The 336,643-nt window shown below is 43.7% G+C and carries 308 protein-coding genes, 32 tRNA genes, 17 rRNA genes, 8 riboswitches and 3 other annotated features (2 of these 368 running past the window's edge); of the genes, 48 read left to right on the plus strand and 309 right to left on the minus strand.

Going from position 1 to position 336,643, the window contains the following annotated elements; genetic code table 11:
- Together MKY20_RS01705 and MKY20_RS01710 are read right to left on the minus strand one after the other, a co-directional pair.
- Positions 1–358 carry the 5' portion of a DUF6843 domain-containing protein gene (locus tag MKY20_RS01705; protein WP_251175347.1) on the minus strand. Its footprint begins 113 nt before the window's first position, so 358 of the gene's 471 nt are visible here — the first part of the coding sequence; its start codon is at positions 356–358; its stop codon lies beyond the left edge, outside the window.
- Positions 359–849: 491 nt separating this feature from the next.
- Positions 850–1,683: a TIM barrel protein gene (locus MKY20_RS01710; RefSeq protein ID WP_251175348.1), complete on the minus strand. Its 834-nt coding sequence runs from the start codon at positions 1,681–1,683 to the stop codon at positions 850–852.
- 103 nt (positions 1,684–1,786) lie between these two features.
- On the opposite strand from MKY20_RS01710, the gene MKY20_RS01715 reads away from it, so the two are divergent.
- Positions 1,787–2,494 (plus strand): DUF1287 domain-containing protein, encoded by a 708-nt coding sequence (locus tag MKY20_RS01715; RefSeq protein ID WP_251175349.1) that lies wholly within the window; start codon positions 1,787–1,789, stop codon positions 2,492–2,494.
- 362 nt (positions 2,495–2,856) lie between these two features.
- Here the strand turns inward: MKY20_RS01715 and tenA are convergent, their stop codons facing one another.
- The 3 genes from tenA to MKY20_RS01730 form a co-directional block, all read right to left on the minus strand.
- Positions 2,857–3,546, minus strand: coding sequence for a thiaminase II (gene tenA, locus MKY20_RS01720; protein ID WP_251175350.1), 690 nt, complete (start codon positions 3,544–3,546; stop codon positions 2,857–2,859).
- 58 nt (positions 3,547–3,604) lie between these two features.
- A riboswitch (TPP riboswitch) is annotated at positions 3,605–3,706 on the minus strand.
- A 149-nt stretch (positions 3,707–3,855) separates the two neighbouring features.
- Positions 3,856–4,344: an energy coupling factor transporter S component ThiW gene (thiW, locus tag MKY20_RS01725; RefSeq protein WP_251175351.1), complete on the minus strand. Its 489-nt coding sequence runs from the start codon at positions 4,342–4,344 to the stop codon at positions 3,856–3,858.
- A gap of 112 nt (positions 4,345–4,456) precedes the next feature.
- A riboswitch (TPP riboswitch) is annotated at positions 4,457–4,573 on the minus strand.
- A gap of 128 nt (positions 4,574–4,701) precedes the next feature.
- On the minus strand, positions 4,702–5,811 hold the full coding sequence (locus MKY20_RS01730; RefSeq protein ID WP_071156456.1) for an alpha-hydroxy-acid oxidizing protein: 1,110 nt from the start codon (positions 5,809–5,811) through the stop codon (positions 4,702–4,704).
- A 186-nt stretch (positions 5,812–5,997) separates the two neighbouring features.
- Between MKY20_RS01730 and MKY20_RS01735 the strand changes: the two genes are divergently transcribed.
- Complete coding sequence (locus MKY20_RS01735; protein ID WP_226280665.1) at positions 5,998–6,369, plus strand: PaaI family thioesterase; 372 nt, start codon at positions 5,998–6,000, stop codon at positions 6,367–6,369.
- Between the two features lie 75 nt (positions 6,370–6,444).
- Here MKY20_RS01735 and MKY20_RS01740 read toward each other — a convergent pair whose 3' ends face one another.
- Together MKY20_RS01740 and MKY20_RS01745 are read right to left on the minus strand one after the other, a co-directional pair.
- Positions 6,445–7,278 (minus strand): TVP38/TMEM64 family protein, encoded by an 834-nt coding sequence (locus tag MKY20_RS01740; RefSeq protein ID WP_009335908.1) that lies wholly within the window; start codon positions 7,276–7,278, stop codon positions 6,445–6,447.
- A gap of 131 nt (positions 7,279–7,409) precedes the next feature.
- Complete coding sequence (locus tag MKY20_RS01745; protein WP_019380083.1) at positions 7,410–7,547, minus strand: hypothetical protein; 138 nt, start codon at positions 7,545–7,547, stop codon at positions 7,410–7,412.
- Positions 7,548–7,677: 130 nt separating this feature from the next.
- On the opposite strand from MKY20_RS01745, the gene MKY20_RS01750 reads away from it, so the two are divergent.
- Together MKY20_RS01750 and MKY20_RS01755 are read left to right on the plus strand one after the other, a co-directional pair.
- Complete coding sequence (locus MKY20_RS01750; protein WP_009335909.1) at positions 7,678–8,073, plus strand: VOC family protein; 396 nt, start codon at positions 7,678–7,680, stop codon at positions 8,071–8,073.
- 99 nt (positions 8,074–8,172) lie between these two features.
- Complete coding sequence (locus MKY20_RS01755; RefSeq protein WP_192908066.1) at positions 8,173–8,721, plus strand: GNAT family N-acetyltransferase; 549 nt, start codon at positions 8,173–8,175, stop codon at positions 8,719–8,721.
- A gap of 52 nt (positions 8,722–8,773) precedes the next feature.
- On the opposite strand, the gene MKY20_RS01760 is transcribed toward MKY20_RS01755, so the two are convergent.
- The 5 genes from MKY20_RS01760 to MKY20_RS01780 all read right to left on the minus strand — a co-directional run bounded on the left by MKY20_RS01760 (position 8,774) and on the right by MKY20_RS01780 (position 13,156).
- The gene (locus MKY20_RS01760; protein ID WP_009335911.1) at positions 8,774–9,556 is read right to left on the minus strand and encodes a TerC family protein; all 783 of its coding nucleotides are present in this window, start codon (positions 9,554–9,556) and stop codon (positions 8,774–8,776) included.
- A gap of 14 nt (positions 9,557–9,570) precedes the next feature.
- Positions 9,571–9,696, minus strand: a complete 126-nt coding sequence (locus MKY20_RS01765; RefSeq protein ID WP_019380085.1) for an FbpB family small basic protein — start codon at positions 9,694–9,696, stop codon at positions 9,571–9,573.
- 318 nt (positions 9,697–10,014) lie between these two features.
- Entirely contained in the window at positions 10,015–11,010 is a 996-nt protein-coding gene (locus MKY20_RS01770; RefSeq protein ID WP_251175352.1) for a hypothetical protein, read from the minus strand.
- Between the two features lie 169 nt (positions 11,011–11,179).
- Positions 11,180–11,386, minus strand: coding sequence for a twin-arginine translocase TatA/TatE family subunit (locus tag MKY20_RS01775; protein WP_009335913.1), 207 nt, complete (start codon positions 11,384–11,386; stop codon positions 11,180–11,182).
- A 15-nt stretch (positions 11,387–11,401) separates the two neighbouring features.
- A complete protein-coding gene (locus MKY20_RS01780) occupies positions 11,402–13,156 on the minus strand; it encodes an alkaline phosphatase D family protein (RefSeq protein ID WP_251175353.1) in 1,755 nt (584 codons plus the stop codon).
- 314 nt (positions 13,157–13,470) lie between these two features.
- On the opposite strand from MKY20_RS01780, the gene MKY20_RS01785 reads away from it, so the two are divergent.
- Positions 13,471–13,791, plus strand: coding sequence for a hypothetical protein (locus tag MKY20_RS01785; RefSeq protein WP_009335915.1), 321 nt, complete (start codon positions 13,471–13,473; stop codon positions 13,789–13,791).
- Between the two features lie 557 nt (positions 13,792–14,348).
- On the opposite strand, the gene MKY20_RS01790 is transcribed toward MKY20_RS01785, so the two are convergent.
- From MKY20_RS01790 to MKY20_RS01810, 5 genes are all read right to left on the minus strand, one after another.
- Entirely contained in the window at positions 14,349–14,474 is a 126-nt protein-coding gene (locus MKY20_RS01790; protein ID WP_139266815.1) for an FbpB family small basic protein, read from the minus strand.
- Between the two features lie 85 nt (positions 14,475–14,559).
- The gene (gene purU, locus MKY20_RS01795; protein ID WP_019380091.1) at positions 14,560–15,426 is read right to left on the minus strand and encodes a formyltetrahydrofolate deformylase; all 867 of its coding nucleotides are present in this window, start codon (positions 15,424–15,426) and stop codon (positions 14,560–14,562) included.
- 149 nt (positions 15,427–15,575) lie between these two features.
- Positions 15,576–15,676: riboswitch (glycine riboswitch) on the minus strand.
- Between the two features lie 173 nt (positions 15,677–15,849).
- Positions 15,850–17,037 (minus strand): MFS transporter, encoded by a 1,188-nt coding sequence (locus tag MKY20_RS01800; protein ID WP_341000166.1) that lies wholly within the window; start codon positions 17,035–17,037, stop codon positions 15,850–15,852.
- A 135-nt stretch (positions 17,038–17,172) separates the two neighbouring features.
- Positions 17,173–17,811: a hypothetical protein gene (locus MKY20_RS01805; RefSeq protein ID WP_009335918.1), complete on the minus strand. Its 639-nt coding sequence runs from the start codon at positions 17,809–17,811 to the stop codon at positions 17,173–17,175.
- 238 nt (positions 17,812–18,049) lie between these two features.
- Complete coding sequence (locus MKY20_RS01810) at positions 18,050–19,414, minus strand: aspartate kinase (RefSeq protein WP_009335919.1); 1,365 nt, start codon at positions 19,412–19,414, stop codon at positions 18,050–18,052.
- Positions 19,415–19,761: 347 nt separating this feature from the next.
- Between MKY20_RS01810 and MKY20_RS01815 the strand changes: the two genes are divergently transcribed.
- Positions 19,762–20,904, plus strand: a complete 1,143-nt coding sequence (locus MKY20_RS01815; RefSeq protein WP_251175354.1) for a PP2C family protein-serine/threonine phosphatase — start codon at positions 19,762–19,764, stop codon at positions 20,902–20,904.
- A 165-nt stretch (positions 20,905–21,069) separates the two neighbouring features.
- Here MKY20_RS01815 and MKY20_RS01820 read toward each other — a convergent pair whose 3' ends face one another.
- The 5 genes from MKY20_RS01820 to MKY20_RS01840 form a co-directional block, all read right to left on the minus strand.
- A complete protein-coding gene (locus MKY20_RS01820) occupies positions 21,070–21,885 on the minus strand; it encodes a CheR family methyltransferase (RefSeq protein WP_009335921.1) in 816 nt (271 codons plus the stop codon).
- A 97-nt stretch (positions 21,886–21,982) separates the two neighbouring features.
- Positions 21,983–24,778 (minus strand): response regulator, encoded by a 2,796-nt coding sequence (locus tag MKY20_RS01825; RefSeq protein ID WP_009335922.1) that lies wholly within the window; start codon positions 24,776–24,778, stop codon positions 21,983–21,985.
- A 182-nt stretch (positions 24,779–24,960) separates the two neighbouring features.
- Positions 24,961–27,708: a dynamin family protein gene (locus tag MKY20_RS01830; RefSeq protein ID WP_251175355.1), complete on the minus strand. Its 2,748-nt coding sequence runs from the start codon at positions 27,706–27,708 to the stop codon at positions 24,961–24,963.
- 443 nt (positions 27,709–28,151) lie between these two features.
- Positions 28,152–29,354 (minus strand): MFS transporter, encoded by a 1,203-nt coding sequence (locus MKY20_RS01835; protein WP_034297759.1) that lies wholly within the window; start codon positions 29,352–29,354, stop codon positions 28,152–28,154.
- A 185-nt stretch (positions 29,355–29,539) separates the two neighbouring features.
- Complete coding sequence (locus MKY20_RS01840) at positions 29,540–30,304, minus strand: alpha/beta hydrolase (RefSeq protein ID WP_050807844.1); 765 nt, start codon at positions 30,302–30,304, stop codon at positions 29,540–29,542.
- A 302-nt stretch (positions 30,305–30,606) separates the two neighbouring features.
- On the opposite strand from MKY20_RS01840, the gene MKY20_RS01845 reads away from it, so the two are divergent.
- From MKY20_RS01845 to MKY20_RS01855, 3 genes are all read left to right on the plus strand, one after another.
- Positions 30,607–32,298, plus strand: coding sequence for a glutamine--tRNA ligase/YqeY domain fusion protein (locus MKY20_RS01845; protein WP_019380099.1), 1,692 nt, complete (start codon positions 30,607–30,609; stop codon positions 32,296–32,298).
- Between the two features lie 128 nt (positions 32,299–32,426).
- Positions 32,427–32,777: an ASCH domain-containing protein gene (locus MKY20_RS01850; protein ID WP_009335927.1), complete on the plus strand. Its 351-nt coding sequence runs from the start codon at positions 32,427–32,429 to the stop codon at positions 32,775–32,777.
- 9 nt (positions 32,778–32,786) lie between these two features.
- On the plus strand, positions 32,787–33,227 hold the full coding sequence (locus MKY20_RS01855; protein WP_009335928.1) for a hypothetical protein: 441 nt from the start codon (positions 32,787–32,789) through the stop codon (positions 33,225–33,227).
- A 226-nt stretch (positions 33,228–33,453) separates the two neighbouring features.
- On the opposite strand, the gene MKY20_RS01860 is transcribed toward MKY20_RS01855, so the two are convergent.
- Complete coding sequence (locus MKY20_RS01860; RefSeq protein ID WP_009335929.1) at positions 33,454–34,176, minus strand: glycerophosphodiester phosphodiesterase; 723 nt, start codon at positions 34,174–34,176, stop codon at positions 33,454–33,456.
- A 452-nt stretch (positions 34,177–34,628) separates the two neighbouring features.
- Here MKY20_RS01860 and MKY20_RS01865 point away from each other — a divergent pair, with 452 nt between their 5' ends.
- From MKY20_RS01865 to MKY20_RS01880, 4 genes are all read left to right on the plus strand, one after another.
- Positions 34,629–36,074 carry a TerD family protein gene (locus MKY20_RS01865; protein WP_217027440.1) on the plus strand — a complete coding sequence of 482 codons (1,446 nt, stop codon included), beginning with the start codon at positions 34,629–34,631 and terminating at the stop codon, positions 36,072–36,074.
- Positions 36,075–36,260: 186 nt separating this feature from the next.
- Entirely contained in the window at positions 36,261–37,079 is an 819-nt protein-coding gene (locus MKY20_RS01870; RefSeq protein WP_226280802.1) for an MBL fold metallo-hydrolase, read from the plus strand.
- 239 nt (positions 37,080–37,318) lie between these two features.
- Positions 37,319–37,666 carry a hypothetical protein gene (locus MKY20_RS01875; protein WP_009335932.1) on the plus strand — a complete coding sequence of 116 codons (348 nt, stop codon included), beginning with the start codon at positions 37,319–37,321 and terminating at the stop codon, positions 37,664–37,666.
- A 176-nt stretch (positions 37,667–37,842) separates the two neighbouring features.
- Complete coding sequence (locus MKY20_RS01880) at positions 37,843–38,805, plus strand: D-2-hydroxyacid dehydrogenase (RefSeq protein ID WP_071156475.1); 963 nt, start codon at positions 37,843–37,845, stop codon at positions 38,803–38,805.
- Between the two features lie 29 nt (positions 38,806–38,834).
- Here the strand turns inward: MKY20_RS01880 and MKY20_RS01885 are convergent, their stop codons facing one another.
- The 5 genes from MKY20_RS01885 to MKY20_RS01905 form a co-directional block, all read right to left on the minus strand.
- Complete coding sequence (locus tag MKY20_RS01885; RefSeq protein WP_009335934.1) at positions 38,835–39,512, minus strand: DUF421 domain-containing protein; 678 nt, start codon at positions 39,510–39,512, stop codon at positions 38,835–38,837.
- A 114-nt stretch (positions 39,513–39,626) separates the two neighbouring features.
- Positions 39,627–40,550, minus strand: coding sequence for a DMT family transporter (locus MKY20_RS01890; protein WP_033196474.1), 924 nt, complete (start codon positions 40,548–40,550; stop codon positions 39,627–39,629).
- 231 nt (positions 40,551–40,781) lie between these two features.
- The gene (locus MKY20_RS01895; RefSeq protein WP_251175357.1) at positions 40,782–42,182 is read right to left on the minus strand and encodes a M28 family peptidase; all 1,401 of its coding nucleotides are present in this window, start codon (positions 42,180–42,182) and stop codon (positions 40,782–40,784) included.
- Positions 42,183–42,384: 202 nt separating this feature from the next.
- Entirely contained in the window at positions 42,385–42,945 is a 561-nt protein-coding gene (locus MKY20_RS01900) for an FAD-dependent oxidoreductase (RefSeq protein WP_251175358.1), read from the minus strand.
- Between the two features lie 92 nt (positions 42,946–43,037).
- Entirely contained in the window at positions 43,038–43,268 is a 231-nt protein-coding gene (locus tag MKY20_RS01905) for an excisionase family DNA-binding protein (protein ID WP_009335938.1), read from the minus strand.
- Between the two features lie 206 nt (positions 43,269–43,474).
- Here MKY20_RS01905 and MKY20_RS01910 point away from each other — a divergent pair, with 206 nt between their 5' ends.
- Positions 43,475–45,133: a PAS domain-containing sensor histidine kinase gene (locus MKY20_RS01910; RefSeq protein ID WP_009335939.1), complete on the plus strand. Its 1,659-nt coding sequence runs from the start codon at positions 43,475–43,477 to the stop codon at positions 45,131–45,133.
- 59 nt (positions 45,134–45,192) lie between these two features.
- Here the strand turns inward: MKY20_RS01910 and MKY20_RS01915 are convergent, their stop codons facing one another.
- From MKY20_RS01915 to MKY20_RS01925, 3 genes are all read right to left on the minus strand, one after another.
- Positions 45,193–46,359, minus strand: coding sequence for a toxic anion resistance protein (locus tag MKY20_RS01915; RefSeq protein WP_251175359.1), 1,167 nt, complete (start codon positions 46,357–46,359; stop codon positions 45,193–45,195).
- A complete protein-coding gene (locus MKY20_RS01920) occupies positions 46,356–47,012 on the minus strand; it encodes a 5-bromo-4-chloroindolyl phosphate hydrolysis family protein (RefSeq protein ID WP_009335941.1) in 657 nt (218 codons plus the stop codon). Before MKY20_RS01920 ends, MKY20_RS01915 begins: the two co-directional genes overlap by 4 nt.
- Positions 47,013–47,396: 384 nt before the next feature.
- Positions 47,397–48,500: an SH3 domain-containing protein gene (locus MKY20_RS01925; RefSeq protein WP_251175360.1), complete on the minus strand. Its 1,104-nt coding sequence runs from the start codon at positions 48,498–48,500 to the stop codon at positions 47,397–47,399.
- Positions 48,501–48,787: 287 nt separating this feature from the next.
- Between MKY20_RS01925 and MKY20_RS01930 the strand changes: the two genes are divergently transcribed.
- Entirely contained in the window at positions 48,788–50,704 is a 1,917-nt protein-coding gene (locus MKY20_RS01930; RefSeq protein WP_019380108.1) for an alkaline phosphatase family protein, read from the plus strand.
- Positions 50,705–50,787: 83 nt separating this feature from the next.
- Here the strand turns inward: MKY20_RS01930 and MKY20_RS01935 are convergent, their stop codons facing one another.
- From MKY20_RS01935 to MKY20_RS01960, 6 genes are all read right to left on the minus strand, one after another.
- On the minus strand, positions 50,788–52,251 hold the full coding sequence (locus MKY20_RS01935) for a PAS domain-containing sensor histidine kinase (RefSeq protein WP_009335944.1): 1,464 nt from the start codon (positions 52,249–52,251) through the stop codon (positions 50,788–50,790).
- A gap of 105 nt (positions 52,252–52,356) precedes the next feature.
- Complete coding sequence (gene rlmD / locus MKY20_RS01940) at positions 52,357–53,736, minus strand: 23S rRNA (uracil(1939)-C(5))-methyltransferase RlmD (protein WP_251175361.1); 1,380 nt, start codon at positions 53,734–53,736, stop codon at positions 52,357–52,359.
- Positions 53,737–54,032: 296 nt separating this feature from the next.
- On the minus strand, positions 54,033–54,968 hold the full coding sequence (locus tag MKY20_RS01945; protein ID WP_251175362.1) for a diacylglycerol kinase: 936 nt from the start codon (positions 54,966–54,968) through the stop codon (positions 54,033–54,035).
- 254 nt (positions 54,969–55,222) lie between these two features.
- Positions 55,223–55,840, minus strand: coding sequence for a TetR/AcrR family transcriptional regulator (locus MKY20_RS01950; RefSeq protein WP_217027456.1), 618 nt, complete (start codon positions 55,838–55,840; stop codon positions 55,223–55,225).
- 59 nt (positions 55,841–55,899) lie between these two features.
- Positions 55,900–56,157: a hypothetical protein gene (locus tag MKY20_RS01955; RefSeq protein ID WP_251175363.1), complete on the minus strand. Its 258-nt coding sequence runs from the start codon at positions 56,155–56,157 to the stop codon at positions 55,900–55,902.
- A gap of 126 nt (positions 56,158–56,283) precedes the next feature.
- Positions 56,284–56,643: a hypothetical protein gene (locus tag MKY20_RS01960; RefSeq protein ID WP_251175364.1), complete on the minus strand. Its 360-nt coding sequence runs from the start codon at positions 56,641–56,643 to the stop codon at positions 56,284–56,286.
- Between the two features lie 396 nt (positions 56,644–57,039).
- Here MKY20_RS01960 and plsY point away from each other — a divergent pair, with 396 nt between their 5' ends.
- From plsY to MKY20_RS01975, 3 genes are all read left to right on the plus strand, one after another.
- Complete coding sequence (gene plsY, locus MKY20_RS01965) at positions 57,040–57,666, plus strand: glycerol-3-phosphate 1-O-acyltransferase PlsY (protein WP_009335950.1); 627 nt, start codon at positions 57,040–57,042, stop codon at positions 57,664–57,666.
- Positions 57,667–57,770: 104 nt separating this feature from the next.
- The gene (locus MKY20_RS01970; protein ID WP_019380112.1) at positions 57,771–58,430 is read left to right on the plus strand and encodes a DUF421 domain-containing protein; all 660 of its coding nucleotides are present in this window, start codon (positions 57,771–57,773) and stop codon (positions 58,428–58,430) included.
- 109 nt (positions 58,431–58,539) lie between these two features.
- Positions 58,540–59,565, plus strand: coding sequence for an STAS domain-containing protein (locus MKY20_RS01975; protein WP_009335952.1), 1,026 nt, complete (start codon positions 58,540–58,542; stop codon positions 59,563–59,565).
- A 177-nt stretch (positions 59,566–59,742) separates the two neighbouring features.
- Here MKY20_RS01975 and MKY20_RS01980 read toward each other — a convergent pair whose 3' ends face one another.
- The gene (locus MKY20_RS01980; protein ID WP_192908057.1) at positions 59,743–60,495 is read right to left on the minus strand and encodes a metallophosphoesterase family protein; all 753 of its coding nucleotides are present in this window, start codon (positions 60,493–60,495) and stop codon (positions 59,743–59,745) included.
- 167 nt (positions 60,496–60,662) lie between these two features.
- Here MKY20_RS01980 and MKY20_RS01985 point away from each other — a divergent pair, with 167 nt between their 5' ends.
- On the plus strand, positions 60,663–61,595 hold the full coding sequence (locus tag MKY20_RS01985; protein WP_251175365.1) for a manganese-dependent inorganic pyrophosphatase: 933 nt from the start codon (positions 60,663–60,665) through the stop codon (positions 61,593–61,595).
- A gap of 31 nt (positions 61,596–61,626) precedes the next feature.
- Here the strand turns inward: MKY20_RS01985 and MKY20_RS01990 are convergent, their stop codons facing one another.
- The 8 genes from MKY20_RS01990 to gatC all read right to left on the minus strand — a co-directional run bounded on the left by MKY20_RS01990 (position 61,627) and on the right by gatC (position 69,546).
- Positions 61,627–62,694 carry an NAD(P)H-dependent flavin oxidoreductase gene (locus MKY20_RS01990; RefSeq protein WP_251175366.1) on the minus strand — a complete coding sequence of 356 codons (1,068 nt, stop codon included), beginning with the start codon at positions 62,692–62,694 and terminating at the stop codon, positions 61,627–61,629.
- A gap of 19 nt (positions 62,695–62,713) precedes the next feature.
- Positions 62,714–63,274: a thioredoxin family protein gene (locus MKY20_RS01995; RefSeq protein ID WP_009335956.1), complete on the minus strand. Its 561-nt coding sequence runs from the start codon at positions 63,272–63,274 to the stop codon at positions 62,714–62,716.
- Between the two features lie 171 nt (positions 63,275–63,445).
- Positions 63,446–64,153 carry an ABC transporter permease gene (locus MKY20_RS02000; protein ID WP_217035674.1) on the minus strand — a complete coding sequence of 236 codons (708 nt, stop codon included), beginning with the start codon at positions 64,151–64,153 and terminating at the stop codon, positions 63,446–63,448.
- The gene (locus MKY20_RS02005) at positions 64,150–64,998 is read right to left on the minus strand and encodes an ABC transporter ATP-binding protein (protein ID WP_009335958.1); all 849 of its coding nucleotides are present in this window, start codon (positions 64,996–64,998) and stop codon (positions 64,150–64,152) included. Before MKY20_RS02005 ends, MKY20_RS02000 begins: the two co-directional genes overlap by 4 nt.
- 128 nt (positions 64,999–65,126) lie before the next feature.
- Positions 65,127–66,179 carry a LytTR family transcriptional regulator DNA-binding domain-containing protein gene (locus MKY20_RS02010; protein WP_251175367.1) on the minus strand — a complete coding sequence of 351 codons (1,053 nt, stop codon included), beginning with the start codon at positions 66,177–66,179 and terminating at the stop codon, positions 65,127–65,129.
- Between the two features lie 165 nt (positions 66,180–66,344).
- Complete coding sequence (gene gatB / locus MKY20_RS02015) at positions 66,345–67,772, minus strand: Asp-tRNA(Asn)/Glu-tRNA(Gln) amidotransferase subunit GatB (protein WP_009335960.1); 1,428 nt, start codon at positions 67,770–67,772, stop codon at positions 66,345–66,347.
- A gap of 12 nt (positions 67,773–67,784) precedes the next feature.
- Positions 67,785–69,242 carry an Asp-tRNA(Asn)/Glu-tRNA(Gln) amidotransferase subunit GatA gene (gene gatA / locus MKY20_RS02020; protein ID WP_251175373.1) on the minus strand — a complete coding sequence of 486 codons (1,458 nt, stop codon included), beginning with the start codon at positions 69,240–69,242 and terminating at the stop codon, positions 67,785–67,787.
- A gap of 13 nt (positions 69,243–69,255) precedes the next feature.
- On the minus strand, positions 69,256–69,546 hold the full coding sequence (gene gatC, locus MKY20_RS02025; RefSeq protein ID WP_009335962.1) for an Asp-tRNA(Asn)/Glu-tRNA(Gln) amidotransferase subunit GatC: 291 nt from the start codon (positions 69,544–69,546) through the stop codon (positions 69,256–69,258).
- A gap of 223 nt (positions 69,547–69,769) precedes the next feature.
- On the opposite strand from gatC, the gene MKY20_RS02030 reads away from it, so the two are divergent.
- A complete protein-coding gene (locus MKY20_RS02030) occupies positions 69,770–70,156 on the plus strand; it encodes a hypothetical protein (protein WP_009335963.1) in 387 nt (128 codons plus the stop codon).
- A gap of 86 nt (positions 70,157–70,242) precedes the next feature.
- On the opposite strand, the gene MKY20_RS02035 is transcribed toward MKY20_RS02030, so the two are convergent.
- Positions 70,243–70,677: a YueI family protein gene (locus MKY20_RS02035; RefSeq protein ID WP_009335964.1), complete on the minus strand. Its 435-nt coding sequence runs from the start codon at positions 70,675–70,677 to the stop codon at positions 70,243–70,245.
- 206 nt (positions 70,678–70,883) lie between these two features.
- Positions 70,884–72,173, minus strand: coding sequence for an isocitrate lyase (gene aceA / locus MKY20_RS02040; RefSeq protein ID WP_251175368.1), 1,290 nt, complete (start codon positions 72,171–72,173; stop codon positions 70,884–70,886).
- A gap of 634 nt (positions 72,174–72,807) precedes the next feature.
- On the opposite strand from aceA, the gene putP reads away from it, so the two are divergent.
- On the plus strand, positions 72,808–74,277 hold the full coding sequence (gene putP, locus MKY20_RS02045; protein WP_009335966.1) for a sodium/proline symporter PutP: 1,470 nt from the start codon (positions 72,808–72,810) through the stop codon (positions 74,275–74,277).
- A gap of 124 nt (positions 74,278–74,401) precedes the next feature.
- On the opposite strand, the gene MKY20_RS02050 is transcribed toward putP, so the two are convergent.
- The 9 genes from MKY20_RS02050 to MKY20_RS02090 form a co-directional block, all read right to left on the minus strand.
- Complete coding sequence (locus MKY20_RS02050) at positions 74,402–74,953, minus strand: cysteine hydrolase family protein (RefSeq protein WP_026041579.1); 552 nt, start codon at positions 74,951–74,953, stop codon at positions 74,402–74,404.
- 115 nt (positions 74,954–75,068) lie between these two features.
- Positions 75,069–76,616 carry an L-glutamate gamma-semialdehyde dehydrogenase gene (pruA, locus tag MKY20_RS02055; protein WP_064328209.1) on the minus strand — a complete coding sequence of 516 codons (1,548 nt, stop codon included), beginning with the start codon at positions 76,614–76,616 and terminating at the stop codon, positions 75,069–75,071.
- Between the two features lie 760 nt (positions 76,617–77,376).
- Positions 77,377–78,546: a CamS family sex pheromone protein gene (locus tag MKY20_RS02060; RefSeq protein WP_019382927.1), complete on the minus strand. Its 1,170-nt coding sequence runs from the start codon at positions 78,544–78,546 to the stop codon at positions 77,377–77,379.
- Between the two features lie 15 nt (positions 78,547–78,561).
- Positions 78,562–80,568, minus strand: a complete 2,007-nt coding sequence (gene ligA, locus MKY20_RS02065; protein WP_251175369.1) for an NAD-dependent DNA ligase LigA — start codon at positions 80,566–80,568, stop codon at positions 78,562–78,564.
- Positions 80,569–80,622: 54 nt separating this feature from the next.
- Positions 80,623–82,854: a DNA helicase PcrA gene (gene pcrA / locus MKY20_RS02070; RefSeq protein ID WP_251175370.1), complete on the minus strand. Its 2,232-nt coding sequence runs from the start codon at positions 82,852–82,854 to the stop codon at positions 80,623–80,625.
- A gap of 75 nt (positions 82,855–82,929) precedes the next feature.
- A complete protein-coding gene (locus tag MKY20_RS02075; protein ID WP_251175371.1) occupies positions 82,930–83,616 on the minus strand; it encodes a heptaprenylglyceryl phosphate synthase in 687 nt (228 codons plus the stop codon).
- A 342-nt stretch (positions 83,617–83,958) separates the two neighbouring features.
- A complete protein-coding gene (locus MKY20_RS02080) occupies positions 83,959–84,267 on the minus strand; it encodes a YerC/YecD family TrpR-related protein (RefSeq protein WP_019382930.1) in 309 nt (102 codons plus the stop codon).
- 40 nt (positions 84,268–84,307) lie between these two features.
- Positions 84,308–85,363 carry a DUF3048 domain-containing protein gene (locus tag MKY20_RS02085; protein ID WP_019382931.1) on the minus strand — a complete coding sequence of 352 codons (1,056 nt, stop codon included), beginning with the start codon at positions 85,361–85,363 and terminating at the stop codon, positions 84,308–84,310.
- Between the two features lie 94 nt (positions 85,364–85,457).
- Positions 85,458–87,200 (minus strand): adenine deaminase C-terminal domain-containing protein, encoded by a 1,743-nt coding sequence (locus MKY20_RS02090; protein WP_026041806.1) that lies wholly within the window; start codon positions 87,198–87,200, stop codon positions 85,458–85,460.
- A gap of 195 nt (positions 87,201–87,395) precedes the next feature.
- Here MKY20_RS02090 and MKY20_RS02095 point away from each other — a divergent pair, with 195 nt between their 5' ends.
- Both MKY20_RS02095 and MKY20_RS02100 read left to right on the plus strand, forming a co-directional pair.
- Positions 87,396–87,686 carry a YgaP family membrane protein gene (locus MKY20_RS02095; RefSeq protein ID WP_009336749.1) on the plus strand — a complete coding sequence of 97 codons (291 nt, stop codon included), beginning with the start codon at positions 87,396–87,398 and terminating at the stop codon, positions 87,684–87,686.
- Between the two features lie 59 nt (positions 87,687–87,745).
- The gene (locus tag MKY20_RS02100; protein WP_335582802.1) at positions 87,746–87,859 is read left to right on the plus strand and encodes an EYxxD motif small membrane protein; all 114 of its coding nucleotides are present in this window, start codon (positions 87,746–87,748) and stop codon (positions 87,857–87,859) included.
- Here MKY20_RS02100 and purD read toward each other — a convergent pair.
- The 40 genes from purD to MKY20_RS02300 all read right to left on the minus strand — a co-directional run bounded on the left by purD (position 87,837) and on the right by MKY20_RS02300 (position 138,764).
- Positions 87,837–89,105, minus strand: a complete 1,269-nt coding sequence (gene purD, locus MKY20_RS02105) for a phosphoribosylamine--glycine ligase (protein WP_019382932.1) — start codon at positions 89,103–89,105, stop codon at positions 87,837–87,839. The genes MKY20_RS02100 and purD overlap by 23 nt on opposite strands.
- Before the next feature lie 194 nt (positions 89,106–89,299).
- Positions 89,300–90,835 (minus strand): bifunctional phosphoribosylaminoimidazolecarboxamide formyltransferase/IMP cyclohydrolase, encoded by a 1,536-nt coding sequence (purH, locus tag MKY20_RS02110; RefSeq protein ID WP_341000207.1) that lies wholly within the window; start codon positions 90,833–90,835, stop codon positions 89,300–89,302.
- Between the two features lie 34 nt (positions 90,836–90,869).
- Positions 90,870–91,451, minus strand: a complete 582-nt coding sequence (gene purN / locus MKY20_RS02115) for a phosphoribosylglycinamide formyltransferase (RefSeq protein ID WP_019382934.1) — start codon at positions 91,449–91,451, stop codon at positions 90,870–90,872.
- A 13-nt stretch (positions 91,452–91,464) separates the two neighbouring features.
- Entirely contained in the window at positions 91,465–92,490 is a 1,026-nt protein-coding gene (gene purM, locus MKY20_RS02120; protein WP_019382935.1) for a phosphoribosylformylglycinamidine cyclo-ligase, read from the minus strand.
- A 149-nt stretch (positions 92,491–92,639) separates the two neighbouring features.
- Positions 92,640–94,037, minus strand: coding sequence for an amidophosphoribosyltransferase (gene purF, locus MKY20_RS02125; RefSeq protein ID WP_071158092.1), 1,398 nt, complete (start codon positions 94,035–94,037; stop codon positions 92,640–92,642).
- A complete protein-coding gene (gene purL, locus MKY20_RS02130; protein ID WP_019382936.1) occupies positions 94,022–96,238 on the minus strand; it encodes a phosphoribosylformylglycinamidine synthase subunit PurL in 2,217 nt (738 codons plus the stop codon). The genes purF and purL overlap by 16 nt, the downstream gene beginning before the upstream one ends.
- Positions 96,222–96,908 carry a phosphoribosylformylglycinamidine synthase subunit PurQ gene (gene purQ, locus MKY20_RS02135; protein ID WP_019382937.1) on the minus strand — a complete coding sequence of 229 codons (687 nt, stop codon included), beginning with the start codon at positions 96,906–96,908 and terminating at the stop codon, positions 96,222–96,224. The genes purL and purQ overlap by 17 nt, the downstream gene beginning before the upstream one ends.
- Positions 96,905–97,159, minus strand: coding sequence for a phosphoribosylformylglycinamidine synthase subunit PurS (gene purS, locus MKY20_RS02140; RefSeq protein ID WP_019382938.1), 255 nt, complete (start codon positions 97,157–97,159; stop codon positions 96,905–96,907). Before purS ends, purQ begins: the two co-directional genes overlap by 4 nt.
- The gene (gene purC, locus MKY20_RS02145) at positions 97,147–97,872 is read right to left on the minus strand and encodes a phosphoribosylaminoimidazolesuccinocarboxamide synthase (RefSeq protein WP_019382939.1); all 726 of its coding nucleotides are present in this window, start codon (positions 97,870–97,872) and stop codon (positions 97,147–97,149) included. The genes purS and purC overlap by 13 nt, the downstream gene beginning before the upstream one ends.
- Positions 97,873–97,987: 115 nt before the next feature.
- On the minus strand, positions 97,988–99,280 hold the full coding sequence (purB, locus tag MKY20_RS02150; RefSeq protein WP_009336739.1) for an adenylosuccinate lyase: 1,293 nt from the start codon (positions 99,278–99,280) through the stop codon (positions 97,988–97,990).
- A gap of 3 nt (positions 99,281–99,283) precedes the next feature.
- Positions 99,284–100,438: a 5-(carboxyamino)imidazole ribonucleotide synthase gene (gene purK / locus MKY20_RS02155; protein WP_175502193.1), complete on the minus strand. Its 1,155-nt coding sequence runs from the start codon at positions 100,436–100,438 to the stop codon at positions 99,284–99,286.
- Positions 100,425–100,913 (minus strand): 5-(carboxyamino)imidazole ribonucleotide mutase, encoded by a 489-nt coding sequence (purE, locus tag MKY20_RS02160; RefSeq protein WP_026041807.1) that lies wholly within the window; start codon positions 100,911–100,913, stop codon positions 100,425–100,427. Before purE ends, purK begins: the two co-directional genes overlap by 14 nt.
- Positions 100,914–101,052: 139 nt before the next feature.
- Positions 101,053–101,154, minus strand: a riboswitch (purine riboswitch).
- 88 nt (positions 101,155–101,242) lie between these two features.
- Positions 101,243–101,449 carry an NETI motif-containing protein gene (locus MKY20_RS02165; protein WP_019382942.1) on the minus strand — a complete coding sequence of 69 codons (207 nt, stop codon included), beginning with the start codon at positions 101,447–101,449 and terminating at the stop codon, positions 101,243–101,245.
- Positions 101,446–101,988, minus strand: coding sequence for a DUF2179 domain-containing protein (locus tag MKY20_RS02170; protein ID WP_009336735.1), 543 nt, complete (start codon positions 101,986–101,988; stop codon positions 101,446–101,448). The genes MKY20_RS02165 and MKY20_RS02170 overlap by 4 nt, the downstream gene beginning before the upstream one ends.
- Positions 101,989–102,519: 531 nt before the next feature.
- Positions 102,520–102,636, minus strand: a 5S ribosomal RNA gene (gene rrf / locus MKY20_RS02175).
- 203 nt (positions 102,637–102,839) lie between these two features.
- Positions 102,840–105,775 (minus strand): 23S ribosomal RNA (locus tag MKY20_RS02180).
- 307 nt (positions 105,776–106,082) lie between these two features.
- Positions 106,083–107,632: ribosomal RNA gene (locus MKY20_RS02185) — 16S ribosomal RNA — on the minus strand.
- The 16S, 23S and 5S rRNA genes sit together here, the layout of an rRNA operon.
- Positions 107,633–107,954: 322 nt before the next feature.
- Complete coding sequence (gene ptsG, locus MKY20_RS02190; RefSeq protein ID WP_019382400.1) at positions 107,955–110,012, minus strand: glucose-specific PTS transporter subunit IIBC; 2,058 nt, start codon at positions 110,010–110,012, stop codon at positions 107,955–107,957.
- A gap of 218 nt (positions 110,013–110,230) precedes the next feature.
- Positions 110,231–111,073, minus strand: coding sequence for a glucose PTS transporter transcription antiterminator GlcT (gene glcT / locus MKY20_RS02195; RefSeq protein WP_019382399.1), 843 nt, complete (start codon positions 111,071–111,073; stop codon positions 110,231–110,233).
- Between the two features lie 119 nt (positions 111,074–111,192).
- The gene (locus MKY20_RS02200) at positions 111,193–112,521 is read right to left on the minus strand and encodes an NCS2 family permease (protein ID WP_009336181.1); all 1,329 of its coding nucleotides are present in this window, start codon (positions 112,519–112,521) and stop codon (positions 111,193–111,195) included.
- 127 nt (positions 112,522–112,648) lie between these two features.
- A riboswitch (purine riboswitch) is annotated at positions 112,649–112,750 on the minus strand.
- Positions 112,751–112,835: 85 nt separating this feature from the next.
- Complete coding sequence (gene guaA / locus MKY20_RS02205) at positions 112,836–114,356, minus strand: glutamine-hydrolyzing GMP synthase (protein WP_175502204.1); 1,521 nt, start codon at positions 114,354–114,356, stop codon at positions 112,836–112,838.
- A 221-nt stretch (positions 114,357–114,577) separates the two neighbouring features.
- A riboswitch (purine riboswitch) is annotated at positions 114,578–114,679 on the minus strand.
- A 71-nt stretch (positions 114,680–114,750) separates the two neighbouring features.
- Complete coding sequence (locus tag MKY20_RS02210; RefSeq protein WP_341000226.1) at positions 114,751–116,955, minus strand: transglutaminase TgpA family protein; 2,205 nt, start codon at positions 116,953–116,955, stop codon at positions 114,751–114,753.
- Positions 116,955–118,169, minus strand: coding sequence for a DUF58 domain-containing protein (locus MKY20_RS02215; protein ID WP_071158500.1), 1,215 nt, complete (start codon positions 118,167–118,169; stop codon positions 116,955–116,957). Before MKY20_RS02215 ends, MKY20_RS02210 begins: the two co-directional genes overlap by 1 nt.
- Before the next feature lies 1 nt (position 118,170).
- Positions 118,171–119,127, minus strand: a complete 957-nt coding sequence (locus MKY20_RS02220; RefSeq protein ID WP_071158498.1) for an AAA family ATPase — start codon at positions 119,125–119,127, stop codon at positions 118,171–118,173.
- A 181-nt stretch (positions 119,128–119,308) separates the two neighbouring features.
- Positions 119,309–120,766 carry an esterase/lipase family protein gene (locus tag MKY20_RS02225; RefSeq protein ID WP_083390521.1) on the minus strand — a complete coding sequence of 486 codons (1,458 nt, stop codon included), beginning with the start codon at positions 120,764–120,766 and terminating at the stop codon, positions 119,309–119,311.
- Between the two features lie 168 nt (positions 120,767–120,934).
- Positions 120,935–122,626 carry a transglutaminase domain-containing protein gene (locus MKY20_RS02230; protein ID WP_071158496.1) on the minus strand — a complete coding sequence of 564 codons (1,692 nt, stop codon included), beginning with the start codon at positions 122,624–122,626 and terminating at the stop codon, positions 120,935–120,937.
- 175 nt (positions 122,627–122,801) lie between these two features.
- On the minus strand, positions 122,802–123,353 hold the full coding sequence (locus MKY20_RS02235; RefSeq protein WP_251175682.1) for a DUF5381 family protein: 552 nt from the start codon (positions 123,351–123,353) through the stop codon (positions 122,802–122,804).
- A 70-nt stretch (positions 123,354–123,423) separates the two neighbouring features.
- On the minus strand, positions 123,424–123,972 hold the full coding sequence (locus MKY20_RS02240; protein WP_009336190.1) for a DUF5381 family protein: 549 nt from the start codon (positions 123,970–123,972) through the stop codon (positions 123,424–123,426).
- Positions 123,973–124,086: 114 nt separating this feature from the next.
- Complete coding sequence (locus MKY20_RS02245; RefSeq protein WP_026041748.1) at positions 124,087–124,638, minus strand: DUF5381 family protein; 552 nt, start codon at positions 124,636–124,638, stop codon at positions 124,087–124,089.
- The gene (locus MKY20_RS02250) at positions 124,631–125,443 is read right to left on the minus strand and encodes a hypothetical protein (protein ID WP_009336192.1); all 813 of its coding nucleotides are present in this window, start codon (positions 125,441–125,443) and stop codon (positions 124,631–124,633) included. The genes MKY20_RS02245 and MKY20_RS02250 overlap by 8 nt, the downstream gene beginning before the upstream one ends.
- 9 nt (positions 125,444–125,452) lie before the next feature.
- Complete coding sequence (locus MKY20_RS02255) at positions 125,453–126,601, minus strand: glycine zipper domain-containing protein (RefSeq protein WP_232292567.1); 1,149 nt, start codon at positions 126,599–126,601, stop codon at positions 125,453–125,455.
- A 139-nt stretch (positions 126,602–126,740) separates the two neighbouring features.
- Positions 126,741–126,884 carry a hypothetical protein gene (locus MKY20_RS02260; protein WP_019382387.1) on the minus strand — a complete coding sequence of 48 codons (144 nt, stop codon included), beginning with the start codon at positions 126,882–126,884 and terminating at the stop codon, positions 126,741–126,743.
- Between the two features lie 34 nt (positions 126,885–126,918).
- Positions 126,919–127,221, minus strand: a complete 303-nt coding sequence (locus MKY20_RS02265; protein WP_009336194.1) for a WXG100 family type VII secretion target — start codon at positions 127,219–127,221, stop codon at positions 126,919–126,921.
- 195 nt (positions 127,222–127,416) lie between these two features.
- Positions 127,417–127,896, minus strand: coding sequence for a type VII secretion protein EssA (gene essA / locus MKY20_RS02270; RefSeq protein WP_019382386.1), 480 nt, complete (start codon positions 127,894–127,896; stop codon positions 127,417–127,419).
- On the minus strand, positions 127,886–130,717 hold the full coding sequence (gene esaA, locus MKY20_RS02275) for a type VII secretion protein EsaA (RefSeq protein ID WP_251175684.1): 2,832 nt from the start codon (positions 130,715–130,717) through the stop codon (positions 127,886–127,888). Before esaA ends, essA begins: the two co-directional genes overlap by 11 nt.
- Positions 130,714–135,186, minus strand: coding sequence for a type VII secretion protein EssC (essC, locus tag MKY20_RS02280; protein ID WP_251175685.1), 4,473 nt, complete (start codon positions 135,184–135,186; stop codon positions 130,714–130,716). Before essC ends, esaA begins: the two co-directional genes overlap by 4 nt.
- A gap of 20 nt (positions 135,187–135,206) precedes the next feature.
- Positions 135,207–136,550, minus strand: a complete 1,344-nt coding sequence (gene essB / locus MKY20_RS02285) for a type VII secretion protein EssB (protein WP_251175686.1) — start codon at positions 136,548–136,550, stop codon at positions 135,207–135,209.
- Between the two features lie 14 nt (positions 136,551–136,564).
- Positions 136,565–136,804, minus strand: coding sequence for an EsaB/YukD family protein (locus MKY20_RS02290; RefSeq protein ID WP_019382382.1), 240 nt, complete (start codon positions 136,802–136,804; stop codon positions 136,565–136,567).
- A gap of 177 nt (positions 136,805–136,981) precedes the next feature.
- Positions 136,982–137,275 (minus strand): WXG100 family type VII secretion target, encoded by a 294-nt coding sequence (locus tag MKY20_RS02295; RefSeq protein WP_009336200.1) that lies wholly within the window; start codon positions 137,273–137,275, stop codon positions 136,982–136,984.
- A gap of 490 nt (positions 137,276–137,765) precedes the next feature.
- Positions 137,766–138,764: an ABC transporter substrate-binding protein gene (locus tag MKY20_RS02300; protein WP_019382380.1), complete on the minus strand. Its 999-nt coding sequence runs from the start codon at positions 138,762–138,764 to the stop codon at positions 137,766–137,768.
- A 177-nt stretch (positions 138,765–138,941) separates the two neighbouring features.
- Between MKY20_RS02300 and MKY20_RS02305 the strand changes: the two genes are divergently transcribed.
- On the plus strand, positions 138,942–139,565 hold the full coding sequence (locus MKY20_RS02305) for a DUF421 domain-containing protein (RefSeq protein ID WP_019382379.1): 624 nt from the start codon (positions 138,942–138,944) through the stop codon (positions 139,563–139,565).
- A 44-nt stretch (positions 139,566–139,609) separates the two neighbouring features.
- Here the strand turns inward: MKY20_RS02305 and MKY20_RS02310 are convergent, their stop codons facing one another.
- The 4 genes from MKY20_RS02310 to MKY20_RS02325 form a co-directional block, all read right to left on the minus strand.
- Positions 139,610–140,800 carry a M14 family zinc carboxypeptidase gene (locus tag MKY20_RS02310; protein WP_341000251.1) on the minus strand — a complete coding sequence of 397 codons (1,191 nt, stop codon included), beginning with the start codon at positions 140,798–140,800 and terminating at the stop codon, positions 139,610–139,612.
- Between the two features lie 372 nt (positions 140,801–141,172).
- Complete coding sequence (locus tag MKY20_RS02315; protein WP_009336204.1) at positions 141,173–141,373, minus strand: hypothetical protein; 201 nt, start codon at positions 141,371–141,373, stop codon at positions 141,173–141,175.
- Between the two features lie 356 nt (positions 141,374–141,729).
- Complete coding sequence (locus tag MKY20_RS02320; RefSeq protein ID WP_071158480.1) at positions 141,730–142,104, minus strand: immunity 22 family protein; 375 nt, start codon at positions 142,102–142,104, stop codon at positions 141,730–141,732.
- Positions 142,105–142,251: 147 nt separating this feature from the next.
- On the minus strand, positions 142,252–143,904 hold the full coding sequence (locus MKY20_RS02325) for a ribonuclease YeeF family protein (protein ID WP_341000255.1): 1,653 nt from the start codon (positions 143,902–143,904) through the stop codon (positions 142,252–142,254).
- Positions 143,905–144,116: 212 nt separating this feature from the next.
- Here MKY20_RS02325 and MKY20_RS02330 point away from each other — a divergent pair, with 212 nt between their 5' ends.
- Entirely contained in the window at positions 144,117–144,473 is a 357-nt protein-coding gene (locus MKY20_RS02330; RefSeq protein ID WP_251175688.1) for a YwqH-like family protein, read from the plus strand.
- A gap of 16 nt (positions 144,474–144,489) precedes the next feature.
- Complete coding sequence (locus MKY20_RS02335) at positions 144,490–144,786, plus strand: YwqI/YxiC family protein (RefSeq protein ID WP_217027770.1); 297 nt, start codon at positions 144,490–144,492, stop codon at positions 144,784–144,786.
- Between the two features lie 91 nt (positions 144,787–144,877).
- Here MKY20_RS02335 and MKY20_RS02340 read toward each other — a convergent pair whose 3' ends face one another.
- The 4 genes from MKY20_RS02340 to MKY20_RS02355 all read right to left on the minus strand — a co-directional run bounded on the left by MKY20_RS02340 (position 144,878) and on the right by MKY20_RS02355 (position 149,183).
- The gene (locus tag MKY20_RS02340; RefSeq protein ID WP_251175689.1) at positions 144,878–146,527 is read right to left on the minus strand and encodes a pyridoxal phosphate-dependent decarboxylase family protein; all 1,650 of its coding nucleotides are present in this window, start codon (positions 146,525–146,527) and stop codon (positions 144,878–144,880) included.
- A 270-nt stretch (positions 146,528–146,797) separates the two neighbouring features.
- Entirely contained in the window at positions 146,798–147,997 is a 1,200-nt protein-coding gene (locus tag MKY20_RS02345) for a methyl-accepting chemotaxis protein (RefSeq protein ID WP_009336215.1), read from the minus strand.
- A 51-nt stretch (positions 147,998–148,048) separates the two neighbouring features.
- Positions 148,049–148,759: a hypothetical protein gene (locus MKY20_RS02350; protein ID WP_009336217.1), complete on the minus strand. Its 711-nt coding sequence runs from the start codon at positions 148,757–148,759 to the stop codon at positions 148,049–148,051.
- A gap of 55 nt (positions 148,760–148,814) precedes the next feature.
- Positions 148,815–149,183 carry a hypothetical protein gene (locus tag MKY20_RS02355; RefSeq protein WP_009336220.1) on the minus strand — a complete coding sequence of 123 codons (369 nt, stop codon included), beginning with the start codon at positions 149,181–149,183 and terminating at the stop codon, positions 148,815–148,817.
- A 115-nt stretch (positions 149,184–149,298) separates the two neighbouring features.
- Positions 149,299–149,385, minus strand: a riboswitch (cyclic di-GMP riboswitch).
- 404 nt (positions 149,386–149,789) lie between these two features.
- On the opposite strand from MKY20_RS02355, the gene MKY20_RS02360 reads away from it, so the two are divergent.
- A complete protein-coding gene (locus MKY20_RS02360) occupies positions 149,790–150,974 on the plus strand; it encodes a DUF4317 domain-containing protein (protein ID WP_009336221.1) in 1,185 nt (394 codons plus the stop codon).
- A gap of 133 nt (positions 150,975–151,107) precedes the next feature.
- Here the strand turns inward: MKY20_RS02360 and groL are convergent, their stop codons facing one another.
- Together groL and groES are read right to left on the minus strand one after the other, a co-directional pair.
- Complete coding sequence (gene groL / locus MKY20_RS02365; RefSeq protein WP_009336288.1) at positions 151,108–152,739, minus strand: chaperonin GroEL; 1,632 nt, start codon at positions 152,737–152,739, stop codon at positions 151,108–151,110.
- A gap of 61 nt (positions 152,740–152,800) precedes the next feature.
- Positions 152,801–153,085, minus strand: coding sequence for a co-chaperone GroES (gene groES, locus MKY20_RS02370; RefSeq protein ID WP_009336289.1), 285 nt, complete (start codon positions 153,083–153,085; stop codon positions 152,801–152,803).
- Positions 153,086–153,402: 317 nt separating this feature from the next.
- On the opposite strand from groES, the gene MKY20_RS02375 reads away from it, so the two are divergent.
- Positions 153,403–154,128 (plus strand): CPBP family intramembrane glutamic endopeptidase, encoded by a 726-nt coding sequence (locus MKY20_RS02375; RefSeq protein ID WP_009336290.1) that lies wholly within the window; start codon positions 153,403–153,405, stop codon positions 154,126–154,128.
- Between the two features lie 46 nt (positions 154,129–154,174).
- Entirely contained in the window at positions 154,175–154,378 is a 204-nt protein-coding gene (locus MKY20_RS02380; RefSeq protein ID WP_019382369.1) for a YdiK family protein, read from the plus strand.
- 21 nt (positions 154,379–154,399) lie between these two features.
- On the opposite strand, the gene MKY20_RS02385 is transcribed toward MKY20_RS02380, so the two are convergent.
- A complete protein-coding gene (locus tag MKY20_RS02385) occupies positions 154,400–155,044 on the minus strand; it encodes a redox-sensing transcriptional repressor Rex (RefSeq protein ID WP_019382368.1) in 645 nt (214 codons plus the stop codon).
- Between the two features lie 27 nt (positions 155,045–155,071).
- Positions 155,072–155,554: a cyclic pyranopterin monophosphate synthase MoaC gene (gene moaC, locus MKY20_RS02390; protein WP_019382367.1), complete on the minus strand. Its 483-nt coding sequence runs from the start codon at positions 155,552–155,554 to the stop codon at positions 155,072–155,074.
- A 190-nt stretch (positions 155,555–155,744) separates the two neighbouring features.
- Between moaC and MKY20_RS02395 the strand changes: the two genes are divergently transcribed.
- The gene (locus MKY20_RS02395) at positions 155,745–157,667 is read left to right on the plus strand and encodes an ABC-F family ATP-binding cassette domain-containing protein (RefSeq protein ID WP_251175690.1); all 1,923 of its coding nucleotides are present in this window, start codon (positions 155,745–155,747) and stop codon (positions 157,665–157,667) included.
- 228 nt (positions 157,668–157,895) lie between these two features.
- On the opposite strand, the gene tsaD is transcribed toward MKY20_RS02395, so the two are convergent.
- The 26 genes from tsaD to MKY20_RS02525 all read right to left on the minus strand — a co-directional run bounded on the left by tsaD (position 157,896) and on the right by MKY20_RS02525 (position 173,395).
- Positions 157,896–158,924 carry a tRNA (adenosine(37)-N6)-threonylcarbamoyltransferase complex transferase subunit TsaD gene (gene tsaD / locus MKY20_RS02400; RefSeq protein WP_009336295.1) on the minus strand — a complete coding sequence of 343 codons (1,029 nt, stop codon included), beginning with the start codon at positions 158,922–158,924 and terminating at the stop codon, positions 157,896–157,898.
- Positions 158,924–159,373, minus strand: coding sequence for a ribosomal protein S18-alanine N-acetyltransferase (gene rimI, locus MKY20_RS02405; protein ID WP_009336296.1), 450 nt, complete (start codon positions 159,371–159,373; stop codon positions 158,924–158,926). The genes tsaD and rimI overlap by 1 nt, the downstream gene beginning before the upstream one ends.
- 18 nt (positions 159,374–159,391) lie before the next feature.
- The gene (gene tsaB, locus MKY20_RS02410; RefSeq protein WP_009336297.1) at positions 159,392–160,096 is read right to left on the minus strand and encodes a tRNA (adenosine(37)-N6)-threonylcarbamoyltransferase complex dimerization subunit type 1 TsaB; all 705 of its coding nucleotides are present in this window, start codon (positions 160,094–160,096) and stop codon (positions 159,392–159,394) included.
- A complete protein-coding gene (gene tsaE, locus MKY20_RS02415) occupies positions 160,093–160,548 on the minus strand; it encodes a tRNA (adenosine(37)-N6)-threonylcarbamoyltransferase complex ATPase subunit type 1 TsaE (RefSeq protein WP_009336298.1) in 456 nt (151 codons plus the stop codon). The genes tsaB and tsaE overlap by 4 nt, the downstream gene beginning before the upstream one ends.
- A gap of 208 nt (positions 160,549–160,756) precedes the next feature.
- A tRNA-Asp gene (locus MKY20_RS02420) sits at positions 160,757–160,833 on the minus strand.
- Between the two features lie 3 nt (positions 160,834–160,836).
- Positions 160,837–160,910, minus strand: a tRNA-Met gene (locus tag MKY20_RS02425).
- Positions 160,911–160,952: 42 nt separating this feature from the next.
- Positions 160,953–161,069 (minus strand): 5S ribosomal RNA (gene rrf, locus MKY20_RS02430).
- Between the two features lie 203 nt (positions 161,070–161,272).
- Positions 161,273–164,208 (minus strand): 23S ribosomal RNA (locus tag MKY20_RS02435).
- Complete coding sequence (locus MKY20_RS02440; RefSeq protein ID WP_258760818.1) at positions 164,203–164,334, minus strand: hypothetical protein; 132 nt, start codon at positions 164,332–164,334, stop codon at positions 164,203–164,205. The genes MKY20_RS02435 and MKY20_RS02440 overlap by 6 nt, the downstream gene beginning before the upstream one ends.
- Positions 164,335–164,515: 181 nt before the next feature.
- Positions 164,516–166,065: ribosomal RNA gene (locus tag MKY20_RS02445) — 16S ribosomal RNA — on the minus strand.
- Between the two features lie 264 nt (positions 166,066–166,329).
- Positions 166,330–166,446 (minus strand): 5S ribosomal RNA (gene rrf / locus MKY20_RS02450).
- Between the two features lie 203 nt (positions 166,447–166,649).
- Positions 166,650–169,585 (minus strand): 23S ribosomal RNA (locus tag MKY20_RS02455).
- Positions 169,580–169,711, minus strand: a complete 132-nt coding sequence (locus tag MKY20_RS02460) for a hypothetical protein (protein WP_258760818.1) — start codon at positions 169,709–169,711, stop codon at positions 169,580–169,582. The genes MKY20_RS02455 and MKY20_RS02460 overlap by 6 nt, the downstream gene beginning before the upstream one ends.
- Positions 169,712–169,892: 181 nt before the next feature.
- A 16S ribosomal RNA gene (locus MKY20_RS02465) occupies positions 169,893–171,442 on the minus strand.
- A gap of 98 nt (positions 171,443–171,540) precedes the next feature.
- Positions 171,541–171,614 (minus strand) — tRNA-Gly (locus MKY20_RS02470).
- Between the two features lie 23 nt (positions 171,615–171,637).
- Positions 171,638–171,714, minus strand: a tRNA-Pro gene (locus MKY20_RS02475).
- A gap of 5 nt (positions 171,715–171,719) precedes the next feature.
- Positions 171,720–171,796, minus strand: a tRNA-Arg gene (locus MKY20_RS02480).
- Between the two features lie 60 nt (positions 171,797–171,856).
- Positions 171,857–171,942: transfer RNA gene (locus MKY20_RS02485), tRNA-Leu, on the minus strand.
- Positions 171,943–172,001: 59 nt separating this feature from the next.
- Positions 172,002–172,086, minus strand: a tRNA-Leu gene (locus tag MKY20_RS02490).
- 15 nt (positions 172,087–172,101) lie between these two features.
- Positions 172,102–172,177: transfer RNA gene (locus MKY20_RS02495), tRNA-Lys, on the minus strand.
- Positions 172,178–172,321: 144 nt separating this feature from the next.
- Positions 172,322–172,396: transfer RNA gene (locus MKY20_RS02500), tRNA-Gln, on the minus strand.
- Between the two features lie 8 nt (positions 172,397–172,404).
- Positions 172,405–172,480, minus strand: a tRNA-Asp gene (locus MKY20_RS02505).
- Between the two features lie 31 nt (positions 172,481–172,511).
- A tRNA-Glu gene (locus tag MKY20_RS02510) sits at positions 172,512–172,583 on the minus strand.
- A gap of 15 nt (positions 172,584–172,598) precedes the next feature.
- A tRNA-Ser gene (locus MKY20_RS02515) sits at positions 172,599–172,689 on the minus strand.
- Between the two features lie 5 nt (positions 172,690–172,694).
- A tRNA-Asn gene (locus MKY20_RS02520) sits at positions 172,695–172,769 on the minus strand.
- Positions 172,770–172,945: 176 nt separating this feature from the next.
- Entirely contained in the window at positions 172,946–173,395 is a 450-nt protein-coding gene (locus tag MKY20_RS02525; protein WP_251175628.1) for a SprT family protein, read from the minus strand.
- A 136-nt stretch (positions 173,396–173,531) separates the two neighbouring features.
- Here MKY20_RS02525 and cmpA point away from each other — a divergent pair, with 136 nt between their 5' ends.
- Positions 173,532–173,645 (plus strand): cortex morphogenetic protein CmpA, encoded by a 114-nt coding sequence (cmpA, locus tag MKY20_RS02530; protein WP_009336300.1) that lies wholly within the window; start codon positions 173,532–173,534, stop codon positions 173,643–173,645.
- 156 nt (positions 173,646–173,801) lie between these two features.
- Here the strand turns inward: cmpA and MKY20_RS02535 are convergent, their stop codons facing one another.
- The 14 genes from MKY20_RS02535 to acpS all read right to left on the minus strand — a co-directional run bounded on the left by MKY20_RS02535 (position 173,802) and on the right by acpS (position 185,128).
- On the minus strand, positions 173,802–175,985 hold the full coding sequence (locus tag MKY20_RS02535; protein WP_251175627.1) for a Tex family protein: 2,184 nt from the start codon (positions 175,983–175,985) through the stop codon (positions 173,802–173,804).
- A 63-nt stretch (positions 175,986–176,048) separates the two neighbouring features.
- Entirely contained in the window at positions 176,049–176,645 is a 597-nt protein-coding gene (locus MKY20_RS02540; protein ID WP_009336302.1) for a PP2C family serine/threonine-protein phosphatase, read from the minus strand.
- Positions 176,642–177,436, minus strand: coding sequence for an RNA polymerase sigma factor SigB (gene sigB, locus MKY20_RS02545; RefSeq protein ID WP_251175626.1), 795 nt, complete (start codon positions 177,434–177,436; stop codon positions 176,642–176,644). The genes MKY20_RS02540 and sigB overlap by 4 nt, the downstream gene beginning before the upstream one ends.
- Positions 177,414–177,887, minus strand: coding sequence for an anti-sigma B factor RsbW (rsbW, locus tag MKY20_RS02550; RefSeq protein WP_009336304.1), 474 nt, complete (start codon positions 177,885–177,887; stop codon positions 177,414–177,416). The genes sigB and rsbW overlap by 23 nt, the downstream gene beginning before the upstream one ends.
- Positions 177,884–178,216 carry an anti-sigma factor antagonist gene (locus MKY20_RS02555; protein ID WP_009336305.1) on the minus strand — a complete coding sequence of 111 codons (333 nt, stop codon included), beginning with the start codon at positions 178,214–178,216 and terminating at the stop codon, positions 177,884–177,886. The genes rsbW and MKY20_RS02555 overlap by 4 nt, the downstream gene beginning before the upstream one ends.
- Positions 178,217–178,276: 60 nt before the next feature.
- Positions 178,277–179,287 (minus strand): PP2C family protein-serine/threonine phosphatase, encoded by a 1,011-nt coding sequence (locus tag MKY20_RS02560; protein ID WP_019381250.1) that lies wholly within the window; start codon positions 179,285–179,287, stop codon positions 178,277–178,279.
- 11 nt (positions 179,288–179,298) lie between these two features.
- Entirely contained in the window at positions 179,299–179,700 is a 402-nt protein-coding gene (locus tag MKY20_RS02565) for an anti-sigma regulatory factor (RefSeq protein ID WP_009336308.1), read from the minus strand.
- 4 nt (positions 179,701–179,704) lie between these two features.
- Positions 179,705–180,067, minus strand: coding sequence for an STAS domain-containing protein (locus MKY20_RS02570; protein ID WP_009336309.1), 363 nt, complete (start codon positions 180,065–180,067; stop codon positions 179,705–179,707).
- A complete protein-coding gene (locus tag MKY20_RS02575) occupies positions 180,064–180,897 on the minus strand; it encodes an RsbT co-antagonist protein RsbRA (RefSeq protein WP_009336310.1) in 834 nt (277 codons plus the stop codon). The genes MKY20_RS02570 and MKY20_RS02575 overlap by 4 nt, the downstream gene beginning before the upstream one ends.
- 381 nt (positions 180,898–181,278) lie before the next feature.
- Positions 181,279–181,629 carry a type II toxin-antitoxin system endoribonuclease NdoA gene (gene ndoA, locus MKY20_RS02580; protein ID WP_009336311.1) on the minus strand — a complete coding sequence of 117 codons (351 nt, stop codon included), beginning with the start codon at positions 181,627–181,629 and terminating at the stop codon, positions 181,279–181,281.
- Between the two features lie 4 nt (positions 181,630–181,633).
- The gene (locus MKY20_RS02585; RefSeq protein ID WP_026041666.1) at positions 181,634–181,915 is read right to left on the minus strand and encodes a CopG family ribbon-helix-helix protein; all 282 of its coding nucleotides are present in this window, start codon (positions 181,913–181,915) and stop codon (positions 181,634–181,636) included.
- Positions 181,916–182,291: 376 nt separating this feature from the next.
- Positions 182,292–183,563, minus strand: a complete 1,272-nt coding sequence (gene alr / locus MKY20_RS02590) for an alanine racemase (RefSeq protein ID WP_284521489.1) — start codon at positions 183,561–183,563, stop codon at positions 182,292–182,294.
- A 53-nt stretch (positions 183,564–183,616) separates the two neighbouring features.
- A complete protein-coding gene (locus tag MKY20_RS02595; protein ID WP_019381248.1) occupies positions 183,617–184,630 on the minus strand; it encodes a LolA family protein in 1,014 nt (337 codons plus the stop codon).
- 144 nt (positions 184,631–184,774) lie between these two features.
- On the minus strand, positions 184,775–185,128 hold the full coding sequence (gene acpS, locus MKY20_RS02600; RefSeq protein ID WP_009336315.1) for a holo-ACP synthase: 354 nt from the start codon (positions 185,126–185,128) through the stop codon (positions 184,775–184,777).
- A 164-nt stretch (positions 185,129–185,292) separates the two neighbouring features.
- Between acpS and MKY20_RS02605 the strand changes: the two genes are divergently transcribed.
- The gene (locus MKY20_RS02605) at positions 185,293–186,018 is read left to right on the plus strand and encodes a rhomboid family intramembrane serine protease (RefSeq protein ID WP_009336316.1); all 726 of its coding nucleotides are present in this window, start codon (positions 185,293–185,295) and stop codon (positions 186,016–186,018) included.
- 287 nt (positions 186,019–186,305) lie between these two features.
- Here the strand turns inward: MKY20_RS02605 and MKY20_RS02610 are convergent, their stop codons facing one another.
- The 7 genes from MKY20_RS02610 to MKY20_RS02640 all read right to left on the minus strand — a co-directional run bounded on the left by MKY20_RS02610 (position 186,306) and on the right by MKY20_RS02640 (position 195,037).
- Complete coding sequence (locus MKY20_RS02610; protein ID WP_341000276.1) at positions 186,306–187,775, minus strand: PH domain-containing protein; 1,470 nt, start codon at positions 187,773–187,775, stop codon at positions 186,306–186,308.
- Positions 187,762–188,241 (minus strand): PH domain-containing protein, encoded by a 480-nt coding sequence (locus MKY20_RS02615; protein ID WP_019381244.1) that lies wholly within the window; start codon positions 188,239–188,241, stop codon positions 187,762–187,764. Before MKY20_RS02615 ends, MKY20_RS02610 begins: the two co-directional genes overlap by 14 nt.
- A gap of 172 nt (positions 188,242–188,413) precedes the next feature.
- Positions 188,414–189,376, minus strand: coding sequence for a UV DNA damage repair endonuclease UvsE (uvsE, locus tag MKY20_RS02620; RefSeq protein ID WP_009336319.1), 963 nt, complete (start codon positions 189,374–189,376; stop codon positions 188,414–188,416).
- 141 nt (positions 189,377–189,517) lie between these two features.
- Positions 189,518–190,996: a DEAD/DEAH box helicase gene (locus MKY20_RS02625; protein WP_019381243.1), complete on the minus strand. Its 1,479-nt coding sequence runs from the start codon at positions 190,994–190,996 to the stop codon at positions 189,518–189,520.
- 506 nt (positions 190,997–191,502) lie between these two features.
- Positions 191,503–192,198: an alpha/beta hydrolase gene (locus tag MKY20_RS02630; protein ID WP_009336321.1), complete on the minus strand. Its 696-nt coding sequence runs from the start codon at positions 192,196–192,198 to the stop codon at positions 191,503–191,505.
- 283 nt (positions 192,199–192,481) lie between these two features.
- The gene (locus MKY20_RS02635) at positions 192,482–193,855 is read right to left on the minus strand and encodes a UDP-N-acetylmuramoyl-tripeptide--D-alanyl-D-alanine ligase (protein ID WP_251175623.1); all 1,374 of its coding nucleotides are present in this window, start codon (positions 193,853–193,855) and stop codon (positions 192,482–192,484) included.
- Between the two features lie 105 nt (positions 193,856–193,960).
- Entirely contained in the window at positions 193,961–195,037 is a 1,077-nt protein-coding gene (locus MKY20_RS02640) for a D-alanine--D-alanine ligase (protein ID WP_009336323.1), read from the minus strand.
- 474 nt (positions 195,038–195,511) lie between these two features.
- Here MKY20_RS02640 and MKY20_RS02645 point away from each other — a divergent pair, with 474 nt between their 5' ends.
- Entirely contained in the window at positions 195,512–196,702 is a 1,191-nt protein-coding gene (locus tag MKY20_RS02645; protein WP_019381239.1) for a dicarboxylate/amino acid:cation symporter, read from the plus strand.
- A 184-nt stretch (positions 196,703–196,886) separates the two neighbouring features.
- Here the strand turns inward: MKY20_RS02645 and MKY20_RS02650 are convergent, their stop codons facing one another.
- The 3 genes from MKY20_RS02650 to MKY20_RS02660 form a co-directional block, all read right to left on the minus strand.
- Entirely contained in the window at positions 196,887–197,306 is a 420-nt protein-coding gene (locus MKY20_RS02650) for a universal stress protein (RefSeq protein WP_009336325.1), read from the minus strand.
- Positions 197,307–197,381: 75 nt separating this feature from the next.
- Complete coding sequence (locus MKY20_RS02655) at positions 197,382–198,848, minus strand: SulP family inorganic anion transporter (RefSeq protein ID WP_251175622.1); 1,467 nt, start codon at positions 198,846–198,848, stop codon at positions 197,382–197,384.
- 225 nt (positions 198,849–199,073) lie between these two features.
- Positions 199,074–199,457: a VOC family protein gene (locus tag MKY20_RS02660; RefSeq protein ID WP_019381237.1), complete on the minus strand. Its 384-nt coding sequence runs from the start codon at positions 199,455–199,457 to the stop codon at positions 199,074–199,076.
- A gap of 113 nt (positions 199,458–199,570) precedes the next feature.
- On the opposite strand from MKY20_RS02660, the gene MKY20_RS02665 reads away from it, so the two are divergent.
- A complete protein-coding gene (locus MKY20_RS02665; protein ID WP_009336328.1) occupies positions 199,571–200,059 on the plus strand; it encodes an 8-oxo-dGTP diphosphatase in 489 nt (162 codons plus the stop codon).
- 16 nt (positions 200,060–200,075) lie between these two features.
- The gene (locus MKY20_RS02670) at positions 200,076–200,636 is read left to right on the plus strand and encodes a GNAT family N-acetyltransferase (RefSeq protein ID WP_217027378.1); all 561 of its coding nucleotides are present in this window, start codon (positions 200,076–200,078) and stop codon (positions 200,634–200,636) included.
- A gap of 25 nt (positions 200,637–200,661) precedes the next feature.
- Here the strand turns inward: MKY20_RS02670 and MKY20_RS02675 are convergent, their stop codons facing one another.
- The 15 genes from MKY20_RS02675 to MKY20_RS02745 form a co-directional block, all read right to left on the minus strand.
- The gene (locus MKY20_RS02675) at positions 200,662–201,270 is read right to left on the minus strand and encodes a histidine phosphatase family protein (protein ID WP_226280661.1); all 609 of its coding nucleotides are present in this window, start codon (positions 201,268–201,270) and stop codon (positions 200,662–200,664) included.
- Positions 201,271–201,278: 8 nt separating this feature from the next.
- On the minus strand, positions 201,279–201,998 hold the full coding sequence (locus tag MKY20_RS02680) for an ATP-binding protein (RefSeq protein ID WP_217027376.1): 720 nt from the start codon (positions 201,996–201,998) through the stop codon (positions 201,279–201,281).
- Positions 201,995–202,489: an ECF transporter S component gene (locus tag MKY20_RS02685; RefSeq protein WP_217027372.1), complete on the minus strand. Its 495-nt coding sequence runs from the start codon at positions 202,487–202,489 to the stop codon at positions 201,995–201,997. Before MKY20_RS02685 ends, MKY20_RS02680 begins: the two co-directional genes overlap by 4 nt.
- Positions 202,486–203,073: a cob(I)yrinic acid a,c-diamide adenosyltransferase gene (locus tag MKY20_RS02690; RefSeq protein WP_009336333.1), complete on the minus strand. Its 588-nt coding sequence runs from the start codon at positions 203,071–203,073 to the stop codon at positions 202,486–202,488. The genes MKY20_RS02685 and MKY20_RS02690 overlap by 4 nt, the downstream gene beginning before the upstream one ends.
- Positions 203,074–203,088: 15 nt before the next feature.
- Positions 203,089–203,514: a bifunctional adenosylcobinamide kinase/adenosylcobinamide-phosphate guanylyltransferase gene (locus tag MKY20_RS02695; RefSeq protein ID WP_009336334.1), complete on the minus strand. Its 426-nt coding sequence runs from the start codon at positions 203,512–203,514 to the stop codon at positions 203,089–203,091.
- Positions 203,466–204,083 carry a histidine phosphatase family protein gene (locus tag MKY20_RS02700; protein ID WP_009336335.1) on the minus strand — a complete coding sequence of 206 codons (618 nt, stop codon included), beginning with the start codon at positions 204,081–204,083 and terminating at the stop codon, positions 203,466–203,468. The genes MKY20_RS02695 and MKY20_RS02700 overlap by 49 nt, the downstream gene beginning before the upstream one ends.
- Positions 204,041–204,832 carry an adenosylcobinamide-GDP ribazoletransferase gene (gene cobS / locus MKY20_RS02705; protein ID WP_009336336.1) on the minus strand — a complete coding sequence of 264 codons (792 nt, stop codon included), beginning with the start codon at positions 204,830–204,832 and terminating at the stop codon, positions 204,041–204,043. Before cobS ends, MKY20_RS02700 begins: the two co-directional genes overlap by 43 nt.
- Complete coding sequence (locus MKY20_RS02710; protein WP_009336337.1) at positions 204,819–206,342, minus strand: cobyric acid synthase; 1,524 nt, start codon at positions 206,340–206,342, stop codon at positions 204,819–204,821. Before MKY20_RS02710 ends, cobS begins: the two co-directional genes overlap by 14 nt.
- Positions 206,339–206,914, minus strand: a complete 576-nt coding sequence (locus tag MKY20_RS02715) for a bifunctional adenosylcobinamide kinase/adenosylcobinamide-phosphate guanylyltransferase (RefSeq protein ID WP_009336338.1) — start codon at positions 206,912–206,914, stop codon at positions 206,339–206,341. Before MKY20_RS02715 ends, MKY20_RS02710 begins: the two co-directional genes overlap by 4 nt.
- Complete coding sequence (cobD, locus tag MKY20_RS02720; RefSeq protein ID WP_217027370.1) at positions 206,896–207,972, minus strand: threonine-phosphate decarboxylase CobD; 1,077 nt, start codon at positions 207,970–207,972, stop codon at positions 206,896–206,898. The genes MKY20_RS02715 and cobD overlap by 19 nt, the downstream gene beginning before the upstream one ends.
- The gene (cbiB, locus tag MKY20_RS02725; RefSeq protein ID WP_009336340.1) at positions 207,947–208,912 is read right to left on the minus strand and encodes an adenosylcobinamide-phosphate synthase CbiB; all 966 of its coding nucleotides are present in this window, start codon (positions 208,910–208,912) and stop codon (positions 207,947–207,949) included. Before cbiB ends, cobD begins: the two co-directional genes overlap by 26 nt.
- The gene (locus tag MKY20_RS02730) at positions 208,909–210,381 is read right to left on the minus strand and encodes an adenosylcobinamide amidohydrolase (RefSeq protein ID WP_009336341.1); all 1,473 of its coding nucleotides are present in this window, start codon (positions 210,379–210,381) and stop codon (positions 208,909–208,911) included. The genes cbiB and MKY20_RS02730 overlap by 4 nt, the downstream gene beginning before the upstream one ends.
- Before the next feature lie 130 nt (positions 210,382–210,511).
- Positions 210,512–211,564 (minus strand): FecCD family ABC transporter permease, encoded by a 1,053-nt coding sequence (locus MKY20_RS02735; RefSeq protein ID WP_009336342.1) that lies wholly within the window; start codon positions 211,562–211,564, stop codon positions 210,512–210,514.
- Complete coding sequence (locus tag MKY20_RS02740) at positions 211,530–212,504, minus strand: ABC transporter substrate-binding protein (protein WP_009336343.1); 975 nt, start codon at positions 212,502–212,504, stop codon at positions 211,530–211,532. The genes MKY20_RS02735 and MKY20_RS02740 overlap by 35 nt, the downstream gene beginning before the upstream one ends.
- A 387-nt stretch (positions 212,505–212,891) precedes the next feature.
- Positions 212,892–213,096: riboswitch (cobalamin riboswitch) on the minus strand.
- Positions 213,097–213,176: 80 nt separating this feature from the next.
- Positions 213,177–213,953: a hypothetical protein gene (locus MKY20_RS02745; protein ID WP_019381227.1), complete on the minus strand. Its 777-nt coding sequence runs from the start codon at positions 213,951–213,953 to the stop codon at positions 213,177–213,179.
- A gap of 364 nt (positions 213,954–214,317) precedes the next feature.
- On the opposite strand from MKY20_RS02745, the gene MKY20_RS02750 reads away from it, so the two are divergent.
- Together MKY20_RS02750 and argS are read left to right on the plus strand one after the other, a co-directional pair.
- Complete coding sequence (locus MKY20_RS02750) at positions 214,318–215,502, plus strand: FtsW/RodA/SpoVE family cell cycle protein (protein WP_009336346.1); 1,185 nt, start codon at positions 214,318–214,320, stop codon at positions 215,500–215,502.
- A 30-nt stretch (positions 215,503–215,532) separates the two neighbouring features.
- Positions 215,533–215,793, plus strand: a binding site (T-box leader).
- A 46-nt stretch (positions 215,794–215,839) separates the two neighbouring features.
- Entirely contained in the window at positions 215,840–217,525 is a 1,686-nt protein-coding gene (gene argS, locus MKY20_RS02755; protein ID WP_175502119.1) for an arginine--tRNA ligase, read from the plus strand.
- Between the two features lie 12 nt (positions 217,526–217,537).
- Here the strand turns inward: argS and MKY20_RS02760 are convergent, their stop codons facing one another.
- Complete coding sequence (locus tag MKY20_RS02760; RefSeq protein ID WP_009336348.1) at positions 217,538–218,419, minus strand: sulfite exporter TauE/SafE family protein; 882 nt, start codon at positions 218,417–218,419, stop codon at positions 217,538–217,540.
- A 183-nt stretch (positions 218,420–218,602) separates the two neighbouring features.
- Between MKY20_RS02760 and MKY20_RS02765 the strand changes: the two genes are divergently transcribed.
- From MKY20_RS02765 to MKY20_RS02780, 4 genes are all read left to right on the plus strand, one after another.
- A complete protein-coding gene (locus tag MKY20_RS02765) occupies positions 218,603–219,040 on the plus strand; it encodes a Dps family protein (RefSeq protein ID WP_009336349.1) in 438 nt (145 codons plus the stop codon).
- Positions 219,041–219,177: 137 nt separating this feature from the next.
- Positions 219,178–220,071: an EamA family transporter gene (locus tag MKY20_RS02770; protein ID WP_251175620.1), complete on the plus strand. Its 894-nt coding sequence runs from the start codon at positions 219,178–219,180 to the stop codon at positions 220,069–220,071.
- A 408-nt stretch (positions 220,072–220,479) separates the two neighbouring features.
- A complete protein-coding gene (locus tag MKY20_RS02775; protein ID WP_251267408.1) occupies positions 220,480–220,908 on the plus strand; it encodes a DUF4395 domain-containing protein in 429 nt (142 codons plus the stop codon).
- Positions 220,909–221,014: 106 nt separating this feature from the next.
- Entirely contained in the window at positions 221,015–221,740 is a 726-nt protein-coding gene (locus MKY20_RS02780) for a YqcI/YcgG family protein (protein WP_251175619.1), read from the plus strand.
- A 119-nt stretch (positions 221,741–221,859) separates the two neighbouring features.
- Here the strand turns inward: MKY20_RS02780 and MKY20_RS02785 are convergent, their stop codons facing one another.
- The 12 genes from MKY20_RS02785 to MKY20_RS02840 form a co-directional block, all read right to left on the minus strand.
- Positions 221,860–222,645 (minus strand): serine hydrolase, encoded by a 786-nt coding sequence (locus MKY20_RS02785; RefSeq protein ID WP_019381221.1) that lies wholly within the window; start codon positions 222,643–222,645, stop codon positions 221,860–221,862.
- A 1-nt stretch (position 222,646) separates the two neighbouring features.
- Complete coding sequence (locus tag MKY20_RS02790) at positions 222,647–223,657, minus strand: ABC transporter ATP-binding protein (RefSeq protein ID WP_019381220.1); 1,011 nt, start codon at positions 223,655–223,657, stop codon at positions 222,647–222,649.
- Between the two features lie 2 nt (positions 223,658–223,659).
- Entirely contained in the window at positions 223,660–224,589 is a 930-nt protein-coding gene (locus tag MKY20_RS02795; protein ID WP_009336356.1) for a C40 family peptidase, read from the minus strand.
- A gap of 26 nt (positions 224,590–224,615) precedes the next feature.
- Positions 224,616–225,722: a dipeptide epimerase gene (locus MKY20_RS02800; RefSeq protein WP_251175618.1), complete on the minus strand. Its 1,107-nt coding sequence runs from the start codon at positions 225,720–225,722 to the stop codon at positions 224,616–224,618.
- A 13-nt stretch (positions 225,723–225,735) separates the two neighbouring features.
- Positions 225,736–226,656: a S66 peptidase family protein gene (locus MKY20_RS02805; RefSeq protein WP_251267407.1), complete on the minus strand. Its 921-nt coding sequence runs from the start codon at positions 226,654–226,656 to the stop codon at positions 225,736–225,738.
- Between the two features lie 387 nt (positions 226,657–227,043).
- The gene (locus tag MKY20_RS02810) at positions 227,044–228,672 is read right to left on the minus strand and encodes a peptide ABC transporter substrate-binding protein (protein ID WP_251175616.1); all 1,629 of its coding nucleotides are present in this window, start codon (positions 228,670–228,672) and stop codon (positions 227,044–227,046) included.
- A gap of 108 nt (positions 228,673–228,780) precedes the next feature.
- Positions 228,781–229,779 (minus strand): ABC transporter ATP-binding protein, encoded by a 999-nt coding sequence (locus MKY20_RS02815; protein ID WP_251267406.1) that lies wholly within the window; start codon positions 229,777–229,779, stop codon positions 228,781–228,783.
- Between the two features lie 4 nt (positions 229,780–229,783).
- On the minus strand, positions 229,784–230,740 hold the full coding sequence (locus MKY20_RS02820) for an ABC transporter permease (protein ID WP_009336362.1): 957 nt from the start codon (positions 230,738–230,740) through the stop codon (positions 229,784–229,786).
- The gene (locus MKY20_RS02825) at positions 230,740–231,672 is read right to left on the minus strand and encodes an ABC transporter permease (protein WP_009336363.1); all 933 of its coding nucleotides are present in this window, start codon (positions 231,670–231,672) and stop codon (positions 230,740–230,742) included. The genes MKY20_RS02820 and MKY20_RS02825 overlap by 1 nt, the downstream gene beginning before the upstream one ends.
- 13 nt (positions 231,673–231,685) lie before the next feature.
- A complete protein-coding gene (locus MKY20_RS02830; protein ID WP_071155110.1) occupies positions 231,686–232,510 on the minus strand; it encodes a M55 family metallopeptidase in 825 nt (274 codons plus the stop codon).
- 181 nt (positions 232,511–232,691) lie between these two features.
- Positions 232,692–233,009: a DUF3870 domain-containing protein gene (locus tag MKY20_RS02835; RefSeq protein WP_009336365.1), complete on the minus strand. Its 318-nt coding sequence runs from the start codon at positions 233,007–233,009 to the stop codon at positions 232,692–232,694.
- A 180-nt stretch (positions 233,010–233,189) separates the two neighbouring features.
- Positions 233,190–234,392 carry an alanyl-tRNA editing protein gene (locus tag MKY20_RS02840; RefSeq protein WP_217027341.1) on the minus strand — a complete coding sequence of 401 codons (1,203 nt, stop codon included), beginning with the start codon at positions 234,390–234,392 and terminating at the stop codon, positions 233,190–233,192.
- A 180-nt stretch (positions 234,393–234,572) separates the two neighbouring features.
- On the opposite strand from MKY20_RS02840, the gene MKY20_RS02845 reads away from it, so the two are divergent.
- Entirely contained in the window at positions 234,573–235,346 is a 774-nt protein-coding gene (locus tag MKY20_RS02845) for a general stress protein (RefSeq protein WP_009336367.1), read from the plus strand.
- Positions 235,347–235,544: 198 nt separating this feature from the next.
- A complete protein-coding gene (locus MKY20_RS02850) occupies positions 235,545–236,234 on the plus strand; it encodes a hypothetical protein (protein WP_034298046.1) in 690 nt (229 codons plus the stop codon).
- A 48-nt stretch (positions 236,235–236,282) separates the two neighbouring features.
- On the opposite strand, the gene MKY20_RS02855 is transcribed toward MKY20_RS02850, so the two are convergent.
- Positions 236,283–236,417: a BA3454 family stress response protein gene (locus MKY20_RS02855; RefSeq protein WP_217027339.1), complete on the minus strand. Its 135-nt coding sequence runs from the start codon at positions 236,415–236,417 to the stop codon at positions 236,283–236,285.
- Positions 236,418–236,718: 301 nt separating this feature from the next.
- Complete coding sequence (locus MKY20_RS02860; RefSeq protein ID WP_217027336.1) at positions 236,719–237,285, minus strand: hypothetical protein; 567 nt, start codon at positions 237,283–237,285, stop codon at positions 236,719–236,721.
- A 151-nt stretch (positions 237,286–237,436) separates the two neighbouring features.
- Between MKY20_RS02860 and MKY20_RS02865 the strand changes: the two genes are divergently transcribed.
- A complete protein-coding gene (locus MKY20_RS02865) occupies positions 237,437–238,660 on the plus strand; it encodes an MFS transporter (RefSeq protein ID WP_217027332.1) in 1,224 nt (407 codons plus the stop codon).
- Between the two features lie 252 nt (positions 238,661–238,912).
- Here MKY20_RS02865 and MKY20_RS02870 read toward each other — a convergent pair whose 3' ends face one another.
- Positions 238,913–241,996 carry an efflux RND transporter permease subunit gene (locus tag MKY20_RS02870; protein WP_217027329.1) on the minus strand — a complete coding sequence of 1,028 codons (3,084 nt, stop codon included), beginning with the start codon at positions 241,994–241,996 and terminating at the stop codon, positions 238,913–238,915.
- A 94-nt stretch (positions 241,997–242,090) separates the two neighbouring features.
- On the opposite strand from MKY20_RS02870, the gene MKY20_RS02875 reads away from it, so the two are divergent.
- Positions 242,091–242,927, plus strand: coding sequence for a TetR/AcrR family transcriptional regulator (locus MKY20_RS02875; RefSeq protein ID WP_009336376.1), 837 nt, complete (start codon positions 242,091–242,093; stop codon positions 242,925–242,927).
- An 85-nt stretch (positions 242,928–243,012) separates the two neighbouring features.
- Here MKY20_RS02875 and MKY20_RS02880 read toward each other — a convergent pair whose 3' ends face one another.
- The 14 genes from MKY20_RS02880 to sigW form a co-directional block, all read right to left on the minus strand.
- A complete protein-coding gene (locus tag MKY20_RS02880; RefSeq protein ID WP_019381205.1) occupies positions 243,013–243,651 on the minus strand; it encodes an O-methyltransferase in 639 nt (212 codons plus the stop codon).
- A gap of 15 nt (positions 243,652–243,666) precedes the next feature.
- Entirely contained in the window at positions 243,667–243,993 is a 327-nt protein-coding gene (locus MKY20_RS02885; RefSeq protein ID WP_009336380.1) for a hypothetical protein, read from the minus strand.
- A 138-nt stretch (positions 243,994–244,131) separates the two neighbouring features.
- On the minus strand, positions 244,132–245,157 hold the full coding sequence (locus MKY20_RS02890) for a siderophore ABC transporter substrate-binding protein (RefSeq protein WP_026041659.1): 1,026 nt from the start codon (positions 245,155–245,157) through the stop codon (positions 244,132–244,134).
- A gap of 208 nt (positions 245,158–245,365) precedes the next feature.
- Entirely contained in the window at positions 245,366–246,133 is a 768-nt protein-coding gene (locus MKY20_RS02895; protein ID WP_009336384.1) for an iron ABC transporter ATP-binding protein, read from the minus strand.
- Complete coding sequence (locus MKY20_RS02900) at positions 246,130–247,083, minus strand: iron chelate uptake ABC transporter family permease subunit (protein WP_009336386.1); 954 nt, start codon at positions 247,081–247,083, stop codon at positions 246,130–246,132. Before MKY20_RS02900 ends, MKY20_RS02895 begins: the two co-directional genes overlap by 4 nt.
- Positions 247,073–248,026 (minus strand): ABC transporter permease, encoded by a 954-nt coding sequence (locus MKY20_RS02905; RefSeq protein ID WP_009336388.1) that lies wholly within the window; start codon positions 248,024–248,026, stop codon positions 247,073–247,075. The genes MKY20_RS02900 and MKY20_RS02905 overlap by 11 nt, the downstream gene beginning before the upstream one ends.
- Positions 248,027–248,367: 341 nt before the next feature.
- Positions 248,368–248,757, minus strand: a complete 390-nt coding sequence (locus MKY20_RS02910; RefSeq protein WP_009336391.1) for a ribbon-helix-helix protein, CopG family — start codon at positions 248,755–248,757, stop codon at positions 248,368–248,370.
- Between the two features lie 299 nt (positions 248,758–249,056).
- A complete protein-coding gene (gene glmS, locus MKY20_RS02915) occupies positions 249,057–250,859 on the minus strand; it encodes a glutamine--fructose-6-phosphate transaminase (isomerizing) (protein WP_009336393.1) in 1,803 nt (600 codons plus the stop codon).
- Between the two features lie 95 nt (positions 250,860–250,954).
- Positions 250,955–251,080 (minus strand): hypothetical protein, encoded by a 126-nt coding sequence (locus MKY20_RS02920; protein WP_019381148.1) that lies wholly within the window; start codon positions 251,078–251,080, stop codon positions 250,955–250,957.
- A 279-nt stretch (positions 251,081–251,359) separates the two neighbouring features.
- Positions 251,360–252,709, minus strand: a complete 1,350-nt coding sequence (glmM, locus tag MKY20_RS02925) for a phosphoglucosamine mutase (protein ID WP_009336396.1) — start codon at positions 252,707–252,709, stop codon at positions 251,360–251,362.
- Between the two features lie 34 nt (positions 252,710–252,743).
- A complete protein-coding gene (locus tag MKY20_RS02930; RefSeq protein ID WP_009336398.1) occupies positions 252,744–254,075 on the minus strand; it encodes a CdaR family protein in 1,332 nt (443 codons plus the stop codon).
- The gene (cdaA, locus tag MKY20_RS02935; protein WP_009336400.1) at positions 254,068–254,895 is read right to left on the minus strand and encodes a diadenylate cyclase CdaA; all 828 of its coding nucleotides are present in this window, start codon (positions 254,893–254,895) and stop codon (positions 254,068–254,070) included. The genes MKY20_RS02930 and cdaA overlap by 8 nt, the downstream gene beginning before the upstream one ends.
- A gap of 177 nt (positions 254,896–255,072) precedes the next feature.
- Complete coding sequence (locus MKY20_RS02940) at positions 255,073–255,708, minus strand: anti-sigma factor family protein (protein WP_019381151.1); 636 nt, start codon at positions 255,706–255,708, stop codon at positions 255,073–255,075.
- A 17-nt stretch (positions 255,709–255,725) separates the two neighbouring features.
- On the minus strand, positions 255,726–256,289 hold the full coding sequence (sigW, locus tag MKY20_RS02945) for an RNA polymerase sigma factor SigW (RefSeq protein ID WP_009336403.1): 564 nt from the start codon (positions 256,287–256,289) through the stop codon (positions 255,726–255,728).
- 174 nt (positions 256,290–256,463) lie between these two features.
- Here sigW and MKY20_RS02950 point away from each other — a divergent pair, with 174 nt between their 5' ends.
- Positions 256,464–256,622 (plus strand): aspartyl-phosphate phosphatase Spo0E family protein, encoded by a 159-nt coding sequence (locus MKY20_RS02950; protein WP_019381152.1) that lies wholly within the window; start codon positions 256,464–256,466, stop codon positions 256,620–256,622.
- Positions 256,623–256,663: 41 nt separating this feature from the next.
- Here the strand turns inward: MKY20_RS02950 and rocF are convergent, their stop codons facing one another.
- The 15 genes from rocF to MKY20_RS03025 form a co-directional block, all read right to left on the minus strand.
- A complete protein-coding gene (gene rocF / locus MKY20_RS02955; RefSeq protein WP_009336405.1) occupies positions 256,664–257,569 on the minus strand; it encodes an arginase in 906 nt (301 codons plus the stop codon).
- A gap of 215 nt (positions 257,570–257,784) precedes the next feature.
- A tRNA-Ala gene (locus MKY20_RS02960) sits at positions 257,785–257,860 on the minus strand.
- Positions 257,861–257,867: 7 nt separating this feature from the next.
- A tRNA-Gly gene (locus MKY20_RS02965) sits at positions 257,868–257,942 on the minus strand.
- A gap of 68 nt (positions 257,943–258,010) precedes the next feature.
- Positions 258,011–258,083, minus strand: a tRNA-Lys gene (locus tag MKY20_RS02970).
- Positions 258,084–258,237: 154 nt separating this feature from the next.
- Positions 258,238–258,312, minus strand: a tRNA-Gln gene (locus tag MKY20_RS02975).
- A 65-nt stretch (positions 258,313–258,377) separates the two neighbouring features.
- Positions 258,378–258,461 (minus strand) — tRNA-Tyr (locus tag MKY20_RS02980).
- A 16-nt stretch (positions 258,462–258,477) separates the two neighbouring features.
- A tRNA-Thr gene (locus MKY20_RS02985) sits at positions 258,478–258,553 on the minus strand.
- A 5-nt stretch (positions 258,554–258,558) separates the two neighbouring features.
- Positions 258,559–258,634 (minus strand) — tRNA-Val (locus MKY20_RS02990).
- A gap of 4 nt (positions 258,635–258,638) precedes the next feature.
- A tRNA-Glu gene (locus MKY20_RS02995) sits at positions 258,639–258,713 on the minus strand.
- Positions 258,714–258,740: 27 nt separating this feature from the next.
- Positions 258,741–258,813, minus strand: a tRNA-Thr gene (locus tag MKY20_RS03000).
- A 35-nt stretch (positions 258,814–258,848) separates the two neighbouring features.
- Positions 258,849–258,923 (minus strand) — tRNA-Asn (locus tag MKY20_RS03005).
- Between the two features lie 19 nt (positions 258,924–258,942).
- A 5S ribosomal RNA gene (rrf, locus tag MKY20_RS03010) occupies positions 258,943–259,059 on the minus strand.
- Between the two features lie 252 nt (positions 259,060–259,311).
- Positions 259,312–262,247, minus strand: a 23S ribosomal RNA gene (locus MKY20_RS03015).
- 307 nt (positions 262,248–262,554) lie between these two features.
- A 16S ribosomal RNA gene (locus MKY20_RS03020) occupies positions 262,555–264,104 on the minus strand.
- 265 nt (positions 264,105–264,369) lie between these two features.
- Entirely contained in the window at positions 264,370–264,600 is a 231-nt protein-coding gene (locus tag MKY20_RS03025; RefSeq protein ID WP_019382796.1) for a hypothetical protein, read from the minus strand.
- A gap of 144 nt (positions 264,601–264,744) precedes the next feature.
- Between MKY20_RS03025 and pdaB the strand changes: the two genes are divergently transcribed.
- Complete coding sequence (gene pdaB / locus MKY20_RS03030) at positions 264,745–265,497, plus strand: polysaccharide deacetylase family sporulation protein PdaB (RefSeq protein WP_009336623.1); 753 nt, start codon at positions 264,745–264,747, stop codon at positions 265,495–265,497.
- 111 nt (positions 265,498–265,608) lie between these two features.
- On the opposite strand, the gene MKY20_RS03035 is transcribed toward pdaB, so the two are convergent.
- Positions 265,609–266,241 carry a KinB-signaling pathway activation protein gene (locus MKY20_RS03035; protein ID WP_019382795.1) on the minus strand — a complete coding sequence of 211 codons (633 nt, stop codon included), beginning with the start codon at positions 266,239–266,241 and terminating at the stop codon, positions 265,609–265,611.
- Positions 266,242–266,388: 147 nt separating this feature from the next.
- Here MKY20_RS03035 and gerD point away from each other — a divergent pair, with 147 nt between their 5' ends.
- Positions 266,389–267,030, plus strand: coding sequence for a spore germination lipoprotein GerD (gene gerD, locus MKY20_RS03040; protein ID WP_217027636.1), 642 nt, complete (start codon positions 266,389–266,391; stop codon positions 267,028–267,030).
- A gap of 50 nt (positions 267,031–267,080) precedes the next feature.
- Here gerD and MKY20_RS03045 read toward each other — a convergent pair whose 3' ends face one another.
- The 89 genes from MKY20_RS03045 to MKY20_RS03485 form a co-directional block, all read right to left on the minus strand.
- Entirely contained in the window at positions 267,081–268,139 is a 1,059-nt protein-coding gene (locus tag MKY20_RS03045; RefSeq protein WP_071157941.1) for an Mrp/NBP35 family ATP-binding protein, read from the minus strand.
- A 138-nt stretch (positions 268,140–268,277) separates the two neighbouring features.
- A complete protein-coding gene (cwlD, locus tag MKY20_RS03050; protein WP_071157975.1) occupies positions 268,278–269,000 on the minus strand; it encodes an N-acetylmuramoyl-L-alanine amidase CwlD in 723 nt (240 codons plus the stop codon).
- A 100-nt stretch (positions 269,001–269,100) separates the two neighbouring features.
- Complete coding sequence (locus tag MKY20_RS03055; RefSeq protein WP_071157943.1) at positions 269,101–269,544, minus strand: YbaK family protein; 444 nt, start codon at positions 269,542–269,544, stop codon at positions 269,101–269,103.
- A gap of 227 nt (positions 269,545–269,771) precedes the next feature.
- Positions 269,772–271,040, minus strand: a complete 1,269-nt coding sequence (locus MKY20_RS03060; RefSeq protein ID WP_341000303.1) for a glutamate-5-semialdehyde dehydrogenase — start codon at positions 271,038–271,040, stop codon at positions 269,772–269,774.
- Between the two features lie 18 nt (positions 271,041–271,058).
- Positions 271,059–272,177, minus strand: a complete 1,119-nt coding sequence (gene proB / locus MKY20_RS03065; protein WP_009336616.1) for a glutamate 5-kinase — start codon at positions 272,175–272,177, stop codon at positions 271,059–271,061.
- 36 nt (positions 272,178–272,213) lie between these two features.
- Complete coding sequence (gene proC, locus MKY20_RS03070) at positions 272,214–273,056, minus strand: pyrroline-5-carboxylate reductase (RefSeq protein WP_019382788.1); 843 nt, start codon at positions 273,054–273,056, stop codon at positions 272,214–272,216.
- Between the two features lie 361 nt (positions 273,057–273,417).
- Positions 273,418–273,810 carry a 30S ribosomal protein S9 gene (gene rpsI, locus MKY20_RS03075; RefSeq protein WP_009336614.1) on the minus strand — a complete coding sequence of 131 codons (393 nt, stop codon included), beginning with the start codon at positions 273,808–273,810 and terminating at the stop codon, positions 273,418–273,420.
- A 20-nt stretch (positions 273,811–273,830) separates the two neighbouring features.
- A complete protein-coding gene (gene rplM / locus MKY20_RS03080; RefSeq protein ID WP_009336613.1) occupies positions 273,831–274,268 on the minus strand; it encodes a 50S ribosomal protein L13 in 438 nt (145 codons plus the stop codon).
- A gap of 234 nt (positions 274,269–274,502) precedes the next feature.
- Entirely contained in the window at positions 274,503–275,240 is a 738-nt protein-coding gene (gene truA / locus MKY20_RS03085) for a tRNA pseudouridine(38-40) synthase TruA (protein ID WP_019382786.1), read from the minus strand.
- Between the two features lie 12 nt (positions 275,241–275,252).
- Positions 275,253–276,050, minus strand: a complete 798-nt coding sequence (locus MKY20_RS03090) for an energy-coupling factor transporter transmembrane component T family protein (protein ID WP_009336611.1) — start codon at positions 276,048–276,050, stop codon at positions 275,253–275,255.
- Complete coding sequence (locus MKY20_RS03095; RefSeq protein ID WP_071157959.1) at positions 276,047–276,916, minus strand: energy-coupling factor ABC transporter ATP-binding protein; 870 nt, start codon at positions 276,914–276,916, stop codon at positions 276,047–276,049. The genes MKY20_RS03090 and MKY20_RS03095 overlap by 4 nt, the downstream gene beginning before the upstream one ends.
- Positions 276,892–277,731, minus strand: coding sequence for an energy-coupling factor ABC transporter ATP-binding protein (locus tag MKY20_RS03100; protein ID WP_071157961.1), 840 nt, complete (start codon positions 277,729–277,731; stop codon positions 276,892–276,894). Before MKY20_RS03100 ends, MKY20_RS03095 begins: the two co-directional genes overlap by 25 nt.
- Positions 277,732–278,324: 593 nt before the next feature.
- Entirely contained in the window at positions 278,325–278,687 is a 363-nt protein-coding gene (rplQ, locus tag MKY20_RS03105) for a 50S ribosomal protein L17 (RefSeq protein WP_009336608.1), read from the minus strand.
- A gap of 78 nt (positions 278,688–278,765) precedes the next feature.
- Positions 278,766–279,710 (minus strand): DNA-directed RNA polymerase subunit alpha, encoded by a 945-nt coding sequence (locus MKY20_RS03110; protein WP_009336607.1) that lies wholly within the window; start codon positions 279,708–279,710, stop codon positions 278,766–278,768.
- Positions 279,711–279,883: 173 nt separating this feature from the next.
- Positions 279,884–280,273 (minus strand): 30S ribosomal protein S11, encoded by a 390-nt coding sequence (gene rpsK, locus MKY20_RS03115; RefSeq protein WP_009336606.1) that lies wholly within the window; start codon positions 280,271–280,273, stop codon positions 279,884–279,886.
- Between the two features lie 21 nt (positions 280,274–280,294).
- Positions 280,295–280,660 carry a 30S ribosomal protein S13 gene (gene rpsM / locus MKY20_RS03120; protein WP_009336605.1) on the minus strand — a complete coding sequence of 122 codons (366 nt, stop codon included), beginning with the start codon at positions 280,658–280,660 and terminating at the stop codon, positions 280,295–280,297.
- A gap of 23 nt (positions 280,661–280,683) precedes the next feature.
- Positions 280,684–280,797, minus strand: a complete 114-nt coding sequence (gene rpmJ, locus MKY20_RS03125; protein ID WP_000868344.1) for a 50S ribosomal protein L36 — start codon at positions 280,795–280,797, stop codon at positions 280,684–280,686.
- A gap of 35 nt (positions 280,798–280,832) precedes the next feature.
- Positions 280,833–281,051 carry a translation initiation factor IF-1 gene (infA, locus tag MKY20_RS03130; protein WP_009336604.1) on the minus strand — a complete coding sequence of 73 codons (219 nt, stop codon included), beginning with the start codon at positions 281,049–281,051 and terminating at the stop codon, positions 280,833–280,835.
- Entirely contained in the window at positions 281,029–281,364 is a 336-nt protein-coding gene (locus MKY20_RS03135) for a KOW domain-containing RNA-binding protein (protein WP_009336603.1), read from the minus strand. The genes infA and MKY20_RS03135 overlap by 23 nt, the downstream gene beginning before the upstream one ends.
- A 16-nt stretch (positions 281,365–281,380) precedes the next feature.
- Positions 281,381–282,127 (minus strand): type I methionyl aminopeptidase, encoded by a 747-nt coding sequence (gene map, locus MKY20_RS03140; protein WP_009336602.1) that lies wholly within the window; start codon positions 282,125–282,127, stop codon positions 281,381–281,383.
- Complete coding sequence (locus MKY20_RS03145) at positions 282,124–282,774, minus strand: adenylate kinase (RefSeq protein WP_009336601.1); 651 nt, start codon at positions 282,772–282,774, stop codon at positions 282,124–282,126. The genes map and MKY20_RS03145 overlap by 4 nt, the downstream gene beginning before the upstream one ends.
- A 59-nt stretch (positions 282,775–282,833) precedes the next feature.
- Complete coding sequence (secY, locus tag MKY20_RS03150; protein ID WP_009336600.1) at positions 282,834–284,129, minus strand: preprotein translocase subunit SecY; 1,296 nt, start codon at positions 284,127–284,129, stop codon at positions 282,834–282,836.
- Positions 284,129–284,569 carry a 50S ribosomal protein L15 gene (gene rplO / locus MKY20_RS03155; protein ID WP_009336599.1) on the minus strand — a complete coding sequence of 147 codons (441 nt, stop codon included), beginning with the start codon at positions 284,567–284,569 and terminating at the stop codon, positions 284,129–284,131. Before rplO ends, secY begins: the two co-directional genes overlap by 1 nt.
- Before the next feature lie 32 nt (positions 284,570–284,601).
- Positions 284,602–284,784, minus strand: coding sequence for a 50S ribosomal protein L30 (gene rpmD, locus MKY20_RS03160; RefSeq protein ID WP_009336598.1), 183 nt, complete (start codon positions 284,782–284,784; stop codon positions 284,602–284,604).
- A 13-nt stretch (positions 284,785–284,797) separates the two neighbouring features.
- Positions 284,798–285,298 carry a 30S ribosomal protein S5 gene (gene rpsE / locus MKY20_RS03165; protein ID WP_009336597.1) on the minus strand — a complete coding sequence of 167 codons (501 nt, stop codon included), beginning with the start codon at positions 285,296–285,298 and terminating at the stop codon, positions 284,798–284,800.
- 24 nt (positions 285,299–285,322) lie between these two features.
- The gene (gene rplR, locus MKY20_RS03170; RefSeq protein ID WP_009336596.1) at positions 285,323–285,685 is read right to left on the minus strand and encodes a 50S ribosomal protein L18; all 363 of its coding nucleotides are present in this window, start codon (positions 285,683–285,685) and stop codon (positions 285,323–285,325) included.
- Between the two features lie 32 nt (positions 285,686–285,717).
- The gene (gene rplF, locus MKY20_RS03175) at positions 285,718–286,254 is read right to left on the minus strand and encodes a 50S ribosomal protein L6 (RefSeq protein WP_009336595.1); all 537 of its coding nucleotides are present in this window, start codon (positions 286,252–286,254) and stop codon (positions 285,718–285,720) included.
- A 31-nt stretch (positions 286,255–286,285) separates the two neighbouring features.
- Positions 286,286–286,684: a 30S ribosomal protein S8 gene (gene rpsH, locus MKY20_RS03180; RefSeq protein ID WP_009336594.1), complete on the minus strand. Its 399-nt coding sequence runs from the start codon at positions 286,682–286,684 to the stop codon at positions 286,286–286,288.
- A gap of 29 nt (positions 286,685–286,713) precedes the next feature.
- Entirely contained in the window at positions 286,714–286,899 is a 186-nt protein-coding gene (gene rpsN, locus MKY20_RS03185) for a 30S ribosomal protein S14 (protein WP_009336593.1), read from the minus strand.
- A 25-nt stretch (positions 286,900–286,924) separates the two neighbouring features.
- The gene (gene rplE / locus MKY20_RS03190; RefSeq protein WP_009336592.1) at positions 286,925–287,464 is read right to left on the minus strand and encodes a 50S ribosomal protein L5; all 540 of its coding nucleotides are present in this window, start codon (positions 287,462–287,464) and stop codon (positions 286,925–286,927) included.
- A 26-nt stretch (positions 287,465–287,490) separates the two neighbouring features.
- Complete coding sequence (rplX, locus tag MKY20_RS03195) at positions 287,491–287,802, minus strand: 50S ribosomal protein L24 (RefSeq protein WP_009336591.1); 312 nt, start codon at positions 287,800–287,802, stop codon at positions 287,491–287,493.
- A 37-nt stretch (positions 287,803–287,839) separates the two neighbouring features.
- On the minus strand, positions 287,840–288,208 hold the full coding sequence (gene rplN / locus MKY20_RS03200; protein WP_009336590.1) for a 50S ribosomal protein L14: 369 nt from the start codon (positions 288,206–288,208) through the stop codon (positions 287,840–287,842).
- A 40-nt stretch (positions 288,209–288,248) separates the two neighbouring features.
- On the minus strand, positions 288,249–288,512 hold the full coding sequence (gene rpsQ / locus MKY20_RS03205) for a 30S ribosomal protein S17 (RefSeq protein ID WP_009336589.1): 264 nt from the start codon (positions 288,510–288,512) through the stop codon (positions 288,249–288,251).
- Between the two features lie 21 nt (positions 288,513–288,533).
- Positions 288,534–288,734, minus strand: coding sequence for a 50S ribosomal protein L29 (rpmC, locus tag MKY20_RS03210; protein WP_009336588.1), 201 nt, complete (start codon positions 288,732–288,734; stop codon positions 288,534–288,536).
- Complete coding sequence (gene rplP / locus MKY20_RS03215; protein WP_009336587.1) at positions 288,724–289,158, minus strand: 50S ribosomal protein L16; 435 nt, start codon at positions 289,156–289,158, stop codon at positions 288,724–288,726. The genes rpmC and rplP overlap by 11 nt, the downstream gene beginning before the upstream one ends.
- Position 289,159: 1 nt before the next feature.
- On the minus strand, positions 289,160–289,816 hold the full coding sequence (gene rpsC, locus MKY20_RS03220) for a 30S ribosomal protein S3 (protein ID WP_009336585.1): 657 nt from the start codon (positions 289,814–289,816) through the stop codon (positions 289,160–289,162).
- Between the two features lie 3 nt (positions 289,817–289,819).
- Positions 289,820–290,161: a 50S ribosomal protein L22 gene (rplV, locus tag MKY20_RS03225; RefSeq protein ID WP_009336582.1), complete on the minus strand. Its 342-nt coding sequence runs from the start codon at positions 290,159–290,161 to the stop codon at positions 289,820–289,822.
- Positions 290,162–290,179: 18 nt separating this feature from the next.
- Positions 290,180–290,458: a 30S ribosomal protein S19 gene (rpsS, locus tag MKY20_RS03230; RefSeq protein ID WP_009336580.1), complete on the minus strand. Its 279-nt coding sequence runs from the start codon at positions 290,456–290,458 to the stop codon at positions 290,180–290,182.
- 60 nt (positions 290,459–290,518) lie between these two features.
- A complete protein-coding gene (gene rplB, locus MKY20_RS03235) occupies positions 290,519–291,349 on the minus strand; it encodes a 50S ribosomal protein L2 (RefSeq protein ID WP_009336578.1) in 831 nt (276 codons plus the stop codon).
- A gap of 32 nt (positions 291,350–291,381) precedes the next feature.
- The gene (gene rplW, locus MKY20_RS03240; protein WP_009336576.1) at positions 291,382–291,666 is read right to left on the minus strand and encodes a 50S ribosomal protein L23; all 285 of its coding nucleotides are present in this window, start codon (positions 291,664–291,666) and stop codon (positions 291,382–291,384) included.
- A complete protein-coding gene (gene rplD, locus MKY20_RS03245) occupies positions 291,666–292,289 on the minus strand; it encodes a 50S ribosomal protein L4 (RefSeq protein ID WP_009336574.1) in 624 nt (207 codons plus the stop codon). Before rplD ends, rplW begins: the two co-directional genes overlap by 1 nt.
- A gap of 28 nt (positions 292,290–292,317) precedes the next feature.
- Positions 292,318–292,944: a 50S ribosomal protein L3 gene (gene rplC, locus MKY20_RS03250; RefSeq protein ID WP_009336573.1), complete on the minus strand. Its 627-nt coding sequence runs from the start codon at positions 292,942–292,944 to the stop codon at positions 292,318–292,320.
- A gap of 40 nt (positions 292,945–292,984) precedes the next feature.
- On the minus strand, positions 292,985–293,293 hold the full coding sequence (rpsJ, locus tag MKY20_RS03255; RefSeq protein WP_009336571.1) for a 30S ribosomal protein S10: 309 nt from the start codon (positions 293,291–293,293) through the stop codon (positions 292,985–292,987).
- Positions 293,294–293,825: 532 nt separating this feature from the next.
- Positions 293,826–295,013: an elongation factor Tu gene (gene tuf / locus MKY20_RS03260; RefSeq protein ID WP_009336569.1), complete on the minus strand. Its 1,188-nt coding sequence runs from the start codon at positions 295,011–295,013 to the stop codon at positions 293,826–293,828.
- 119 nt (positions 295,014–295,132) lie between these two features.
- Entirely contained in the window at positions 295,133–297,211 is a 2,079-nt protein-coding gene (gene fusA / locus MKY20_RS03265; RefSeq protein ID WP_009336567.1) for an elongation factor G, read from the minus strand.
- A gap of 51 nt (positions 297,212–297,262) precedes the next feature.
- Positions 297,263–297,733, minus strand: a complete 471-nt coding sequence (gene rpsG, locus MKY20_RS03270; RefSeq protein WP_009336565.1) for a 30S ribosomal protein S7 — start codon at positions 297,731–297,733, stop codon at positions 297,263–297,265.
- A gap of 42 nt (positions 297,734–297,775) precedes the next feature.
- Positions 297,776–298,198 (minus strand): 30S ribosomal protein S12, encoded by a 423-nt coding sequence (gene rpsL, locus MKY20_RS03275; RefSeq protein ID WP_009336562.1) that lies wholly within the window; start codon positions 298,196–298,198, stop codon positions 297,776–297,778.
- Between the two features lie 103 nt (positions 298,199–298,301).
- Positions 298,302–298,550 (minus strand): 50S ribosomal protein L7ae-like protein, encoded by a 249-nt coding sequence (locus tag MKY20_RS03280; RefSeq protein WP_009336559.1) that lies wholly within the window; start codon positions 298,548–298,550, stop codon positions 298,302–298,304.
- Between the two features lie 156 nt (positions 298,551–298,706).
- Positions 298,707–302,306, minus strand: coding sequence for a DNA-directed RNA polymerase subunit beta' (gene rpoC, locus MKY20_RS03285; RefSeq protein ID WP_019382782.1), 3,600 nt, complete (start codon positions 302,304–302,306; stop codon positions 298,707–298,709).
- Between the two features lie 130 nt (positions 302,307–302,436).
- Positions 302,437–305,991 carry a DNA-directed RNA polymerase subunit beta gene (rpoB, locus tag MKY20_RS03290; RefSeq protein WP_026041789.1) on the minus strand — a complete coding sequence of 1,185 codons (3,555 nt, stop codon included), beginning with the start codon at positions 305,989–305,991 and terminating at the stop codon, positions 302,437–302,439.
- A 373-nt stretch (positions 305,992–306,364) separates the two neighbouring features.
- A complete protein-coding gene (locus MKY20_RS03295) occupies positions 306,365–306,967 on the minus strand; it encodes a class I SAM-dependent methyltransferase (RefSeq protein WP_009336553.1) in 603 nt (200 codons plus the stop codon).
- A 301-nt stretch (positions 306,968–307,268) separates the two neighbouring features.
- Positions 307,269–307,634 carry a 50S ribosomal protein L7/L12 gene (rplL, locus tag MKY20_RS03300; RefSeq protein WP_009336551.1) on the minus strand — a complete coding sequence of 122 codons (366 nt, stop codon included), beginning with the start codon at positions 307,632–307,634 and terminating at the stop codon, positions 307,269–307,271.
- Positions 307,635–307,691: 57 nt separating this feature from the next.
- Positions 307,692–308,192 carry a 50S ribosomal protein L10 gene (gene rplJ, locus MKY20_RS03305; RefSeq protein WP_009336549.1) on the minus strand — a complete coding sequence of 167 codons (501 nt, stop codon included), beginning with the start codon at positions 308,190–308,192 and terminating at the stop codon, positions 307,692–307,694.
- 33 nt (positions 308,193–308,225) lie between these two features.
- Positions 308,226–308,365: a sequence feature (ribosomal protein L10 leader region), on the minus strand.
- A gap of 50 nt (positions 308,366–308,415) precedes the next feature.
- Positions 308,416–309,159, minus strand: a complete 744-nt coding sequence (rplA, locus tag MKY20_RS03310) for a 50S ribosomal protein L1 (RefSeq protein WP_026041788.1) — start codon at positions 309,157–309,159, stop codon at positions 308,416–308,418.
- 236 nt (positions 309,160–309,395) lie between these two features.
- A complete protein-coding gene (gene rplK / locus MKY20_RS03315) occupies positions 309,396–309,821 on the minus strand; it encodes a 50S ribosomal protein L11 (protein ID WP_009336545.1) in 426 nt (141 codons plus the stop codon).
- 209 nt (positions 309,822–310,030) lie between these two features.
- A complete protein-coding gene (gene nusG, locus MKY20_RS03320; RefSeq protein WP_009336543.1) occupies positions 310,031–310,564 on the minus strand; it encodes a transcription termination/antitermination protein NusG in 534 nt (177 codons plus the stop codon).
- Between the two features lie 132 nt (positions 310,565–310,696).
- On the minus strand, positions 310,697–310,879 hold the full coding sequence (gene secE / locus MKY20_RS03325; protein WP_009336541.1) for a preprotein translocase subunit SecE: 183 nt from the start codon (positions 310,877–310,879) through the stop codon (positions 310,697–310,699).
- A gap of 135 nt (positions 310,880–311,014) precedes the next feature.
- Complete coding sequence (gene rpmG / locus MKY20_RS03330; RefSeq protein ID WP_009336538.1) at positions 311,015–311,158, minus strand: 50S ribosomal protein L33; 144 nt, start codon at positions 311,156–311,158, stop codon at positions 311,015–311,017.
- 99 nt (positions 311,159–311,257) lie between these two features.
- Positions 311,258–311,914: an RNA polymerase sporulation sigma factor SigH gene (gene sigH, locus MKY20_RS03335; RefSeq protein WP_009336536.1), complete on the minus strand. Its 657-nt coding sequence runs from the start codon at positions 311,912–311,914 to the stop codon at positions 311,258–311,260.
- 70 nt (positions 311,915–311,984) lie between these two features.
- Positions 311,985–312,494 (minus strand): NYN domain-containing protein, encoded by a 510-nt coding sequence (locus MKY20_RS03340; RefSeq protein ID WP_009336534.1) that lies wholly within the window; start codon positions 312,492–312,494, stop codon positions 311,985–311,987.
- Positions 312,495–312,496: 2 nt separating this feature from the next.
- Positions 312,497–313,240, minus strand: coding sequence for a 23S rRNA (guanosine(2251)-2'-O)-methyltransferase RlmB (gene rlmB, locus MKY20_RS03345; RefSeq protein WP_009336532.1), 744 nt, complete (start codon positions 313,238–313,240; stop codon positions 312,497–312,499).
- Positions 313,237–313,662, minus strand: coding sequence for a Mini-ribonuclease 3 (locus MKY20_RS03350; protein ID WP_019382778.1), 426 nt, complete (start codon positions 313,660–313,662; stop codon positions 313,237–313,239). The genes rlmB and MKY20_RS03350 overlap by 4 nt, the downstream gene beginning before the upstream one ends.
- Positions 313,663–313,665: 3 nt before the next feature.
- The gene (gene cysS / locus MKY20_RS03355; protein WP_009336528.1) at positions 313,666–315,069 is read right to left on the minus strand and encodes a cysteine--tRNA ligase; all 1,404 of its coding nucleotides are present in this window, start codon (positions 315,067–315,069) and stop codon (positions 313,666–313,668) included.
- Positions 315,050–315,718, minus strand: a complete 669-nt coding sequence (cysE, locus tag MKY20_RS03360; RefSeq protein WP_009336526.1) for a serine O-acetyltransferase — start codon at positions 315,716–315,718, stop codon at positions 315,050–315,052. Before cysE ends, cysS begins: the two co-directional genes overlap by 20 nt.
- Before the next feature lie 127 nt (positions 315,719–315,845).
- Positions 315,846–316,074, minus strand: a binding site (T-box leader).
- 43 nt (positions 316,075–316,117) lie between these two features.
- Positions 316,118–317,575, minus strand: a complete 1,458-nt coding sequence (gene gltX, locus MKY20_RS03365; RefSeq protein ID WP_251175673.1) for a glutamate--tRNA ligase — start codon at positions 317,573–317,575, stop codon at positions 316,118–316,120.
- Positions 317,576–317,853: 278 nt separating this feature from the next.
- Entirely contained in the window at positions 317,854–318,339 is a 486-nt protein-coding gene (ispF, locus tag MKY20_RS03370; RefSeq protein WP_009336523.1) for a 2-C-methyl-D-erythritol 2,4-cyclodiphosphate synthase, read from the minus strand.
- Positions 318,340–318,352: 13 nt separating this feature from the next.
- Positions 318,353–319,039, minus strand: a complete 687-nt coding sequence (ispD, locus tag MKY20_RS03375; RefSeq protein ID WP_192908015.1) for a 2-C-methyl-D-erythritol 4-phosphate cytidylyltransferase — start codon at positions 319,037–319,039, stop codon at positions 318,353–318,355.
- A gap of 85 nt (positions 319,040–319,124) precedes the next feature.
- On the minus strand, positions 319,125–320,213 hold the full coding sequence (locus MKY20_RS03380; RefSeq protein WP_019382775.1) for a PIN/TRAM domain-containing protein: 1,089 nt from the start codon (positions 320,211–320,213) through the stop codon (positions 319,125–319,127).
- 227 nt (positions 320,214–320,440) lie between these two features.
- Positions 320,441–321,514, minus strand: coding sequence for a DNA integrity scanning diadenylate cyclase DisA (gene disA, locus MKY20_RS03385; protein ID WP_009336517.1), 1,074 nt, complete (start codon positions 321,512–321,514; stop codon positions 320,441–320,443).
- A gap of 2 nt (positions 321,515–321,516) precedes the next feature.
- The gene (radA, locus tag MKY20_RS03390) at positions 321,517–322,896 is read right to left on the minus strand and encodes a DNA repair protein RadA (RefSeq protein WP_192908014.1); all 1,380 of its coding nucleotides are present in this window, start codon (positions 322,894–322,896) and stop codon (positions 321,517–321,519) included.
- 313 nt (positions 322,897–323,209) lie between these two features.
- Entirely contained in the window at positions 323,210–325,660 is a 2,451-nt protein-coding gene (gene clpC, locus MKY20_RS03395; RefSeq protein ID WP_009336514.1) for an ATP-dependent protease ATP-binding subunit ClpC, read from the minus strand.
- A gap of 4 nt (positions 325,661–325,664) precedes the next feature.
- Positions 325,665–326,744: a protein arginine kinase gene (locus MKY20_RS03400; protein ID WP_009336512.1), complete on the minus strand. Its 1,080-nt coding sequence runs from the start codon at positions 326,742–326,744 to the stop codon at positions 325,665–325,667.
- A gap of 2 nt (positions 326,745–326,746) precedes the next feature.
- Positions 326,747–327,295, minus strand: coding sequence for a UvrB/UvrC motif-containing protein (locus MKY20_RS03405; protein WP_009336510.1), 549 nt, complete (start codon positions 327,293–327,295; stop codon positions 326,747–326,749).
- 23 nt (positions 327,296–327,318) lie between these two features.
- Complete coding sequence (locus MKY20_RS03410; protein WP_009336509.1) at positions 327,319–327,780, minus strand: CtsR family transcriptional regulator; 462 nt, start codon at positions 327,778–327,780, stop codon at positions 327,319–327,321.
- Between the two features lie 509 nt (positions 327,781–328,289).
- A 5S ribosomal RNA gene (rrf, locus tag MKY20_RS03415) occupies positions 328,290–328,406 on the minus strand.
- Between the two features lie 78 nt (positions 328,407–328,484).
- A 23S ribosomal RNA gene (locus MKY20_RS03420) occupies positions 328,485–331,420 on the minus strand.
- The gene (locus MKY20_RS03425; RefSeq protein WP_258760818.1) at positions 331,415–331,546 is read right to left on the minus strand and encodes a hypothetical protein; all 132 of its coding nucleotides are present in this window, start codon (positions 331,544–331,546) and stop codon (positions 331,415–331,417) included. Before MKY20_RS03425 ends, MKY20_RS03420 begins: the two co-directional genes overlap by 6 nt.
- A 181-nt stretch (positions 331,547–331,727) precedes the next feature.
- Positions 331,728–333,277, minus strand: a 16S ribosomal RNA gene (locus MKY20_RS03430).
- Between the two features lie 163 nt (positions 333,278–333,440).
- A tRNA-Ala gene (locus MKY20_RS03435) sits at positions 333,441–333,516 on the minus strand.
- An 8-nt stretch (positions 333,517–333,524) separates the two neighbouring features.
- Positions 333,525–333,601 (minus strand) — tRNA-Pro (locus tag MKY20_RS03440).
- Between the two features lie 5 nt (positions 333,602–333,606).
- A tRNA-Arg gene (locus tag MKY20_RS03445) sits at positions 333,607–333,683 on the minus strand.
- A gap of 15 nt (positions 333,684–333,698) precedes the next feature.
- Positions 333,699–333,787, minus strand: a tRNA-Leu gene (locus tag MKY20_RS03450).
- Positions 333,788–333,794: 7 nt separating this feature from the next.
- Positions 333,795–333,869 (minus strand) — tRNA-Gly (locus MKY20_RS03455).
- Between the two features lie 8 nt (positions 333,870–333,877).
- Positions 333,878–333,962: transfer RNA gene (locus MKY20_RS03460), tRNA-Leu, on the minus strand.
- Between the two features lie 15 nt (positions 333,963–333,977).
- A tRNA-Lys gene (locus tag MKY20_RS03465) sits at positions 333,978–334,053 on the minus strand.
- Between the two features lie 143 nt (positions 334,054–334,196).
- Positions 334,197–334,272: transfer RNA gene (locus MKY20_RS03470), tRNA-Thr, on the minus strand.
- An 8-nt stretch (positions 334,273–334,280) separates the two neighbouring features.
- A tRNA-Val gene (locus MKY20_RS03475) sits at positions 334,281–334,356 on the minus strand.
- A gap of 9 nt (positions 334,357–334,365) precedes the next feature.
- A 5S ribosomal RNA gene (gene rrf, locus MKY20_RS03480) occupies positions 334,366–334,482 on the minus strand.
- A 203-nt stretch (positions 334,483–334,685) separates the two neighbouring features.
- Positions 334,686–336,643 (minus strand): 23S ribosomal RNA (locus tag MKY20_RS03485) (it continues 978 nt past the right edge of the window).

Genomic DNA, 336,643 nt, shown 5'->3' on the forward strand with positions numbered 1-336,643 from the left:
AATATTCATAACCATCTCCCTGTACACCGCCTGATCCGCCATATGAAATACAGCTTTCTGATATCGCTTCACGCTTCCCCTTTTTATCCACATAATAGTACAAATCATCAATATATCCTTTACTTTGCGGTAAAGAGGTAATGGCATATCCTCTATCATTCACCCGTAATACATCGTACTTCCCTTCTGTCACAGGCACAGGGGCATTCTCTATTTCATGAACAATTCTCACCTGACCAGCATACCCTTTTGGAATCAGATAAAGATCATGAGTTTTTTCTTCCAAATCTGCCTGCTGAAGCATCCAAAAGCCCCCCATCGGCAGCAGGCAGGCGATGAGAAGACCAGCTGCATTCAAGGCAATCCTCCACCCCCCTGGCATCTCGCGGTCCCATTTCCGCCACTCGTCCACTAAAAAGAAAAGCACCGAAGCAATTAATATGTAAAAAGCAAACCCTTCCATAATAAAATAAGTGACAGCAGCCAAAATGGTATGTATAAATGCCGCCGCGGGAAACCGCCATATTGCTAGATTCTTAGTAAAAACCTCAGAAAGCAGCGACACTGGAACACCGTATATCACATTTCCGAAAAAGCAGTAAAAAAAAAATCATAATCAGGAAGAAAGAAAACAGTTCCCCTTCAGACAAGAAAAAGAGAAGCCAAAAACCAAATGTAAAAAGAATGGAAGCCTGCAGGGCCGTTTTTATTTTAAATCCCAGCATAAGAAATAAATGAACCTCCTCTCTCTGTTGTGATTAATTTCACATATAACTAAGCATACATACAAGGTATCATTAACCTTTTATTTTCAACGTGCACAAAATTAATGCCAGGCGGCCTGCTTCCTTAACTAACAGACCCTTCCTCAATCACCTCTATTGCCCACCCGATCCCTTCTTCTACCATTTTTTCCGGAGGGTTCGTGTGTGGAGTGTATTCCATGACAAAAAATACATCCTTGCATTCTTTAGCTAAAAAATCCATCAGCTTCTTAATTTTATGATGATTGCCATCATTCTCATGAGATGGATGCACAGGCACCCAAATATATTTATCACCCTGATATTCAACATTATGTAAATGGACCACTCTTACAAACTCGGACCATTTTTCTATATAATTTATGGCCTTCTCGCCTGCGGCCAATATATAATCCCCAATATCGACACAGAGGCTGAGTCCGTATTTCTTCCATGTCTCTACAGGAAAGCGGTCAAGATAATGAATCCCTGCTGGCGATTGCTGGAATCCCAATTTAGGTTCACACACAATCATAATCCCATACTTACTCTGAAAAAAACTGAGTTTCTTGAGTCCCTCCTCAATGATCTCTGCTGGATTCCCATTGGTTTCCTTTTTAAAGTAAGGAAAGTGCACCAATATGTATTCAGCTCCAAGCCGGGACATTCTTTCCACTTCCGTCTCAAACTGGATCCAGGCTTCCTTCGGATTTATACGGATCTTTTCCAGCAGATCGTATTTGCTTTGTCCCCGGAAAAGAGGCGAATGAAAACCAAAGCTTTTGTTTGTTTTACCCAGCATTTCAATAAAACAGCGGAAAGATTCTTCATCTTGAAATTCGCCTATCTCAATATGCGGCAAATGACGTTTAAAAAGTTCAGGAAACAGCTTGCTGTCTGACAAAATGACGCTTCCCGATATCCCTATATGATGAGCCATGATATCCCCTCTCTTATGTATTCTTATAGCAATCTTATCATACCTCATGTAACTTATTGGAAAATAGTGCCGTCTAATCATTAAAATACATGAGGAGACTTTTATGATAAAAAGAGTGTTTGGTTCCATTATCGCAGTACTGTTATTATTCATTCTTTTTTTCCGAAGCGGAATCATTCTGGATTCCATCGGCATTCATTTTGAAAATCCTTTGGCTAAGAAAATGGAAGTGCCTGCTGCTTATTCAAAGGCCGATTCTAATCAAAACGGCATTGCCGATCCGCTTGATATGGTCCTGACAGCCAGAAAAGAAGTGGAACAGCGCACGCCATATAAAAGTGCCTACTATGCGGGAGGATATCCGCCCGATGGTGAAGGTGTCTGTACAGATGTGGTTTGGAGGGGTTTCCAGGGGGCTGATGTAACCATAAAGGATCTTATTGATCAGGATATCGCCGAGAATACGGACTTGTATTCAAGAGTGAAGGGCAATCCTGATCCAAACATTGATTTCAGGAGGGTGCCAAACCAGAATGTCTTTTTCAGCCGCTTCGCAAAGTCATTAACAACAGAACTGATTCCAGGAGATATTAAGAACCTTCAGCAATGGCAGCCGGGTGACATTGTGGTTTTCCTTTCTCCTAAATTCGACCATGTTGCCATCATATCTGACAAACGGACGAAAGATGGCATTCCATATGTCATACATAACTCCACACCATTTGCAGCAGAAGTAAAACTCTCTTCTTTTAAGACTCCTATTACCGCTCATTACAGATGGGATTTTGAAAAAACGCCTGCACTGCCATAAAGCAGATGCAGGCGTTTTTCTTATTAAATACGAAAGTATAAAATTTTGAACTTCGATAACTGTCTAGCGCAAGCAGCCTCCCCCCTTGAGGTCACAAGCTTGTCTAGCTCCGGCTCCTAGGAACCCGGGGCCATAAGGAACCGTCTTATCCCTGAGGCCCGCAGGACAAGGAAGGCTTCGTCAGCATAATCATCGCACGACCAAAAGCGGCAGATTATGGGAGGATGTGGGTCATGCAGACGTTGCCACAGGACAAGGAAAGCTACGGCAGCGATACATCGCACGACCGAAAGCGGTAGCTTTTGGGAGGACGTTGCGCTCTTAGCCTGCGTTCCTTTTTGAGCGAGGCGCTTGCGCTTTTCTTATCTTACTGCTGAAGGATTGCCTGCCGGCCACTCTTCGCAGGTGTAAGCCATCTCCCAGAAGCCAAGCTCCAGCTGGCAGCTTTTTCGGAAAGCATCCTTCATTCGCTGCCTTTCTTCCGGTGATGCCGCATCAGCAAGCTCATCCAAACGGTTTCTCATATTCATGGTCACAGCTTCGACCCTTAAATTTGCGTAAAAAGAGATCCATGGATAAAACGGATGGTTCTCATCTGGCTCATATTGCTTCATGAGTTCAAGCCCAATCTCCCAATAAGTCCATGGACAAGGCAATAATGCAGCAAGGATTTCACCCATGCCGCCTGTGTGGGCATGATACATCATATGCTTAACATAATGATCAGCTGTTGGAGGGAGCGGATAGCCCTGCAATGCCTCGTAATCCACGCCAATCTGCTGGCAGAAATTATGGTGGGGATGTACTTCGCTGTTCAATACAAATTCTATTTGCTGATTAAAATATGCAATATCCTTACGCTCTGCTGACTTTGAAATGGCAATCCCATAAATATGCATGAACGCATTCAGATACTCAAAGTCCGCTTTAATGTAATGGGCCAGTGCCTCTTTCGGCACGTCCCCTCTCCCGATACCCTGGACAAATGGGTGCTCAAATATCAGCTGAAACAAATCTTCATTTTCCTTGCGCAGAATCTCTGAAAAAGTCATAAAAATAGCCTCCTTATTAATTACAGAAGCTGCCGGGGAAAAAGCATGAGGATATAAAACGAGGTCCTCACTGCTTCCCTGCGCTGGCATTATCCAGATCAGGTTCCAAGGGACAAAGGAAAAGCTCCTTATCTCAGCCGTAGCGCCCCTAGCAGTTTTCTAACATTTTAATTGTTTTTTACCGATTTTCTAACTTGACGTTTTTCTCTCATAAATTTGGGATTTCGCTTATAACTCTTGAAAATCGCTCATTAAGTCAGATTTCTTTACTATGCTGCTTACTCATCCAGCTTCGCCAGCTCAAAATCATCATATATTCTGAACCAGATTCTTCTCTTTAACCTTTGCCAAAACCATCCAGCCTATGGCCGCACCGGCAATGCTGCTGACCAGGAATGGCGGCACAAAGAAGAATGCCCCAGCTGCGCTTCCCATGAGAACCTTTGCAAAAGGGACTGCAAACAATGCACCGATTATGCCGGTACCTACCACTTCTCCTACAGCAGCCCATATTTTCCGGCCGAACTTCAAATAAAGCACACCTGCCAAAAACGCTCCGATCATGCCGCCTGGAAACGCAAGCAGCGTCCCGAATCCAAGCAAATTACGAAGCAGGCCAATCATAAATGCCACAGCTGCTGCAGGCAGGGGGCCAAGCGTCACCGCTGCCAATACATTCACCGCATGCTGCACCGGATAGGCCTTGGCTATGCCTGCCGGAAACCAGAGCAAATGGGATCCCAGTGTCCCAATTGCTACAAATAAAGCCATCGTAGTTAACAATCGGGTTCTGTTCATCTAAACCTCCTTTCTAAAGGGCCGCCTGATTGCTTATCAGGATGGGAAGTATGTATACAAAAAAGCCAGATTCCCTTAAGGACCTGGCTTGGTTTAAGTATATGAATTGACATATAGTCAAATCCTACTTCCCTCCGCTGGCATTAACCAGATCAGGTCCATAAGAGTCAGAAAGCTATAACGCGCTTTCCTCTCAGCCCGCACATTCGGGGCACCCCTAGTAGCTGCATAGATATTTAGTTTGATAAGCTATCTCAAGCTTAACAAATTATTCCGGCACTGTCATCAATCTTTTTGCTTATATACTTTTCTTGGTGCAATCAATGTATTAAGCGCTCTTCGATTTCTGCTGAGAAACTATCGAAGTAGCTTCAGACTTGCCATTTCCTTTAGACTCCCGACTCCTGCCAGAGAAAGTGACACTTTTGTTTCTTCAATAAAGTTGGCAAGTACTTTTTCAACTCCATTCTGCCCGCCAATGGCCAAACCGTACACATACGGCCTTCCCAGGCAAACTGCGTCGGCTCCTAATGCCAGTGCTTTGACCACATCGGAACCGCGGCGAATGCCGCTGTCAAACAATACTGGAATTCTTCCTTTGACTTCCTTCACAACCGGTCCAAGCGCATCAATCGCCGCAATCACTCCATCAAGCTGCCTGCCGCCATGATTGGAGACTATGATTCCGTCTATCCCTTTTTCAACGGCCAGCCTGGCATCTTCGGGATGGAGAATACCCTTTAATAGAATCGGCAGATTTGTTTTCTCTTTTAACCTAGCAATATGCTCCCAGCTCAAGGTTGGATGATGGATATTATCAAGGATTCCCTGAACTACATCACCGTCATGGAGAGTGGCCATAAAGACCGGGTCACTCTCATAGTTTGCTTTTCCATAGCCAAGCTTTAACGGTGAAAAATTGTTTCTTAGATCAGCTTCCCTCCACCCCATCATCACCGTATCTACTGTTAACACAATTGCTTCATAGCCTGATTCCTCCGCCCGGCGCACCATACTGAACGCAGCATCTTCATAATTGGACCAATATAATTGGAACCATTTTGGACTCGTGCCTGTTGCATTTGCGATTTCTTCAATGGAATAACTGGATACCGTGCTCTGGATAAAAGGAATTCCAAACGAAGCTGCCGCCCGGGCAGATGCAAGCTCTCCCTCACTGTGTTCAAGACGCTGCATTCCTATAGGTGCAAGGAATACTGGATAAGGATACGTTTTTCCAAATAAATTCACACTTATATCCGGCACTGATACATCTCTAAGCATCCTCGGTACAATTGAGTATTTTGCAAAGGATTCGATATTCTTTTTCAGCGTTTCTTCTCCCCCGGCTCCTGATTGGACATAGCCAAATCCGCCAGCTCCCATCACTTTCTCTGCTTCTTCTTCCAGTTCCTTAAATGAAATAGGAAAGTTTTCTGCGAAACTAATATTCTCTACTTTTGCCATATTCCAGCCCTGCCTTTTTTGAATTTATTGAAAATAATAACACTTTTTCAGATTTTATGAAACCATCTAATAAAATCATAAATTCGCAGTTACAGCCTTTCCTATACAAATTAGCCGCAATAAGCAGGGATTTCACAAAAAATCATGAATAAACATTTTAACCTTAATGAAATTGGAGTGTACAAAATGTTAATCAAACAGCCTTTTGATGAATTTCTGAAATTCCATTACGAAAGAGTCAGTGAAAGCAATATGAAAGTGACTTTGCCAATTCAGCCGCTCTTTATTAACAGCGCGGGGCTGGTTCATGGAGGCGTCATTTCCACTCTTGCGGATGTAGCGATGGGGAATATTTTCGAGCCGGATGAAAACCAGATGCAATCCGTGGTGACAGCTGATTTAAAGGTCACTTTCCTAAAGGGGGCGACAGGTGAATTTCTTATCGCCAATGCTCACCTTGTGAAGAGGGGGCGCACCCTCAACCACACAGACTGCCTGATTTATAACGACCAGGATCAGCTGGTCGCCAAAGCATCGGGAATCTTCGCATCTATCTAAAGTGATTAATCCTATCGTTGCCTGAATAGTTTCGCTGACAGCGATAGGAGGAACCATTAAAGGTTAAAGACAGTCCTAATAGTTTCTATCCTTCTTCTTTTTATACAAGTGGGATACACTGTAAAATACCCCTATCACAACCGAAACGACTAATAAAAGCTGTGAGCCAGATAAAGATAAGGCATTGGCCAATGAAAGCGAGTAAGCCAGCAGCAAGGAAGTTAACATTTTGGAAATAGACGCAATTCCCAGGAACTTTTTAAATGAAACACCACCCATTCCTGCTCCAACACAAATGATCTCATCCGGCAATATCGGAATAACAAACATCAGCATTAGTATGGTGTTTTCATTTTTCTCCATGTATTTTTGGTATTTGATCAGATGCCGCTCTTTTATAAACCGGGATACAAGCTTTAATCCTCCTATCCTTGCAGTCAAGAACATAACAATAATCCCCGAAAGTGTACCTGTAAATCCAAGAAAGGCAGCGGCTGCGGGACCGAATACGGCACTTCCGGCAGGCAGTGTTACGGCTTCAGGAAGCGGCAACAGAATAGGCTGTAAAAAGCAAACCAGGAAAAAGATGAGCTTGCCCTCCGCTTCATATTCCCTCAGCATTCTCTCGAGCCCATAGGCATCAGTCAAAACAAGTATTTTTGTTAAATAAAAGGTCATAAAAACTATTAACAGCAGACAGAACATATAAATAAGTGCCAGTCTGCTGTATTTCAATCGGGATAACTTGCCTGCAGCAAAAAAGTAAAAATCCATCACTAATATGGCAGCCATGCCTGCAATAATACCCCATTTATAAGCCGGCAAAAGTGTCGGCATATAATTAAACAATATATACAATGCTAATAAAATGATAAGTCCATGAAAACTAACTTCAATTTTTCCATTCATACATTTTCCCCTTCTTGCTTTTCTTAACTATAGTTTAGAAGAGAATACAAAGAGGATTAAGCTCCCTTAGCATTAAAATAAGCTAAGGCCAGAGACTTAAATATTAAAAAAGCAGGACTTATCCTGCTTTTTTAATACTCTATCTCATCATAATCCTTAGGCTGCGGAACCGGCTGATCCCCTTTATACTTTCCAAACTCATTGACAAGTTCCCTCTCTTCTTTTGGGCCTTGTGTCTGTTTCTTATTTTGCTCATCTTTTCCAGACAACTCATTTGCTCCTTCCTTATGGTTCTTTAAATTAATATGTACTCATTACTTTCATTTCACGCATAATTAGCAGGATTTTTCCTGCACTCTGTAAAATAGGTAAAAAACTCGATATAAAAGGAGGGTCCAAATGTTTATTTCACATATTGCTACTGTTGAGATACCAGTTTCAAACTTGGAGCGGTCAGTAGCATTTTATGTAGAGGTTCTTGGTGTTAAAGTTGAATTCAAAGGTGAGAAAAATGCTATGCTAAGCTTTCAAGCAAAGGGTGTTCCAACAATCTTCCTTGTAGAAACCGAAGACAGAAAGTCATTATCTTTTTCCAATTCCCATAATGGTGTCGAACACAGCATCATTGATTTCTATACACAATCCTTAGAAGAGTTCCATCATTGGCTGCAGGTGAAAAACATTGAAGTTGGTCCGCTTAATATTAATGAGGAACATGGCTTTGGAGGATTTGGCTTTAAGGATCCGGATGGCAATCTGCTTAGCGCATGCAACGTGCTGCATAAAGGCCAATAAAGAAAAAAAGCCTCAAGCCTCAATTTACAAACCAGGCTGGTAAAAGGGAAAAAGGTTGAAAAACTGCGAATTCAGATGATTAATAAGAAGGAGATTCCCATGGTAAGATTAGAACCTTTTACAGAAAAAGATTTCGATTTGCTCATCAGCTGGATCAGTACACCGGAATTAATGGTTCAGTGGAGCGGTGCCCATTTCAAATTCCCCCTTAATCATGAGCAGCTTGCTAAGTATATAAGCTCTGCAAATCTGGAAACCAGCTCGGAATATATCTGCAAAGTTTTGGCAAACGATGAAATCGTCGGTCATATTTCCCTTGGCAGAGTTGACCGTGTCAACGAAACTGCGAGGATTGGCAAGGTTTTCATCAGCCCCACAGCACGGGGGAAAGGGTATGCTTCAGAAATGATTCATCAAATCCTGAACTTTGCCTTCCAAGAGCTGAAATTAAATAGAATCAGCCTTGGGGTTTTTGATTTTAATTTGCCTGCTATTAAGATTTACGAGCAGGCAGGGTTCCAAAAAGAGGGACTTCTTAGGCAGACCAATAAAGTTAGAAATAAATATTGGAACTTGATAGAAATGAGCATCCTGAAAGCTGAATGGCAGGCCAGACCCGGGCTCATGGGTATTCAATCAAACATTTGATTGAATGATCCTCTACATAAAAAACAGGGCGGTATACTCCGCCCTGTTTGATTTAGCTTGCTTTTTCTTCAGCCGGCACTTCCTGTTTTTCCTTGGAAAGAAACCATCCAGCTAATGCTATTCCAATTAAGACTACATAGAAAGTAGTTTTCCATTCGGTCGATTTGGCAAATCCTTCAGGCAGGATCGCCAGCGCCGGATGGGACATTGTATAGACAGCCAGTTTGACACCAACCCAGCCGACAATACCAAATGCTGCAACCTCAAGTCCAGGTCTCCTGTGAAGCAGATCGACAAAGAGGTTTGCAGCAAAACGCATAATGATCAATCCGATCATACCCCCGGCAAAGATGACAAAGAACTTTCCGCCGTCAAGTCCGCCTATATGGCCAAGTCCTGAATCCGGAAGGGCCACGGCCAGAGCGACCGCTGCCAGAATGGAATCTACAGCGAATGCAATATCAGCCAGCTCAACCTTAAATACTGTCAGCCAAAAACCAGATTGTTTCTTTTCTTTCGTTACTCCTGCTTCTTCCTCGCCTTTTTTTACAAGGAATTTTCTTAATATATGATTAGCAGCGATAAACAGAAGGTATAGCGCTCCAATGGCTTGAACCTGCCATACATCTACTAGATATGAAATCGCAAATAACGATCCAAAGCGGAAAACAAACGCTCCAGCTAACCCGTAAAATAAAGCCTTCTTCCTCTGCTCCTCCGGAAGATGCTTAACCATAATCGCCAGCACCAGCGCGTTATCAGCAGCCAATAAACCCTCCAGCGCCACAAGCAGCAGCAATACCCATCCATACTCAAGTATTAGTGATAATTCCATCTAAACACCCTCCCTTATTTCACCTTTGTATATTTTTCGTCTACACGTTTTTCAATTTTAGCCAGCAATTCTTGATCTCTCAGCAGCTCTTCTTTGTTTTTCTTAATTAATTCTGCAAATGATACTCTAGCTTTTTTCATCTTGGTCTCCTTTCCTTCTATTTTTTAAGTATTGAAAGCTTCGCACTGTTTCCCTGCAGTTATGTCGATTGAGGATTTCCATTGCCAAGCTATATCAGGCAATAAAAAAACCTCTACCAGCAAGCGGTAAAGGTTTAAAAAAACAAAAAGACCTTTACCCGAAACAGGCAAAGGTCTTGCTAACAACGTTAAGGTTGCCAACAAAGCCGGGAGCTCTAAACTCCGAAATGACGACTCTGCTGTAAAAGCTACTCCCCTTTAGGAGAAACTATTCAACTATACGTTAATCATATTCTATTTTTCTTAAGGTGTCAACCCTTATGCAAATCGGTAATAAATCAGAATGAATGTCGCAAGGACGAAAATAAAGTTCAGGAAAACAAACACAAATTGATCTGCCCTGGTTTTATGAAGCTTAATAGGCGGGTTATAAAAAGACACCCCTTCAATGATGAAGATAATCAGGACAATATGGATCATAAAATGGCCGATTACTTCTGTCATTCCAAACAGCATCGTGGTTGTAATAAAAATAACCGTAACCACAAAGCCAACTACCCGGTTAAGGATCCCTACCACTAGAAGGTAACCGACAACAAACTCAATGAATGCAGCCATAACAACGAATGCAGCCGGGGCAAAGCCGAATGTGGGAACTCCGTGATTGGCTACAATATCAAGAGACATGCTTGGATATACCCATTTTTCAACAGCCACCCAGCATAAAGATAAACCTGTGCCTAAATAAAGGAATGGAAATCCAACCTGCTCAAGCTTTGTGCTGCCGACCAGCAAGACTCCAATAATGGCAACATAATATCCATAATCAAGCATATGGAAAATGCCATTCCAAAGGGTAACGTACACAAATAGCCCCAATAAAATAACGGCTCCGGCCTTTGTAGAGATGTGATGCGGAATAAGCAGAAAGCCAATTGCTGCCCAAGTTAGAATCATTGCAATCGTATTGGTTAAATAAAATTCAGGCGCAAATAATGTTCCATTCGTCACCTGTATTATTAATGCCGCGGCTGTACCATACTTAAGGATATACCTGCTATATTTGCGGAATCCTGAGAGCCAGTCATCCAGCTTTTTAACTTTGTCCCATTGCGCTGTCCTTGGGATAATCAATGTCAGCATCGCAAGGACAATCGCAGCTGTCAGTGCCAGTCCCAAAAATAAAGGTGATAATATATTTTCAATCGTTTCCTTTTGAGGTGTCACATTTGTGAACCATTTCACATGTGCGCTCGCAAAAAAAGGCGTCATAACCAATCCTGCTATTAATAAAAACTGGAATATTTTTTTCATGATGATCGTGCCTCCCTGATGGCATTTTAGGTAAACAATATAAGTACAGTATTAATATATAATACTTTTCATTCCAGTGGATGAATCAAAAATGAACAATATGTGAAATATTTCACATATTGTTCGCAATAAAAATACAGGCTAATTCGCTTGCCTGTATTTTTATTTCCTACTTTTCTTTTTTCAAGGCTGAAAGTACCGGCTTTTGCTCTTCCTTCTTTTCCTCATCTGATACCAAATCCTTTGCCGCACTTTTAAACTCCGTTAAGGTCCGCCCAAATGCCCGCCCGATTTCAGGAAGCTTGGATGGCCCAAATATGATCAACGCAATGACAAGAACGAGAATTAAGCCTGGAATGCCAATGTTGGAAATCATCTTCTCACCGTCCCGTTAATGTAATACCTTTTCTCGCTTTTTCTTAAGCTGCTTTTCATGTGCCCTTGAATGAGCGTGATGGCGATCTTCTTCCACCTCAGAAGAGATTCCAGCCCCCTGAGGTACAGCAGATGCCGATACCTGCTTCAAGCCAGCCTGATCTTTTTCAAAAATAAATGATGCTCTTGTTGAAATATCCGCTCCAGGCTCTGTTACGAAAGGAAGAACCCGATAATCTGCACGCCATTGCTCTGGTGTTACCCGGCAGCGGACATAGCCTCTATAATTATTAAAGAACTTAATATGCGGATTTTCTGCAAGCGTCTTTTCCGTATCCGCTCTCACATCTGATCCGTTTCCTCCTGATGTGATAGAGGTTCCGACAAATTCAGCCCCAATCAGCTTTGCATTTGGATCATTATAGTCTGTTAGAATATTCGAAGCCCAGCTTGCATGGACATCCCCAGTCAGAACGATTAGGTTTCCGATATTGTTTGAAACAGCAAAATCTGTCAGACGCTGCCGGGCAGCAGGGTAACCATCCCATGCATCCATGCTGAACTTCGGCGAAGCAATTGATCCAAAATTTCTCTGGGCAAAGAACACCTGCTGTGCAAGTACATTCCAATGCGCATTGGAGCTGGCTAGATTGCTTTCAACCCATTGTTCCTGTTCATTGCCAAGGAGAGTGCGGGTTGGATCAAGCGACTCCGGAGTATGCGGCTTGCTGCCATCACCATTTGCCTGGTCATCCCGATATTGCCGGGAGTCAAGCACAAGGAATGACGCTAGGCTGCCATAGCTGAATTCCCTATACAGCTGCATACCATCACCATTTGGCATGGAAGATAACCGGAGCGGCATGTGCTCATAGTAAGCCTGATAAGCAGCTGCACGGCGTTTAATAAATGCTTCTGCCGACTGGCCTTTTTCCGGAATCCCAGCTGCATAGTTATTTTCCACTTCGTGGTCATCCCAAGTGACTACCCAAGGGAAAGCAGCATGCGCTTCTCTCAGATGCGGATCCGTTTTGTACTGGGCATGGCGATTCCGGTAATCTTCGAGAGAGATAATTTCCTGTCCGCTATGATGACGGACATTTCCTGTTGGTGAAATATATTCATTTGGTCCATATTCATATATGTAGTCACCAAGGTGAATGACAAGATCCAGATTTTCCTTTGCCATATGCTGATAGGCTGTAAAAAATCCATGTTCATACTGCTGGCATGAAGCAAATGCAAATGATAGCCCTGATACTTTGGCACCCGCAGCCGGAAGCGTCTTTGTTTTCCCAATTGGGCTTAATTCATTGCCGCTTTTAAAACGATAATAATAGACAGTGTCCGGCATTAAGCCTTCTGCCTCCACATGCACAGAATGCGCCAAATCCGGCACTGCAATTTCTGTCCCGCGTTTAACAACTTTTCGGAAATGTTCATCTGCAGCAAGTTCCCATTTGACTGGGACAGCATGATGAGGCATCCCGCCTCCATTAAGCGGATCTGGTGCAAGCCTTGTCCATAAAACCACACTGTCCGAAAGAGGATCTCCTGATGCCACACCGAGGGTAAAAGGATATTTGCTGAACTTAGGAGCTGCATCAACCGTTAGATTACCCACCCCTAATGATTGCGCCATAGCCAGCGCAAGCGAAAAACCGGCAATTTTCCCTGCACCAGATAGAAAGCTCCGGCGGTCAATGTCCCTCTTTAAGTTCTCTTCATTAAACTTCCTGATTAAATCATCAATCGATCTCTCATGTCCCATTTTTCTTCACCTCTTAAATCAATCTGGATTCACAGTTGATTATAAGAGGCTATTTTTAAAGCAATATGAAGATGTGTAAAGGAGAATGACAATACCTCTGCCTATTTTATCAGGACTTTGTAAGCATTAGGTTATTCATTCAACCTATAATCCAGACTTGCAGCCAAAATCCCTTTGTGCCCCTGTAACATTTGTCCCAGCTATTTTTACAATATATACATAGAATATTAACGAATCCTGTCAAAATCTTTTAGTTTACTAATCTATAAATAGTGTTTATGATGATAGTTATAATCTTGAAAAGGGGTGAGGGAATGAAAAAAATGAAGTTACTGCCACTTTTAATGCTGTCTGTATTTTTATCCTTCCTCATCACCCAATACCCTGGTGTCCATTTTAATGATATTCCAATGGACCAAAGCAAAGCGGTAACGGTTTCGGACTTTACCGAGAGCTTTCTATTAAAAGATGATCCTAAAAAACATATCTTCACACAGGATATGCTTTCTATAGCCATCATAAACCTAACCATTATCCTTTTTGTATACAGTGCCCTTCACATCATCGCCCGCAGAAAAAAGATATTTTATACCCCCATCTTCTACGAGGCGAATTATGTAATCCACACTCCTTAATTGTCCAACAAAACAATTGAAGGAGGAAACGAATAATGTGGATTCGATTCTTAATGATTGGCTTATTTTCATTAACAGCTTCCAGCCTGTTCTTTTATCAGGGAATGGAAATGTATCATGCTTTCACAGACTTCTTTAGACAAAAATAAGAAGCTGGCGCCCAGGGACTCCCTGGGCGTTTTTAATGCTTTTATCAAGGGGAAACTACCTATCTGCATTAGTTTCCTTCGTCCCCTTTTCATCTTCTTCTGGGGCACTACCCATTCTTATTATCTCCCTTCACTCCCGCTTGCCTCTCCTTCAAAGGCAATGTTCATCCTTATCAGTTCTCCTCACCCCCGCTTATCTCTCCCCAAAGGCCCTATTCATCCTTATTAGTTCCCTTCACTCCTCTTGCCTCTCCTCAAAGACGCTATTCTCCCTCATTAGCTCCCTTCGTTCATTTCCTGCTCTTCCGCAGACACTAATCTCAATAAGTCTCGCGCCATTTTCACTTCTTAACCCAGCTCCATAAAAAAACACCCGGCCTGTTTTACTCCCAGACCGGGTGTACTCTCTTACTGCGCTCTTGCATATTTATCGTCTATTTTCTTTTCAATTTTTTCAAGCTCCCGGCTATCTTTTAAAAGCTCTTCTTTATTTGCCTTAATCATTTCAAGCATTGATAATTTTTTCTTTTTCATTTCTGCTCACCTTCTCTCATGATGTCTGTAATCTCCTGGATGCTGGATCTATTTTTTTTGACAGAGTATGGTGTCTGTCTATCACCTAAAAAACAATCGTCTTATTTCCATGCACAATGACTTTGTCTTCCACATGCCAGGCGACTGCCTGAGCGAGGACCTGTCTTTCTACATGCCGTCCTGCAATTTTGAGATCCTGTGCAGTGTGGCGGTGATTAACCCGCTGGACATCCTGTTCAATGATTGGGCCTTCATCCAAATCATTCGTTACATAATGAGCTGTTGCCCCAATCAGCTTTACTCCGCGGTTAAACGCCCGTGCATAAGGATTGGCTCCCACGAAGGCTGGCAGAAAGCTATGATGGATATTGATAATCCTGTTTGGATATTTAGAAATAAAGCTAGGCGAAAGGATCTGCATATATCTCGCGAGCACAATGAAATCCACTTTTCCTTCCAGAAGCTCCACCGACTTTTGCTCAGCTTCAGCTTTAGTGTCAGGTGTAATCGGAATATGATGATAAGGTATTCCGAAACCCTCCACCACTTCCCTCATGTCGGGATGATTGCTGATCACCAAGGGAATATCCACTTCAAGCTCCTTCGATTTCCAGCGCCATAGGAGCTCCAGCAGACAGTGATCCATCTTAGAAACAAAAATAGCCATCCGCTTGCGCTCGCCTTTGCCGCTCAGCTTCCACTCCATTGAGTATTCCCTGGCCATTTCAGGCAGATCCTCTTTCAGTTTTGAAAAGGACTCATCAAAATGATTCATATCGAATTCAATCCGCATAAAGAATATGCCTGCCAGCGGATCGGTTGTATGCTGGTCAAAATGGACAATATTAGCCTTATGCTCCAGCAGGAAATTGGAGACTGTGGAGATTATGCCCGGCCGCTCAGGACAAGATATCAGCAATGTCGCCCTGTTTGCATTGATATTTTTATTCATATAGATTCCTCCATCTGCATTTCCCGAAGCTGCCATCCATATAAAAAGGACAGAAAAAAAGGCGGCTTCTTCATCCCCCTTCTCTGTCCTTTTACCTGAGAGTTTAACCCCTTTGGTGTCGCAGGATTCCTGCGCGCTCTCCAGAGATGCGTCCGACTGCGGTTCTGTCTACCTGAGAGATTGGCTTCAAGGGTATTTTTGAAGCTTGCTCCTTCGGTGGCTACTAAATGCTCTCTCCCGCAGCCGTCATTCGCTCAATATTTTTGTTATTTTCAGAATAATACATTATTTAGGCTGTGTCAATCGAACTGCGTTTCTTTCACAAAATTGCCACAATTATAACCTGACTATTTTTCTTTCAATATCATTTGAGAATAAAGGGCAAATAAAAAAAGCCTGAAGACAATGTCTCCAAGCCGTTTTCTATACAGCCGCTTTCGGTTTTGGTTGCTTTTTTGGCCAGGCAATCGTGATACACAATGTAACGATCAATAGGGCCAGACCGAGAACAAACGGATAGGTTATCTGCACATCGTAAAGTACGCCGGCAATCGTTGGTCCAAGTACATTTCCAATGCTCATATAAGCATTATTCATCCCCATCGCAAATCCCTGCTCATTGCCAGCCATTTTTGAGATAAGCGTGGTTAAAACCGGACGCAGGATGGAAGTGGCCAGGAAAATGATCAGTGAAATGAAAAAGAATAGTGCATAACTTCCTGCAAACAGCGACACAAGGAAACCTGACGCCGCAACAGCCAAGAAGATATTCAATACCTTTCCTTCTCCGAATTTATTAACCACCCGATCGACTACAAATAACTGAACAATAACACTAATAACCCCCGTTGAAGTCACCATAATGGCGATTTCCTGCGGAGTAGCAGCAAACTCATTATCAAGATAAAGCCCCAGCACTGATTCATATGCCATTAGTCCAAAGCTCATCACCAATGTGATAACAAGCGGAATAAAATATGGCTTCTTAACAGACATTGCCAGCTTCTTGACCATTGGTTCCTCTTCAGGCATCTCTCCCGGCACCGTCTGCAATGTGCTGCTCTCTTCGAGGAGCATAATTGAAAAAATAACTGCAACTAGAGATACAAGCGCTGAAATCAGAAATGGCATTTTCAATCCGAAGTCAGCCAAAAATCCGCCAATTCCAGGTCCGACCACGATTCCAAGTGACATCGCAGCTGAGACAAGGCCATTCCCTTTTGCACGCTGCTCCATGGTTGTAATATCTGCAATGTAGGCAAAAATAGCTGGAATCAGCAATGCTGCTCCAACGCCTCCAATGACACGAGAAAAATATAGCAGCCATATGGAATCCACTGCATAAAAGACAAGCATGGATAAAGTCAAACCAGCTAACCCGTAAATAATCATCTTTCTGCGGCCGTATTGGTCAGCCCATTTCCCTGCAATGGGTGAAAAAATCAGCTGGGCACCCGCAAAAATGGCAATCATCAAGCCTGCTGCCGTTCCACCCTGATTAATGGATTCCAAATAAGCGGGCAAAATCGGAATAATAATCCCAAAGCTTCCGATCGCAATAAACATATTGATCATTAGTATGACCATCTTTTTCTTTTGATCCCCAGACATAGCGGATACCCCTCCTTCTATATGTGAAAAATTTACATTAAATTATTTAGCACGCTAAATAGCTTATAATGAGACAGGCTGCTTTGTCAAAGGAAAAATAATAGAAGCTCCAGCATGTACTGAAGCCTCTTGTATTCACCCTTTGAATTTGTCTGGGAATTGCTTCACAACTGCATCTGAAATGGCATCTGCCATCATGATAATATGCGACAATCCATCATCAATTGAAACAATTCTTGCATCCCAATCCTTAACCAGGCTCGCTGTTAAATCATCCGTCACCAATTCGAGGTGCGTGTACAGCAATTTTTTTACATCTTCATTTTGCAAATTAGGATTGGCTCCGCTTAGAAAAGCAGCAATCTCATCTGCATTGCGATGCCATATTTTGTTCAGCTGATTCACTTTTGCGCCTTGCCCGCTCTTGGCAGCTTCAACAATATCTCCGGCAATAACAATATGCTCCTTAAGCAGCTCTGTAAGCTTATTACCTGCAGCATCTCCATAATAAGGCTTTATCGAATTGCCGATATCCTCCTGGTTTTTCAAAAGCCTTGCCAGAACCTGCTTCTGATCCTCCGCTCCGGCAGTTGTGGCACTTGTAATGTAATTGCTTGTCCATAATACATGGTCGACCCATAACCTGCGGAATTCATTTCCAAATTTAACCTCTGATTGGGTGATACACGGTTTCTGTGCAGCCGCATTGCCTGGAGCTGTTAGCATATTCAGCGGCAGCAGCAGCATTATTCCCAATATCAATACTTTCTTCATATCCTTTTCTCCTTCCAGATTGAAAAAGTTTCCTTCTTATTTTGATTATCTTAAGATTTTTCATTCCAAAAAATAAAGCTCGAGGCTAATGCCCCAAGCTTTTTCAATCAAACGTTTGATTTATTTGCATATAAAGCCTATTTACTATCGGATAAAACATTTTACTTTCGTATAAACAGATTTACCTTCGGATAAACCATTTTACTTTCGTATGAGCAGATTTACCTTCGGATAATGATCACACAGCTGCCACCGCAGCAAAAAACTCATTATATAGAGCCTGTACCGCGCGTTTTTCATCCACTGCCTGTACGCCAAACATCATGCTCACTTCAGATGAGCCCTGATTGATCATTTCCATATTTACTTTCGCTTTAGCGAGGGCCTTGGAGGCGCGGGCCATTGTTCCGATGTTTTGGCGCATCCCCTCACCAACTACCATGATAAGCGACAGGCTATGCTGGATTTTCACCTCATCCGCGTGAAGCTCATATTGAATGCGGCTCAGAATTTCCTCCTCCACACCATCAGTAAATTGGTTTTCCCGAAGAATAATGGAGATGTCATCAATTCCTGACGGGGTATGCTCATAGCTGAGGCCATACTCTTCCAAAATGGTCAGCAGCTTCCTTCCGAAGCCGACTTCCCTGTTCATTAAGTATTTGCCGACGTATATGCTGCAGAATCCCTGATCACTGGCAATCCCGATCACAGGTCCGTTTGTGTTATCGCGCTCGTTCACAATCCTGGTGCCAGGAGCAGATGGATTATTCGTATTTTTAATCTGCACAGGAATTCCAGCCCTGAATGCCGGCACAAGTGCTTCATCATGCAGGACGGTAAAACCTGCATAGGAAAGCTCCCGCATTTCGCGGTATGTCAGTTCTTTGATTTCTTTAGGACTTTCCACAATAAATGGATTTACCGAATAAACAGCATCCACATCTGTAAAGTTTTCATACAAGTCCGCTTTGACTGCTCCAGCCAAAATGGAACCTGTCACATCCGATCCGCTCCTTGAAAATGTGAACACCTGCCCATCCCTGCTGTATCCAAAGAAACCTGGAAAAATGATAATCCCGTCCTTTTCCTTTAAGGAATATAGATTCTCATATGCCTCAGGAAGAACCTGTGCATTTCCGGGCTCCGGGCTTACAAGCAATCCCGCTTCCTTCGGGTTCACATACCTTGCTTCCACTCCCTGCTGCTGAAAATAAGCTGCAACAAGCTTAGCGTTATTATCCTCGCCGCTCGCTTTGATCAGATCCATAAAAACTTCAGGATCATCTGTATCGCTTGAAAGCCTTGTAAAAAGATCCTCCCTGATCATATCTTTAATGTCCAGACCCAGCTCCAATTCATCAGCTATTTGGCCATACCGATCCAATACAGCTTCAGCCAAGTCATCTGCTGATTCCCCCTGAATCCGTTTCTCCGCACATGCGATTAATAAATCAGTAACCTTATTATCTGCTGAAAATCGCTTTCCAGGAGCCGAGACGACGATTATCTTCCGCTCTGGATCAGCATTTACAATATTGAAAACTTTTTCGATTTGCTTTCCGGATGCTAAAGAAGATCCTCCGAACTTTACGACTTTCATCCTGACATCTCCTAATCTCTGAAAATTTAATCTTTATTTTACTCTTATCCGAAAAGAAATCAAGAGAAATTCTATCCTAAAAATACAGATGTTCACCATAAAAATACACAAAGTTATATAGATATATTTAATATAGCTAGTTTGTGTGATTATATCACTTTATAATATTATTTCAGAAAAACAAAAGAAAACGCTTACAATATAAAGTTTATTTTATGCCGTTCTGCCAAATTGCCCAAAGCAAATAAACTATTAATATTATGGTTTTCCCCTTGTCAAAACGGGGTATATGTTAAGGATATTTATATAAAGAATTAAATCGTAAAACACGGGAAGGGAAAAAGTCTATGGGAATCCTAATTGTGGACGATAATCAAGCCAATTTATTTGTCATTCAGCATATATTAAAACGCGCGGGTTATAAAGACCATTTAACGTTTTCTTCTGCAAAGGATATGTTTCAGCATCTTCAGGGATATTCACCTTTTTCAGCTGATATAAAAGCAGACATTATCTTAATGGATATTATGATGCCGGAGATGGATGGAATTGAGGCATGCCGGCGGCTTCAGCAGATTCCGCATTTAAAGGATATACCGGTGATTTTTGTAACTGCATTGGAAGATTCAAATAAGGTAGCTGAGGCTCTTGATGCGGGCGGAACTGATTATGTTATGAAGCCCATAAATAAAACGGAACTGCTTGCCCGGATTCGTGCTGCTTTAAGACTTAAATATGAAAAGGACTGGCATAAGGAGCAGGAAAATAAAATCAAGAATGAATTGGATTTATCCATGCAGGTTCAGACCAGCATGCTGAGCGAGCCGATTTATCATGAACATACACTGTTAAAAGCTTCCTACCTGCCAGCCAACAAACTTGCAGGGGATATGTATTACTGGCACCAAATAGATGAACACCGCTTTGCTGCCATCCAGCTGGACATGATGGGCCACGGGATTTCAGCATCCCTTGTATGCATGTTTATTTCTTCTGTTCTAAGGGATGCCATCAGAACATGCAGCGATCCTGAATACGTCATGAAGGAACTAAATCGGTGGATGAATTCCCTTAATCAGCGCAATCAGCGGATTCCATATTATTTTACAGCCATTTACCTCGTCCTTAATAAAAAAGACAAAACCGTTGAGTATGTGAATGCCGGACATCCAACCGGATATGCGCTCACAGATAAAAAGGAAATGTTCAGCTTATCAAGCAATATGTGTGCAGTAGGCTTTTTTGAAGATATTACGATACAAAAAGAAACAATTCCCTATATAGACTCCATCCAGCTGCTCCTGTTTACGGACGGAGTGGAGGAGGCAGTGGAGCAGAATAATCTTAACCCTTGTGAATATCTTCAGCGCTTCGCATCCTTCCATTGGAATGCAGCCAGAACAGCAGAGCCAATCGATATGATTCTGACTAAACAGCAGCAGGCAAGCGCTGATGATGATATGTGTGTTGTTTTGGTCCAGGCAGATTAGTGTGTATACATAATATTTTTGCAAAAAAACAGAGTGCAGTCCCTGAAATAGGGTCCGCACTCTGTCTTTATATAAAAGATAAAAATGTGATTCCTTTTGAACTTTGAGTATTGTCCAGCTCCTGCGCCTGCCCCTCGAGGGGGCGGGCAAGGCGTTTCCGCTTTTTTATGCTGGAGCGGTCTTCCTGAAAATCTTTTCCTGCAGGTTGATTTCTTCAAATACAGGCACTTCCATCCTCAGCGCTTCCTTGCTTCCAAGTCCCAGAAACCCTCCCATGCTGAGGCTTTCATTGAAAAGATTAAAAACATGGCTTTGCAGATCAGTATTAAAATAAATCATGACATTGCGGCATATAATCACATGAAATTCATTAAATGAGCCATCGGTCACCAGATTATGCTGCGCAAAAACCATTCGATTAAGCAGGGATGAATTCAAATAAGCTGCTTCACAATCTGTAGTATAGTATTCAGAAAATGATTTTTTTCCGCCTGCCATAATGTAGTTCTTTGTGTAGAGCTGCATTTTTTGCAAAGGGATCATTCCGCTCTCTGCTTTTTTTAGCACTTTTTCATTGATGTCTGTGGCATAAATTTTAGTTCGTTCTCCCAAACCCTCTTCTTCCATCAAAATAGACATGGAATAGGCTTCCTCTCCAGTCGAACAGCCTGCATGCCAGATTCTGATCTCAGGCAATTCTCTGAGCATCGGGACAACCTCATTTCGAAAAGCTTTAAAAAACGAAGGATCCCGGAACATTTCGGTAACATTGATTGAAAAATCGCTCAGGACCTTTTGCAGATACCCATCTTCATGTATAACCTTCTCTGTGAGGCTTGTTATGCTGGGCAGCCGATCCCTGCTAATGCGATTTTGAATCCTCCTTGTAATGGAAGAGCGCATATATTGCCGGAAATCATACCCGGATAAACCGTAAATGGCCTTTAAAAGTAAATCTATCTCTAATTCTTCCTTTTTCAATTCTAGTCATTCCTCAACTTTCGAGAATAAAATTATGGATACGGGGAATGCTCCTCTGTCTGTCCGTACATTAGAAATGGCGCTCCCCTGGTTCCTTCTATGAAAGCCACACCCTCATAACGGACAGCAGCTGGTCCAGTTTTAATGGCTTGCTGATATAATCTGTTGCACCGGCTTCCATGCACTTTTCCCTATCGCCTTTCATTGCCTTGGCAGTAAGGGCAATGATTGGAACATCCTGATGCCTGTCCAGCCCGCGAAGCCTCTTCATGGTTTCATAACCATCCATAACCGGCATCATAATATCCATCAGCACAATATCAATCTTTTCTGTCCCCATTATTAAATCCAGACATTGCATCCCGTTTTCTGCTGTAAGGACATTCATGCCTTCTTTATTCAAAGCATTTTTCAGCGCATAAATATTTCTGTGATCATCATCTACGACAATGACTGTTTTATCTTTAAGCTCGGTACCTGTATGCTGATGGTCTGCTTCACTATTTCCTTCAGCGGCTGGGGGGGATGCTGGCTCAGACACTTCCTCCAGAGGTTCTGCGGTTACAGCAGCTTCTTCAAAAGCAAGCGTTCCTGCCTCAATTTCAGGCATGCCGTTTGGCAGATTCGGAATGACCAGTGTAAAACGGCTTCCTTTTCCTTCTTCACTCTCCACTTTGCATATGCCGCCGAGCAGCTGGGCAAATTCCTTGGAGATGGACAATCCCAGGCCCGTTCCGCCATATTTTCTCATCGTGGCTCCATCAGCCTGCTGGAAGGCTTCAAAAATCAGCTGCTGCTTTTCTGCTGGAATGCCAATGCCTGTATCCAGCACTGTTATTTTAAGCCAATCATCTGTATAGGCGGATAACGGCAAACCAAAGAAATCGCTCTGTGCAGCTTTTTCAAAAGTGACTGCTACTGAACCTTCTTCCGTAAATTTAAATGCATTTGACAGGAGATTTTTCACAATTTGCTGCAGCCGCTGCTCATCTGTATGGAATACAGGCGGCACTTCTTCTGAAGAGCTTACAGTAAACTCAAGGTTTTTATGCTTTGCCACTTGTGTAAAATGCTGATTCATACGCTGCGACATTTCACCCATATTGACTTCCTCAAAGCTGATCTCCAGTTTTCCTACTTCCACTTTTGAAAGGTCCAGAATATCATTGATCAGGGTAAGCAAATCCTGTCCTGATGTATGAATAACTTTGGAAAACTCCTTCTGTTCTTCAGTTAGCATTTGATCCGGGTCTTCTGCCAGCATCTCTGATAAAAGCAATATGCTGTTAAGCGGCGTGCGCAGCTCATGCGACATATTTGCCAGGAATTCTGACTTGTATTTTGAGCTTAAACTCAGCTGCTTTGCTTTTTCCTCCAGCTCTTCCTTGGCAGCCTGAAGTTCTTCAGACTTCATTTCCGCATCTCTGGAGCGCTCTTCAAGCTGTTCATTAATCATACGCAGCTCTTCGGACTGACTCTGCATTTCTTCAGATTGCGCCTGCAGCTCCTCCGACTGGGACTGCAGCTCTTCAGCCTGTGCCTGCAGTTCCTCTGTCTGTGCCTGAGATTCTGCCAATAAGCGTTCGATCTCCATTCTTCCTGAAATATTCGTAATGGCTATTCCTAATGTTTCAATTACTTTTTCCAGGAGCTTGATCTGTGCATCAGTGAATGGCCGCAAACTTGCCAATTCCACAACTGCAACGGCCTCGTCTTTGAGCATGACGGGTGCCATCATGATGCTTTTCGGCCTGACATCTCCCAAACCGGTTGATAGGACCTTGTAATCCTCAGGAACATCATGAAGGAATATTGTTTTCTTATCCCTGACTGTTTGCCCTGCTATTCCTTCCCCAGCAAAGAAAAAGTCTCTTCCTGCATCTTCCGCCCCATCGGCATAAGCAGCTTGTTTTTTATATACAGGTTTGCTTCCGCTGTCATCTTTCACGTAAAAGACTCCGAGATTGGCTCCGGCGGCAGGTGCCAGCCTGGAAATAAAATCATCTGCCAAATTCGCTATGGTCACATGCTGGCTATAGATGCTTACTAATGCAGCAGACTGGCTTTGAATCCAGTTCTGCTCACTGATTTCAGCCGAATAGCGCTGTTCTTTTTCGTAATAGTTCTCGAGTGAATCAGCCATAGAGTTAAAGGCTATCGCGATTTCACCGATCTCATCTTTTGTTTCAATATTCAGCCTTGAGATGGAAGAAAGGTCTTGATAATCAATATCCTTAATCCCTTTTGTAATTAAGCTGATGCTTCTGCCTGTACTTCTAATCACCCAAACCGTAACTCCGACGATTAAAATAATGGCTATTGCAACCGCAGCAACCAAAGTCGCTACTAACTGGCTATATGTTTCATTTGCATTTTCCAGCGAATCAGCCATGATGGATTCCTGATATTCTTTAAATTCAGCCAGCTTTACTAGAAGAGAGTTCCGGTTTTCCCTTTCATCCCTGTACAGATCTTCCAAGGAATCCAGATCTCTGCTTCCCATTAATCCAATGAAGCTGTTTTGCATTTGGGCATATGATTCATATGCCTGTTCTACTTCCTTTAATAGCAGACTGGATTTCTGTCTATTTAATTCATTTTCCAATTTCAAAATCCGGGTTTGTATCCCTTCATGGTTTGCCTCGATCAATTCAGCCGTCATGGCGGGATCTGCCGATTCTATGTCGGTGAGCACACTCAGCAGCTGCTGATCTGTCTGATAAAAAAGCTGTCTGATCTCTGTAGCCTGGTTTACCTTATAATAGCGATCCTCCACAATTTCCAGCATGTTTGCCTTCATTCCGTTCACCATAGACAGAATGACAAACATTAGAATAAACATAAAAAATACAGTTAGGCCCAAACCCATTATTTGCTTTCTCTTAAAGCTCACCTGTTCTCTCCTTCTTTCCCCCAATTTTTCTTTATCTTTGTTTCCGTTTTCAAGTTCCTGTTCACGTTTATGAGCTTAAAAATTTTAATAGACTGGCTTCTTTACCCTTATTCGGTATAAATCAAACCTGTTTTTCTATTTTTTTTCATAAAAAAAAAGGAAGGAAAACTCCTTCCTAATGTTTAACGATATTCCTTAACTTTCTCCCCTGCTGAAGTCATCCATTCAAACTGGCGGAGCTTCAGGTCAAATAGTGTCAGAGGATCCTGGTAAATCTCAGGATTTTTGCGCATATCGCTTAAAGCCTCTTTATTATCTGCAATGTCCGTATAGGTCTCTTCAACCGTATGATTCAATACATCAAACGGATTTCTGAAGAACATTTTAATATCCCGTTCAAGCGATTTCTCGAAAAGCTCGAATTGCTGCATGAATTTATTGGTGATGGATTCTGCGATCTCGCTATAATCTTCGTGTTCAATGAACTGTTTATATTTATTATGGAGCATGGCTTTATTCTGCTGGATCGCACCAAGCAGCTTGCCTGCACTCTTCAGCAGGAACTGCGATGGCGAAAAGCGGTTTAGAATGTTGGCCTTTTCCAGCTGAACACTTCCCCGCGTCATTCGATCCGCGTCGCGGCGCCAGTCATCCAGCACCCTGAAGTCACAGGCCAGCGAGATTTTCTCCTCGCCATATAGCTCATTAAAGCTTTCGCTCATTTCATCCAGATATGCCTGGCTGCTTCTGAACTCTCCTTCACTTTCAGCAATCCACTCCTGAATGGAGACATGGAAATCCGGCAAAACCGTCTCTTCAATATATTCGTGTACCCGATTATTCATTTCGTCATTGAGTTCAGTGTGGATTTTTCCAAAATCACTGTCCTCTGTCACCATTTCTGAACAATTCCGAAGCAGTTCCGGAATCTTTTTCTCAAGATCCTGTCTCATTTTATCTTTAATTTGACTGTAGGACTTTTTAATTGTCCGGACCTTTTCTTCTTCCATATCACTCAGCTGATTGTTGGCACCCTTAAGTTTTGTTACCATTTCTTCGTTCCATTTAATAGTGTCAATCAAGCTGTTTTCCATTTCAACGCGTTTTTCAAGAAGGAATTTGATCGATTTTTTAACATAGTATAGAACCTTTGCTGTACGCTCTTCTTTCCGGTCCCGTCCATCCATCATCGACCTGATAAAGACTGCTAAATCTTTCAGCTGGCTTTCGCTTTCATAATAGGCGGAGAAAGCAAACACCTTTGCTTTTGGAAAGTAGGTATGAACACGGGACTGAGTTTCATCAAGAAGATCCATGGCATCCTGGCTGTCTGGAATCCGGTCCATTTTACTGAGAAGGAAATGAATAGGCAATTCCGGAGCCTGTTCTCTCATTCTCACAGCAAGATCCAGCTCTTTATCTGTCAGAGGCGAATCCGCATTCAGGACAAACAGCATGCTGTCTGCGAAATGGAGATATTGGAACACACCATTTCTGAATTTGCTTTGCCCCGCAAGACCTGGCGTATCAATAACAGCAAGTCTATTATTCTGTAAAAAGGCGAATGGCATTCTGCATCGTATAAGTGTCTGCTGGCTTTTTTCTGCGCTTTGCCTAAAGTCCTCCAGGTCAGAAATACTCCGGACTTCCTCGTCCGTAACGGCATGAATTTCCGCTACATCACTATCCTTGAACAGCACTGAGGCAGAAGTGGAATCTCCCATCAGCTCTTCACCGAGAAGAGTGTTGACAAACGAGGATTTCCCATTTGATGCCGTACCGGCAATCAGCAAATGCCCTGCATCCAAATCAAGGAGCTCACGGACCATCCATTCAAAGCGTTCACCCATCAGCACGCCCTTTTCCTTCGCCCATTTCATGACATTTTCAAATAGCTTGAAGCTTTCCTCCAAGCCGTCCTGATAGCGGACAGAGCGATTCACAAGGCCTTCTGCCTCGCTGACAGCTGAGGAATCAATATTAGACGGGAAAATTTCGCTCCACGCCAGCACTGCCGAGGCCGAAACAAGGGAATGCGAAGGTGCAGCTATTTTCAACCAGTTAGTTATATGATTCGGTATCAGGTGTGATAAGTCCCTGATTAGATGCTTACCGCTGATTAGTTCAAAATAAGTATCCTTGTAAAGCTCGGAAAGCTGGCCCCATGTATGTGAGCGCCCTGGCTCCATATTCAGGAGAAGATGGTTATATTCTTTCAGCCATGAGAAATAAAGACCTGATTTCTTGTAGCTACTCCATAGAGCGGCTGATAAACTTTCAAAATGAGCATGGTCCACACGGTATAACACCGAAAGCGCCTCGCTGAAATAGTTCGGCTCCATTTTAGCTGTCCGCCCCTGGTCCACATACGAATGAAGAACTTCAAACCAAGATAGGGATTCCGTCCTGATTGCTTCATTGACAGCCAGCTCCACCGCATTTCCCCAATCGCTGTGTTCCTCAAAGAATCCGCGTGCCAGATCAGTCACATCCGGATAATCCGGATTTAACCGGACCGCATCTTTAATGGATCCAACAGCCATTTCAAGCTTGCCGCGCTGTATGTAAAGTGAAAACAGCTGAAGGAGCACTTCGGTTTTCAGCACTTCTGAATCTGTCTCAATCGATTTGTAAAAGTCCTCTGCATTTGAAAGCAAATCCAATTCAAAATAGGCATCAGCCATATTTTTCTGTGCCCATGGCCCCAATTCATTCGGAATGCTCTCCCATTTAAAAATGGCCGCTTCGTAATCCTTGTTAAGGAAATACACCTCACCCTGGGCGAAACGGATATTGGTTAAATCGGGCACTTCGTTCTGCTGCTCAGCAACATACAGTTCACCCAAAACCCTGATCGGATGCACATTTTCATTAGATTCCATGAAGGTCTCATAAAAGGTTTTGCTGATTAGCTGCTTCTCTAAAGTCATCTTGATCCCCCGCAGTGCTATTTTTAAAAGTGCGCCTAAAGGCACCGGCTTTTAAAAGAGTTTTATTGAACAGCCTGCTGATTTCCTAATATCATAGGGCTTTATCAGCATGCTTTTATAAGAAAAGCGGAAGGCGCCCGCCTATCGGCTTATGACCTCGAGCCGATGGCGCCTGGAGCTAGACAGTTATCTAACTTCAGAGTTTACCTTCTTATCTTTTATAAAAAACGCATAATGCGCCAATTTTCATCCTTTATCCTTATATTGTAACAAAAATTTTTCTGCAAAAAATTTCATTTCTCTATCATTTTTGAAACATTGCTGTATTCCTGTGTAATATTCTTAATAGTTAGAACCAGCTTCTATATATTAATACCACCCCAATCAAAATAAAAACTGGCAGACAGAAATATATATTCCTGCCTGCCAGTTTATATTCTTCATCAAGAGGCTTGCTGCGGCCGGGCAGCTGAGCGCCGTCTGCCATAGAGGATTGTAACAGCCATGCCTAGAATCAGGAACACACTTGATATTTGGAATAGGGCTGCCGTTTCCACAAACTGTGCAAGCACACCAAACACAAGGCCGCTTAGCCCAATGCCAAGGTCGATAGATGAGAAGAACATTCCATTTGCCACACCCCTGCGGTTGGATGGTGTCATTGATAGTGTCCAAGACTGCAGAGTAGGTATCAATGATCCAAAGCCAATTCCGAACAAAATTCCGCTTATGATAATAAACAAATTCGAATGAGCGAAAGAAAGTACCCACATGCCGATAAAGGTCAGGAACGTGCAAAGCAGGACAAGTCCCTTTGGCCCCCGCTGGTCAAACCATTTTCCGGAAATCGGTCTCGAAAGCGATGCCATGATCGCATTGAACAGGTAAAAAAGGAAAATTTGATCAATACCGCGCTCTTCTCCAAAAATAACAATGAACGTTACGATGGAACCATACCCAAATGTCACAATTATCGTAATAAAGGCAGGAAACCAGCTGGTTTTTTCGATTAAAGAGTCTAAGTAAGAGAATTTCAGATCCTCTTTCCTTGTTTCCAGAACAGCTGCAGGCGTTTCGTAGCGAACAATGGATAGGAGCCCAATGGCAATTACGCCAAGTACACTCGAGATATAAATAAGATTGGTAAAAGAGGTAATCTGATATAGATAGATTCCAAGACTCGGAGCGATGATCATCCCGATTGTAACGCTAAGGCCATAGTAACCCATTCCCTCTCCAAGACGGGAATTAGGCACTACATCTACTGCTGCCGTACCATTCACAGTAGTTGACCAGCCCCAAGCGAGTCCGTGGATGAATCGGAACAGCAGAAAAATCATCACCACGCTTGACAGCGGATAAATAACCGTTATGGCCAGAAGCGCCGCTGCCCCTATCAGCACCAGCTGCTTCCTTGCTCTATATTCAAGCATAAATCCGATGAAAGGCCTGCTCAAAACGGCTCCAATCGAAAACAGCGCCGTAACCAGACCAATTTCAAGACCAGTTGCTCCTATGGACTTTATATATGGGGGCAGTGTCGGAATCAGCATCTGAAACGACATAAAGACAAATAAATTCCCGATCATCAGCATTATGAAAGACTTGGTCCATAAAGTCTCTTTTACAGCCCTTACCAACTGCATCCCCCGCTTTCCTTTTATCTCCAGAATAAATCAGTTAATTATTTCGCATCACTAAATACTACCATAACTGATTGGAAAAAGGAACGGGAATTTTGCATCATATCAAGGGGTAGAACTTTATTAAGACAATGAAAATCTTCTATAATAAAGTCCATAAAAAAAAGGAGCCAGATTAAGCTCCCCCATCACCCCTGCAGACTGCTTGTTTCCAGTACCCGCTGCAGAAAATGCAGTGTTCTTTCTATAATGATGTCCTGATCGTTATCCAGTGTTGCCACATGATAGCTGTTGTCCAGGGTGACCAATTCCTTTGCAGCCGATTTAATGCTGCTGTATATTTCCTGCGAATTGGAAGGCGGAACTACATGATCTTCTTTTGAGACAAAAATCAGCGCAGGACAATTCACTTTTTCTAAATCGCCTTTGACCTTCTTCATCAGTTCCGTTATTTCACCAATCGATTTAACCGGTGTCTTTTCATAGGCAAGCTCTTTTATATCAGGGTTTTTAATGTCTGAACCAATTGCATCAAGGAAGCGGACATCCTCCAGGCTGGCTGCTGCCTCCATATCAGAAATCTCAATTGCTGCATTAATCGGGATAATCCCCTTAATCTCCGGATATTTCTCGGCCATATACAATGTCAGGGTGCCGCCCATCGACAGACCTGTAACGAATATCGTACTGCAGCGCTCTTTCAGCCACTGATAGCCTTCTTCAACAGAATGAATCCAATCCTGATAGGTCGTTGTTTCCATTTCTTCATAATGAGTGCCATGTCCCCGCAAGCGTGGACCACAGACCGTATACCCTGCATTTGCATAAGCTTCCCCAAGCGGACGCATGCTTTGAGTTGAACCGGTAAAGCCATGTGAAACCAAAATCCCAATCTCATTTCCTTCATAATAAAAAGGTTCTGCGCCTTCTATAATCGGATACTTTTCAGACAAGGTTCATTCCTCCATTCAATAGATTAATTCCTAATAAGAGGTATTCTTCCCACCCCACTCTATCCCTCCTTATTTGAAAATATTTAACATTTTTGTAAAACTTCGCATCCAGTCTTCAGAAAAACTTTTTTTCCAGCATCGTCTTGTTTATAATAGATAGAATGAATAAAGAAATAAGCAGCATTGCCCTCTAAACAAAAAGCAAGCGGCAGGAGCGCAGCAAAGGGAAGTTTCGCTTTATTTTCCTTCCCGAACTTATTAAAATAAGTACTAACTACATAAACAGAAAGGCTGATACCGGTTTGGAAAACAATTCAAATTTTATACGAACGATTATTAAAGAGGATCTGGAATCGGGAAAGCGTAAAGAGGTTATTACCCGTTTCCCGCCTGAGCCGAACGGCTATCTTCATATCGGACATGCCAAATCGATTGTCATCAACTTCGGCCTGGCAGATGATTTTAATGGCAAGACGAACCTCCGTTTTGATGATACGAACCCGCTAAAGGAAGATCAGGAATTTGTGGATGCCATTAAAGAAGATGTTAAATGGCTTGGCTACGAGTGGGAGGAGCTTCACTTTGCTTCGAATTATTTCGAGGAAATGTATAACCGTGCAGTTCTTTTAATCAAGAAAGGAAAGGCATATGTGGATGACTTAAGCCAGGAAGAGATCCGCCAATACCGCGGAACGCTGACAGAACCTGGAAAAGAAAGCCCATACCGCAGCCGTTCAGTTGAAGAGAATCTTGATTTATTTGAACGTATGCGGGGCGGGGAATTCGAAAATGGAGCAAAAGTTCTTAGAGCAAAGATCGACATGTCATCACCGAACCTGAACTTGCGTGATCCGGTTATCTATCGTGTTTCACATACAACTCACCATAATACGGGTGATACGTGGTGCATCTATCCGATGTATGCTTTTGCCCATCCGCTTGAGGATGCAATCGAGGGGGTTACCCATTCCTTATGCACAACCGAGTTTGAAGACCAGCGTCCGCTATATAACTGGGTTGTCGCAGAGTGTGAAATGGAAAGCACACCGCAGCAAATCGAGTTTGGCCGCCTGAATATTTCTAATACAGTTATGAGCAAAAGAAAACTGAAGCAGCTTGTGGAAGAGAATTATGTTGACGGCTGGGATGACCCGCGCATGCCGACGATTTCCGGTCTAAGACGCAAGGGCTATACTCCGGAAGCAATCCGCGAGTTCGTAAAAGAAACGGGTGTTTCAAAAGGTTCCGGTGTGGTGGATGAAGCTATGCTTGAGCATTATGTCCGCGAAGACCTGAAATTAAAAGCCCCTCGTACAATGGGTGTGCTTCGCCCGTTAAAGGTTGTGATCACGAACTACCCGGAAGATCAGACTGAAATGCTTGATGCGGAAATCAATCCAGAAAACCCGGAGATGGGCATACGCCAAATTCCTTTCTCGAGAGAGATTTTTGTAGAACAGGACGATTTCATGGAAGATCCTCCGAAAAAATATTTCCGCCTCTTCCCTGGCAATGAAGTACGCTTAAAGCATGCTTACTTCATCAAGTGCAACGAAGTCATCAAGGACGAGGATGGCAATGTTGTTGAGCTGCATTGCACATATGACCCAGAAACAAAGAGCGGAACAGGCTTTACAGGACGAAAAGTGAAGGGTACCCTTCACTGGGTGGATGCAAAGAGTGCTATTCCGGCTGAATTCCGTTTATACGAGCCATTGATTCTTGACGAAGATGCCGATCAGAACGCTGAGGCAGACACAGATGATGCTGCTGAAAGCGATGCTGAAGGAAAAACGTTCCTTGACTACGTGAACCCGAACTCACTTGAAATTGTTAATGGTTTCATTGAACCTAACATGAAGGATGTAAAAGCCCAGGATAAATTCCAATTCTTCCGCCATGGGTATTTCAATGTCGACCCGAAACACACAACAGCAGAAAAACCTGTTTTTAACAGGATTGTATCACTGAAGAGTTCATTTAAGTTAAAGTAATTTTTAGGCTTGAGGAAGAATTTCCTCAAGCCTTTTTTATAAAAACTGCTCTTAAACACAGCTACCTTCCGGCTTGAAAATATGGTAAGGTTTAAAAGGTAAGCATTTACATAAGGAGGAATAGCATAATGTCAAATCAGCATGATCCAAATACATTACCGCCAAAAACCTGTTCCGTAGACAGAATGGTCACAGTTAAAGAGGACGTGGAGAAGGTTCTTGCAGGAAAAAAAACAGCCACACGCCGTAATGGCAGATATGCTGATGTCGGGGAAATCATGACACTTGAAGGCCAGGACTTTGTTGTAAATAAAGTTTATTCCCAATCCCTTGGTGAATTAACAGACGAGCATGCCCGCCAGGAAGGCTTCGAAAGCTTGGAAGACTACAAACAATCCATTCTTTCCATGCATCCGGGAATGCCATGGCTTCCGCAGATGCGTGTATGGGTTCATGAATTCAGCGCAGTGAAGAAGTAATCTGCCGGAATGGACATACTGTACCGAATACTGCTGTACATCCATGTCAGCAGTGCCATACTTTCTGTTGGCCCATTTTTTGTTCTGATTCCAATCGTCAATAAATTGGAATCGGCTGAGCCCGGGGTTCAGCAGGCATACATAAGCATCTTCAGGACATCCGTGCGCCTTGTCAAGCATGCAGGACATGTACTTGTAGGCTCGGGTGTCCTTCTTATCGTGAACAGCCATTGGGGCTGGACGACATCCTGGATCGTTGCGACCCTGGCGGTAATGGGAGGCTCTGTCTTTTTTCTCGCCCGAGCCTTTTCTCCCGTTCTGAAGAAATTTGATGCGCCTGGAGCAGATCAGCAGTTTCTTGTCAGGAAACTTACCCGCTCAGTCTGGATTTACCTTTTTCTATTAATGCTCATGCTCTGGTTCATGGTGGCCAAACCTGTACTTTGGTAGAGTTAACTAAAAACAAGCGCTGGAGATCCGCGCTTGTTTTTTTGATGGCATTCTGCTGCATGGCATTCGAATTCGTGTTTATATCCGAATGTCTGATAAATCCTAATTTTAGCGGAATTTTTGTTTACGTGAATATATTCTGAATTTCGCGAATATCTTGATATTTTCACGGATATATCAAATGTCTCGGAGATAAACGGAATTTACATAGGCAATAAACTCTTTATTACAAAAACCTTTCCGGAAAATCGGTCATAATCACTTCGACTCCGGCATTATTTAACAATCCGCTGCGGGTTTCATCATTTACGGTATATACCCGCAACGGAAACCCTGCTTCTTTTGCTTCCCTCCCAAACTCCGATAGAGCAAACCCCTCTTCACAATGAATGCTGTTTGCCCCTATTTTTTTTGCCATTTCGAGTGTGTTTTCAGGGATGCCTTCAATCAAATAGCCCGTCTGCAAAGTGGCATGCAAGTCCCGGACTCTTTTCAGACTCTCTGGATTGAAAGATGATATTATGACACGCTGTTCCAATTTATAATTTAGAATAAGATCAATAACCTTTTCTTCCATCCCGGGATATTCAATCAAATCATTTTTCAATTCAATATTAATCAGCAGTTCGTTGCCTTCCCTAACTGCCCATTGTAAAAGCTGCTCCAGATCCGGAATTGTTTCGCCGGTGTTAACATTCCCAAACCAGCTCCCTGCATCAAGCCGCAGGATTTCTTCAAAGGTCATGTCCTTTATATAACCGGTGCCGCCCGTTGTTCTATCCACAGTTTCATCGTGAATGATTACCAGCTTTCCATCCTTCGCCATCTGCACATCCAATTCAATTCCATCTGCCCCTGCCTCCAATGCGGCCTGGAAGGCGGCCATCGTGTTTTCTGGAAAATGTCCGCTGACGCCGCGGTGTGCAAAGACTTTTGCTCTTTTATTCAAATTATCTCCTCCTAAGTCAACAACATCATTATTAATATTCTATTCTACGGCCTGCCCCAAAACCATTTTTTTCATCCTCAGAATAGCCGCTCAAGTTTCCCTTCGCTTCCAATTCCCTTATAATGAAAACTATGAAACTTCTTTCTTCTCAGAACGTATAAAAAGAAAAGCGGAAGCGCCTTGCCCCCCCGGCAAGCACAAGACAAGCCTTCCGGAAAGGCGTTTTTTGCCCTTTTGGGAGGATTGTCCGAAATGTGGAGGGGACGACAAGCATAAGACGAGCCCTGCAAGAAGGTGTTCTTCCCTTCTGGAAGGGATTGGCTAGTCTTTCGTCCCTAGGAGCCGCAACTAGACAGGCTTGTGACCTCGAGGGGGTAGGCGCTGGAGCTAGACAGTTTTTAAAGTACAAAGTTTTTAATTCTAAGTATAAAAACAAATTAGGAGTGAAATCTGTGGGAGTTCGATTGAGCAAGGGACAAAAAGTAGATTTGACCAAAACCAATCCTGGTTTGCAGGTTGTGATGGCAGGATTGGGCTGGGATGTCAGCCATAATCAATCGCAATATGACCTGGACGCTTCAGCCTTTTTAACAGGTGCATCCGGCAAAGTGCAAAGTGATAGTGACTTTGTGTTTTATAATAATCCATCCGGCGGAAACGGATCCATCCTTTACAGCAGTGATAATAGAACTGGGGCAGGTGCCGGGGATGATGAGCAAATCCGCATCGAGTTACATAAGGTGCCGCAGCATATCCATCGAATTGCTTTTACTATTACCATTCATGATGCCCAGATGAAAGGACAGAGCTTTGGACAAGTTTCCAATGCTTATGTGAGAATTTTTAATGCCATGACAAATGAAGAGCTTCTCCGCTTCGACCTTGGGCGCGATTTTACTGTTGAAACAGCAATCGTCGCTGCAGAGCTTTACCGTCACAATGGCGAGTGGAAATTCAATGCCATTGCAAGTGGATTCCAGGGTGGATTAGCTGCCCTTTGCCGCAACTTCGGTGTTTCCGTAGATGATGAGCCTGCTCCAAGTCAGCAGCACTCATTCAGCCAGGGTCAATATCAGCAGCCAGCTCAAGGATTCAGTCCTCAACAAAACCAGCAGCAATATAGCCAGCAGGCACAATCAGGATACAACTCACCGTCCTTTGGCCAGCCTGCCTACAATCAGACTTCTTATAACACGCTACCTTCGCAGCCATCATTTGGCGGGCAGACAGGTATTGGGCAGCCGGTCCAGGCTCAATCCTATACAGATGGAAATATCGCCTGCACCCGCTGCGGATCCACTAACATCCGGACCGGCCAAAAAGGATTTGGCCTTGGAAAAGCGGCGATTGGAGGACTCATCCTTGGGCCTGTAGGACTTCTTGGCGGCTTTATTGGAAAAAACCAGCTGAAGCTCACCTGTAATTCCTGCGGTAATTCATGGTCACCTAATCAGAAGGATTACGCACAATGGGCCAATGACCAAAAGCGCCGTGCCCAGGAGCTGTTTACACGATTCAAGAGCCAGGATGTCCTGGACGCCGTTGTAGCTTCATGCGCCCTTGTCGGCATGGCAGATGGCAGGCTTGATCCAACTGAACGTCAAAAGATGGTCGAGTTTGTAAACAGCAGCCAGGAATTAAAAGTGTTTGATACACAAAAAGTGATACAGCAATTCAATATGTTCGTACAGCGGATTGAAATGGACCCGATCATCGGGCGGGCCGAAGCCTTTAAAGCAGTTGGCCGGGTAAGAAATAAGCCTGAGATCGCCCGCCTCGTAGCCCGTTATTGCATCGCGATCGGATATGCCGACGGGAACTTTGATCAAAATGAAAAACAGGCTGTTACAGAGATCTGCATGGAACTCGGTTTAAACCCGCATGAATTTCTATCTTAATATATAATGTACCCAAGCTCTGCCGAATTTCAGGCAGAGCTTTTTTGCATTTATTCCCTACTCCTCCTGAATATGCCGCATACAAAGTTCACATGCGGGTATACTCAAAAAGATAAATGCCCTGTTATTTCTAAAATTACTAAGGAGGTAATATCCTTGAAGGAAAGTTCATCTACTGAACGCTATATGCCCATGACTTCCTCCACGAGCGGAATGATTGTTAATGAAGCGGATGGAGTCTACTGCCTGACAGTTCAGATTGTGAATGTTTGTTTTGTGCGAATATCAGAAAAGCCCGGCGACTGGGTTCTGGTTGACGCAGGCATGCCAAAATCTGCAGAAAAAATTATGGATGCGGCGGAAGAACTCTTTGGAGAGAACGCAAGACCGAAAGCCATTATTCTTACACATGGCCACTTTGACCATGTTGGTGCAATTATTGATTTAGTTGAGCACTGGCAAGTTCCTGTATACGCTCATACACTCGAAATGCCATTCTTAACAGGACAGCAGGATTACCCAAAACCTGACGCGAGTGTTGAAGGCGGACTTGTCGCAAAGATGTCCCCCACTTTTCCGCATGAAGGCATTGATCTCGATACCCATATTCAGCCTTTCCCTGAAGACGGAAATGTTCCCCATATGGAAGGATGGATATGGATTCACACACCAGGTCATACTCCCGGCCATGTTTCCTTATTCAGGGAGTCGGATCGCGTGCTGATTGCAGGTGACGCTTTCGTAACAGTGAAGCAGGAGTCCTTATATAGTGTGCTCACCCAGGAACAGGAAATCAGCGGCCCGCCCCGCTACCTCACAACTGATTGGGATTCTGCCCGGACTTCCGTACAGAAACTCGAAGCCCTTCAGCCAGATGTCGCCATCACCGGTCATGGCATTCCAATGGCTGCTGCTGTATTAAGGGAAAGCCTCGCCAAGCTCGTAAATGATTTTGATGAAATTGCCGTTCCTGATCACGGAAAATATGTAGACGGGGAAGGCTAAAAACAAAAGTGTAAGCGCCTCGCTCACCCCTGACACCTCGAGGGGGCAGGCGCTGTGAGCCAGCCGTGAATAAACTTATCCTCAAACTTATTTACACGTTGCGATTTTTTAATTTTCTGGTAAACAATAAAAAAGCGAGGTTCACCAAATCGGGTGGATCTTGCTTTTTTGATGTTTAAAACAATCAAAAAAAGGAAGAGTATAATAAAACGAATTTTAATAGTTCAGGAGGTTCATATATGCATCTTGAAAACTTTACAGGACAAAAAATTCAAATAAAATTCAAGAACTTCCCAAATGATCTCGTCGGCTCCATCACAGGCATTTATCAGCCCGATGAATGGTACCTTGTTAAACTGATCAAAACAGAAAGCATGGGAATATGGGTTGAGAATCCTTGCTTCAAACGCACTATGGTCAAAGAGGAAGACGGTACCGACATCCCAGAAGAACAGCAGAAGGAAGAAGATTGCGTCACCCATTTTCTGATCCGCTGGGATTATATCAGTTCTGTCATTACCTTCCCGGATAAACAGACACTCGGCGTTGATAAGAAAGCAAAATTAATAGGGTTTCAGCCCTCTTAATAGATAATTAAGCCCCCGGGTCCATCGCCCGGGGGCTTTTTGTTTCCGTACCGCTCAACCTCAACAAACTTATTTATCTTATGATAGCTATTTTATTCGAAAAGTTCACATTTATAGTTTTATAGACTATGATATATTTACCGACTTTTCAAAAAATAAAATTTGGAGGAACACACATGTCAAATAGAACCTGTATCGTCACACATGATCTGGAACCCTCACAGATTGATAAAATTAAAGAAATCATCCCCGATTGGGAGCTCATATCCGGAAAAGATTCAGCAAACTGGCACAATGAGCTGAAAGAAGCCGAAGTGATCGCCGGCTGGAAAAAGGAACTAAAAGAGATGGTCCTTGAGGGAAACAGCAATCTTCGCTGGTTCCAGTCCTGGAGTGCCGGGGTCGATTCTCTGCCCCTGGCAGAAATGGAATCACAGGGCATCCAGATTACCAGCGCAAATGGCGTACATGCTAACCCCATTTCAGAAACGATTTTCGCATTAATGCTTGGGCTCACCCGCAAAATCCATACATATGTAAAAAATCAGCAAGCTAAGGTATGGCACCATTCTGGAATGAAGCTTGAAATTCACAATAAAACCATCGGCATGATTGGCACCGGAGCCATCGGGAAGGAAACTGCCAGGATTGCCAAAGCATTCGGTATGAAGGTTATTGGGGTTCGACACTCCGGAAAACCTGAAGAGTATATAGATGAAATGTATACTTCCAGCCAGTTGAACGATGTGCTGCCTCGATGTGACTATGTTGTCGTCACACTTCCGCTTACACAGGAAACACGGCAGCTATTCGGAGCCGAACAGTTTACCCGCATGAAGGACACTGCTTTCTTCATCAATATCGGCCGGGGTGAAATTGTAAAAGAAACAGATTTGATTGCCGCACTGCAGAACGGACAGATTGCCGGTGCAGGGCTGGATGTATTTGAAAAAGAACCGCTTTCTGAAGACAGCCCGCTATGGGAACAGGATAATGTCATCATTACCCCGCATACTGCCGGATCGACGGAATACTATACCAAGCGTGTGATTGAAGATATATTCATTCCTAATTTAAAAGAGTACATAAACAGCGGTAATCCCGGCATTAATCAGGTAGATTATAAAAAGGGATATTAATAAAGAGAGCCTTGCAGCATTCGCAAGGCTCATTTTTTATAAGATACGATATAAAACCCTTCTTCTTCCGACCACTCTGCACAGAAAATATCTTTGATATTATGGTAGCCTTCCGTTTTAATAGACTCCCTCAGCCAATCCCCATCTTTCCCCAGTAATTTAATGCCGTCTTCCACTACTTCTCCTTCATCAATCAGTAAAGTTGAAGGTTTCTTTTCCTTCACCTCAAGTTTCATCAATTCAGGAGTGACAGGCTCTTGTTTTTGGTATTTCATTACACTTAAGCCGCCATTGGTCTCAAGGTAAGCGTATTTAACTTCATTCATGCTGAATATTCCTTTTTGGCGCAGCATTGTTCTCAGCTGTTCCATTTCAAGATGGTTTTTCTCCATCTCCTTCACATTCAGCTTGCCATCCTTGACAAGGACCGACTCCCTTCCCTTTAAAATCGCCCTGAATATATTTTTCTTTTTTGCCAGAATTTCAATAATGTAAATAAATGCTCCCCACAATAAAGCCGAATAGATCACCTGCAGCGTTGTTATTTTTTCATCATAAATGGTTTCCTCAATAATCCCTCCAAGAACAACCGCATAAACAAAATCAAACGGAGTTACCTGTGAAAGCTCCTTCTTTCCAAGAATTCGGGTAACAGCTAACAAGGCAACTAGCCCAACAGCCATTTTTACTGTTATTGATAAATACATCAATGCTCCTCCTCTCTCTATATCCTCTCTATTCCCCTTACCAGACTTCGAATACACCTTTTCTCCTATTCCACTTTTTGCAAAAAAAAGTGATCCCTATGTCAAGAGACCACTTTACATATACTGGCTATTTTCTTTTCTCCGCTTCCTGAATACTAATTCCTCCAATGCTCCGGATCCTGAAATGACACCTCCCACAATAAGAACCAGCCCGAGCATATGGTTTATAGTAATTACTTCACCAAGAATGAACGCTGAGCCTGCCAATGAGAAAAAGGTATTCAGGTTCAAAAATATACTGGCTTCTGCAGGCCCAATATTACGGATGGCTGTGTTATAAACCATATGGCCGATAGCTGTTGCCAATACGGCAGATGCGGCAAATGCAGCCCAAACATAGGCTGGGGCTTCGGTTATACCCTTAAGTCCGCCGGGTTCCATTATGCTGGCCATTACAAAAAGGATCACCCCTCCAAAAATCAGCATATAGCCTGTCAGCAATCGCGGATCAAGCGTTTTCGAAGCCTTGCTGATTACAATGAAGCTAAGAGCCTGTGAAAGAATGGACAGGAACACAAAGAAATCTCCTGGAGTTAAGCTCGATATCCCTTTATTTCCTGAAAGGACAATAAAGGTCACGCCTGCACCCCCAAGCAGAAAACCCAGAACCTGGATGCCTGTAGGCTTATTGCGCAGCAGAATGGAAGACAGTATGGCTGTTAAGAGCGGACCTGCACCTAGAATAAGCCCCCCATTCACCGCACTTGTTCCCGTTAAGCCTATAGCCAGAAAAAGATGGTGGCTGACAACACTTAAAAGGCCGCCAAATACAATGTACGAGATTTCCTTCCGGCTCGGCTTTCTTACTTTCCCCATTATGCTTAATATCAAAAATACGGTTATACCCGCAGTTAGTATTCGCAAAGAAGTAATCGAAACCGGAGGAAAATAACTGACAAGAATTTTTATAATGCTCACATTCAATCCCCATAAAGCCATGATGGAAATGAGGAGAATGTATGTTTTTATGTTTTTCACATCGATCCTTCTTTCCAGAAAATCCAAGTTCATAATTTGTATCATTTTATCATATTTCAAATGGGAAGATGACTTTTTAAGGCTTTAAATATGAAAGTGATGGCATGAAAAACACCCATCTGGACTGTTGGCATACCAGGGTTTTTCGGTGGATGAACAACCGTGAAAAGCGCAAAGCAGCTGTATAATAGCAAGAGCAGCCTCCCATCAAAGGAACGGCTGCTCTTCTGCTTATTTTACATCTAACTCGTGAACCATTTCAGGTGCTGCTTTCATTTTATGCTGCTTTTTCGGTTTAGGGCCCATGTTATCAAAACGCGCCTTATCATAAATGGCAGCACCTACAACCTCCGCTACATCCTGAAGCTTTTCTTTGCTGATTTTATCAATTGTGTCTTCTGGAGAGTGGTACCATGGTTCAGTTGGGCTGTGAATGAATAACGCGGCTGCAATGCCTGCTTCGGCAAAAGGCACATGGTCACTTCTGCCTCCCTGGTATACTGGGGTCGGCTCACCGTTCAGCCTTTCACTGGATGCTTGAGAAAGTTCTGTTACAAGATTTTCTTCTCCATCCAAAGTCATCATTACTAAATCGCCTGCATCCTTGCTTCCCACCATATCAAGATTAAAGTTTGCAATGGTTCTGCTGATTTCGTCGTCAGAAAGACTGTCAACATAATGATAAGATCCAATCAATCCCAGCTCTTCTGCACCGAATGTTGCAAAGCGGATCTCCGTATCTGTCGGAATATCCTTGAATACGCGTGCCAGCTCTAATGTCATCGCTGTTCCGGAAGCATCATCATTCGCTCCAGGAGCCCCTGCTACAGAATCATGGTGTGACCCAACCACAATAATGTCATCGTTTGCTTTCTTATTGTTGGTTGGTTTCTTTGTGGCAATCACGTTGTGGGAAACCTTTTCTCCTGCATCCGCACCTTCAATGGATAGGGATGCTGATAAAGTTTCACCGCTCTCCAGCAATGCAAGAATTGCCTCACCTTCTGCTTTTGACAGGGCTAACGCCGGAACATATTCTTCATTATGAGCTCCAAGCGTACCGCTTAATGGACCCTCTGCATTATTAAAAATAACTACTCCGGCAGCCCCTTTTTCTGCTGCATTTAAAACTTTCTCGGCAAAAGAAATGGAACCGCGCTGGATAAGAGCAATTTTGCCTGTGAGATCAACGCGTTCCAGTTCTTCCTGTGTGCCTAGCCCAGCAAATGCCAGCTCCCCGCTCACATCCCCATTGACTGAATAGGTAAAGGATCTTGGCTGCAGTTCTCCTCCATAGCCATCAATAGTCACTTCCATACTGCTCGGAGGAGTATATCCATAAAAAGTGAATGGCTGAATCTCTGTTTCATAGCCATAGGATTCGAATTGGCTTTTAATATACTGAACAGCGTTATACTCCGATTCCGTACCGGCTACACGCGGGGTTTGTGAAAGATAATCAATATTATTATAGATATTCTCTGCATTAATTTGATTGACTACCTTCTTGTCGAATACATTTACAGGCTGAGTCTGTTTAACGTCTGACGGATGTGCAAAAACTGCCTGTGTCCCAATAGCTCCAAAGATAAGAGTCGAAGCTAATGCCACTTTTAAAATTGGTTTTCTCATCTAGTACCTCCAATAGAATAATAGATTCCGCTCATTAAATTTTATAATGTTTCGAAAACTCTTATAAGGGTACAAGATACTAGAGTACAGTAGGTACAATCATCTATATTTTGGGTATATTGTCAATATTAGTAAATATCTAATAGGAAAAATAGACAAAAAAAGAAGGCTGCCCCACCCCAGGTACGCCTTCTTTCCTTCTTTATTTCATTATATCGTGGTCCACATAGCGCTCGCCGTTCAATTCACTGATTACGTTAATTGCAACTTTTGCACCGTCTCCAGCTGTAATGATTGTATGGACGCTAACTCCTGCAACGGTTCCGGCTGCCCAAATGCCATCGACATTCGTCTTGCCGTCAGCATCTACATCCAGAACCGTTTTAATGCGCGGCTCGGTGCCTGCTTTAGTCTTCAAACCGGCTTTTTCTGCTAAATCAGTAGATACGCCAGCTGCTAAAATCACATGCTTCGCTGAGTACGATTTTTCTCCTGCTGTTATTGTAAAAATTCCTTCAGCTTTTTCAATGTTATCAACAGTTCCTTCTGCGATCTCTGCCCCAAACTTAGCTGCTTGCTTTTTGCCTGTTTCAATCAGTTCCGGTCCAGTAATTTCCATAAGGCCATAATGATTTTCTACCCAGGCACGTTTAGTCATGCTTTTATCATTGTCCACAACCACTACCTTCTTGCCCGCTTTTGCAGCAAATAGCGCAGCACTTGCACCAGCAGGGCCTGCACCTACAATTAAGATATCAAACATCCATACTTCCTCCTTCAACACATTATTTACTTATATGTTATCTAATTTAATAATAATTGTAAAATAATGTGATTTCAGGAAAATTGTCCAATTTAATCTTCATCTTTGATATCCCGATCCTCCGGTATCGGCTCATTTAGTATTTCTTCCACCAGCTCCCTGTATTTTTCCACCTGCTTTATATGGGCACTAAATTGTTCCTTATATATTAAATACTGTTCTCCATCATAAATGGCGCGTATTTTCTTTTGCTGAATCAAGCTTTCTACATATGACTCAGGGTAAGATAAATATTCTGCGGTTTCTTTAATGGTAAGATACATGCTTGTTCTTCCCTTTCTAATTCCCTTATAATATGGTTTTACTATTTTCTAGGCACTAGAAGACTCTACTAAAATCATATAGAATAGAAACTGTAAATAATTTGTATATGCAACTTATATTCTTTTATTATACAGCGAAAAAATACTATTTGACTGAATTCCAGCTCTTTTTTCAGCCAGATAGAGAACAGGAGAAATATAAGCTAATGAATAAAAAATGGTTATTGGGCTTATATGTGATCATCAGCCTTATTTGGGTATTCGGAACGAACTACCTTTTGCATATGCTGGAGCCCTCTTCTCTTGTCAGCTTCCTTTTTAGAGCAAAAGAGTTTCTGTACATTATCGTTACAGGCTGGCTGCTCTATTATTTTATTGGCAAAAGAGATGAGCTTATTGCCTCAAGGGAAGATGAAAAACGTCTTTCCACTTTAATTAACTCCATGGTGGATTTTGTCAATTTCAAAGACGGCCATGGCCGCTGGATCGAGTCCAATGAATTTGGACTCAAATTGTTCAATCTTGAAAATGTCGATTATAAAGGCAAAAGGGATTCTGAACTGGCCGAGTACACAGATTTTTATGCAGACGCACTGCGCTACTGTGAAACATCAGATGAGGAAGCCTGGAAAAACGGCAAAATTACCCGTCTGGAAGAAGTCATCCCATTGCAGGACGGAACAGAAAAAACGTTTGATACGATTAAGGTACCGCTCTTCCATGCAGATGGAAGCCGTCAGGGTCTCGTCATAATCGGCAGAGATATTACAGAAAGAAAGCATGTGGAAAAGCTTCTTGCCGAAAGCCAGCAGCAATATAAATCCTTGTTTGAATATAATACTGAAATTGTCTTTATGACAGACCTTCATGGCACCATCACGAAAGTAAATCCCCAATTCAAAGCGGTAACAGGATACAGTCCTGATGAGACATTGGGTAAGAGCATTAATGAAATCATACCAGCTCCTTATAAAATGAAGGCCATTAAAGGCTTTAAAGGCATCCTTAAGGATAAACAGCCCAAAACCTGCGAATTTGAGTTCAATCATAAAAATGGCAGCAAGCTCACTATCCAATGCACCGCACTTCCGCTCATTGTGAACGGTCAAATTGCCGGAATCATCGGCTATGGAAAAGATGTGACAAAGCTGCGGCAAGCTGAAGAAAGACTGCGCCGCACCGAAAAGCTTTCTGTGGTTGGAGAGCTGTCTGCCAGTGTGGCGCATGAAATCAGAAATCCGCTGACATCTTTAAAAGGCTTCGTGCAGCTCATGCAGCTGGAAGATGAAAAGCATCAATTCTATTATCAGATCATGCAGGAGGAGCTGGACCGGATCAACCATATTGTCGGCGAGCTGCTGCTCCTTGCCAAGCCTCAGGATATTTGTTTTACAAAAGCGGATGTTCAGAAAATCCTTTTTAATGTCATTTCGCTTTTAAAAACAGAAGCCAGCATGCACAATGTCCAGATCGAATTTCTATTAAAATCGGATGTGTATATGATTGAATGTGAACCAAATCAGCTAAAGCAGCTATTTATTAATATAATAAAAAATGCCATTGAAGCATCAAGTGATGGCGGTAAAGTAACGGTTACGCTGCAGGCGGAAGACCGGCAGCTGACTATCCTGGTTAAGGATAATGGCTGCGGCATGTCGGAAGAACGCCTTAACAGGATTGGTGAACCTTTCTATTCATCCAAGGAGAAAGGAACTGGCCTCGGACTTACAGTCAGTTTCAAAATTGTCCAATCCCATAATGGTTCCATTTATTTCAATAGTAAAAAAGGGAAAGGAACAGAAGCTGTCATCAAGCTGCCAGTAAGAAAAAATACATCTGCCCCTGAGGCTGGATTAACAGTTTAAACAGTAAAGAGCGATGTTCAATCAAACGTTTGATTGTACATCGCTCTTTTTTAACCCTGCTATTTCCCCTTAATCTCCAGCAGCTTCTGCCTCAAATCATTTTCCATATTGGCCAGGTCGTGTTCTGCCTGCCGGCGTTTATGGCGGCCCTCCTCCTGGATTCTAAGGGTTTCTTCAAGAGTGGAAATCAGGTTCTCCTGTGTTTTCTTTAACGTTTCAATGTCGACAAGGCCCCGCTCATTCTCACGTGCTGTTTCAATTGTATTCATTTTCAGCATTTCGGCATTTTTCAAAAGAAGATCATTAGTTGTTTTCGAGACCTTCTTCTGGGCTTCGACAGCATGGCGCTGGCGAAGCAGTGTCAAGGCGATGGCCACCTGGTTTTTCCAAAGCGGGATAGCCGTCATGATGGATGACTGAATTTTCTCAACCAATGCCTGATTGGTATTCTGTATAAGGCGGATCTGCGGTGCGCTTTGAATCGTTATTTCACGGCTAAGCTTCAAGTCATAAAGGCGCTTATCCAGGCGGTCGGCAAACTGCATCATATCGTTCACTTCCTGGAACTTCATCTGGTCATTCGACTCTTCTGCCTTCTTCTTCAGCTCGGGAATCGTCTTTTCATGAAGCTCTTCAAGCTTCAGTTCACCTGCTGCAATATATACATTTAAAGCATGAAAATACTCTTTATTATTTTCGTATAGCTTATCTAACATGACAATGTCGGAAAGAAGTGCATTCTTGCTTCTTTCCAGTTTGACGCTGATGCGGTCAATCTGAGCACCTGTTTTTTGGTATTTGGATAAGACCTCCTGAACAGAGCCGGATATCTTTCCAAACATACGCGCAAAAAAGGTTGATTTCTCCGGCTTCAGCTCATCCGGATTCACATCATTGAATTTCTTCATCAGATCATTGATGATTGTTCCCACTTCACCAACATCTTTTTTCTGAACATGCTCAAGCATTGTATGAGAAAACGTCAGCAGCTTTGATTGAGCCGGTGTTCCGTATGAGATCATCGCCTGGTGATTGGCAGGATCGATTTGCTTTGCAAGCTGATAGGCTTTTTCCCGGTTTTCTTCCGGAATCACATCGATCAGCCTTGTCCGCTTTTCCGATTGCAATGGCGAGGGAGCTGCATCCTGCTTTTCCCCAAAAGGATCTGCCATCAGATCATCCAATAAATTAGTGTTTTTTAACAGGGACGGTTTATCTTCAGTCATTTTAATCTCCTGCTTTCATCATGAATTCTTGAATCTTTTATCTTCTCAATCGAATTCTTGGCAACATCAATTTCAAGATGAAGCTGATCAATATCTTCAGCTATAACCCTGTGAAGATCTTCCTCCACATGATGGGTAAGTGCATCGAGTGTACGTCTGGTCTCCTGGAGGGACTGATCCAGTTCACGGGATTTTCTCGGCTGGGAAGACAGAAAGACATACTTTTCCGCCAGCTCCACTGCGGAATCCAGATGAGAAAAGTAAAACTTCTCGGCCTGGTAAAAACGTTTCGGCTCACTCCTGGTCAGTCTGTAAATCCTTCTCGTCACCCTCATGAACTCCATCCTCTGCTTCAGCGTCGGGAAATGCCGAATCGAGAACATCGCTTTATGCAAACGGGTTATCTTGCGGCGCGCCTCATCAAGATTTCGCTTAATGTATTGGTATTCCCTTTTCGTCAATCCATGCTTTTTCAAAAAGCGGCGGCGCTGAATCAATCCCCCTGCCCAATAAGTAAGAAGCCCGGCTCCGGCTCCATATATCCCTGACAAAATGAAAGTTTGCCCGAATGCAAAGTAACTAGCCAGCCAAACGCTGACAGACAAAGGAACAGCCGTCAGCAAACGAAAAGCAAATGCTAAAAAGGAATTCATATTTATCGACTCCTACTCATAGTCCTACTTATTTATACGTTATTTATAAACCTAAAGTTTCATCCACAGACATATTTCAGCAAGAAAATCGCGAGCACCTTCGGAACAAGTCAACTCCGCTTGTTCTTGCGAAGAACATCCAAGGAGGCTTTGACTTGGTTCCCACCACCGGACCCCTCAAGGGGGCAGGTGCGAGCTATAAAGCAAAAAATGGCGTACATCCTTAAATCTATTAAAACACTTTTAAAAAACTTCTCAAGTTATACGATACAAAATAACACGATTGCCCGCCATAGACCACAAAAGTAATCCTTGCTAAGACCTGAGACGTATATTTCCCTGCAAAAAAAGCACCTGCGGAAATTTCCCGCAGATGCTTTCTGGCTATTTTACAGCCAATGCACGCTTGCCCATGGCATCGTAGATCTTAATGAACTTCTCCTTAGGCATTTTCACATCTTTCTGAACTGCTTCACTGTCATTAAAGTAAACATAATCTGCATCCACACCGGTTACGACAATGCAGTGCAATGGTGTCGGTGCACTGATCGTTTTGCCGGCAGGCGTTTTCCAGCTTCTATTATTCGGCATTTCATGGCTGATTGTAAACCATGCCAAAACAGGATTACCCTCTGAAACAGCCTTTTCTATTTCTGAAAAATCTTTTCCGGTCAGATTTACACCGCCTCGACGATACTGATCAAGCAGCTTTTTCAGCGGTCCCGGGTTTATCGTATGGCCGTTGCCAAAAGGTGTTCCGACAAACCCGACATCAGGATCCCCCCAGGTTTTAATAGAACCATCCGCATTTCTTACCAGCTTGGTTGAGTCATATGGCATTTCTTTTGCAAGTGTTGTTTTGCTTACATTCACTCCATAAAATTTCAATGCCATGGCAAGAGAAGTTACTTCACATCCGCTTGGCAGCTCCGGCCGCTGGGCAATGAGCGGTACATTGATCCTTGCTTGACGGGGATCACCAGCTGTCACATAATCACCGCTTACATACCCTGTGCTGCCGTTGTAGGAAATTTTATACCAGCCGTTGCTTTCCTTATGTATGACAATTAATAATGATCCGTTTTTTAAAAGGCCGACACTGCTGTAATTTAATCCCGGACCTTTTCGGACATTTAATGATGTTGCATCCACCCGGTAAAGTTTTTCATTTGTTTTGACGTATTGGCCGCTGACATAGCCTGTTTTTCCATTATAGTTAATTTTATACCAGCCGCTGGCAAGGCGTTCAATTGCTTGTATACTGCTGCCTTGGGGAAGACTGCCGATCCGATCGTAATTTGTTCCGGGGCCTGAACGGACATTCAGACTGGTTGCATCCACTGTGTAAGTATAGGAAGCCGCTTCTGCCACTGCCTCGTTTGAAAAGCCTGGAATTATTGGTGACATGATTCCTCCTGCAAAAATAGCTGCAGCAGCAGTCCCTTTTAATAAAGCTCTTTTTCCATATGAACTTTTTATAATTGCCATATACTTTCCTCCATATCCTTAATTTATTTCTGTCGAATTTTGCAGACTACTCTAAAAATATCGATTCGGAAACTCCCAGTCTACCTTTTTGGGACTGGAAAAATATTATTGATTCTATTGAATCAGCTAATATGGGGGAGTCAGTATATTTGGCATCTGCATATCTTCCTTCTTCCTGCCATTCAATTAAGTGCCCCTAGCAGCAGAAAGACGATTTTTTGTTTATTTATAAGAAATACAGGGAATATGCTCTTGTACCAATTTACTTACACCTTGGAGGAAACATAATGAATAAGTACTATTTTTATATAATTATTTTTTTTATAGGAGCGATTGTATTTCCTTCCTCTGGATATGCAGAGGATCGGGTTGAACAGGAAAACAAGGTTGTGCTGATTTCATTTGATGGAATGAGAAATGACCTGACAAAAGAGTATGTAAAGAAAGGCAAGCTTCCCCACATTAAAGCACTCATGAAGAATGGAGTAGCCGCCAAGGACTCCAAAACCGTAACCCCATCGCTGACCGCCCCATCACATGCGGCAATTGCATCAGGAGCTGCCCCGTCGGAAACCGGCATGGTCAGCAATAAGTGGCAGGATCCCCAAAAAGAATTGGCAAATGGAGAAAGCGCCTTCCATCAGCCGCTCGATAAAAGCCCGCTTTGGGCAGAGGCAAAAAAAAATGGCAAAACAACTGCCACAGTGCTGTTTCCCGGATCAAACCCCAGTGCAGGAACACAGGCTGATTACGCAGTTTATTATGGCGAAACCTGGGCAGAGAGTTCCCTGGATAAGCTTCAGTTCAAAAAAGCAGAGAGCTGGAAGCACAAAGAAAGCAGCTTTAGCCCTTTAAAGGAAGCTATATTGAAGCTGCCATTAAAAAAAGCAAAGAATAAAGAAATTTATATACTGGCTTTAGACACTTCAGATGATGGAAAGACCAACTATAACCGCTTCATTTTTTCGGAAAATCGTTCGGCAGACCCCAAAGATGTCATTGTCAATGCCAACGAATGGGGGTCAATTCCTGTCGAAGCTGATGGCGAATCTGCAGGATTCTGGTTTAAGCTGAAAATTGACCCTGGCCTTGAGAAAGCAAGCATTTACCGGACGGCCGTTACGTCAGCCCTCATTGAAGGTCCCGACGGATTTGAAGAGGAGCTGCTTTCAAAATTCGGCTTTTTTCCCGTTCAGGATGATACAAAGGCCTTTGAAAAAAAGTGGATTACTAGAGAAGAGTACGAAGAAATCAGTTCACGTTTTGTCAGCTGGGCAACTGATGTGTCTCTTTATATTAAAGAAGAATACCAGCCGGATTTGCTGATGTTTTATACACCTCAAATAGATCATGAATCACATCACTTTCTGCTGACAGATCCACGGCAGCCTGGGTATTCAGAGGAAAATTCTCAAAAACATAAAAAATACATTGAATGGGCATACAAGCTTTCCGATAATGTCGTTGGACAGACGATGGATAGCCTTAGCGGAGAAGACCACCTTCTTGTTGTATCCGACCACGGCATGGAGCCAGTTCACACCATCCTTGCCCCAAACACTCTTTTGAAAGAAGCCGGCCTCTTAAAGACAGATAATAAAGGCAAAGTGGATGAGGAGTACTCCAAAGCAATGGCTGTGGCCAGCGGGTCAGCTGCACAAATTTATCTGAATGAGAACCTCACTAAGAAAGAGAAGGAAAAGGCAGCAGACCAAGTAGAGAAACTCTTTAGCGAGTATAAAATCAAGCCGAAATTCCAGACGAAAGTCCTTAAGGGGTATTTAGGTGAAGCAGGTGATTCCATTGTGCAAGGGCAGGTCAGCCATTTTAATCAAGCAGCGAAGCAATTTTTCCATTACCTTTTTAGAAAGGAAGAAAAACCTTATCAAATTGCCTATGGAAATAAAAAAGAGAATAAGCATCCTAACCAGGGAGACATTTTGCTGCTTGGCTCAAGGGGCTATATGATGGGCAGCAGCCTAACAAGCCCCCATATGCCGGCCATTGAACTCGGCAGCCACGGAGGCAATCCTGATCGGAAAGAACTCAGGGCCGTTTTCTTTGCACACGGCCCTTCTTTTAAAAAGGAACACCGGATTAGCTCGATTACCACACTGGATATTGCCCCAACTGTCTATAAGCTGCTGGACATACCAGCTCCGGACTTCTTGGAGGGTGAAGTTCTAAAAGATGCTTTAGATTAAAAATACTGCCTTGCATGTGCTGCAAGGCAGTATTTTATTTTTGAAAATAAAAAACCCACCCCTAAAGAGATGAGCTGTACACACTATATACAATCCAATTCCACCATCACCGTAGTGCCTTTGCCTATAACACTTTCAATGGCCATCAAACCTTGATGCTCCTGAATAATCTTATTGCTGACTGTGAGCCCCAAACCGATTCCTTTATCTTTTGTCGTATAAAAAGGGGTCCCAAGATACTTCAGCATTTCACCATCAATGCCTGCTCCTTCATCTTCAAAAGCAATCCTTACACGTCTGCTCTCTATTCTTTCAGCACTAATATATACATTTCCGCCATTTGGCATAGCTTCAATCGCATTTTTTAAAAAGTTGACAAACACTTGCTTCAGCTGGGGAGGTGAGCATAATAGCATGATATCATTCTCAAAATGATTGAGATGGATTTGAACATTGTGAAGCAGTGCCTGCGGATGAAGTACATTAATCGTACTTTCAAGAATGGACATTAAGCTCCCTTTCTCAAACTCAATTGCCTGGGGTTTTGCCAGGGACATGAACTCATTGACAATGATATCAATCCGATCAAGCTCTTCCATAATAATGGATAAATAATCATCCTGTTTTTCCTGATTAACGCTGGATTGGAGCAGTTTTGAGAAACCTTTTAAAGAGGTCAGCGGATTTCTGATCTCGTGTGCAACCCCTGCTGCAAGCTGTCCGATAATGGAAAGGCGGTCCAAATTACGCAAAGCCGCATCATTATTAACTCTGTCTGTTATGTTTCTGCCTACTGCCACAAATAATTCAATCTCTCCTTTATCGTTTAATATAGGAGAAATGCTTGCCTCAACGAAAACGATTTCGCCATTAATGGTATCCATCTTTGTTTCAAGCAGCTGAGGCTCACCCGTTTCCAGCAGCTTTTGACATACCTTGCTAAACTTTTCTCTCTCTTCCTCAGAGTTTATGACAGTGCCGCAGGTCTTCCCAACAAGCTGCACCGGCGAATAACCCAAAACTTTTCCATGAGATGGGGATGCATAGATCAACGTTTGATCCTTTGTGAATACTTTGATCATATCTGTCGTATTCATCGTAATCAAATCGTACAGTTCCCTGGTTTTTCTTAATTCCCTCTCCATGCTTTTAAACTCTGTCATATCCCGGAAGATAGCCAAAACGGCGATGATTTTGCCCTTGGAATTTCTGAAGGGAGAATACGAAACCGATATATCCAGAACCGAACCATCCTGATGATAGCGCTGTGTGATCACATTGCTGTATACTTTCCCAAGCTTGACCAGTTTTATAATCTCCTTCACTTCTTCAGGGTTCTGAAACTCGGTAAACTTTCTGCCAATAACTTGCGCTTCGGTATAGCCAAAAATCACCGTATACATATGATTTACCCTTATAAAACGGTTCTCCATATCAATGATGGCAACCCCATCTGCAGTGCAGTTCAGGAACAAATCGAGTAATTCATCAGGATTGGAATAAATCGACTCACCATCATTGCCAAGTATCGGGAAATCATTGACCAATTAGCTCACCCCATTTAATAACTCTATAAACTATATTTTACAGAATTATAAGAAAAAAAGCAGGGGAATTCTTGAGAGAACCTAAAAAAGCAGCTTCCCAATAGGTCAGCTGCCCTCTTTCCATTCTAATCCAGCGACTGCTTCACAATGCATAGTCTGAGGGAACATGTCCACCGGCTGCACTTCGATTGTCCTGTATCCGCCATCCTCCAGAATACGAAGATCCCTTGCAAGCGTTCCCGGGTTGCAGGATACATAGACGACTTTCTTTGGCTTCATGCTTAAAATGGTTTTCAGCAGAGCTTCATCACAGCCTTTTCGCGGCGGGTCAACGACAAGCACATCTGCGGTGTTCCCCTTTTTATACCAGTCAGGGATTACTTCTTCTGCTTTCCCGACTGCAAATGAAGCATTTGTCATGCCATTTAAATCAGCATTCCGCTTCGCATCCTCAATGGCTTCCGGCACGATTTCAACGCCGAACACTTCTTTTGCTTTCTGTGCCAGAAAAAGAGAAATGGTGCCAATTCCGCAGTACGCATCGATAACCTGTTCTTCTCCGCTCAAATTCGCATATTCCAGTGCTTTATCATATAAAACTTTCGTTTGCTCCGGGTTCACCTGATAAAAGGAGCGGGCGGAAATCGCAAATTTGATATCGCCAATAAAATCATAGATCACTTCTTCACCCCAGAGGACTCGTGTGACATCTCCCATGATCACATTCGTCTTCCTGGGATTCACATTATGGACGATGGATTTAACACCTTCAATGCTTGATGCAATCTCTTCCACAATCCTTTGCTTATGCGGGAGCTCGTTCGTCCTTGTGACAAGGACAATCATCACTTCGCCTGTCACAAGCCCATAGCGCGCCATCACGTGGCGGAGCTCGCCTTTATGCCTGCCTTCATCATAAGCACGGACACCATAGCGTCCGCAAATTTCCTTTACCTTTTGTACAACCTCATCATTTTTTTCCTGCTGGATGAGACATTCCTTCATATCGATGATCTGGTGGGTACGCTGCTGGTAAAATCCGCCGATCAGGCCGCCCTCCTGCTCGCCAATCGGAACCTGCGCTTTATTTCTGTAACGCCAAGGGTCCTTCATGCCGAGAACCGGATGCACCTTGACGCCCTCAAGTTTTCCGATTCTTTCCAGAACATCTCTGACCTGTTTTTCCTTGGCGAGAAGCTGGCCTTCATAGCTCAGGTGCTGCAGCTGACATCCGCCGCACTCCTTATAAATCGGGCAGGGAGCTTCTACTCGGTATGGGCTTCTTTCATATGTCTCGATCAGGCGCCCAAAGCCATATCCCTTATTCACCTTAATCACTTTTACCTTTGCTCTCTCACCGGGAAGCCCATCCGGAACAAATAGAGGATAACCATCCACCTTTGCAACTCCTGCCCCTTCATGGGTCAAATCCTCAAATATAACATCTATATAATCATTTTTTTGAACCGGTAATGTTCTGCTCATCATTTTCTTCCTTTTCAGCTTAATTCCGTGACCTATTTGACTAGACAGATTGTATCACAAAAAAGGGGTGAATACGAAATAGATATGGTGCGGATTTTGAACCTGTATACCCTTTATCATGCCTATTTGAAAAACCCTCCACTCTATTAGCATATTTTCCAGTCTATTTGTAAGCTTACCCTGTCTGTTTGCAGAATCACCCTTCTAATTGCAGTAATACTATTCTAATTGCATCGTTCACAAATTCATGTGTTTTGCAAAATAAAAGCCCGCCCTGTAAGAGAGCGGACTTCCTATTATTCGCGGGAACTTTCCCAATCGGTCGGGCGGTCTTCTTCACGAATCTGATCAATTGGGACAAATACTTCCAAATGCCTGTACAGGTTTACGAATTCAGCAGGAAGCAGCCCGCCAAATTCACCGTCCAGATTGAGCTGGACTTTTTCATTGGACTGTACTTTGATGCGGTTTGCCTGTGTATAGATGACGTTCGGATCTTTTACATGCTCACCCCGGACAGCCATTGTCGCGATCCGGATAAAATCAGCAAGATTGGTTTTCTTTAATATCAGCAGAGAGAATAGCCCGTCATTTATACAGGAATCCGGCGCCAGCTTTTCAAAACCGCCGACTGAATTTGTCAGGCCGACAAGGAAAAGCATAACTTCACCTTCAAAGATTTTCCCGTCAAACTCGATGCTTACTTCGGTTGAACGGATGGAAGGAAGCATTTCAATTCCCTTTAGATAATAGGCAAGCTGGCCAATCATGGTTTTCAGCTTGCTTGGCACCTCGTAAGTCAGCTCTGTCAGCCTTCCGCCACCAGCAATATTAATAAAATATTTATCATTTATGCGGCCAATATCGACAGGTATGGTATCTCCTTTTACAATGATTTCAGCAGCCGCATCCACATCTCTTGGAATATGGAGCGCACGGGCAAAATCATTGGTTGTGCCCGTTGGAATAATGCCGAGGCGAGGACGGTAATCCTGTTCAGCGAGTCCGTTTACCACCTCGTTAATCGTACCGTCGCCGCCTGCTGCAATAACCAGATCGAAGCGGCGTTCAACAGCTGCCCGTGCAGCTTTAATCGCATCTCCTTCACCTGTGGTGGCATGGCATGAGGTTTCATATCCTGCACTCTCCAGCTTTTGCAGAACCTCTGCTAAATGTCTTTTAAAAATTTCCCGGCCTGAAGTCGGATTATAAATAATTCTTGCTCTTTTCATAGCCATCATCCTATTATTGAAATATCTAAACTTAATCCTTATATATTATTCCATCTTTTTACATCATAGCGAATAGTCCACGGCTTAGCAATTATTCACTGCCATCCGTTTCTATTCTATTCACTTCCCGCTATTTTCACAAGTGGTCAGATGCACAAATGAATTATACCCTCATTAGGCAAAAAAGTATCGTAATTAAGTTATATTTCTTGGAGATGTAACTGAAATCACATTAAGCAGGATGCAATTGAGCATTATTCCTGTTTCAGGTCCTTCAAAACAAGGCTCTTAACATAGTCAATAATGGATTTATATGGATACTCTTCATTAATTACCCTATGAAGCATTGCCCCGTCCATAAAAGTCCAGAATAATCCCGATACATGGCTTGGATCTGCATCCGGACGGAATTCCCCGGCAGCCTGCCCTTCCTCCATAATGTCTGTTATCAATTTCAAAAAGAACTTCTTTCCTCGCTCGTTCAGAATTCGATTCAAGTTCTCATCTCTGGAGGAATGCAGCGTAAATTCCAGCTGTATAGTAATTCTATCTTTTCGTTCCTGGCTGAATGGGCTCATATCCCTATACAAATCAAAAAGATATTCCAGTTTCTCTTCCGCAGAAGAGAACATGGAAATGTTCTCTGCAAGTCTTGCATTAGCTGATTCTGTCTGATCATTCAAAAGCTCCAGATAGATTTCTTCCTTGCTTTTAAAATAATTATAGATAGCTCCCTTGCTGATTCCTGAATAAGCGACAATGTCATCAATGGTCGCTGCCTGAAATCCCTTTTTGGCAAAGCAGGCCAATGCACCCGCCAGGATCTCTTTCTTTTTCTTCCGCTTATATTCCTCTGATACGATAGGTGACAAGTCTGTCCCTCCATTGTATTTGTTTAGTCTCTGAGAAAATTATTCCAACGCATTAAACATCAGCAGCACTTTTGACTGATGTCACTTCTTTTCAGAACTTCTTCTATATAAAGGCTGGCATGTTCACTCGTGATTTCTGTATTTTTCTCCGCCAATCCGGCCATTACCAGGTCTTCTTTCACTTTAGCGAGAAATAAATCTCTGATAGCTGCTGAACGGCATGGCTGCATCTGCGCTGCCAAGTCCCAGATCCATTGCTCAAGATGGACGCTCTTGCTCTTTTTTTGCATCTCCTCCGGAACCCGCCTTCTTCCCATATTTCTCACTCCCCAAGCATATTCTTATCTTTTAAAATAAACTGATTAGTCTTTTTATTGTAAGGATTTTTAAATGAATTTTCAAACTTTTCGTACACAAAAAAACTCCTAACTGTCCGTTAAGAGTTAATCCTGATCTATTTGGTTTTTATCCCGGTACATTGTTACTAATCCCCCAATCAGCATAAAGCAGGCAAATGCAATGGGAAACCAGCGCTCAAACCAGGATTCTTTATTGGGAAGTTCTTTGTGTTCCTTGTCCGCTTCTTCCGAAAATCCTCCTGTAATTTGAGCCATAACAAGATTGGTAAATTCATCTTCCCCCGGCATTTCCGGCAGGGAATTTTCCTCCTCGTCCATTGCTTCGAGGTATACTTCCAGGCATTGATCACATATATAGAGATGATCTTCATAGAGTTCACGTTCTGGTTCTGACAGCACATTTTTCACATATTTCCGCCATTCTTCCAATGAAAAATGATCCATGAAAAATCATCTCCTTCCAATGTTCCTGACAGCGTAGCGTTCAGGAGCATGAGAATATCCTGCTGGGTATTGCCGATCGAATAAATCCTGGGTTATATCAGCTTCCCTTATATCTATTCGGATTACATTCTTTCTTTTTGAGTGCCGAAACAATCATAATCGAGAGAATTGAATAATTCAATACATTTTTTATAAAAATCTCCCCTAAAAAGCTTTTATTTCCATATTTTTTCATCGCTTAATATTAAAATAATGATTAATTTCCCGCTTCGAACAAAACCATTATATGGTAAACTGTAAGCGATGACTTCAAAGAGGAGGGCAGTGAACATATTTTTAAATAATGGACAACTCTAAACCATTATTGAATATATTGATTGAAAAAGGATGGTTACGATGACATTTCTTATTTACTTGGCAGCGTACCTGATAGGATCAATTCCTACAGCCTTATTGATCGGCAAATATGCCTTTGGGATCGACATCCGTGATCATGGCAGCAATAATCCTGGTGCGACTAACACACTAAGGGTACTGGGCAAAAAAGCAGCTATCGTGGTTCTGCTGGTGGATGTGGGCAAGGGAGCAGCAGCTGCAGCATTGCCTGTCATCCTGAACGCTGAGACCGATCCGTTAATGGCTGGGATGGTTGCAGTAGCAGGCCACTGCTTTCCGATCTTTGCAGGATTCCGCGGAGGAAAAGCCATTGCAACCACGGCAGGTGTATTGCTTTTAGCAAATATATGGATGTTTTTGATCGCCTACATTTGTTTTGTCGCAGTCATTTACAGAACGAAGTATGTATTTTTTGGCTCTTTATCGGTGGGTGCATCTTTACTTATCTATTCCTTATTTACCGAAGGCACTGAACATGAACTTATCTTTTCTATTTTCCTATTATTTTTGATTTTCCTTCACCGTTCGAATATTAAAAACTTCATTGATAAAAATGAGCCTAAAATCAATGATAAGCGCCTGAAAAATGACCGCATCCCTCCAAGAGACCAAAAAAAACGAGCCTAATCGAAGCCCGGATCCTGCATTCGGGCTTTTTTTATTATTTCTCACATGAAAGCCGTTCATTAAGCAAATCCTTTGAATAAAAGTGCAGTCAAAGGAGCTTCTATATGTTTTTGATCTTAAAAATATTAAGTCTTTACTTAATCACAATCATGATTATGAGACTGATGGGCAAGTCGACAATTATCCAGATGACTCCTTACGACCTCGTCGCCATCATTATTGTTGGTACAGTTGCCTCTGAGCCTCTTATTAGCACAGAATACTGGCCGACATTAGCAGCATTGGCGATTCTTGTAGGCCTTCATATTCTCTTTTCCTATTTGACTTTAAACCAAATTGGCAACCGATTTTTTCTTGGGGAACCGACAATGCTGATTAAAAACGGTGAAATCCTGGAAGACAATCTGGAAAAATCCCACCTTTCCATGACTCAGCTGCTGTCTATCCTAAGAAGCAAAGGCTATCCAAAAATTGCGGATGTGGATTACGCCATTCTTGAGCCTATCGGTGAAGTGAGCATCATACCGAAAGTGGCCAATACGCCTGTTACCGTCGAACATTTAAATATCTCCATTCAGGATGAGGGCCTCCCTATTGCGGTTATTGTGGATGGGAGGATTCAGGCGCGTAATCTCGAGCTGCTGGGACAGACTAAAGATTGGCTTTTAGAGCAGCTGCGGCAAAACAATTTGAATGAGAAAGATATTATGTACGCTTATGTAAATGAAAAGTCAAAAAAATTGAATATAAATAGACGCAGATAATATTCTAAAATAGGTTTAAGGTTTGAAGTTAAGGGTATATAACATTGGTTACTTACTAGACAAATAAAAAGTTACTTAACTATACATATCAATATCAGGGGGTAATGGTATGACAGAAAATAGCCTAGTGCTTGAAACAAAAATTGATGGTTTTGATTTTAATTGGGACCTTGAAAAAGGTCTGTTTAATTTTGAAGGCGATGATGCGGTCCTATTTTGGATAAAATCTGCCATGAAAAGCTTCTTCGATACGATTGAAGAGATCTCTGGAAAAGAAACATCCAGCCTTGTACTTGAGACCACCGGCTTCAGGCAGGGAATGGTAGTAGGGGAATTCTTCAAGGATTTAAAACTTCCGATAGAAGAAGTGGCTAATATCATACCCAGAATATATGCTTCTGCTGGCTGGGGGAAATTCATAATCACTGATTTAGATCCCGCTGCGAAAACCGCCAGGGTCAGAGCAATTGACAGCTGGGAATATAAGATTAACAAAGAACAAGGGAAAAACGAGTCTGGAACATTCCTGCCGGGACATTTTGCAGGAATCTTTTCCGCTGTGTTTGGCACAAGCCTTTGGTATAAAAAAGCAGCTGACCAGTTGGCCGGACAGGATTATACAGAGCTGGATTACTTCCCTTCAAGCGTTACTGTTGAGGAAAATATACACGCTTTGGCAAGGCGCGAGGAATCAAAAAAAATCAGCGAGCTTGAAAAATTAGTGGAGGACCGGACGATTGAATTAAAGCAGCTTGTTAAAGAAATCTCTTCACCGGTTATTCCAGTCCTGGATGGAATCGTTGTTGTCCCTCTATTGGGAAGATACGATGAATTCCGCTCTGAAGAACTCGTGGATAAAACTCTCCACAGTCTTCCGAAGCACCAGGCAGATTGTCTGATCCTGGACTTAACCGGGTTAAATCAGTCCATCAGCTCCTACACTGTCGAATTCTTAAGCAAGTTGGCCGCTGCAGCTAACCTGATTGGCACCGAAACCATTCTGGTTGGCATTTCACCAGAACTTGGCACAAAGATTACGGAAACTAATTTTAACCTTTCTAAATTTAACTGCTTCACAAACCTGCAGCACGGTATTTATTATGCACTGTCCAAAAAAGGCAGGAAAATCTTTTAATAACGGAAAAAGCTGACTCCTCATTGGGAAGTCAGCTTTTTTGAGTTAAATGTGTACAAATTATCTGTATCGTTAATTTCTGCGGATAAAAATTTTTATGTGCTCATAGCCTTGTTTTAAGTGCGGATAATTTTATTAATGTGCGTACAGGTTATTTTAGTCTTTTTTATCATTTGATTATACTTTCTTAGGAGCCCCCCTATATTTCGCTTCGCGCAGCTCAAGCGCATAGGCCTCAATATTAGGCATACCCATATCCTTGGCAATGCTTATTTCCTTTTCAATATCATAAGGAATCCGGACAATTTCGATTGAGAAAGGCCCAGCCTCTTTCGATAAGTATTCCCCATGCAAAATTGCATAGGTTGCCTGAGGAATATCCAGGGAATTCCCAACGCTTCCTGCATTGAAAAGCGTCCTATGCGGATGGACCGGTTCAATCAAAGCAGCATGAATATCACCATAGCCGACAACATCCGGAATTAGCCCGTCCTCTCCGGCATTAATATTTTCTGTATTCTCAAACATAGCCAGCTTTTCTTCATAAGAATCCCGCATCGGTACAACCCGATGATAAATGCTTTTAGCGGAAGCATGGTAGAGCCTGACATATTTGCCGCTCATATAAAAATCGTGATGGAATGGCAGAGTTCCCAAATAGGCTAACGCCTCTTCCCCAAGCTGTCTCTGATGCCATCTGCCCTCTTCAAAGTCCAGCGGCTTCTGCATGAAATCATCCCAGTTTCCAAGGAGGACCACTTCACAGGTTTCTTTTATCCGTTCAACGGCTTTAAGGGAGTTTGGCCCCTTTCCTATTAAATCACCTAGGCAGAAAATAATCTCTATTCCGCGTTCGCGGATATTGTCCAGCACCGCCTCCAGAGCTGTGATATTTCCATGAATATCAGAAATTATGGCTACTTTCCCCATGTATGTCTCCCCCTTACTATTCTTATTTAATTTCTCCAAAACATCCAAGCTTCCTCTAACAATTGAAAAAACAAAATTTGATTTTTCCCTGTACCGCCATTACATTAGAAATATGGTAAAATAACAGCATGCCAAAACCAACATTACATATAGAAGGAGTAGGATTTATGTCAAAAGTATTTGTATTCGGACACAAAAACCCAGACACTGACTCAATCTGTTCAGCACTTGCTTATGCAGAATTAAAAAACAAATTAGGCGTTGATGCTGAGCCAATCCGCCTGGGCCAGGTAAATGAGGAAACACAATATGCTTTAAATTATTTTAAAGCTGAAGCTCCCCGTCTTGTTGAGGCAGTTTCCAAAGAAGCAAGCGAAGTAATCCTTGTAGACCATAATGAGTTCCAGCAAAGTGCTGATGATATCAGAGATGTGAAAATCCTTGAGGTTATTGACCACCACCGCATAGCGAACTTTGAAACAAGCGATCCGCTTTACTACCGCGCAGAGCCTGTTGGCTGCACAGCAACTATTCTGAACAAAATGTACAAGGAAAACGGTGTAGAAATCAGCAAGGAAACAGCTGGTTTAATGCTTTCGGCAATCATTTCCGATTCTTTGCTGTTCAAATCTCCAACATGCACAGATCAGGACGTTTCAGCAGCACGCGAGCTTGCTGAAATCGCGGGAGTAAACGCTGAAGAGTATGGTCTGGAAATGCTTAAAGCAGGAGCAGATTTAAGCAAGAAGAGCGTGAAAGAGCTAATCTCCCTTGATGCTAAGGAATTCCAAATGGGCAGCTATAAAACAGAAATCGCACAGGTTAATGCCGTGGACCTAAATGACGTATTAAGCCGCCAGGAAGAATTGGAAGCTGCCATTACTGAAAATATCAATAATAAAGAGCTTGACCTTTTTGTTTTTGTTTTAACTGACATCCTTAACAACGACTCAGTTGCCATTTCTCTTGGCAAAGAAGCTGCAGCAGTTGAAAAAGCTTATGATGTAACACTTGAAAACAACAGTGCCGTATTAAAGGGCGTTGTGTCACGCAAAAAGCAGATTGTACCGCCGCTTACTAACGTATTGGCTGCCAAATAAGACAAAGCAGTGCCGCACTGGGCACTGCTTTTTACTTATCCAATAAAGTTTCTGTCCCCATAACAAGTTTTATCATTAGTTCCTTCACTGTTACTTCTTCAGCCAGTGTCACTCCCTGTCCGGCCCATAATGACATAAACTCCGGCTGCTCCAGCTTGGCTGCCTGTTTTCGGATAGGGGCTGTCATATCATTCTGTAATGGATAAGGCAATGTCTGCTGACCTTTCATCTCTTCCATGAACCTGTTGCGAATTCCTCTTGCAAGCTTTCCGGAAAATGCTTTCGTCACAGCTGTCTGATCTTCCCTTGCATTTAATAGTGCATGTTTGTACAGTGAGTGAGCTCCGCTTTCCCTGCATGTAAGAAAAGCAGTTCCCAGCTGGACTCCTGCTGCGCCAAGCATCATAGCAGCAGCAATGCCGCGGGAATCCATTATTCCCCCTGCAGCAGCCACGGGACAACTGACCGCATCTGCTACCTGTGGTATTAGAGCCATGGAACCAATAAGCCCGCTTTCTTCGCTGCCGAAAGTTCCACGGTGCCCCCCGGCTTCAACCCCCTGAGCAATAATCACATCTGCGCCAGCCTCTTCCCATTCCACTGCTTCTTTTACATTGGTTGCGGTTCCAATAATAATCGTACCCTGTTTCTTTAATTCAGAAATAATGGCAGATTCAGGAATGCCAAATGTAAAGCTGCAAACAGGCACCTGTTCCTCCATCAAAACATCAAGCTGTTTTCTGTATAAAGCAGCATAATTCTTTTCTGGCAGAGAAGGTTTTTCCTTCATACCAAGCTCACTGCTGTATCCGGCGAGTACATCCTCCATGCTGCTGATTTCCTCTGCATCCGCCGAAGCCTCACTATCCGGAACAAAGAGATTAACGCCAAATGGCTTATCTGTCAGATTCCGAATCCGTTTTATATCGTTCCTTATTTCATCTGAACTCATATAGCCTGCGCCCATATTTCCAAGTCCTCCACTATTGGATACCCCGCTGATTAATTGCGGCGTTGTCATCCCTCCAGCCATAGGAGCCTGGAAAATAGGGTATTTTATATCCAGCATCGCTGTTATGGAATTCTGGTTCCAGCCCATTTAAAACATCCTTCCGCCTTTATTTCCCCGAAACAATAGCATCTACTATACTATCAGCAACAAATTGCCAGATCTTAGAATCCTCCTGATAGGAAGCAGTTAGTCTACTGTACATGCTCATTTGTTTGTCCTTAAAGTCTTCCGCATTCTGTGCGGGGAGCTTACTTCTTCCATCATCAACCATTTCCTGAACCTGTTTGGCACGAGGTCCCCAAACAGCTTTTTCCTTCCCCGCCTCATCTATAAAAATATAAATGGGTATTGCTCTGGATGTTCCGTTAGTCAAATATTGATCCATGAGCTCAAGATTCTGATCCCTTAAAATAAAACGGACTTCCATCCCTGCTTCCTCTGCGATTTTCAGCAGAATCGGATTATTCAGCATCGCATCTCCGCACCAATCTTCAGTGAGTACAATCACTTTCATGCCAGTGTCCTTAAATTCTGCCAATCTTGCTTTCTCTTTATCTGATAAAGAAAAACGATCGTAAATGCCCATCATTTCATCTTTATTTACTTTCATTCCCCCTATGTATTCATGCAGACTCAGCCCTTTTTGGAACCAATCCAGTAATTCCATTAATCAACACTCCTTTTTTCTAAATGACTAATTACTAATTCTGTATGGCTCCCCAGCATTCCTTCTGATTACTGCTGGCGAATTTTGCAGAAAAACATCTTTTCCTGGGAAATTAGACAAAGAGGCTGTCGGCAAAAAACGAAGGCCGGCGAAAAGCGGCCGGCCTTGTCATCAATCCATCATTCGTTTTTTGTATACGGCGGCCACTAGAGCAAACACAGCAGCAGTCCATACAATTATTGCCGCCAGATGGGACCATACATCCGATAGGCCAGCCCCCGCTTCAACCTGATTAGCCAAGTCAATGAGCTGCAGATTTGGCAAGTACTCAATAAATATTAAAACTGGATATTTTTCTATAAAAGGGGTCAAGAACGAGCCAAAGGAAAAAATCATCATAATGGGCAAAATAACAACCGATGCTTCCATTACGGATTTTGTCAACAATCCAAGCAATGTGCCAATTCCAATATAAAAGACAGCAGACAGAATAATAGCCATACCAACTATTATTACATTATCAGGATTATAACCAGTTAAAAATGCAGCTATAATGATAACGGCAATGGTGCTAATAAAGCTCAATAAACTTTTCCCGAATAATATCTCCAGGGTACTTGCAGGAGACAGCATAAGTCCCCTTAATGTATTTTTTTCTTTTTCCTCTGCAATTAGTGAGCACTGCACATAGGCTGCTACTAAACTAAAAATCATATTGATGACCATATAATGTGCATCGATTGCCTCAATACCCATGCGTCCATAAATCGCGGCCATAACAAGGGGCAGGAAGACGGTAGTAGAAACATATAAATTTTTCGAAACATCTTTATAATCCTTATATAAGATGGCCATAGATCGTTTCATTGAAAAAGTCATGCTAATTTCCTCCCTGTTACTTCTACAAAAATATCCCCTAAAGTCGGTTCGTTCGAATAGATGGAAACAATTTTATTTCCAGACATGTAATCATACACAGTTTGTGCTCCGCCCGGTCCTTTATCGACAATTACTTTGCTCCCATCGGTCAGCTCAACAGTCAATGTATGATCGGCAAATTTTCGGCGAAGCGCTTTAGGTGAATCCAGCAATTGAATAGCCCCATTATTTAAGAACGCAACGCGGTCACATAGCGTTTCAGCCTCATTCATATCGTGTGTGGTCAAAAAGATCGTGGTTCCTTTTTCTTTTAAGTCTTTTAAGCCTTTATAAATATGTTTTGTATTTACTGGATCAAGTGCTGAAGTCGGTTCATCAAGAAACAGCAGCTCAGGTTGATGCAAGAATGCCCGTGCCAGTGTCACACGCTGAGTCATCCCTTTTGATAGTTTAGAAACAGCCTTCTTTTTATCATCTATTAAATTGACCATGCCCAGAACTTCATCAATCCTCTTATCCGGTACATCATAAAGATCACAGTACAGCTTTAAATTATCATAAATTGTTAAACGGCTGTATAAACCGCTATTATCAGTCAGGATTCCGATTTTCTTACGGTATTCTTCTTTCTTCAGATTGGAAGCATTTACCCCAAATACTAAAGCCTCCCCATCTGTCTGGGCTAATTGAGCGGTTAGAATTTTTATGGTAGTTGTTTTGCCGGATCCGCTTGGCCCTAAAAACCCGAAAGTCTCTCCCTTTTTTACATTAAATGATACATTTTCCAGTGCTGGCTGATCTGAAAAGTATTTGGCCAATGATTTGACTTCAATGATATTCTCCATTTTCATCCTCCATGCGGTTTGTTTTCTTATGCATTCATCTTAATTCATAAAGAAAACCCCCACATTATATTCCAGATAAAAAGAGCAATACAGAGGCTGAATGGAGCAATACAGAAGTGGAATGGAGCTTACTTTAACCCCAGCATTTCTTTTAACTCCGCCATTTTCCCTTTTGATAAAGGGATTGATGATTTAGAAGCATCATTGAGCACCAGTGTAAAACTATTCCTTGTCCACGTCACGACCTCCCGGACCTTCTGCAGATTAACAATATAAGAGCGGTGGCATCTGAAGAAGCCATAGGGGTGCAGTTTTCTTTCCAGCTCTGCCAGAGTAAATACACTTGGATACACTTCACCTTTAATAAAAATATTGGATTGGCCATCGTTGCTTTCAATGTAATCAATTTCAGGCGGGTCGAATAATACGATTTTATCGTTCACTTTTGTAGGGACTTTTTCGAAGCAAACAGGCTGTACCGCTGGCGTTTCTTCACTCAGCAGACCGGCATGCTGTTCCTGCGCCGCTGTATCCGGTTCATCCTGTAAAACGTCAAGCTCCAGCAGACCGGTTTCACCAAGCCTATAAACCTTGTTGGTCACTGCAAGCGCACTCTCCAAATTACCAGTTAGTATTAAAACACCTTTCCCATTTTGATTAAGTTTCCTTATCAATTTTATGAAGACACGCTTTGTTTCCAAATCAATATTTTGGTCTGGCTCTTCAAAAATAAACAATGCAGGGTTCTGAAAAAGCATACGGCCAAAATGGACTCGTCTTTTTTGTGAATAGGATAACTTTCTAACCTGCTGATTTCGCTCTGCATCCAGCTGAACAGCACGCAGCCCTTCTTCTATTGATATTTCCGATCCATATAGGTTCTTATAAAAAGAGAAGTTTTCCTTCGCCGTTAATCTTTCATATAGACCGTCATTTAAAGAGAAGATTCCAATGCCCGTCAAGAATTTGCGTTTGTCTATCGCCGCACTAATTTCATTAACCCTTATTTCTCCATTGGAAATCGGCATTGTCCCCATGAACATACTCAATAATACGTTCTTTACATTTGTATTTGTATGAACTGCTGCGGCCTCGCCCGCAGAGATCTCCAGACTAAATGGAGGAAATACAACTGTATGCTCATCATGCTCTTCTAAATTTGTTATTTTTAAAATGGCCATTTCTAATCACCTGGTTTTTTTAGATTTCATACCTGTAATTATAACGCTGAAGGACATGTAAAATATAGCTTTTCCTGGGAAATAATAGGGGTATTTGTCGAAAGACCGTTTTCTTCAAACAAAAAAGGGGCATGAAACCGAATGATTTCATACCCCGATAAATAGCTATCTTTTCTGAATTTCCTGCTGCAATAATTTGTTGACAAGCGGCGGGTTGGCCTGTCCTTTTGTGGCTTTCATGATTTGGCCGACAAGGAAGCCGATCGCTTTTTGTTTTCCATTTTTGAAATCCTCAATCGATTGCGGATTCGCATCAAGCGTTTCTCCGATAATCTTAAGAAGTGCACCTTCGTCCGAAATCTGAACCAGGCCTTTTTCTTTTACGATTGTTTCCGGATCTCCGCCATTTTCAACCAGTTCTTTGAAAACGGTTTTGGCAATTTTGGAAGAGATGGTGCCATTTTCTATCAGTTTAATCATGCCGGCAAGTCCCTCTGGTGTCAGAGCTATATCTGTCAGCTCTTTTTGTTCAGCATTCAGGTATGCTGACAGTTCACCCATCACCCAGTTGGAAGCCTGCTTTGCGTCAGCTCCTGCTTGGACAGCCGCTTCAAAGAAATCGGATGTTTCTTTCGTGACTGTCAGGACAGCTGCATCATAAGCAGGAAGCCCAAGTTCTTCAATATAGCGGTTCTTTCTTTGGTCCGGAAGCTCAGGGATCTCAGCACGAATGCGCTCTTTCCACTCTTCATCAATATGGATATCAAGCAAATCAGGCTCAGGGAAATAACGATAATCATCCGAACCCTCTTTTACCCTCATTAGAATGGTTGTATTGGTTGCTTCATCATAGCGCAATGTTTCCTGCTGGATTGTACCGCCTGAACTTAAAATCTCTTCCTGTCGTTTCTCCTCATACTCCAGTCCTTTGCGGACAAAGTTAAAGGAGTTCAGGTTCTTAAGCTCTGTCTTTGTGCCAAATTCCTCCTGGCCCACAGGACGAAGGGAGATATTCGCATCACAGCGAAGTGAACCCTCCTCCATTTTACAGTCAGAAACGCCTGTATACTGGATGATGGACTTTAACTTCTCGAGATATGCGTATGCTTCATTTGGCGTGCGGATATCCGGCTCAGACACAATCTCAATCAGCGGGGTACCCTGGCGGTTATAGTCTACAAGAGAATATCCTTTAGCATGAGAGAGTTTTCCTGCATCTTCTTCAAGATGGATTCGCGTAATGCCGATTTTTTTCTTATAGCCGTCGACTTCGATCTCAATCCAGCCATGCTCTCCAATTGGCTTATCGAATTGCGAAATCTGGTAGGCTTTTGGGTTATCCGGGTAAAAATAATTCTTCCGGTCAAATTTGGTGACAGGTGCAATTTCACAATTCAGTGCCATCGCAGCTTTCATTCCGAATTCAACTGCCTTTTTATTTATGACAGGAAGCACTCCAGGGTAGCCAAGATCGACGACCGTTGTGTTGGAGTTAGGCTCTGCCCCAAAATGGTTTGGGCTTGCCGAGAATATTTTTGAATCTGTTTTTAGCTCAACGTGTACTTCAAGTCCAATAACCGTTTCGTATTTCATGATTCCCCCCCCTTACAGTCCCGGTTTTTGCTTATGGAATTCTGTAGCCTGCTCAAAAGCATGCGCTACACGGTAAACAGTGCTTTCATCAAAATGCTTTCCGATAATCTGGAGGCCAAGCGGCAATCCATCCGCGAATCCGCAAGGTACGCTGATTCCAGGTACGCCGGCAAGGTTTACTGGAATTGTCAGAATATCATTTGCGTACATTGTCAGCGGATCAGATGTATTTTCACCAATCTTAAAGGCAGGAGTTGGTGCTGTCGGTCCAATAATGACATCATATTTTTCAAAAACATTTTCAAAGTCTTGTTTAATCAGTGTACGCACCTTTTGTGCCTTTTTATAGTAAGCATCATAATAGCCTGAACTTAAGGCGAATGTACCAAGCATGATGCGGCGTTTCACTTCATCACCAAAGCCTTCTGCACGGGTCTTTTTGTATAAATCGATTAAATTCTCAGGATTTGCTGTTCTATAGCCATAGCGTACGCCATCAAAGCGCGCCAGATTTGCCGATGCCTCAGAGGAGGACAGCAGATAATACGTTGCCAGTGCATATTTCGAATGCGGCAGGGAAACTTCCTCCCATGTTGCCCCAAGTTTTTCTAACACTTTCAGGGCGTCCAGTACTGACTGGCGCACCTCTTCATTCACACCTTCAGCCAAATACTCTTTCGGTACGGCAATTCTCAGCCCCTTTACATCCCCAGTCAAGCTTTCCGCATAGCTTGGGACCTCAACATTTGCTGAAGTAGAATCCATAGGATCCACACCTGAAATTGCCTGAAGCAGATATGCGTTATCTTCAACTGTCCGTGTAATTGGCCCGATTTGGTCCAGAGATGAGGCAAACGCGATCAGTCCGAATCTTGATACTCTTCCATATGTAGGCTTTAACCCAACAACTCCGCAATAAGAAGCAGGCTGTCTGATTGAGCCGCCTGTGTCTGATCCAAGAGAAAATAAAACCTCACCGGCTGCAACAGAAGCAGCAGAACCACCGGAAGATCCCCCGGGAACTCTTTCTAGATTCCATGGATTCCGGGTTACTTGAAAGCCTGAGTTTTCATTGGATGATCCCATTGCAAATTCATCCATATTCAGTTTACCGATTGTAATGGTTTCAGCATTATGTAATTTGGATGCAGCAGTCGCATCATAAATCGGATCAAAGTTTTCAAGGATTTTACTCGCACTGGTGGTGCGCAGCCCCTTCGTTACGATGTTATCCTTCACGCCGATTGGCATACCGAACAAAAGGCCTTTTGCCTCGTCTGTTCCAATTTTCCCATCCATTCTTTTAGCTGCTTCACGGGCTTTTTCTTCATCAAGCGTCAAGAAAGCCTGTACTTTATCTTCAACTTCACCGATTCGCTTGTACGATTCGCTGACAAGGTCGGTAACCGTGATTTCTTTCTTATGTAAAAGCTGATGAAGTTCCGATACCTTATGGTCAAATAAACTCACCATTTTCCCCTCCCTATTCAATAATAGACGGCACTTTTATATAGCCATCCTGATGTTCCGGCGCATTTTTCAGAACTTCTTCCTGTGGAAGCCCCTTATTTGCCTTATCTTCTCTCAATACATTCTTCATATCAAGAACATGGGATGTTGGTTCAACATGGTCTGTATCAAGCTCATTCAGCAGTTCGGCAAATGAAATCATCTTGTCCAGCTGTTCGGTGTATGCAACAGCTTCTTCCTCAGTCATTGCAAGTCGCGCCAGGTGTGCAACATGCTTAACCTGATCTATTGAAATTCTCGACATTAATGCCACCTCCAAAAATTGAATACTGTCAATGCACAATTATTATGATCATACCAAACTTTCGCGCGTTAAAGCAATACGCGCACGCCAGCTGGCTTAGCAATCTTCTGCTTATTTTACCATGAGTTCAGTGAATTGTGTGTTTGCTTCTCTTTTTAGAGGATAAATGAAAAGCGAAACCGAATAAATGGGGGTTGCGGTAATAAATACAGGAGGTGCGATTATGGAATTTTTCCGATTTGATTTGGATGTCAGCAGGGAAATTGCCCAATTCAGCAGCCACAATGCCAGCATCACCCCGATTATCCGAAACAAAACAGCTACAGTTGGGTGTATCCACCTGAAGGATAATAGTGTTTTAGGCATGCATCCGGCAGCTTGTCCCCAGCTATTTCTCATCGTTGACGGCGAAGGATGGGTTAAAACTGCTGGCGGTGAGCAAATTGCAGTCCAAAAAGGAACCGCTGTTTATTGGTCTGAAGGTGAGGAACATGAATCAGGCTCTTACCTTGGCATGACTGCAATTGTGATTGAAGGTCCTGATTTGGATCCCCATCTGTACCTGAAGGGCCTTCGAATAGATAGCGGAACACCTCGCATGGGCCGGTAAGTGCTGAATTTTGGCCGGTAAATCCCGTATTTCGGCCGGTATTGTGGTGCTTTCCTCTCAAAATAGAGCAGCGCTGAAGACGCTGCTCATTTCCGCTTGAATAGTTTGGCAAATAGGCCGCCCTTTTTTTCTTTTTTTGCTTCTGCTTTGACCGTTTTCCTCTCCACGAAAATTTCCGGTTTATCAATCGCATAGTCATAGGCTAGAACCAGCCCGATCTCTGAATTATGATCTTTATTGGTGACGATTGTATATTCGACCTTATAGGTTGAGGCAAGCTTTATATATTTTGATAAATAGGAGTAGCTCATATTCCCATTTAGATAAAGATGAGCCTTGCTGTTGGCTTTAAGGGCCTCTTCCACCTGCGGATAGATTCCATCTTCCCTTATCTGCGGCTGCTTCAAGGCAATGACCACCCTCTCCCGAAGCGAGCCAAGAAACTTGCGGCGTTCATCAGGCTTGGTCTGCTTTTGTCCATGAATCCCCTGTTGAAGATAATCATCTATATTTTCAGCCAATTGTACATCCTCCATCCTTATATGACTCAATGCTTCCATTGTATTCAGTATTACGTCCTATTTCAAATTTCGCCTATATAATATGTATGTTTTTGCAGCATGTACTGTGCTTGCCCCTTAAGCAAAAAAATACCCCCCTTCCAGGAAGAGAGGTTCAAAATAGGAGAATATGCAGGTAAGAAATCAAGTTTACATACGGGTAGAATTTAAGCTTCCTGCTTTTCAGTAAATTGTTCTTCCTCAGTGGATCCTTTCAAAGCAGTTGTCGAGGATGTTCCTCCAGTAATGACCATGGAAACCTGGTCAAAATAGCCGGTACCCACTTCACGCTGATGTCTTGTCGCCGTGTAGCCATGTGTTTCGCTGGCAAACTCGGCCTGCTGCAGTTCAGAGTACGCTGCCATTCCGCGGTCTTTATAGCCGCGAGCCAGTTCAAACATGCTATGGTTTAGCGCATGGAATCCTGCCAAAGTAACAAACTGGAACTTATAGCCCATTTTGCCGAGCTCAACCTGGAATTTTGCAATCGTTTCGTCATCGAGCTTTTTCTTCCAATTGAATGAAGGAGAGCAATTATACGCTAACAGCTTGCCAGGGAATTTTTCATGGATTGCTTCAGCAAAGCGTCTCGCTTCATCAAGATCCGGTTCTGATGTTTCACACCATACCAGGTCTGCATAAGGAGCATACGCCAATCCCCGAGCGATCGCTTGGTCAAGACCTGCCTTTGTACGGAAGAAACCTTCAGGTGTGCGTTCCCCAGTAATGAAAGGTGAATCACAAGGGTCCACATCGCTGGTTATTAAGTCTGCAGCGTTGGCATCAGTCCGTGCGACAATGACAGTCGGCACGCCCATAACATCCGCTGCCAATCTTGCAGAAATTAAATTCTTAACAGCAGTCTGGGTAGGCAGTAAAACCTTTCCGCCAAGGTGGCCGCATTTCTTCTCAGAAGATAGCTGGTCCTCAAAGTGTACTCCGCCGGCACCCGATTCAATCATGCCTTTCATAAGTTCAAATACATTAAGCTGGCCGCCGAATCCTGCTTCCGCATCTGCTACAATCGGAGCGAACCAGTCAATGGAATGATCCCCTTCCATATGATGAATCTGGTCAGCTCGCTGAAGGGCCTGATTAATTCGTTTTACAACACTCGGAACACTGTTGGCCGGATATAGACTTTGGTCCGGGTACATATTTCCGGACAGATTCGCATCTGCAGCAACCTGCCAGCCGCTTAAGTATATGGCCTTCAGCCCTGCCTTAACCTGCTGGACAGCCTGGTTTCCCGTTAACGCCCCTAATGCATTGACGAAGTCTTCTTCATTCACAAGCTTCCACAGCTTCTCTGCACCACGGCGCGCTAATGTATGTTCAATATCAATTGACCCTCTTAATTTAATGACTTCCTCAGCCGTATACGGTCTTTCTACTCCATTCCAGCGTTCATCCATTTCCCAGCTTTCCTGTAACTGACGCACTCTTTCATCTGCCATTTGATTAAATCCTCCTTTTAATTTAGAAAATCATCATTTGAGCAAAATCCCAGTTGCACTGCATTTCTGTATCACAACAGGTATTAAATTATTAGCTGTTATGATATAAGTCTAAGTTGTTATAAAACAATTGATAATCTATGTTTTGTATTATATAACAGAGATTTCTTAATGGGAACCCTTTTTTAAAAAAATTTTCAAAATTTACCGCTAATTCTCTAATCTATCCAATAAAATAGCTCTTTTCGCCAACTTAATTTTATAAATTTAGATGAATAGATATGTTGATATATGTGATATAACAGCAAATTAATGCGAAATAACGTATTTTTATACATTCTTATCTTTATAGCTTACAAGGTTTTTTGTCCCTCAACCTTTATTATGTTATGATAATAAACGTCTTTTCAAAGTGGACCATTCCCCAAACCGATTTTTCCACAAACACAAAACTGCATGTTACTGTATAAAAGGAACTTTTCCACGTATGTTTTAATGGGGACATAAATAGAAAAATGGGGGTGAACATATGGATTTCACTATGGCGACGTGGCTTTGGCTTCTTATTCCAATGCCATTATTGATCGTACTATCAGGCATCTCATATTTTGTTGAAAGGAGAGGATAAATAAGTATGGATATAAATATACCAACTTTAATTGCCATTATTGTTTATCTGGTCGGCATGCTGCTGATTGGCGTGCTTGCAGCCAGAATGACTAAAGATTTATCTGATTATGTTTTAGGCGGACGAGGGCTTGGAGCTGGAGTTGCAGCCTTGAGTGCCGGAGCTTCTGATATGAGCGGATGGTTAATGCTGGGATTGCCTGGAGCTGTTTACTTAGGCGGTATGGGTGAAATATGGCTTCCTATCGGTCTGGCAGCCGGTGCCTATCTGAATTGGCAGTTTGTTGCTAAGCCACTGCGTGTCTACACAGAAGTAGCCAACGATTCGATTACAGTTCCCGGGTATTTTGAAAACCGGTTCCATGATACTTCAAAATTGCTGCGGGTAGTTTCTGCAATCGTCATATTAGTCTTTTTCACTTTCTATACTTCTTCCAGCCTGGTCGGCGGTGCCATTCTATTAGAAAATTCATTCGGGATGGATTATACACTCGCTCTTTGGGTCGGAGCTGCTGTCATTTTGTCATACACATTATTTGGCGGCTTCCTTGCAGCCAGCTGGACAGACTTTATTCAAGGCATCTTAATGTTCTTAGCCTTGATTATCATTCCGATTACAGCGATTCAGGAGCTTGGCGGTTGGAATGAAACACTAGATCAGATCAGCGCGATAGATCCAACACATTTAGATGTTGCTTCAGGAGCCACTTTTGTTGGCGTAGTTTCCCTGCTGGCATGGGGGCTTGGCTACTTTGGACAGCCGCATATCCTTGTCCGCTTTATGGGATTAAAATCAACAAACGACGTTCCAAAAGCCCGCTTGATCGGTATGACGTGGATGGTTCTTTCGTTATTTGGAGCTCTGTTTGTAGGGTTTGCCGGCATCGCCTATTTTGCAGATGCACCGCTTGCCAATTCTGAAACAGTATTCATCATGTTTTCACAGGTACTATTTAATCCATGGGTAGCTGGATTCTTATTAGCAGCCATTCTCTCAGCAATCATGAGCACAGTTGACTCTCAATTGCTCGTTTCTTCAAGTGCACTGGCGCAGGATTTTTATAAATCCATCTTTAGAAGAAATGCTTCCAAAAAGGAAGAAATGATTGTTGGCAGAATTGCTGTACTGGGCATTGCCATTATTGCCATCTTCTTAGGGTATAACCCAGAAAGCAAGGTGTTGGAACTTGTCAGTTATGCTTGGGCCGGATTTGGTGCAGCCTTCGGGCCAGTTATCATCCTGAGCCTGTTCTGGAAGCGCATGACACGGAATGGCGCCCTTGCCGGCATTATTGTTGGTGCCGTAACAGTAATTGTTTGGGCACAGCTTACCGGCGGACTGTTTGATTTGTATGAATTGGCGCCCGGCTTCCTATTTGCAGGTCTAGCGATTATCATCGTCAGCCTTCTGGATAAAGCACCTTCAAAGGAAGTTCAGGAGCAGTACAATCAATATAAGTCTGTCCTTAAAAATTAATTGCAGCAACCCTCTTCCTTTGTGGAGAGGGTTTTTTGTATGTCTGTCGTTCATCCATACAATTACAGGCTTGAGCCGGGAATCAATATTTTGTGTTGCCGGCTTAATTACAAAGCAGGAATCATTAAATTACTTCTGCTCCAAGCGTATTTGCAAAATGCCTTAAGGCCCACTGATGACCCTCCTGATCAAATGAAGCAACAGCATCTTTATAAATCACTATTTTAAACCCTTTATTATAAGCATCGACTGCTGTATGAAGCACGCAAATGTCTGTGCATACACCGACCAGGTGCACCTCCTCAACACCGCGTTCCCTCAGTTTTATCTCGAGATCGGTTCCTGCAAATGCAGAATATCTTGTTTTGTCCATGAAATAAACATTTTCAGCGTCTTTGTTTGTTTCATAAATCTGCTGCAATAAACCGTACAGATTTCTTCCCTCCGTGTTCCTGATATTATGCGGCGGAAATAATTTTGTTTCTGGGTGATGGATGTCTCCTTCATCATGAACATCAATAGCAAAAACAGTGAAATGCCCACTCGCGATAAACTCTCCTGTAAGGTCCGCGATCTTCTTTTCCAGCAGCTGTCCAGGCTTACCGCATGTCAGGGCACCGCCTTCCGCTACAAAATCATTTGTGTAATCGATATTAATCAAAGCTTTGTTTGGCATTTTCGCATCACTCCAATCTATAGGCTTATTTTCATCATATACTTCAAAGTCCTGAATATCCAATAAAAAAGGAACAGCAACCAAGTTGCTGTTCCCGCCTCCAATCGGAGGTTTATTAATACATTTCAGAAGTAGTCTTCGCCTGCATATGCAGAAGAATGTAGTCAGGGCCGCCCGCCTTGGAGTCAGTTCCTGACATGTTGAATCCGCCGAATGGCTGGTATCCAACAATCGCGCCTGTACAGCCGCGGTTGAAGTATAAGTTTCCAACATGGAAGTCTTCGCGCGCTTTTTGGATGTGCTCACGGTTCTGTGTGATCACAGCACCTGTTAAGCCGTACTCGGTGTTGTTGGCGATTTCAAGCGCATGATCGAAATCTTTTGCCTTTGTGAAGCCAACGACAGGTCCAAAGATCTCTTCCTGCATTAAGCGTGCATCCGGGGCAAGGTCTGCGAATACTGTCGGCTTGATGAAGAAGCCTTTCGAGCTGTCTCCTTCTCCGCCAGTCATCAGCTTGCCTTCTTCTTTGCCGATTTCGATGTAGCTCATGATCTTGTCAAATGCGCCCTGGTCAATCACTGGACCCATGTAATTGCTCTGGTCTTCAGGATTGCCCTGCGTTAATTCGTTAGTCAGTTCCACCACACGGTTAAGAACCTGATCGTATACATCTTCTACTACAACCGCACGTGAACATGCAGAGCACTTCTGGCCGGAGAATCCGAAAGCAGAGGCAACGATTGAAGTAGCTGCCAATTCAAGGTCTGCTTCTTTGTCCACAACGATTGTGTCCTTACCGCCCATTTCAGCGATCACACGCTTTAGCCAGATTTGGCCTTCGTTTAGCTTGGAAGCACGCTCGTTGATGCGAAGACCAACGTCGCGTGAACCCGTGAAGGAGATGAAGCGAGTGTCTTTATGGTCAACCAAATAGTCGCCCACTTCTGCACCGCTGCCCGGCACGAAGTTCAGCACGCCCTTCGGAAGGCCTGCCTCTTCCATCACTTCAACAAATTTCGCAGCCACAACCGGTGTTGTAGAAGCTGGTTTTAATAGAACTGTATTTCCTGCCACGATCGCGGCAACAGTAGTGCCGGCCATGATTGCAAGCGGGAAGTTCCAAGGAGAGATGATGATGCCCACTCCCAATGGAATGTAGTCATAACGGTTATATTCGTTCGGACGGCTGTTGACTGGAACACCGTCTTTGATTTTTAAGATTTGGCGTGCATAGTACTCAAGGAAGTCAATGGCTTCCGCAGTATCAGCATCTGCCTCGTTCCAAGGCTTCCCTGCTTCCTTTGTTAAAAGGGCAGAAAACTCATGCTTACGGCGGCGGATGATCGCAGCAGCTTTGAATAAAACATCTGCGCGTGTTTCCGGCTTCACTTTTCTCCATGTTTTGAATGCTTCAACAGCAGCCTGCATTGCTTTTTCCGCAAGCTCGCGGTTTGCCTTTGAAACACGGCCAACTACTTCTTCTTTATTAGAAGGATTGATTGATACAATTTTATCTTCAGTAGAAATGCGCTCTCCGCCAATTAAAAGATCATAATCCTGGCCCAAATAGCTTTCTACAGTTTGTAAACCCTTTAAATATGCTTCACGATTTTCTTCTTCTTTAAAATTCGTGAATGGCTCATGCTTATAAGGTTGTACCATTTTTACCGCCTCCTGTGTGTACAAATATCAAACGCCAGATAGTAGCGCCCCGCCCCGTTTTAAAAACATGCTGGAGAAAGGTCTGCTATTCTCTTAAAACGTTTTCATCCAAACACTATATTAACACGAAAATAACATTATCTTCAAACATTCTCCGCTGATGTTATATATTAACATCCATCGAGAGAAATTGCAGTTTTACTTAGAAGGATAAGGGGTTGAAGATTCTTGTGGCAGGTTTTGGATAAAACTGTTATATAAAAAATTTTAGTGCTGTTATTTTTTAGCAGTGAATATCATTTTTGTTTACTTCTTATCATTTTTACAGCTATGAACTTTTATGGGGACCCTTATTCTTGCATCTCTCTATTGTGTCGCCATTGCCTTCTATGACGACCACTTTCCTCGTGCCTCTTCCTTTTTCGTCTTCATGAACCCTCTATGACTACCATTTTCCTGAGCCTCTTCCTTTTTCGTCGTCATGAAGCCTATGACGACCATTTTCCTCGTGCCTCTTCCTTTTTTGTCTTCATAAACCCTCTATGGTTTCCATTTCCCTCGAGCTTCTTCCTTTTTCGTCTTCATAAAGCCTCTATGGTTTCCATTTCCCTCGAGCTTCTTCCTTTTTCGTCTTCATAAAGCCTCTATGACACCAGATTTTCTCAAACTGCTTCCAATTTTCCACAATGCCCGTAACCCTCTTTCCTGAAATTAAAAAAACCCAGAAGATGCATCTTCTGCACTTCTGGGTACCCTGGTTCTATTGATAGATGTGGACAAAAGGTTCGCTTTGGTCTGCTTTCCGGACTACTAGTGCTTCCGGTCCGTTGACAGATGAGATATTTACCTGGACTGAGATGTATTCAGGGAAGTGTTTGACGACAAGCCCTGTTACATATTGCGTAAATCCAATCGCTTCTGCTTTTCCATAGAATTGGATTGGGATATCAATATTAACTTCCTGCAATTGGTCCTGAGCGTAGAAGGCTTTCCCGATAACTCCATTGAAGTTTGGGAAATAGGTTTCTACATCCTGTTTAAAGTTAAGAAAAGCCGTTAAATCATCTCGATGATTTTTTTCAGCCGTGTTTGAAGGGAAAAGGACATATTTCTCGTTGACGTCTTCCCATCCGCCAAGCTTGGTGCTTCCTTTATCCGCCGTAGCGTATGTAAAGAAGCTGCCTGGCACCACCGAAGTTCTTGATTGCTGTTCAAACAAAGCAATGGTTACCGGCACATCTTTCAGGCCTTTGATTTGCCGTACTCTCTGCAGTACTTCTTCAGCCAGCTTTTTACCTTCCCGTTCGATGACATCTTGGTCAATCTTTGTTTCGAAAGTGGCACCATATTGTTCCTTTTGATAATAATGGACAGAGTTCATGGCAAGGCCAATTACAACACCGCCGAGCCCCACTTTTCCATCATCATTTTTCAGCAAATAGTTGTGTTCAAGAATATGGGCAAGGTAGATCGGGCTTTTTTCATTGTTTTTATCAATATCTCCGCCATCTGCGATCATTGGATTTAAGCCGATATTGTCTTCTGCCTTCATTTCGCGTTCCTTCAGCTGAGCATCAGTGAATTTACGGTTTAGCCAAGCCTGGACTGTGCCTCTCTTTAGATACTGTCCTTCCTGGAATAAGTATTTATCAGGATCAAACGTGTTTTGCGCAACTCTCATAAGTCCTGTCTCAAATTCATTGATATCATATTTGGTGTTTACATTATTGACCACGAGACCTCTGGATTCACTTGGTTCAAAAGGCAGCAGTGTTCGATAATACTTTTCAGAAATTTTATAGTTCGGAATGATTGCCTTATCCTTTTCGTTCTTGTCTTCCTGAACAACTTCCTCCTGCTTATTAAAATTAGGCGCACAGCCTGCTAGCAGAAGGGTTAGAGATAAAGCAAGCATCATCAGTTTTTTCACGGAGCTTACACCCTCTTACTTATTTAATTCTTCAACCAGTCTCTCCTCGTTCCAAACCTCAACTCCAAGCTCCTGGGCCTTCGTCAGTTTGGATCCAGCCTCTTCTCCGGCGATTACAACATCTGTTTTCTTGCTGACGCTTCCGGATACTTTACCGCCTAGCGCCTCTATTTTTTCTTTTGCTTCATTCCGGCTCATTATTTCAAGCTTTCCTGTCAGAACCACTGTTTTTCCTGCAAAAAAGCTATCCGAGTTTTCGGCCAAAACAGGCTTTGGCCCATTATAAGCCATGTTGACCCCAGCTGCTTTCAGCTCCGCAATCAGTTCATGGGCTTCTTCCTGATCAAAGAAGGAAACGATGGAATCAGCCATTTTTTCACCAATTTCATTGATAGCTGTTAAATTGTCCCGGGATGCTTTTTCAAGTGCTTCCATATGGCCAAACTCCTGGGCCAGCGTTTTGGCTGCCTTTGCGCCAACATGGCGGATCCCCAGCCCAAATAAAAGCTTTTCCAATGAGTTGCCCTTGGAGTTTTCAATTGCCTGAATGAGGTTATTTACTGACTTTTCACCCATCCTCTCGAGCTGGATGAGCTGTTCATACGTTAATTTATAGATATCTGCCACATCTTTAATCAGATTTTCGGCAAATAATTGGCTGATCACCTTTTCACCAAGGCCATCAATGTTCATGGCGTTGCGGGATACAAAGTGAATTAGGCCTTCCCTGATCTGGGCCGGGCACTTTGGATTAATGCAGCGCAATGCCACTTCACCATCAAGGCGGACCAGTTCGCTTTCACACTCAGGGCAATGTGTCGGCATGTTAAAATCCTGCTCCTCACCCGTTCTCCTGTCAGCCAGTACATTTACAACTTCAGGGATAATATCTCCTGCTTTTTTCACAACGACCTGATCGCCAATCTTAATATCTTTTTCGCGAATTAAATCTTCGTTGTGCAGTGACGCCCTTTGAACAGTCGTTCCGGCAACACGGACAGGCTCCAGAAGTGCAGTTGGCGTAACTACGCCAGTTCGCCCCACGCTTAATTCAATATCCCTTAATGTGGTAACAACCTCTTCTGCAGGGAATTTATAAGCAATGGCCCAGCGTGGGCTTTTTGCCGTAGTGCCAAGCTGCTCCTGTGATTCAAGTGAATCGACTTTAATAACGATGCCATCAATATCATAAGACAGGTTTGGACGTTTGTCAGTCCATCCCTGTACATATTCAATGACTTCCTCGATGCTTTCACATCTTTTGCGTTCTTTATTCGTTTTAAATCCAAGGCTATCCAGATAATCCAGACCTTCGCTATGGGATACAACGCCTGTATCCCCTACATTCGCTATGCCGTAGACAAAAATATCGAGATTTCGCTTTGCCGCCAGACGCGGATCAAGCTGCCTTAATGAACCTGCTGCGGCATTCCTTGGGTTTGCGAAAGGCTCTTCCCCATTCTCCTCTTTCGCTTTATTCAATTTCTCAAAAGAACGCCTTGGCATGAATGCCTCACCGCGCACTTCCATCGTGACACTCTCTTTCAGCCGGAGAGGGATAGAGCGAATGGTCTTTAAATTTGCTGTGATATTTTCACCGATGGATCCGTCCCCGCGTGTGGCACCGAGAGTAAAAAGCCCATCCTCATAACGGAGGGAGACAGCCAGCCCATCGATTTTCAATTCGCATACATAAGAAACATTTTCACCTGCACCCTGGCGGACACGGCGGTCAAAGTCTCTTAGGTCCTGCTCACTGAAGGCATTGCCCAAACTGAGCATTTGTGACTGATGCTCCACCTTTTCGAACATATCAAGAATTTCCCCTCCAACCCGCTGTGTTGGAGAATCTTCTGTTTTCAGCTCGGGAAATTGCTCTTCAAGCTCAATGAGGTCCCTCATCAGTCTATCGTATTCAGCATCTGGAACAGACGGCTGATCAAGAACATGGTATTCATAATTATACTGATTCAAAAGGTTGTGCAGATCTTTCACCTTTTTTTCTGCCAATTGAAGGTCCATACATTCAACCCTTTCTATAATCCTTTAAAAAATGCCTGGCAGGCTGCTCTAAGTTTACGCCTTTGTAATCGGTGCAAATTTGGCCAGCAGACGTTTAATGCCAACTGGTCTTGGGAACGCAATATCCAGCTCTGTTCCTTCGCCGGAACCTTTTACACTGACAACTGTACCTGTACCCCATTTTCCGTGCTGGGCTTTGTCGCCGACTTTCCAGTCAATTTCATCTCCGCCTGTATTCGATGCAGATGGACGAACCACCGCTTTCCGCTGAGGCTGTGCTCCTCTTGAAGCTGAAGGAGATCCAAACGGGGATGATCCAAATGGAGACGGCTTTTTAGCAGGTTCAAGCCCATCCAGCAAATCAGCAGGAATTTCTTTGATAAATCGGGATGGCGGATTCATATTCGTGCGTCCAAATAAAGTACGCATTTGTGCATTCGTAATGTAAAGCTCTTCTTCTGCCCGCGTGATTCCCACATAAGCAAGACGGCGCTCCTCTTCCATTTCCGATTCTTCCATTAGAGAACGGCTGTGCGGGAATACACCTTCTTCAAGACCTAGTAAAAAGACAACAGGGAACTCTAGCCCTTTTGCTGAGTGAAGTGTCATAAGCACAACTGATTCAGCTTTTTCCCCATCATCATCCAATTTATCAATGTCAGCCACAAGAGCCAGATCAGTCAAAAATGCGATAAGCGATTTATCTTCGCTGGCTTCTTCAAAGTTTTTTGTAACAGATAGGAATTCATCAATGTTTTCCAGACGGCTCTGGGCTTCAATGGACTTCTCGGCAATGAGCATATCCCGGTAGCCTGATTTCTCCAGCAGCTCTTCCACAAGTTCTGTCACAGATAAGTATTCCTGCATTTGTGTATAGTTTTTAACCAAATCCCTGAATTCAATAGCCCCTTTTGTAATTTTCGGGCTCAGGCCAATCAGTTCAATGGACTCAAGAGCTTCAAACATGCTCATCTCGTGAAGCTGTGCAAAGTTGGCGATTTTATCAACGGAACCGGAGCCGATTCCGCGTTTTGGCACATTGATGACACGCTGAAGGCTGATATCATCATCCGGATTTGCAATCAGACGCAGGTAAGCAAGGATGTCCTTAATTTCTTTGCGGTCGTAGAACTTGATGCCGCCGACAATGGAATATTCAATGTTCGACTTTAACAGTACTTCCTCCATTACACGGGACTGTGCGTTTGTGCGGTACAAGATAGCAATATCCGAAAAGCTTCGCTTGCCGCTGCTGATGTATTCTTTAATTTTCCCTGCAACAAACTGCGCTTCTCCCTGCTCGCTGTCGGCACGATAGTAGAAGATCTTATTGCCTTCTGCGTTTTCAGTCCAAAGGTTTTTTGGCTTTCTGTTGAGGTTCTTGCTGATGACTTCGTTCGCAGCCAGCAGAATCCTTTTAGTTGATCGGTAATTTTGTTCGAGCATAATAGTCTGTGCATTTGGATAATCCTTTTCAAAAGAAAGGATGTTGGCTATGTCCGCACCGCGCCATTTATAGATGGACTGATCGGAATCACCGACCACACACAGATTCTTAAAACGGCTTGCCAAAAGCTTGACCAGCATATACTGCGCTCTGTTAGTATCCTGGTACTCATCCACATGAATGTACTGGAATTTGCGCTGATAATATTCAAGCACTTCCGGCACTCTCTGGAACAGCTGAATCGTGATCATAATAAGATCATCAAAATCAAGCGCCTGGTTGCGTCTTAGTCTCTTTTGGTACTCTGTATATACATCACTTGCAACCTGCTGAATATAATCTCCTGCTGTTTTCGCATACTCTTCAGGGGTAATCAATTCATTTTTTGCCGAGCTGATAGACCCCAGGATAGCACGCGGATCAAATTTCTTTGGATCCAGGTTTTTATCCTTGAGGATTGATTTAATCACCGATTGCTGATCTGTTGAATCAAGAATCGTGAAATTGCGGTTATAGCCAATACGGTCAATATCTCTTCTTAAGATTCGAACGCACATGGAGTGGAACGTCGAAATCCAGATTTCATCTGCAGCTCCGCCCATCATGTTATGAATACGGTCACGCATTTCACGGGCTGCTTTGTTTGTAAAAGTGATTGCCAGAATATTGTAGGGGTTCACACCCTTTTCTACCATCAAGTAAGCAATCCTGTGGGTAAGCACTCTTGTCTTTCCGCTTCCCGCTCCTGCCATTATAAGAAGTGGTCCGTCTGTTGTTTTTACCGCATTTTGCTGCTGCGGATTCAGTCCGTTCAATAATTTATCCGTTAAAAATTGCATTTCTTCTCTTCACCACCATAGAAACATATGTTCTTATATCTATTTTATCTTTTTTTATAATCATCAGCAACTGAATTAGGCACGAACAGCTTCGACAGTGGCCAATGCAGCCTGCAGATCATCGTAAATAATATTTCCGACCACAATTACGTCCGCATGCTCAGCCATTTGACTTGCCTGCTCGGCATTCATGATGCCGCCGCCGTAAAATAATACGGTTTCTTCAAGCGTATTTTTCACCTCTGCGACCACTTCAGCGTCTCCGTACTTTCCGCTGTATTCCAGATAGAAGATTGGCAGGCTGAACATCTTCTCAGCCATCATGGCATATGCCCTTACCTCATCCAATGATAAATCTGTCCTTGAATTGGTAACGTGTGCCGCTTTGCAATCTTCATTCAGGATGCAATAACCCTGAACCAGAATTTCTTCCCAATTCATGACATCCCCATATTCTTTTACAGCCTCCTGATGAAGGCCTGTAATCCACTTCACGTCCCGGCTGTTAAGGACTGTCGGGATAAAGTATAAGTCAAAGCCCGGGGTAATTGAATCAATGGTTGAAACCTCCAGCACACAAGGGACTGTGTATCGGCGGATGCGTGCCATTAAATCCAGCACCTTTTCCAGCGTTACTCCGTCCGTCCCGCCCACAATAATCGCGTCTGTTCCAGACTCACAAATCATTTCCAGGTTTTCATCTGATATATTTTTATCCGGATCGAGCTTAAAAACGTGGCTCCATTCGCGAACATCATACATGCAAAATTGCCTCCATTCTATCATTCCATTTCATCATTATATCATTTAAGATAGTGAATAAAAAATAAAAGCTGAAGCGCCTCGAACAGCCCGGACAAGCGCTGGCCGACGCTGCCACGTCCTGTGGCAACGTCGGCACTAGTAATCCTGTACGTCGGAAGGTCAGTGGATGAAGTCGTTTTTTTGACTTCATCAGCTTGCCTGAAGCGACCTCGAGGGGCTGGGCGCTGAAGCTAGATAAAAAAGTAAAGCAGGAAGTCTTTATGAGGTGGAAAAAATTATTAGGGGAAACAAAGAAAAAAACCGCGGGAACAGCCCCATCGGTTTAAGTAATACGAATATTTACGCTTTTTCAGGTTCTTCTTCTTTGATTCTTTCCAGTGCCATTTCATAGGCATCATTTCCATAGTTGAGGCATCGCTTCACGCGGGAAATGGTTGCCGTGCTTGCGCCCGTATCTGTTTCAATTTTATGATAGGTTTTGCCTTCACGAAGCATGCGTGCCACTTCCAGACGCTGAGCCAGGGACTGTATTTCATTAACTGTGCATAAGTCATCAAAGAAGCGATAGCACTCTTCCAGGTCATTTAAAGATAAAACAGATTTAAATAACTGATCCAGTTCTTTGCCTCTTAGCTTATCAATTTGCATATATTTGCATACCCCTTTATTGTAATAGTTTTTGACATAATTATTGTTTAGCTTCAAAGGAAACCGTTTGCTCATTGCCCATGCTTGATGGAACGATGTTGATCCAGGTCTTTCCTGGCACCAGGCCAGCCTGTTTCCCATTTAATACAGGAAGAATTCGCCCGTCAATATTTTCCCATTTTACTTCTGTCACTTTCCCTTTTTGCAGGAGGTATCCTTTTCCCCCAGAAGTTAAGTTAATATCACGGCGGCCCGCGCTGTCAACCACTTTATGGTCTGCTTCTGCAATGAAGATGTTATCAAGCAATACAGGTTCGCCGGATTTGTAATCAGCTGTAAGTTCGCCATTGGAATATCTTTTGTATTTCTCCAGTGCCGCATCATACTCATAGATGACATTGAATAATTCATTGTCCAAATAGGAGATCATGGCAGAGTCAGCATCCTCTCCCTGAATAGCCTTTGCATCTTCCTTCGACAGAAACGCCAGAGATTCCGGTTCGTTTTCCATCACATAATTTCTTTCCTTTGCACCCTTCAGCACATTTTCGAATGAAATATAGGAATTATGAGGAGCCTGGCGGAAGCTTTCCCGTTTAAACAGTGTACCGTCATACTGCATTCCATTCAGATTATCAATATAGCCCTGATCCAGCAATTCTTTGGCTTCCGGACTATAGCCGTGGGCAATGTAGAGGCTGTCATAGCCTTTCGCCAGCTCAATATAATAATCTCTTGAACTTCTTACCGGCCCTATCATTTCGGGCTGCTCACTTTGAAAAATAGCAAGAAAACGCGTCACGTCCCCTTCTGCCAGCAATTCGTAGACGATATCAGCCTGGTTAAGCCCGGATTGCGGACGGGCTTTCGGATGATTATTGATCATCACCGCTACAGCCCTTCCATCCACCTCAGCCTCCGACCCGAAGCCTGTGAGAGGATAGTGAAATGGAAGTTCTTTTTCAGAGCTTACCCCTTTTGCAGCCTCTTCCGCTTTTTCCGTATCTTGTTTTTCAGGCTCTTCAGTTTTTTCTTTGCTGCAGCCAGAGACTAAAAGCATTGCCGCTGCTGATACAGCTATCCATCTTTTTAGCATTTAGCACCCCTGTGTTTTTTGCTTTGATGCAGGTTCTATGTTAGCTCCACCACTGAGCAGTCTTTATCTCTATTATATAGTATACTTTTATATTTTAACGCATTATCGTTGGAAAGAGTACCGTTTTATTCATTACATCATACATCCCCTGCTGAGTAATCCTGATATAAGGCAGATGCGTTGAAGAGAAAAAGAGCAGCGTATACATTGGATCTTCATGTCTATAGCCTTGATCACGCAAATAATGAACAAGCTGTTTTTCTTCCTCCATTAATTCCTCCACATTTTTATGGGACATCACACCCTTTAAGCGGAGTTCCATCTCCTGGACAATTCTTCCCCCTTCTGATATGACAATGCCTCCGCCAATTTCTTTCAGCCGGTTAAAAGCATTCAGCATTTCCTGTTTTCTTTTTCCAATTAAGATAATGTCACCGGTATTGGAAAAAGAACTTGCCATTCCATCCAGGCTTTTCGAGAACCCTTTTAGTATCGTATTTATGCGCCAGTGTCCATTCCGGTCAACAAGCATGAAGAAACATTCATCATGGTCTTTCTCCAGTTCTTCGGATGAAACGTCAATCGTGATGGAGTAGGGCTTCGTAATAACTGCATTCTCCAGTTTTATCCCGAAAGGCATGGAGAATTGCATATCATCAGCAGTCAGCTCCCAATCAATATCCAGCGGTTCGAAGCCGTATTCTCCCCATTCTACAGGCTTATAGGCGTGCAGGTTTTCACCATCTCTTTTCACCCACTCCCCTTTGGCAATAACAGATAATGGAGTTGGTTCTTTTTCATCTGACAGAAAATTAATATTGGCCACCCTTCCTGTCGCAATGGAGCCATGTAAATAATCGATTCCATAATGACGGGCCACATTAATGGTAGCCATGTTATAAGCATCAATTACCGGCACTCCTTTATCTATGGCAATGCGGATCATATGGTCAATAATTCCCTGTTCATAGAAGGAGGAAAAGGAACCGTCTGTTGTGAAGATCATCCGATCATATTGATCAATGCCGATTTCATGCATCTCGTCCAATAAAACCGGCAAATCGGGACGGATGGAAGAATATCTGAGAGATACGGTATATCCCTGTAAAAGACGATTGTAAATATCCTTTCCCGTCATCGACTCATGGTCGCAATCAGCACCAAGCAGCATGAGCTTTGCCAGCGTTTTTTCGGATGCCCCAGGAAAATGGCCTTCAATCTTTTTCCTCATCCGCTTAGTCTCCTGAATCCAATGAAGCATCATATCATCGCCATCCAAAAGCTTCGGCCAGCCTGTAAGCTCTCCTCCCTGAAGCACGGCATCATGCTCAAGCCATGATTTAACGTTCCCATGCGAAAAAACGGATTCTTCATGCTGGATTTCCGTTTGTGCATCAAATCGGCACCACCAATAGGTTGTTGCAGGCATGTTTCTCATTTCCTTCAGGAAAGAAAACGCTTTCTTTTTATCCTGCTGTAAAGCAAGGACCATATTGTCATTAATCAGGGTTGTTGTACCAAACTGCGATGCATAGCTCGCCAGGGAATGGGGATTATATAATTGAAATGGATGGGCATGCGGTTCAATATATCCAGGAACCAGCGTGAGTCCCGTACAATCAACGACCTCACACTGTTCTATTTTTTCCGGCAGCTTTTCGCCCACATAAACAATACGGTCGCCATAAATCCATATATTTGCTGTTATCCATTTGCGAAGTGCCTGATTAAGATAACGGGCGTTCTTTAGTAATATCGTCGGTGACAGTTTTCCGTCCAATACGGAAACATGTTCACGCAAGTGTCTGTTTTTCCAACGGTAACGCTGTTCCAGCACCATACTCCCTCCCTTGTTGATATCTATATATAAAAGATTCTGTTTTTAGAATAAAATCAATGAGTGAAATGGCTATAAATCAATAAAGAAAGCCCTTTCATTTCTCTTGTTTTTTATAGTAACATATTTCACTGTTTAACGCATTAAAGAATCAGTAAAAGATTGTAAAATTTTTGTGAAAGTGGTGACACAACCATGAATGTAAAACCAAATATCGGCATAGTAAATGCCTTAATACGCATAACAGTCGGATTAACTGTCTTAGCCTGGAGCACTTCAAAGCTTGTGAAAAGACCTTGGCGGGACTCTTACCTCATGATGGCCATGCTGGGCGGCATGAAGGTGGCAGAGGGAATTGTCCGCTTTTGCCCTTTGACAGCTCTTTTTGAAAGAGGCCAGGACATGGTTCAGGAAAAGCGAAAGCAGGATGGCAATCACAATAATGATGATGCTGTTGAGGAAATTCTCCCGTATAATCCATCTTAAATTTCTTAAAAAATCCAGCTCCCTATATGGGGGCTGGAAAATTGAAAGGAGCTGACAATATGTTTTGGGAATACGTAATGGATATGACGTTCGTCCTGGCAGCAATAATTGGAAGCATTGTAGCACTCCTGTTTGTGTATATCCGGAAGACTAAGAAAGGACGTGCGCGATAGCTTTATCGGCAATATCTTTGCGGTAGAATACACCTTCACACTGAAGATTTTCGAGTTCGGAATATACCTTTTGCTGTGCTTCTTTCAGAGTAGGAGCTTTAGCGCCTGCCAGCAGCACGCGGCCTCCATTTGTCACATACTCACCTGAGCTGTTTCGATCAGTGCCGGCATGGAAGACGGAGACATTTGTAAGTGATTGAAGCCCATTCAGAACGGCTCCTTTTTCATAAGCTTCAGGGTAGCCTTTAGAAGCAGCAACCACTCCGACGATTGCTTCCTTATCCCACTCGATTTCAGGCTGTTCCCCTTTTAGGACTGCCAGCATTACTCCCGCCAGATCCGACTTCATGCGGGGTAAAATCACCTGTGTTTCAGGATCTCCAAAACGGGCATTAAATTCAATTACCTTCGGGCCTGCTGTTGTTTTGATCAGACCTGCATACAGGATACCGGTAAAACTTCGGCCTTCCTGAATCATTGCTTTTGCTGCCGGCTTCAAAACATGTTCAACAGCCGCTGCAACTGTTTCATCACCAATATGCGGTACCGGTGAATAAGCCCCCATTCCGCCAGTATTCGGTCCCTGGTCTCCATCATAGGCACGCTTGTGGTCCTGTGCAATTTCTAGCGGAATCACCGTTTCACCGTTCACAAAGGCCATTAAGGAAAATTCTTCGCCTTCAAGGAATTCTTCAATTACAACCGTTGAAGAAGCTTGGCCAAACTTTTCATTCAATAATAGTTCCTCAATCCCAGACAATGCTTCCTGCATAGTCATGGCCACTATTACGCCTTTTCCGGCTGCAAGGCCATCTGCTTTAAGAACAATGGGAGCGCCTTTTGCTTCAATATAGGCTTTCGCTTCTTCATAGTTGCTGAATACCCCATATTCGGCAGTGGGGATAGCATATTTCTTCATTAGCTCCTTGGCAAAGGACTTGCTGCCTTCAATTTCGGCTGCTGCTTTTCTCGGCCCAAATACCTTTAACCCGGCTTCTTCAAATCGGTCAGCCAGCCCCTCAAGCAGCGGCACTTCCGGCCCGATTACAGTCAATTCGATTTCATTATCCTGAGCAAACTGCACAAGTTTTTCCTGTTCATGTTCCTGGATGGCAACCGCTTGAGCTGAATCTTCCATTCCCGGATTTCCTGGAGCCGCAAAAACCTGTTTCACTGAAGGGCTTTGATTCATCTTCCAGCAAATTGCATGCTCTCGGCCGCCTCTTCCTATAACCAATACCTTCATTACGCCCACCTCCGTAAAAATGTCAGCTATAATAGCAAGGCCCCTGATCGAGGCGCTTCCGCTTTTCGTATTGTCCAGCTCCAGCGCCTAGGGGCTCGAGGTCATAAGCCAACCTGTCAAAAAGGTAAAGGGCCACCTTTCCGACAGCTCGTCTTATGCTTGTCGCCCCTGATCGAGGCGCTTCCGCTTTTCGATTAATGTTTAAAATGACGTACGCCTGTAAAGACCATTGCAATTCCGTACTCATCAGCCTTTTTGATGGAATCCTCATCACGGATTGAGCCTCCCGGCTGGATGATGGCTGTGATGCCTGCTTTGGCTGCCGTTTCAACTGTATCGTTCATTGGGAAAAAGGCATCGGATGCCAGTACAGCTCCGTTCGCTTTTTCACCGGCCTGCTCAAGCGCAATTTTGGCAGAGCCTACGCGGTTCATCTGCCCGGCACCGACCCCAAGTGTCATATTTGCATCATTTACGACAATGGCATTGGATTTTACATGCTTCACAACTTTCCAGCCCATCTTCAATGCTTTCCACTCTTCTTCTGTTGGCTCTCTCTTGGTCGGAACTTTTACTTCTGCATTATCAAGGGTGAATAGATCATATTCCTGCGTCAGCAAGCCGCCTTCAATGGCGGACAATCTCATCTCCGCTTTCTTTTTGCCTTCAAAAGGAATAGTCAGCAGGCGCAGATTCTTTTTCCCTTTTAAAATCTCAAGCGCTTCATTTGAGAAGGAAGGTGCAATGATGATTTCAAGGAAGATTTCATATAGCTTTTTCGCTGTCTCAGCGTCTACTTCCCTGTTCAGGGCAATAATGCCGCCAAAGATTGATACAGGGTCCGCCTCGAAAGCTTTTGAAAAAGCTTCGAATACATTTTCCCCAGTCCCCACTCCGCAAGGATTCATATGCTTAACTGCAACCGCTGCAGGCTCTGAGAATTCTTTTACTATTTGGAGAGCTGTATCTGCATCATTGATATTGTTGTAGGATAATTCCTTGCCGTGAAGCTGTTCAGCGTTAGCAATCGAAAATTCAGAACCAAGCGGCTTGCGGTAAAAGGCAGCCTTTTGATGCGGATTTTCCCCGTATCTCAATGTTTGCTTCAGTTCATACGTAACCGTTAATTTTTCAGGTGTTTCTTCATTTGCCAAATCTGTCATATATTCAGCGATCATCGCATCATAGGAAGCAGTATGGCGGAAAACCTTTGCAGCGAGTCTGCGGCGGGTTTCCTTTTGAACCTCTCCGGTTTCTTTTAGCTGTGAAAGAACTGTTTCATAATCGGCCGGATCCACCACAACCGTTACATAGTCATGGTTTTTGGCGGAGGCACGCAGCATGGCCGGGCCGCCGATATCAATATTCTCTATCGCATCCTCTACTGTCACATCTGGCTTAGCGATAGTTTGCTGGAACGGATACAAATTCACGCACACAACCTGGATAGGCTGGATTCCATGCTCCTCAAGCTGCTGTTTGTGGCCTGGTTCGCCATGCTTTGCCAGCAGCCCGCCATGAATCATTGGATTTAATGTTTTCACACGCCCTTCCAAAATTTCCGGAAAGCCTGTCACATCACTTACTCCGATAACGGGGACTCCACTCTCTTCCAGCGCTTTTTTTGTACCGCCTGTTGAGATAATTTCAAAACCCAGTTCGCTTAACTGCTTGGCAAATTCTGTTATGCCATTTTTATCGGAAACACTGATTAATGCACGTTTCTTCATGTTCGCTCCCCCTGTCTCTGTTGAATGATACACTTTAGTTCTCTACCATTTTAGCATAGAAAAGATTTTGCAAAACCTGCGGATAAAGTTTGTGCTCGACTTCATGTATCTTCTTTTGAAGGCTATCCAGCGTTTCACCCGCACTTATATCAACTACCGCTTGAGCAATAATCGGCCCAGTATCCATACCTTCATCGACAAAATGAACCGTTACACCGCTTACCTTCACATTGGCAGATAACGCTTGGCCAATTGCATCCTTACCAGGAAAAGCAGGAAGAAGAGAAGGATGGATATTAATAATCCTGCCTTCAAACTCTTTCAAAAGCGTCGGGCCGATCAGTCTCATGTAGCCTGCGAGAATAATATACTCGGCGCCGCTCTCCTTCAGCCTTTGCAAAATCGCTCTTTCATACTCTGCTTTGCCAGCATAGTCTTTAGCTGAAAAAACAAACTGCGGAACCTGTTCGTTTTGTGCACGCTGTGTGCTGTATGCACCTGGCCGATCACAGACAAACAAGACGATCTCAGCCTGCAAATCACCTTTTTTTACAGCATCGGCAATGGCCTGAAAGTTCGTTCCGCTTCCGGAAGCAAACACTGCGATTTTTTTCATGACTTCCTCCAAGTTACAGAATTTCAATTCCTTCCTGATCCGTCACTGTCCCCATTAGATAGGATTTTTCTCCGATATCATTAAAATAGGTGATTAGTTTATCAGCATTTTCTTTATCCGCTGCAATCACCATGCCTGTTCCCATATTAAAAATGTTGTACATTTCTTTGCGTTCCAGTCCGCCGATCTTCTCCATAAGCGTGAACACAGGCGGCACTTCCCAATTGCTTTCACTAAGCTGGGCGCCAAGACCTTCAGGCAGCATGCGGGGGATATTTTCAATAAATCCGCCTCCGGTAATATGCGCCATGCCCTTCAGCTTGAATTGCTTCATAGCTGATAGAAGCGGCTTTACATAAATTTTTGTAGGGCGAAGCAGCTCTTCCCCTAAAGTGCAGCCTAATTCTTCTACATGATCTGTCAAGGACAGATTCGCTTTTTCAAAAAACAGCTTTCTGACAAGTGAGTAGCCATTGCTGTGAATTCCGCTGGATGCAAGCCCAATCAGTACATCTCCAGCTTTAATATCGGAACCATTAATCAGGCTGGATTTTTCACAGGCACCGACCGCAAAGCCGGCAAGGTCATATTCTTCCTCACTGTACATGCCAGGCATCTCAGCTGTTTCACCGCCTACGAGTGCGCATCCTGCCTGTTCGCAGCCATCCGCAATTCCTTTCACAATCGCTTCAATCCGTTCAGGCGCCGCTTTTCCGCAGGCGATATAATCCAAGAAATAAAGAGGTTCCGCTCCCTGTACAACAATATCATTTACACACATTGCGACCGCATCAATCCCAATCGTGTCATGCTTATCCATCATAAAAGCGAGCATCAGCTTCGTGCCGACACCATCTGTACCTGATACTAAAACCGGTTCCTTCAGGTTAAGTTCAGATAGATCGAACATGCCGCCAAATCCGCCCAAACCGCCAAGCACACCAGGACGAATCGTCTTCTGTACGTGCTTTTTCATGCGGGAAACTGCTTCATAGCCAGCTTCAATATCTACTCCGGCCTGTTTATATGCATTTGCCATTCCTTTTCACCTCTTGGTTGGAAAAATAAAGGCCGATTTTGTATTTTATCGGCCAACATTGTGCTTTTACCGGTCAAAAATGATGATTTACCGGTTAATTCTTTATATTTACCGGCCAAAAAGAGCAAAATACCGGCCAAGTTTCATATTTATACCTTTTCATAAGGATGCAAAGTGCTTGGATAAATCTCCGTCGGATACTGGCCTGTAAAGCATGCCAGGCATTGTCCGTCTTTTCGGCCGATTGCTTTGACCATGCCCTCTGTACTTAAAAAGGTAAGTGTGTCCGCACCAATGATTTCTCTTATTTCCTCAACTGAATGATTGCCGGCAATCAATTCTTCCTTTGTTGATGTGTCGATTCCATAGAAACATGGATTTTTAATTGGCGGTGAACTGATAAGCACATGCACTTCTGTAGCTCCTGCTTCTTTCAGCATTGTGACGATCCGTCTGCTTGTTGTTCCTCGAACGATCGAGTCGTCCACCATGATGACTCTCTTGCCCTCTACAACTCCGCGTACCGGAGACAGCTTCATTTTTACACCCTGCTCACGCAGCGATTGGGATGGCTGGATAAAAGTCCGGCCAACATAGCGGTTTTTTATCAAGCCCATCTCATATGGAATGCCTGTAGCTTCAGCATAGCCAATCGCGACAGAGATGCTTGAGTCAGGTACGCCCGTAACGACGTCCCCTTCAACTGGCGCCTCAAAGGCAAGCTGCTTTCCAAGGTTTTTCCGGGCTGTATGAACGTTGATCCCGTTGATATTACTGTCCGGACGGGAAAAATAAACATATTCCATTGTGCACATTGCAATATTAGAGGCCATTGCAAACATTTCAGAACGGAATCCATTGTCGTCAATAATCAGCAGTTCTCCTGGCAGGATATCGCGGATATACTCTGCACCGACAACATCAAAAGCACATGTTTCAGATGCAACCGCATAAGCATCGCCGATTTTGCCAAGCGAGAGCGGCCTCATGCCGTTCGGATCCAGCGCAACCATCAGTTCTGTTTCGGTCATAATCAGAAAAGCATAAGCTCCTTTAATCATGGATAAAGCATTTTTGACACGGTCCTTAAGTGAAGAGAAGCCTGCACGCTTAATTAAGTGAGCCAGCACCTCTGTATCCGAGCTCGTTTGAAAAATGCTTCCCTGTCCTTCAAGCTGATGCTTCAATGCAGTCGCATTCACCAGGTTTCCATTATGGCAAAGTGCAAGACTTCCGCTTTGTGAGTTGAATAGCAGAGGCTGGACATTTTCATATCCGCCCCCGCCGGCAGTCGCATAGCGTACATGTCCGATTGCTGCTTTTCCTTCCAGTTCCTTCATGGCATCTGCAGTGAAAATTTCCGTTACTAGCCCCTCACCTTTTATGCCTTTCAGCTTTTTGCCATCGGTAACAACCATTCCCGTGCCTTCCTGGCCGCGGTGCTGCAGACTATGAAGCCCGTAATACGTGATCTGGGAAGCATCCTGATGCCCCCAGATTCCAAAAACACCGCACTCTTCATTCAGTCCTCTTATTTCAGCAAGCATGGGATAGCCCCTTTCCAGGCCTGCTTTAGAACGTCAACCTGTTCAGCAAGCAATAGGCCCTCTTCATTGGAGATATAAAGTATAGGTGCTTCTGTTACTTCACCGATTAATGTCGCGTCTACTAAACTTTCAAATACTTCCTGGTTTTCTTTTTTGACAGATAGCAAGAAACGGGATTGTGATTCACTGAATAAAGCTGAAGTCGCATTTCCTTTTACCTTGATATCCGCTCCCAGACCTGTTGAACCAATCAGGCTTTCCGCAGCTGCTACCGCTAAACCGCCTTCTGCCACATCATGGGCAGATGCAACAAGTCCCGAACGAATAGCTTTTAAAATTTGTTCCTGTGCCTTTTCTTCTTTTTCGAGATCAAGTTCAGGCGCTTTTCCAAAAATCTTGCCGTATGTCATCTTCTGCAGCTCACTGCCGCCGAACTCATCCTTTGTTTCGCCTACCAGATAAATAAGATCACCAGCTGCTTTAAATGATTGTGTTGTAACATGATCAATGTCATCAACAAGCCCGACCATTCCAATGACAGGTGTTGGGTAGATAGCTGTTCCATTTGTTTCGTTATATAAAGAGACGTTTCCGCCGATAACTGGCGTATTCAATGTGCGGCATGCTTCACTGATTCCATCTGCCGCTTTTTCGATTTGCCAGAAGATTTCAGGCTTCTCCGGGTTTCCGAAGTTAAGATTATCTGTTATCGCCAATGGCTGACCGCCGGAGCAAATGATATTTCTTGCTGCTTCAGCCACAGCAATTTTTCCGCCTGTTTCAGGATCAAGATACATATAACGTGAATTACAGTCTGTCGTCATGGCCAATCCTTTGCGGGTGCCGCGGATGCGAATGACTGCAGCATCTGATCCAGGTGCCACTACTGTATTCGTGCGGACCATATAGTCATACTGGTCATAAACCCATTCCTTGCTGGCGATTGTCGGCTGCTGAAGGAGCTTTACCAATGTTTCTTTATAATCTTCAACCGCAGGAACTTCATTTTCCATTGCCTGAAATTCGCGGAAATATTCCGGCTCGCTTGATGGCTTATGATAAACCGGCGCATCCTCTGCAAGCGCATCTACCGGCAGCTCTGCTACCACTTCTCCCTGATGAGTCAGGCGGAGCATTTTATCATCGGTTACCTTGCCGATAGATACTGCTTCAAGGCCATACTTGGAAAATAAATCAACGATCTCCTGCTCGCGTCCTTTTTTCACGACAATCAGCATTCTCTCCTGAGACTCGGAAAGCATCATTTCATATGCAGTCATGCCTGTTTCCCTTTGAGGAACAAGGTCAAGATTCATTTCAATTCCGGATCCCGCTTTGCTGGCCATCTCAGCAGAAGAGCTTGTCAGACCGGCAGCTCCCATATCCTGAATGCCGACAAGTGCGTCAGACTGGACCAGTTCAAGGCATGCCTCTAGCAGAAGCTTTTCCATGAATGGATCGCCAACCTGGACAGCCGGGCGTTTTGATTCTGATTGGTCTGTTAATTCTTCAGATGCAAAAGTAGCACCATGGATACCGTCACGGCCGGTTTTTGCTCCAACATACATGACTGTGTTGCCTACTCCATGGGCCTGGCCTTTTTTAATATCCTTATGGTCGATTAAGCCGACACACATAGCGTTTACAAGCGGATTTCCTTCATAGGAAGAATCAAACTGCACTTCTCCCCCAACTGTTGGAATGCCGATGCAGTTTCCGTAACCTGCAATGCCTGCGACTACTTCTTTAAAAAGGTACCGTACACGAGGAGTATCCAATTCTCCAAAGCGTAAAGAGTTGAGGAGCGCGACCGGTCTTGCTCCCATTGAAAATACATCGCGGATAATCCCGCCGACACCTGTTGCTGCCCCCTGGTAAGGCTCGATTGCAGACGGATGGTTGTGGCTTTCAATTTTAAAAACAACTGCTTGCCCATCGCCGATATCAACAATTCCAGCTCCTTCCCCTGGTCCCTGAAGTACTTTCTCTCCTGTTGTCGGAAATTTGCTTAAAACGGGCTTTGAGTTTTTATAGCTGCAATGCTCTGACCACATAACCGAAAACAAACCGATTTCTGTGTAATTTGGCAAACGCCCGATAATCTTTTCAATCATCGCAAATTCGTCATCAGACAAACCCATTTCTTTGTATACCTTCTGTGCCTTTAACTGTTCCGGACTTGGCTCAAGCATTAACGACATGTGCTTCCCTCCATTGTTTTACGATTGATTGAAAAAGTTTCAGGCCATCTGCTCCCCCTAAAAGCTCATCAACAGCTCTTTCAGGGTGCGGCATCATGCCGAGTACATTTCCTTTTTCATTGACAATGCCTGCGATGTTTTCCAGGCTGCCATTTGGATTCGTTCCATTGTAAGTAAAAACGATTTGGTTATTTTTCTTCAATTCAGCTAGAACAGCTTCATCACAATAATAGTTTCCTTCACCATGGGCGATCGGAATATTGATTACTTCATCCTTCTCATATGCAGATGAAAACATGGTCTCATTGTTTTCAACCCGTAACTCCACGGTGCGGCAGATGAATTTCAGGCTATCGTTTCTTCTCATTGCCCCAGGCAAAAGACCAGCTTCAAGAAGGATTTGAAATCCATTGCAGACGCCCAGGATCGGCTTTCCTGCTTCAGCCGCTTTAACAACTTCTTTCATGACATTACTGAAGCGTGCGACAGCACCCGAACGGAGATAATCTCCGTAAGAGAAACCGCCGGGAAGAAGAATCCCGTCATATTCGTCTAAACTTTCCGCGTCATGCCAGACATATTCGGCTTCCGCTCCAAGCTCATCCTTTACTGCATGGTACATGTCGATGTCACAATTAGACCCTGGAAATACGATCACAGCAAACTTCACTGAGCAACAGCCTCCTCAATTTCAAAGCGGTAATCTTCAATCACTACATTAGCTAATAAGCGCTCACACATTTCCTTCACAGCTTCTTCAACAGGACGGTCGCTTTTATCCACTATCAGTTCCATGTATTTTCCAATGCGCACATCAGACACTTCGCTGTAATTCATGGAATGCAGAGAATTTTTTACAACTGTTCCTTGAGGATCTAGAACACTTTCTCTTAATGTGACGAAAACTTTTACTTTGTACATACTGTTTGGCCTCCCAGTCGAGCTAAAATATTTTCATAAGCATCTGTTAAATTTCCAAGGTCTCTGCGGAAAACATCTTTATCCAGCTTTTCATTTGTTTCAATATCCCAAAGCCTGCAAGTATCTGGCGAAATCTCATCAGCCAGCAGAATTTGTCCTGATTCATCTTTACCAAACTCCAGCTTAAAATCTACTAATTTAATGCCGAGGTCTTTGAAAAAGTCTCTTAAAATGGCATTAACCTGAAGTGCCTTTTCCTGTAAAAGGGCTGCTTCCTTTTTATCAGCCAGCTGAAGAACTTCAATATGATCTTCTGTCAGCAGCGGATCACCGAGCTCGTCATCTTTGTAGTAGAATTCAACAATCGGCCTCGGTAACTCTTTCCCTTCTACAACTCCCAATCTCTTAGAAAAGCTCCCCGCTGCAACATTGCGGACCACTGTTTCGAGCGGAATGATATCCACCTTTTTAACAAGCTGCTCAGTCTCTGAAAGTCTTTCAATAAAGTGAGATTCAATTCCCAGGTCATGAAGCTTTGAAAAAAGCAAACTCGTAATCTCGTTATTCAAACGGCCCTTGCCGCTGATGCTTGCTTTTTTCTCACCATTAAAGGCTGTTGCAGAATCTTTGTATTCAATCCAGACGATATTTTCATCGTTTGTTTGATAAACCTTTTTGGCTTTGCCTTCGTATAACAATTCTCCTTTTTCCATAGCGGAGAGCCTCCCTTATTTGAATAGCACATGTCTGCTAGACATTATTATTAAGAAGATTGGGAATTTTCCCGATAATAAAGAGGTAAAGACTGCTCTTTACCTCTTTATTTTTTTATAAACCTAGACGGTCAAAAATGGTGTCCACATGCTTGATGTGGTAGTTATAGTCAAAGCAGTCATCTATTTCTGCTTCGGTTAGCTTTGATGTAATCGTCTCGTCCTGCTCGATCAGGCTGCGGAATTGCACCTGTTTTTCCCACGCTTCCATAGCCCGCGGCTGAACAGTATCATATGCCTCTTCACGAGTCATGCCTTTGTCAATTAAGGCCAGAAGAACACGCTGAGAGTAAATCAGCCCTAACGTACGGTCCATATTGCGCTTCATGTTTTCAGGGAAGACTGTTAAATTTTTCACGATATTTCCAAAGCGGTTCAGCATATAGTTCAGCGCAATCGTTGCGTCAGGCAGTATGATTCTTTCAGCTGATGAGTGGGAAATATCCCGCTCATGCCATAATGCCACATTTTCATACGCAGTCATCATATAGCCGCGGATCACTCTTGCCATTCCCGTCATATTTTCTGAACCAATCGGGTTGCGTTTGTGCGGCATTGCTGAAGATCCCTTTTGACCTTTCGCGAAGAACTCTTCCACTTCACGCGTTTCGCTTTTTTGCAGGCCGCGGATCTCTGTCGCAAATTTTTCAATTGAAGTGGCTACAAGCGCAAGCGCCCCCATATAATGTGCATGACGGTCACGCTGAAGTGTTTGCGTTGAAATGGGCGCTGGCTGGATGCCCAGCTTTTCACACACATATTTTTCAACAAACGGATCGATGTTTGCATATGTTCCAACTGCACCTGAGATTTTACCGAATTCCACTCCAGCAGCTGCTTCTTTAAAGCGGTCAAGATTACGCTTCATTTCTTCATACCATAGTGCAAGCTTTAATCCGAATGTAGTCGGCTCAGCATGTACCCCGTGCGTACGGCCCATCATTACTGTATGCTTGTGTTCCTGTGCTTTGTTTTTCAGGATTTCCACAAAGCGTTCGATATCTTTTAGAAGAATATCATTCGCCTGTTTGATTAAGTATGAAAGCGCCGTATCAACCACATCTGTGGAAGTAAGCCCGTAATGAACCCATTTGCGTTCCTCGCCAAGCGTTTCAGATACCGCACGAGTAAAAGCGACCACATCATGCCGTGTTTCCTCTTCGATTTCTTTAATACGGTCAATATTAAAAGAAGCATTCTCACGGATTTTCTGAACATCTTCTTTCGGAATATCCCCTAATTCAGCCCAAGCTTCACAAGCAAGAATTTCTACCTCAAGCCAAGCCTGAAAGCGGTTCTCTTCTGTCCAGATAGCTCCCATTTCCGGTCTCGTATAGCGTTCAATCATGTTTTATCCTCCGATCTTTTCCTTCACAGGGGTCCAAATGCCGCTTCTTTCTGCTTCTTCAAGTGCCTCTTCGGCTGATTTCCGCAAAAGCGTGACATGGCCCATCTTGCGTTTATATTTGGCATCCTTTTTTCCATACAAGTGAATCTTCCAGTCATCCAATTCAGGTATTTTCTTAATTAAAGGCTCCTGATGCTCTCCTAGTATGTTTACCATAACAGCCGGTTTTAATAGCTCCGTGCTGCCAAGCGGCCAATTGCAAACTGCACGGATGTGCTGTTCAAACTGGGAGGTTTCGCAAGCTTCTATCGAATAATGGCCTGAGTTATGCGGACGAGGCGCAAGCTCGTTAATGTAAATCTGTCCGTCTTTTGTCAGAAACATTTCGACTGCCAATGTACCGACAAGGCTTAAAGCTTCTGCCAGCTGGTTTGCTGCATTTATTGCCCTTTCCTCAGCATCGGCTGTGATCATGGCCGGCACAATTGTCTGGTGCAGAATGTTTTCTTTATGGACATTTTCCCCGACTGGAAATACCGCTTTTTCTCCCGAGATATTCCGGCAGATAATAACCGATATTTCCTTTTCGAATGGAATCCATTTTTCAAGGACGCACACGCCATTCTCAAGAAGCTGTGCAGCTTTCTTAATATCCTGCCCGCTCTTTATTACAACTTGCCCTTTTCCGTCATATCCGCCTCTGGATGTCTTTAATACTGCTGGATAGCCAAGCTTTTCTATATTATCATAAATATCTTTTTCAGTAGTAATGACCGCATATGGCGCTACCTCGCAGCCGGCTTTTTGGATGGCTGCTTTTTCCTTTGTCCGGTCCTGGGTGATTTCCAGCACCTCGCTCCCCTGTGGGACGTACGCATTTGCACATAGCCACTCAAGAGCTTCCGCACTGATATTTTCAAATTCATATGTCACAACGTCACTGACGTCAGCTAACTCTTTTATAGAATCTAAATGGCCATATTCTCCAATGATTTTAATATCCGCAACCTGGCCGCAAGGAGAGTCTTCTGCCGGATCTAAAACGGCAATCCTGAAGCCATTTGCTTTTGCTGCAAGTGCCATCATTCTCCCAAGCTGTCCCCCGCCAATAATTCCAATTGTTTGTCCAGGTAAAATTGTTTTATTAGACAAGTTCATCACTGCTTTCTAGTACTTCCTGTTTTGTTTTATCTCTTTTTGACTGAAGACGTTCTGCAATGGCTGTATCAAAAGCGCCAAGTATTTGTGCTGCCAGCAATCCGGCGTTAGTGGCTCCTGCTTTTCCAATCGCAACCGTTGCAACCGGGACGCCGCCGGGCATCTGAACAATGGACAGCAATGAATCCAGTCCGTTTAGAGCTTTTGATTGGACTGGCACTCCAATGACAGGAAGTGTCGTTTTCGCTGCAACCATTCCTGGAAGGTGTGCCGCTCCTCCTGCACCCGCAATAATTACCTTTATTCCTCTGTCTCTTGCCTGCTCAGCATATTCAAACATAAGATCTGGAGTCCGATGGGCTGAAACAACCTTTTTTTCATAAGGGATTTCAAGCTCTTCCAGAATTCCGCAAGCGTGCTTCATTGTCTCCCAATCTGATTTGCTTCCCATAATGACTGCTGCTTGTGCGCTCATTCTTTCTCCTCCAAATCTTCCAATATAAAAAACCCGCACAGACCCTTCTCTTAATATGAGAGAAAGTAATCTGTCCGGGCTAAAAAGAACCATAAGGAAGACACCTGCAAACGGCAGGAACCATTCCTTCTACATGCCGGGCATATCAGCTTTCCCTCATAGTCCAGCAATTTACGGTTGCCGGGTAGAAACTTATGGGCCCTATTCCCATTATTATACGAGGGGTTTATTCACGTTTTATTAACTACCATCATATTAACAACATACCTGATACTCTGTCAATCGAAAAATCGAACAATACTAAAAGTCAGACAATTAATGTTCGTGTTTTAATCTTCTAATCGTTTTGCTTCAAAAACTATCTGCCTTCCAGCCGGTTCATAATCGACTTTACCACCCGTCTTAACTTCTTTAAATATAGGCTTCTCAGTCCTTCTAACAGGTATATATCCTGCCTTTTGTATCCTGTCCAGGCACTGGTCAATCGTTTCGTTTTCCTGGACCTCAAACACCATTTTGTTTTTGGCTTTGCTCATTGGGATAACTTTCCTCTCTTAACAGATTTCACCCAGAAACCGCCATGAATCGTTTTTGGCTCATAAGCGATGATGAAGGCCTTAGGATCCAGCTCTTTAATCGTCTGATAAAGCTTTAATTCATATTTTCTTGGTGTCAGGATCTGAAGGGCCATCCTATCGCCTTCAAGTCCATTGGCAGCCCAGTTTGTGACACCATAGCCTTTATCCCTTAAAGCTTTTGGAAGATCCCTGTCATATTCCTTTGTAATTACATTTACCGTAATATAGCCAAGAGCAAGCTTCTCTTCAATTTTCATGCCGGCAATAACGCCAATTCCATAACCGACTGCATAAGCAATCAGATTTTGTATTTCATTTAGGTTATCCAGAACCAGCCCTAAACCTATGACATAGATAACAACTTCGATGGTGCTTATAAAAGCTGCAAGGTACCGCTGCCCCTTAAGCGTAAGAATCATCCTGATGGTAAAAAATGATACATATACAATATTAATGATCAAAATAATAGCGACCATAATAAAACTGTTTTCCAGCAAAGCAAGCGTCCTCCTTTATGGGGGATTTAAAGGCATATGGGCGCCCCTTCCCCATTAAGTCCCTATTGTACAAAAGAAATTGGCGTTTGATAACCTTTTTTTTGCAAATTGGATTCTTTATGAATAGGTTATCCTTTTTTGAGTGGGATGAAACGGCTGAATTATGCCTTCATTAGTTGAGGCTATATAAAGGAGAGAGTATCTAAAGGTTTTTATCTAATAGGTTTTGGAGATTATCCAGCATGTTTCTATCTCGATTAGAAGTTTATTTCACATTTGGCATAATATATCTTGGTAAAGAACAGATTTAACACATAAAACAGGCAGTGAAGTAAGGAGTGGCGAATATAAATGAATTCTGACACATATACGAGTAAAAGGGACGCATATAAATTCCAAAGTGAAGCATAACATGAAAAAGTGACGCATATATGTATTTTCCACCAAAAAGAAGAGTTCAAATATAATATTTGGATAAAGTAATACATCCAAACACACAAAAAAGAGCACCCATCAGGTGCTCTTTCATATGCCCGGCAGCGTCCTACTCTCACAAGGGGACAGCCCCTAACTACCATCGGCGCTGAGAAGCTTAACTTCCGTGTTCGGTATGGGAACGGGTGTGACCTTCTCGCTATCGCCACCGGACTATTTGGTTGAAGAAACTTCGTTCCCTCAAAACTAGATAATGCATGAAGAAGCATTTGCCGAGTATTCACCAATGACTTGTCTAGCTTCGGCTCCTAACTTCTCGGCCGTTTCGATCCGTCCCTCCAAATCCCAAAACCAGGATTTGAATGGCCGGCTCTCCAACGTCTCTCAAAGTTGAACAGTCGCCTCCGCTTTTCGTTTTGGTTAAGTCCTCGATCGATTAGTATCAGTCAGCTCCACATGTCGCCACGCTTCCACCTCTGACCTATCAACCTGATCATCTTTCAGGGATCTTACTAGCTTGACGCTATGGGAAATCTCATCTCGAGGGGGGCTTCATGCTTAGATGCTTTCAGCACTTATCCCTTCCGCACATAGCTACCCAGCGATGCCTTTGGCAAGACAACTGGTACACCAGCGGTGCGTCCATCCCGGTCCTCTCGTACTAAGGACAGCTCCTCTCAAATTTCCTGCGCCCACGACGGATAGGGACCGAACTGTCTCACGACGTTCTGAACCCAGCTCGCGTACCGCTTTAATGGGCGAACAGCCCAACCCTTGGGACCGACTACAGCCCCAGGATGCGATGAGCCGACATCGAGGTGCCAAACCTCCCCGTCGATGTGGACTCTTGGGGGAGATAAGCCTGTTATCCCCGGGGTAGCTTTTATCCGTTGAGCGATGGCCCTTCCATGCGGAACCACCGGATCACTAAGCCCGACTTTCGTCCCTGCTCGACTTGTAGGTCTCGCAGTCAAGCTCCCTTGTGCCTTTACACTCTGCGAATGATTTCCAACCATTCTGAGGGAACCTTTGGGCGCCTCCGTTACTTTTTAGGAGGCGACCGCCCCAGTCAAACTGCCCACCTGACACTGTCTCCCGCCCCGATAAGGGGCGCGGGTTAGAATTTCAATACAGCCAGGGTAGTATCCCACCGACGCCTCCACCGAAGCTGGCGCTCCGGCTTCTCAGGCTCCTACCTATCCTGTACAAGCTGTACCAAAATTCAATATCAGGCTACAGTAAAGCTCCACGGGGTCTTTCCGTCCTGTCGCGGGTAACCTGCATCTTCACAGGTACTATAATTTCACCGAGTCTCTCGTTGAGACAGTGCCCAGATCGTTACGCCTTTCGTGCGGGTCGGAACTTACCCGACAAGGAATTTCGCTACCTTAGGACCGTTATAGTTACGGCCGCCGTTTACTGGGGCTTCGATTCAAAGCTTCGCTTGCGCTAACCTCTCCTCTTAACCTTCCAGCACCGGGCAGGCGTCAGCCCCTATACTTCGCCTTGCGGCTTCGCAGAGACCTGTGTTTTTGCTAAACAGTCGCCTGGGCCTATTCACTGCGGCTCATCAGGGCTATTCACCCTAATGAGCACCCCTTCTCCCGAAGTTACGGGGTCATTTTGCCGAGTTCCTTAACGAGAGTTCTCTCGCTCACCTTAGGATTCTCTCCTCGCCTACCTGTGTCGGTTTGCGGTACGGGCACCTTTTCCCTCGCTAGAGGCTTTTCTTGGCAGTGTGGAATCAGGAACTTCGGTACTAAATTTCCCTCGCCGTCACAGCTCAGCCTATGTGGTAACGGGATTTGCCTCGTTACCGGCCTAACTGCTTGGACGCGCTAATCCAGCAGCGCGCTTACCCTATCCTCCTGCGTCCCCCCATTGCTCAAACGGTAAAGAGGTGGTACAGGAATATCAACCTGTTGTCCATCGCCTACGCTTTTCAGCCTCGGCTTAGGTCCCGACTAACCCTGAGCGGACGAGCCTTCCTCAGGAAACCTTAGGCATTCGGTGGATGGGATTCTCACCCATCTTTCGCTACTCATACCGGCATTCTCACTTCTAAGCGCTCCACGGGTCCTTGCGATCCCGCTTCAACGCCCTTAGAACGCTCTCCTACCACTGACATCGTAAGATGTCAATCCACAGCTTCGGTGATACGTTTAGCCCCGGTACATTTTCGGCGCGGAGTCACTCGACCAGTGAGCTATTACGCACTCTTTAAATGGTGGCTGCTTCTAAGCCAACATCCTGGTTGTCTAAGCAACTCCACATCCTTTTCCACTTAACGTATACTTTGGGACCTTAGCTGGTGGTCTGGGCTGTTTCCCTCTTGACTACGGATCTTATCACTCGCAGTCTGACTCCCATGGATAAGTCTTTGGCATTCGGAGTTTGTCTGAATTCGGTAACCCGATGGGGGCCCCTAGTCCAAACAGTGCTCTACCTCCAAGACTCTTACTACATGAGGCTAGCCCTAAAGCTATTTCGGAGAGAACCAGCTATCTCCAAGTTCGATTGGAATTTCTCCGCTACCCACACCTCATCCCCGCACTTTTCAACGTGCGTGGGTTCGGGCCTCCATCCAGTGTTACCTGGACTTCACCCTGGACATGGGTAGATCACCTGGTTTCGGGTCTACGACCACATACTCATTCGCCCTATTCAGACTCGCTTTCGCTGCGGCTCCGTCTCATCAACTTAACCTCGCATGTAATCGTAACTCGCCGGTTCATTCTACAAAAGGCACGCTATCACCCATTAACGGGCTCTAACTACTTGTAGGCACACGGTTTCAGGATCTCTTTCACTCCCCTTCCGGGGTGCTTTTCACCTTTCCCTCACGGTACTGGTTCACTATCGGTCACTAGGGAGTATTTAGCCTTGGGAGATGGTCCTCCCTGCTTCCGACGGGATTTCTCGTGTCCCGCCGTACTCAGGATCCACTCTGGAGGGAACGAAGTTTCAACTACAGGGCTTTTACCTTCTCTGGCCGGCCTTTCCAGACCTGTTCATTTACCTCGTTCCTTTGTAACTCCGTGTAGAGTGTCCTACAACCCCAAGAGGCAAGCCTCTTGGTTTGGGCTAATCCCGTTTCGCTCGCCGCTACTCAGGGAATCGCGTTTGCTTTCTCTTCCTCCGGGTACTTAGATGTTTCAGTTCCCCGGGTCTGCCTTCTATACCCTATGTATTCAGGTAAAGATCCTATCCCATTACGGATAGGGGGTTTCCCCATTCGGAAATCTCCGGATCAAAGCTTACTTACAGCTCCCCGAAGCATATCGGTGTTAGTACCGTCCTTCATCGGCTCCTAGTGCCAAGGCATTCACCGTGCGCCCTTTCTAACTTAACCTACTTCGGCCGCTGATCGACTGCGGATCTCTGCGTCAGCTCTCTCGCTCCGCTCCTCACGTACTGAAGTACGCTCCGGTGCTCACTCGGTCGCTTCCTTGATCTCCTTGCCGCTCATCGTCCTCATGGTTTGTGCTCTTACTTCGTTTTAAAACAAAAATAAGAGAAAAAAACTAAGATGGCGATTACTCGGTTATTGCTTCTTCATTAACATTATCTAGTTTTCAAAGAACGAATCTTTCATTGAGAGATTGAACTCTCAAAACTGAACGAACAAAACACGTCACGTTTCATGTAAATATCCTTAGAAAGGAGGTGATCCAGCCGCACCTTCCGATACGGCTACCTTGTTACGACTTCACCCCAATCATCTGTCCCACCTTAGGCGGCTGGCTCCAAAAGGTTACCCCACCGACTTCGGGTGTTACAAACTCTCGTGGTGTGACGGGCGGTGTGTACAAGGCCCGGGAACGTATTCACCGCGGCATGCTGATCCGCGATTACTAGCGATTCCGGCTTCATGCAGGCGAGTTGCAGCCTGCAATCCGAACTGAGAATGGTTTTATGGGATTCGCTTAACCTCGCGGTCTCGCAGCCCTTTGTACCATCCATTGTAGCACGTGTGTAGCCCAGGTCATAAGGGGCATGATGATTTGACGTCATCCCCACCTTCCTCCGGTTTGTCACCGGCAGTCACCTTAGAGTGCCCAACTGAATGCTGGCAACTAAGATCAAGGGTTGCGCTCGTTGCGGGACTTAACCCAACATCTCACGACACGAGCTGACGACAACCATGCACCACCTGTCATCCTGTCCCCCGAAGGGGAACGCCCTATCTCTAGGGTTGTCAGGAGATGTCAAGACCTGGTAAGGTTCTTCGCGTTGCTTCGAATTAAACCACATGCTCCACCGCTTGTGCGGGCCCCCGTCAATTCCTTTGAGTTTCAGCCTTGCGGCCGTACTCCCCAGGCGGAGTGCTTAATGCGTTTGCTGCAGCACTAAAGGGCGGAAACCCTCTAACACTTAGCACTCATCGTTTACGGCGTGGACTACCAGGGTATCTAATCCTGTTTGCTCCCCACGCTTTCGCGCCTCAGCGTCAGTTACAGACCAAAGAGTCGCCTTCGCCACTGGTGTTCCTCCACATCTCTACGCATTTCACCGCTACACGTGGAATTCCACTCTTCTCTTCTGCACTCAAGTTCCCCAGTTTCCAATGACCCTCCCCGGTTGAGCCGGGGGCTTTCACATCAGACTTAAGGAACCGCCTGCGCGCGCTTTACGCCCAATAATTCCGGACAACGCTTGCCACCTACGTATTACCGCGGCTGCTGGCACGTAGTTAGCCGTGGCTTTCTGGTTAGGTACCGTCAAGGTACCGGCAGTTACTCCGGTACTTGTTCTTCCCTAACAACAGAGTTTTACGATCCGAAAACCTTCATCACTCACGCGGCGTTGCTCCGTCAGACTTTCGTCCATTGCGGAAGATTCCCTACTGCTGCCTCCCGTAGGAGTCTGGGCCGTGTCTCAGTCCCAGTGTGGCCGATCACCCTCTCAGGTCGGCTACGCATCGTTGCCTTGGTGAGCCGTTACCTCACCAACTAGCTAATGCGCCGCGGGCCCATCTGTAAGTGATAGCCGAAACCATCTTTCAGCTTTCCCTCATGTGAGGGAAAGAATTATCCGGTATTAGCCCCGGTTTCCCGGAGTTATCCCAGTCTTACAGGCAGGTTGCCCACGTGTTACTCACCCGTCCGCCGCTGACTTCAGGGAGCAAGCTCCCATCTGTCCGCTCGACTTGCATGTATTAGGCACGCCGCCAGCGTTCGTCCTGAGCCAGGATCAAACTCTCCATATAAGAGTTGATTAAGCTCATAAGTTGTCTTTTTAAAAAAGACTAAAGAATTAACGTTGATGTTTTTGTTCGTTCAGTTTTCAAAGATCAATCCGCCGCTCAGAAGCGACTTTATTAATATATCATTTCTCAATCACTTCGTCAACAACTTTTTTTAAAACTATCAAATCTTGTTAACGTCTCAAGCGACTGTTTTTCTATAATAACACCTGTTGCTTATAAGGTCAATAAATTATTCGTAAAAACTAAAAAGATTTTATTTTGCATTTAAATCAAAAAAACCAGCTGGTTAAAACGCAGCTGGTTTCTTCTATATTATATATTACTATTTGGAGATGACAATGATTTCTTTTTCTTTTAGATCAACAGCGCCTGGCTTATTAATCTTGATCACTTCACCCTGCTGAAGGTTTGTAAATACAATTGGCGTGATGATAGAAGTTGCATTTTTCTCGATATAATCAAGATCCACTTTCAACAGCGGCTGCCCTGCTTCTACACGGTCATTTTCAGCAACTAACGCTTCAAATCCCTGACCTTTCAGATTTACTGTATCAATACCTACATGGATAAGTATTTCGCGGCCTGAATCTGAAAGAATGCCGATTGCATGCTTTGTCGGGAACATGTTAACGATCTTCCCGTCTACCGGTGATACAACAGTTCCTTCTGCAGGTACAATCGCAAAACCATCACCCATCATTTTACCTGAGAATACAGCGTCAGGTACTTCTGTGATTGGTTTGATTTCTCCTTTGATCGGTGAAATGAAAAGATCTTCCTTGTGCTCAGTCTGAAGAGCTTCAGGATTTACTTCTTCAATTTGCTGTTCAACTCCGCCTTCCGGAGCTTTTTCAACCGTGCGCGGTCTTTTGCCGCTCATGATATCTTTCATTTGTCCTTTGATTGTTTCAGATCTCGGGCCAAAGATAGCCTGGATGTTGTTTCCTACTTCCAGTACTCCAGATGCACCAAGTTTTTTTAAGCGTTCTTTATCTACATTTTTAATATCGTTTACCGATACACGCAGACGAGTAATACATGCATCAAGATGAGCGATGTTTTCTTGTCCGCCCATAGCATCAAGAACTTCATATGGAAGATCTCCGCCTTTACCTGAAGAAGCTGTTTCTTCATCTTCTACTTCTTCACGGCCCGGAGTCATTAAATTAAATTTGCGGATGGCAAATCGGAAGCCAAAGTAATAGATCACAGCAAATACTAATCCAACAGGAATGACAATCCAGGCATTTGTCTGAGGGTTGATTAAACCGAATAGAATATAGTCAATCAAACCGCCTGAGAAAGTCATGCCGATTTTTACATCTAAGAGATGCATGGTCATGAATGACAGACCTGCAAACACCGCGTGAACCGCAAATAGGATAGGAGCTACGAATAAGAATGAGAACTCCAGCGGCTCTGTAATACCTGTTAAGAAAGAAGTTAACGCCGCAGATGCCATAAGGCCTCCGACTACCACTTTCTTTTCCGGACGTGCTTCATGATAAATTGCTAATGCAGCGGCAGGAAGACCGAACATCATGAACGGGAATTTACCAGTCATGAATGTACCTGCAGTAAGGTTTTGTACATTGTCACTGATTTGTGCCATGAAAATGCGCTGGTCACCGCGAACCGTTTCCCCTGCATTCGTTACATACTGTCCGAATTCATACCAGAATGGAGAGTAGAAAATATGATGAAGACCAAAAGGAATCAATGAGCGTTCAATTAATCCAAAAATAAACGCTGATAGAGTCAAGTTCGCATGAACCATGTTTTGAGAGAAAGCATTCAGCCCTTCCTGGATTGGCGGCCAGATAACAAGCATCAGCAAACCAAGGACTACAGACGTTGCTGCCGTAATAATCGGAACGAAACGCTTTCCGGCAAAGAAACCTAAATAGGATGGAAGTTCGATTTCAAAAAACTTGTTATATAATGCAGCGGCGATAATACCAACAATGATACCGCCGAATACACCTGTCTGCAGAGTTGGGATTCCTAATATGTTTGCATAATTAAGCCCATTTACATCCTCAGCAGTAATTCCTGCAGCCGTCCCCATTGTCACATTCATAATTAGATAGCCGATAATGGCAGCAAGCGCAGCTACACCTTCACCGCCGGCCAAACCAACTGCTACACCAACTGCAAATAGAACAGGCAGGTTGGCAAAAACGATATCTCCTGCTTTTTGCATAACTTGAGCAACGATTTCAACTCCGCTGTTATCCAGGAATGGAGCCAGCTCAAGCAGCGCCGGATTTTGCAGAGCAGCACCGATAGCGAGCAGTATCCCCGCTGCCGGCAGTAATGCTACTGGAAGCATTAAGGCTTTTCCTACTTTTTGCAGGACGCCAAATACTTTTTTAAACATATGTTAACCCCCTATAGTTTTTTACTCATTAAGCGTTTTCATTTAAAGCGGCAAGCATTAAAAAAAAATAAAAAAGGCATGAGGAAAAAAGGATAGAATTCAGGTGTATACAAGGGTATCATACCCTATTTACCTAAATTCAATTACCTTTCTTCACTCATGCCTGATCGAATCAGTAACACGTAAAGACTTGCCTGTTTCGCAAGATAGTATTGTAATTAATTTATTTTCTTTTGAAGCCTCTGCAGATGCATTGTCAGATAAACAGCTTCTGCATTAAAGACTGGTTTTTTTAATGTTTGCTGCATTACTTTAATGAGCTTCCAAGAGAGATTGTAGCACACCGGATATTCTTCTTTCAAGAGGGAAGTTATTTTTTCCGGCTCTTCAACCACCTCGCCTTTGTTAACCCGTTCAATGGTGAATCGGATATGGCGGACAAGCCTCATATAATCGATGCTGTCTTTATCAATCTTAATGTCAAGCTGTTCTTCAATCATATTCACAAGATGGGTTACCAGTTGTGAATGCTGATTGACTTCGGATAAATCGCGGTTCATTACAGCACTATGAACATGGAGGGCAATGAACCCAATCTCCCCTTCAGGCAAATAAATACCGGTTCGCTGTCCTATAAGGTTCACAACTTCGTGGGCAATTTCGTATTCAAATGGGTAGAGAGTCTTAGTTTCGATAAGAAAAGGATTTTTCATTTCCATCCCTTTTTTCAGACGCGTTATTGCAAACATCAAGTGATCAGTTAACGCAACATGGATATGTTCATTAAGCATGGAATTTGCCCTTTGTTTAATCAATTGAATTGAGGAGATAATTGCTTCAAGCAATTCATTATCCACAAAAGGCATCAGTTTAATATAATTCTCCTGCTCTTTTTCATTTTTAAGCACAAAGAGCTTTTCAACCAAATTAGAGTCGATTGGCTGGCCCGGCCTCCGGCTGAAGCCAATCCCCTTACCGATAAGGACAACTTCCCCAAATGACTCGTGGCTACCAATAAGGACGTTATTATTAAGCACTTTTTTTACCTTATACTCACCCATTCTCTTCTCCCCGCCCATAAACAAATGTACTCTCATGGTATTAAAGCCTGTCCGGGAAGTCAACGGATTGAGAATAAAATAAAACAGACCCGCATTAAAGCGGGCCTAATTCATAATTATTACTTCAGGAAAATGAAATACAAAACAAATATGACGAACAGCCCGTACATGATTGGGTGAATCTCTTTGATTCTTCCTTTTACAATCATGGTGATTGGATAGAAAATAAATCCGATTGCAATTCCTGTTGCGATACTGTAAGTCAATGGCATTGCAATAATCGTAAGGAATGCCGGAACTGCAATTTCAAACTTAGTCCAATCAATGTTGCCTAATGATGCAACCATCAATACACCGACAATGATCAGTGCCGGAGCTGTCACCGCAGAAGTGATGACTTCTAATAACGGGAAGAAAAATAATGATAACAGGAAGAACCCTGCTGTGACAATCGATGCAAATCCCGTTCTCGCACCTGCCGCAACCCCTGATGAAGACTCAATGAAAGAAGTTGTCGTGGATGTTCCGAATATCGCACCAACGACAGTTGCTGTGGAGTCCGCCAGAAGCGCTTTACCTGCGCGGGGCAATTTATTTTCTTTCATTAAGCCCGCCTGGTTGGCAACACCCACTAACGTTCCTGCTGTATCAAAGAAGTCAACGAATAGGAATGTCAGAACAACCACCAGCATGCTTGTTGAGAAGAATGAAGGGTCACTGTATGCCCCGAATGCCGCTCCAAACGTTGGAGCTACACTTGGCACGGAATCAACAACCTTTCCTGGAACGTCAATCAGGCCGGCAATCATCCCAACAATCGTCGTGAGTACCATCCCTATAAAAATTCCGCCATTAACACCTTTTGTCATCAGAATTACTGTGATGATAATCCCGAAAATAGCCAGAAGCACATTCCCATCAGTAAAATCTCCTAATCCTACAAGAACTGCATCATTATTGACAATCAGCCCTGCGCTTTGAGCACCGACAAATGTAATAAACAATCCGATTCCGGCACTGACCGCATACTTTAATTCAGCAGGGATCGAGTTAATAATTTTTTCACGCAAACCAGAAAGGGATAAAAAGATAAAGATAATCCCTGAGATAAGAACCCCGCCTAATGCATGCTGCCAAGGAATTCCCATTGTTAAAACAACAGTATAAGCAAAAAATGCATTTAATCCCATTCCCGGGGCAAGTGCAATCGGATATCTGGCCAGCACCCCCATCAATAGGGATCCAATTGCGGCAGCCACTGCTGTTGCCACAAATACTGCCCCATAGTCCATTCTCATGGAATCCGGCAAATCAGGTATATCCATTAACGATAATGTAATCGGATTAACGACTAAGATATAAGCCATTGCTAAAAAAGTTGTAAGTCCGCCGATAAATTCACGGCGATAGTTAGTACCAAGTTCTTCAAACTGGAAGTACTTCTTCATTTCTCTTCCCCCTATTGGCTGTCTTTATTTTTTAAAATAAAAAAACTCCGGTTTGACTACCGGAGCATTGACAACTAGGCTCGTGCTTGCAATAGGGGAAAACAAAGAAAAATAATAGCAAAAACATCCCTATTTGCACTTACCTCGTAGTCAAGCTATTTACGGCAGCTCGGTAGAAACTTTTGGGCCATATCCCCAATATTATACGACGTAAAACGACATATTTAATTCTTCTTTATCATAGCACCTCAAAAAGTCCTAGTCAATAGAAAAAGCGAACATTTTCATGTCCGCTTTTTCTTAATGTTCGTATTTTATTCCCACTCGATTGTTGCAGGCGGCTTGCTCGTAATATCGTAAACCACTCTGTTGACATGCGAAACTTCATTAACGATTCTAGTTGAAATAATCTCCAGTACATCCCATGGGATACGTGCCCAGTCAGAAGTCATGCCGTCTATTGAAGTAACCGCACGGATTCCGATAGTATAATCATAAGTCCGGGCATCTCCCATTACACCGACACTGCGGATATCAGGCAGAACCGTGAAGTATTGCCAAATGTCGCGATCAAGCCCTGCCTTTTGGATTTCCTCACGCAGTATAGCATCAGACTCGCGCACAATTTCAAGCTTATCTTCTGAGATTTCCCCGAGAACGCGGATACCTAATCCCGGACCAGGGAATGGCTGTCTCCAAACGATTTCATCCGGAATGCCAAGCTCTGTTCCCAGCGCACGCACCTCATCTTTAAACAGAGTGTTAAGCGGCTCGATCAGCTTGAATTGCATATCTTCAGGAAGTCCGCCTACATTATGGTGAGATTTAATGGTTTGCGCAGTAGCTGTTCCGCTTTCAATAATATCTGTGTAGAGAGTCCCCTGTGCAAGGAAATCAATGCCTTGAAGCTTAGCAGCTTCATCATCGAATACATAGATGAATTCGTTGCCGATAATTTTTCGCTTTTGTTCAGGATCGCTAACACCTTTAAGCTTATTCATAAAGCGTTCCTGGGCATCCACTTTAATTACATTCATATTAAATCCATCAGCAAATGTCTTCATGACGCCTTCTGCTTCATCTTTTCTCAGCAGGCCGTGATCCACGAAAATACAAGTTAGCTGGTCACCGATTGCTTTATGAATAAGGACGGCAACAACAGATGAATCAACACCGCCGCTTAATGCGCAAAGAACCTTTTTATCTCCAACTTCCTGGCGTATCTTTTCCATTTCGATTTCAATGAAGTTTTCCATTGACCAATCGCCTGTACAGCCGCAAACGCCGAACACAAAGTTTTTCAGCATATCGTTTCCGTGAACTGAATGGCGTACCTCAGGGTGGAATTGAACAGCATATAAACCGCGTTCTTCATTGCTCATAGCCGCAATCGGGCATGATGGATTTATACCATCCACTGTAAAACCAGCTGGAGCCTCTACGACAAGATCGCCATGGCTCATCCAGACTGTCTGTTCTCTAGGCAGATCTGTAAACAATTTGGATTCATTTTCAATCTTCATGATTGCCTTACCGTATTCACGGTGCTTGGCAGGCTCTACTTTACCATCAAAATGCATCGTCATCAGCTGCATGCCATAGCAGATTCCGAAAATCGGCAAGCCCAGTTCAAAAATTTCTTCATCACAGCGGAAAGCATTTTCGCCGTAGACACTGTTAGGCCCGCCAGAGAAAATAATTCCTTTTGGATTCATTTCTTTGATTTCCGCAGCTGTAATCGTATGCGGATGAAGCTCACTGTATACACCCAGTTCACGGATTCTGCGAGTGATTAACTGATTGTACTGGCTTCCAAAGTCCAGCACTACGATCATTTCTTGATTTTGAAGTTCTGTTTTCCCCGTCACACTGTTCACCTCATTAAATTTGTAATATTTCTTTTAGTCTTCTCTCCTGCAGGTAAAATATCTAGTAAAAATATAATTTCTTTGCAATCTCATATATAACCGCCAGCCAGAAGCTGGCCAATAAAAAAACCGGAACTCTTTCTCCACAAAAAAAAGTGAAGGCAGAATTCCGGTTTTCACGTATAGCAAAAAGCTTCTTCTGCCTTCATAGTCAGATCATTTACGGCGATCCGGTAGAGACTTTCGAACCATATTATCGAGGATATATGAAGGTTGCATGATTTAATTGTAATACGCGGCAAAAACCGAACATTATGCCGCTGTCTTATTTGCCTATTGTAACAACAGCCCCAAATCCCGGTCAAGCTATTGTCTTTTTAATTAAATTTTCCCACAATTCCTTCGTGTCATTCCAGCTTCCTTCTTTTAGAACACCCCTGTAAACAAGTTCTTCATAACGGGCTGTCAGCCTGCTCATTTCCTTTGTTGAGAAAAAGCTGTCTATATATTTGGCATACTCCCTTAAGGTTTGGCCGTTTTTCCGTTTTAACCCGTACCGGTCCAATTCTTTTAAGAGAATCAGATAAGCCTTAGGAAAATGCTCATCATCCTTTGTCTTTTTAAATCTCCAGATAAAATAATGCGGCATCCATTTGCCCCTCTTCTGGAAAAGCACGAAAACAAGCACACCAGCTGCCAATATCGCTGCTGCGATTACTTTCCAATTATCTTTTAAGAAAGTTCCCAGATTGTCCCAAAGCTCTTTTATTGAAAACGGCGATTTTTCCGCCGCTGCTTCTTCAGGCATGTCTGGCTTAACAGGAGTCTCAGTCTCGCTTGGCTTAACTTCTTCTGGCTGGCTCGTATTTTGGCCAGCGTTGTCAAAGTTAAATTGTACGTTATTATTGAACCCCTGAGTTGGTTCAAATGGAACCCAGCCCATTTCAGGGAAATAGATTTCCACCCATGAATGGGCATTGTTATTTGTTATCTCAAACAAGCGAAGACCAGACCCTAATGACTGCTTGAATTCTCCTTCTGTATAACCCTTCACCCATCTTGCCGGCAATCCAATGGATCTGGCCATTACCACCATGGAGGAGGAGAAATTGTCGCAATATCCCTGTTTGGTATCAAATAAAAACTGATCCACATAATCCTCATTTTCATCTGGAACAGCTACGTCTGTCTGGCTGTAGGTATATTCTGCCCTTCGGAAATACCTCTCAAGCTCCCTTGCTTTTTCAAACCAGTCCGGTTTCTCTTGAGTAATTTCCAGAGCAAGTTCCCTGACTCTTTCAGGCAAGTCTTCAGGCAGCTGTGTATATCTCGCCACAAATTCCTCAGGCAGTGATTCCGCATTTGCCCAGGCTGCCTTCATTGCAGTCACACTGTATTCAGGCACCTCGAAGCCTAACTTATATTCTTCCAATGCAAATGGCCGTCCGCCCTCCAATGTCCGGATCTTTTCAGTGGCCGTTTCAAGCTCATAGGTAATGAACGGTGCAGCTTCAATATTATTTAACCCTAACGGATACACCACATGAGGGTAATTCATAAAAGTATAAACGGAGCTTACTTCTTCAGTGGTTTCAATTGCATCGTTATAGATGAACGATGTAACCGGGATTTCTTCTCCCATTCCAAACGGTTGATATTCTCCCTCTGCCTGGGATGTAACCCATCCTTTGCCTGTATAAGTATCTTTTGTTTCAACCTTCCAGTAATGGCGGGACTCTACTTCCGCCCTGAAGACCACAGCGTTATCTCCTATAAAAGGACCGCCAAGACGGGAATCATCTTCCCCATAGCCGATTTTCTGAATACCCGGGCCATCACTGCCGCTATTTTGTCCATACGACTTAATAAATGGAACAGGATCGGGCCAAATCGGTTCTGCCTTAGGTGCTGCAAACCCCAAGCCAGTACTCAGAGCGATCAGAGCAGTCAGCGGAATCATCCATTTGCGCGACAGGGAGGCTTCTTTTTTCAGCCCTTCCTGATCCAGAAGACGGTTGAAGGTTAAGATGCCCATAACCGCAAAGCCCGCAATAACTGTCCTGACAATCGCCGCATCTGCCTCGTAAGGCGTAAAGGTATCCAATACAGTTATATAAATGAGTGTCATGAAAAAGAAAATGAAAATCCGCCTGCGATTGATCAGCCAATACTGAATCAAATAAGTCATCAGCCACAGCAGAATGAAAAAGAGGAGGCTTCTGAATAAATTTGTCATGCCCGGCCAGTCTCTATCAGCTATTAAAGCAAAATTGTGCACCATGTCCGATGCAAATAATGATAACCATGAAAATTGGAAAAACGATCCCTCAAAGTACAAATAATGCAGTTCATAGAGAATATAAAGCACCTTTATAAACCCGCTTAATACAGGGCTGACACCGAAAAAAGCCAATAGAAGCGATAGTATAAGGAACATGAGAAAAACAATGACATTGGATGTGTCCGTCAGCTCCTCAACCGGACGAAGCCATTCCCATAATAAGAAAAATCCCAGAACATAAAGGAGAAAAGAGGTAAGATCTTTCTGTACCTTAAGAGAACTCATCACTTGCTCACCCCCGAAAACACATCTGCAAAGTGTCCGTTATGAACCAAAACTACCCGGATTCCCCTGGCATTGGCAGAGGTTTTGAGCAGCAGTTCATCTCTGGAAGGAGCTTCATCCTCATTTTTCATTAGAAATATAGTGACAATCCCTTTCTTGGACGTGAAAAAACTGGCTTTCTCTATAAGCGCTTTTGTTAATTTCGCTGTAATAACCATCAGCTGACTGTTCTGCTGTAAAAGAAAGTGCTCTGCTTCAAGAACCCGGTCCACTGCCGCTTGAGAATCATCCTTTATTTTTGCCAAATGATAAAACAGCTGAAGCTGGTGCGCTTCCCCGCCTCTGATTGGAAAAGCTGTCCGCGTTTCTGCTGAGGTCAAAAACCCAGTCTGTGCTCCTTTGCGGAGAATCGCCCTCGCAATGGAGGCTGTAAACGAAACGATCGCTTCAAACCGGCTATCCGGTGCACAATCCATGAGGATATAGACGTCATGGGATTGCCTTTGTTCAAATTCTTTGGTCATAATATCATTCCGCTTAGCAGTAGCTTTCCAGTTAATCCAGGAGAATCTGTCTCCCGGCTGATACTCCCTGATGCCGATGGCCATGGAAGTATCCCTTTGCACCCGCTCTTTTGAAGCAGTCATTCCCTGATCATAATGATGTGCCATAGGCTTATAAATGATTTCCTCATATGCCGGATAGACGATCATCCGGCTCTCAGCAGGTGCTTGCCTTTCTTTTTCTATTAAACCGAGCAGATCACCTGTTTTCACACGGATGGAGGCAAAAAAATGCTCCCCCCTCGGAAGGCTATTAATCCTGTATTGAAGGGACATTTCCTTCTGGAACCCAGGAAATAAAAAACGCTTTGCCTCGTTTGATTTCCTGGCATGCTGAAGCTGTTCACTCATCTCATCCTCAATGATCAGATACAATAGTGGAAAAGCTGTTCTTCTGGTTATCTTCAGGGTGATAACTGCCTGCTCGCCTGCATTGAATTCTGTTTTTGGCAGGATCCGCTCCACCTTAAAGTCGTTTAAAGAATAAAACGATAAGCCAAGTGCGTAAAGAGCAAAAGGAAGAAAGCTGTAAAATAAAAACCAGCTTACAAAGCCGCCCTGAAACATCGCATATGAAAAGGCGAACAGAATAAGCAAAAATAACACAATCAGCTTCCAGACATCTTTCATTGCTTTTAATAGCTGTTTCATTTTACTTGGCTAACCTTTGAACAGGAACCGAAACCCTGGCAATGACCCGTTCTACTACTTCTTCAGCGGTAATGCCCTCAAATTTTGCCTCAGACCTTAAGATAATCCGGTGGACAAAAACAGCAGGCGCTAAATACTGAATATCATCCGGAAGAACATAATCCCGGCCATACATGAATGCGTAAGCCTGGGCTGCTTTCATTAAAGCAATCGAGCCGCGGGGGCTTGCCCCTAAATACACACTGCTATGGCTTCTGGTCTGATTGGCAATTTCCACAATATAGCGTTTAAGCGTCTGATCGACATGCACTTCTTTAATTTCTTGCTGGAGTGAGCGCAATTCAGCTAAATCTATAACAGATTCCAGATCTTCTATCGGCGGAATCCGCTGCGCCCGATTCAGGACCTCCATCTCATCAGCGATATCAGGATAACCCATTTTCATTTTTAACAGGAATCGGTCCAACTGGGCTTCCGGAAGCGGATAAGTTCCTTCATACTCAATCGGATTTTGCGTTGCCATAACGAAGAAGGGTTTCTCAAGGCGATGTGTCACCCCGTCAATGGTTACGCTGCTTTCTTCCATCCCTTCAAGAAGAGCAGATTGCGTCTTGGGGGAGGTTCTGTTGATTTCGTCTGCTAATATAATATTGCCCATAATGGGGCCAGGCCTGAACTGAAATTCCATTTCCTTCGGATTATAGATGGATACGCCTGTCACATCCGAAGGCAGCAAATCAGGCGTGAACTGGATGCGTTTAAATGCGGCTCCGACTGATTTAGCCAGTGCACGCACCATCATTGTTTTCCCGACACCCGGCACATCCTCGAGCAAAACATGGCCTTCCGCTAAAAGTGCCACTAAGCTCAATTCTGCGACATCCCGTTTGCCGATCATGACTTTTTCGATATTTCCTAATACCCTCTCAATTGCAGGGTGCATATGATTTCTATCCATGTGAAATCTCTCCCCTTTATCTATATCTCGCATTCCATTAATTTACATTATCCTAAATTTAATTCTAACCTATTATATATTCGCTGTCGCGTTAGAAACTCCTGTGTTTTTCTTATGATGATTCTCCCTTATCCCTGGGTTTTCAATAAAAAAAGACTGCTTCACAGCAGCCAAACATACATTACTTATATCGTTTTCCACTTTGATCTACATAGAAAGATTCAATGATGGTTCTTTCAAACGGCTTTCCATTTTCAGTCTGGCCTTTCACTTCTGTTGTCACATTGTATACACCTTCATGTGTAAAATCGCTTTCGGTCATGAGGCCAGTCTTTTCTCCATTGGCTTTTTGCTGCAGTTTTTTCCCTGAGGAATCAAACCCGAAGAGGACCCATTTTGTATTAAAGGTTTTATGGCTTTTCGCAGACTTGCCCAGAATTTTATCATTTAACGGGCTGTCCAGCGCAACAGTGTACAGATACGCAGCATTTGCCGGAGCCTTTAACGCCCAGTTTCCCACTTTAGGATAATCTATTTCAAACTGATGAACCCATGCTCCTTTGAAAAACTCGGATTCTTCCTGATACGCTTTTTTCGTTTTATATTCCTTTCCGTCCGGACTGGTCAATTTTAAAGCAGACAAATTCTTTTCACTTAAAAAAGAAACGGTCATGGATTCTACATTTTCCTCCACGGAAAACTGTTCGCTTATTGCACTGACAGCTTTCCCGCCTTTTACAATGGAATGAGTGCCAGGCTGTCTGGCAGCGGATCCAGAGCTTGCTGGTGAGAAAACCGCAGCAGGCTGAGTGATAGTGGTATAGGGCCTGAACACCGGAAATGTATGGGATCCTTCCCGGATGGTTGTATGATTCCAGCTGCCCTCCTGAACAACGGATGCTCCTGGCAAGCGGGAATTAACCGCCGTAATGACGCCATCGCTTTTTCCATACTGGCTCAGATATAAGCCTCCCCAATAGGTTGCACTGCCAAATGAACCCCATTTAGTGCCGCCAAGTGTATAATATCGATTTTTTGCAGCATTCTGATGGGAATCTGTAAGGCTACGGAAGTATTGCATATTGCCTGTCTGCAGGGATTCAGTTGCTTCATTATTGTTGCCAAGGAGGGCAGCAAGCCACCAGGCCGCGCTGCTGTGGGCGAGATCTGCGAGTTGGGTTCCAAAATGAGGGGAAGATAGGGAGATGACATTTGAGACATATGGATGGGCATTGTAATGAACAAGAGCTGTCTGAATATCAACCCCGCCTTTGCTGTAGCCAATGACCACTAGCTTTTTTCCGCCGAAATGATGGTACATTTCTTGAAGCTTTTCAGCCAGAATCGTACCATTCGTCCACATATCACGGTCATGATGAAGGTCAATGAATGCTGTTTCATACCCATTTGCCAAAGCCACTTCATACATATCATTCCCTTCATGCCAGACAGCTGATGAATTATTATAGCCGTGCACAAACACAAGAGGTGATTTGGAAGGATCAATGCTTGAAGGTGCTTCTCCGGCATACCAATAACCCGGAGTTCCACTGTCATCACCGCCAAAACCGCCAGCCTTCACCATACCAGGGATAATCAGCATCATACAAAAGATCACTCCTGCCATTTGTTTTATCAAGCTTTTCCCCTCCTTAAAGGAGATCCGGACGGAAGCCCAGTCAATTTGATTTTATAATTTTCAGAATATTTATTGAAGGGTCTTTCGATATAATTTCCACACATTTGGAAAAAAGAGGCCAAATTATTGAAAAAAGCCACAGGAACAAGCCCCGTGACTTTATAGCAATTAATAGGATACACCTGTGCGGTTATGTGTTTTTTCAAACTCTTCTTTATTCGGGTCAAAGTATTTTTCATTGAAAGCTGCCACGAATTTATCATCTTTAATATATCCCGCTCCCCATGTAGGATCCATAGTAAGCCAGCTTCCATCCACTTTCACTTCCACCCATGCATGCTTCTGCGGCCAAAATCCGCCGAAAGCAGTCCCTTCGACAAAACGGGCTTCCATATTGCTTGCCCGGAGCAGGGCAATGGCAAGATACGAATAATCCTGGCATACGCCCGTTTTGGAATCCAGTGTCTTGAGTGCACTATCATCCCAGCTGAAGTCATCTGTTTCAAGTTTATTCACATCATATGAAACGTTTTTCGCGACAAAATCATATACAGCCTTCGCTTTTTCCCTTTCACCGCTTATGCCTTCTGTCAATTCTTTCGCCAGTTCAGTAATTTGCGGTGCATCTGACTGAACGCCTCTTGAAGGCAGAAGGTCCCGCTTATCCTCGCCTGTTGACTCTACCTCAAACTTGGCAAATCCATAATAACGGAAATAATCACTGTTTTCTTCTTTAATTTCAGGAACACTTAGTGTGACTTCATATGTGCCCTGGCCGAACCTTAAATAAAACGAATCATCAAATGTGAAGTCTTCTACTGGAATAACATCCAGTGCTTCGTCCTCACCCTTTTTAGTGGTAATGTAAATATGATCGGTTTCAGGGCCAAATTCTGCCTGCGGATCAATTTTTCCTTTTACAAAAAAGACACCGTCAGATTCCTCACCGCCATATTGCGGGTATTCAAGTGCCACTCCCCGCTCCTCATACGTTTTAGAATATTCGATAGGGCTCATCGTCCTATCAGATTCGTTGTCTATTAAGATAGTTGTAGCCGTCTGATAGTAATTTTCCCTTTCCCTGTCAGGGACAAGCACCTCAAGCTCGTGAAGCCCTTTTCCATAGAATAATGGCACATCATAGGAAAACTTTCCGTCCTTAAGCGGAATGACATGCTTCCACATATCCGATTCCTTATTCAGCTTAAGCATGATCGTATCGCTGTCTGATAGGCTTCCCGCTTCCCCTTTTAAATGGAATACTTCATTGCCATTTATATAGCTTGATTCAATATCCAGAGTCAGATCTGCCTCCTGGCCAAACGGAGTATACGTCAGATCCCGTTCCGCATTTGGATTCACATTGTGGACAGTGAACGAGGCAAGATCATAATAGTAATTCTCACTATCCGTACTCGGAAGCTGAACGGTTATCTTGTACTCGCCTTCCCCATTAAATAAACGGATATTCTGCTTGAACTTCCCTTCTTTGATGGGTGTGTAGTATTCAAGATCGTTCCCTGCCGGTCCATCCTCTGTGGAACGAACCTTAATCCAGGCATAGTCTGATTTTAGGTCCGAATACTTCTCGATCTCTCCCTGCACAGCCACCCTGCCATTAGCAGCAAACTCCTTATACTCCGGATTCTTCAAAGCCGCTCCCACTTCCTCGCTGTAAGAAGTCAGCTCCAGAGGTTCGAGCTCAAGTTCCTTGTTTTTCTCTTTAACCAGTTTTTCATATTTGTCTTCTTCCTTTTTCTCTGCTTTGGCCTCTGAACTGCTTTCTGAGCTGCAGGCTGAAAGGAAGAGAAAGCTGGCTAATACTAACATCAATAGGGTGATGGGGCTTTTCTTTGGCATGGTGTCCTCCTTTTTAATCTTTCTTAACTGTATTACGTGCGTTATGCCATTCGGTTTCAGAAATTACCAAACTCAAAACAAAAGCTCTTTATAGGGTTAACCTTTAAAGAGCTTCTCTGTAGTACTGTTTTAAAAAAATTCAATATCGATAGATATTAAAATATTTCTATTAATTTTACTCAATCCTATGTTCCTGCCTAACATAGTTATCTTCTTCCCTTAACTTATCCAGATCGATTTTCCGATCCCATACTTTTCTGGCATTGTCAGTCATATAAGGAAAAATGTATTGATCAACAATTACCTGAAAATCACCATCATCCAAGAGATTATAGGTGCAAATCTTTATTTTTTTATCATCGAAGGTTTCAATAACAATATCATTTATAAGGTTTAATGGATTTCTTATTAAATCAATTTTTTGAATGTTTTTTATTAAAACATGGCCTTTTGGTGCAATAACTGTACCTTTATCCCCTGGAACTATTTTCAGCAAAACCCTTCCTGGGATTAATCCAGGCAGACTCCAAAGAGTCAAATGAAGATAGAAGGGAGTTAAAACAATTCCTCCACCAAGATAGAGGAAAGAATACTTAGAGTTGAATTTCAATCCATGAATGATTAAGAAGATACACGCAAGCAAAAATCCAACTGTAGCCAAAAACATCCATACATACATGAACTTAGAACCTTTTATGATTACCGTTTCGCCTTTTTTCTGAATCATTGACAAACAATATTCACCCCTTTGAACCAAGCAAAGATACTAAAGAAGAGAGATTCCACACATAAAACCATTATTCAGCCTTTGGTCCTTGCCTCTCATAATTAGCTTGCTGCCGAAGATTCTCCAGATTTATTTTTCGATCCCAAACTTTTTTTGCATTTTCAGTCATATAAGGATATATATATTGGTCAACTATTATCTGATAGCGAAAATCACCAATCAGGTTATACGTGCGAATTTTAATTTTTTGATCATTGAATGTTTCAATAACAATATCATTAATTAAATTCAATGGATTCCTTACAAGATCAATGTTTCGTATGTCCTTAATTGGAACAATACCTTTTTTTGATTTAATCACACCATTTTCTCCGGGTGTAATGGACAGCAAGATTTTACCCGGGATTAAGCCTGGTAAATTCCAAAGTGTGATATAGAGATAAAAAGGAGTGAAAATTATCCCTCCGCCAAGATAGAATAAAGAATATTTAGAGTCAAACTTCAATCCGTGAACAATTAGAAAGATACAGGCTATTAAAAAACCTACAGTAGCAAGAGACACCAAAACATACATGATGTTTGAACTCTTTATTGTTATATGATCTTTGTCTTGAACCATCGATATATAATAATCCCCCTTTAGATTTGAGACAAATAAAAGGAGTCACTTTTTTCTCTCCCCTTGAGAAAGCCCTCTCTTATGAGAGGACTTGTTAGACAGATTCAATTTATCTTATTCAATTTTAGGTTCTTTTCTCTCGTATCTTGCCACTTTACGAAGACGTTCAAGATCTACCTTTCGATCCCAGACCTTTTTTGCATTTTCAGTCATATATGGATAAATGTATTGATCTACAATCATTTCATAATCTAAGTCACCAAGAAGATTATATGTTCTAATTTTTATCTTTTTATCATTGAATGTTTCAATAACAATGTCATTGATTAAATTTATAGGATTTCTAACTAAATTGATATTACGAATATTACTTATAGATACCGTACCTTTTTTAGCATTAACTGTTCCTTTTTCTCCCGGGAGTATTTTAAACAAAACCTTTCCTGGCATTAATCCAGGCAGACTCCAAATAGTCAAATAAAGATAGAAGGGAGTTAATACGATTCCTCCGCCAAGATAGAGGAAAGAATATTTAGAATTAAATTTCAGTCCATGTGTAATTAAGAAGATACAAGCAAGTAAAAATCCTACTGTAGCTAAAAACATCCATACATACATGAACTTAGAACTTTTTATTAATACAGCTTCTCCTTTTTTCTCAATCATGGACAAGAGGAATTCCTCCTTGGACAGAATTGTTAAATAATAGGTTTCTAATAGATGTCTCGTCTGCCCTTTGAATATTTAAATCTAAGTTATCGTCTCTTGTAATCATCCAGAAGTCCAATTTCCCAGGAACAATAAAAATTAGGTCAATTAAATCGGGATTTTTTGCAGAGTCATATTTAAGACTAAGTAAGCTATCCATTCTTCCTTTTCTATTGGAAATATCTTTTAAAAACTCAAATGAGAATGAACCATTAACCCTATTTTCCCACTTTTGAGCAGTAGATTCAGACAACGAATCCGATTCACTCATATCACCTAGGAATTCTTCAAATTCTTCATTCTTCAAACTAAAAAGCACTTCATCCTGTAAAGGCAGCTTGCTAATATTGAAGAAACCTTTAATACTTGTTATTATATTTTCTGGTGTGGATTTGGTAATATAATGTACTTGATGGTCATGCAATAACTTATGAAGATAAACTTCCCCATTTCCAAAATGAAAAGATATGTTTTCTTCCCCTCCGAACTTTAAATCAAATCTAGAAGCTTTAACCGTCTTCTCCGCATTACTCAGAATATTAATATAAGACTTGTAGTTCTCTTTTAATCTATATTGATTATTAACCTCTACGGCCATATCTTTTGCCAGCAAAGAGCGAGCCGCAAATTCCAGCATTAACTTCAATTCGGAATCTTGAAGTGAAGGAAAATACGTTTCTTTCATAGATATTCCTTCTTCATATAATCCTTCACTATAAAATGCAAAAATTAGTTCCTCAATACTTAATTGAATGGTACTCATATTGCCTCCTTAAAAAAACGATAATTTTTTATCTAAAAACCCTTTTGCTCCATCTAATAAAGATCCAGCTGTCTCCTTAGCCTTTGACAGCCCTTTTCCAATATCTTTAATTTTCCCTACCGGATCAGACATTGTTTCTTTAATTTGTTTATTGACAATATCAATACCCTTATTTGCTGCTTCAACAGCTTTTCCAGCTTTCTCAAACCCACCTTTAAAAAACTCGACTCCATGGTGTAAAGGTTCCTTAATAAGGATAGCACCCTTTTCAGCAATTCCAGCAGTTAATTTAGCAGCTTTCTCTCCAATAATTCCACCAACGAATGAACCTGCAGCTGCACCCACAACTGTTCCAACCGGTCCAACTAAACTACCTAAAGCTCCTCCTATTACTGCACCTGTAATTGCTCCTCCTGAGATAGCTACTGTATTATTTACAGCATTACCAATCGCTTTAGCATTTTCACGCTTCAAAACATCCGGGTTATTTCCGTACTTAGCATAGTTCTCTGAAATTTTAAGCCCCATTCCTCCGACTTCCATTGCACCGGTTAAAACAACTGTACTTAATGCATTTGTTTTAGCGAATTTGGCACCAGTACTAACAAAAGATTTAAACGTAGTTGGATTAAAAGTTTTATATTTAATTTCATCAAAAAAGGCTCTGGAGCTACCCGCAAACTTCGCCACATCATCCGGTAGATATTTAGCAATTTTTCTATGAATTAAATCCGCAAGTGGTACATCTTTATACTTACTTCTCAAATATAATGGACCCAGGAACGCTCTTGCCATCGTTCCCAACTTTTTAGATTCATCAATTTTATCTGTTACCTTCTGAAGGGCCGCCATATGTTTATAGGTAAATACACCATCAGCATCCTTTATAAATTGAGTAAAGCCCAACCCGTAAAAAGCAAGCTGTTTTGTCATCAATGCTCCGAGGGCTGTTACGGCACCATATTGCTCATATAGCTTATACAACTTACCGACCAGATTATCTGCGTCAGCAAATTTATTCGCGACCATTCTCAGGTCAATCTCCATTTCACTGAGCTGCCCAACCAGCTGATTACCAGTACCCCAAGGATCCCCTACATGATAGAAGCAATGCCTATATTCCGCCGGAGCGCTGTTAATCAAATCTGCAAGCTCCATATGGAGGTTTCTGTATTCGTCTTCAACTCTGGACAAACGAGTAACCAAGTCATTTGCCAGGTCTTCCAGGCGATCTGGATTGACAGATATTTCATTTCCCATTTCAATACCTCGTTTCTTTTCGGATTAGTTCTTCTAACTAAATTAAATTAATTATTTGATACCCAACTATTAATACTTGAATTGGCAATATAAAAAGGTCTGCACATCCCGGCACCGCTTCGCCATCATATCTTTTATTCTTGTCATAAGAACCTTTTTTCTTCTCTTCATTATTAGACATAAAAAACCCATCCAATCTTTACATTCTTCAATTATTATTTTTCCTTAAGCCTTGCCAATCTCTCTAATTCTCTTTGTCTTTCAATTTCTTCTCTGACTCTGTCAACTTCATTCGCAGCGCTTTCCAGTTCTCGGCTGATGTTATAAAGGTTATCAGAGTGCCTTTGGAAGAGGACACCTGCTTCTTCCAATGCGGAATCAAATTTGTCCCGGGCTTTGCCTTTCCATTCATCTGCATGGTTTTGGACACTTTGCTTTAGTTTGAATTCCTCTGTTTTAATATCATCTGAAGCTGTCTGAAATACCCTTGCCAGGGCTCTTACATGTGATGAGTTCATTTTGACACCTCATTTTAAAAGTTATTCTATCCAATAATTTAAAAGTCTCGTCAGCTGGCTATTTGGCCAGACTTTTTCATCCCTAATTCTTTATTCTATTTTTTAGAGGCCAATTATTTGAGGAGAGTTTGCTGAAGAATTTGGCTGCAGTATTTATGTACATGTCTCCAAACCGGAGACATGTACGGGAATTATTCAATTGTCGGCCTGCTTTGCCATCCTCGGTATGAGGAATCCCATAATCACACCTATGGCAATGATAAGCAGAATAATATAAAGATAGATTAATTTGTTATCTTGTTCAGTTGGAGTTTGCTCCTCCGCCTTCAAAAAGCTTTCCTGTTTAGAATCGGAAAAAAGCTGAAGCTGGTCTGCTTTTGCGGTGATGGTATTATTAGTGGTTTCACCGCCATCAAAAAGCTGATCCTTCACTTCCTTCAAAGGATCCAGGTTCTTTTTTGTAAAAGTAAGATCCTTTTGTTCTTCGGGGATCTCTTTTTTATTTTCATAAAGCGATTTTTCATGCAAGTAATCGGTATTCTCTTTGAATTCCTTTTTTTCATAGGTATTCGGAGTTAAGTTATCAAAATCAGGGGTCGCCCCGGCTGATTGGCCAGCTATCAGCCAAATCGCCGGGATCAACAGAATGATTTTAATAAATCTTTTAAGCTTCATAAGCCTGATCCTCATCCCTTTTTGTACGCAGGTCTTTTATCGACCGGACTGCAAATGGAATGATGGCAAGGAAGGCTATGATGCCAAGCAGTATGAGAATAGCCGGAACAAACAGTGATTGCGAATCATACTGGATGGACATATATACCTTGGACATTGGATCTTCATAGTTAATATTCGGTGCTGTAAGAGCCAGGAACGGACTAATGAAGAAGGCAATGAGACCAACGCTCAAAATCCATCCTGCCAGATTGCCGATCTTGAATCCTGCCAGCACAATGGCTGAAGCCGCAGTCAGCAGCAATATGGTGAATATCGTCCACTCAATAGCCCGATCCTGTTCCATTGAGTAAATATTAAGGCCAAATATGCTGATAATCAGACCAACAATAAGATTCAGCAGTACAAACATGGAAGCATGGACAAGCATCGGCGCATTTTTGAAATAATGGCTGAAGTATCCGATCATTAAGCTGCTGAGCAGAACAATGGCCAACACAACAACCGGCGGCAGCTTGCTTTCTTCTTTCTTTGCAGCTGTTTCTCCACTGATTTGAAGCGGATTGGATAATTGTTCGTATACCGGGCCATTCTTTTGGCCATTCACATAGGTATTACCAAGAAGGTTGTAAATATCATCCCGGAACATCTGAGTCGTCTCTACGTTCGAGCCCCACTTGGAATTCAGTGTATCTGCATCCTGCTGGACACTTTGCACCTTTTGCTCAAGCTCACTTGTATAGGACACGATATTGCTTTGGTTCTCCCCGATAGACCCAACAAGATCATTAATCATCAGCATTCTTTGGCTGATTCCTTCCTGTTTGACCATCACAGAAGTACCGTCGATGCTATCTACAGGAACTGGTGTATTCGTTGATGATGTTTGAATTTGCTCTCTTACTGAATTGGCATTCTCTTGGAGAGCGTTTAAATCTGTCTCGATTGCTGCTTGCTGTTCTTTAATTTTTTTATTGTAATCTGTGAAGAATGCAGTAAACTGACCTTCGAGGTCTGTCAGCTTTTGCTGAGATGATGGTATTGCTGTGTTCAGGTTATCCCACACCTTTTGTTCTTCCTCATTCACAGCTACTATAGAATTTAATTTCTGTACAAGCTCTTCCACCTTTTCAGGATTTTGACTGTACGAATTTTTTATTAAATCTTCATACTGAATAAGTGAGGCATAATACTCCATCATTTTTACAGGTTTAGTATTCGTAATTTCATTATTAAAAGCAGCTAAGTTAAAACCGAGTTCTATGATTTGCTGTTCTTTCTCCTCTATAAGATTGATCATAGAAGAGAAACTCATTGAAGCCCCAAGCTGATCTAAGAGGCTATTCTTTTCTTCCTCTAAACTTTTATAAGCTGCATCCAGGTTGGTAAGGTCTTCAATTAATTTGGCATTTACTTTCTGAAGTTCCTCAACTATTTTTTGCAGCGGGTTTTCTCCAGAATCCTTCGCTGCCAGTTTTTGCTCTACTGCTATTAGGCGCTGGGATAAAGCAGGTAACACAGTCAAAGCAGAAACAACTTGTTCCGGCTTGGTACCTTCTATCGTCTCTAAAGATGTTTTCAAATTTGTAATCTCTTTTTCAACGCTTAAAATTTCATTTCTTTCCTCTTCCATACCAAGTAAAGATGGGGCTTCTAAACTGGCCGCTGTTATAGAATTAGCTTTGGCTCCCCCAGGATTTTTGTTAGATGCTGTTCCTGATCCTGCACCTGGATTTCCCGGTTGTTGTCCATTGGATAGTTCCCCTTTCAATAACCCGATATTTTCAGCTGCTTTATTGAATGAAGCTGCTTCTTGTTCTTGAAAATATGTTTTTAAAGCATTCATTTGTCGACCTACCTGATCGTTACGGATAGCCGATAAATCACCAAACACTTCACTATTCTCCTCAAGCTGCTTTTCCACACTATCAATCCCGCCAGCCAATTCCTGATTCCCCTTATTCAATACACTAAGTGCCTCAGAATAAGTTGGCTGCTGTTTTCCCGCAACAGCTTGAATATTGACTACATTTTCATCCTGCATTTTTTGAAGGATATTTTGCTGATTATCCTGGTATTCTTTATACTGATCTACAAACTGTACAAACGAGCCAAGGTTCTCTTCAAATTGGCTGAGGTTGTTTTCACCCTCAGTAGTGCTTTCGGCAGTAGTCTTCACTGTCGATTGAATGCTCTCCAGCATATTGCGCTGCTGTTCAATTTCCTCTGCCAGGTTCTTTGAACTAGGCTTATAGAAAGCGAGCATTGCATTCTGGAAGTCTATTTCTTTTTGTAAAATGGTATCGAACTGGGATTTCACATTTTCAAGGTCCTGGGATACATAGGTCCAATACAATGTTGAAATCTTTCCATTAACACGGTTGGTGGCAGTCTGGATCTCACGCAGAACCTTTTCCCGGTTCAGTGAGTTCAGCTGGTTCTGCACCGTATATTCAAAACTTGCTTTTTCAGGCTGCTTGCTTTCATAGGACATGATGTTCTTTGAAAAGTTGGATGGAATATAAACGACTGCGTCATACTTGGTATTTTTCAACCCATTCTCTGCAGCACTCCTGCCAATGACGGTCCATTCATACTGTGAGCCGTCCTGCAGAATCGATGTAATTTCCTCTCCAAAATCAAGTGACTTCTCTTCCTTGTCAGCGCCTGTATCTTCATTAACAACAGCTATGGTTCTTGTGGCATTCTCCCTGACTAGCAGAGGATTATCGCCAATGGAGCCAAAAAAGATGGCTGGCGCGGCGATAATCAGAAGCATCACCAAAACCATTTTCACGATGTATTTTGTTTTGGCTGTCATGCTAAGACCTTCCTTTCAGTGGCACATAAAGGAATTTGAATTTTTAATTCCTTTCCGTTTATAACGTAATAACCATATCCCGGCTGGATCTCTGCCTCTTTCCGGTCGTATGGAAGGGTAAACAGCGTCTGCTCCGATTTCTTCATCAGAACGATCGCCTGGCGGATCTGTTTGATTTCTGCTGTTAAGGAATCGTATCCTTTTGTCAGTTCATTATTGCTGCCCGTAACGATGACACTAAAGCCCAGATGGCTGCCGTTTTTCATCAGCCTTGCCATTCTTTCCTGCAGACTGTTATCTAATGTCTGCGCAAAACGGGAGTATCCATCCACAGCCAGTACGATTGGCGAAAACTCTATATCGGTCTTGCCATGCTGGATTGCGTTTAGATATTCTTTTTCCCTGAGGGATAATTGTTCTTCCACCTGTGCTGCCCAATCGCTGATCTGTTCCTTTGTCTCGATATAAACCGACTTTTCCTCGCTGGCATAGGATGATAATCCTCTGTCAAAGGAATCGAAAATACCGACGGACTCTGCATCCTGAACAAGCATGTGATTGATCATGAGCTTAAGAACATTTGTCTTTCCTTTTTGGGCCTGCCCCAGGATGATGCAGTGTTTCGTTTTATTGAAGTTCGCATATACAGGTTTTACAGATTCCTCATCAAGGCCAACAGGCACAAGTCCCGGCTGAACAGCTCCATTAGTGTAGCGGGTAAAGTTAATCGTATTAAGCTCTGCTGGAAGCATCGGCACCTCTTCAGGCAGCCTGCAGTCCTTGTATTTCTCTTTCAGTTCCTGGATGTCTTCCCGGATGGCTTCTATAATCTCAAAATCATCCTTGCCATCTGCCGGCAAGAATACCTGTGAGAAATATGCCTCTTCCATTTTAATAATGGCTCTTCCCGGTATAGGCTCAGGTGCGAACGGAACCCTTCCCAGTACGGAGTATGCCTCGCTGCTGTCCATCAAATAATGGACAACCTTCGTTTTAAGGTTGTTCATAAGCGACTGTCTGATCGAATTGATCCGCGTCGCAGCAAAAATCATATAAATGCCGAGTGACTGTCCGTCCCTGGCAATCTGATTGATTTGTGTTTCAAGCTCCTGCATTTCTTCTTTTACTAAATCAAAGTTATCAAATGTGATATATACGAGCGGCAATTTCTCGCTGCTCATCGAATTGTACATCTTAATTCCGCTGACTTCCTGCTGCTGAAACAATAGCTTTCTGCGGGCAATTTCATCCTTGATCAGATTCATGAACTTTTCAATTTTACGTTCTTCATCCATCAGGAAGAAGTCGGCCGTATGCGGCAGCTGTCTTAGCGGAAGAAGTGAGCCATTTCCAAAATCAAAAATATAATAATGGGCTTCTTCCGGAGTTCGCTTTTCGGCAATGCTGAGAAGCATTGTCATAATCGTATGGGATTTTCCATAACCTGAGGAGCCAAATACCCCCACATTACCATCCTCTATGATTTGATAGCTCAATGGATACTGGCTCTGCTTCTCAGGCTCATCCACCATCCCTAAATGAATCTCATGATTCTCTTCAGCGCGGTGGAGCTTCCTGCTTAAACGCCCTTCAAGAGGCGGAAGCCACGGACTTCTAAGCTTTTTAATGCCCATCGAAGACTGTGCTGCTTCAATTTCCTCCACCACTGCTTCAATTTCTGTTTTTCCGCCTTTTTTCTTTCCTTGGCGTGAATTAACATCCGATAATGGCACAAGGCCCAAGTCGGTTACGATTGCAATTTCATCCTCTGTCTCTGAGGAGTCATCCAAATAAGGCGCCCCGCTCCATGCAGATTGGAAGAGCTCATAGACTTCATTATTGCCGACTTGCAGGTAGCCGCGTCCGGTTACGGTAATAGCTGCTGCATCTCCGTTTTTGATGATCTCCCGACTGTCATCTGTGTCCTGAACCTTTAAAGCTACCCGGAAACGGGCATTGCTCCAGATCTGTTCATCAATGACACCGCCTGGCTTTTGGGTTGCCAGAATTAAATGCACCCCCAGGCTTCGCCCAATTCGTGCAGCACTGACAAGCTCCCTGATGAATTCTGGCTCTTCACTCTTAAGCTCTGCAAACTCATCGGAAATTAAAAACAAATGCGGCAGCGGTTCCTTTGCCATCTTGTTTTTATAAAGGTCTGTGTAATCATTGATGTGATTCACCTGGTATTGATCAAAAAGCCTCTGCCGTCTTTTCAATTCACTTTTGATTGAGGCTAGCGCTCTTGAACTGAAGTTTTTGCTTCCTTCAATATTCGTAATGGTTCCAAGAAGATGCGGCATGTTCTTAAACGGCTGAGCCATTCCCCCGCCTTTGTAGTCAATCAGCAGGAAAGCGACCTCATGTGGATGGAAGTGAACTGCAAGTGAAAGAATATAGGTCTGCAGGAATTCACTCTTACCCGATCCCGTTGTCCCAGCCAGCAGTCCGTGCGGGCCATGCGCCTTTTCATGAAGATTCAAAAGCGACAGATCTTCCTTTCCTTTTAAGCCAATTGGTACCGCCAATGATCTGGAAGACTCTTTTGTAAGCCAATTCTGCTTGATTGGAAGTTTTCCCACTTCCTTTACTTTCATCATTTCCAGGAACGAAACGCTATTTGGAATGGAATTGGTCATTCCAACCTGATGATCAAGCGTTCTTAACAGACGGGAAAATTCCTCATTTCCCTTCTTCTGATGAGCATCGAGCCTAAATGGGATGCTCACGGCCTTTTTGTCCTGAATCAGAATGTCTCCTTCTTCCTGATTGACATATCTGACAAGTGTTTGAATATTATCATGCAGGCTTTCCTTTGAATCAGCTGCAGTAATAACGGAGATCCCCATGTTGGAGTGGTCGCCCTCCAAATACTCCAGAATCACATGATCTGCAATCAGCTGCTGGTTAGTAATGATAAACACCAGATGCGGAGAATACACCTGCTTTTCCTTATTTTCATCCAAATCCCTTTCCCGCAGGATTTCATAAATGGAAGATAACAGCTGATCCCTCGTTTGTTCGTTATATATCAGCCCTTTTGCATGTGCATGCGGCATCTGGAAATGCGGAAGCCATTTCAGCCATTCCCATTTCTTATATTCCTTTTCATTAAAAATAAATACAAACCGTACATCATGATAGCTGTGGAAAAACGCCAGCTGTCCAATGATCTGGTGTATCTCATTCTTAACAACCGACTCTTTTCCGATCAGTCCGATTGGCCCCTTAGCAAGGTCAGCCACGACTGGCACATTTCTAACTTCCTTATAAACTTTTTCCATCTGCTGTGACTGTTCAAGCAGGTCATCAATTTCACGGTTAGCCATATCCCCAGAGCTGACCTTAACTTCATAACTCGCTGGCACATTACCGGTTCCAAGCCTGAACTGCAGAAAATCAAAACTCGCAAGGGGTCTTTCCCAAATCCGGTCGGATATATGGCTTGTGAAGTATTTCATTTTCTCAAAAGAGGGAAAGTGGAATTCCAGAACATGCCTCTGCTGGTCAGACAGTGCCTGCAGCTCTTTCCTCTTCTCTTCCAGATAGGCAGTATACACTCGATGTCTGCGCTCTTTCCGCTTCTTTTGATTGCTTTTATCCTTAAAGTACTGAACGGTAGATGTGACTAACGTGGTCATGAACATGACCATTGAAATGATAATAAAAATTCCTCTTGGCTGAATCAGAGCCACGATGCCCATCACGATCAGCATAATCAGCGGCGGCATAATGATCATCCATAACCCCCGATTGGAATCATCAGGCTCCTGTGACGGGAAGGATAGAGAAACTTTCTCATCCGGCATCTCATAGATCATTCTGGGCGTTCGGCGATAGAGCGGATATTTCTTTGCCATCTCTGATTGCGGCCTGATGGTAATCGGAAGCTTAGATTCATAGCTTTCAATGCTGTCGATCTGGAATAGATCCTCTTCTTGTATTCGAATAGACATAAATGGGAAGAACAGCACATCCCCGATTTCAAGAAAAATTCTCTCTACGGCTCTTTTTCCGTTTACATAGAGCTGTCCTGACTGTGGTTCTGCCATCCAGCCGTTATTTGTTTTAATCAGTTCGAAGGAATGGCTTGCATCCATTAAAATGCCGTTCTTTTTATAAATCGATGCTTCTGGGTTTTCCGAGGAAAATTCTATTTGCTTTTGATAGCCAGAATAGTAGGTCTGGCTATTCATATTTTCAGAGGTTACGATTATCGTCAGGGTCTTCCCTTCATCATTTAGCTGGAAGGGTTCCCCGTCATTTAGCTTTCCGAGAACTGACTCATTTTGCCTCACTTCATAGGAGCTGTCGTGCCTTTCTATTGACACAGCCCCTTTTGTGAAAGGGAAATCCCTTATTGTCACCAGCTGTTCAAGCTCTGGGCCTATGGTGATCGTGCTGCTATTTTCAAATGGCATAGACAGCTGCTGGCAGTAATCGCTGTAAAACAACCATAACTGTTCCATCTCTCCACCTCCTGTCTATCTTAATTTGGTTTTGTCTTTGCTGCCTCTTCCTGCTTTTCGGCTGGCTTTTCAGCAGATGTTTCAGCTGCCTTTGAATCTGCAGGCTTTTGCTCTTCTGCAGCCTTCTGTTCAGGCTCTTGTTTTACAGCCTGCTCATTATCACTGCTGTTACTTTGCTCTTCCTGAAGACGCTTCTCCTCTTCCTCCTGAGCTTTCTGTTCCTCTATATACTCATCAATCTCAGCTTGAATTTCGTCAATTTTCTGCTGTTTTTCATCAGATTCAAGACTATCATCTACTTTGATAACTTCCCGGTATTTAATCAATGCAAATAGAATTAATTCTCTATCCTCAAGATCCCGTGAGATATCGAGAGCTTCCTTAGCATCTCCCCTCCCAATATGAATCCAGTAATGATAGTAAAGAGGATCTGTCTGCAGGGTGATGGTATTTTGGACATTCTCTTTCTGGTCTTCCGTCAATGCTTCATTTATTATGTAAGACTGCGCAAGTTCGTATTGCACGACTCGCGGCATCTGATCAATATCATAATTGGATAATTCAGAAACGACTTCACTATATTGGCTTTTCAAGAAGTGTTCCTGGCTATTAATAAATGCTGCCTGTTTAGGCTGTGTAAAGAAAAGGGAATATAGACTGAAAGCAAGGAAAGGCAATAAAGCAATCAGCAGACCCCAAGCAGAATACCTTGTGGCTTTCCATTTTTTCTGCGGAACCTTAACATATTCCTTATCTTTCTTTTCAAGCATTTCAATATTAGTCCGGATGACTTCTGACAATTCATTTTCATCCTTGGCTTTGATCACACTAGCCGCTGCAGGCGACAGTTCAATGGTTTCATGGAGTCTAAGGTAATCCCGGAAGGAATGCTTTCCATCTACAGCAGCTGCAACGGTCGCTTTCAATTCCATCCAGAGTTTTTCATGATTGGCTTCATAAGGCGGAAGGCTTTCTTTCACACCATAGTGAAGCAAATGCGGCGACAGGCTTTCATCAGCCACTAAATTTTCCGGACAAACAATGAGATGCAGTCTGGTATATGGATGACTTTTCACAAGCTTGAGGAGCTGTGAAGAAAAGATCCATCTGCTTCTTTGGTCTTTCTTTTTTAATTTGGAAAAGGTTAAATAATTTGAGGGAATTTGCAGGACGAGGCGCAGTTCATCCTCTGTTAAATGGACATCCCTTTTTATAGCTGAATCCATAGCTTTGAGCAATTCCAATTCCGCAGCAGCATCAGCTTTTATTTTCTCTCTTTGAAAAAGAATGGTAAGGGATTGATGATCTGTTTCGACAACCGCTTCAAGCTGCTCTTCAAGGTAGGTTTGACTCTTTTCTGACATTTTTTAATGCTCCTTTATAAAATTTCGAAACGGTCCCCAGTGGTAATCCCCTTTTCTGCCAGCTTATCGTTTCCTGACAGAATCATTTGCTTGTTAGGAATTCTGACCCAATAGCCTTCCCGGGGCGGCTGAGGAATCGACTTAGCTTGCCAAACAATATCAACTACTTTTTTAACAGAGTGATAGTTAGATAGACGGAGATCAAAAGGTTCAACTTCATAATTTTTCAGATCAATTGTTAATTCTATGTACATATTCAACACCCCACTAGAAAAGCGCAAGCGCCTCGATCACCCTCGACACCTCGAGGGGGTAGGCGCTGGAGCTAGACAAATTACCAAAGTGAAAATTTGCTAATTTAGTACAAAAAAAGAGCGCTTTTCATCTGATGAATGTAGCGCTCCTTCTCCACTTTATTGATTCAGATGAAATTAGCCGCGGATTTGGCCAGCAATCTGGTTATCAGCATCCTCAAGAGCTCTTGCAGTATTATTAAGCTGAACAGAGATATCCTCTAATAATTGCTGCATTTGAACAAATGAAGGTCTTAAAGATTGGTATTGTTCAGCAAACGCTCTGCTTGCTTCCCCTTCCCATGCACCTTCCAGTTCACGAATCATATTATCCAAACGGACAATCTGATCCCCAACCTGGCTGCTTTCTCCATTATAACGGTTAGACATGCCTACTAATTCTGCTGGTGTAACGCGAATAACTCCTGACATTCAAATCTCTCCTTTTCAATAGGTTACTATTATTGTAAAAATACACAATTAAAAGGTCAATTACTTACTTGCAAAAAATAACAAAACAGTTATTTATACCCACCAATACCCAATTTCGAGATACTTAAACCAAAATTGGTATTTTTTTCATAGGTTTTTTCTAATTTTTTGTTATTCACTCATTTTAAAATTCAAATTTTCTACCTTTTTATTACTATCATGGCAGTCAAAACTCGTCAAATCGCTTGAGTGGCCTTGTCGAATTATGTCTGTGGTTTTATTCCTATTAATCTATAAACCCCCAATTGTATTTTATAGGCAGAATTACCTTATTATTTATATTTTAATTAAACTTTGTTGAGCCCTTTTTTTTCCTAAAATCACCCTTCCGGCTTTTGTAGTTCTTTTGAATCATTTTCAAGAAAAAATTTCCGTGTTCTTAAAGCAAAAAAAAGATACAGCTGAATCGCTGTATCTTTTAACAACCTATTTATTCCTCAACCACCTTAGCATCCTTCAGCATTTCATCCGTTAAAGCGACTCCCTGCTCCTCAGCTGCTTTTTTGTTAATCACCAGCTCAAGACTTTCAGGGTAGCCAACAGGAATCTCACCAGGCTTTTTGCCTTCAAGGATATCAACGGCCATTTGGCCAGTAGAGTATCCAAGATCATGATACTCAAAACCATAGGAAGCAAATCCGCCCCGTTTAACCGAATCGCTTTCTCCAACAAATGCTGGAATGTCTTTCTCATTGGCTACGTTCAGCACAGATTCAAGGGCAGATACAACTGTATTGTCCTTAGGGATGTAGAACACGTCAGCACGGCCGACTAAGGATTCTGCAGCCTGCTTTACCTCGGAGCTTGTTGAAATAGTCGTTTCAACCGCTTCAAGTCCTGCTGCCTCGATGGCTTCTTTCGCATGCTTAACATTTACTACTGAGTTTGGCTCCCCATCATTGTAGATGATGCCGACCTTCTTGGCTTCCGGTACAAATGTATTAATGGAGTCAATCGTTTTTTTGATGGCATCCGGATGTGTATCAGATGTACCCGTTGCATTCCCGCCTGGCTTTTCCATGCTTTCCACAAGCTCAGCACCAACAGGATCAGTGATGGCTGTAAAAAGGATTGGAATATCCTTTGTGGATTGCACAACTGATTGTGCACTGGCAGTCGCGATAGCAAGAATCAAATCATTCTTGTCCGCTACCAGGTTCTGGGCAATGGACATATTATTGTTCATATCCCCCTGGGCGTTTTGGAAGTCGATTTTAAGATTTTTTCCTTCTTCATAACCAGCATCTTTCAATGCGGCAATAAATCCCTCTCTCGCAGAATCCAATGATGGGTGCTCCACAATTTGCGTGATCCCGATTTTTACGGTTTTCTTTTCTGACGATTCCCCGCTGGTTTCCTCATTTCCTGATCCACAGGCAGCCAGCATTAATAATGCGCTGCTTGCTAGGATGGCTAACATTTTCTTCATCCAAATATCCCCCCGACAGTCATTCAGTTTTTAAAATTTTTATAATATTTTGATATTAACACGTTTAATAAGTAGGTAACAATAGCTAATCCCACTTTTTGTTAGATAAATTGACATTAACAGTTTTAGAAGGCTCTATTTGCGAAAGACTATAATAAAATATAGGGAGGGATGAGATTGGAATTCGATTGGATTTGGAACTCAATCCTTGTCGTCATCGGGGGCACCCTGTTATTAAGGATCGCTGGCAGAAAGTCTATTTCACAGATGACATTAGCTCAGGTAGTAATCATGATTGGCATCGGTTCACTATTAATTGAACCGGTTTCAGGGGAAAGCATTTGGACTACTCTTGCAGTAGGACTCATCCTTGTACTCACCCTAGTTGTCATGGAATATGCACAAATGAAATCAGACAAATTTGAGAAGTTTATCACTGGGCAATCCAAAATTATCATAGAAGATGGAAAATTAAATGAACAGAATCTGAGAAAACTCCGGTTTACTGTGGACCAGCTTGAAATGAAGCTGCGTCAGCATAATGTTGCAGTTATCAGCGATGTAAGATGGGCAACCCTGGAGGCGAACGGACAAGTGGGCTATGAATTAAAAGAAGAAGCCCAGCCTGTAACGAAAAAGGAATTCCTTCAGCTGCAGGCTGATGTCCAGCAGCTGATTCATTTACTGGAACCCGCCTTTGCCAAGGGCTTCTCTGTCCATATGGTTCCTGAAAACGAAGAGGATATTTTTACAGAAGTCGCAGAAGAAACGACTGATAGTGTACCAGATCGACTGCAGTAAGAATGAAGCTGATTCCCATTGGGACTCAGCTTCTTTTGACTATGTTAACGAATTGGCACCCTGTTAGGGATTTCATTATATTCATCCGGATTCAAATCATACACACTGCCATCTGCCACACCATTGATAATCCCCATGACACCTGTTTCTACTGTCTTAACCAGCTGACCTTTCATCTTTTGTCCATAGTTATGTGTCTGCCCTTTTACCTCAAATAGGACAACCCCGCTGCCGTTCAAGGCAAAGGAGCCCAAGGCAGTTCCAGGCAAGTCTAACTCCTGGTCATATAAAGAAATATTGGTAAACACTGAATTTCCTTTTTCCTGAAGTGCATCATAAAGGGCGACGTTTAACTGGCGTGAAAAATCAAAGCGGTAATTCTCCGCATATTGGCTATATTTTGCACCCTCCGCAGAACTTGGATCCGGAACAAAGTCTGCTGAAATGGACATTGTTACATCTTCATCTGTTCCTTCAATCTTATAGAAATTCTGGTGATGAAGATCTAAAAAGACTTCAACATGACCAAATTCCTCTTGAAGACTCTTATAAACATCCCGGACTGTTTGCGATTCAGGCGTAATATACCAGCCTGGAGTGCTTGAATTGCCAGGGAAGTCCTCCGCCTTCGGAACATAATTTAAATCCGGGTTAAAGTCACGGTTTACATCGAATCCTGGTGCTGCAGAATAGTCGTCCCCCTGAAGGCTGCGTGTGTAATAATTCCAGGTGGGCTGTGCATTATGTAATTGAGGAAACTGTTCCTGAACCTCTTCCCAGGTCATTACATTGCCGCGCCTGTCCAATTCGGAACCATCGGCATTCATCATCGGGATTGAGACAATCGTTAATTCTTCTCTAATCCTTTTCGCATCTGCTGATTGACTTGACCCCAAATATTGAAGAATATTCAGCAACGCGACAGTGCCGGTCTTTTCATTGCCATGAATTTCGCTCTGCACTAGTACCACTTTATCTCCATGGCCTACACGTGCTGTAAAGATATCTCTCCCCTGATTCGTTTTTCCCGCAGATTCAACCTGAACCAGGCCGTTCGATGATTTTTCAATTTGAGTTAACTTTCTCTTTAATTCTTCATAATCAACAAAACCATTAATTGATACATTTTCTTCTGTCACAGGCTTTGCGCCCTCAGCAAAGCCGACTTGGGGTACGAGAATCGCTGCTGCCAGTGCTGCTGAACTAAGTACTTTCCATAATGATTTCTTCTTCATTTTTAAGCCTCCTCTGATCTATTAATTCGATATCCGAATTATTTCTATCATGCCTTTTTAATAGGAGGATGTAAATCTGCTAAAAGAATTAATATTCTGAATAATAAATATCCTACATTTTCCTTATTAGTTAAGACTTTCATCATATATGAAGAGTCACTCAAATATATTCTTAGGAAAATTCATTAGCCGTTACACAAACTTGTGTTATTAATCTGATTCATTTTCTGCCTTATCAAGCATCTCAGCCACGGCATGCCGCCGGCCATCCTCATTTTCATAATAAACCTATTATTCCTCCTGAATTCAGCAGGTAAATCATTGCCGAATTCAAAAAGGGAAAGCCCCTTTATGAGCTTCCCCTGATATTTATTAATAAGGGTATCCAAATCCTGGTCCACAGCAAGGTCGCGGGTAATAAAGCGGCGGCGGTGGAGGATACCAATAATATGGACGCGGGTAGAATAAAGCAGTGCCCAATAAACCTCCTGCTAACCCGCCTAAAAAGGGCAGACCAAAGAATCCAAAAAACCGCTGATCCTGCGGCTGATAGGGGCCTCTGTAAGGGTACATCCGTTCATACCTCCATTTCCTCTATATATGGCTTACACTATTTTTATATGCGTGAAAATGGGTTTGGCTTGGGCAAATTCATTACATATGGAGGGGGAATGTTTGGGACATATTAAACGAAAAACCTTGAAAGGCATAGCCGATTCAAGGTTCAAAAAAATATATTATATTTTTAGAAATCCCAACTACTTCACCTGGTGATTTATTAATAATGCTTCTTTATTGGATTGCCTACAATGCCTTACTGAATATATTCTTTTTCCGTATAATAAAGCATTACTTAAAGAATAGTAATATCTGTGTCTTATCCATCAACTTCGTCTATTCTTCATTCTTAATACTTATTAAGCTTTGTTTTACTCATAATTTGTAGCGGCAATAAAGTCAAAAGCATCAGTTGAAGTAATTTCATTGTTATACTCAAAATTATATATCAGGATTACGGCATTATATGAATTTTTAAGGTCTATACTTTTCTTGATTTTTGGGATAATAATTTCTTCATACGAACACCCATCTAATAATGTCGAAATATCACTACTGCTATTCTTATAAACTACTTTCTCTATAGTATCCTCATCTGTTTCATCCATATCAATATTAAAATCGATAAAAAATTTGGATGGGACAGACTCACCATCCTCATCATAGGTTAAATCTACATACTTTTCTATAGAGTCTTCTTCTTTAATATTACCTAACCAAATAGAAACCCATCCTTGTTTTTCCATTATAGTATCCTCCTATTTTAATCTCAGATCATCCGGTAAAGACGAAACCCCACCCTCAAGTCTATAATTAGCCCAATTATTAAGTCGTCAACAAATGAATTATAATCGTTAGATGTATCTATTATTGCCAATAATTCATTATGTGCTTTAGTTGAACCTAACCCTCCATGAACACCGTTTGGGATTGACAAACTTAACATCAGATATAGCTGTTCGTAAATCTTTAATCTCTTCAGCACTAATGTTCCAATGCTTAAATTGCGGAGCTCTTGAAACTAAGTGCCACTCGTGTAAACCTCCAGGCTCTCTAAGCTGACGTTCAATTTTCTTTCTAATCTTTTTATCTTTCCAAAGTTCATTTAGTTCACTACTTGTTAGGGAATTGAAGAATCTATTGAAGTTCCCACTCTTTGCAGTAGGTATATCATCGACAGTTAATTTGGTTCTGTCCTTTATATTTTCAGCATTATCAATTCTCTTTCCATCCTTCTTCCCCGGCAAAACCACATGGCCCTTTTCCTCTTTCAATATCCTGACAAGCGCATCAAAGTCTGCCTTATTGATGCTTTTCCGTATAACCTTGGTTCCTTGTTTTCGGACAACAGCCGCCAGCGACAGGTATTCGAGAATTTCAAGCGGGGTTCCATCAGCTATGGAGTCCAGTTCCCGTACTCCTCCCACGCGATCTTCTGGAATGGAATCAACGAACTCGTAAGCTTTTCCTTTTTCAGCATAGTACTCTCTGACGATCCGGCCATCATCATATAGATGGAACTTGCCGCCCTGGTTCTGACTGCCTATGCCGTGTTCATCTATAACTTCAACAGTCAGGATCTCTCTGCCGCTCAAAGAGGTGAATTCCTCTGGGCTGATTTCTTTATCGTTTAGCTTTGCCAAAGATTTCAAAGCTCTTAACTGATATTGGATGGTCTTGTTTTCGTAGTTACTCTGCCAGATAGCCCAAATGGAATAAGCACCAGGCGGCAGCATCTGACTCAGGGCAGTTATGCCCAGTTCTTTAAGGAATTCCGGTGAGCGCATGGAATTTCCTGCTTTATGCCTGATGCCTTCTAAAAGCTCTCCATAGATTGGGCTGGAGTGAAGCTGCTTAACGGAATAGCCGGATATACTAAGATTTCCACTCTGAAAGTGGCTGGAGATTTCATCGATGTAGGTCTGCATCAGGTGAAGATCCTGCTCAATTGGATCAAGTGCCAGTGTTTGCTGGCCGTCAAAGGTAATAAGGTCATCAACCGTATTTCGCCGGTGAAGTTCCGCTCTCCTTACATGTGCCGAAAACTCCCCATCCTGCAGGTGAGGGAGACTGACAATATCAGAAACTTTCTGCATCACCGCATTTGTCTCTTCTGTTAGGCTTGTGGTGATAGATTCTGTTTTTACCAGGCCCTGTGCCGCTTCTCCATCCAAAAAGCTCTGACGGATGAATCCATTGCTTGCCGGCTCGAGCATCTGAAGTGAAGTAGCTATTCTTTTTAAAGTATTTTGATAGTCTGCAAGAAAACCTTCAAAAAATAAGAGAAAAGGAGAATGACATTCACGAAAAAAAGCCTGAATAGCGGCTGCTCCCTCTCCCCGAAAGGAGTCCTCAAGCGAAGTGATACCTTCTACATCACGTGCAATGTTTCTTATCTGCTCTTCTAAGGAGTACAGACTGGAATGAAGCTCCTTCAATCCGCTATGCAACTCCCGTGCATCTAATACCTTCAGTATAAATCGCCTCCTGCCATTCGACAACTGCAATAGAGGTACTTCTAAGAGCCCCTCACTAGCATTTTCCATAATTTATACTTTACACCAAAAATAAGAGTAATTTTATCACGAATAGGATTATTTTTACACTTTTGTATAATACAGTAATAATTACCCATCGACACAATAATCAAAATGAGAAAATCGTATCATTATTACATTATTTCCCTGTGATATAGTAAAATGGATTCTATTTTATGGATGTATAATATGAAAATTGCAGTATATAGAGGTGATTTTTCATGTCTTTAGGATATTACTACAGTTTATTGGCGAAGAAACAAAACAAGCTTCAGCGACTGCTGGCCTGTAAGGGAGAGCTTCAAGGAAAACAGCAGGAGTTTAACCACTATCGGCATACCGTCACAAAGCCGGATCTTTCTCCTTTCACCTGGCAGGGAAAGCTGGCAGGTGAATTTGAGGACATCCGGTTTGAACAAATGCTTGCGAGTTACACTGACATCGAATCAAATCAGTTTCTTGAGGTGTTTTCAGCCATAGACCGGAAGCTGCAGCAGATCCAGCAGGAAATCTATTCTATCAAACAAACGATTGCTTCCCTGGAAGCGCAGCTTGCAGCGGAGAGGTCGAAGAAATAATAAGGAGGTACTGAGAATGGATACCGAGATTAAGCTAAGGATAAGTGATATAGAACAGGCACTCACCAACCTTCAAACCTCCGCTAACGGACTCCAGCCAACCCTTCCATCCACTATTGGGGAGAATAATGTCCTTGATTTCATCAATAAATTGAATGCTTTAAATAGGCAGCTTCAGCAGGTGACAGAGGCGTATAAATCTGTATTGCTGCAAAACGAAGAAACAACGCGACAATCCGTGCAATTCTTAGATGAATCGGATCGGCTGCTATCCAGGGGAATACATGGAGAAACTGGCAGAAGAATTCCGTAGCCATTACTATTAAACAAAGAAGAAGCTTCCCACAATCAGTTTATGGGAAGCCTCCATTAATATTTTCCAGCCTATTGCTGGATTTACTTCATTAGGAACCTATAATACTATACTTGTGATTTCTCATTTTCAGGAAAATCTCCAAGTGTTCTTTTAAGAATCCGACATAACGGTCGACCTCTTCTATCGTAGAGTAGGGAGAGATCGAGAAAAATTTATGTGCGTACACCGGCAGCTGCTTGTTTGAGTCTGCCGCTTCCACAAGTCGCTGCTTTTTTGTATTTCCAAAAAAGACAGTATTTCGTTCAGCACCAATTACCTCTGCAAACTCGTCATTAAATTGATTAATTTCCATTATTTCTTCCACAGGTAAATGTCCGTTCAATTCATTATCCCATTCAGTCTTTTCAGGGTAAAAGCGGAATGTTGTAATAGGAGAAATTTCATTCGTTACTGCCACATTCGAAACTTCTCTTGTTAACATCTCTCTAAATGCAATATTGACACGGATATAATTGGCCAAAAGCTCTTGATAGCCTTCCATTCCAAATGCTAATAACGATGCATAAATCGCCAAAGCACTTCCCATCCGCGAGCATTCCAGTGTGAAGCCTGTATGATAGCTGCCATACCCACGATTCCCAACATAAGGCGTTTCCGCTGCATCTAAGTCTACATACTTAAGATATTCTCTGTTTTTAATTAAAAATAAACTTGTGATATATGGGGTTTGTCCAAGCTTATGGAAATCAAAGACCATACTATCTGCAAGCTTTATCTGTTTGAACTTATGCTGATAGGATCTTAAAACCTTCTTAACATTGTCTTCAAATCTCAGAGGGTTGCTTTCAAAATCGTAATGGTTAAAGAAGGTATACATGCCGCCCATGGCCGAATCTGCATGGATATAGATCGGAAATACGCCATGGGTGCGTTCCAAGTCTTCTGCTATCCGCTTAATCCCCTCAATGTCATCAACCCCAAATGTATCAGTCGTTCCCATTGTGGCAAGTACATAAAGAGGAACACCGCCTTTGGCAATAACAAGCGCCATTTTCTCTTTTAAATCGTCGAGATTCATAGAATGATCAGCATTCGCTTTTATCCGAATCATGTTTTTCACGCCAATCCCTGCAGCTTCTACAGACTTATACAGACTATAGTGTGATAGCTCTGAACAGAAGCAATAGAGATTTTGCGGTACACCATTTTCATTTGAAGACGGAGCGTACCGTGCAATGGCAAGTCGCAAAGAATTAAAAACAGCGCCTTGTCCTCCCCAGGTTGTATACCCTGCACTAATGCTCTCATCGTATCCGATTAATTTGGATAGCATACTGGTTATTTCGATTTCTGCTGCAGCCGCAGCCGGTCCTTCCACATCCCAAAGATTGTTCCCATTGACCAGGACCATTACTAAGTTCCCGATCATACTGGCTATATTCGGAAGGGGCGCTGCGTTGGCTACATAATTTCGATTGACGTAGCGGTGTCCTTCTGCCAATTTAAGAAGCTCCTGAATCACTTGTTCTATCGGCACACCCTTTTTCGGAACATCGGCCTTTTCAATGATACGATTATAGTAATCCTCTGAGTACTCGGGCATTATTCCCAGTGTTAGTTTGTTGGGATCCTTTAACTCATCTATTTTCGTTAAGATCGTCTTAAAGTAAGACAATAATTCCTCTCTTTGGAGTTCATTCCCATCCATACTGGGAAATAACTTTTGTATTTCCTTCATCCTGTACCTCCTGGATGCTTTTTCTTGAAGCAGTTTTATCTAAAGATCCAATAAAAAAGTCCACACAGGTGGACAAATCAGTGCCTAATTAAGCCTTTTGGCAACCTTGCTGCCATAAAAATATTCCCTATTAAACAGAAGGAATACTGTAATATTTATTGATCCTTTCTTTTATAAGGACTAATTCGGGCATCAAAGGGAAGCTTCCCACAGGCTGCATTTACCTGAAAGAAGCACCTTTATATTAATCAGCCAGCAAAGCAACGATCTTTATACTGCTGCACTGAGCTTTTTATCAGCAATTTGACCATGAGCTGCCTCTGTTTCAGCACCATGATTCCATACAAATATTAACTTGTTTACATCATCTGTTAGCTCTACAAGATTCTTTGCTACCTGGACAAGTTTTTGCATTGCAGTCAGTTCATCATCACTAATTTCGATTAGCTCCTCAAACATTTCAACAGATTCCCGTGAGATTGAGGCAATCTCAACAATTGTTGCCATGATCTGCTGCGAAGCAGAAGATAATTCCTGTGTACTCGCAGAAGAGTTTTCATTATTTTCAGCAATAATTTTTGTAGTAGCCAGAATTTGTTTGAACATGGACCCAACTTCTACAAGGGTGGTATTTGTATCTTTCAATTCCTCTGTTCCCTGCTGCATGGAGTTCACGACTATCCCAGTTTCCTCCTGTATATTCTTTACAATGTTTGATACTTCAGAGGAAGACTGCCGTGATTGTTCGGCCAATTTTCGAACCTCATCAGCAACGACTGCAAATCCTTTGCCATGCTCTCCCGCACGGGCCGCTTCTATGGCCGCATTCAATGCCAATAAATTAATTTGTTCTGAAATCCCTGTAATCACTTTTACAATCGTGCCGATTTCATGAGATTTTTCTCCGAGTTTATTTATGGCATCAAATGTTATATTTACCGTTTGATTAAACTGATTCATTTTATCTAAGGAATCCTTTAGCTTCTCGTTTCCTTCCTGCGTCAGTTCTAAGGTAGTATTCGATTGTTCTGAAATCTGAAGGGATCTCACGGATAGATCTTCGATAGCCTGTGTCATTTCCTCCATAGATGCAGCACTTTCTTCTGTTGCTGCCAATTGTTTCGTCAACCCTCTGCCTACCTCATCAATTGCCGCTCTAACAATATCCGCTTTTTCAGAAGCATATTCACCGACTTCAGTAAGATTTTCACCTTTTTCATGAACATCTTTTGAATAGGAAAAAAACTTTTCCCTTACAAGGCCGAAATAGTCGATTAGCCCATTAAATACAGCATGTTTAGAGCTTCGTTCATCAACCTTCGCTGCAATTTTACCTGCTGATAATTCTTCCATTCCATTTATTATTTCCTTATGAATATGGAGATGGTGTTTTAATGAAAAGTATCGATAGGCAAAAAACACCGATACTCCCATTAAAATAATATTGATGCCTAGCATAATCGCTTCCATTATAATAAATCCCCTAACATCTATTTAATTAAATTAGACTTTATATGTAATTTAAAGCTCTTTTATTAGGATATATGTTCCATCTGCTACATTTGCAGGAATACCACTCAGCTTATTATTATCCTGATATTTATGGACAATATAATTTCCTTCAGTATCTTTATATTTTTTCATATTATGATATTTTTCCATGACCCGTATTGATTTAGGGTTGGTTGCTTCACCTAAAACAGCCTTTAATCCTTGGGATGATGCTTTTGCGATTAATCTATTTCCTAGCTGCTGAATAATTTCATGACGATTATGTTCAGCTATTACGCCTAACATGAAAAGGTGTAATAGTTCTCCATCCTTGATTTCATGTCCATTCTGTTTTTTATAATCTTCCATAAAACGTTTATCTACATCTTCCAAAACACGGAGAATTACATTCATATCATAAAAAGAACCTTCAAATATGTCTTCTCCGATTATCTCAGGTGCATTTGTATCTCCCGCAAGTACACCGACAACTTTATGATTAGCATCCTTTGCAACTGCGCAATATCCCTGTTCAATCGTAGAGTCTAAATAATCCTTGGTAAATTGATAGAAATCCTCATAGCCTATATTCAATTGTCCTACCATTGGCTCCTGAACCCATTTCCCTGCAACCTCCACTCCTATGAATGTTCGAGCCAGACAATCAGCTGCTTTCACAATTAATTCTGGCTGATCCTTCTTTATAATTTCGTATGTATATAGCTCTAGTGTTGTTTGCACTTCTTTACTCCCTTTCAAATGTAAAATAATGATCCCCTAATCATTGTCACGAACATTAGATGCCATGAGGCACTTTATCAACAAACGTACCTGAGAACTCAATTCTCTCAAGTGCATTCCTGATTTGCACCTGCGCAATTTTAGATGACGGTTTTACTACAAGAATATCCTTAAATCCCAATGAAGAATAAAATTGCATTGTCTGTTCAAGCTGTGGAACCACCTTTGATGGGACAGGTGTTTGATGGGTCCCGTCTACAACAAATGTATAACTTTGCCTTGATACCTTACTAATCGTATCCTGTAAATCTATCATATAACCTTCCGCATCCTCCTCTCTCATTAACCCATGAACCTGTACATGAACTTCCTTTGCGGCCTCATTAATGGCCATTTTGTATTTTTTCTTATCTACAACTATCATCGCTGATCTCCTTTGCCTGTATTCTCCATCATTTTTGCAGCTATTTAAAAGGTGTCCAAAAAAAAAGACTATCCCCAAATAGACAGGGATAGCCAAATAAACGTTCTTTATTATCCTTGGCAACCCGACTGTCATTACCCTGGAGGATTTTAGACTCGTAGCTTTGCGTCCTTACCTTTCGATAAGTTTGCCTTTTCAATTTTATTGAATATAGGACTAATTTCACGATTATATTTTACTATACTATTATAAAGAACTTGCCATTTTTTGTCGATACTTGTAATTTTTATTTCTGCATCCAATTTTATCTGGAAGAGTATGTCCCCATGTTAAAGAAATAAAAAAGGCTTCCCATAAGTTTAGTCAACTTATGAGAGGCCTCAATTAAATACCTTTATGTTAACAAAATATCAGCATTCTACATTCACCTCGCCAGCGCAAATTCGGCCGGTAAAAATCAACTTCATGCTTCTCAAATCTCCAGCCAAATTTAATTAACGTATCCCTTTTCAAAAAAGCGAAAATAAAAGAAATAATTTATAGAGCTGATGTATTTTGTTATTCTAGTAAATATGCATATTGGGCAGCTTAGGAGTGGATTTAACTGTGAACAAAAAAGACATCGCACAGATTCGGAAACAATTTAAATTAAATAATGACTTACTAAAGATCTCAGATATTTTTAATGTCTATATTATGAAGGAATCAAGTGAGATTTATCATTATGAAAGCCAGCCCTTTGAAATGCTGGACCAGGATCAGCAGGAGCTATTTATGGATAACTTCAAAAAGCTGCTTGGCGGCCAATTGGATGAAAAGCTCTTTGAATTAAAGTTTCAGAGGGATGCCGAAAACAGCAGTCAACTCATCCTGCATCAGGGATTGCTAAGCAGTGATGCTGAAGGCTGGATGGATCAAATGCTTCAGATAGTCGGCAAAATGCTGGGAATCCGGCAATATGAAAAGGATATTGTCGTTACATTCATTCGCGGGGAGTATCTTAAGCCAATGAAACGCCGCAACGCAGAAGCCGAGGAAAGTGAACGGGATGCCGTTTATTCTCATCCCTTTATTCTCTGCAGCATAAATAACACTCAAGAACCGAAGAAAGAATTGCTTTTTGACTATGTAGAAAAGGAATTTAAATATCATTTTACCGTTGATCCGATTATCAACCTCAAGGCTCCCATTTCAGGGTTTCTATTTCCTTGCTTTACCGATCATGCAGCTGATGTCAATCACGTCTTGTATTCAGCAGGCAAGGTACATGAGCCCGACTACCAGTTCATAGTGGACGTTTTAAACGGGGAAGAAACGATGACGGCGCAGGATGATAAAATCGTTTTTGAGGAAATTATTAAAGACGTAACAGGAGATCAGCTAAGCACAGCAACCCTTTCCAACGTATATGAAGAGATTAACCGTATGATCGTGGAAAACGAAGAGGATGAACCGCCGAAGCTGGATTCCAAAGACGTAGAACGCGTTTTAAAAGTGAGTGGTCTCGAAGATATTAATTCAGAAAAGGTCCAATCCGCTTATCAAAAAATCATCGATGATGACAAATATGAAATAAAGGCAACCAGCGTCCTGCCCAAATTTAATTCAAAATCAATAAAAATCAGCACGAAGGCAGCCAACATATCCATCTGCCCGCAAGATCTTCGATATGTAAAACAAGTCCATTTTGACGGCAAGCGCTATCTGATGATCGAAGTGGAAGAAGATACTGTGATTGAAGGCTTCACGATGATTCCCGAAACTTTTGGCGGGGGTTCGGACAAAGAATAAATAAAAAAAGGAATTCCCGAATAGGAATTCCTTTTTTGTTTGTTATAAACAGTTTTGGGAACAGCAGGACAAGAAAACCTGTACCTATGTCCTGGTGGATGATGCTTTAAAACGTTGGGTTCAACGCTTTAAATTACATCATGCCGCCCATTCCGCCCATGCCGCCCATATCAGGCATTGCAGGAGCAGCGTTTTCTTCCGGCTTGTCAGCAACTACTGCTTCAGTAGTTAAGAACATAGCTGCAACAGATCCAGCGTTTTGAAGAGCTGAACGAGTTACTTTAGTTGGGTCAACGATACCAGCTTCGATCATGTTTACCCACTCGCCAGTAGCAGCGTTGAAGCCAGTTCCAACTGCTTCGCGCTTTAAGCGGTCAACAATGATAGAACCTTCTAGACCGGCATTGTGAGCAATTGTGCGTACAGGCTCTTCCATCGCACGCAATACGATGTTAACACCAGTTGCTTCATCGCCTTCAGCCTGGATAGCAGCCACTTTATTGTATACGTTTAGAAGGGCAACACCACCACCGGAAACGATGCCTTCTTCTACAGCAGCACGTGTAGAGTTAAGGGCGTCTTCGATGCGAAGCTTGCGCTCTTTTAATTCAGTTTCAGTAGCAGCACCAACTTTAACAACTGCAACACCACCAGCAAGTTTAGCAAGGCGCTCTTGTAATTTTTCGCGGTCAAATTCAGAAGTTGTTTCTTCCATTTGAGTGCGGATCTGGTTCACACGTCCGCCGATTTGCGCGCTGTCTCCAGCACCCTCAACGATTGTAGTGTTTTCTTTTGTAACAACTACTTTAGTAGCGCGTCCTAAAGAGTCGATTGTAGCAGACTTAAGGTCACGGCCTAACTCTTCAGTGATTACTTCACCGCCAGTCAGGATCGCGATATCTTCAAGCATAGCTTTGCGGCGGTCACCGAAGCCAGGAGCTTTTACTGCTACCGCGTTGAAAGTTCCGCGAAGCTTATTCACAACTAGTGTAGCAAGTGCTTCACCTTCAACATCTTCAGCTACAAGCAATAAAGGCTTGCCTTGCTGTACAACTTGCTCAAGTACAGGAAGGATTTCCTGGATGCTTGTGATCTTCTTATCAGTGATTAAGATATAAGGGTTTTCAAGAACCGCTTCCATCTTATCAGAATCTGTAACCATGTATGGAGAAGCATATCCGCGGTCGAATTGCATACCTTCAACCACATCAAGCTCAGTTGTGAATCCTTTAGATTCTTCGATTGTGATAACACCATCGTTGCCAACGCGCTCCATTGCTTCAGCGATCAGCTGGCCAACTTCATTGTCAGCAGCAGAGATTGCAGCAACCTGAGCAATAGATTCCTTATTTTCGATTGGCTTAGAAATAGCTTTTAATTCTTCTACAGCTGTAACAACTGCTTTTTCGATTCCTTTGCGGATGCCCATTGGGTTAGCGCCTGCAGTTACGTTCTTAAGGCCTTCACGGATCATTGCCTGAGCAAGAACAGTTGCAGTTGTTGTACCGTCACCGGCAACATCATTTGTTTTACTTGCTACTTCAGCAACAAGCTTCGCACCCATGTTTTCGAATGCATCTTCAAGCTCGATTTCTTTCGCAATTGTCACACCATCATTGGTGATAAGTGGAGAACCGAATTTCTTCTCAAGAACCACGTTGCGTCCTTTAGGTCCAAGAGTTACTTTTACCGCATTTGCAAGGGAATCCACACCGCGAAGCATCGCGCGGCGAGCTTCTTCACTAAATTTAATCTCTTTAGCCATTGATAAAAACCTCCTCAAAAATTTTAGCTTTATTCTTTAATAATCTTCGTCTGATCGGCGATTAGCCAATTACAGCAAGAATGTCATTTTCGCGTAAAATTAAATACTCTTTGCCTTCGTACTTCACTTCAGTACCAGCATATTTTGAGAAGATGATACGATCGCCGTCAGCAACTTCAAGGGCAACACGCTCACCATTTTCAAGAACGCGGCCAGTTCCTACAGCTACAACTTTACCTTCTTGAGGCTTTTCTTTAGCAGTGTCCGGCAGTACGATGCCGCTTGCAGTTTTTTCTTCAGTTTCAACAAGCTCGATAATAATTCGATCACCTAGTGGCTTTAACAAGTGAAACAACCTCCTCAAATAATATGTAAATATTTTTATTTATTAGCACTCTCTCTGTATGAGTGCTAACACAATTATTATATTAATGAATCTCATTTCTATTTGCAAGGGTGAAGCTTAAATTTTTTAGAAAAAATTTCATTCGCCCATACACGCTATTTTTCGACACAGACAACCTCTTAAGTATGCTTCGGAACTCTTCACTTTACCCATAGTATTTTCCTGCTTTGATGCTGATATTTGAAACCCGCTCCTTATTAAGAGTACAATGGCTTTAGGACTTGTTTTCCAACACTCAGAATAAGGAGTATAACATTTTGAAGAAGGAATATTGGTTTATATTAATAGCTTATATTGCCATGCAGCTGTCCAGTTTGTTTGGCGTTCCGCTTGTGTTATTTATTGCAGATGCCCTTGGACAGAACCCCGAAAACATGCAGATCCTGGCTGTAGCCTACTGGCTTGTCATCAGTTTTACGGTTACACTGATCATTACGCTTCTATTATTAAGAAAAGAGATGAAAAAAGGCCTGGATAGGGATGCATCTTCCGCAGCAAGCTCAGCGGGCTGGGCAGTTGGGGGTATATTTTTGGCCCTGATCGCTCAAGCTACTGCTGCCAGCATTGAAAATATGATTGGGATTGAAATGGGATCTGAGAATACGCAGCAGATTATCCGGATTATTGAAGCATCGCCAATCGTTATCTTAATTAGTTCGGTCATTGGGCCAATACTTGAGGAGATTGTCTTTAGAAAAGTTATTTTCGGTTCTCTCCATAAGCGCTTCAACTTCTTCTTATCGGCCCTGATCAGCTCAGTCATTTTTGCACTTGCCCATTTCGAGCCTGAACATGTACTGCTGTACTCGGCAATGGGGTTCACCTTTGCTTTCTTATATGTCAAAACGAAGCGGATTATTGTGCCGATTTTTGCCCATGTGGCGATGAACACCTTTGTTGCGGTTATCCAGCTGAATCAGGATAATATGCAAAAATGGTTAGAAGAAATGGAAAAAATGCAGAGCTTTATCAGCTTTTTCTAGCATAGGGAAATGCTTTGCAGAGTTTTAAACTTACTGGGGGATTTTGATGAGAAGCACACCTTTGTTTTCAGGCTTTATTTACATCCTTCTCGGATGCCTTTTCACTTTTATAGCCATACAGAATATCCAGCATGAAGAAACCTGGGGATTCTTTACTTATTTTCTGATTATAATTGCCACATTCGATTTTGGCACCGGACTGCGGATGGTTGGCCTGCATTTTAAAATGAAAAATAAAATGAAAAAATGAGCCCCCAAAAGGCTCATTTTTTTACATTTCTTCCGGATAGTTTTTCAGAAAATAAACCAGTGACTGCAATTCTACTGCCAGATCGATATGGTGAATCCGAATCGAGGCTGGCACAGTGAGCCTCGCAGGTGTAAAATTAAGGATTCCTTTTATTTTCGCATTCACCATCCGATCGGTAATAGCCTGGGCAGGCGGTGCCGGCACCGTTAAAATCGCCACCTGAATATTATTATTTATAATAACTTCTTCAAGGTCATCCATATGATGGACCGGTACATCACCGATTTTCGTGCCAACCTTACTCTCATCAACATCAAAGGCTACTTCTATTTTGGTATTATTATTTTTAAGAAAATTATAGTTAAGAAAGGCTGTTCCTAAATTCCCTACCCCGATCAAAGCTACTTTAGTCAGCTCATCCTGGTCAAGAGTCTTCCGAAAGAAGCCCAGCAGGTAATTCACATTATATCCATATCCTTTTTTTCCTAACGCACCAAAGTACGAAAAATCGCGGCGGATTGTTGCAGAATCTACCTTTACCGCCTCACTCAATTCTGCTGAAGAGACTCTTTGTTTGCCTGATGAGTGAAGGTTTTTTAGAAAGCGGTAGTATAAAGGCAGCCGTTTAGCTGTTGCCTGCGGTATCTTAATTGGTTCATTGGCCATTCGTCCATCCCCATTTCTTATGATGAATTAATTTCTTTTAAAATCTCCGTTTTTTCCGCCTGTTTTCTCTATTAAAAAGGTTGGCCCAATCACCATTCCTTTATCTACAGCCTTGCACATGTCATAAACGGTCAGCGCACAGACAGAAGCGGCTGTTAACGCTTCCATTTCCACACCCGTATTTCCCTTCGTTTTTACAGAAGCAGTAATGATCAGGACATACTCTTCCTCTTCCGCCTTCCATGAAAATGAAATGTCCACGCCCTTAAGCGGCAGCGGATGGCACATCGGAATAATGTCCCATGTTTTCTTGCTCGCCATAATGCCTGCAGTTTGTGCAACAGCGAGTACATCCCCTTTTTTCATAGAGTTGGATGTTATCTTTTCGTATATCTCCTGATTAAGAGTAATACTTGATTGAGCAATGGCTGTTCTTGCCGTTTCAGGTTTATCGCTGACATCCACCATTTTTGCCCTGCCCTCTTGATTAAAATGAGTAAAATCCGCCATTCAAAACACCTCTCTTCAAAATCATACACTATTTTTCTGTTACTTTGTATGTGCTTTGTATTGTTCCTCACATATTTATTTGCCTTTTGTCTTGATTGAATGCCCTGCAGAAGGGATTATAGTCCTGTCTCCTTTATTGCCGAACATATATGAATGAGTTACACTTACTCTATACCCGAGGTGAAAGAACATGATACTATTACAAGTCAATCAGCTGGCGAAAAATTTTGGCGCTGATCCCATTTTAACCAATATAAAGCTTGAAGTACAAACCAGGGACAGGATTGCGCTAGTAGGGCGCAATGGTGCAGGAAAGTCCACCCTTTTGAAAATTATTGCCGGACAAATGACATATGACTCCGGTGAGATTATAAAGCCAAAGGAAGTAACAATTGGCTATCTTGCACAAAATACCGGCCTGGAATCAGAGTTATCCATTTGGGATGAAATGCTGACTGTTTTTAGTCATCTGCAGAAGCAGGAAAAACAGCTTCGCAGCCTTGAAGAACAAATGGCAGACCCTGATATCCTAAATAACTCTGATGCCTATGAACGCATCTTAAAAGAATACGACAAGCTTCAGGTTGATTTCAAAGAAAATGGCGGCTATCAATATGAGGCAGATATCCGTTCCATTCTCCACGGACTCAACTTCAGCTCAATGGGCTATGACACTAAAATTTCATCATTGAGCGGCGGACAGCGTACCAGATTGGCCCTTGGTAAACTTTTGCTGACAAAGCCTGATATCTTAATACTGGACGAGCCTACCAACCACCTGGATATTGAAACATTATCATGGCTCGAACAGTACCTGCAGGGATACAACGGTGCCATTCTAATCGTATCCCATGACCGATATTTCCTTGATAAGGTCGTTTCCCAGGTTTACGAGATTTCCCGCCGCCAAATAAGAAAGTACCCAGGAAACTACAGTTCCTATCTCGATCAAAAAGCGGCTAACTTTGAAAGAGAAATGAAGCAATTCGAGAAACAGCAGGAAGAGATCGCTAAGCTGCAGGATTTTATCCAGCGAAATCTTGCCCGTGCTTCCACAACCAAAAGGGCACAAAGCCGCAGAAAGCAGCTTGCCAGAATGGACGTGATGGACAGGCCGCTGGGAGACGAGAAATCAGCTTCTTTTGGCTTTGACATTGAACGGCAATCAGGCAATGAGGTTTTAAATATTCATTCTCTTGCTATTGGCTATGAAGAGATAGTGAGCGAGAATATTTCACTGCGACTGGCAAGAGGTGACAGCATTGCACTGGTGGGGCCCAATGGAATTGGCAAATCCACCTTGCTCAAAACCATCATCAAAAAGATCTCTTCTTTTTCCGGGGAGATACAGTACGGTTCCAATGTGACAATTGGCTACTATGACCAGGAACAGGCGGAACTCACCAGCAATAAAAGAGTCCTGAACGAATTATGGGATGAATACCCGCTAAAACCGGAAAAGGAAATCCGGACAATACTTGGGAACTTTCTTTTCTCTGGTGATGATGTTCTTAAAACTGTTTCAACACTGAGCGGCGGTGAAAAGGCACGTCTTGCGCTTGCGAAGCTTATGATGCAGAAAGCCAATTTCTTAATCCTCGACGAGCCTACAAACCATTTGGATCTGGATAGCAAAGAAATTCTTGAAAATGCATTGATCGATTATCCTGGAACGATTCTCTTTGTATCTCATGACCGATATTTTATCAACAGAATCACAACAAAGGTAGTTGAACTTTCCAGTATTGGGGCAACAGAGTATCTCGGCGATTATGATTATTATGTGGAAAAAAAGCAGGAACAAGAGGAACTGCTTGCACTTAATGAGCAAGATGAATCCACGGCATCACAGCCTGTTAAGCAGGACAAAAATAATTATCAGCAGGATAAAGAAGCCAAAAAGCTCGAACGCCAACGAAAAAGAAGAATGGAAGAAATTGAAGAGCAAATAGAAGGATTGGAGAAAGTAATCGATATGAATGACCAGCTTCTCTGTGATCCGAATGTTTATCAAGACCATGAAAAAGTGATGGGTATCACAAATGAAACTGATCAAGCAAAAGCTAAGCTGGAAGAATTGATGGAAGAATGGACACTTTTAGCTGATGATTAATAAAAGAAAATTCATAACTTTTAGACTGGTAGAATAGTCACTGCCAGTCTTTTCTATTATCCACAGAGATAATCACAAGAAAAACGCAGTTATATATACTCTCCACAGACTTTTCCACATTATCCACAATTTAAACTGTTTTTATCCACATTACCAACATAATATTCTGAAATAAATGATTTTATCCACAGAAAAAGCCCCCTATGCGGTCGGGGACTTTTTCCTAATTTATTTATCATTGTGGATAGTGATGTCCAAACCGGGATTGGCATTTAAATCAAGTCCGGCGAATTGTCCTTTTTCAAACAGCACACTTCCTGCTGCACCAATCATCGCTGCATTATCTGTGCATAATGTTAATGGCGGAATAATAAGCTTTATCTCCGCTTTGTCCCCAAACCTCTTTTCCAAAGAAGCTCGAAGTCCTTTATTCGCCGCAACTCCGCCTGCGAGCAGCAGCTGCTTCACCTGATATTCTTCAACAGCTCTTTCTGTTTTCGTTACTAAGACATCAATGACACTTTCCTGGAAGCTTGCAGCAAGATCTTCCGGCACAATGGTCTCACCACGCTGCTCAGCATTGTGAACAGTGTTGATAACGGCAGACTTTAAGCCGCTGAAGCTAAAATCGTATGAACCTTCTTCCAGCCATGCTCTCGGAAGCTGAATGGTCGGGTTCCCTTCATGAGCGAGTCTGTCAATGTGAGGACCGCCTGGATATGGCAGATTTAATGTCCGGGCAACTTTATCATATGCCTCTCCTGCAGCATCATCCCTTGTCTCTCCAATCACTTGGAAATGGCCATGCTCCTTCATATAGACAAGCTCTGTATGACCGCCTGAGACTACCAGGGACAGTAATGGAAATTCCATTTCTTCAACCAATCGATTGGCATAAATATGTCCAGCAATATGATGCACGCCTACAAGAGGGATACCATGAGCAAAAGCAACTGCTTTAGCGGCATTAACCCCGATCAGCAGCGCGCCTACAAGGCCAGGTCCTTCAGTCACAGCAATTGCTGAAAGATCTGAATATGTAATGCCTGCCTTATATAATGCTTCTTCCAACACTATAGTTATCTGTTCAACATGATGGCGGGAAGCGATTTCCGGAACTACTCCCCCAAAACGTTTATGGCTTTCTATTTGGGATGCAACTATATTGGCTGAGATTTCACGGCCATTCTTAATGATGGCAACAGCCGTCTCATCACAGCTTGTTTCAATCCCCATGATCCATTGATCTTTATTCATTATAAATTCACCCACATTACTAAAGCATCTTCTTGATTATCAGTGTAGTAGTTCTTCCTTATGGCTCCATTTTGAAAACCAAGCTTTCGGTACAAGGCCTGAGCTGTGAAGTTAGATACCCTTACTTCCAGAGTCATCGTGATGGCCCCCATTTCAGACGCAATCTCCATTAACTTTCGCATAAGAGCTTCTCCAAGCTTTCTCCCGCGATATTCAGGGAGCAGCGCAACATTTGTGATATGAGCTTCGTCCACTACGATCCATGCTCCACAGTAGCCTATAACTTTATTTTCTTCTTCTAAAACAACATACAATGCAAACTGATTTTGTGTTAATTCGTTAAAAAAGGCTTCCCTGCTCCAGGGTGTTGCAAAGGACTTATGTTCTATTTCCAAAACATCATCAATATCCTCTTCATTCATAAAACGGAAAGTTAAGGATTTATTCATACGTTCGCTTCCTCATCACTATAGCTTTTTTTCTTGGTTTGCTTTTATCCAATTGGCTTCAGCTTCCGCAATCCTAATATAATTAGGAACAAAAGAGTGAACTTCCTCAGGCTCTCTGTCTCTGCCTAACAAGGCAAGTTCTGCCGGCCTTGGATTATGTTCTGCAGGCGAAGCGTACACCGCCAGGTCTCTAAGGGATTCTGTAAATACCTCTTTATGTAAAGGCAGATCATTCCCTATAAAAAGGACCTTCTCTTGCTGCTCAGAAAGCATTGCTGCCCAATCTTTTGCAAGAAGGAGCTGGTCTTTCATAAGAGATGCTAACTGCCCTTCCTTATATTGATACAGGCCAGTATATATTTGTCCTCTCCGTGCATCAAACAAAGGAGATATGACGCCATTAAAGTATCTGCCTGCCGAAGCCGCATAAATTTCCAGGCTGGATACCCCAACCAGCGGCTTATTTAAAGTCCAGGCCAGAGTTTTTGCAATTGTAACCCCAATTCGGACGCCTGTATAGGAGCCAGGTCCTTTCGCAACAACAATTTTATCTAACTCAGCTGGCGTAACACCACAATCTTTCATTAAGATATCAATAGCCGGCATAACACGAACAGAGTGATTCTTTTTGACATTGGTAATGTACTCGCCTATAACCTGATCACCATCCAGAAGAGCTACTCCCAAAGGGTAATTGGATGTATCTATGGCTAAAACCTTCATAACATAATCTCCTTACACAATTCCTCATATCTTTTTCCCCGGGGTTCCAGGACAAGCTTTCTTGAGTCATTATCATCAAGATATAAATAAATCGTCAATAACTCTTCGGGAAGCTGTTCTTTAACTAGATGAGCCCATTCTACAACTGTGACCCCATTGCCTTCAAAGTATTCATCAAACCCCAAATCCTCAAAAGAATCTTCAACTCTATATACATCCATATGATACAGGGGCAATCTTCCTTGGTATTCTTTAATAATCGTAAAAGTGGGGCTATTTACATTACGGGTAATATTAAGTCCTTTTGCCAGCCCCTTGGTGAATGTCGTTTTTCCTGCGCCCAAATCTCCTTCCAGAGCAAGGACATCCCCCGGCTGGAGCAGACTGCCCAGCCTTTCCGAAAACGCCATCGTATCCTCTGGCTTCTTTGAGATAAACTCAAACTGACTCATATGTTTCATCACCTTTTATGGTTTAATCTATAAAGAAAAAAAACCTTAGGATAAATCCTAAGGAGAATAATCTATATGTAGTTTACCTTATTTTGCAGCAATGGGCAAAGTAAGCTATTTTCATTATTAATGGAATATAAGCTGAGGATAAAAAAGAATAAAAAAAAGACGAAACCAGGTTTCGTTTGACGTTTTTAATATTAGAAAATGGCGGTCCGGACGGGACTCGAACCCGCGACCTCCTGCGTGACAGGCAGGCATTCTAACCAACTGAACTACCGGACCAGATTGCGGGGGCAGGATTTGAACCTGCGACCTTCGGGTTATGAGCCCGACGAGCTACCGAACTGCTCCACCCCGCGATAATATTATTTGTGTGATTTTTCGTCACAATTTGTTTTTCCGCCCGGCAGCGTCCTACTCTCACAAGGGGACAGCCCCTAACTACCATCGGCGCTGAGAAGCTTAACTTCCGTGTTCGGTATGGGAACGGGTGTGACCTTCTCGCTATCGCCACCGGACTATGTAATTGAAGAAACTTCGTTCCCTCAAAACTAGATAATGCATGAAGAAGCATTTGCCGAGTATTCACCAATGACTTGTCTAGCTTCGGCTCCTAACTTCTCGGCCGTTTCGATCCGTCCCTCCAAATCCCAAAACCAGGATTTGAATGGCCGGCTCTCCAACGTCTCTCGAAGTTGAACAGTCGCCTCCGCTTTTCGTTTTGGTTAAGTCCTCGATCGATTAGTATCAGTCAGCTCCACATGTCGCCACGCTTCCACCTCTGACCTATCAACCTGATCATCTTTCAGGGATCTTACTAGCTTGACGCTATGGGAAATCTCATCTCGAGGGGGGCTTCATGCTTAGATGCTTTCAGCACTTATCCCTTCCGCACATAGCTACCCAGCGATGCCTTTGGCAAGACAACTGGTACACCAGCGGTGCGTCCATCCCGGTCCTCTCGTACTAAGGACAGCTCCTCTCAAATTTCCTGCGCCCACGACGGATAGGGACCGAACTGTCTCACGACGTTCTGAACCCAGCTCGCGTACCGCTTTAATGGGCGAACAGCCCAACCCTTGGGACCGACTACAGCCCCAGGATGCGATGAGCCGACATCGAGGTGCCAAACCTCCCCGTCGATGTGGACTCTTGGGGGAGATAAGCCTGTTATCCCCGGGGTAGCTTTTATCCGTTGAGCGATGGCCCTTCCATGCGGAACCACCGGATCACTAAGCCCGACTTTCGTCCCTGCTCGACTTGTAGGTCTCGCAGTCAAGCTCCCTTGTGCCTTTACACTCTGCGAATGATTTCCAACCATTCTGAGGGAACCTTTGGGCGCCTCCGTTACTTTTTAGGAGGCGACCGCCCCAGTCAAACTGCCCACCTGACACTGTCTCCCGCCCCGATAAGGGGCGCGGGTTAGAATTTCAATACAGCCAGGGTAGTATCCCACCGACGCCTCCACCGAAGCTGGCGCTCCGGCTTCTCAGGCTCCTACCTATCCTGTACAAGCTGTACCAAAATTCAATATCAGGCTACAGTAAAGCTCCACGGGGTCTTTCCGTCCTGTCGCGGGTAACCTGCATCTTCACAGGTACTATAATTTCACCGAGTCTCTCGTTGAGACAGTGCCCAGATCGTTACGCCTTTCGTGCGGGTCGGAACTTACCCGACAAGGAATTTCGCTACCTTAGGACCGTTATAGTTACGGCCGCCGTTTACTGGGGCTTCGATTCAAAGCTTCGCTTGCGCTAACCTCTCCTCTTAACCTTCCAGCACCGGGCAGGCGTCAGCCCCTATACTTCGCCTTGCGGCTTCGCAGAGACCTGTGTTTTTGCTAAACAGTCGCCTGGGCCTATTCACTGCGGCTCATCAGGGCTATTCACCCTAATGAGCACCCCTTCTCCCGAAGTTACGGGGTCATTTTGCCGAGTTCCTTAACGAGAGTTCTCTCGCTCACCTTAGGATTCTCTCCTCGCCTACCTGTGTCGGTTTGCGGTACGGGCACCTTTTCCCTCGCTAGAGGCTTTTCTTGGCAGTGTGGAATCAGGAACTTCGGTACTAAATTTCCCTCGCCGTCACAGCTCAGCCTATGTGGTAACGGGATTTGCCTCGTTACCGGCCTAACTGCTTGGACACGCTAATCCAGCAGCGTGCTTACCCTATCCTCCTGCGTCCCCCCATTGCTCAAACGGTAAAGAGGTGGTACAGGAATATCAACCTGTTGTCCATCGCCTACGCTTTTCAGCCTCGGCTTAGGTCCCGACTAACCCTGAGCGGACGAGCCTTCCTCAGGAAACCTTAGGCATTCGGTGGATGGGATTCTCACCCATCTTTCGCTACTCATACCGGCATTCTCACTTCTAAGCGCTCCACCAGTCCTTGCGGTCTGGCTTCAACGCCCTTAGAACGCTCTCCTACCACTGACATCGGAAGATGTCAATCCACAGCTTCGGTGACACGTTTAGCCCCGGTACATTTTCGGCGCGGAGTCACTCGACCAGTGAGCTATTACGCACTCTTTAAATGGTGGCTGCTTCTAAGCCAACATCCTGGTTGTCTAAGCAACTCCACATCCTTTTCCACTTAACGTATACTTTGGGACCTTAGCTGGTGGTCTGGGCTGTTTCCCTCTTGACTACGGATCTTATCACTCGCAGTCTGACTCCCATGGATAAGTCTTTGGCATTCGGAGTTTGTCTGAATTCGGTAACCCGATGGGGGCCCCTAGTCCAAACAGTGCTCTACCTCCAAGACTCTTACTACATGAGGCTAGCCCTAAAGCTATTTCGGAGAGAACCAGCTATCTCCAAGTTCGATTGGAATTTCTCCGCTACCCACACCTCATCCCCGCACTTTTCAACGTGCGTGGGTTCGGGCCTCCATCCAGTGTTACCTGGACTTCACCCTGGACATGGGTAGATCACCTGGTTTCGGGTCTACGACCACATACTCATTCGCCCTATTCAGACTCGCTTTCGCTGCGGCTCCGTCTCATCAACTTAACCTCGCATGTAATCGTAACTCGCCGGTTCATTCTACAAAAGGCACGCTATCACCCATTAACGGGCTCTAACTACTTGTAGGCACACGGTTTCAGGATCTCTTTCACTCCCCTTCCGGGGTGCTTTTCACCTTTCCCTCACGGTACTGGTTCACTATCGGTCACTAGGGAGTATTTAGCCTTGGGAGATGGTCCTCCCTGCTTCCGACGGGATTTCTCGTGTCCCGCCGTACTCAGGATCCACTCTGGAGGGAACGAAGTTTCAACTACAGGGCTTTTACCTTCTCTGGCCGGCCTTTCCAGACCTGTTCATTTACCTCGTTCCTTTGTAACTCCGTGTAGAGTGTCCTACAACCCCAAGAGGCAAGCCTCTTGGTTTGGGCTAATCCCGTTTCGCTCGCCGCTACTCAGGGAATCGCGTTTGCTTTCTCTTCCTCCGGGTACTTAGATGTTTCAGTTCCCCGGGTCTGCCTTCTATACCCTATGTATTCAGGTAAAGATCCTATCCCATTACGGATAGGGGGTTTCCCCATTCGGAAATCTCCGGATCAAAGCTTACTTACAGCTCCCCGAAGCATATCGGTGTTAGTACCGTCCTTCATCGGCTCCTAGTGCCAAGGCATTCACCGTGCGCCCTTTCTAACTTAACCTACTTCGGCCAATGATAAGCGGCGAATCTCTGCGTCAGCTCCGTCACTGTGCTCCTCACGTACTCTCGTACGCTCCGGTGCTCGTTCGGTCGCTTCCTTGATCTTCTTGCTTCTCATTGCCCTCATGGTTTGTGCTCTTACTTCGTTTTAAAACAAAAATAAGAGAAAAAAACTAAGATGGCGATTACTCGGTTATTGCTTCTTCATTAACATTATCTAGTTTTCAAAGAACGAATCTTTCATTGAGAGATTGAACTCTCAAAACTGAACGAACAAAACACGTCACGTTTCATGTAAATATCCTTAGAAAGGAGGTGATCCAGCCGCACCTTCCGATACGGCTACCTTGTTACGACTTCACCCCAATCATCTGTCCCACCTTAGGCGGCTGGCTCCAAAAGGTTACCCCACCGACTTCGGGTGTTACAAACTCTCGTGGTGTGACGGGCGGTGTGTACAAGGCCCGGGAACGTATTCACCGCGGCATGCTGATCCGCGATTACTAGCGATTCCGGCTTCATGCAGGCGAGTTGCAGCCTGCAATCCGAACTGAGAATGGTTTTATGGGATTCGCTTAACCTCGCGGTCTCGCAGCCCTTTGTACCATCCATTGTAGCACGTGTGTAGCCCAGGTCATAAGGGGCATGATGATTTGACGTCATCCCCACCTTCCTCCGGTTTGTCACCGGCAGTCACCTTAGAGTGCCCAACTGAATGCTGGCAACTAAGATCAAGGGTTGCGCTCGTTGCGGGACTTAACCCAACATCTCACGACACGAGCTGACGACAACCATGCACCACCTGTCATCCTGTCCCCCGAAGGGGAACGCCCTATCTCTAGGGTTGTCAGGAGATGTCAAGACCTGGTAAGGTTCTTCGCGTTGCTTCGAATTAAACCACATGCTCCACCGCTTGTGCGGGCCCCCGTCAATTCCTTTGAGTTTCAGCCTTGCGGCCGTACTCCCCAGGCGGAGTGCTTAATGCGTTTGCTGCAGCACTAAAGGGCGGAAACCCTCTAACACTTAGCACTCATCGTTTACGGCGTGGACTACCAGGGTATCTAATCCTGTTTGCTCCCCACGCTTTCGCGCCTCAGCGTCAGTTACAGACCAAAGAGTCGCCTTCGCCACTGGTGTTCCTCCACATCTCTACGCATTTCACCGCTACACGTGGAATTCCACTCTTCTCTTCTGCACTCAAGTTCCCCAGTTTCCAATGACCCTCCCCGGTTGAGCCGGGGGCTTTCACATCAGACTTAAGGAACCGCCTGCGCGCGCTTTACGCCCAATAATTCCGGACAACGCTTGCCACCTACGTATTACCGCGGCTGCTGGCACGTAGTTAGCCGTGGCTTTCTGGTTAGGTACCGTCAAGGTACCGGCAGTTACTCCGGTACTTGTTCTTCCCTAACAACAGAGTTTTACGATCCGAAAACCTTCATCACTCACGCGGCGTTGCTCCGTCAGACTTTCGTCCATTGCGGAAGATTCCCTACTGCTGCCTCCCGTAGGAGTCTGGGCCGTGTCTCAGTCCCAGTGTGGCCGATCACCCTCTCAGGTCGGCTACGCATCGTTGCCTTGGTGAGCCGTTACCTCACCAACTAGCTAATGCGCCGCGGGCCCATCTGTAAGTGATAGCCGAAACCATCTTTCAGCTTTCCCTCATGTGAGGGAAAGAATTATCCGGTATTAGCCCCGGTTTCCCGGAGTTATCCCAGTCTTACAGGCAGGTTGCCCACGTGTTACTCACCCGTCCGCCGCTGACTTCAGGGAGCAAGCTCCCATCTGTCCGCTCGACTTGCATGTATTAGGCACGCCGCCAGCGTTCGTCCTGAGCCAGGATCAAACTCTCCATATAAGAGTTGATTAAGCTCATAAATTGTCTTTTCAAAAAAGACTAAAGAATTAACGTTGACGTTTTTGTTCGTTCAGTTTTCAAAGATCAATCAAGCAACTATATTAGAATAACATCTTACAAATAATTCGTCAACACTTTTTTTAAGCTTTATTGAAGAAATTATTTGCTATATATATCTAATATTAAAATCCTACTGGGATAGTAATGAAAATTATTCCAGTATGTAAGGATTAAAAAAGACAAAGAGATAGACTCTCTGTCTTCGCCCGGCAGCGTCCTACTCTCACAAGGGGACAGCCCCTAACTACCATCGGCGCTGAGAAGCTTAACTTCCGTGTTCGGTATGGGAACGGGTGTGACCTTCTCGCTATCGCCACCGGACTATGTAATTGAAGAAACTTCGTTCCCTCAAAACTAGATAATGCATGAAGAAGCATTTGCCGAGTATTCACCAATGACTTGTCTAGCTTCGGCTCCTAACTTCTCGGCCGTTTCGATCCGTCCCTCCAAATCCCAAAACCAGGATTTGAATGGCCGGCTCTCCAACGTCTCTCGAAGTTGAACAGTCGCCTCCGCTTTTCGTTTTGGTTAAGTCCTCGATCGATTAGTATCAGTCAGCTCCACATGTCGCCACGCTTCCACCTCTGACCTATCAACCTGATCATCTTTCAGGGATCTTACTAGCTTGACGCTATGGGAAATCTCATCTCGAGGGGGGCTTCATGCTTAGATGCTTTCAGCACTTATCCCTTCCGCACATAGCTACCCAGCGATGCCTTTGGCAAGACAACTGGTACACCAGCGGTGCGTCCATCCCGGTCCTCTCGTACTAAGGACAGCTCCTCTCAAATTTCCTGCGCCCACGACGGATAGGGACCGAACTGTCTCACGACGTTCTGAACCCAGCTCGCGTACCGCTTTAATGGGCGAACAGCCCAACCCTTGGGACCGACTACAGCCCCAGGATGCGATGAGCCGACATCGAGGTGCCAAACCTCCCCGTCGATGTGGACTCTTGGGGGAGATAAGCCTGTTATCCCCGGGGTAGCTTTTATCCGTTGAGCGATGGCCCTTCCATGCGGAACCACCGGATCACTAAGCCCGACTTTCGTCCCTGCTCGACTTGTAGGTCTCGCAGTCAAGCTCCCTTGTGCCTTTACACTCTGCGAATGATTTCCAACCATTCTGAGGGAACCTTTGGGCGCCTCCGTTACTTTTTAGGAGGCGACCGCCCCAGTCAAACTGCCCACCTGACACTGTCTCCCGCCCCGATAAGGGGCGCGGGTTAGAATTTCAATACAGCCAGGGTAGTATCCCACCGACGCCTCCACCGAAGCTGGCGCTCCGGCTTCTCAGGCTCCTACCTATCCTGTACAAGCTGTACCAAAATTCAATATCAGGCTACAGTAAAGCTCCACGGGGTCTTTCCGTCCTGTCGCGGGTAACCTGCATCTTCACAGGTACTATAATTTCACCGAGTCTCTCGTTGAGACAGTGCCCAGATCGTTACGCCTTTCGTGCGGGTCGGAACTTACCCGACAAGGAATTTCGCTACCTTAGGACCGTTATAGTTACGGCCGCCGTTTACTGGGGCTTCGATTCAAAGCTTCGCTTGCGCTAACCTCTCCTCTTAACCTTCCAGCACCGGGCAGGCGTCAGCCCCTATACTTCGCCTTGCGGCTTCGCAGAGACCTGTGTTTTTGCTAAACAGTCGCCTGGGCCTATTCACTGCGGCTCATCAGGGCTATTCACCCTAATGAGCACCCCTTCTCCCGAAGTTACGGGGTCATTTTGCCGAGTTCCTTAACGAGAGTTCTCTCGCTCACCTTAGGATTCTCTCCTCGCCTACCTGTGTCGGTTTGCGGTACGGGCACCTTTTCCCTCGCTAGAGGCTTTTCTTGGCAGTGTGGAATCAGGAACTTCGGTACTAAATTTCCCTCGCCGTCACAGCTCAGCCTGTGTGGTAACGGGATTTGCCTCGTTACCGGCCTAACTGCTTGGACGCGCTAATCCAGCAGCGCGCTTACCCTATCCTCCTGCGTCCCCCCATTGCTCAAACGGTAAAGAGGTGGTACAGGAATATCAACCTGTTGTCCATCGCCTACGCTTTTCAGCCTCGGCTTAGGTCCCGACTAACCCTGAGCGGACGAGCCTTCCTCAGGAAACCTTAGGCATTCGGTGGATGGGATTCTCACCCATCTTTCGCTACTCATACCGGCATTCTCACTTCTAAGCGCTCCACCAGTCCTTGCGGTCTGGCTTCAACGCCCTTAGAACGCTCTCCTACCACTGACATCGGAAGATGTCAATCCACAGCTTCGGTGATACGTTTAGCCCCGGTACATTTTCGGCGCGGAGTCACTCGACCAGTGAGCTATTACGCACTCTTTAAATGGTGGCTGCTTCTAAGCCAACATCCTGGTTGTCTAAGCAACTCCACATCCTTTTCCACTTAACGTATACTTTGGGACCTTAGCTGGTGGTCTGGGCTGTTTCCCTCTTGACTACGGATCTTATCACTCGCAGTCTGACTCCCATGGATAAGTCTTTGGCATTCGGAGTTTGTCTGAATTCGGTAACCCGATGGGGGCCCCTAGTCCAAACAGTGCTCTACCTCCAAGACTCTTACTACATGAGGCTAGCCCTAAAGCTATTTCGGAGAGAACCAGCTATCTCCAAGTTCGATTGGAATTTCTCCGCTACCCACACCTCATCCCCGCACTTTTCAACGTGCGTGGGTTCGGGCCTCCATCCAGTGTTACCTGGACTTCACCCTGGACATGGGTAGATCACCTGGTTTCGGGTCTACGACCACATACTCATTCGCCCTATTCAGACTCGCTTTCGCTGCGGCTCCGTCTCATCAACTTAACCTCGCATGTAATCGTAACTCGCCGGTTCATTCTACAAAAGGCACGCTATCACCCATTAACGGGCTCTAACTACTTGTAGGCACACGGTTTCAGGATCTCTTTCACTCCCCTTCCGGGGTGCTTTTCACCTTTCCCTCACGGTACTGGTTCACTATCGGTCACTAGGGAGTATTTAGCCTTGGGAGATGGTCCTCCCTGCTTCCGACGGGATTTCTCGTGTCCCGCCGTACTCAGGATCCACTCTGGAGGGAACGAAGTTTCAACTACAGGGCTTTTACCTTCTCTGGCCGGCCTTTCCAGACCTGTTCATTTACCTCGTTCCTTTGTAACTCCGTGTAGAGTGTCCTACAACCCCAAGAGGCAAGCCTCTTGGTTTGGGCTAATCCCGTTTCGCTCGCCGCTACTCAGGGAATCGCGTTTGCTTTCTCTTCCTCCGGGTACTTAGATGTTTCAGTTCCCCGGGTCTGCCTTCTATACCCTATGTATTCAGGTAAAGATCCTATCCCATTACGGATAGGGGGTTTCCCCATTCGGAAATCTCCGGATCAAAGCTTACTTACAGCTCCCCGAAGCATATCGGTGTTAGTACCGTCCTTCATCGGCTCCTAGTGCCAAGGCATTCACCGTGCGCCCTTTCTAACTTAACCTACTTCGGCCAATGATAAGCGGCGAATCTCTGCGTCAGCTCCGTCACTGTGCTCCTCACGTACTCTCGTACGCTCCGGTGCTCGTTCGGTCGCTTCCTTGATCTTCTTGCTTCTCATTGCCCTCATGGTTTGTGCTCTTACTTCGTTTTAAAACAAAAATAAGAGAAAAAAACTAAGATGGCGATTACTCGGTTATTGCTTCTTCATTAACATTATCTAGTTTTCAAAGAACGAATCTTTCATTGAGAGATTGAACTCTCAAAACTGAACGAACAAAACACGTCACGTTTCATGTAAATATCCTTAGAAAGGAGGTGATCCAGCCGCACCTTCCGATACGGCTACCTTGTTACGACTTCACCCCAATCATCTGTCCCACCTTAGGCGGCTGGCTCCAAAAGGTTACCCCACCGACTTCGGGTGTTACAAACTCTCGTGGTGTGACGGGCGGTGTGTACAAGGCCCGGGAACGTATTCACCGCGGCATGCTGATCCGCGATTACTAGCGATTCCGGCTTCATGCAGGCGAGTTGCAGCCTGCAATCCGAACTGAGAATGGTTTTATGGGATTCGCTTAACCTCGCGGTCTCGCAGCCCTTTGTACCATCCATTGTAGCACGTGTGTAGCCCAGGTCATAAGGGGCATGATGATTTGACGTCATCCCCACCTTCCTCCGGTTTGTCACCGGCAGTCACCTTAGAGTGCCCAACTGAATGCTGGCAACTAAGATCAAGGGTTGCGCTCGTTGCGGGACTTAACCCAACATCTCACGACACGAGCTGACGACAACCATGCACCACCTGTCATCCTGTCCCCCGAAGGGGAACGCCCTATCTCTAGGGTTGTCAGGAGATGTCAAGACCTGGTAAGGTTCTTCGCGTTGCTTCGAATTAAACCACATGCTCCACCGCTTGTGCGGGCCCCCGTCAATTCCTTTGAGTTTCAGCCTTGCGGCCGTACTCCCCAGGCGGAGTGCTTAATGCGTTTGCTGCAGCACTAAAGGGCGGAAACCCTCTAACACTTAGCACTCATCGTTTACGGCGTGGACTACCAGGGTATCTAATCCTGTTTGCTCCCCACGCTTTCGCGCCTCAGCGTCAGTTACAGACCAAAGAGTCGCCTTCGCCACTGGTGTTCCTCCACATCTCTACGCATTTCACCGCTACACGTGGAATTCCACTCTTCTCTTCTGCACTCAAGTTCCCCAGTTTCCAATGACCCTCCCCGGTTGAGCCGGGGGCTTTCACATCAGACTTAAGGAACCGCCTGCGCGCGCTTTACGCCCAATAATTCCGGACAACGCTTGCCACCTACGTATTACCGCGGCTGCTGGCACGTAGTTAGCCGTGGCTTTCTGGTTAGGTACCGTCAAGGTACCGGCAGTTACTCCGGTACTTGTTCTTCCCTAACAACAGAGTTTTACGATCCGAAAACCTTCATCACTCACGCGGCGTTGCTCCGTCAGACTTTCGTCCATTGCGGAAGATTCCCTACTGCTGCCTCCCGTAGGAGTCTGGGCCGTGTCTCAGTCCCAGTGTGGCCGATCACCCTCTCAGGTCGGCTACGCATCGTTGCCTTGGTGAGCCGTTACCTCACCAACTAGCTAATGCGCCGCGGGCCCATCTGTAAGTGATAGCCGAAACCATCTTTCAGCTTTCCCTCATGTGAGGGAAAGAATTATCCGGTATTAGCCCCGGTTTCCCGGAGTTATCCCAGTCTTACAGGCAGGTTGCCCACGTGTTACTCACCCGTCCGCCGCTGACTTCAGGGAGCAAGCTCCCATCTGTCCGCTCGACTTGCATGTATTAGGCACGCCGCCAGCGTTCGTCCTGAGCCAGGATCAAACTCTCCATATAAGAGTTGATTAAGCTCATAAGTTGTCTTTTCAAAAAAGACTAAAGAATTAACGTTGACGTTTTTGTTCGTTCAGTTTTCAAAGATCAATCAGAAAGTTTGGAGCGGGTGAAGGGAATCGAACCCTCATCATCAGCTTGGAAGGCTGAGGTTTTACCACTAAACTACACCCGCATATAAAATTATTGTTTCCCGAATGGTCGGGAAGACAGGATTCGAACCTGCGACCCCTTGGTCCCAAACCAAGTGCTCTACCAAGCTGAGCTACTCCCCGTAATATGGCGCGCCCGAGAGGAGTCGAACCCCTAACCTTTTGATCCGTAGTCAAACGCTCTATCCAATTGAGCTACGGGCGCATCTTTTAAAGCAACTCTTATATTATATCAACCTAGATTTCAAAAGTCAACAACTTTTTTTGGTGCGGCCGAGAGGACTTGAACCTCCACGGGGTTGCCCCCACTAGGCCCTCAACCTAGCGCGTCTGCCATTCCGCCACGACCGCTTAATGAAGCGACAAGTAACATCATACCAAAACGTAGCACTTATCTCAATGGTAATTAATGGTGCGGGTGAAGGGAGTCGAACCCCCACGCCTTGCGGCGCCAGATCCTAAGTCTGGTGCGTCTGCCAATTCCGCCACACCCGCAATATGAAATTAAAATGGTGAGCCATGAAGGACTCGAACCTTCGACCCTCTGATTAAAAGTCAGATGCTCTACCGACTGAGCTAATGGCTCATACTTTTATGAGACTTCCTAAAGCCTGTTGTGTGCAGTCAGATGTTCCAAAGCTAAACGCTTTGTCACGGATTGCTATTCGGATGAAGAAATTCACTGATGCTGCAATCTGCTCTACCGACTGAGCTAATGGCTCATCAAAAATGGCTGGGCTAGCAGGATTCGAACCTGCGAGTGACGGAGTCAAAGTCCGGTGCCTTACCGCTTGGCTATAGCCCAATAACAAATGGCGGTCCCGACGGGAATCGAACCCGCGATCTCCTGCGTGACAGGCAGGCATGTTAACCGCTACACCACGGGACCATCCACATAAAACCGTCGGAAACAAAAAAAGTGACCCGTACGGGATTCGAACCCGTGTTACCGCCGTGAAAGGGCGGTGTCTTAACCGCTTGACCAACGGGCCATTGTGAGAATTTTCTGGCGGAGAAGGAGGGATTTGAACCCTCGCGCCGCTTACGCGACCTACACCCTTAGCAGGGGCGCCTCTTCAGCCACTTGAGTACTTCCCCAAATATGGCTCCGCAGGCAGGATTCGAACCTGCGACCGTTCGGTTAACAGCCGAATGCTCTACCACTGAGCTACTGCGGAATAATAATGAACTTTATCGATAAAACAGTTAACATCTTATCGACTCTTCATATTATAAGGACGGAGGCTATAAAAGTCAAGCTTGTTTTTAGAAGAATTTATTAGCCGTTTATCCTGTTTTGTCCTGCGACAATTATTAAATATAAAGTGTACTTAATCTAATGTCAATTCTTTTTTTAAACTAATTTCCCCTTGCATTTACCGCAAACATATTTCCTCGTATCAACCATTCTTTTTCTTTGATAAGTTTGACCGCATTCCTTACACATATAAACAAGAATCTTAGCAGATCTATTTGTTTTTGGATGATCAGGCAAGGCCGAACAAAATCGAGGTGCTCCCACTTTTTTCATTAGCATTCTGAAATCCTGATCACGATGTTTATATCCTTTTCCTTCTAAATGCAAATGATAATGACAAAGCTCGTGCTTAATAATTCCTTCTAATTCTCCGACCCCAAGCTGCTCATAATACTTTTTGTTTATTTCAACATGATGTGAACTCAGCATATATCTTCCGCCAGTCGACCTGAGGCGTGAATTAAAATAAGCCTGATGGCGAAAGGGCTTGCCGAAGCTTTCTAAGGATATCTTTTCAACAAGTGTCTGAAGCTCCTGGTCATTCATAACAATGTTTTTCCTCTCTTATCGTAAACATGACAACCTATTATAGCATACATTATATATACCTATTATAGCTCTGAACTCGCTTTGCTGCCCTAGGGAGCGATTATCAGATTCCAATACACGGGAGGTAAATCAGATGCCTGTATGGTTTCAAAACCAAATCCAGCGTGCTTTTTATGAAAAGGACCGGTATCAGATCAAGCTGCTGAATCAGTGCTGGTTTTTCTATAGAAAGAAACACTGCTCATAAAATATGGCGAGCCTGAGATATACCAGCTAAAAGCAGCTACAGCCCTTTGAAAACCTCACAAGCATAGGCCAAATCACGCTAGAAATATTGATTTCCGGCGTGATTTGGCTTATGACTCGAAGAACAAGCCATTTAAGCCAGCAAAACAAAGGAATGTTAATTAGTTTGGTCAAGCATAGTTAAGGCGACTCTTCCCTTGTGCTTATCAACAGAGTCAACCCAGACTGTTACTACATCCCCAACGGACACGACATCCAGCGGATGTTTGACAAATTGGCGGCTAAGTTTGGATATATGAACAAGGCCATCCTGTTTGACTCCGATATCAACGAATGCACCAAAGTCGACAACATTTCTCACTGTCCCTTGAAGCTCCATCCCTTCCTGCAGATCCTCAAGTTTCAGGACTTCTTTCTTTAGGAGTGGCTTTGGCAGCTCATCACGCGGATCCCTTTCAGGTCTCATTAAGGCATCAATAATATCTCTCAGTGTAAGTTCACCAATTTCAAGCTCCCGGGCTGTCTGGCTGATATTTATGCCTTTTAGTGCTTCCCTTAATGATTGTGTTCCAAGGTCACTGGATTTAAAGCCGAGATTAGCAAGCAATTTATTTACTACTGCATACGTTTCAGGGTGTATACCAGTCCGGTCCAGAGGTTCTTTCCCATCGATAATCCGCAGGAAGCCTATTGCCTGTTCATAGGTTTTGGCGCCAAGGCGCGGAATCTTTTTCAACTGCTTGCGGTCTGTAAATTTCCCTTCTTCTTCTCGTTTCTTGATTATATTCACAGCAACTGTTTTTGAAAGGCCAGCTACATGCTGCAGCAGCGAAGATGAAGCTGTATTTACATTGACACCCACTTGGTTTACCGCTGTCTCTACAACAAAAGAGAGTGATTCTGACAGCTTTTTCTGAGATACGTCATGCTGATATTGGCCAACCCCCACGGACTTGGGATCAATCTTAACCAATTCTGCAAGAGGATCCTGGAGGCGGCGGGCGATGGATACAGCACTCCTTTCTTCCACCTGAAAATCAGGAAACTCTTCTCTGGCAAGGTCTGAGGCAGAATATACGCTCGCCCCTGCTTCATTGACAATTAGGTAGAATATCTCCTCTTTCATGTCCTTTAAAATGTCAGCGATGAACTGCTCGGTTTCCCTTGAGGCGGTTCCATTGCCGATGGCAACCATTTCTACTTTGTAGGTGTTTAGAATATGAACTACTTTCTCTCGTGCTTGTTTCGTTTTGGAAACAGGAGGATGCGGATATATGACACCGATATCAAGTACTTTTCCAGTTTCATCTACAACTGCAAGCTTGCAGCCAGTTCTGTAGGCAGGGTCTACACCCAGTACTATCTTGCCTTTTAATGGGGGCTGAAGCAGCAGTTTTCTGAGATTTTCAGAAAAAATCATGATCGCCTGTTCTTCTGCTTTTTCAGTTAGTTCATTGCGGATTTCACGTTCAATCGAAGGCATAATCAGACGCTTGTATCCATCCTCAATAGCTTCCTTTACAATTGCCCCTGCAGGGGAGCGTTCATCCTTCACCCACTTTTTATACAAGTACTTTAAGATAAATTCGGTATTTGGCTTAATGTTAATCCTTAAAACTTCTTCTTTTTCACCCCGGTTTAATGCAAGTGTGCGGTGTGGAACAATCTTGCTCACTGGTTCCTCATACTCGTAGTACATTTCATAAACGCCTTTTTCGTCAATCTCTTTATTCTTCACAGAAGACTCAATTGTTCCCTTTTTGGCTGTTTCCATACGGATCCATTTTCTGCTTTCTGCTTCATCTGATACCCATTCTGCGATAATATCTTTCGCTCCGGCAATTGCCTCTTCCGTTGTGGTTACTTCCTTTTCATCTGATAAAAATTCTTTTGCCTTTGCAGCAGGGGGTTCATTAAGGGGGAAGGTGAGAAGCCATTCAGCAAACGGTTCAAGCCCTCTTTCCTTTGCCGCAGTTGCTTTTGTGCGGCGCTTTTGCTTATATGGCCGGTATAAGTCTTCTACCTCCTGTAGCTTCACCGCTTTTTCAATGTTGGATTTTAACTCTTTTGTCAGCTTGCCCTGCTCTTCAATTAAGCGGACTACCTCTTCTTTACGCTGATTGAGATTTTGTATGTATTGCCAGCGCTCCATGATATCCCGAATTTGAACTTCATCCAGTGCACCTGTCTGTTCCTTTCTGTATCGGGCAATGAACGGGACTGTGTTCCCTTCTTCCAATAAGCTGATTGTGTTTTTTACTTGTTTAATGGCTATTGATAATTCTCCAGCGATTAGGTTTAGTACTTGATTTTGTCTATCCAAAGTTTTTTCCAAGATCATTCCTCCATCATAGAGTCTCACTTTTCATTTTATCAAAAAGAAAAACAAAAAGCTTACCCTGTTCTAGAGTAAGCTTCCAAGTATGAAAGTAGCATCATCTGAGGTAGATGGATACTGCTTTTTTATATCTTCCGAGATAAGATCAATAGGGAGAAATGCTTTCAGCAAAGTTTTAACCCCTTGAATATTCAAGCCATCTGAGTATATCAAAAACTTAGATTCCGCTTCATACGTAAACCGCTGGGTATGAAACACCTGCGGCCTTCCTGACAGATATCCAGTTACAGGCAGAGGATATGTGAGTTTCCCAGTAGATGAATAAAGGAAAAACCGAATATTCCCTACACAGCTGTATACAAATTCCCTGGAGGCAAAATGGACTTTAAACAGTGCTACTGCTGCTCCTCTTTTCTGTAAAAGAACATCGTTGCAAAGCTTCATGAGCGTATCTACATCTTTCTCATGATGCTGCTCTACGACAGAAACAACAGCAGAAGAAGCTTCATACGCGAATTCCCCGCTTCCAAGGCCATCTGCCAGCACACATACAAAGTATTCATCAGTTGCGGTGAAGTAATATCCATCACCGCAAAAAGCTTTGCCATCTTTAGCTGTCTGGTGAGCAATCACTTCGATGTTATCTCCAACCAATTTGGTCATGAAAGGCACTCCGAGTTATTTGTTTCAGAGTGGATCGCTTCCTGAAGCTTTTTGATTGCACGGCGCTGAAGTCTCGAGACATGCATCTGGGAAATCCCCAGTTTATCTCCAGCTTCTTTTTGGCTCATATTCTCAAGATATGTGTATTGTATAATTAATTTCTCTCTCTCAGACAGGACATGCAGTACTTTATCAAGAACTAGCATTTGATTTACTTTTTCATAGCCCTCGTCTTCATTTCCGACGATATCCAGCAATGTAACTGTTCCGCCATCAGAATCAGCCTCGATTGAATGGTCAACAGAAAGCGCCTGATAGCTTTTTCCCATTTCCATTGCCTCGAGCACTTCTTCTTCTGATACACCCAGCACATCGGCTATTTCGTCCACTCTTGGAGACCTATGAAGTTCTGTTGTGAGCTCTTCAACGGTCGCTTTAATTTTTGGTCCCAATTCCTTTATGCGGCGCGGAACATGAACACTCCAAGTTTTATCCCTTAAGAAGCGCTTAATTTCGCCGATAATCGTAGGAACTGCAAAGGCCTCAAACGTTTTGCCAAAAGACTCATCATAGCGGCGGATAGCCCCTAATAAGCCGATAATGCCCACCTGGACAATATCCTCATGATAAGATCTTCCCTTTGAGTACTTGCGGGCAATGGCTTCAACTAAATTCTGATATTGGAATACCAGGGTGTTTTGAGCATCTTCATCCTGGTGAAGCTGGTAGGCTTTGATTAAAGCATTTGTTTCTTCTTTGGATTTTTGGTTAGGTTGAGATTGTTTTTGCATCCCTCTCCACCTGCTCTCCCTCTAGGTATTTGGTCATAAAGACCGTAACACCCTCTTTGTGATGAATTCTTACTTCATCCATCAATGTTTCAATCAGGTATAGACCCAAGCCTCCTTCACGCAGGAATTCCACAGAATCAGTCTGGTCGTATGGTCCAATGCCTTGTCTTGCAGATTGGAAGTCAAAACTTTTTCCGCTGTCTGCGACCATTACCTCAAGACGGTCAGTGTATAAACCGAACCCGATGACTACTTCTCCTTGCTCATTCTGCTTGTATGCGTGTTGGACTGCATTGGTGCAAGCTTCACTTGTAGCGATTTTAAGATCTTCAATTTCTTCATATGCAAATCCCATTCTGCTGGCAATCCCCGATAGCGTCAGGCGGATTACCCCAACAAATTCCGGCTTGGCCGGAATTTTCACCTCAATATAATCAAATGGCTCGTTCATTGTACTCCACCTTCAATCCCGCTGTTAATATCGATAATATCGGCTAGGCCTGTAATTTCGAAAAGTCTCTTTAAACGGTCTGATAAGCCAACAATCTGGAATTTGCCGTTATTGGCTCGGACATTTTTAAATACACCAACAAATACACCTAAGCCGGTACTATCCATATAAGAGACTTCAGATAGGTTGACCACCATTTCCACGCCTTCTTTTTCTGTTAAAGGAAAAAGCTCTTCGCGGAGTTTAGGTGCTGTATACGCATCAATTTCTCCGCTTACCATTGCTTCAATCAGCATATCATTTTCTTTTACATCTATTGTAATATTCATAACTGACCCACCTCTTTACATGTCAACTGCTTTTTACTAGTTACCCGTTTTTAAAACCCGTTAAACATTTCTTTTTAAAATAATTAAGGTAAAATCGTCCCGCAATTGAAAATGCTGAAGTTTTTCAAGTTCTTTATATACGCTATTAACAATTTCCTGTGCACTTAAATGAATGTATTTCTTGATTAATTCCAGCAATGATTCCTTTTCTATAAACCCTTCTTCTGTACGGCATTCAGTAACCCCATCTGACATTAATATAATCATATCTCCTGGATTTACTCCTTTTTCGTACTGGCGGTATTTAGTTTTTTTATCAATGCCGAGAAGCAGGCCTTTCGCTGTCAGTTCGGTAAATTCACCTGTCTCAGCCACAAAGAAAAGTCCTGGTTCATGTCCGGCAGAACCATAAGAGAACATATGGCTGTTCGTATCATATATTCCATAAAACATAGTAATGAACATTGTTAAATCTACGTTCTGTTCTACGACCCGGTTTAGATTTTCCAGGACCGTTTTAGGGTCATTGCGGTTTTCAGGCAAACTGTCCATGGCATATTTAATCATGGACATACACAAGGCTGCCGGAAGACCTTTACCAATGACATCAGCTATTGCAATGCTGATCGTGCTGTTTTCATCCTGAACAAAGTGGAAATAATCACCGTTCATATGTTTAGCAGGAACACTTATGGCACCGATATCTAAACCTTCAACAGAAGGTACCTGCGTCCCCAGCAGGGTTTGCTGGACGTTCGCAGCTATTTCCATTTCTGTCCTGAGTTCCTGCTGAATATGCTTTAAGTTCTGATGCTCCCGATAAGCAAAACCATAGCCTATCATGACTTCCAGAAGGATATCAAAAGAATGGTGAACATACTCAGGCAAGTCCGGATAAAGTTCACCCATCAGACTTTTATGAACGCTGATAATCTCTTCAGGAGAGATTTTGTGCTCGATCGACTTCCTGCTGAACTTCTGGCCTTGATACAAAGCCTGTTCAGATTGTTCTTTAATATAATTCTCAAGAATATCCCGATACTTTGATTCCATCATTTCTCGGAAATCCATACCGCTTCCCCCTAACGAAGCCACTTAGTTGCTCTTATATCTGTTCCGGTTCCAGGATTGGAGTCAATTAAGAACTCATCCATTAACCGCTTCACACCCGGCAGGCCGGCTCCTAATCCCCCTGATGTCGAGAATCCGTCTTCCATTACTTGGCGTAAATCATTGATTCCAGGGCCGCTGTCTACAGCAACTATACGCAATCCCGCTTTTCCGCCGTCGTATATTTTTTCAATACAGACTTGCCCCTGTCCGGCGTATAAATATATATTCCGGGCAAGTTCACTAATGGCTGTGGTGATTCTAGCCTGGTCAACTGTACCAAAACCAAGCTCTTTAGCAACATTCCGCCCAAGCTGGCGGGCTGCAACGATGTCCCATTCGTTTATGATTTTAACGCAGGATTGGTTTTCCATACAGTTACTCCCCCAATTCCTGTTGTAATTTCTCCAAACCTTTTTCTAGATCTAATGCAGTAAGGACATCATCTAACCCAATACCTAACTCAATAAGCGTAATTGCTACGGCAGGCTGTATCCCGGTTATGACTACTTTTGCACCCATCAGTTTGGACATATTTATTACGTCGCCGAGAACTTTTGCGATGAATGAATCAATAAAGTCAATGGATGTTAAATCAATCACGACTCCATTTGCGCTGGTCTCATGGATTTTATGGAGCAGATCCTCCTGAAACTGCAAAGCAGTCTGGTCATCCAATTCCCACTGGATGGAGACTAATAGGCAATCGTTCAGTTTTAAAATTGGGATTCTCACTCTCATTCCACTCCCTCCACATTCACAATTTTGCGGCTGGTTAACTCAAGCGCCGCTTCTACACCCTTTTTCAAGGTATTCTTTGTAGTAAACTGATTTAAATCAATTCCCAGATTTACAATGGTCTGGGCAATTTCCGGACGGATGCCTACAAGCATGCATTTCGCTCCGACAAGCCTTACAGCATCAGCAGCCTGTATGATATGATGGGCTACCATCGTATCAACAACCGGCACACCTGTTATATCAATAAGCACCACTTCTGAACGGTGTTTTACTACTCCATTTAAAAGGTTCTCCATAATCTGCTTCGCCCGCTCCGTATCAATTGTACCGACAAGAGGCATGACTGTAATTCCTTCGAATACAGGAATCAGCGGCGCAGATAGTTCCTGAAGCGCAATTTTTTGGAGGGACACAGTTCGTTCCCAAGTGGTTGAATACATATTTACCACTTCATTGACCATGGGAGTCATCCAGCTGTCAAACTCGTAAATGAATTTCATTTGATTTTCCTGGGTGACAATCCCCGTTTCCTGCATGTCCTCAAACACAATCTTTCCGAAGGTTTGGAGACCTTTTGTCACAAAACTGAGCGGCCAGCCCAACCGTACGATTTTCTCTGAGAAATCACTCAATTTTGAAGTGAATTCCTCATTTGAACTTTTTATATTTGAAATAATCAGGTCAATGAATTCCCGGCTTGTCCCGATAAATACCTGATCAGATACAACCTTCGTAACTCTTTCATCCGCATTTTCCTTTGTGGCCTCCAGCCACTCATTGAATATGGAATCTTTGTTGTTTTGTATATAATTCAATATTGTGGAATTCATTTGTTCCTCCCTATTTTAGCATATATCTATTATTAGCCTTCCAATTCCCCTTTATTGTACAGAAGATAAAAAAACCTTCCTGTTCCGTATATATCAATTAAATGATAACAGTGAATGCCAGTCAAATGATACCTATATGATGCCGAATCAATAAACTCCAATCTTTGGTTAATTCGACAATTTATTATTAAATCCCTTTTTTCCCTTCACAACTTGGCAGATTTCCATTGAATATCGAAGTGTATGCTTCATAAGAAACGGGTATATTTACAAAACCAGTCAATTTTATATAATAAACGACTTTCTGTTTTACCCTCTTTATAAGAAACTAAACCTTTTTGCTGTATAAAAAACAAAAAACGCCCTTCAAAAGAGCGTTTGTTAAAATTCGATGAGGCCTAAGCTGATTTGCACGGCTTCATCCACTTTTTCCATCATTTCGTCATCGAGATGGGTTATTTTATCGGTTAAGCGTTGTTTATCAATTGTACGAATCTGTTCTAATAAGATGACCGAATCCCTTTCAAAACCATAACGCTTCGCATCAATTTCAACGTGAGTAGGCAGCTTCGCTTTTTGAATCTGAGCTGTGATTGCTGCAACAATTACTGTGGGACTAAACCGATTCCCGATGTCGTTTTGGATGACAAGCACTGGACGGACGCCGCCTTGTTCTGAACCAACAACTGGGGATAGGTCTGCAAAATAAACGTCACCACGTTTGACAATCAAGGGATTATCCTCCGCTTACTAGACGTTCAACTGTGTGTTCTGCCTCGTATTCCGCTTGAAATGCTTCAGATGCAATCGTCAAATTTATTTTCGCCATCTCCATGTAGCCTCGTCTCATGGACTCGCGAATTTGTCTCTTTTTGCGTTCGCGCAAATACATTTTGGTTGCCTGATAAATGAATTCGCTCCGGTTAACGTTTTCCTGTTTTGCAAATCCGTCTAACTCGGTTAAAAGATGCTGCGGTAACTTTACCATTATCTCTGTTGTTGTGCTGGAATCAGACACAAACATACACCTCCACCATCACTACACACCATTTTTATATCTACCATTTTCAATATTACCATTTATAAAGCCCAATGCAAAGGGGATTCTTTAATTCTTCTGTATTATCGTCCAAAAAAATAGTATTTTATGCATGATTTCAGAAAAGCGGAAGCGCCTTGCTCACCCCCGACAAGCACAAGACGGGCCTCACGGAAAGGCGTTCTTTGCCTTTTTGGGAGGAATGGCTTGTGACCTCGAGGGGGTAGGCGCTGAAGCTAGACAGTTAACTAACTTCAGAGTTCATCATTCTTATCTTTTCAGAAAGCCGCCGCGCTTATTCCATACCTTTTTCCGGGCGATAGCTTAGCTGGGCAGCAAATAAAGTTTTTTACGATTATAGCAGATAATTAATTCCCCCGATAATTTTACCATCTCTTTTATATATGCGCGGAACCCGGGAAGATACCATGCAGGTTACTTCATAGTTGATGGTTTCAAGTTTTTCGGCGATTTCGTCAACCGGAATCTTTTCTTCCCCCTGCTCGCCGATCAGGGTTACTTTTGTACCGACAGGCATTTCATGCGGAAGCTTAATCATGCATTGATCCATACAAACTCTTCCAACAATTGGAACCCTCAATCCTTCAGCAAGAACCTCCTGCCCCTGAAGTTTTCGTATCCAGCCATCCGCATAGCCGATCGGCAAAGTTGCAATCCATTCATCTTCTTGTGCCTCATAAGTCGCCCCATAGCTGACCTTCTCGCCTTTATGAAGCTTTTTCACATGAACAATAGAGGTATGGAGAGAAAAAGCTTCTTTCAGAGGGAAAGGAAGATCAGACTTAATTTCCATGGAAGGAGCCAGGCCGTACATACTGATCCCCATTCTGACAGCATTGAAGTGGGCTTTGGGAAATCTAAGGCCCGCCGCGCTGTTGCTGGTATGGATATACTTTGGCAAAGTCTCCAGCCAGCTGGTCATTTCCTCAAATCTGCTCAGCTGCTTTTCAAAATAAGCATTCTCCAATGAATCCGCTGTGGCAAAATGCGTGAACACCCCTTCAAGCATAAAACGCTTGTCCTTTTTGATAACGCTCTCAATTCCCGCAAGCTCATCACGGCTTCGAATACCCAGGCGCCCCATGCCTGTATCAAACTTTAAATGGATATTCAGGACTTCTCCGTCTTCCACATATTCGTATGCTTGTGATAGCCACTCCTTTTGAAAAACGGTCAGGGCAATATTCTTTGCAGCTGCTTCGCCTGCATGCTCCGGGCGGCTCGCTCCCATTACTAAGATCGGCGCTGCAATCTTTTTATTTCTCAATGCCATCGCCTCATCCAGGGTGGCAACAGCCAGAGAGGATGCTCCCGCATCCAGGGCCGCTTCCGCCACAGCTGCATCTCCATGCCCATACCCATTTGCCTTCACAACCGCAATGACGTTTGTCCCTTCTTCTGCATGTTTTTTCATTGACTCTACATTATATGAAATATGATCCAGATTTATCTCTGCCCAAGTGTCCCGGTACATTTTTGTTTGTTCATTCATCGATGTATTCACGTCCTTTAGCCATTGCTTCTCTACATGTCGATTATCAAACTCTGGCAGAGGGTTTGTCAAATGCTTATTTTTATCAAAAGGCTTTGAAAGATGATTTCCCATGCCGGCAGCATAAAAAAACAGGCCCCCTTTGAGACCTGCTTTTTGCCGGTGATTTATTTCACCATTTCCCCCTGTACAGTGCGGGCAATTTCGGACATTTCTTCAGGTGATAAATCATTGGATGCAATCATATAATCCACACCCTGGTAGGTCCAGGAAATGGTGTTGTCAGAAAGTGCACCAATGGTGAAGCCAAGGTCAACAGGCTCGCCCTTCACTGAAGTAACGACGGATGATGTCGGCATGACAGCGGCCTTTTCCTGCACAAGAGTGAAGGATTTTTCTCCATCGTACGTCAATACAACGCGCTTGCCATCTTCTGTTTGAACTTCCTGCTCATCAACCAGCTTTACATCAGCCATATCCATCTGCGGATATTTAACCGCGAATTCCTGATCCTCCACTTCAGCCATCACCGGCACTTCGAGCTGTGCTCCTGTCATGTTCTTCTGCATGTCAAAATCTTTCTTATCGAAGCTGGCATTAAACTTTACATTTGAAAATTCTACTGTTACAAGTGCATTTTTATCAGGATCCATAACCTTCACACTGACTGGGGATAAATCGGACTTCTTGAGCTTGATTTCCTGGACAGGAAGCATCTGATTATTTTGATAGCGTGTTTTTGTTTCAAACACATAATGATCTTTTGTAGCGGAGAACTTAGCTTCTTTATCCTCCATAATGTCCTTGACTAATGATTCATATAAATAAGCCTGGCTGCTGTTCTGCGGCCAATCGCTCTGGAAACGGAAGCTCTTGTTCAGCGCAGGAGTGAGGACAAATACACCGTCATCGTTGCGCAGAATCATTTGGCTTTGTTCCTTTTGGGCGTTTTTCAGGTTCACCCGGTAAAAGTCAGGCTCCTTATGCCATACTTCAATATCGTAGGTTTGCGGGTCAGTCCCCATCTGCAGAGTCATCTTGGCCTCTGCCTTGTATCCTTTAATGTCTTCAAGCTTATTGTTAAGATCCTTTACGACGTCTTCCTGTGATTTAGTTCCACAGGCAGACAATGCAAGAACTACCAAAAGCCCGGCAAGCAGCATGAACCACTTTTTCTTCATTCCTTCAGCCCCTTTGTCTCATTTCAGTGAGATCGGCCCAACTTCCGGCCTGTCTCTCCTATCGCATTATGAATATATGAGACAACCTTAGGGAATATGCTAGGAGGAATGACAAGCTTTTGAAATTCTTCAGCCTGCCAAATATCAAGTTTTTTCTATAACCACCTGAGCCACCGCATATTCTCTGCTATGGGAAATCGACAAGTGTATCCCATCTTTAAATGGCTTCGAAATATATGGCTTTCCCTTTTCATCCTTTTCAATTTCAATATCCTGAAAGGAAAGTTCTTCCCCAATACCAGTGCCCCACGCCTTTGAAAAGGCTTCTTTTGCCGCGAACCTCCCGGCAAGAAATTCAGCCTGTCTCTTTTCCGGCAAGCGGCGATAGCCATCCTGCTCTTTTGGTGTCAAAATCCGTTCAGGAAACCGCTCCTGCCTGGCAATAATTTTTCGTATGCGCTCCAGATCTGCAATATCAATCCCAATACCGGAAATCATCTCTCATCTTCCTTCTATTTATATTATTCGCTGCATAAAGAATACAGTAGAAGCAGTATTATGTACACATTATCCAATGAATAAGTGTTATGGCATGCTGAAAAACTGCTTTTCAGGCTATGATGTAGATACACGGTCCAACAATTCAAGCACGGAGGAGAGCCATGTTTACAAGAACGGAAAGCTTTAAGGAATTTATCCGCTACTACCCTGTTGTTTCTGCTATCATTTGTATCCATATTATCATCTATCTATTAACAGTCGTTCCCCTATTTCCAAATACACTTATTTTCGAAAAGCTTGCAGGTGTCAATTTATATATTGTTCAAGGTGAATACTGGCGGCTGCTGAGCCCAATCATACTGCACAGCGGTTTCCCCCATGTTTTATTCAACAGCTTTTCTCTTGTTCTCTTCGGCCCTGTACTGGAACGAATGCTCGGGAAAACCAGATTCATCCTCCTTTACATCACAGCTGGTGCAGCAGCAAATATTGCAACACTGCTTCTTGAACCTTTGACATATATTCATGTGGGTGCCAGTGGTGCGATCTTTGGCCTGTTCGGATACTTTGCGGCAATCATTGTATTCCGAAAAGAACTTTTATCCAGGGAAAACTCACAAATCATACTGACCATTACGATAATCGGCGTAATCATGACCTTTCTGCAGCCAAACATTAATGTTACAGCCCATTTATTCGGCCTGCTTGCAGGTTTCCTGATTGGTGCGGCATCACTTGCCAAAGGACGTACATCTTCTTCATCCGGCATAATACGGCCCGGAGGTCTTGCCGGCATCAGGCCTTCATTAAAAGGGGTGCCCGCATCAAGGCTTGTTCTCTGGGGAATCATTATCATTTTGGCTGTCCTGGGGTTTTTATCCAGATAATCCTAGTCCAAAAGCTGGAGCGCCTTGATCAGATGAACTCCGTCTAAAAACCGCCACGTCCTGGCATACGCTGAAGCCAGCACATCCTGTGCAAGTCCGGCAGGCATAAGACGAATTATGCAGGAAACCTTCCAAAGCAAGCTTTTGTCGGGCGATACATCTCTGCCGAAGCGTTTCTGATTTCTGTTGGCTTATGACCCGAGGGGCTAGGAGCTGGATGCAGACAGCCTTTCCACAGAGTTTCACACTGATCCATTTTATAGTTTCCTATACAACAAAAAAAGCGCTCATAGGCGCTTTTCCTTTTTCAAATAACTTCTGTTTAATCCAGTATAAGAATACCACTTATAAATAGCATACACTTCTCCACGGTCAAGATCAGGAACCGTTCCGCCTGTCCCCCCAATCCCTGACATGGCCACAGCTTCTATGGTAGCCAGACTGCGCCTTTTCTGAAAATAACTTTCGCTCATGGTGAGGGACTGTATTCGATTTCTTTTCATAAAGACAGTCGTCCTTACAATCCCGCGATATCTGAGAGCAAGCTGCTGAGAACTGATATCCCAGCCTGCATCCCTGTATTTGAGATACGACCATCCCAAAGAAAGGATCAGCAGCACTAAAGAAAAGTATCCCCATGGCCTGAAAAAGAGGAGCGGCACAGCCACAAAAGGCAGTGCCCACAGAAACCCTCTCCATAAATAGCGGTTAAGCGCCCTTTTTGGAGATTTAAAAAATCCGGGCTGCAGTTCATAGTGGGACAAGTGGGGCTTTAATAAACCGGCAATCCGTGTTTTTTTCACAATCGGCAGGATCATAAGGCGCGCGCTTTCATTGTCCTCAATGGAACCTCCTGCACTTTCAATATAGACAGTCGCCAGGCCAAGTGGCTGCCTAAGCAGATTTTCCCTGATCTGAATTGCCTGAATGCGATTCAGCGGAATCGTCATCTGCCTCTTTTCCAGCAGACCTCTTGTGACAATCAACTCCTTATCAGTCTTTATTAAAGTAAAATCGGCATATTTTAGCATACCGCCAATAAGAGCAATAAGCCATGCAATAAAAAAGACGATGAAGACCAGGATACTCACAAATACAATTCCGTTGGCAATAAATCCTTCGAGGCCGGCAAACACCTTTTCATACGGAAGGATCTCTTCAAATTGAAAAACAAAGGCAAAGACAGCCGAAATAACGACACCTGCCCCACCTGAAGTTGATGCCAGAAGGAGCAGCTCGCCAGGAGAAATTTTATAAATCACTTCCCGGTTCTGTAAAGCTGTTTCCATTTCGGAAGGATTCTTTTTAGCAGCTGAAAATGCCTGCTGAATGAATTCTGCATCTTTTTTAGAAATAGCCGTCAATACCGCTTCTGCCTCACCAGCTCCGCTTGAACCGGCTGTCTCCACTTTCATCTTTACAAGGCCAAATGGCCTTTGCAGCAAACCTTCCGATAAGTCTAGACTTTGAATTCTTTCAAGCGGAATATATCTCTTCTTCCTTATCAGAACACCATACTCGATTCGAAGCTCGCCTTCTTCCAGTCTATAAGTATATCTCCACCAGGTAAGGATCCCTATCATAAAAACCGCAATTATGACCCCTAAAGACAGGACAAGCTGAACAATTTCACCATTTCCTCCTCTGCTTCCAAAGACGACAAAAACAAGAAAGGGCACCAGCATTTCCTTTAGGTGTTTCAGGAAATTGGCTACCGCTGATATTGGGTGCAGCCGTTTCGGATTAGACATCATCATCTGCAGCCCTTGCCAGCAAGGAAATGAAAAAGCGCAATTCCTCCGCTTCATCCACATCCAAGGCCGGTATTTCATGAACAGTTGCAGCCGTCGAGATGGTGACAGTAGCAAGACGATATTTACGCAATATCGGCCCTTGCTTGGTATCCACATGCTGCACCCGAATCATGGGAACAAGGGTCCTTTTAATCACAAATATCCCATGTTTGAGTTCTATTTCATTTTCCCGGACCTCATACCTCCATCTTTTCCACCTTAAGGAGGGGAAAATCATAATGACTAGGTAAGCATAAGCTGAATAAAACATTAAGGAAGCCCCAATAACCCAAATAGGCCACTTAAACAGGAAAGCAGCAGCAATTGCTCCCCCTGATAACACAAAAGGAAAAACAGAGTGGATTGTGCCGGAGATTCTCCATGCAAGCAGCCCCCTTGCCGGTATCCTTTTATGCGGCTCTGTAATCATGCAGTACCCCCCGCAATTCCATAAAATTAATAGTCATTCAAAAACGCCCAGAGTCAGTTCCTCGCTAAGAACCTCATCAGCACATTTCTTTGGATCAGCTCTTTCACTTCTATAAGTATACATGACAGAAAAAAGAAGTGTCTCCCTTTTATGAAAAAAGCGGGGGTACTACTTATATTTCAAAGCTGGATGAATCAATAAAAGTCAGATCGGGGTTCGTTCTTAAATCTTCAGAAAGCTTAAATAGTGCGCTATCCTTCATTTTCGCTTCGATCATGCAATGAATCTCAGGCACTGACCCCTTAATGTTCTGAAGAAACTCCATGAACATATCAGCATTAATATAATCGGCATGCGCTCTGAAATCTTTGTCTGATTTCGGACTGGAAATATGCATTTTCACAGGCAATTCTGAATGATCCCATGTCGCTGCGACCCTTTCCCATTGCTCCGTCCAGTTATCATTCTCAAAATTGGCAAGGTGATGGTGGTAATCAAATACAAGCGGAATCCCAAGCTTTTCACAAAGATAAAGCGTATCATCAAGGGTAAAGGTGGTATCGTCATTCTCGAGGATAATCATTTGCTGGATTCCTGAAGGTGTAAAGCCCCAATTATGGATAAATTGTTCGAGAGCCTTCTCTTTATCATCATATCCTCCGCCCACATGCAGAACACAGCGGTGAGCTGGATTCAGCCTCATGCCTTTCAGCAGGGCTTCATGCATTGCCAGTGTTTTAATGGACATATTCAATGTATCAACTTTCGGTGTATTAAGGAGCACAAAATGGTCTGGATGAAAATCCACCCGCATAGGGTGTCCATCCAGAAAGTCACCAATTTTGGATAGAGCTTCTTTAAGAGAGTGCATATACTTCCAATCAGAAAGTTCCTCATGATTGGCAAGAGGAATCAGCCGGGAGCTAAAGCGAAAAAAATGGATATCATGGGCCACATTGTGCTTTAGCAGCCTTAGGCAGTTTTCGAGATTTGATACGGCAATCCGCTCCAGTCTTGCTATAGCCGCCTCGCGGTCTTTAATGGCCGAGAATTGCTTAAACGTCATCGTTTGCGATGGTGACGCGTTTTTCAGATTCATACTCATCGCGACATACCCAAGGCGTACAATCGTCATGTCGATTCCTCCCGCATTGTTTTTCCCTTAGTATGTACGGCTGCCGCTGAGAAATTGCAGATGGATGGCCCTTATAATAGTGGGAGCAAATTAAAAAGAAAAGGAGAGCAGAATCTCTGCTCTCCTTTTTAAAGTAACCGTTTAACGATAGCTGCTGCTGCTATTTGAACGGTTATTGTGGCTTTGACGTTTTCCAGTGTGGCCTTGACGGGATTTATATGATCCTTTCTGGCCTCCTTGTCTGCCTTTTCCGTTATAGCCTCCGCGGCTGCGGTCATTCGGCTTTCTGTCGCGCTTAGATGGAAGCGGCTTTTCCTCTGTTAATTTAACAGGAGTTGTATCCGGTTCTTTTGTCAGCATCTTCAGCACGGCTTGAACCACTGTTGAAGCATCCTTTTGTGCAAGGAGCTCATCAGCTGCTTCTTTATAGCTCTCAAGATTGTTTTCCTCAATGGTTTGCATGATTTTTTCCATGACTGCTTTCTGCTGGCCTTCAAGGGCCTCATCCAGTGTTGGAGCATCCATGCGTTCCATTTTCCTCTTGGTTGTACGTTCTACGACATGCAGATACGATTTTTCGCGCGGATTAATGAATGTCATCGCAACACCTGTTTTTCCAGCACGTCCTGTACGGCCGATGCGGTGAACATAGCTTTCAGGATCCTGAGGAATATCAAAATTGTATACATGTGTGACACCGGAAATATCCAAGCCTCGTGCAGCAACATCTGTTGCAACGAGGACGTCAATGCTTCCCTCTTTGAACTTGCGAAGAACAGAAATCCTTTTAGCCTGGCTTAAGTCACCGTGGATTCCTTCAGCCATGTATCCGCGAAGATTCAAGGCTTCAGCCAGTTCATCGACACGGCGCTTTGTACGTCCGAATACGATTGCCAATTCCGGTGATTGAATATCCAGAAGTCTTGTCAGCACATCAAATTTATTCTTTTCATGCACTTCAATATAGTATTGTTCAATAGATGATACAGTCATTTCCTTTGCTTTTACGCGGACAATTTGGGGTTCCTTCATGAAGCGTTCTGCCATTCTGCGGATTGGCGCAGGCATTGTAGCAGAGAAAAGCAGGGTCTGGCGCTCTTCCGGAATTTGGGCAAGGATTGCTTCAATATCATCAATGAATCCCATGTTAAGCATTTCATCCGCTTCGTCAAGAATGGCTGTATGGACATGGTCAAGACGCATTGTTTTGCGGTTTATGTGGTCCAAAATACGTCCTGGCGTTCCAACAATGATATGCGGTTTGTTCTTCAAGGCGCGGATTTGGCGATTAATATCCTGCCCTCCATAAATGGATAGGACTTTCGTTCTTTTGCCGTAGCCGATTTTATACAGTTCTTCCGATACCTGAATTGCCAGCTCGCGAGTCGGAGCAATCACAATTCCCTGAATGAAATCCTTCGTGTTGTCGATTTTATCAATCATCGGGATTCCGAATGCAGCAGTTTTTCCTGTTCCTGTCTGCGCCTGACCGATCAGGTCTTTATTCTCTAAACTTAACGGAATGGTCTGGGCCTGAATAGGAGTCGCTTCTTCAAATCCCATTCGCTTCAGTGATTTCATTGTCGCCGGGCTGATGCCCAAGTCTTGAAACTTTGTCAATGTATTCATTCTCCTTCTAATCATAGAAAAATTTTGTCCCTGCAAACCTGCAGGCAGGAATTCTCCTGAAAATTGGCCTATGAGTCACTCTTCCGGACGATTATAAGAAAAGTTAGGGCACCCCGTAAGGAGCCTTTTAACCGGCAGTACCCGGTCTCTAGATGCTTTAACTTCTTATTTTTATAAAAAGTGCGGTTATGTTTCGTTAAGAAGAGTCCCACTCACTATGAAACCCGCTTGAGGAAAGGATGAGGGTAAATTCTATCCAAATTGTTCACGGACAATCAGGTCTCTAAAGATGAGTTCTAACAACGAGAAAGCACTCATCTATTTATGGCCATACTGAAGTATGACGTTCTCCGCAATACCTCTGTATTTAATGAAAAAAGACATTCTCCTGCTGGAGCATGTCCGGGTTCTCAAAAGAAGTTCCTGTTGGCACTTTGGTGTTTATATTACCATTTTCAAGTAAGCATTGCAAACTTGAAGGCTGGCTGAAAACCTTATCATTCCGGCTTTTTTTGAAGAAAACCAAGGATCTCCTGAAAGAGGCGTTCCCCTTCTCCGCAATGGCAGATAAGATGTTTGGAGTCCTTTATAAAAATTAATTTTTTGGCCGATGAACTTATATTATTGTATAAATATCTGGCACTTCGCGGAGGCACCACTCCATCACTTTCACCTTGCGCAATCAATGTCGGCACAGTGATCTGATTTAAGATAGGTTTGATAGAGGCCACAAGCCTGCGGAATTGAAGAGTTGCCGTAATCGGTGTCGCACTTATTTTCCGCTTATATCTGACGAACATCTCATTGTCGGCCAGGTTTCCCTTGAAGGCATCCCTTGCCATCTCTTTAATATCGAAGAAAAGCTGTTTTGGATTTACGTAATAAGCAGCTGCACTGAGCAGAACCAGCTTATCCACAGGGTAATGCACTGTTAAGTAGCTGGCGATCAGGCCGCCCATCGAAAAGCCGATTACATACACTTTCTCACAGCGGCTTATCAGCCTTTTCAGCTCTTCCTCTGCATGCTCAATCCATTTGTTATAGGCAATTCCTTTCAGCTTAAGTTCATCGCCATGACCCGGCAATGTCGGCACGGAAATCTCCCAGTCTGTATGTTCTTTCAAATATTCTGCCAAAGGCTCTACTTCAAATGGAGCTCCTGTAAAACCATGTATGCACATGCAGCCAATCATCCTCGAGTCACCGCCATTTTTTATAATCTAAGTCAATTCTATTTTACACTTTTTCCTTTTTGCCATACTAATCAAACCTGTTAGAAGATAAAAATTATAACAAAGGAACTATATAAAAATAATTTAAACCCCTGTTTCACGTGAAACAGGGGTTTATTTCCTATAATAACAGATATATACAATAACAAAATTAACAAGGTATGAGAATTACATGTTATTTTCCAGCTGTTTTAGTCTTACCATTCTATCTGTTAAAGTGTTGTTGTTATTTTTTTCTTAGCAATTATTGAAGGGCAGAGACAACTTCTTCCAGTTTCATGCCCCGGGATGCCTTAACCAGTATAATCGTTTCCGGATCCACATGTTTCTTCAGCTCTTCGATCAGCGGCTGTTTGTCAGTAAAGGCGGCCACCCGTTCGTGAGGAAGTACCTCCTTCGCTCCCTTGGCGATATATTCGCCAAGCTTGCCGAAAGTAAATACATAATCAACCTTTTCAGGATCCACAGATTTTCCTGTGGAGTAATGGAAATCCTCCTCCTGCGGACCAAGCTCCAGCATATCGCCCAGAACAAGAATTTTCTTTTTATACCCTGGCAGGTTGGCAATCAGTTCAATCGCCGCATTCATGGATGTTGGACTCGCATTATAAGCATCATTGATGATTTTTTCTCCACTTTGGCCCTCGAGAAGTTCCATCCTCATATTCGTCAGCTTTAAGCTTGCGAAGCCTTCGTTCATCTTTTCGTACGGAACGCCAAAATGGGCTGCTGCAATCATGGCTGCCAGGGCATTTAGAACATTATGGGTGCCTAACACAGGCAGATAAAACTTCCCGCTGGACACATTAATCCCAAACGTGCTGCCGCTGTCATTCTGCTTGATATCCATCGGGTACACATCATTTTTCCCGGTTCTTCCAAAAGTTCTTAAAGCTGCCGAACCATTGTAGGATTTCAGTTTTTCATCCAAGAGAGGCTCGTCGCCGTAATAAATAACCAGGCCATTTTCCTGGAGTCCATTTACGATCTCAAGCTTAGCTTCTGCAATCCCTTCTCTGGAACCTAAATCCTGAAGGTGGGATTCGCCTATATTCGTAATAATCACAGCGTCCGGGCGGGCAAGCTTCGTAAGGAAATCGATTTCTCCCCTGCCGCTCATCCCCATTTCCAGCACCGCGATTTCCGTATCTTCCTCAAGAGCCAGAATGGTTAAGGGCAAACCGATATGATTGTTAAAGTTACCTTCGGTTTTTTGAACTTTATATTGCACGGAAAGAAGGTTTGCGGTCATATCCTTGGTGGTTGTTTTGCCGTTGCTTCCTGTAATGCCTGCGACTTTTATCTTTAATTCATCACGATAGCTTCTAGCCAATTCCTGAAGAGCCGTTAGTGTATCTTCGACGATCAGGATTGGAAGATGAAGAGGGGGATTGGGAACATCCTTTTGCCAAAAGGCTGCGGCTGCCCCTTTTTCGATGGCATCTTCTACAAATCGATGGCCGTCTGAATTTTCCCCTTTGAATGGGACGAACAAATTACCCCGCCCGATTTTTCTGGAGTCAATGCTGACGCCCTGTATGGATGTATTATGAAAAGATGAAACATCATTCTCGATCTTTATCATTTGTTCAATTTCCTGAAGTGTTTTCTTTATCATATGGCGCCTCCTGTTTCGGCATTATGAAAGGCTCATATTGCCAGTTATGTATGAACAAAAGGAACACGACAGATATGCCGTGTTTCCTTCAACAATTATATCTTTTTACATTGTGTGTTTAATGCTTTGTTTCTCAGCATGGCGTTCGATGGCCAGATTAACAAGCCTTTCGATCAGCTGAGGGTATTCTACTCCCGTATGCTTCCACAGAAGCGGGAACATGCTGAAAGGTGTAAAGCCTGGCATTGTATTGACTTCATTAATGTATAGCTTACCCTCTCTTGTTAAAAAGAAATCAGCTCTGACCAGACCTGAGCAGTCAAGGGCTTTAAATGCTTTAATGGCCATGTCTCTCAGTTCACTGTACTCAATTTCTGAGATTTCAGCAGGAATGATTAATGCTGTGTCCCCATCTTCATATTTGGCTTTATAGTCATAGAATTCAACTTTCGGGACAATCTCACCGGCAACAGAACATTCCGGATAATCATTGCCCAATACGCCAGCTTCAATTTCTCTGGCTGTAACGCCTTCTTCGATGATAATTTTACGGTCAAATTGGAAAGCTTCTTTGAATGCTTCCTCAAGCTCTGAACGGTTCATGCACTTACTGATTCCTACACTCGAACCCAGGTTGGCCGGTTTTACAAAACACGGGTACCCGAGTTCCCTTTCCACCTGGTCATAGGCTGCCTCCGTCTCATTTTCCCACTCACTGCGGATAAACCAGACATACTTCACCTGCGGCAGACCAGCCTGTGCAAAGATATTCTTCATAATGACTTTATCCATCCCTGCAGATGAAGCCAATACTCCATTTCCCACATATGGCAGGTTAAGCAGCTCAAGCAAACCTTGAACCGTGCCGTCTTCCCCGTTTGGACCATGAAGCAGCGGGAAGATTACATCAAATGGACCTTTATCCTGGGCACCCTGGAAAAGAGTAGGTGCCAAAGCTGTTGGAGGTAGTGCTTCCCCCTGGGAAAATTCCAGCTCCTTCACACTGGAAACAGGCCCTTGCAATTGAGGGCCCTTTACCCATTGACCTTCTTCAGATATATAAATAGGATGAATTTCAAATTTCTCCAAATCCAATGCTTTAATCACAGCCATTGCAGTCTGCATCGATACTTTATGCTCTGCAGATTTTCCGCCGTACAAAAGGCCAACCTTCGTTTTCATAAAAGAACCTCCAATATTCGATCATGGACTAACCGGCTTCTCATGCCGCTTTATTCCTTCATTTTTTTTCCTTAGCTGATTTATATGTTCATTCAAGCTACTCTTTATTGTAACACTTTCACATTTAAGAAAGGGAGTGATTACATGTTCAATTCCACAGGAATTTTTTTCTCCACATACGCCCATATTCCTATATGTATGAAATGGCCCTGAAAAAGGAAACTTTTCTTATCTGAAACCAGTAAAATAATTTCCTTTTCTGGCATTAAATTAAACTCCCTTTTTCCTATTATTATCTTAAGAAAACGTTTAACCGCCTACTATAGAGCAATTAACGAGAAAAAACCTTAATCCTTGGTGAATAATCAGACTTATTTTATTATTATAACAAAACCTTTATCTATTAACTTTTAACGTAAAACAGGATATAATCCTCCTAACAAAAACAACTGTATTTTTTAGGAGGACATAAAAATGAAGTTCGGTTTGCTTCCCAGAATAATTGCAGCCATTGCACTGGGTATTTTATTAGGTTCTTTTTCTCCTGAATGGCTTATTCAGCTATTTGCTACTTTTAATGGATTGTTCGGAAACTTTCTTGGTTTTGCGATTCCATTAATTATTATCGGATTTATCGCGCCAGGTATTGGGAGCATGGGAAAAGGCGCAGGGAAACTGCTGGGGATTACAACTGGTTTTGCCTATGCTTCTACGATCACTGCTGGTTTAGTCGCCTATTTTTCTGCGACGGTGTTATATCCTGTTCTTTTAAAAAACCAAAGCTTCAAAGAGTTTGAGAATCCTGAGGATGCTTTGCTTTCACCCTTTTTCCAGGTGGACATGCCTCCTGTAATGGGGGTCATGACGGCACTGCTGATTTCATTCACTCTAGGCCTCGGATTGGCTGCGATCAAAGGAAACACTCTGCAAAATGCTATGAATGATTTCCGTGATATTATTGAAAAACTGATTGAAAAAGTCATCATTCCATTGCTTCCTGTCCATATTTTTGGGATTTTCGCCAATATGACGCAGGGCGGACAGGTTGGCGCCATTATTTCTGTATTTGCCAAAGTCTTTGTCATGATTATTGCTCTTCATCTTTTATTTTTACTGCTTCAATACTCAGCGGCCGGCAGTCTTATGAAAGCCAATCCGCTTAGACTCATGAAAAATATGATGCCTGCCTACTTTACGGCACTTGGTACTCAATCATCCGCATCCACCATTCCTGTTACACTTAAGCAGGTTAAAAAGCTTGGTGCACGTGAAAAAGTCGCGGATTTCTCCGTTCCATTACTGGCAACGATTCATCTCTCCGGAAGCACGATCACCATTGTGAGCTGTGCGATCGCCGTGATGATGCTGCAGGGTCAAACGGCATCATTTGCAGAAATCCTGCCTTTCATTTTAATGCTTGGCATCACAATGATTGCAGCTCCCGGTGTCCCAGGAGGGGCTGTCATGGCCGCATTGGGTCTGCTTGATAGCATGCTCGGATTCAATGAGACCATGCTTGCGCTTATGATCGCCCTATACCTTGCCCAGGACAGCTTTGGAACTGCATGTAATGTAACAGGTGATGGTGCTCTGACGTTGCTGTCTGATAAGGTAAGCGGCAAAGATAAGAAACTTCAGCCTCAATCTGCTGTGAAAGCCGGCTAATTGAAAAAAGATGTCCCTGCGGGGACATCTTTTTTGTGCGGTTTTTATGAATTTTGCAGCACTAAGCCGGCATATCGGTCACTTAGTCTAGTTTAGCAGCCTATTATATTTTATCGGTATATCGTTCACTTGGCGCAGCATCCGCTTTACATTACCAGGAAAGTGAAAAGTATATATCCGAACTTTACTTAACAATCAAAACAGGCGCTTTCACACGTTTGGCTATTTTATGGCTAACACTTCCGAGCACCATTTCCTGAAGAGTATTCAGACCCCGGCTGCCAACTACTGCAACATCAAAATCCATTTTGTTGGAAAATTCCACAATGGCTGGTCCAGGCTCTCCCTGCAGGATTTTTATTTCATATGAAATGCCCTTTTCTTTTAATAAGTTTTCTATTGGCTCTAAGCGTTTTTTTCTCACCTGGTCCACTATACTCTTATCAAAATGATGAAGGATATCTTCTTTTGAGGTCTGGCCATCAACAGCATAGACTACGGTAATTTCAGAATCAGGATTCTGTTCGGCCAGTTGAATGGCTTTAGCGGCTGCACGAATCGAATGATCGGATCCATCTGCAGCAATCAGTATTTTTTTAAACACAGAGCCTCACCCCTTACCTATTCTTATAAAAAAAATACCACAGTCGAAGCTGACTGTGGTATTCATTCCAGTTTTTTAATGGCCGGAAAATTTCGCACCAGGTTTGCGGTGAACGGCCAAACGCTCAATCAAGTTCGAGCTTGGCGCGTTTAATCCTGATAGGCGTACCAGCACACCGTTGTCACGAAGCTTTATTACAATCTTATCTATGGCAGCGACACCTGAGTCATCCCATACATGCGCCTGTGTAAAATCAATTTCAACTTCTTTTAATTCATCATTAAAGTCGAATGCTGCTACAAGTTCATCTACAGAAGCAAAGAAAACCTGGCCTGTTACAGCGTATATTTTCTTATCTCCTTCAATTCGTGATGCAACATGCACTTTCGAAATTTTAGCAACAAAGAAGATCGCACTTAGGATGATCCCCGCGAAAACTCCTTTGGATAAGTCATGAGTGAAAACAGTTGTAACAGTCGTTGTAACCATAACAATCGAATCTGTGACAGGCGTCTTAGCAAGTCCCTTAATGGATGACCAATCAAAAGTACCGATCGAAACCATGATCATAACACCGACTAATGCAGCCATCGGTATTTGAACGACAATATTCCCCAAAACTAAAATCAGAAACATAAGGAATGTGCCGGCTACCAAAGCGGACAGTCTGCCTCTTCCGCCAGATTTCACATTTATGACGGATTGTCCAATCATGGCACAGCCTGCCATTCCGCCGAATAGACCTGCCACGATATTCGCAATTCCCTGTCCGCGGCTTTCCATATTCTTATTACTGGCTGTATCGGTCATGTCATCAACTATGGATGCAGTCAGCAAGGATTCAAGCAAGCCTACGATCGCAAGGGCAATAGAGTATGGGAAAATAATCTTCAGAGTCTCAAGGTTAAATGGAACATCCGGTATAAAGAATGCCGGAAGGGCTGATGTGATAGTTCCCATGTCGCCAACTGTGCGCACATCACTCTTTGTCATGATGGCAATGATAGTAATAACAATAATAGCCACCAGAGGAGATGGCACTGCTTTAGTAAATCTCGGGAAAATATAAATAATCGCCAATGCACCGGCAACCATCGCATACATTACCCATGTAGCATCTACAAACTGTTCAAGCTGCGCCATGAAAATCAATATAGCCAGTGCGTTAACAAACCCAATCATAACCGCACGCGGAATGAATTTCATAAAGCGGGCCAGCTTAAGCACACCAAATAAGATCTGAAGAATTCCCGTCAAAATGGTCGCAGCAAATAAATACTGCAGTCCGTGATCGGCTACTAATGTAACCATTAATAACGCCATCGCACCAGTTGCAGCAGAAATCATTCCAGGCCTTCCGCCAACTATTGAAATGGTTACAGCAATACAGAAAGAAGCATACAATCCAACCATTGGATCGACACCAGCAATAATCGAGAATGCAATCGCTTCTGGAATTAGTGCCAATGCCACTACGATTCCAGCAAGAATGTCTCCCTTAACATTGCCAAACCATTGTTCTTTTTTTGATAAAACTTTCAAATAAACACCTCTTTATTAATAGATTTATAGTAATGACTTTGAACTCTCATCAAAGTCGGGCCGACAAAAACATATAGAATCATAACACATTTACTTATATTTACAAACCTTTATGTAAGCGCTAAAAACACTTAAAATCTATGTTTTTCTTTTGAAACCAACAGATTCCTATGCATATAAAAAATAATTTCCAACAAAAAAATGACCCTGGAGCAGAGTCAATTATTATCCTATAGGCGAACAAATCTCAATATAATGTCCATCCGGGTCTTGCACATATGCCACTTTCTGGCCCCAAGGCTTTTCAACAGGCTCGAGCAGGACAGGGACTCCGGCGGCCTTTAGCTTTTCAACTGCCGCTTCTACCTCTTCTGTGACAAAGCCCAGCTCAAATGTCTGCTCCTTTCTTAATCCATCCGGTATCGGAAGCCCGGTGACTTCCCGTCCTCCTTCTCTCGTATTAAAAGAAAGAATGGTGCTGCCTGTATCATACTCGATGTAAGTTCCAAATTCATTCCTAAGCTTCAGACCCAGCAATTCACCATAAAAATGCTTCGTTCTTTCCAGGCTTTCCGCATATAGAATGACATACCCCATCTTCAATTCCATTTATGGTCACCTCTTCAAATTTTCTAGTCATGATATGATTTCAATAAGGGAGGTATTTTCTCCTTTTAAAAGAATGTATAAACTTTGGAATCATTATTAATAGAGGTGCAGCAATGAACTGGAAAGAAATCGAACATCAGATGTACACGATGTGCATGGTTGCAGACGGAGATCAGATCCTCCTCATAAAACGCCCGGATTATAAAGGCTTCCCTGGCTATCTCGCACCAGGCGGAAAAGTAGAGTTTCCCGAGAGCATTACGGACGCAGCAAAACGCGAAGTGCTTGAGGAGACCGGGCTGCACGTCAAAAATATTATTTTTAAAGGCTGGGATGAGTACGTAAACCCCCAGATGAATGTCCGCTACATGGTATTTAATTATCTGGCAGACTCCTTTGAAGGAAGACTTCTTGCGGATCCTCCTGAAGGAGAATTGCAGTGGGTTTCGAGACAAGATGCAAGGGACCTTCCCATGCAGGATTGGTTCAAGAGAAAGCTGCCGCTTTTTTTCAAAGAAGGGACTTTTGAGATCCATTCAGTTTGGGATGAAGAGCACAACACAGAAGGAACAAGCAAGACAAGGGTTTTTACTAAGATTTAATGGAGGGGTACCCGCTATGATCGAAGATACAGCCCTAAAGGTGAAGATTCGTCCCATACAGGAAGAGGATTTGCCTATTTTATGGGACTATATTTACGGAACAGACAACCCTGAGTGGAAAAGATGGGATGCTCCCTATTTTCCTCTTGAGCATAAAGACTTTGAAACATATAAACAGGAATTCCTCCAAAAGGCAGAAGAATATCTGCCTAGCAGCATGGTAATTGCAGCGTCGGAAAAAGTAATCGGCATTGTGGGATACTACTGGGAGCATCGAGATTCTAATTGGCTTGAAGCAGGAATTGTAATTCACAATCCCGAGTATTGGAATGGGGGTTATGGAACAGAGGCTCTTACTCTGTGGGTGGACTTTCTATTTTCCTCTCTTCCGCTTGCCCGGGTAGGTATTACCACCTGGTCAGGCAACAAAAGAATGATGAAAGCCGCTGAAAAGATCGGCATGCAGCTTGAAGGTAAAATGCGGAAATGCCGGATTGTTAATGGGAAGTATTATGATAGCATCCGGATGGGCATTCTGAGGGAAGAATGGGAAGAAAAGGTCATCAATAAAAAATAGGCTCGTTCTTTAACGAGCCTAAACCTTATTCGCAGTGAGCCATGCATCCTTCTAAGAGGAATTCCTTTTTATCCTGATCGATCTGCAGGATGGTCAGGCTGGTTCCATGAATGAAGGGCGGATCCCAAATGCGTTCGACAGCAGCATTGCGGCAAAGCATATACAGAGCTTTGACAGCAACTGCATGGGTAATAATCAGCACACTGCCTTCTGATGAGGTCTTTTGCAAGTCTTCCAGAAAGGAAGCAACGCGGTTTGCCACATCATAAAAGCTTTCTCCTCCTGCACTTTCATAGGACTCCGGCCGGTTCCAATAGGCATCGAACGCAGCCGGATAAAGATCCCTTATTTCACTTTCCACTCTTCCCTGCCAATCACCAAGATCTATTTCCATAAGCCTTTCATCTGTTTCGACCGGAATCTGCCTTGTTCCTCTTACAAGCTGTGCTGTATGTAAAGTCCGTTTGCTCGGTGAAGATATCATACGCTTAAATTCTATATCCTTTATTCTTTCTCCAAGCAGCTTCGCATCACGTCTGCCTTTCTCCGTTAAATCAGAGTCCAGGCGACCCTGCATTCTTTTCGCTTTGTTCCATTCCGTTTCACCATGCCGGATGATATATAAAGTCAGCATCCCTCTTTTCATGCCTTTCTTTTCAGTATATGAAAATAACTTCCTGCCAATTTCCTGATTTCTTCCGATTTATCTTCGGAAAAAACGGCTATAAAACAAGTGGATGGGCCTGCTGATTTTTCCAAGTCCACTTCTGATTCAAGGTCCTTAACCTCAAACTCTCTATTGGAGAACATCCCGTTCAGCTCGTTCAGAATGCCTTTTGAACCTACTGGAAGCGTCTCAGTATCTTTAATGGAGTTAATGATTTTAAAAAGCTCCAGGGGTGCTGCCTCCGCCTCTCTCTCAATCAGCTCCTGGCCAACCAAAGGTGAACCAATAACCGCTATCCTTGTATCATCTGTATAAATTAGGGTCTCAGCAGGAAGCGCTCCCTGCCTTTTGCCAAGTACAGATAAACCTATTGCAGATTGAAGCAGGTTAAAATTGCTTTCTGTACTGCCGGTGATTTGCAGCTCCTTTAGACCCAATTCATCAGCCCCCTTCTTAATGCCCCGTATAAGCTGATCCCAGGCATCATTTCCGCAGAAATTCTGAAGGGCAGCAGCAAATGGCTGAGCACCTGCTGACAAACATTCCATGACAGCGACACGGAAGGAATAATACGAAACAGTCTCGTAAGGAACCTGGACAGCATCCTGTTCTTTCTCGCCGATTGCTCCGCTGTTATCACTGGCTACCACAATCATTTCTTCAGAATTAAAAGGAAGGCTTAAGACATCCCTCACTGCTCAGCACCCGCTTTGGTCATAGCCGGGCCCACAAGCTTGACAAGTCTCGGAATCGCTATATAAGCAATAACAGCATTTATCACAGAGCCTATAAAAAGAGAAGGCACAATTGCCAGGTAAAAGGCCTGGCCCATTAAAAAGATAAATGGAAGCGGGGCTGCAAAGGCATTGCCTAACACAAAAAGAATTCCCCCCAGCCAGTGCCGGCCTCTCTGATATAAAGAACTGAAAATAAAGGCTAACAGTGCCATTTCAACAGCAATCAGGAGATGAAGCGGCCCTAAAGGCATGCCGCCCAATAACGCCGACAGCAAATGTCCGATGGCAGCAACGGCCGCACCGCCATAGCCTCCAAGCAGCACGGCTGCAAGCAAAGCAGGAAATGCATCCAGTGCCACGCTTCCGATAATGGCCGGAACTTTAATCGCTGCGCCGACTGCTGTCAGTGCAACAAGCATGGCTGCCATGCCCAATCGCATGCTTTTCATTCTTTATCCTCCTTGCGCTTTCCTTCACGGAATACATTAGCACTGCGCACATACTCCACATCTTTCTGGTTAAGACGGAAATTAACCACTCTTGCCAGGGCAAAGAAGTAATCAGATAAACGATTCAGGAATTTCAGTGCCACTGCAGAGGTTTCCGGATCCGCTTTTTTTAGTGAAACCACAAGCCGCTCCGCTCTCCGGGTTACTGTCCTGGCAATATGAATGGATGCAGATGCAGGTGCTCCCCCAGGCAGAATAAACCTTTCAAGCTTTGGCGCTTCCTCAATCAATTGATCAATCTTAGTCTCCAAATAGTCTACAGATTCCTTCGTCAATTTCAGCTCCCGCTTTTTCGAAACATTTGCAAGGTCACCGCCACAGTCAAAAAGCTCATGCTGAATCTTCTCCAGATCCTCCAGGACATCCTGAAAAATGGACGGATCCAGCTGTGTCATAGCTTGCCCTACAAAACAGTTTACTTCATCCACTGTTCCGTATGCTTCAACCCTTACATCATCCTTTTCCACCCTGCCTCCGATAATGCTTGTTTTTCCCTCATCACCAGTTCGTGTATAAAGTTTCATCAGCAATTCCCCATTTCATTTTATATTTTGACTGATGCCATACCAAATCAAATCAACTCTATCTGCAGCGGCAGCGGCATCCTGAAAGGCCCAGCCTGACGCATCCCGCCACTTTCGGTCAGCTGCTTCCATTGGAACAATGCCTTTTGAAATATCAGATCCGATTAAAACGATCTTTCGATTGACAGCTGTTTTTTCCCACGCCTGCCATTTTGCCAGCATCTCCTGCCACTTGTCCCGAATCTCTTCAAACTCCAGCGCTTGGGACCATTCCTTAATCATCAGCTCGATTCCCTCATAGACGATTAGGTTTTGATCCAAATCGCCGGTCATCTCACCATGATAAGCTGAAAACCATTTATGAGGAGTATCATCCAATTGATATAATCTCTTTACCCATCGGGATTTCCCGTTAAAGGCGCCTCCTGTAATGAAGTGCATCTCTCTCCCCTCCTAAACTCTTCCCGTGTCCACCTTAGCTCATAGCCTCTTCCAAACGGAACTTGCCATTCCCAGAATTCTTTTTTCTCCGGTGCATACTTTCCAAGAAGGTATCTTATGACTCCGCCGTGTGTAATAACAGCAGCATCGCGCATATCCTTCCGGAGCAATTGATCGGTTAAATTTTGCCACCCTTTATCAACTCTTGCTGTAAATGCTGAAAAGGATTCCCCTCCGGGCACCACCCCTGAGAAAGGATCTTCCAGCCATTTTTGATAAGCCGGGGTATCTTTCAGCTCTTGATACGTCCGGCCATCCCACTCACCAAAATGCATTTCTCTCCATTCGGGACATGGTTCAATAGAATGATCCGGGAAAAGAATAGCTGCCGTCTTCATGCATCTGCCTAAATCACTTGCAAATATTCTTCTATAGTCTTGAGGCGCCGCGGCAAGCTTATCCCTATGTTCCGGACACAAAGGGGAGTCTGTCCAGCCCAGATAAGCATGGGACTTATTGGCTTCTGTCAGCCCATGACGAAGTAATGCAACAGCCACAGTATCATCCATAAAAACACCTCCGTCCCTTCCACACTGGCCCCAAGTACATCCCCTGTCATTCCGCCAAACCAGGCAATGACTTTCCTTGATAAAAATGCGAATAACAATATTGAAAAAAGAACCATGATAAGAAACCCAACAATGGCCGGGTAACCTGCCAGCCCGGCAGCTGCCGCGGCGGCCAGAAGGAAGATAGGGTAAATAGATAAGGTGGTTTTCGAAGCAGCCTGCTGAAATAATGAGCCCAGCCCCTCTGTTTTGGCTGCCTTAACTTTTATCAGCAATACCCCCATTACCATCTTGCTTAAAAATGGAATCACTGCGATTAAAAAAAAGGAATATAGATTTGATAAAAGTACAATTTCATAGATAAATAGAAAACGGGTACCCAGCAATACGATGATGGACAGCACACCGAACGCCCCCACCCGGGGATCACTCATGATTTCCAGCCGCCTCTTCTGATCGCGATAGGAGAAGAACGCATCGCTCGCATCCATCCACCCATCAAGATGAATCCCGCCGGTCAGCAAAATGCCGGCCAGCCAGACGGCAAAAGCCGCAGCCAAGAGTGAAAAAGGAGTCCATTCAAGAAAAGCATAGAGAATAAATGCGTATATGCTCCCCTGAATGAGGCCGGCTATGGGGAAGGTTCTGATTGCCTTCTCCAAATGAGGCTTATCCATCGGCAGAGACATTGGAATGGGAATGCTTGTGAAAAATTGAAGGTTGATCAATAACCCTTTAAGCCATTTCATTCTGTTTTCTCCAGCTAAAGACGATTTCCTTCAATTTTCCCCAATCAAGATGCTGAATCATATTTTCCGCCAGTTCGTTGTATTTCCTATCCTTCAAGGCTTTTATTCGGACAGGCTCCTTACTTGGAATGCCTTTTTGTTTGCGCAGGGAATTAAGCCACTCACCCCTCCATTCATCATTATGGAAGATGTGGTGCATATACGTCCCTACCAGACGGCCTTCATTTCCATAGAATCCATCTTCTTCGCCATTTTGAAGCAGAAGAAGGCGATTGCCATCAAAGTCTTCTTCAAGAACTGTTTCACCTAAATGGATTTCATATCCATCCAAGATTTCCTTTACGGGAAGGTTCGTGCTTGAATGCAAACTGCCCTTCACCTGCACCGTCTTCTTGCGTTCATGAAAAATGGTATCTGCCGGTATCAAATTCAAGCCTTTTTCCTTTTCATTAGGGTTCCCGGTATCAGAACCTGCCATATCGATTAATCTCCTGCCGAGCATCTGGTATCCTCCACAAATGCCGGCAATAGAACCTCCATCGGCAGCATAGCGCACAATCCAGTCCGCCAGACCTTTTTCCTTGAAATAGCGCAAATCGCGAATCGTGCTCTTTGTGCCGGGAATGATCACCGCATCAGGTGAGCCAGCTTCCGATAGATGCCTTACCCATCTAATGTTCACGTCATCTTCATAGTAAAACGGATCAATGTCACTGAAGTTTGAAATAAATGGCGGCCGAAGCACTGCAATGTCCAGAATGCCTCCTCCAGCCCTTGGAACAGCAGCCTGAATGGATAGGGAATCCTCTGCATCGATCATATGGTCATCCAAGTAAGGAAGAACCCCGAGGACAGGAATGCCCGTCCTTTCCTCGATCCAGCGGATGCCATCCTCAAACAGCGTGATATCTCCGCGGAATTTATTAATGATAATGCCCGCAACCCGCTGTCTTTCCTGTTTGGTGAAAAGCTCCAGGGTTCCGACAATGCTGGCAAAAACACCGCCCCTGTCAATATCGGCAACCAGGATGACAGGCACATCCGCCATTTCGGCTACTTTCATATTAACAAGCTCTTTATCTTTTAAATTAATTTCAACAGGGCTGCCAGCCCCCTCTATCACAAGCAGTTCGTATTGAGCATCAAGCAGACTCAGTGCCTCTCTGATGGTCTCCAGTCCCTTTTCATAAAAGGATTCCCGATAGCTTCTTCCTGATAGGGAATTGACTGCTTTTCCAAGGAGAATGACCTCCGCATTCTGAGCGGATTGAGGCTTAAGGAGAATAGGATTCATCCAGACAGCAGCTTCAGTTCTTGCCGCTTCAGCCTGAATGCCCTGTGCCCTGCCGATTTCATTTCCATCCTTTGTCACGTATGAATTATTGGACATATTCTGGGATTTAAAAGGAGCCGTACGGAAACCTTCATTGGAGAATGCCCGGCAAAGAGCCGTAGCAATCAGGCTTTTCCCGGCATCGGATGAAGTTCCCTGAATCATTATCCCTTTCATTCCGGTTCTCCTTTCATTTGTATGGGGATGCCAGCTTCAACAAGATAGGCTTCATCAGCCATATTTACTAAATTCCTGTGAAGCGTCCCAAGTATTTTTGAATATGTAATCACCAGTTCATTTTTGCCAATTGGCTCATTCAAGACTTCGTTGCTGACAACGATCAAGGCCCTGCATTTTTTGCGGATTTCTGTGATGGCCCTGAGAATATCAGATGATAGACTTTCCTGGAATTCTCTGTTCCGCCAAACATCTTCCGCTCTAAAAAGTTCATTATTCAAGAGAGTGGTCAAGCAATCGAAAAGAATAATGTCCTGATTGTTAAAGTTTCCCGAGATCTCTTCAAGTGCGGAAGGCTTCTCCCAGGTTGTCCAGCTCAAACCGCTCTTTTCCCGGTCATCCTGGTGCCTCTGAATCCGTACCTTCATCTCGGAATCGTACGCTTTTCCTGCAGCAATATACTGAAGCTTTCCTTCCGTCTTTATTGCCAGCCCGGCAGCAGTCCTCTCTGCAAAGGAGCTTTTTCCGCTCCGCACTCCACCGGAGATAAAAATCAGCGATCCTTCCGCCATTGCCGCATCGCCTCCATCAGCACATCGTTGTCTTTCGGCCCTTTAATCGCAAAGCGCAGCCATCTCCCTTCCAGACCTGGGAAATTCATTGTGTGCCTCGGGATAATTCCTTTCTCAAGCAAAAATCGAAAAAGAGGCAGCTGCACATCAAATCTCGGATCTCTCAACAAATAGAAATTAACTGAAGAAGGAGAAACCTCAAAATCCAATTGCTGATAAAATTGAACCAGCCTATCTCTCTCCTGCCGGATTAAATTCTTTGTCAGCCTGACATGCTCTTTGCTGTCCAGACACCATTCCCCTGCTTTTAAAGCGAGGGCATTTACACTCCAGTGCGGCTTTAGAGAAGCTGCTTCTTCAATTAACCTCTCACTTGCCATCATGTATCCAAGGCGCAGGCCCGGTATCGAAAACATCTTTGTCATGGAGCGCAGCACCACAACATTCGAATCCTTTTCTATGAAAGGAACGATTGATTGATAGTCGCAGGCAAAGTCATAAAAAGCTTCATCCATAATAAGCAGGCAGCTATGGGTATGACACTTCTCAATTAATTCCTTTACAATGGAAGATGGGTAAAAAATACCTGTCGGGTTATTTGGGTTGCAGAAGAAAACAACATCAGCGGCTTTCAGCCTTTCAGATAGCGCTTCCATATCGAGATCCCAGTCGCCAGGCTCCAGCTGATGATAGGAGACTGTACAATGATTAACCCGGCAGGCCTCTTCATATTCCGAAAAGGCCGGCTGAATAATCAGCACCCTTTTTCCGGCTATCATCCGGCCAATCAGGGTGATTAGCTCGGCGCCTCCATTTCCCACCAGAATCTGTGTTTCTTTTATTCCCTCTGCAGCCGCCAATTTGCTTTTTAATAGAGAAGATTGGGGATCCGGATAATCGCTAATAAATTGGAATAGACTGCCCCATCCTTCTTTTAACTCGCGGGGAGGACCAAGTGGATTGATATTGGCACTGAAATCAATTCGCTCCTCAGGCATTGGCTTATCAATTGCTTCATATAAATATTGCGGGTTAGATCCATGTGAAGGCCAAATCAAGGAACACCCCTCCTGTCCATAATAAAAGCAAGAATAAGAAAACCGTCTTGTTCATGATCGAAATGCTTTTTATGATATGTTCTTTTTCAAGCAGCACCATTGGCTTTCCCATCGTGGCTCGGTTAGAAATTACACCCTTATAAAAATTGATTCCTCCCAGCTGAACCCCCAGGAGGGCTGCAACAGCTGCTTCGCCCCAGCCGCTATTTGGGCTCGGGTGCTTTGGTGCATCTCTTAAAAGGATCCCCCATGCTTCCTCATATGGAGAATGCTCCGGCTTTTGTGTGAGCATGATGCAAACCGATGTCAGCCGGCTCGGGATCCAGTTTGCGATATCATCCACTTTGGCAGATGCCCACCCAAAATCTATATACCTTTCATTTCTATGGCCAACCATGGAATCGCAAGTATTAATGGCCCTGTAGATAAGGGCCATTGGAGCACCGCCAATCATGGCCCAAAATAATGGAGCTGTAATGCCATCACTGGTGTTTTCAGCCACTGTCTCCACGGCAGCCCTGACAATGCCTGGTTCATCCAATCGATCTGTATCCCTGCCGACAATGTATGAAAGCTTTAATCTTGCTTCTTCCATATCTCCTTCTGCCAGAGGCTCATAGACCTCCAGTGCTGCATCTTTTAAACTCTTTTGCGCAATGGCTGTGAAGATAAGAATGCCCTCTGCCAGAATGCCGGCAACCGGGTGAATTTCATAGAAGAGCTCTATGATTAAATAAGTTATACCTCCTGCTGCCAGCAGGACTATAAATAGCATGATGATCCCTTTTAATTTTCTATAGCGGCCTTTATTAAGAACTTGTTCAAGTTTATGTATCAGGGCACCCATCCATCTGACCGGATGCGGCCAGTTTGGCGGGTCTCCTATCAGCTTATCTATTATGCAGGCAAAGGTTAGAGCGATCAGGTGATTTAAAATCATCCCTTTATCCTTCTTTGCGATTTTTTTATTGCCTCAACAGTACATTCGTAGACACCTTTTCCGATTATTTTGCCAAGAGGTGTAATGGTGCCCGCATACTCCAGGTATTCTCCCTGCTGCGTGGCCGCAATCATAATACTGTCTGTCGATGTTCCGGTCGCTATCGTCCCTGTGACTGCATCCTTTACCTTCTGATCATATAAGGCTCTTGTCTTTGCCTCGGTTGCAGTCATAATGCATTGAATAAAGGCTTCCTCTGTCAGATTGCCATTAACGAAAACCCATGTATTGATTGTACCCGGAGTCAGATGATAAGAATGGGCTTCACTTTTCGAGGCATCAACAGCATTGCCGACACCTGCTGTCACGACCACATACACAGAAAAGGTTCCATCTTCATAAAATTTACTGCTATGATCTTCAACATATACAGCGGTCATCATCCCCACGGTTTCCCCGGGTTCTAAGCCGATCTCCCGGACAAAATCCGCCATCTCCGCTCTATGATCACTGCAATCATAATTCTTGCTCACATGCCGGTTTAGAAATATGCGATTCCAGCCGGTGCCCGATCCTGTTACACCTGATGACATGGTTTTCAGCGGAAATGGGGAGCGAAGGACAAGTAAGTCTTCCTTTACCTCAAGATAGGATCGATCAATTCGATTCACTGATTGGCTTTCTGCCTGAGAGCGTTTGGGCACCAAAACCATCTGAGGGGCCGGGACTCTTGGATGCGGCAGCTTCTCAATCTTCGTCCTATAGACCTCACGTATTCTGCCTTCTTTTAAAACCTCATTGGGAACGTGGTTAATATTGACTTCACCATTCTCAAGCAGCAGAAGGCGGTCACAGTACAGGCCGGCCAAATTCAAATCATGAAAAATGGAAATGACCGTCAGCCCGCAGTCTTTTGACCATACAGAAAGGAGATCAAGCAATTCTTTTTGATAGGACAAGTCCAGATGGTTAGTCGGTTCATCCAGCAATAATATTTCCGGCTCCTGGGCAAGGGCCTGGGCTAAAAACACCCTTTGTCTTTCGCCGCCGGATAATTGCTGAATATCATAATCCTGAAAATGGGAAATGCCTGTCTGCTCCATGACTCGATTGACCGCTTCTTCATCTTTGCCGGACCAGCTCTGGAACCACCCCTTTTGATGGGCATATCTGCCGAGGGAAACAGTTTCCTTTACCGTATAGGAAAAAGCCTGAGAGGAGTGCTGAGGCAGAACAGCAATAATTTTTGCAAGCTCTTTCGGTGTATACTGTGAAAGGTTCTTTCCTTTGATCAATATATCTCCTGACTTATGAGGCAGAATGCCGCTCAGCATCTTCAGTATCGTGGTTTTCCCGCTTCCGTTCGGACCCAGTATTCCGAAGAGCTCCCCTTTCTCCACTTCAAAGCTGATATTTTTCACAACCGGTGCACCGGCATATCCGCCAGTAACTTGCTGAACGCTTAGCATGATTAACCACTTCTTTCTGAACTAAGATATGCCTTCGGAACAGGCAAAAACCGCTTGTTCCTGCAAAGAAAATCCAGGGAATCCTTCCTCCTTGAATGGGTGGACGCTTGTGCCGGACAGTTATCGAGGTTCAAAGTTTATTCTTTCTTTTAATTAAAATAATAGCAAACGCAGGTGCACCGATTATCGCTGTAATCACACCGATTGGAAGTTCGGTAGGTGCAATGATCGTCCGTGAAACCAGATCGGCAATAATAAGAAAGCCTGCACCCATCAGAATAGATAGCGGCAATAGGTGCCTATGATCCGGTCCCCATAACAGCCTGGTCAGATGAGGGATCACAAGACCGACAAATCCTATCGTTCCAGATACAGCTACAGCCGCACCAGTCAAGATAGAGCCAGCTATCAGGACCATCATCTTTCTCTTCTGAACGTCCACCCCTATATGCTGGGCCTTTTCTTCTCCGAAGCTCATGGCATTAAGCTCTTTGCTGTTCACTAAAAGAAGGATGGCACCCAGTACAAAAAACGGAATGATAATTTTAATATACGCCCACCCTCTCATGGATACACTGCCAAGAAGCCAGCCAATAATCTGTCTAAGCTCCTCTCCAGTCAGGGCAATCATCAGAGAAATCAGAGCGCCAAGAAAAGAACTGAAGATAATGCCTGTTAAAATAATCGTTTCCACTTTCATGGATCTTTCAATTTTTCTGGCAAACAGCAAAACGGCAAAAATGGTTAAAAAGGAAAATAAAATGCTGAATAACGGCAGCGTAAACATTCCTGCAAACGGAATGGATAATCCTAAGAATAATGTTAAAACAGCACCTAGTGAAGCCCCGGATGAAACCCCAATTGTATATGGATCTGCCAGCGGATTTCTTAATAAACCTTGAAAGGCGGCTCCCGCAATTGCAAGAGACGCCCCTACTAAGCCAGCCAGCAAAACGCGCGGCAGGCGAATATTCAAAATGATATTTGAATGCATAGCATCCGTGTTTCCCAATGAAATAAAAGGAAATAGCTCAGCGCTTATTACTCTGATAATCGTCATGGGGTGAACAGACACTGTTCCAATTGAAATCCCCATCAGCATGGCTAAAAGCAGGAAAGCCGCTGCTGTTAGATAAGCTAAAAATTTATTATTTAAATACGTCCGGATATACTGCTTTTGCAAGTTCCTCGACTCCTTCAATAATACGAGGGCCAGAGCGGGTTACCATATCGGAATCAACATCGGCAACATGCTTATTTTTTACTGCGGTTATATCCTGCCAGCCATCCCTTTTCATTACATTGCCAGCAGCATCCTCAGTGTAATAGCCATGAGTTGTGATGATTACATCCGGATTCCGTTCGATAATCGCTTCCGGATCCATTTTCGGCCATCCTTCTTCGGAAATGATATTTTCTGCATTGATGGCACTTAGCATTTCATCCATAAATGTTTTTGTACCTGCTGTATAGATTTCAGGAGCAGGTGAAACTTCCACGAAAACCGATTTGCGGTCTTCTTCTTTTATGCCCTGAGCTTTTGTTTTGATTTCCTCGAGCTTGCTCTTCATATCTGAAACAAGCTGCTCTGCTTCATCCTTCTCTCCCGCTGCGGTTCCAACCATTTCAATGGATTCAAAAACCTGATCAAAGCTCTTTGCATCATTGACAACAAGGACGGTCACACCTGCATCCCTTAATTGCTGAAGGCCAGCTTCGGAATTATGTGCGCTTGACGCGTGAGCAAGGACAAGATCCGGTTTTAAAGAAATAATTTTCTCGACATTAAATTCCATGCCGCCAATCTTTTCTTTTTCTGTGGCTTCGGGCGGGTAGTTATCAAAATCGGAGACTCCGACAACTTCTTCGCCAAGCCCCAATTCAAAAACAATTTCGGTGTTGCTTGGAATCATGGAAACGATTCTTTCGGGCTTGGATTCGATGACGATTTCATTATCAAGAGCATCCTTTATCGTAACAGGAAAAGCAGCCTCTTCCCCGCCAGTATTCTGCCCTTCCTCAACCTTTTTCTCTTCTTTAGGCTGTTCAGCACTCTCGCCGCAGCCTGCTAGCACTCCTGCAGCCAGAAGCATCGTTAATAAAAATGCATAAAACTTTCTCATACTCAGCAATCCTCCTAGAACTTTCGACAAAATTCGGGTGGTGTCTAACACCATCTTAAAAAATAAAAGGCTGGTTCTCATAATATTTTTTAGCTTACAAACCTAGCGCGTTGATTTCCGCTGCAGGCACTTGCTTTCCGGGGGAGAGATGAGAGCCTCCTCGGCTTCGCCTGTGGGGTCTCTCACTTCCCTCACTTCCCGCAGGAGTCAAGTGCCCTCCGCTGCAATCAACTCAGTGGCAGAAACTAAGTTAGCCACCCATAGACTTTTAGAAACAACCAAATAAAAAACATCCCCTCGGACGGCAAGGAGATGTTGGCATGGTCATTTATCAATTAGTGCAGAAAGGATGGCCGGACCAAACACCTCCCTATCCTCGTAGGTTTATGGGTGCTTAAGAATCAGGCAGGTCTCCTGGCTCATGGTCAATGCGTTCTGCTCCTTCCCATACATTCCTGTACAGTGGATTTACAGACAGCTTCCATTTACAGTGGCGGGACCGCGCTGGAATTTCACCAGCTTCCCTATTAAGTCTTCAAAAGAGCCTGTTTTAAAACCCTTTTGAGAAGACACCTGTTCTATGCGGATATAAAATTTTCTATCTCCGATTATACACCATCACGCAGAAAAAGTAAGAGAATTTTGCTGAATGTTGTAAAAAAGTTCAGAATTCTAGCGCGAGTATATTTTCCATTCCCTTGTTTTCTTATCAAACACAATCTTCGCCTCACATGGCTCTTTCACAATGGCCTCATACTCGTCATACATATCATCCATATTCGCAAAGTCGCCAATAATCCAAATAGGAATTTCTATCCGGACCCGATTCTGTTCGATATCCTTAATGGAAAGTACCGCTCCCTCTTTCATAAGAGACTTTAAGGAAAGCAGGACATCTCTGGTGATAGGAGGATACGTCTTTTTCTTTTTTATGCCAAGGAGCGTTTTTTCGACTTTCATCTGTCCCATTTTACCGGGGATTACTTCCCCAAGCATGCGGTAAAAATCGTTCAGATCGCGATAATATGTACGGTTAAACCAGCCATCATCATGGGCCAGGTACACATAGCGATTGCTCAGATAATTGTAAAAAGGCGGCTTAAGATGTTCCTTGACATGGCCGAGATAAAGAAGCTCAGCAATTGTCTGGCCGGGAAGCTCATTCACCGCTTCCTCTTCCTCGAAATCAATCCAGCAAAAATCGCCATAGCCATATACATCATCCTCAACCAGCCTGCCCAGCTTGTCCCTTGACACATAATCGAACATCGTGTGGGTATTAAAGTCCCCATGTTCAAAACGATGCTTTAACAACAGCAGATTGTTAATAGAATCGGAAAGAGTTTGGGCAAACTCTGCAAACTCAATTCCATAAGTCATCACATACTGATCCTGTTCATTAAGATGGATGTAGATGAGATCACGAATAGCATGATTCCTTCTTTTCAATGACGAAACCTCCGAACCGTTACCCAAAGTGGTGTTTTCAAAGAAAAGCACTGAGCTAGACAGATAAGAATAGCGCAAGCGCCTTCACAAATTAGTAAAAAGACAGCTTCTTTTTGAAACTGCCTGTTAAACATCCAGTATTTTATTCTCTTATTGTAGCAAAAATAACTGAAAATATCTTTGCCGATGAGAAAAAATTTTAAATTGCAGCCTGCCCGGTTTTTTGAAAATACAGGAAACCATCATGCTGATTCATTCGTCTAACTACATGCAGAGAAAAAATGTATTCTGTTCTCCATTGTAAGGTTTATTTTTCTTTGTTAGGATAAAAATGTAAAAAGGTACAGAAACCAGGTGTATACAAATGAACAAGAATAATAGATTCTCAGACCGGTTCGATTGGACGTTATGCTTTCTTCTGCTGCTATTTTTCCTCATCAGCTGCATCGCTATTTACAGCGGACAATCCTCCAATCAATATGAAGGGAATTTTGTCGTCTCACAAATAAAAAATTATGTTGTCGGAGCTATCATTGTGGCAATTGTCATGTATTTTGACAGCGAGCAAATCAGAAGGCTTACTTGGCTGCTGTACGGTTTAGGCATCCTATTGCTTGTCGGGTTATTCATTGCACCGGAAAGCATTGCACCAGAGCGCAAAGGGGCTACATTGTGGTATATCATTCCTGGACTTGGTTCTGTGCAGCCCTCAGAGTTTGTTAAGGTATTCCTTATCATTGCCCTCAGCAAAGTCATCGCTGACCACCATCTGAAATATCAGGCAAAGACTGCAGGCACGGACTTTTTCCTTCTAATCAAATTAGGGGCAGCCACATTGCCTCCATTAGGATTGATTATTATTGAAGACCTGGGTACCGCCCTTGTCATCATCGCCATATTAACTGGAATCATCCTGGTTTCCGGGATCACCTGGAAAATCCTTGTTCCGATTTATGGAATCCTTGGCGCTTTCGCGGGAACGGTGCTCTATCTGGTCATCATAGCACCGGAGATTTTAGAGAAGTACCTTGGGATAGACCCCTATCAGTTCAGCCGAATTTATTCCTGGCTTGACCCGGTTAATCACAAGCAGGGAGCCGGAATGCAGCTGTACAACTCCATGCTCGCAATCGGCTCAGGATTAATATCCGGAAAAGGGTTTACTGACAGACAGGTGTATGTGCCTGATGCCCATACTGATTTTATTTTTAGCGTCATTGGCGAGGAGTACGGCTTTTTTGGTGCAAGTGTAGTAATCAGCCTTTTCTTTCTGCTCATCTATCACTTAACTAAAACCGGCTTGGAGACGACCGACCCTTTTAATACCTATATTTGCGTCGGGGTCATCAGTATGATCACCTTCCATGTATTTCAAAATATCGGTATGACTATTCAGGTACTGCCAATCACCGGCATTCCGCTGCCGTTTATCAGCTACGGCGGAAGCTCGCTTATGGGAAACATGATGGCGATGGGCCTGATTTTCAGCATCCGGTACCATCACAGAACTTATATGTTTTCAACGGATTCAAATTATGTTGCAAAATAATTCCAACAGCGTATAATAACATTAATATATCTAGTGTCTATGATGAAGAGAGTAGCAAAGGGCTCTTTCCTAAAAGCGAGACAGGGACGGTGCAAGCCTGTCGGGAAATCCTTTCGTGAAGCGCACTTCGGAGATGCATAGCTGAAAGAAAAGTAGGCTATGCCGGGTAAGGAGTCCCGTTACCAAACCCCTTTAGGAAATACGTTCAAGCATATTTTGAAACGTCCTTTCAAAAGAGGTCCTTTGGACAATCAGAGTGGTACCGCGGGTAGATTTCAGCTCGTCTCTATTTTTATATAGAGACGGGCTTTTTTATTTTCCAGGAGGTGTTAATATGATCAATTTCAAAGCTATTTTCACAGCTCAGCTGGCTTCAGTGCTGAATGGGCAGCTTTCTGACGAAGCAATTGCGGACTTAATCGAAACGCCAAAGAATCCGGCACATGGCGATCTTGCTTTTCCCTGTTTTACACTTGCAAAAGCATTCAGGAAGTCACCTGCCTCTATTGCTGGCGAGACAGCGTGCCTGATTCAGGGACCGCATATCGAAAAAGCAGAGGCTGCTGGTCCTTACATTAATATCTTCTTTTCCAAAGAGTCAGCCGGTGCAGTCATAATGGAAAAAATTTTGAACGAAGGAAAAGAATATGGACAGCTGAATGATGGCGCAGGCAAAACAGCCGTGCTTGATTTCTCTTCGCCAAACATCGCAAAGCCCTTCTCCATGGGCCATTTGCGGTCTACGGTCATTGGAAACGCCCTCGGCAGCCTGGCCGAAAAATGCGGTTATACAGCGGTCAGAATCAACCACTTAGGCGACTGGGGCACACAATTCGGCAAGCTGATCACCGCTTATACAAAGTGGGGCAGCCCGGATAAAGTGAAGGAAAATCCCATAAAGGAACTGCTTAGCCTATATATACGCTTCCATGAAGAAGCAGAAGCTAACCCAGCCCTTGAAGATGAAGCGCGTTCCTGGTTCAAAGAGCTTGAAAACGGAAATGAGCAAGCTCAGGCACTCTGGAGCTGGTTTAGAGAAGAATCATTGAAAGAATTCCAGCGGGTTTATGATATGCTTGGCATTCATTTCGACTCATACAATGGTGAAGCTTTTTATAATGATAAAATGGAACCCGTCATAGAGGAACTCATGGCAAAAGACCTGCTGGCTGAGTCTGATGGCGCAGAGGTGGTTCAACTGCCTGATGAAGACCTTCCTCCATGCCTGATAAAAAAATCCGACGGAGCGACTCTGTATGCAACACGGGATCTCGCTGCAGCTTTTTATAGAAAAGAAACCTATCAGTTTGATCATTCCCTATACATTGTCGGTCAGGAACAGAGCATCCATTTCAGGCAGGTTAAAAGCGTTATTAAAAAGATGGGTTATGAGTGGGCGGATAATATGACACATGTCCCTTTTGGCCTCTATTTAAAAGATGGGAAAAAGATGTCTACCCGAAAAGGCAGAGTCATCCTTCTTGAGGAGGTCCTGAATGAAGCAATCCTTCTGGCAAAGACCAATATCGAAGCTAAAAATCCCGGCTTGGAAAACAAAGATGAAGTCGCTGAAGCAGTCGGCATCGGGGCTATTCTGTTCCATGATCTGAAAAATGACCGCATGAATAATATTGAATTTTCACTTGAAGATATGCTGACATTTGAAGGAGAAACAGGACCCTATCTGCAATACACCAATGCCCGGGCCTATTCTCTTCTCCGCAAGGCAGACGATATTCCATCTGCCGAAAATGGGCTATCTGATTCTTACAGCTGGGAAATTATCAAGCTGCTCTATCAGTATCCTGAAAAAATCAGACAATCTTATATGCAGCTTTCCCCTTCTGTCCTGGCTAAATATTTGATTGATGTGGCTCAAGCCTTCAATAAATATTACGGACAGGTAAGAATATTAGAAAAGGATAACAGCATCAAATCAAGACTTGCCCTTGTCAAAGCAGTCACAATTGTTCTTTCCGACGGGATGCAGACACTCGGCATGAAGGTGCCCCGGCAAATGTAAAAGGAGAGGCCATTATGGTCTCTCCTTTTTTGCCTTTGTGCGGGCATTTGCTTTATGCATTTTCACAAGGCTTCTTACTAAAAAGCCGCCGACAAAAATGGCCATCAGCACTAAGCCGGTATAATTCAAATGTATTAATTTCAGAATCACACTTGCCACTGTAGCCATATATAAGGCTCCGAGCATATAGGTGATTTCTTCGTTTTCAAAATAGGAGGTAAGCTTCGCTCCAAATTGTGACCCTATCAGGCCTCCTGTTACGAGTGAAATGCCAATCCAATAATCAATGCTGACAGTGGAAGCGTAGGATAGAAAGCCTGCAGATACGATTAACATGATAGCAAACAAGCTGGTTCCTACTGCTTTCTTCGGCATCATCCCTAAATAGGCAACCGATAAAGGCACCATAATAAAGCCGCCGCCCACACCTAATGTCGTAGAAACAAATCCTGCAAAAAATCCAATCAGAACCATTTTCACAATGGATGGAGAATGTTCAGATGACGGAGCGGCATTGGCTGATTTTTTCCCTCTTTTTAACATGCCCAAAGCAAAATAAGACAGCAGAATGATATAAAACAAAGGAACTGCCCACGCATCCCAGCCCTTTTCCTCAAGAAACAGCACAAAGGGATGGGCGGCCTGAGTAGCTGCCATACCGCTTAGTCCAAGAATCAGCCCTTGCTTAAGCCATATATTCTTCATCCTGATATGAGCGAAGATGCCTGAAAGAGAGGTACCAATTGAAAAAAGCAAACTCGTTGTGATTGCTTCTACCGGAGAAAAGCCAAACAGCATGAGTGTCGGAGTAAGAATGAATCCCCCGCCTACCCCAAAAAAACCAGAGAGCACACTAATAAGCGCTCCGAGCGTAATAAATAAGAGATATTCCATTAAAAAATCCTCACTAACCTGTATGTCTTGCCTATTAAGCGGTACTATATCACTTTACCATAATCAGCCATGGTTATACTGTGGATTTTGAATTTGCTTATTTATAATTATTATAAATAAGCATTGATTTTAATTTGATATTTGTTATAATAAATATATAAATGACTTAGGGGGAATATAAAAATGGAAAAATTACATGCAGCATTAAATGTACAAATCGCAAACTGGAGTGTTCTTTATACTAAATTGCACCGCTACCACTGGTTTGTAAAAGGCCCGCTTTTCTTTACCCTTCATGAAAAGTTCGAAGAATTATATAATGAAGCAGCTGAAGTTGTGGATGAGGCAGCCGAACGCCTGCTAGCCATCGGCGGCTCACCGGCAGCGACACTTAAGGAGTTCTTAAGCATCACTACTCTTGAAGAGTCTAATGGGGAAAAGAAAGCAGAAGATATGGTTGCCGCTCTTGCTTCCGATTATAGACATATTAAAGAACAATTAATTTCTTTAGCACAGCTTGCTGAGGAGCAGGAAGATCAAGTGACAGGCGACTTTGCCATCGGTCTTATGGAAAAATTGGATACGCATATTTGGATGTTAAATGCCTACTTAGGAGAATAATCGATAATTAAGAAAGAGTCAGTGAGAAAAATCACTGGCTCTTATTTTTGTGCAGAAAAAATCTTCCCCTAAAGACTTACTGAGATGTTATGATTGACCTGATTGCCTGATATCATCTTCAGAAGGGAGTATCCATAATGGGAAACTTAAAATATTCATTATTCATTTTTCTTGGCGCATGCAGTTATGGCATTCTGGCATCCATTGTGAAACTCGGACTCCAGGCCGGCTACTCTGTTCCTGAATTGACCGGAAGCCAATATTTATTTGGGCTCCTTTTGCTGTTGCTTTCTTTCCCATTTATCAAAAAAACAAAAATCACCCTTCAACAAACAGCAGCTTTGTTATTGACCGGTGCTTCCCTAAGTTTAACAGGCATTCTGTATGGAATGAGCCTTGATCGGAATCCGGCCTCCATCGCTGTTGTCCTCTTATTTCAGTTCACCTGGATAGGAATTCTTTTAGAAGCTCTATATGAAAAAAAGATGCCCAGCAAAGCAAAAATCATTTCTTCGATTTTGCTAATTATAGGGACTGTATTTGCAAGCAACCTGATTAATTCCGGGTCACATCCTATTCAAGCTGAGGGACTGATCTATGGCTTATTATCTGCGGTAACATTTGCCGTATTCATTTTTGCAAGCGGCAAGGCAGGTAAAGGAATTCCAACCATCCAGAGGAGCATCTTCATCACGTTTGGCGGACTTCTTCTGGTTGCAGCTTTTTCAGGCCCCGTTTTAATAAGCGGTGGCATCCAGCTTGAGGGCCTATGGAAATTCGGGCTGCTGATGGCATTGTTCGGGGCTATTTTCCCAATTGTATGTTTTGCAATCGGCTCACCTCATTTAGATTCAGGTCTTGCCACAATTGTAGGTTCTGCCGAACTCCCGGCCGCTGTTGCTGCTGCCATGCTGATTCTTGGCGAAAGAATTTCAGAAGCACAGGCTTTCGGAATCGTGCTGATCCTGATCGGAATCAGTATTCCGCAGTTCACATTAAAAAAAGCAGCAAAGAATCGTTTTAGCACGTAACGTGTTTTTACGGATATTTTCAGGAGACTTTGGGATCCATTCCAAAGTCTTTTTTCTTTAAAGGCTGTTGCATGAGTTCGGACTCTTTCCTGCGGATCTTCTTCTCCTGTCTGAAGTTGCACCGGGTTCGGACTCTCTCCTGCGGATTTCTTCTTCTCCTGTCCGAAGTTGCACCGGGTTCGGACTCTCTCCTGCGGATTTCTTCTTCTCCTGTCCGAAGTTGCACCGGGTTCGGACTCTCTTGACCAGAATTCACCTCCTACTGTCCGAAGTAGCGCAGGGTTCTTTTCGATATTGTCCTTCATAACGGACTATTTTTATTTTCCCAAGCTTTTTCTCTTCACAAAAATTTGCAATTTAAGTAAACTATTAATACCTATAAAACCAATGAGAAAGGTCGGAATATAATTGGCAAATACACCTGTTTCTATTCCCCGCCCGCTCGTAAGAACTAATCAATGGTCGATCGTATTAAGTGTTTTAGCTTCGTGGCTAACCGGAGAAGCATGGATTCTTGCCATACCCCTCCTTGCAGGTATAATGGGCCTATTGTTCGGCTACAATCCCATTATGCGTGCAGCAAAACTTTTTCTAAGAAAAAATCCTGCTGATTACATTCCCGAAGACTGGGAGCAGCAGCAATTTAATCAAGTGATTGCCGTTGCATGCCTGGCGCTGGGCCTGATCAGCTTTCTTCTGGGCTGGACAGCTGCAGGATATGTTTTTACAGCTATGGTAGCTCTATCAGCATTAGTCGCCATTCTTGGATTTTGCATAGGCTGTTTTATCCGCTTTCAGCTCAATCAATATAAATACCGAAAATCTTATAAAGCTTAAGGCAGCCAACACGGCTGTCTTTTTCATTTCCTTTTCCACCCAGCTAGTTTCAAAGGACTTTTTAAGGGGTACATATTTCATAAGTAAAACATTCTGAGGTGAAAAAATGAAAACTGCCAGTAAGTTTCTTTTAACAAAAGAAGATATGACTAACCCCGAGATTGTGCCTGAGTGGGTTTGTCAGGAATATAAAACATTTCATGATACAGTTACAGATAAAACCTTCCCGTGCTATTTTGGAATGACTGCTGAAATGCGCGGCGAATTGAGATATGCCTATATTACACAGGAAGATTGGTCTAACCTGCCGGGAGCCCTCGAATCCTTTATCGAGCTTTTTGACGCACCAAAACTCATTCGCCATGGCCTGTTTGTATTTGTGGAGCCGGAGACAGATGAAAAACCGCTTGAACATTACAGAGAATATTTCTGGAATATTCTGCAGTATTTGCATAAGGTTGATACAAAGCCTTGGCCTAAGGATTATCCGACAGATCCTGACCACCACTTATGGGCGTTTTCTTTTGCTGAGGAACCATTCTTTGTGTTTGGAAATGCGCCTGCCTACAAGCAGAGAAAGACGAGGGATTTAGGCAATAGCCTTGTACTGGGCTTCCAGCCGCGCCGCATTTTTGAAGGCCTTGAAGGCACCTCTAAAGGCGGCATCATGTCCAGGGAAAAAGTAAGGGAACGGGTTGAAAAATGGGATGGCCTCCCTACCCATCCAAACATCAGCCATTATGGCGATCCCGAACACCGTGAGTGGAAACAATACTTTATCGGTGATGACATTAAACCAATCGAAGGGAAATGCCCTTTCCATCATAAATAATTTTGAAAGTGAAGCGCCTAGCGCACGAATTATCTTCGAGGACCGTCGATCCACTAATTCTTCCTGAAAAGCAAAAAACTGCATAAATAAATAAGGAACCGCTCTCAGTAAACGGTTCCTTATTTATGAGTTATATATTGATTAATGCGACTGCCAATTGCGGACAGTACTTCTCTTCCAGCTGCCTGACTTTGAAGCTGGTCGACAAGGACAGCGGCGTAAACGGTGTTTCCTTTATGGGTAAATATGGCGCAATCATGCTCTATTCCGGGTAGTTCTCCTGTTTTGCTGGCAACCTTGACTTTTTCCGTGTCCATTGTGTTTGCAAGTTTGTTCTTATACTGCTGTTTTTCCAATATATCCAGTGCTTTTTCTGTAAATTTCCCGGATAAAAGCGAATTCTCTGCCAATGCCTTCATGCCATACACCATATCCCTGGCAGTCGTGGTGTTGTCCATGCCGTTTTTCAATGCCTCAAAGTCCATCATCTTTCTGTTTAATTCCGTGCAATTAAACCCCAAACTTTTGATAAACTGATTGATTTTCTCTATTCCCAGCCTCTCAATGATGAGATTGGTCGCAGTATTATCAGATACAATGACCATGAGCGTCATTAAGTCTATAACCTTCATCTTCAGACCCTTGCTCATGGCCTGCAATACCCCGGCTCCGCCAACCCGGGCAGCATCCTTCACTTCTGCTTCCTCATCGAGATCAAGCAGGGCATTCTCCGCCTGTGAAAGCCCCGCGAGTAAAATGGGAACCTTAATTAAGCTTGCGGAAGAGATAACATCATCGGCATTTGTTTCGATAACACCATCCTCTGTATGGATGTATACGGCCACACGTCCTTCACAGCAGCTGGCCAAATCAAGAATTTCTGCTTTGATAGTAAGAAAGTTCATGTTATTTCGCAGCGGCTACTTGCGGCCGGTTATGGTCGCCCGTTACCTTTTCATTATATAAATGGCAGGCCACAAAATGATCCTTCTCAATCTCCTGCCACTCAGGCTTCATGGAAGCACAAGCCTCCATCGCATAAGGACAGCGCGTGCGGAATACGCAGCCGCTTGGAGGATTCATTGGACTTGGGAGTTCCCCTTCCAAAATGATTCTTTCCCGATGATCCTCAACATCAGGGTCAGGGATGGGAATCGCCGAAAGTAAGGCCTGCGTATAAGGGTGAAGCGGATTTTTATATAAGTTTTCGCTTGTGGTTAATTCCACTAAATTCCCCAAATACATAACGCCAATTCTGTCGCTGATATGTTTGACCATCGAGAGATCATGGGCGATAAATAAGTAGGTCAGGCCTTTTTTCTTTTGGAGCCCCTTAAGCAGGTTGACTACCTGGGCTTGTACCGATACATCCAGTGCGGAGATCGGCTCATCAGCAATAATGAATTCCGGATCCAGCGCTAATGCACGGGCAATCCCAATTCTTTGCCTTTGTCCGCCGCTGAATTCATGCGGGTAGCGGTTGGCATGATCGCGGTTAAGTCCCACATCCTCCAGAAGCTGATAGACCCGCTCAAGCCGTTCCTTCTTGTTCGGATATAACCCATGCACTTCCATGGGCTCCGAAATAATCTCCTGGACGGTTGACCGCGGATTCAACGAAGCATATGGATCCTGAAAGATCATCTGCATCTTCCTGTGAAAAGCAAACCTTTCTTTTTCAGTCATGGTATGGACATTCTTTCCGTCATAAAGGACATCGCCTTCTGTACGGTTATATAAACCAATAATTGTACGCCCTGCGGTTGACTTTCCGCAGCCGGATTCGCCGACAATCCCGAAGGTTTCTCCTTGTTTGATATGAAAGGAGACATCATCAACGGCCTTCAGAGTCTGTCCTTTCCCCATTGAAAAATGCTTCTTCAAATTATTGACCTTTAACAGTGCTTCTTTTGACATATTTATTCCCCCGTCTCTTGCCAGTAACGTCTAGCTGCACATAATTCCTTTTCATAGATGGTGTCTTTCAAGTCGATAATTTCGATGGTTTTACCGGTATTAGGAGAATGAAGCAGCTTCCCATCACCATAATAGATGCCAACATGATGGAGTTTGCCTTTTCCTTCTTCATAAGCAAAAAATAATAAGTCCCCGGGTTCAATGGCGTCAAGTTCAACCGGATCCCCTGCTTCCGCCTGATCATGGGCATCACGGGGGATGATAAATCCATTTGCTTTGCACATAGAATAGCTGAATCCTGAGCAGTCATACCCAAAGCTGCTCATGCCGCCCCATAGATATGGCAGGCCTATAAATTGTTCCCCCGCATCGATGATGTCTTTTCCGCTGCCTTTCCGTATAGCCCCGATTGTTTCATACACCTGCACATCTTCAGGTTTTAGATATCCTGCTCCCTCAGGTGTCTGCACCTGAATCCACTCAGCTTCTTCTCTTAACACCGGGAGTATGGTTTGATAGCTTAGTATAAGTTCCGGCTCTCTGTCATTAGAATAGAGGGTTGCCTTTTTCTTCTGAATGACCGCAGCCTTTCTGCTACCAAGCTTCCAATCTTCATTTTTAGTCAGCTGGGCTTTCGGCACCCATCCGGGATATCCTCTCTCGTCCTTAGAAGAAGGCTGGCCCGGGACAACAACATGAACCCACCCATCCTTCTCCTCCAATACAATCACTTCTTCTCCGTACAGAACTTGTGATTGAACAAGATTCCCTTCGCAAAGTTCAAGCCGGGGCTCATATGTGAGCTTTCCAAGCCAGGAATCCAGATTAACTGGATTGGTGATCGCTTCAAAGTCAATTTCTCTTGATGAATCGCTTGATGTCCACAAGGTTGCTACAGGAACCGATACCAGCCATTTTTGCTGAATTGCCAAAACAAATTCCTCCTTTTCATGATTTATCAGGAAGTCAGTTCCTGCTTGTTCACTATTAACGATACATTCCTGATGCCCAGACCATGTTCCGACGGCAGGGTGATTTTACGGCCGGAATAATGGATTCCGCCTTCCACAATTTCTTTTGCCATCATCAATGGAGCGTCAAAATCAAAACGGGTTATATTCTTTTTGCTTGCGGCAAAATGGGCTGCTGCCGTAATGCCGATCTTGGTCTCAATCATGCTGCCCACCATGCACTCCATCCCGCAGACTTCAGCGAGCTGATTGATGATCTGCGCCTGATAAATGCCGCCTGATTTCATCAGCTTAATATTGATTAAATCAGCACTTCGCGTTTTAATGACTTCAAAAGCCTGCTTCGGGGAAAAGACACTTTCGTCTGCCATAATCGGTGTATCAACCGCATCGGTAACCTGCTTAAGGCCCTCTATATCCCAGGCCTTCACAGGCTGTTCGACAAGCTCAATATTCAAGTCCAAAGCTTCCATTTTTCGGATGGCATAGATAGCATCCTTTGATTTCCAGCCCTGATTGGCATCCAGCCGGATTTTAATCTTTGATCCGACTCGTGTGCGGATTTCTCTAATTCTCTCAATATCTGTTAAAATATCATCCTTGCCAACCTTCACCTTAAGGACATTAAAGCCCTGCTGAACATAGGAAACAGCATCTTCTCCCATTTCCTCCGGGCCATTGACGCTTACCGTATAATCCGTTTCCACCTCATTTTTATGTCCGCCTAAAAACTGATATAGGGGCAGTTTGCACTGCTGTGCAAGACAATCATACAATGCCATATCCACTGCAGCCTTTGCACTTGAATTTCCTATTAAAGCAGACTGAATTCCCTGGAAGATATCCTCATAGTTTAGGAGACTCTTATTGACCAGCATCGGCTTTAATACCTGATGAATGGCGGATTCGATGCTTGATAGGCTGTCTCCTGTGATCACCACAGTTGGAGGGGCCTCCCCCCAGCCGGCAATACCGTTATCGCAAGTTACTTTTACAACAATCGTTTCTGCTGTCTCAACCGTTCTCAAAGCTGTTTTAAATGGTTTTTTCAGTGGTACCGCAGCTCTAAATGTTTCGATCGTGTTTATTTTCATCTATACCACCCTTTTACTTAACGCCGCTTTCGATTATCAGATTTTTACCGGCAGCATCCAATTCTGCCATTACACCTAAAGGCACAGAAATATGCGGAGAGCAATGGCCGATATTAAAGCCTTTTACAGCCGGCTTATTCACCCTTTTTATATAAGTATCCAGTACTTCATCCAGTTCTAAGGAAAGTTCTCTTTCAGGGACGCAATTATTAAAGTCCCCGATGATAAAGCCGGCGGCATCCTCAAACTTCCCGGCCATATGCAGCTGGTTTAGCATGCGGTCGACCGCACGGGGCTCTTCATTGATGTCTTCAATAAGAACAAGCTTATCTTTTGTATCTATTTCATAGGGTGTCCCTATCGTACTGGCCAGGAGAGACAAATTGCCGCCCGTTAAGACTCCCGAAGCCCTGCCGCTTACCATTGTCTCCAGATTTGAAATCCCTTCTGGATAGTCAAGCGTTACAGGCTCAAATAACTGGTTAAAATATTGCTTTGATAGCGGATCCGCATCCTCCTTGCCAATATCGGATGCCAGCATCGGGCCATGGAAGGTGACTAATCCCGTCTGCTGGCGGATTGCGGTGTGCAGGAATGTAATATCACTGTAGCCCCAGAAAATTTTCGGGTTTTCTTTAATCAGGCTGTATTCAATTTGGGACGCAATTCTCCCTGTGCCATAGCCGCCGCCTGCGCAAATGATGGCTTTGACTTCCTTATCCAAAAACATTTTATGTAAATCTGCCAGCCGGTCCTCGTCATTTCCGGCAAGGTATCCATATTGATCAGTCACATGATCGCCCATTTTTACTTTTACGCCAAGCTCATCCAAAAAGGCCAGGGATCGCTTCAGGTTTTCCTGATTGGGCGGACTTGCCGGTGCTATAATTCCAATCGCATCGCCTTTTTCCAGGCGCTGAGGTTTCATTGCCATGCTGCCACATCCTTTTAGTTGTTTATTAGCATTATATGCTCCTTCAGCAAAAGCATTGTTTGGGAAATGAATTAATTGTCGAGGATATAAGCTAAAATTCGAGAAAATGTATTATTTTTCGGGAAATAATTTGAAAAGCGCAGAGCGGCGACAAGCTTAAGACAAGCGCTAGGCAGAAAGCGTTTTTTGCCTTCAGAAGTGATTGCCCGAAAAATGAAGGCGACTGCTTAGGGAGCCGCATTTAGCCAAGCTTCAGACCTTGAGCCGATGGCGCTCGGAGCTAGACAGTTATCAAAGTTCAAAGATCCAAATTCTCAAAAGTTTATATTTCGAAAAAAAGGGATGTTCGCACGAACACCCCTTTTTTCAAATCAAGCAGAAGAAGCATTACTTCTTATCTGCCCATTTAAGCTCCATGTATCCAACCGGATGGCGGACGATTCCTGAAACAGCATCATTATAGAGATAAACCTGGTTGTAGAAATGGATAGGGATAATCGGCATTTCTCCAAATAAGATTTTTTCTGCTTCATACATTAGTTCAAAGCGTTTGGCTTCATCAGCTTCATTCTTTGCATCTTTAATCAGCTGATCGTATTTCTCATTGCTCCAGCCGGTGCGGTTCATGGAATGTCCTGTCTGGAAGTTTTCAAGGAAGTTGATAGGATCTGCGTAGTCAGCAAGGAACGAGCTTCGTGATAATTGGAATTTAAGCGCTTTTTGTTCTTCAGCGAATACATTCCATTCCATGTTGGCAAGCTTTACTTCCACGCCAAGGTTTTCTTTGAACATTTGCTGAAGTGCTTCAGCTATTTTCTTGTGTGTATCATCCGTGCTGTATGTTAAGGTAACTTCTGGAAGCTTATCATATCCTTCTTCTTCCATGCCTTTTTCAAGTAATGCCTTCGCTTCTTCTGCATTTGTTTTTACAAGATCTCCCGACACTTCACGGAAATCTTTTCCTGAAGGATCAGTAAAACCATATGAAACAAATCCATATGCTGGCTTTTCACCATTCTTTGTGACGAAATCAACAATTTGCTGCTGGTCCACTGCCATCGCAAATGCTTTACGGATGTTTAGATTTTGGAATGGCTCCATGTTTACATTAAATCGATAGAAATAATCTCCAGCCTGGTCTTCAACTTTTGCTTCTCCCAGCAGCTGCTCGCTTAGCTCAGAAGGTACATCCGATACATCCAGTTCTCCCGATTGATACATTTGATATTCAGTATTTGTATCATCAATGATTGCCCAGTGAATTTTATCAAGCTTTACAGTCTCAGCATCCCAATATTGATCGTTTTTCTCCATCACAAAATGGCTGTCATGCTCCCATTCCGTTAAGTTGAAAGGACCATTTCCGACAAAAGATTCAGCTTCAGCAAACCACTTCGGGTTTTCTGTTGCAACTTTTTCGTTAATTGGGAAAAATGCAGGGTTAGTGATTACACTTAAGAAGTAAGCTTGCGGACTAACTAAAGTAACTTCAAATGTTTTGTCATCAACTGCTTTTACTTTTACATCATCAGCTGATCCTTCCCCATTGTTATAAGCTTCTCCGCCTTCAATGAAGTAACCAAGGAAAGCGGCTGAAGAACCTGTATCAGGATTTAAAAGGCGCTTCCATGCAAATTCGAAGTCACCTGCAGTTACAGGATCACCATTTGACCATTTTGCATCCTCACGGATATGAAAGGTATAAACCTTTCCATCTTCTGAGATATCCCATTTTTCAGCAATTGCTGCTTCTGGTTCATGATCTTGCCCCAGACGGGTCAAACCTTCCATCAAGTTATTCAGTGCGCTCCAGGAAACAGAGTCAAAGCCGATAGGAGGATCAAACGAAGTCGGCTCCTGGCCATTGTTCAAATAAAGCACTTTTTCAGCACTTTCTTCTTCTTTCTTGCCATCATCCTTGCTGTCTGTTTCTTTGCCGGCATTTTCATTTGCCGTACAGGCTGCCATGACAAACAGCAATACACCTGCCAGCAGCAGTGATAAAAACTTTTTCATTCTTTTTCCCCCTCTTAAAATATATTTCTTTATCTATCAGCTGCCTGTTTGACAGCTGATAGAATCATAACTTTCACTGTGCTGATCCAGCACTGTGAAAGGAAAAACCTATTTTACGGATGCAAGCATTTTCTGTGCCTGTTCATCCTGGAGCCAGCAATCTACATGATGATCACGGCTTATATGAGTTTTATATGGATAAACCCGGTCACATACTTCCATTGCGAAGCCGCATCGGGCAGCAAACGGGCAGCCGGCCGGCGGAGCGAATAAATCCGGCGGGGATCCGCCAATGGGAACTAGATCGGCTCCGTCAAGATCAAGACGCGGAACTGAATTCAGCAGGCCTTTCGTATAGGGATGCTGTGGATTGTAGAAGATTTCCCTTCGTTCTCCGGCTTCCACTATTTTTCCTGCGTACATGACGGCAATGCGGTCCGCTACTTGAGCGACAACGCCAAGGTCATGGGTAATGATGATAATGGATACTCCAGTTTTCTTCTGGATATCTTTAAACAAATCCAATATTTGTGCTTGTATGGTCACATCAAGTGCGGTTGTAGGTTCATCGGCAATTAGTACTTCGGGCGCACAGACAAGGGCCATGGCAATCACAATCCGCTGCCTCATCCCTCCGCTGAACTGGTGGGGATAATGCTTCAATCTTTCGGACGGATTTGGAATCCCAACTAAATTAAGCATTTCCAGGGCCTTTTTACGGGCATCCTGCCGGGAAATGGGTTCATGCTGCATAATTCCTTCTATAATTTGCTCCCCAATGGTAATAGTAGGGTTCAAAGCCGTCATTGGATCCTGAAAGATCATCGAAATGTCTGCACCGCGAATATTCCGCATTTCAGACTCTTTTAATTTGGTCAGATCCTTCCCTTTAAAAAGGACAGCGCCATCAGCTATTCTCCCGGGCGGGGAGGGAATCAGCCGCATGATGCTCTGGGAAGTCACGCTTTTCCCGCAGCCGGATTCACCGACAATTGCAAGGGTTTCCCCCTTATACAGATCAAATGTTACTCCCCTTACAGCCTGGACTTCACCGCCATAAGTGGTAAATGTGACATGCAGGTCTTTTACTTCCAGTACTTTCTCCATGCTGCTACCTCCTTAACTTTGGATCAAGGGCATCCTGCAATCCGTCTCCCAGCACATTAAACGAAAACATGGTCAGGGAGATGAAAAAGGCAGGGAAGAACAGGCGCCACCAGTGACCTGATAGAATTGTAGACAGCCCATCATTGGCCATGGATCCCCAGCTGGCAAAAGGAGGCTGAATGCCTAATCCCAGAAAGCTCAGGAAAGCCTCTGCAAAGATGGCTGAAGGAACGGTAAGTGTCATCTGTACAATAATAGGGCCCATCGTATTCGGAAGCAGGTTTTTCTTAATAATCCTCGAAGTTTTTGTCCCAAAAGTCTTTGATGCCAGTACAAATTCATAGTTCTTAATCTGCAGAACCTGCCCGCGGACAATCCGGGCCATCCCAACCCAGCCCGTCACAGAAAGGGCAAATATAATAGTGAACAAACCAGGTCCCATTACGACGCTGATTAAAATAACAACAAGCAAATAAGGAAGTCCATAAAGAATTTCCACAACCCTCATCATGGCATTATCTGTTCTGCCGCCTTTATAGCCGGCAATCCCGCCATAGATGACTCCGATTGCAAAATCAATCATGGCAGCAACGATTCCCACGAATAAGGAAATTCTTGCACCATACCATGTTCTGGCGAATACATCTCTGCCCAGCTCGTCAGTGCCGAACCAATACTTCGATGATGGCGGAAGGTTCTGATTAGTCAGAGACTGCTCAGATACACTATGCGGGGAAAGCATGGGTCCAAAAATAGACATAAAGGCTAAAGCAATAAGAAAGAATAGCCCTGCCATTGCCAGCTTATTTTTCAAAAGCCGGCGCCATGCATCCTGCCAATAGGAAAGGCTCGGCCTTACAACTGCTTCCGCTGCATCCTGGTCCTTGGCCTTAGGCACAAACCAGTCATCCGGAATATCGGGTGCAAGGTTGCGGTTATCATGCTGTTTGCGCAGTTCCATTAGCTCGCCTCCTTTTTGTGAAGCTTAATTCTCGGGTCTAAAATTCCATATGCAATGTCCACAAGGAACAGCATAATAATCAATATTGAACTGTAAAAAACGGTGGTCCCCATTATGACGGGATAATCACGTGTATTGATGCTTTCTACAAAATACTTTCCCATTCCAGGAATGGCAAAGATTTTTTCAATGACAAACGTACCTGTCAAAATGCTTGCTGCCAAGGATCCCAATACAGTTACGACAGGCAGGAGGGCATTCCTCAGTGCATGCTTAAACACAATTTTCACTGGTGATAAGCCTTTTGCTTTGGCCGTTTTTATGTAATCCTGCGTCAGCACCTCCAGCATGCTTGAACGTGTCAGACGGGCGATAATCGCCATGGGCCCTGTCGCAAGCGCCAGAGTCGGCAGTATCATATGCTTCGGACTTGACCAGGTAGCCACCGGCAGGATTGCCAGGTTGACAGCAAGCTGCTGAATTAACAGTGTGGCAAGCACAAAGTTTGGCACCGATATTCCCAGAACAGCAATGGTCATCGCTAAATAATCAATAAAGCCATTGTGCCGGAGGGCAGCTATGATTCCGAGGGCAATTCCCGAAAAAACCGCCACGATCAATGTGACGATTCCCAGTTCGAAAGACACCGGAAAGCCCCGTCCGAGCATTTCATTAACCGTCTGGGAAGATTTTTTAATAGATGGCCCAAAGTCGAATGTCACAACGGACTTCAAGTACATCCCATATTGGACATAGAGCGGTTCATCCAAATGGTAGAATTTTTCCAGATTTCGCTGAACCGCTTCACTTGTATTTCTTTCTTCATTAAAAGGCGACCCCGGTATGGAATGCATTAAGAAAAAAGTCAGAGTGATAATGAACCAAAGTGTGACGACCATTGCGATAAGGCGTTTTATTATGTATCCAGTCATTCATTAACACTTCCTAACAGAATGTAGTTCTCATGGCCAGCTCAGTCATCACCAGCATTGCCTGGTATGCTTCAAGAATATCCTTAGCCTGATAGCGGACAATGGTTGTATTCTCTTCTATCTCTGCACCAGGCATTAAAGCAGCCCACTCAGCCTGGCCATAGTTGGCAAATTCAATTTTCAATACAGGGTTTTCTGGCGGAACAAGCGGTTCTACAAGTTCCTTCCTGCTAAGAGCCTCTGCTGCTTTTTCTCTTAAAAGCTGTCCGGCTTTTGCAGGTGTCAGCGATTTCACGCTTGAGCGAGAAATCGTTTCCTTTACAACCGCAGTGGTGACATTCGGGATTAATTTTTCTGCTTCCAGAGCCGCCTGGTCATCTCCGGCCACCATGAGAACAGGTACGCCATGATAACCTGCCACATAAGCATTAAAGCCCATTTCCCCAATGGCATGGTCATTGATGTACATATGCCTTACACCGAATATCATGGAGTGGGACATAACTCCTTTCATGGAAGCACGTGCATGATAACCAACAAACATGGCACCGCTAAAGGTTGAATCAAGCCCCTGAACCATTGAGTATGGCTTCACATCGCCAGTAATCAGCTGTGTTTCTGGATGCATCCTTTCAATGAGCAGGTTATTCATTTTCGAGTGGCTGTCATTTACGATAACCTCGCTGCAGCCCTCGTCAAAGGCAGCTGTTACCACATGATTTGCTTCATCAGTCATGATTATCCTGCTGCGTTCATAATTGTGCTTCGAAGAGTCAACATGTGTGTGATCAGCCAGACCCGTTATTCCTTCCATATCAACCGATAGATAAAGCTTCATTAAAAATCCCCCAAATATTATATTGTTATAGTTTTATATTATAGATTATTTGATATTTTCTGTAAAATTAGCCTGTAATCTACCTTTTATACAGGCAGAATGCAAAAAATCCAGCTATCGGAGAAAATAATGCTTTTCTCTGATAGCTGGATTTCATCTGCGGAAAACAGAAAAAGCAGCTCTACTTATTCATAATTTGTGTATATTTTATATGGGCATTTTTAAAGGCAACCATTAGTGCCTTTTGAGAGGAGCCGAAGTAGCGGCTTTCGATTTCTTCCGTTACCTTGTCAGCTTCCAGTATGGATTTGCCGACAAATATTGATTTAATAAATAATGAGGTTAAGTTAATGGTAGATGAACATTCTGCATCTACAATTTCATCTGTTTCCCTGTCAATTACAAGACCTATAAAGAAGCCATTGTATTTTTGCATAATCGGATTGTTCAATGATGTTTTGCTGTCCCCGATGATATAGACGGTATTTTGTCTGTACATGAACTTGCCTCCTGCAGAACCGGATATTATATGAGGCGTTTATGAGGTTATCATAAACATTCATTATAATGCATGGCCCGTACCAAAATTGTAATACAACAGAAGCTGTATTACAATCACTTTTCAATACTTTTCTAAATATTTTATCAATTAAGGCTGTTCCTTCTCATTATTACATTATCAGTTTTCAGAGCTGATTTGCCCTGCAAGTCTCAGTGCATACTGAAGCAGGTTCTCCCCGCTCATAAGTTTGTCTCCCCCACCCTGTGCAAATTGAGGATTCCCCCCGCCTTTTCCGTTAATCTTCTGCAAAAGTTCTGCAGCCAGGCCCTTCATATCAGACCCGGAATCTGCTCCACTGGCGCAAACAAATTGAAGTTTATCGGCGGTTTCATTGATTAGGATAACAACAGCATTTTCAGATTGGGATGCGATTAGGCGGGCCAGTTTCTGCAGCTCCTGGATGGATCGTCCCTCAAAGACCTTGCTGGTACACTCCCCGTTTCCTGCTATGAACAATTCTTTTGCTTCATAAGCTAACAGCGCTTCCTTTGCTGCTTCCAGCTGTTTCTCCAGGTTCTTCCCATTTTCAATCAAACGGCTGGCTGCTGAAGGCAAGTCCTCTTCTGATGCATTAAGAAGCTGACTAAGATTTTTTGTAATTTCATGTTTGCTCTGAAGCTGCGCAAGGATCCGATTCCCGCAGATAAACTGCACACGGATTTTCTTCTTTTGGCGTTCCCAGTCTAATACTTTAATGCCGGCAACCTGGCCGGTTGAAGATGGGTGGGTTCCGCCGCATCCGTTATAATCAAATTCCGGGATCATCACAAGCCGAATGTCTTCCCTGACAGACAGCTGCTTGCGGAGCGGAAATTGGGAAGCTTCTTCCGCACTCACCCACCTGGCTTCTATTGGCCGGTTCTCAAGAATGATGCGATTCGCCAGCCTCTCCGCTTCTTCTGCATGCCGGACCGGTAATTCACTGATATCCAGATCAATGGTTAATGTTTCTTTACCTAAATGAAAGCTGACCGTTTTATAGCCGTAAAGCTCTTCAAAGGCAGCCGATAAAATATGCTGTCCTGCATGCTGCTGCATATGGTCAAACCGTCTGTTCCAATCTATTTCTCCTGAGATACTGGAAATGGAGGGGTCCAATTCCCTTTCTAAATAATGACGGATTTCCCCTTCCGCTTCTTCAACATCCAACACTTTTACGCCATTAAGTGTTCCCTCATCATGAGGCTGTCCTCCGCCAGTTGGGTAAAAGGCCGTTTCTTTCAGGACGGCATATATCTTTTCCTTGTCATCTTCTCCCTGATAGACAAGTTCCGTTTCAAATGTTTGGATATATGGATCTTCATAATAAAGTTTATTCAAAGCGAACCAACCTTCCTTGTAACTATTCTATTTTTAAACTACCGATTATGCAGTTACAGGTCAAGCCACTTATTAGTCAAGGGGAAATTATTAGTAATTTTATCCACGCGGTTTATGGATGTGATGAAAAAGGTATGTACACCAATAGATAAGCAATAAATTATAAGGAGGATGATGAACATGGCAACAAACAAGCATATTGTAGGTGCATATGATACAGAGCAAGAAGCCATTCAAGCGGTTGAAAAGTTAAGAGCGGAGGGATACCGCCCTGAAGACATTTCCGTAATCAGCAAAAATAAAGATGATGTAGATGCCGTTACAGAAGAAACAGGCACAAAAACGGAAGAAGGATTAGCTGCCGGAGCGGCAACAGGCGGAATTCTTGGAGGACTAACAGGTCTTCTGGCCGGTGTAGGCGCATTGGCGATTCCCGGTATCGGGCCGATTGTGGCAGCCGGACCAATCGCTGCTACATTAACAGGAGCTGCTGTTGGCGCAGGTGCCGGCGGTATTGCAGGAGCACTTATCGGCATGGGTATTCCTGAAGAGGAAGCACATCGTTATGAAGCTGATGTCAAATCAGGGAAAATTCTTGTGTTAGTCGACCCTGAAACTAAATCCACCGATTTTACTGACGGCTATACAGATACAAATCGTTCTGTTCTGGAAGGAGACCGGACAACCTATACAAACGCTGATCCTTTAAACCCCGGGGAGCTTGACCGCGGAACGAATGCTTTTAAGGATAACGCCAGAAACAGCAGCAGTGTTTGGACAGATGAGAATCTGGACTCAAACCGTCCGCTAAGCGAAAAGCTTGACGACACGACAACAGATGACTATACAGACCGTACTGTTTCGGCCTACAACGATGATGTGGATACCCGCTACAGAGATGCTTATGATTTTAATAATGTAAGGGAGAACCGCAATAACCCTTATAAAGGATAAAGAAAAAGGAGCTTTTCCCAAGAATGGGATGAGCTCCTTTTTTGCGTTTATATAGATAGTGGCAGCAGCTTTCACATTTCAATACTGGATCTGAATTGAATAAATTCCAGATTTTTCAGGTTTGTCTGAATTATTTTTCAAAGTTATACTTAAATGTAATGGAATGGAAAAACAGAAACCTAGCGGGGGGAAATGATAATGAGAAGAGTGTTGCCAGCACAAATTATTTCTCATAGTCAATTTGGTTATAGGAAGATACCATCAAGTGTCCAATGCGAGTGCCCTAAATGCAGTAAACCGAGCCTTTTTACGATAAAGGCAAATTATAATCATACAAGCAAGTCCAGTATACTTTCACATGGAGGTTGTTCTGCCTGCAAAAAGGAATCGGTTTTTATCATGATTCTTAATCAAGCTGAACAATCGAGCGACGAGACTATTCTCTATATCTATGATCCCAATTCAGCGAAAGAGCTCCTGACTCAGCTTGAGAAAATAAAGGAAGTGCCGGGAGACCTGACAAGAGCCTACCGGTCGGCTTTAAATGTCAGCTATTCCAAAGATACGGTTGCTACTGCCGTGATGTCCAAACGGGTACTTGAAAGCATACTAAAGAACTTCCTCGGCGAAGAGGTCAAGGGGCAAAACCTTTCAAAGCAGTTTGAACAGCTGCCAGAGCATGTTGATTTAGCAAGGCCTCTGCAATCTTTAAGCCAGCTGGCACAGCCAGGCAGCGCCTTTTACCAGATGCTTGATCTCGAAAAAGATATTGATCAGGAAATGGCCTCTTTGCTGATGGAGCTCTTAGAGAGTTTAATAGAGTACTTATTTGTCCTGCCGAATAAAATTGAATTGCTGCAGCAAAAACTAAATCAAAAATTGCATTGACCCACAATTAACCCCCTTATCTTCTGATTAAGGGGGTAATTTTTATTCTTAATTACTCAACTGTCTTTTGATCTGGTCTTCTGCCTGCTTTAAAATTTCCTCGTCGCCGGCTTCTTTATTTGTAATGATATTCGTTTGATATTTTAAACCTTCATAGTCAACAGTTACGGTAATTTCTTTCATCTCTCTTGATCCTTTCCTGATGTTTTATTATATAAATACCAACAAAAGGACGTTTTAAAACTTTTTACGTTTCTTCCCCCAAATATTGCCCGTTGATTTCAGCACGAGGCACTCGCTTTCCGTGGGGCGGGCACTAAGCCTCGGTCGAGCTCCGCGTCTGTGGGGTCTCACCTGTCCCACTTCTCCCACAGGACGTTGAATATGCTTCCTCGAGAAAACACCGACGAAGAAAATGCGATAGCATTTTCGCTGGATTAGCACCTTCCGCTCCAATCAACTCAGTGAATAACTGTAGAACTCCTTATCCCTCTTTCACCTGCTCTTCGAAAATACACGCAAGCCTTTCTTTCATTTCCTTTTCCGTTACAACAAGGCTATGGCTGCCCATTTTTGTTTTAAGTATAAGTTCATAGCCTTCATTTACTTCTTGAGAATAACCATAGTATTTATGATTCAGATCGATTTTTTTGAAATGGAAGGATTGCAGCTTTTTCCATGGAACAAACTTGCTTCCGCTTATAAAGCCGTCATCATAGACAGCAAATACATTCAGCAGATCCTTGGCATTAATTAAAGGGATAAACAGAAGATAGAGATACGTCCAGCTGAATTTCATATTATATTTTCCGAATATAAACATAGCGATTAGAAAAGCCAGCATGACAGCATACATCGTTAGTCCCAGCTTGTTTTTTGAGATAACAGGGGCATCCGCAGATTTCTGGGGGAATTTCCTTACTGTTTTCAGGTCAGTCCTGTCAAAAGGAATAAGGGCAGGTTTCTTCATTTGTGCTATTAAAATAATGTAATGATAGCTGTAATAGATAACGATTAATAGAAATAGAACCTCGAAAATTAATTTCATCATACCCGCCTCCTTAATAATCTTTACGATTATCCAAAAGATAAAGTTTCATCGCTACAAAAAAACGTAAAATTATTGATTGTGCAAACAAACTAATTCGAATATAATCTAATTAGATATATATCGAATCAACATTCGCAGAGGTGCGGAAAAAATGACAAATTGGACTGTATGGAAACAGGAAGCAAATTATCAAAAGCTCTTTTGGGCTGGTGTCATTAATGGAATTGGAAATCGATTTACACAGGTTGCGCTGCTTGCACTTCTATACCACGTAACAGGTTCCGGAGTAGCAATTGGGCTGTTATTCGCCATTCGCATGGCACCTTTTTTCTTCATTGCTCCAATAGGCGGAATGCTGGCAGACCGTTTTTCCAAAAAGGCCATTCTCGTGGCAGTAGACTTGTTGAGAGTGCCTGCTGTCCTGGCGCTGCTTTTCGTAAGGGAGGCAGGGGATTTATGGATTGTTTACGCAAGTGCACTCCTAATCGCAACGGGAGAAGCCATCTACTCACCAGCCAGGATGTCTGCGATACCTGCCCTTGTAAAGTCAGATAGGCTCATATTTGTAAACGCGATTGAACAAGTCATGATCGGGGCCGTCCTCATTATTGGATCAAGCACAGGCGGAATTCTCGCCTACTTTCTAGGTAACAATGCCGCTTTCATGATTAACAGCCTTACCTTCCTGTTATCAGCATATCTAATCTCCAGGATGGTTTTCCCGGCTGTCTCTGAGGAAAATAGAGAAAGAACGAAAACATCCGCTGCCATTTCGCCAGCGAGACTTATACTTGGCTCTTCTGCACTGATTGCCTTTTTTATCATGATGCTGACCATGCCGCTCGCCAATGGTATTGACAATATTCTTGTAAGCATTTATGGTCTGGAGGTTTTTGATATGGGAGAATTGGGCGTTGGATTTATGTATGGAGCACTGGGGATTGGGCTTATTCTAAGTTCATTCTTTTCTCATATGATCAAGAAAGGCCTTCTTGTACTCGCAATCATCTTTATCGCTTTAGAAGGCACTGGCCATATTTTATTAAGCCTCGCACCAAGCTTTTATACAGCACTTTTCACTGTTGTGCTGATCACCTTTGCAGGCGGCCTTGGCAACATCTGCCTGGACACGGTCATGATGAAATTCATACCCCGATCAAGACAGGGAACCTTTTTTGGTTTAATGCAGATGGTTTCAAACCTTTCCCTGGCTATCTCCATGGGTGCAGCAGGATTCCTGCTGGAGATTTTTGACCCGAGGACTCTTAGCCTGATTATTGGCTTATCGTATCTTATTTTTACTTTTATGTATGCACTTCTGTTTGCAAGGGTGGATCTTGTAAAAGAAAAGAGGGATTTTATTAGGGGAATGTAAGATTTTGGTCAGAGTTTGAGTATTGTTTTCACTATGATCTGGCTGGAAAGCTGATTTGACGCGAAGTGACCGATATCTATGGTGGTGAGGTGACCGATAAAAGGGTATTTTGACTGATATCCTTGCACAGGCTCTAAAATATTTGATATTGGCAATGAAAGACACCGCAAATTCATAGAAAATTTAATTCCAGCTAAAATCGCAGAAGAAACGCAAAAGCCCTGCAGGCTTTTAAACCTGCAGGGCTTCTTTTTAGTTTTCTTCAATTTCTCTGCGATTTTTCTTAAACATTTTAGATAATACTTCGTACACGATTGGCACAATAATAAGGGTCAATAGCGTCGAACTTGTCAGACCGCCGATAACGGTAATCGCAAGGCCTTTGGAGATAAGCCCTCCGCCGCCAGATCCGATGGCCAATGGAATTAATGCACCAATTGTCGCAATGGCTGTCATCAGGATTGGGCGAAGTCGGGTTGCTCCTGCTTCCAGCACCGCTTCCCTCATGACCAGACCGTCACGTTCCATATGGATGATCCGGTCCACCAGAACGATGGCATTGGTTACGACAATACCAATTAGCATTAATAGTCCCATCATGACCGACACAGAAATGGTTTCGCCAGCAATCAATAAGCCAACGAAAGAACCAATCACGGCAAATGGAAGGGAGAAGAGAATCGCAAATGGCGCCACTCCTTCACGGAATGTAACAACCAGAATGAAGTACACAATCGCAATGGCTGCAAGCATCGCAGCGCCAAGCTGTGTGAACGTCTCAGTCATATCTGCCTGAACGCCCGCAACTCCGACTGTTACACCCTTAGGCAGATCCAATTCATCAATCGCTTCATCTGTTTTAGAAGTAGCCTTTGAAATATCATCGCCCTTCACCGTACCTGACACGGTTGCGTAGTACTCGCCTTTACTGCGGGCAAGCGTATTATGCGTTGTACCTTCTTTCACTGTAACCAGCTCGGAAAGAGGCATAGTTGTACCCATCGCTGTCGGCACCTGTGTTGCCAGGATATCATCAATGGATTTCGGCTGTTCCGCTTGCTCCTGCTGGACAATGACTTCAAGCGTCTCACCGTCTTTTTCAATCGTTGTCAGAACATCCTTGGTGTTTGACGGATTCAGCATCATGACAATTTGTCCGGCTGTCAGACCATACTGCAGCAGTTCATCCTGCTCAACATTGAAGGTATATTCAACATATGCGTCTTCTGCACTTGAAGAAACATCCTCTAATTCCTCATTTTCCTGCATTACGTCTTCTACCATTTTGACAGAATCATTCAGTTTATCTAAATCTTCACTGTAGAATGTGTAGCTGACTTCATTGGTTGAACCGGACATAGAAGAGAAGTTCTGGCTCTTCCATTCACCTGATTGTCCGATATTAAACACATAATCTTCTATTTCTTCACGGACTTCAGGGAAATTATCCATTTCAGGGTCAAAGATCAGGTACATTAGGGCTCCGCCTGCTCCTCCGCCCATCATGGCAGACATTTGATCCGCTTCTTCGGTTACAGATATTTGAACGATGTCAATATCATCACGCTTTAGCATCTCTTCTTCTACTGCTTCAACGTTCTTTAATGTTTCATCTTTAAGTTCTCCAGCTTCAGGTGTGTATGTTAGATACATCACTTTCTCTTCTTCACTGCCCATAAAGCTGAATCCGATCATTGGTGTCAGAGCTACGCTGCCCGCCAGCAATACTACCGCAATGATGGATGTAATAATCTTATGATTAAGAGATTTCTCAAGAATGCCTTTATACCATTTTGATAGTTTTCCAGCTTCTTTATGGCTGCCTTCCGTTTTTTCACTGTACAGTTTCTTCCTAAACAAGAAGTGAGACAGCGCTGGAACGATTGTAATAGCTACAAGGAGTGAAGCACCAAGCGCAAACGTCATCGTCAATGCGAATGGCATAAACAGCTCGCCGACCATACCTCCTACAAAAATGAGCGGTGCGAATACAGCAACCGTTACTAATGTCGAGGAAAGGATTGGCTTGAACATCTCGATCGTAGCTTCACGAATAAGTGCCCGCCCTGTTAGTTTTTCTTCTTTTAAATGCAGGCGGCGGTAAATATTTTCAACCACAACGATAGAGTCATCAATTACTCGGCCGATCGCAACCGTAATGGCTCCAAGCGTCATAATGTTCAAGGTAATATTCATCCAGTTCAACAGCAGCAAAGCCATGAAAATCGAAACTGGAATAGATACGATTGAAATAATCGTGGATTTAAAATCACGCAGGAACAGTAAAATAATCAAGACTGCGATCAGCCCGCCAAACACGGCTTTTTCAATCATGGTTGAAACAGATTCTTCAATTGGCTTACCCTGGTCAAGTGAAAGATCTATAACGAGACCCTCGACCTTTTCTTTTTCTTCCTTGATTAAATCTTTGACACTGTTGACCACTTCAACGGTGTTTGCCTGCTGTTCTTTTACAATTTGGATCGCAATGGCATCATTGCCATTTGTGCGGGAAACAGATTGCACTCTGCCGACGGTATCAATCTCGGCAATGTCACTCAGCTTCACAAAAGGTGACTGGTTTTGTGCGGTTGGTGTTACCGGGATGAGCATGTTCTTTAATTCATCCTCGGTCATGAACTTGCCGTCTACTGCGACAGCCTGTTCTCCTTCCTCAAACTCGTAAAGTCCTAATGATACAGCCATGTTGCTTGCCTGAATCATTTCCTTTACTTTATCTTCAGTCAGTTCCAGCTCAGCCAGTTTTTCTTCGTTGTATGTGAGCTGCACCTCTTCCACATGCTGACCAGTGATGGTCGCTGAGGCTACACCATCAATTTTTTCAATTTTTGGAAGTATAATATCTTCTACAGTTGAGGTTAACTCAACAATATCCTCTGATTTACTGCTTACACTCAGTGCAGCAACCGGCATCATATTCATGCTGATAGCCGTGATGGAAGGTTCCTGTGCTCCTTCCGGCAGCTCCACTGTATCAAGAGCTGATTGGAGAGCCCGCTTGGCCTCGTCCATATCAATACCATAGTCATATTCCACTTGGATATTTGACATGTTAGAATATGAATTTGAGTAAACTGATTTAACATCTTCAAGGCCTTCTACGGCCTTTTCAATTGGGATGGACACATCTTCCATCACTTTTTCAGGAGTCGCCCCCGGATATACGTCCATTACCATTAAGTAAGGGATTGAGACATCCGGAATGGTCTCCATATTCATCCGCGTACCTGAATAGATGCCAGATACCGTGATAATAATTGTTAACAGCCAGACTGCAAGTTTATTCTGCAGGACGAAATTCACTAAACCTTTCACTTGTGCACCTACCCTTAATTGACTTGTTAGACTCAATTACATATAATAATGACTGGTTGGTCATTTGTCAATCAAAAAGGAGTGACACCATTACATGAGCAAAAAGCAATTAATTATGGAAAGCGCTTTAGAACTCTTTGCGAAGCAAGGGTTTGAAGCTACATCTGTACAGCAGATCACAGAGCACTCCGGTATTTCCAAAGGAGCTTTCTACTTATCATTCAAATCAAAAGATGAACTGATCATGGCCTTGATTGATCATTTTATGGAGCAATTTGTTTCAGATATTGACCATATAGTCAAAGACTCGAATAACACGGGAAAAGAGCTTTTAAGAAAGTTTTTTTATACCACATTCCACTCCTTTCAAAAGCATTCAGACTTTGCCAAGATTTTTATTAAAGAACAGGCACATACATTTAACGAAGAGCTTATATCAAAAGGGCGGCACTTTGACCAATTAATCGATGATATCACCCTATCCATGCTTGATCAGTTATATGGAGAAAGTGTCCAGCATACCAAATACGATTTAATCTATTGCATCAAAGGCTTTATGCATGTGTACTCTCACTTATTTTTATTTTTCAATGTGCCTTTGGATTTGGACCTTCTGTGCAGATCACTTGCAGAGAAAACAGAACTTCTTGCAAACAATTCGACTATCCCGTTTATAACCGACGAGCTTTACGAGATGTTCAGGAAGACGGGACATGAAGAGATGACTCACGGGCAACTAATTGAAATTATGGAGCAAAAAATAGAGGAATTAGAAGACTCGATTGAAAAGGAATCCCTCATCCTGCTAAAGGAGGATATACAGGAGCGCAGCTTGAATCCTGCTATCGTAAAAGGGCTGATTACAAATATCAGAAACAACCCTCATTGCAGATGGATTGCTTATCTGCTTCTCCATTACTATGAGGTTTAAACAATAAAAGGCAGAATGCTTTAGCAAGCATCCTGCTTTTTGTGTATGGTGCATATTTACCTTATATAGATTGCGAATAATGTTTTTATTTTTTTACTTTTGAGATAGTCAGCCCATCACCAATAGGAATAAGCACAGATTCCAATTGAGGATGGTTAGCCACTGTTTCATTAAATTTTTTCATGAATTCAGTATGACGTTCAGGTTCAGCACTCTCGTCTGCTACAGTGCCTCTGGCCAATACATTATCACAAACAATTAATGCTCCATTTTCCGCTAGTCTGATGCAATAATTTAGATAGTTTTCGTAGTTTTCTTTATCTGCATCGATAAAGAAAAAATCAAATTGTCTATTATCGCTAACAAGCTGTTCGAGACTTTGCAGAGCTGGTCCGGTTAAATATGATACTTGACTGCCAAAACCGGCTTTAGACAGATTAGTATTCGCTAATTCTGCGTAGCTCTCCATAAGTTCAAGGGAAGTTAATGTTCCTGACCGATCGAGCCCTCTGGCTAAGCAAATCCCGCTATACCCCCCAAGGGCCCCGATCTCCAGGACATTTTTTGCCCCTGACATGGATACTAGCAGCGTAAGAAGCTTACCAGTAGAAGGAGATACTGAGATGGATCGCATACCGTTCTCTTTTATGGAATTAAGAACCTCCTCTAAAATATCATCTTGGCTGTAAAAAACTGAATCGATATATCTGTTAATTTGTTTCATTTTCCCCGCCCCTTTTTATTTTTTCTCTTCATTGGAATCTTCCTTGTCTTCCGTTTTGCTATTTACTGCTTCCCCTTCTTCAAATTCGTAAAGCTCAAATAACTGTACGAATTCGCTGATCACCATATCAATTGCTTTTAGTTCCCCGACTAGGATCGGATTAATTGATTGCAGCTCTGGTGTTTCTAATTGTTTCTTTAGTGCAGAGCGTTTAAGGCTCATTCTCTCTAAAAAGGTAAGGGCTCTTCCTCTGCGAAATGTTTTTGCACCGCGATCCCTTCGTTCATGACCATCTTTTTGATGTCTGTTTTCACCACGAACTCTATGTTTTTCGTTATTCATAGTAAGCCGCCTTTCTTCGTATACACATGTATACGATGCATCATTTTAAATTGTATACACATGTATACAACCAGTCAATAAAAAGGGACTGCCAGAGGGTCAGTTTTCACTGACATTCTGGACAGTCCCTTACATAGTTTATTTCAACTCAGCTAAAACTTCTTCAATTTTAGCAAGCTCGGATTGTAAACCGCCTCCGCTTAGGTACCATAGAGGTCCATCTAAGTAAACGATTCTTTTATTTTTAAAGGCATCAGTTTTCTTAATGATGTCGTTTTCCATATCAGCTTCAATATTAGAGTCGCCACCAGTAGCTGCTGTTCGGTCAATTACAAATAGCACTTGTGGGTTAAATTCCAGGACGGCTTCAAAACCGAAGTTAGAACCGTGAGAAGAAGACTCGATATCTTCTGTTACCGGCTTGAATCCATAAATGTCATAAATGTAGCCGAAACGGGAGTTTGTTGCAAAACCTGATAATTTACCTTCATTGTACATTGTAACTAGAGAGGTTTCGTAGTTTCCAGCTAAAGCTTTGATTTCTTCTAAAGCTGAATCATATTTTGCCATGTATTCTTCAGCTTCTGCTTCTTTATCAAACATTTTCGCCGCTAGATCTACAGAAGATTGGAATGTGTTCCAGTAATCAGTCTCAGAAGTACCAACAAACACGACAGGAGCGATTTCCTTTAATTCTTCATAGAATGCTGACTGACGCCCAGAGATAAAGATTACATCCGGATCCATTTCAGCGATATCTTCAAGTAAAGGTTCCTTTAATCCACCAACGCTTTTATACTCATCAGATGCGTATTTTTCAAGGTGAGCTGGCAGGGTAGAATCTTTTGCAACCCCAACAATTCCTTCAACACCTAGAGCATCTAATGTATCTAAGAAACCATAATCGAATACAGCAATTTTTTCTGGCATCTTTTCAAATTTCACATCTTCAAAATTAGTTGTACCACCCTCATTGCCTTCAGTTGAGGCAACTGTTGGAGATACCGTCATTGGATAAGCAGAGCTTCCTTCTGTTCCAGCTCCATTTGTTTCTTCCTCTGCACCTTTATCAGTTGATTCTTCTTTTGAAGCTTCTTCGTTAGAACCACATGCGGCAAGCAATAATACCATAGCTGCTAACAATGCATAAAATAGTTTTTTCATCTTTCTTAACTCTCCCTTTTCATTTATTATTTGATATTGATTATCATTATCAATCATGATGATAATTATTATTGAATAATCTTTATTAGTCAATAACTTTTTGATATTTTTTTAAATTATCTTCCAATTTTTCAATAATCTTACACAAAAAAGCTAATCCCTGAAGAAATCCAATAGATTTCTCCAGGTATATTTAATACTTCATTGTTTACGTATGTGAATTAAAATAGACACAAATTCTGCAGCCATTCTGTTCTTGAATTGGAATATCCATATCATAAATTTCACGAAGCACATCAGAATTTATGATTTCACTGGTCGGCCCATTTTTCATCAGCCGGCCATTTTTCAACGCTACGATACGATCAGAATAAACAGATGCAAAATTTATGTCATGCAAAACAATGACAACTGTCTTTCCAAGTTCATCAACCAGCTTGCGCAAAATTTTCATAATTTGAACTGAATGCTTCATATCCAGGTTATTTAAAGGCTCATCCAGCAGGATATAATCCGTATCCTGAGCAATGACCATTGCAATGAACGCCCGTTGCTTTTGACCACCTGATAATTCATCTAAATATTTGCCTTCCATATCAGCTAAATTCATATATTCAATGGCTTGATCAACAAACTTTTCGTCTTCAGCCGCTAAGCGACCTCTTGAATAGGGATAGCGCCCAAATGACACAAGCTCACGCACTGTCAATCTCACATTAAGGTAATTGGCTTGTTTCAAAATGGATACTCTCTTTGCAAAATCCGAAGACTTCCACTTTTTCACATTATTCTGATCGAGTAATACCTCACCTGTATCTGCTTCTAATAAACGGCTTACCATAGAAAGAAGTGTTGATTTACCAGCACCATTCGGTCCAATAAAAGAGGTGATGGTCCCCGGCTCGATTGTGACTGTAACATCCTCTACAACAGGCTTTTTACCAAATTGTTTTGTTAATCCTTTGATTTCAATCATCCTGCTGCCCTACTTTCCTTAAGTAATAGATAAATAAAGTAAATACCGCCGATAAAGTTAATAATGACACTTAATGTTGTACGCAACTCAAAAATATGTTCCACAAGGAAATTACCGCCGACCAATGCAATAATACTGATCAAGCTCGCCCCTAATATGTGGATGGAGTGTTTATATGTCACCAGATATTGATAGGAGAGATTGGCAACAATTAATCCAAAAAATGTAATTGGTCCGACAAGCGCTGTAGATGTGGCAATTAAAACAGACGATAAAATTAAAATTCTCATTACCATGCCGTCATAATTAATGCCAAGATTTATCGCATTTTCGCGGCCCAGTGACATAACATCCAGTTTATCCATAATAAGGTAGCCATAGAGAAATGCAAGAAATAGGATGCCAATTGAAATAAATAATAACTCAGCCTTTACGTTTGTAAAGGTCGCAAACAACCGGCTTTGAAGACTCAAATATTCGACTGGATCTATCAATACTTGCAGGAATGTGACAAAGCTTCCCAGAAGTGTCCCTATAATCATCCCTATTAATAGAAGAAAATAGATGGGATGCTTATCAGCCCTGAACAAAAATCGATATAAAATCAGGGCAAAAACGACCATGGCAAAAATGGCTGCGCCAAAGTTTAAGTATTTATTTAACACCCACACTGACATCGACCCTGCAAAGAAGTAGATTAATGTTTGTACTACTTGATACATAGAATCAAGGCCCATAACAGAAGGTGTCAAAATACGGTTATGTGTAATTGTCTGGAACACAACTGTAGAATAAGCAATTGCGATTCCTGTTATAACCATCGCTGTAACTCTGAGCATACGCTTAGGAAAGGCATAATCAAAGCCGCCTTTAATATCATAAAAGCCATATAACAAAATAAACACAAGAGCAATAGCTGCTAAAATCATCAGTTTTGTACTATTTCGCATATGCTCTCCCCCTAAGCAGCATCGTTAAGAAGATTGCACTGCCTATCACTGCCACTGTTACATTAACTGGAATTTCATAAGGATGAATGATGATGCGCCCTAGAATGTCACATATTAATAAGAAGACAATCCCTAACACCGCTGTATGCGGAATTGTTTTGCGCAGGTTGTCACCTAAATATAAGGAGACAATATTGGGAACTATGAGTCCTAGAAATGGAATTACCCCGACAGTAAGGACAACCGTTGTCGATATAACCGCAACAAGGACCAGACCAATATTTAGTACTAGCTTATAGCTTAAACCAAGATTTCTCGCAAAATCTTCACCCATTCCGGCAACTGTAAATTTATTCGCATAAAGATACGCTAGAATAATAGCTGGAATACTAACATATAAAAGCTCATAACGGCCAGCAATAATCAAAGTGAAACTTCCCATAAGCCAGGAAGATATATTTTGCAGCAGATCCGCTTCATATCCAAAGAACGTTGTAATAGAAGATAGTATATTTCCATACATAATTCCAATTAACGGAACAAAGATAACATCTTTAAATTTTATACGATCTAAAATCTGCATGAAGAGAAATGTACCTGCTAAAGCAAAGGCAAAACTAAAAATAACTTGCTGTGTATAGGTTACATTCGTAAAAAACAGCATGGAAATTAAAATACCCAGTTTTGCTGCATCCAAAGTTCCAGCAGTTGTTGGTGATACAAACTTATTTCGGCTTAAAGACTGCATAATTAAACCGGCAATACTCATCCCTGCCCCCGCTAATATTATCGCTAATAACCGTGGGATGCGGCTGATAAGGAAAATATGTGTTTCATCTGATTCCCAATTGAGCAGATCCTTTGGCGTTATATCTATTGCTCCGATAAATAGCGAGATAAAAGACAGAACGATGGCTGCAATTCCTAACATCCATAATCTCATTAATAACCCTCATAACATGTTTATTATCAATCAACAATTGAAAAAATCATTATTCCAAGTTAAGGAATAGGAGTAACTCTATAAAACTATTTTTAAAAGAATGATAATCATTATCATCTAATAGCAAAAAAAAGAACCTTGATATGTATAACTTTTTGGTTTATTGAAAATGATTATCAACTTGCCACCACAATTAATGTATCACAAAAAATAATAAAAGAAAAGAGGCAGATTGTAAATTCCGGCAATTGTCTAAATTTATTCTCACTTTAAGATATAGTAGGAAGCTCACATTAAAAGGAGATTCAAACAGAAAAGTTGAAACTCCCATTTGCTTGCCACTATAGTGTTTTAATTAGAACCCGAATAGCTTCCGATACGTCGATCTGATTCTCCTGGCAGTGATTCGTGAGCTGCCGATACGTTTCCTCATCCAGCCTTACATGAACAGTGTGTAAATATTTTTCAGAATCAAGTTTTTTTGGCCTTCCTCTCGTAACTTTTCTTTTGCCGCTGCCGTCTTTCCATACATTTATGATGACATATCCGTGTTTTTGAATCCAAAGATCACAATCATACTCTTTCCACATTGTTTTGGCTCTTTGCAGGAACTCAAGTTTGAATTTTACTAGCTCATCACCTTGAAGTCCTTTCATGATCGCTTTTTCCATCGCCTTATGCTCGTTAAATTGGAGAAATTGGTCGTAAGATTTGAATGTTAATTCTTTCATTATTCCGCTCCCATTATCTATTATCTATTATCTATCTATAAAAATCATACCCTTTAAGAAAACGGTTGTAAATCCTGACTAAATCCTTAACTTCCTTCATTTTATTTACATTAGACGGCAAAATTTTTACTGTTTATATGAATGCTGAATGATATGCAATTTCTTATTAAAAAAAGACCCAATCCTGTAGTTGGATTGGGTCTTTTTTGATCAGACAGTATGAATGTTGTGGAGCAGCAGTTTTCAATTCGGCATCCCCGACTTTACTGATCCAGCATTATTTTCAGTACAGACTTTCCTTACTCCACAGTAACCGACTTAGCCAGGTTACGCGGCTTATCTACGTCACACTCACGGTGCAGCGCAGCAAAGTAAGAGATTAATTGTAAAGGTATTACAGAGATAAGAGGTGTCAATAGCTCGTTCACTTCCGGAATGATAAAGCTGTCTTCTTCTGTTTCCAGCCCTTTCATGGAAATGATGCAAGGGTTTGCTCCTCGGGCAACAACCTCTTTGACGTTGCCGCGAATGCTTAAGTTAACACTTTCTTGAGTTGCCAGGGCAATGATTGGCGTACCATTCTCGATTAAAGCAATGGTTCCATGCTTTAATTCTCCGCCTGCAAAGCCTTCAGCTTGAATATATGAAATTTCCTTCAGCTTAAGTGCACCTTCAAGGCCAACATAGTAGTCGATCCCACGGCCAATAAAGAACGCATTGCGTGTAGTAGAAAGGAATTTGCGTGCTATATCCTCGAACTCTTCCTTTGCATCGCAAAGGACTTCCATTGCGTTAGCAACAATGCCTAGCTCCTGAACAAGGTTGAAGTCCAATTCCAATCCGCGGCTCTTCGCTGTAACTTCTGCAAGAATGGATAATACAGCAATCTGGGCTGTATATGCCTTTGTAGAAGCAACCGCAATTTCAGGACCGGCATGAAGCAATAATGTGTAATCTGCTTCACGTGATAGAGTTGAACCTGGAACGTTTGTAATGGTTAACGCCTTATGGCCCATTTTCTTCACATTTACAAGTACGGCACGGCTATCTGCTGTCTCGCCGCTTTGAGAAATAAAGATAAATAGCGGCTTCTCTGAAAGCAACGGAATATTATAGCCAAACTCACTTGAAATATGAACTTCTACTGGGATTTTTGCGATTTTTTCAATGAACTGCTTTCCAACAAGACCTGCATGATAAGAAGTCCCGGCAGCAATGATATAAATGCGGTCTGCATCGTTCATCGCTTCAACGATTTCCTGGTCGATTGTCAGCTCGCCATTTTCATTTTGATACTTCTGGATGATTTTGCGCATCACTAAAGGCTGCTCATCGATTTCTTTCAGCATGTAGTGAGGATATGTTCCTTTTTCGATATCGCTTGCATCCAATTCAGCCGTATACGGATCACGGCTAATTTCCTCGCCATTCAGCGTCTGAATTTTAACAGCATCTTTTGTGACAATAACGATTTCTTTGTCCATTAGTTCAACATATTGATCTGTAACTTGCAGCATCGCCATTGCATCAGAAGCGACTACATTGAATGTTTCACCTAATCCAACCAGAAGAGGACTCTTGTTTTTCGCAACAAAAATCGTTTCAGCGTTTTCTGCATCCAAAAGGGCGATTGCATAAGAGCCTTTTAAAAGTGTCAGCGTTTTGCGGAACGCTTCTTCAGTATTAGAACCTTCGTTCACGAATAATTCAATCAGCTGAACGATGATTTCTGTATCTGTATCACTTTTAAGGGCAACTCCCTGCAAATATTCGCGTTTTAAGATGTCATAGTTCTCAATTACGCCATTGTGAACAAGCGTAAAACGGCCGGAATTGCTTTGATGAGGGTGAGCATTTACTGTGCTTGGAACACCGTGTGTCGCCCAGCGGGTGTGTCCGATCCCTGTGTTTGCCATCACATCTTCATCAACAATATTGCGAAGGTCCGCAATACGGCCTTTTTCCTTGAAAACCTGAACGCCGTTATCATTCATAACCGCGATGCCAGCTGAATCATAGCCTCTATATTCAAGCTTTTCCAAGCCCTTTAATAAAATTTCCTTTGAATCTAAGTTTCCAATATATCCAACGATACCACACATACTTCTTTTCCTCCTAATAATGAAGGGGCAAGAAGCCTTTTCGGGGCAGTCCTGCCCCTTATCTCTGTTTTTTTATATACGCAGCTCCAGGGGCATTACAGCCTCTTGAATGAGCGTTTCTTAGTTTTAGCATTCCCTTCTCTTTGTGCATTCAGTTGCCAGAATGTTTTAAAGAAGAAATCATCGGTTGTGCTTTCAACCGGGAGGCATCCGCCGAACATTCGATAAACCTCCTCCTCGTCAACTGATCCTTACGTCCAGGATCAGTTCAGGCGCTTTATATTTAATTAATTTCTCACGATCCACCTTTCTCTTCTTGAATAAAGATGTCCTGTATTCCTAAATACAAAAACAGGATTATCATACATCAAAGTCAGACTTCCGTCAACAGATAAGTTAAGGCAGCTGCCAGCCTTCCATTTGGTTGGGGCTGTAAACTCCATATATAAAAATATGCATAAGGGAGTTCAGGAGTTCCCTTATGCATATGATTTGTGCTTTTATTCTTTTAATCCCATTTCACTTTCAACAACAGCAGCGATGCGCTCTACATAGGATGCGCAAAGTTCACCCGTTGGGGCTTCCGCCATTACGCGGACAAGCGGCTCTGTACCGGAAGGACGTACCAGAATCCGGCCGTTTCCGTTCATTTCTTCTTCAACCTGCGCAATGACTTCTTTCACTTTTTCATTGTCTGTCACATGATGCTTATCCGTTACACGAATGTTTACAAGCTTCTGCGGGAATTTCTGCATTTCATTCGCAAGCTCAGATAGCGGCTTCTTGGTTACTTTCATGATGTTAACAAGCTGAAGGCCTGTCAAAAGACCATCTCCAGTTGTGATGTAGTCCAGGAAAATGATATGACCTGACTGTTCTCCGCCAAGGTTGTAGCCGTTCTTCTTCATTTCCTCCACAACATAGCGGTCACCTACAGCTGTCTGAACACTTTCTACACCGTTGGCTTCAAGCCCTTTATAAAATCCAAGGTTGCTCATCACAGTGGAAACAACTGTGTTTTGCTTAAGTCTTCCCTGCTCCTTCATGTATTTTCCACAGATATACATGATTTGGTCGCCATCAACAATATCGCCATTTTCATCAATGGCAATTAAACGGTCGCCATCTCCATCAAAAGCCAAACCTACATCGGCTTCTTTTTCCTTAACAAAGGCAGACAATGCCTCAGGATGAGTAGAACCGACTCCTGCATTGATATTTAATCCGTTAGGAGATGCTCCCATCATGGAAAGATCAGCATCAAGATCAGCAAATAGATGTGTTGCCAGCGGAGAAGTGGCCCCATGTGCACAATCGAGCGCAATGTGGATGCCTGAGAAATCTTCATCAACCGTCTGCTTTAAGTATTGAAGATACTTCTGTCCGCCTTCAAAATAATCATTTACCTGTCCCAGGCTGCCTCCGACCGGTCTTGGAAGCTGGTCTTCTGCCATATCCATTAATCCCTCAATTTCAGCTTCCTGGTCATCGGACAATTTAAACCCATCCGGGCCAAAGAATTTGATTCCGTTATCTTCAACAGGATTATGGGATGCAGAAATCATTACGCCAGCTTCTGCACCCAGAGCTTTTGTTAAATAAGCGACGCCAGGCGTTGAAATGACACCGAGGCGCATAACTTCTGCTCCAATTGATAAAAGCCCCGCTACCAGTGCGCCTTCGAGCATATGGCCCGAAATACGGGTATCACGGCCGATTAATACTTTCGGACGATCATGGTCCTTCGTTAATACATAACCCCCAAAACGGCCCAGTTTAAAAGCCAGCTCTGGTGTCAATTCACTATTTGCAACTCCTCGTACTCCATCTGTACCGAAATATTTACCCATTTTATAATCGCTCCTTCTAACTTTAAAAACTATATTAAGCTTCTTCTTTTCGCGTAATTGTTATAGTCGCATTACCTGATGCAGGTTTTACATCCACCCCTGAAGGGCCATCGACATTGATTGGCACCTCATGATCACCTTCACCAAGGTCTGACAGGCTCAAATATAGATTAAAATCCTCCGCTTTGAGATCCTGAACCGTGCTGCTTTTTCCGGTAACCGTAATACTTGTCCGTCCGGAAGCTGGATTTCTTAGTACTGCTTCATATTCTTCAGCTAAGCCGGCTAAATTGATGGAAAGGCTTGAAAAGGTTTTGGTTTCCTCTTGTTCCTGTGCCTGTGTTTCTTCAGCAGGCTCTTCGGTGTTTTCCTCTTCTCTATCAGCATTCTCTGCATTCTCTGCATTCTCCTCAGTACTAACGTCAATAGACGCCTTCACTGTCTTAGGGTCCACTGCAGAAATGCCATCCGGGATAATAACCGGCAAGGTGAGCACGGTATCTTTTTCAATCTTGCTGACATCCACCTCTACCCTGACACTTTCAGTCTCATTTAATATTTCTTCCCGGCCCGTTATGGAAGCCTCGTTAACATCGAGTTCAATCGAATTAATGGTAACACCATCTTGAGGGTCCCCCTTCCGGACGATCGTAACGGGAACCGTCTTGCTTAACTGCTTAACCGGCACTGTTACTTGAATTACTTGGGGTTCCACAATAACATCAAGCTTATTCATCTCACGGTCCAATACCCTGACAGTTGCTTCATCAGTGATTGTCTCGGTTATTGGTCCCTTTACATCCAAGGTTGCTTTAACAAAGCTGATCCGCTCAATCACTTCTTTTGCTCCTGTGATTTTTACCGTCTTTGGTTCCGCAGATGCCGCATCGGCTGAATACCCCTCACCAAGCAGGCCATTATTAAATTCTGCATCCACTTTAAACTCCTGGGTCACTTTTTCGTGGACTGTCACATCAGCATATTGCGGATTGATCGTCACATCAAGTTTATCTGAGATATCGCGGATCTTAATTTCCACTCTTTGAGAGCCGATTTCTGCATTTGTCAAATCTACATATACTTCAAAGTTCTGCAGTTTTTTAGCTTGCTCCAGATGGCTTTTTGGCCCTTCTATACTTAAGTCCACTGTTTCCGGAATACCGGTAACGACCAGATTTTCCGTATCATAATAGCTTTTCACCGGGACATCTTCAACAATGCCTGAATCCTGCTGGCCAGGAACGTTTATATCCTTTAATTCCTTATCTGCATCATAAACAGAGTCAAATAGAAAAAGTGCCAGAATCAACGCAACAATTTTCATGAACCAGCGGGTATCTACCAATTTATCAATTAACTTATCCATTCTTTTTCCCCCTCCAGTTCCAAAGACCTGAAGAAGTCTGCTTTATTTTCTGTTGAACAAGCAATTCACTTGAAAGCATATCTTTAAAAGCTTCAGCTTTTAAATCACGGTGCAGCTCACCGTTTTTGGTTAGGGAAACACTTCCTGTTTCCTCCGAAACGATAATGGTAATACTGTCGGTTACTTCACTTATACCTAAAGCAGCCCTATGTCTGGTGCCGAGCTCTTTTGAGATGAATGGGCTTTCTGACAGAGGCAGATAACACGCTGCTGCTGCCACACAATTCTTTTGAATGATAACGGCTCCGTCATGCAGCGGTGTATTCGGTATAAATATATTAATCAGGAGCTCAGATGAAATTTTAGAATCCAGCTGAATACCGGTTTCAATATAATCGTTCAGCCCTGTTTCCCTCTCAACTGAAATAAGCGCCCCAATGCGGCGTTTAGCCATATAATCCACAGCCTTAGCAATGGATTCGACCAGTTTCTCCTGATTTTCCTCCTCCTGATTAGCTGTCCTTGAGAAGAATCTCCCTCTCCCCAATTGCTCCAATGCTCTTCGCAGCTCCGGCTGGAAAATGATAATGATGGCCAGAAATCCCCAAAGAAGCACTTGTTCCATCATCCAACCTAATGTTTGCAGGTGGAACTTGTCGCTTGCTACTTTGACCAGGATAATGACAAAAATCCCTTTTAGCAATTGGACAGCCTTTGTTCCTTTTACAATCATTATCAGTTTATAGATGACATACCAGACAAGGAGAATGTCTATTGTATTAGCCAACAATTTCAAAATAGAGAAATCTGCAAACGACATTATCCTTCCTCCAAATATATATTTCAAAAGCAATACATGCTTAAAGTTCCTTTATGTAACTTTCATATTATATCATATTTGACGCTAATTCCAATTTTGAGACAACAGACACTACCTGGAAAAATAAGTACACTAAGAATCCCTGCATTAAAGCAGGGATTCTTACTATGGTTATGTCTATTTCTCTTTATCTGTTTCTCCGCTTTCAAATACATTTACAGCATCCTTGGCTGCCTTTTTGATGTGGTACCACAGCCATTCGAAAATGGCATCAACCTCTTCGATTTCTCCGGTAACATTACCGGCTGAAGCCATATATTGCTGGCCATTGATGACCGTAACATTTCCGTCTATTTCGCCCTGGATTTCCAAGTCTCCGTTCTTAACTACTACATCGCCTTTTACCACTTCGCCTTCTGGTACAATCACCTTATCGTTCTCCACCACAAGGTTTGGCTGTTTGGAAACTGATAGTTGGTGATCCTGGTCCCAGGATGATACGACGCTTCCCATCATCAGAACAAGAAAGAGGGATGCAGCAGTTAAAAGCGGATGATGCCTGAACCAGCGCTGGACCCCGACTTTCCGCTTTTCTTTGGGCAATTTCGCCATAACGTTTGCCGTGAAATTTTCAGGTGCCTGTATATGTGAAGTGCTTTGGACTAAAGCGATCGTCTTCTTTAATTCATGGAAATGAATTTGGCATTCCTCACAGTTCTGCAGATGGGCCCTTAATTCCTTCTCATGTTCGGCTGAGATCTCTTCATCTAGGTACTCATGCATATAAACAACCATTTCTGCTGGACATTTCAAAGTTCTCACCCTCTTTTTTAAACGTATCTTAATTGATTCCTAAGTGCTTCCCTGCCCCGGTGAATCCTGGTTTTAACCGTTCCCAGAGGAAGATCGAGCGTTTCACTGATCTCGTTCAGCGATAATTCTTCAATATATTTTAGAACAATAACCGAACGGTATTTTTCCGGAAGCTTCGATATTTCCCTTTGGATTGTTTCCTGCAGTTCCAGACTTTCTACATCTTCCTCCGGCAGCCTCGCATCTGAAGCAATTTGAGAATACATGTTCAGTCCATCCGTTCCTGCGACCTCTGCATCCAGATAATAATCAGGCTTCTTTTTTCTGATTCTGTCTATACAAAGGTTAGTGGCAATCCGATAGAGCCACGTGGAAAATTTCAAGTCAATATTAAAGCTGGCAATGTTTATATAGGCTCTTAAGAAAGCCTCCTGAGCGATATCCTCTGCCTCATGCCTGTTTCCCAGCATTCTGTAGCAAATCTGAAAAACTTTATCTTTGTATATTTCAACAACTTCAGCATAAGCATCCTGGTCGCCTTTTAATACTTGCTTTATCCTCTTCTTTACGATTGTCTCCATTTTTTTACCTCCGCTCCAGTGCGGCTAATCGATAATACGAATCGATAGCGGAAAAGGTTTCATTTTAATTAAAAAACATTCAATTTCTATATTAGCAAATTTTTACTTATTCTGGTTTATTTTTTTCCTTTTAGGGTATAAAAGTACTAAATTAATCGAAAAGGGTTGATTACGGTGTGTGTTAAGGAATTATTGAGAGATATTGAGGAATGCCGGTCAAGAATGATCCAGTTAACAGCTTCCGCTTCTTTTACAGACCACTCGGTAGTTGATACGAGCACAAAACTCGATCAGCTTCTAAATAAATATTATACACTCACAGCAAAAAAATGAGCAGAACTTGTTTACGTTCTGCTCATTTTTAATTCAATTATTTATAGAAGCTTCTCGCCAAATAGTGAACCCATAAGCGCGACCGCCACAGTAGCTGTTTTGTTTTTGTCATCCAGGATTGGGTTAACCTCTACAAACTCAGCCGATGTAATGATCTGCGATTCTGCAAGCATCTCCATGGCCAAGTGGCTTTCACGGTAGCTGATGCCTCCAATAACCGGAGTTCCAACACCAGGGGCATCATGCGGATCCAGCCCATCTAAATCCAGAGACAGATGAACACCATCTGTATTTCTTTCTTTTAAATATGTAATAGACTCCTCCATAACCTTTGTCATCCCAAGCCGGTCAATTTCGTGCATGGTGTATACTTTAATGCCTTTTTCCTTAATAAGCTCCCGCTCTCCTTCATCCAAAGATCTTGCCCCAATAATGACAATATTCTCTGGCTTAACCTTTGGAGCATATCCCCCTACATTGGTTAAAAGCGGGTGGCCAATTCCCAGGCTTACCGCAAGAGGCATGCCATGTATGTTCCCTGAAGGTGATGTTTCAGCTGTATTTAAATCCCCGTGGGCATCATACCAGATTACCCCAAGATTTTTGTAGTGCTTCGAAACACCGGCCAATGTTCCAATTGCGATGCTGTGATCCCCGCCCAGTACTAATGGAAAAGAACCACTTTCTATTGCTTTATCAACTTCTTCGCCCAGTTTTTCTGTTTTTTCAGCAATAAGGTCCAAGTTTCTAAGATTTGATTTTGGATCGATTTGAACTTCCGGACGGCCGATGGCAATATCGCCCTGGTCATGGATTTCTTCGAATAAACACTTTAATCGCTCATTCACACCGGCATATCGGATCGCACTTGGCCCCATGTCCACACCGCGTCTCATCTGGCCAAGATCCATTGGCATTCCAATTATCGATAATTTCTGTCTTTTCATAGTAAAGTCCTCCCTTTCCCTTCATACTCATATTTTAACCGCTTTCAAACACATGACTCAACTCGACAAAATCGTGTATATATATGCGGCTGCCGGAAAAAGAAGCTTCTAAAAATACCATAGTAACTTTCTAAGTTTTGCCACTTATTGTTTTGTGAAATAAAATAAAAAATCCCTAAACCATGCTGGTTTAAGGAATGTCGTATTATGTATGATGGTGGAGCCTAGCGGGATCGAACCGCTGACCTCCTGCGTGCAAAGCAGGCGCTCTCCCAGCTGAGCTAAGGCCCCATTTATTTGGAGCGGAAGACGGGATTCGAACCCGCGACCCCCACCTTGGCAAGGTGATGTTCTACCACTGAACTACTTCCGCAAACATATTTATATTCACAAGTAAGACCTTCAGGACTCGATTCCCAAGGTCTGTGTTTTTCTATAAAGTGAGCCATGAAGGACTCGAACCTTCGACCCTCTGATTAAAAGTCAGATGCTCTACCGACTGAGCTAATGGCTCGAAATATAATTCTGATGCCTAAACTTCATTTGCAGATGTGCTTCAAAGCCCTGCGGTCTTTGTCGCAGATTTTAAAAGCTTGCCATTCAGGATGTAACGCTTCGATGCTGCAATCTTTTAAAATCCTCTACCGACTGAGCTAATGGCTCAAAAATGGCTGGGCTAGCAGGATTCGAACCTGCGAGTGACGGAGTCAAAGTCCGGTGCCTTACCGCTTGGCTATAGCCCAATAATTACAAAATAAAAAGGACATTCATAGCTTGTCCAGTTTTTTGTGTTTTTATTAAAAATAAATGGTGGAGGGGGGCAGATTCGAACTGCCGAACCCGAAGGAGCGGATTTACAGTCCGCCGCGTTTAGCCACTTCGCTACCCCTCCATCTATAAAAAAAAGATGGTGCCGGCGAGAGGACTTGAACCCCCAACCTACTGATTACAAGTCAGTTGCTCTACCAATTGAGCTACACCGGCAAATATGGTGGAGGATGACGGGATCGAACCGCCGACCCTCTGCTTGTAAGGCAGATGCTCTCCCAGCTGAGCTAATCCTCCATTATGGTGACCCCTACGGGATTCGAACCCGTGTTACCGCCGTGAAAGGGCGGTGTCTTAACCGCTTGACCAAGGGGCCTAGTACTCTAGTTGTCTACATTAAAAGAGCTTCCAACCGGGCTCGAACCGGTGACCTCTTCCTTACCATGGAAGTGCTCTACCTGCTGAGCTATGGAAGCAACAGCTCATAATTCCCAAAAGGGCTTTATGGAAATGGCTCCGCAGGCAGGATTCGAACCTGCGACCGTTCGGTTAACAGCCGAATGCTCTACCACTGAGCTACTGCGGAAAAGTGGTATTTGTAAACAGCCCGGCAGCGTCCTACTCTCACAAGGGGACAGCCCCTAACTACCATCGGCGCTGAGAAGCTTAACTTCCGTGTTCGGTATGGGAACGGGTGTGACCTTCTCGCCATCGCCACCAGACTATTTTCAAAAGACAAGTATGATTATACTTTCTTTTAATGTTTTTTTCAAGAGGAAATTTCATTTTTTCGTTCCCTCAAAACTAGATAATGTATGAAGAAGCATTTGCCGAGTATTCACCAATGACTTGTCTAGCTTCGGCTCCTAACCTCTCGGCCGTTTCGATCCGTCCCTCCAAATCCCAAAACCAGGATTTGAATGGCCGGCTCTCCAACGTCTCTCAAAGTTGAACAGTCGCCTCCGCTTTTCGTTTTGGTTAAGTCCTCGATCGATTAGTATCAGTCAGCTCCACATGTCGCCACGCTTCCACCTCTGACCTATCAACCTGATCATCTTTCAGGGATCTTACTAGCTTGACGCTATGGGAAATCTCATCTCGAGGGGGGCTTCATGCTTAGATGCTTTCAGCACTTATCCCTTCCGCACATAGCTACCCAGCGATGCCTTTGGCAAGACAACTGGTACACCAGCGGTGCGTCCATCCCGGTCCTCTCGTACTAAGGACAGCTCCTCTCAAATTTCCTGCGCCCACGACGGATAGGGACCGAACTGTCTCACGACGTTCTGAACCCAGCTCGCGTACCGCTTTAATGGGCGAACAGCCCAACCCTTGGGACCGACTACAGCCCCAGGATGCGATGAGCCGACATCGAGGTGCCAAACCTCCCCGTCGATGTGGACTCTTGGGGGAGATAAGCCTGTTATCCCCGGGGTAGCTTTTATCCGTTGAGCGATGGCCCTTCCATGCGGAACCACCGGATCACTAAGCCCGACTTTCGTCCCTGCTCGACTTGTAGGTCTCGCAGTCAAGCTCCCTTGTGCCTTTACACTCTGCGAATGATTTCCAACCATTCTGAGGGAACCTTTGGGCGCCTCCGTTACTTTTTAGGAGGCGACCGCCCCAGTCAAACTGCCCACCTGACACTGTCTCCCGCCCCGATAAGGGGCGCGGGTTAGAATTTCAATACAGCCAGGGTAGTATCCCACCGACGCCTCCACCGAAGCTGGCGCTCCGGCTTCTCAGGCTCCTACCTATCCTGTACAAGCTGTACCAAAATTCAATATCAGGCTACAGTAAAGCTCCACGGGGTCTTTCCGTCCTGTCGCGGGTAACCTGCATCTTCACAGGTACTATAATTTCACCGAGTCTCTCGTTGAGACAGTGCCCAGATCGTTACGCCTTTCGTGCGGGTCGGAACTTACCCGACAAGGAATTTCGCTACCTTAGGACCGTTATAGTTACGGCCGCCGTTTACTGGGGCTTCGATTCAAAGCTTCGCTTGCGCTAACCTCTCCTCTTAACCTTCCAGCACCGGGCAGGCGTCAGCCCCTATACTTCGCCTTGCGGCTTCGCAGAGACCTGTGTTTTTGCTAAACAGTCGCCTGGGCCTATTCACTGCGGCTCATCAGGGCTATTCACCCTAATGAGCACCCCTTCTCCCGAAGTTACGGGGTCATTTTGCCGAGTTCCTTAACGAGAGTTCTCTCGCTCACCTTAGGATTCTCTCCTCGCCTACCTGTGTCGGTTTGCGGTACGGGCACCTTTTCCCTCGCTAGAGGCTTTTCTTGGCAGTGTGGAATCAGGAACTTCGGTACTAAATTTCCCTCGCCGTCACAGCTCAGCCTGTGTGGTAACGGGATTTGCCTCGTTACCGGCCTAACTGCTTGGACACGCTAATCCAGCAGCGTGCTTACCCTATCCTCCTGCGTCCCCCCATTGCTCAAACGGTAAAGAGGTGGTACAGGAATATCAACCTGTTGTCCATCGCCTACGCTTTTCAGCCTCGGCTTAGGTCCCGACTAACCCTGAGCGGACGAGCCTTCCTCAGGAAACCTTAGGCATTCGGTGGATGGGATTCTCACCCATCTTTCGCTACTCATACCGGCATTCTCACTTCTAAGCGCTCCACCAGTCCTTGCGGTCTGGCTTCAACGCCCTTAGAACGCTCTCCTACCACTGACATCGTAAGATGTCAATCCACAGCTTCGGTGATACGTTTAGCCCCGGTACATTTTCGGCGCGGAGTCACTCGACCAGTGAGCTATTACGCACTCTTTAAATGGTGGCTGCTTCTAAGCCAACATCCTGGTTGTCTAAGCAACTCCACATCCTTTTCCACTTAACGTATACTTTGGGACCTTAGCTGGTGGTCTGGGCTGTTTCCCTCTTGACTACGGATCTTATCACTCGCAGTCTGACTCCCATGGATAAGTCTTTGGCATTCGGAGTTTGTCTGAATTCGGTAACCCGATGGGGGCCCCTAGTCCAAACAGTGCTCTACCTCCAAGACTCTTACTACATGAGGCTAGCCCTAAAGCTATTTCGGAGAGAACCAGCTATCTCCAAGTTCGATTGGAATTTCTCCGCTACCCACACCTCATCCCCGCACTTTTCAACGTGCGTGGGTTCGGGCCTCCATCCAGTGTTACCTGGACTTCACCCTGGACATGGGTAGATCACCTGGTTTCGGGTCTACGACCACATACTCATTCGCCCTATTCAGACTCGCTTTCGCTGCGGCTCCGTCTCATCAACTTAACCTCGCATGTAATCGTAACTCGCCGGTTCATTCTACAAAAGGCACGCTATCACCCATTAACGGGCTCTAACTACTTGTAGGCACACGGTTTCAGGATCTCTTTCACTCCCCTTCCGGGGTGCTTTTCACCTTTCCCTCACGGTACTGGTTCACTATCGGTCACTAGGGAGTATTTAGCCTTGGGAGATGGTCCTCCCTGCTTCCGACGGGATTTCTCGTGTCCCGCCGTACTCAGGATCCACTCTGGAGGGAACGAAGTTTCAACTACAGGGCTTTTACCTTCTCTGGCCGGCCTTTCCAGACCTGTTCATTTACCTCGTTCCTTTGTAACTCCGTGTAGAGTGTCCTACAACCCCAAGAGGCAAGCCTCTTGGTTTGGGCTAATCCCGTTTCGCTCGCCGCTACTCAGGGAATCGCGTTTGCTTTCTCTTCCTCCGGGTACTTAGATGTTTCAGTTCCCCGGGTCTGCCTTCTATACCCTATGTATTCAGGTAAAGATCCTATCCCATTACGGATAGGGGGTTTCCCCATTCGGAAATCTCCGGATCAAAGCTTACTTACAGCTCCCCGAAGCATATCGGTGTTAGTACCGTCCTTCATCGGCTCCTAGTGCCAAGGCATTCACCGTGCGCCCTTTCTAACTTAACCTACTTCGGCCGCTGATCGACTGCGGATCTCTGCGTCAGCTCTCTCGCTCCGCTCCTCACGTACTGAAGTACGCTCCGGTGCTCACTCGGTCGCTTCCTTGATCTCCTTGCCGCTCATCGTCCTCATGGTTTGTGCTCTTACTTCGTTTTAAAACAAAAATAAGAGAAAAAAACTAAGATGGCGATTACTCGGTTATTGCTTCTTCATTAACATTATCTAGTTTTCAAAGAACGAATCTTTCATTGAGAGATTGAACTCTCAAAACTGAACGAACAAAACACGTCACGTTTCATGTAAATATCCTTAGAAAGGAGGTGATCCAGCCGCACCTTCCGATACGGCTACCTTGTTACGACTTCACCCCAATCATCTGTCCCACCTTAGGCGGCTGGCTCCAAAAGGTTACCCCACCGACTTCGGGTGTTACAAACTCTCGTGGTGTGACGGGCGGTGTGTACAAGGCCCGGGAACGTATTCACCGCGGCATGCTGATCCGCGATTACTAGCGATTCCGGCTTCATGCAGGCGAGTTGCAGCCTGCAATCCGAACTGAGAATGGTTTTATGGGATTCGCTTAACCTCGCGGTCTCGCAGCCCTTTGTACCATCCATTGTAGCACGTGTGTAGCCCAGGTCATAAGGGGCATGATGATTTGACGTCATCCCCACCTTCCTCCGGTTTGTCACCGGCAGTCACCTTAGAGTGCCCAACTGAATGCTGGCAACTAAGATCAAGGGTTGCGCTCGTTGCGGGACTTAACCCAACATCTCACGACACGAGCTGACGACAACCATGCACCACCTGTCATCCTGTCCCCCGAAGGGGAACGCCCTATCTCTAGGGTTGTCAGGAGATGTCAAGACCTGGTAAGGTTCTTCGCGTTGCTTCGAATTAAACCACATGCTCCACCGCTTGTGCGGGCCCCCGTCAATTCCTTTGAGTTTCAGCCTTGCGGCCGTACTCCCCAGGCGGAGTGCTTAATGCGTTTGCTGCAGCACTAAAGGGCGGAAACCCTCTAACACTTAGCACTCATCGTTTACGGCGTGGACTACCAGGGTATCTAATCCTGTTTGCTCCCCACGCTTTCGCGCCTCAGCGTCAGTTACAGACCAAAGAGTCGCCTTCGCCACTGGTGTTCCTCCACATCTCTACGCATTTCACCGCTACACGTGGAATTCCACTCTTCTCTTCTGCACTCAAGTTCCCCAGTTTCCAATGACCCTCCCCGGTTGAGCCGGGGGCTTTCACATCAGACTTAAGGAACCGCCTGCGCGCGCTTTACGCCCAATAATTCCGGACAACGCTTGCCACCTACGTATTACCGCGGCTGCTGGCACGTAGTTAGCCGTGGCTTTCTGGTTAGGTACCGTCAAGGTACCGGCAGTTACTCCGGTACTTGTTCTTCCCTAACAACAGAGTTTTACGATCCGAAAACCTTCATCACTCACGCGGCGTTGCTCCGTCAGACTTTCGTCCATTGCGGAAGATTCCCTACTGCTGCCTCCCGTAGGAGTCTGGGCCGTGTCTCAGTCCCAGTGTGGCCGATCACCCTCTCAGGTCGGCTACGCATCGTTGCCTTGGTGAGCCGTTACCTCACCAACTAGCTAATGCGCCGCGGGCCCATCTGTAAGTGATAGCCGAAACCATCTTTCAGCTTTCCCTCATGTGAGGGAAAGAATTATCCGGTATTAGCCCCGGTTTCCCGGAGTTATCCCAGTCTTACAGGCAGGTTGCCCACGTGTTACTCACCCGTCCGCCGCTGACTTCAGGGAGCAAGCTCCCATCTGTCCGCTCGACTTGCATGTATTAGGCACGCCGCCAGCGTTCGTCCTGAGCCAGGATCAAACTCTCCATATAAGAGTTGATTAAGCTCATAAATTGTCTTTTCAAAAAAGACTAAAGAATTAACGTTGACGTTTTTGTTCGTTCAGTTTTCAAAGATCAATCCGCCGCTCAGAAGCGACTTTCTTAATATATCACGTGTCAGCATCGACGTCAACAACTTTTTTTAAGTTGTTTTTTATTGGTGCTTTCCGTCATCAGCGACGTTTATTAATATACCAAGATACCAATAACAAGTCAACAGCTTTTTATATTTTTTTAATAAGAAAAGAAATATCTATTATCCCTTATTTTCCCGATGCTGTCTTGAACGCATGTATTTAAGGCAGTCTGCTGGCGTTGCCATACGCTGAAATAAAGAAAATAAGATTTTATATCGTTCTTCCATAGCTCTTTTGACAATATGGTCGATCCTGTCATCTTTTAAATCGAATAATATTTCGTCCATTTCCCGCTTAATGAGGTACTCGATTTCTTTCAGCTCTTTTTGGTTTAATAGCATTCCAATCATTTTGATTGCCTCCATTGTATTATTCAATTTGTTTTCTGTAGTATTTTTCCATTTAGGATTTATTATGAGTGAATTTTTTATACATGGAAGAGACAAGTTCAGCATAGGTATGGATTAGGAAGGTATCGGACGAGGTGAATTGTTATGAACTTTTTTTATGTATTGAATGGTAAGTCTTTAAAACAAGTTTCGCTGGTTGTCATTGCAGCATTTTTCACAGCTTGGTTCCTCTATATGCAGAGCATTGTCCATTTGCCTGCTTTTTCAGCCAAAGACGGGCCTAAAGCGATATACAAAGGGGAAAAGGATTTAGCCCTCACCTTTAATATTGGATGGGGGGATGTAAAAGCAGAACCCATACTGGATATTCTCAAAGAAGAGAATGTTAAAGCGGCGACCTTTTTTCTGGCTGGTTCCTGGGCCGAACGACATCCGGATTTAGTTTCAAGAATCGTCAAAGAAGGTTACGAAATTGGGATTCTGGGCTATGGCTATGAAGATTATACAGAGCTAGAAGAAGACAAGATCAGAAGAGACCTCGCAAAAGCACAGGAAGCATTTAGAAAGCTGAATATTAAAGACATTAAGCTTGTGCGCGCCCCAACTGGACATTTTGACCAGAAAACGTTAAAGGTCGCTGAAAGAATGGGCTACACTGTTGTCCATTGGAGTGTTGATTCAAAGGATTGGACCAATCCGGGTGCAGAGAGGATTGCAGAAAATGTATCAAAAGCTAAAAAAGGAGACATTGTACTTCTGCATGCGTCCGATTCTGCAAAACAAACAGCCAAAGCCCTTCCGCTCATTTTAAATGATGTAAAAGCCAAGGGACTCAAATTCGTTTCCGTTTCTGAAATGATTGCTAATGCTGAGACGAAGACAAGTGAAATAAAATAGATAAGCGAAGCGCCTTGCCCACCCCCGATAAGCACAAGACGAGAGGGCAGGATGCTTGCGCCAGACAGTTATCGACATTCAAAATTCTATACTTAAAACAAAAGCCATCCATTATTTGGATGGCTTTTGAGCTAGATTGCTTCTTTGTTTTTGAGAATCCTCATTTAATTTATGAAGGATAAGCAGCTGGTAGGTGTTGCAGACTAGTAATGGGAACAGCATTAAATATAGCCAGCTTTCCTCATTTACCCTTAAGACCGGCACCCACTCAATGGCGGTTACAACCACCATAAAAAATACTGCAGGAATAAATGCATGCTGATTGGTCTGCTTTGCTTTAATTGCAGCAACCACAAGTGCGACTATAAGAAGAAAAGCCGCTACGCCAATATACGGAAGCATGCTGTCTCCCCCTCCCGCAAAAGCCTTATAGCGGAAGTAAACCAAGTCAAACAAAGCAAATAAAATCAGGACAATCTGAATAGGATTCCACAATCCTTTAAAAATCCCCAACCCGAAGCGGTGTACCGTCAAATATGCAAAGAAGCCCATTTGGCTAATGATGCTGAAGATTAATCCTACACCTATAAGCCAGAAGAATACCGACAGAATCTCAAGGAAATCGAAGTCAGTAAAAATAGGCGCAAATTCATCCCAGCGCACAATAAATCCGACAACTCCAGTAGTTAATCCTCCAACTAAAAGAGTTGATATAAAAAGCTTTACCCAATTACGGCTAGTCAATTTATTTTTCCCCCATAATAAATAAATTCATTCTTTATGATTGTACCAACCAAAGTTTGAAAAATCTAGGCATTGTATTTCCAGCGCATAATATTTGCTGAATTTCTTCATTCTAAAGGTAAGGACACCTCTGAAAGGAGCTTCATCATGATAAAAAAATTCCGTTTGCTCCTTCCATTAGCGCTAGTGTTTTTCATATCAGGCTGCGGCCAAGGTGAAACGGGCAACGGCCAAATGGATTATGAGCAGACTAAAAAAATGGTTGTAGATATATTAAAGACCGATGAAGGAAAAAAGGCGCTCGAAGAATTGATGGCTGATGAAAAAATGCAGCAAAAGATGGTCATGGACCAAAAGGTAGTAGCCGATACCATTGAAAAAACCTTAACCTCTGATAAAGGTACAGAGTTTTGGAAGAAGTCCTTTGATGATCCAAAGTTTGCCGAAAGCATGGCAAAAAGTATGCAGAAAGAAAATGAACAGCTATTAAAAGATCTAATGAAAGACCCTGAATATCGGGGAATGATGATAGAAGTACTTAAAGATCCCGAACTCGAAAAAGAAGTTACGGATGTCCTTAAAAGCAAGGAATATCGGGAGCATATACAGAAAGTAATGACCGAGACATTTGAAAGCCCGCTTTTTAAAGCAAAAATTCAGGACATCCTTCTGAAAGCAGCAGAGGAAACGAAAAGCGGTCAGCAAGGCGGTGAAGAAAGCGGCGGTGAAGGCGGCGGCCAGGGTGCAGACCAAGGCGGCGGCGGTGGCGGCCAGGGAGGCGGAGCATAACTCCACCTTTAAAAAGAAAACCTCTTCCAATTCGGAAGAGGTTTCTTTCATTACTTGCTTTCAATTGATTGGATAACTTTGCGGGCGATATCTGTATAAATCTGTCCGAGCTTATGTTCTTCATCATAAATGGACGGTGCGAAGTCTTCTTCATTCCAATCAGGCTGCTGAAGAGGCAGCTGGCCCAGCACTTCTGTCCGCAGTTCCTCAGCAAGCTTTTCACCGCCGCCTTGACCAAATACGTGCTCTCTTTCACCAGTCAATTGGCTCTCGAAATAGGCCATGTTCTCAATAACACCCAGGATTTCATGCTCAGTACGAAGTGCCATAGCACCCGCCCTCGCAGCGACAAACGCAGCTGTAGGATGCGGAGTTGTCACAACGATTTCCTTGCAGGAAGGGAGCATTGTGTGCACATCCAGGGCCACATCTCCTGTTCCCGGCGGCAAATCAAGAAGAAGGTAATCCAATTCGCCCCATTCTACTTCATTGAAGAAGCTGTTCAGCATTTTGCCAAGCATTGGGCCTCTCCAGATAATTGGTGCATTATCTTCTACAAAGAATCCCATTGAAATCACCTTTACTCCAAAGCGCTCAACCGGCAGAATCCTTTCTCCTCTGACTACGGGGCGCTTTGTAATGCCCATCATATCCGGTACGCTGAATCCATAAATATCGGCATCGATCAGACCGACCTTTTTTCCTAAACGGGCCAGGGATACTGCCAGGTTTACAGATACGGTGGATTTGCCGACTCCGCCTTTTCCGCTGGCAATCGCAATAAACTCAGTTTTATTTCCAGAAGAAAGCAGGCCTTTGTCTTCTTCAGCCGCTGCCTCTCTATATTGTGAAAGCACTTCATCCGGAAGCTCGCTGAAGCGTATGCCAACGGTTTCCGCTCCTGCCTCTTTTAGAAGATTGACGATTTGAGTCTGAAGCTGAAGCTGTTCAGCTGTACCTGTCTTGGCAATTTGAATCTTGACGCTGACATGGTTCTTTTCTTCCTTGATTTTAATTTCTTCAATGGCGTTAAGTTCGCCCAATGTTCTATGTATAAATGGTTCCTTTAAGCCGTTTAAAGCTTCTTTGACTTTCTGTTCAGTTAACATACATTGCACCCGCCTTCTGAATTCGTTTCCAATTTAGTATAACATATTGAATATTCTATACTGTTAATTCTATCACACCAGGGATACATTCACTATTTCCCTGCATCTAAAAAGAAAAGGCACTTTTTAAGCGCCTTTTCATTCCCATGTTTCGGTCAGTTCTTTTTCATTGGTATAGTAGCGCATGATTCCATTGTAAATGGAGGCAGCAATTTTATCCTGATATTCATCAGTTTTCAGATTGGCCCGTTCCCCCGGATTTGATAAGAACCCAACTTCTACTAGGACACCTGGCTTTTTGGCGTATTTTAAAATAAAAACATTGTTTAAAGGCTTCGAATTCCGCTTGGTATTCTCCAGGTTGCGGCGGAGTTCGTCCTGTATGAACTTTGCCGCTTTGGCATTTTCCTTAATCGCCGGTGCATAGAATGTCTGCGCTCCGCTCCATCTGGGGGAAGGAATTGAATTTAAATGAATGCTGACATAAAAATCAGAATTAGAAGTATTGATCATTTCAAGCCGTTTCTTCAGGTCTTCTACTTTCCTCCGGCTGTAACCCCTGGTTCCCTCTGGTGCAAGGTCTCTGTCTTCCTCCCTCGTCATCAGCACAAGCGCTCCCTGCTCCTGAAGGTAATCCCTTACTTTTAATGATACATCCAATGCGATATCCTTCTCGAGTGCACCTTCATCGCCTGCCCCGCCATCCGGACCGCCATGGCCGGGATCAAGCAAGATAATCTTTCCTGTTAAAGGAAGATTCCACGATTCCCAGGAATCATCATCCGTAAAGTCATATTGCAAAATTAGAAAAAGGACGATAAGCCCGATCGCAAACCCGCCTATTTTTAATTTTTTCTTCATATGTCCCAATCAGTCCCCCCTGCTTATCCTCATTTCAATATATGGGACAAGATGGAGATCTAGAACTTTGATCAGGACACCCCTTTTTACATTGTACTTTTCAGTGGAGACGCAATTTATGCCTTCTCTCCCCTTTATTGAATCCTTCCGACCACCAGCTGCTTACATATTGCTCACACATATAATAAAGGGATTCGCTCATTACCGCTTCCGAACCATGACCCCAATAAAGGAAAAAGTTATATAGTGTGTCCACTAAATGCTTATACTCTTTTTCACATCTATGGCGGACCTGATCCAGCGATTCGCCATAGAGCCCAAAACGGCTGTAGTTGGCCCCCAGCAAATAGGCTTCAATCGCAACATCAAAGCATGCCTCCTCAATTCCGGCATTCATCATCAGACCGGAGACAAATCTGGAAGAACCAAAAAATTGCTGTACCTTCTCTTTTAAAGCTTTTATCGAAATTTCCCGAAGGACGGATTTTTCATATTTGATCTGCTTTTCTCTTTTTTTCTCTTTAAACGTTGTTATGACAGTCACTGCTTTCTCACCCCTTGAGGATAGTCTTTATCTGCAGAGGGAGAGAAATGCAAAAAGCAACCGCGAATCGGCTGCCAATTTTTTATCAGAAAAGCGAAAGGAGCCCGCTTAAAGGAACCCCTATTAAAATCGCCTCTTCCTATAGTCAGACAAGTATCTAATACAGGAATAAATTCTTATTTTTTACGCAAAGCACCAGCCGGAGCTGATGCTTTTAAATACGCTTTTTATCGGATCTGTCCATTTCCGGACATGAGATATTTTCGGGTTGTTAATGCCGGCAGTCCCATTGGGCCTCTCGCATGGAGCTTCTGTGTGGATATGCCGATTTCAGCACCGAAGCCAAGAGCCCCTCCATCCGTGAATCTGGTCGAGGCATTATGGTACAATGCTGCAGCATCTGTCAGCTGCATGAATCTTTTGGCTGTTTCACCATTTTCCGTAATGATCGCCTCAGAATGCTTTGTTCCATATCGGTCAATATGATCAATGGCCTGTTCAAGGCTATCAACGGTTTTTACCGCCAAATCCAGGCTTAAATATTCATTTGCCCAATCGCTCTCGCCCGCTGGCACAACATTAGGCAAAGCTTTTGCCGCAGCCTTATCTCCATGTACTGTTATACCGTGCTTTTTCAGAGCTTCTGCAAGCAAATCTTTATGCTGGTTAAGCCATGCTTCATGTACAATCAGCGTTTCTGCTGCGTTGCAGACAGCCGGACGGTCTGTTTTGGCATTAACCAGGATATTGATTGCTTTTTCAGGATTCGCTTCCTTATCTACATAGATATGGCAGTTTCCCACCCCTGTTTCAAGAACAGGCACTGTTGCATTCTCAACCACTGCCTTAATAAGGGATGCGCCGCCTCTTGGAATTAAGACATCAATATGCTCTTTCATTGTAAACAGCTGCATTGCCGCTTCTCTGTCTGCTGTGGCAATAAATTGAACAGCCTCTTTAGGTATTTTCGTTTTTTCAAGAGCACCATGAATGATCTCCACTATAGCCTGATTCGAATTAAGGGCTGATGATCCGCCTTTTAGGACAATGGCATTTCCTGACTTTAAAGCCAGACCTGCTGCATCTGCTGTTACATTGGGTCTTGCTTCATAAATCATGCCGATGACACCCAGCGGAACCCGGACCTCTTCAACCTTCAGCCCATTATCCAAAGTCCATCCAGACATGACGTCTCCAACCGGATCGGGAAGTTCAGCTACCTGGCGAAGGCCAGCTGCAAATTCAAAAACCCGCTCTTTAGTCAATGACAGCCGGTCCATATATGCCTCTTCAAATCCATTTTCCTTGCCGTTTTTTAAATCGGCCATATTGGCTGCAAGAATTGATTCATATACAGTCTCCAAATCATCTGCAACTGTATGGAGTGCTTCGTTCTTTTCTTCCGTTGTTAAAATACTTAATGTTTTGGCAGCCTTCCTGGCTTTTTTCGCCTGTTCTTCTACATTATTTGTCTTTACTGCTGATGCAGTAGTCATTGAATCCCTCCTATTAGTTTAAACAAGTGCCGGCAGCTTAAAGTCGCGGGAACATACAAACGTTTCTTGAGCAATGGCCGGTTCCAGCTCTTCATCTGCTGTATGGTCATTTAACTGTTCGTTTGAATAATTAATGCGGCCGAGGCCGATTTCTTTTCCCTCTTCATCCAGAATGCGGACAACTGCGCCATTTTTAAATCGCCCTTTTACTTCCTGAATATCAGAGAGATAAAGGTTTTCCTGATGATCCACAATCGCCTCTATCCCATGAGAGCTGATGGTCACCTTGCCTTCAGGGCCTGAGTGAAATGCAATCCACTGTTTCTGGTTATCCAGATTGAATGCATCCGGTTCCGGCTTGAAGTAGGTTCCTTTCGCCCTGCCTTCCACAGCTTCCATTAAGATATTTTCCGTACCTGCTTTTCCTAAAAAAGAATCAATTCCCGCAGCCATGGCAATTTTCACTGCCTGGATTTTTGACTTCATGCCGCCTGTTCCTACAGCACTTCCAGATCCTCCTGCAGCAGCTTCAATTTCAGGTGTAATGCTGTGAACCCTCTCCAGAAGACTTGCACCAGGATTGTCATTGGGGTTGCAGTCATAGAGGCCGTCAACGTCTGATAAAATAATCAATAAATCAGCATCGATCAGACCTGCCACTTTTGCCGCCAGGGTATCATTGTCCCCGAATCGCAAACGGTCGACTGTAACCGTGTCATTTTCATTTATAATCGGGATGATTCCGCGCTCCAGCAGCACATTCATGGTGTTATGCATGTTGCCATAACGCTTTTCATCGGAGAAATCGCTTCTGGTAATTAAGATTTGTGAAGCGACATACCCGTGAGATAAAAAGAGTTCTGAGTAAGATTCCATTAATAAGCCCTGGCCAATTGAAGCAGCAGCCTGTTTTTCCGGAAGGGAAGAAGGACGGTTAAGGCAGCCGAGCTTCCGGTAGCCTGCAGCTACAGCACCTGATGACACGACAGCTGTTTCATAGCCAGCATCCTTCAGCTCGACAATTTGCTCTGCAAATTTTTCAAGCTTTCTGCGGCTGATCTCCCCATGCATGCTTGTTAGTGAGCTGCTTCCGATCTTAATAACAACTCTTTTTATCTGCTTTTCTTTACTCAACATCCAATACCTCCTGTGAACTTATAAATCCCATTTCCCTTAGGAAGTGACAAGGGCGCCTTCCAATTCTTCGCTGATCTCCTTTGAACGTTTGGCGGCATGCTCCACTGCCTGTGTGATAGCTTCTCCTCCATTGTATCTCCTTAAAGCTTCGAGCCCTGAAGCAGTTGTGCCATTTGGCGAGGTCACTTTCTCTCTAAGAGAAGTTGGAGCTTCATCCTTTTCAAGCACCATCTTAGCTGCTCCAAAAATCGTCTGGGCGACAATTTTTCGTACAGTCTCTTCATCCATGCCTTTTTGCACCCCTACCCGCTCCATATTTTCCATCAGATAATAGAAGTAAGCAGGACCGCTTCCGGCTAATCCCGTAAAAACATCCATCTGGTCTTCATCAATGATATACACTTCCCCCATGCATTCCAGCAATTCCTTAACCAATTCTACATTGGCCATGCTGGTATTCTTGCCTGCCACGACAGCCGTCGCAGATTCCTGAATCATGCTCGAAGTATTTGGCATCACACGCACAACCTGCTGTCCCGGATTTAAATGGTCTTCCATGAACTCAGTTGTAATGCCTGCCAAAACAGAAAGAATTACCTGGCCGGGATTTAATTTATCTTTAATCGAACGCAGAGCTTCCTCTGCACCTTTTGGTTTCATGGCTAAAATGAATAAATCAATCTCCTCAAATGGAAGCTCGCTTTGGGGCATCGCACTCACACCGTACTTATCATGAATCTCTTCCAGTCTGTCTGCATTGCTCCTATTCGTTACAAATACTCGATCGGGTGATATTTCCCCAGCTGTCATCACTCCCGAGATCATTGATTCAGCCATTGACCCTGCTCCTAAAAAAGCAATTGTTTTATTGGCTAACATGGACATCCTCCTTTAAATGAACAAACTGTTCGTATAACCGTTCGTATTTTATCAACGTTATCTATCGTAACATGCTTAAATACATATTCAAGGGTATTAGGGAAAGACGGGAGGATATGGGCGAGATAGTGAATGAAAACGCTAACATATGCTGCCTAAGATTCGCTGAGGCTCCCTCAGCGTGAATAATCCCCTCTCAGGCCCATATTTGCAAAAATATATTTTCCCATGTCTTAAAAGTGCACAAACACAAAGCCTGGCCAACTGGCTGAGCTGTGCCGAATAAAAAAGCTGCAAATAAATAAAATAAGAAATAAAAAAACTCCCAGCCAAAATGGCTGAGAGCTTTGATAAGCAAATATTAACGCTTTGAGAACTGAGGAGCACGACGAGCACCTTTAAGACCGTATTTCTTACGCTCTTTCATACGTGCGTCACGAGTTAATAGTCCTGCGCGCTTTAATGTTGGACGGAATTCTGGATCTGCTTGAAGCAATGCACGAGCGATGCCGTGGCGGATTGCGCCAGCTTGACCAGTGTATCCACCGCCGTTTACATTTACAAGAATGTCGTAGCTGTTAACAGTTTCAGTAGCTACAAGCGGCTGTTTTACAACTTCACGTAAAGCTGCAAAAGGAATGTAATCTGTGATTTCACGACCATTGATGATGATTTTACCGTCGCCTGGAACTAAACGAACACGTGCAACGGAGCTCTTACGACGACCAGTACCAATATATTGAACCTGTGCCAAGTTAATAACCTCCCTAAAAATTATCCACGAAGTTCGTAAACTTCAGGTTGTTGTGCTTGGTGCTTATGTTCGCTACCAGCATATACGTGTAATTTCTTGAACATTTGACGACCAAGAGAGTTCTTTGGAAGCATGCCTTTGATTGCAAGCTCAAGCATTCTCTCAGGGTAGTTTGTACGCATTTCAAGAGCAGTTCTTGTTTTTAGACCGCCTGGGTGCATGCTGTGACGATAGTAGATCTTGTCAGTAAGCTTTTTCCCAGTAAGTTCGATTTTTGAAGCATTGATAAGAATTACATGATCACCAGTATCAACATGTGGTGTATAAGTTGGTTTATGTTTACCACGTAGAATTGATGCAACTTCACTAGCAAGACGACCAAGAGTTTTGCCTTCAGCATCAATCACGTACCATTTACGTTCGATATTGTTTGAATTCGCCATAAACGTTGTACGCATCAGTTTCCCTCCTAATAATTCCATTCATAATCATTTTTTTGGTTTATCTATTCGACACAATAAGTTCCGGGGCTTATCGTGGTTTTAATAATAATACCATATGCTATAATATAACTTTGACAGTCCAATGTCAAGCGAATGTTACACCTGGTTTAGTTGTTTTAAACTCTTTTTTTATATGAGTTTGGCTTTACAACGCGCCCTCGCGGTTCTTCAATTGTTTTTTCCAAAATTTTAATAAAAAACTTTCCACAAATATAAACCTTGAGGAGGCGCTGTTTTCCCTGCAGCTGATCTGTTTTTTTCTTTAAGAACAGAAGGCATGGAATCGGGGTCTCTTTCCCCTGAGCCAACTTCAAGTAGTGTGCCGGCCAGGATGCGGACCATATTATATAAGAATCCGGTGCCTCTAAAGCGGAAGATGAGCATATCCTCTTTTTCCTGCACCTCTATCTCCTGTAGTTCCCTGACCTTATCCTCCACTTCCGTCTTAGCGGAGCAGAAGCTTGTAAAATCATGTGTCCCTATTAAATCCGCAGCCGCTTGTTTGATTGCATCCGTATTTAAGGGATAGGGGTAATGATAGGCATAATGTCGTTTAAAAGGGTCTCTCCTGGATGAGCGATGCACGAAGTACCGATATTCCTTCCCTTTCGCATCAAAACGGACATGAAAGTCATCAGGCACTGTCTCAGCCCCCACTATGGCCACCTCATCCGGCAGCAGGGAATTAAGGGCGATTTCCCATTTTCCAATAGGAATATTCAAAGGGGAATCGAAATGGATCACCTGGCCCCTTGCATGGACACCCGCATCGGTTCTGCCTGAGGCTGTGACCTTGATGTCTTCTCCTTTATGAAGCTTCTTTAAGGCCCTCTCCAGCTCTCCTTGAACAGTCCGCTTGCCAGGCTGCACCTGATAGCCTGCAAAATGGGTGCCGTCATACGTTATATTACATTTAAATCTTTGCATAGGGTCACCTCATTACGTCCTCAGCAGGATTAACACCAGAGTCAGGGCTGCAAGCATTGCCAGCATTGCCGTATCCTTCAGACCCCAGTTAAGCTGCCTGTATTTCGTTCTGCCTTCCCCGCCTCTATAGCCGCGTGACTCCATCGCTACAGCAAGCTCCTCAGCCCGTTTGAACGAACTGACAAACAAAGGGATTAAGAGAGGAATAATGGCTTTGATACGTTCTTTAATCGGGCCGCTTGAAAAATCGACTCCCCTGGCTGTCTGAGCTTTCATGATTTTATCCGTTTCCTGCATAAGTGTCGGGATAAAGCGAAGAGAAATCGACATCATTAATGCCAGTTCATGCACCGGAAACTTGATTTTATTCAATGGAGCCAGCAGGCTTTCCAGACCATCCGTTATTTCAATCGGAGTCGTTGTCAAAGTCAGAATGGAAGTCATCAGAATGAGCAGGAAGAAGCGCAATGATATGAAAATCCCCTGTCTCAAACCTTCTTCATAGATTGTAATCCATCCAAAACGGAAGAGGACTTCACCCTCTTTTGTCAAAAACAAGTGGAGGAATAATGTAAAAATAACAAGCAGAAGGACCGGCTTTAACCCTGTATAGATAAACCGGATCGGAACCTTCGATAAAGCAATCATCAAAAAGGTGTAAACCGTAAGTAAGCCGTATGTCAGCATATTATTTGCCAGGAAGACAATGCACACGAATAAGAAAATAAGGACTAGCTTAGAACGGGGATCCATCCTGTGCAGGACAGACTCTGCCGGAACATAGCGCCCAAAGATCATTTTATCCATCATTTTGGCGTCCCCCTTTTCATCGCAGCAGCAATCTCATCCGTCAGCTCATCCATGGTCAGACATGTCTTAGATAAACGGATGTTAAGTGATTCTTCCATTTTCAGCTGAAAACGGACAACCTCCGGAACATCGAGGCCAAGCTTAAGCAAGCCTTCCGGAGAAGAAAAGATTTCTTTAGGCGTTCCCTTTCTGTACACTTCACCGTTGTGCATGATGACAATCTGATCAGCATAGCGGGAGGCGTCCTCCATGCTATGTGTCACGAGCACTGTCGATAGCCCTCTTGTACCATGCAGGCTGTAGAACATATCCATGATTTCTTTTCTTCCCCGCGGGTCAAGCCCTGCAGTAGGCTCATCCAGGACAATGACATCAGGCTCCATTGCCAGTACTCCCGCTATCGCCACCCGTCTCATTTGGCCGCCTGACAGGTCAAATGGGGACTTGTGTAAAATTTCCTCCGGCAGGCCAACCTGGCTTATGGCTGCTCTTGCTCTTTTTTTGGCTTCCTCTTCTGACACTCCGAAGTTCATCGGACCAAAGCATATATCTTTCTCGACCGTTTCCTCAAACAGCTGATGCTCAGGAAATTGAAACACGATGCCGACCCTTTGGCGGATTTCCTTCAGGTTTTTTTGTTTCTTATGCGAGGTGATCAGACGCTCTCCAATCACTACCTGGCCTTCTGTCGGTTTAAGCAGGGCATTTAAATGCTGGAGGACAGTCGATTTGCCTGATCCCGTATGACCGATAATTGCCAGAAACGTGCCTGATGGAATATCAATGGAAACATCCTTTATCGCGAGGCGTTCAAATGGCGTATTGACCTGATACCGGTATTCTACATTTTGGAGTGAGATGTCCATAATTCTTCCACCAACTCTTCTTCAGATAAATAATGCCTTGATAACGGCAAGCCTTTTTCTCTTAATATCTTGCTTAGCTTCACAGGAAAAGGAATATCCAGGCCCAGCTTTACAAGCTCTTCATCCATTTGAAAGATTTCCTCAGGTGTGCCTTCCCGATATAACTGTCCTCTGTTCATAACCACGATGCGATCAGCCTTTGCAGCTTCCTCCAAATCATGTGTGATGGAGATGACTGTCATATGATAGTCCTGCTTCAGCTCTCTGACGGTTTCAAGCACCTCTTCACGCCCTCGTGGATCAAGCATGGAGGTTGACTCGTCCAGAATTATAATGTCCGGCCTTAGGGCGATGACGCCGGCAATGGCCACCCTTTGTTTCTGGCCGCCAGAAAGATGGTGCGGCTCTTGATTAAGAAATTGTTCCATTTTGACTTTCTCCAGTGATTGCGCAACACGCTGAACCATGTCATTTCTTTCAATTCCATGGTTTTCTAAACCAAAAGCCACATCATCCTGTACGGTCGTTCCGACAAACTGGTTATCCGGATTCTGAAAAACCATGCCGATCTTCTTTCTGGTTTCCCAGACTGTCTCTTCGGTCAATGGAATTCCTCCTACTGTAATACTGCCTTCCAGAGGAAAGTGCAGGCCATTCAGAAGTTTGGCTAGTGTTGATTTCCCGGAACCATTATGGCCAACAATAGCAAGCCATTCCCCTTTCCATATATTGAAAGAGACATTGTGCAGCGCATATCCAGCCTCTGCATCGTATTTAAACGAAACATTTTTCAATTCTACCAGCGGCTCGTTCATGTGAAGTCCTCCTCTCAGCTCTGCTTCTCTATTTCAGCTCTGCTCTAATATTTTTATCCTAATGAAAAAACCCGCCATTTTTGGCGAGCTTTAAATAGTTCGATAATAGGTTATGTTACCGGATAGCAAGCGTTGAATGATACCATTCTCCCACACTTGTAATACACAAGAAAATCTGGATTTCTGCTATCTAAGCTTATTGGATGCCTATTATGCCTCCCTATTAAAAGCTCATACTGACGCAGTATGGTGGTTGGTTCTTGCTATAGTATGACTGTTCAGAGACCTCGATTTCCTTATGGTTTATGAACATACTAAATTTAAAAAAGCCTGCACCTCTTTCCGTCAGGCAGTAAACTGCCGGGCGCAAATCTTCTTTCCGGAAGAGGTGCATGAGCTAGACAAGACAGTGTACCAGGTAATGGGGAATCTATTGGTCATCCATCCCTGTATAATAGCTGTACATGCTCATCGTAACGCTCGTTTTTGGCCTGAAATAGGCGTTCCTAACATATTAAGGAAACAGCCGCTTTTATAGAAAAAGGGCAAAGAACAAGTTCAATGAAACCGTCCCGCGCCCTTTCCTTAAAAAATTATACTAACTCGATGATTACCATTGGCGCACCGTCTCCACGACGAGGTCCAAGTTTCATAATACGAGTGTATCCGCCTTGGCGCTCTTCATAACGAGTTGCGATGTCGCTGAATAATTTTTGAACTGCATCCTGGTCAGTTTCAGCGTTAGCTACCTCATTGCGAACAAAAGCAGCTGCTTGACGGCGTGCATGCAAGTCGCCGCGCTTTCCAAGAGTGATCATTTTCTCAACAACTGAACGAAGTTCTTTTGCACGAGCTTCAGTTGTTTCGATGCGCTCATTGATGATTAGATCTGTTGCTAAGTCACGCAGCATAGCTTTACGTTGTGAGCTAGTGCGTCCTAACTTTCTGTATCCCATGAAAGTTTCCCTCCTTTGTTGAAGTCATTCAATCTGCTGAAAGCAAACATATAAAGATGATGAATCAATTTACATCAATCAATCGTCTTTGCGTAAGCCCAGTCCAAGATCTTCTAATTTATGTTTTACTTCCTCAAGTGACTTTCTGCCCAGATTACGGACCTTCATCATATCCTCTTCAGTCTTATTGGCTAATTCCTGAACAGTATTGATGCCAGCACGCTTTAAGCAGTTGTAAGAACGTACAGATAAATCAAGTTCTTCAATTGTCATCTCAAGTACTTTCTCTTTTTGGTCTTCTTCTTTTTCAACCATGATTTCGGCATTTTGAGCTTCATCAGTTAAACCGACAAAGATATTCAAATGCTCAGTTAAGATCTTCGCTCCAAGTGCAACCGCATCTTGAGGACCTGTACTTCCGTCAGTCCAAACATCGAATGTTAACTTATCATAGTTAGTCATTTGACCCACACGTGTATTCTCTACCTGATAAGAAATGCGAGATACTGGAGTGTAGATGGAATCGATCGGAATCACACCGATTGGCTGATCTTCTCTCTTGTTTTGGTCAGCTGGTGTATACCCTCGTCCGCGTCTTGCAGTTAAACGCATGCGCAGGTGGGCATTTGAACCTAGAGTAGCAATATGAAGATCCGGATTAAGGATTTCAACATCGCTGTCATGAGTTACGTCAGCTGCCTTCACTACACCTTCACCCTGAACATCGATTTCCAATGTTTTTTCTTCATCAGAGTAGATTTTAAGTGCTAGTTTTTTAATGTTTAAAATGATAGATGTTACATCTTCTACGACGCCTTCAATTGTTGAGAACTCATGAAGTACCCCATCAATTTGGATCGATGTGACAGCGGCACCTGGGAGTGAGGATAAAAGGATACGACGTAAGGAGTTACCCAAAGTTGTACCATATCCACGCTCAAGTGGCTCGACGACGAACTTGCCGTACTTGGCATCATCGCTGATCTCAACCGTTTCGATTTTTGGTTTTTCTATTTCGATCATCAAAATATACCCTCCTTCAAAACGTCGAAACCCCGGCTAGCAATCTCTAACCGAAATTCCCCCATGTATACGTTCCCGTTTTGTGCACAACAACTGGAATAATTGTTCTGTATAACTAAAAAATTAGTATCATATCCCATTATAGACAAGGATACAAAATCTATACAGAAAAATTATACACGGCGGCGTTTTGGTGGACGACATCCGTTATGAGGAACTGGAGTTACGTCTCTGATAGCAGTAACTTCTAGACCAGCAGCTTGAAGAGCACGGATAGCAGCTTCACGTCCTGCACCAGGTCCTTTAACAGTTACTTCAAGAGATTTCATACCGTGTTCCTGAGAAGTTTTAGCTGCAGTTTCAGCTGCCATTTGCGCTGCGAATGGAGTAGATTTACGAGAACCTTTGAATCCAAGAGCTCCAGCACTTGACCAGGAAACAGCATTTCCATGAACATCAGTGATAGTTACGATTGTGTTATTGAAAGTAGAACGGATATGTGCAATACCTTGTTCAATATTCTTTTTCACACGACGCTTACGTGTATTAGTTTTACGAGCCATTTAAAGTACCTCCTTTACCGATTATTTCTTCTTGTTCGCAACAGTCTTACGAGGACCTTTGCGAGTACGAGCGTTGTTTTTTGTGTTTTGTCCGCGAACCGGTAAACCACGGCGATGACGTAGACCGCGATAGCTTCCGATCTCCATTAGACGTTTGATGTTAAGTGATACTTCACGGCGAAGGTCACCTTCAACTTTCAATTTGTCAATGATGTCACGGATTTTGTTAAGTTCATCTTCTGTAAGATCACGAACACGAGTGTCTTCAGAAACACCAGCTTCAGCCAAAACTTTTTGAGCTGTAGATTTACCAATACCAAAGATATAAGTTAATGAGATTACTACACGTTTTTCACGTGGAACATCTACACCAGCAATACGTGCCATTGTATAAGCGCACCTCCTTCAATTTAACCTTGTTTTTGTTTATGTTTAGGGTTTTCACAGATAACCATTACTTTTCCACGTCTGCGGATAACTTTACACTTTTCGCAGATTGGTTTAACTGATGGTCTTACTTTCATTATCCTAACCTCCTTAATAGTACGGAGTGCAATGATTATTTAAAACGATATGTGATTCTACCGCGTGTTAAATCATATGGAGATAGCTCAACTGTTACTTTATCTCCAGGTAAAATGCGGATGAAGTGCATACGGATCTTACCGGATACATGAGCTAGCACTGTATGACCATTTTCTAATTCTACCTTAAACATTGCATTTGGCAAAGTATCAACAACTGTGCCTTCTATTTCAATTACATCGTCTTTCGCCATTGAACGATACTCCCTTCTTCATATCATATACGAATTCATTTACATACTTTGCAAGCGCAAAGCGCAACTTTCCGTTTGTTACACGGCCGGTCTCCTCGAGACTGGTCTGAACTTCTGGAGAGATATAATTAAGCAATTGCAGATGCTGAATGTTCTTTTTCTTCGGGCAATCGAATTTCTTCCTGCCGCCGTCAGCAAGCATAACAAACCTTTCATCCATCAACCTTATAATTATAGCATATTGACCAGCATCGCGCCCGCTTTTGATCAAAACAATTTGACCAGGCTGCGGATTCGTATCAGAACCAACCAATGGAATCACCTGCACCTTAGGCTTTTGTTAATATTTCATAACCGGTTTCAGTGATCGCTATTGTGTGCTCAAAATGTGCACACCTTTTACCGTCAACCGTTACAACTGTCCAGTTATCGGTTAAGGTTTTAACATAACGACTTCCTGCATTCACCATAGGTTCAATAGCAAGTACCATACCCGGCTTTAAGCGCGGCCCTCTGTTAGGCGGTCCATAATGAGGAATTTGGGGATCCTCATGTAAGTCTTGCCCTACACCATGGCCGACATACTCGCGTACAATGGAAAAGCCATTAGATTCCGCATACGTTTGGATAGCATGGGAGATGTTCGACAAGCGCTCACCCGGTTTTGCTTCTTCAAGGCCCTTATATAACGATTCCTCTGTCACATCCATCAGACGCTCGGATTCCTCATCAATTTGGCCAATAGCATAAGTCCAGGCTGAGTCACCATGATAACCGTTATATTTAGCACCGATATCAATGCTGATTATATCACCGTTATTTAAAACTCGATCACCAGGGATCCCATGAACAAGTTCATCGTTAACTGAAGCACAAATGCTGCCGCGGAAACCATTATACCCTTTAAAAGACGGGATTGCATCGTGTTTACGGATAAACTGGTCAGCAATATCATCTAATTCGCGGGTTGTGATTCCGGGTACAATATGTTTCTTCAGTTCCTGGTGTGTAAGTGCTACGATCCTGCCGGCCTCACGCATTATATCAAGTTCACGCGGGGTTTTGCAAATGATCATTGTAAGCCCCCGAGCAAAGCATCAAGATCAGAAAATACTTTATTAATATCTTGCTGACCATCAATATTGCGCAGATAACCTTTCGTTTCGTAGAAATCAAGCAACGGTTTTGTTTGTTTAATATTAACGTCAAGTCTATTCTGAACAGTAGCTTCATTATCATCAGCACGCTGATACAGCTCACCGCCGCAGCGATCGCACACTCCGTCCTTCGCTGGCGGATTGAATACTAAGTGATAAGTAGCTCCGCAGTCTTTACAGATGCGGCGTCCGGTAAGACGTTCCATTAGAATGCTCTGATCAACATCAATATTTATGACATAATCAATTTTCTTATTTAAATCAGAAAGGATGTTTTCAAGGGCATCTGCTTGGGCAACCGTTCTTGGGAAGCCATCCAGCAAAAAGCCTTTTTCGCAATCATCCTTGCTTAAACGTTCACGGACAATGCCGATTGTTACTTCATCAGGAACAAGCTCGCCTTTATCCATGAATGATTTTGCTTTAAGGCCTAGGTCCGTTTCGTCTTTAATAGCCGCACGGAACATATCTCCAGTAGAGATATGAGGGATGCCGTATTTTTGGACGATCTTCTCGGCTTGTGTACCTTTTCCGGCACCAGGGAGCCCCATTAAAACTAAATTCACGTCAATTTCCCCCTAGTCTCTAAATGGTATAAGGGAACGAGACGCTCCCTACACCCAAATTATTTAATGAAACCTTTATAATGACGCTTAACCAGCTGTGCTTCAAGCTGCTTCATCGTTTCAAGTGCAACACCGACAACGATTAGCAGACTTGTGCCTCCAATTTGCGCAGATTCAGGTAATCCAGCGATATTAATGAAGAATACCGGCAGGATAGAAATGACCGTCAGGAAGAGCGCACCGACCAATGTTAAACGATATAAGACGCGAGTCAAATATTCCTGCGTGTTATTTCCTGGACGGATGCCCGGGATATAACCGCCCTGCTTCTTCAGGTTTTCCGCAACTTGCTCCGGATTCACCTGAATGAAAGCATAGAAATAAGTAAAAGCAATGATTAATGCACTATAAATGACCATTCCGATTGGAGACGTGTAGTCAAATATTCTTTGAATCCAAAGCGTCACATCATTCTGCTCAAAGAAACCTGCAATGGTTCTTGGCGTTATGATGAAAGAAATCGCAAAGATTACTGGAATTACACCAGCTGCATTAACTTTTAACGGAAGATGAGTTGATTGTCCGCCAGCAGAATTTTTCCCTGCTGTTACGCGCTTAGCATATTGAATAGGAATTTTTCTTAATGCCTGTTGGATAAAGATCGTTCCCACAACAATAGCGATGACTGCAACCAGGATAAGCACGACTGTCACAATGCGAAGGAATAGCTGCTCTCCAGCATTTTCAAACTGCTGAGCATAAATCTGGTTAACCGTTGAAGGAATACCAGCTGCGATACCAGCAAAGATAATGATGGAAATACCATTGCCTACGCCTTTTGATGTAATCTGCTCGCCAAGCCACATTAGAAATGCAGTTCCGGCAGTCAATACTACAGCAATCAATAGATAAGAAGTAATTCCCGGATTTTCAATCAGCATTCCGCCTGCTAGGTTATTAAACCCATAAGACATACCGAGAGCCTGGATAAAACCAAGCACGATAGTAAAGTAACGGGTAAACTGAGCTAACTTACGGCGTCCAACCTCACCCTGCTTAGACCATTCCGTAAACTTAGGAACAACATCCATCTGCAGAAGCTGCACAATGATGGATGCCGTAATGTACGGCATGATGCCCATCGCAAGGATTGAGAAGTTCAGGAGCGCCCCGCCGCCGAATGTATTCAGAACACCGAATACATTAAGTTCATCCTGGGCTTTTAATAGATCTGCATTTACGCCCGGTACAGGGATAAATGTACCGATGCGAAATACGATCAGCATTAAAAGGGTGAAAATAATCTTTCGTCTTATATCACCCACACGCATAAAATTGGAGATTGTCTGAAACATTAAATCACCTCAGTTTGACCGCCGGCAGCTTCGATAGCTTCCTTTGCAGCAGAGGAGAATTTATGAGCTTTAACTGTAAGCTTTTTCTCAACTTTGCCTTTTGCAAGAATCTTGATTCCTGCTTTTTCGTTGCTTACTACACCAGTTTCGATAAGAAGCTCAGGAGTTACTTCTGCTCCATCTTCGAAACGGTTTAAAGCATCAAGGTTCACAACCGCGTATTCTTTACGGTTGATGTTAGTGAAACCGCGCTTAGGCAAGCGTTGGAATAAAGGTGTTTGACCACCCTCGAATCCAGGACGGACACCGCCGCCAGAACGAGCGTTTTGACCTTTATGACCCTTACCAGCAGTTTTACCATTACCGGAACCGATACCACGGCCTTTGCGTTTGCGTTCTTGACGAGAACCTTCTGCAGGCTTTAATTCATGAAGTTTCATGTTGGCACCTCCTTATTTGTAGAAGAATAGAATTATTTTTCTTTTACCACAACAAGGTGAGCAACTTTGTTGATCATTCCGCGGATAGCAGGATTATCTTGATGCTCAACTGTTTGGTGCATTTTGCGTAAGCCAAGAGCCTTAACTGTTTCGCGCTGGTCTTGCGGGCGACCAATCACGCTGCGAGTGAGGGTTACTTCTAGTTTATTCGCCATTTGATATCCCTCCTTATCCTAACAGTTCTTCTACTGATTTACCACGTAATTTCGCTACGTCCTCAGCACGTTTTAATTGAGTTAAACCGTTCAAAGTGGCGCGAACCATGTTGATTGGTGTGTTAGTACCTAAAGATTTAGATAAGATATCACCAACACCAGCTAATTCTAGAACCGCACGAACTGGACCTCCGGCGATTACTCCCGTACCTTCAGAAGCAGGCTTAAGAAGGATTTCTCCAGCACCGAAGTGACCGATTACCTGGTGAGGAATTGTAGTTCCAACCATAGGTACTTCGACTAAGTTTTTCTTAGCATCTTCAATAGCTTTGCGGATTGCTTCAGGAACTTCCTGTGCTTTACCTGTACCAAAGCCAACGTGACCGTTTTTGTCACCTACTACTACAAGAGCAGAGAAACGAAAACGACGTCCACCTTTAACAACCTTTGCTACACGATTAACCGTAACTACGCGCTCTTCAAGTTCAAGTTTGTTTGGATCAATACGACGCATCTTTTTGTGTCCCTCCTTTGTCTATTAAAATTCTAAACCATTTTCACGTGCTGCATCAGCTAATGCTTTAACACGTCCATGATATAGATAGCCACCACGATCGAAAACGACAGCTTTAACGCCTTTTTCGACTGCGCGCTTTGCAACTAATTCTCCGACCTTAACTGCTGCATCAACGTTGCCAGTTGCATCAAGGTTTACTTCTTTATCTTGTGTAGAAGCACTTGCTACAGTAACTCCGTTTACATCATCAATAAGTTGAGCATAAATGTGCTTGTTTGAACGATACACATTTAAACGAGGACGAGCCGCAGTTCCAGAAAGTTTCGCACGCACACGAGCATGTCTTTTCTTACGAACTGCATTTTTATCAGCCTTCGTAATCATTTCGGTCACTCCTTTCGTTTACCTAAGCGGCATTACTTACCAGTTTTACCTTCTTTACGACGAACATATTCGCCTTCATAGCGGATACCTTTACCTTTGTAAGGCTCTGGAGGACGAACATCACGGATGTTGGCAGCCAATGCACCAACACGCTCTTTGCTAGTACCTTTAACAATGATCTTTGTGTTAGATGGCACTTCAACTTCAATACCTTCTTCAGGCTCGATTTCAACAGGATGAGAGTAACCAACGTTTAAAACAAGCTTTTTGCCTTGTTTTTGAGCACGGTAACCGACACCGATAAGCTCTAGTCCTCTTTCGAATCCTTTTGACACACCTTCAACCATGTTAGCTAGAAGTGCGCGAGTTGTTCCGTGCAATGCGCGGTGTTCTTTCGCTTCAGATGGACGGGAAACGTTGATTACGTTCTCCTCCACCTTGATTTCGATATCCTGGTTGAATGAACGGGAAAGTTCACCTTTAGGACCCTTCACAGTAACAGTGTTATTGTCGATAGTAACAGTAACACCAGATGGAATTTCGATTGGTTTTTTACCTATACGAGACATTTAATTGCACCTCCATTCATGAAAAACTCTATTACCAAACGTATGCTAATACTTCTCCGCCGACTTGTTTAGCGCGAGCTTCTTTGTCTGTAAGAACTCCTTGAGAAGTAGAAACTAGTGCGATTCCAAGACCGTTAAGTACGCGAGGTACTTCATCAGCCTTTGCGTATACACGAAGACCAGGCTTACTGATACGCTTAAGACCAGTGATAACGCGTTCGTTGTTTGAACCGTATTTTAAGAAAATGCGGATGATGCCTTGCTTGTTATCCTCTATAAGCTCAACATCACGTACAAAACCTTCACGCTTTAAGATCTCAGCAATTTCCTTCTTGATGTTAGAAGCAGGAACTTCTAATTTTTCGTGACGAACCATGTTCGCATTACGGATGCGAGTTAGCAAGTCTGCAATTGGATCTGTCATGACCATTGTTTTTACCTCCTTCCCATACTTGGGGTTTACCAGCTAGCTTTTTTCACGCCAGGAATTTGTCCTTTATATGCTAATTCACGGAAACAAATACGACAAAGCTTAAATTTACGGTATACAGAATGTGGACGTCCGCAGCGTTCGCAGCGAGTGTACTCCTGTACCTTGTGTTTAGGCGTGCGTTTTTGCTTCGCAATCATTGACTTTTTAGCCACGTTTTCGCCTCCCTCTATTTAGCGATTACTTTTGGAATGGCATTCCAAATTGAGTTAAAAGTTCACGAGCTTCTTCATCAGTGTTAGCTGTAGTTACGATAACGATATCCATACCACGAACTTTGCTTACTTTATCGTAATCAATCTCAGGGAAGATCAACTGTTCTTTGACACCTAGAGTATAGTTACCACGGCCGTCAAATGACTTCTTAGAGATACCGCGGAAGTCACGTACACGTGGAAGAGATACAGATACTAACTTATCAAAGAACTCATACATGCGCTCTCCACGAAGAGTAACTTTCGCACCGATTGGCATACCTTCACGAAGACGGAAGCCAGCGATAGATTTCTTAGCGCGAGTGATAACCGGCTTTTGACCAGTAATCAATGTTAATTCCTCAACAGCTTTATCTAGTGCTTTAGCGTTTTGAACAGCGTCACCAACACCCATGTTGATAACGATTTTTTCAAGCTTAGGTGCTTGCATAACTGATTTATAGTTAAACTTGCTCATTAGAGCAGGAGTAATTTCTTTTGAATGCTTTTCTTTTAGGCGGTTCATCCATTGTACCTCCCTTCTTCTTTAAACTATTTATCTAGAACTTCACCGGATTTTTTTGCAACACGTACTTTTTTGCCATCAACCGTTTTATAGCCTACACGAGTTGGTTCACCAGATTTAGGATCGACAGGCATAACGTTTGATACATGAACAGGTGCCTCTTGGCTGATGATTCCGCCCTGCGGGTTCATCTGAGAAGGCTTAGAGTGTTTCTTTACAATGTTAACTCCTTCAACAAGCACTCGGCTTTGTTTAGGGAACGCTGCAAGAATAACGCCCGTTTTGCCTTTATCCTTACCAGAGATGACCATAACTTTGTCACCTTTTTTCACATGCATCTGTGCGCACCTCCTTAAAGGCAATTTAATTTGTTATTTATAATACTTCTGGAGCTAAAGATACAATTTTCATGAAGTTGTTTTCACGTAGTTCACGGGCAACTGGTCCGAAGATACGAGTTCCGCGTGGTCCTTTGTCATCACGAATAATTACACATGCGTTTTCATCGAAACGAATGTAAGTACCGTCATTACGGCGTACACCGCTCTTAGTACGAACAACTACCGCTTTAACAACATCACCTTTTTTAACAACGCCACCTGGTGTTGCTTGTTTCACTGTACAAACGATAACATCACCGATGTTAGCAGTCTTGCGGCCAGAGCCACCAAGAACTTTAATTGTAAGTACTTCACGAGCACCAGAGTTGTCAGCAACTTTTAAACGTGATTCTTGTTGAATCATGTGTGTAACCTCCCTTCGGGATAAACCTTATTCCGAACAATTAGATAATAACTGCTTTTTCAACTACTTCTACAAGACGGAAGCGTTTAGTCGCAGATAGTGGACGAGTTTCCATAATACGAACGATATCGCCAGTTTTTGCTTGGTTTTGCTCATCATGAGCTTTGAACTTTTTAGAGTACTTAACGCGTTTACCGTAAAGTGGATGCTTTTTGTAAGTTTCGACAAGAACCGTTACTGTCTTATCCATTTTGTCAGAAACGACGCGTCCAGTGTAAACTTTGCGTTGGTTGCGTTCACTCATTGTGCGAACCTCCTCTCAATATCACTTGCTAAAGCCGATTTCTCTTTCACGAATAACAGTTTTCATGCGGGCAATCGCTTTGCGTACTTCACGAATGCGAGCTGTGTTTTCAAGTTGTCCAGTCGCCAATTGAAAGCGAAGGTTGAAAAGCTCTTCTTTTAATGATTTTACTTTTTGTTCAATTTCGGCAGTGGTAAGGTCACGAATTTCATTAGCTTTCATTTGATTCACCACCAATTTCTTCTCGTTTTACAAACTTGCACTTAACTGGAAGTTTGTGTGATGCAAGACGTAATGCTTCACGAGCGATCTCTTCAGATACACCAGCGATTTCGAACATTACTTTACCAGGCTTAACAACTGCAACCCATCCTTCTGGAGCACCTTTACCGGAACCCATGCGGACTTCTAGAGGCTTTGCAGTGTAAGGCTTATGCGGGAAAATTTGAATCCAAACCTTACCGCCACGTTTCATGTAACGAGTCATTGCGATACGTGCAGATTCAATTTGACGGTTAGTGATCCAAGAAGCTTCAAGAGCTTGAAGACCATATTCACCGAAGTTTACTTCAGTTCCGCCTTTTGATTGACCACGCATTTTTCCGCGGTGTACACGACGATATTTAACGCGCTTTGGCAATAACATATTATTTGCCTCCTTCCCCAGTTTTCTTCTTAGTAGGAAGGACCTCTCCACGATAGATCCATACTTTTACGCCCAATTTACCGTAAGTTGTATCAGCTTCAGCTGTAGCATAATCGATATCAGCACGAAGAGTATGAAGTGGAACTGTTCCTTCGCTGTATGATTCTGAACGAGCGATATCAGCACCGCCTAAACGACCAGATACCATTGTTTTGATACCCTTAGCGCCAGCGCGCATTGCACGTTGAATAGTTTGTTTTTGAGCACGACGGAAAGATACGCGGTTTTCTAATTGACGAGCAATGTTTTCCGCAACCAATTTCGCATCAATGTCTGCTCTTTTAATTTCTAGAATGTTGATATGAACACGCTTGCCAGTTAATGAGTTAAGTGACTTGCGAAGTGCTTCAACCTCAGTACCACCTTTACCGATAACCATTCCTGGTTTCGCAGTGTGGATAGTGATGTTCAGGCGATTAGCAGCACGTTCGATTTCTACTTTAGAAACAGAAGCATCGCTTAAACGCTTTGTGATGTACTCACGAACCTTAAGGTCTTCGTGTAAAAGATCAGCATAGTCTTTGCCTGCGTACCATTTTGACTCCCAATCACGGATGACACCGACACGCAAACCGACTGGATTTACTTTTTGACCCACTGATTATCCCTCCTTCTTTTCTGATAAAACGATAGTAATATGACTAGTGCGCTTGTTGATTTGGCTTGCACGGCCCATAGCGCGAGGACGGAAACGTTTTAAAGTTGGTCCTTCGTCTACGAATGCTTGAGCAACTACCAGATTGTTAACGTCCATTTCGTAGTTGTGCTCAGCGTTAGCTAGTGCAGATTTTAAAACTTTCTCTACGATTGGAGAAGCAGCTTTAGGTGTAAGGTTCAAAATCGCTACTGCTTCGCCTACTTGCTTTCCTCGAATTAAATCTACGACTAAACGAGCTTTACGAGGAGCAATACGAACTGTTCTTGCAACAGCTTTAGCTTGCATTAGAATGCCCTCCTCTCATTAACGTCTTGTTTTCTTATCATCATTGCCATGGCCTTTGTACGCACGAGTTGGAGCGAATTCTCCAAGCTTGTGGCCTACCATGTCTTCAGTGATGTATACAGGCACATGTTTACGACCATCATAAACTGCGATTGTGTGTCCGATGAATTGTGGGAAGATCGTAGAACGGCGAGACCAAGTTTTAGTAACTTGCTTGCTTTCTGTTTCGTTAAGCTTTTCGATCTTTGTCATTAAATGTTCATCAACAAAAGGTCCTTTTTTTAAGCTGCGACCCATGATTGAACCTCCCTTCGTGATTGCTCTACGGTTCTTATTTGGAACCGTAGTACAATCCCGTTATTTTTTACGACGACGTACGATAAATTTGTCTGATTTGTTGTTTTTCTTGCGTGTCTTGTAACCAAGTGTTGGTTTGCCCCAAGGAGTCATTGGAGACTTACGTCCGATTGGCGCACGTCCTTCACCACCACCGTGCGGGTGATCGTTAGGGTTCATTACAGATCCACGTACAGTTGGGCGCTTGCCTAACCAGCGTGAACGACCTGCTTTACCAATGTTAATAAGCTCGTGCTGCTCGTTGCCAACCTGACCTACAGTTGCGCGGCACTCAGCAAGAATCATGCGAACTTCACCAGAGTTCAAACGAACTAATACATACTTTCCTTCTTTACCAAGAACTTGTGCAGAAGTACCAGCAGAACGTACTAATTGTCCGCCTTTACCAGGTTTTAATTCGATGTTGTGGATTACAGTACCCACTGGAATATTAGCTAGTGGAAGTGCATTACCCACTTTGATATCCGCTTCAGGACCTGACATTACTTCCATGCCCACTTGTAAATTCTTAGGAGCAAGGATGTAACGCTTTTCTCCATCCACATAGTTAATTAGTGCAATATTTGCAGAGCGGTTTGGATCATACTCGATTGTGGCAACGCGTCCTGGAATGCCATCTTTGTTACGTTTGAAATCGATGATACGATATTGACGTTTATGACCGCCGCCTTGATGACGAACTGTCAACTTACCTTGGTTGTTACGGCCGCCTTTTCTCTTAACAGGAGCAAGTAAAGACTTTTCTGGTTTGTTAGTCGTGATTTCTGCGAAATCAGATACCGTCATGCCGCGACGACCATTAGAGGTAGGTTTATACTTTTTAATCGCCATTTCGTTTCCCTCCTCTTCTAGTTATAGTAGTTTTAAGCTTCAAATAGCTCGATTTCTTGACTTTCAGCTGTTAATTTAACGATCGCTTTACGGCGTTTGTTAGTGTAACCGCCAAATTTGCCCATACGCTTGAACTTACCTTTGTAGTTCATGATGTTAACTTTCTCAACTTTAACGCCAAAGATTTGCTCTACAGCGTCCTTAACTTGAGTTTTGTTAGCTCGTACGTCAACTTCGAACGTATATTTTTTATCAGCCATAATATCAGTAGAACGTTCAGTGATTACGGGGCGCTTAATGATTTCGCGTGCATCCATTATGCAAGCACCTCCTCTACTTTTTCAACCGCTGCTTTCGTCATGATAAGCTTATCATGGTTTAAAACATCTAAAACAGTGATTCCAGAAGCAGACACAACTGTTACACCAGGGATGTTGCGAGCAGATAATGCTACGTTCTCATCTAGGTCAGCAGTTACGATAAGTGCTTTTGAATCAACAGAAAGACCAGTTAATACACCTTTGAAGTCTTTTGTTTTAGGAGTTTCGAAAGCAAGGCCTTCTAATACTAGGATGTTTTCTTCTAACACTTTAGAAGATAACGCAGATTTGATTGCCAGACGGCGAACCTTTTTAGGTAGTTTGTAGCTGTAGCTGCGTGGTACAGGACCAAATACAGTACCGCCTCCGCGCCATTGTGGTGAACGGATAGAACCTTGACGTGCACGGCCTGTGCCTTTTTGGCGCCATGGCTTGCGTCCTCCGCCCGCTACTTCAGAACGAATTTTAGTTTTATGAGTCCCTTGACGTAAAGAAGCTCTTTGCATAACAATAGCTTCGAATAATACGTGCTGGTTAGGCTCGATACCAAAGATCGCATCATTAAGTTCGATATCACCAACTTTAGATCCGCTTTGGTTAAACAATGCTACTTTCGGCATTCTGTTTTCCTCCTTTCCGGTTTAATTATTATGCTTTTACCGCACTTTTGATTTTTACTAATGCTTTTCTAGCACCAGGTACGTTACCTTTGATCAATAGCAAGTTGCGCTCAGCATCAACTTTAACGATTTCAAGGTTTTGTACAGTGATTTGCTCTCCGCCCATACGTCCAGGTAATAGTTTACCTTTAAATACACGGTTTGGAGCTACAGGACCCATTGAACCAGGGCGACGGTGGTAACGAGAACCGTGAGCCATAGGCCCGCGAGATTGTCCGTGGCGCTTGATGGCACCCTGGAAACCTTTACCCTTTGAGATTCCTGTTACATCAACAGTTTCGCCTTCTGCGAATATATCAACTTTGACTTCTTGACCAACTTCATATTGTCCTAAATCAGCTCCGCGGAATTCGCGTACGAAGCGCTTAGGAGCAGTGTTTGCTTTAGCAACATGGCCTTTTTCAGGTTTGTTGGATAGCTTTTCGCGCTTATCTTCAAATCCAAGCTGGATCGCTTCATATCCATCAGTTTCAACTGACTTCATTTGAAGAACAACGTTTGGAGCTGCCTCAACAACTGTTACCGGGATAAGATCACCGTTTTCAGCAAATACTTGAGTCATACCAATCTTTCTTCCTAAGATTCCTTTGGTCATTTCAGTCACACCTCCTAATTTTCTTATGATTATTTATTGATTAAAGTTTGATTTCGATATCTACACCAGACGGTAAGTCTAAACGCATTAGAGAATCAACCGTTTGTGGTGTTGGGTTAACGATGTCGATTAGACGTTTATGCGTACGCATTTCGAACTGCTCACGAGAATCTTTGTACTTGTGAACCGCACGAAGGATTGTGTAAATAGACTTTTCAGTTGGTAATGGAATCGGACCTGAAACAGCCGCACCAGAACGTTTTGCAGTCTCAACAATCTTTTCTGCTGATTGATCAAGAATTCTGTGATCATACGCTTTTAAACGAATACGAATTTTTTGTTTTGCCATTATTTTCCCTCCTTTTCGCCTATTTTAATATAGACATTCTCCGTGAAAATTTCCCACACACTCGCCATGGCAAAGCGGCCGGGTGTGTCAGCAACCTTTCACATCATCGCAGTCAAAGACCAACATTGTCTATTATACAGAAACAATAAATGAAATGCAACATGTATATGTTATTTCTTTATGTTTCGCACACTTTTACTATTATAACTGCAGATTACAAAGTTTTCAATAGGATAGGAAGAAGTCTAAATATTTGCTTTAGGTCCATGGGAACTGTCAAATGATGTAGTTAGAATAGGTGATTATATATAGAAGAAAGTAGTGTATATAATAGGATACTTTTGATGAGCTTTGGTTGTTTAAGCTGCAGAATCTTGATGGTTAGCATTGAAGCGATTTAGTAAATTCGATCTCTATCTCAGCAGGAGTACAAAGTTTCATACTGTCAAAGAAACTATGCTGATATTTTGCCCGACGCAAAAACACAAAAAAAACAGATGGGTTGTCACCCATCTGTTTTTATCTATTGCAATTACTCTTGGATTGTAGCAACTACGCCAGCGCCTACAGTACGTCCACCCTCACGGATAGAGAACTTAGTACCTTCTTCGATAGCGATTGGAGCAATTAGTTCTACAGTCATTTCGATGTTATCTCCAGGCATAACCATTTCTACGCCTTCAGGAAGATTACAGATACCAGTTACATCAGTTGTACGGAAGTAGAACTGAGGACGGTAGTTTGTGAAGAATGGAGTGTGACGACCACCTTCTTCTTTTGAAAGAACGTATACTTCAGCTTTGAACTTAGTGTGTGGAGTGATAGAACCTGGCTTAGCAAGTACTTGTCCACGTTGGATATCTTCACGTGCTACACCACGAAGAAGGGCACCAATGTTGTCTCCAGCTTCAGCATAGTCAAGAAGCTTACGGAACATTTCTACACCAGTTACAGTAGTTGATTTTGGCTCTTCAGCAAGACCGATGATTTCAATAACGTCACCGACTTTAACTTGTCCACGCTCAACACGTCCTGTAGCAACAGTACCACGGCCAGTGATTGAGAATACATCCTCAACAGGCATCATGAATGGCTTGTCAGTGTCACGAGTTGGAGTTGGGATGTACTCATCAACAGCAGCCATAAGCTCTTCGATTTTAGCTTCCCACTCAGCTTCACCTTCAAGAGCTTTAAGAGCAGAACCTTTGATTACTGGGATATCATCACCAGGGAATTCGTACTCAGAAAGAAGGTCACGAACTTCCATTTCTACTAATTCAAGTAGTTCTTCATCGTCAACCATGTCACACTTGTTCATGAATACAACAAGGAAAGGTACACCAACCTGACGAGAAAGAAGGATGTGCTCACGAGTTTGTGGCATTGGGCCGTCAGCAGCAGATACTACTAGGATACCGCCGTCCATTTGAGCAGCACCAGTGATCATGTTTTTAACATAGTCAGCGTGACCTGGGCAGTCAACGTGTGCATAGTGACGGTTTTCAGTTTCGTACTCAACGTGTGCAGTTGAGATTGTGATTCCACGCTCGCGCTCTTCTGGAGCTGCGTCGATTTGATCGTATCCGCGTGCTTCACCGCCGCCTTTTTTAGAAAGAACAGTTGTGATAGCTGCAGTTAAAGTAGTTTTACCATGGTCAACGTGTCCGATTGTACCGATGTTAACATGGGGTTTTGAACGGTCGAATTTAGCTTTTGCCATTTGAAAAATCCTCCTTCAGATTATAAAAGTTAAGTAATTTTTGCTGTGGAGAGGTTTCCCTTCCCACAGCGCTTTTTGCCTACAATAGTAGTTATACTTTATTAAAAAGGTAAAATCAATTATTCACCTTTATTTTTTTTGATGATTTCTTCAGAAATTGATTTAGGTACTTCTTCGTAGTGATCGAAGTGCATTGAGAATGTACCGCGGCCCTGCGTATTAGAACGCAATGCAGTTGCGTAACCAAACATTTCTGATAGTGGAACCATCGCACGAACTACTTGTGCATTACCGCGAGCTTCCATACCTTCAACGCGTCCACGGCGTGATGTAACATCACCCATGATATCACCCATGTATTCTTCAGGGATTACTACTTCAACTTTCATAACCGGCTCAAGAATTACAGGATTACATTTTGACGCTGCATTTTTAAGTGCCATAGAGGCAGCAATTTTAAATGCCATTTCAGAAGAGTCGACATCATGGTAAGAACCATCAAATAGTCTAGCTTTGATATCTACTAATGGGAATCCAGCAAGTACTCCTCTTTCAAGAGCATCTTCAAGACCAGCTTGAACTGCAGGGATGTATTCACGTGGAACAACACCACCGACAATGCCATTTTCGAATTCGAAGCCTTTACCTTCTTCATTTGGAGCAAATTCGATCCATACATGACCGAATTGTCCGCGTCCACCGGATTGACGGGCGAATTTACCTTCAACCTGAGCTGAAGAACGGAAAGTTTCGCGGTATGCAACCTGAGGTGCACCTACGTTTGCTTCCACTTTAAATTCACGCTTCATACGGTCAACTAGAATATCAAGGTGAAGCTCACCCATACCAGCGATAATAACCTGTCCAGTTTCCTGGTCAGTATGCGCGCGGAATGTAGGATCTTCTTCTTGAAGTTTTTGCAGAGCAGTAGTCATCTTATCTTGGTCAGCCTTGGATTTCGGCTCGATAGATAATGAGATAACTGGTTCTGGGAACTCCATAGACTCAAGAATAACAAGATTCTTTTCATCACATAGTGTATCTCCAGTGCTAGTATCTTTAAGACCAACAGCTGCTGCGATATCTCCAGCGTGAACTACCGAGATCTCTTCACGAGAGTTAGCGTGCATTTGCAGGATACGACCTACACGCTCGCGCTTCCCTTTAGTAGAGTTCTGTACATATGAACCTGAGTTCAATGTTCCAGAGTAAACACGGAAGAATGTAAGTTTACCGACATAAGGGTCAGTCATAACTTTAAATGCAAGAGCTGAGAAAGGTGCATCATCGCTAGAAGGACGAGTAACCTCTTCTTCCGAATCTGGAAGTGTACCTTTGATAGCTGGTACATCTAATGGAGAAGGAAGATAATCGATTACTGCATCTAGCATTTTTTGTACACCTTTATTTTTGAAAGCAGAACCACAGATTACAGGATAGAACTCAACGTTTACTGTACCTTGACGAATAGCTGCTTTTAGCTCTTCGTTAGTGATTTCCTCACCGCCAAGGTATTTCTCCATTAATTCTTCATCAAGTTCAGCTACCGCTTCAATTAGCTTTTCACGGTATTCTTCAGCTTGATCCATGTATTCTTCTGGGATATCACGCTCTTCGATATCAGTACCAAGGTCATTACCGTAGAACGTAGCTTTCATTGTGATAAGATCGATGATTCCTTCGAATTGGTCTTCAGCACCAATCGGTAATTGGATAGCTGCCGCATTAGCTTGCAGACGATCATGAAGTGTCTTCAATGAATATAAGAAGTCAGCACCGATTTTATCCATTTTGTTTACGAATACCACACGTGGTACTCCGTAAGTAGTTGCCTGGCGCCAAACTGTTTCAGTTTGAGGCTCAACTCCTGACTGTGCATCAAGTACCGCAACCGCACCATCAAGAACACGAAGTGAACGCTCAACTTCAACTGTGAAGTCTACGTGTCCAGGAGTGTCAATGATGTTTACGCGGTGGCCTTTCCACTGTGCAGTTGTTGCAGCAGAAGTGATTGTGATTCCACGCTCTTGCTCCTGCTCCATCCAGTCCATCTGTGAAGCACCTTCGTGTGTTTCACCGATTTTGTGGATACGGCCAGTGTAGTAAAGTACACGCTCAGTTGTTGTTGTTTTACCGGCATCAATGTGAGCCATGATACCGATATTGCGAGTATTTTCTAAGGAGAACTCTCTAGCCATTGGGTCTTTCTCCTTCCTAGTATGAGTGTTATTTTAGTTAAGCTGTATATCTTACCAGCGGTAGTGAGCAAACGCTTTGTTCGCTTCTGCCATTTTGTGTGTATCTTCACGCTTCTTAACAGATGCACCAGTGTTGTTAGCTGCATCTAGGATTTCGTTAGCTAAACGCTCTTCCATAGTCTTTTCACCGCGAAGACGCGCATAGTTTACTAACCAGCGAAGACCAAGAGTAGTACGGCGGTCAGGACGCACCTCAACTGGTACTTGGTAGTTAGCTCCACCTACACGGCGTGCTCTTACTTCAAGTACAGGCATGATGTTTTTAAGTGCCTGATCGAAAACTTCCATTGGCTCTTTGCCAGTGCGCTCGCTGATGATATCGAACGCAGAGTAAAGAATAGCTTGAGATTTACCTCTCTTACCATCGATCATCATTTTGTTGATCAGACGGCTAACTAGCTTTGAGTTGTAAATCGGATCCGGCAATACGTCTCTTTTTGCTACAGGACCTTTACGTGGCATGGATTGTTCCTCCTTTCAAAGATGGTTGTCTATTATTCAGAATTATTTTTTAGCTGCTTTTGGACGCTTAGCACCGTATTTAGAACGGCCTTGCATACGGTTGTTAACACCAGCAGTATCTAAAGCGCCGCGCACGATGTGGTAACGTACACCCGGTAAGTCTTTTACACGTCCTCCACGGATAAGAACAACACTGTGCTCTTGAAGGTTGTGTCCGATACCAGGAATGTAAGCATTAACCTCGATACCGTTTGTTAAACGAACACGAGCATATTTACGTAATGCAGAGTTCGGTTTCTTTGGAGTCATTGTACCAACACGAGTACAAACACCACGCTTTTGAGGTGAAGCTACGTTTGTTTGAGCTTTCTTGAAGCTGTTGTAGCCTTTGTTAAGAGCTGGTGAATTTGACTTCTCTGACTTAGTTTGACGAGGCTTGCGCACTAATTGGTTAATAGTAGGCATTTGATTTTTCCTCCCTTCGAATTTGTTTAAGCCCACACATCCAGGTGGTTCATTTTGATGCAAAAACAAAGTTCTTGCAGATAGCAATCTACAAAAACAGTTTTTAAAAAGATATGGCAACAGCTGCTGCCCCAACTTCGATTCCGCATGCTTTACCGAGCTTTTTCATCGAATCAACATACACAATCGGAACGTTCATCTCATTCGCTGTACTAACCACTTTAGCTGTAACCCTAGGATCAGCATCACTGGCGACTACGACTTCATCAATTGTTCCCAGTTTGAGAGCTTTGACTGTTTGCTTTGTTCCTACAATAAAACTTTTAGCCTGCAATACTTTATCATAAGACATTTACGACATCCTCCAAAGTATCCGGTGAATAGGAGCACCTTTGCTATAGTACCATCTTCATTTTTCGATGTCAACAAGCAAAATGAATTTTATTTTATTTATTCATTTTAAAATGCGGTACTTGCTGGTAAATAAGCAAGCACCGCAATAATAAAGTTATTCTACAGTAACAGTATTTTCAGCAGTTTCCTCATTTGTATAAGGCTCTGCTCTTCTATAGCGCTGCATTCCTGTTCCGGCAGGGACAAGCTTACCAATAATTACATTCTCTTTCAGGCCAAGAAGCTCATCGCGCTTGCCTTTAATCGCTGCATCGGTAAGAACTCTTGTCGTCTCCTGGAAGGATGCTGCTGATAAGAATGAATCTGTTTCAAGAGATGCTTTTGTGATACCAAGGAGAACCGGACGTCCTGTGGCAGGCATTTTGCCAGCAAGAAGGGCTTTTTCGTTGGCATCTGTAAATTGATGGATATCAAGCAGAGTACCTGGCAGTACATCTGTTTCTGCTGCATCAATTACACGCACTTTGCGAAGCATCTGGCGTACCATTACCTCGATGTGCTTATCGCCAATTTCAACACCCTGCATGCGGTATACCTTCTGAACTTCACGCAGCAAGTATTCTTGAACAGCTGTTACATCTTTTACTTTAATTAACTCTTTAGGGTCAATAGAACCTTCAGTCAATTCCTGTCCACGTACTACTTCATCGTTTACAGCTACTTTTAAGCGGGCTGTATAAGGTGCTGTATACGTCTTGGACTCCACTTCACCCTGAACAACAATCTCATGCTGGCGGTCACGGCCTTCATTGATGCCAACTACCACACCATCAATTTCAGAAATGACTGCCTGACCTTTAGGGTTACGCGCTTCGAAGATTTCCTGGATACGCGGTAAACCTTGAGTGATATCGTCTCCTGCTACCCCACCGGTATGGAACGTACGCATTGTTAACTGTGTACCTGGTTCACCGATGGATTGGGCAGCGATGATACCTACTGCTTCACCAACTTCAACCTCTTGTCCGGTTGCCAGGTTGCGGCCGTAGCACTTTTTACAAACCCCATGACGTGTGTTGCATGTGAACGCGGAACGGATCCATACTTTTTCGATGCCGGCTGAAACAATTTCAACTGCAATATCTTCAGTGATCAATCCGTTTTCAGCTACAATCACTTCATTTGTCTCAGGATGTTTGATATTTCTTCTTGCATAACGGCCAATCAGACGCTCTTCAAGCGCTTCAATGACTTCAGTACCATCTTTAAGAGATGCGATCAGCAATCCGCGGTCAGTTCCACAATCATCATCACGAACGATGACATCCTGTGCTACGTCTACCAGACGGCGAGTCAGGTAACCTGAGTCAGCTGTTTTAAGGGCTGTATCGGCAAGTCCTTTACGGGCACCGTGTGTAGAAATAAAGTACTCGAGTACTGTTAAACCTTCACGGAAACTTGATTTAATCGGTAATTCAATGATACGTCCAGCCGGGTTGGCCATGAGTCCGCGCATACCAGCTAACTGAGTGAAGTTGGATGCGTTACCACGGGCACCGGAGTCACTCATCATGAAGATTGGGTTGGATTTATCCAATGACTTCATCAATTTTGCCTGGATATTATCCTTCGCTGCACTCCAGATTGAAATAACACGATCATAACGCTCATCTTCGGTAATAAGACCGCGTCTGAACTGTTTCATGACATTATCAACCTTGCTTTGTGCTTCGTGGATAATTTCCTGCTTCTCGCCCAATACCACGATGTCAGCTACACCAACCGTGATGCCGGCTTTTGTGGAGTATCTGAATCCAAGATTTTTCATGCGGTCAAGCATTTTAGACGTTTCAGTGATTTTAAAGCGTTTGAAGACTTCCGCAATGATGTTTCCAAGGATCTTTTTCTTAAACGGATCTACTAGAGGCATTTCCTTGATAACAGCAGCTACATCAGTAGCAGGCTCTACAAAGTATTTCTCAGGAGTTTCAATCTCAAGGTTTTCTTTTGTAGGCTCGTTGATGTATGGGAATGTCTCAGGCAGAATCTCGTTGAAAACAAGCTTACCAACCGTAGTTAATAAAAGCTTTTTATTTTGTTCTTCGGTGAATGTCTGGTTATTCAAGGATCCAGCATGGACAGCTACTCTTGTATGCAAATGAACATAGCCGTTCTGATAGGCAAGCAGTGCTTCACTTGTATCATTGAAGATCATGCCTTCTCCGACAGCGCCGGCTCTTTCAAGTGTCAAGTAATAGTTACCTAATACCATATCCTGTGAAGGAGTAACAACTGGCTTACCGTCTTTCGGGTTCAGGATGTTCTGTGCTGCAAGCATCAGCAGGCGGGCTTCTGCCTGTGCTTCTGCTGAAAGCGGCACGTGAACAGCCATTTGGTCACCGTCAAAGTCTGCGTTGTATGCAGTACACACAAGCGGATGAAGACGAATAGCGCGTCCTTCCACCAATGTCGGTTCAAATGCCTGAATGCCCAGTCTGTGAAGAGTTGGGGCACGGTTAAGCAATACAGGGTGCTCTTTAATGACACTTTCAAGAACATCCCAAACTTCCGGCTGCACTCTTTCGATCTTGCGTTTTGCAGACTTGATGTTGTGGGCTAAGCCTTTTTCCACCAATTCCTTCATAACGAATGGCTTGAATAATTCCAATGCCATTTCTTTCGGAAGTCCGCACTGGTACATTTTTAAGTTTGGTCCTACGACGATAACCGATCGTCCAGAATAGTCAACACGCTTACCAAGCAAGTTTTGGCGGAAACGTCCCTGCTTCCCTTTAAGCATATGCGACAGGGATTTTAACGGACGGTTTCCTGGTCCTGTTACCGGTCTTCCGCGGCGGCCGTTATCGATTAGCGCATCTACTGCTTCCTGAAGCATGCGCTTTTCGTTTTGAACAATAATGCTTGGAGCACCAAGGTCCAATAGACGCTTTAGGCGGTTGTTGCGGTTGATTACACGGCGGTACAGATCATTTAAGTCGGAAGTGGCAAAACGTCCGCCATCCAGCTGTACCATCGGACGAAGTTCCGGAGGAATAACCGGAAGAACGTCAAGAATCATCCAGGATGGTTCATTTCCGGAGCCACGGAAAGCTTCAAGAACTTCCAGGCGCTTGATAGCACGAGTGCGTCGCTGGCCCTGGGCAGTTTTCAGTTCCTCTTTAAGGGTATCTACTTCTTTGTTGAGGTCTATGTCAGAAAGAAGTTTCTTAATGGATTCAGCACCCATGGATGCCTGGAACTTGTTTCCATACTTTTCACGGTATGCACGGTATTCTTTTTCGGAAAGCAGCTGCTTCTTTTCAAGAGCCGTATCGCCAGGATCCGTTACAACATAAGAAGCGAAGTAAATAACTTCCTCAAGTGCACGCGGAGACATGTCCAGCACAAGACCCATACGGCTTGGGATGCCTTTGAAGTACCAAATGTGGGATACAGGGGCTGCAAGTTCAATGTGGCCCATTCTTTCACGGCGCACTTTTGCACGTGTTACTTCAACGCCGCATCGATCACAGACAACGCCTTTGTATCGAACACGCTTATACTTTCCGCAGTGACATTCCCAGTCTTTTGTCGGTCCGAAAATGCGTTCGCAGAATAAACCGTCTTTTTCTGGTTTTAATGTACGATAGTTGATCGTTTCAGGCTTCTTAACCTCACCATGTGACCAAGAACGTATCTTATCCGGTGAAGCAAGACCTATTTTCATATACTCGAAATTATTTACATCTAGCAAGGGGCCTACCTCCCTTTTGATCTCCGGGTTTTACCCTTATTGCTCAAACAGCAGCAAAAGTGCCAATAATATCCCCAGCAGCCTCCGCCATTTAGGGCGGAGCGCCCAGGGATTAAGGATTTATATTAAATTATTCTTTCGTAACTACCTGTTCTTCATTTTGCGTTTCCGGAGCGATTGTCAATGATTCAGCCTGCTGAACATCATCTTCATCTTCCAGGTCGCGCATTTCAATTTCTTCTTCATCGCCAGAAAGGATCTTAACATCCATACCTAAACTTTGAAGTTCTTTGATTAGTACCTTGAATGATTCCGGTACGCCCGGTTCAGGAACATTCTCGCCTTTGACGATTGATTCGTAAGTCTTAACACGTCCAACGACGTCATCGGACTTAACCGTTAAGATTTCCTGAAGTGTATAGGCAGCACCATATGCTTCAAGTGCCCAAACCTCCATCTCACCGAAACGCTGTCCGCCAAACTGAGCTTTACCGCCCAATGGCTGCTGCGTAACAAGAGAGTAAGGTCCTGTTGAACGGGCATGGAGCTTATCGTCAACCATGTGCGCCAGTTTGATCATATACATGACACCTACTGATACGCGATTGTCAAACGGCTCGCCTGAACGTCCATCATAAAGGACAGTCTTAGCATCACGCGCCATGCCTGCTTCTTCGATCGTTGCCCATACATCTTCCTCGCGGGCACCATCAAATACAGGAGATGCTACGTGAATGCCCAATGCTCTGGCAGCCATACCAAGGTGAAGCTCAAGCACCTGTCCGATGTTCATACGCGATGGAACCCCGAGAGGGTTTAACATGATGTCTACTGGGGTGCCATCCGGCAGGTAAGGCATGTCTTCTTCCGGTAAAATACGGGAGATAACACCTTTGTTACCGTGGCGTCCGGCCATCTTGTCACCTTCAGAGATTTTACGCTTCTGAACGATATATACACGCACAAGCTGGTTAACACCTGGAGGAAGCTCATCTCCATCTTCTCTGTTAAATACTTTAACATCGAGTACGATACCGCCGCCGCCGTGTGGCACACGAAGGGAAGTATCGCGGACTTCACGAGCTTTTTCACCAAAGATTGCGTGCAATAGCCGTTCTTCAGCTGTTAGTTCCGTTACCCCTTTAGGAGTTACTTTACCAACAAGAAGGTCGCCATCTTTTACTTCCGCACCTGTGCGGATAATTCCGCGTTCGTCCAGATTGCGCAGTGCATCTTCCCCAACGTTAGGGATATCTCTTGTGATCTCTTCAGGTCCAAGCTTTGTATCGCGTGATTCTGATTCATATTCTTCAATATGGATAGATGTATAAACATCATCTTTTACGAGGCGCTCACTCATAATGATCGCATCCTCGTAGTTATATCCATCCCATGTCATAAACGCGACGAGAACGTTGCGTCCAAGCGCTAATTCACCAAGTTCCATGGAAGGTCCGTCAGCAAGGATTTCTCCTTTAGTTACACGGTTGCCTACAGCAACGATTGGGCGCTGGTTGTAGCAAGTTCCCTGGTTGGAACGGATGAATTTAAGCATTCTGTATTTATCAAGATCGCCTTTAACTTCCTGGCCATCCACGTTTTGAATGCGGCGAACCCAAACTTCGCGAGCTTCTACGTGCTCAACGATCCCCTCATGCTTACAGATGACTGCAGCACCTGAGTCTTTACCTGATACATATTCCATACCAGTACCAACTCTTGGCGCTTCCGGCTGCATCAAAGGCACAGCCTGACGCTGCATGTTCGCTCCCATCAGGGCACGGTTGGAGTCATCGTTTTCCAGGAATGGGATACATGCCGTCGCAGCAGAAACTACCTGTTTAGGCGATACATCCATGTAGTCAACACGGTCTCGCTTCACAACTGTGTTTTCACCTTTGAAACGGGCAACTACTTCTTCGTCAAGGAATGAGCCATCGTCACCAAGAAGTGCATTCGCCTGGGCCACTACATAGTTATCCTCTTCATCAGCTGTCAGATAGTCGATGCGGGATGTAACTTTTCCGGTCTCAGGGTCAATTCGGCGATACGGTGTTTCGATAAATCCGAAACGGTTTACCTTCGCAAATGAAGATAAGGAGTTAATCAAACCGATGTTTGGTCCCTCCGGCGTTTCAATCGGACACATACGGCCATAGTGAGAGTAGTGAACGTCACGTACTTCGAAGCCGGCACGTTCACGTGTCAGACCACCAGGTCCTAACGCAGAAAGACGGCGTTTATGTGTCAGTTCAGCGAGCGGATTTGTCTGGTCCATGAACTGGGACAACTGCGAGCTTCCAAAGAACTCTTTAATTGACGCAATAACAGGACGGATATTAATCAGCTGCTGAGGCGTAATGGTATTTGTATCCTGGATGGACATTCTCTCGCGGACCACACGCTCCATACGGGAAAGACCGATGCGGAACTGGTTCTGCAATAGTTCTCCGACTGAACGAAGACGTCTGTTTCCAAGATGGTCGATATCATCTGTATCTCCTACAGAGTGCAGAAGGTTAAAGAAATAACTGATTGAAGCAATGATGTCAGAAGGTGAAATGTTTTTCACTGCTTCTTCAACATAAGCATTGCCAATTACATTGATGACTTTTTCGCCATCTTCATTAGGCGCGTAAATCTTAATAGACTGAAGCAGCACTTCATCATCTACAACTCCGCCTAAAAGGCTTACGGTTTTAAAGCCGATATCCTTCTCCAGGTTAGGAAGGATCCGGTCTAAAGTGCGGCGGTCAAGCGTAACGCCTTTTTCCGCAATGATTTCGCCAGTTTCTGGATCCACAAGCGTTTCAGCCAGTTTTTGACCGAACAGGCGATTTTTGATATGAAGCTTCTTATTGATCTTATAGCGTCCAACATTCGCCAGGTCATAGCGCTTTGGATCGAAAAATCTTGAGACAAGCAAGCTTTTCGCATTTTCAACCGTTGGCGGTTCGCCCGGACGAAGGCGCTCATAAATTTCAAGCAGCGCTTTCTCTGTACTTTCAGTATTATCTTTTTCAAGAGTGTTGCGAATGTACTCGTTGTCTCCAATCAAATCGATGATCTCTTGATCAGAGCCGAACCCAAGTGCACGCAAAAGAACCGTAACGGGCAGTTTCCGAGTACGATCTATTCTGACGTATACGACGTCTTTGGCATCTGTTTCATACTCAAGCCAAGCGCCGCGGTTCGGGATTACGGTTGCTGTAAAGCCTTTTTTCCCGTTTTTATCAAGCTTTCCACTGAAATATACGCTCGGTGAACGTACTAACTGGGATACAATGACACGTTCCGCTCCGTTAATAACGAACGTACCTGTCTCTGTCATAAGCGGGAAGTCACCCATAAAGACATCCTGGTCTTTAACTTCGCCTGTTTCTTTGTTTACAAGACGCACTTTCACACGTAAAGGTGCAGAATATGTAACATCTCGTTCTTTCGATTCCTCAACGGAATATTTTGGTTCGCCAAGGCTGTAATCAATAAATTCAAGCGACAAATTACCAGTAAAGTCTTCAATCGGAGAAATATCATGGAACATTTCTCGTAAACCCTCATCAAGAAACCATTGATAAGAAGAGGTTTGGATTTCGATTAGATTTGGTAATTCTAAAACTTCACTGATTCGTGCGTAACTTCTACGTTGGCGGTGTCGTCCATACTGAACTAGTTGACCTGTCAACTGATTCACCCCTCAAATCAAGCGTTATTGTTGCTAATAGCAATTTATATCATCTTATAAGAAAAGCTATAGAGCGCCTGCCTATCGGCAACAAGCAAAAGAGCCGGAACCGATGGCGCAAAGTGCCGCCAGCGAACTGGCTTAGAAGCTGGACTTTTCCCGAAAAAGTACAGGGACATAAGCCAAACCTCCATTCTTATAAGACAAAAAGAAAAAGGGTTTTCACTTCAAAAACCACATTTTCACAATACGACTATTATTTTGTTAGCTTTCCCATTAAAACCAAATTTATACAACTATTAGATAAATTTAGTTATAAATAGAAATATAATATGTTGGCATTTTACAATACTATCATAGCAAAAAAGTCAAGTCAATCTTTTTTTGCTCTTAAAATAAAATAGCCTTTTTTCTTTTCTGCTGTCTCTACTTCACCGAATAACTCTGTCAGTTTATCTATGGCAGATGGTGCACCCTGCTTTTTCTGGATGACAACCCATAGCTCACCTCCAGAAATCAGCGAATGAAAACTTTGTTCAAATATATCATGAACAACCTTTTTCCCGGCGCGGATCGGCGGGTTTGTCAGAATGGCCGCAAACTTATTTCCTTTTGTATTTTCAAGGCGGTCACTTTCATAGATTTGCACATTTTTAATGCCGTTCAATTCAGCATTTTCTTTCGCAAGTCCAAGCGCCCTCTCATTTACATCAACCATATGAACTGTCCGTTCAGGCATCAGCTTTGCTGCAGTCAGCCCAATGGGCCCGTATCCGCAGCCTACATCAAGAATGTTACCTTCAGCTTCCGGCTCTTCAAAAGTCTCAATTAATAACCTTGAACCAAAATCCACTTCACCCTTTGAAAAAACACCATTATCTGTTTTAAATCGGAATGGATACTCCTTTAGAGTATAACTCCAGGTTTTAGGGCTGCTTTCAACTTTTTGCGTTTGGGAATAGTAGTGTTCAGACATGAAATCACCTCCAGGGAGAATATATAAGAAGAAAATAGGAGAATCACAATTAAGTGGTTTCGAAGGAATTATATAGGATTGCCCATCAAAAAGCAAAAAGTAAACAGAAAAGCAGAAGCGCCCTTCCCTTCCCCGACACCTCGAGGGAACAGGCTCCTCCGTAACACGATGCTTTTAGTGGTACGATGATAAAGCTGACGAAGCGTTCCTTGTTTAGCTGGACAGTACCTTCAGATTAAAGTTATAGATTTTACAGCAAAACAAAAAGCCCGCTTAAGCAGCGGACTTTTCATAAATGTTATTACTTAACTTCAACGCCAGCTCCAACTTCTTCAAGCTTAGCTTTAACTTCTTCAGCTTCTTCTTTAGAAACGCCTTCTTTAAGAGCTTTTGGAGTGTTGTCAACAAGTTCTTTTGCTTCTTTAAGTCCAAGACCTGTGATTTCACGTACCACTTTGATAACTTTGATTTTTTGGTCGCCTGCAGAAGCAAGAACAACGTCAAATTCAGTTTTCTCAGCAGCAGCGTCTCCACCAGCAGCTCCGCCCATTACAGCTACAGGAGCAGCAGCAGTTACACCAAATTCTTCTTCGATAGCTTTTACTAAGTCGTTAAGTTCTAAAACAGTCATATTTTTAACTGCTTCAATGATTTGTTCTTTAGTCATGATTATGTTTCCTCCTTATTTTTGGTTTGAATCTATTAGTTTAACGCTAAAATCAACTTACGCGCCTTGTTCTTCTTTTTGATCTGCAACAGCTTTTGCAGCAAGAGCAAGATTGCGGATAGGTGCTTGAAGTACGCTGAGTAGCATAGAAAGCAAGCCTTCGCGTGATGGTAGTTCAGCAAGAGCTTTGATATCTTCTACTGAAGCGACATTTCCTTCGATTACACCTGCTTTAATTTCAAGTGCTTCATGCTTTTTCGCGAAATCATTAAGGATTTTCGCTGGAGCAACTACATCTTCTGTGCTGAACGCGATTGCGTTAGGTCCAGTTAAAGCTTCGTTTAAACCCGAAAGTTCAGCAGCTTCAGCAGCACGGCGAGTCATTGAATTCTTGTATACTTTGAATTCCACGCCAGCTTCACGAAGCTGTTTACGAAGTTCAGTAACTTCAGCAACAGTAAGACCACGGTAGTCAACAACAACTGTTGATAAACTTGATTTAAGCTTATCAGCAATTTCTTCTACGATTTGTTTCTTTTGTTCGATAACGCTGCTCATCCTTACACCTCCTGTAGAATTTCTACATTCATACCGTCCAATAAAAAACCTCCACGACTTTGCAGACATGGAGGAAGTATACAATAGCAAGAAAAAGCAATTCTATCGTAATACCTCGGCAGGAAATTAAGCAATTAAGCACCTGCTGTCTACGGCACAAATGTTATTATATTTTAACAACAAAATACATATTACAGCATGTATTTTAGAATGTCAATTGTTATTATTTTACTGCAACAGATGAAGGATCTACTTTTACGCCAGGTCCCATAGTAGAAGTAACAGAAACGTTCTTCATGTAAGTTCCTTTAGCAGCAGCAGGCTTCACTTTCATCATTGTATCGAAAATAGTGTTGAAGTTTTCAACAAGCTTTTCGTCTTCGAAAGATACTTTACCGATTGGCACGTGGATGTTACCAGCTTTGTCAACACGGTATTCAACTTTACCTGCTTTGATTTCGTTAACTGCTTTTTGAACGTCAAAAGTAACTGTGCCAGTCTTAGGGTTTGGCATTAAGCCTTTAGGTCCTAATACGCGGCCAAGTTTACCAACTTCACCCATCATGTCAGGTGTAGCAACGATTACATCAAAGTCGAACCAGCCTTGGCTGATTTTGTTGATGTATTCAGAATCACCTACGAAATCTGCTCCAGCAGCTTCTGCTTCTTTCGCTTTTTCACCCTTAGCGAAAACAAGAACGCGCTGAGTTTTACCAGTTCCGTTTGGAAGAACAACTGCTCCACGGATTTGCTGGTCAGCTTTCTTAGGGTCAACTCCTAGACGGAATGCTACCTCAACAGTTGCATCAAATTTTGCAAAATTAGTTTTCTTCGCAAGTTCAATCGCCTCAGCAATTGGGTAAGCTTTTGAAGAATCAACAAGCTTCACAGCTTCTGCGTATTTCTTACCTTTTTTAGCCATTTTTATTTCCTCCTTGATTGTGGTTTTAGCGGAATAACCTCCCACGAGTAAAAGCGGAGGCGCCTCGGTCAGCCCCGACAAGCATAAGACGAGCCTCACTGAAAGGTGATCTTTACCTTTCCGGGAGGATTAGCTTATGACTCGAGGGGCTAGGCGCCGCAGCTAGACACTAAAAGCGGAGGCGCCTCGGTCAAAGGCGCCTGCTCTAGACAGAACAAAGGTTGCGAGTGAAACAAAATTCAGCGTCGCAACCTCATCCCTAAATCTGCTTCGTGCATGGATTAGTCCTCGATAACTATACCCATGCTGCGTGCAGTACCTTCAACCATACGCATTGCAGCTTCTACACTAGCAGCGTTTAGATCAGGCATCTTTGTTTCAGCAATCTCGCGTACCTTGTCACGCTTGACTGTTGCTACTTTATTACGGTTTGGTTCACCAGAACCAGACTCGATTCCAGCCGCTTTCTTAAGAAGAACTGCAGCAGGAGGAGTTTTCGTAATAAATGTAAATGAACGGTCTTCAAAAACCGTGATTTCAACAGGAATGATTAAGCCAGCTTGTTCAGCTGTGCGAGCGTTAAATTCCTTACAGAATCCCATGATGTTAACACCTGCTTGACCTAGTGCCGGTCCTACTGGTGGTGCAGGGTTTGCTTTACCTGCAGGGATTTGCAGCTTTACAAGTTTGATTACTTTTTTAGCCACGAGACACACCTCCTTAAAGTCCGTGATGTGGTAATAGGGAAAATTCCCTCCCACTCAACTTATAGTCTTTATATTAAGATAAAGAACTTTTAACAATTGTCCAGTCTCTTTGTCCGAGACATACTGACCTTTGAAATATTATCACTTTTCAAAGGCAATTTCAAGTTTTTTTACAAAGATATATAAAAGTACTTTCAGCAGACTGCTTCTTACAGTTTTTCAATCTGTGAAAAATCTAGTTCAACCGGAGTGTCACGGCCAAACATGTTGACAAGCACTTTAATCTTCGCCTTATCTTTATCAATATCTTCAATGGTGCCTGTGAAGTTCGCAAACGGACCTTCTTTCACCTGAACTGTTTCACCGATCTCAAAGTTGATATCAAAGCGTGCTTCTTCAACACCCATATGCTTAAGGATGTTCGTAACTTCTTCCGGCAATAGCGGAGTCGGCTTTGATCCAGAACCTGCTGAACCTACGAATCCAGTTACACCCGGAGTATTTCTTACTACATACCAGGAATCATCCGTCATCACGATTTCTACTAGTACATAACCAGGGAAGACTTTGCGCTTCACTACTTTTTTCTTGCCGTTTTTCAATTCTGTTTCTTCTTCTTCCGGAACTACCACGCGGAAGATCTTATCTTGCATACCCATTGATTCAACACGTTTCTCCAGATTGGCTTTGACTTTATTTTCATAGCCGGAGTACGTATGAACAACATACCAATTCTTTTCCATTTACGAGGACTTGTTCGTCCTTCCCTCCCTGTATTCAACAATTTATTATTTTTGACCAAATTAAAAAACCCGTTTCCGGGCTTTGCAAATGTTTCCTGTGTTATTCTCCATTATACCATGGAAACTCAGGGGTTATTCAAGAATTAAACGAATCAATTCAGAAATTCCCAGGTCAATCACCGCAAAAAACAGAGCGAAGAACGTAACCGTAGCAAGAACGGTAACAGTATAGTTTGTCAGCTCTTTGCGTTTAGGCCAGCTGACCTTTTTCATTTCCCGGCCAACTTCACGGAAAAAATTCACGATGCGCTGCATTTCGTAACCCCCAACTTTCAAGAGATGTACCCTTTAACAAGAAGCGAAAGCGGCTTCAAAATCAGACCAATCTTCCAGTCTGCATAAAACGCTCAGGCTTCTGCTATTAAAAGAGCAAACTTCTTATCTATATAATCACTTTGTTTCTTTATGGATCGTATGAGCGCTGCATGTGCTGCAGAACTTCTTCAGTTCCAGCCTTGCAGAATCATTTTTGCCCGCAGTGGAATAATTTCTGGAACCACATACAGAGCAAGCCAAAATTACCTTTTTAGTCATATTTCCACCTACTAAGTCACATTACGCCCTTAAAACTTTAACACGCACCCCAAAACATGTCAATAACTGCAAAAAAAGCAAGGTGTTGGGAAATTCTGTCTATAGGGAAAATTCACGCACTTCCAAATATCTTTCCAGCTTTCTTTTCACCCGCTGCAGGGCGTTGTCAATCGATTTAACATGGCGGTTCAGTTCTTCGGAAATTTCCTGATAGGACTGCCCATCCAAATAAAGGGCAAGCACCTTTCGTTCAAGGTCACTCAGAAGCTCTGACATTTTCACTTCAATGTGATCAAATTCTTCCTGGTTGATAATAAGCTCTTCAGGGTCCATAACCTTCGCCCCAGAGATTACATCCATAAGCGTCCTGTCCGATTCCTCATCATAAATGGGCTTGTCCAAAGACACATAAGAGTTCAGCGGAATATGCTTTTGGCGGGTCGCTGTCTTGATGGCGGTTATGATTTGCCTGGTGATGCACAGTTCGGCAAACGCTTTAAATGAAGACAGCTTATCCTCTTTAAAATCGCGGATCGCCTTGTATAAGCCGATCATTCCCTCTTGTACAATATCTTCTTTATCTGCGCCAATCAAAAAATAGGATCTTGCTTTTGCCCGGACAAAATTGCGGTACTTATGAATCAGATAATCAAGGGCCTCACTCTCGCCCTTATGCACGAGCTCAACTATTTCTTCGTCCTCAAGCTGGATAAAGTCTATAAGATTTTCGTCGATTGTCTTGAAGTCAGCACTCACTAGGATCCCCCCGACCGTACAAGCATGGTTAGAAATATTATACAGCACGGATTTTTCAAGCGTCAACCGCTCATTGTCCTCCTCTGCGCCATTTTTCAAAAATTTCTGCCACTTCATCACTGAGAGGTATCTTGGATACAGGCTTTTTCTGCTGAATTTTTTTTACTTTTTTTTCGATGCTGCTTTCAATCAAATTCATTTCATTGAGCAGCTCCCTTGCTGATTTTCTTAGAGCTCCCTGGCCAAATATGACCCATTGCTCTGTGAAATCGGAGGTTGCCACATGAATTTGGGTTTTAATATTACTGAGATCAATAGCCAATTTTTCAATGCGTTCATCGGCCGTCTCATTATTTCTTGTAAAAATAACTTCGACCTTTGAATCCTTAAACTTTTTTTCCGTGCCCTTTACATAATGGGCATCAAACACGATAATCACTCTGTACCCGGAATATCCCTGGTACTCGGCCATTTTTTCAATCAGGCGGTCTCTTGCTGACGATAAATCCTTGTTTTTGAGCTCCCTGAGTTCTGGCCAAGCACCAATTATGTTGTATCCATCAACAAGAAGGATGTCCATTTCTATCCCTCAAGCGGGTGCCGTTTCCGATAAACCTCATACATGAGCAGCGCAGCAGCAACTGATGCGTTAAGGGAAGTAACGTGTCCAGCCATCGGCAGGTTAATAAGAAAATCACATTTATCGCGAATCAGGCGGCCCATCCCTTTACCTTCGCTTCCAATTACAAGACCTAAAGGCATCGTTCCATCCATCTGACGGAAGTCTTGTTTCCCTTTTGCATCGGTACCGGCAATCCAGACGCCTCTTTCTTTTAATTCATCAATTGTTCTGGCCATATTCGTAACCCGGACAACCGGGATATACTCGATCGCTCCTGTTGAGGCTTTGGCTACTGTTGCCGTGAGCCCGACCGCTCTTCTCTTCGGAATAATGATCCCGTGCGCCCCGACTGCATCTGCGGTTCTCATGATGGAGCCAAGATTATGGGGATCTTCTATCTCATCCAGCAGCAAGAAGAAAGCTGCTTCATTTTTCTTTTCTGCAGCAGCAAACAAATCATCGATTTCTGCATATTGATAAGCAGCAACCTGTGCGATAACACCCTGATGATTCCCCTCTGCCATCCCATCTATTTTTTTCTTGGGAACGAACTGGACCAGTACCCCGGCGGACTTCGCCAAACCGATTACCTGCTGCATCTGCCCGCTTTGCGAACCTTCTGCAATGAATATCTTATTAATATCCCTCTCTGACTTTAATGCTTCAATAACGGGATTTTTCCCGATGATAAAATCCTGGCTCACTTTGCCGCTCCTCCTTTCCTTTTCTCAACTAAATGTATGGATTCCAGAATCAGCTCTTCCATCCGCTCCTGTCTTTTCGACAAAAACAGATAGCCGATAAGAGATTCAAAAGCTGTGCTGTATCTGTATGTTTGGACATCTGTATTTTTCGGCACCGATCCGGACTTTGCATTTCGCCCCCTCCGGACTACTGCCAGTTCTTCCTCCGTCAGCCGTTCAGAGTCAATTAATTCATGAATGATTATGGACTGGGCTTTTGCAGAAACATATCGGGTTGCCTCCTTATGGAGAAAATGGGGCCGAACCCGTCCATTCTGAAGGAGATGGTGGCGTATATAGGTTTCAAATACCGCATCCCCCATATACGCCAAGGCAAGACTATTCAATTGTTTTTCATCTATTTTGTTTTCATAGTGAAGCATTGCTTAGCCTCTTTTCCATCTGATTCCCTGCGGTGTATCTTCAAGGATAATATTCATCTCTTTCAGCTGATCGCGGATTTTGTCTGCCAGTTCGAAATTACGCTCTTTTCTGGCCTGCTGCCTCTGCTCAATCAGCTGTTCGATTTCCTCATCCAGAAGGTCAGCATTTGTTTCTTCAAGAGAAAGGCCCAATACGTCAAACAGCGTTTCGAATTCTTTCGTGAAAGCATCAATCACTTCAACAGCTGTGTTTTTCTCCATCAGATAATAATTCGCAAGCTTAGACAGTTCGAACAAAATAGATACGGCATTGGCTGTATTGAAATCATCATCCATATCTTGAATGAACTGTTCATGTAGAGAGGTTATTTTATCCAGCCACTCCTGATTATTATCAGTCAGGTTCACACTTGCTTCTTTGCGATGCTGCAAATTGTGATAAGACGTTTTAATGCGCTCGAGCCCTGTACGGGTATTTTCAAGAAGCTCATCACTGTAGTTAATCGGATGTCTGTAATGTACGGACAGCATGAAAAATCTTAGAACCTGCGGGTCATGCTTTTGGATAATGTCATGAACCAGGACGAAATTCCCCAGTGATTTAGACATTTTTTCGTTGTCGATATTAATATAGCCATTGTGCATCCAATAGCGGGCAAACGTTTTGCCTGTCAATGCTTCCGATTGGGCGATCTCATTTTCATGATGCGGGAAAGACAGATCCTGTCCGCCGGCATGAATATCAATTGTGTCCCCGAGGTATTTCCTTGCCATAGCCGAGCACTCAATATGCCACCCCGGCCTTCCCTGTCCCCAAGGGCTCTCCCACGCGATTTCCCCTTCCTTCGCTGCTTTCCAAAGAACAAAGTCGAGAGAATCCTGTTTCTTTTCGCCGACTGCAATGCGGGCACCGACCCGCAACTCATCAATGGACTGATGGGACAGTTTTCCGTACTCATCGAACTTACGGGTATGGTAATAAACATCCCCTTCTGATTCATACGCGAAGCCTTTATCAATCAATGTCTGGATAAACTCAATAATGATATCGATGCTTTCTGTCACTCTCGGGTGGACATCAGCCTTTCTGCAGCCCAGTGCAGAAACGTCTTCGAAGTAGGCATTAATGAATCGTTCCGCGATGCTTGGAACATCCGTTCCCAGTTCATTGGCTACGCGGATCAGCTTATCATCCACATCAGTAAAATTGGATACATACTGAACATCGAAGCCGCGGAATTCAAGATATCTGCGCACAGTATCAAATACAATTGGCGGGCGCGCATTCCCTATATGGATATAGTTATAAACGGTAGGACCGCACACATACATTTTCACTTTTCCCTCTTCTATGGGAATAAAATCTTCTTTTTGACGAGTAAGTGTATTATAGATTTGAATGGCCATGAATCTGGCTCCTTTCTTTCCTCAACGTTTCGACTTCGCCTTTTAATTCCTGCAGCTCCTTCTCCAATTCCTTAAACCGGTCTGCAATTGGATCGGGAAGATCACAATGATTTAAATCCTTGCTAATTTTTACTCCATCCCGGACTTTCACTCTTCCAGGAATGCCGACTACGGTTGAATTGGGCGGAACCTCATGAAGGACAACAGAGCCTGCCCCTATCTTAGAATTCTCTCCAATAGTAATGGAACCCAAAACCTTCGCACCAGTCGCGATCAGCGCGTTGTCCTTAATTGTAGGATGCCGCTTGCCTTTTTCCTTTCCGGTTCCCCCAAGTGTCACACCCTGGAAAACAGTTACATTATCACCGATTTCACAAGTTTCCCCGATGACAACCCCCATGCCATGGTCGATAAAAAAGCGTCTGCCGATCTTAGCTCCAGGGTGAATTTCAATTCCTGTGAAAAAGCGGCTGACCTGGGAAACAACTCTTGCAAGAAAATAAAACTTCCTTTTAAAAAGTGCGTGGGCTATGCGATGCGACCAGACAGCATGCAATCCTGAGTATGTTAATACTACTTCCAAATAACTTCTTGCTGCCGGATCCTGTTCAAATACCACTTCGATATCTTCCTTCATTCTTGCAAACATTGTTCATTTCCCCTCCCGACATAGATCTCGATCTCTTTTTTTATTTTTCTAAAGCTTTTCCCCTATAATATTTCTCCGCCCATAAAAGTAGGTTTTAAAATATAAAAAAGCGCCTCTGCCACAATCGGACAGAGACGCTTTATGCGCGGTTCCACTCTGTTTAGGCTTCAGAAGCCTCAACTTTAACTTGTTAACGGATAAGTTCCGCTCAAATCTACTAGGAAACATGGGCATCCGTTCAAATTGAGGCTCTGAGGCGCACTTCGGAAAAAGGAGAGGCTTAAACCACTTTCAGCCGGTGATGGTTCTCTCTAAAAAGCATCTTTTTTCTTACTTTTCCTCTTCAACACTTTTCGATATAGAATTTACTTAATACTATATTACATTTTCTCCAAGATGTTAACCAATAATGCTCATTAATCGAGTTTTTACTTTTTCTTTTCCTAAAAGCTCGATGGCCTGCGGCAGATCAGGCCCATGGGTTTGGCCAGTAGTAGCTGAACGGATTGGCATGAACAGTTTCTTGCCCTTGTGGCCTGTTGATTTTTGCACAGCCTTCATGGCCGCTTTAATTTCATCCGCTTTGAACTCTGACATATTATCAATTTCCTGCAGGAAAGCAGACAGCACTTCAGGAACCTGCTCTTCAGCCAGAACTTCCTTCGCTTCTTCATCAACTGTCATTTCTTCTGTAAAGAACAGTTCTGAAAGCTCAGCAATTTGAGCGCCATAGCTCATTTTTTCCTGATAAAGAGTGATCAGGCTTCTAACCCAATCTTCATTTTCCTGCTTCCAGTTTTCACTGATCTTACCTGCCTTTACCAGGTGAGGGGCTGAAATGGCCACCAGACGGTCTTGATCAAGCTTCTTCATGTACTGGTTATTCATCCACTCAAGCTTCTGCTTATCGAAAAGGGCAGGAGATTTTGATAATCTGCTTTCATCAAAAATATCAATGAATTCTTCTTTGGAGAAGATTTCTTCCTCGCCTGCAGGAGACCAGCCAAGCAGAGCAATAAAGTTAAAGAGCGCTTCCGGCAGATAGCCGAGCTCTTCATACTGCTCAATGAACTGGATAATTGTCTCGTCCCGCTTGCTCAGTTTTTTGCGGCTTTCATTGACAATCAGCGTCATATGGCCAAACGTCGGAATGTCCCAGCCTAATGCTTCGTATATCATCTGCTGCTTAGGCGTATTGGAGATATGGTCATCTCCGCGCAGGACATGAGAAATTTTCATAAGGTGGTCATCCACTGCTACGGCAAAGTTATAAGTAGGAGTGCCATCCTTTTTGACAATGACAAAATCGCCAAAGCCTTCAGATTCGAATGACACTTCGCCTTTTACCATGTCATTGAATGTCAATTCCCTGCCTTTTGGCACTAAGAAGCGGATGCTTGGCTTTCTGCCTTCTGCTTCCAGTGCAGCTCTTTCATCCTCTGTCAGATGACGGCATTTTCCTGAGTAAGCAGGAGTATCGCCTTTTGCAGATTGAGCTTCTCGCTCTGCTTCCAGTTCCTCTTCCGTACAATAGCATTTATAGGCATGCCCTTTGTCGAGCAATTCCATGTAGTATGTTTCATAGATATGATTTCTTTCAGATTGGCGGTATGGGCCAAATTCGCCTTCCTGGTCGATGCTCTCGTCCCAATCCATGCCAAGCCATTTTAAATAGTGAAGCTGGCTTTCTTCGCCGCCTTCAATATTCCTTTTCTTATCTGTATCCTCAATGCGGATGATGAATTTCCCGCCTTTGCTTCTTGCAAACAAATAGTTGAAAAGCGCCGTTCTTGCATTTCCGATATGCAAATGTCCAGTCGGACTCGGAGCATAGCGGACGCGGATTTCATTTGACATACTAATTGCCTCCTTAAAATCTTAACGATAAAGTGAAACTCAATCAGTGGTACAACTATGGGGATTTGTTGCTGATACAAACGATAGAACACTTATTTGCTCATTTAGCCAACTTTCCCGCTACTGATTGCTGGTTGAACCAATCGGGCCTATACGGGCAGTTTGACTCCCGCGTATCTCCCTTGGAATCCTTTGAGTCCAAAATCGGGAGTCTTACTGCCCATTAGACTGCAATAAGCTATATTTTAACACTCAGGTTTTTCTTCTGAAAGGTAATTTTACTGGCTCTCTTTCTTTTTCAGCAAAACAGCGGCCTGGGAGGCGATTCCCTCCCCCCGTCCTGTAAATCCAAGCTTTTCTGTAGTTGTTGCTTTCACATTAATATTTTCTTTCCCAGTTTCCAGAAGCTCTGCAATCCGCTCCTGCATTTTCCCGATATGAGGTGCCATTTTCGGCTTCTGGGCAATGATGGTGCAGTCTGCATTAACCAGCTCATACCCTTTTTCTTTTACGATTCCCCACACATGCGCGAGCAGCTTCGCAGAATCGGCATCCTTGAATTCAGGATCAGTATCAGGAAAATGCCGACCAATGTCTCCTTCTCCAATTGCTCCAAGGCAGGCATCGGCCACTGTATGCAGCAGGACATCTGCATCTGAATGCCCCAGCAGCCCTTTCTCATATGGTATTTCAATACCCCCGATAATCAGCGGGCGTCCTTCTGCAAACTGATGAACATCAAAACCTTGTCCAATCCGAAACATTATACAATCTCCTTTATATATGACTTCTTTTCTTTATAATTGCTTCCGCAAAATAAATATCTTCTGGTGTAGTCAGCTTAATATTATCGTAACTTCCTTGAACAATCACCACTTCATTGCCTAAACGCTCCACAAGGCTGGCATCATCTGTTCCCAGGAAGCCGTCTTCCTCGGCCTTGCGGTGTGCCTCAAGCAGGGAAGAAACACGAAAGGCCTGTGGAGTTTGAACAGCCCACAGGCAGGAACGTTCAAGTGTTTCTGTAATTAAATTTCCGTCAGCTTTTTTAACTGTATCCTTCAGCGGTACTGCAAGAACAGCAGCTCCTTTTTCCCATGCTGCTTTCACCAGCGGCTGCAGTAAATCCCGGGTAATAAAAGGGCGGGCAGCGTCATGAACCAGCACCACTTGCTCACCCGAAACCGCCTTGGCCGCATTATAGACGCTATGCTGCCTTTCCTGCCCGCCTTCTGCCATAGCGGCCACTTTCGTAATCTGATGCTCTTTTAACAGAATGCGTATTTCTTCCTCATCCTGAGGATTGATTGCCAGATAAATGCCCGTGCATTCCGCGTCACTTTCAAAAACTCTTAACGTATGTATAAACACAGGGACATTCCCGATTTCCAGGAGAAGCTTATTCTTTCCGGCTCCCATTCTTTTCCCCTGCCCGGCCGCCGGGAGAATCACTTGATAATTCATATTATGGCTCCTATCTTTTAAAAAAGCAGGAAAAAGGCAGGGAAAGCAATCTCCCTGCACATTCTGTCCTACTTTCTATCATACATTATAAAGCTTTTTCCAGAAGCTTAGGTTTTGCAAAGATCATTCGTCCGGCTGATGTCTGCAGAACACTTGTGACAAGAACATCGATATGTTTGCCAATATAATTTCTGCCTTCTTCCACTACAATCATCGTGCCGTCGTCCAGATAAGCAATTCCCTGATTCTGTTCCTTGCCGTCCTTAATAACCTGTACCTTCATTTCTTCGCCTGGAAGCACAACCGGTTTGACGGCATTTGCCAGGTCATTAATATTGAGGACTGCCACTTTTTGCAGTTCACATACTTTGTTTAAGTTAAAGTCATTGGTCACAACGACGCCATTCGTCAGCTTAGCCAGCTTCACGAGCTTGCTGTCCACCTCTTGGATTTCTTCAAAATCGCCTTCATAGATTTCCACATTAATCGAAAGCTCTTTTTGGATCCGATTCAGTATATCCAGACCCCGTCTGCCACGGTTGCGCTTTAATACATCTGAAGAATCAGCAATGTGCTGAAGCTCTTCGAGTACAAACTGAGGAATGACAATCGTACCTTCCAGAAAGCCCGTCTGACAGATATCAGCAATGCGTCCATCGATAATAACGCTGGTATCAAGAATCTTGAGTGAGTTTTTGGGTGCAGCTTCAGGTTCGGGTTCTTCTTCACTGCTCTTCTTTTTCTTGCTTGAAATTAAACTTAAAAGCTCATCCCGCTTTTTAAAGCCCACCTGAAATCCTAGATAGCCGAACAGGAGCGTCAGAACAATCGGAGCAACGGTATTCAGAATCGGGACCTCAATCGCATTTAATGCATATCCGATTAAAAAGGCAATGACTAATCCAAAAACCAGGCCGACACTTCCAAAAATAATATCTGTTATAGGTACTTTTACCAGTGATTCTTCTGCCCATCTCACGAAATTGACGACATGATCAACCGCCCAAAAAGTTAAAAGATAAAAAATAATAGCACCTAAAATGGCGGACACATATGGATTATTTAAAAGAGGAATGTCATCTAAACTGATTAATTTTAATAAGTCAGGAATCAAAAATATACCCAGCGTTACCCCGATAATAAGGAAGCATGCCTGTACAATACGTTTTAACATTCCGTCACCTCCTTTTAATCATTATAAACAAATTCACAAAATTGAAACCCTGAATCCGGGGGATTTTCAATTTTTCCCTAATAATTATTTCACGATAGTAAAAAAAAGTCTTTATACTGCTTAAATTTTTACTTCTACACACTTTAAGGGTAGCACCATTGGCAATAAACTGTCAAATAATTAACTTATCATTTTAGCATAACTAATTACATAGTTCAATGGTCTCTTTATAGCTGACGGTCCGCAAAAACCTGCTCTTTTATGAGCTTAAGTCCTTCTTTAATTTTTCTGGCCCTTACCTCTCCGATTCCTTCTACCTCATCGAGCTCCTCTACTGTCGCCGTGATGATATTCGGAAATTCTTCAAACCGGTTAATCAGATTGTCGATAATAATCGGCGGAAGGCGGGGAACTTTATTCAGCATGCGGTAGCCGCGGGGGCATTTGAATTCTTCCGTATGAATATACCCATTGTAGCCAAGAAGCTTAAGAATGACAGAGTCTTCGAGCATTTCTCCTTTTGATAGCTCCTGAAGCTTAACAATTGCATCCCTTGAGTCGATGTCCCTGGATTGAGCATAGTCTTTTATAATCCATTCTGCTTCTCTTTCAAGCTCCATCAGCAGCTCATTCATCTGGAGCCGAATCAGCCTTCCTTCAGTACCCAGTTCACTTAAATAGGTGAGCAGTTCATTTTTAATGCGCAGAACCATTTCGATATTATGAAAAACATGCAGGATGTCACTGTATGTAACAAGCTCTTCAAATTCCAGGATGCTAAGGTTGCCGATGCTCTGTTCAAGAACGACCTTATACTTTTCAAGAGTCTGCACGGCTACATTCGCCTTAGTTAAAATGACGCCAATATCACGCAGGGCATAGCGTGAATGGCCTTTATAAAGGGTAATGACATTTCGTCTCTGGGAAATGGCAATCACTAATGCGCCTGTTTGCCTGGCAACCCGCTCAGCCGTCCGGTGCCGCATGCCCGTTTCGGTTGAAGGTACACCAGGATCGGGAGCCAGCTGAGCATTAGCAATGAGAATCTTGTTCCCTTCTTCATTTAAAATAATGGCTCCATCCATCTTGGCCAGTTCATACAAATAGCTTGGCGAAAATGGGCAATTGATTTGGAACCCGCCATCAACAAGGTTACTCAACTTTTCCTTTGAGCCCAATACAATCAGCCCGCCTGTATTAGCGCGAAGAACATTATCAATCCCTTCCCTGATAGGCGTACCCGGAGCCATGAACCGAAGGATTTCACTCATCGTTTTTTCGCCCATTTTTTTAGTCTCCATCTTTATCCCCCTAACGCAGCCTTAAGAGCTTCACCGACCGAACTTACTCCGATTAGTTCAATTCCTCCCGGTGCGCTCCAGCCGCCAAGATTGTTCGCCGGCAGGATAACCCGCTCAAAACCCAGCTTGGCTGCCTCCTGCACTCTTTGTTCTATTCTTGATACTCTCCTGACCTCTCCTGTGAGTCCTACTTCTCCGATGATGCAGTCTGTTGCCTTTGTTGGCTTATCCCGAAAGCTTGACGCAATACTCACAGCAATGGCCAGATCAATAGCCGGTTCATCAAGCTTCACTCCGCCAGCGACTTTTAAGTATGCATCCTGATTTTGCAGGAGCATCCCGACCCGTTTTTCCAAAACCGCCATCAGGAGCGGAACCCGGTTATGATCAATTCCTGTCGCCATTCGTCTTGGATTTCCAAAGCTTGTTGGAGAAATCAGCGCCTGAATTTCAACCAGGACTGGCCTCGTTCCTTCCATAGAAGCAACGACTGTTGAACCGGCAGCTCCCTGTGACCGCTCTTCCAGGAAAATTTCTGACGGGTTAGCCACTTCCTCAAGCCCAAATTCCTTCATTTCAAAAATGCCCATCTCGTTTGTTGAGCCAAATCTGTTTTTCACTGCCCGCAGGATCCGGTATGTATGATGGCGTTCACCCTCAAAGTACAAAACCGTATCAACCATATGCTCCAGAAGTCTTGGACCGGCAATGGACCCTTCCTTTGTAACATGCCCTACGATAAAAATGGCAATTCCCTTCGTTTTGCCGATGCGCATTAGCTCAGCGGTACATTCCCGGACCTGAGAAACGCTGCCAGGCGCTGATGTCACTTCAGGATGAAAGATCGTCTGAATGGAGTCTATAATGACAAAGTCAGGACTCACTGAATCAATTGTTCTGCTGATTTCATCAAGGCTGGTTTCCGAGTAAACAAGCAGACTGTCTGAAGAAACACCTAAGCGGTCAGCACGCAGCTTCGTCTGACGCATGGATTCTTCCCCTGATATATAAAGAACAGAATGCTTCCTGTTCGCCAGCTGTGATGACACTTGAAGAAGAAGCGTTGATTTCCCGATGCCCGGATCTCCCCCAATAAGAACAAGGGAACCTCTAACGATTCCTCCCCCAAGGACACGGTTTAATTCTATTAAATCGGTATGTATGCGTGGTTCGCTGACTGTTTCAATGGATGTAATCGGTGTAGCTTTCGCCGCTATGGCAGAGCCCTGTGAATGAGCAAAAGCGCCCCTTCTCGTTGAAGCAGGCTTCTCCACCTCTTCCACCATCGTATTCCACTGTCCGCATCCCGGACATTTCCCCATCCACTTCGGTGATTCATAGCCGCATTCCTGGCACATGAATTTCGTTTTTCTTTTAGCCATACTTCTTCCCCTCTCTGTACACATTCATCCAGCCGTATTAAAGGAAATCTTAATATTACCGGCCTTGCATGAAAGAACCAGTGATGACAGAAGTACGGTTTACTTCCTATTCCCTTTTCCAACGGGTCTTAAAATGTTTTTGTCCTGATATCTCTTTCTCTCTTAAAATTAACATAAAACGGCAGAATAAACCTCTTTTAAGGCTGTAATGAAAAAATGGGCTGATAGAGTACAAAAAGGTACACGTATAACAGGGACGTGTACCTTTTTGCTGTGTAAAATCTATTGATGCTTTATTAGGGGTTCGTTAACCTTATTTCTGAAGATTTGCTGTTCCGCTTGGTTCAGCCGTTTTCACAACAAATTCTCCATCCTTTACATCGATTACCACGGATTGCCCGGTTAGGACTGTGCCCTTTAACAGCTCTTCGGATAAGCGGTCTTCAATATGCTTTTGAATAGCCCGGCGAAGCGGACGTGCACCGTACTCAGGATCATAACCCTCAACCGAGATTTTTTCTTTGGCTGCATCCGTCAATTCCAGTGTAATATCCTGTTCCTTCAATCGTTTCGTTAAAGTGTCAGACATCAGCGAAACAATTTCCTGAAGATGCTTTTTCTCCAATGCATGGAAAACGATGATTTCATCGATACGATTCAGGAATTCCGGTCGGAAGGACTTTTTCATCTCCTCCATTACTTTTCCTTTCATATCTTTGTAATCCTGTTCCCCATCCTGGATGTTAAAACCAACGTATTTGTTCCGCTTAAGTGCTTCAGCACCTACATTGGATGTCATAATCAGAACGGTATTGCGGAAATCAACGGTTCTGCCCTTAGAGTCTGTTAATCTTCCGTCTTCCAATACCTGTAAAAGGATGTTGAATACATCAGGATGCGCCTTTTCAATTTCATCCAGCAGCACAACAGAATATGGCTTTCTGCGGACTTTTTCGGTTAACTGCCCGCCTTCTTCATATCCTACATAGCCCGGAGGTGAACCTACCAGACGGGATGTGGAGTGTTTCTCCATGTATTCTGACATATCGATGCGGATCATCGCATCCTCGTCACCGAACATCGCTTCTGCTAATGCACGGGCTAGCTCCGTTTTACCTACACCAGTCGGCCCAAGGAATACAAAAGAGCCAATCGGGCGCTTCGGATCTTTAAGGCCTGCACGGGCACGGCGGACAGCCTTCGAAATGGCCTTAACCGCTTCTTCCTGTCCGATTACACGGGAATGAAGAATTTCTTCCAGGTTCAGAAGCTTTTCTGTTTCGGTTTGGGCCAGCTTCGATACAGGGATTCCAGTCCAGCTGGCCACAACATTGGCGATGTCCTCAACCGTCACTTCACTGTTCTCTTTGCCCTGCTTTTCTTTCCATGTTTTCTTCGTTTCTTCAAGCTGTTCGCGCAGGCGCTGCTCTGTATCTCTTAAGGAAGCCGCCTTTTCAAATTCCTGGCTTTGAACGGCAGCATCTTTCTCTTTCCTTACATCCTCGAGTTTAACCTCCAGCTCTTTCAGGTTTGGAGGGGTAGTATAAGAGCGAAGTCTTACCTTCGAACCCGCTTCGTCAATTAAATCAATCGCTTTATCTGGAAGGAAGCGGTCTGAGATGTAGCGGTCTGATAGTTTTACAGCCGCTTGAATGGCTGCATCCGTAATCGTCACGCGATGGTGTGCCTCATAACGGTCACGAAGACCTTCAAGAATCTGTACTGATTCTTCCGCAGTAGGCTCATCAACCGTAATAGGCTGGAATCTTCTTTCAAGTGCCGCATCCTTTTCAATGTATTTTCTGTATTCATCAAGAGTTGTTGCACCTATGCACTGAAGTTCACCGCGTGCCAGAGAAGGCTTTAAGATGTTGGAAGCATCTATAGCCCCTTCTGCTCCGCCTGCACCTATTAATGTATGAAGCTCGTCAATGAATAAAATAATGTTTCCGGCCTGCCTGATTTCATCCATTACCTTCTTCAGGCGGTCTTCAAATTCACCGCGATACTTCGTTCCAGCTACAACTGTACCCATATCAAGCGTCATAACCCTTTTATCACGAAGAGTCTCCGGCACTTCGTTATTAATGATCTGCTGTGCCAGGCCTTCTGCAATGGCTGTTTTACCTACACCAGGCTCACCGATCAAAACCGGGTTGTTTTTCGTCCTGCGGCTTAATACTTCGATTACGCGCTGAATTTCTTTGCTTCGCCCAATAACCGGATCCAGGCTTCCTTCTCTGGCAATAGCAGTCAAGTCACGTGCCAATCCATCCAGTGTCGGTGTGTTCGCATTGGCTGCGGACCCTCCCTGATGGCTGCCGGACTCATTGCTGCCTAATAGCTGAAGCACTTGCTGACGCGCTTTATTGAGGCTGACTCCTAGGTTATTCAACACTCTCGCTGCCACGCCTTCGCCCTCGCGGATCAGGCCAAGCAGGATATGCTCTGTTCCTACATAAGAATGGCCAAGCTTTCTTGCTTCGTCCATGGAAAGTTCAATAACTTTCTTGGCACGCGGTGTATAGTGAATGGTCTGGGAAGCATCCTGCCCCCTGCCGATTAAATTCTCAACCTCTTTTTGGATCTTATCAGAGCCGAGGCCTAAAGCATACAAAGCTTTTGCAGCAATGCCTTCACCTTCGCGTACAAGCCCCAGCAGAATATGCTCTGTTCCGATGTTGTTATGTCCTAAACGGATTGCTTCCTCCTGTGCTAAAGCCAATACTTTTTGAGCTCTTTCCGTAAATCGTCCGAACATCATATTTTCATCCTCCCAACTCTTGATCTTCCATTTTTAATCTTTCCCTGATTAATGAAGCCCTGCGGATATCGCGTTCATGCGGTCTCAGCGGCCCGCCTGCATATTGCTGCAGGAATCCGGGCTGTGTCAGGATCATCAGCTCATTCAATATATTTTTTGATATGTTTTTAATGTACTTCATATCAATCCCCAGGCGAACATCAGACAAGCATTGTGCTGCTTCCTTTGATTCAATGATCCGGCTATTTGATAAAATGCCATAAGAGCGGAAGACTCTGTCTTCTAATTGTATGTTAGAAGTCTTTGCTAATGCTTCCCTTGCCGATCTTTCCTGAGAAATCAGCTGGCTGACAACGCTTTTCAGATCCTCTGCGATATCCTCTTCTGATTTTCCGAGAGTGATCTGATTTGAAACTTGAAAGATGTTACCTAAAGCTTCGCTGCCCTCCCCGTAAATTCCTCTAACAACTAAACCAAGCTGGTTAATTGCCGGAATAATCCGGTTCATTTGCTGTGTGAGAACGAGGCCCGGCAAATGCATCATAACCGATGCCCTGAGCCCTGTACCTACATTTGTGGGACAGCTTGTTAAAAAGCCAATATTTTCATCAAATGCATAATCGGCTTCTTCCTCCAGCCAATCATCAATTTCATTCGCCATACTTAAGGCTTCAGAAAGCTGAAACCCCGGAAACAGGCATTGAATCCTTATATGGTCTTCTTCATTAATCATGATGCTGACTTCTTCATTTTCAGAAAGAAGGCAGGCACCATAAGTTGAATTCTCAGCAAGATGGGGACTGATCAGATGCTTTTCCATCAGCACTCTTTTTTGAAGAGGCTGAAGGCGATCCATTAATAAAAGCTCCATTTCCCCAAGTTTCGAAAAAGAAGAATGCTCCACCCTCGCCTTTATTTTTTCAATGACTGCTTCTGCTTCTTCATTTGAAAATAAAGTGGGGAATTTATATTGCTTTATATTGCGGGCAAGCCTGATTCGTGAACTTAATACAATATCGGAATCAGGACCTTCCGCACTCATCCAGGAGCTAATAGCTTGATTCATGAAACGTTCCAGCGACAAGCTTACTCCCCTCCCTTTTGATCGGCATTGAGCTGCTTTTCCAATTTCCTTATTTCGTCCCTCAATTCTGCCGCTCTTTCAAACTCTTCTTTGGCAATCATTTCTTTTAAATTGTTTTTTAAATCATCAATATTCCTTCGCAAGTGAATGGTTCCCCCGATTCGCGCAGGAATTTTTCCGCTGTGTGAGAAATTCCCGCTGTGTAGCCTTCTAAGAATTGGGTTCAATTGATCTTTAAAGGTCTCATAGCAGTTGGCGCATCCAAAGCGGCCTACTTTAATAAACTGCTGAAAGGTGAGGGAACATTGCTCACACTGCAGGACTTTCTCCTGCTGAAAAGCATCCTGGCCCGATTCCTGAAAGGCAGGCTGAATATTCAGAAGACCAGCAAGCAAGTTGTTTATTGAAAAACCAGACCCGCTGCCCAGCATAAACATTTCACCTTTTTCCTGTGCGCATTTCTCGCAAAGATGAAACTCTGCTTTCTCGCCATTTACAACCTTTGTAAAGTGCAGCGTGGCCGGCCTTTGGTTACATTCCTGACAAATCATGACGTCACCTCTCCAGCTCACTACTATTTATATTTCAAAGTGGTTAACATTGCCTTAAGCATTCTTGCCCTCAGCTCATCCCTGAATGGAAGATCAATATACAGAACAGAGCGGTCTATAACACTAAGCATTATTTTAGCTTCCCTATGTGTTATAATCTCTTCTTCTACCAGACGGTAAATGACATTCTCTGCACTGCTCTGGGCAATCCTGCTTTGAACCAATGAAATTAACTGGTCAATTAAATCAGCATGGTCATAGGACTGGACTTTCATAATCCGGATGAAGCCCCCGCCTCCCCGCTTACTTTCTACTGCATAGCCTTTCTCAATCGTGAAACGGGTGTTGATCACATAATTGATCTGAGAAGGAACACACTGGAACTTATCAGCAATTTCACTTCTTTTAATTTCCACGATTTCCCTTTCGCTCTTCTCTAAAACCTGTTTTAGATAATTTTCAATTATGTCGGATATATTCCTCACCAGGCCTCCCCCTATCTGACTTTGACTATATTTGACATTAATTATACATGATTTATGTAATTTCTTGCAATTGGCGGGTATTAATAATTTTCCCCCATTTTTTGACTTCCCAAACCTGAAAATGGAAGTTAATGTCGATAACAATATATTTTTGATTGGGCGGGTTTGTGCTTGGATGGGAGAAGTTTTTTTGGAGGCTGGGAAGTGTTTTGCGCTTGATTGCCAGATGGACAGATGATATGGTTAGCTGTCCTGGCTTGATGTTCGGTCGGAATAGAGAGATGGAATCCTGCAGAATGGCTGAATGAACCTGCTGAATGCCCTGATTCTGGATTCTATGAAGCTGCGATGCAGTTAGCGATACTTTTATCTAGCATGAATTGAGCTTTATGAAGTAAACTCACATTTAGCCCAATTTCCCACTAAAAAGCAGAGTCCAAATAAGAAATTTGTATTCAATAAATCTCCAGACATACAAAAAAGAGCACCCATCAGGTGCTCTTTCATATGCCCGGCAGCGTCCTACTCTCACAGGGGGACAGCCCCCAACTACCATCGGCGCTGAGAAGCTTAACTTCCGTGTTCGGTATGGGAACGGGTGTGACCTTCTCGCTATCGCCACCGGACTATTTGGTTGAAGAAACTTCGTTCCCTCAAAACTAGATAATGTATGAAGAAGTATTTGCCGAGTATTCACCAATGACTTGGTTAAGTCCTCGATCGATTAGTATCAGTCAGCTCCACATGTCGCCACGCTTCCACCTCTGACCTATCAACCTGATCATCTTTCAGGGATCTTACTAGCTTGACGCTATGGGAAATCTCATCTCGAGGGGGGCTTCATGCTTAGATGCTTTCAGCACTTATCCCTTCCGCACATAGCTACCCAGCGATGCCTTTGGCAAGACAACTGGTACACCAGCGGTGCGTCCATCCCGGTCCTCTCGTACTAAGGACAGCTCCTCTCAAATTTCCTGCGCCCACGACGGATAGGGACCGAACTGTCTCACGACGTTCTGAACCCAGCTCGCGTACCGCTTTAATGGGCGAACAGCCCAACCCTTGGGACCGACTACAGCCCCAGGATGCGATGAGCCGACATCGAGGTGCCAAACCTCCCCGTCGATGTGGACTCTTGGGGGAGATAAGCCTGTTATCCCCGGGGTAGCTTTTATCCGTTGAGCGATGGCCCTTCCATGCGGAACCACCGGATCACTAAGCCCGACTTTCGTCCCTGCTCGACTTGTAGGTCTCGCAGTCAAGCTCCCTTGTGCCTTTACACTCTGCGAATGATTTCCAACCATTCTGAGGGAACCTTTGGGCGCCTCCGTTACTTTTTAGGAGGCGACCGCCCCAGTCAAACTGCCCACCTGACACTGTCTCCCGCCCCGATAAGGGGCGCGGGTTAGAATTTCAATACAGCCAGGGTAGTATCCCACCGACGCCTCCACCGAAGCTGGCGCTCCGGCTTCTCAGGCTCCTACCTATCCTGTACAAGCTGTACCAAAATTCAATATCAGGCTACAGTAAAGCTCCACGGGGTCTTTCCGTCCTGTCGCGGGTAACCTGCATCTTCACAGGTACTATAATTTCACCGAGTCTCTCGTTGAGACAGTGCCCAGATCGTTACGCCTTTCGTGCGGGTCGGAACTTACCCGACAAGGAATTTCGCTACCTTAGGACCGTTATAGTTACGGCCGCCGTTTACTGGGGCTTCGATTCAAAGCTTCGCTTGCGCTAACCTCTCCTCTTAACCTTCCAGCACCGGGCAGGCGTCAGCCCCTATACTTCGCCTTGCGGCTTCGCAGAGACCTGTGTTTTTGCTAAACAGTCGCCTGGGCCTATTCACTGCGGCTCATCAGGGCTATTCACCCTAATGAGCACCCCTTCTCCCGAAGTTACGGGGTCATTTTGCCGAGTTCCTTAACGAGAGTTCTCTCGCTCACCTTAGGATTCTCTCCTCGCCTACCTGTGTCGGTTTGCGGTACGGGCACCTTTTCCCTCGCTAGAGGCTTTTCTTGGCAGTGTGGAATCAGGAACTTCGGTACTAAATTTCCCTCGCCGTCACAGCTCAGCCTATGTGGTAACGGGATTTGCCTCGTTACCGGCCTAACTGCTTGGACACGCTAATCCAGCAGCGTGCTTACCCTATCCTCCTGCGTCCCCCCATTGCTCAAACGGTAAAGAGGTGGTACAGGAATATCAACCTGTTGTCCATCGCCTACGCTTTTCAGCCTCGGCTTAGGTCCCGACTAACCCTGAGCGGACGAGCCTTCCTCAGGAAACCTTAGGCATTCGGTGGATGGGATTCTCACCCATCTTTCGCTACTCATACCGGCATTCTCACTTCTAAGCGCTCCACCAGTCCTTGCGGTCTGGCTTCAACGCCCTTAGAACGCTCTCCTACCACTGACATCGGAAGATGTCAATCCACAGCTTCGGTGACACGTTTAGCCCCGGTACATTTTCGGCGCGGAGTCACTCGACCAGTGAGCTATTACGCACTCTTTAAATGGTGGCTGCTTCTAAGCCAACATCCTGGTTGTCTAAGCAACTCCACATCCTTTTCCACTTAACGTATACTTTGGGACCTTAGCTGGTGGTCTGGGCTGTTTCCCTCTTGACTACGGATCTTATCACTCGCAGTCTGACTCCCATGGATAAGTCTTTGGCATTCGGAGTTTGTCTGAATTCGGTAACCCGATGGGGGCCCCTAGTCCAAACAGTGCTCTACCTCCAAGACTCTTACTACATGAGGCTAGCCCTAAAGCTATTTCGGAGAGAACCAGCTATCTCCAAGTTCGATTGGAATTTCTCCGCTACCCACACCTCATCCCCGCACTTTTCAACGTGCGTGGGTTCGGGCCTCCATCCAGTGTTACCTGGACTTCACCCTGGACATGGGTAGATCACCTGGTTTCGGGTCTACGACCACATACTCATTCGCCCTATTCAGACTCGCTTTCGCTGCGGCTCCGTCTCATCAACTTAACCTCGCATGTAATCGTAACTCGCCGGTTCATTCTACAAAAGGCACGCTATCACCCATTAACGGGCTCTAACTACTTGTAGGCACACGGTTTCAGGATCTCTTTCACTCCCCTTCCGGGGTGCTTTTCACCTTTCCCTCACGGTACTGGTTCACTATCGGTCACTAGGGAGTATTTAGCCTTGGGAGATGGTCCTCCCTGCTTCCGACGGGATTTCTCGTGTCCCGCCGTACTCAGGATCCACTCTGGAGGGAACGAAGTTTCAACTACAGGGCTTTTACCTTCTCTGGCCGGCCTTTCCAGACCTGTTCATTTACCTCGTTCCTTTGTAACTCCGTGTAGAGTGTCCTACAACCCCAAGAGGCAAGCCTCTTGGTTTGGGCTAATCCCGTTTCGCTCGCCGCTACTCAGGGAATCGCGTTTGCTTTCTCTTCCTCCGGGTACTTAGATGTTTCAGTTCCCCGGGTCTGCCTTCTATACCCTATGTATTCAGGTAAAGATCCTATCCCATTACGGATAGGGGGTTTCCCCATTCGGAAATCTCCGGATCAAAGCTTACTTACAGCTCCCCGAAGCATATCGGTGTTAGTACCGTCCTTCATCGGCTCCTAGTGCCAAGGCATTCACCGTGCGCCCTTTCTAACTTAACCTACTTCGGCCAATGATAAGCGGCGAATCTCTGCGTCAGCTCCGTCACTGTGCTCCTCACGTACTCTCGTACGCTCCGGTGCTCGTTCGGTCGCTTCCTTGATCTTCTTGCTTCTCATTGCCCTCATGGTTTGTGCTCTTACTTCGTTTTAAAACAAAAATAATAGAAAAAAACTAAGATGGCGATTACTCGGTTATTGCTTCTTCATTAACATTATCTAGTTTTCAAAGAACGAATCTTTCATTGAGAGATTGAACTCTCAAAACTGAACGAACAAAACACGTCACGTTTCATGTAAATATCCTTAGAAAGGAGGTGATCCAGCCGCACCTTCCGATACGGCTACCTTGTTACGACTTCACCCCAATCATCTGTCCCACCTTAGGCGGCTGGCTCCAAAAGGTTACCCCACCGACTTCGGGTGTTACAAACTCTCGTGGTGTGACGGGCGGTGTGTACAAGGCCCGGGAACGTATTCACCGCGGCATGCTGATCCGCGATTACTAGCGATTCCGGCTTCATGCAGGCGAGTTGCAGCCTGCAATCCGAACTGAGAATGGTTTTATGGGATTCGCTTAACCTCGCGGTCTCGCAGCCCTTTGTACCATCCATTGTAGCACGTGTGTAGCCCAGGTCATAAGGGGCATGATGATTTGACGTCATCCCCACCTTCCTCCGGTTTGTCACCGGCAGTCACCTTAGAGTGCCCAACTGAATGCTGGCAACTAAGATCAAGGGTTGCGCTCGTTGCGGGACTTAACCCAACATCTCACGACACGAGCTGACGACAACCATGCACCACCTGTCATCCTGTCCCCCGAAGGGGAACGCCCTATCTCTAGGGTTGTCAGGAGATGTCAAGACCTGGTAAGGTTCTTCGCGTTGCTTCGAATTAAACCACATGCTCCACCGCTTGTGCGGGCCCCCGTCAATTCCTTTGAGTTTCAGCCTTGCGGCCGTACTCCCCAGGCGGAGTGCTTAATGCGTTTGCTGCAGCACTAAAGGGCGGAAACCCTCTAACACTTAGCACTCATCGTTTACGGCGTGGACTACCAGGGTATCTAATCCTGTTTGCTCCCCACGCTTTCGCGCCTCAGCGTCAGTTACAGACCAAAGAGTCGCCTTCGCCACTGGTGTTCCTCCACATCTCTACGCATTTCACCGCTACACGTGGAATTCCACTCTTCTCTTCTGCACTCAAGTTCCCCAGTTTCCAATGACCCTCCCCGGTTGAGCCGGGGGCTTTCACATCAGACTTAAGGAACCGCCTGCGCGCGCTTTACGCCCAATAATTCCGGACAACGCTTGCCACCTACGTATTACCGCGGCTGCTGGCACGTAGTTAGCCGTGGCTTTCTGGTTAGGTACCGTCAAGGTACCGGCAGTTACTCCGGTACTTGTTCTTCCCTAACAACAGAGTTTTACGATCCGAAAACCTTCATCACTCACGCGGCGTTGCTCCGTCAGACTTTCGTCCATTGCGGAAGATTCCCTACTGCTGCCTCCCGTAGGAGTCTGGGCCGTGTCTCAGTCCCAGTGTGGCCGATCACCCTCTCAGGTCGGCTACGCATCGTTGCCTTGGTGAGCCGTTACCTCACCAACTAGCTAATGCGCCGCGGGCCCATCTGTAAGTGATAGCCGAAACCATCTTTCAGCTTTCCCTCATGTGAGGGAAAGAATTATCCGGTATTAGCCCCGGTTTCCCGGAGTTATCCCAGTCTTACAGGCAGGTTGCCCACGTGTTACTCACCCGTCCGCCGCTGACTTCAGGGAGCAAGCTCCCATCTGTCCGCTCGACTTGCATGTATTAGGCACGCCGCCAGCGTTCGTCCTGAGCCAGGATCAAACTCTCCATATAAGAGTTGATTAAGCTCATAAGTTGTCTTTTCAAAAAAGACTAAAGAATTAACGTTGACGTTTTTGTTCGTTCAGTTTTCAAAGATCAATCCGCCGCTTGAGGCGACTTTATTATCTTATCAGGTTTAAACACCTGAGTCAATAACTTTTTTTGAAAGTTTTTTTGGTGGAGCCTAGCGGGATCGAACCGCTGACCTCCTGCGTGCAAAGCAGGCGCTCTCCCAGCTGAGCTAAGGCCCCAATATTAATGGTCGGGAAGACAGGATTCGAACCTGCGACCCCTTGGTCCCAAACCAAGTGCTCTACCAAGCTGAGCTACTCCCCGTAATATGGCGCGCCCGAGAGGAGTCGAACCCCTAACCTTTTGATCCGTAGTCAAACGCTCTATCCAATTGAGCTACGGGCGCAATATAAAATTAAAATGGTGCCGAGGACCGGAATCGAACCGGTACGGTAGTCACCTACCGCAGGATTTTAAGTCCTGTGCGTCTGCCAGTTCCGCCACCCCGGCATAAAAATGGAGCGGAAGACGGGATTCGAACCCGCGACCCCCACCTTGGCAAGGTGATGTTCTACCACTGAACTACTTCCGCTTAAAGAATGGTGCGGGTGAAGGGAGTCGAACCCCCACGCCTTGCGGCGCCAGATCCTAAGTCTGGTGCGTCTGCCAATTCCGCCACACCCGCAATATGAAATTAAAATGGTGAGCCATGAAGGACTCGAACCTTCGACCCTCTGATTAAAAGTCAGATGCTCTACCGACTGAGCTAATGGCTCATAATTTTATGAGAATTCCTAAAGCCTGTTATGTGCAGTCAGATGTTCCAAAGCTAAACGCTTTGTCACAGATTGCTATTCAGATGAAGAAATTCACTGATGCTGCAATCTGCTCTACCGACTGAGCTAATGGCTCGTTGAAATGGTGCCGGCGAGAGGACTTGAACCCCCAACCTACTGATTACAAGTCAGTTGCTCTACCAATTGAGCTACACCGGCAAGTTGTATGGTGGAGGATGACGGGATCGAACCGCCGACCCTCTGCTTGTAAGGCAGATGCTCTCCCAGCTGAGCTAATCCTCCATAATATACGCCCGGCAGCGTCCTACTCTCACAGGGGGACAGCCCCCAACTACCATCGGCGCTGAGAAGCTTAACTTCCGTGTTCGGTATGGGAACGGGTGTGACCTTCTCGCTATCGCCACCGGACTATTTGGTTGAAGAAACTTCGTTCCCTCAAAACTAGATAATGCATGAAGAAGCATTTGCCGAGTATTCACCAATGACTTGTCTAGCTTCGGCTCCTAACTTCTCGGCCGTTTCGATCCGTCCCTCCAAATCCCAAAACCAGGATTTGAATGGCCGGCTCTCCAACGTCTCTCGAAGTTGAACAGTCGCCTCCGCTTTTCGTTTTGGTTAAGTCCTCGATCGATTAGTATCAGTCAGCTCCACATGTCGCCACGCTTCCACCTCTGACCTATCAACCTGATCATCTTTCAGGGATCTTACTAGCTTGACGCTATGGGAAATCTCATCTCGAGGGGGGCTTCATGCTTAGATGCTTTCAGCACTTATCCCTTCCGCACATAGCTACCCAGCGATGCCTTTGGCAAGACAACTGGTACACCAGCGGTGCGTCCATCCCGGTCCTCTCGTACTAAGGACAGCTCCTCTCAAATTTCCTGCGCCCACGACGGATAGGGACCGAACTGTCTCACGACGTTCTGAACCCAGCTCGCGTACCGCTTTAATGGGCGAACAGCCCAACCCTTGGGACCGACTACAGCCCCAGGATGCGATGAGCCGACATCGAGGTGCCAAACCTCCCCGTCGATGTGGACTCTTGGGGGAGATAAGCCTGTTATCCCCGGGGTAGCTTTTATCCGTTGAGCGATGGCCCTTCCATGCGGAACCACCGGATCACTAAGCCCGACTTTCGTCCCTGCTCGACTTGTAGGTCTCGCAGTCAAGCTCCCTTGTGCCTTTACACTCTGCGAATGATTTCCAACCATTCTGAGGGAACCTTTGGGCGCCTCCGTTACTTTTTAGGAGGCGACCGCCCCAGTCAAACTGCCCACCTGACACTGTCTCCCGCCCCGATAAGGGGCGCGGGTTAGAATTTCAATACAGCCAGGGTAGTATCCCACCGACGCCTCCACCGAAGCTGGCGCTCCGGCTTCTCAGGCTCCTACCTATCCTGTACAAGCTGTACCAAAATTCAATATCAGGCTACAGTAAAGCTCCACGGGGTCTTTCCGTCCTGTCGCGGGTAACCTGCATCTTCACAGGTACTATAATTTCACCGAGTCTCTCGTTGAGACAGTGCCCAGATCGTTACGCCTTTCGTGCGGGTCGGAACTTACCCGACAAGGAATTTCGCTACCTTAGGACCGTTATAGTTACGGCCGCCGTTTACTGGGGCTTCGATTCAAAGCTTCGCTTGCGCTAACCTCTCCTCTTAACCTTCCAGCACCGGGCAGGCGTCAGCCCCTATACTTCGCCTTGCGGCTTCGCAGAGACCTGTGTTTTTGCTAAACAGTCGCCTGGGCCTATTCACTGCGGCTCATCAGGGCTATTCACCCTAATGAGCACCCCTTCTCCCGAAGTTACGGGGTCATTTTGCCGAGTTCCTTAACGAGAGTTCTCTCGCTCACCTTAGGATTCTCTCCTCGCCTACCTGTGTCGGTTTGCGGTACGGGCACCTTTTCCCTCGCTAGAGGCTTTTCTTGGCAGTGTGGAATCAGGAACTTCGGTACTAAATTTCCCTCGCCGTCACAGCTCAGCCTATGTGGTAACGGGATTTGCCTCGTTACCGGCCTAACTGCTTGGACACGCTAATCCAGCAGCGTGCTTACCCTATCCTCCTGCGTCCCCCCATTGCTCAAACGGTAAAGAGGTGGTACAGGAATATCAACCTGTTGTCCATCGCCTACGCTTTTCAGCCTCGGCTTAGGTCCCGACTAACCCTGAGCGGACGAGCCTTCCTCAGGAAACCTTAGGCATTCGGTGGATGGGATTCTCACCCATCTTTCGCTACTCATACCGGCATTCTCACTTCTAAGCGCTCCACCAGTCCTTGCGGTCTGGCTTCAACGCCCTTAGAACGCTCTCCTACCACTGACATCGGAAGATGTCAATCCACAGCTTCGGTGACACGTTTAGCCCCGGTACATTTTCGGCGCGGAGTCACTCGACCAGTGAGCTATTACGCACTCTTTAAATGGTGGCTGCTTCTAAGCCAACATCCTGGTTGTCTAAGCAACTCCACATCCTTTTCCACTTAACGTATACTTTGGGACCTTAGCTGGTGGTCTGGGCTGTTTCCCTCTTGACTACGGATCTTATCACTCGCAGTCTGACTCCCATGGAT

Origin of the sequence: Cytobacillus sp. FSL W8-0315, from assembly GCF_038002905.1 — a bacterium.
In the GTDB taxonomy this organism is placed as follows: Bacteria; Bacillota; Bacilli; order Bacillales; family Cytobacillaceae; genus Cytobacillus; species Cytobacillus pseudoceanisediminis.

Excerpts from the sequence above, each read along its gene's own strand:
- MKY20_RS02895 (WP_009336384.1), bottom strand. The coding sequence starts at position 246,133 with ATGATTGAAATCAAAGGATTAACAAAACAATTTGGTAAAAAGCCTGTT.
- purS (WP_019382938.1), bottom strand. The coding sequence starts at position 97,159 with ATGTACAAAGTAAAAGTTTTCGTCACATTAAGAGAAAGTGTTCTAGAT.
- ispF (WP_009336523.1), bottom strand. The coding sequence starts at position 318,339 with ATGTTTCGGATTGGACAAGGTTTTGATGTTCATCAGTTTGCAGAAGGA.
- rocF (WP_009336405.1), bottom strand. The coding sequence starts at position 257,569 with ATGAAAAGACAGAAATTATCGATAATTGGAATGCCAATGGATCTTGGC.
- rplM (WP_009336613.1), bottom strand. The coding sequence starts at position 274,268 with ATGCGTACAACGTTTATGGCGAATTCAAACAATATCGAACGTAAATGG.
- MKY20_RS02220 (WP_071158498.1), bottom strand. The coding sequence starts at position 119,127 with ATGGATAGAAATCATATGCACCCTGCAATTGAGAGGGTATTAGGAAAT.
- rpmG (WP_009336538.1), bottom strand. The coding sequence starts at position 311,158 with ATGACTAAAAAGGTAATTTTGGCTTGCTCTGTATGTGGTTCCAGAAAT.
- purM (WP_019382935.1), bottom strand. The coding sequence starts at position 92,490 with ATGGCAAATGCATATAAACAGGCCGGAGTAGATATTGAAGCTGGCTAT.
- MKY20_RS02785 (WP_019381221.1), bottom strand. The coding sequence starts at position 222,645 with ATGAACTTTCTTACTATCAAAGCAGAAATTCTTGATTTGGCCAGCTGC.
- MKY20_RS02165 (WP_019382942.1), bottom strand. The coding sequence starts at position 101,449 with ATGAGCAAAGCCAAAAACAAAATGGTGTTTGAGGTCCAGGAAAACGAA.
- MKY20_RS02750 (WP_009336346.1), top strand. The coding sequence starts at position 214,318 with ATGAACAAGAATAATAGATTCTCAGACCGGTTCGATTGGACGTTATGC.
- purN (WP_019382934.1), bottom strand. The coding sequence starts at position 91,451 with ATGAAAAAAATCGCAGTGTTTGCTTCCGGAAGCGGAACGAACTTTCAG.
- glcT (WP_019382399.1), bottom strand. The coding sequence starts at position 111,073 with ATGGGTGAGTATAAGGTAAAAAAAGTGCTTAATAATAACGTCCTTATT.
- MKY20_RS02805 (WP_251267407.1), bottom strand. The coding sequence starts at position 226,656 with ATGGCAATGAAACCTCAGCGCCTGGAAAAAGGCGATGCGATTGGAATT.
- MKY20_RS02290 (WP_019382382.1), bottom strand. The coding sequence starts at position 136,804 with ATGTACATAGAATTAACAATTGATCTGAAAAATTATGAAGTTGAACCT.
- MKY20_RS02910 (WP_009336391.1), bottom strand. The coding sequence starts at position 248,757 with ATGAAAGAATTAACATTCAAATCTTACGACCAATTTCTCCAATTTAAC.
- glmS (WP_009336393.1), bottom strand. The coding sequence starts at position 250,859 with ATGTGTGGTATCGTTGGATATATTGGAAACTTAGATTCAAAGGAAATT.
- MKY20_RS02665 (WP_009336328.1), top strand. The coding sequence starts at position 199,571 with ATGAACTGGAAAGAAATCGAACATCAGATGTACACGATGTGCATGGTT.
- MKY20_RS02345 (WP_009336215.1), bottom strand. The coding sequence starts at position 147,997 with ATGGAAGCGATTATGCTAGGCATCAATATTATTTTAATGGGAGTATCG.
- MKY20_RS01790 (WP_139266815.1), bottom strand. The coding sequence starts at position 14,474 with ATGAAAAAGAAAAAATTATCAATGCTTGAAATGATTAAGGCAAATAAA.
- MKY20_RS01900 (WP_251175358.1), bottom strand. The coding sequence starts at position 42,945 with ATGTTTGATATCTTAATTGTAGGTGCAGGCCCTGCTGGTGCAAGTGCT.
- MKY20_RS02685 (WP_217027372.1), bottom strand. The coding sequence starts at position 202,489 with ATGAAAAGCATGCGATTGGGCATGGCAGCCATGCTTGTTGCACTGACA.
- MKY20_RS02075 (WP_251175371.1), bottom strand. The coding sequence starts at position 83,616 with ATGTATGATGTTCGCGAATGGAGCCACGTTTTTAAGCTCGATCCGGAT.
- MKY20_RS03340 (WP_009336534.1), bottom strand. The coding sequence starts at position 312,494 with ATGGACATCCTTCTTGTTGATGGATACAACATAATTGGTGCTTGGCCA.
- MKY20_RS01985 (WP_251175365.1), top strand. The coding sequence starts at position 60,663 with ATGTCAAAAGTATTTGTATTCGGACACAAAAACCCAGACACTGACTCA.
- essA (WP_019382386.1), bottom strand. The coding sequence starts at position 127,896 with ATGAAGCTTAAAAGATTTATTAAAATCATTCTGTTGATCCCGGCGATT.
- gatC (WP_009335962.1), bottom strand. The coding sequence starts at position 69,546 with ATGTCGAGAATTTCAATAGATCAGGTTAAGCATGTTGCACACCTGGCG.
- purC (WP_019382939.1), bottom strand. The coding sequence starts at position 97,872 with ATGGAAAAAGGAGAATTGTTATACGAAGGCAAAGCCAAAAAGGTTTAT.
- MKY20_RS01830 (WP_251175355.1), bottom strand. The coding sequence starts at position 27,708 with ATGACTTTAGAGAAGCAGCTAATCAGCAAAACCTTTTATGAGACCTTC.
- rplR (WP_009336596.1), bottom strand. The coding sequence starts at position 285,685 with ATGATTACGAAGGCTGATAAAAATGCAGTTCGTAAGAAAAGACATGCT.
- MKY20_RS02730 (WP_009336341.1), bottom strand. The coding sequence starts at position 210,381 with ATGCTAAGCGTTCAGCAAGTTACTGGCGGATATGCCGGTGCACCGGTT.
- MKY20_RS01945 (WP_251175362.1), bottom strand. The coding sequence starts at position 54,968 with ATGAAAAGAGCAAGAATTATTTATAATCCGACTTCAGGCCGGGAAATT.
- MKY20_RS03350 (WP_019382778.1), bottom strand. The coding sequence starts at position 313,662 with ATGCTTCACTATGAAAACAAAATAGATGAAAAACAATTGAATAGTCTT.
- clpC (WP_009336514.1), bottom strand. The coding sequence starts at position 325,660 with ATGATGTTCGGACGATTTACGGAAAGAGCTCAAAAAGTATTGGCTTTA.
- rplJ (WP_009336549.1), bottom strand. The coding sequence starts at position 308,192 with ATGAGCAGCGTTATCGAACAAAAGAAACAAATCGTAGAAGAAATTGCT.
- MKY20_RS01885 (WP_009335934.1), bottom strand. The coding sequence starts at position 39,512 with ATGTATTTATCAATAACAGTAAAAATGGCTGTTGGGCTAGTTGCCTTG.
- MKY20_RS02715 (WP_009336338.1), bottom strand. The coding sequence starts at position 206,914 with ATGGCGGAAGGATCGCTGATTTTTATCTCCGGTGGAGTGCGGAGCGGA.
- MKY20_RS02355 (WP_009336220.1), bottom strand. The coding sequence starts at position 149,183 with ATGATAGTTGTAGATAAGAAAAAATACAAAATGGCCATTAATGAGGCC.
- MKY20_RS02440 (WP_258760818.1), bottom strand. The coding sequence starts at position 164,334 with ATGAGGGCAATGAGAAGCAAGAAGATCAAGGAAGCGACCGAACGAGCA.
- MKY20_RS02575 (WP_009336310.1), bottom strand. The coding sequence starts at position 180,897 with ATGAATTCCACAATATTGAATTATATACAAAACAACAAAGATTCCATA.
- MKY20_RS02235 (WP_251175682.1), bottom strand. The coding sequence starts at position 123,353 with ATGATTCAGAAAAAAGGCGAAACGGTAATCATAAAAGGTTCTAAGTTC.
- MKY20_RS02815 (WP_251267406.1), bottom strand. The coding sequence starts at position 229,779 with ATGGAGAAAGTACTGGAAGTAAAAGACCTGCATGTCACATTTACCACT.
- MKY20_RS02790 (WP_019381220.1), bottom strand. The coding sequence starts at position 223,657 with ATGTCAAAAGAAGCACTGTTAAAGGTCAATAATTTGAAGAAGCATTTT.
- rplQ (WP_009336608.1), bottom strand. The coding sequence starts at position 278,687 with ATGGGATACAGAAAGTTAGGACGCACTAGCTCACAACGTAAAGCTATG.
- rpsJ (WP_009336571.1), bottom strand. The coding sequence starts at position 293,293 with ATGGCAAAACAAAAAATTCGTATTCGTTTAAAAGCGTATGATCACAGA.
- MKY20_RS02395 (WP_251175690.1), top strand. The coding sequence starts at position 155,745 with ATGATACTATTACAAGTCAATCAGCTGGCGAAAAATTTTGGCGCTGAT.
- MKY20_RS02640 (WP_009336323.1), bottom strand. The coding sequence starts at position 195,037 with ATGAAAACGAAGGTTGGCCTTTTGTACGGCGGAAAATCTGCAGAGCAT.
- essC (WP_251175685.1), bottom strand. The coding sequence starts at position 135,186 with ATGGAACAGTTATGGTTGTTTTACAGCGATTACTGCCAGCAGCTGTCT.
- rpsK (WP_009336606.1), bottom strand. The coding sequence starts at position 280,273 with ATGGCTCGTAAAACTAATACACGTAAGCGTCGTGTGAAAAAGAATATT.
- MKY20_RS01915 (WP_251175359.1), bottom strand. The coding sequence starts at position 46,359 with ATGACTGAAGATAAACCGTCCCTGTTAAAAAACACTAATTTATTGGAT.
- tsaD (WP_009336295.1), bottom strand. The coding sequence starts at position 158,924 with ATGAATAAAGATCAATGGATCATGGGGATTGAAACAAGCTGTGATGAG.
- MKY20_RS02100 (WP_335582802.1), top strand. The coding sequence starts at position 87,746 with ATGTTTTGGGAATACGTAATGGATATGACGTTCGTCCTGGCAGCAATA.
- rplN (WP_009336590.1), bottom strand. The coding sequence starts at position 288,208 with ATGATTCAACAAGAATCACGTTTAAAAGTTGCTGACAACTCTGGTGCT.
- rpsL (WP_009336562.1), bottom strand. The coding sequence starts at position 298,198 with ATGCCTACTATTAACCAATTAGTGCGCAAGCCTCGTCAAACTAAGTCA.
- MKY20_RS02245 (WP_026041748.1), bottom strand. The coding sequence starts at position 124,638 with ATGATTGAGAAAAAAGGAGAAGCTGTATTAATAAAAAGTTCTAAGTTC.
- ispD (WP_192908015.1), bottom strand. The coding sequence starts at position 319,039 with ATGAATTATCAAGTGATTCTCCCGGCGGCCGGGCAGGGGAAAAGAATG.
- MKY20_RS02050 (WP_026041579.1), bottom strand. The coding sequence starts at position 74,953 with ATGCCAAACAAAGCTTTGATTAATATCGATTACACAAATGATTTTGTA.
- rpmJ (WP_000868344.1), bottom strand. The coding sequence starts at position 280,797 with ATGAAAGTAAGACCATCAGTTAAACCAATCTGCGAAAAGTGTAAAGTT.
- MKY20_RS02340 (WP_251175689.1), bottom strand. The coding sequence starts at position 146,527 with ATGAAGGAAATACAAAAGTTATTTCCCAGTATGGATGGGAATGAACTC.
- MKY20_RS01875 (WP_009335932.1), top strand. The coding sequence starts at position 37,319 with ATGCATCTTGAAAACTTTACAGGACAAAAAATTCAAATAAAATTCAAG.
- MKY20_RS02865 (WP_217027332.1), top strand. The coding sequence starts at position 237,437 with ATGACAAATTGGACTGTATGGAAACAGGAAGCAAATTATCAAAAGCTC.
- MKY20_RS02930 (WP_009336398.1), bottom strand. The coding sequence starts at position 254,075 with ATGGATAAGTTAATTGATAAATTGGTAGATACCCGCTGGTTCATGAAA.
- groL (WP_009336288.1), bottom strand. The coding sequence starts at position 152,739 with ATGGCTAAAGAGATTAAATTTAGTGAAGAAGCTCGCCGCGCGATGCTT.
- MKY20_RS02890 (WP_026041659.1), bottom strand. The coding sequence starts at position 245,157 with ATGAAAAAACTATTTTATGCATTGTTAGCAGCTATGGTATTATTGCTT.
- alr (WP_284521489.1), bottom strand. The coding sequence starts at position 183,563 with ATGGGAAATCATCTTTCAAAGCCTTTTGATAAAAATAAGCATTTGACA.
- nusG (WP_009336543.1), bottom strand. The coding sequence starts at position 310,564 with ATGGAAAAGAATTGGTATGTTGTTCATACGTACTCCGGCTATGAAAAT.
- acpS (WP_009336315.1), bottom strand. The coding sequence starts at position 185,128 with ATGATTTCCGGTATTGGGATTGATATTGCAGATCTGGAGCGCATACGA.
- rpmC (WP_009336588.1), bottom strand. The coding sequence starts at position 288,734 with ATGAAAGCTAATGAAATTCGTGACCTTACCACTGCCGAAATTGAACAA.
- rplF (WP_009336595.1), bottom strand. The coding sequence starts at position 286,254 with ATGTCTCGTATAGGTAAAAAACCAATCGAAATTCCATCTGGTGTTACT.
- MKY20_RS02670 (WP_217027378.1), top strand. The coding sequence starts at position 200,076 with ATGATCGAAGATACAGCCCTAAAGGTGAAGATTCGTCCCATACAGGAA.
- purK (WP_175502193.1), bottom strand. The coding sequence starts at position 100,438 with ATGAACTTGTCTAATAAAACAATTTTACCTGGACAAACAATTGGAATT.
- MKY20_RS02610 (WP_341000276.1), bottom strand. The coding sequence starts at position 187,775 with ATGATGATGTCTAATCCGAAACGGCTGCACCCAATATCAGCGGTAGCC.
- cdaA (WP_009336400.1), bottom strand. The coding sequence starts at position 254,895 with ATGTCGTTTGCAGATTTCTCTATTTTGAAATTGTTGGCTAATACAATA.
- MKY20_RS02535 (WP_251175627.1), bottom strand. The coding sequence starts at position 175,985 with ATGATCTTGGAAAAAACTTTGGATAGACAAAATCAAGTACTAAACCTA.
- MKY20_RS02695 (WP_009336334.1), bottom strand. The coding sequence starts at position 203,514 with ATGCACTTCATTACAGGAGGCGCCTTTAACGGGAAATCCCGATGGGTA.
- MKY20_RS02295 (WP_009336200.1), bottom strand. The coding sequence starts at position 137,275 with ATGTCAGGAGTTATTCGCGTTACACCAGCAGAATTAGTAGGCATGTCT.
- MKY20_RS01835 (WP_034297759.1), bottom strand. The coding sequence starts at position 29,354 with ATGCAGTTGGTAAGGGCTGTAAAAGAGACTTTATGGACCAAGTCTTTC.
- rimI (WP_009336296.1), bottom strand. The coding sequence starts at position 159,373 with ATGAATAAATCCTTAACTTTCCGTTTTATGAATGAAGAGGATATTGAT.
- disA (WP_009336517.1), bottom strand. The coding sequence starts at position 321,514 with ATGGAGACTAAAAAAATGGGCGAAAAAACGATGAGTGAAATCCTTCGG.
- MKY20_RS02380 (WP_019382369.1), top strand. The coding sequence starts at position 154,175 with ATGAGAAGCACACCTTTGTTTTCAGGCTTTATTTACATCCTTCTCGGA.
- MKY20_RS03425 (WP_258760818.1), bottom strand. The coding sequence starts at position 331,546 with ATGAGGGCAATGAGAAGCAAGAAGATCAAGGAAGCGACCGAACGAGCA.
- MKY20_RS01970 (WP_019380112.1), top strand. The coding sequence starts at position 57,771 with ATGTTTTTGATCTTAAAAATATTAAGTCTTTACTTAATCACAATCATG.
- rplW (WP_009336576.1), bottom strand. The coding sequence starts at position 291,666 with ATGGATGCACGCGAAATCATTAAGCGCCCCGTAATCACTGAACGTTCT.
- rplO (WP_009336599.1), bottom strand. The coding sequence starts at position 284,569 with ATGAAACTTCATGAATTAAAGCCTGCAGAAGGTTCTCGTCAAGAACGC.
- thiW (WP_251175351.1), bottom strand. The coding sequence starts at position 4,344 with ATGAACAGAACCCGATTGTTAACTACGATGGCTTTATTTGTAGCAATT.
- MKY20_RS03095 (WP_071157959.1), bottom strand. The coding sequence starts at position 276,916 with ATGGACATCTCACTCCAAAATGTAGAATACCGGTATCAGGTCAATACG.
- aceA (WP_251175368.1), bottom strand. The coding sequence starts at position 72,173 with ATGGCAGATGAAAGAGTGCGTCAGTTACAGGAAAGCTGGGAAATGGAT.
- MKY20_RS02780 (WP_251175619.1), top strand. The coding sequence starts at position 221,015 with ATGAAAACTGCCAGTAAGTTTCTTTTAACAAAAGAAGATATGACTAAC.
- MKY20_RS03090 (WP_009336611.1), bottom strand. The coding sequence starts at position 276,050 with ATGATGGATAAAATGATCTTTGGGCGCTATGTTCCGGCAGAGTCTGTC.
- uvsE (WP_009336319.1), bottom strand. The coding sequence starts at position 189,376 with ATGACGATTGTACGCCTTGGGTATGTCGCGATGAGTATGAATCTGAAA.
- MKY20_RS02880 (WP_019381205.1), bottom strand. The coding sequence starts at position 243,651 with ATGAAACAAATTAACAGATATATCGATTCAGTTTTTTACAGCCAAGAT.
- MKY20_RS02085 (WP_019382931.1), bottom strand. The coding sequence starts at position 85,363 with ATGCTAAAAAGATGGATAGCTGTATCAGCAGCGGCAATGCTTTTAGTC.
- MKY20_RS01760 (WP_009335911.1), bottom strand. The coding sequence starts at position 9,556 with ATGGAATTATCACTAATACTTGAGTATGGATGGGTATTGCTGCTGCTT.
- proC (WP_019382788.1), bottom strand. The coding sequence starts at position 273,056 with ATGTTAGCCAATAAAACAATTGCTTTTTTAGGAGCAGGGTCAATGGCT.
- cysS (WP_009336528.1), bottom strand. The coding sequence starts at position 315,069 with ATGGCCATTCAAATCTATAATACACTTACTCGTCAAAAAGAAGATTTT.
- tuf (WP_009336569.1), bottom strand. The coding sequence starts at position 295,013 with ATGGCAAAAGCTAAATTCGACCGTTCAAAACCCCATGTTAACATCGGT.
- MKY20_RS01780 (WP_251175353.1), bottom strand. The coding sequence starts at position 13,156 with ATGGGACATGAGAGATCGATTGATGATTTAATCAGGAAGTTTAATGAA.
- essB (WP_251175686.1), bottom strand. The coding sequence starts at position 136,550 with ATGTCAGAAAAGAGTCAAACCTACCTTGAAGAGCAGCTTGAAGCGGTT.
- MKY20_RS02760 (WP_009336348.1), bottom strand. The coding sequence starts at position 218,419 with ATGGAATATCTCTTATTTATTACGCTCGGAGCGCTTATTAGTGTGCTC.
- MKY20_RS02255 (WP_232292567.1), bottom strand. The coding sequence starts at position 126,601 with ATGGAGCTTGCAGATTTGATTAACAGCGCTCCGGCGGAATATAGGCAT.
- pcrA (WP_251175370.1), bottom strand. The coding sequence starts at position 82,854 with ATGCAATTTTTAACGGATAAATTATTGAACGGACTGAATCCGCAGCAG.
- MKY20_RS02230 (WP_071158496.1), bottom strand. The coding sequence starts at position 122,626 with ATGCCAAAGAAAAGCCCCATCACCCTATTGATGTTAGTATTAGCCAGC.
- MKY20_RS02770 (WP_251175620.1), top strand. The coding sequence starts at position 219,178 with ATGGGAAACTTAAAATATTCATTATTCATTTTTCTTGGCGCATGCAGT.
- rpsH (WP_009336594.1), bottom strand. The coding sequence starts at position 286,684 with ATGGTCATGACAGATCCAATTGCAGACTTGCTAACTCGCATCCGTAAT.
- cmpA (WP_009336300.1), top strand. The coding sequence starts at position 173,532 with ATGCCTGTATGGTTTCAAAACCAAATCCAGCGTGCTTTTTATGAAAAG.
- gltX (WP_251175673.1), bottom strand. The coding sequence starts at position 317,575 with ATGTCAAATGAAATCCGCGTCCGCTATGCTCCGAGTCCGACTGGACAT.
- MKY20_RS02835 (WP_009336365.1), bottom strand. The coding sequence starts at position 233,009 with ATGTACAGACAAAATACCGTCTATATCATCGGGGACAGCAAAACATCA.
- MKY20_RS02095 (WP_009336749.1), top strand. The coding sequence starts at position 87,396 with ATGAATGTAAAACCAAATATCGGCATAGTAAATGCCTTAATACGCATA.
- map (WP_009336602.1), bottom strand. The coding sequence starts at position 282,127 with ATGATCATTTGCAAAACCCCGCGTGAACTTGATATAATGCGTGAGGCC.
- rpsE (WP_009336597.1), bottom strand. The coding sequence starts at position 285,298 with ATGCGTCGTATTGATCCAAACAAACTTGAACTTGAAGAGCGCGTAGTT.
- rpsG (WP_009336565.1), bottom strand. The coding sequence starts at position 297,733 with ATGCCACGTAAAGGTCCTGTAGCAAAAAGAGACGTATTGCCGGATCCG.
- rplB (WP_009336578.1), bottom strand. The coding sequence starts at position 291,349 with ATGGCGATTAAAAAGTATAAACCTACCTCTAATGGTCGTCGCGGCATG.
- MKY20_RS02605 (WP_009336316.1), top strand. The coding sequence starts at position 185,293 with ATGTTTACAAGAACGGAAAGCTTTAAGGAATTTATCCGCTACTACCCT.
- fusA (WP_009336567.1), bottom strand. The coding sequence starts at position 297,211 with ATGGCTAGAGAGTTCTCCTTAGAAAATACTCGCAATATCGGTATCATG.
- ligA (WP_251175369.1), bottom strand. The coding sequence starts at position 80,568 with ATGGACCTTCAATTGGCAGAAAAAAAGGTGAAAGATCTGCACAACCTT.
- MKY20_RS02565 (WP_009336308.1), bottom strand. The coding sequence starts at position 179,700 with ATGGAAAACCAATCCTGCGTTAAAATCATAAACGAATGGGACATCGTT.
- MKY20_RS03280 (WP_009336559.1), bottom strand. The coding sequence starts at position 298,550 with ATGTCTTATGATAAAGTATTGCAGGCTAAAAGTTTTATTGTAGGAACA.
- sigW (WP_009336403.1), bottom strand. The coding sequence starts at position 256,289 with ATGGAGACAATCGTAAAGAAGAGGATAAAGCAAGTATTAAAAGGCGAC.
- cobS (WP_009336336.1), bottom strand. The coding sequence starts at position 204,832 with ATGAAATGGCTTAAAGGGTTATTGATCAACCTTCAATTTTTCACAAGC.
- MKY20_RS02820 (WP_009336362.1), bottom strand. The coding sequence starts at position 230,740 with ATGGAACTGCGCAAACAGCATGATAACCGCAACCTTGCACCCGATATT.
- MKY20_RS01805 (WP_009335918.1), bottom strand. The coding sequence starts at position 17,811 with ATGAAGAAAGTATTGATATTGGGAATAATGCTGCTGCTGCCGCTGAAT.
- rpsS (WP_009336580.1), bottom strand. The coding sequence starts at position 290,458 with ATGGGTCGCAGCTTAAAAAAAGGACCTTTTGTTGATGAACATTTAATG.
- purE (WP_026041807.1), bottom strand. The coding sequence starts at position 100,913 with ATGAGCGCACAAGCAGCAGTCATTATGGGAAGCAAATCAGATTGGGAG.
- MKY20_RS02690 (WP_009336333.1), bottom strand. The coding sequence starts at position 203,073 with ATGAAACTTTATACACGAACTGGTGATGAGGGAAAAACAAGCATTATC.
- MKY20_RS01990 (WP_251175366.1), bottom strand. The coding sequence starts at position 62,694 with ATGGGCTGGAACCAGAATTCCATAACAGCGATGCTGGATATAAAATAC.
- rpsM (WP_009336605.1), bottom strand. The coding sequence starts at position 280,660 with ATGGCACGTATTGCTGGTGTAGATGTTCCACGTGAAAAACGTGTAGTA.
- MKY20_RS01770 (WP_251175352.1), bottom strand. The coding sequence starts at position 11,010 with ATGAAAAAAATATTCCAGTTTTTATTAATAGCAGGATTGGTTATGACG.
- putP (WP_009335966.1), top strand. The coding sequence starts at position 72,808 with ATGGATATAAATATACCAACTTTAATTGCCATTATTGTTTATCTGGTC.
- MKY20_RS01785 (WP_009335915.1), top strand. The coding sequence starts at position 13,471 with ATGAAAAAAATGAAGTTACTGCCACTTTTAATGCTGTCTGTATTTTTA.
- gatB (WP_009335960.1), bottom strand. The coding sequence starts at position 67,772 with ATGAAATACGAAACGGTTATTGGACTTGAAGTACACGTTGAGCTAAAA.
- MKY20_RS02710 (WP_009336337.1), bottom strand. The coding sequence starts at position 206,342 with ATGAAAGGGATAATGATTCAGGGAACTTCATCCGATGCCGGGAAAAGC.
- moaC (WP_019382367.1), bottom strand. The coding sequence starts at position 155,554 with ATGGCGGATTTTACTCATTTTAATCAAGAGGGCAGGGCAAAAATGGTG.
- MKY20_RS03405 (WP_009336510.1), bottom strand. The coding sequence starts at position 327,295 with ATGATTTGTCAGGAATGTAACCAAAGGCCGGCCACGCTGCACTTTACA.
- MKY20_RS01995 (WP_009335956.1), bottom strand. The coding sequence starts at position 63,274 with ATGGAATTACTGGATTGGTTCCAAAAAGGGCTGAGTCTGCATGAATAC.
- MKY20_RS02200 (WP_009336181.1), bottom strand. The coding sequence starts at position 112,521 with ATGAAGAAGTACTTCCAGTTTGAAGAACTTGGTACTAACTATCGCCGT.
- MKY20_RS02635 (WP_251175623.1), bottom strand. The coding sequence starts at position 193,855 with ATGATAAAGAAAACACTTCAGGAAATTGAACAAATGATAAAGATCGAG.
- MKY20_RS03100 (WP_071157961.1), bottom strand. The coding sequence starts at position 277,731 with ATGAACGAGCCGCTGGTAGAATTGAAAAATGTTTCGTTTAAATACGAT.
- MKY20_RS02310 (WP_341000251.1), bottom strand. The coding sequence starts at position 140,800 with ATGAAGAAGAAATCATTATGGAAAGTACTTAGTTCAGCAGCACTGGCA.
- MKY20_RS02875 (WP_009336376.1), top strand. The coding sequence starts at position 242,091 with ATGAGCAAAAAGCAATTAATTATGGAAAGCGCTTTAGAACTCTTTGCG.
- MKY20_RS02330 (WP_251175688.1), top strand. The coding sequence starts at position 144,117 with ATGTCTTTAGGATATTACTACAGTTTATTGGCGAAGAAACAAAACAAG.
- tsaE (WP_009336298.1), bottom strand. The coding sequence starts at position 160,548 with ATGAGTCAGTTTGAGTTTATCTCAAAGAAGCCAGAGGATACGATGGCG.
- MKY20_RS02385 (WP_019382368.1), bottom strand. The coding sequence starts at position 155,044 with ATGGCCAATGAACCAATTAAGATACCGCAGGCAACAGCTAAACGGCTG.
- rpmD (WP_009336598.1), bottom strand. The coding sequence starts at position 284,784 with ATGGCGAATAAACTAGAAGTAACCCTCACTCGCAGCGTGATTGGTCGC.
- MKY20_RS01755 (WP_192908066.1), top strand. The coding sequence starts at position 8,173 with ATGGTAAGATTAGAACCTTTTACAGAAAAAGATTTCGATTTGCTCATC.
- MKY20_RS01880 (WP_071156475.1), top strand. The coding sequence starts at position 37,843 with ATGTCAAATAGAACCTGTATCGTCACACATGATCTGGAACCCTCACAG.
- tsaB (WP_009336297.1), bottom strand. The coding sequence starts at position 160,096 with ATGAAGGTTTTAGCCATAGATACATCCAATTACCCTTTGGGAGTAGCT.
- truA (WP_019382786.1), bottom strand. The coding sequence starts at position 275,240 with ATGCAAAGATTTAAATGTAATATAACGTATGACGGCACCCATTTTGCA.
- MKY20_RS01955 (WP_251175363.1), bottom strand. The coding sequence starts at position 56,157 with ATGGGAAGAAGGCGGGTTCCGGAGGAGATGCAAAAAAAGAGCAAGAGC.
- MKY20_RS02010 (WP_251175367.1), bottom strand. The coding sequence starts at position 66,179 with ATGGCCATTTTAAAAATAACAAATTTAGAAGAGCATGATGAGCATACA.
- purL (WP_019382936.1), bottom strand. The coding sequence starts at position 96,238 with ATGTCGTTAATGCTTGAGCCAAGTCCGGAACAGTTAAAGGCACAGAAG.
- MKY20_RS01850 (WP_009335927.1), top strand. The coding sequence starts at position 32,427 with ATGTCAAATCAGCATGATCCAAATACATTACCGCCAAAAACCTGTTCC.
- MKY20_RS02660 (WP_019381237.1), bottom strand. The coding sequence starts at position 199,457 with ATGGAATTGAAGATGGGGTATGTCATTCTATATGCGGAAAGCCTGGAA.
- MKY20_RS02765 (WP_009336349.1), top strand. The coding sequence starts at position 218,603 with ATGGAAAAATTACATGCAGCATTAAATGTACAAATCGCAAACTGGAGT.
- MKY20_RS02800 (WP_251175618.1), bottom strand. The coding sequence starts at position 225,722 with ATGAAAATAAACACGATCGAAACATTTAGAGCTGCGGTACCACTGAAA.
- rlmD (WP_251175361.1), bottom strand. The coding sequence starts at position 53,736 with ATGAGCAGAACATTACCGGTTCAAAAAAATGATTATATAGATGTTATA.
- MKY20_RS01980 (WP_192908057.1), bottom strand. The coding sequence starts at position 60,495 with ATGGGGAAAGTAGCCATAATTTCTGATATTCATGGAAATATCACAGCT.
- rplE (WP_009336592.1), bottom strand. The coding sequence starts at position 287,464 with ATGAACCGCCTAAAAGAAAAGCATTCAAAAGAAATTACTCCTGCTCTA.
- cwlD (WP_071157975.1), bottom strand. The coding sequence starts at position 269,000 with ATGAAGAAAAAATTAAAAATAGGCGGGTTTGCGATCGGGCTTATCGTC.
- MKY20_RS02825 (WP_009336363.1), bottom strand. The coding sequence starts at position 231,672 with ATGACTGGATACATAATAAAACGCCTTATCGCAATGGTCGTCACACTT.
- MKY20_RS02830 (WP_071155110.1), bottom strand. The coding sequence starts at position 232,510 with ATGAAGCTTTATCTATCGGTTGATATGGAAGGAATAACGGGTCTGGCT.
- rplX (WP_009336591.1), bottom strand. The coding sequence starts at position 287,802 with ATGCATGTGAAAAAAGGTGACAAAGTTATGGTCATCTCTGGTAAGGAT.
- MKY20_RS02560 (WP_019381250.1), bottom strand. The coding sequence starts at position 179,287 with ATGGATTTCCGAGAAATGATGGAATCAAAGTATCGGGATATTCTTGAG.
- MKY20_RS02675 (WP_226280661.1), bottom strand. The coding sequence starts at position 201,270 with ATGCTGACTTTATATATCATCCGGCATGGTGAAACGGAATGGAACAAA.
- MKY20_RS02210 (WP_341000226.1), bottom strand. The coding sequence starts at position 116,955 with ATGAGTTCTCTTAAGGTACAGAAAGATCTTACCTCTTTTCTCCTTTAT.
- MKY20_RS03045 (WP_071157941.1), bottom strand. The coding sequence starts at position 268,139 with ATGTTAACTGAACAGAAAGTCAAAGAAGCTTTAAACGGCTTAAAGGAA.
- MKY20_RS01735 (WP_226280665.1), top strand. The coding sequence starts at position 5,998 with ATGTTAATCAAACAGCCTTTTGATGAATTTCTGAAATTCCATTACGAA.
- purF (WP_071158092.1), bottom strand. The coding sequence starts at position 94,037 with ATGCTTGCTGAAATAAGAGGACTGAATGAAGAGTGCGGTGTTTTTGGA.
- MKY20_RS01775 (WP_009335913.1), bottom strand. The coding sequence starts at position 11,386 with ATGATTTCCAACATTGGCATTCCAGGCTTAATTCTCGTTCTTGTCATT.
- sigB (WP_251175626.1), bottom strand. The coding sequence starts at position 177,436 with ATGCAAAAACAATCTCAACCTAACCAAAAATCCAAAGAAGAAACAAAT.
- MKY20_RS02850 (WP_034298046.1), top strand. The coding sequence starts at position 235,545 with ATGAGAAGAGTGTTGCCAGCACAAATTATTTCTCATAGTCAATTTGGT.
- MKY20_RS01895 (WP_251175357.1), bottom strand. The coding sequence starts at position 42,182 with ATGAGAAAACCAATTTTAAAAGTGGCATTAGCTTCGACTCTTATCTTT.
- MKY20_RS02260 (WP_019382387.1), bottom strand. The coding sequence starts at position 126,884 with ATGTCTAATAATGAAGAGAAGAAAAAAGGTTCTTATGACAAGAATAAA.
- MKY20_RS01715 (WP_251175349.1), top strand. The coding sequence starts at position 1,787 with ATGATAAAAAGAGTGTTTGGTTCCATTATCGCAGTACTGTTATTATTC.
- MKY20_RS03110 (WP_009336607.1), bottom strand. The coding sequence starts at position 279,710 with ATGATCGAAATAGAAAAACCAAAAATCGAAACGGTTGAGATCAGCGAT.
- MKY20_RS02740 (WP_009336343.1), bottom strand. The coding sequence starts at position 212,504 with ATGAGAAAGTTTTATGCATTTTTATTAACGATGCTTCTGGCTGCAGGA.
- infA (WP_009336604.1), bottom strand. The coding sequence starts at position 281,051 with ATGGCGAAAGACGATGTAATTGAAATAGAAGGCACAGTTGTTGATACT.
- cbiB (WP_009336340.1), bottom strand. The coding sequence starts at position 208,912 with ATGATTTTAAATCACCTGATCGCTCTAACCTTTGCCTGCATAATAGAT.
- purB (WP_009336739.1), bottom strand. The coding sequence starts at position 99,280 with ATGATTGAACGCTATACGAGACCGGAAATGGGAGCTATCTGGACAGAA.
- ptsG (WP_019382400.1), bottom strand. The coding sequence starts at position 110,012 with ATGTTTAAAAAAGTATTTGGCGTCCTGCAAAAAGTAGGAAAAGCCTTA.
- MKY20_RS02525 (WP_251175628.1), bottom strand. The coding sequence starts at position 173,395 with ATGAATGACCAGGAGCTTCAGACACTTGTTGAAAAGATATCCTTAGAA.
- MKY20_RS01855 (WP_009335928.1), top strand. The coding sequence starts at position 32,787 with ATGGACATACTGTACCGAATACTGCTGTACATCCATGTCAGCAGTGCC.
- MKY20_RS02630 (WP_009336321.1), bottom strand. The coding sequence starts at position 192,198 with ATGATTGGCTGCATGTGCATACATGGTTTTACAGGAGCTCCATTTGAA.
- MKY20_RS01905 (WP_009335938.1), bottom strand. The coding sequence starts at position 43,268 with ATGTATCTTACCATTAAAGAAACCGCAGAATATTTATCTTACCCTGAG.
- purU (WP_019380091.1), bottom strand. The coding sequence starts at position 15,426 with ATGAATAAAAATATCAATGCAAACAGGGCGACATTGCTGATATCTTGT.
- MKY20_RS02920 (WP_019381148.1), bottom strand. The coding sequence starts at position 251,080 with ATGTTCGGCGGATGCCTCCCGGTTGAAAGCACAACCGATGATTTCTTC.
- MKY20_RS03025 (WP_019382796.1), bottom strand. The coding sequence starts at position 264,600 with ATGATTGGAATGCTATTAAACCAAAAAGAGCTGAAAGAAATCGAGTAC.
- plsY (WP_009335950.1), top strand. The coding sequence starts at position 57,040 with ATGACATTTCTTATTTACTTGGCAGCGTACCTGATAGGATCAATTCCT.
- MKY20_RS02900 (WP_009336386.1), bottom strand. The coding sequence starts at position 247,083 with ATGCGAAATAGTACAAAACTGATGATTTTAGCAGCTATTGCTCTTGTG.
- MKY20_RS02320 (WP_071158480.1), bottom strand. The coding sequence starts at position 142,104 with ATGGAAAAACAAGGATGGGTTTCTATTTGGTTAGGTAATATTAAAGAA.
- tenA (WP_251175350.1), bottom strand. The coding sequence starts at position 3,546 with ATGACTTTTTCAGAGATTCTGCGCAAGGAAAATGAAGATTTGTTTCAG.
- MKY20_RS02215 (WP_071158500.1), bottom strand. The coding sequence starts at position 118,169 with ATGAAACAGCTATTAAAAGCAATGAAAGATGTCTGGAAGCTGATTGTG.
- MKY20_RS02000 (WP_217035674.1), bottom strand. The coding sequence starts at position 64,153 with ATGACTTTTTCAATGAAACGATCTATGGCCATCTTATATAAGGATTAT.
- MKY20_RS01960 (WP_251175364.1), bottom strand. The coding sequence starts at position 56,643 with ATGGATCATTTTTCATTGGAAGAATGGCGGAAATATGTGAAAAATGTG.
- MKY20_RS01815 (WP_251175354.1), top strand. The coding sequence starts at position 19,762 with ATGGGAATCCTAATTGTGGACGATAATCAAGCCAATTTATTTGTCATT.
- MKY20_RS02845 (WP_009336367.1), top strand. The coding sequence starts at position 234,573 with ATGGCAACAAACAAGCATATTGTAGGTGCATATGATACAGAGCAAGAA.
- MKY20_RS01740 (WP_009335908.1), bottom strand. The coding sequence starts at position 7,278 with ATGAATGGAAAAATTGAAGTTAGTTTTCATGGACTTATCATTTTATTA.
- pdaB (WP_009336623.1), top strand. The coding sequence starts at position 264,745 with ATGAACTTTTTTTATGTATTGAATGGTAAGTCTTTAAAACAAGTTTCG.
- MKY20_RS02325 (WP_341000255.1), bottom strand. The coding sequence starts at position 143,904 with ATGGAAAATGCTAGTGAGGGGCTCTTAGAAGTACCTCTATTGCAGTTG.
- radA (WP_192908014.1), bottom strand. The coding sequence starts at position 322,896 with ATGGCTAAAAGAAAAACGAAATTCATGTGCCAGGAATGCGGCTATGAA.
- MKY20_RS01870 (WP_226280802.1), top strand. The coding sequence starts at position 36,261 with ATGCCCATGACTTCCTCCACGAGCGGAATGATTGTTAATGAAGCGGAT.
- MKY20_RS01810 (WP_009335919.1), bottom strand. The coding sequence starts at position 19,414 with ATGAAAGTCGTAAAGTTCGGAGGATCTTCTTTAGCATCCGGAAAGCAA.
- MKY20_RS01910 (WP_009335939.1), top strand. The coding sequence starts at position 43,475 with ATGAATAAAAAATGGTTATTGGGCTTATATGTGATCATCAGCCTTATT.
- MKY20_RS02700 (WP_009336335.1), bottom strand. The coding sequence starts at position 204,083 with ATGGATGATACTGTGGCTGTTGCATTACTTCGTCATGGGCTGACAGAA.
- MKY20_RS01920 (WP_009335941.1), bottom strand. The coding sequence starts at position 47,012 with ATGAATTCCTTTTTAGCATTTGCTTTTCGTTTGCTGACGGCTGTTCCT.
- MKY20_RS03060 (WP_341000303.1), bottom strand. The coding sequence starts at position 271,040 with ATGACTACTGCATCAGCAGTAAAGACAAATAATGTAGAAGAACAGGCG.
- guaA (WP_175502204.1), bottom strand. The coding sequence starts at position 114,356 with ATGATCGTAGTGCTGGACTTTGGAAGCCAGTACAATCAGTTAATCACT.
- esaA (WP_251175684.1), bottom strand. The coding sequence starts at position 130,717 with ATGACAGCCAAAACAAAATACATCGTGAAAATGGTTTTGGTGATGCTT.
- MKY20_RS02080 (WP_019382930.1), bottom strand. The coding sequence starts at position 84,267 with ATGCAAATTGATAAGCTAAGAGGCAAAGAACTGGATCAGTTATTTAAA.
- MKY20_RS01730 (WP_071156456.1), bottom strand. The coding sequence starts at position 5,811 with ATGGCAAAAGTAGAGAATATTAGTTTCGCAGAAAACTTTCCTATTTCA.
- MKY20_RS03295 (WP_009336553.1), bottom strand. The coding sequence starts at position 306,967 with ATGTCTGAACACTACTATTCCCAAACGCAAAAAGTTGAAAGCAGCCCT.
- MKY20_RS02460 (WP_258760818.1), bottom strand. The coding sequence starts at position 169,711 with ATGAGGGCAATGAGAAGCAAGAAGATCAAGGAAGCGACCGAACGAGCA.
- MKY20_RS02335 (WP_217027770.1), top strand. The coding sequence starts at position 144,490 with ATGGATACCGAGATTAAGCTAAGGATAAGTGATATAGAACAGGCACTC.
- MKY20_RS02810 (WP_251175616.1), bottom strand. The coding sequence starts at position 228,672 with ATGAAAAAGTTTTTATCACTGCTGCTGGCAGGTGTATTGCTGTTTGTC.
- MKY20_RS02615 (WP_019381244.1), bottom strand. The coding sequence starts at position 188,241 with ATGATTACAGAGCCGCATAAAAGGATACCGGCAAGGGGGCTGCTTGCA.
- rplD (WP_009336574.1), bottom strand. The coding sequence starts at position 292,289 with ATGCCGAAAGTAGCATTGTTTAACCAAAGCGGATCTAAAGTTGGTGAT.
- MKY20_RS03380 (WP_019382775.1), bottom strand. The coding sequence starts at position 320,213 with ATGTTAAAACGTATTGTACAGGCATGCTTCCTTATTATCGGGGTAACG.
- MKY20_RS01710 (WP_251175348.1), bottom strand. The coding sequence starts at position 1,683 with ATGGCTCATCATATAGGGATATCGGGAAGCGTCATTTTGTCAGACAGC.
- secY (WP_009336600.1), bottom strand. The coding sequence starts at position 284,129 with ATGTTTCAGACAATCTCCAATTTTATGCGTGTGGGTGATATAAGACGA.
- secE (WP_009336541.1), bottom strand. The coding sequence starts at position 310,879 with ATGCAGCGCATCGTGAATTTTTTCCGTGAAGTTGGCCGGGAAATGAAA.
- MKY20_RS02555 (WP_009336305.1), bottom strand. The coding sequence starts at position 178,216 with ATGAATATTACAATAGATGTAAAAGAAAATGATATGCTGATTGAAGCA.
- MKY20_RS02300 (WP_019382380.1), bottom strand. The coding sequence starts at position 138,764 with ATGAAGAAAATGTTAGCCATCCTAGCAAGCAGCGCATTATTAATGCTG.
- MKY20_RS01975 (WP_009335952.1), top strand. The coding sequence starts at position 58,540 with ATGACAGAAAATAGCCTAGTGCTTGAAACAAAAATTGATGGTTTTGAT.
- MKY20_RS01930 (WP_019380108.1), top strand. The coding sequence starts at position 48,788 with ATGAATAAGTACTATTTTTATATAATTATTTTTTTTATAGGAGCGATT.
- MKY20_RS02855 (WP_217027339.1), bottom strand. The coding sequence starts at position 236,417 with ATGAAAGAAATTACCGTAACTGTTGACTATGAAGGTTTAAAATATCAA.
- MKY20_RS02885 (WP_009336380.1), bottom strand. The coding sequence starts at position 243,993 with ATGAATAACGAAAAACATAGAGTTCGTGGTGAAAACAGACATCAAAAA.
- MKY20_RS02570 (WP_009336309.1), bottom strand. The coding sequence starts at position 180,067 with ATGAGAGTGAGAATCCCAATTTTAAAACTGAACGATTGCCTATTAGTC.
- rplL (WP_009336551.1), bottom strand. The coding sequence starts at position 307,634 with ATGACTAAAGAACAAATCATTGAAGCAGTTAAAAATATGACTGTTTTA.
- rplP (WP_009336587.1), bottom strand. The coding sequence starts at position 289,158 with ATGTTATTGCCAAAGCGCGTTAAATATCGTCGTGTACACCGCGGAAAA.
- MKY20_RS02315 (WP_009336204.1), bottom strand. The coding sequence starts at position 141,373 with ATGTACCCTTACAGAGGCCCCTATCAGCCGCAGGATCAGCGGTTTTTT.
- proB (WP_009336616.1), bottom strand. The coding sequence starts at position 272,177 with ATGTTGAGTAAAGAAAAGCAGATAAAAAGAGTTGTTATTAAGATCGGA.
- pruA (WP_064328209.1), bottom strand. The coding sequence starts at position 76,616 with ATGGTACAACCTTATAAGCATGAGCCATTCACGAATTTTAAAGAAGAA.
- MKY20_RS02250 (WP_009336192.1), bottom strand. The coding sequence starts at position 125,443 with ATGAGTACCATTCAATTAAGTATTGAGGAACTAATTTTTGCATTTTAT.
- cysE (WP_009336526.1), bottom strand. The coding sequence starts at position 315,718 with ATGTTTGCAAGAATGAAGGAAGATATCGAAGTGGTATTTGAACAGGAT.
- purH (WP_341000207.1), bottom strand. The coding sequence starts at position 90,835 with ATGAAGAAACGTGCATTAATCAGTGTTTCCGATAAAAATGGCATAACA.
- MKY20_RS01765 (WP_019380085.1), bottom strand. The coding sequence starts at position 9,696 with ATGAAAAAAGCTAGAGTATCATTTGCAGAATTAATTAAGAAAAACAAA.
- MKY20_RS01750 (WP_009335909.1), top strand. The coding sequence starts at position 7,678 with ATGTTTATTTCACATATTGCTACTGTTGAGATACCAGTTTCAAACTTG.
- MKY20_RS02540 (WP_009336302.1), bottom strand. The coding sequence starts at position 176,645 with ATGACCAAATTGGTTGGAGATAACATCGAAGTGATTGCTCACCAGACA.
- rplC (WP_009336573.1), bottom strand. The coding sequence starts at position 292,944 with ATGACCAAAGGAATCTTAGGAAGAAAGATTGGTATGACTCAAGTATTT.
- MKY20_RS02005 (WP_009335958.1), bottom strand. The coding sequence starts at position 64,998 with ATGGAGAATATCATTGAAGTCAAATCATTGGCCAAATACTTTTCAGAT.
- MKY20_RS01925 (WP_251175360.1), bottom strand. The coding sequence starts at position 48,500 with ATGGCAATTATAAAAAGTTCATATGGAAAAAGAGCTTTATTAAAAGGG.
- rplV (WP_009336582.1), bottom strand. The coding sequence starts at position 290,161 with ATGCAAGCTAAAGCTGTTGCAAGAACAGTTCGTATTGCTCCTCGTAAA.
- glmM (WP_009336396.1), bottom strand. The coding sequence starts at position 252,709 with ATGGGTAAATATTTCGGTACAGATGGAGTACGAGGAGTTGCAAATAGT.
- MKY20_RS02860 (WP_217027336.1), bottom strand. The coding sequence starts at position 237,285 with ATGATGAAATTAATTTTCGAGGTTCTATTTCTATTAATCGTTATCTAT.
- rsbW (WP_009336304.1), bottom strand. The coding sequence starts at position 177,887 with ATGAACGAGCCATTTGATTATATTGAGGTGAAAATTCCGGCCAAGCCG.
- MKY20_RS02595 (WP_019381248.1), bottom strand. The coding sequence starts at position 184,630 with ATGAAGAAAAAGTGGTTCATGCTGCTTGCCGGGCTTTTGGTAGTTCTT.
- MKY20_RS02240 (WP_009336190.1), bottom strand. The coding sequence starts at position 123,972 with ATGGTTCAAGACAAAGATCATATAACAATAAAGAGTTCAAACATCATG.
- MKY20_RS01800 (WP_341000166.1), bottom strand. The coding sequence starts at position 17,037 with ATGTCTGGGGATCAAAAGAAAAAGATGGTCATACTAATGATCAATATG.
- MKY20_RS02265 (WP_009336194.1), bottom strand. The coding sequence starts at position 127,221 with ATGAACTCATCACATGTAAGAGCCCTGGCAAGGGTATTTCAGACAGCT.
- rpsQ (WP_009336589.1), bottom strand. The coding sequence starts at position 288,512 with ATGAGTGAACGCAACCAACGCAAAGTTTACACTGGACGCGTCGTTTCT.
- MKY20_RS02645 (WP_019381239.1), top strand. The coding sequence starts at position 195,512 with ATGAAGTTCGGTTTGCTTCCCAGAATAATTGCAGCCATTGCACTGGGT.
- gerD (WP_217027636.1), top strand. The coding sequence starts at position 266,389 with ATGATAAAAAAATTCCGTTTGCTCCTTCCATTAGCGCTAGTGTTTTTC.
- MKY20_RS02030 (WP_009335963.1), top strand. The coding sequence starts at position 69,770 with ATGGAATTTTTCCGATTTGATTTGGATGTCAGCAGGGAAATTGCCCAA.
- purD (WP_019382932.1), bottom strand. The coding sequence starts at position 89,105 with ATGAAGGTATTGGTTATAGGAAGAGGCGGCCGAGAGCATGCAATTTGC.
- MKY20_RS02905 (WP_009336388.1), bottom strand. The coding sequence starts at position 248,026 with ATGAGATTATGGATGTTAGGAATTGCAGCCATCGTTCTGTCTTTTATC.